This is a genomic window from Pseudomonas sp. IT-P2 (assembly GCF_949767575.1).
Classification (GTDB): domain Bacteria; phylum Pseudomonadota; class Gammaproteobacteria; order Pseudomonadales; family Pseudomonadaceae; genus Aquipseudomonas; species Aquipseudomonas pharyngis.
Genome location: NZ_CATKQA010000011.1, coordinates 230,687 through 692,059 on the forward strand (window position 1 = coordinate 230,687; position 461,373 = coordinate 692,059).

Consider the following 461,373-nt stretch of genomic DNA (forward strand, 5'->3'; position numbering starts at 1 on the left):
CCCCATATGAAAAAGCCCGGCGGATAAGGCCGGGCTTTCGTCGGGTACTGCGGTAAAACCGAGCATTCAGGCGTTACGACTTTCGATCAGACGGTCAGAACCACCTTCGGCAACTGCATCACTGAACAGCGGGTCGGTTTCAGTCGCGGCAACGGCGTCACTGAACAGCGGATCAGTTTCGGTCGCAGCTACGGCATCGCTGAACAGTGGGTCGGTTTGAGTCGCAGCGGCAACCGCATCGCTGAACAGTGGATCGGTTTCAGTCGCCGCAAAAGCATTCAGGGCGAAGAGCGAAAAGGCGATGCCGAGGATTGTCTGGCGTTTCATGGTTCTGTACTCCGTGTGCAGTGGGTTGGTATGGAGCAGATCCTACGCTTTCGATTTGATATGAGAACTTCATTGAATTAATGGTTGTTATTGATGCGGTCAATGATGGAGCTCGGTGGCCTGAGATGCGCTGAACGGCACCGATGACAACAACCCGCTTGACAGTCACTGCGCAATAAACCTGCGAATCGCTTGAGTGGTTCCCACTGGCGCTTCCTCCATCAGCCAATGCCCCGCACCGGCGATCACCAAGGTGTGATCCTTCGCCAGATCCGCCGCCAGCGGCGCCCACATATCCCCGGTATCGCCGAAACCGTGCAACAGCACCACCGCCGGGCCTTTGCCGCCGATGCGCGTGTGGATTTTCGCGCCGTCCACGGCGATGTCCTTAGTGCGGAACGAGGCGGGGAAGGGCGTCACATCCGCATGGGCCGGAACACTCATGGCCAGCAGCAGGGAAGCGGTGAGCAGGGTGCGGATCATGGCGGTCACTCCAGAGGGGGTGGCTGGAGCGTAGACGGATTTGAGGTCGCTGAAGTGCGAATAATGGGCACAGATCGGTTTGTGGACTGGATTTTGGCAACGCTTCAGGAAAGGTATCCGCTGACCCCATCCCACAACAACTTCAACGCCGTGACCACCAGCAAGCCATAACAGGCGCGGTACATCTGACGCTGGTCCAGTCTGGCGTGCAGCCGCCAGCCCAGCCAGACGCCGCAGGGTACAGCGAGCAAGCTGACGAGCATCAGTGTCAGCACGTTGCCGGTAGGTTTGGCCAGCAGCAGCCATGGCACTGCCTTGAGGAGATTGCCCACGGTGAAAAACAGGCTGGTCGTTCCGGCATACATCTGCTTGCTCAGCCCCAGCGGCAGCAGATAGATCGCCAGTGGCGGCCCGCCGGAATGCGCCACCATCGTCGTAATACCCGAAGTAATGCCGGCAGCCACGGCTTTGGGTGAGGAGCGCGGCCGCACTCGCACTTCTCCGCCGGCCTTGAACCACAAACCGACAAACAACAGCGTGATCGCCGCCATGACGATGGCGATGGCGCGGTGGTCCAGCACCCGGAAAAGCAAATAGCCGGCGCCGATGCCGACGATCAAACCTGGTACCAACAACTTCAGGTCGGGTTTTGACCAGGTGGAAGGCTTCCAGTAGCGCAGGCTGAACAGATCCATGGCGACGAACAATGGCGCCAGCACCCCGCCAGCCGTGATCGGGTCCATCACCAGCGACAACAGCGGAATCCCGACAATCGCAAAGCCGCCGCCGAACGCGCCCTTCATGAAGCAGATCAGGAACACGCCGGCGAAGGTGACGAGGAGGGTGGTGAAGGTCAGATCCACGGCGTGTGCTCACTTCATTTCGGTCGGGGAGTGGCCTTAATTTCGCTCACGGTCTGCAGGATGAACAGTTACAGTTTCGAGGCCGATCCACGGACCAGTTGCCAACTGGATCGAATGTGGGCCTCGGGCAAAGTTCGGTTTGGGGAGATAGGGGCATATGCGGCTTGAAGACATCCTGACCGAGGACCTTTACGTGGTGTTCTGCGGAATCAATCCGGGTTTATTGGCGGCAGCGGGTATCCGGCATCCATCACTTTGCAACCGAAACCATGATCGACTCCAGTCCGGGATGGTTATTTTTATAAAAAAGTTCGGAGTCTGCCGCATCTTCAAGGAAAAACCAGATGGACTTCGAAAGTGCTGCATGAAACAAGACAAACAGGAAAATTGCGCAGTAAACCAATAGCAAACCATGGGTGCCGAACTGCATCATCGTTGTTCCCATCATCATATAAGAGGCCGAATTTGCGAGTTGGCCGACAATAAGTGTGGCGGCCATTAATCTGATACGAACTCCAGACGGCACCGAGACAGTTCTCTTATCCATCCCAATCAATGAAAGCGAGGCACTGGAAGCTCCTGCAATAAAGAGGCATGGAGCCAGTTGCCAGACTTCGACAGAGAGAGCCGCTGTGACGAGGGAGGCGGTTAATAAAGTCCAGAGTCCAATATATTTGTTTCGCTGGTTGTGTCTTCTGGCAACAAGCGGGCTCAAAAATAACAGGCCACCGATTGCGCCTCCCGCAAATATGGCGTTGAACAGGCCGACACTGCTTTCAGCGAGATTATGGGTGTGAATTTGAATTGGAACCAGCATGGGTACTGTGGCAGTAACAGCCAGGCTCAACATGAAACCAGCAACAGTCAGGAATCTTTCAGGTGGAAGAATTAATTTAAGTCTAATTCCCAAAAACATTTCCCGAACTCGTTGTGCCGGCGATTTTATCTGTGTCGAGTCGGATTTGAGGCTGTGCGGCAATACGAACGCTAACCCCATTGCGAACACACCCACAATGGCTGCAAAGAGAAGTGAGGCTTGTGGGGAAGACAATCCAATGACAACGCCCGCCAGGAGCGGGCCAATAACGCGACTTATGGTTACGATGATGCGCCGGATGCGAAAGGCATGTTCTATTCGAACTTTTTCTACGGTTTCAGCTGGATAAACACCGAAAAGAGATTGAACGACGCCGAAAGCCGCGACCGCAAGGATGTCAATTATCAGCAGAGCCTCTATCGAATACGAAGCGGAAACAGACACGTAGCGCAGGATGCCGGTCAACGCAATGGCGATACAACCCGCTCTTAGAGCGGTGCTGCGTCGCATGACTTCGACGCGGGACGCCAAAAACAGTATGGAAATGACGGCGGCAAGGGCCAGCCCCGTTTCATAGGTTGCCAGCTCCAACAAGTTTCCACGCTGAACGATAATAAGGGGCACGGTTGCATTCCAACAGCCGAGATATATCCATATTAAAGCTTCAAGGCAAAGATACTTTCTAAATATGCTCAAGCCATATGTCCTTTAATTGCACGAGATCTGCAAGGGTTATCCATCTTGCAGATCTCATGCGTCAGGCTAACTTGCTACGAAGTGCTTGACGTTAAAACTTTCCGCACTAACGCCAAATTTCGAAAACAAGTGTCCATGCATCTGGTTCTTGTAGATGTCTCGGTTTTTGTCGAAGTATTCGCGGTCATACCACCTCACTCCGAAAAACATAGTCAGTCCTTTGACGACAGTCATCATTTGCCAGTCATAAAGAACCGATTCCAGCGGGCGTGCAGCCAGCTTTTTATCAGATTCTTTGACGGCGATGATACACCGGTCAAGTTCATCCTTGCTGGAAAAGACAACCTCGCAGTTGGTTAATGCAACAACAGGCTTGTCAATTTCACGCTCTCCACTAATGACCACTTCGCATTTCTGAGATTCCATTCTATCTCTCCAATTTGTCGTTGGTTGCGCATGTATTAATATGCTTGCGACTTGGCAAAAGGCAATGCGATCCCTGTGTAGAGTTTCCAGCCATGACTGCATGCCGATATCGTACAAAGCGGATGAACAGTATTAGACAGTATTCTCCTTGTCAAATGAATGGTGGGGTAAATGGCTGAGGAAAATATTTTATACTTATGATTAATAGTTATATCCAAGTGAAAGAAAGCCTTGTTGTAACAAACTGATCAGAATGTGGGGGGCGTGCATTGGTATTTAAATATCAATCCTGTGCAGACCAGAATTTCGGTATTGGCAAGCTATGGTTGTGCAAAGCGAACTTCATCTGGCGTTCAGCGCAATCATGTAAGCGCTGAACATGTCCGCCATCCCCTCGGCGCGGGCGGTGATTTCCGCGTCGGTGCGCGGGCTGAGTGAGAAATCCTTCCCGAACTGAGCGTGGCGAGAAAAGGGGACAGAAAAGGGGACGGACAGAAAAGGGGACGGATTTATTTTCTGAAAAGTAAATCTGTCCCCATTTTTAGTACCGCTAAATTCGAGGTCGTTCCAGCTTAATCCACTCTTGTACCGTCGGGCGCTGCCATTGGCGTTGAGCGTAATCCTCCAGTTGAGCCGGCACCGTGTCCCCATTGAGTATCAATCGGTTCAGCATCAACGCGAGATCAACATCGGCGATCGACCATTCACCAAAAAGGTAGTCCGGATTGTCGGTCAGCAGCCATTGAGCGACATCAATCAACTTTTGCTTGGCAGCCTCAGCCGACGCTGACAATGGTCCGTATTTCTGTCCATAGAACACGACAAGGGTAGAGCGCTCCTGTCGGATCGGGAGCAAATCACTGCGTAGCCACGCTTGAACTTGCCTCGCTGCCGCGCGTTTTTGTGGATGCTGTGGGTAAACAGGTGTTTGGGGGAACACATCTTCCAGGTATTCGGTGATCGCCGATGATTCCGACAACGCAAAGTCACCATGCACGAGGGTGGGCACTCTTTGAGTCAGGGAAAGACGGGCGTAATCGCTGGCCTGGTTCTCCAGTTTGTCCAGGTCCAGGGTGCTCATTTCGAACTCGATTCCCTTTTCTCGAAGGGCCACAAAGCACGACATTGCGTAGGGACTGGTGAATTGAGCATCGACGTAAAGGCGCAGGCTTGAGTCATTCATAGCGTCATCTCCATATGCGGAATGGCCACGCTAAAAGATTGAGCGCCTTAAAGAAAATTCATGTTTTTTATGGGGGCATTCCCATCAGGAATGGACAAAAAGGCCGACACGATTTCCCATCACCGTTTGCAAATCAGCGGGCCAGCGTCACCCAAGGCGCACCTTCAGCAAAAGCGCCCTCGATCCAGTCCTTGAACGCCGTAGTCGTCGCCGTGTTGAACCGCGCCGAAGGCCGCACCAGATAAACCCCCGTGTCCGCATCCAGTTGCCACTCGGGCAGCACCCGCACCAGACGCCCCTCGCGCAGTTCTTTGGTCATCAGCCAGTCGCCGCCGGCCAGAATCCCAACGCCCATGCGCGCGGCACACAGCTGCGCTTCATTGTCGTTGCTGACCAGTCGGCTGCGGATTTTCAGAGTGTGTTTCTCGTCGCCACGGGTCAGCCGCCATTCGGGATACGAATGCAACCCGGTAAACCCCAGGCAATGATGATCGGCAAGATCCGCCGGCGTTTTCGGCTCGCCGTGCTGTTGAAGATAGGAGGGCGCGGCACACAGGATTCGGCGGTGATCGCAGAGCTTTTTCGCCACCAGCCGATTGTCCGCCAGCTCGCCAATGCGGATCGCTGCGTCGAAACCTTCGGCGACGATATCTACAAAGCGCTCGGCATATTCAACCTCCAGCACCACGTTCGGATGGGCCAGGGCGAACGCCGAAACGATATCGCCCAGCCACAGCCGACCCATGGCGGCCGGCAGGGCGATGCGCAAACGCCCGCGAACTTCGGCGGCACCCTCGCGCGCATCCTGCTCCGCTTCGGCGATCAGACTGACCGCATGCCCGAACCGCGCCACCAGCCGTTGCCCCTCATCGGTGAAACGCAATTGCCGGGTGGTGCGCTCGATCAGCCGCACCCCCAGCCGCGACTCCAGCGCGCTGAGCCGTTTCGACAGCACCGAGGGATGGCGCTGCAACGTCCGGCCCGCCGCCGCAAACGAGCCGTGCTCGGCCAGGGCCAGCAGGGTGGCGACTTCATCGGCCTGACGGCTATCGAACAGATCCATGCAACGACAACCCTCGTGGATGACGCGGAAAAAGACTCAAGGCACCAGCACAACAGCCCCCGGCAAACCGCCCCGGTGCAGATCGGCATGGGCCCGGGCGGCGTCCGCCAGCGGATAACGACGCCCGACATTGGGCTGGATGATACCGGCGTCAATCGCTTGCAACACGTCCTTTGCACGCTGCTGGTATTCCTCCGGCGTGGCGGTGTGGGCGGCGAGGGACGGTCGGGTCAGGAACAGCGAACCCTTGGCATTCAGGGTGCTGATCTCGACCGGCGCCGGCGCCCCCGACGCCATGCCGAACGACACCAGCAACCCGCGCGGGCGCAGGCAATTCAACGACGCCTCGAAAGACACCCGGCCAATCGGGTCGTACACCACATCCACTTTCTTGCCTTGGGTGAGGTCGACCACCGCGTCGGCCAGCGTCGCCGCCTCGAACACCAACACCTCATCACAACCCGCCAACCGGGCCCGCTCGACACTCTCGGCGCTGGACACCACACCAATCACCAACGCCCCCAAATGCTTCGCCCACGGCACCATGATCTGCCCCAGCGCACCGGCCGCGCCGTAGATCAGCACCGTCGACCCCGGCCCGACCGGGTAAGTGGACTTGAGCAAATACTGCGCGGTAATACCCTTGAACAGCACAGCCGCCGCGTCCTCGAAGCTCAGGCTGTCGGGGATCTTCACCAGCCGATTGGCCGGGTAGAGGCGGGCGCTGGCATAGGCGCCGATGGGGCCCGTGGCATAGGCGACCCGGTCGCCGACCGCCACGTTCGTCACATCGGCCCCTACCGCCACAACCCGCCCGGCGCCCTCAAGCCCCAACCCGGAAGGCAACGCCAACGGCGCGGCACCGGAACGTTGGCTCAAGTCGAGCGGATTGACGCCAATGGCGAGCTGCTCAAGCCAGACCTCGCCGGGGCCGGGTGCTTGCGCGGTGGATTGCTCAAGCTGAATGACTTGCGGCTCACCGGTTTGATGGATGACGGCGGTGGTGACCATGTTGAATGCTCCTTTACGTTGATCGTGGGGAAGAGTCTAAAGGCCTGCGTTTGGAGCACTAGTCGGGTTGAATGCAGTTCATATGTGCATTCGATGCAGTAATTGGATCAAGGCCCAGTGGTTCGAATTCAATGCCCTTTACTGAAACGCAAGCAGCCCGGGCCGACGCCTTCGTCGTTGACGAGGGTGTCGGCCCGGGCTGTTTTGCATTCCATGAACCTCTTGAGCCTCACTTTTTCCTGCAACGGGAGACTCAATAAGTCGCGCTGTAGAAGCCGCCGCGAACGGCTCCTACAGCCATCGCCGGGTTACGCGACCTCGACGTGATCCAGCGCCTGATTCACCGCCAGCTCGGCAATCATCACGATCTGCGTAATACCGATCGCCGTCTTGCGATGCGAGGGATCGAGCGTGGCCGCGAAATTACTCAGCATCTCACTGGCTGCACCGAGGTTTTCGCTGGCGTTGGCCAGCAGGCATTCGGTGTTGAATTTCGGATTGGCCAGGTACATCCGCTCGGGCTCGTTCAAGGACGACATGATCCCGGCGGCGGGGAAGAGGTAGTGATCCAGCGCACGCTCGGCGGCGTCGTGGAGTTTTTTGGAGTTGGGGGATTCGTAGGGGGAGGTGGGGTCGGTTTCGGGTGGGTTGGGTGTTGGTTTGATCATGGTGAAACTCCTTGTGTCGTCATCAGGAGCCATCACCCACTCGCTACCAAACGTTGGGTGGTGGCCATACGCAGGTTGGTAGACCGGGACACAAGGAGACCGGCGCGCCCGAAGACGCCCTGTGCATGGCCACCATAAAACCGGGGCGATTGACCGCCGCGATGGTGGGCTCTGCATCTTGTGTTTGTCTCGGGCTACCAAACCCCATCACTGTTTTTCAGTGACCGGGAAACGATAAGACCCGCGTCGTAGACGCACAAGCCGGCGGATTCTGGCGTAGTCGTAGGCAATGACGCAAGGCGTTGTAGCCTTGGGGAAGTTACGGCGGGTTGCTTTAAACGGAGCTGTTTAAGCGCTCAAAGCCTGGAGGAAATCTCCTTCCAGATGTAGCCGTAGTTGTATCGCAGCCAGCGAACCAACGCCTTATCAAACTGCCTGCGAAACCAGCTGTTCTCCCTCGCTGCCAGTCTTTCCTCGATCATTGCCCTGAGCGAGTCTGGATCAAAGCCAGTCCATACCGGAGGCACAGCGGCCACAAGGTTGGTGAAGCACACCGGCGCGACCTCTGAATAAAGGATTTCGTAGAGCACGTCAGGATCGATGCCTCTGACCTCCGCCGCTATGTAATCGTATTCGACCGGCAAATCGTTGAAAGGCCAGGAGAGTGCGGCTCTGATGTCGGTCAGCTGCGGCTCAGTCAGAAGATGTCCCAAAACCAGAACTCCTTTAGTTCACCACTCAGTGGATGGGGACAAGGGACGGGGATATTTCTTGAAAGATAGTACTGGGCTTAATTGGCAGAAAGGGAGCGGAGGGATTTTCAGGACTTCGGAAAATGCGGGATTTATGCGAGCCATTCGCGGTGGGCGAGAGCGCTCGGCACGGAACCAAGCGCTCAGGGTAGGGCGGGGCACTTACGGCTCCACCCTGATGTTTCAGTTTTTGCTGGCGTTCAGCTTGCGCAGTTCTTCGTAGGTCGCCGACTGGACGAACCAGAAGCCGGAAATGATGCACCAGCACAGGGTGCCGGCCACGAAGATACCCAGCGCCGGCAAGAACCCACTGGTGAAAATCGCGACGATAGCGACTAGCCAGATGAATGCCAGGGAGAGATAGAGGACGGTGTTGTTGACGCTGATGACGAAGTCTTTCACGGGGCATATTCCTTGCGGGATGTAGAAAAAATCCCCCTCTCCGGGGGGAGCGAACGCATGCTATCACATTGCCTTCATGGGGCAAGAGAAGGGGCTCTCATAACTGGCCAGTACAAAATTTCCTGATTCGCTCGTCCAGCGTGTATTGCGTATGCATTTTGATGGCATTGAGCTATACCTCAATGACTACATTGTCTAGGGAGCGATGAATGACGAGCGAGTTTGAAAAAAAATGACAAGACTTTGGATCAACTGTGATGAGTTTTAGGTAACAAAGGATGTTGAAAATGTAAAAAAGAAAAAGCCTTCAGGTATTTAACGGGGTTCTCGTTTTTTTCATAAGGTTAAGAATTCTATTTAATGGTGGTGGTGCGCACAATGAAAGTGTCAAAAGTTGAAATTTTAAACTATCGGCTTCTACGGAATTTTTCGTTGGAACTGGAGAGTGAACTTTCGCTGGTAATAGGGAAAAACAACTCGGGGAAGACGTCTCTATTGTCAGCATTTGAGAAGTTTGTCGTTGAGAGTACTAAAATTTCCATTGATGATTTTAATATAAATCTAAGGGAAAGGCTTCGCGAGCTAGTGTCAGGAGAAAAGCCAATTCCCACAGAGGAAGAGTATGTTTCTATCGGTATGCACTTAAGGATGGTAATAAAATATAATGAACAGGATGATCTGGGTCAGGTTTCGGAACTTATCATGAGTCTTGATCCGGAAGATAATTTAATTAATTTGGGATTTGAGTATAAGTTATCTCACTCTCAACTTGTTTCTTTCTGTAGTGCGTATCAGGAAGATAAAGATAATTATGATAACGATGCGCTGCTTTATATCTCGGAGAAACACGGAAAATATTTTGGTGGTGTTGTTCGTAAAAGCTACCTCAGTGGCGACTTTTCTAAATATACGGATTTGTCAAAAGAGAAAATTTCGCTTGAAGAAGTGTTGTCATTTAGATCGATTAGCGCGAAGAGAAGTGTGACAAATAAGGATAACGACAAAACGCTCTCGGTGCAAACCGCTAAAATTTATAAAAGAACGGATGAAACTGAAGAGCAGAAAGAAACTGTAAATTTGTTCAAGAAGAAGTTGAGGAGTACTGATAAGGATTTGAGTGCGGTCTACCAGAGTATGTTTGCTAAGCTTCTCGGTAGCGTGGAGAGGTTTGGTGGTATTTCTCACGCGGAAACTTCGTTGACTATTTCGTCAACTTTACAGCACAGGGAATTGCTTGAGGGTAATACTACTGTCCTTTATCGACATGAAAATCACGATTTGCCTGAGCATTTTAATGGTTTAGGCTATATGAATTTGATCAGCATGATTTTCGAGATTGATTTGCTGATGACGTCCTTTAGGCGAGCACTGAATCAAAGGCCTGCCGCCATAAATATACTATTCATTGAGGAGCCAGAAGCTCATACCCATCCTCAAATGCAATACGTATTTATTAAAAATATCAAGGCGCTTTTGGCGGAAGGAATAAAGCGAGAGGATGGATTAAACGTAAATCTTCAGACTGTGATAAGTACGCATTCTTCGCATATTGTCGCTGAATGTGATTTTGACGACATAAAATACATGAAGAAATCTGGCGGGGAAGTGCTTTGTAAAAGTCTGAAAAGCCTGAAGGATGATTACTTTAAAGCGCATGATGAGGAAGGAGCTGGGCATTTTCGATTTCTAAAGCAATATTTGACCTTGCATCGCGCGGAATTGTTTTTCGCGGATAAGGTTATTTTGGTGGAGGGAGATACAGAAAAAATATTGCTTCCCGCTATGATGAAAAAACTAGATCAAGAGTATCCCATTGAAGGCGTCGCTCCTTTGTTGTCGCAGAATATTTCCCTCGTCGAAGTCGGTGCTCACTCTCAGATATTTGAAAAATTTCTCCGTCTTGTCGGGATAAAAACACTCATTCTTACTGATATTGATACCGGGAAAACTACCGTGGAGTCCGACGGAAAGAGTGTGGAAAAAAGAGTAACTAAAAAATGCCCGCCGCTCGATCCGGGAACTGATCATACCTCTAACAATGCACTTTGCTTTTTCTATGGGAAGAAAAGGGAAGATATTAAGTTTTTCCTCGATTTGGAAAAGGATAATAAAATATTGTCTTATTTGGAGGGGTGGACACCTAACAAGCAGGGAGATTTGTTTGTCGGATTTCAGACTGAAGAGGAGGGCTATCGTGGGAGAAGTTTTGAAGATGCATTTTTTAGTATTAATAAAAAATTCTTAGGTAATGACTCCGCTAGGTTTCCTTCGCTCGTTGCGAAGCATTTTGAACTGTATGTGAATGGAACTTATACTCCTTATGAGTTTGCAGAGAAGGCTGTAGATAAAAAAGCTGGTTTAGCTATTGATATTCTATTAAATAGCGTTCCATCTAAAGGTTCAGAATTTTCAAACTGGAAGACGCCTGCATATATCCAGGAGGGATTAGAATGGCTGCGCAATTGATGGAGAATAAATACAGTGAGGAGACAGATGAAATTCTTGCAGCTACTAGGGAAGGTAAAAATTTCCTACTAAGTGGCGGCGCTGGAAGTGGTAAGACCTTTTCACTGGTTGAAACGATTTCTGGTCTTATCGAACAGAAACCTCTTGCCGAAATTGCTTGCATTACTTATACAAATGCTGCTGCGCAAGAGGTCGAGCACAGGGCCAGTCATGAAAATCTTTCTGTTTCAACTATTCACGATTTCCTATGGTCGAGTATCAAACATTTTCAAGTAGAGCTAAAAGAAACACTGATTTTTCTGATTAATGATGATGGCCAAAAATTATTTAAAGTGACTTTGGATAATGGGGAGCCTGACAGGGTTGAGTCTATCGATGGGGATGTTGAATATAAAGAGTATGTAAAGCTGAGAAAAGGGGTTGTTTCTCATGATCAAATTCCTGTATTGGCTCATGCAATGTTTTCAAAATATCCAAAGCTATGCAGGATAATAAATGATAAGTTTAAATTTATTTTGGTTGATGAATATCAGGATACCAGCCCCCTTGTTGTGGAAATACTGCTTGAGCACCTTGCGTGTACAGATAGACGCAACACCGTAGGTTTTTTTGGGGATGCAATGCAATCGATTTATGATAAAGGTATCGGAGATCTTGACGCCTACAAAGGTACTGGCAAAACCAGAGTTACGGAAATTATAAAAAAGCAAAATAGAAGGAATCCCGTTTCAGTAATAAGTCTGGCGAATGAGTTTCGAACTGATGGGCTTGTCCAAGAACCTTCTAATGATCACGCTGCTCCAAATATGGAAGATGGCAAGCCAATAATTGGCACCGCAAGGTTTTTTCACTCAAAAAAATCCAATGTTGAAGTTGTAAGAGACTATTTACGGTGGGACGATTCGCCTTTGCTTACAAAGGAGTTGAACCTTACTCATAACTTGATTGCCACAAAGGCTGGTTTTCCTGGGCTGATGAGGGTTTATGACGGGGACAAAATTTTAGAATATGTGGATAGACTAAGGTCCCTCATTAAAGTTACTGTCCCAAAATACTGTCCAGAAGGTAAGACCTTGGAGGAGGTAATTGCAGATTTGGAAAAAGGTAAGGTCGGAAATGAGCTGAAGAAAGTGCGTCCGACGGATGGTCAGGTTGAATATTTTGATAAATATTCTGAATCTTTCCGTTTGGCATTGTCGCAACAGTTTCTCGATTTGACTTCAATATACATTGACAAAGATATGCTTATTGATGATCAGAAAGCAGATCAAAGCATGCTCGGTGGAGGAGGGACGACTCGGGACAGTTTGATTAAGCATGTTCATAGAATTCAGACGCTAATTAAGCTTTACCAAGAAGATAGCTTTAATGAATTTATGAGGGCAACGGATCTAAAAATAGTCTCTCAGAAAGACAAATTTAACCTTCGAGAGGAAATTAGAAATTTAGCTAGTTTGGAAGGTAAAACAATCGGAGAGGTTATAGAGCAAGCGCATAGAAAAGGTTTGGTTAGAAAAGATGATCGGCTGGAGAATTTTATAAAGCAAAGGTTTTATGTCTATGCGCAAGTTTGTGATCTGGATTTTTCAGAGTTTCAAAGTCTATATAGATATATAGATGGCAAGACGCCTTTTTCGACCCAGCACAAAACCAAAGGGCGCGAGTTTGATAATGTACTGGTAGTTATGGATAATGGAAGGTGGAATAACTATAACTTCGAAGCGTTCTTCACTGGCGATGGTAAGGATACCGTTATAGCGCGCACTAGTAAAATTGTATATGTGTGCTGTACTCGTGCTAAGAAGAATCTTGCTTTTTTTTATCCGGAGCCATCAAATGCCGTTATAGAAAAGGCGCAAAAGTTATTTGGTGAGAATAATGTGATTGATTTGGATAAATAAAAATAGTTCGTCAGATTGGAGTGCTCGATTTAGTGGGTAAGCAGTATAAAATTGCTAAAAGGCCGAAGTTCTTAGAGCAACGGCCTATATTTCTGACAACCCCCGATAGAGGTATTTGATTGCAACGACTTACGCCTTAACCCACCGCCCCCGCCCCCAAGCACTCAACGAATCCACCCCCCACACAAGCACCAACATCGCCAAGATCACCGTCCCCGCCTGCGCCTCCTGAAACAAACTCAAGCTCACATACAACATCTGCCCCAAACCCCCAGCCCCGACAAACCCCAGCACGCTGGCCATCCGGATATTGTTCTCCCATCGATACAAACAGTACGCCAGCAACTGCGGCGCCAGGTTCGGCAGCGTGCCGTAACAGAACGCCAAAACCGGATTCCCCCCTTGCAACCGAATCGCATCCGCCGGTTCCGGCGGCGTGTTTTCCAGTGCCTCAGCAAACAACCGCCCCAGCACGCCCGTGGTGTGCAGGGCCAGCGCAAGTGTCCCGGCATTCGGCCCAAGCCCAGCCGCCAGCACCATCAACGCAGCCCACACCAGTTCTGGAATCGCGCGCAGTGCATTGAGCAGCAGGCGCGCGGCACTCTGAAAAAACCAGCCAAAGCGGCCAGCGGCGGGGAGCGCCAATAACAAGCCCAGCACAGCGGCGAGGAGGGTTCCGAGGGCGGACATGGCGAGGGTTTCCATCGATCCGCGCAGGATGGCGCTTAGGTAGTCAGCGCTGAGGTCCGGGCTGAGGAAGCGCGCCACATACAGGCCCATCTGTTTCAGGCTGGTAGCGCTGCCGAGTTCTTCAAGATCAAGGCCCAGGTAGGCAAATGAGGCAATGACGGCCGCGACAATGGCGAGGATCAGCACCGAATTGATCAGGCGTTTCATGCCAGCCTCCAGCGCAGCAGGCGGCTGAGTTGGTCGGCGCCGAGGACGAGGAGGAGGAAGGTGAGGAGCATGCTGGCGACTTCGCCGCCGGCGAACATGCGGATCGATAGGTCGATCTGTTGGCCGAGGCCGCCGGCGCCGACGAAGCCCATGACCACCGAGGCGCGGATGGCGCATTCCCAGCGGTAGACGGTGTAGGAGAGCAGTTCCGCTGCGACGTTGGGCAGTACGCCGTAGGCGAAGCTGGCGAGGCGGCCGCTGCCGGCCTGGAGCAGGGCGTGGGCCGGGCGTTGGTCGGTGGATTCGTAGATTTCGGCGTAGACCTTGCCGAGCATGCCGCTGTAGGTGATGGCGATGGCCAGTACGCCCGCCGCCGGGCCGAGGCCGACGGCGCGCACGAACAGCAGGGCCCAGACGATTTCCGGCACGCTGCGCAGGAAGATCAGCAGCCCGCGCACCGGCCAGCGCAGCAGGCGGCCCAACAGGCTCGGGCGGCCGCTGCGGGAGGCGGCGGTCAGCGACAGGGCGCGGCTGGCGAGCAGGCTGGCCGGCACCGCCAACAACAGCGCCAGGGCCATGCCGGCGGTGGCGATGGCCAAGGTTTGCAGGGTGGCTTTGAGGAGTAATTGCAGAAACTCGCGATCATGGGCCGGTGGCCAGAACATCGACACGAAGCGGCCCATTTCACTTTGGCTGTCGGCGTGAAACAGCACGCCCAGATCCAGCTCGCTGAGCTGAATGCCGGGCCACAGCAAGGCAATCGCCAGCCCGGTCAGCAGCAACCGGGGCAGTGCGGCGGGGTCGCGGGTGTAGGCGCTCAGCATCGCGGAATCTGCACAATCAGCGGGGTGACGGCGGGCGCCGGGGATTGCAGTTGTTCGTTGGCGTAGAGGGTGTCGAGCATGTCGCGGCTGACCTGCGCGGACGGGCAGTCGAACAGGATCTGCCCCTCGCGCAGACCGACGATGCGCGGGAAGTGCGCCAGCGCCAGTTCCACCGCGTGCAGGCTCGCCACCAGCGTGACGTTGCGCTCGCGAGCATGGCGCGACAGGATCGACAGCGTGTGCCCGGCCAGCACCGGGTCCATCGCCGAGACCGGTTCGTCGGCCAGCAACACTTCCGGCGCCTGATACAGCACGCGGGCAATGCCGACCCGCTGCAATTGCCCGCCGGACAGTTGCTGGCACTGGCTGAAGAGTTTGTCGGCCAGATCCAGTTTTGCCAGGGCCGCGCGGGCGCCGGGCACGTCGAGCGGATGCAGCAGATTGATCAGGCTTTTGCCCAGGCTCCATTGGCCGAGTTTACCGGCCAGCACCGCCGTCACCACCCGTTGCCGGGGCGGTAGCGGCGGCGCCTGATGCACCAGACCGATGCGCGCACGCAGGCGCTGCCGTTGGCGGGCGGACAAGTGCCAAGCGCGCTCGCCCAGCACTTCGATGTCGCCGCTGCTGGGCCTAATGGCGGTTGCCAGCAGGTTCAGCAGGCTGGATTTACCGGCGCCGGACGGGCCGATGATCGCCACCTGTTCGCCGGCCTCGATCTGCAAATCCACGCCACGCAAGGCCTCCACGCCATTGGTGTGGTGCAGAAAAGCCTGTTTGAGGCGCAGCGTCATTTCAGCAAGTCGGCGGCGCGGGCGGCTTCCTCGATGCCTTTGTAATTGTCCGGGCTGGTTTCGATGAAACGGCTGGCGGCTTGCAGGTCGAGGATTTTCTTGTGCTCGGGGTTGGCCGGATCGAGGTCGAGGAAGGCTTTTTTGATCTTCGCCGCCAGCGCCGGGTCGAGGGTGCCGCGCACGGTCCAGTTGTAATCGAAGTAGGCCGGGGTGGTGGCGAAGACCTTGACCTTGTTGGTGTCGACCTTGCCGGCGTCCACCAGTTTCTGCCAGACGCTGGCGTTCAGCACACCGGCGTCGACCTTGCCGGCCTGCACCCAGGCCACGGTGGCGTCGTGGGCGCCGGAGTAGCCGACGCGGCTGAAATAGCTTTCCGGTTTGATGCCGTCCTTGAGCATGAAGTAGCGCGGCATCAGGCTGCCGGAGGTGGATGACACGGAGCCGAAGGCGAAGGTCTTGCCCTTGAGGTCGGCAAGGCTTTTGACGTTCGGGTCGGCGGTGATGAATTTACTGGTGAACTGGGCGTCTTGTTCGCGCTGCACCAGCGGAATGACCTTTGGATCACTTTTCAACTGCGCCTGGACGAAAGTGAAGCCACCGAGCCAGGCCAGATCGAGACGGTTGGTGGCCAACGCTTCGACCACTGCCGGGTAGTCGGCCACCGGCACAAACTCGACTTTCATGTTCAGTTGCTTCTCCAGATAAGACCCCAGCGGCTCGAACTTGCGCAGCAGCTCGGTCGGGGCTTCATCGGGAATCGCGCTGACCTTCAACACCTCCGCGGCTTGCGCCAGCACGGCGGACAGGGACAGGGCCAAACCAGCGGTCAGTGCCAGGGTTCGCTTGAGCATGGAATTCTCCGTTTCGTGGGCATCAAGGTCGATGCACCCGTCGATGGGCAATCATCGTCGGGTGCAACGTCAGGTTAGACGAAACGGTGAAAGTGCGAGGGCGCCGGGATCACTTCAAGCGGTCAACGAGGGTCTTGCCCACGGCCAGGGCCGACGCCGGGTTCTGTCCGGTGACCAGTTCGCGATCGACCACCACATGGCTGGCCCACGGCGCCGTGTTACTGCTGAAAACACCGCCGGCCTTTTCCAGTGCCGTCTGCGGATAGAACTTCATCGCGCCGCCGTTCAACAGGCCTTTGGCGATTTCTTCTTCCTGATTGCTGATGACCGTGAATGTGTAGCCGGCGTAGGTCCAGTTGTTTGCCGTCGTGGTTTCGCCGGTTTCCAGTTGGCGGGTGAATGCGGTCGGATCCGTCAGGGTCGACAGCAGTGCAATCGGGCCGTGGCACACCAGCGCTGTGGTTTTGCCTGTTTGATGGAAGTTGTTCAGCAGTTTGCCCAGCGCCTGGCTGTGCAGCAGATCCTGCATCGGTGCGTGGCCACCCGGAATGTAGACGGCATCGAAATGCTCGTAACCGACTTGCTCGACCCGCGACAGGCTGATGACCGGCGATTCACCGGGCGAGGTGATCTTCAGTTGTTCCAGCAGCGCCTTGTGGGTCTGCAAGGCTGCCACGTCATTGTTGAAATACATCTTGTCGTCGGAGGAACGATCCAGCGTCGGCGCCTTGCCGGTCGGGGTGGCGAAGGTCACGGTGTGGCCGGCATCGAGCAGCAGCTTGACCGGTTGCATCAGTTCGTTGAGGTAGAAACCGGTGCTGAAGACCTTGCCGTCCTTCAAATCGAGATGGTCGGAGTCCGACAGCACCACCAGCACATTGGCCGCCTGGGCGTTCAACGCGGCAACGGAGAGAGACAGGGCGAAAGCAAGACGTGTAACTGAGCGCATGGCGATTCCTGAACGTGGAAGAAAGTGCGGCTCACTGTATTGATGCTCATCGCGGCGATAAACTCGCGCCACAGCAAAGCATTTGTTCTCTGGAGATCAAGATGAGTCGCCGATTCGATTATCTGGCCGACGTCGAAGTGTTTGTCACGGTGGTGGAAAAGGGGTCGCTGAGCGCCGGTGCAGTGTTTCTCGCAACCACGCCGTCGGTGGTCAGCCGGGCGATTTCGCGGCTGGAGGCGCGCCTGGGTGTGCAGTTGCTGCGGCGCACCACGCGGCGTTTGAGCCTGACCGACGCCGGTGTGTTGTATCTGGAGCAGTCGCGGGCGGCATTTGGCCTGATCGACGACGCCGAGCGCACGATTCAGGGACAGGACGGCGAACTCAGCGGCCGCGTGCGCCTCAGCGTGCCGACCACTTACGGCCACTATCGTTTGCCTGCCATGCTCGGCCGTTTCACCCGGCAACATCCGCAAGTGCGCGTTGAGTTGAGCATCAGCAATCGCAACGTCGATTTGGTAGCCGAAGGCTTCGACCTGGCTATTCGGCTGGGCGCGTTGCCGGACAGCGGGCTGATCGGGCGCAAGCTGGAGGACGCCGGTTTATGTGTGGTGGCCGCGCCGGAATATCTGCGACGGGCCGGAACACCGCAGCGCGTCGACGATTTGCAGCGGCATGCGTGCCTGCCGTTCGTGATGCCCAGCACCGGGCGCGTCGGGCCGTGGCTGTTCCGTGAGCAGGGCGAAGACCGCGAATGGCTGCCCAGCGCCAATATTCAGGTGTCCGACGATGTGCTGGGGATTGTGTCGCTGGCGGAGCAGGGGCTGGGCATCTGCCAGACCTATGACTTCATTGTCCGCGAGCGGATCGAGAGCGGGCGACTGGTGCGCCTGCTTGAACAGTCGGGCGGGCGCTCCCGACCGTTCTCGGTGATCTATCCGCCGCACCGGCAGCTGTCGGCTTCGGCGCGGGCGCTGATTGATTGTCTGACCCGAGAGGTCAGTCAAGGCGTTGGGGAAGGCCTCGACTGACGCGATTCAAACGACGGGCAGACGCGTCACCCATTTCCCGCCACCCGCGCCGTCCTTCAGGGCGCGCAAGGCCTGGGGCAACTCATCGAAGTCGAACATCTGCAGCGCCGGGCCGATCAGGCTGCCGTCCAGCAGGGCTTGCAGCAACTGCTCGCCGTTGCGGCGCAAGGTCTGGCGATCGTGCAGGCTGGCGTGGACGTGGAAGCTGTTCAATGCCACTTCATGCAGCGAAATCGCGCTGGTGAACGCCGGCAGTGGCGCGCTTTCCTGACGATCCTGAATGCACACCAGATGGCCGTTGTAGCCCAGCAGGTCGGCCATTTTCGCCGCGTGAGCGCCGCTGACCGTGTCGAATACGGCGTGCAAACGACGTTCGCCGAGGCTGGCTGCGAGTGCACTTTGCCAGTCCGGTTCGCGGTAATCGAATACGCCGACTGCGCCCAGGGCCTTGAGCTTTGCGTGATGCGCGCCGGACGCGGTCGACCAGACCCGCCATCCGCGTTGTACCGCCAGTTGCACCAGCAGCAGGCCGACCGCGCCGCCGGCGCCGATCACCAGCACATCGGCCGCGCCATTCGCGGGGACTTTTTCCACGGCTTGCCACGCGGTCAAACCGGGGCAGGGCAGTGACGCCGCTGCGGCATCATCGAGCGCGGCGGGTACTGACAGCACGGTGGCGGCGTCGAGCAGGCAGTACTCGGCGAAGCTGCCATCGCTCGCCAGTGATTGGTGATACGCCACGCGACTGCCGGGTTGCAGTGTCACGCCGGCGCCGGCCGCGACCACCACGCCCATGCCGTCGACACCCGGCACACGGCCGGTGTGCCACGCGGAGTGGCCCCACTCGATGATCTTCCAGTCCACCGGGTTCAAGGCGATGGCGCGGTTGGCCACCAGCACTTGGCCGGGGCCGGGTTGCACGAGGGGTTTGCGGGTCAGTGTCAGGCCATCCAGCCCTTGGCCGGACGTCCAGGCCCAGGCAGCGTAATCGGTTTGCATTGTGCGGTTTCCCATGACTGTCAATGGCCGCCAGTATCGGTGGCAACGGGCATGAGAAGAACCGGCCCTGGGTCAAAGGTGTTTTGCGTAAAAGTCAGCAATGCTCCCGCAGCACCTCAATCGACCTGCGCAAACCGCTCCACCAGCCAATCAATGAACACCCGCACCCGATTGCTCAAATGCCGGTTCGGCGGATACAGCACATGAAACGGATACGCTGGCGGCCGCCAGTCCTCGAGGATCGGCACCAGTTCGCCGCGCTCGATGGCGGTCCTGACCGTGTAGCTGAAGGTGTGGATGATCCCCAGCCCGGCGAGCCCGGCCGCCAGGTGCGCGTTGCTCTCGTTGACGCTGATCAGGCCTTTGCCTTCGATCTGGTGGCGTTCGCCGTTGCGCTGGAAGTTCGATGGCAGGATGCGCCCGGTGGAGGCCGAACGGTAGGCAATCAGCTGATGGCTGGCCAGGTCGAGCGGGTGGCTCGGGGTGCCGTGGCGTTGCAGATAATCGGGCGTGGCGCAGGTGGTCCACGACACTTCGCCGAGGCGGCGCACGGCCAGGGTTTGTTCGGTCAGCGGGCCGCCGCGAATCACGCAGTCCACCCGCTCACTGATCAGGTCCACCGGGCGGTCGCTGACGCCCAGATCAACCTGGATGTCCGGATAGCGTTCGAAGAACTTCGGCAGTTCGGGGATCACCAGCATCGTCGCGGTCGAGCCGCCGATGTCCACGCGGATCTTGCCGCGCGGCAGCCCCTGGGCCTGGCTGAAGCCTTGATCGATGTCGTCCAGTTGATGCAGCAATTGTTGGGTCAATTGGTAATAAGAGGCGCCGTCGGCCGTGACGGTGAGGCGGCGGGTGGTGCGTTGCAGCAGGCGTACGCCGAGGTGGTTTTCCAGTTGGCCGATCAGTTTGCTGACGGTGGTTTTCGGCAGGTTCAGCGAATCGGCGGCTTTGGTGAACGAACCGCTTTCCACGACGCGGGCGAAGGTGCGGATCGCCATTAACTGATTCATCGGTTCGGGCTCGGTGGGGTAGATGTGGTTGAGTATTGTGCATGTCTGTGCACAAACAAAACCGATTTTGCGGATTTTTCAATTCAATCGATCGGCCTAAAGTCGCTTCCAACGGCTCACCTACGACCCGTCACTTACCTCGAAACGGTTACTGGAGATTCATCATGAGCAACAGACTTGAAGGCAAAATCGCACTGATCACTGGCGGCACCACCGGCATCGGCCTGGCCTCGGCGCAGGAATTCGTCGCCCAGGGCGCCACCGTATTCATCACCGGCCGCCGTCAGGCCGAACTGGACAAAGCGGTCGCTGCCATCGGCCCGCGTGCCATCGGCATTCAGGGCGATGTGGCGAAGCTGGAGGATCTGGATCGCATCTACAGCGAGATTTCCGCCAAGGCCGGGCACCTCGACATCCTGTTCGCCAACGCCGGCGGCGGGGACATGCTGCCGCTGGGCGCGATCACCGAAGAGCACTTCGACCGGATTTTCGACGCCAACGTGAAGGGCACGCTGTTTACCGTGCAGAAGGCCTTGCCGCTGCTGCGCGATGGCGCCTCGATTCTGCTGACCTCGTCGACCACCTCGGTGCAGGGCACGGAGAACTTCAGCGTCTACAGCGCGAGCAAAGCGGCGGTGCGCAACTTCGCTCGGTCATGGTTGCTGGACTTGAAACCACGGCGCATCCGCGTCAACGCCATCAGCCCTGGCCCGGTGCGTACGCCAGGTCTGGCAGGGCTGGTGCCGGCGGAACACACCCAGGGGCTGTTCGATCAACTGGCGTCTATCGTGCCGATCGGGCGTCTGGGCGAGCCGAGCGAGATTGCCAAGGCTGCGCTGTTCCTGGCCTCGGATGACAGCAGCTTCGTCAACGGCATCGAGTTGTTCGTTGACGGTGGCACCGCGCAGATCTGATCTGACTCAAACCGCTTGATGCCCCGGCACTTGTTCAGTCGAGTGCCGGGGTTTTTCCGTTTCTTCGTCCGGCGCGTTATCCCAGATCAGGCGCGGGTCGAAACTCATGGCCGAGAGCATAGTGAACACGACCACCAGGCCGAAAAACAGAATCCCTACGCGCGGCTCGATATCCCCCAGCGCCTGGAATTTCACCAGCGCCGCCACCAGCGCAACCACCAGCACATCGAGCATCGACCAATAGCCGATCAGCTCGACGAAGCGGTACAGCTTCGAACGCTCCTTGCGCGCCCAATGGCTGTCCCGTTGCACGGTGACCAGCAGCAAGGTCAGCGCCACGAATTTCACCCCCGGTACGGCGATGCTGGCGACGAAGATGATGACGGCGATGTCCCACGCACCGTGTTCCCAGAACTCCAGCACGCCGCTCATGATGGTGCTGTCGGCGCCGCTGCCGAGCAGGGTGGTGTTCATCACCGGCAGCAGATTGGCCGGCACGTAAAACGCCAGCGCGGCGAACATGTAGGCCCAGGTGCGGGTCAGCGAGTTGGTCTTGCGCCGGTGTAGCGGCGCGTCGCAGCGCGGGCATTGGTGCGGTTCGCCGGTCATGTCGCAGGCCAGTCCGCAGCTGTGGCACAGGCACAGGTTGAGTTCGCTGGCAGTCGGTGGTCGTTTCATAGGATGTCCCACAGTTCGCGCACATCGCGCCCGGCGATGCGGATCAGCAACAGGCTGAGCACGGCCAGGGCAAACAGGCCGATGCCGGGAATGACGTCGAGCATGCCCGCCAGTTTGAACACCGCGACCATGGCACCGAGCAGGCAGACTTCGAGCATGCTCCACGGCCGCAGCGTTTCGAGCCAGCGCATGCACAGCTTGAACCCCGGCGAGCGGCGCGAAGCGAGGGCGAAGCTCAGGACCCAGATCAACAGCACCAACTGGAAGGCCGGGGCGATGATGATCGAGATCGCCGCGACCATCGCCATGAAGGTGATCGGCCCCTGACTCAGGGCCAACACTGAATCCCAGAGGGTCGCGCTGTTTTTCAGGCCCTTCATGCTGATGCTCATCACCGGGTAGAAATTGGCGAACAGCCACAGCATCGCCGCGGTGAAGCTCAGGGCCAGCCGTTGCTCCACGCTCAGGTTGTTGTAGCGCTGGAGCACGGCGCCGCAACGCACGCAGAGGGTCTTCTGGTGTCTGGCCAGCACGACTTTTTCGTACACGCAGTCGCAATGCTCGCAGATGATCAGTTGATCGGTGCTGGCCATGGGGCGCTCGACGGGAGGAGGGCTTGAACCCTCTTCACTATAGAAGCGCTGGGGCATTCGGCAACCGGGGTGCCATTCGTCCAACACCGGGCACTAATCATCGGGTAGTTGTTTCACACGTTCAGGTGCGGAATATCCCGCAACAAAACGGAGCCCTCCATGGACATTGATGAAGATGCACCCGGCAACCTGTCACAACAGGCCGTGACGCGCACCACCGACAACGAAACCGGCCATGATCCCCGCAAGGATGAGTCGCCAGTCCCCTTGCCGCCGGACGATGAAGCGCCACTGGAAGAAGACATGAGCGATGTGGCGGCCAACAATTCGGTGGGTTCTGAGCATCCGCAGGACGGCAACGGCTCGGGAAGCGCCGACGCCGACCCGCAGAGCACCGCCAGGGATGATGAGGACCGAGAAGCGCGGGGCCTGCCGGCAAGCGATCCGGAGTCGGGCGCCTGACTGCGCGCCGGCTCATTTGAGGGCGTTCGCGCAATCGGTCGCGTCAGAGCACCGGTTGCGTGGCTTCCTCTGTCGCGATGGCCGCCCGCACACTGGGCCGCTCGGCGATGCGCGATATGTAGCTCGCCAGCGCTGGCCAGTCTTCGATGGCGATACTGAATGTCGGCAACCACTTCAGCACCGTGAACAGATAGGCATCCGCTACGCCGAAGGCCTGCATCAGAAACGGCTGGGTGGCGAGGAGGCGGTTCAGGTAATCCAGACGTTTGAACAGTTTGTATTTGAAGAACGTTTTGGTGGTTTCCGGGATTTCGCTGCTGAACAACGGCGCGCTGCCGCCATGAATTTCCGAGCTGATGAAGTTCAGGTACTCCTGCAAACGCGAGCGCTCCCAGCTGCCATTGGCCGGGGCCAGCGCATGACCGGGCACGAGGTCGGCGAGGTACTGCAGAATCGCCGGCCCTTCGGTCAGCACTTCACCGTTGTCCAGCATCAGCGCGGCCACGTAGCCCTTCGGGTTGATCTGGCGAAAGTCTCGGCCGTCGGCGGTTTGCTTGGTCTGGTTGTTGACCCGGATCAGCTCGAACGGCAGTTCCAGCTCGCGCAATACGATGTGCGGCGACAGCGAACAGGTCATGGGGGCGAAGTACAGTTTCATGGGATCTCCTTGCTGGTGGAGGCTCAGAATCCGCCATCGCCGCTCGACTTCGCAAAGGACAAATCCGGTGCTAGCGTATGACAAAATCTCATGGACTGAAGAGGTCATATGCTGCCCCGACTGCCATCGCTCAATGGATTGCGCGCCTTCGAATGCGCCGCCCGGCACATGAGCTTCACCCGCGCCGCCGAAGAACTGAACGTCACGCAAACCGCGATCAGCCATCAGATCCGTCGCCTCGAGGATGAACTGGGCGTGCGTCTGTTCATGCGCTTGAAGGACGGTTTGGCTTTGACCGAGGAGGGCAATGCCTACTTGCCCGGCATTCGTTCGGCGTTTCTTGAGTTGCGCTACTCGACTGAAAAGCTGCTGGAGTCGAGCAACAACAGCGTCCTGACCATCAGCACCCTGGTGTCGGTGGCGTCCAAATGGCTGTTGCCGCGTCTGCCGTCATTTCGCGAGGCGCATCCCGAGATTGATGTGCGGATCAGCGCCTCCACCGAGTGGGTGGACTTTCGCAAGGGCGGCATCGATGCGGCGATCCGCTACGGCGACGGGAACTGGCCGGGGCTGCGGGCCGACTGGTTGATGTCCGACGAGATCTTTCCGGTGTGCAGCCCGCGCTTGCTGACCGGCGACAAGCCGTTGAATACGCCGGTGGACCTGGCCCATCACCCTTTGCTGCAAGTCAGCGGCGTGACCGCCAATGACTGGAACGACTGGCTGCATGCGGCAGGCCAGCCACCGCTGACGGCGAAGGGCCCGCGATTGACCTTCGACCTGGCGATGATGGCGGTGCAGGCGGCGATTGACGGGCAGGGCGTGTGCATCGGTCGCTCGACCTATGTCGATGACGATCTGCGCGCGGGCAGGCTGGTGGCGCCGTTTGATCTGCGCTTGAAATCCGCTTCCGGCTTCTACCTCGTCACGCCCCACGATCAGGCCGAATCGAAAAAGATCGTGGCGTTCAGAGGCTGGCTATCGCAGGTGCTGGCCAAACCCTTTGTATAAGCGTGTATCCATCGCGCCGCCGTACACAAACGGGTAACAAACCCCGTCATCAGGACACATCCCGCATACAGGCCTCGCCCAAAGTAGTGGCCAACACATCACTACTTCCAAGAGGACAACACCATGCGCCGCACACTTCTGATGACCGCTGCCGCCGTACTCGTTTCGCTGACCGGCCTCGCCCACGCGGCTGACACCCCATCTGCCGCCCCGGCGAAGAACTGGCAACAAGGCCTGAGCCGTACCGATCTGGTCCGACAGGATCTGGGTGCTGCGGATCGCGAAGTGATCCAGGCTCGCGTCGATTTCGAACCGGGCGTTACTTCGCCTAACCATGCGCATCCGGGTGTGGAGGTGGCTTACGTGATCAGCGGCACCTTCGAATACCGACTGGAAGGCCAGGCACCGGTGACGCTCAAGGCGGGTGATTCGCTGTTCATTCCGGCGGGCGTGGCGCATATCGCCAAGAATGTCGGCAACGAGAAGGGCTCGGAACTGGCGACTTACATTGTGAAGAAGGGCGAGCCGTTGCTGATTCTCAAGCAATAACGAACAGCGCCGACAAAAAAAAGGCCTGCCGATGTGGCAGGCCTTCTTGCGTCTGGCGTGCAGCCAAAGTCGTGGGTCGCGGCGAACGACCGCTTCAACTGTCGTTTTCGAGTGCCGACTCCACGGCCCTGAGCAGCACATCACCGGAGAACGGCTTGCCCAGGCAGGCGAAGGCGTTGTAGCGACGGGTCTCGGCCAGGGCGGCGTCGTCCCAATGGGCGGACATGCAAATGACCGGGAATTTCCTGTCTCGGGACGCCAGCGCCTGCATCACCTCGATCCCTGATAAACCGTGCATTTTCAGGTCCAGCAACAGGCACGCAATGTCCTCGAAATGTTCCTGCGCCAGGAAATCCTCGCCACCGCTGTATAACCGCGCGTGGTAACCGGCGGAGCGCAGCAGGTTGGCGAGGCTTTTACGTACGGAAGCATCGTCGTCGACGATGCAGACGATAACCGCGCTGACAGTGAGCGCGGGCGTGTCGGTGTCCTGACTCATGAAGGGTTCTGCACGCCGGACGGTGGCGGCGTGCTGATCAGGCCATACAGCTCGACGAGCCCGACGAGCGAGCGCGTCTGCATTTTCACCATGATGTGTTTGCGATGAACCTTGGCCGTCACTTCACTGGTGCCCAGCCTGTTGGCGATGTGCTTGTTGGACAGACCCGCGACGATCAACGGCAATACTTCACGCTCCCGTGGCGTCAGCAGGGCGGCTCGCTGGCGCACGCTCTGGACCCGCTGCCACTGCTGGAAATCAACCGCTGCGCGCTGGCGGGTCGCTTGCAGAATGGCCAGCAACTGGTCGTCGTCAAACGGCTTGGTCAGAAACTCGACGGCGCCCGCTTTCATCGCTTGTACCGACATCGGGATGGTGCCGTAACCGGTCATGAAAATGACCGGCCATGGATGTCCTCGCTCGCCGAGCGTCGACTGCAGCTGCAGACCGGTCGCCTCCGGCAGGCTGACGTCGAGCAACAGACAGGCGGGCCCGGCCTCGAGGTCAGCGCCAAGCAGCTCTTCAGCCGAATTGAAGATCCGGTGGGGCACGCCTTCGGCCCGCAGCAGACGGCTGAGTGACGTGCGCACGGAAGCCTCGTCGTCCACGATGAACACCGGCACGCTGTCCGGATCGATCGCAGGCTGATGCTCTGTTGCAGGGGCGCTCGCAGCGACCGGGTGGAACGGGGGCAGGGAAGGGGCACTGTCTTTCAATAATCGGTAACCTCGGCGCGGGACCGTCTGGATGATCTCATTCTCTCCAAATAACTTGCGCAGCGATGAGATCTGCACTTGAAGATTGTTTTCCTCGACGACGGTATCGGGCCAGACCTGGGTGAGCAATTCATCTTTGCTGACGATCCGGCCATCGGCCTGCATCAACACCGACAGCAGTTCGAACGCCCGTCCTCCCACGCGCAGCGGCCGTCCGTCAAGAAAGGCTTCACGCCGCTCCAGGGAAATAGTCGCTTGGCCGAGTCGGATCATACGGTTCTCTGCGTGGTGTCGAGTGAGTGGCACAGGGCGCCGGTTCATCAGGACGACACGCTAGGCGACGACCTCGCGCAATTCAATTATCCCGAGGGATAAGGCCGGTGGTTTTTCAATCTCTGCAACCGGTCGGGACAGGCGCTCGACGGCCATGATGGTGCCGGATGCGGACATGGGCATCACCACGAAACCTCTGCGCCAGAGCCTTGCGTATACTCCTGCGCCAGGCCTGAAACGAATAATGAGCGGTGACAGCGAATGCCCGGCAGACTTTCCTCCTCTCCAGCCCTCTGCAACCCGGATGTCGTGCCGGATGACGCCTGGCTGGAGGGCTGTGCATTCGAGCTGCTGCGCCGGGAAAACGACCTGACCTGGTTCACCATCCACGATCCTCGGTCGGACTTCCGCTGGCTGGCCGCTCGGGCACCGATCCAGCGTCCTGACGTGGGCAAGCGTCTGGAACGGGACTTTCATCTGCGCCCGGATTCAGCCTGGGCCATCCGTCCCGTCGCCTTCATCCGCTCGGCAGAAGGGCCGTTGCTGGTCTACCCCGAGACGGGCGTGGCGTTGTCTGACCTGCTCGGTCAGCCTGGCCTGCCGCAGGGCCGCTTGCTTGCCATCGCGGTCGCGGCGGCCCATGCGCTGGTCAATGCCGGGAAGGCCGGCGCACGACAGTCCAATCTGTTGCCCTGGCACTTGCGGGTGGGCGCCGATGATTCGGTGAGCCTTCTGGGTTATCACACCGACGAGCAGGCGGGCGCCGTCGCCGAGCTTCCTGCGCTGGAGCACTGGCCCTACCTGGCCCCCGAGCAGGTTCGGCGCGATGGCGCCGGTTTCGATGAGCGCAGCAATGTTTATGCGCTGTCGAGCATTCTTTATCACGCCTTGACCGGCCAGCCGCCCCTGACGGCGCGCGACCCCTCGCACTGGCGGCATGTGCATGCCGCGGTCCAGCCGGCATCGCCGGCCGTGCATGTCGCCGACCTGCCGGAAGGCCTCTGTCGCGTGTTGCTAAAAGGTCTGGCCAAGGAGCCGGGCGCTCGCTATCAGAGCATGGAGTCGATGGCCACTGACCTTGTCTGGTGCCGTCAGCAATGGCTGGAGCATGGCCATGTGAAGGCTTTCAGGCTGGGCACCTTCGATGCACTGCCATCCATTGCTGACGACCCGGTGCTGTTTGGTCGGGAGGCGGAGCGCGCACAACTGCTCGAGCAGATCAGCCAGGTGCGCAGCGACGGTATCGCCCGTGTGCTGTGGGTGGGCGGTACACCGGGAGCGGGCAAGTCAACCCTGATCCATCAGGGCGTGCGGCCGTTGGTTCCCGGCTATTGGGCCAGCGGCAAGATCAACCTGTTGCAGCAGGAAATCCCCAATGCGCCGCTGGCGGAAATCTTTCGTTCGCTGATGACTCAGTTGCTGGGCAAACCCGCACTGGAACTGCAAACCCTCGGCGCGCAACTGATTGAACGGCTCAAGGGGCGCGGCAGGATCCTGGTGGATCTGGCACCCGAGGCCGAACTGGTGATCGGTGCCACGCCGGAACTGCCCAACATGCCCGCCCGGCACGCGCTTGAGCGGGTCAATCGCACGCTGCTCGATGCGCTGGACGTGTTTGCTCAGCCCGGGCGGCCGCTGGTGCTGTTCGTGGATGACGTGCAGTGGGCGGACGATTCGACGCTTGCGTTTCTGCGCGCTTTCTTCGCCCGGCCACCGCGGCATCTGGTACTGATCCTGGCGTACCGGGACAGCGGGTCGAAGGCCTTTGCGCGGGAGGACGCCCTACTCGACGTGCTGCGCGGCGAACAGGCATTGCCCGGCATTCACATCACGCTGGGCGCCTTGTCGGTGTCCGCCGTCGCGCAACTGCTGGCCGCAGAACTGGACACCGATCCCGCCGGCATTGAAGTGCTCGCCCAGGTCGTGCATTTGAAAACGGCTGGCAATCCGCTGTTCGTCGGCCAGGTGTTGCGGGCGCTGATCGATGAGCGTCTGGTGCGTTTCGACGCGGCGGCGGATCGCTGGGTCTGGAACCAGAGCGATGTGGACAGCTATCGCTATGCCGACAACGTCGCGGAGTTGATGGTACAGCGACTGGACCGGCTGACATTGACCGAACGAGACGTCCTGCGCACGGCGGGTTACATCGGCGGTCGCTGTGACGAGTCGCTGCTGGGCCGGTTGTTGCCGTTTGATTCGGTGCAACTGGCGCGTGATGTACAAAGTCTGGTCGAGGGGGGATTACTGCTGCGCGCCGGCGCACAACTGGTGTTCGGCCACGACCGGGTGCTCGAGGCGGCCTGTCAGCTGCCTTCGCCGGTGGGGCGTGGCAGTGAGCACGCGCGCATCGCCGCAGCCATGCTGGACCTGTGGGGCGAACAGGCCCATGAGCGCGTATTCGAGATTGCCGGTCAGATCCAGCGTGTCGACGATGCTGCATTGACGCAGTCGCGCAGCGCCGCGTTTATTGATGTCCTGGTCGAGGCTGCCGAGCGCGCGAGGGATTCGGCCGCCGTGCAACTGGCGGCGGATTATCTGCAGACGGCCGAACGCCTGTTCGGTCAGAGCGGCTGGACCCACCTCTATCCGCAAGCGTTCGCCAGCACCTGGCTGGCTGCCGAGTGCGCGATGCTGCTGGCGGATCTGGCGGGGGCCCGGGGACGTCTCGATGATTGCCTGAACCACGCGCTCACGGACGCGGATCGCGCGAAAACCTATCGCTTGCGTGCCACGTTGCGCACGCTGCACTCCGACTATGAAGGGGCGATCACCGAGGCTTTGACCGGCCTGGCGCTGCTGGGCATCACCCTGCAACGCAAACCTCCCGAGGACCATCTGACCCGGGCCTTTGCGCAGGTGCGCGACCTGATCGGCACGCGAGCGATCGCCGATCTGGTTCATTTGCCCAAGGCTGAGGATGCGCAGATCGAGGCGGCCATGGAGCTGCTCGGCACATTGATTCCTTCGTTCTTCGTCGATGACGATCTCCGCTTGCTGCACCTGGCGAAAATGGTCGAACTCACGCTCGAGCACGGCACTACGCCAAGCAGTGGCTACGGATTTGCGTGGTTTGGCGTGATGATCGCCGAGCGTTTTGGCGAATACGTGGACGGACTGGCATTTGCGCAAGTCGCCCTGAAACTGACTGACCTGCATGGCTATGAGGCCGGCCGCACAGGCACCCTGGTGGCGCTCGATCAGGTCAGCCCGTGGACCCGGCCGATGGCGTATGCCCGGCAGACAGCGCTCGCGGCGTTCGAGTGCGGTCAGGCCGGGGGTGACCTGGGCATGTCCTGCTATGCCTGCAATCACATTGTTTCCGACCTGCTGTTCATGGGCGAACCCTTGCAAAAGGTGCTGGACGAACTGGAGCACGGTCTTGCCTGGGTGAGGCAGTTCAATTACGTCGATATCGAACGCATTCTGCTGGCGCAACAGGCGTTCGCCAACGACCTGCGCGACGGTCGTCCGGTGCGGCCGCTGTCTGAACTGGAGGGCGTGGAACACGACCGTTTCGGCCCCATCGATCGAGCCTGCGTTTCGCAGTCGACGTTGTTCCTGTCGTGGCTGTATTCCGGCATGTCGGCCTTTTATGCCGGCGATGCGCCGTATGCCTGGCGGCGTTTCGAAGACGCCGCGACGGTGGCCTGGTCCATTCCGGCGCATATCAATCTTGCCGATTACCATCTCTTTCGCAGCCTCGCACTGGCCAGTGCGCAAGTGCCGGGTGACGTTGAGCGAAAGCTGCAAATGCTTGAGCAGCAACGCCAGCGTTTTCTTGCATGGGCCGCGCTCAATCCGGCGACGTTCCGCAACAAACTGCTGTTGATCGAGGGCGTGATCGCGCGCTTGCGCGGTCAGGACCTGATTGCCATCCGTTGCTTCGATCAATCGCAGATCGCAGCGGCGGGCGCCGGTTTCGTTCACGAACAGGCACTGGCGCACGAGCAACTGGCTGACGTCTGCATGTCCAATGAGCTGGTCTCGGGGGCTCATCACCACCTGCGTTTTGCCCGGGATTGCTACGACCTCTGGGGGGCGAGCGCCAAGGCGCGGCAACTGGAAAACCGCCATCCGTTTCTGCGCACGGAACCCGCTTCGCAACCTTCACAACCGATCAACCGGGGCCGGCTGGACCTGGAGGCGGGTATCGAGGCCGCGCGGGCACTTTCCCAGGAGGTCTTGCTGGATCGGCTGGTCGAGACCTTGATGAACCACCTGATGGTTCAGGCCGGGGCTGACCAAGGTGTGCTGATGATGGTCGCTGAAGGCGAACTGCGCCTGGCGGCCGCCGCGTCGATGGAAGCCGGCAATCTGCTGATTGCGCTGGACAGCGATCAGGCGCTTGAAGCGCTGGCGCCTGCGTCGGTGCTCAATGCAACGATGCGCACCCGTGCACCCCTGGTGCTCGACGATGTGCGGGTCGATTGCCCGGAAGCCTATGGCGCCGATCTGCGTCGGCGGCAGACCCGCTCGATGTTGTGCCTGCCGCTGCTCAGACAAGGCACGTTGATCGGTCTGGTCTATCTGGAAAACAGCCTGGTGCCCGGCCTGTTCGGTGCCGAACGGCTGACCATGCTGGAAATTCTTGCCTCCCAGGCAGCGGTGTCGCTGGAGACCGCCCGGCTGTATGCGCAATTGGTGGAAGACAACCGCCTGCGGGCGCAGATGGAAGCGGATCTGCGCAGCTCCCGTGCCGAACTGGCGCGCAACTCGCACCTCAAGGTCATGGGCGAACTTTCAGCCTCCATCGCCCACGAGATCAGTCAGCCGCTGCTTGGCATTCAGTCCAATGCCTCGGCCAGCCTGCGCTGGCTCAAGCGTGAAAAGCCCGATCTGGACGAGGCGATTCAGGGCCTGGAAGACATCCGCTCGGACAGCACGCGGGCCGCCGACATTGTCCAGGCCTTGCGCGCACTGGCCAGGCAGGCGCCGCTCAAGCGCTTGCCGGTGCAAATAGACGAGTTGGTGAGTGGTGTCGTTCAACTGACGGCGACCGAGCTGACCAACCGCAACGTCGCCCTGCACACCCGACTCGAAGCGCAATGTCAGGTGTGGGGCGACTCGGTGCAGATCCAGCAGGTGGTGTACAACCTGATCAACAATGCGATGGAGGCGATCGCCGGCGCCGGGGTCCCGGACGGGCGCATCGTCATCAGCTCCACCGTCAGGGACGGCCATGTGCGGGTGACGTTCCAGGACAACGGGCCGGGGATTGGCGTGCCTCAGCGCGAGCAGGTATTCGATGCCTTTTACACCACCAAGGGCAGCGGCATGGGAATGGGCCTGGCCATCTGCAGATCGGTGATCGGCGCACATGGCGGGACATTGCTGATCGAGGACAGCGAGCAGGGTGCCCGACTCAGTTTCGACCTGCCGCTGGAACCGGCTGGCGCCGGATAAAAAAAGACCGCATCAGCGGCCAAAGGGGAGGAGCGGGTAACGTCAGGTTCGATCAGGTCAAGCGTGCGAGGGGTGGGCGTGCCCAGCGTTGTGCACGCTCCAGAGTGCAGCGTCGAGTTCGATGGCAGGCAACTGAAGCGCGATGGGCGCGCGGTTGGCGACGAAGGCGCGACGCCACTCTCGGGGCGGCATGCCTTCGAGGCGGTTGAAGGTGCGGGTGAAGTGCGAATGGTCCGAAAACCCGCATTCGTAGACGACTTCGGTGATCGGCATCGAAGTGATCAGCAGGCTTTTGGCTTTCTCGATCTTCATCCTCAGCCACCACTCCTGCGGTGAGTACCCGGTGTTCTTTTTGAACGCACGGGAAAAATGACTGCGCGAAAGATTGCAGAGGCCGGCGATCTCGCTGATGCGCGCGCTGCGGCTCAGGTCCCTGAACATCAGTTCCTTGGCGCGACGTTCCTGCCAACTGGTCAACGATCCCAGCGGGCGCATCAGGGGGCGTGGATGGTCGGAAATCAGCGATTGCGGGCTCATGTTTGCTCTCCTTATCGTTGTGCAAAGTCTCTGCGTCGACGCCCTTTAAAGTCCTTAAACAATCCTGAAGAGTTATTAAATTCCCTCGGTCAGCGCCCTGCGGTCAGCGGGTCAGGCGTGGGTCGGGTAGTCAACGTAACCACGCTGATCGCCGCCAAAGAACGTGCTTGGGTCTGGTGCGTTGAGCGTCAGGCCTTCGCGGATTCGCCGAGGCAGATCAGGGTTGGCCAGAAACGGTCGGCCAAACGCGATGATGTCGGCGCGACCGTCGGCCAGGGCCTGTTCCGCCGACTCGGGGTCGTAGCCGCCGGCGATCATCAGCACGCCACCCCAGGCATCACGCAACTGAGCGATGATCGCGTCCCAGCGTGGATCGAAATTCTCGTCCTTGACGGTGCCGACCACGGCCGGCTCGACCAGATGCAGATACGCCAGTTTCCAGCGGTTCAACGAACTCACGATGTAGCCGAACGTGGCTTCCGGCGATTCATCACCCATGCCCATGAAGCGGCCCATGGGCGTCAGGCGCACGCCGACACGGTCGGCACCGACTTCGTCGACCACGGCCGCCACCACTTCCAGTAACAGGCGCGCACGGTTTTCCAGGGTGCCGCCATAACCGTCGGTGCGCTGGTTGCTGTTGCTGTTGATGAACTGGTCCAGCAGATAGCCGTTGCCCGCGTGAATTTCCACGCCATCCATCCCGGCGTTCAGCGCATTGCGGGCGGCGCGGCGGTAGTCGTTGATGATGTCGGCGATTTCCGCAACCTGCAGTGCGCGCGGCACCGGCACGTCGCCCCAGACACCGTTGCCCTCGGCATCGACGATGAAGGTCTTGCCCGGCACCGGCAATGCGCTCGGCGCCACCGGCAGCCCGTTGTCCGGTTGAAAGCTTGGGTGCGATACGCGGCCCACATGCCACAGCTGCATGAAGATCAACCCGCCAGCCTCGTGTACCTGGCGGCTGACTTCGCGCCAGGCTTGCACTTGTTCGTCGTTGTAGATGCCAGGCGTCCACGCATAACCCTGACCCTGACGGGAAATCTGCGTGGCCTCGGTAATGATCAGCGCGGCGCTCGCCCGCTGGCGGTAGTACTCGGCGTTCATGGATGTCGGGATGTCGCCCGGTTGCCCGGCACGGGAGCGAGTCAACGGCGCCATCGCTACCCGGTGGGGAAGTGTGTAGGGGCCGAGGGTGATGGGACGGAACAGTTGTTGTGTCATGGGGTTCTCCAGTCTTCGAAAAGGATCGGCAGGGCGGTGTCGGACATTGGGTCCGACACCGGATGGCCCTACGTTAAGCGGCTGTCCGGTGCTTGATAATCCACACGCGACGCCACGCTGCATTGCGTGAAATGCAACGTGGCGCGGTTCAGGCAGGCTGCTGCGAGCGGGTCAGGGGCAGGTTCAGCCAGCGCCGTCCGGTGGCATTCGCCACGGCGTTGCCGATGGCAGCCGCCATGGGGCCCTGGACGATTTCGGCGGCCCCCAGAAACGGTTGCCCCGGCTGGTCGAGCAGGTGAACGTCGACCTTTTTGGGGAGTTGCGAGAAACGCAGGATCGGGTAGCCGCTCCAGTCGTAGCTGCGGATGCCGCCGGCGTCATAGGCGACCTTTTCATACAGCGTCCAGCTGGTGGACTGCACGATCCCGCCCTCGACCTGGTTGCGCAGGCCATCGGGACTGACGATCTGCCCCACGTCCACTGCGGTGACGACGTGATCGATCTGCACTTCGCCGGTCTGCGGATGCACCCGCAGACGCACGGCAATGGCGCAGTAACCCATGATGTTTTTGTAGCGCGCGAAGGCGAAGCCAAGGCCTGCGCCGGGTTCGCTGCTTTTTTGCGGCCAGCCGACGGCATCGCGAACCTTTTCCACAACAGCCCGTGCCCGAGGATCGGTCAGGTGTGTCAGGCGCAGGGCAACCGGATCGACTGCGGCCTTGGTGGCCAGCTCGTCGATACAGGCTTCGATGGCGAAGACGTTGATGTGCGCCCCCAGCGAGCGCATGGCTGAAGTGCGAAACGGCATTTCAGTGATGAAGTTCATGTCGATCCGCGAGGAGGCCACGGCGTACAGCGGCACCGCGTTGCGATCGCCATCGCCCTCAGGCTGGGCGATCGGCACCGAGGGTGCGGAAGTGAACGGCCGGGCCAGCAGGCGTGCAGGCAGCAAGCGCCCGGCGTTGACGATGCGTTCGTTGTGCGGCGTGGTCCACAGCTCATAGTTCCAGTCCTGCAGCCGACCCTGTGCGTCGAGGTTGGCTTGCACCTCGGTGACCATCGCCGAGCTGTACGGCTCCCAGAGGTTTTCCTGCTCGCGCATCCATTGCACCCGCACCGGCGTGCCCGGTACGCGCATGGCAATCAACGCCGCGTCGGCTGCGGCATCGTCTGCGCCATTGTGGCCGTAACAGCCGGAACCTTCAGTGTGGATGCAGCGCACGCGCTCGGGCGGCAACCGCAGCATTTCGGCGATCCCGGCACGCAGCGGGTACACGCCCTGGGTGTGGGTCCAGACGGTGAGGGTGCCGTCCTTGAACCAGGCCACGGCGCAGGACGGGCCGATCGAGCCATGCATCAGGTATTGCTTGGTCACCCGGGCGCGATATTCGTTGTCGGTCTTGCCTTGGGGCGTGCCTTCATGGCTGATCGGATAACGACGCGACGGCAGGCGTTTGAGCAAGGTGTGGATGTCCCGCGATTCGGGAATCGCCTGTCCGCCGCTCCAGCGCGCCGATGCGTATCCATGACGCATGGCTTTGATCGCTTGCCATTCGTCCCGCGCAACCACGGCCAGATAATTGCCGTCGCGAATCACCTGCACCACCCCGGACAGGGCCTTGATTGATTCCGCATCGATGGCTTCCAGCGTGCAGCCGGGACGTGGCGGGCGGATGACCCGGGCGTGGAGCATGCCCGGCAGGCGAATGTCCTGCACGAACGCGGCGCCGCCGCTGACTTTGCCCGGAATGTCCAGGCGTGGCAGCGAATGGCCGATGAGCTTGAACGACGCCGGCGGCATCGAGGGTGACTCGGACGTTGCATAGCGGTGCAGATCGACCTGCTGCACGGCGTCGGCGTAAGACATGTGTTGCCCGGTCGGGCCGAGAATGCTGCCGTCGCGAGTCGTCAGCAGCGCCGGCGCAACGTTCCAGCTGCGTCCGGCCGATTCCAGCAGCATCTCGCGCACTTGCGCCGCCGCGTTGAACAGCGCGGTGCCGCTGTCGAAAATCGTGTGGCTGCCGGCGGTGTAGCCTTCGTTCGGCGTGAGTGCGGTGTCGGCGGTGAGCAGGTTGATCGCGGTCGGTGCCACCTCCAGCCGTTCAGCGGCAATTTGCAGTAGCGCGGTTTTGACCCCGGTGCCCAGTTCGACCTTGCCGGTGTAGACGGTGATGCCGTCAGGGCCGACGCGGATCCAGGCATCGAGCCAGGGGTTGGTGCGCAGGCTACCGGGCAGGTCCGGCGCCAGCACGACCGTGCCGAGGGTATCGACTTCGGTATCGGCCAGGGCGCGGCGCGAGACCGGCACCAAAGCAAACGCCACCAGCAGCGCGCCCCCGCGCAGGAACGCACGGCGACTGTGATCGACCTCATTGATCGTGGTCATTGCGCACTCCCGTTTTGCCGGGCGACAACGCTGATCGCCTCGATGATGCGCAAATGCGTGCCACAGCGGCACAGGTTGACGGACATGTGTTCGCGAATGGTCTGTTCGTCGGGATGCGGATTGCTTTCCAGCAGTGCCTGCGCACGCATCAACATGCCGGCGATGCAGTAACCGCATTGAGCGGCCTGCTTGTCGATGAACGCTTGCTGCAGGGAGCCGGGGTGTTCGGCCGTGCCCAGGCTCTCGACCGTCCGCACCTTTTTGCCCTCGAGGCCGGCGCAGGGTGTCAGACAGGAGAACACCGGTTGGTCATCGACGATGACGGTGCAGGCGCCGCATTGGCCCAGGCCACACCCGTACTTGGCGCCGTTCAGGCCCAAGTGATTGCGCAGCGCATAGAGCAGCGGCATGTCCGGTTCCAGCTCGAGAGCCCGGGAAGATCCGTTGACGTTGAGGGTGATCTGAGTCATTTCGTCTCCTGACGTAGCGCTTGGAGGGTGGCAGGAAGGTCGGTCCACGGTTGATCGGGGCTGGCCTGATGGCGCAGGTAGACGGCCAGGGCGTTGAGTTGGGTGTTATCGAGACTGGCGGCGAACGAGGGCATCACCGGACCGGGCTGGCCGGGTTCTGCCGGGATGCCTTCGAGTACGGTTTTCACAAAATTGCGCGGGCTGGCGGCCTGCAGCGCCGAGGTGCGATCCAGTGCCGGGCGTCCGTCGATGTCACGCATCGGCGCGCCTTGGGCATGGCAGCCGGCGCAGGCACTGGCGAACAGCAGCGCGCCAGAGGATCGATCCGCAGGTTCAGCGCTGGCGCTCGGGATTTCGTTGATCGCGGTTTTCGCCGGCAGACTCAGCAGGTATTCGGCAATCGCCTGGGCATCTTCTGCGGGCAAGCGCGCCAGACCGAGACTGACCGGACGCATCGGGCCCGCCGCCGTGCCGTGTCCGTCGACCACTTCGGCCCGCAGGTAACTCACCAGTTGCTCGCTGCTCCACGGGTTTGCCCGGTGCGCCATGCCCAGCAGTGAAGGCGCGTCCCAGCCATCCACGCTGCCGCCGGCCAGGTTTTCGCCGGACTTTTCGGCGCCGATCAGGTTCAACGGCGAATGACAGCCCGCGCAGTGTCCGGGCCCCTCGACCAGGTAACGCCCGCGATTCCACGCTTGCGATTGCTGCGCCACCGGCGTCAGCGGCTTCCCATGCAGGAACAGCAGGTTCCAGAACGACACCAGAGGCCGGATGTTCATCGGGAAGTTCATGCGGTTCTGTTGTGGCGGCGAGTCCACGGCCGGGCCGCTCATCAGGTACGCATAGGCGTCTGCGATGTCGTCTTCGCTCATGCGCCGGTAATGAACATAAGGGAAGGCCGGGTACAGGAAGTGGCCGTCGCGGGAGATCCCTTCACGCATCGCCCGCTCGAAGGCCGGCAGCGACCATTGGCCGATGCCGGTCTGTGGATCCGGGGTGATGTTGGTGCTGTAGAGGGTGCCGAACGGCGTCACCAGCGGCAGTCCGCCGGCCAGGTATTGGCCGCCGGGACGCGTATGACACACCGCACAGTCGCCCGCCTCGACGACTCGCGCGCCGCGTTGCCGTTGCGCGGAATCGAAGGTTTGCGGGCGTTCGACCGGCGCAATTGCCGGACGCCACATCAGCGCCAGGGCCGCGATTGCGCCGATCGACGCGAGGGCTGCCGCGCTGACCCACAGCGCTCTGGATCTCATGAAATGGCCGTTCATGAGCGTTGGCCCAAGAGGCACGCGGTGGGCGTGAGGGACGGATTCGGCATCTTCGACAACTCCTTGAACGACCGGGGAAGGGCGCCGATGCAAAGCCCTGCGCCAGGTGCCCAAGGGTAGAGAAGGTGCAAACGTCCGAGTATTGCCGGACCGCGCAATAGCACGTTGCGCCAAGTGCAACGCCGAGGGTCGTTGCATTTGGCGCATCACTCAATTGCCTCTGGGATGGATACTCGAAGGCCTGCGCGACCCTTAGCCTTGGCGTCACTTTCCCAACTCATCGAGGTGTCATCATGCTCACGGGCAATCCGGCAGCGGCGGCCAAGGCCGAACCATCCGCTTCTCTTTCCGGCCTGATGGTCGCGTTCCTGGCATTCTGCTGCGGCGCGGTCGTGGCCAACCTTTATTACGCTCAGCCGATCGTCGAACTGATCGCGCCGCAGATCGGCCTGTCCAGCGCCAATGCCAGTCTGATCGTTTCACTCACGCAGTTCGGTTATGCATTGGGCCTGCTGTTGCTGGTGCCGCTGGCCGACCTGATGGAAAACCGTCGGCTGGTGGTCGGGTTTACCCTCGCGGCGAGCGTGACGCTGTTGTGCGCCGGCCTGACGCATTCGCCGTCGATGTTCCTTGTCCTGTCGTTGCTGATCGGCCTGACTTCGGTGGCGGTGCAGATCCTGGTGCCGTTGGCCGCGCACCTGGCGCCCGAGGCGACCCGTGGGCGGGTGGTGGGCAACATCATGAGTGGCCTGTTGCTGGGCATTCTGCTGTCGCGACCACTGTCGAGTCTGCTGGTGGAAGTGTTCGGCTGGCGCGGGGTGTTTTTCAGCGCGGCGGCACTGATGGCCGTCATCGCTCTGATCACGGCGATTGCCTTGCCGCGCCGCGTTCCGAGCCATCAGGCGACGTACGTGGCGCTGATCGGCTCGGTGTTTGCGCTGGCCCGTCGGCACGCGGTTCTGCGTCAGCGTTCGCTGTATCAGGGTTTGCTGTTTGCCAGCTTCAGCCTGTTCTGGACCCTCGCACCGATTGAGCTGATGCGGCACCACGGTTTCAGTCAGGCACAGGTGGCGATATTTGCCCTGGTCGGCGCTGTCGGCGCGGTCGCAGCGCCGATTGCCGGGCGCCTGGCCGATGCCGGGCACGGTCGGCGTGGGACGCTCGTGGCACTGTTGCTGGCGCCAGCCTCGTTGCTGATCGCCGCGCTGCCGGGCAGCAGCTATGTCTGGCTGGTGGTTTGCGCGGTGCTGCTGGATTTCGCCGTGCAACTGAACATGGTGCTGGGTCAGCGCGAGGTGTACGCCATCGACCCGCACAGCCGGGCCCGGCTGAATGCCGTGTACATGACCAGCATCTTCGTCGGCGGCGCGCTGGGATCGTTGGTCGCCAGTCCGCTCTACGAGCATTTTGGCTGGAACCTGTCCGCCGTGACCGTGGCGTTGCTGCCGGCGCTGGCTTTGGCGCTGTTCCTGAGCCGCAAGGCCGATGCCTGAACCGCAGGCACCGCTGAGTCCGATGAAGCACGGTCCTACAAGACGATTGGCGAACGGTGATGCACAATCATCACCGTTTCCTTTCGATCGGGCTCCACTTATGGACAAGTTGCTGGCACTGAAGATGTTCGTTGAAACCGTCCGTTGCGGTGGTTATTCCTCGGCGGCGCGCAAACTCGGCATCTCTACCTCTTCGGTGACACGCCAGGTGGCGGGGCTGGAACACGAGTTGGGCGCCAGCCTGCTCAACCGCACGACACGCAACACCAGCGTGACGGTCGCCGGACAAACCTATTTCGAGAAGGCGGTGGCCATTCTCGATGCCATCGATGAGGCCGACGCGGTTGTCGCCGACCGGGGCAGCGAGGCGCAGGGACGCCTGCGCATCAGCGTGCCGGTGGAGTTCGGCCGACAGATCATTGCGCCGCAACTGGGGGTATTGCTTGACCGCCATCCGGGGCTTGAAATCAGTGTGTCGTTGAGCGATCAGGTCAGCGATCTGCTGAGCGAGCAGATCGATGTCTCGGTGCGACTGGGATCATCGGTGGTCAGTGACGATATCGTCAGCAAGCGGGTGGGCGGCTTTCAGCGCTGGGTGGTGGCGAGTCCCGATTACCTGAGCCGTCATGCTGTGCCGGCGCATCCACGAGATTTGCTCGAGCATCAATGCCTGCGCTTCGACTACGGCGCTGCGCACCAGCACTGGACGTTCCAGGGCGACGAGGAAACCATCCAGCTCAATGTGCATGGCCGCCTGCAAAGCAACAACGCTGACATCCTGCGCGAAGCGGCGGTGGCGGGGCGCGGTGTGGCCCTGCTGGCCGACTGGCTGGTGCGCGCCGATGTCGAGGCGGGTCGGTTGACGCGGCTGCTGGAGGGGTATGAAGTCAACCCCGGCAATGCGAGCTGCTGCATCAACGCGTTGTATCTGCCCAATCACCGGGGCTCGAGTCGTATCAATGTGTTCATTGATTTTCTGGAAGACATTCTGGCAGCGGAGCCATCGACTCAACGCTAGAGTGCCGTTTATTGCCGCCCGACGCTTTGTGAGTTCTGCATAAAAAAGCGCCCGCCAAAAAAAACGTGGCGGGCGCCTGGGAATGCGCAGCGATAGGGAAGTGTGAACCGTCGGGTGATCAGGCCACCGGAATCAATGGGTCGGCAGCGGCCAGTGCGGTTGCGCGATCGGCGGCCGGCGGGTAGATCCACACGGTGTTGATCTGGGTCTTGAGGTCTTTGGCCTCTTGCCCGACCAGTTTCAATTGACGGTCCCAGCCTTCGGTGAACACCGCGCCCCAGGCCCCGAGGTCAAGGCAGGTCACGTACTTGGGCTGGCGGTAGGTGACCGGTGCGACACCGATCAGGTCAGCGGCCACATTGTTGCCGGCATAACGGCCCAGGCTGATTGCATGCTGGCAGGACATCGCGGCGTAGTTTCCGAGGTCATCCGTGGCGGCATAAGCGACGTCGCCGGCAGCGAAGACATCCACGTGCCCCAGCACTTTCAGGTGACCGTCGACGTGCAGGCGACCTTGCGGATCACGGCTGCCCGGAATCTGTTCGGTGAGCGGGCTGGCGCGGAAGCCAACGGTCCAGACGACGGTGCTGGACTCGATCCGTTTGCCGTCGGCCAGGGTCACGCCGCCGGCATCGACCGAGGCCACCGAGGCGTCGACTATCCATTCAATGCCCAACTCTCGGGACGCTTCCACAATGGAGGGCCGAATACCGTCACCCAGCGTCGCGGCGATTTGCGGCGCGCGATCCACCACGATGACCCTGATCGGCGCATCGTCACCCAGTGCGGCACGCAGGCGGGCCGGCATTTCGGTGGCGGTTTCGATCCCGGTAAAACCACCACCGGCGACCACCACGGTATTACGCGCAGCGCTCGACGGCTGGTCCTTCAACGACTTGATGTGGGCTTCGAGGCGCGCTGCTTCTTCGATCTGATCGACATCGAAGGCGTGTTCGATCATGCCCTTGAGCGGTGGCCGGATTACTCGGCTGCCGGCAGCCAATACCAGTCGGTCATAGTTCAGCGTGCCTTGTGTGCCGAAGGCATCGCTGTAGGTCACTTGCTTGCTGGCGGTGTCGATGTTGTCGGCGATGCCTTTGACGAATTTCACGCCCACGGCATCGAACAGTTCACCCAGCGGCGCTTTCATGTTGTGGACATTCGGCTCGTAGAAGCGCGGACGGATGCGCAGTTCTGCCTGGGGCGCGAGGACGGTGATCTGCACGTCGTTACGATCATGCTGGTCCAGCAGACGTGCGGCGCTCAGGGCGCTCCAGACTCCACCAAACCCTGCGCCTATCACTAAAATGTGCTGTTTCATCGGATGACTCCTGTGGAAATTCTGGTCGTTGAACGGATTGTCCGTTCATGCGTGACCGTCTGCCGCACTGCACGAAGCAGGTGGTTGTGAACAACCGCAGAGCCGGTTCGATTCGCTGGGGAAGATGCTATCGGGGAAGGTGCGGCGCGACACTTCTACATAGGGTCAGTGCCGACATGCTTAGGTATGGGTTGGGGTATACACAGGTATAGAAAGAGGGCAGTCAAACGGCGCGATTGAATGCGCTTTCGATGCAGGTGATGAGTTCGCCGCACGGGAAGGGTTTAGGGAAATAGGCGAGGGGCTCGGGGAATGCTGCGTTGACCCGTGGCGGACGCCCCTGGTAACCCGTGATGAAAATGATCGGGATGCGCACGCCTCGGGCGCACAGCTCATCGTACATCTCGATGCCGGACAGACCGGGCATCTGGATGTCCGAGATGATGCAGCCGGGGCGGTGCGGCGCCTTCATCGCCAGAAAAGCCTCCGCGTTCGGGTACAACTGCACGGTGTAGCCGTGAGAGCGCAACAGGCTGTCCAGCGCCATGCGCACGGACTCATCATCATCGACAACCGATACAACAGCGGTGTGGGACATTGCTTTACCAGGGCTGATCTCGGGTAGCCCGTCGAGGACGCCCGCATTGCCGCACGATACGCCGCTCGGTTCGGCGGCGTACTTATACGTGTGTATAGCGACAGTATTTGAACGTCTGCGAGCCCGGCGCCATTGCGCTGTTTGGCGTCAGCGCGAGAACCGGCTGCGGTATTCCCGGGGCGAGACCGAGAGGTGACGGTAGAAGGTGTCGCGCATGCGTTCCTCGTCGCCGAACCCGCACAACTGCGCGATCTGGTCGATGTTGCGCTGAGAGTCTTCGAGCATTCGTCGCGCCGCTTCCAGGCGAAACAGCTCGAGTGCCTTGGCCGGCGTGCGGCCGATCTTGCGTTTGTAGACCCGCGCGAAATTGCGCGGGCTCATCTGCGCCTGTCGGGCCAGCGATTCGACGCTCAATTGCGGGTCGCCGAGGTTTTCGCTGATCCACAGGTGCAATTCTTCGAAGCAGCCTCTGTCGTCGATCTGCGCTTGCAGCAACTGGCTGAACTGCGCCTGACCGCCAGGGCGTTTGAGAAAAACCACCAGCTCCCGCGCCACCTTCAACGCCACGGCGCGGCCGCAATCGGCCTCGACCAGCGCCAGCGCCATGTCGATCCCGGTGGTGACCCCGGCGGAAGTCCAGACGTTGCCTTGCTGGATGTAGATCGCATCAAGGTCGACATCGACACTCGGAAAACCACCCTTGAGCATGTCGCACATGCCCCAGTGCGTGGTTGCGCGCAAGCCTTCCAGCAGCCCGGCCTGGGCCAGCAGAAAGGTGCCGCTGCACACCGAGGCGGTGCGTCTGGCCTTGGCCGATGCCGCGCGCAGCCAGTCGACCAACGCAACGTTGTCGAGCATGGCCTGACGGATGTTCGGCGCACCGGGCACGATCAGCGTATCGATGGTTGTCTCGTCAAAGGTGCGCAGGGCCAAGGTGTTGACCGACAGCCCTTCGGCGGTGGCGATCAATCCGCCTTCCAGGCTGGCGGTGTGCAACGCGTAGCCAGGCAAGCCGCGTTCGGCCATCGCCTTGGACGCAGCCCAGAACACGGTTTGTGCGCCGGTCAGGTCCAGCAAGCCCATCTGCGGATACGCCAGGAACACCAGCATGCGCGGTTGCGCGAGCAAGCAGGTGAGAGGGTCGGGTTGGTGAAAAATAGAGTTCATGACTGCTCAGGGACCTGATGATCGCCCGCTTTTCGGCGATCCGGTGCGCCGTAGTGTCGGTGTTTGCGGGCAGGAGCGCGAATATACATTGGTATGGGCCACAGCCACCTCAACAGCGGCGTTACTCGGTCGATGTGGTTCAAGCCCTATACCCGCGTATGGTGTTGGACGTCGTGGTCGCGATGCACACTCGATTTCAAGGCGCGCCATTCAGCGCTTGCGCCAGCAAGGGCATTCGTCCGGGAAATTTTGACTCAGCCAAGAGGAAAGCGACCATGTCAACGTATCTGAATCACTCCAATCAAACCAACGCAACCGATGACCGGCAGGCGTCCGTCACCCGCCAGCCATTCGCTCCGGCGCAGGAGCTGGTGCCATCGCGCTACGCACTGCAGGTCGGCGACATCGACGTGGTGGTGATCAGCGACGGCGTGCTGCCGCTGCCGACCTCGACCATGTCCACAAATGCCGACCCGCAGGCTCGCGCCGCCTGGTTCAAGGACATGTTCCTGGGGCCTGATGCGTTCGACTGGGCACTCAACGTGCTGGTGGTGCGCAGCGGCGAGCAGATCATACTGGTCGACGCCGGACTGGGCGGGCAGTTTCCCGGTTTCCCTCGGGCCGGCCAGCTGCCGAAACGGCTGGAAGCGGCCGGAATCGATCTGGCAGCCGTGACCGACATCGTGATCACCCACATGCACATGGATCATGTCGGCGGTCTGCTGGTGGATGAAGTGAAGAGCCGGCTGCGTCCGGACGTGCGTATCCACGTCTCGGCGAAAGAGGTCGAGTTCTGGGAGACGCCGGACTTCACCCAGACCGTCATGCCGGCGCCGGTGCCTGACGTTTTGCGCGCGACGGCCAATCAGTTCATCAACGATTACCGCAACCAAGTGCGCACCTTCGAGGATGAATACGAAGTGGCGCCGGGAGTGGTCGTGAAACTCACTGGCGGCCATACGCCCGGGCATAGCATCGTCTACGTCAACTCCGGCGGCGAACGCCTGACCTTTGCCGGCGACGCCTTGTTTCCGGTGGCCTTCGAGCACCCGGAATGGCACAACGGTTTCGAGCATGATCCTGAAGAGTCGGTGCGTGTTCGCGTACGGCTGATGCGCGAGGCGGCGGCGAGCGGCGAGTGGTTTGTCGCCACCCACCTGCCGTTCCCGTCGGTGGGCCGAGTTGCGGTCGATGGTGATGCGTTCCGCTGGATCGCAGCATTCTGGGATTACTGATCGGCTGTCGGCGGCCTGGCTGCATTCGGCCGGGCTCGATAAAAATCAGGCCCCGCAAGTGATGAACTTGCGGGGCCTTTTTTTGCTTTGAGGTTTGTTGGTTGGGCAGGGCCGCGGCTCTTCTTGGGGGCTCAACGTCCGCGCATCAGCGCCTGCTCGATGCAGGCCAGCAGTGCTTCGGTATGGAAGGGTTTGGAGAAATAGCCTTCCGGCGTCTTCACACGGGTGCTGAATTCAGGGGGCAGGCCCGGCTTGCCGGTGATGAAGATCGTCGGAATATGGATCTTCCTGACCGCCAGCGCCTCGTACATTTCGACCCCGCACATGCCGGGCATCTGAATGTCCGAGATCAGACACCCGGTCTGCTCTGGCGCGCTCGATTCAAGAAATGCAAAAGCGCTGTTGAATGTCTTGACCGTATAACCGCAAGACCGCAACAAACTGTCCATTGAAACCAGAACAAGTTCGTCATCATCGACAACTGAAACAATAGCTGAGTTGAACATGGGAAACCTTGCGTTCTTTGCGGGTGTCTGTCGCGCCCGCCATACTTGCAAGATACGCTTTCAAAAATTGTGGGATAGTATACGTGGGTATGTTTAGTTGGTTTTTTTGTTAGTTGCGAAAGTTAATCAATGTTCAGCAAATAAATGGTTGTTGATTAACGAAAGAAAGTAACTGTTATGTCGAGTGCAGGCTTCAAAGAGTTGTCGGCTGGCGCAATCGTTGTTGGCAATTGCGCTGGCGCGACAGTCGCGGAACAAGGCATCGGCGGCCCGCAGTCGGCGCAGGGCGCGGTCAATGCCTTTAAGGCAGTCGGCAAAGCATAAAGGTTCGGGAGCCTCATTGAGGTGGTAGAGCGCGTCGCGCTGGGCATGGCCGCCCAGGTCGGTGATGCCGGTGACGAGAAAGTCGGCGTAACGGGTATTGGCATTCAACAGCCTGCGAAACAGCGTCTGCACCGGTAAAAAGCTGACAGCGTGCAGTGTCTGCTGGCTGTGCCTGAGCCGCGCCAGAATGCTCAGCGTCGCGCTCAGGGTCTGCGTCAATGCGTCGATGATCTCCACGCGCTCAGCGGTGGACAACGATGTGTGCGTGCCATAGCGGGTGACGCAGGGCGGGTGACTGACCAAATACAGTTTGTGCGGTGCGTTCATGACCACCGTCTCCGGCTAGCGCTCGTGCGCGATTGAATGTTGTGATTGCAGCAGCGGACTCCACTGTTTCTGGTTGTCCGGGCGTCGGTAGTACACCACCATGCGCCGGGCGACCTGCATGGCCAGCTCGCGACCGTGATCGGCCTCGACCAGTGCCAGCGCCAGATCGATCCCAGCGCTGACGCCAGCGCAGGTCCACACCGATGCCTGGTGGACGAAGATGGCCTCGCGATCCAGCTCGACCCTGGGGAACAGCCGCTCGAACATGTCAGCCATCAACCAGTGTGTCGCCACGCGCAGGCCGTCGAGCAGTCCGGCCTGAGCCAGGAAAAAAGCACCGCTGCATACCGACGTCGTACGGTTGGCCGTGGCTGACGTGACGCGCAACCAATCGACCAGCGGCGCGTTGTCTCGCAACACCTGGCTGATGAACGCCGAGCCCGGAACGATCAACGTATTGATCGGCTCGTCGCTTAGCTCATCCAGCCGCCGGGTTTGCACCACCAGGCCTTCGCCGGTCTGGACCGGTCCGCCTTGCAGGCTCGCGGTGTGCAAGGCATAACCGGGCAAACCGAGTTGCGCCAGTCTGCAGGTCGCTGCCCAGAACACGGTCTGCGCACCGGTCAGATCCAGCAGGCCCATTTGCGGGTATGCCACGAACACGACGGTTCGTTCGTGTACCGGGGTTTCGGGGTCTGCGCCGGGGTTTGTACGTTGGATAGACAATGCAGGTCTCCATATCGCCACCGGGCGACATCAGGGGTGGATGGTTGTCATTGATCGTGTTCGAGCGCAGCCAATGGAATCGCAAACACAAACTGCGTGCCGACGCCCTCGGTGCTGTTGACCCAGATGCGGCCGCCGTGGAATTCAATGATCGAACGGCAAATCGAGAGGCCCATTCCCAGGCCGGTGGGCTTGGTGGTGAAGAATGGGTCGAACAGCGAAGGCAGGATGTCCTCGGCAATGCCGACGCCGGAGTCGGCGATTTCAAGCACGGCCTCGTTGTGCAGGATCGAGGTGGTGATCCGCAGCGTCCGGGAGCGGTCAAGCACATTGGCCATGGCCTGGCAGGCGTTGATGATCAGATTGATGATGACTTGCTGCAGCTGTACCCGGTCGCCTTTGATCAGTGCGCTGCTTGTGCCCAGTTGGGCGTGCGGGCGAACCTCATGGAAGCAGATGTCGTGTTGCATGAGTGTCAGCGAGTCACTGACGATGTCGTCGAACACTTCGACATTGCGCTGCACCTCGCTGTGTCGTGACAGGGCCCGAATGCAGGCGATGACATCGGAAACCCGGACGGAGTTTTGAATGATTCGATCCAGCGAACGGCGCGCTTCTTCCAGGTTGGGCTCGGGACGGTTGATCCAGCGCTTGCAGGATTCGCCGCTGGTGATGACCGCCGCCAGCGGCTGATTGATTTCGTGGGCAATCGACGCGGCCAGTTCGCCCATGGAGGTCAGGCGCGTGACGTGGGCGAGGGTGGCTTGCGAGTGAAACAACGCCTCTTCCGACTGTTTGCTGGCGGTGACGTCCATCAGCGCCCCGGCGTATTGCGTGCGCCCGCGATGTCTGGGCAACGGGCTGGCGATCATCTGCACGTGCTTGATCCGACCATCCGGCATGAGCAGCCGATGCTCGACTTCGACCAGCTCCTGCCGGCGCGCAAACTGCTCCAGCACCTGATCGATAACCGGCAGGTCGTCGGGATGAGTGCGTGACTTGACCAGCGCCAGTGTCGGGGTGACGTCCGGCGAATACTCGAAAATACGCGACGACTCTTGCGACCATGACACGCTGACTTTTTTATCGATGATGAAACCGATACTGCCGGTGTGGGTAAGTTTCTGTGCGCCCAGAAAGAACGCTTCCTTGCGCCGCAGCGTTTCAGTGGCGCGTTTGCTGCGCAACGCGAGCAGGGAAATGGTCGTCAGCGCGATCAGGCACCTGACGAATCCGGCGATGCTGCGGTGATCGCGATAACCTTCATCGACCAGGAAGTCGGCCGTCAGCAGTGTGAGGCAACCCAATGCGACGGCAAGAAATACCGGTACCGGGAAGATGTTCGCTGACATGAATACCAGCGTGATGTAGAACAACGTCGGCGCAACGTCCAGATCGAGGTACGCGTTGGTGATATAGATCATGCTGCCGACCGCTATGGCGCAAAGCCAGGCGAAGGCGTCTGAACAAAGAAGTTGTGCGCGACGTTTGATGATAGACATTTATTCTTCCAGATTTTTGCTATCGGACGGCAGGTCGTGTTCTTTCGATGAAGCAGGCAAACGCTATGAAAGGCGTGTTTATGAAGAGGTTAAAAAGTCTGAAGTTGTTTTTCAGGCATGACGGTTGTTGGCGACTGTCTGTCATTCACCAATCGTTGTATTGAGTAATGGTTATTTGAATAAAGATCTTATTCGAAGACTTCTACGCTGGCACTGCTGCATTGGGTCATTTGCAGTATGACTGCGTATGAACCGGCTATACCCAAGTGTTAGTTGGTCGGAACTTGAGTGTTGATTGTGCCGGCCAGCCACGGCGGCTTGAGCCATACCGTATCGTTTCATTCGGTCACCGATGTGCAGGCAGCGCCGCGATGACTTCGGCCATGCGCACCAGGTCGGCAAATGAGCGCGCGCCCATCTTGCGCATGGCCTGGCCCCGGTGGATCTTCACAGTGATTTCACTGAGGCCGATTTCCCCGGCGATCTGCTTGTTCATCAGGCCCGAGGCTGCCAGCGCCATGACCGTCTGCTCACGGGGTGTCAGCGTCCCATGGCGTGCGCGCAGCTCATCGGCATGTCGCCCGGACTCGCGACGCTGCTTGTCCCGCGAGTGCGCGGCACACACCGCGTCGATCAGGTCTTGCTCGCGAAACGGTTTGGTCAGGAAGTCCACCGCGCCGGCTTTCATCGCGCGCACGGTCATGGCGATATCGCCGTGTCCGGTGATGAACACGATTGGCACATTGATTCCGGCGGTGGCCAGTTCATTCTGGAAATCCAGCCCGCTGCTGCCTTGCAGGCGCACGTCGAGTACCAGGCAACTCAGCGTGTCCGGACGTTGATACGTCATGAACTCGGCGACCGATCCGAACAGCTCCACCCGCAGACCAATGGAGCGCAACAGGCTGCCGAGGGATTCGCGCAACGCGGCATCGTCGTCGACGATGAATACCACCGGCTCGCTGGGGTTGTTGCTGATGGGATTGTTGTTCATTGCTCTTTTCCCAAAAGGTTGTGACGTTGTGGCGAATCCCTTGGCCGGGCGGCCGGTGTTTGCTCGTGCGGGTTGATGCCCGACCAGAGACACGGTCCCGCTGGCGATAGCGCCGTGCGACACGTTGCGCAGGTGTGGGCGTGAGTAGATAGACGGTTAAGCATCGTAGTGGCGCAGCACGCCGTCAGCTAGGACAAAAAACCCGAAAAAACGGCCATTGCACCGGTCTTTGCGCGGCCCGATGCAGCTATCGTTTCAAACGGTTCATACACAAGTATCAAAACACTCACCTAACGCATGATCTCGCTGTCCCCAAGTACCACAGACGTCCGGCAGGCGCGCCCTTAACCTCTATCAGCTCTCCGTCGATTTCAATGGCCGCGTGCCGGGTGGTGAACTTCATGAACAGAAATGAACTCCGTCGTGTCGACATCAATCTGCTGGTGGTCTTCGAGACGCTGATGCATGAGCGCAACGTCAGCCGGGTCGGCGAGAAACTGTTTCTCGGTCAACCGACCATCAGTGCAGCGCTGGGCCGTTTGCGCGTGCTTTTCGACGACCCGTTGTTCGTTCGTGCGGGGAGGGTGATGGAGCCGACAAGGCGGGCCGAGGAAATTTTCGCCAACCTGACGCCGGCGCTGGATGGCGTTGTCGCGGCGTTGAGCCGTTGCCAGCCCTTCGACCCGGCTACCAGCGAGGTGACCTTTCAGGTCGGCCTGTCCGACGATGTCGAATACGCGTTGCTCCCGCGATTGCTGCGCCAGCTTCGTAGCGAGGCGCCGAATATTGCCTTGGTGGTGCTGCGCGTCGATCAGCAGCAGATGTCGCAGCGGCTGTTCAATGGCGAGATTTCTTTGGGCATCAGCCCTACGCTCGATCTGCCGGCCAACGCCCGACGCAAGAGTCTGCGGTCGATCCGGCCAATGCTCCTGCGCTCGGATACCCGCCCGGGCCTGCTGGCGCTCGATGAGTTCTGCGAGCGACCGCACGCCATCGTGTCATCCATGGGCAAAGCCAAAGACGACACCGACCACGCGCTGGACCTGCTCGGACGTCGGCGCAAAGTGGTGCTGGCAGTGCCGCAGTTCAGTGCCTTGCCAAGGTTGTTGGCGCAGAGCGACATGCTGGTCATCGTTCCGGATTACGTGGCCAGGGCCATGGCCTCGGTGAATGGCATCAGGGCCGAGCCGGCCCCTCTGTTGCTGCCATCGCGGGAGCTTTCCATGGTCTGGCGTGCCGCTGCGCACAACGATTGCGCTCAGCGTTGGCTGCGTTCGCGCTGCCAGGCGTTTTTCGGTACGCCGATTGAATTGCAGGTAGTGCCAAAATTACGCCCGGCGTTGCCCGTCGATCAGGCGTTGATGATGGCCCGGTAGATAACTGCAACGGCTGTGTGATTCGCCCAATAAAAAAAGCTCCGACTCGATCGGAGCTTTTCTTTTCAGGGGGCTGTACGTGGCTTGTCGTGAGGGCGCGGCCCCGGAACCTCACGCATTGATAAACGCCAGCAGGTCCGCGTTGATGGTGTCGCCGTTTGTGGTGCACATGCCATGGGGCTGGCCGGGGTAGGTTTTCAGCGTACCGTGCTTGAGCAATTTGATTGAGAGGTGAGCCGAATTGGTGATCGGCACGATCTGGTCATCTTCACCGTGCAGCACCAGGGTCGGCACATCGATGTTTTTCAGGTCATCGGTGAAGTCGGTTTCGGAGAAAGCGCTGATGCAGTCGTACTGCGGCTTGATCCCGCCGTTCATGCCCTGACGCCACCAGTTTTCGACGATCGCTTCAGACACTTTCGCACCTGGGCGATTGAAGCCGTAGAACGGTCCGCTCGGGAAGTCACGATAAAACTGGCTGCGATTCTGCGCGAGTGCCTTGCGCAACCCGTCAAACACCTCCATCGGCAGGCCTCCGGGATTTTTTGCGGTGCGCAGCATGATCGGCGGCACGGCGCCGATCAGCACGGCCTTGGCCACCCTTCCGCGACCATGCCGCGCCACGTAGCGCGCCACTTCACCGCCGCCGGTGGAGTGACCGATGTGCACGGCGTTGCGGATGTTCAGGTGCGCCATCAACTCGGCAACGTCGGCGGCGTAGGTGTCCATTTCGTTGCCACTGGCGGTCTGCGAAGAGCGACCATGGCCACGTCGATCATGGGCAATGACGCGAAAGCCCTTGCTGAGGAAAAACAGCATTTGCACATCCCAGTCATCACTGGAAAGGGGCCAGCCGTGGTGGAAAACGATCGGCTGGCCCTGGCCCCAGTCCTTGTAGAAAATCTGCGTGCCATCCTTGACGGTAATCATCCCCGAGCCACTGCCGTTGCCGGCGCTTTTGCTGACCCCTGACGCGGATGCCGGTGTCTGCTGCGTCGCCAGCGCTGGCAATGCCACCGCCAGGGTAGCGGCCATGGCACCCGTCGTGATCAAGCCACGACGCGTGGTTCCGTTTTTCTCGTCAGTCATTTTGAACACCCATTGAGTTATTGAAATCGCACAGGCGGCGCAAGGCTGCCGCCCTGGCCGAAGGCAATCTTTGGGCAAAGGGGTACGACTGACCACCAGACATGGGTTTTTGAAATTAACGCTTTGGTATGTAGGGCATGAAGGGGGGCATGTTGGCGGGGTGGCGCGTCCCTGCGCCTGGACAAGTCAGAAGGTGTACTTGGCCGTGAGTATCATGTTGCGCGGCGTGCCATAGCTGTCGCCGCCGTAGCTGACGGAGTTGGCGATGGTGGAGTAGTACTTGCGGTCGAAGATGTTGTTGGCGTTGAGTTGCAGGTCGAGATTGTCATTGACCCGGTAGCCGGCCATCAGGTCGGTCACGGCGTAAGCGCCTTGCTTGAGGCGGTAGTTGCCGCCGTCGAGCAGTTCGATGTCGTTGTACATGCGGCTCTGCCAGGAGATGTTGCCGCCCACGCGCAGTTTTTCCAGCGGGCCCTGGAAGTTGTAGCGGGTGGTGAGTTTGAACAGGTGCTCCGGGGTGTCGGTGTCGAACTGCTTGTTGACGTTCTGCGGGTTCGCCGCGTCCTTGATGGTGTGCGTGCGGGCGTAGGTGTAGCCGCCGCCGATCTGCCAGTTGTCGGTGAGCGCGCCTTGCAGCTCGAGGTCGATACCCTGGCTGCGGATCTCGCCGGAGGCTTCATAGCAGGAAGACTGCGGGCAGTTCGGGACGAACACTTGCACCGCGCGGTTTTCCTGATCGACGCGGAACACGGCGAGGCTGGCGTTCAGCGCGCCGCCCAGGTATTCGCCCTTGATGCCGACCTCGTAGTTCTTGCCCACGATCGGCTTGACCGGGTTACCGGAGGTGCCCTTGTTGCTCTGCGGGGTGAAGATGTCGCTGTAGCTGGCGTACACCGAATGATGGTCGTCCAGCTCGTAGATCAGGCCGGCATACCGGGTGACGTTGCGGGTGACTTTGTAATCGCCGTCGCCATCGCGGTTGTCGTAGTCGTACCAGTCCAGACGCCCGCCGAGGATCAGCTTCAGCGGGTCGGCCAGGCTCAGGCGGGTCGTCAGGTACACGCCGTCCTGAGTGGTGACTTCACGCGTGTTGTTGGTGTGAACGAAGTCCGGTTTGCCGGCGTTGATCGGCCAGTTGGTGTCGTAGGGTGAGTAGTTGTGAGTGGTCAGGTCGTAGATGCGTTTGCTGGCGCCGACCACCAGTTCATGACTGCGTCCGAAGGCTTCGAACGGACCGCTGAAGAAGGCGTCGAGACCTGCCTGGTTTTCATCGGCCTTGGACTGGTAAACCGTGCGGGCCAGGGTGTCGTTGACCCAGCGCGACTGGTACGAGCCTGAGAACAGTGCGTTCTGTTCGGAATAGTTGGCGTTGACCTGCAGCTTCCAGTCGTTGGCCAGTTGCTGACGGATCTCGGCGAATACGGTATTGATCTCTTGATCTTTGTCTTCCCAGGAGGTGCCGGGGTTATACGAGCGCGGCAGATCAAGGTGATGACCGTCGAGGCCGATCATTGATGAACCCCAGAAGTAGTTGGTCCTGTCCTTCTGGTGCGAGAAGCCGAGGGTCAGGGTGGTGTCGTCGCTCAGATCGGCTTCGGTGACGGCGTAGAACAGGCCGTGTTGTTCGTCCACGTCATCGATGAAACTGTTGGCGTCGCGATAGGACGTGACCACCCGGCCGCGCAGGGTGCCGCTGTCGTTGAGCGGGCTGGAAGCATCGAGCTCGCCGCGGTAGTTGTCCCAAGTTCCGGCGGCGCCGGTCAGGGTCACGCGCTGCTCGGCCAATGGCCGTTTGCGGACCAGGTTGATCGCCGCCGAAGGGTTGCCGGCGCCGGTGACCAGACCGGTCGCGCCTCGAACGACTTCAACCCGATCGAACATCGCCAGATTCGGCTGGGATCCGACGTTCACGCCGTTGTAGCCGCTCGGAATGCCGTCGTACATCAGGTTATCAATGTCGAAACCCCGGGCTTTGTAGGACTGCCGGCCTGGGCCGCTGGAGTAGTCGAGGAACAGCCCTGGCGTGGCGTTGACCACGTCGTTGATGCTGGTCATCGCCTGATCGTCCATGCGCTGGCGCGTGATGACGGTCACGGCTTGCGGTGTTTCGCGCAAGGTCAACGGCAGTTTGGTGGCGGTGGCCATGGTGCCGGTGGTGTAGGACTCGGAGCCTTCGGTGGTGCTGCCCAGCTGTGTCGATGTGATGGCGGTCGCGCCGAGCTCGAGGGTGGCGGGGGGCGGGGCGGTGTCCTGCGCCTCGCGGGTTTCATCGGCCAGCGCCGGGGCCATGACGGCCATGCAGATGGCCATGGACAGGAGGTTGCGTGACGGGTTGAAACGATGCGGCGAGGCTGGGCGCGACATTGAGGCTTCCTGATTTTAAATAGCAAACAAAGAGCAGTTGAGAATCATTGCCAATAATTGTGTCAGGGTTTTTTACAGCAACAAAGCGCTTCGTGAAAAAAATGTGAAACAGCGCAGGAGGAGAGGGAGAGGGCAAACGCGATCAAGGAACCGCTTAAGCGCGGCACTTGCAGCGCAAGAGCCGGTTACACCGTTGGTCAGCTTGCGATGCAAACCAACAGGTTGGTGTCTACTTTTGTGGCCGGGTCAGCCAAATGACGGGAGAAATTCTGAAGTCATTCAAGCGCTTTCGAGCTGATCCGTGACGTTGATTTCAGGATGGATCTTGAATGAGGCGCGGAGCATCGCCCAGGCGATGCGCAACGGAAACCCGCGCCTTTGAACTCGTTAAGGAGAACGCAGATGGCAATCAGCCGAGTCACCGAAACAACCGATAAAACCGCACTCGTCAAAGCCGAGGTGTACCGCTGGTACAACCTCTTTTTCCCGTGGTCGCGCGGTGTGGCTTCCCAGTCGGAAGACGCGATCAAGCCTTTGTACGATGCCCTGGCGAATGATTTCCGGGTGGTGCTCACGGACGGTCAGATCATGGACCGGGAGAACTACTGGGAACGCCTTTGGGGCCTGCACGGCCAGCGTGCCGGCAGCCCCGAATCACACATCATCAACCTCTCGATCACGCCGCTTCCCGGTGATTTCTTCCTGACGGTTTTCGACCTGGTCAAGAACGGGATCACCAAGAAGAAAGTCGACTCGGCGCTCATGCGTCTCGACCCGGATTCGCCATCGGGAATCTCGTGGATTTACGTCCACGAAAGCGAGCACGAGACATCGTTCGCGTAAACCATTCAATGACCGTTTCGTTCCTCTGGTTGTTTGAATCGGAGGAACGGCATCGCTCAACCCTGTAAAAAAACCGCCCGAAGCCGTGCATCGGGCGGTTTGCAGGATCAAACAGGGCTGATTCAGATCAGCCGCAGGGTGACGTCGATGTTGCCGCGAGTGGCCTTTGAGTAAGGACAGGTCTGATGCGCAGCGTCCACCAGCGCCTGAGCGACCGAAGGCTCCAGCCCCGGCAGGCTGACATTCAAGCGCGCCTGAAGAAAGAATGCGTCGCCGGCCTTGCCCAGATCGATTTCGGTTTCGACCGCCACATCCGCCGGAAGCCTGATCTTCTGTGCCGCGGCTGCCTTGCCCATGGCGCCGATGAAGCAGGCCGACCAACCGGCTGCCAACAGTTGTTCCGGATTGGTGCCGCTGCCATTCGAGCCCGGTGGCGAAAGCTTGATGTCCAGGTTGCCGTCCGAACTGCGCGATGCGCCATCGCGCCCGCCAGTGGTGCGGGTCTTGCCGGTGTACAGCACGGTGTCGAGTTGATTGATCATGGAAATACCTGCCTGAGTGATGGTTGATGTCGGACAGCGAAGGTTCCGATGGCCCACACTTTTGCATTGGCGTGTACCCGGGATGTGTCGTGCAGTGGCGCTTTTGTATCGCTCTGTAGCCTTATCGGTGTGGAAGGGGTCACACCTGGCCGTTTTTAACCGGGTGCAGCGCAGGGGTGAGCCGAAAGCCCGGACCTTGCCGGGCGGGTGATGGACGTATTCAGCGCGAATCGGCGTTTCGCGTACGTTGCGTTGCAGATGCTTCGCGGCGTCTGCGAAGCCACGTGACGACAGCATGTACCGGGTGGAGGACGGCGACGAGAACGCCAAGCAGCATGATGGTGAAGATGATGATCAGCGGGATGCTTTCATGCGAGAACATGGTGGGTAACTCCTGTAGTCACTATGTCGAAACCCGCAGACTAGACGCTTGGAGCGATGTTTTAGATGAATGTATGTTCATTCGACGAGGTGTGGAATGTGCTACGGCGCAAGGGCGTTTCCACACGCAAGTCGATGGCTCCCGTCGGGTTTTCCTCTTAACGCATCTGCAGGATGATCGGACTGCTGCTGGCCGGATCGGTGTGCTCACGCAGCTTGCCAACCGTGTTTGCATCAACAGCACTGCCCTGATTGCCCCAGGTGCTGCGCATGAAGGTCAGCACCTCGGCGATCTGCTGATCCGACAGCTGCTCACGGAAGGCTGGCATGCGATAGGCATCCGGCACGCCGGCCGTCACCACTCGTTGCGATCCATTCAGAGTGATGTTGATTGCCGAGGCACTTTCCCTGGCCAGTGCCGAGGTGGCGCCCGCCAGCGGCGGCATCCACTGCGATTGACCCTTGCCGTCCAGACCGTGGCACGACGCACAGCGCGTCACGTAGGTATGCGCACCGGGCGAGTCCAGATGTTGCGCTGCCGAAACCGCTTGATATTGCCACGGCGCGCCATCTCGTTCGCGATCCCCGGGAAGCGACTTCAGGTAGTGGGCAATGGCCGTCAGATCGTCATCGCTCATGAACTGCGTGGAGTTGTTGAACGCCTCGGTCATCGAGCCGTAGACCACCGCGTGCTGGTTGCGACCGGTCTTGAGGAACTGCACGATCTCCTGCTCGCTCCAGCGGCCCAGCCCGGTGTTGTGGTCATCGCGCAGGCTCGGTGCGTACCAGCCATCGAGCAGGGCACCGGCGAGGTATGGCTTGCCGGACTCATCCAGTGCCTTCTCGTTGAACGCCAGGCTGCGCGGCGTGTGGCAACTGCCACAGTGCCCGGCACCCTGCACGAGATAAGCGCCGCGGTTCCACAGCTCATCCTGCGACGGTTTGGTCACATAAGGTTCGACGTCGACAAACACACCGTTCCACAGTGCAATCGGCCAACGCAGGTTCAGCGGAAACGGAATCGCACTGGGGATGTTCGCCTGTTTGACCGGCGCCACGCCTTTCATGAAGAACGCATACAGCGCTCGCACGTCGTCATCACTGAGCTTGGCGTAGGACGGGTAGGGCATGGCCGGGTATAAACGGCGACTGTCAGGCGCCACGCCGTGGCGCACGGCACGATCAAAGTCCGCCAGACTGTAGTGGCCGATGCCGGTTTCCGAGTCCGGGGTGATGTTGGTCGCATGGATCGCGCCCAGCGGCGTGGCCATTTCCAGGCCGCCGGCGAATGGCGCGCCACCCGGCACGCTGTGACAGGCCACGCAATCGCTCAACCTGGCGACGTATTCGCCACGGGCGACCAGCGCCGGGTCGATATCGGCCACGGCGATCTGAGTGTTTTCCAGGCGCGAGACTGGCTCGCGGGTGACATACCAGGCCAGCAGGCCTGCCGCGACCAGGCACGGCACCGCCAGCCAGCCAGCGGTTCTTGCGAATCGGCTGTTATTCATGGACGCTCCGGCGCTGATCAACTGAAGGTGTGTCGGCTCATGGGCAGGCTGCGCACCCGTTGACCGGTCAGCGCTGCCACCGCGTTAGCGACAGCGGGTGCGACCGCAGGCAACGGCGGTTCACCGATGCCACCCATTTTTTCCCCGCTCTCGACCACGCGCACATGGACCCGTGCCATCCGCGCAGGCGGCAGGATCGGATACAAGTCGTAGTTGCGCGCCCGGGGTTTGCCATCGATCCACACCGCTTCTTCCACCAGTGTTTGCGACAGACCCAGCGCCACGGCGCCGTTGACCTGAGCCTCGACAATCGCCGGGTTGACGATGCTGCCCGGATCAATCGCCTGCCAGATGTCATGCACCTTGACCTGGCCGTTCTCGATGGACACCTCGGCGATCACCGCCGTCTCCGTACCGAACGGCGAAGCCATGGCCACCCCGCGCGCACGCCGGCTGCCATCCTCGGCGGTAAACGGCCCACGCTTCCAGCCGCCCGACAGTTCACCCACGGCTTGCAGCAGTGTGGTCAGCCGTTGGTTGCCGCGCAGCAAATGCAGGCGCAGGTCGAACGGGTCCTTGCCGCCCTTGTCGGCCAGTTCATCGAGGAACGATTCATAGAAGAAGTCGTTGAGGGAATTGCCCACCGAACGCCAATAGCCGAGCATCGCCGGACCTTTGACGTAGATCTGCGCGATGCGCTTGTTGGGGATCGCATAGGACTTGCCCGATAAGCCCTCGAGCGCCGTCGGGTCGAGCTTTTCACCCTGCTTGCCGGCGAGGGCCTCGGTCGGGCCTTCGGTGGCACTGATCGCTTCGATTGCCAGCGGCCAGCCGTCGTTGTCCAGCGCGGCACGGAAATTCACGGCGGCAACCGGTCGGAGCACGTCACGCAGGAACTCTTCTTCGCGACTCCAGATCAATTTAACCGGGCGTCCAACCGCTTTGGCCAGCGCGATGGCCTGAGGGTAAGGGCTGGCCGAGTCGTAGAGGAAATGCCGACCGAAGAACCCGCCCAACAGCGGCGAATGCAAGGTGATGCGCGACGGATCCAGCCCGGTGCGTTTGGCGATGTCGGCGCGGAACATGTCCGGCGCCTGATTCGGCAACCAGACTTCCAGCGAACCGTCCGGATTGAATCGGGCAAGGGCTGAAGGCGGTTCCAGTTGGCCGTGGTTCAGGTATTGGTTGTGGTAAGTGGCGTCGATCCTGGTCTTGGCGTCCTTGAGAATCGAAGCCACATCGCCTTCGTGTTCATCATCTTTGGCGGGGCTTTTATCTTCAGCGAGGCGCTTGAACCACGCGTCGCTGGAAAAGTCGGCGGGCATCGGCCGCACTTGGCTGTCGGCCGTCGGCTCTTGCCAGTCGACCTGGATCGCCTCGACGGCACGTTTGGCGTGCCACCAGCGCTCGGCAACCACCGCCACGGCACCCGGCAGACGATGCACGGAATGCACGCCTTTCATCGCCTTGACCTGCTCTTCGTTACGCAAATTGCCGACCGTCATCCCCAGGCGCGGGGCATGTTGAACGGCGGCATGCAGCATGTCGTCGACCTTCAGATCGATGCTGTACAGCGCCTTGCCCGTGGATTTGTCGTAGGCATCGAGGCGCTTCACCGGTTTGCCGATCCAGCGGAACTGACTCGGATCACGCAGCTTCACCGAGGCCGGGTCGGGAACCGGCAAATCCATCGCGCGCTCGGCCAGTTCACCGTAGGCCAGCGAGCGGCCCGATTTGGCGTGCACCACTTTGCCAGGCTCGGTGCTCAACTCGCTCACCGGCACGCCCAGTTGCTGCGCGCCCGCCTGCAACAGCATGGCGCGGGCAAGGGCACCGAGGCGGCGCATGACCGGGTAACTCATGCGCACCGACATACTGCCGCCGGTGATGCGCATGCCGTTCTCCATGACTACGTAGGCCTCGCCGGGCGGGGCGGCTTCGACCAGGAAGGTCGCCGGATCGGCATCCAGTTCTTCACCGACGATCTGCGCCATGGCGGTGAACGTGCCTTGTCCACCTTCCATGAACGGGCAGAGCAGACGCACGCGGTTATCCGGACGGATCTCGAGAAACGCCGGGACCTGCGTGCCGCGCTCGGCCGTCGTCGCCGCTGCAGCTTGCACCCGTGTGGCACCGAGTGGCAGACCGAAACCGAGCACCAGTGCGCCGACGGCGGTACCGGTCAGAAAACGTCTGCGCGACACATTGATCGGTTCCTGCAGATCCAGGACTGAAGCGTGTTGTGAAGGATCGATACGAACGTTCATCACGCGTCCCCCTTGCCGGCAAGTTCATGCACGGCGGCATGGATGGCGTTGTACGTACCGCAGCGGCACAGATTGACCATCGCCGCCTCGATCTGCGCATCACTCGGTTTGGGGTTCTGCTTGAGCAGCGCGGTGGCAGCCATCACCTGCCCGGACTGGCAGTAGCCGCACTGGGCGACCTGCAGATCGACCCAGGTCGAGACCACTCGTTTGCCCACGTCATCGGCCTCGATGGCCTCAATGGTGGTGACCTCGCGGCCGACCACACCGGCCACCGGCGTGACGCACGAGCGCACGACGTTGCCGTCCACCAGCACCGAGCAGGCGCCGCATTGCGCCAGTCCGCAGCCGTACTTGGTGCCGGTCATGCCCAGATCATCGCGGATCACCCACAGCAAGGGCGTATCGGCGTCGGCATCGACCTGATAGGTCTTCTGGTTGATTCGTAGTTCCATGATTCACCCGCTGATCATCGGTTGACGTGCATTGTTATGAGCGGTGACACGCGGCGCGGCGCATCACCGGTTTTCGTTCAATTCGCGACTGTGCCGAGGGCTTCTGCCTCGAATGGCTGCCCGCGCAAAAGGGCCATGTCGCGGCTCGGTGCGGTGCCGAACAGCCGGCCATATTCGCGGCTGAACTGCGAAGGACTTTCATAGCCGACTGCAAACGCCGCCCGCGACACGTCGAGGCGCTCGATCAACATCAGTCGGCGCGCTTCGTTGAGCCGCAGCCATTTCTGGTACTGCAGCGGACTCATGCCGGTGAGCTGGCGGAAATGATGGTGAAAGGTCGGCGTGCTCATCTGCACCCGCGCGGCCAGATCGTCGATGCGCAGGGCATCGGTGTAGTTGACCTTGAGCCAGTCAATGGCCTTGGCGATGCGATAGCCCTGACCGTCGACGGCAGTGATCTGCCGCAGCCGTGGGCCTTGGTCGGTGTGCAGCAGCCGATAGTGGATTTCTCGCAGAATCAGCGGCGCCAGGACCGGGATCGCCTCGGGTTCATCGAGCAATGCCAGCAGGCGATCGAGCGCGTCCTCCAACGCTGACGACAGGCTGCCAATCGCAGCGCCCGTACCCGTTGATGGCTGGCGTTTCGAGGGCAAGCCGCTCTTGGTAATGACCTCGGCAAGCATGCTGACATCCAGTTTCAATACGAGGCCGACGCAGGGCTGTCCGGGACTGGCGAGCATCACTTCGGAGTTCGCGGGCAGGTCCAGCGACGTGACCAGAAACCGCGACGGGTCATAGCTGTAGCCCTCACCGCCGACCCACAAGCGCTTTTCGCCGCGACCCACGAGAATCAGGCTGGGCTCGATCATGCACACCACGGGGGGCGCCGGCTGGTCGCGACGAAACAGCGACAGCCCGGGTATCGACGTGGCGAAGTCACCCGGTGCTTTCACACGCGGGTCGATGTGCCGTGCCAAATGTGATTCCTGGGGCAGAGGGGTAGGGATCATGTGGGCTCACTCCTTTGACCGAACTCTAATGCGCGCGCGAGACGTTTCCTATCTATCACCCTGCATCCCCAGAGGATCAGGCAAGCATTCAAGAGGAATGCACTAGGGAAGCACCGGATTGACCGGGAGAATGTGTCTATCTGTTACAGGGGCAGTGCCCGGACGGGCGACAAACTGCTTGCCCCTGCGCATCACCCCCCTACGGTTTTTCGCACCACAGGTAGTTTTCATGACGTTACCTTCTACAAAACCTTCTAAAAGAACGGGCGGCTGGAGCGCCGTGCTGGCCATGTCGTTGGCCGCATTCGCCCTGGTCGCTTCAGAGTTCATGCCCGTCAGCCTGCTGACGCCGATTGCGGCAGACCTGCACATCACCGAGGGCCAGGCCGGGCAGGGGATTTCCGTGTCCGGTGGCTTTGCCTTGATCACCAGTTTGTTGATCGCCTCGGTCGCCGCTCGCATCGAACGCAAGCAGCTTCTGCTGGGCCTGACCCTGCTTATGATCGTCTCTGGTACGGTCGTCGCGCTTGCGCCGGGCTATCCGTCATTCATGTTCGGACGCGCGCTGATCGGGATCGCTATTGGTGGTTTCTGGTCGCTGTCGGCGGCGACTGCCATGCGCCTGGTGAAGCCTGAACAGGTTTCCCGTGCGCTGGCCATCGTCAATGGCGGCAACGCTTTGGCCACGGTCATCGCCGCTCCGGCGGGCAGCTTCCTGGGCTCGTTGATCGGCTGGCGCGGCGCATTCTTCTGTGTGGTTCCGGTCGCGGTGCTTGCCGCCGTGTGGCTGCTGATCAGCCTGCCGTCCTTCAAGGCCGAACGCCAGGCAGGTAGCGGCAACGTTCTGCGTCTGATGAAGCAATTGCCAGTGGCCTTGGGCATGGTCGCCGTCAGCGTCTTTTTCATGGGCCAGTTCATGCTGTTCACCTACCTGCGACCATTTCTTGAAGGCGTGACGGGCGTCGGTGTCTCAACCTTGTCCTTCATGCTGCTGGGGCTGGGACTGGCTGGGTTTATCGGCACCTTTCTGATCGAACGGTTTATGGGGCGCGGTCTCTACCGCACGCTGACCGCCATTCCGCTGGTCATGGCGGTGATCGCGCTGGCGTTGATCAGCTTCGGCAAATCGCCGGTGCTGACTGCCGTGTTGCTCGGACTCTGGGGGCTGGTCGCCACGGCCGCACCGGTCGGCTGGTGGACATGGCTGGCGCAGACGCTCCCGGATGATGCTGAAGCGGGAGGCGGCTTGCTGGTAGCCATCGTCCAGCTGGCGATCGCCGGCGGCGCAATCATTGGCGGTCTGGCCTTTGATTTGAGCGGCTACAAAGCCACCTTAGAGCTTAGCGCCGCTGTCCTGGTCGCCGCTTCCGTGCTGGCCTGGCTGGCCGGGCGCAATGCCACGCAAATTCATCTTGTCGAGTCGAGCGCGACAGCCTGACGAGATCACCTGCAACCTTCCTTATGGCTCAAGCATCAAACTGTGCCAAACGATAACGGGCGGTTGAACCTGCACATCATCCGGTTGAAGCACTTGCTGCTCCTCTGGCGAAATCACTTCGGCTGAGGGCCGCTCCAGCAGTAAAGGGTGTGCAGTGTCTACGTTCGATTCAGGAACAGGCGGCGTGGTCATTTGAGCGCAACAACGACCTTGCCCTTGGCGCGTCCCCGCTCAACGTACTTCAATGCCTCGGCCGTTGATTCAAAGGGGAAGGAGCGATCAACCACAGGTTTGATGATTCCGCCCTCAACGAGCGCGGTGATGCGTTGCAGTTGAGCGCCATTGGCTCGCATGAACACAAACGCATAGCTGACGTCCTGCTTGCGCGCTTTGCGACGAATGCCAAGGCTCAGCAGGCGCATGACTTGCTGCAATGGCCAGGACAACCCTTGCTCCCGCGCGAACTGCACAGTGGGTGGGCCCGAGATGGAAATGAGCTGGCCACCAGGTTTCAGGACCTTGAGTGACTTCTCCAGTACGTCGGCGCCGAGGCTGTTCAGCACCACGTCATAGTCATGCAGTACATTTTCGAAGTTCTGCTGTGTGTAGTCGATCACCAGATCGGCCCCCAGCGCCTTGACCCATTCGACATTGGCGGTGCTGGTGGTTGTGGCGACAAACGCACCGAGGTGTTTGGCAAGCTGAATGGCAATGGTGCCAACGCCGCCCGAGCCTGCGTGAATCAGCACTTTCTGGCCCTTTTGCAGCCGGGCGGTTTCAACCAGTACTTGCCACGCAGTCAGTGCAACAAGGGGCAAGGACGCGGCTTGTACCATGTCGGTATTGCCAGGTTTCAGGGCGACCGCGGTTTCGTTCACGGCGATCAATTGGGCGAACGTCCCGATCCGCGCTTCGGGCGCGCGAGCATATACCGCGTCTCCCGGTTTGAAGCGTGTCACCTTCGAACCGACTTCAACCACGACCCCCGCCAGGTCATTGCCCAGGATCAACGGAAAGGCGTAGGGCAGGATCAGCTTGAACTCGCCTTTGCTGATCTTCGAATCCAGCACGTTGACGCTGCTCGCATGGACCTCGATCAAGACGTCGTGGGCACCGACTGCGGGGGCGGGCGCTTCGCCAATGCGTCCGGGGTTCTTGCCATAGCCATCAATCAGAAATGCTTTCATCGTGGTGCGGCTCTTGCTGGTTGTACGGAGGGTAGTCGGTGGGTTGCGGTGTTGCTGCGTGACGTGATCAAGCATCGAGAAACGCCTGCGCCTTGGCCACAAAGTCGGCGTGATGCTGGAAAATCCCGCCGTGCCCGGCATCCTCATAAATCACCAACTGTGCGTCGGGGATAAGCCTGGCCAGTTCAAACGAGTTAACGCTGGGCACCATGATGTCGTTGTCGCCGTTGACGACCAGTGTCGGTGTGCGCAAGCGTCCGAGCGCTTGCCGCGGTTGTCTGCCCCACGCCGTGATGGCTTTCAATTGCCGCAGGAAGGCGCGTGGCGTCGGGCCCTTGTCGCGATTGTTCTTGCGTGCCTTGAGGCGCCTTAAATACTGCGAGGCAGACCGTCGCCCATTGGCCGACGAGGTGAAGAAAAGGTAGAACTTGGGATCGCGCAGGGTCAGCAAGCCTTTGAGGATCAATGGCCATGACACTGTGCCGACCTTGTCGATGCCGGTGCCGCCCGCCGGTCCAGTACCGGTCAGAATCAACCGGCGTACCAAGTCAGGCGCCTTGAGGGCAATGTCCTGAGCGACGAAACCTCCGAGGGAAAATCCGAGCACATCCACGGTTTTCAGCCCCAGCGCCCTGATCAGCTGGATCGCATCGTCGGCCATTTCACCCACCGTCAGTGGCGCGGTTCCACCCGAGTTGCCGATGCCGCGATAGTCGGTGGTGATGACGCGTCTGGTTTGCGCCAGGCCATCGATGATCGCGGGGTCGAAGTTGTCCAGCACCGCGCCCCAATGATTGAACAGCACGAGGGGCACGCCGGTTGCGGGCCCGGTGTCGCGGTAGGCGTAGGGAATGCCGTTGACCGTGATCGACTGGTTCGCTGCGTCGATGAATGACGTCGGCGAACCCGAGCGGGAATTTGTCTGTATTGAACTCATTGTCACTCCGGCAAGCCGACAGGATTCGATGCAATGCCCTGTGCCTGCATCGAATCTGCCGCGACTGCTCGCTAGCAAAAAATCACTGTGGCGTCTGATAGCGCTGGGCAACCGCAGACTGGCGAATTTGCCCCAGCAGGCCCTGGCGTGCGCCCTGCAGGTCATCCCAGCGCTCGGCCTCGTGCAGCGGCGGGATGGTCACAGGTTCGCGACGATCGAAACCGACCAGTGCGGCATCCACCAGATCACCCACTTCCATGATTTCGCTCAGGGTGTTGATGTCGACGCCGGAGCGATCCCAGATTTCCGTGCGAGTGGCGGCGGGTAGCACGGCTTGCACATAGACACCTTGCGGCGACAGTTCCAGGCTCAGTCCCTGGGACAGGAACAGCACGAAGGCCTTGGTCGCACCGTAGACGCTCATGCCGAATTCCGGCGCCAGGCCCACCACCGAACCGATGTTGATGATTGCGCCGTCGCCGGCCTTGGCCAGGCGTGGGGCGATGGCGCTGGCGAGCCGCACCAGCGCCGTGGTGTTCAGGGCAACCAGTTGCGCGACGCTGTCGGTGCTTTGATCGACGAAGTGGCCGGACAGCGCGGCGCCGGCGTTATTGACGAGAATGCCGATGCGGGCGTCGTCGCGCAGGCGGCTTTCAACGGTGGTCAGATCGGCGAGTTGGGTCAGGTCTGCCGGGATGACATCGACGGCGACGTCGTGCTCGCTGCGCAAGCGCGCTGCCAGTGTGTCCAGGCGAGCCTGATCGCGGGCGACCAGTACCAGATCGTGACCACGTCTGGCGAAGCGTTCGGCATAGACGGCGCCAATGCCGGTGGAGGCGCCAGTAATGAGAACAGTAGGGCGAGTGTTCATGGGGTATCTCTCTTTCAGGAGGTGAGAAACAGAACGCGCTCAGCTTGCGCTGACGCTTGATTCAGCCAGCGTCGGGTAGTCGATGTAGCCCGCCGCGCCGCCACCGTAGAGGGTGGCGGGATTGAACGCGGACAGCGGCGCGCCCTGCTTCAGGCGCTCCACCAGATCCGGGTTGCCAATGAACGGGCGACCGAAGGCGATCAGGTCGGCCTGGTCTTCGGCGAGCCGCGCGTTCGCCAGGTCCAGGTCATAGCCGTTGTTGGCGATATAGGTGTTTTTGAAGCGCTGGCGCAGGGCGCCAAAATCGAAAGGCGCCACGTCGCGCGGGCCGCCGGTCGCGCCTTCGACCACGTGTAGGTAAACCACACCGAGGGCGTCGAGTTGCTCGACGACGTAATTGAATTGCGCCTGCGGATCGCTGCTGGATACGCCGTTGGCTGGCGACACTGGAGACAGACGCACACCGGTGCGATCCGCGCCGATCTCATTGACGACCGCCGCCGTCACTTCGAGCAACAGACGCGCACGATTTTCAATCGAACCGCCGTAAGCGTCGGTGCGCAGATTGGCGTTGTCCTTGAGGAATTGATCCAGCAAGTAGCCGTTTGCACCGTGAATCTCCACGCCATCGAACCCGGCCGCGACCGCGTTGGCCGCGGCCTGGCGGAAATCGGAGACGATCCCCGGCAGTTCGTCGAGTTCCAGCGCGCGGGGTTCGGAAACGTCTTCAAAACGGTTGTTGACGAACACTTTGGTCGCGGCACGCAGCGCAGACGGGGCCACCGGTGCGGCGCCGTTTTCTTGCAGGTCAACGTGTGAAACGCGGCCGACATGCCACAGCTGCAGGAAGATTTTTCCGCCCTTGGCGTGAACCGCATCGGTGACCGTGCGCCAACCGTCTATCTGCGCCTGTGTGTAGATCCCGGGGGTGTCCTGATAACCCTGACCCTGTCGGGAAATCTGCGTCGCTTCGCTGATCAGCAAACCGGCGCTGGCGCGCTGGCTGTAATAGATCGCCGCGAATTCGCTCGGGACAAAGCCCTGGCCCGCGCGGTTGCGTGTCAGCGGCGCGAGAACAGCGCGGTTCGACAGCGTGAGACTGCCTAGCGTGTAAGGGGAGAAAAGAGTCTGTTTGGTCATCTGATGAATCTTCCGTGCCCGTGAATGGAGATCGGTGGGTGTGAAATTAGGATGATGATCGAAATCTAAACTGTCAACGGTTTTGATTATGGGCGACATCTATGTATCATCGGACGTAGGAATTCCCGCTAAACACGAGGTATTGCACGTGAGAGTGACCAAGGCCCAGGCGCAGGCCAATCGAGAACACATCGTTGAGACGGCCTCAGAGCTGTTCCGTGAGCGTGGCTTTGACGGCGTCGGTGTGGCGGATCTCATGGCGGCTGCCGGTTTCACCCATGGAGGCTTTTACAAGCACTTCGGCTCGAAGGCCGACCTGATGGTCGAAGCTTCGGCCTGCAGTCTCGGCAAATCGTTGACAGGTGCCCAGGCGCTCGATGTCCCCGGTTTCATCAACGTTTATGTGAACAGAGAACATCGCGACGGACGCGGAAGCGGTTGCACGATGGCCGCACTGTGTGGCGACGCGGCGCGTCAGTCGGATGATGTGAAAGCCACGTTTGCCGAAGGCATTGAACGCACCCTGCAAACTCTGGGGGAAAAATATCCGACAGGGCCGGATGCCGCGGAGGGCGAGGGGAGGAAGAAAATGATCGACTTGCTGTCGCGTGCGGTCGGCGCAATTGTCTTGTCACGCGCCTGTCCGGATGATTCCGCCTTGGCGGATGAAATCCTTGAGGTATGCCGCGCCGAAATGTTTGCTTCATTGCCGGTGTTGCCGGTCGATGAAGTGGAAACGCCGTAGAAGGGCCGATCCGCGCTGTTCGATGACTTGAACGTCGGCGCGTTTTCAGCCAGTCGGATTTTTGTGAAATATGTACGCTATTGGTCACGATTTGTAAGACCTCGACAGGCTGAGTAAGCTACGCCCATGAATCAGCCATCCATATCTTCGCCCGGCCCACGTGGCCCAGTCGATCACGAGATTCGTGATCAGATTGTCGCGGCAGCCAATGAACACTTCAGCCAATACGGCTATGGCAAAACCACGGTTTCCGATCTGGCCAGGGCCATCGGTTTTTCCAAGGCGTACATCTATAAATTCTTTGATTCCAAGCAGGCGATCGGCGAAGCGATCTGCTCAAATTGTCTGGGGCAAATGGTTGCAGCGGTCGAACAGGCTGTTAACGCAGAGGCGATTTCGCCGACCGAGCGTTTACGCCGGCTGGTGAAGACCGTGATTGCCACGGGTGTGGACCTGTTCTTCAATGATCGCAAGCTTTACGACATCGCGGCATTCTCGGCAGCGGAGCGTTGGCCAAGTGCTCAGGTGTATGAGGAGCAGATCAAGCGCTTTATCTTCGGCATCGTGCGTGAAGGGCGGGAGCTCGGAGAGTTCGAGCGCAAGACGCCGCTGGACGAGACCGTCGAGGCGATTCATCTGGCCTTGCGCCCCTTCGTAAACCCGTTGCTGCTGCAGCACAATCTCGATTTTATCGAGGTTGCGCCCACGCTCACCTCCAACCTCATTCTGCGCAGCCTGATGCCCTGACCTGAAAGCGATCTGGTGGTGCTGCTCAGCGTGCCGCTACAGGTTGTGATTCAGTGGGTTGCCAGCCCCCGCCCAGCGACTTGAATACCGCCACCGCCGCACGGGCCGATTCCGTCCGCGCCTGCGCTCTGGCGTCGGAGGCCTGTAGCAATGTTTCGTCGGCGTGCAGGACATCGATCAGGCTGGCGGTGCCTTTTTCATAGGCGGTGAACGAGGACTGGCGTGCTTGAGTCAGCGCCGCTTCGCCGCCAGTCAGGGTCGTGGTCTGGGTTTGCCGATTCACCAGTGAGGACAGCGCGTTCTCTACATCTTCGGTGGCGCGCAGTACCGACTGGCGATAGGCCGCCAATGCTTCAGATTCCTGACCTTTGGCCTGATCGATCCGGGCGTTGATGCGTCCGAAGTCAAATAGCCGCCAGCGCAAACCCAACACACCGGCAGATTGGCTTGCGCCACCAGTGAAAAGATTGCCGCCGGATACGGCTGTCGCGCTGCCGAGCAAGGCGCTGAGGGAAAATTTCGGGTAGTACTCGGCAATCGCTTCACCGATACGCGCGTTGGAGGCCGCAAGACGGCGTTCGGCCACGATCAGATCCGGTCTGCGCCGCAGCAGATCTGCCGGTGTGCCCAGCGCAGTCAGCGACGGTACATCGGGAATTTCGCCCTCACGTGCCAGTTGCGTGCGGTGAGTGCCGGGAGGCGTGCCGAGCAGCACGTCCATTGCATTCATGGCCGCCTCCAGACCGCTTTGCAGTACCGGAACGGTCGCCTCGACTTGCGACAACTCGCCCTCGGCCTGGCGCACCTGATACTCCGCGGCCAGACCCTTGCCGTAAAGTAACCGGACCTTTTCCAGCAACGCACGCCGGGTATCGACTTGCCGGTTGGCGATATCCAGCCGCGCCTGCAATCCGCGCAGGGTGATGTAGATGTCGGCCGTTTGCGCAGCGATCGCCAACCTCGTCGCCGTGACACCCGCTGCTGAGGCCTGATACTCAGCCAGTGCCGCCTCACGCCCGCGGCGCAGTCCGCCAAAAACATCGACTTCCCAGCCCGCCTCGAAGTTGACCTCGTAGGCATTGCCATAGCGGTCATAGCCGGGTGTTGAATTCAACACCTGGCCCAAAGGTGTCTCGACGGACTGATAAGCGCGTGCCGCCTGTGCGTTGATGTTCGCCGAGGGCAGCAATGCTGCATTTGCGGCGCCCAGTCCGGCCTTGGCCTGGGTGACGCGCGCCGAAGCCTGTGCCAGATCCAGATTCTGCTGCAAGGCCTGGTCGATGAGGTCGGTCAGCAGCGGATCATTGAAGCTTTCCCACCAGGCGGCAAGGCTGTCCGGTGTCGATCCGGATCGTGGTTCGACAGCAGACTGCCCCAGGTAATGATCTGAAAGCGGGGCGTCCGGACGATGGTAATCCGGACCCACCGCACAACCTGCCATGAGGCTGGCGGTAACTAAAAGAGCAATCGGGCGCAGGGGAGGCATCGGCGTTCCTTAACGAGATTTTCGTGACCATATTACGTAATGGTCACAATGTGTCAATTAAGGCTTGAAAAGGCAATCACGGCATAAATGATAAAACCGGAGCGTCGAATACCTCATGCAATGTGACTGTTGACGATATTGGTCACAAGGATGAGAATATGATGATCATCCTATTTCAGTAAGTGAACCTATGCGCCGGCTTCGAATTTCCCCCATTGCCGCATGCCTGTTGCCACTCGCCCTGGCGGCGTGCGGTGATTCCTCATCCGTTGCAGACCCGCGCACACAGGCGCCTTTGGTCAGGTTCACCGCCGTTCAGGCTGCGGCTGACGGTTCTCGCACCTTCACGGGAGTGGTGACTGCGCGCATTCAGGGCGACCTGGGGTTTCGCGTTTCGGGCAAGGTGCTCGAGCGTCTGGTTGACACGGGGCAGAGCGTCAAACGCGGTCAGCCGCTGATGCGGCTCGACCCCATCGACTTGGGGCTGCAGGCACGCGCGCAGCAGGAGTCGGTCATCGCCGCACGGGCCCGGGCCAGGCAGACAACCGATGACGAAGCCCGCTATCGCACTCTGGTCAGCGCCGGCGCCATTTCCGCATCGGCCTACGATCAGATCAAAGCCGCCGCAGATACCGCCAAGGCGCAACTCAGCGCCGCTGAAGCGCAAGCGGACGTTGCCCGCAACGCTTCCGGTTATGCGGTGCTGGTTGCCGATGCCGACGGCGTTGTGGTGGAGACACTCGCTGAACCCGGACAAGTCGTCAGCCCTGGACAACCGGTGGTTCGACTGGCGCGGGCAGGGCAGCGCGAGGCCATCGTGCACTTGCCCGAGACCTTGCGCCCCGCAGCAGGATCCACCGCGCAAGCCACGCTCTATGGCGACGCCTCGGGTGCTGTTACCGCGAAACTGAGGTTGCTTTCGGATTCGGCGGACCGCACGACGCGTACGTTCGAGGCGCGCTATGTACTGGAAGGCGCGCTGGCCAATGCGCCGATAGGTTCGACTGTCACCCTCAGAATCGCCGAGGGTTCGACACCTGCCGCATCGTTGCAAGTGCCTGTTGCCGCGCTTTACGACGCGGGTCAAGGTCCTGGCGTGTGGGTCATCGACGGCACACCGCCAACCGTGACCTGGCGAGCGGTTCAAGTGTTGGGGTTGAGCGACGATTCAGCGCGAGTCGCTGGCGATCTCCGGGTCGGCGAACAGATTGTGGCGCTGGGCGCTCACCTGTTGCGCGAAGGTGAAGCAGTAAGAATGCCCGTGCCTGATGCGGCGACCGTTGCCGGGAGTCGTCCATGAGCGAGGGCCGATTCAACCTTTCTGCCATCGCCGTTCGCGAGCGTTCGATCACGGTCTTTCTGATTTTCCTGATCGCCGTTGCCGGCACCCTGGCGTTCTTCCAGCTGGGGCGTGCCGAAGATCCTCCGTTTACGGTCAAGCAGTTGACCGTCATCACGGCGTGGCCGGGGGCGACCGCACAGGAGATGCAGGATCAGGTCGCGGAGCCACTGGAAAAACGCCTGCAAGAACTCAAATGGTACGACCGCTCGGAAACCTATACGCGGCCAGGGCTCGCTTTCACGATGGTCTCGTTGCTCGATAGCACGCCGCCCTCGCAAGTGCAGGAAGAGTTCTATCAGGCGCGTAAAAAACTCGACGATGAAGCGATCAAGTTGCCGGCGGGCGTCATCGGGCCGATGGTCAACGACGAGTATTCGGACGTGACCTTTGCGCTGTTCGCCCTGAAAGCCAAGGGCGAGCCGCAGCGTCTGCTGGTCCGCGATGCGGAGTCCATGCGCCAGCGCCTGTTGCATGTGCCGGGTGTGAAGAAGGTCAACATCATCGGCGAACAAGCCGAACGGATATTTGTTTCTTTCTCGCATGACCGGTTGGCGACTCTGGGCTTGTCGCCGCAGGACATCTTCGCCGCGCTGAACAGTCAGAACGCACTGACCCCGGCCGGATCAATCGAAACCAGCGGGCCGCAGGTTTTTCTGCGTCTCGACGGTGCGTTCGACAAGCTGCAAAAAATCCGCGACACCCCTGTGATCGTGCAGGGGCGGACACTCAAGTTGTCTGATGTGGCGACGGTCGAACGCGGTTACGAAGACCCGGCCACCTTTCTGGTGCGCAATAACGGCGAAGAGGCGCTGTTGCTCGGTGTGGTGATGCGCGAGGGCTGGAATGGCCTTGATCTGGGCAAGGCGCTGGATGCCGAGACCGTCAGGATCAATGAGGAAATGCCCTTGGGCATGAGCCTCTCCAAGGTCACCGACCAGGCGGTGAATATCGACTCCGCCGTTGGCGAGTTCATGGTCAAGTTCTTTGTCGCGCTGCTGGTGGTCATGCTCGTCTGCTTTCTGAGCATGGGCTGGCGTGTCGGCGTGGTGGTCGCCGCTGCGGTGCCGTTGACCCTGGCGATCGTGTTTGTGGTGATGGCGGCCACCGGCAAAAACTTTGATCGTATTACCCTGGGGTCGTTGATTCTGGCGCTCGGGCTGCTGGTCGATGACGCGATCATTGCCATTGAAATGATGGTGGTGAAAATGGAGGAGGGCTACGATCGCATCAAGGCGTCTGCCTATGCCTGGAGCCACACGGCGGCGCCGATGTTGTCCGGAACCCTGGTGACGGCGATCGGTTTTTTGCCCAACGGTTTCGCTCAGTCCACGGCCGGCGAATACACCAGCAACATGTTCTGGATTGTGGGCATCGCTCTCATCGCTTCATGGGTCGTGGCGGTGGCGTTTACTCCTTATCTGGGCGTGAAACTGTTGCCGGACATCAAGGCAGTCGAGGGTGGACATGCGGCGATCTACAACACGCCGCGATACAACCGCTTCCGTCGGGTTCTGACCCGGGTCATTGCGCGCAAATGGCTGGTCGCGGGCATGGTTATTGTGCTGTTCTTCGTGGCGGCGGCGGGCATGGGCCTGGTGAAGAAACAGTTCTTCCCGACCTCTGACCGTCCCGAAGTCATGATCGAGGTGCAAATGCCCTACGGCACCTCCATCGAGCAGACCAGCGCCACGGCCGCCAAGGTCGAAGCCTGGCTGCGCCAGCAGGATGAGGCGAAAATCGTCACGGCCTATATCGGTCAGGGGGCGCCGCGTTTCTTCCTGGCGATGGCGCCGGAACTGCCCGATCCGTCGTTCGCCAAGATCGTGGTGCTGACCGACAGTCAGGAAGCGCGGGAAACCCTCAAGTTGCGTTTTCGTGACGCGGTCGCTCAAGGGCTCGCCCCGGAGGCGCGTCTCAGGGCAACGCAAATCGTGTTTGGTCCTTACTCGCCGTTTCCGGTGGCCTACCGGGTGATGGGGCCTGATCCGGCCAAGTTGCGGGTGATCGCCGAGCAGGTGCGGGGCGTGATGCAGGACAGCCCGATGATGAGAACCGTGAACACTGATTGGGGCCCGCTGACGCCGTCGTTGCATTTCAACCTGGATCAGGACCGTCTGCAGGCAGTGGGGCTGACATCGACTGCGGTTGCACAACAATTGCAGTTCCTGCTCAGCGGAGTACCGATTACGGCGGTGCGCGAGGATATTCGTTCAGTACAGGTCATGGGGCGGGCAGCGGGCGATGTCCGGCTCGATCCACAGCAAATCGAAGGCTTCACCCTGGTCGGTGCGTCGGGGCAGCGGGTCCCGTTGTCGCAGATAGGCGAGGTCGATGTGCGCATGGAGGATCCGATCCTGCGCCGGCGTGATCGCACCCCGACCATCACCGTGCGCGGCGACATTGCCGAAGACTTGCAGCCACCGGACGTTTCCAGTGCGCTGCTGAAGCAACTGCAGCCGATCATCGAGAAACTGCCTTCCGGTTACCGGATCGAGCAGGCGGGTGCGATCGAAGAGTCCGGCAAGGCCGGCAAGGCGATCCTGCCGTTGTTGCCGATCATGATCGCCATGACCCTGGTCATCATCATTGTGCAGGTCCGTTCGATCTCGGCGATGATCATGGTGTTCCTGACCTCGCCGTTGGGCTTGATTGGCGTGGTGCCGACACTGCTGATCTTCAATCAGCCGTTTGGCATCAATGCGCTGGTCGGGTTGATTGCACTGTCGGGGATCCTGATGCGCAATACGCTGATTTTGATCGGTCAGATCCATCACAACGCGCAAGAAGGGCTGGATCCGTTTCACGCTGTCGTCGAAGCCACGGTGCAACGTGCGCGACCGGTACTGTTGACGGCCCTGGCGGCGATCCTGGCGTTCATTCCCCTGACACACTCGGTGTTCTGGGGGACGCTGGCCTATACCCTGATTGGCGGTACGCTCGTCGGCACCGTCATGACGTTGGTGTTCCTGCCCGCGATGTACTCGATCTGGTTCAAGATCGGTCCCGACGCCAGGGCGCGGGCTGCAATAGTCAAACCGATGTAGCGATAAATGCAGGAAATCGAGGCCCGTTCTGGCGGACCTCTTTGTCCGCGCACGTGAACAGCCTGGCGCTATTGGCTCGTCATTTCCAAACCCCGGAAACGTCCGCGTGAGCCCTTGGTGCCAGAGCTTATGAAATCGTGTACCAGTGGAAATGGATGTACTCGTCTTCATACTCCGCGAACAGTGAAACGATGAAATCCGTCTTCATTGAGTACATCAACAACGCTCCGACAAAACCTGTCGGCTCATGCAGCGGTTGCTTGAGCGGAGCAATCAAATCAATCGTCCGATCCACAATCATCTGATTGAAAACAGCTTCCGGGATTTTCTCAAACTTGGCGTCGGATACGTGTTGCGGGAAACGGCTGTCACTTTCAGGTCGCCAATCCAGGTACTCCGCCTGGAGCCAGAATTTCAGTCCGTCTTCACCATGCCGTTTGGGTGCGCGAGTTATTCTGATGGTCTCCTGCGACTCAGAATATCGAAAGGCGTCGTTTGGATAGGTGACGTAGTAGAGACCGCGACATTCACTTCGTGCAGCACTACAAATCTGCTGGTCACTCGATAGTTGATCGAAATCGCTTCTGTCGAACATGTAAATACCTGCGGTTTACTTCGTGCAATTGGGCTGGAGCGCGCGATGTTAGCAAAATAGTCTTGCCGATTTTTCCAGGAGGCGTCTTCACCCCGTTTTGGCCAGACTCAAAGCAAGTCTTCAGGCTGCATCGTCAGAATGATTTTCCCGACGTTCTCGGAAGACTCCATTCGGCGGTGAGCATCGGCAGCCCGTGATAACGCAAACGTGCTATCGACGACAGGCTCAAGGCTTCCGGCCCCCTCAAAGCGATCAAGCCAGTGCTCGCGGAAGCGCTTGATCATGTCGTGCTTCTCCGGCTGCGTACGCGACTTCATCACCGTACCGATGATTTGCAAATGGCGGTAAAGAATGTCCTCCAGCGCTACGGTCACGTTGCCGCCTGCGCCGAGGATGCCCACTTGCACCAGGCGACCGCCCTTTGCAAGGGACGCAATGTTGCGTGCGAAGTAGGGCGCCCCGATAAAGTCGATGATGACATCGACGCCGCGCCCCTGGGTTTTGGCGGCGATTACGTCAGCGAAATCCTGCGTCTTGTAGTCGATCGCCACGTCAGCGCCCAAATGCTCGACACGCGCCAACTTGCTGCCGTCGGTCGTCGCATACACCGTGGCACCCGTAGCGTACGCCAGCTGCACCGCGGCCGACCCGACGCCGCCGGCGGCCGCATGAATCAACACTGAATCGCCGGCCTTGAGCCGAGCCAGATGCATCATCGCTTCATGGGCCGTGACGAAGACCTCGGGAATGGCTGCCGCGTGTACATAGTCAAGCTGCGCCGGGACGTGCATGGCCATGCGGTAATCGATGCGTGCCAGTTCGGCGTAGGCACCGCCACCGACCACGCCCATGATTCGATCTCCTGCTTCGAATCCCGTCACCGCGCTACCTTTCCCGATCACTTCGCCGGCGATTTCCAGACCGATGATCATTGAGTCGCCGAAATTAGGACGGCCGTACCCACCGGTCCGGTGAGTCAGGTCCGCACGATTCACCCCGGCGGCATAGACACGTACCAGAAGGTCGTCAGGACGGACTTCAGGGCTGGCAACTTCTACGAGTTCGAGGACGTCTGGCGCACCAAACGCTCTGATGTCGATGGCTTTCATTCAGTTGTTCTCCGTTGCGCTGAACGTGGCGTTGGCGATCGCCGATGCGGTGATCGCGCCGGGGAAACCCACGTAAAAAGCCAGGTGGGTGATCGCTGCCGCCAGTTCGTCTTGGGTTACACCGTTGCCAGCCGCGCGGCGTAAGTGGGCAGGCAACTCTTCCGAATGACCACCGGCAATCAACGCCGCTACGGTGATCAGGCTACGGTCGCGCGGGGACAGCGCCGGATCGCTCCAGATTTGCGGATATAGTGTCGAGTCCACGAATTGCGCCAGCTTTGGCGTGAACGCGCGCGCGGCTTCGCGAGGACTGTTGAAATTGATCCTGGACATGGGCGAGCTCCTTAAACCTGGCTGATGAATTTGTGGGTGAGATAGTGCTCGATACCTTCAATGCCACCTTCGGAGCCGTGACCGCTCTCTTTCATCCCGCCGAAGGGGAGCTCGGTAGCAACGATGCGGTATTGGTTGATCCCGATCATCCCGGCCTCCAATCCGTCCGCGACGTCAATGGCCGTGCGAGCGCTGGTGGTGAACGCATAGGCAGAGAGGCCGTAGGGCAGGCGGTTGGCTTCTTTCAAACCATCTGCCAGTTCATCGAACGGCATCAGCACGGCGATAGGGCCGAAAGGCTCTTCGTGCATCACGCGGGCATCCATCGGCACATCCGCCAGAACCGTGGGTTGGAAGAAGTAGCCTTCGCCTGACAAGGCTTCACCACCGACCAATACCCGTGCACCTTTTTCGACGGCGTCGGCGACCAGTTCTTCCATCTTTGCCAATTGCCTTGGGTTGGCCAACGGTCCGACCTGGGTGTCAGGATGCAAGCCGTCGCCGATCCGCAGGGCCTGGGTCGCAGCGACAAAGTGATCAACGAAGGCTTGATAGGCACCACGCTGGATCAAAAACCGAGTGGATGAAATGCACACTTGCCCGGTCCCGCGAAACCGATTGGCGACACCTTCGATGGCGGCTTTTTCAATGTCGGCATCTTCGAATACCAGAACCGGTCCGTGCCCACCCAGTTCGAGGGTGATGGGCTTCACGCCTTCAGCCGCTCGTGCGGAGAGCAGGCGCCCGATGGGCACCGAACCGGTGAACGTCACTTTGCGAATGATCGGCGAGGCGATCAGATGGCTGGACACTTGATCCGGTACGCCAAAGACCACTTGCAGCACACCCTTGGGCAATCCTGCATCATCGAGTGCACGCGCCAGGGCCAGCGCTGTGGAGGGGCTTTCTTCACCTGGCTTGAGAATGACGCTGCAACCCGCGGCCAGCGCTGCCGCGAGTTTGCGTGCCGGGGTGATGGCCGGGAAATTCCAGGGCGTGAATGCGGCCACCGGGCCGATGGCCTGGCGTTTGACCAGTTGCAGCACGCCTGGTCGATTGGCCGGGACCACACGGCCGTCGATGCGCCGGGCACTTTCGGCGAACCATTCGAAATACTCCGCCGCGCGGGTCACTTCATCCAGGCTTTCACCCAGCGGTTTGCCTTCCTCCAGGGTCATCTGCGCAGCAATCTGCGGTGCACGTTCGAGGATCAGGTCGGCGGCACGTTTGAGAATTTTTGCGCGTTTGTCGGGCACGGTCTGGCGCCATTGCTCGAAGCTCAGGCGAGTCACTGCCAGGGCGTGATCAAGGTCGTCTGCGGTGGAGAGTGGGACGCGTCCGATTTCCCGGCCGGTTGCCGGGTTAACAACGGCGGCAGTCTCGCGCCCTTCGGCGTTGAGCCATTCACCACCGATGAAAAGATAAAGCGGATCGTAGGAAGTCTTCATGATGTGGCCTTCAGTTGGTTGTGAGATTCGTATGAAGCTCGGTGCCTGATGGGCTGTACTGCAAAGCCAGATCAGGAAGCTTGTGCAACCAAGTCTATGGAAGGAGGGCCCGTTGATTTAGTCGGGCCAAAGGGAATCATTGTTGTCCGCAGAGGTAATATCGGGCTGCGGGCCGACCGTGTAGCATCCTGAAAAAAGCGGTTATCACGGGTGTGCGCCAGATCCACAGGAAGGTCGCGATGGATAAGCTTTCGAACATGTCGGTGTACATAAAGGTTGTCGAGATGGGCAGTTTCACGGCCGTGGCCAATCATCTGGACTCCACGGTCGGTAACGTATCGCGTGCTGTATCTGCGCTTGAAAACGTGCTCGACGCACGACTGTTGCAGCGCTCGACGCGGCGCCTGTCGGTCACCGATGCGGGGCGACGGTTCTATGAGCGCTGCACGAAAATTCTGGCTGATCTGGAGAGTGCCGAAGCCGAAGCCAGCAATGCGGCGCTGGAGCCTCGGGGAACACTGCGGGTGCATTGCGTCCCCGGACTGGCTCGGCATCTGGTCACGCGGGCCGTGCTGGATTACCGCCAGCAATTCCCGGAGGTGTCTGTGGATTTACTGCTTTCACAACGCATGCCTAACCTGCTGGAAGACCAACTGGATGTCTCGATTCTGATCGCCCGAGCGCTACCCGATTCCGCATACGTCAGCCAAAAGATCGGTGTCAGCCATTGTGTTCTGGTGGCGTCTCCAGACTACCTGGCCCGGCATGCGCCTCTTGAGACGCCTGAAGATCTGCGTGATCACCAGTGTTTGCTGCTGGGTACGGTGGACTATGCGCGGGATGAGTGGCAGCTCAAAAGCAAGGCGGGGGACGCGACATTTATCCCGACAGGGCCGAGTTTCAGCGTCAACGATATGGATGCGATGGCGCTTGCCATTCGAGAGGGTGCCGGGATTGGCTTGCTGGCCGGTTTCACGGCCATCGACGATCTGCGCTCCGGCAAGCTGGTGCGGGTTTTGCCTGACTACCATACCTACGAGCGTAACGTGTATGCCGTCTATACCTCGCGACAGTTCGTCGATGCAAAAATCACGCGTTTCATCGAAACGTTGAAAGATCAGGTTGGCAGTCAGCTGGCAGCCACGGCCAAAGCACTTATCGGTTGAAACGCTGCGGGGCAGAAAGGTATTTGCGCCTCGATGAAGCAACTTCCCGAGGCGCAATGATCGGCGAACAGGTTACTTAGCCCTGGCTGCACCGGCCCATGACTTTATAGGCCAGTACGTGTTGTTTGCCTTGCGAATCCTGGTAGGTCATGTGTGTCGGTACGACTGCACAAATATCCGGCACCGGGTCTTCAGAGATGACCTTGGCGACATCAAGGTGGGTGCCGTAGCCATATTGCTCGACCTGTTGATTCTTGGCAGTACCGTCCTGTGCCGCTACCACAGAGCTGAAGCCCAAGAGTGCGACGATGATCATTGCAGTTTTCATGATGAGATTCCCTGAAGTAAATGTGATCTTGCTGGCAGGACGAACTTTAGGCTCGAGGGATTTGTGGAAACAGGAGCGAATCAGGGAAAGACTTTTCTACATTCCGAACACAATTGTCAGGTTTCGGACGTCAGAACGCTTGATTTCGGGACTGTCGGCTTTTGACTGAAAACCGCATGTTGAAGACAGCTGCCTCCCTCAGTTGCGAGGTGGAGGAACTAAATTTTTTTGGGGGCGCGCGCAGCCGTGTCGGAAGAGCAGGGGGGCGGAAATGACCGAAAAGATGCGCAAACCCTCCTGAGGGAGAGGAGTAAAATTTCCGGATGCCAGAAACGACAAAGCCCTGAATAATCAGGGCTTTGTCGTATCAAATATGGCGGAGGCGATGGGATTCGAACTCATGGACCTGTTACAGTCGACGGTTTTCAAGACCGTTGCCTTAAACCACTCGGCCACACCTCCGTTGCGTTGCGGGCGCCATAATACCTGAATGAAACACACTGTCAAACTCTGTGCATGGCTTGTTACAGAGCGTCTGTTATGATCTTTGCGACTGAACGTTTCAAACCAACAGGAGTGTCGCCATGCGCGAACAGGATTACGCAGTTCACAACAGCGTGCAGGCTGAGCAGCTAGAGGTTAGCCGCGTCCTGCGCAACACTTACGGTCTACTGGCGCTCACCCTCGCATTCAGCGGTGTGATGGCGTTCGTGGCCCAGCAGATGCGGGTCGGCTACCCGAATATTTTCGTGGTGCTGATCGGTTTCTACGGGCTGTTCTTCCTCACCAACAAGCTTCGTGATTCCGCCTGGGGCCTGGTGTCGGCATTTGCCCTGACCGGTTTCATGGGTTTCCTGCTCGGCCCGATCCTCAATCGTTACCTGGGCATGCAGGGCGGCGCTGAAGTGGTCAGCTCCGCGTTCGCGATGACTGCGCTGGTGTTCGGTGGTCTGTCGGCCTACGTGCTGATCACCCGCAAGGACATGAGCTTCCTCGGTGGCTTCATCACCGCTGGTTTCTTCGTCCTGCTGGGCGCAACGCTGGCGAGCATGTTCTTCCAGATCAGCGGCCTGCAACTGGCGATCAGCGCAGGTTTCGTGCTGTTCTCGTCGGTTTGCATCCTGTTCCAGACCAGCGCCATCATCCACGGCGGCGAGCGCAACTACATCATGGCGACCATCAGCCTGTATGTATCGATCTACAACCTGTTCGTCAGCCTGTTGCAGATCTTCGGCATCATGAGCCGCGACGACTGATCGCTGCACCGCTATAAACAGAAAACCCGCGAAAGCGGGTTTTTTGTTGCCTGCGAAAAAGAGAGCGGGCGATCAATTGATCACGATGCTGCCATCGGCCTGTTGCTTGTAAATCGTGTAGGGCAGCAGCAACGTATCGAGCACTCCCGACACGGCCGCATCGACCAGCAAACCCGGCGTCGCGTTCTTGTAGTTGAACGCATCAACGTCATCCGGCTTTTCGGCGTGCAGCATGCAGAAATCGTACGTCACGCCGCTGTAGATGCGCGGTACAGCGCCGCAGTAGGATTTTTTAGTCTTCAACTGGTCGGTGGAAGACTTATCGCTGAACGCCACGGTCTGCACCGTCCCGCACCCGGTCAGCATCAACATCGCCAGCATCAATGCCTGAATTTTCATACCGCCAATCCTTCGCCGGAAAAAACACAATCTACGCCGCTCACGCCATCGGCGGCAACCGACGTTTCACCGGGGTCTTCTTGACGATCGCGGTATTGGTTTCCGCCAGCGTGTTCAACCGATCAAGCAGGGTGTCCAGCTGCTCCATCGAGCGCACATGCAGGCGCGCGATAAAACAGTCTTCTCCGGTGACCTTGTCACACTCGGTGAACTCGGGAATCGACAGGATCTGCCGCTCGACCTCCTGCAACTGCCCCGGCAATGGCCGCACCCGGACAATCGCCTGCAACTGATAACCGAAGCATTTCGGGTCAATCTCTACGGTGTAACCCTTAAGCACACCGCGCTCCTCCAGACGCCGCAGGCGTTCGGCCACGCTGGGCGAGGACAACCCGCTGATTTGCGCCAGCGCCTTGAGCGAGCGCCGCGAATCCTCCATCAAGGCCCCGATCAGGATCTGGTCGATATCGTCGGTCATACAAAAAACTCCCGCATTAGGCGAATGACGCAAACCACCCTTGATAAAAAAGGCAGAAATCGAGTTTAGCCTGCTTTTTGCGCTGGAGAAGCCCCGGTCGCGCTTGGCATACTTTTGCCACACATTAAGGAGATTGATGATGGACAAAACAATCCGTCGCGGCTCATTCGAAATGACCGCCGCCATGCTGATATCCGGGACAATCGGCTGGTTCGTGCTGGTGTCGGGGCAACCGGTGCTGGACGTGGTGTTCTGGCGCTGTGTGTTCGGCGCAGGCACCTTGCTGCTGATCTGCGCCGCTTTCGGCTTTCTGCGCCCAGGCATTCTGACTCTTACCACCTTCCTGCTGGCGGTGCTCAGCGGGGTGGCAATCGTCGGCAACTGGGTGCTGTTGTTCGCCTCGTATTCACGGGCCTCGATTGCCATCGGCACGGCGGTGTACAACGTGCAGCCGTTCATGTTGGTGGGGTTGGCGGCGCTGTTTCTGGGCGAGAAGATCACCCTGCAGAAGCTGTTCTGGCTGGCGATTTCATTTATGGGAATGCTGGCGATCGTCAGTGCCCATGGCGGGCAGGGCGAGGGTGGCAATGATTACCTGATGGGGATCGCGCTGGCACTGGGGGCGGCGTTTCTGTACGCCATCGCCGCGTTGATCATCAAGCGCCTGACCGGCACGCCGCCGCACCTGATTGCGTTGATCCAGGTCTGCACCGGTGTGTTGCTGCTCGCGCCGTTTGCGCATTTTTCAGCGATGCCCGAGGCCCCGAGTGCCTGGGCCAGTCTGGTGACGCTGGGCATTGTCCACACCGGTCTGATGTATGTGCTGCTTTACGGCGCGATTCAGAAACTGCCGACCGCATTGACCGGCGCGCTGTCGTTCATCTACCCGATCGCGGCGATTTTCGTTGATTGGTTTGCCTTCGGCCATCAACTGCAAACCCTGCAATGGATCGGTGTGGCGGCAATCCTGCTGGCAGCAGCCGGCATGCAACAGGGTTGGGGATTGAAGTCACGTCGTCTGCTCGCTCAGTGAATTCAGATCTCCTTGACCGCGGCTTTGAACAGTCCTCTTAGTTGTTGATTGCCGGCATCGACCAGATGGTTATCGTCGAAATACAACGGCACACCTTGCTTTGACCCCATGCAGTTACCGTCCGGACAAAGCAGCGGGGTCGGGTCCAGCACCTGTGCATTGCACCGTTTCGCCACAGTTTCAATGGCATCGTTGGCGATTCGGTTGCGTTGCTCGTAATCCTGCAACGGGATGGAAATATCGGCAGTGTCACCAAAAATGCGTTGATGCAGATTCAGGCCTTTATAGACGCTGAACGGCATCTCCGGGATTGGTTTGACGATGTAAACCGGATGGTTTTCGGCGATGGCACATACGGTGTTCGTGTATTCAGCGACGTAGGCCTCGCTGAAAGACATTGGCTGCTGATCGGGAAAGCGAATCCGATAGCTGTTGTTACGACTCGGGTCGGCATACAGCGCCGCTCTGCTGAACAGCACCACTGGAATTCCCGTGTATGAATTCTTCAATATTTGCAGTTTTTCGTGATTGAACGCCTGACATTGACGCTCGAGTGTTTTGTCGTGCATCTGGAAGTTCTGCAATGTCGGACAACCGCCCAGGGACCACGACAAAGCTGCTTGCGGATTATCCATCTGCACAGCGGCGGCGGTGGATTGCGCATGACTGTCGCCAAACAGAATGACTGACACCTCGCCGTTACCCAGTTTGCAATCAGCGGCGCCGTACGCATTCGGATTACATTCCTGGGTATAGAGTTTGCTGGTGTACTCGGGCTGCCCGAGGTCGACAAAGGCAAAGCGCAGTGATGGGTGATTCTTGACCAGCGACGCCGTCGCGGCAGACACGACAACCATTGCGATCACCCACGATGCAAACCTGAAGAGCGTACCGCGTACCGACGTCATCGGCTTGACCCTGGATTCCACCAGGTAATACGACCCGGCACCCAGAACAAATGACAACGACACTGCGCCCCAGACGTGTGGCCAGCTATTGAGCAGGCCACAAGTGTAGAGAAGAACCACCAGCGGCCAGTGCCACAGATAAACCGAGTAGGAAATGGTGCCGGTGAATTGCAGTGGCTTGAACGTGCTGAAAACCGATCGGGTATTACCGTAGATCACCAGTACCGTGCCCAGAACCGGCAAGAGTGCCAGGTAACCCGGCCAAAGGTCCTGTTCCGAAAAACACAACACACTACCCAAGATGGCCAGCAGCCCCACGCCTTCAGCAATAGATCCGTGGCGCTTGCTCAGGTGCAAAGGAAAGAGATACACCAGTCCGCCGGCAATCAATTCCCAGGCTCGGGTCGGCAGCATGTAGAAGGCAAACACCGGATCCGAGCGTGTGATGACAGTCGAGGCGGCAAAAGACGCAGCAGCCAGTATCAACAAGCTGCAGCGGGTCTTTTGTGCGCCCAGGCACTTGTAAAGCGCCATCAGCAGCAAGGGATACAGCATGTAGAACTGCCATTCGACTGACAGCGACCAGGTGTGCAACAACCAGTTCTCGTGCAGCGGCGCGTCGAAGTAACTGCCACCCTTGGCGAACAAGAAGTTGGAACTGAACAACAGGCTGCTTTTGATCGTTCTGATGACGTCGCGAAAGTCATCCAGCGGCAGAAAGACGAAACCGAACAGCAGCAGGGCAATACACACCACCAACAACGCCGGGATGATGCGCCGGGCTCTCGAAGCGTAAAACCCCAGTAGCGAAAAGCGCTGCCGTTCCAGACCGGTGAAGATGATGCCGGTCATCAGGAAGCCGGAAATGACGAAGAACACGTCTACGCCCGCAAATCCGCCGCCGAATCCCTGAATAGCGAAGTGATAGAGCACCACCGATAGCACGGCAAGCGCCCGCAGGGCATTGATATTCGTCCTGAATTGCATTGAGGCATCCGTCCACGTCCATTGTGGAGGCGCATTGTAGAGAGGATGTCGAGTTTGTTACATCGAAAAATCGGGATCAGATGTTCCAGCGCGGCGCAGTCTTCGCCAGACGCTGGCGCATTTCGCCGATGTTGGCTGCCAGTTGCCGGGTCAACAAACGGTAGCCGTCCAGCGGGCTGTAGACAGGCGTATCGAGGCTGGCGTCCGGCAACTCCACCGGACGCCCCAATCGACCGGACGCACCGGTTTTCAACGCCCGGGCCATGCCGATCAATTGCACGCGAATGTGCCGGTGTTCGGCCTTGAGCGCCGCTTGCAGGTGCGTCATGGCGTCGGGGTCGTTGGCGTCCGGGCGGATGTTGCCGAGGATTTCCAGAGTGCTGATGCACATGCGCAGGTTGCGCTGGATCGCGTCCAGTTCGGTCATCGACACTTTGACTTCCTTGGATACCGACGGCATCAGCGAACGCAGTTGCACCATCACCGCATTCAGTCGGTTCATCAACTTCAAGTGTTCGTCGGCGGTCACCGGTTGGCCGCCGATGATCCGTCCGTACACCGTGGCGCAATCGCGCAGCGCATCGGCCAGGTTGTAGCGCCACGAGTACACCGCGTACAGCGGCAGGGCGAAGGAAAAGGCCAGGGCCAGGGCGATGCCGATCAGGATATCGACCCCGCGCCACAGCCCGTCAGTGATCGGGTTGTCGCCATGCCCGGCGACGATGAATACGGTGATGGCCGAGAGCAGGGCGGTGTAGCCGCCCTTGCCGATGGCGTGATACGAGAAGAATCCGCACACCACCGCCATCGCAAAATAGGTCAGCCACGGCATTCCCAGCCACGCCTGTTGCGCCACTATCAACAAACCGACGCCAGCACCGATCAAGGTCCCGATGGCGCGTTCGGCGGCTTTCTTGCCGATGTTGCCGTGGTGCTGCAAGCCGCCGATCACCACCAGCATGGTCACCGACGCCCACTCGCCGTGGGGCAGGTTGATGCCGGTGGTCAGCAGGATCGTCGCCAGCAATCCCAGCGCGACCCGCACCGCGTGAATCGTTCGTGCATGGCGATAACGTCGATACGGGTCGAGCAATGGCCGCAGGATCCGCCGCAACAGCGGCGGCCAGCGGTGGGGGCTGAAAGTGCTCAGCGCTGATTCCTCCTCAGAAGATGTAGTCGGTGGCGATGAAGTTCGAATCCCGTCCGCGAATGATTTCGCTGATCAGATCCTTGTTGGGTTCCTGGAACTTGGTCGCCACCAGCGTACGGATCGAAAACACCCGCAGCGCATCGTGTACCGACAGCGTGCCCTCGGCGGAGTTCTTGCGCCCGTTGAATGGGTAAGTGTCCGGGCCGCGCTGGCACTGGGCGTTGAGGTTGATCCGCCCGACCTGGTTGGCGAAGGTATCGACCAGGCGGCCGACGGCGACCGGATTGGTGCCGAAGATGCTCAATTGCTGGCCGAAGTCCGACTCCAGCACATAGTCGATCACGGTATCGAGGTGACGGTACGGCACAATCGGCACGACCGGGCCGAACTGCTCTTCCTGATACACGCGCATCTGCGGCGTCACCGGGTACAGCACCGCCGGGTAGAAGAACGAAGCCCGCGCTTCGCCGCCATTCGGGTTGACTACCTGGGCGCCTTTGCTCTGCGCGTCGGCCACCAGCCCGTGCAGATAATCGACCTTGCCCGACTCCGGCAGCGGCGTCAGCGAAACCCCGCTGTCCCACGGCATGCCTGGTTTGAGGCTGGCCAGTTTGGCGTTGAATTTCTCGATGAAGCTGTCGACCACATCTTCATGCACGAACAGAATCTTCAGCGCGGTGCAGCGCTGGCCGTTGAACGACAGCGAACCGGTGACCGCTTCGCTGACCGCGTTGTCCAGATCCACCTCGGGCAGGACGATACCGGGGTTCTTCGCATCCAGCCCCAGCGCGGCACGCAAACGGTGTGGTTTCGGGTGCAGTTTTTTCAGGTCGCTGGCGGCCTTGTTGGTGCCGATGAAGGCGAAGATGTCGATCTTGCCGCTGGCCATCAGCGCACTGACGGTCTCGCGGCCGCTGCCGTAGATCACGTTGATCACGCCGGTCGGGAAACTGTCGCGGAAAGCTTCAAGCAAAGGACGGATCAGCAGCACGCCGAGCTTGGCTGGCTTGAACACCACGGTGTTGCCCATGATCAGCGCCGGTATCAGCGTGGTGAACGTCTCGTTCAGCGGATAGTTGTAAGGGCCCATGCACAGCGCCACGCCGAGCGGGACGCGGCGGATCTGGCCGAGGGTGTCCTGTTCCAGCTCGAAACGGCTGGAGCGGCGGTCCAGTTCTTTCAGCGCATTGATGGTGTCGACGATGTAGTCGCAGGTGCGGTCGAACTCTTTTTCCGAGTCCTTGAGGTTCTTGCCGATTTCCCACATCAGCAGTTTCACCACGGCGTCGCGCTGTTGGCGCATGCGCCCGAGGAAAGCTTCGACGTGCTGGATGCGTTCGGCCACGCGCATGGTCGGCCACAGGCCCTGGCCCCGGTCGTAGGCGCGGACGGCGGCGTCGAGGGCGGTGAGAGCGGTGTCGGCGTCCAGCAGCGGCGTGCTGCCGAGGATCACTTGTTCGTCGCCGTTGTCGCCGTGCAGATAGACCGGGCTGCGCACGGTGGCGAGCGGGCCGTCCCAGCGGCGCAACTGGCCATCGACCAGGTATTCGCGTTGCTCGACCTGACCGTCGAGGCGGTATTTTTCCGGGATGTCGCTGACAGAAGGGAACAGGTTGCCAAGGATGTTTGCTGTGGTCATGTCGCTACCCCGTGTTGATGTACGCATGCAGATCAAAAAGTCTCAACAGGTTATACGCCTGAATGCGCGGAAATTTAAACCCGCAAATGTCACGCGAATGTCACGCGAAACCGCACAGCAGAGCGGGCATCCACACATGATCGTTCCCACGCTCTGCGTGGAAATGCCTCAAGGGACGCTCCGCGTTCCAAGCGAACGCAGAGCGTCCAGGGCTGCATTCCCACGCGGAGCCTGGGAACGATCGTCTTCAGGTAATGGGCTGGCCCCGTTTGCCCCCCTCAATGTCCCGCAATGCCCTCAACCCGCCGACCCGCCTGCCTTAAGGTGTGACCACAACAATAAGCGAGGCCGTTATGCGGGCAATCCGACTCACATTATTACTGGCGTTGGCCATGACGCTGCCTGGCTGCGGCGAAGACCCCAAACCCCCGGCCAGCACCAACAACACCATTCCCAAAGACCCGGCGCTGGCGCAGATCTACGCTAACAGCTGCCAGATCTGCCACGCCAACCCCGCCGCGAATGCGCCGCTGACCGGTGACCGCAAGTCCTGGGAACCGCGCATCCAGCAGGGCGCCGACACGCTGCTCGACCACGCCATCAACGGCTACAACGGCATGCCGCCGATGGGCCAGTGCGTCGAGTGCTCGGAAGAACAATTCCTTCAGTTGATCGGCTTCATGGCCGATCAGCCGCTCCCTCAATAAGGATCCCGGCATGCCGATAGATCTGCCACGCCGGCAGTTGTTGCAACGGGCAAGCATCGTCGGCGCGTTCAGCGCGCTGGCTTCCAATCCGGCGCTGGGCCAGTTGATGCGCGCGCCGCGGCTGATTCCCTGGCGCAACTGGTCGGGCGGGCAGAGTTGCCTGCCGGCGGCGCGGGTGGCGCCGAAGAATCTGGATGAACTGACCGCAGTGATTCAACAGGCGCCGGGCAAGATTCGCCCGGTCGGTTCGGCGCATTCGTTCAGCGCGCTGGTGCCCACCGACGGCACGTTGCTGTCGCTGAGCTACTTCTACGGCCTGCTCGACCACGACCCGAAAACCCTGCAAGCCGAATTCGCCGCCGGCACCCCGATGTCACGCATGGGCACGCCGCTCAAGGATGTCGGCCAGGCGCTGCAAAACATGGCCGACATCGATTACCAGACACTCGCCGGGGCGATTTCCACCTCCACCCACGGCACCGGCAAAACCTTCCAGTCCTACTCGGCCCACGTCTGCGGGATGCAACTGGTGACCGCCAACGGCGAGGTGCTGGATTGCGATAGCCAGCGTCATCCCGACGTGTTCAACGCCGCGCGGGTATCCCTCGGCGCGTTGGGCGTGGCGACCAAAATCCGCCTGCAAAACCGCCCGGCCTATCGCCTGCGGGAAACCCAGTGGATCGCCAAGACCGAAGAACTGCTCGAAGACCTGGACAAGAACACCCGCGAAAACCAGCACTGGGAAATGCTCGTCGTCACCCATTCCGATTACGCCTTGTCGATCGCCCTCAACGAAACCACTGACCCGCCCACGCCGCCGATCCCGCCCGAAGAGGAGGGCGGCAACGAGTTCGTGACGTTGATCGAGAAGATCGACAAGTACGGCAGCGATTTCCCGAACCTGCGCAGTTCGCTGCTCAACAGCCTGCGGCATCTGGCGAGTTTCGATGATCGGGTCGGCGACTCGTTCGACATCTACGCCAACGTGCGCACCGTGCGTTTCAACGAGATGGAATATTCGGTGCCCGCCGAACACGGCCCGGCCTGCCTGCGCGAGATTCTCAAGCTGATCCGCGACAAGGACCTGCGCACCTGGTTTCCCATCGAGTACCGCTACGTCAAGGCCGACGACATTCCGCTGAGCATGTTCGAAGGTCGCGACAGCTGTTCGATCTCGGTCCACCAGCATTACCAGATGGACCACCACAACTTCTTCGCCGCCGTCGAGCCGATCTTCTGGAAGTACAACGGCCGCCCGCACTGGGGCAAGTTGCACACGCTGAATGCCCGCACGCTGCAAACGCTCTATCCGCGCTGGCAGGAATTCATTCAGGTACGCCAGGCGCTGGACCCGAGCGGCAAGTTTCTCAACGGGCATCTGTCGTCGATTCTGGGGGTGAGCTGATGGCGGTCAATCGACGTAATTTCGTGCTCGGGACTTTGGGTGTCGGTGCCCTGCTTGTGGGCGTGGGGGCGTGGCTGCGGCCGGGGGATCGCGGCGGGCCTTACAGCGACTATTTCCGAGCGCTGAACAACGAACTCAAGACCAAAGGCCCGATGCGCCCGGTGTTGCTGATCGATCTGGATCGCCTCGATCACAACATCGACGTGGTGATGCGCTCGGTCAAACGCGCGGGCAAGCAGTTGCGGCTGGTGGAGAAATCCCTGCCGTCACCGGGGTTGCTCAGCTACATCGGCCAACGGGCGGGGACGCAGCGGCTGATGTCGTTTCATCAGCCGTTTCTCAATCACGATGCGGTGACGTTCCCGCAGTCCGACATCCTGCTCGGCAAGCCGTTGCCGGTGCGTTCTGCCGAGCTGTTCTATCAAACCCACAAAGGTCCGTTCGACCCGACGAAGCAACTGCAATGGCTGATCGACAACCCCGAACGCTTGCGGCAATACCTCGCGCTGGCCCAGGGATTGGGCACGCGGATGCGGATCAATATCGAGCTCGACGTCGGCCTGCACCGGGGCGGCGTCAGTGACGTGAACGTGCTCGGGCAGATGCTCACGCTGATCGCCGCCAACCCGCAGCACCTGGAGTTCGCCGGGTTCATGGGCTACGACCCGTTCGTGGGCATGGGCGTGCCGGAGATTCTCGGTTCGCCCGAGGAACTGTTTGCCAAGGTGATGGTGATTTATCAGCGCTGCGTCGACTTCACCCGGCAGCAATATCCCGCGCTGTGGCATGACGGCTTGTGCTTGAACACCGCCGGCAGCCCGAGTTATCGCATGCATGAAAACGAGAGCCTGAGTAGTGAGGTGTCGGTTGGGACGGCGATGCTCAAGCCGACGCATTACGATCTGCCGTCGCTGGTTGAACATGAGCCCGCCACGTACATCTCCACCCCGGTGCTGAAAAGCACGGGGCCGGTGAACATCCCGGCGCTGGATGACAAGTCGAGGCTGTTTTCGTGGTGGGACACCAACCAGCGGCAGACCTTTTTCATCTACGGCGGCAACTGGATGGCCGAGTTCGAATCACCGCCCGGATTGCAGAGCAATGGCGTTTATGGGCGTAGCTCGAATCAGGAGATGGTCAATGGTTCGAATGCCGTTGGCCTGACGGTGGAGGATCAAGTCTTTCTGCGGCCGACCCAGACCGAGGCGGTGTTATTGCAATTCGGCGACTTGCTGGCGGTGCGTGGCGGTAAGATCGTCGACATCTGGCCGGTCTACACCTGACGGAATGTTTTTCTGAAAACGCCCCATAACCCTGTGGGAGCGGGCTTGCTCGCGAAGGCGTCCCGTCAGTCACTCTCTAAGTGACAGACACACCACTTTCGTCGGAACGCCGCCCGGAGCAAGCCCGCTCCCACAGGGTTTTGTGTTGTCTGCCAAATCCCGATCAATTTCTGTAATGAAGCTTTTATGACAAAAGTTCGGTAGCACATCGCCAGTCCGGTCATGCCTATGTAACGCGCTTGAGGGGCCCTTTTGGGCGCTTTTCACAAGCCGAGGCGGGACGCCGGGAGTGAGGCAATGGGGACTATGGAACGCTACTCGAAAGTGGGCATGCAGGAACTCGATCAACGCCTGTCGAAGATCGTCGAAGCCGCGCGCAAGAAGCCGGTTTCGGTGTATCGCTACGGCGCGCCGTGGGTCTGGATCGTGTCGCAGGATGACTGGCAGGGCGCCTTGAAAGAGGTCTCCAGCTACATTCCGCCGGGGCATTCGCTGGTGCTGCTGCGCCCGCAGATCGACGATTTGCTCGACGCCCACCGCGACCTCCTGCACGACCTCAATGCCCAACCCGGCATGCTGATCGCCCCGCAGACGGTCATGCACATCCTGCTCCTGCAACTGCTGTATTCAGTGCCCAACGAGCAGCAGCTCTATGAACAGCTCAATTACAACCTGCTGTTCCGCTGGTTCGTCGGCCTGGGCCTGAACCAGAAAGTCTGGAGCTTCAACGTCCTCAGTCGCGACATCGCCACGCTGCTCAACGAGCCGCGTGCGGTGCAGCTCATCCAGAAAATCATCGGTGAAGTGTTCTGCGGCGCGCTGCTGCAAATGCCCGAGTTCTCCTTGAACTTCGCGCTGCTGCACACCTGGCTGGGCAAGCACACCGGGGCCTGCACTTCAGCAATCAAGAACGCCAGTAACTGACGCACACGCAAGGCGCAAAAGCGCCAACAGGTCATCGCGAATTTTCAGGGGGTAGTGTGGATCAGATTTTCACGTCACGGCTGGCGCTGTGGGGCTGGCTGCTGGTGACGGCCGGTGCGCAGCCGGCGTTCGCCGAGGAGGCCGAAAACGCAGCGGCGCAGCGTCTGGTAGACGTCAACGAATACTTCGTGCGCGGCAACACCGTGCTCGATGCGCGGGCGATCGAAGAAGCGGTGTACCCGTTCCTCGGCCCGCAAAAAGCCTTGAGCGACATCGAAGGCGCGCGGGATGCCTTGCAGAAGGCCTATCAGGAACGTGGCTATCAATCGGTGTTCGTCGAACTGCCGGAGCAAGCGGTGGCCGACGGCATCGTCTACCTGCAAGTCAGCGAAACCAAGGTCGGCCGGGTCCGCGTGGTCGGCGCCAAACACTATTCTCCGCTGGATATCCGCGACAATGTCCCGGCGCTGAAGGAAGGCGAGGTGCCGGACTTCGCCAAGGTCCAGGGCGAACTGGCGCAACTCAACAAGACCCCGGGCCGCCAGGTGATGCCGCTGGTGCGCGAAGGTCAGCGCCCCGGCACCATGGACGTGGACTTGCAGGTCGAAGACCAGAACCCGTGGACCGCCAGCGTGGGTCTGAACAACGACTACAGCGCCGACACCGAAAAACTGCGCACCGTCACCAGCCTCGGCTACAACAACCTTTGGCAGCTGGGGCACAGCGTCAACCTGACGTTCTTCACCGCACCGCAAGAGACCGACAACGCCAAGGTCTGGTCGGGTTCCTACACCGCACCGCTGACCGAGCGCTGGAGCGTGCAGTTCTCCGGTTACCAGTCCGACAGCAACGTCGCCACCATCGGCGGCAGCAACGTGCTCGGCAAGGGCCATTCCTACGGCGTAGCGGCGATCTACACGATCCCGTCCAGCGGTAACTGGTCGAACTCGCTGTCGGCCGGCATCGACTTCAAGGACTTCGACGAGCGCCTGACCCTGTCCGGCGAGAGCGACAAGGTGCCGCTCAAATACGCGCCGTTCACCTTTGCCTACAACGGCTACCGCTACAGCGAAAAGAGTCAGCTCGGCCTTGGCCTGAGCCTGGTCGCCGCCACCCGCAGCATCTTCGGCTACGGCAGCTCCGACGAAGACTTCGACTACAAACGCTACCGCGCCAACCCGAGCTTCGCCGTGCTCAAAGGCGATACCAACTTCACCTGGACCTTCGACAGCGACTGGCAGAGCGCAAGCAAAGCCGCGTTCCAGCTGGCGTCCGGGCCGCTGGTTTCCAACGAACAATTCTCCGCCGGTGGCGCCACTTCGGTACGCGGTTATCTGGCTGCCGAACGCACCGCCGATGACGGTTTCCTGCTCAGCGAAGAGCTGCGCACACCGTCGCTGGCCAAGTACGTTGGCGGCTGGATGCAGGACTGGCGCTTCTACGCCTTCGCCGAAGGCGCGCAACTCTACCTGCGCGACGAACTGCCGGACCAGGACGCCAATTACGCCCTGGCCAGCGTCGGCCTCGGCACCCGCGCCAGCCTGAGCAAATGGCTGTCCGGCAGCCTCGACTGGGGCTACCCGCTACTCGAAGGGCCGAACACCTCGAAACAGGAATCGCGCCTGCACTTCAACCTTCAGGCCACTTTCTAACAGGAGCACTTTTCATGCAGCGCCTTTTCCTTTCGTTGTTGATCTGCCTGGGCTTCGTGCTCCCGGCCACGGCTCAGGCCTGGTGGCAGGACGACTGGCATTACCGCAAACAGATCGCCGTCGACACCACGCCGCAAGGTGCCGCGATCAATCAGGCCCTCGGCCGCACCGCGCTGCTGGTGCGCCTGCACACCGGCAACTTTACGTTTGACGGCGTGAAAGAGGACGGCTCGGACCTGCGCTTCGTCGCCGCCGATGACAAGACCGTGCTCAACCACCAGATCGAAAGCTTCGACGCGCTGATGGGCATGGCGCTGATCTGGATCGATGTGCCGAATGTCGAGGGTGGTCAGCGTCAGGACATCTGGATGTACTACGGCAATCAGAAAGCCCCGGCCACCGGCAACGGCCAACTGACGTTCGATCCGAATTACACCGCGCTCTATCACTTCGACGGCGCCACCGGCACCCCGGCGAAAGACACCACCGCTTACGGCAATACCGCGCAGAGCGCGACCGGCGCGGCCATTGACGGCGTAGTCGGGCGGGCCTTGCAGTTCAGCGGCCAGCCATTGCTGCTGCCGGCCAGTCCGTCGTTGCAGCACAACGCCGGCAGCGCGTTCACCTTCAGTGCCTGGCTGCGTCTGGATCAGGCCAATGGCGAACAACTGATCCTGGCCCGCCGCGAAGGCGCCAACAGCCTGCTGGTTGGTGTGAATCAGGGCGTGCCGTTCGTGGACATCGACGGCCAGCGCGCCGTGGCCACGCAGCCACTGAATCCGGGCCAATGGCAGCACGTCGCACTGACCGCTGAAGGCGCCAAAGTGACGCTGTACATCAACGGTCGCGAAAGTGCGGCATTGGCTCAGGCGATGCCGGCGTTCAACTCGGTCATGGCCATTGGTGCTGATCTTTCCCCGAGCGCGTTCCAGCCATTCGTGGGCGCCATTGATGAACTGCGCCTGTCGAAAGTCGCCCGTCCGGCGCCGCTGCTTTTGGCTGACGCTACCTCCCAGGGCGCCGAGTCGAAACTGGTCGCCTACGGCGTCGATGAAGAACAGTCCGGTTTCGGTTTCGGCAGCCTCGGCTTCCTGCTCAACGCGGTGCCTGTGGACGCCTGGGTGATCATCGCGGTGCTGGTGCTGATGATGTTCCAGTCGTGGATCATCATGCTGCGCAAGAACCGCACCCTGAGCCGCGTCACTGCTGCCAACGAAGACTTCCGCGTGCAATTCGCCAAGGTCGGCACTCGCCTGGAAATGTTTGCCGACGACACCCAACTCGCTCAGCGTCTGCAGCACTCGCCGCTGTGGCGCCTGTACCTGGTGGCGGTGAAAGAGATCCGCACCCGCCGCGAGCAGGGCGCCGATACCTCGTCGGTTTCCGCCGCAACCATCGAAGCCATCCGTTGCTCGATGGACGGTGTGCGCACCCGGGAAAACCAGCAACTGAGTTCGAAACTCTCGACCCTGTCCAACGCCATCGCCGGTGGCCCGTACATCGGCCTGCTCGGCACCGTGCTGGGGATCATGGTGGTGTTCCTCGGCACGGCCATGGCCGGCGACGTCAACATCAACGCCATCGCGCCGGGTATGGCCGCAGCCTTGCTGGCGACCGCCATGGGCCTGTTCGTCGCGATCCCGGCGCTGTTTGGCTACAACCGCCTGATCACCCGCAACAAGGAAGTCAGCGCCGACATGCGCGTGTTCGTCGACGAGTTCATTACCCGGCTGGCGGAGATGCACGGCGAAGGCCAGTCCAGTGAAGCTGCGCATCAGCGCGGTCATCACGCCAACCACTCCGTACCGGCCTGAGGAGCAAAGACATGGCGTCCGTAAATGCCTCCCACGACGATGACGAAGATGCCGCAGTGGACAGCATCAACATCACGCCTCTGGTGGACGTGCTGATGGTGGTGCTGGTGATGTTCATCCTCACCGCCACCGCGCAGGTCTCCGGGATCCAGATCAACCTGCCCAAGGCCAGCGCCGCGGTGTCGCTGTCCGAGGCCAAGACCAAGGCGATTTCGGTCAACGACGGCGGCCAGGTGTTCCTCGACGCCTACCCGGTAACCTTGCCGGAGCTGGAAGAACGCCTGCGCATCGAGAAGGCGCAGAACCCGGACTTCCCGGTGATCGTGCGCGGCGACGCCACGGTGCAATACCAGAAGGTCATCGAAGTGCTGGACCTGCTGCGCCGGCTCGAACTGTCCCAGGTCGGTCTCGTCACCGGCAAACCGACGCAGGGCTGAGTGATGACTGCACAACTGCCAATCGAGCCTTTGCCGGTGAAGAAGTCGCCACTGCGTTACGTGAAGTGGGGCGCCGGAGTGCTGCTGGGCGCCGTCGCGGCGTTCCTGCTGTGGCAGTGGGCCAACGACATGAGCGGCATCCGCCGGGAAGCGCCGAAGGTGCCGACAATCATTCCGTTGCCGCCACCGCCACCTCCGCCGCCGGAAAAACCGCCGGAGCCGGAAACCCCGGTCGAGGAAAAAATCGTCGAACCCGAGCCAACGCCCGAGCCGCAAGAGGTCAAGCCCGAGGAAGAAGCACCGCCATCGCCGGCAGACGATCTGGCCAACCCAATGCAGATCGACGGCGACGCTCAGAGCGGCAGCGACGCCTTCAACATCGGCGCGGGCAAGGGCGGCGGTATGGCCGGTTCCGGCGGCGGGCGACTGGGTAATGGCACCTACAGCCAGTTCCTGGCGTTCACTTTCCAGAAGCTGCTGCGCGAGAACCCCGACCTGCGCAACCTGGCGTTTTCGCTGCAGGCCGATGTGTGGCTGAGCAGCGTCGGCGAGATCACCCGGGTCGAGCTGATCAAGTCCAGCGGCAACCCCGAGATTGACAGTCAGGTGCTGGCCGCCTTGCGTAACGCGCCCCACCTGAGCGAACGGCCACCGGCCTCCATCACCTTGCCTGTGCGCATGTCCCTGCAAGGGCGACGTCCGGGTTAACCGAATTCATAAAGCTGTATGAAAAGGAGTTGTGTGCAGATGATTTCCAACGTGAATCGATTGTCCCTGGCGGTCGGCATGGTCATCGCGACCCTGGTCGGTCAGGCCGCGGCAGCGCCTGCGCCCTCGGAGAACGCCACGATCAATCTGATCCGCTTGCTGGTCGAGCAGGGCATTCTGAAACAGGACAAGGCCGACGCGCTGATCGCCCAGGCCCAGAACGAAGCGGCCCAGGCCAAGCAGGCTGCCGCATCCACCGCCGTGGCAGCCGGGCCGGTCGCCGCACCGGGCGATGTGCGGGTGCAATACGTACCGGCTGCGGTGCGCGACCAGATCCGCGATCAGGTCAAGGCCGAAGTCATGGCCACCGCCAAACAGGAAAACTGGGCTGCGCCCAACACCTTCCCGGACTGGGCGTCGCGCATCAGCTTCGACGGCGACATCCGTCTGCGTGACGAATCGCGCTACTACTCGGGCAGCAACAGCAACGAAATCGTCGACTTCGCCAAGCTCAACAACAACGGCCCGTACGACGTGAACCCCAACAGCAGCACCGCGCTGCCACCGTTGCTCAACACTCGCGAAGACCGCGAAAACCTGTTCCGCCTGCGCGCCCGGCTGGGCATGAAAGCAGTAATCTCGCCGGAATGGACCGCCGGCATCCGTATCGGCACCGGCTCGGACAACAACCCGGTGTCGACCACCCAGAACCTCGGCGGCGGTTTCTCGAAAAAAGACATCTGGCTCGATCAGGGTTACCTGACCTGGAAGCCGTCGGATGAGCTGACGCTGACCGGTGGCCGTTTCGCCAACCCGTTCATGTCCACCGACATGCTGTACTCCAACGACCTGAACTTCGACGGCGTGGCGGCGATTTTCGACCACAAGCTCAGCCGCGACTGGGGCGTATTCGGCACCGTCGGCGCGTTCCCGGTGGACTACACCAACGACACCACCACCAGCAACGGCTTCGACAAGGAAGAAAGCGACAACAAATGGCTGTACGGCGCGCAGATCGGCGCCAAATGGGCGATCAACAGCAACAACCGCTTGAAAGGCGCGCTGGCCTACTACCGCTTCGACGACATCGAAGGCCAGCGCTCCAGTCCTTGCGAACCCTGGGCCGGCGCGCCCGGCTGTGACAGCGACGGCACCCGTGCTGCGTTCATGCAGAAGGGCAACAGCGTGTTCCTGCTGCGTGACATCACGCCGAACCCGCTCAACCCGACCACCACGCCGCAACCGCAGTTCGTTGGTCTGGCGTCCGAGTTCAACTTGCTGGACCTCAACGTGGTGTGGGACGCCGACCTGCCGGAAGACTTCAAGCTGCGCAGTCAGGGCAACTACATCCACAACCTCGGCTACGACGAAGGCGACATGCGCAAGCGTTCGGCCGGGCAACTGGTCAATAACCTCGACAGCAACGGCAACATCGAAAGCGGTGCCAATGCGTGGATGGTCCAGTTCACCCTCGGCAACGCGCTGGAGCTGAAGAAGCAGGGCGACTGGAACCTGTTCGCCGGCTACAAGTACATCCAGCCGGATGCCTTGCCGGACGGCTTCAACGATTCGTCGTTCCACCTCGGCGGCACCAACGCCAAGGGCTACTTCCTGGGCGGCAATTACGGTCTGGCGAAGAACGTCTACGCCACCGGCCGCTGGCTGAGTTCGGAGGCGGTGTATGGCGCGCCGTTCGACATCGACGTCATGCAGCTTGAGATCAACACGCGCTTCTAAGCGCCGGGAGAGGGTTATGAAAATCCGCTGTTTATGGCTTGGGCTCGGGATGTTGATCGCCACCGGGGCGAGCGCCGAAGGCATGGAGGAGCGCCTGCGCACCCAGTTGCGCAGCACCACCCAGCAGCTGCAAACCCTGCAAAGCCAGCAGGCCCAGGCCAGCGCCGCGCAACTGGCGGCGCAGAACGAAGCCAAGGCTGCGCAGGCGCAAATCAAGCAATTGACCGCCGAACTGGCCAAGGCCAAAGGCCTCGCCGAGCAACTGGCCGGGCAGCAGCAAGCCCTGCACAGCCAGGCCCAGGCGCAAGTCGCGGCCAGCAACGAGCAGACCGGCAAGTTCAAAAAAGCCTATGACGAGTTGTTGGTCATGGCCCGTGCCAAAGAGGCAGAACGGTCTAAGCTTCAAGCGCAATTGACTGAACGTGACACACAAGTGCAGCAATGTTCGGTCAAGAATCAGCAGATGTACGGCGTGGCCAAGCAGATTCTCACCGCCTACGAAAACATCGATGTGGCCGAGGTGATGAAGATCCGCCAGCCCTTCGCCGGCAGTGCCCGGGTCAAGTTCGATGAACTGGCTCAGGGCTTCGGCGATGAACTGTACAAGACTCAATTCGATGCGCCGCAAGCCGCGATTGCGCACTGATTAAAAGACTCATGGACAAGGAAGAAGTAATGACTCAATTGATCTCCCACGTATCCCCGCAATCCCTGACCGACGTGCTGCAAGCTGCCGGTTACCGCGTCAATCAGACCGAACAGAACGGCATCGTCCAGTTGCTCAGCGCCAGCCAGGGCATCGGTTACGCCGTGCGTTTCGGCAACCCGGCGGTGGCGGAGCAGGGCAGCTACGTCGACTTCACCTTCAGCTGCGCCTTGCGCGTGCAGGGTGAGTTGCCGGCCGGTGTGGCCGAGCAGTGGAACGCGACGCGCCGGTTTGCCCGGTTGTCGTTGCAGGGCGAGTTTCTGGTGATGGAAATGGACGTGGTGGTGGCTGCTGGCGTCAGCGGCGATTACCTGCGCGGCAACCTGGAATTGTGGGATCGCCTGTTGCAGGAGTTCATCGTGTACCTGCGTGATTTCACCCAGAACGCTGCTGCCGCCCAGGCGCCAAAAGTTGAGCAAGAGGAAGTCGCGCTGTGACAAAACCTGCCATGGTAATCAGCGCCGCTGCGGTGGCGCTGTTGGTGGTCGCCGTGGCGCTGGTGGTGCGGCCGGGTAATGACCCGGTCGCCGCCCAGCAACCGGCGCCGGTCACTGCGGCGAACAGTGGGCCTGCGGTGGCGCGATTGGGCAATCAGCAGGTGTCGCCGGAGGAATTGCAGGCGCTGCTGGCGGCCGTCCCGCCGCAGACTCGTGAGCAACTGCGTGGCAATCGTGAGGCGCTGGAGCGCTGGATTCGTTCGCGCCTGGCCGAGAAAGCCGTGCTCGAACAGGCCGACGCCCAAGGCTGGGCGCAGCGTCCGGACGTGGTTCGGCAAACCCGCGCCGCCACCGAACAGATCGTGTTCCGCGACTATTTGCAGTCGGTGAGCCAAGTGCCGGCGGATTACCCGAGCGCCGCCGAGTTGCAGCAGGCGTACGACGCGGGCAAGGCCAACTGGCAGACGCCGGCGCTGTATCGGGTCAGCCAGATTTTCCTCGGGGTGAATGAGCCGCAGAATCTTGAGGCTGTACGCAAGCAGGCTGCGGAGTTGAGCAAGAAAGCCCAGGCAACTTCGGCGGACTTTGCAGCGCTGGCCAAGGAGTTTTCCCAGGATCGGCTCACCGCGGAACGCGGCGGCGACACCGGCCTGCAACCCTTGCAGCAACTGGTGCCGGAAGTGCGCGGTGCGGTGGCGCGACTCAAGGTTGGCGCGGTTTCCGATCCCGTTCAAAGCAGCGCCGGTTTCCACGTGATCAAACTCACCGAACAACAACCGGCCCGCACCGCGACCCTCGACGAATTGCGTGATCAACTGACCCAGGCCTTGCGGGCACAGCGTCAGGAGCAGATCGCCCAGGCGTATCTGGACGGCATGCTCAACACCGCGACGCTGAGCATCGACGGGGCCGAGCTCAATAAGGTGCTGGAGACCAAACCCTAAGCGCGGCACACCAAAACAAAGATCGACAGGGAGTCATCGATGTCATTCACCGAACCCGCAGCACGACAGAGCAGCGCCGATTTCCGCTGGCCCCGGGACAAGGACGAACCCTGGCTGGCGCAGGCCGCGACCCTCGACGGCGACGTCGCCCAATACTTTCTGGTCAGCGCCCGTTGCGGCTGCTTCATGCAGGCCGCCCGCAGCCTCAACGTGCGCTCGACCCTGCTGCGCAAGCAACTGGCGCAACTCGAACAGCAACTGCAATGCGCACTGTTCAGCTTTCAGGGCAGCGCCTTAAGCCTGACCCGCGAAGGCCTGCAATTGCAGGCGCAACTGATCGCTTTGGCCCACGAACGCAAGCTGCCGGTGATTGAGCAGCCCTTGATCAGGCTGGCCGTCGCCGAATCGATCCTGCATGACATCCTTGGCCGCGACCTCATCGCACTGCTGCGCCGCAACGCCAGCGTGCGCCTCGAAATCATCGCCCTCGACAGCGAACTGGCCCTGCGCGCGGTCAGCGCCGACATCGTGCTGTGGCTCGCCCACGGCGACACCCCGCATCCTGGCCCGACCTTCACCATCAGCGAACCGCAACGCCTTGCACAACTGGAATACCAGCCGCACATCGCCAAACGCTATTCGCGCGTGACTGCACGCCCGGAAAGCCCCGATGACCTCGCCGATTTCATGCTGGTGCAATGGCAGCACGATCGGCAGATCGACAGCTTTCGGCCGTGGAACGAACTGGTCGAACAGCGGTTGGCCGGGGTGGTGCAGATGCAGTCCTATGAGCTGATGCTGGAGATGATCCGGTGCAGCGCGTGCATCGGGTTGCTGCCGATGTACATGAGCCGGTTTGATCGCGGGTTGGTGGCGTTGCCGGGGTTGTTTGAGGAAGCGATGCGGTTGCAGGCGTGGTTGGCGGTGAACAGTGATTCGCAGAGTGTCGGGGAGGTGCAGGTGTTGGTCGAGTTGATTCAACGCACGTTCAATGAGCGACAGGAGTGGTTCGAATAACCACGCAGGTTTATAGATCGTTCCCACGTCGAGGCGTCGAACCGTCCGCGTGGGAATGCCTCAAGGGACGCTCCGCGTTCCAGCTCCGGAAGGGACGCGGAGCGTCCCGGGCTGCATTCCCACGCAGAGCGTGGGAACGATCAGGCGATCAGGTTACAGCGGCGCCTCGGCCTTCAACTCCAGATTATCCAGCGCCCGATTTACCGCCAGTTCACCCAGCATGATCAGTTGCGCAATGCCCAGCAGCACGTGTCGATGCGAACCGTCCACCAGCCCGGCGAAGTCGGTGGCCATGGTTTTGGCCGAGGTCAGGGTTTCGCAGGCGTCGGCCAGCAGTTCTTCGCTGTCGATGCCGGGGGCGATGAGGTAGCGGGTGTTGGGTTTGAGCAGCGGTTTTCTGGGGAGCAGGGGATTGAAGTAGTGATCGAGCGCGCGTTCGGCGGCTTCGTGGAAGGTCTTTGAATCGAGGGATTCGTAGGGCGAGGTGGTATCGGATTCGGGTGGGTTTGGCGTTGGTTTGATCATGGTAGTACTCCCTGATTGATGGAGCTGCCACGGTTCGCTGCGAAACGAATGGAGGTGGCAGCTGTACGCGGGTTCGCAGACCGGGAATCAAGGAACCCGGCATACCCGAAGGTATCCCGCGCACAACCGCCATTACGCGACCAGCAAAGAATGCTGAACGGAAACGACGCTCTGGGCGCCTTGATTGATCCGGGCTGCGAAACCCGATCGCTGATTCATCAGCGACCCGGAAACGATAGAGCCCGCCCTCAAGGCGCACAAGCCGGCGGATTCTGGCGGATGCGTAGGCAATGGCGCAAGCCGTTGTGGCTTGCCGGACGTTTCGGTCAACGGCTTTAAACAGTCGTGGCGAATCCGTGAAGAAGCGGTTTACAGTGACCGGCCACGCACTGATCCAGGAGGGATCTTTCATGCCTGAGCACAACCCCGCCATTCACCTTGAGCGCTACAACGAATCCCACGTCGAGGGCATCACCGCGCTCTATAACGACCCGGCCGTGACCCGGCAGGTGTTGCAGATGCCGTTTCAGACCACCGAGGTCTGGCGCAAACGCCTGGCGCCGGACAACGAGCGGGTGGTGCAACTGGTGGCGCTGCATCAGGGGGTGGTGATCGGCAATCTGGGGCTGGAGCAGTATTCACGAATTCGCCGCAGCCATGCGGGCAGTGTCGGCATGGCCGTTGCGGTGGCGTGGCAGGGCAAGGGTGTCGGTTCGAAGCTGTTGGCAACGGCGCTGGACATCGCCGACAACTGGATGAACCTGCACCGGGTCGAGCTTTCGGTGTACGCCGACAACGAGGCGGCCATCGGCCTCTATCGCAAGTTCGGCTTCGAAAATGAGGGCCTGTTCCGCGATTACGCCGTGCGTGATGGGCAATGGGTCGACACCTTGAGCATGGCGCGTCTGCGCAAACGCTGACCTTCTGTCCGTCAATGGTCGATGGGGCGACCGTGCAGGCAAATGACTTGCACGGCCGTCATCGGCATCTGCCATGCTCGGAGTCCGCAGCACTGCTTCCTCAAAGGAACACCGCAATGGACGACGTACAGCAACTGGGCGAAATGCTTCGCCACTATGCCGACAGCGAAGCGCACAAGAAGCAACTGTTCGAGACGCAATCGGCGACCTGGGCTACACGGATTACCGAGTTGTTCGGGCAGATTCAGCAATGGCTGGAACCGGTGCAGGCGCCGGGGTTGCTGGAGGTGAGCCGCGAGGCTTATGTGGCGTTCGGGCCGAGCACTCCGGTTGAGACCTCGACCTTCAAGACTGAAAAACTGAGCATCGTGATTGCCGGCAAACCGGTGGAGTTCGTGCCGGATGTGATGGGCAGCGGCGGGCAGATTTCGCTGGCGGTGATGGGGTTGACGGCGGCGCGGTATGGGAGTGTTTCGTTGGTGGGACTGCCGGGCGGGGAGTGGCAGTGGCGCAAGACCAATGGGTTGAAGGATCCGGATACCTTTGCCTTCGACGCGAATTTCCTCGCGCAGCAATTGCAAAGCCTCATCCCCCGCGACCGAGGTTGACACACTTGATCGTTCCCACGCTCTGCGTGGGAATGCAGCCCGGGACGCTCCGCGTCCCTTCCGGAGCTGGAACGCGGAGCGTCCCTTGAGGCATTCCCACGCAGAGGGTGGGAACGATCAGTAAGGGGTGGCTCACATTTCGAGGTTGATCCAGCCCGGTTTGGCTATCTCCGGCGCCACCGCTTTCACGGTTTTACCGGTGGCCATCTCAACCCGCCGCGCCACCTCCGGATCATCCGCAAACGGCGTCAGACTCGCCTCATCCAGACTTTCGGCCGTCTCGTGCCGCAAGCAGTACTCAACCGCCAGCCACAGAAACACCACGCCCAACACATTCAATAAAACATCGAACATGACCAGCTCCCTTGATCAGGCGATCTGCGCTTCACGATGGGCAATCGCAACATCCGCCACTCGCACCGTGCGCCACACGTTGTAGGCCATCAGCAACATGCCGCTGAGGAAAAACACCCCGCCGGCAAACCGCACGACAAACCCAGGATGGCTGGCCTGCAACGCCTCGACGAACGAATAAGTCAGCGTGCCATCCTCGTTGATCGCCCGCCACATCAGGCCCTGAGTAATCCCGTTGACCCACATCGAAGCTATGTACAACACCGTGCCAATGGTCGCCAGCCAGAAGTGCAGGTTGATCAGCGGCGTGCTGTGCATGCGCTCGCGGCCAAACACCTTGGGCACCATGTGATAGGTCGCGCCGAAGGTGATCATCGCCACCCAGCCCAGTGCCCCCGCGTGGACGTGGCCGATGGTCCAGTCGGTGTAGTGGGAGAGGGCGTTGACGGTCTTGATCGCCATCATCGGCCCTTCGAACGTCGACATGCCGTAGAACGCCAGCGATAGAACGAGGAAACGCAGGATCGGGTCGGTGCGCAATTTATGCCACGCGCCGGAGAGGGTCATCATCCCGTTGATCATGCCGCCCCAGCTCGGCGCCAACAGGATCAGCGACATCGCCATGCCCAGCGACTGCGCCCAGTCCGGCAGCGCGGTGTAATGCAAATGGTGCGGGCCGGCCCAGATGTACAGGGTGATCAGCGCCCAGAAATGCACGATCGACAAGCGATACGAATACACCGGCCGATTCACTTGCTTGGGCACGAAGTAATACATCATCCCGAGGAACCCGGTGGTCAGGAAGAAGCCCACCGCGTTGTGCCCGTACCACCACTGCACCATGGCGTCGGTGGCGCCGGAATACACCGGATAGGACTTGAACCAGTCCACCGGAATCGACAGGTGATTGACCACGTGCAGCATGGCGATCACCAGAATGAACGCGCCGAAGAACCAGTTGCCGACGTAGATATGTTTGGTCTTGCGCTGCACCACGGTGGTGAAGAACACCACGGCGTACGCGACCCAGACCACGGCCATCCACACCGCGCCGGAGAATTCGATCTCGGCGTATTCCTTGGTGGTGGTGTAGCCCAGCGGCAGGGTGACCAGCATGATCACGATCACCGATTGCCAACCCCAGAAGGTGAAGGCGGCGAGTTTGTCCGAGTACAGCCGCACCTGGCAGGTGCGCTGCACGGCGTAATAACTGGCGGCGAATTGCGCGCTGCCGGCGAAACCGAAAATCACCAGGCTCGTGTGCAAGGGTCGCAAGCGGCCAAAGGTGGTCCACGGCAGGTCCAGATTCATCTCCGGCCATACCAGTTGCGAGGCGATCCATACCCCCATCGCCATGCCCACGACACCCCAGAAAACAGTCGCGATGACGAATTGGCGGACGACCTTGTAGTTGTAAGCCTGTCCGATTGTTGCTGTGCTCATGGTCAGTTCATCCACGGTTGCAAAGTCTTGCCAGGCCACCCGGTCTGGCACGAGCTGCACTGTAGAAACCCCACCGGAAACAAAACAGGCTCAGGAATTGATCATTTATGCGGATCAGATCCAGGCGCTGCCTGCGGCCATCTGCCGCGTCCTGATACGGTTTTTATGCGTTCAGGTGAATCTGTAACCGGCTGCGCTGCAACGTCATAGTGCTTTTACAAAACTGTGGGAAACTCCTGATGAGGTGGCAGTTGCATGTATCAATACGATGATTACGACCGGGCGCTGGTGTTCGAGCGCGTTGCGCAGTTTCGCGATCAGGTCGAGCGCTTCATGGCCGGGGAGTTGAGCGAAGAAGAGTTCCTGCCGCTGCGCCTGCAAAACGGCCTGTACATGCAAAAGCACGCGTACATGCTGCGGGTGGCCATTCCTTACGGCACGCTGAGCGCCGAACAGATGCGCACACTGGCAAGCATCGCCCGGGACTACGACCGTGGTTACGGCCACTTCACCACCCGGCAAAACATACAGTTCAACTGGATCGAACTGCACGAGGTGCCGGACATTCTCGAGCGTCTGGCGCAGGTCAACATGCATGCGATCCAGACCTCGGGCAATTGCGTGCGCAACATCACCACCGAAGCCTTCGCCGGGGTCGCGGCGGACGAGTTGATCGACCCGCGTCCGCTGGCGGAAATCCTGCGGCAATGGTCGACGATCAACCCGGAATTCCTGTTCCTGCCGCGCAAGTTCAAGATCGCCATCTGCTCGGCGAAGCAGGATCGCGCGGCAATCATGATGCACGACATCGGTCTCTACCTTTACCCCGGCCGTGACGGCCAGATGCTGCTGCGAGTGATCGTCGGCGGCGGTCTGGGGCGCACGCCGATCCTCGGTCTGCAAATCCGCGATGGCCTGCCGTGGCAGCACTTGCTGTCCTACGTCGAGGCGGTGCTGCGGGTTTACAACCGCCACGGCCGACGCGACAACAAGTACAAGGCGCGGATCAAGATTCTGGTGAAGGCGCTGGGTATTGAAGCGTTCGCCAAAGAGGTCGAGGAGGAATGGCAACACCTCAAGGACGGCCCGGCGCAACTGACCGAGGATGAATACCAGCGGGTCGCCAGTGCTTTCGTGCCGCCGAGCTTTCGCACATTGGCGGGCACCGATCTGGATTTCGGCACGCACCTGGCGGAGAACCCGGCGTTCGCCCGTTGGGTCGCGCGCAACGTGCAACCGCATAAAGTGCCGGGCTACACCAGCGTGGTGCTGTCGACCAAACCGGGCCTGGCTTCACCGCCGGGGGACGTGACTGATGCGCAGATGCAGGCCGTGGCCGACTGGTCCGAGCGTTTCGGCTTCGGCGAAATCCGCATCGCCCACGAGCAGAACATCGTCCTGCCGGATGTGCCCAAGTCCGAGCTGTTCTCGTTGTGGCAACTGGCGAAAGAGCAGGGGCTGGGCGCCGCCAACGTCGGTCTGCTGACCGACATCATTGCCTGCCCCGGCGGAGATTTCTGTGCGCTGGCCAATGCCAAATCGATCCCGATTGCCCAGGCGATTCAGGCGCGGTTCGACAACCTCGATTACCTGCATGATCTGGGCGACATCAGCCTGAACATCTCCGGCTGCATGAACGCCTGCGGCCATCACCACATTGGCAATATCGGGATTCTCGGCGTCGATAAAAACGGCAGCGAGTGGTACCAGATCACCCTCGGCGGCGCGCAGGGCAAAAACAGCGCACTGGGCAAAGTCATCGGCCCGTCGTTCAGCGCCGCCGAAGTGCCGCAGGTGATCGAGCGGATCATCGGCACCTTCGTCCGTTATCGCGAGGCCGAAGAACTGTTCGTCGATACCGTGGCGCGCATCGGACTGGAGCCGTTCAAGGAACGGGTCTACCCGAAAGCGCTGGAGGTGCCGGCATGAACAATCTGTTGCGCATGGAGGCGAGTGGGGCGCGGATCGTGCTCGATGATCCGTGGACGCTGATCCGCTCGCCCGAAACGGCTGACAGCACTGAAATGTTGATTCTGCCGCTGGCCCACTGGCTCGAATCACCCTCGACTCACGCGGTCTGGCTGGGCCCGGACGACGGCGTTGAAAGCCTGCTGCCATGGCTGGCCTCGCTGCCCCTGATCGCCCTCGACTTCCCGAGCTTTCGCGACGGCCGCGCCTACAGCCAGGCCTATCTGCTGCGCAGTCGTTTCGGCTGGAAAGGCGAGTTGCGCGCCATCGGCGATGTACTGCGCGACCAGCTCAGCCACATGCGCCAGTGCGGTTTCGACAGCTTCGCCGTGCGCGAGGACAAATCCGCCGAGGATGCGCTCAAGGGCCTGGCCGGGATGAGCGTGTTGTACGGGCGCTCGGTGATCGAGCCGCGACCGTTGTTCCGGCGCCGGTGATGCAGGGGAAACCCTTAGAACCCTGATGAATCGGGGATTTTTCCTTGGGTCGATGGTGGCCTTTTGGTAGAGTCCCCGTCGCCAGCGGGTTTTCGGCTGGACGACGGAACGAAGAAGGGAGTCTGATCAGTGAGTCCGGGCAAAAAAATTCTGGGCCTCACCGCGTTGCTGTTGATGGTGACGCTGTGGGCCGGTTACATCTACGTATTCAACGAAAACCGTGGCGGTCAGCTCGGTGGCGTCGGCGAAAGCACCGCGTGGTGCGGCACGCCGCCGAACACCGAAGCGGCGCTGCTGGGCAAGGATCAGCTGACCCTGCGCATCACCAACAACCTGCGCGGCGAGTTCATGCTCAGCGGCGCGGTAGTGGTCTCCGAACGCACCTTCAACCGCTATGACCTGGGCCGCAACGAACTGCGTCTGCGCCTGGAGCCGTTGCAGTGGTCTTTTGGCGTCACGCCGATCTTCCTCGAACAGGTGAAAGTCCTGCCCCTGAGCCGCAACCTCGCCTCGACCGACAAGAGCGCCTTCGCCGAACTCGAATCGCGGCCGATCAGCGTCCAGGGCCGGGTCACCGAGTTTCCTTTCGACACCTATCGCTACGGCTACAAGCCAGTCCTGTATTACCTCAAGGGTAGCGAGCGCATCGACCTGCGCTTCAAGAACATCACCACGCTGATGGAGATGTCCAACACCTTCACGCCGATCCAGAAGTACAACCGCGCCGACTACATCAACGAGAAAAACTCGATGATCCGCGACGAGGACTACAAGGCCTACGGCCCCCACGAATGCGCGTTCAGCGTCGAGCGCAAGGGCTCGTTCAAGGTTGTGGTGCTGTTGATGCTGCTGGTGCTGTGCCTGCCGTTGCTGCTGGTGTTCTACCGCGATGAGCCGGGGATCGACTTCCTCGCCACGCTGGTCGGAATCGGTGTGGTGCGCACGGTGCTTGTGGGGCCGGTGCAGGATTTCCAGCTGTACAACATTGATTTTCTGTTCGGTGCGGCGATTTTGCTGGTGGGCACGGTGTCGCTGATCAAGGCGATGCGGGCGAACAGTCGACGGGAGATGGCGTTGCGCAGCGGAGAGACTTCGAGCTGGTAGAAGAAAGCCTTGAGCGCCTGTGATGGTCCGGACCTTTCAAAGGTCCGGACCCGACGTTGCGCAATGTTGGGGTTTCTGATCGCAAACGGCGCGAATTTAGCTATACCTGTAACTCCCCCGACGCAATAAATTCGGCCTTCCGACAGGAGTTACAGCATGAAGCTAGCCGTAATGATGAGCACCCTGTGCATTGCCACGCTGGGCGTGGTGGGTTGCTCCAGCAAAACCGTCGCACCCGACGAGTACTCAGGCTTCCTCAAGGACTACAGCCAGCTGAGGGAGGCCAAATCCCCGTCGGGGGCCGAAGTGATGCGCTGGATCGACCCGAAAGTCGACATCGGCAAATTCACCAGCTTCTACGTCGAACCGACCCAGCTCTATCCCAAACCGCAACCCACCGTGAAGATTCCGCAGCAGACCCTCAACGGCATCACCAGCTACTACGATCAGGCGCTCAAGCGTGAACTGGGTAAATCCTTGCCGCTGGCCTCAGGCCCCGGGCCGGGTGTGATTGTGGTGCGCGCCGCCATCACCGCCGTGAGCAGCAAGACCGAAGGCCTGCATGCTTATGAGGTGATTCCGGTGGCGTTGGTGGCGGCAGCGGTCAGTACCGCCAGCGGCATTCGCGATCAGGAAACCACGTTGGCGACCGAAGCGGTGTTCCTCGATGGCGGCACCAACAAGGTGGCGGCGCAGGTGGTGCGCAAAGGCACCGGCAAACCGCTGGAAAACGATTCGCAGGTGATGAAGGCCGATGACGTGAAAAGCGTGATCGATGGCTGGGCGGCGGATCTGCATCAGTCCTACCTCAAGCTCAAGGCCAAGTAAGACCGGCACGCCGGGTCGCCTCTGAGGACGATCCGGCGTGTGCACTACGTCAGAAGCTGGCGCGGGCCAGGCGGTTGTAATGGCTGAGCAAGCCGTCGTAACGGCGGGTCACGGCGTAGTAGTCCTCGCTCAAACGCTCGGGCTTGGCGTGGTTCTGCCAGTCGGCTTGCAGGGTGTTCAATGCTTCGAGATAGTTTTGCCCCGGCTCGCCGATGCGCAGCCACAGATCCCGTGCGGCATCAGTCTTGTTCTGGAATCCACCCGTGCGCGGTGCGAGCCAGGGTTCGCGACGGTTCCACGCCTGTTGCAACTTCGCGGTGGTGTCGGCCAGCAATTTTGGGGTCAGAGTGCGATTTTTCATCGCTTCGTCGAGCACGTCGACGGTCTCCCGCGCCTGAATCATGTACGCCAGCAAGTCCCAGTGAATGTCCCTGCCCAGACGAGCCTCGATCAGCTTGAGCTGTTCGGGACGCTGCGCAGCGTCGAGCGGCAGCAGGCTTTGCCGCAGAGCCGTCGAGGCGTCGATGTACTCCTGTGAAACGCGCTCGATCGCAGCCAGTTCTCCAGGGGAGGGCTGTTGCGACCCGGAGGTGAAACTCGCCTCCCGGTAAAACCGCGTGGGTGCAATGGTGGTCGTAACGTGACTCAGCGCCCGGACGTACTCGTTGGCCTGTCGCGCCAGTTCAGGCTGCCATTCCAGCAGTTCGAGTTTTTCCGTGAGGCCCTGACCGCAGACATCGCGCTGAATGTCTCGCACATTGAACGCGTCGCTGTCGTCGAAATCCTTGAGGCTCTTCAACCAGCGTTGGTCGCGAGGCACGGGCGGTTGAGGGTTCTTGTAGCGGTCGTAGGCCACTCGCCATTGCACGTCGATCCGGTTGACGCAGGCGATCACCGGGCTCAGGGCATTGGCTTGAGCGGTGAGCGGCGCATCGCGCCCGTCCAGCCAGAGATCGAGCTGGAGGAAAGGCCGGATCGCGCCCGTCAGCCCCATGATCACCAGCGCGAAGAAGATCCCGACGCAAAACATCAATCTGGTGGTCATGGGCGCGCCTCCTTGCCGTACCACTGTTCAACGGTGGCCGGTGCGCTGCATTCGGCGGTGGTGGCCGGCAAGCGGCTGCACAGGCGTTCGGTCCAGGGTTGCAGGCCCTGATTGCGATTGACCGTGCCTTGGCTGGCGACCACTTTGAATACGCCGAGCACGAGGGCCAGCACCAGAATTCCGAGGATCGTCACGCCGACTTTCACGGCAGGTCGGCTTTCTTCCCAGGACACCCGCGGCCTGGACTGCCAGCGGCGCACCAGTCCGAAGGTCGCCAGGGTCGCGGCGTACACCCCGCCGGCAATCGGGCCGAAAAACCAGCCGAGCCCGGCCACCATCAATGCGCCGGGCACCAGGTCGCGCAGCACGCCGAACGGCGGCGAGTCTTTGAAAACTCCGGGGCAAAGAGCGGCGCTGAGCCGGTCATCCAGCCGCCATACGCGATGAGCAACGTTGTGCACCAGCCAATTGAGCCCGGCCACGATCACGCCAAACACCACGGTCGAGATCATGACGATATTGATCAACCCACTGAGGCGCACACCCAACGGAATGTAATGGGTGAACGCGCCAATCAGGCAGGCCAGCACCACGCCCACGTAGGTCGGCCAGTCATTGAAGCTCAGTTCCCAGCTTTGCCAGAAAAACGCCGTGCCGCCGGGCATCTGCGCGCAGACCTTGGGGTGATTGGCGTACAGCTCCGAACTCAACTTGCGGCATTGCGCCCAGTCGTCCTCGCGCAGGCGTCGGGCCAGTGCGCGACGGGCGCTGAACGAGCCGGTGCCCAGCAGCAGGCGGGCGGCGCGGTGTTCGGGGGTGACAGCGGGCTCCGTGGCCAGTTGTTGCTGGTGAGCCAGGAAAAGCGGCGCATTCTGGCGAGCCAGCAGGCGTTGCCATTCGCCGTCAGGGCAGGGATTTCCCGTGCAGCCGTGCCAGCCTTGATTGTTGCGCACCCGTTCGAAAATCTCGGGAGACCAGACCGGGGCATCCAGCAGTAAATGGCTGAGCATCCGGTTGAACCATTCCTGTTGCAGTGCAATCGCGAGCCAGTTGTGCTCCCCGCAACGCTCGTAGGCCTGGAGGAAACCTTCAACGTCTTCGCGTTCAAGGGCATCGTGCATCGGTTGCACAATGCGCGCGCGTTGTCGATCCAGCAACAGGTCTATCGATATGTGGTCGAGTTCGAGGCGTTGCCAGGCGCTGAACCAGAAGAAGGTCGGGATGGCCCAGTCCACCAGCGTCTGCGAAGTCTCAGGGTGTTCAATGCAATGATGCAGCACCGTGTCTTCGAAGATGTGCGCGCAGCCCTCTTCGCGGGTGATGGCAAGGCGACGGTTCAGCTCTTCGATGCCGAGCCCGTCCAGCGGGCGGATCGCCAGTTTCAGGGCATCGACCTCGACCACGGTAAGACCGCTCAGGTCCCAGGACTCTTGAATGTCCTGATTCTGCTCCTCATCCTGCTCTTCGTACCGCTGCCATGCCTTGTAGGCCAGCGCCTGCTCATAGGCTTCGCGCAGCCGCTGGAAACCCTCGGGGTCGTCGTCGGGGCGGGTCTGTTTGAGCAGGACGGCATATTGGCGTTTGATCGTGCGCACATCGGCGTCGGCCGACAGGCCAAGGACGGTCCAGCAACTCATTGCGATGACAACTCCATAAAAACCGCGACGCGATCCAGTGGTGGCATTGTGATGTTGCGCACCCTACCTGTTTCGCGCCGAAAAGTCCTCGTGTCTCGCTCAGTCGTCACCGGCCTTACGGAAAATGCTGACGTGCTCGATTCGGGGCTTCAGTGTTTTTTGGCTTGCTCGCGTATGCGTTCTTCCTGCTCGCGCAGTTCCGGGGTGAACTCGGCGCCGAAATCTTCCGCGCTGAACACCTGGCGAATCTCGATTTCCGATTCAGTGCCCGGCATGGGGTTCGGGCAACGCTTGACCCACTCGATGGCTTCCTCTTTGGACTTCACGTCCCAGATCCAGTAACCGGCGATCAACTCTTTGGTCTCGGCGAACGGGCCGTCGATCACGCTACGTTTTTCGCCACTGAAACGTACGCGGGCGCCTTTGCTGCTGGGATGCAGACCGTCGGCTGAAACCAGGATGCCGGCCTTGGCCAGCTCTTCGTTGTAGTTGCCCATGTCGGTCAGCAATTGCTCGCTGGGCATCACGCCGGCTTCGGAGTCGTGGCTGGCTTTGACAATGATCATGAAGCGCATGGTGTTTCTCCGCAGGTGAGTGAGGGATTCATGGCTTAGTCGAACGGCCTGGGTCTGAATCGACAGGTCGTTAAAGAAAAGACGCAGACTTGCGTTTTAACAAGCATCACCCTCTTTGAGAGCGGGGATGTGGGGCTACTGGAGAATGTGTATCCAGTTTTGCGTGCCAGCACATGACAATTTCAGTCCAGGCATAGGTCGTCGGACAATTTCGTGGTTAACTTCTGCCTCTTGCATGCTTTCCCAACAACGTTAAGAAGGACTCCGTTCATGGCTCAAGTCACGCTGAAAGGCAACCCGGTTCAAGTCAACGGCCAACTGCCACAAGCCGGTTCCAAGGCGCCAGCCTTTTCCCTGGTAGCCGGCAATCTGTCCGACGTCACCCTGAAAGACTTCGCCGGCAAGCGCAAAGTGCTGAACATCTTCCCAAGCGTCGACACCCCGACCTGCGCCACCTCCGTGCGCAAGTTCAACGCTCAGGCCAACGACATCAGCAACACCGTGGTGCTGTGCATCTCGGCTGACCTGCCGTTCGCCCAGGCTCGTTTTTGCGGCGCCGAAGGCCTGGAAAACGTACAAAACCTGTCGACCCTGCGCGGCACCGAGTTCCTCGAGAACTACGGCGTGGCCATCGCTGACGGCCCGCTGAAAGGCCTGACCGCCCGTGCGGTGGTTGTTCTGGACGAAAACGACAACGTCCTGCACAGCGAACTGGTCAAGGAAATTGCCGAAGAGCCTGACTACGAAGCGGCGCTGTCCGTTCTCAAGTAAGCGCTTTTACAATTGTTAACGGCCTGGCCCTGTCCAGGCCGTTTTCATTTGTGTATCAGTGTTTTGCCTCACACCTTGAAACGTAAGTGGAAGGTAAATTGCCGGTAAAGCTGCTTTGCTAAATCCCCACCAGTGCTTATCGTTCAGCCTCCCGTAAAAGAAGCCCACGCGCCCAATGGTTAATCACTCCATGCAATCGTCTTCCCGAAACTCCCGTCGCTGGCTGTTGAGCCTGCTTGTCCTGCTGGTCATTGCCGGTCTGTGCTGGAAATTCTGGCCCGCCGGTTCGACCCACAAGGAGGGCGGCGAGAAGGCGCAGGCCGGCCATACCGGCCGTTCGGGGATGATGCGTCCGGGCTTCGGCGGCGCGGCCGGGCCGATTCCGGTACGCGTGGCGCCGGCGGTCACCGGGGACTTCCCGCTGTACTACAAGGCCCTGGGCACGGTGACGGCGCTCAACACTATCAATGTGCGCAGTCGGGTCGGTGGCGAACTGGTGAAGATTTATTTCGAGGAAGGGCAAATGGTCAAGGCCGGTGACCTGCTGGCGGAGATCGACCCGCGTCCGTACCAGAACGCCTTGCTCCAGGCGGAAGGCACCTTGCTGCAGAATCAGGCGCAGTTGAAGAACGCCCAGGTCGATGTCGAGCGCTATCGCGGCCTGTACAAGGAAGACAGCATCGCCAAGCAGACGCTGGACACCGCCGAAGCGCTGGTCGGCCAATACCTCGGCACCGTGAAAACCAATCAGGCGGCGGTCAACGACGCCAAGCTCAATCTCGAATTCACCAAGATCCGCGCACCGATTGCCGGTCGCGTCGGCCTGCGTCAGCTTGACGTCGGCAACCTCGTGGCGGCCAACGACACGACCTCCCTGGCGGTGATCACCCAGACCCAACCGATCAGCGTCGCCTTCACCCTGCCGGAAAACAGCCTGGAAACCGTGCTCGCCCGCTACCGCAGCGGCGCCAAACTGCCGGCGGAGGCCTGGGATCGTGGCGACACCAAACTGCAAGCCACCGGTGTGCTGCAAAGCCTCGACAACCAGATCGACGTGACCACCGGTACCCTGAAATTCAAGGCGCGCTACGAGAACCGCGATCAGTCGCTGTTCCCCAACCAGTTCGTCAACGTTCACCTGCTGGCCGACACCTTGAAAGGTGTGGTGCTGGCGCCGTCCGCCGCCATCCAGTTCGGCACCAACGGCACCTTCGTTTACGCGCTGGACGGCGACAAGAAAGTCACCATCCGCCAATTGAAGATCGGTGCCAGCGACGGCGAAAACACGGTGGTCACCGAAGGTCTTGCCGCCGGCGACCGGGTGGTGCTGGAAGGCACCGACCGTCTGAAGGAAGGCAGCGAAGTGGAAGTGGTCAACGACAGCAAGGATGTGCCGACCACCCCGACCGAGCACCTGCAAGGCAAGTCCGCCGCCACTGCGCCTGACGCCGCCGTCACTGACAAGGCCAAGAAGGGCGCATGAACATTTCGCGTCTGTTCATCCTCCGCCCGGTCGCCACCACGCTGAGCATGCTGGCCATCGTGCTGGCCGGTCTGATCGCCTATCGCCTGCTGCCGGTTTCGGCCTTGCCGCAGGTGGATTACCCGACCATCCGGGTCATGACCCTGTATCCGGGCGCCAGTCCGGACGTGATGACCAGTGCCGTCACCGCGCCGCTTGAGCGCCAGTTCGGGCAGATGCCGGGCCTCACGCAAATGGCCTCGACCAGTTCCGGCGGCGCGTCGGTGCTGACCCTGCGGTTCAGCCTCGACATCAACATGGACGTCGCCGAACAGCAGGTGCAGGCCGCGATCAACGCCGCGACCAACCTGTTGCCGACCGACTTGCCCGCGCCGCCGGTGTACAACAAGGTCAACCCGGCGGACACCCCGGTGCTGACCCTGGCCATCACCTCGAAAACCATGTTGCTGCCCAAACTCAATGATCTGGTCGATACGCGCATGGCGCAGAAGATCGCCCAGATCAGCGGCGTCGGTATGGTCAGCATTGCCGGCGGTCAGCGTCAGGCGGTGCGGATCAAGGTCAACCCGGAGGCCCTCGCGGCCAACGGCCTGAACCTGTCGGACGTGCGCACGCTGATCAGTGCGTCCAACGTCAACCAGCCCAAGGGCAACTTCGACGGCCCGACCCGGGTGTCGATGCTCGACGCCAACGACCAGCTGACGTCGCCCAAGGATTACGCCAACCTGATCCTGGCCTACGCCAACGGTGCGCCGCTGCGGCTCAAGGATGTCGCGCAGATTGTCGACGGCGCCGAGAACGAGCGTCTGGCGGCATGGGCCAACCAGAATCAGGCCGTTCTGTTGAACATTCAGCGTCAGCCGGGCGCCAACGTGATCGAGGTGGTCGACCGGATCAAGGCGCTGCTGCCGAGCATCACCGACAACCTGCCGGCCGGTCTCGACGTGGTCGTGCTGACCGACCGCACCCAGACCATCCGTGCCTCGGTCACCGACGTGCAACATGAATTGCTGATCGCCATCGCACTGGTGGTGATGGTGACGTTCCTGTTCCTGCGGCGCGCCAGTGCCACGATCATTCCGTCGGTGGCCGTGCCGCTGTCGCTGATCGGTACGTTCGGCGTGATGTACCTCGCTGGCTTCTCGGTCAACAACCTGACGCTGATGGCACTGACCATCGCCACCGGTTTCGTAGTCGACGATGCGATCGTGATGCTGGAGAACATCGCGCGTTTCATCGAGGAGGGTGACAGCCCGATGCAGGCGGCGCTCAAGGGCGCGAAGCAGATCGGTTTCACCCTGATTTCCCTGACCCTGTCGCTGATCGCGGTACTGATTCCGTTGCTGTTCATGGCCGACGTCGTGGGGCGGTTGTTCCGCGAATTCGCCATCACCCTGGCGGTAGCGATCCTGATTTCCCTGGTGGTCTCGCTGACCCTGACGCCGATGATGTGCGCGCGTCTGCTCAAGCGTGAGCCGGAAGCACATGAGCAGGGCCGTTTCTACCGCGCCAGTGGCGCGTTCATCGACTGGATGATCGCCGCTTACGGCCGCAAGTTGCAGTGGGTGCTCAAGCACCAGCCGCTGACTCTGCTGGTGGCCATCGGCACGCTGGCCCTGACCGTGTTCCTTTATATGGTGGTGCCCAAGGGCTTCTTCCCGGTGCAGGACACCGGGGTGATCCAGGGCATTTCCGAAGCACCGCAGTCAATTTCCTTTGCCGCCATGGGCGAGCGTCAGCAGGCGCTGGCCAAGGTGATTCTGGAAGATCCGGCGGTAGAAAGCCTGTCGTCCTACATTGGGGTCGACGGTGACAACGCCACGCTCAACAGCGGTCGGTTGCTGATCAACCTCAAACCCCATGGCCAGCGTGATCTGACGGCGACCGAAGTGATTGCCCGCCTGCAACCGCAGTTGGACAAGCTTGTCGGCATCCGTCTGTTCATGCAGCCGGTGCAGGACCTGACCATCGAAGACCGCGTCAGCCGCACCCAGTATCAGTTCAGCATGTCGTCGCCGGATTCCGAATTGCTCAGTCTGTGGAGCGGCCGTCTGGTCGAGGCTCTGGCCCAGCGCCCGGAACTGACTGACGTCGCCAGCGACTTGCAGGACAAGGGTTTGCAGGTGTTCCTGGTGATTGACCGCGACGCCGCTTCACGGCTGGGCGTGTCGGTGTCGAACATCACCGATGCGCTGTACGACGCGTTCGGCCAGCGGCAGATCTCGACCATCTACACCCAGGCCAGTCAGTACCGCGTGGTGCTGCAGGCTCAGGCCGGGGAGAAGATCGGCCCGCAGGCGCTGGATCAGATTCACGTCAAGACCACCGATGGCGGTCAGGTGCGGTTGTCGAGCCTGGCCCACGTCGAGGAACGGCAGGCGCAACTGGCGATTACCCACATCGGCCAGTTCCCGGCGGTGATGATGTCGTTCAACCTCGCACCCGGCGTGGCGCTGGGGCATGCGGTGGACATCATCGAGCAGGTGCAGAAGGACATCGGCATGCCGATCGGCGTGCAGACCCAGTTCCAGGGCGCCGCCGAAGCGTTCCAGGCGTCGCTGTCGAGCACCTTGCTGCTGATTCTGGCGGCGGTAGTGACCATGTACATCGTGCTCGGCGTGCTCTACGAGAGCTACATTCACCCGATCACCATTCTGTCGACCTTGCCGTCGGCGGCGGTCGGGGCGTTGCTGGCGTTGCTGCTCAGTGGCAATGACCTGGGGATGATCGCGATCATCGGCATCATCCTGCTGATCGGTATCGTGAAGAAGAACGCGATCATGATGATCGACTTCGCCCTCGACGCCGAACGCACTCAGGGCATGGCGCCGGAGCAGGCGATTTATCAGGCCGCGCTGTTGCGCTTCCGGCCGATTCTGATGACGACGCTGGCGGCGCTGTTCGGCGCAGTGCCGCTGATGCTGGCCACCGGTTCCGGTGCTGAATTGCGTCAACCGCTGGGTCTGGTGATGGTCGGCGGGTTGCTGGTGAGTCAGGTGCTGACCTTATTCACGACGCCCGTGATTTACCTGGCTTTTGATCGGTTGGGACGGCGTTGGGCGAAGTCCGGCACAGGAGAGGTTGCGTGAAGGGCGACGTGAATACAGCTGCAAGCGTCAAGCTTCGAGCTGCAAGAGAAAAGCGGACTCGGAACAGGTTTTTAGCTTGCGGCTTGCAGCTTGCCGCTAGTGGTTGCCACCTATGAATCTTTCGGGTCCTTTCATCAAGCGCCCCGTGGCAACCATGCTGCTTTCATTGGCGATCATGCTGCTGGGCGGTGTGAGCTTCGGCCTGCTGCCGGTGTCGCCGCTGCCGCAAATGGACTTCCCGGTGATCGTGGTGCAGGCCAGCCTGCCCGGCGCCAGTCCGGAGGTCATGGCGTCCACCGTGGCCACGCCGCTGGAGCGCTCGTTCGGCGCCATCGCCGGCGTCAACACCATGAGCAGCCGTTCCAGCCAGGGCTCGACCCGGGTGATTCTGCAATTCGACCTCGATCGCGACATCAACGGCGCAGCGCGGGAAGTGCAGGCGGCGATCAACGCTTCGCGCAACCTGCTGCCGAGCGGGATGCGCAGCATGCCGACCTACAAGAAGGTCAACCCGTCGCAGGCACCGATCATGGTGCTGTCGCTGACCTCGGACGTGCTGGAAAAAGGCCAGCTCTATGACCTGGCGTCGACCATCCTGTCCCAAAGCTTGTCCCAGGTGCAGGGCGTCGGTGAAGTGCAGATCGGCGGCAGCTCTTTGCCGGCGGTGCGCATTGAACTCGACCCCCAGGCGCTGAACCAGTACGGCGTGGCCCTGGACGATGTGCGCAAGACCATCGCCGAAGCCAATGTGCGCCGGCCCAAGGGCTCGGTCGAGGACGACCAGCGCCTGTGGCAGATCCAGGCCAACGACCAGTTGGAGAAAGCCAAGGATTACGAATCGCTGATCATCCACTACAACGGCGGCGCGGCCCTGCGTCTGAAAGACGTGGCCAAGGTCAGCGACGGCGTGGAAGACCGCTACAACAGCGGTTTCTTCAACGACGACGCGGCTGTGTTGCTGGTGATCAACCGCCAGGCCGGCGCCAACATCATCGAGACGGTCAACGAGATCAAGGCGCAGTTGCCGGCGTTGCAGGCGGTGCTGCCGGCCAGCGTCAAACTGAACCTGGCGATGGATCGCTCGCCGGTGATCAAGGCCACCCTGCACGAAGCGGAAATGACCCTGCTGATCGCCGTGGCGCTGGTGATTCTGGTGGTGTTCCTGTTTCTCGGCAATTTCCGTGCGTCCCTGATTCCGACGTTGGCGGTGCCGGTGTCGCTGGTCGGCACCTTTGCGGTGATGTACCTCTACGGCTTCTCGCTGAACAACCTGTCGCTGATGGCGCTGATTCTCGCCACCGGGCTGGTGGTGGACGACGCCATCGTGGTGCTGGAGAACATTTCCCGGCACATCGACGAAGGCGTCAAACCGATGAAGGCCGCGTACCTCGGGGCCAAGGAAGTCGGGTTTACCTTGCTGTCGATGAACGTCTCGCTGGTGGCGGTGTTCCTGTCGATCCTGTTCATGGGCGGGATCATCGAAAGCCTGTTCCGCGAGTTCTCCATCACCCTGGCCGCGGCCATCGTGGTGTCGCTGGTGGTTTCTTTGACGCTGACCCCGATGCTCTGCGCCCGCTGGCTCAAACCCCATACACCGGGCGAGGAAAACCGCCTGCAACGCTGGAGCCGCCGCACCAACGACTGGATGGTCGGCAAATACGCCACCAGCCTCGACTGGGTGTTGCGTCACCGGCGCCTGACATTGCTGAGCCTGATCATCACCGTCGGGGTGAACGTCGCCCTCTATGTGGTGGTGCCGAAAACCTTCATGCCGCAGCAGGACACCGGCCAGTTGATCGGTTTCGTGCGCGGTGACGACGGTCTGTCGTTCAGTGTGATGCAGCCGAAAATGGAGACCTTCCGGCGCGCCGTGCTCAAGGACGCAGCGGTCGAGAGTGTCGCCGGGTTCATCGGTGGCACCAACGGCACCAACAACGCCTTCATGCTGGTGCGCCTGAAACCGATCAAGGAGCGCAATATCTCGGCACAGAAGGTCATCGAGCGCCTGCGCAAGGAAATGCCCAAGGTGGCCGGTGCGCAGTTGATGCTGATGGCCGACCAGGACCTGCAATTCGGCGGCGGCCGCGAGCAGACCACTTCGCAGTACAGTTACATTCTGCAAAGCGGTGATCTGGGTGAGCTGCGCGAGTGGTACCCGAAAGTGGTCACCGCGTTGCGGGCCTTGCCCGAGCTGACCGCCATCGATGCCCGCGAAGGCGCGGGTGCGCAGCAGGTGACATTGATCGTCGACCGCGATCAGGCCAAACGCCTGGGCGTGGACATGGAAATGGTCACAGCGGTGCTCAACAACGCTTACAGCCAGCGGCAGATTTCCACGATCTACGACAGCCTTAACCAGTATCAGGTGGTGATGGAGGTCAATCCGAAATACGCTCAGGACCCGGTGACGCTCAAGCAGGTCCAGGTGATCACCGCCGACGGTGCGCGGATTCCGCTGTCGACTTTCGCTCATTATGAAAACAGCCTGGAAGACGATCGCGTCAGCCACGAAGGCCAGTTTGCTTCCGAGAGCATTTCCTTCGACATGGCCGAAGGTGTGACGGTGGAGCAGGGCAGCGCCGCCATCGAACGGGCGATTGCCAAGCTCGGTCTGCCGGAAGACGTGATCGTGAAAATGGCCGGCACCGCCGATGCCTTCGCCGCTACCCAGAAGAGCCAGCCGTTCATGATCCTCGGTGCGCTGCTGGCGGTGTATCTGGTGCTGGGCGTGCTGTATGAAAGCTACATTCATCCGCTGACGATTCTGTCGACGCTGCCTTCGGCCGGGGTCGGTGCCTTGCTGTCGATCTATGTGCTGGGCGGCGAGTTCAGCCTGATCTCGCTGCTCGGGCTGTTCCTGCTGATCGGCGTGGTGAAGAAGAACGCGATCCTGATGATCGACCTGGCGCTGCAACTGGAACGTCATCAAGGCATGGCGCCGCTGGAGTCGATCCGCAGCGCCTGTCTGCAACGTTTGCGGCCGATCCTGATGACCACGCTGGCGGCGATCCTCGGCGCCTTGCCGTTGCTGCTCAGCCGGGCCGAAGGCGCGGAAATGCGCCAGCCGCTGGGCCTGACCATTATCGGCGGGCTGATTTTCAGCCAGGTGCTGACCCTTTACACCACGCCTGTGGTTTACCTCTATCTCGACAAGTTGCGCCATCGTTTCAACAAATGGCGTGGCGTGCGCACCGATGCCGCTCTGGAAACTCCGCTATGACTGACCGTTCGCTTATCAATCTGGCCACTGTCCGCGGCTCGCGCCTGCTGAGCCTGTCGCTGTGCGTGGCGATGCTCAGTGCCTGCGCCGTCGGCCCGGACTACCAGCGCCCGCAGACCGCCGAAATCGCCCAGTACAAGGAAGCCGAAGGCTGGCGTCAGGCCAACCCGAGCGATTCCCTGGCACGCGGCGCGTGGTGGGAGCTGTATGGCGACCGTCAGCTCAACCAGCTGATCGAGAAACTCAACAGCTCCAACCAGACCGTCGCCCAGTCCGAGGCCCAGTACCGTCAGGCCCAGGCGTTGGTGCGCAGTGCGCGCGGAGCGTTTTATCCGAGTATTGATCTGAGTGCCGGCAAGACCCGTTCCAGTCAGGGTACCGGTAGCAGCAGTTCAAGCTTGAGCAGTTCCTCCAGCGGTATTCGTGACACCTACAACGCGCAACTGGGCGTGAGTTGGGAAGCGGATGTCTGGGGCAAGTTGCGTCGCGGCCTGGAAGCCAATGAGGCCAGCGCTCAGGCGAGCTATGCCGATCTGGCGGCGATGCGTTTGAGCCAGCAGTCGGAGCTGGTGCAAAACTACCTGCAATTGCGGGTGATCGATCAGCAGAAACGCCTGCTCGAATCGACAGTGGCGGCTTACGAGCGCTCGTTGAAAATGACCATGAACCAGTACAACGCCGGGGTTTCCGGGCGGGACGCGGTGGCGCAGGCGCAGACCCAGCTGAAAACCACTCAGGGTGATCTGGTGGACCTGATCTGGCAACGGGCGCAGTTCGAAAACGCCATCGCGGTACTGACCGGCCAGCCCCCCGCCGAATTCAATATTGCCGAGACCCAGGACATTCCCAAGCTGCCGCAGATTCCGCTGAGCCTGCCGTCGCAGTTGCTCGAGCGCCGTCCGGACATCGCCTCGGCGGAGCGCTCGGTGATTGCCGCCAACGCCAACATCGGCGTGGCCAAGGCCGCGTATTACCCCGACTTCAGCCTGAGCATGAGCGGCGGCTACAGCAGCAGTACCTCGCAGAATCTGATCAGCCTGCCGAACCGCTTCTGGTCGGTCGGGCCGAAAATGACTTTGCCGCTGTTCGACGGCGGCATCCGTTCGGCCGAAGTCGACCGCACCGAAGCGGTGTACGACCAGACCGTGGCCAAATACCGCCAGACCGTGCTCGACGGTTTCCGCGAGGTGGAAAACTATCTGGTGCAGTTGAAGGTGTACGAAGACGAAGCGGTCGTGCGCCAGGAAGCCCTCGATGCGGCACGGGATTCGTTGCGTCTGACGGAAAACCAGTACAAGGCCGGGGTGATTGCTTATCTCGATGTGGTGACGGTGCAGGCCACGGCGTTGAGTAATGAACGCACTGTCCTGAATATCCTGCAGAGCCGTTTGATTGCCAGTGTGCAGTTGATTGCGGCGCTGGGCGGTGGGTGGGATGGGCAGTTGGAAACCACTGATAACCGCTGACGTGAAGTCATGATCGTTCCCACGCTCCGCGTGGGAATGCAGCCCGGGACGCTCCGCGTCCCTTCCAGAGCCGAACGCGGAGCGTCCGTTGAGGCATTCCCACGCAGAGCGTGGGAACGATCTGCCGGCGAGGCGGACGATCTTCTCAAGACCCTGAATCAGAGCCTTGCCCGACGATCAAACAAGCGTTTCATCGGGTTGATGGCCATTTGATTACTTTGTCAGTGCGTTCTTCTGCGCAATCAGTACAATCGGCGCATTTGGCCCCGCGGAGAACGGACGCAGTACGGCGGGGTGGTCACGAGAATTCCCATGCTCATCGGTAGCTACTCCTTCACGCTGGTTTTCATTTCGCTGTGTGTGGCGATCCTCGCTTCCTACACCGCGCTCGATCTCACCGGGCGCATTGCCACTGCCAAGGGCCGCGCCGTGCATTTATGGACGGCCGGCGGGGCGTTTGCCATGGGCATCGGCGTCTGGTCGATGCACTTCATTGGCATGCTGGCGTTCAAGCTGCCGATCAGCCTCGGTTACGACATTTCGATCACGGCGCTTTCATTGCTGATCGCCGTGCTGTCCTGCGGTTTCGCGCTGTGGCTGGTCAGTCAGCCGAAACTGCCGGCCTGGCAACTGGCCTTTGGCGCGTTGATCATGGGCGCCGGCATCAGCGCCATGCATTACACCGGCATGGCCGCGATGCGCATGCAGCCGGGCATCGACTACGATCCGACACTGTTCGGCGCCTCGTTGCTGATCGCTGTCGGCGCTTCGGCGGCAGCGCTGTGGATCGCCTTTCGCCTGCGTCAGCATTCGCCTTACGTGCGGCTGTTTCGGGCCGGGGCGGCGATTGTCATGGGCGTGGCGATTGTCGGCATGCACTACACCGGCATGGCGGCGGCGCGGTTTCCTGATGGCAGTTTTTGCGGCGCGGCACTCAGCGGCCTGAACGGCAACGGCCTCGACAATCTGGTGCTGATCACCACGCTGGCGGTGCTGGCCATTGCGCTGCTGACCTCGATTCTCGACGCCCGCCTCGAAGCCCGTACGGCTGATCTGGCCCATTCATTGACCGTGGCCAACCGCGAACTCACCCAACTGGCGCTGCACGACACCCTGACCGGCCTGCCGAACCGCATGTTGCTGGACGACCGGATCAATCAGGCGATGAAAAAGGTCAACGAGCAGGGCGGCTGTTTTGCGCTGATGTTCATCGATCTGGACGGCTTCAAACCGGTCAACGACGCTTTCGGTCACCACATGGGCGATCAGTTGCTGCGCGAAGTGGCGGTGCGTCTGCGCGAAGACTTGCGCAGCCTCGACACGCTGGCGCGGATCGGTGGCGATGAGTTTGTCCTGCTGGTGCGCCTGACCGAACCCAACGATGCACTGGGTCTGGCGGCGCGTCAGGTCGGCTTGATCGCCCGGTCGTTCCGGGTCGCCGAGCATGAGTTGCAGATTTCCGCCAGCGTCGGCATTGCCCTGTACCCCGGCAACGGGGAGAGCGCCCAGGAACTGCTGATGAATGCTGACGCCGCGATGTACCACGCCAAGGGCGGCGGCAAGAACGGTTACAGCTTCTTCGACGTTTCGATGAACAGCAACGCGCGCAAGCAACTGCAATTGCTGCAGGACTTGCGGGCGGCGCTGGAGCATGGCGAGTTCAGCCTGCATTACCAACCCAAATTTCATGCGGCCGACGGTCGTCCGGTCGGTGCCGAAGCCTTGTTGCGCTGGGAACATCCGACCCAGGGCATGCTGATGCCGGACAAGTTCATCGATCTGGCGGAGAAGACCGGACTGATCATTCCGATTGGCGAGTGGGTGCTCAATGAGGCCTGCCGGCAGATGCGCGAGTGGTACGTACTGGGCTACACCGACTGGCGGATTGCGGTGAACCTGTCGGCGTTGCAGTTCTGCCATGCAGGGCTGGTAAGCAGCGTGGCCAAGGCCCTGGCCACCCACCATTTACCGGCCAACAGCCTGACCCTGGAAATCACCGAAACCACCGCCATGAGTGACGCCGATGCGAGCATGACGGTGTTGCAGGAACTGTCCGACATGGGCGTCGACCTGTCCATCGACGACTTCGGCACCGGTTATTCGAGCCTGATGTACCTCAAGCGTTTGCCGGCCAACGAGCTGAAGATCGATCGCGGTTTCGTCCGCGATCTGGAACACGACAGCGATGACGCGGCCATCGTCTCGGCGATCGTCGCCCTCGGTCAGGCGCTGGGGCTGCGCATCGTGGCTGAAGGCGTGGAAACCGATTCGCAGCAGGATTTCCTGACGCAACTGGGCTGCGATTCGCTGCAGGGTTATCTGCTCGGTCACCCGATGCCGGCGGATCGCTTCCTGCAGGACATCGTGCGCGGCAAACAATTGGCGGTGAGCTGAGCCGCTAATCGCAGGTCATGCAAAACCCTGCAATGACGGTTATTCTTGCCCCGACTGTTACGTGTGCATCGGGGGAAAGGCCAGCATGGATAAAGTCATTGTGATCACCGGCGGTGGTCGTGGAATCGGCGCCGCCACCGCGCTGTTGGCTGCCGAGCAAGGCTATCGGATCTGCATCAATTACCAGACCGACGAACAGGCCGCTCACCACGTGCTGGACCAGGTGCGTGAGCGCGGCGCCACAGCCATCGCCGTGCGTGCCGACGTCAGTATCGAAGACGAAGTGATTGCGCTGTTTCACCGGGTCGACACCGAACTGGGCCGCGTCACCGCCCTGGTCAACAACGCCGGCACCGTGGGGCAAAAATCCCGGGTCGACGAAATGTCCGAATTCCGCATTCTCAAAATCATGAAAACCAATGTGCTGGCGCCGATCCTCTGCGCCAAGCACGCGATTCTGCGCATGTCGCCCAAACACGGCGGGCAGGGTGGCAGCATCGTCAACGTCTCCTCGGTCGCCGCGCGGCTGGGCTCGCCGAATGAATATGTCGATTACGCGGCGTCCAAAGGCGCGCTGGATACGTTCACCATCGGTCTGTCCAAGGAAGTGGCGGGCGAGGGGATTCGGGTGAATGCGGTGCGTCCAGGTTACATCTATACCGACTTCCACGCCTTGAGCGGCGACCCGGATCGGGTCAGCAAGCTGGAGTCCGCGATTCCGATGGCCCGGGGCGGGCGGCCGGATGAAGTGGCGGAGGCGATTGTCTGGTTGCTGTCGGACAAGGCTTCGTATGCCACGGGGACTTTCGTCGATCTCGGCGGCGGCCGTTAATGATCGTTCCCACGCTCCGCGTGGGAATGCAGCCCAGGACGCTCCGCGTCCCCTCCAGAGCTGGAACGCGGAGCGTCCCTTGAGGCATTCCCACGCGGACGGTTCGACGCCTCGACGTGGGAACGATCAACGATCAGCGGCCACTCAGAACGACCGCACAATCCGCCCCAACGTCTCCATCGCCTTCTCCGCATCCTCGGTCCACGGGCTGCCGTAGTTCAGTCGAATGCAATTTCTGAAGCGCTGGGTCGGCGAAAAGATCGGCCCCGGCGCAATGCTGATGCCCTGCGCCAACGCCATCTGAAACAACTTCAACGAATCCATCTGCGGTGGCAGTTCCAGCCACAGAAAATAACCGCCGGCGGGTTGGCTCACGCGTGTCTGCGCCGGGAAGTAGCGGGCGATGGCCGCGAGCATGGCGCTTTGCTGTTCTTCCAGGGCGTAGCGCAGTTTGCGCAGGTGACGGTCGTAGCCGCCGTGTTGCAGGTAGTCGGCGATGGCCGCTTGTGCCGGCATCGAGGCGCACAGCGAGGTCATCAGTTTCAGTCGTTCGATTTTCTGTGCGTAGCGGCCGGCGGCGACCCAGCCGATTCGGTAGCCGGGGGCCAGGCTCTTGGCGAACGAGCCGCAGTGCATCACCAGCCCTTCGGTGTCGAAGGCTTTGGCGGGTTTCGGCGCCTGCTGGCCGTAATAGAGTTCGGCGTAGACGTCGTCTTCGATCAGCGGTACCTGATGCTGTTTCAGCAGTTCCACCAGTTCCTGTTTCTTGGCCTCGGGCATGGTCGCGCCCATCGGGTTCTGGAAACTGGTCATGCACCAGCAGGCCTTGATCGGGTGTCGTTCCAGTGTCTGGGCGAGCACGCCGAGGTCGATGCCGTCGCGCGGGTGCACAGGGATTTCCACGGCTTTGAGTTTCAGCCGTTCCAGCACTTGCAGGCTGGCATAGAACGCCGGGGCTTCGATGGCCACCAGATCACCGGGTTCGGTCACAGCTTGCAGGCACAGGTTCAGTGCTTCGAGGGCGCCGTTGGTGATGAGCAGTTCTTCCATCGGCAGCATCAGGCCGCCGACCATGTAACGCAGGGCGATTTGCCGACGCAGTTGCGGGTTGCCCGGCGACATGTCGGTGACCACCATGCGCGGGTCCATCTCCCGGGCGGCGCTGGCCAGTGAGCGGGACAGACGTTGCAGCGGGAACAGGGTCGGGCTGGGGAACGCCGAGCCGAACGGCACGGTGCTCGGGTCCTTGATCGATTCCAGTACCGAGAACACCAGTTCGCTGACGTCGACCTTGGTGGACTCGTTGACCTGACTGCTGATCACCGGCTCCGAGAACGGGCTCGGGGCGTGGGTATTGACGAAGTAGCCGGAGCGCGGGCGGGCGCGGATCAGGCCGCGACGTTCCAGCAGGTAATAGGCCTGGAACACCGTGGACGGGCTGACGCCGTAGGTCTGGCTCGCGTAGCGCACCGACGGCACCCGCTGACCGGGGCCGAGGACGCCGGAGCGGATCAGTTCAGCGATGTCGTCGGCGAATTTTTCGTAGCGTTTCATCGGGGGCCTTGGTGCTGGTTGAATGTGTAGAGTGTCAGGGAAAAGCCCCCTCACCCTAGCCCTCTCCCGGAGGGAGAGGGGACTGAACGAGTTGTTTGTTCGAGTTACGCCGACTTGAAAGTCCGGAGTCGAACTCGGGTTTGCAAGCAACTGAGATCTGCTCCCTTTCCCCCTCGGGGGAGAGGGCTGGGGTGAGGGGGCGATTCTAAGGGATCAGCGATTCATCGGCGCAACAAACCGGCTCTTCGCCACGCTATAAATCCCCGGCTCATCACTGTCGGCAATCTTGAAACTCAAGGTCTGTGAGCTGCTGGCCGGGCGTTCGGAGGTCATCGCCACCGACACCGGCACATCGACGATCTCGCCCGGCGCCAGGCTCAGTTCGGTCTTGCCTTGCAGCTCGAAGCCTTCACCGTCCACCAGCGTCAGGTTGTAGTCCTGCCGCTGCTGGGTCTTGTTGATGACCTTGAGGGTGTAGATGTTTTCAATCTGGCCCTGAGCGTTTTCACGGAACAGGCCACGGTCCTTGGTCACGTCCAGCGAGACCATTGGTCGTTCCACCAACGCCAGGGCGAGGGCGCCGATCATCACCACCAGCACCGCGACGTAGCCGATCAGCCTTGGACGCAGCAGATGCGTCTTGCCACCCTGCAATTCACGCTCGGAGGTGTAGCGAATCAGGCCACGGGGGTAATTCATCTTGTCCATGATCGAGTCGCAGGCATCGATGCACGCCGCGCAACCGATGCATTCCATTTGCAGGCCGTCGCGGATGTCGATGCCGGTCGGGCAGACCTGCACGCACAACTGGCAGTCGATGCAATCGCCGAGGCCGGCTTCGGCCGGTTTCACCTCGCGCTTGCGCGGGCCCCGGTTTTCGCCACGGGCGGCGTCGTATGAAATGGTCAGGGTGTCCTTGTCGAACATCACGCTCTGGAATCGCGCATACGGGCACATGTGCATGCACACCGCTTCACGCAGCCAGCCGGCATTTATGTAGGTGGCGGCGGTAAAGAACAGCACCCAGAACAGGCTGACACCGCCGATCTGCAAGGTCAGCAGTTCTTCGGCCAGCGGCCGGATCGGGGTGAAGTAGCCGACGAAGGTCAGGCCGGTCAGCACGCTGATTGCCAGCCACAGCGTGTGCTTGGCCGCACGCCGCGCCAGTTTGTTCAGGCTCCACGGCGCCGCCTGCAATTTGATCCGCTGGTTGCGCTCGCCTTCGGTGATCTTCTCGCACCACATGAAGATCCACGTCCACGAACTCTGCGGGCAGGTGTAGCCACACCAGACCCGGCCGGCGAACACGGTAATCGCGAACAGGCCGAACGCGGCGATGATCAGCAGCGCCGAGAGCAGAATGAAATCCTGCGGCCAGAACGTCGCGCCAAAGATGTGGAATTTGCTTTCGGAAAGGTCCCAGAGCACTGCCTGACGACCGCCCCAGTTCAGCCACACCGTGCCGAAAAACAACAGGAACAGAAACCCCGCACCACTCATGCGCAAGGTGCGGAACAGGCCGGTGAAGCTGCGGGTGAAAATCTGATTGTCGCTGGTGGCGTGTTTCGCCTTCATTGGGCGCGCCGGGACTTTTTTTATCCGGGGAGATGCTTCTACGGTTCGGACGGGGATTCGTTCGCTCATGGTCGTTCGCTCATCAGCCTCCATCAGGCCAGGGAACTATGAGCGCCGATCTGTTTGCATAACAGACTCAGCTATTTCAATAAAAAGCGTATCAGATGGGCTGTTCTGCCACGCCTGCGACAACTTGAAGCAGCCCGCAGGCCAAGGCGCAAATGCCTATCCCAGACGCCTGCGCCGGTTGTTGATCGAGGTCAGTCAAATCACCGAATCACTGTCGTCGGCCTTCAGGTGTTTGCGCCCATCCCGGGCGCCTGCGACGGTCAACGCATCAGCTTCGGCCTCGGTGACGTAGATGCGCCGTCCTTCCACTTCGACGAACGACATGGCTTTTTCGCTATCGGTCCTGACTTCCAGCGTGTCGCAGATCCGGATTTCCTCACCGTTTTCAACGGTGAAAAAACAGACTTTCGATTCCGGATTGCTTTCATCGATACGAAGGGGCATGGGGTTGTCCTTTTTTCACGGGAGTCTGAATCGTTAGGGTGCGCGGTTCTGCAGATCGTTCTACGCAACCGATTAATGGTCGGCGCTGTCCATCCTTTATCAACTCATAACAAGGACTGGACGATGAACGCCTGGTGGCATGAAGTGTGGGAAACCCTGCAAGCGGAATTCGCCGACATCGGCGATGCGTCGCAGCTGACCCGGATCACCGTGCGCCTGTTGATGGCGGCCATATTGGGCGGGATTCTCGGGTTTGAGCGCGAGCACAAGGGCAAGGCTGCCGGGGTGCGAACGCACATGCTGGTAGCCCTTGGCGCGGCGTTGTTCGTGCTGGTACCGCAATTGTCCGGATCCCAGGCCGATGCCATGAGCCGGGTGGTGCAGGGCGTGATTGCCGGGATCGGCTTTCTCGGCGCCGGCACCATCCTCAAGAATCACGAAGGCGACGAAGGCCACGTCAAGGGCCTGACCACCGCCGCCGGTTTGTGGATGACCGCCGCCATCGGCGTCGCGGCCGGTCTGGGCCGCGAGGCGACGGCGGTGCTCAGTACGTTGCTCGCGTTGGGGATCTTCAGTGTCATGCCGCGGATCGTCAGGGTCTTCGAAAAGGATCACATCGAGAAGGACCGCATCGAGAAAGACCACAACGACCTACGCTGATCAGACGATTACCGGCGGCATGGTCGTCGGCGGTTCTTCCTTGGGCGGTGGCGTGGTGCCAGGCGGCTCCTGTTCGGGAATCGGTTGCGGTTCGGTTTCGGGCAGGGTCGGTTTGTCGATGTTCGGATCGGGTGTTTCAGCGGGAATCGGAATAGTCATCGGGTGAACCTCCGTGTGGCACTTGGCGTGGGACGTGCTTAAGTGGATTGACCACTTCACTGCGAAATCGATCCGATTTTGTAGCGCGGCAAATCCCTGTGAACTTTTCCCGGCGACGGCCGCTCGGAACCTGAGAGAGTTCATCCGGGCCCAGGCCCGACCGTGACCGCCAAACAGGCAAACGAGCGTCCTTGGGGCGTTAAGGAGAGATGCTCAATGACTGCTGAAAAACCTTCCGAACAGAGCTACAACCCGCACATGCCGCTGTCGCAGGCCTTGCTGTTGCCGCGCATCGTCATTGAAAACACCATGCCGACCCTCGACGGCGGGCAGTTTGCCGTCAAGGCGATCGCAGGTCGGGAGATCGTGGTTACCAGCAAGGTGTTCGCTGACGGTCACGACAAACTGGCGGTGCGCATCCGCTGGCGCGAAGAGGGTGACGAGACCTGGCAGACCGAAGTCATGAGCGATCAGGGCAACAATGGCTGGCGCGGTGTGTTTCAGCCGCAGCGCATGGGCCGTTATCTGTTCCTGATCGAAGCCTGGATCGACCAGTTCGCCAGTTTTCAGTACGAACTGGAGAAAAAGCACACCGCCGGCGTCCCGGTCAGCCTCGAGCTGCAAGAGGGACGCACCATGGTGCAGCAGGCCGCCGAGCGCAGCGAAGGTCAGCTCAGCGAACAACTGGCCGGCTTGCACCACGAATTGTCCGGCCTGCTCGAAACCGAGCAGGTCGCGTTGTTTCTGCACTCGCGCAGTGCGCAACTGATGGCCGAGGCCGATCACCGCGCCTACCTGAGCCTCAGTGCGGAATTCCCGGTGGACGTCGAGCGCGAATTGGCGGAATTCGCCAGTTGGTACGAACTGTTTCCCCGCTCGATCACCGACGATCCCGCCCGCCACGGCACCTTCAATGACGTGCACTCGCGCCTGCCGATGATTCAGGACATGGGTTTTGACGTGTTGTACTTCACGCCGATCCACCCGATTGGCCGCAGCCATCGCAAGGGGCGCAACAATTCTCTGAGCGCCGGCCCGGACGATCCCGGCAGCCCGTATGCGATCGGCAGCGAGGAGGGCGGCCACGAAGCGATTCACTCGCAACTCGGCACCCGTGAGGACTTCCGTCGGCTGGTGGCCGCCGCTGCCGAGCATGGTCTGGAAATCGCTCTCGACTTCGCGATCCAGTGTTCCCAGGATCACCCGTGGCTGAAGCAGCATCCGGGCTGGTTCAACTGGCGGCCGGACGGCACGATCAAATACGCGGAGAACCCGCCGAAGAAATACCAGGACATCGTCAACGTCGACTTCTACGCACCGGAAGCGATTCCGAGCCTGTGGGTCGAGCTGCGCGACATCGTGGTCGGCTGGGTGCAGGAGGGCGTGAAGATCTTTCGCGTCGATAACCCGCACACCAAGCCGTTGCCGTTCTGGCAATGGCTGATCGCTGATGTCCGTACGTTGTACCCGGAAGTGATTTTCCTCGCCGAAGCCTTTACCACCCCGGCGATGATGGCGCGGCTGGGCAAGGTCGGGTACACCCAGAGCTACACCTATTTCACCTGGCGCAACACCAAGGCCGAACTGGCGACCTATTTCAGCGAACTCAATGAATCGCCGTGGCGCGAGTGCTACCGGCCGAATTTCTTCGTCAACACCCCGGACATCAACCCGGCGTTTCTGCATGAGTCGGGACGTCCCGGGTTTCTCATCCGCGCCGCGCTGGCGACCATGGGTTCGGGCCTGTGGGGCATGTACTCGGGGTTTGAACTGTGCGAATCGGCGCCGGTGCCGGGCAAGGAGGAATACCTCGATTCCGAGAAGTACGAGATCCGCGTCCGCGACTTCAACCAGCCCGGCAATATCATTGCCGAGATCGCCCAGCTCAACCGCATCCGCCGCCAGAACCCGGCGCTGCACAGCCATCTGGGCCTGAAGATCTACAACGCCTGGAACGACAACATTCTGTATTTCGGCAAGCGCAGTGCGGACGGCAGCAACTTCATTCTGGTGGCCGTCAGCCTGGATCCGCATAACGTACAGGAGGCGAATTTCGAGCTGCCGCTGTGGGAAATGGGCCTGCCGGACGATGCTACCACCCACGGCGAAGACCTGATGAACGGCCATCGCTGGGACTGGCACGGCAAGTACCAGTTCATGCGGATCGACCCGGCATATCAGCCGTTTGGAATCTGGCGCATTACTTCTTCCTGATCGACTTGATCGGTTCCTGATCGTTCCCACGCTCCGCGTGGGAATCCATACCGGGACGCTCCGCGTCCCAAAGCGGACGCAGAGCGTCCATGGCGGCATTCCCACGCGGAGCGTGGGAACGATCAGAAGCAGCTTCGGCTTCAATGAATTCAACAGGAGTTTCACATGGCGAAGAAACCCAAGGCAGCCACCTTTATCAAGGATCCGCTCTGGTACAAGGACGCGGTCATCTATCAAGTTCACGTCAAATCCTTTTTCGATTCGAATAACGACGGGATCGGCGACTTTCCGGGCCTGATCGCCAAACTCGATTACATCGCCGATCTTGGCGTCAACACCATCTGGCTGTTGCCGTTCTACCCCTCGCCACGCCGCGACGACGGTTACGACATCGCCGAATACCGGGGCGTCCACAGCGATTACGGGACGATGGCCGACGCCAAGCGCTTCATTGCCGAAGCGCACAAGCGTGGCCTGCGGGTGATCACCGAGCTGGTCATTAACCACACCTCCGATCAGCATCCGTGGTTTCAGCGGGCGCGCAAGGCCAAGCCCGGCTCGGCAGCGCGGGATTTCTATGTGTGGTCGGATGACGATCAAAAATACGACGGCACCCGGATCATTTTCCTCGACACCGAAAAGTCCAACTGGACCTGGGATCCGGTGGCGGGCCAATACTTCTGGCACCGCTTCTATTCGCACCAGCCGGATCTGAATTTCGACAACCCGCAAGTCATGAAAGCCGTGCTGTCGGTCATGCGTTACTGGCTGGACATGGGCATCGACGGCCTGCGCCTGGATGCGATTCCGTACCTGATCGAGCGCGATGGCACCAACAACGAAAACCTCCCGGAAACCCACGACGTTCTCAAGCAGATCCGCGCCGAGATTGACGCCAATTACCCCGATCGCATGCTGCTGGCCGAAGCCAACCAATGGCCCGAAGACACCCAGCTGTATTTTGGTGACACCGACGCCGAGGGCGTGAATGGTGACGAGTGTCACATGGCGTTCCACTTCCCGTTGATGCCGCGCATGTACATGGCGCTGGCCCAAGAGGATCGCTTTCCGATCACCGACATCCTGCGTCAGACCCCGGAAATCCCGGCCAACTGCCAATGGGCGATTTTCCTGCGCAACCACGATGAGCTGACGCTGGAGATGGTCACCGACAAGGAGCGCGACTACCTGTGGAACTACTACGCCGCTGACCGTCGTGCGCGGATCAACCTTGGCATCCGCCGCCGTCTGGCGCCGCTGATGGAGCGCGACCGCCGCCGCATCGAGTTGCTCAACAGCCTGCTGCTGTCGATGCCCGGCACGCCGACCCTGTATTACGGCGATGAAATCGGCATGGGCGACAACATCTATCTGGGCGACCGCGACGGCGTGCGTACGCCGATGCAATGGTCGATCGACCGCAACGGCGGCTTCTCCCGCGCCGACCCGGCCAGTCTGGTGTTGCCGCCGATCATGGACCCGCAATACGGCTATCAGTCGGTCAACGTCGAAACCCAGGCCGGCGACCCGCATTCGCTGCTGAACTGGACCCGACGCCTGCTGACCGTGCGCAAGCAATCCAAGGCGTTCGGTCGTGGCACCTTGAAGATGTTGTCGCCGGCCAACCGTCGCGTGCTGGCCTACACCCGCGAATACACCGGGCCGGACGGCAAGCACGAAATCATTCTGTGCGTAGCCAACGTGTCACGCAGTGCACAAGCGGTGGAACTCGACTTGTCGGCTTACGTCGGCATGGTGCCGGTGGAAATGCTCGGTGGTAACGCGTTCCCGCCCATCGGCCAGTTGAGTTTCCTGCTGACCCTGCCGCCCTACGGTTTCTACTGGTTCGGCCTGGCGGCGGAAAACCAGATGCCGAGCTGGCACGTGGAACCTGCGCAGAGCCTGCCGGACTTCACCACGCTGGTGTTGAAAAAACGCATGGAAGAACTGCTCGAGGCGCCGTCCCGCGCCACCCTCGAGCAGGCGATCCTGCCGAGCTGGCTGCAGAACCGCCGCTGGTTCGCCGGCAAGGACGCGGCCATCGACCAGGTGAAACTGGCCTACGGCGTGCGCTTCGGCGATGCGCAGCATCCGGTGTTGTTCAGCGAAATCGAAGTGCAGAGCGGCGGGCAGACCAGCCGTTATCAATTGCCGTTCGGCTTCATTGCCGAAGATCAGGTCGGGCCGGCGTTGCCGCAACAACTGGCCCTGGCCCGAGTGCGCCGGGTTCGTCAGGTCGGGTTGATTACCGATGCGTTCAGTCTTGAAGCATTTGTTCGCGCGGTGCTGCAAGGCATGCAGGGCGGTACGGTGCTGGAGTCCAGTGATGGCGAGATCCGTTTCGAGGCGACGCCGCAACTGGAAAAACTCGGCCTCGGCGCGGAATCCGAAGTGCGCTATCTGTCCGCCGAGCAATCCAACAGCTCAGTGGTGATCGGCAACAGTCTGGTACTTAAGCTGATCCGAAAAGTCGCTTCTGGCGTACACCCGGAACTGGAGATGAGCGCTTACCTGACCGCAGCCGGATTTGCCAATATCTCACCGCTGCTGGGTTCGGTGATTCGCCGCGGCGCCGATGGTGAAGACAATCTATTGATGATTGCACAGGGCTATCTGAGCAATCAGGGCGACGCCTGGGAATGGACGCAGAACAACCTCGAACGGGCGCTGCGCGACGAACTGGCTGACGCCGTGTCCGAGCAGGCGCAGCACTACAACGCCTTGGGCGAACTGAAGGATTTCGCCGGCATGCTCGGCCAGCGTCTGGGGGAAATGCATCAGGTACTGGCAGCGCCGAGCGACAACAAGGACTTCGCGCCGCAAGTCAGTTCGGCAAAGGATGCGCAGACGAGCGGCAAGGATGTCGCGGCGCAGGTCGAGCATGCGCTGAAGCTGCTCAAACAGCATCAGGGCGAGCTCGATGCGGCGGATCAGAAGCTGGTCGCTCGTTTGCTCGACAACAAGAAAACCATCCTTGCCCACGTGCAGGAACTGGCCAAGCAATCCGCCGGCGGTCTGCGGATTCGTGTGCACGGCGACCTGCATTTGGGGCAGGTGCTGGTAATCAAGGGCGATGCCTATCTGATCGACTTCGAGGGCGAACCGGCGCGGCCACTGGCCGAGCGCCGTGGCAAGCACAGTCCTTACAAGGACGTCAGCGGAGTGCTGCGCTCCTTCGACTATGCCGCGGCCATGGCGCTGAATGTGCACAACGTCGACAACAGCCCCGAGGCCGAAGCCGCGCGTCGGCGGGTCACGGAGCGTTATCTGCGTGAAGCCCGGGAAGCCTTTCTCCAGGCATATCGTCAGGCAGCAGCTAGTCTTGATCATGCCTGGCAAGATCCTGAAGGTGCCGACGCCGCACTGGCGTTGTTCGGTCTGGAGAAAGCGGCCTACGAAGTGGCCTATGAAGCCGAAAATCGCCCCACCTGGCTGCCCGTGCCGCTGCACGGTCTGTATGGGTTATTGACGGGGCTCAAACCCTTTTCCGATCTTGGTGGAGAGTAGTCATGAGTTTCTCGAACAGGGAACAGGGTCACGCTAAAGAAAGATTGCTGCCCACTGCAAAAGACATTGATGCCTTGGTGCGCGCAGAACACCACGACCCGTTTTCCATTCTTGGCCCCCACGGCGATGGCGCCGGCGGGCAGTTTATCCGGGCGTATCTGCCCGGCGCGTTGAGTGTTTCTGTTGTCGATAAAAACAGTGGCGAAGAGCTCGGTCCGCTGGAGGCTACCGAAACGCCGGGGCTGTTCGTCGGGCATTTCGAGGGCGCACGGCCGTACCTGTTGCGCACCCGCTGGGCCGGTGGTGAACAGGTCGCGGAAGATCCCTACAGCTTTGGTCAGTTGCTCGGTGAAATGGACTTGTATCTGTTCGCCGAAGGCAATCACCGCGACCTCAGCAGCTGCCTCGGCGCGCAGCTGAAAACCGTCGATGGCGTCGACGGTGTGCGCTTTGCCGTGTGGGCGCCGAATGCCCGGCGGGTGTCGGTGGTCGGTGACTTCAACGTCTGGGATGGCCGACGGCATCCGATGCGCCTGCGACATCCGTCTGGCGTGTGGGAATTGTTCATTCCGCGCCTGCAGGCGGGGGAACTGTACAAGTACGAAATCCTCGGCGCTCACGGCATTCTGCCGCTCAAGGCCGACCCGATGGCACTGGCCACCAGCCTGCCGCCGGACACTGCGTCAAAAGTCGCCGCGCCGTTGCAGATCGACTGGCAGGATCAGGACTGGATGAGCAGCCGCCACGAGCGCCAGCAGCACAGCGCGCCGCTGTCGATCTATGAGTTGCACGCCGGATCCTGGCAGTGCGAACTCGATGATCTGGGCGAAGTGGAGCGTCAGTACACCTGGCCGGAACTGGCCGAGCGCTTGATTCCCTACGTGAAGGAGCTGGGCTTCACCCACATCGAACTGATGCCGATCATGGAGCACCCGTTCGGCGGTTCGTGGGGCTATCAGTTGCTGTCGCAGTTCGCTCCCAGTGCGCGATACGGCACGCCCGAGCAGTTCGGCGATTTCGTCAATGCCTGCCACCAGGCCGGCATCGGTGTGATTCTCGACTGGGTGCCGGCGCATTTCCCCACCGATACCCACGGTCTGGCGCAGTTCGATGGCACGGCGTTGTATGAGTACGGCAACCCGCAAGAAGGTTTTCATCAGGACTGGGACACGCTGATCTACAACCTGGGCCGCACCGAAGTGCACGGCTACATGCTGGCGTCGGCGCTGCACTGGTTGAAGCATTTCCACGTTGATGGGCTGCGGGTCGATGCGGTTGCGTCGATGCTCTATCGCGATTATTCGCGCAAGGCCGGCGAGTGGGTGCCCAATCGTCATGGCGGTCGCGAGAACCTGGAAGCCATCGACTTCCTGCGGCACTTGAACGACGTGGTGGCACTGGAAGCACCGGGCGCGCTGGTGATCGCCGAGGAGTCCACGGCGTGGCCGGGCGTCAGCCAGAGCACCCAACAGGGCGGGCTCGGGTTTGCCTATAAATGGAACATGGGCTGGATGCACGACTCGCTGCATTACATTCAGCAGGATCCGGTATACCGCGCCCATCACCACAACGAGTTGAGTTTTGGTCTGGTCTACGCCTGGTCCGAGCGGTTCATCCTGCCGATTTCCCACGACGAAGTGGTTCACGGCAAGCATTCGCTGATCGACAAGATGCCCGGCGACCGCTGGCAGAAATTCGCCAACCTGCGCGCCTACCTGAGCTTCATGTGGACCCATCCGGGCAAGAAGTTGCTGTTCATGGGCTGCGAGTTCGGTCAGTGGCGCGAGTGGAACCACGACCAGCAACTGGACTGGTATCTGCTGCAATATTCGGAACACCAAGGCGTGCAGAAACTGGTTGGCGACCTCAACCGGCTCTACCGCGAAGAGCCGGCGCTGCACGAGCAGGACGATGCGCCGCAAGGCTTTCAGTGGTTGATCGGCGATGATGCGATCAACAGCGTTTATGCCTGGTTGCGCTGGAGCAAGGACGGCACGCCGGTGCTGGTGGTGGCCAACTTCACCCCGGTGCCGCGCCAGTCTTACCGGGTCGGTGTGCCGTTTGCCGGGCGCTGGAAGGAATTGCTCAACAGTGATGCCGACACCTACGCCGGTTCCAACTATGGCAATGGTGGCGGGGCGTTCACCGAAGAGGTGGCCAGCCATGGGCAGGCGTTGTCGCTGGAGCTGAACCTGCCGCCGCTGGCGGTGTTGATCCTTAAACCTGAGGGCTGACCCCACGCGAGATCGTTCCCACGCTCTGCGTGGGAATGCCTCTAGGGACGCTCCGCGTTCCAGCTCTGGAAGGGACGCGGAGCGTCCCGGGCTGCATTCCCACGCAGAGCGTGGGAACGATCATGCAGAAGAAGTTACCAGCGCATCCGGATCCCCAGGCTGCCAATCAACCCGTTCAAGTCGTTGTCGTCCACGTCGCTGCTGTAATCGGCGCTGACGTACAGGCTCACCGTCGGTGTCATTCTCGCCACCAGCCCCAGGCCGACTTCCACCGTCGAGGACTTGCGGCTGCTGCTGATCTTGTCCACCTGATCCAGCGTCACCGTGTTGCCGGTATACACCGTGTGCCACAAGTTCGTGCGCACGTAGGGCTCGACGGGCAAACCGTTCAGGTCATAGCTACCTTTCAAACGCGCACCGACCCGACCGCTCCACGATGAAATGTCGCTGGAAGACGCATTGCCCGAGCCCGCATAGGGCGTGTCGAGGGTGATGCGCTGATTGATCAATTGCGCCTGCGGTTCAACGACCCAGTTTTCCCCCAGACCGATCGGGAATCCGCCTTCCACCGAAAGCGTCATCGCGCTGCCTTCGGTGGCCAAGCGTTCGCCTTGCTCGTTACGGCTGAAACCGCTGACTCGGCCGCCACTGGCCGACAGATCGACGTGCCAGCCTTGCGGGCCAATCAGGCTGTAGTAAGCGCCCAGGCTTTGGCCTTGCAGGTTGAGGGTGTCGGTGGTCGGGTCGACGAGGGCGCGGCTGGTGATCAGGCCGTTGCCATTGCCCCTGATCTGATTCACACCGCCGATCAGGCCGACCTGCTGGGTGTGGCCGCTGCTGCTCTTCAGTGTCAGCACGGCGGGGCCCTTGAAGTCACCGGTGCCGGGTATGGCGAAGCCCGGGCTGAGGACGTCGGTTTGCGCCTGACGGGACGTCGGACCGTAAAGCTGCTCCCAGGCCGAGGGGGCGAGGTCTTCGGTAATCAGCTTTGTACCGCGCAGGTCCGGCTGTGGGCTGAGCCGTTGCGGGCCCGGAGTCACGACCGTGGCGGGGAGGGTCATGACGGGAATGTCCTGGCGATACCAGGGGGTCGCCTCGTCCGCCACAGGACCCGCCTGCGCCTCCATGGACGAGCACAGCAAGATAGAACTTGAAACAGTGCAAAAGGTAACTTTGATCTCTTGTGAGGTGAGTGAGGTTTTCATGGAGTTCTACCTTGCTAGCGCATGTGGTATCTCGCCTTGGCGTCTCTCCTACCCCGAACGAGGGGCGACCGAATGGAGCGTGGCGAACCCGTGGCCGCCCGTTTTGACGAGTGACCTGGGGTTCGCCCCGAGTAGTATTTCCGGGGGTAGTAAGGTAGAGCTAAGAAGACCCCAGCCCTTGCGTCAAGAAATTGGACGATGAGCGGTCTGGTCAAAACGGGTGATGCAAGTTTTTGTTTTTCCGCACTTATCTAAGTTCTTGTTTGTAGAGCTAAACGCTGTGGAAACCGTGAGGCAGAGATCTTTCGCAACCGACAGTCGGTCTGCGAAACCGGGCCTGGCGACCAATTTCGCATCGTTGCGTATGTAAGGACAGCTGTCAGTATCGCGCTATAAATGCACTTCAACCGCCAGCGGCAAATGATCCGAAAGATGCGTCCACGGTTTGTTGCCGAGGATCTGCGGGTCGTGGCTGCTGGCATTGCGCAGGTAGATCCGATCCAGTCGCAGCAGCGGGAAACGCGCGGGATAAGTCTTGGCCGGGCGGCCGTGATGGCGTTCGAAGGCTTCGTGCAGGTAGTCTCGGCGGGCGAGGGCAACGTTACCCTGCAACTGCCAGTCATTGAAGTCGCCGGCGATGATCACTGGCGCGTCGTCGGGCAGGGATTCGAGCAACTGACAAAGCAGCTGCAACTGCAATTGCCGATGGCTTTCGAGCAGGCTCAGGTGTACGCAGATGGCATGCACTTCGGCATGCCCCGGCACATCCAGTACGCAATGCAACAACCCGCGCCGTTCAGGGCCGGTAATCGAGACGTCGAGGTTGCGGTATTCGCGGATCGGGTATTTCGACAACAGGGCATTGCCGTGATGACCATCGGGGTACACCGCATTACGGCCGTAGGCAAAGTCACTCCACATGCTGTCGGCGAGGAATTCGTACTGCGAGGTCTGCGGCCATTCGTGGTAGCGGCTGGAATGCCGCTCGTGTTCGCCCACCACTTCCTGCAGAAACACCAGATCGGCTGAGGTGCTGCGCACCGCTTCACGCAGTTCCGGAAGGATGAAACGTCGATTGAGCGCGGTGAAACCCTTGTGCGTGTTGACCGTCAGCACCCGCAAGCGATGGATAGAGGACGGGGTGGAAATCTGCGCGTCGACGACATGACGCTCGGGATCGCTGGACACGTTCACTCCTCTGAATCATGACTGCCTGTTCATGCGACTGATCCGGGCGCGGGCAGTTCACTTTGACTGGCTGCCCGCGCCCGATGGACAGTCAATCGACGAAGACGATCTCGTAGGGCAGGCGCATACGCTCCAGAATTGACTTGGGCAGCAGCGGCGCGATACCGATCGCCGGTTCGCCATTGAGCTGGCTGGCGTAGGCGTGGGTGGCGTGGCTCTTGCGCGCAACGGTCCAGGTGTCGAGGCGCAGCTTGCGTGCGCGATGCCACGGAATCTGTCCCTGATCGCGTTCCGGCCAGTGCCAGGCCCAGACCGGGACATCATGGTAGGTTGCGCCGGCCAGTTGTGCAGCCTTCGCACTGGCCCGACCGACCACTTCATGATCAGCGGTGCCATCTTCGCACCAGGTGCTGAAGACCACATCACCGGGGCGCAGGTAGCGGGCGATGAATTCGGTCAATTGAGATTCCTGATCGTGCAGGGCGTTGTCAGTGAAACCACCGCGCACCCATTTCAGGCTGTGCATCGGCAAACCGAGGCGGCGCAGGGCTTCGACGCTTTCCTGCGGACGGAACACGCTCAGGCGTTTTTCCGACCACTGGCGCGAGCCCGGATGACTGGCGCTGCCATCGGTGATCGACAGCAGTTGCAAGGGATGACCGAGGCTGGAAAGCAGTTGCAGCAAACCGCCGCAGGTCACCACTTCATCACCGGGGTGCGGGGCGATGACCACGGCACGGGCGCCGGGTGGCACCAAGGTGTGGGTATTGATGACGGGAATGTTGTCGAGCTGCGGGGCGCTGTTCCAGATCTGCGCCGGCAGGCCGTTTTCGCTGAGGGATAACGGTTTCATGAGTGATACGTCCTTGTTGTGTCACGCCCTCAGTCGTCCGCGCCGTGATGCTGCCAGGCGTGTACGACCCGTGAAGGCTGGTGGATAGCCCTGCAGCGCTCCGAACCCTGGATTGCTGCGCAGCAGAGTATTGCTCAAGACGGGCGGTTCGTCGCGTCACAGATCAATCTGATCCGCTTTTTTTTATTCAGTCTGTGCCAACTGTCGCAGATAGTCGCCAAAACCGCCGCGTGCGCGACTGTCCAGACGGGCGCTGGTAATGACCTGTGGCCGATGACTCCAGGCGATGCTGGCCCCGCAAAGCTCCAGTTGGCGCACCAGCCGCACATCTTCGTCACAGGTCAATGGTTCGAAGCCTCCGGCACGCACGTAAGCTTGTGCGCTGATGCCCAGATTGGCGCCATGGATGTGCCGGTGTCCTTCGCAGGCCTGGTAATGACCGTGATAGCGAATCTGCGCGGCTTCATCGAAGGTGTCATGCCAGCGCTCGACCGTCACCGTGCCGCACACGGCATCGGTGCCCAATCCCAGTTGTTCCACGAGCCAGTCTTCGGCGACGCGGCTGTCGGCGTCGGTGCAGGAAATCCAGCGAGCACCCCGATCAAGCAGCTGTTGCGCACCGATGGCCCGGGCCTGGCCGACATTGCGTGCCTCGATGCTCAGCGCCCGCACAGGGTACTGGCTGACGATCTGCGCCGAACGGTCGGTGCAACTGTCGAGCACTACCAGGATCTCCACCGGTTCACCTGCCAGCATCGGATGCCCGGCGGCGCGCAGGGCGGCCTGCAGGCATTCATCGACCCACTCTTCTTCGTTGTGTGCCGGGATCAGGATGCCAATCATCGCAACCCCTCCAGCGCGGCCACCGAACGCGGTTCGCGACTCCAGACTTCCAGCAGGAAATCTGCCTCCTGATGCAGGACCAGTCGTGGCATGTGCAGCTGTTCGTGAATCAGGTCATGGACCTGGCGAGCATTAAGCGGGCAGCCATCGATGGGCGGGCGCCAGTGACAGGCCAGCAATTGACCGCCTGCCGTCAACGAATCGCTGATGCGACAGATGACCTCTGTCAGATCCTGTCGATCAAGGTAGTAGCCGATTTCGCTGAATATGATCAGGTCGAATTTTTCCTCAGGCCAGTCGCCCGGCAAGCGACCTTGATGCACCTCGGCGTGGTCGAACAGGCTCAACCGGGTACGTGCCAGATTGGCTGCGGCGGCGCTGGTGTCGCAGCACAACAGCCGATCGCAGCGCTCGGCCAGCGCGGCACTCAGTTCGCCGTTGGCACAACCGGGCTCGAAGATCGCCTTGTAATGCGGGCGGGGCAGGGCCGCAAGGGTGACAAGGCGTTTGCGCTGCTCGTACCAGCGCTGGCGAAATCCCCAGGGGTCGTTATTGCCGGCGAACAGGCCTTCGAAGTAGCGATCCTCGACACTCATAGAAAGACCACCTCGAACGGTTGCAGCAAACGGTCGATGACATAGGGCGCGAGCACCGGTGCCAGGCCTGCGTCGGGATCGCCTTCCAGCTGACTTGCGAACGCATGCACTGCGTGACGCTTGCGCGCGACCTGCGCCGGGTTCAGCAGAATCTTGCGCGCCCGCTCCCAGGGCACGATGGCGTCTTCCGGCGTCGCCCAGTGCCAGGTCCAGACCGGCAGCTCGTGGCAAATCGCACCCACGCGGTACGCTGCTTCGACGCTGGCGCGGCCGACGGCCTCATGGTCGCTGTGGCCGTCTTCGCGCCAGGTGGTGAAGATCACGTCGTCGGGTTGCAGGTAGCGGGTCAAGTAGTCACACAGCATCGACTCGCGCGCGGCGACCTGAGTGTCGGGGAATCCGCCGCGCAGCCATTGCACCTGATGCATGGGCAGGCCAAGGCGACGCAGGGCCTCGGCGGACTCCTGCGGGCGCACCACGCTCAGGCGCTCCACCGGCCAGCGCTCCGAGCCAGGGTGACTGGCGCTGCCATCGGTGACCGAAATCAGTTGCAGGGTGCGGCCCGCCGCTGCGAGCTGTTGCAACAGCCCGCCACAACCGAGCACTTCATCATCCGGGTGCGGTGCGATCACCACGGCCCGGGATCCCGGCGGAACCAGGTCGAGAATGTCGATGCTCTCCACCGCTGCCAGATGACGCGAGCCCTGCCACTCATGCAAAGAGGTTCCTTCACCGATGATCGGATTGCGCTTCATAGGGCCCAACCCTCGCGTGGTTGCTGCGCAGCCAGTTGGCCCAGTACTGCCAGATCCCGTTCGGCGTGGCTCTGGCGCAGATACACCGGCAGGTCGGCCGCCAGGCGGGCAAAGTGCGGATCCTTGCAGAACGGCCCGGCACCGAGGGCCCGACCGGTCTCGCGGATCACCTGCTCGGCGGCATCCTCGACCACGGCGCGTACGCGGCGGGCCAGCAACTCGGCGTTGGCGTGGGGATTGCTGTCGATGTCCAGCGCACTGACGCGCAGCGCTTGAGCTGCGGCGTGCAAGGCGCTGTCGACGGCACCGAGACTGGCCAGCGAATGAGGTTCTTCACGTCGGGCACATTGCTGGCGCAGCTGTTCACCGATTTCCCTCGCGGCGCCGTACCAGCACGCGGCGATCCCGATCCCGCCATGCCAGAAACCCGGACGTTGCAGGTAGTCGCCAGGATCGCCGATCGCCTGGGCCTCGACCTCATCGAACAGCACCTCGACGCTGCCGGTGGCCGCCATGCCGACCGCTTGCCAGCCTTGATCGGTGACGGTCACGCCCGGTTGGTCGAGGGCCACGGCCACCAGTTGCTGATGATCGTCCTCATCCCACGCCGTCAGCAGGGCATGACTGAGCACTGCCGCTCCGGAGCACCAGGCCTTGCGTCCATTCAGCCGCACCATTTGCCCGGAACGGCTGACCCGAACCCGCGCCTGCGGTGGTTCGGCGGCCCACATGCCCCACGTGCTGCCGGGCGTCGGCGAGCCACCGAGCTGCTCGATGATCGCCAGCGCGTCGGTGTGACCTTCATAAAGTTTGCACAGCCCCAGATCGTGCCCACCGACCTCGGACAGCCGTTGCCAGCGCTCCAGCGTACGACCGCTGCCGGGTAACGGCAGGCGATCGAGGCCGGCCTCGACCAGTTGCCGCAGACACAGGCCGAGGGCGGCAGTGTCGCGGTAGTCCGGCGCGTGCCGTGAGAGATAGACGGGCAAGTCCATGTCAGTCCTCTTCTTCGCGTTGCAGTTCAAACAGCAGCAGCGAGCGTCCGGTGACCGAGTACTCGTGACCGAACTCAAAACGCTCCTGGCCACGGATCGATGGCTGGTTGGTATCGATCATGCACGTCCAGAAACTGCCTTCAGGCACTTCCGGCAAGGTGAAGTTGACGATGTCGTGATGGGCGTTGACCACCAGCAGCAACGTGGCGTCGCCACCCTTGCGGCGGATCCCGGTTTCCTGGGCGCGACCGTCAAGCAACATGCCCATGCAGCGATTCTGCGCGTTATGCCAGTGTTCGGTGGTCATTTCCGTGGCGTCCGGCGCAAGCCAGGTCACGTCCTTGACGCCGATGTCCTCGTTGTATTCGCCGACCAGGAACCGCCCGCGGCGCAGGATCGGATACGCCAGGCGCAACTTGATCAGGCGTTTGACGAATTTAAGCAGCGCCTTGCCGTCCTCGCTCAGGTCCCAGTTGACCCAGCCGATCTCGCTGTCCTGGCAGTAGGCATTGTTGTTGCCGTCCTGGGTACGAGCGAATTCGTCACCGGCCACCAGCATCGGCGTGCCTTGGGACAGCAGCAGGGTGGCGAAGAAATTGCGCATCTGCCGGTGGCGCAGCGCATTGATTTCCGGATCGTCGGTGGGCCCTTCGACGCCGTGGTTCCAGGACAGGTTGTTGTTGCTGCCGTCCTGATTGTTTTCGTCGTTGGCCTCGTTGTGCTTGTCGTTGTACGACACCAGATCGTTGAGGGTAAAACCGTCGTGAGCAGTGACAAAGTTGACCGACGAATAAGGCCGGCGACCGCGCTGGTTGAACATTTCCCCGGAGGCGGTCATGCGGCTGGCGAAGTCGGCGAGTTGGCCGTCGTCGCCTTTCCAGAAGGCACGCACGGTGTCGCGGAACTTGTCGTTCCACTCGACCCAGCCCGGCGGGAAATTGCCGACCTGATAACCGCCGGGGCCACAGTCCCAGGGCTCGGCGATCATTTTCACCTGACGCAGCACCGGATCCTGGCGGCAGGCCACGAGGAAACTGTGGCGTTCGTCGAAACCGTCGTGATAGCGACCGAGGATGGTCGCCAGGTCGAAGCGGAAGCCGTCGACGTGCATTTCACTGGCCCAGTAGCGCAGCGAGTCGGTGACCATTTGCAGCACGCACGGATGGCTCAGATCCAGGGTGTTGCCGGTGCCGGAATCGTTGATGTAGAAGCGCTTGTCGTCCGGCATCAAACGGTAGTACGAGGCGTTGTCGATCCCGCGCATCGACAGGGTCGGGCCTTGCTCGTTGCCTTCGGCGGTGTGGTTGTAGACCACGTCGAGAATCACTTCGAGATTGGCGTCGTGCAGGTGCGCGACCATTTCCTTGAACTCGGCAATCTTGCCGCTGGCCAGATAGCGCGGATCCGGGGCGAAGAACGCGATGCTGTTGTAGCCCCAGTAATTGGTCATGCCCTTGTGCAGCAAGTGCTGGTCATTGACGAAGGCATGGATCGGCAACAGTTCGACGGTCGACACCCCGAGTTTGCGGATGTGCTCCAGCACATCGTCGACCATCAACCCGGCAAACGTGCCGCGCACATTCTCCGGCACCGAAGGGTGGCGCATGCTGATACCGCGCACGTGGGTCTCGTAAATGATGGTCTTGTCCCACGGCACGCTGACGCGCTGGTCGTGGCCCCAGGTGTGGGCCGGGTCGATGACCTTGCACTTGGGAACGAAAGGCGCGCTGTCGCGTTCGTCGAAACTGAGGTCGGCGTCCGGGTGGCCGATGGTGTAGCCGAACAGCGCTTCGGACCATTTCAACTCGCCCACCAATTGCTTGGCATAGGGGTCGATCAGCAACTTGTTGTGGTTGAAGCGGTGGCCGTTGGCCGGGTCATAGGGTCCGTAGACCCGGTAGCCGTAAATCAGTCCCGGATGCGCATCGGGCAGATAGCCGTGGTAGATCTCGTCGGTGTATTCCGGCAGCTCGATGCGTTCGAGCTCAACTTCGCCGGCATCGTCGAAAATGCACAGCTCGACCCGGGTGGCGTTGGCGGAAAACAGCGCAAAATTCACCCCCAGACCATCCCAGGTCGCGCCGAGCGGGAAGGGCAGGCCTTCACGGATGCGCGAGGGTTCGGCGTGCGCGGCGGGCTCGGCTTTCTTTGGACGGGTCATAGGTGCTCCTGCAAAAAATCGGGGGGTAGGTGTTTTTCGAGGACGAGTAAGCCCTCGGTGGCGAGCGAACCCGCCACACGGTTATTCAAATCAATGGTTTTGGACGTGTCAGACCGCGGGCGGCTTACGCGGCGCGCGGGGCTTTTTCTCGGTGGCTTTTTCGCCTGGGGGAATTACTTTGGCGGCGCCGGAGGGCTTGGCCTTGGCCGTCGTGGCCTTGTGTTTGGCAGCGGGCGCCTTGCCATCGACGGCTTTGCTGGTAGCGGTCTTGCCGGCGGTTTTACTGCCGGCGGCTTTTGGCGATTTTTTCGGCGCCAATGCCTCGGCCTCGGCCAGTTTGCGCGCCATCTCCCAGTGGCGGGCTTCCTGGCCCTCGGGTTTTCCTTCGGATTCCCAGATCTGATAGGCGAATTCGCGGATGCGTTTATCGTCGGTACTCATCGCAATGCTCCTGAACTGAACTCATGCTGCTAGACGTGTTGGATAAGCAGATTGACCGGGAAATCCCCCAGCGCGGCGCTGACCTGCAGCTCCCTGTTTTTTGTGACTGCGGTGCTCGAAAAAAGTCCCTTCGGATTTTCGTCAGAGGCGTCGAACGGTAAAACCACCCGTGTATCGCCCCAGCGCAGCGCATCGACCATGGGTAGGGCACTGTTTTCCAGCAGTGTTGCGCAACGGATCGGCACGATCACGATGATCCGTCGCTCCCCATGCTCGCGGGCAAACGCGAGCACGTTGTGCGCCTGGCTGCCCAGCACCTCGAGGGCCTGGTACGAACCCTGGCGAAACAACTCGGTGTGGTCGGCGCGCAGGCGCAGCACCTCGGCGATCAAAGCTTGCTTGATTCGCCCGTCGCGCCAGTTCACCAACAGTTCCTGGACCGGCCCCGATGCCTCCAGCGCCTGTTGCCTGGCGACGTAGTCCACTGGCCGGCGGTTGTCCGGGTCGACCATGCTGAAGTCCCAGAACTCGTTGCCTTGATACAGATCCGGCACTCCCGGCACGGTCATGCGCAGCAAGGTTTGCGCCAGACCGTTGAGGGCGCCAGCAGCAGCGATGCTGCTGACGGTCTTGGCCAGCGCCCCGCGCAGCAGTTCGCCTTCAGGAGCCAGCAGCAGTTGTTCGGTGAACGCCTGGGCTGCGTTTTCGTAGGCTTCGTTCGGCGCGCTCCAGCTGCTTTGCAGCTTGGCTTCGCGCAGGGCTTTCTGCTGCCACTGCCAGACACGTTTGGCGTAATCGGCGAAGCCCGCCTGATCGTCGTCACGCAACGCCAGCGGCCAACTGCCGAGCAGCGCCTGATAAAGGATCAGTTCGTCCGCAGACGACGGCAGCTGATCGTCATTGCGCAGCGGACGGGCGAGGGCGCGCCACAGCTCGATCTGTTCGGCGTACCAATGGCTGCGCTCGCTGAGCACGGCCAGCCGCGCGCGGGTGTCTTCCCCGCGTTTGTGGTCGTGGGTGGCGGTGGCCAACAGATTGTCGGGAAAGCTCTCCAGGCGTTGCAGGTTCACCGCGTGAAAGTCGCTGACCGGCGCACTGAACTGCTCGGTGTTGTAGCCGACGTCATTGCGCGACAGCAGCACCGCCGAACGATACAGCGCGGTGTCTTCCACCGCTTTGGCCGCGGCCGGCGAAGTGAGCTGCTGAAAGCGCACGCAGGCATGGCGCAGGATTTTGCGCGAGCGCCCACGGGGTTTGCGCCGCCATGGCTGGCCACCGAGCCACCCGGCTACGGAATCCAGCACCGGCCAATCGGCTTCGCTCAATGTCTGCCGTGCACCGTCCATGGCCTGCTGGAAAAACACCTCGTCCCGGGCCGAACGGCCCATCGGGGTGATGTAGGTGCGATAGACCGGGAAGTGCACGATCAGCGCCTGCAGCACCCGGCGGATCGAGCCGAGTGTGAGGTCGCGGGTCATCAGGTCGTCGCGTGCCACTTGCAGCAGGGCCTGGGCGACGCTTTCGCAATCGCTGGCCAGCGAGCCGTTGAGGATCTGCTGGCGCGCCAGTTGGGCTTCTTCGATGAACGCGGCGGGGCGCTCGGTACGGCGTTGCCACAAGTCACCGAGCACATGTTCGCCGTCCGGGTCGTGTTGCAGCAGTGACAGCTGGTTCATGAATTCGTAACCGGTGCTGCCGTCCACGGCCCAGTCGGTGGGCAGGGTTTCGCCGTCGCCGAGAATCTTCTCGACGTAGATCGGCAAGTGCCGGCCCGGCGCCAGATGGTCGAGGCGGCGGCGCAGCTTGCGGCAGTAACCGCGCGGGTCGGCGAGACCGTCGATGTGGTCGATGCGCAGGCCGTCGATCAGGCCCTCGCCGATCAACTGGAAAATCTTGCCGTGGGTGGCCTCGAACACTGCCGGACGCTCGACCCGCAAACCGCCGAGTTCGTTGATGTCGAAGAAGCGCCGCCAGTTGATGTCATCCGCCGCCGTGCGCCAGCTCGCCAGACGATAACTTTGCCGCTCCAGCAATTGGTGCAGGCGCTGAAAACCGTCTTCGGTCTTCGAATCGTAGTGCGTCAGGTTGCGCTCAATGGCCTGCCGAATCTGCGGGTCGCTGGCGAGTTGCTGAAGTTCTTCCTTGAGCGGAATCGCCAGCGCGCGAGCGTCGGTCTGATAACTGAGCGCGCTGAAGCGGTCGGCGAGGCCCTTGAGGGCTTCGTCAGGGGCGTCATCGGATTTGAGCAGTTCGCCGTAGTCGCCGGGGCAGATCGGGAAGTGATGCTCGTAATGCTCGACATGGAAGGTGCCGCTTTCGGCGTTGAACACCAGCGGCAAGGTCGCGTCCTGCAACGCGACGCCATAGTCACTGCCGAGAAACGGCAACAGCAACTGGCCTTCCATCAATGGGTCGGGCGAGTGCCACTGAATGTCGAAGAACTCGCCGTAGGGGCTGAGCCGTCCCCATTCGAGCAGGTCTAGCCACCACGGGTTGTCCCCGCCACCGACTGCCATGTGATTGGAGACGATGTCGAGGATCAGCCCCATGCCGTGCTCGCGCAGGCTGGCGACCAGACGACGCAAGGCTGGCTCGCCGCCAAGTTCCGGATTGACCCGGGTCGGGTCGACCACGTCGTAACCATGCATGGAGCCGGCGCGCGCGGCCAGCAGCGGCGAGGCATAAATGTGGCTGATGCCGAGTCGAGAGAAATACGGCACCAGCGGCACCGCCTGATCAAGGGTGAAACCGCGATGAAATTGCAGGCGGACCGTGGCGCGCAGTGTCGGGATAGGCAATGCACTCATTGGTCACGCTCGGCTGCCTGAAGGCGGGCACACGCCAATAGTTCCAGGCGTCTTGCGGCGTCGACACCGTCGAGCAGCGTCTCACTGGTGGCCGGCAAGCGGCGTGACCAGTTCGGGTGGGTGTCGATGGTGCCGGGCAGGTTGGCCTGTTCGTCGAGCCCCAGCGCATCTTCCAGCGGCAGCAATACCAGCGGAGCGCGGGTGTGGCCGAGGAAACGGACTGCGGCGTCGACCACCTGATCGGCCTCGTGGGATTCCTCGCGAAAGTTCTGCGGGTCCTGGCTCAAGGCACTGCGCAGGCCTTCTCGCTCGCGTTCGCGATAACGGCGCCAATCGATTTCGCCGTTGGCATCGACCAGCCCGAGCCGCGCGTTCCAGTCGATGTCGCGGCCATGCCACCAGCCGTTGAGCGTCGGCAGATCGTGGGTGCTGGTAGTGGCCAGTGCGTTGTCCGGCCAGTCGAGGATCGGTTTGAAATGGGTGTTGTCCTGTTCGAACAGCAGCACGCGCATGCCGAGCATGGCGCGGGCGATCAGTTTTTCCCGCAGGCCATCAGGCACGGTGCCGAGGTCTTCACCGAGCACGATCGCTTGATGACGATGGGATTCGAGGGTCAGCAGACGCAGCAAGTCGTCCACCGGGTAATACAGGTACGCACCGTCTGCCGGGGCGGAACCGTTGGGGATGACCCATAACCGTTGCAGGCCCATGACATGGTCGATGCGCAGCCCGCCGGCGTGGGCGAAGTTGGCGCGCAGCATCTCGATAAACGCGCGAAAACCGTTGCGCACCAGGCCTTCCGGGGAAAACGCGGAAATACCCCAGCCCTGTCCGGAGCGATTGAGGATGTCCGGTGGCGCGCCGACGGTCAGCGAGGCGAGCAGTTCGTCCTGAAAACTCCAGGCCTGGCTGCCGGCGCCGTCGGCACCCACCGCCAGGTCGGCGATCAGGCCGATGCCCATTCCGGCGCTGCGGGCGGCGGTCTGGGCACGTTCCAGGCAGCGGTGAATCAACCATTGGCAGAACGCGAAGTAACTGATGCGCTCGGCGTATTCCTCGGCAAACGCGCCGAGCGCTGCGCCGCGCGGGTCGTGCCAGTGTTCCGGCCATTCGCGCCAGTCGAGGCTCTCGCCACGGGCGGCGCGCATTTCCTGAATGGCTTCGAAGCGGCAGTGGTTTTCCAGCGCTTCGCCGCCCGCATCGCGGAAGCTGGAGAAGTCGGCGTGCAACGGGTGTTCGCCGCTGATGAAACCGTCGTACAAGGCTTGCAGCAGTTTCAGTTTGGCCACGGCGGCTTTCGGCCAGTCGATCAGTTTCAGGTTTTCCAGTTGCTCGAACTGATCGGTCAGGCCGGCGGCGTCAATCGCATCGCGCAGCGCGCGCTCGCCGAGTATGGCCCCCGGTGCGGCATACAGCGGATTGAGAAACAGCCGACTGGACGGCGAGTAAGGGCTGTAGCGCCCGGTGTCGGCGCTGAACATCGCGTGCAATGGGCTGATCGCCAGTGCATCGGCACCCCGTTCGCCGGCCACCCGGGCCAGTTCTTCCAGGGCCTGGGTATCGCCGAAACCGCCATCGCCAGGGCGACGCAAACCATAAAGCTGCACGCTCAGGCCCCAAGCGCGCGGGATCGGACTGTCCACCGCGTCGCCCACGCTGAAGCAGCGTTCCGGCGCCACGGCCAGGGTGAATTGCTGATCGGCGATGTGCACTTGCTGATAGCCGACCGGAATCTCTCCGGGCAGTATCGACTCCGCATCAAGCCGCAGGCTCAAGCGCGAGCCATCCTCAAGGTGAATCTCACAAGGGGTTTCTGGTTCGAAATAGCGGGCCAGATCCACGCTCACGCCGACATCGGCAGTGAGCAGTGGCGGCAGTTGGCGATTTTCCTGTACCTGTTGCAGTTCAAGCAGGCTGGCGTCGATTTCCTGGGCGGTGCTGGCGGGGTGGCCGAGACCGATCAGCACATTGCGAAGCACGGCCGGGGCGACTTTTTGGGCTCGCCCGTTGGCGTCGATCCAGTCGACGGCAAGGCCGGCTCGGCTGGCGAGAATTTCCAGTTGCGCATCGCTCATAGGCGCTCTCCATCCAAGGGGGGCAAAGGGGTTGCGGCCGTGAGGCTGACGAGCGCGCAATACGGGGGCAGAAGGCCCTTATCGGACATCTCGGCAGCGGGAGGCTGTTGAAACAGCCACACCGCGCCGGTCCGTGGAGGGTTGACCACCGCCGTCCCGCTGAGGTTCAGGTCGATTCGCAACTCACTGCCATCGCCCAGTCGCCAGCGTGCGCTGACCGCACCACGGCCCAGCATTTGCGCGCCAAGGGCCTGGGTGCCGGACAGGTTCGGGATGATGTAGCGGTGACGCAATTGCAGCAGGTGACGATAGAGCTCATTCGTTGCCTGCTGGCGCGGTGTGCCATTACCTGACCGCGTTGGCCGCGAGGCGTGGAAGGTCGATTCGGCGTTGGGATCGGGTATCCGTTCGCGCTTATGCGGGTCGGTGAACGCACTGAATGCAGCGAACTCGTTGCGACGGCCTTCTCGTACCTGTTTCGCCAGTTCGCCGTGGTGGCTGGTGAAGAACAGAAACGGTTGCTCGGCGGCATATTCATCGCCCATGAACATCAGCGGAATCATCGGCGACAGCAACAGCAGCACCGTCGCCGCCTCAAGCGCGCGCGGATCGGTCAACTGATGCAGGCGCTCGCCGAAGGCACGGTTGCCGATCTGGTCATGGTTTTGCAGGAACAGTACGAAGGCAGTGGACGGCAGATGCTCGCTGGGCTCGCCCCGTGGTTCGCCGTGGCGGGTGATATGCCCCTGAAACACGAAGCCCTGGCTCAGGCAGCGGGCCAGTTGTTCGGTCGGTTGCAGAGCGTAGTCGGCGTAGTAGGCATCGGTTTCGCCCGTCAACAACACATGCAAAGCGTTATGGCCGTCGTCATTCCATTGGGCGTCGTAATTTTCTTCCAGCAGGCTCGATTGGTTGAGTTCGTTCTCGACGGTCAACCATACATGACGGGCGGGGTCGACCTGCTGGCGGACACGCTGCGCCAGTTCGGGCAGGAAGTCCTGACTTTCTATTGCATGGACGGCATCCAGGCGCAAACCGTCGAAACGGTATTCCAGCAGCCACATCAGTGCATTTTCGATGAAGAAGTCCCGCACTTCGCGACGGCGAAAGTCGATGGCCGCGCCCCACGGGGTGTGTTTGTCTTCGCGAAAAAAGCCCTTGGCGTAGCGGTGCAGGTAGTTGCCGTCCGGGCCGAAATGGTTGTAGACCACGTCGAGAATCACCGCCAGACCGTGGCCATGGGCGCTGTCGATCAGATGCTTGAGTTGTTCCGGAGTGCCATAGGAGGCTTGTGGCGCAAAATGCAGTACGCCGTCATACCCCCAGTTGCGATAGCCGGGGAATTGTGCGATCGGCATCAGTTCGATAGCGGTGATGCCCAGGGCGGCCAGTCGGGCCAGATCCTTTTCGACCTCATCGAATCCGCCTAGCGCACCCACATGCAACTCGTAGATCACCGCTTCATTCCACGGCCGACCTCGCCACGTTACGTGTTGCCATGGATAGGCGTGGGGATCGACCACCACGCTGTGACGGTCGATATCACCGTCCTGCGCCCTGGAGGCCGGGTCGGGCACCTCCAGTTCGCCGTCGATGTTGAAACGGTAGCGGCTGCCGGCAGGGCAGCGGGTCTTGATGACAAACCAGCCATCGCCCTGGGGCAGCATGGGCAGCGACTGGCCGTTGCCCAGCTCGACGCTGACGTAAAACGCATCCGGCGCCCACAGCGCAAATTGTGTGTGGTCGGCATCCAGCATGATCGCGCCGTGGGGCCAGCTTTCAGGTGTCCGTGACGGCATTGTTGTAAAGCTCCCTGGTTATTTGTGGTGCGTTTTTCCCAGCGACTTGGCCACCAGTTGTTCGTAGAGTTCGGCGTAGGGTTCGACCGCCTTGCACCAGTTGAATGGCGCGGCCATTGCCCGGCAGCGCATGGCGTTGAGCAGTTCGGGAAAGGCAAATACCTTGAACGCGCGGCTCAGGGCTTCGCGGTAGCTGTCCGCGGTCGATTCGTTGAACAGGAAACCGGTGACACCGTTTTCGATGGTGTCGGCCAGCCCGCCAGTGTTGCGCGCCACTGGCAACGAGCCGAAACGCTGGGCGTACATCTGGCTCAGCCCGCAGGGTTCGTAACGCGACGGCATCAGCAGGAAATCGCTGCCGGCGAACATCCGCCGGGCGTCGGTTTCGTTGAAGCCGATGCGCACGCCGATCTGGCCGGGGAAGCGCAGCGCCAGTTCGCGCATGGCTTGTTCTTCTTCCGGCTCGCCACGGCCGATGATTGCGATCTGGCCACCGTTCTGCACGATGTATTCCGACACCGCCTCGGTCAGGTCGAGGCCTTTTTGATAGACCAGGCGCGAGACCACGGCAAACAGCGGACCTTCCGATTGTTCCAGGCCGAACAGTTCGCGAACGTGGGCGGCGTTGACCGCTTTGCCTTCCCAGTCGCCGATGGCGAACGGTGCGAACAGGTGCGGGTCGGTGGCGGCGTCCCAGCTTTCATCGATGCCGTTGGGGATGCCGCTGAGCAAACCTTGCTGGGTCTTGGCGGCGAGAAAACCGTCGAGACCGCAGCCGAAATCCGGTGTGGTGATTTCCTGCGCGTAAGTAGCGCTGACCGTGGTGATATGGCTCGAATAGGCCATGCCGGCCTTGAGGAACGACATCTTGCCGTAGAACTCCATGCCTTCCTGTTGCAGGGCATGGGCCGGAATCCCGAGTTCCGGGCACGAACCCAGGCTGGTCACGCCTTGATAGGCCAGGTTGTGAATGGTGAACAGGGTCGGCGTGCGTTGCCCGCGCCAGTGCATATAGGCAGGCGCGAGACCGGCCGGCCAGTCGTGGGCGTGCACCAGATCCGGGCACCAGTGGATCTGCGCGAGGTTGGCGGCGATATCGGCAGCGGCCAGACCCAGACGAGCGAAGCGAATGTGGTTGTCCGGCCAGTCGCGACCATTGTTGGCGCCATACGGGCCACCGTCACGGGCGTAGAGTTCAGGGCAGATCAAGACATAAATGACCAGACCGTCGGGCATGTCCATGCGCCCGATCTTGCAAGGTGGCAGCGCGGCGTGGCCACCCAGTTCACCGATGATGTGAATCGGATTTTCGCTGTTCATGACCTGCGGGTAACCCGGGATCAACACCCGCACGTCATGCAGATGTGCCATCGCGCGGGGCAGGGCGGCAGAAACGTCGCCCAGACCGCCGGTCTTCACCAGATCGGCGATTTCCGAGGTCACGAACAACACTTTTTTCTTGTTGGGGTTCTGACTGGCTATCGGCGTCAGTGTCTTGGTGATCGGGACGCTGATCGATCGGCTGCCGGGAACGCTTAAAGTGCTCGATTCACCCATCGGCTGATGAGCCCGTTCTCCCTGAATTTCCAATGCCGCACTGATCATATGAATCTCCCGTCTTTTTGATCTGATTCTTGTCTTGAACATGCGATGTCCATGGCCAGGTCCTGTGGCCGGGCGCAAACACGCCACGCATGAGTGAGCAAATCGCTACCCAACACGTGCAAGCAGAATGGGTGAGGGGGCCATTGCAAGACTTGAACCAGTCGCTTTGGCCCTGCCTATCAGATGACCCGCCGCGATCTGCAAAAGTTTCGACGAATTTTTGACTTTGTGACTGGCCGGTTTTACCCCGCGAAAACCAGTCTAGGCCAGATCCTAGAGCGGGCCAGGGCTAGCGGATGAATTGTTCGACAATCTGTTGCAGGCTCACGAAATCCGTGGCTTCGGGAAGGGAGGCGCCCCGACGAAGTGCATGTCTGGTGGGGTCGATGGTGCAAATTGGTGACCGGCCGGTCACGATTTCGGGCGCCGGGAAAGTGCGGGCGCACTGTTGCGGTGCGGACAGTTGTGTTGGCGGGCAGACAGTGGGTGCTGCTTCGCGGGCAGGGATTGCCCGCGAAGACGAGATGACTCAGTTGAGCAGGCGGATAGGTTCCCCGGCTGACCACCCTTGAATGTCTTCGATCATCTGCGAAAAGAACAACTCATAGTTCTGGCGGCTGACGTAGCCGACATGAGGCGTGGCCAGCACATTGTCGAGGGTGCGAAACGGGTGCAGTGCCGGCAGCGGTTCCTGATCGAACACGTCAAGGGCCGCACCGCCGATACGCTGTTTCTGCAAGGCCTTGATCAGCGCCGCTTCGTCGACAATCGGCCCGCGCGCCGTGTTGACCAGCAGGGCGGTCGGCTTCATCCAGTCCAGCGCCTGGGCATCGACCAGGCCCCGGCTGCGATCGCTGAGCACCAGGTGCACCGACAGCACGTCAGCCTGTTCGAACAATTGCTGCTTGCTGACATAGGTGACGCCAGCCTGTTCGGCGCGTTCGGCGGTGAGGTTTTCGCTCCAGGCGATGACGCGCATGCCGAACGCCTGACCGAACTGCGCCACCCGCTGGCCGATGCTGCCGAGCCCGAGGATGCCCAGGGTCTTGCCGTGCAGGTCGCCGCCCAGACCTTGCTGCCACTGGCCGGCGCGCAGGGCGTTGGCCTCGTTCAGCAGATTGCGGCTGGCGGCCATGATCAGCGCCCAGGTCAGTTCCGGCGCTGCGTGTTTGTAGCTGTCGGTGCCGCAGACCTTGATCCCGAGGAGGGCCGCGGCCGGCATATCCAGCGCCGCGTTACGCATGCCGCCGGTGACCAGCAGCTTCAGGTTCGGCAAGCGTTTGAGCAGGTCTTCGTCGAAGCGTGTGCGTTCGCGCATCACGCAGATCACTTCGAACCGGCCCAGACGTTCGGCCAGCGTGGCGTTGTCCGCCGGGTACTCATGGACGAAGGTGACTTCGCCGAGACTGTCGAGCACCGACCAGTCGACTACGCCCCGCGCGACGTCCTGCCAGTCATCGATCACCGCAATCTGCACCGCCATCAGCGTTACCTCTTCAACGAACGGGATTGGTTTTGTCCAGCCAGCCCAGCAGTGCCTCATGGAACTTCGCCGGCTCTTCCATCTGCGGGGCGTGGCCCATGCCGGGGAATTCCACCAGCGTGGACTGAGGAATCAGTTTCGCCACCTGCTTGCCCAGCACCTCGTAGTGACCGATTTTCGCCTTCACTTCGGGTGGCGCGATGTCCTTGCCGATGGCGGTGGTGTCGGAGGTGCCGATCAGCAGCAGGGTCGGTATCTTCAGGTCCTTGAACTCGTAGTACACCGGCTGGGTGAAGATCATGTCGTAGATCAGCGCCGAGTTCCATGCGACCTGAGTCTTGCCCGGACCGTTGCTCAGGCCGGCGAGCATGTCCACCCAGCGGTCGAATTCGGGTTTCCAGCGGCCGTCGTAATAGGTCGTGCGTTCATAGTCGCGAATGCCCTGGGCGGTGACTTTCAGTTCGCGCTGATACCACTGATCGACGCTGCGGTAAGGCACGCCAAGGGCTTTCCAGTCTTCCAGGCCGATCGGATTGACCAGCGCCAGTTGCTCGACCTGATCCGGGTATTGCAGCGCGTAACGGGTGGCGAGCATGCCGCCGGTGGAGTGGCCGAGCAGGGTGGCCTTCTGGATGCCCAGCGCCTTGAGCAATTGCTGGGTGTTGGCCGCCAGTTGCTGGAAGGTGTACTGATAATGATCGGGTTTGCTGGAGGTGCAGAAACCGATCTGATCCGGGGCAACCACCCGGTAGCCGGCTTCGCTCAGGGCCTTGATCGAACTGTCCCAGGTCGCGCCGCAGAAATTCTTGCCGTGCATCAGCACCACGGTGCGCCCGTTGGCCTTGCCGTGGGCGGCGACGTCCATGTAACCCATCTGCAGCGACTTGCCCTGAGACTGAAAGGCAAAGTGCTTGAGGGTGTAGGGATACTCGAAACCCTGCAATTGCGGGCCGTATTGCGGGCCTTCGGCGTGTGCGAGCAGGGGCAGGGCGGCGGTCAGCAGCAGGCCGGGCAGCCAGCGGGTCAGCGATACGGACATAGGACAACTCCACAAGAAATCGGCCGATGCTGGAACGGCCGGATTAGGGCGACGTTAAACACAGGCAATCCCCGGGCCCGATCGTTCAACCGAGCCAGCCGAGGGTGAGCATCGCCAGCACCCCGTAGCGGGCGCCTTTGGCGAGGGTGACGATCAACAGAAATCGCCCGAGGGGTTCGCGCATGACGCCGGCGATCAGCGTCAGCGGATCGCCGATGACCGGCAACCAGCTGAGCAGCAACGACCAGTGACCGTAACGCTGATAGTGAACGCGGGCTCGCTCCATATGCCTGGGGCTGACCGGAAACCAGCGCCGGTCCTGAAACCGTTCCAGCCCGCGCCCCAGCCACCAGTTCACCAGTGAACCGAGAACATTGCCCAGCGTCGCCACGGCCAACAGCCCCCAAAGCCAATAGCGCTCGCTGACCAGCAACCCTACCAGCACGGCTTCCGATTGCAGCGGCAACAGCGTCGCCGCGCCGAACGCCGCCAGGAACAGCCCGACATAACCCGCCGTCATCAATGGGCCGGGTAATCCGCCACCACCACATCGGCGCCGTCTTTCTTCAGGCCGATCACTTGATACGCATCACTCATGCCGTCCATTTCCATGCCCGGCGAGCCCATCGGCATGCCCGGTGCGGCAACGCCCAGCAGGTCGTCACGCTTGCTCAGGGCCAGCACTTGTTCCGCCGGGACATGGCCTTCGACGAATTTGCCGTTGATGATTGCGGTGTGGCAGGACGCCAGACGCGGCGGTACACCGTGCTTTTGCTTGAAGCTGCTCATGTCGCTTTCGACGTGGTCTTCGACCTTGAAGCCATTGGCTTCCAGATGGCTGATCCACTTTTTGCAGCAGCCACAGTTGGCGTCGCGGTGGACTTCGATCGGGATAAGGTCGGCGGCTTGCGCCAGGGACGAGATGAACAGGGCGCTCAGGGCGGCCAGACGCAGATGGTTTCGCATGGAGGGCTCTCGGCTCAGAGGAGGAACGGTCAAAAAAGGAAGGCATTTTGACCGGTTTTTCCTGCCGGGCATCAACGGAGTGTTTCCAAGTGATACAAGGCAGGCCTGCCAATATGATCGTAGATCAAAGCTGACAGGCCACTGAGCGCAAGATGACAAAACGGTCAGCGAACCTTGAAGCGCCCCATGATCGCACTGACCCGGCTGTTGGCTTCCAGCAACTGGCGGGTGTTGAGTTCGCTGGCCTGACCGCTTTCCACCAGCTCATCAACCATGTGGCGGATCTGCACCATGCTGCGGTTGATCTCTTCGGTGACCGCGCTTTGCTGTTCGGCGGCGGTGGCGATCTGGGTGCTGAGGCTGTTGATGTGGCTGACGGAGCCGGCCATCTCGTCGAGGCCACTGTTGACTCGCGCCGTGGCATCGGCGGCCGACTGGCAGCTGGCCTGGGTGTTTTCCATGGCGCTGACCGACGAGCTCACGCCCTGGGTCAGACGGGTCAACATTTCGTTGATTTCGGAGGTGCTGGCCTGGGTGCGGGCGGCGAGGGCTCGTACTTCGTCCGCTACCACGGCAAAACCGCGACCCTGTTCACCGGCGCGGGCCGCTTCGATGGCCGCGTTGAGCGCCAGCAGGTTGGTCTGGCCGGCAATGGCGCCGATCACGCCGAGGATTTCGGTGATGCGCTGGGCGTCCTGCTGCATGCTTTCGACCTTGTGGGTGGCGCTGGCCACTTCGTCGATCAACGCCACCACGCTGCTTGACGCTTCGCCAACCACCACGCGCGAGCGGTCGGCGTTTTCATTGGCGCGCTGGGTGAAGGCGGCGGTTTCGGCGGCGTTTTGCGCGACGCTTTCGGCGGTCGAACTCATTTCGTTGATCGCGGTAACGGTCTGATCGGTTTCCGAAGCGTGGCGCAGCAGAATCTGGCTGGTGTGCGCCGAGGTGCGTTGCAGGTTGTCGAGGCTCGAAGCCATGGCTCCGGTGGCCTGGGTCACTTCGCCGATCATGTTCTGCAGGTAGGCGATGAAGGTGTTGACCGAGTGCCCGATGGCACCGAGTTCATCTTCAGCGCGAATGGTGATGCGCCGGGTCAGGTCGGCATCGCCGCTGGACAGCGAATCGATGTTGGCTTTCAGCGCTTTCATGCGTGAGACCAGTTGGCGGATCGCGTAGACCTGCAACAGCACCAGCAGGATCACCAGCGGAATCTGCAACAGGCTCAGGCTGCTGAGCACGTCGTCACGCTGGGCGGTGAGCATTTTGGTCGGCAGCGCGGTGGCGAGGAACCATGGGGTGCCTTCGATCGGACGCATGAAGAACGTGCTGGCTTCACCGTTGTTGTCGAATTCGACGCGCTGCGCTTGCTCGCGGTTTTGCAGCCCGGCCTTGACCTGGCTGGCGAAGGTCGAGCCACCGGCCAGTTCGCTGATGTTCTTCAGCACGATCGGGCCACTGATGCGCGAGCTGTTGCTGATGATCTTGCCGTCGGCCTCGACGATCAGCATTTCGGCGTTGAGGTCTTTTTCCTTGCGCGCCACCAGATCGTTGAAGAAGCCCAATGTCACGTCGATGGTCGAGACGCCCCAGGCGCTGCCGTTTTTCTGGATGGCCATGGCGCAGTTGGTGCGCGGTTCGGCGCTGGCGTCATCTTTATAGGCAGCGGCCCACGCGCATTGGCCGCGCGGGGTCTGCATGCCGCCCTTGTACCAGCTCTGGTCGTAATAGTTGGGCGCCGCGTCGCTGTTCCAGAAGGTGTTTACCGCCAGTTTGCCGGAGGCATCACGGTGCCAGAACGTACTGAACTTGTTGCGTCCGGCCTCACGCTGGCCGGGCAACGGCCAGATGCCGCCGCCGAATACTTTGAGCTCGCCGTATTGATCCACCAGCCCCGGCAACACGGTGTCGATGGCTGCGCTGTCGAGCAGCGGGATGGTCTGGGTGATGCTGCGCTGTTGCGCCTGGACCTTGTTCAGTTCGCCCTGGATCTGCTCGGCCACTTCAGCAATGCGATTGAGCACCACCTGTTCTTCGGTATGGCGCAGCTTGGGCGCGACCAACTGGCTGATGCCAACCACGGTCAGCACCGACAACAACAGAATGAATAGAACCAGAAACAGCGTGTAGCGAGCCTGAATGGTGCGGAATGCGGGCATGGAAACCGGTCCTTGAGCAGGGATTCTTATTGTGGGGAGGGGAAAAACAGCGCGGGTTTCCTAACGTATCGTCGCGACGTCGGGAAGCTTTAGGTACTTGCGTCCTAAAAGATGCAATCCCGACCGATGGAACGTATCCGGCCTGATACACGAGAACTAACTGTCCCGAACATTAGAGCGATAAACCCACTTTCATCACATTGTCATGAACGCTCTGGTCCCGTATTTCCGGGGCTGTTGTCGGTTTGTATCGTGAATGTACGAAAATTGTAAAAAAGTGCAGAAAGGAGTTGGTGCCATTAGTTTGCCGGCCGATACTCCGGGCAACTCAAAAGTCGTCCAACAAGGAATTTTTCATGTTTTCCTCGCAAGGAGCCTGCTCATGACTATCGGCTATACCGGTGCCTGGCAACCCAAGGCGGGTTTGCTGGTTCGAGACACAGGAAGCTCGAGCAAACCGGTTTCCCAAAGCGTGAAGGTCAAGCAGATGCTGGCTATGGTCGGCAACGATCCCAACGCAATCAGCATCGCCGAGATGGACAAGCAGGGGCTGCACAAGAACATCAAGGGTTTCGATCCCACCAATGTTTCGGCCAAACAATTGGGCAGCCTCAGTGCAATGCTGCGCAGCCGTGGCCTGATTTCCGAAGTCACGTCCATTACTCTGCTCAACGCCGGCGACAAGTTTGATCGCTTCGGCATTCAGAAGGATCCGGACGCCAAGTTCAATGCGCTGGAGTACTTCGCAACGCAACTGGATACCATCCAGAACAACAATCTCAAGGGCAACAAGTACGCCAATACGTTGATCCCCGAGTACAAGAAAGCCATTTATGTGCTGCAGAACCTGCAGACTTATGGTCAGGGTGGGGAGCGCAAGCCTCCTACCGACAAGGGTGTCAGCGCCAAGGCGTGATCACGCAGGCCCGCCCGGTTAACGGAGCGGGCCTCGTCGTTCATGGCACATTGAGTTCCCGACGCCGCATGTCTGCCTGCAGACGTTGCATCCGCGGACAGTGCAAGGTCAGCGTTCCTGGCTGGAACCCGCGATGAAACAGCGCCAGCCATCCCGAGCCTTTTTCATCGGGCGCCAGCCCGGTGAAGGTGAAGTCCATGGTCGACAACTGGCGCCAGGCACTGTCGAAACCCTGCGCGAGTCTGAGCCTGATCGAAATCAGCCAATGGTCCGGCAACTGCTGCAGTTGCTTGAGCAATCCGTCGTCAAGCGATTCCAATAAGCCGTCATAGCGCCCCCAGCGCTGATCCAGTTGTATGGGGTCGCCGACCCAGGGTGATGGGTTGTCCCGTGTCCCGAACTTGTCGACCATCTGCTGCATGAACTCGCGACAGCCATCCGGCCATGCGAGGCTTGGCAACGGTCGCTGGTATCCGTCGATCTGGAGATAGCCGAGCACCAACGACTCCGGCACCGGTTCGCCAAAGGGCGAAGGGGCATGATCGGGTAGCAGCCCGGTGTTGTGAAACCCCAGACGGGCGGCCATCCGTTGCGTGTAGGGATGATGGGTCATCTGCTTGATCGTCACGCCGTGGCATCCGAGCGCCTGGGCATGAATCAGCAATTGCCGGCTCAGTCGGGTGGCAACTTTCTGGCCACGACTCTGTGGATCCACCACGCTCAATGCGAGTTCGGCGATGCGCGACTCCTTGTCGCGAATCAATGCCGCGTGCCCCAGAATTTTCCCCTCCGACACCGCAACCAATGAATGCCAGCGACCGCCGACATGGTTCTGCGTGATCATGCGCGGCAGGTAAACATGGGGCTGAGCGTATTGGTTGGCGTAGACCTTTCTGAAAAGTTGGCTGACGGCACGGGCGTCGCTGTTACGGTAACTGCGCAGGATCAGGGTTTCCATCAACGGTCCTCCCGGTGCAGATTGTCGTATACCCGCAGATCGACTACACGCTGCTGTTTACCTGACCGTGGATGGCGTGACAGTGACTGAATCGTGCAGCGCCGGATCTGCAATTCGAGCAAATGCCCGGTGCTCAATTCTTCGATCAATGGATAGGCTTCGATCAACGCACGGTGCAGTAACCGGTCTGCCTGCTCACCCGTCGCAGACAGGGCATCCGGTACCCAGCTCAGGCGCAGAATATCCCTTGTGCCTTCCTGTTCGATCACCAGTTGCCAGTCTTCACTGCCGGTAATCCGCTGTACGGTTTGGCCGATGGCCTGAGGCAGGAGGGTCAGTACGCCGACACGAACCCGCTGACTGTCGGCACAGCGTCCCATCAACGCGAATTTGCGCCGGGGAACATTACCGGGCTCTCGCCAACAGGCACGATCGCCGACCGGATATCGAATCAAGGGCATCAAGCGACGGGTCAAGTTGGTCACCACCAGTCGTCCCACCCGGTTGCACCCGTCAATCACCTCTCCGGTTTCTTCGTCGAGAATCTCCAGCACGCTATGGTTGTCAGCCGCATGATGTTCGCCCAACGCGCAGTCACGTTGACTGGCGCCGATGAAACCGGCGTCGACACTGGCATAGCCCAGAGACGCAATGCGCGCACCGGGAAAGACACGGCCCAATCGTCGCAGCTGTGCCGGGAACAGGCTTTCCCCGGCGTAGAGCAGGGTGGTCACGCCCTCGAGTACGCGCCCGTGCTGCTCAAGCCAGGCCGCAAAGGTCAGCAAATGGGCGGGCAGTCCGGCCAGCACATTGATTCGGTGCCGAACGACGGCATCGGCGAGGATGGCCGAGTCGACATGACCGGTGAACGGAAATTCGACGATATCCGTTTCCACATGCGCCAGCGCATCGTGGGTGAAGATGAAACTGGCGTAGAGGTCGCCAGCGAAAAACAGGTTGGCGATGCGGTCGCCCGCGTTCAACTGGCCGCTGAGACTGCGACCGAAATCCGTCACCAGTGTTTGCCATTCCTGGCGCCGGAAAATCGAGAATTTGCCGGCGCTGGTGGTTCCCCCCGTCTTGAATACCAGGGCGTTTTCCAGAGAACCGGTCAGTGCAGGCCAGTGGTCGAGATCCTCGCTGCCCTCCCAGTAGGCAGCGGGATCGATCACCGGCAATTCAGCCAGCGAAGTGACGTGCTCGGGCACATCAGCGAAGTGGCCTGCGTAAAAGCTTGAATGGCGACGGGCAAACGCCACGAGCTCGTTCAACTCAATCCTTGTGTTCATGTTGCATTCCTTGCAAGTCAGTGGGCGGGACCACGCTGCGGTTGTCGATCACCTGCGGCGTCTTTCCGCTGTGTTTGTTTCGGGCGAACTGATCGATCGCACAGCGTTCTGCGTCCACCGTCAGCAGTCCCGTGCGGATGAGGGTCGCCAGCGTCGGGTAATCCAGCAGGCGGTCATGAACTTCGCGGGCGGGCAGCGAACTGCGAAACCGCATCCGCTCCAGCCCGTCGGGTGCGTGCTCCAGGACCAGCTGGAACTCGACCTGCAGATGCCGAGCCAGTGTTTCCAGACAGATGAAGTCCGTGCCGATGCGCAGCAGCCGGCCGTGACGTTGCAGCAGCTCGAAGCGTGGAGCCGGCAGCCCGCATGGACACCGGCCGGGTATCCAGCGGCCGCTGTCGCCAAGGTCGTATCGCTGAACGTCCTGGCCTTGTCGTTCTATCGAGGTGAACACCAGACGGCCGATTTCATCGCCATTCACCGGCTGATCGGCTTCAAACGCGACGATTTCCAGGTGTTGAATATCGCTCATCAGATGGAATACGCCATCAGACGTTGCCGGGCAGGCATGGCCGAGCGGCCCGGCGTCGACGCTGCCGTAAATGGCCGAACGGATAAGCCTGACACCGCAGCTGTGCATTAATGCACGGCTCTGTTCACCGGGATGTTCACCGCCGAGAAAGACCTTTTCGATGCCGCCGTAGGCACGCAATCGGGCTTGTTCGTTGATAAACAGACGGTGGAGGGTGCTAGGCATGCCGACCAGCGTGGTGACACGTTGATCGATGATCATCCGGGCGATTTCGCGGTAATCATCATCGGCGGGCGCGCCCATCGGCAGATGAGTGACACCCAGTAGCTCCAGCACTTTGGAAAAGCTGAAGAAGCCGCCATACAGCCCGCCACTGAAGAACAGGTTCATCACGCGGTCGTGGGCCGGGTCGAGGCCTGCGGCAAACAGCCCGTCGGCGGCGGCACGCATTTGCCGATCAAAATCGCGGTAACTGAAACCCGACAACACCGGAACGCCGCTGCTGCCCCCGGAGCGGAAGTACAGGCGGGCCGCCGGATTGATCGGGCGGGTGACAAACGTTTCCTTGTTCATGATCGGGCGACCTGCGATGCACGGCGGTGCCGGTAGCGGATCAAGCGTGGCACAGGTAGACAGCGTCGCAACCGGCAGGCTGACCGACACCCGTCGACTCAGGCGCTGCAAGGCATAGACGCCGTCGTGGGGTTCGCCTTCGTAACCTTCGTGAATCGATACCGCGGGGGCGATTCGCGTGACGCCCGCCGAGATCAACGTTTGCGTCAATTCTGCCGTCTCGTGTTCGGTGCAGATCAGGGCGCAGCTTTGCAGCGCGTTTCGCCAGGGCAACAGCGTACGGGTGATTTGCGCGCGGGGCAGCGGTTTGAGCAGCACAGTGCGAAACAGCGGCGAGGGACCGAGTTGGCGGTCATGCGTCCAGATCACCCGCCAGCCTGGTGCCTCCCAGACGTGACCGGTGGTGCCGACAAAGCTGTGAGCCAGTTGCGCCATCGCCTTCACTGTGGTGATTTGCGAAGCCTCCTGAATTGAAGGCGTCAGGGTCGGCCATTGGTGTGCCCGACGGTCGAACGCCTCTGCCAGAGCATCGCCGATACTGCGCAGATCAGCCTCGTCATCGCTGTCCACCAGCAGCCATTGCGGGCTGGAGCAGGCCTGTTGATCGAGACGACAGACTTCGTCTGCCAGCGCATCCAGCGCCTCTGGCGACGCGCTCTGAGGCGTCAGGTAAACAAAGCTGATCCGATGACCCCAGTCGATCCAGCGGCATCCTGCCGGGAGTTGTTGACGGATGGCTTGCAGGGCCGCTTCCCCGCCCCAGGCGGAGACGCCGTTGGCCCATTGGCACAGTTGGCCGATTTGCGCAGTCGTTGCCGGGATGACCGCGACGTGGCCGGCTATTTGACCGGTAGCGTCGCACTGCGCCAATGCATGCAGCAATCGGGCTGTCAGTCCTTCGTCACTGCTGCTGGGACGTAGCCAATTGACGTTGCCGGCCAGCAGGCTTTCGATCACGGCGCAGAACGCCAGCAGGGGCGCATTACCTGGCGTGATGTGAACCACCAGGCCCAGCGGGCTCCAGCGTTCGAAGCGTGATTGGCGGTAGTCGATGCGGCGCAAGGTATCCGGTTGCTCACCCAGCTCGCGTGTCAGCTTGCGGTTCAACGCCTCAGGCTGGCAGAACTGGATCAGGGACTGCCGGTGGTCGGGATCGAGGTGCCGATTGAAATCCGGATCTTGCAGTCGTGTGGCGAAAGCGGCCACCGCATCGATGACTGTCGCACGCCGGAGTGCCGTACCCAGGCGCTGTGGCAGGTCCAGGTTCAGTTGATCCAGTGCATCGGCGAGCCGGCAGTCGGCATGCAGCTGTCCGTTGATCAGGTACATGTCAGTGCCTCCCCAGCAATTCGGAAGCGGCCATGGCGCAGCTTCTGCCGGCCGTGGTCGCGGCGCGGCCGTGCAATTCGAACCAGTCTGCAGACAGACCACAGCCACAATTGGCGCCCGGATGCAGGGTGGCGAGATCGCTCATGACTACCGCATGGGCCGGACTCGATGAAATGTAAGGCGAAACGAAACTCAGCAAGCCCTGACGGCCATACGGCAGAACCGTGAAATCGGATGGATTGCGCACGAAGACCTTCGAATAGACGGGAACATGGAAATGATGATGAGCACATTCAAGGTAAGGCACCGGATGCTCGACCGCGCCGTAACCGTCGCGGCAGCGGGTGACTTGGAGCCCCAGTTGTCGGTGCATGCGCTCGTACAGTTGTTGACGGGGAATTTCCTGCGCGGCATGGGTTTTCCAGCCACCCCCGAAGAGCGCCAACGAGTCCGGTGCCAGTTGCAGTTCGCGAACGCCGGTGGCTCGCATGCGTTCAAGGGTCTGCCAGAGAAAGGCGGGAAAGCCGAGAATCCGCACCGGCAGTCCTTCTTCGGCGAATGATTGCAGCGCTGCAATAACGCCGAAACTGTCGAACTCATGGCCGCTGCCGGTATGGCGCAGGGCGTAGGTCACCCGGTTGACGGGCGCGAACCGGCACAGGAACTGGTCGGTAAAGGAGGTTCCCAGGCTGATCGTGCCCTCGGGCTCGTAGCTCAAGAGCAAGTAGTTGCACGGGGTTTGCGGGTTGTTCCAGCCATAATGGTGAAAGATGCGTTCGACCATGTACTGGGCGGCGCTCAGGCTGCGTTCGTCGTAACGCATGCGGCTTTTCTGCCCGCTGGTGCCTGAGGAGGTCAGCTCCAGCGCGTGGGTACCGGTGGGGCTGAGCAATGGGTGCTGCTTGAAAAAGCTGGCGAAAATCGGCGGTAGATGCGACCAGTCGTCGAGTCTGTCCAGATCGTCCACGGTCAGCCCGTTGGCTTTCAGCCAGTGCTCGTAGCCCGGGGTGTGCTGGCTGTGGAAACGGCTGATCTCGGTCATGGCCTGGTCGAACAGCCCGTCTGGCACGGAATCCGGGCAATAGGGTTGCGTCAACGCGCAGAGCGCGTCGCTGTTGGGGAAATGGAACATCAGACGTCCTTATCGTTATGTTGAACGGTCGGCCTTGGCGCAGCAGGCAGAAACCGATTGAGCAAGGGCAGGGACAGCAGGCCGCCGAGTGCGGCCCACAGCGCGAAGAATTCGAGGCGATGGCCGCCGCCGACAGCGGCAATCAACGATCCACCGGCACCCATCACGGCAATCGAAATCATGCCGATCGCGGCCGAAACCAGACCTTTGCTGTCATCGCTGCAAAACAGCGCCAACCGATACAGAGCCGCGTTGCTCATGCCCAGGCCTACGGCGTACAGCGCGAGGCCGGCAATCAGCGCGATCAGAGGGAGGCTGGTCATGGCGACTGCCACCAGGGTCAGCAGCCCCAGGCAGTACGGCCACAGTGCCAGGCGAATCAATTGCGGCAATTCACGTGTGGGCAGCAACCGGTCGAGAATCAGATTGCCGAGAATGACGGCTGAAAAGACCGGTATCTGCCACAGGGCATATTCCCGCGTTGTCAGCCCCAGTGACTGGATCAGCAACAGCGGTGCAAGACCGATCCAGGCGATCAGCGGCAGGCTCATCAGGCCAAGTGCAACGCAGGTCCCGAGAAAGTTTTTGTTGCGCGACAACGCAAGGTATCGAGCACCGATCTGACCAAGAGAAAAGGCTACAGGCGCTTGCTGAGTACCATCACGACGGACCACGCCGATGGTTTCGGGCATGCAGACGTACAGTCCGGTCCATGCAAGTACCGCAACCGTGGCCAGGCCGATAAACAGTTCGCGCCAGCTGAGCCATTCCAGCAACAGGCTGCCCAGCAGGGGACCGATCAGCGGCGAAAGCAGCGCCACATTGCCGAGCAGCGCCATCAGGCGTACGGCATCAGCTTCGCAGAATACTTCTGAAAGCGCGGGATAGCTGACAGCCACCACAAAGCCCAGTCCCATGCCTTGCAGCAGCCGTAACGCGTTGAACGTTTCAATGCCGGGCGCGAGCACTGTCGCTGCGCACATTGCGCTGAACAGTGCGCAACCTGCCAGCAACAACCGGCGTCGACCGAACCGGTCGGACAGAGGCCCGATCAGCCACTGCAGGCATGCACCGCCGATCAGGTAAAGATTGAACGCGTTGGGGATATGACGGGCATCGGCTTCAAGATCCCGAGTGACGGTCAGCATCGCCGGCATGACCATGTCGCTGGCCATGTAGGTCAGCCATTCGAACAGCATGATGGCGAGGCAGAACCCGAGCGCTTGCCGGGGCGAGAGATTGATGAGAGTCCTTTGCATACGCTTCCACGAGATTCGAGAGAGAGCGCAAAGGGTAGAGGCGGGGTCAGACTGTTCCTACATGAATGCTGTGACGCTCTATGACGGGGGGTTGCGTGATGTTGCACAAGTCGGGATGCCTACTCGCAAGGGCGAATTGCCTGACAAGATAATGAATAGAGTCTTAAGAAAAATGCCCACATTCCTGTGGGCATTTCGGCTGACATTAAATCAGTTGTTGCATTTGAGTGAAGGGACGCTGGCATCCTTCCCGCGAATTGAATCAACGATGGTAATAGTAGCCCGGACCTTGCGGCGCATAGTGGCGATGATCGCCATGCCAGCCGCCGTGGGGAAAGATGATGCAGCCGCTCAGGGTAAGCAGTGCAAGGACAGGAATCAGCCAGGTGATTCGACGCAGCATTTCAAGGATCCTCATGGTTAATGCCGTTTGAAGCCAAAGCTCTTCATCGGCTGTAACATGAGACCCCGTTTACAGCGGCGCATCCCCGTCAAACGGTATGCGCATGGCATCAACCCCGATACAAACCCGATACATTCCAACGGTTCAGGAACCTGTAATGACCCAGAAGCAACGCTTGAAATATTCGATTCTGATCGCCCTCGCCGTACTGCTGATCATGCTCGGCCTGTCCTGGCTGCAAAACGCCGGCAAGCTCAGCGAGCAAACATTTCAGTACATCGCCATCGGTGTGGCGGTGGTGGTTGTGGTAATCAACGGCGTGATGCGCCGCAAGGTCAAGCCCTGACAGCGTCTGCCGCGTGCTTCAATCGTGGTTGAGCACGGCGGCAGCCTGGGGATGGAGGCTGTAGCTCTTGTCGTCGTTGAACGTGATCACGCCTTCGGCGCACAGGCGCTTGAGCACTTCACGTACGCTGAGAAAGGACAAGGGAATGTCCAGATCCAGCAACTGGCTGTGAACACCACGCACACCAAGACGACGGTCGTCCTCGGCGGCGACCAGCAGGGTGTCGATGACTTTGAGGCGAATCAGGCTGGTGCGCAGGCCGAAGCTTTTAAGCAGCAAACGGATGCGCTCATTGCCGTGACGCTCGACCCGTTGCCCGAATACGTCGGCGTGTGAACCCATGTGCGCTCCTTGTGGGGTCTGGCTACCTTCCGATGGTAGGGGTGGGTTGTACATGCGATTACTCCTTTCAGAGCCTGATCAGGAAAGGTTTTTCGTGCTCTCTCTAAACAAGACGTTTCAGCTCGACAAATCATGAAGCGGAAAATGTAGAAAATTTGTCGTGGTTTTGTCTTTTCCCCGTGATTGCGGCACGAAACGGGTGTGTGACCGACTAAATTTTTTTCCCGCGGCTTCGTTTTCTGGACAGGCTCATTGCGCGTGACGCGTGAGTGATTTCAGAGCGAGCCGGGCCCGACGTGTTCACGGAGGCGGGCGGTTCGCTCTTCGGCATTTCGATCAGGAGCGAGCGTGACTATTTCCAGGCATTTCACCGGACTGACCCTTGCCGGCCTCTTTCTCGGGCTGAGTCTGCCGGCACAGGCGTTCAGTCCTTCCGGCCAGACCGGCGCGGATATCCGTCGCACCGGTTTTGGCGTACCGCACATCCGTGCGGAAAACGAACGCGGTCTCGGGTTCGGTATCGGTTACGCCTATGCGCAGGACAATCTGTGCCTGCTGGCCAACGAGATCGTCACGGTCAACGGCGAGCGTTCGCGCTACTTCGGGCCGGAACAATTGACGGTCGAAGAGCGCGAGAACCGTGTCAGCGACGTCTTTTTCCAATGGCTCAATACGCCGCAGGCAGTCAGTGCCTTCTGGCAAGCGCAGCCGGTCGAAGTGCGTGATCTGGTGGAAGGTTACGCCGCCGGTTACAACCGATATCTGGCCGAGCGCCGTCAGCAGGGTCTGCCGCAACAGTGCCAGGGTGAATGGGTGCGCGATATCGCCGCCGAAGATCTGGTGAAGCTGACCCGTCGTCTGTTGGTCGAGGGCGGTGTCGGCCAGTTCGCCGAAGCCCTGGCGGGTGCTACTCCGCCGCAGGCCACTGCGAAGATTGAAAACGATGCGCGGGCCTATCAACTGGCGGACACGCGCCTGCAACGCTTCGCACTGGACCGTGGCAGCAACGCCGTGGCGGTCGGCAGCGAGCGCTCCTTCAACGGCCGCGGCATGCTGCTGGCCAACCCGCATTTCCCGTGGGTCGGCGGCATGCGCTTCTATCAGATGCACCTGACCATTCCGGGCAAACTGGATGTGATGGGCGCAGCGCTGCCGGGTCTGCCAATGATCAACATCGGTTTCAACCAGCATCTGGCCTGGACCCACACCGTCGATTCGTCCAAGCATTTCACCCTTTATCGCCTGCAACTCGATCCGAAGGATCCGACCCGTTACCTGCTCGACGGCCAGTCCCTGCCGATGAGCAAGCAGACGGTCACCGTGCAGGTCAAACAGGCGGACGGCCAGGTGGTGCCGGTTTCTCGTGACGTCTACAGCTCACAGTTCGGCCCGATCGTGCAGTGGCCCGGCAAGCTCGACTGGGACAACCAGTACGCCTATAGCCTGCGCGATGCGAACCTCGACAATGATCGGGTGCTGAAACAGTGGTACGCCATGAACCGCGCCGGCAATCTCAAGGATCTGCAGGATTCGGTGCACACCATCCAGGGCATCCCGTGGGTCAACACCCTGGCCGTGGACGACAAGGGCCAGACGCTGTACATGAACCTGTCGGTGGTGCCGAACGTCAGTGCCGACAAACTGGCCAGGTGCAGCGACCCGCGCGCCGGTCTGAAAATGATCGTGCTCGACGGTTCCAACAGCGCCTGCACCTGGGACATCGACCCGCAAGCCGCGCAGAAGGGCATTTACGCTTCCAGCCAATTGCCGCAGCTGTTGCGCAAGGACTTCGTTCAGCATTCCAACGATTCGGCCTGGCTGGCCAACCCGGCACAACCGCTGACCGGTTTTTCGCCGTTGATCAGTCAGGATGGGCAACCACTGGGCCTGCGTGCGCGCTTCGCGCTGGATCGACTGGCGACCCTGAGCAAGAAAGGCCCGGTGTCGGTGCAGGATCTGCAACACATGGTGATGGACGATCAGGTGTTTCTGGCGACTCAGGTCGTACCGGATCTGTTGAAATTCTGCGCTTCTCAGTCTGAAGCGGCGCTGAAATCGGTGTGCAGCAGCCTGAAAGCGTGGGACGGCCGGGCGAATCTGGAGTCGGGCGTCGGGCTGGTGCATTTCCAGAGCATCATGCAAGCGATGCAGGAGTCGCCGCAGGCCTGGCGCGTGGTGTTCGATCCGAAGGATGCGCAACACACCCCGCGCGGGCTGGCCATTGAAAAGCCAGAAGTGGCCAAGGCACTGCGCGAGGCCATGCTGGCGTCGGCCGAAACTGCCGCCAAAATGGGCCTGACCGAGAAAACCCGTTGGGGCGATGTGCAGGTGGTCAGCAGTGGTGGCCAGCAAACGCCGATTCACGGTGGTCCCGGCACGCTGGGCATCTACAACGCCATCCAGAGCGTGCCTCGTGAAGACGGCAAGCTGGAAGTGGTCAGCGGGACCAGTTATCTGCAAGTCGTAACGTTCGACGATAAAGGTCCGCATGCCCAGGGCTTGCTGGCGTTTTCGCTGTCCAGCGATCCGGCGTCGAAGTATTCCCGGGATCAGACCGAGGCTTTTTCGAAGAAGCAGTGGAGCGTGTTGCCTTTCACCGAACAGCAGATCAAGGCCGATCCGCAGTATCAGGTGCAGACCGTGCGCGATGATCTGGAAAAGGCGGGGAAAGTCGCAGCGCAGTAATCAGCGGTTTAATCCGTCGACAGTCGCAAAGGCAGAAGGCCGCTCCCTCACGGGAACGGCCTTCAGTTTTTTGGCGGTTGCTGGGGGATCGGGTTGATCACCGGGTTGCCGTCCTTGTTGCGGGTCAGGAACACCGGCAACACTTTCGGCAAAGAACTGGCGAAGCTGTTCAGCTCCTTGATGTTGTAAATGCCGCCGACGCGGATCGAACCGGTGGCGTTGTCGGCCAGCATCAAGGGTTTGTCCAGATACCGGTTGATTTGCGGTAACGCTTCGTTCAGCGACAGGTTGTCGAGCACCAGTTTGCCGCTGCGCCAGGCCAGCGAGTTGTCATTGGCATAGGTCTGGCTGATTTGCGGGATGTCGTCGCCGTGTCTGTAGCGTGCCTGCATCGAGGGGCCCAGACGCAAGCCGTCACCGCCCAGACGGGAATTGCCGGTGACCAGCACAGAGCCCTCGATCAGGTTGACTTTCACCTGATCCTCATACATCCAGACGTTGAAACGGGTGCCTGTCACGCGAATCCTGCCTTCGGCGGCCCTGACGATGAACGGGTGGTTCAGGTCGTGGCTGACTTCGAAAAACGCCTCGCCTTTCTTCAGGGTGACGTGACGCTCGTCCTTGTAATTGCTGAAGGTCAGCTCGGTGTTGAGGTTCAGCTCGACCTGGCTGCCGTCCTCCAGGGTGACATGGCGGACATTGTCGGTGGCCGCGAAATGCTGATAGCTGTCAGGCAGCCAGCCGAGGTTCCATCCGGTCCAGGCTGCCAGCGGCAAAGCCAGTGCACAGACAGAAGCCGCCACGGCGTACTGGCGCCACGATCTGACCGGTTGGCGAATCGGCAAGACCGGTGCAGTTTCCGGACGCGGCAGGTGCTCGGCGACGTCCCATATCTCCAGCATCGCCTCATACTCGAACGCGTGAAGCGGGTGTGCATTGCGCCATTGCTCGAACGCCTGGCGCTCTTCGTTGGTGCAATCGACGGCGTGCAGGCGCATGCACCAATGCGCGGCGGCATCGGTGATCGCATCGTAATCGGCTTCCGAGAGAGTGTTCTGGGTCATTGACTCGTCCTGATTTCCCGCATTCTAACCTTGAGGGGAAGGTGCCGAGAACAAGCGTCATGTCATTTACCCATCAAACGTGGAACTTTTTAACGCCAGGATCCCCCAAAAACCAGGACATCCCGTTAACACTATCCACAAATGGAGTGAAAAAATGATCAAAAGAACCTTGGCTGCTTTCGTCGCTACCGCCAGTCTCCTGAGTGCCGGCGCGGCGCTGGCCGACCGCCCGGGCGCAGGATGGATCACCATCGAAAAGGCCATCGAAACCGTAAAAACCAAGGCCGGATATGTCGAGGTCTACGAAATCGAGGCCGACAACGACGGCTATTGGAAAGGGGAAGGGCGCAAGGCTGATGGCGCGGTGTACGAATTCCGTATCGATGGCGCATCGGGCAACGTCCTGCGCGATCAGAAGGACTGATCCCGAACGCAGTTGCGCAGGTGTTGAACCTGCGCATTTTTCCAGATTCTACGGGGCCGGCACGGGATCCAGCTGACGCCCGACTTCACAAATCAGGCGGGCTATCGAATCGGCGTTACGCAGGATGACAGCGATACGGGCGTTCGGAGACTGCTGGTCGAGAAATGCATCACGCGCCTGCCGAAGATTCTGCGTACCGGTCAACCGCAGGATTTCCGTGTGGATCAGTTCCATGCCGGGCACTTTGTCGACATCGACCCAAGTCTTTAGAACGGTGTTCCATTGCGCGAACAATTGTGAGCGGGGCGTGCTGAGCGACAAGGCTGAACGCTGCTCGGAGTCAAGTTCGTTGTACAGCTTCTTACCCTCGGTCGTAATCGTTGATATCAACTCTATGAACGGTTCCCGCGCCCTGAGGGTAGCGATATCCAGCGCCTTGCTGAATTGATGGGAAAACTCGTGTATCAACGTCGACGCCTGCGCATGGCCATCCACATCGAACTGCTCAAGCATGAAGAGTTTGTAATGATCCAGTTGCTGTTGGAAAAAATGCTCGGTGAAATGCACGCGTTTTTCTGTATCGCCTTCCAGTACAAATGCGATGACGTCATGCAGCAATTTGTTCGAGCCGACAACGAACCGGTCGGTATTGAGTAACTCATCGGCTGGGTCCACCAGCGCATTGCAGATGGGCACAATCGCCTCGCTGATCCTTGTGAGAATTGCGGGTGTGATCTTTGGCACATTGAAGAAGTCCTTCAGGAAGCTGTTCACCCGTGAATGGATGGCGCCGTTGGCGAGCGGGACCAGGTTATGCAGACAATAGAAGGCGTAGCGTCGGGCCAGGTCGATTGCATTCACCAGCGCCCGGGCTTTCAGAGGAAACCTGACTCGGATTTCATCCATTCCCTGCGCCTCGATATTCAGCATGATGCGGCGCAGGTTCGCGAGGCTATTGCGTTCGATCATTCTGCCGAACGCCTGGCCGTAGTGGACGATCTGGTCATCAGCGATTCGCACCATGCGAGGGCCGGACTTCTCGAACAGCGGCCCCTTTGCCCCAGCGTTTGCCAAACGCCAGGCGTTACCGCTTTTGACGACCTGATAAACCTTGCCATCAACCGCAGCGAAATCGCGGTTGCGCGATACCTGCAGGTAAGTGCCCTGGTTCGGGCTGAGCTTCAGATCCTTGAGTGCGATGTCCGTCACCTCGAACGATTGCAACGATGTGCGTCCGGGCGAAGTCAGATCGATGTCGGCCAGGCCTGACACGACGGTTTCTTTTACCTGTCCTGCTCCCGTTGTGGTTTCGCCCGATATTTGCGGAAGCAGACCCACTTGCACCATTTGTGCTGCGCCCTGGACAAATGATTTGAGTGCCCGTTTCCAATGGTGAGTCTGCAGGGCCTCGGCGGAATCCTTGAACGCGTCATAGGCTTTCCAGAGAATGGGAATGAAGCCAAGTTTGCCCGGCAATACACCGCTGAGCCGTCTAATCTGCTGGCTGAACAGGGTCTTCGCCGTCTCCCAATCGAACGCCGAGTCCGTTTTTTTCTGGGCGTTCAAATGCTGTTCCAGAAGCATGAGGTTGTTGTTGTAGAAGTGTTCCAGCAGATTCCCTTCAATTGCCTTGATGGCGAGCTTCATCTCGCTGGTTTGACCCATGGAAGACGCCAGCAGGTTGCGAAATATCGCGCGCTCGCTGTCAGGCAGTCGCCGCAGCAGCAGGTTTTGTAGCAGCCCCGGCATGTTGAGGGCTGCAATCAGTTTTTTTTCGTCTTCGAACTCCTGGAAGATCTGCTCGGCATACGGCGCATAGAGCACCAGGGGACCCTTGTGCCCGCCGCCTGGAGTAAAAACGTATATCCCCTGCACGGATACGGCGGTGGCTCCGGCAGTCTTGATCAGCGCCAGCGGGCAAGCGATGGCATGTGCGTCTTGCACCGCTGCTCGGGCAAGGGCATCGGGCATGTCCAGTACCTGCTGAATCAGACCAAAGGCACTGTCTGACAGATGTTGCTGCAGTTTTGCTGCGTGGGCGTGTTGCAGCAGCTGCCAAGGCAACTGACGGAAAAAACGTTGCTTGCGTTTATGGCTTCCGGGGTCGCTCGCCGACAACGCGCTGACCACTTTGCGGGCATAAGTGGTGGGTATCTCCAGTGACAGCAGCATTTGCGTCACGGCGCTTTGGTCCAGTGTGGTGGGCAAGGTGGTGGCGTTTTTCGAGGTGATACTGAAACGGGTGCCTTGGGCGACGTTGATGTGATTCAGGGCAAATTCGACCAGTGATCGCGCGGGGCCGGCCAATGCCAGGCTGGGGGTGATTTCAATTTCATGCGGGTCCAGACGAGTGTCCGGAAATCGGCTGTCGAGCATCGATTTCAGTGTCTGCTCGACATAACCAACCAGTGAGGGTATGCCGGACAGGTAATCCTCGTCGTCAGTGACGCTTCGATACCACTGTTCCAGTATCTCCACATGCCGTTTTTGCTCCTGGACCGGGGCCATCCCCAGCCAGGCGGGAAGTGTCTGCTGAGTGGCAATCGCCCGGGCGTGCGCGCTGGCCAAGGACAGATTGTCGGCCAGGCAAACATCACGCAGTTTTTCCAGCGCCTTGTCACGGCGTTTGGTGTCCTTGACCCGTTCACGCACTTGTTGGCAGCGATCCAGATAGTGGCCGATGGTGGACTGCATGCACTCATGCAACACATTGCCGTGGATATATTGAAACGGTCCAAGGCTGTACCGTTGATGAGGCAGGTATTGCGAAGGCACGATGTTTTCCAGCAGTAAGAGGCGTTGGTCGCCGTCGTTCAGGCGCCGTTTCAATACCTGCCGGGCAACGGCTACGGTATCGAAAACTTCCAGCCCGAGGGCGGGCGTCCACAGCACGGCGCGGCCCGAATGCTGTTCATCGAGCCCGCCCCGCTCGGTGATGAAGACGCAATGGGCCAGGGGCACCGGCGTCGGCTGGGCGGAACACTCGAGCGTCAACGTGTAGGCATCCGGGCGGAAGCCATTGAGGGCGGAGCGCTGTGCACGACTCGGCTGATCGGCATTGATGACATTGCTGACTATGGCCTGCATCGAGGCATTCAGGGACCCATTGAGCAATCTGAGTCGGGCCTCGCCGTTGACCCCCAGAAACCATGCCTGTGCCAGATCCGGTTTCAGGCGCTCGAGCCAGTAGCGCTGGATCGCCAGATTCGCCATCGGTTGAGCCCTCAGTTGCTTGAGGATGGGCGCAGCCACCGAATCGAATGTCTTGATCGCTGCAAGCGCCTTGTCCGCCAGCACCATGGAAGGTTGCTGATTGCCGGAAATCACCGGGTGCGTGCTCCACCGTCCCCCTGTATCGATTTTCTGCAACTGGTCATGGATCATCGAGCGGATGTCCAGGCTCTTGTCGAACAGCGCATGCAGGTTCACGGCCCCGTCGCTGTGGCGAAAGACTTGCAGCGCATATTCGATGTTCTGCCGTTGTTTGGTGATGATTGACTCGAACAGAATTCTGAAAATGTCACCGACAAGCCGCTCGCCGGACACCTGCGGTTGTCCGAAGCCGAGAAAACGATTGCGTTCTTCCAGGCTCAGCAGTCCATAGAGTTCGTCTTCGTGGCCCTTGGCGAGGAATTTTGCCTTCAGCGTATCCTTGAGGTCCCTGTAATCCTTGAGCAATTGCAACCCTTGAGCGGGCGTGTAGAGGAAGGCATGAGGCCCACTGATCATCAGTGAGCCCGCCAGTTCTACAAAATTGGCTTCGCGCTCCCAGAGACGTACGTTTTCCACGACTGGAAAGTGAACGGCCTGAGTGACCGGTCGAATCAATTGCTGCAGCGTGTTGAATTGACCGGCATCGATGACACCGCTTTCGCGCCTGGACATCCATTCGTTATGTGCCTGATCTCCCAGCGCCTGGCCAAAGAGGGTACGTCGCGACATTCCGAGAGCGGATGGTGCATCCCAATAACGCTCCAGGTGCCGGAACAACAGCGCAGGCAGTTTGTTTGCGGCCTGTTTCACAGCGTTTTCCCAATGTGCCTGATCACCGGTCGCCGGGGTCCTGCCCGGATTGGAAAAGCGCGGTGGTTGCGCGGTTGGCCAGTTCTGGTGGCGGTAATAGGTCAGTACCGCATCACTCAGACTCATGAAGTCGAACCAATGACCGTCGCTCATGCGTTGTCTTTCGTCACGGTCTCCAGCGGTTCGATCGAAGCTGACCTGGGTGCGGCTTTGCGACAGTGACCCGAAATGAGGCTTGAGCAGCTCATCCAGCACCGCATCCAGAAGCTGTCTGAGTGTCGGAAGTTTTTTCAGCTCTTCGCACATCATTTCGGCGTTCAGCAGCAGGCACTGTTGAAAGTCCGCCGATTGCTCGGCGAAGGCATCGCCTTTGAGGTTGGTGAACGTTATTGAAATACGCTTCGCATCCTGCAACCGCTGGCGCAGTGGCAGGGCGAGAAATGCCAGCAGTTTGTCTTGCTCATCGACGTCGTTGAGTCGTTGTTCGAGCCGCTCTTTCAAATCGGCACGGTTGGGGAACTTCTGGATGCCCGCCTGTGGGGTATAGAGGATCAGCCCCTTGTCGTCCGGCGTTTCACCGATGACAAACGCGCCAGCCAACGGCAACGGCTGCACTTCGGCAGCGTGAAGCAGAAGACGCTCTATCACCATCGGCGGGTCTTGCTGGCGGCGCAGGGCGTCGGACGCCAGCCTGGCATGGGCGAGCCATCGGAAATCCTTTTCACTCAAGCCATGGGCCTTGCCCAGTTTGGGCCACAGACCCGGTGAGTCAAAGGTTTCGGGGAATAACAACGGTGGAGTGGGGGCTGACATCTCGAGTCTCGATAAGGGCGTTTGCACGCGTGGATTGATCGAAACCCGAGGCTAAAAAAATCGTGTCTGGTGCCGGTGGTAAATACATATCGCGCCCGGGTCGATGCGCATGCCAGGGTTGACAGGTTGTCGGCTGCATGTGGTTAATCGCCGTTGCGGGTTGTCCGTTCGCTGTTGTTCCCTCCAATAATTACTCTGGAGCTTCAGATGTCTGCGCCACACGATCATTCGCTCTCGTCCACGGTGTCCCTGGACGAGCTGACTCAACTGCTGGAAAAGATTTTCACCCGTCACGGCACCTCGGCCGAAGTCGCCAGAACGCTGGCCGCCAATTGCGCCAACGCCGAGCGGGACGGTGCGCACAGTCACGGCGTATTCCGGATCCCCGGTTATGTCTCGACGCTCAACAGCGGCTGGGTCAACGGCCAGGCCGTGCCGAAAGTCGAGGACGTGGCTTCAGGGTTCGTCAGCGTCGATGCCGGCAACGGTTTTGCCCAGCCTGCGCTGTCGGCGGCACGTGCGCTGCTGGTGGAAAAGGCCCGCAGTGCCGGGATCGCGGTGTTGGCGATCCGTAATTCCCATCACTTCGCCGCGCTGTGGCCGGACGTCGAGCCTTTCGCCGATGAAGGTCTGGTGGCGTTGAGCGTGGTCAACAGCATGACCTGCGTGGTACCCCACGGTGCCGACCGGCCATTGTTCGGCACCAACCCGATCGCCTTCGCCGCACCCCGGGCTGACGGTGCGCCGATCGTGTTCGACCTGGCCACCAGCGCCATCGCCCATGGCGACGTGCAGATCGCAGCGCGCAAAGGCGAGAAACTGCCGGCGGGCATGGGGGTCGACAGCCTAGGCCAGCCGACCTGCGACCCAAAGGCGATTCTGGAAGGCGGTGCATTGCTGCCGTTTGGCGGACACAAAGGCTCGGCGCTGTCGATGATGGTCGAGCTGCTGGCCGCCGCGCTGACCGGTGGCAATTTCTCGTTCGAGTTCAACTGGAAGAACCATCTCGGCGCCAAGACCCCGTGGACCGGTCAGTTGCTGATCGTGATAGATCCAAGCAAGACCGCTGGGCAAAGCTTTGCCGAACGCAGTCAGGAACTGGTGCGGCAGATGCACGGGGTAGGGCTCAAGCGTTTGCCGGGGGATCGGCGGCATTTGCAGCGGGCCAGATCATTGGCCAAAGGGATCGAGCTGGATCAGCAGACCCTGTCGCAGCTGCGTGAACTGGCCGGCGAATGAGTTTGTGCCTGGCATGAAAAAGGCGAGCCCGAGGGGCTCGCCTTTTTTGTTCGCGCTCAGCGGCGACCGAGCAACAATCCGACTACCAGGCCGAACCCGGCGGAAATCGCCACGGTCTGCCACGGGTGCCCGCCGATGTAGCTCTCGGTGGCGTCCACCGCCGGTTTGGTGCGGTCACGCACGCTGGTGACCGAATCCAGCGCCTGCTGCAATTTCTGGGCGATTTGCCCGCGCAGGGTCTCCGCTTCCTCGCCGACCAGGGATGCACTGCTCTTGAGCAGTTTTTCCGACTCTTCGATCAGCGCCTGAAGTTCACTGAAGGCCTGATCCTTGATTTGGTCTTCGGCGGCTTGAACGGCGGTTTTCCGGGCCATTGGGTGACTCCTTGCAGGTGAATGGACAGTGAACAATGGAGTGTGGCGCGCCTTGAAAAGTTGCAGCGATTTTCCATCCGGAACAAAAACCAGCGTCAGAGGTTTCCGTCCAGCGTGTAAGATGTCGCCATTTCATGCAGCAGGTAATTCCCGATGAGTTTCAATCTGGCCGACAAATCCCTCGCAGAGCGCGCCGCGCTGGAAGATGAGAAATCCCGACTGTTCGAACTCTGGCAGAACAATCTGGGCAAAGCCAAGGGCGAGGCCGCGCGATTGTTCGGCGAGCGCTCCAAGCGCAAGGGCAAATGGGCCGAGTTCGTGCGCGCCGAACTGGACGGCATGTCGCCGCCGGAATTCGCCAACATGGTGCGCAGTGAAGTCAATCGCCTGATGGCGGCCAACAAGTAATCACTCGGCCCTGAAACTGGCGCCTATCGCTTCGCGCACGGTCAGCACCACCGGATCGATCTGGGTGCTGGTGCGCCAGCCCAGTTCGATCGGATAACGCGGCAGCGCCAGCGGGCAGGGCAGCAGCACCAGCCCGCTCAGTGAGGCAATGGCCTGCGCGGCGTGGGTCGGAATGGTCGCCACCGCCTCGCTGCCCTTGAGCAGATGCGGCAACGCCGCGAAATGCGTGGTCGAGGCGCAGACCCGGCGAGTCCGGCCCAGCGCCGCGAGCCCTTCATCGGTGATCCCGATAAAACCGCCCGACGACACCAGCAGGTGCTCGCGAGTGACGAATTCCTCCAGATCGATTTGCTGCTGGCCCGGCGCCAGGCTCGCCGGATCCACCAGACACGCGTAACCCCCTTCACCCAACACCTGACGGCTGAGCAGCCGCTCGGCAAATCCGCCGGCGGTGATCGCCAGATCGATGCTGCGCTCCATCAGCGCCCGGGCGACGATCTGGCTGTGGGTCTGGCGGAAAATCAGGCGCAGTTTCGGTGCGCGGCGGGCGATTTCCTCGATCAGGCGCCGGCCGTAAGCGATTTCGAAATCGTCCGAAAGGCCCACAGTGACCGAGCGTCCTTCGTAATGATTGGCGGTCTGGTCGACCATCGCCAGGCTTTGCCGGCATTTATTCAGGGCATCGCTGACCACCGGTTTCAACTGGTTGGCCTTGAGCGTGGGCGCCAGTCCCCGGCCGGTACGCACGAACAATTGATCGCCATACACCTCGCGCAGCCGGCGCAAGGCCGCGCTGACCGCCGATTGGGTTACGCCCAGACGCAACGCCGCGCGGCTGGCACTGGATTCTTCATGCAGGGCTTCAAAGACTTTCAGCAGGTTGAGGTCGACGGTTGCGATATTCATCTGGTTCATATCATTCAGCAGTGGATCGGTCTTTATTCATGATCCCGTGGCGCCGGAGAATGAGCAACACCTGAACTTCACGGAGTGACCGTCATGCCCAAATCAATCGTTGCCGCCCTGCAGATCGGCGCCTTGCCCGGTGGCAAGGCTGAAACCCTGGAACAGATCCTGAGCTGGGAAACCGCGATCATCGAATCCGGCGCCGCGCTGGTGGTGATGCCCGAAGCGTTGCTCGGCGGCTACCCGAAAGGCGAGGGCTTCGGCACGCAGTTGGGTTATCGCTTGCCGGAAGGCCGTGAGGCCTACGCCCGTTATTTTGCCAACGCCATCGACGTGCCGGGTGCGGAAACCGAAGCGCTGGCCGGGCTGTCGGCGCGCACTGGCGCCAATCTGGTAATCGGCGTGATCGAACGGGCCGGCAGCACCTTGCATTGCACCGCGCTGTATTTCGACCCGCAGGCCGGCCTGGTGGCCAAACACCGCAAACTGATGCCAACCGGCACCGAACGGCTGATCTGGGGCAAGGGCGACGGTTCGACGCTGCCGGTGCTCGACACTCAGGTCGGCAAACTCGGCGCCGTGATCTGCTGGGAAAACATGATGCCGCTGATGCGCACGGCGATGTACGCAAAAGGCATCGAGGTCTGGTGTGCGCCGACCGTGGACGAACGCGAGATGTGGCAGGTCAGCATGCGCCACATCGCCCACGAAGGGCGCTGCTTTGTGGTCAGCGCCTGTCAGGTGCAGGCCTCGCCGAATGAGTTGGGCGTGGAAGTTACCAACTGGCCGGGGGATAGACCGCTGATCGCCGGCGGCAGCGTGATCGTCGGGCCGATGGGCGATGTGCTGGCCGGACCGTTGCGCGGCGAGGCCGGACTGCTTACCGCCGAGATCGACACCGCCGAACTGGTGCGTGCCCGCTATGACTACGACGTGGTCGGCCACTATGCGCGACCGGATGTGTTCGAGTTGAGCGTCGATGAGCGGGCGAAACCGGGTGTGCGTTTCACCGCATGATCTGACTGTCAATACAAAAACTGTGGGAGCTGGCTTGCCAGCGATGGGGCCGTATCAGTCACCGTCACCGTGGCTGACACTCCGCTATCGCTGGCAAGCCAGCTCCCATAAGGATTTGTGAACAGTTTGAAAGTTATGAAACCTACCAGGTGGCAGCACTGGCCCTCGGCAGACTCAGCTTGCCGGTATCGACAAAGCGCATCGTGCCAAACAGCCCGCCCGCCAGTTTGCCGCGTAGCACATAGGGCAGGTTGTCGAGGGTTTGGGTCTGGCTCAGGCCGAGGGTCTGGCGCAGCACCGAGAACGCGGAAATGCTCACCGGGACGCTGACGATGGTTTCGGAGAACCGTGGGATCGAGCCGGTCTGATCGCTCACACCCGACGCCAGCGAATGGCCGTTGACCTCCAGATCCAGCGCGATGCCGTTGTAGTCGATGGGCGTTTCGTTGGGGTTCTGCACCCGCAGCTTGATCGCGAAGCGCACTTCCAGATCCTGGCTCGGCAGCGGTTCGAGGCCAACCACGTTGATGTTCACCGGGTCGCGGTTGGGAAACAGCGCGCAGGCGCTGAGGGAGAGCAGAAGCAGGGACAGGATGACGGCTTGGAGGCGGCGCATTGATGCTCTCTCATTGAAAAAGGGCTGAACCGTTGCCGGTATCAGCCCTTTTTGATGGAGCGGACAGGATCAACGGTTCAACTGTGCGACAGCGGCGTTTGTTGCGGGTTCAGCTTTGGCCGGCAGGTCGGGGTTTTCCATGACCTGAAGGATAGAGGCTTCCGGGTCGAAGTCATCCTCTTCCAGCTCGATGAATTCTTCCGGCAGGAAGATATTCAGCACGATCGCACACAGCGCGCCAACGGTGATCGGCGATTCGAAAATATTGCGCAGCGCCTGCGGCAGCTCGCGCAGCACTTCCGGCACGGCGGCGATGCCCAGGCCCATGCCGACGGAAATCGCCACGATCAGCATGTTGCGCCGATGCAGGCCGGCTTCGGCGAGGATCTTGATTCCGGCCACGGCCACGGTGCCGAACATCACCAGCTCTGCGCCGCCGAGCACCGGTTTCGGCATCAGTTGCAGTACCGCGCCGATCATCGGGAACAGCCCCAGCAGCACCAACAGCCCGGCAATGAAGAACGCCACGTAGCGGCTGGCGACGCCAGTGAGCTGAATCACCCCGTTGTTCTGGGCGAAGGTCACCATCGGCATGCTGTTGAACACCGCCGCCATGGCCGAGTTGAGGCCGTCGGCGAGCAGCCCGGACTTGATTCGGCGGATGTACAACGGGCCTTTGACCGGCTGCCGGGAAATCATCGAGTTGGCGGTCAGGTCACCGGCAGCCTCCAGCGGCGACACCAGGAAAATCACCGCCACCGGCACGAACGCCACCCAGTCGAAGTTGAAACCGTACTTGAACGGCACCGGCACGCTGACCACCGGCACTTCGGGCAGGTTGGCGAAGTCCACAGTGCCCATCAGCCACGCCACCACGTAGCCGAGGGTCAGGCCGATGACGATCGCGCCCAACCGCAGGAACGGCACGTCAACCCGGTTCAACACCACAATGGTGCCCAGCACCAGCGCCGCCAGAAACACATGGCTCGCCGCGCCCAGATCCGCCGCGCCGAAGCCACCGGCAATGTCGGTCATCGCCACTTTGATCAGCGACAGGCCCATCAGGGTGATGATGGTGCCGGTCACCACCGGGGTGATCAGCATGCGCAACTTGCCGATGAACTGGCTCAGCACCACTTCGATAAACGCGGCAAAGAAACACACACCGAAGATCGTCGACAGGATTTCATCGGTGCCACCGCCCCGGGCCTTGACCATGAAGCCGGCGCTGAGAATCACGCTGATAAAGGAAAAACTGGTGCCTTGCAGGCACAGCAGCCCCGAACCGACCGGGCCGAAGCGCTTGGCCTGAACGAAGGTGCCGAGGCCCGAGACGAACAGCGCCATGCTGATCAGGTACGGGATTTCACTTTGCAGGCCGAGGGCGCCGCCCATGATCAGGGTCGGGGTGATGATGCCGACGAAGCTGGCCAGTACGTGTTGCAGGGCGGCAAACACCGTTGCGGTGAAGTGCGGACGGTCGTTGAGGCCGTAGATCAGATCGTTGTTGCGCGGGGCTTTTTCAGAGACGGTCATGGTGGTTTGCGTGCCGCAATGCGGGGCCGGGTCGGAAAATGGGTGCGCAGGATGCCGTAAGAGGGGAGCGAGGGCAACGCATTAAAACTGCCCAAAAGGTCAGGTTCGACCAAAGGCTGACAGCAGATCTTCTTCAAAAGCCTTCTGTGCATCGCCGGGCACCTGCGCCCGATGGCGGGCCAGATGGAACGCCACGTCAAAGCTCAACTCGCCTTCGCGCACTGGCCGCAACAGGCCCTTGTCCTGCCATTGGCGGGCGTAATGGTCGGGCAGATAACCGACGTGCTTGCCGGACAGAATGAAGGCGAGGGTACCTTCGACCTGCTCCGAGCGCGCCGAGCAGACCTTGCCCTGAAACGGCTCGTCACTGCGCAGAAACCGGTAGGGGTGATCGACCCGGTCGCAGGCCTGCAACGCCGCATCATCGGGCGCATCGTCGGTAAACAGCGGGTGGCCGGGCGCGCAATACAGATGCTGGGTTTCGCTGAACAGCTCGCGGTAGTCGAACGCGCTCTGCACCTGGGAGAAGTAACCGATGGCCAGGTCCAGCCGCTGTTGCAGCAGCAGACGCTCCATTTCGCCGGGCATGGCGCTGATCAGCTCGATTCGCACCGATTCGTCCCGCTCGCGAAAGCGCCGGATCGCATCCGCCACCCGTTGCAGCACCGACTGATCGACCGCTTCCGACAGACCCAAGCGCACTTCACCGATCAAGCGCCCGGCGACGCCGTTGGATTGATGGCGGAAGGTTTCGATCGAATCGAACAGCGCCCGCGCGGCAATCAACAGTTGCTCGCCCTTGGGCGTCAGGCTGAAACCGCCCTTGCCCCGGTTGCACACCCGATAGCCGAGACGCGTCTCAAGCTTGGCCATTTGCTGGCTGATGCTCGACTGGCTCAGCCCCAGTTCACCCTGGGCTGCGCTGAAACCATTGGATTCGACTACGCCGAGAAACAGCCGCAGAAGCTGAAGATCGACATCGTGGAGCTGACCGAGCATCACATTACTCCTGGATAAAGTCAGGTTAACAAGCTTGATATTTTTCGAATGTATCCGGCGGCGCATCCTGCCACCACTTCCTTCGGTCAGGTGTTCGTCATGGCTCCCGTCTTCAAGCTGTGTTTGCCCGCGTTGTTGCTTACCGTCTCCATCGCCGCCCAGGCCGAAGAGAAAACGCTCAACCTCTACAGCTGGGCCGATTACGTGGCGCCGGAAACCTTGCAGCGCTTCGAAAAGGAAACTGGCATCCACGTGCGCTACGACACCTTCGATACGTCCGAGGTGCTGGAAACCAAACTGCTCACCGGCGGCAGCGGTTATGACGTGGTGGTGCCGTCGTCCAGCGTGCTGGCCCGTGGGTTGGCCGCCGGCGCGTTGAAGGAAATCCCTCACGAAGGGCTCAAGGGTTACGCCAATCTCGATCCGGATCTGCTGGAAAAACTGGCGGCGGTCGATCCCGGTAACCGTTACGGCGTGCCTTACACCTGGGGCACGCTCGGGCTGGGCATGAACGTCGAAGCCGTGAAGCAGCGGCTGCCCGACGTGCCGCTCAACAGCCTCGATCTGCTGTTCAAGCCCGCATACGCCAGCAAACTCAAGGATTGCGGGATCGCGATTCTCGATTCGCCGCAGGAAGTGATCGGTCTGGCGCTGCACTATCTCGGGAAAGATCCCTACAGCACCGACAAGAAAGATCTGGTCGCCGCCGAAGCCCTGTTGCAGAAGTTGCAGCCCTCGGTGCTGTATGTCGCCACCGGGCGGCAGATCAATGATCTGGCCAACGGCAGCGTCTGCCTGGCGCTGACCTACAACGGTGACGCGAGCATGGCCGCCGATCAGGCGCGCAAGGCCAACAAGCCGTTTGAAGTGGCTTACCGGATCCCCAAGGAAGGCACGCTGGTGTGGCAGGACAACCTCGCCATCCCCAAAGACGCGCCGCACCCGGAAGCTGCTCGCACCTTCATCGAGTTCATGTTGCGCCCCGAATCCGTGGCGGCGCTGACCAATACGCTGTTCTTTGCCACCGCCAACCAGACCGCCACGCCGCTGGTGGATGAGGCGGTGCGCAACGATCCGGACATTTACCCGAAACCCGACGTGCGCGAACGGCTGTACGCCGACCACAGCATGAGCCTCAAGGACATGCGCCAGCGCACACGCCTGTGGACCACTTTCCGTAGCCGCCAATAGCCTTTCATAACAACAGGAGCACACCGATGGACGTGCCAGTGCAAAACGATCAGGCCCTGACCCGTGACAGCCTCTACGGCACCGCTGCCGAAAGTACCTACGCCGGGATTACCAGTTTCATGCGCCGGCGCTACAGCCGCGACCTGCGCGGCGTGGACGTGGCGGTCAGCGGTGTGCCGTTCGACACCGCCACCAGCAACCGTCCCGGCGCACGTTTCGGGCCGCGCGGGATTCGCGCGGCGTCCACCGGGATTGCTTGGGAACGGCACTGGCCGTGGGCGTTCGACCCGTTCGATCATCTGGCGGTGATCGATTACGGCGATTGCGACTTCGATTACGGCTCGCCGCACACCATCCCGGAAAGCATCGAGGCCCACGCCGAGCACATTCTCAGCTCCGGCAGCGCGATGCTCACCTTCGGCGGCGATCACTTCATCAGCTATCCGCTGCTCAAGGCCCATGCGCGCAAGCACGGCACGTTGTCGCTGATCCACTTCGATGCCCACAGCGACACCTGGCCGGATGAGGCGGGCAAGCGGGTCGATCACGGCACCATGTTCTGGCACGCGGCGCGAGAAGGGCTGGTGGATCCGGCGCGTTCGGTGCAGATCGGCTTGCGCACCACCAATGACGATCATCAGGGCTTTCAGGTGCTGGACGCGCGGCAAGTGCATCGCCGTGGTTGCGAAGCCATTGTCGAAGCGATTCGCGCGCGGGTCGGCGATCACCCGGTGTACCTGACGTTCGACATCGATTGCCTGGATCCGGCCTTCGCACCGGGCACCGGTACGCCGGTCTGCGGCGGCTTGAGCACGGTACAGGCGCTGGAGATCCTCGGCGGCCTGCGCGGGATCAATCTGGTCGGAATGGATGTTGTGGAAGTCGCCCCGGCTTATGACCATGCGGACGTGACGTCGCTGGCGGCGGCAACCCTGGCCATGGAGATGCTTTGCCTGTACGCGGCCAGGCATAAAGTCGACGCGTGATCACCTCCGAGCCTGGTGAAAGCTCCTGACAATTTCTGACACCAGGCTCTGCTAAGCTGCGGCAAATTTTCTGCCCAGAGCTTCACACCGTGTCGCGAACCACTCGTCTGTTGACCCTGTTGCAAGTGCTGCGTGGCAAGAAACGCCCGGTGACCGCCGCGACGCTGGCCTCCGAGCTGGAAATCTCCGAACGCACCCTCTATCGCGATATCGCCGAACTGACCGCACTCGGTGCGCCGATCCATGGCGAGGCGGGCATCGGGTATGTGCTGCGCAGCGGTCTGTTTCTGCCGCCGCTGATGCTCAACGCCGACGAGACCGAAGCCATCGTGCTGGGCCTGCGTTATGTCGATCAGCGTGGCGACGAGGTGCTGAGCAAGGCTGCGGCGGATGCACTGGCGAAAATCGCTGCGGTGCTGGACCCGCAGGCCCAGGAGGCGCTGCGCAATCCGACCGTCATGCCCGGGCCGCCGGGTTACGGTTTTCCGCAAAACGCCGTGCCGTTGAACGTGTTCCGCCACGCCATCCGCGATCAGGCCAAGCTGCACATCGATTACGCCGATGCGCAGCAGGTGCAGAGCCAGCGGTTGATCTGGCCGCTGGCGCTGGGTTTTCTCAACGAGGTGCGGATCATCGTCGCGTGGTGCGAATTGCGCGGCGCCTATCGTACGTTTCGCACCGACCGGATTGCCGCCGCCAGCCTGCAGGGCGAGCGCTATCCGGGGCGGCGCAGCGAGCTGTTGCGCACTTGGCAGCGGCTGATGCAACTGGACGAAAACGGCCGCTTCACTCCTGACAGGAATTGACGCAGGGCTGTTCTAGGATGGCGACAGAACCCGAAAAAAGGAGCTGCACTCATGTTCCATCCCACCTCGATACTCGCCCCGGCCATCGTTGAGTACATCAATGCTGCCAATGCTCGCGATACCTCCCGGGTCGGCAGTTTTTTTGCCGAGGATGCCCACGTGTTCGATGAAGGCCATCATCAGGTCGGCCCGCAGGCCATCGCCAATTGGATGCAGGACACCGCCCAGCGCTATCAGCCGCGGGTCGAAGTGCTCGGCGTCCAGCAGCGCACCGGCAAAGTGCTGGTGCAAGGGCTGATCTCCGGAACGTTTCCCGGCAGCCCGCTGGAGCTGCGCTACACGTTCCGCCTTAACGAACAGGGCAAAATCGCTCGGCTGGATATTTCCCTGTAGCCGTCGTGGCATACTGCCGCGCATGACTATCGACTCCCCTCTGAGCGCTTGGCAATACGCCGTCGACCACAAGGGCTTCATCCAGGATGAAGCCCAGGAACACGCGGTCTGGGCCTTGCAAAAATGCCATGAAGCCCTGCACGCCGGTGCCCGTTCGGTTACCGGCGTTTACCTGTGGGGCCCGGTCGGGCGCGGCAAGACCTGGCTGATGGACCAGTTTCATCAGAGCCTGCGGGTGCCGGCGCGGCGGCAGCACTTTCACCACTTCATGGGCTGGGTGCACCAGCGCTCCTTTCAGTTGACCGGGATCGCCGATCCGTTGCGGGCCCTGGCCCGTGAGCTGGCGGCCGAAGTGCGAGTGCTGTGTTTCGACGAGCTGTTCGTCAATGACATCGGCGACGCGATCATTCTCGGGCGCTTGTTTCAAGTGATGTTCGACGAGGGCGTGGTGGTGGTCTGCACTTCCAACCTGCCACCGGATCAGCTGTATGCCGACGGCTTCAACCGCGACCGCTTTTTGCCGGCGATCACCGCGATCAAGCAGCACATGCAAGTGGTCGCGGTGAATGGCGCCGAAGATCATCGATTGCATCCCGGTGCCATCGAGCAGCGTTACTGGGTCACTCAGCCGGAGCAGGCTAGCGCGCTAAGCCAGGTGTTCGACGCCTTGGCGGCCGGGCAAACCGTCAGTGGCGAACCGGTGCCGGTCGGTTACCGTGCCTTGAACGTGGTGCAGGCCAGCGATTCGGTGCTGTGGTGCCGTTACGCCGATCTGTGCGACCAACCGTTCGCCGCCATGGATTTCATCGCGCTGTGTGACACCTACCGGGCTATCCTGTTGAGCGAGGTGCCGAACCTCAGCGCGAAAAAACGCGAGGGGCGGATCGCCCGTGGCACCGAGGATGGCGCGGAGCGGGTGGTGGCCGGCGATCGTGAATTGCCGCAGTTGTCGGTGCACGACGACGGCGTGCGCCGCTTCATCGCGCTGGTCGACGAGTGCTACGACCGCAAGGTGCCGCTGTACATCGAGGCCGAAGTGCCGATGGACGCGCTGTACACCGAGGGCTATCTGGAATTCCCGTTCCGCCGGACCCTCAGCCGCTTGCAGGAGATGCAGTTGCAACGCTTCGCCGAGACCTGAAAACACGGAGGGCGCGACATGACTCAGCCACTGTCCCATCATTTGCTGACCATGGCTTATCAGAATGCCTGGGCCAATCATCGACTGGCCAAGGCCTGGAGCCAGCTCGACGGCACGGAGCTGGCGGCGCCACGGGTCAGTTTCTTCCCGAGCATCCGCCTGACCCTCAACCATATCCTCACCTGCGACTGGTTCTACGTCGACGCGCTGGAGCGGGAGTTGCGCGGTGACGAACCGCATCCCGATTGCTACGTGTTCTTCAACGCTGACGAACCCTTCACCGAGTCACAGGCCTTGCGCCGGGAACAGGCCCATGTCGACCGCAGGCTGATCGCCTACTGCGAGCAACTGCGCGATGCCGATCTGGGGCGCATTGTCACCATCGCCCGCGACACGCCACAGCACGACAGCCGCCTGCGGATGGTTTCGCACCTGTTCGAACACCAGATCCATCATCGCGGCCAGGTTCACGCGATGCTCAGCGGCACTTCGGTGAAACCGCCGCAGCTGGACGAATTTTTCTGTGCCGGCGAGTCCGGTTTGCGGGCCGAGGATTTTGCCGAGCTGGGCTGGACCGAAGAACTCATCTGGGGCCACTGAAAACGCCGGGTTGTCGCCGGGACCTGCCTCGCGCTAAGGTCGCCGAGCCTATCAGCGCGTATCAAACGCGCCGGGGCCCCGTGCGATCGAGGAAGGAAATGGATTCCGCAGAAATTCTTGTGCTTCAAGCCAGTTACACCAATCCGGTGCATGCCGAAGCCATCGGTGTCGTACTCAATCATTACGCCGAGGACCCGATGGGCGGCGGCCATCCGATTGCCCCTGAACTGTTGCAGCAACTGCCCGCCGAACTGGCCAAGCGGCCCCACGCGTTCAGCGTCCTGGCGTTTGTCGGTGGCGAGCCGGCAGGGCTGGTGAACTGCTTTGAAGGGTTTTCCACGTTTGCCTGCAAGCCGCTGGTCAATGTGCACGACGTGTCAGTGGTGACCAAGTTTCGCGGTCTGGGGCTGAGTCAGAAAATGCTGCGCAAGGTCGAGGACATCGCCCGTCAGCGTGGTTGCTGCAAGATCACTCTGGAGGTACTCGAAGGTAACGCCATAGCGCAAAATTCCTATGCCAAATTCGGCTTCGCGCCAGGCATGTTCGACCCGAATCACGGGCGCATGCTGTTCTGGATCAAGGATTTGCAGGCGTAAAAAAAAGGCGCCCGGAAAGGGCGCCCAACTGTCATCTGCGAAGCCAGAGCGAGCCATCGCAGGTCCATCGGTAAAGCGTTCGCTCAAGGGCGATAGGACTCGGTGACCTGGGCGGTCTGGTCGTCCGGAACCTTGAGTTCATTGGTCTTCGCCTCAGCCTGCGGGCTCTGTGCGGAATGAACCGGGAAGTTTGCCCAGTAATGTCTCATGCGCTCGGCGCCGCCTTCGGCGAATGCGCTGGCGGATGCCAGGGTGAGTAGACCGGCAAGGATTGCAGTCGTGGTTTTCATGGTGCCTCCTACGAAAAATGTCGGAGCCGTTCATCCATGAATCAGGGCCTCGAGGGGCAGTGTCCGTCGAGGGCATTAACAAGAGGTTAACGCTCGTTCAGTCTAGGTTTTACAGAGTATTTCCACGGCGTATCGGACGAACGCTGCACGCGTGAATGACGCGTGCAGGTTGCAAGGGAAGGGGCAGTACGATTGTAAATGTTGAAAAGGGCCGGTTGCGGCCCTTTCTATTACTCCTGCAGCACCACTTCCGTGGTGGTGGCCGCGGGCTTTTTCGGCTTCATCAGGCTGAAGTCGATCAGGGCCCGCTGTTCGCGTTCGTAAGGGTTGCCGATCAACAGCGGACGCGGCTTGAAGCTGTCGCTGACCAGACTTTTGGTGCGATCCAGCTCATCGAAACTCAAACCGGCCAGATCCGCCCAGGTGTGGATCAAGTGCGAGCTGCTGTACGGCCGGCTCAGGTCTCCGGCGAAGCTCCAGTCGTGGGTTTCACGCCATTTTGGCGACGCCCAGGCCATGAACGGAATGGTGTACATCGGCGCCGTCGGCTTGTTTTCGTTGCGACCCAGCGTGCTGTGGCCCACCGAGTCGAACACGTCTTCACCGTGATCGGAGAGGTAGAGCAGGAAGCCGTTCGGATCGGATTTGGCGTAATCCTTGATCAGGCTCGAGACCACGAAATCGTTGTACAGCACGGCATTGTCGTAGCTGTTGTAGGTCGGCACCTGATCGTCACGCACACCGGCCGGAACGCCGTTGCGATCCTGGAACTTGTCGAAGCTCGGCGGATAACGGTACTGGTAGCTCATGTGCGTACCGAGCAGATGCACGACGATCAGCTTGCGCGGTGCCGCATCGGCCAGGGCCTTGTTGAACGGCTCGATCACGTCGCCGTCGTACTGCGCGGCGTTCTGGTTGCGGTTGTTGTTCAGGTACACCTGCTCGTCGGCCTGTTCGGAGAACGTTGTGAGCATGGTGTTGCGCTTGGTCATGGTTTGCTGGTTGGTGATCCAGAAGGTCTTGTAGCCAGCCTGTTTCATCATGCTGACCAATGAAGGGGTGGACAGGTACAGATCCGGATTTTCTTCGTCGGCGAAGGTCAGTACCTGTTGAAGCGCCTCGATGGTGTACGGGCGCGGGGTGATGACGTTGTCGAAGATCGACAGCTGATCCTTGAGCTTGTCCAGTTCCGGTGTGGTTTTGCGCGGGTAACCGTAGAGGCTCATGCGCTGGCGGTTGGTGGATTCGCCGATCACCAGCACCAGGGTCGCCGGCTGATTGGCGCCTGAGTCCTTTAGGTTTTTCAGCGGCGGGATCTTGCTCGCGCTGTGCAGCATGCCCTGCATGTCGGCCAGGGTTTCCTGATAGCGGTGATAAGCCACGGCCATCTGCCACGGCACGGCCGGCTCGATACGGGTTTCGAATTTCTCGAAGCCTTGCTCGAAGCTGCCGGTGCGCATTGTCTGCTTGACCAGCGGATAACCGATCACGGCCACCAGAATCGCCATGGCGGCGACGAATGCCCGGCCACGGGGCAGGTACACCGGACGCAGGCGGGTCCACAGGAAATACGCGAACGCGGTGTGCGCGAGGAACGCCGGGACCATCCACCAGGCAAAGTACTGGGTCATGTACTCGCCAGCTTCGGACACGTTCGACTCGAACATGATGAAGATCACGCTCTGGGAGAATTCCTGCTGGTAGATGAAGAAATAACCCAGGCTGGCCATCGAGCAGGCCCACAGCACCACGCCGATCAGAGCGGCGAGCAGACGGGTGCGTTTGGGGAACAGCAGCATCGGCGCGAGCCACACGGCGCTCATCACGAAGGCCTGGCGGAACCCGGTGAACCCTGAGGTGCCCGTCAGCTGGATCAGCAGTTGGGTGATACCGGAGAAGTACCAGAAGAACACGAACAACCAGATGAAACCGGCCCAGTCGAAACCTGTCGCAGTCGTATTGCTGCGTTTGAACACCGCCATTCAGCACTCCAGCTCAGTCGTTACATCCACCACCGGGCGTTTCATGCAAAGGGCGCATGAGCCCGACGAACGGAGGCCATGCGCACAGACGCACGGCCAGAATGCGCGGGAGTATCAACAAGCGAATGTGAAAACTTTGTTAGTTGCCGAAAAGGGCAGGAGGTGCAGCATGTCGGGAACAGCAATGGCTGCTCCCGAAGCGGGCGGGGATCAGGCGTGGGGCGAGCGCTGTACGCGTGGCAAGGGCTGCGGCTCGGCGCCTTGGGTCAGCAGGCGCAATTGCGCGAGTTCCTGCTTGAGCTGGTCGCGTTCATCTTTCAACTGACGCAATTCATCACGACGGATGGTGACGTACAGGGTTTGTGGCGGCATTGCTGTGTGTACTGTGCCCATTGCTCACCTCGCAAATGGCGTGTCTCAACTGTAGTTCAGCCCCGAATTCGGTTGCTGACATACTATCGGCGCCGATTTTGATTTCTTTTGCTCGTGAATGGAACTTTTTTATTTTTCATGGTCGTTGTGTCTTCGGCACGTTTCCCGACGTTATCAGTCTGGATCGGGCACAATGCCCGGAAACTTCACACCGACGCTCTGGACTAAGCTCCATGATTCACGTTGGGCTATAACCTTTGACACACTTTTATTTGTAGTAAGGAGCATCAGCACATGCAACTCGGGATTATTGGACTGGGCCGCATGGGCGGCAATATTGCGCGACGTCTGATGCTCAACGGTCACACCACCGTTGTTTACGACCGCAATACCGCCTTTGTCGACACCCTGGCCGCCGAGGGCTCTACCGGCGTCGCCGATCTGCCTGCACTGGTCGCAGGCCTGGCCAAGCCGCGTGCAGTGTGGGTCATGCTGCCGGCCGGCGCACCGACTGAAGACACCATCGAAACCCTGAGCAATCTGCTCGAGGCGGGCGACACCATCATCGATGGCGGCAACACCAACTATAAGGACGACATCCGCCGGGCCAAAACCCTGGCCGAGAAGGGCCTGCACTACATCGACGTCGGCACCTCCGGCGGCGTCTGGGGCCTGGAGCGCGGCTACTGCATGATGATCGGCGGCGATGCCGAGACCGTTAAGCGTCTGGATCCGCTGTTCGCCGCTCTGGCGCCGGGCATGGGCGACATCCCGCGCACCAGGGACCGCAAGTCCGATGACCACCGCGCCGAGCACGGCTACATCCACGCCGGTCCCGCCGGTGCCGGTCACTTCGTGAAGATGATCCACAACGGGATCGAGTACGGGATGATGGCGGCCTTCGCCGAAGGCTTCGACATCCTCAAGACCAAGTCCAGCGAGTTTTTGCCGGAGGACCAGCGTTTCGACCTGAACGTGGCCGACATCGCCGAAGTCTGGCGTCGTGGCAGCGTGGTGTCGTCCTGGCTGCTCGACCTGACCGCCGATGCCCTGGCGGTCGACCCGAAACTCGACGGTTTCTCCGGCTCCGTGGCTGACAGCGGCGAAGGTCAGTGGACCATCGAAGCGGCCATGGAACAGAAGGTGCCGGTACCGGTGCTGTCCAACTCGCTGTTCTCGCGCTACCGCTCGCGCGGCCAGGGCACTTTCGGCGACAAGATTCTTTCGGCCCAGCGCTTCGGCTTCGGCGGCCATGTGGAGACTGCGAAGAAATGACCCATACGATCCGCAGGAAATCCAAGGCAGAACCCGCGCCACCGACCACGCTGTTTCTGTTCGGCGCCCACGGTGATCTGGTCAAGCGCCTGCTCATGCCGGCGCTGTACAACCTGAGTCGCGACGGCCTGCTGGATGATGGCCTGCGGATCGTTGGCGTTGACCATAACGCCATTACCGATGAAGCCTTCGCGCAAAAGCTTGAAGACTTCATCCGCACCGAGGTGGCAGCCAAGGTCGGCAAGGGCGATCAGATGCTTGATCCGGCCTTGTGGGCCAAACTCGCCAAAGGCATCAGCTACGTCCAGGGCGATTTCCTGGACGACAGCACTTATTCAGCCCTGGCGGCGAAAATCGCCGACAGCGGCACTGGCAATGCGGTGTTCTACCTGGCCACCGCGCCACGTTTCTTCAGCGAAGTGGTGCGCCGTCTCGGCAGCGCCGGATTGCTCGAAGAAACCCCGGAAGCCTTCAGAAGGGTGGTGATCGAAAAACCGTTCGGCTCCGACCTGCAAACCGCCGAGGCGTTGAACGCCTGCCTGCTCAAGGTCATGTCGGAAAAGCAGATCTACCGGATCGATCACTATCTGGGCAAGGAAACCGTGCAGAACATTCTGGTCAGCCGGTTCTCCAACAGCCTGTTTGAAGCGTTCTGGAACAACCACTACATCGATCACGTGCAGATCACCGCCGCCGAAACCGTCGGCGTCGAAACCCGTGGCAGTTTTTACGAACACACCGGCGCGCTGCGGGACATGGTGCCCAATCACCTGTTCCAGTTGCTGGCCATGGTGGCGATGGAGCCGCCGGCCGCGTTCGGCGCCGATGCGGTGCGGGGCGAAAAAGCCAAGGTAGTCGGCGCAATCCGCCCCTGGACCACCGAAGAGGCGCGGGAAAACTCGGTACGCGGCCAATACAGCGCCGGTGAAGTCGCTGGCAAACCGGTGTCCGGTTATCGCGATGAAAACAACGTCTCCCCCGACAGCACCACGGAAACCTACGTGGCGCTGAAAGTGATGATCGACAACTGGCGCTGGGTCGGCGTGCCGTTCTACCTGCGTACCGGCAAGCGCATGAGCGTGCGCGACACCGAGATCGTCATCTGCTTCAAACCGGCGCCGTATGCGCAGTTCCGCGATACCGAGGTCGACGAATTGCAACCGACCTACCTGCGTATCCAGATTCAGCCCAACGAAGGCATGTGGTTCGACCTGCTGGCCAAACGGCCGGGGCCGGCGCTGAACATGGCCAACATCGAGCTGGGTTTCGCCTACAAGGACTTCTTTGAAATGCAGCCGTCCACCGGCTACGAAACCCTGATCTACGACTGCCTGACCGGTGACCAGACGCTGTTCCAGCGCGCTGACAACATCGAGAACGGCTGGCGCGCGGTGCAGCCGTTCCTTGATGCCTGGCAACAGGACGCCAGTGTACAAACCTATGCCGCCGGCGAAGACGGGCCGAAAGCCGCCGATGATCTGCTGACTCGCGATGGTCGCGTCTGGCATGGTCTCGGATGAGCGAGCCGATCCGTTTTCTGTTGAGTGACATGGACGGCACGCTGTTGCTGCCCGATCACAGCCTGAGTCAGCGTACGATTGACGCGGTTCGTTCGCTGCGCGAAGCGGGCGTGGTGTTCAGTCTCGCCACGGGGCGGCCGCCCAAAGCCATGCTGCATCAAATCGAAGCCCTGGGCGTCGATCTGCCGACGGCTGCGTTCAACGGCGGCACGATCGTCAACCCGGATGGCAGCATTCTGGTCGCGCATTACCTGCCGGCCACGGCCGCGCTGACGGCGCTGGCGCTGTTTGCCGATCAGCCGGATGTCGAAATCTGGGTGTTCAGCGGTGGCGACTGGCTGCTCAAGGATCCGCACGGGCCGATGGTGCCGCGCGAGCAGCACGGGCTGGGTTATCCGCCGGTGGTGGTGGAGAGTTTCGAGCCGTATCTGGAGCGCATCGACAAGATCGTGGCCACCAGCAACAACACCGAACTGCTGATCGAGCTGGAGGCGCGTTTGCTGCCGAAGGTCGAGGGCCTCGCGCAGGTGTCGCGCTCGCAACCGGTGTACCTGGACGTGACGGCAGTCGAGGCGAACAAGGGCTCGGCGCTGGTCACGCTGGCTGAACACCTCGGTGTGCCGCTGGCGCAGACGGCGGCGATTGGCGATGGCGGCAATGATCCGGCGATGTTCCATGTTGCCGGTCTGTCGATCGCCATGGGCCAGGCAGAAGACGCGGTGAAGCGTCAGGCCGATGTGGTGACCGGGCCGAACACCGAGGATGGCGTGGCGCAAGCCATCGAGAAGTACATCTTGCCGCGCTGATTTACGTAAAAAAAAACGGGAGCCCCAGGGCTCCCGTTGTTGTTTCTACAGCCAGTAACTCACGGCGTACCAGCCCAGCAATCCCATCACCACGGTGTAAGGCAACGCCATCCACACCATCCGCCCGTACGACAACCGCACCAGCGGCGCAATCGCCGACGTCAGCAGGAACAGAAATGCCGCCTGACCATTGGGTGTCGCCACGCTCGGCAGGTTGGTGCCGGTGTTGATCGCAATCGCCAGCGTCTCGAAATGTTCGCGGCTCATGTGCCCGGACAGGAACGCCTGCTTCACTTCGGTGATGTAGATCGTGGCGACGAACACGTTGTCACTGATCGCCGACAGCAAGCCGTTGGCGATGAACAGCATCCCCGGTTGCTGCTCGGCCGGCAGTGCCAGCACCCACTGGATCAGCGGCGCGAACAGTTGCTGGTCGTGAATCACCGCCACCACGGCGAAAAACACTACCAGCAGCGCGGTGAACGGCATGGCGTCCTTGAATGCGCTGCCCAGACGGTGCTCGTCGGTGATGCCGGTGAAGGCGGTAATCAGCACGATCACCATCAGGCCGATCAAGCCGACTTCCGCAATATGGAACGCCAGCCCGGCAATCAGGATCAGCGCAGCGCAGCCTTGCACCAGCAGGGCGGCGCGTTGGCGTGGGGTGCGTTCGGCGTTGTCTTCGGCGGCGTAGTTGGCGAGCACGGCGCGTACGTTGTCCGGCAGCAACGTGCCGTAGCCGAACCAGCGCAGTTTCTCCAGCAACAGGCAGGTCACCAGTCCTGCGACCAGCACCGGCAGCGACACCGGCGCGACCTTCTGGAAAAACTCGGCGAAGTGCCAACCCATTTCGTGGCCGATCAACAGATTCTGCGGTTCACCGACCAACGTGCAGACGCCGCCCAGTGCGGTGCCGACAGCACCGTGCATCAACAGGCTGCGCAGGAAAGCGCGAAACTGTTCCAGATCCTCATGATGCAACTGGGGCAGATGCTGGTCATCGCTGAATTCGCTGTCCTGGCGCGGGTCGTTGCCAGAGGCCACCCGGTGATAAACCGAATAGAAGCCCACGGCGGCGCTGATGATCACTGCGGTCACGGTCAGTGCGTCGAGAAACGCCGAGAGAAACGCCGACAGAAAGCAGAACATCAAGGCCAGCAGCGCCTTCGAACGCACGCCCAGCAAAAGACGTGAGAACAGGAACAGCAGCAGGTCTTTCATGAAGTAGATGCCGGCGACCATGAACATCAGCAGCAGAATCACCGGGAAATTGTGCTGCAGCTCTTCGTACAGCGCCTGGGGCGTGGTCATCTTCAGCAGCAGCGCTTCGATCAACAGCAAGCCGCCGGGCATCAGCGGGTAGCACTTGAGCGCCATGGCCAGGGTGAAAATGAACTCGATCACCAGCAACCAGCCGGCGGCGACGGGACCTGCGGCCCACAGCACCAGCGCATTGAGCAGCAGAAACCCGACGATGCACGCCTTGTACCAGCGGGGTGAATGCCCGAGAAAGTTGTGCGCGAACGCCTGGGCCATCGAACCGGACATTGGTTGCTCCTTGTATTAAGAAGCGCGCAAGTTGCCGTAAGCGATGGGCAAGATCAAGTGCAGTTGGATTCGCATCAGTGATTCAGATACCGCGCCACCATTGCACGGTAGTTGCCATCCAGCGAATAGCCGCCCACCAGAATTCCTCCGTCAGGCTGTATCGCCACTGAAGTGGCGGTATCGAGGCTGCGCCCCAGTCGCGTGCGCAACCAGCCATTACCGGAACCGAAGCTTCGGTCAAGGCAGCCGTTGGCCAGATAGCGGGCGACAATAAAGTCGGCTTCAACGCCGCCGATGGTTGCGCCGACCGCGATGATGCGACCGTCCGGCATCGCCTGCGCTGCGCTCCACTGGCAGCCGCTGGGCCCGATCTCCAGCAGATGCGGTTGACCTCTGTTGCAGTGCAGATCGGGTCTGCCGTTGCCATGGACAGATTGCGCCATGCATCGGATCGGATCGCGGCTGCTGCCAAAACAATGCAAATGCTCCGCCGATTCGATGACCTGATTGACCAGTGCACTGTGCCCCTGGACTTTGAAGGCCATGAAGCCGTCTACCGCAAAACGTTCATCGAGCCTGCCGTCCGGCAGGTAGCGGGCGAGCAGACCTTCTTGAGGAAAGTCGATGGAGCCGGCCACCACGATTCTTCCGTCTCCTTGCAGCAGCACGCTGCCGAGCCAGGTATTGAGCAGCAAGTGGCGAACCATGACGAAACCGCGACCGTTGAAGGAGGGGTCGAGGCTGCCATCGGGTGTGAGGCGGATCAGCATGCCGACGTGATCGGCCAGCTCGAAGTGATGGTTGGCGATCAGCAGAATATGCCCGTCCGGTTGCACCGCAAAATCACAGGCTTCGGCGCCCGGAACGCCCGGCGGCAACCAGGCGTCGCGGGTGCCCATGGACAGGTCGCCGGGCAAGCGAACGATTTGTCGGCCGTTGTCGCCGAAGTCCGGGTCAGGCCGGCCTTGGGCGTCGAACAGAGCCAGGGCGGGAAGGGTGCAGTGTTCCGATTCATAGTGCAGGCCTGCCAGCAGAATCCGCCCGTCGGGCAAGAGCTGAACCTTGCTGCCCGTCGCTTCGAATCCGCTGGCGAACCGTCCGATCACGCTGCCTTGATTACCGAAGCCAAGGTCCGCCGATCCGTCCCCGAGCAATCGGGCCAGACCGAAGCAGTTGCCCTGAGCCGTGCCGACTTTGGCGGCGACCAGAATCCGGCCTTGCGCATCAAGTGCCACGCTCTGGGTCAGGCTGGACGTACTGCCGGCGAAGTAAACCTGCGCCACACCGTTACTGGAAAAGGTCTTGTCGAGTTGTCCGGCGTTTTTCGCTAGCGTCGGCAACGCGATGGCGGTCTGGGTTGACATGCATGCTTCTCCTTGCGAGTCGACCGATTTCCGGGAGGCGGAACGGGTAACTGCATGAGCGAGACATTCAATCCTTGAATACGCGCAAGTACAACTGACAGAACTAACAGGTGGAGAGTCGCACTGTGCCAGAACAGTGTCTTTTTGAACCAGTCGCAAGCCTGCCAAGTATTCAGGCGCGAAAGTATTGAGGAAAGTTGTACAAAAAGACTGAAGTTGGAAAAAGATTCGCAACTAAAAGAAGAGGGCGGATGACTTGAGCGTCATCCGCATTGCCCGCAACTATCAGTGTGGCATCGACCAGGACTGCAATGCATAGCCTTCTTCGCTCAGTTCGGCGCGGGCCTGCTGCAGCAGGTGTTCAAGTTGCGCCGGATCAGAGTAGGCACTGCTTGGGATCTGGGTACGACCGATGTGGGAGTTGGTGCGGTCGATCACGGTGAGGCAAAGTTCGCCATTGCCATCTTGTGGGGCCCAGGCGACGCATTGAAACGGTTCAAATGCGCGGTTGGCAATCAAAAGAGCTTCGTTGATACGGAGCGGGGCGGTCATGGGGTCTTCTCTCTTTAAGTGCCCAATCAAGTGATGTGCCGTCGGTTGGGCTTACCGTTCGGCGAGTTACTTGTACTGATGCACGCAACCCGTTGGCAGGTCACACCGGATTTGAAGAAATTTCGAATTTCTTTCATACCCTCAATATTCCGACCTGTTTTTGAAAGCCTGGCGAAAGAATCAAGTCGATAGCTAACTAATAAAGCGGTTTCTTATAACTGCTTCACTTGTACACCTATAAGCAATCGATACAAGGCCCCGTCAAATTCTTGCTAATGTAACAGTCAGGTTTGCCAAATGACTGTTTTTACGATCATTTCCTAAAATTTGGCGCCAAGGAACAGTCATGAACGAAGCGCCTGCTTTACGACGTTTACTGGTCGTCGACCCGTGCGACGACTGTCACCGATTGTTGCCGGGTTTGCGTGCCGTGGGTTGGGACGTCGACAGTTGCAGCCTGGAAAATGCCGCCGACCGAAGTTGCGATGTCGGCTTGCTGCGTTTACAGCCTTTCCACCTGGAACGTCCCGAAGCCGTCAAAGAACTGATCAGCCGCAGCGGCACCGAATGGATCGCCGTGTTGAATCAGGAAGTGCTGCGCTTGCAGAACGTCGGCGACTTCGTCTGCGAATGGTTTTTCGATTTCCATACCTTGCCGTTCGACGTCTCCCGGGTGCAGGTCACCCTCGGTCGTGCGTTCGGCATGGCGCGTCTGCGTGGCCAGGGCACGATTCACGTCGATCAGCCGGAGCACGAGCTGTTGGGCGACAGCAAACCGATCCGCGAGCTGCGCAAACTGCTGAGTAAACTGGCCCCCACCGAGTCGCCAGTGCTTATTCGCGGAGAAAGCGGGACCGGTAAAGAACTCGTCGCCCGGACCCTGCACCGGCAGTCGCAACGTCACAGCAAACCGTTTGTGGCGATCAACTGCGGGGCAATTCCCGAACATTTGATCCAGTCCGAGCTGTTCGGCCACGAGAAAGGCGCGTTTACCGGCGCCCATCAGCGCAAGGTCGGACGTATCGAAGCAGCCAACGGCGGCACCTTGTTTCTCGATGAAATCGGCGATCTGCCACTGGAACTGCAAGCCAATCTGTTGCGCTTTCTTCAGGAAAAACACATTGAACGGGTCGGCGGCAGTCAACCGATCCCGGTTGATGTGCGGGTGTTGGCAGCGACTCACGTCGACCTTGAGGCCGCCATCGAGAAGAAGCGCTTTCGTGAGGATTTGTACTACCGGCTCAATGTGCTGCAAGTAGTGACCGCGCCGTTACGCGAGCGCCACGGCGACCTGTCGATGCTGGCCAACCATTTTTCCCACTTCTACAGTCACGAAACCGGCCGTCGTCCGCGCAGCTTCAGTGAAGATGCGCTGATTGCCATGGGCAAGCACGACTGGCCGGGCAATGTCCGCGAACTGGCCAACCGCGTGCGTCGGGGGCTGGTGCTGGCCGAAGGACGGCAGATCGAGGCCCGTGACCTGGGGCTGATCAGCCAGCAGTCGATCGCGGCACCGATGGGCACCCTGGAAGACTACAAGACCCGCGCCGAACGCCAGGCGTTGTGCGATGTGTTGAACCGGCACAGCGACAATCTAAGTGTTGCCGCCAAAGTGCTGGGGGTTTCCCGACCTACTTTCTACCGTTTGCTGCACAAGCACCAGATCCGCTAGGGCGCGGTGCTTCCTGTCCAGGGAAGCTGAAAAGACCCGCTGCGACTTTCATCGCAGCGGGTCTTTTTATGGTATTGCGGTTAGAAGTAGTACGGGAATTTCAGGCTGAAGGAGAAGTCCGGGGCATCGTCCGTCATGCCGATGGACAGGTTGGGCACGATGGTCAGGTTGTCGGTGGCCGCGATGGTCATGCCGACGTTGAAGTAACCGGCGTTGGCGTCGCTGGACACCACCGATTCCCAATCCCCTCCATCCTGTTTCAGCTTGCTCTTGCGTTGCACCAGGTCGGATACGGAGAACGACATACTCATCTTCTCGTTCAGTGCGAAGGCAACACCCGCGCCAATCTGGAAGCTGTCGCCGATGCGTACCTTGCCCGGGTTTTTCTGGTTGACGGTCGAACTGATGTCGTCGAACGACTCCTCGAAGTTATGGGTGTAGGACAGGCTGCCGAACAGCACGGCCGGGTCAAACGTCTTGACCAGCGAGATGCCCGGGGTGATCGACCAGACGCCGTTGCCGGTGGGCAGGGTGTCAGGCACGAACAGGTTCGAGTTGGCATCGGTCTGGCGCAGCTTGATCCCGAACGGGTCCTTGCCGGTTGGCGCCTTGACCCGCAAGGAAACCACGGCGTCCGGGGTGTTGACCGACTCGTCCAGGAACTTGTACGCAATGCCGAAGTTGACGTCGCCGAGAGTCGGGTCGCGGCTGACGTCCTGTTCGGTGGTGACGTTGGAGGCGCCGCCGTTGCCGCCGCCGGACTGATAGGTCGATTCGCGGTAGACCACCGGCACGTTCAGATCGAACTGCCAGCGGTTGTCGAAGTTGTAGCGTCCCGTCAGGTCGAGGGTCCAGGTATCGGCCTTGATCCGGTCGAGGTTGATGTTGCCGAGAAAAATCGAGTCCAGGGCGAGGAAGCCGTTGAGGATCAGCTGGCGGGTGTCATAGCGTGAATAGGTCACGCCGGTTTCAAAGCTGAACTTGCCGCCGCCAAAGAAGCCGCTGGCTTCGTCGTACAGGTTGGACACACTCTGTGCCGGTTGTGAATCGTCGGCAAGCGACTGGCCATAGGATGCGCCACTGCCCCCGGCGGCGCCCCCCGACGCTGCTGCAGCCCCGGTGCCGGTGGCGACCCGGTTGCCTTTCATGTCCGAAGGCGATTTGGCCAAGCGTTTGGGGGGTGGAGAAGCGGGTTGCTCTTCGACCTGGCGGACTCGCTGTTCGAGCACCGCCAGGGCTTTCTGTTGTACTTCGTATCGTTGCTTAAGCTCCAGAAGTTCCTGTTTCAGGGCTTCTACATCGGCGTCGGGTGCAGCTTGCAACATTGCCGCGGGTAGAAGAGTACTCAAACATACAGCAGCACGCAGTGATACTGATCGATACATGAATAAGCCGTCCCTTTAAGCCCAATGATCGAGACTCAGCGTAGTTCAATATCCGATATTGCGTAGTGCCCTGAGTTGAGTCAGGTTGCAGTCCAGTGCGCCGGCACTCATGCCGTTATTGTTAAGGACAACGTTGAGTTGTGTCAGGTTGTTGACTACGTTTGCGTTACCGAGCAAACGGGTGTTTTGCAGCAGTCCGCCCTGGGCGACCTGTTGCAAGGCTGTCCCCTGATTGCCGGAGGCCTGAATGGCCATTTGAACGCCGCCATTTGTGGCTGAAACCGCGACACTGCCGGCGCCATTGCTGCCGGAAATGGTCTGGCCGGCCATCAAGGCCTGGCCCTGGGCAGGCATCAGTGCAGGTGCCTGGCTGGCTTCTTTGACGTTGATCGCAACGTTGTTGTAGGCGGAGTTGCCGTCGCCAGCGGCGCGCACACTCTGCGTCACGCCCTGGCTTGAGTTGAGTCCCGCGCCACCCACGACCGAGCCAGTCCCCAGTTCCGGGGTACTGCCATTGCCGTGTTCCTTGATGGTCGAGACGTAGAATTCAGGTTTGACCGAAGCGGCCTGCAATTGCATCGAGGCCGATGCCCCGATCAGATCTCCACTGGCGTTGCGCCAGGTACTGCTCATGACGACACCGAAGCTGATGATCCGGCCCGGCATGACATAACGACCGCGCAGCTCTGCGAGCTCCTGGTCCTTGATTTCGATGGGTTTGAATCCTGCATTGGCATAGCCTGACGCGCTCGCTGCCAGGCAGGCGGCGGCCAGCCAGTATGAGGTTTTCATCTGCTGCTCCCGGGACATCCAGCCCCACTCTTGTAATCGGCGATTAAAAGAAGTCGCTCTGTATGAACCCGAAGTCCATCAATTCAGCATCTTTGACCGGGTTGAAGGCATCCAGCTTGTTTTTGGCCGTTACCGGTACCGGTGGGCTGCGCAAGGCATTGGCCTTGTCATATCCGGGGCCGACGATGGCAAAGACAATACCGTTCCAACCTTTGACAAAGTCATCATGGGAGTAGCGTTTGTGTCCTAAAACCGGGTCTCCGATGTAAACCCAATCCTTGTCCGCCCGCTGCATCACCACGAAATGCTTGTAGCCGCGAATTTCCATCAGTACCACCACCGGGATCGTGACTGCGTCGAGCTTTTCCGGTGGAATCTTGTAGCCCCTGGCGCGCATGCCGATGCTTTCTATGTAGCGCTTCATGTCGAGCATGGAGAAACCTTGAGTACGAACAAGGTCCTGGTCAGCGTTGACCAGCATGCCTTTGATGATGTGCTCCTCATCGACGTCGAGCCAATAAGCCTGGCGCAATACCGTTGCCAGTGCGGCGGCGCCGCAGCTGAAGTCGGTTTTCTGTTCGACGATGTCGGCAAACTTGCGCTCACGAATGCTTTGCACGTTCTTGTAGACGAGTGTGCCGCCAGGCAGGGCGGCAACGGGCATCTGGGCAGCCTGGGTCAGGCCGCAGAAGCAAAGCATAGCGAGGAGGGCAGTCTTACGCATGATCGATACGCCTTTGCGGACTGAGGAAAAGCCCCGTTTCCGGGGCTTTCGTTTCGATCGCGATTACATGCAGGCTTTGCAACCTGCGGCGATGGACAGCGAGTTGCTTTGTTGGTTGCCAACACCAGCGGCGTTGTTGTAACCAGCGTTACCCGAGAAGTTGTTACCAACATTGGAGATGGAAGCGTTGTTGGTCACAGGGTTTTTCCAGCCATCAGGGGTCATCACTTGTTGAGTGGTCACACCTGCCAGGCCGAATACGCCCACTGCTTCGAATTTGGCTTTTTGATCTTTGTCGCCACCATGGCCTCTGTCGTTATTGCCATATCCGCCATGACCGTGATCGTCGTCTTCGATTTTTGCAGTGCCCTTCGCGTAGAACGCGCCAGCCCCGGCGAAAGTACCGGTGAGGGTATCTTTTTTGTAGGTTTGAGTGCCGTTGTTGGCTACGGTCAGGCCAGTGGAGCTTTGGTTCGCAGCAGCAGCGGCGTTAGCTACACGACCACCCGATACAGCAATTGCCAGGTTGTTTTTCTGTTGGTTGAAGTTGCCGGCACTGTTGTTCACGCCAATGTTGCCGGAACCGCCGTTACCTACGTTGTTGAGGTTGGCGTTGTTGGTGGTGGAGTAGTTCGCAACGGCGTTGTTGGTGTTGACTTGAGTTGCGCTGGAGACCGACACCGCAGAGCCGAAGATGAAACTTTCATCGGCAGTTGCCAGAGCGGCGGCATTGTCTTGCTGGTTGCCATCGCCGGCGGTGTTGTTCATGCCAACGTTGCCGTTGGTGCCATTGGCCGAGTTGTTGACGTTGGCATCATTTTTGGTGCCTTGGTTGCCGACCAGGTTGCCAGAGCTGCTTTGCGTGTCGAGCACTGCCGCCCCGGCGCCAGCGCCGATTTGCAGCAGTTGTTCCAGGGTTGGGCCTTTTGGTTCATGGTTGCCATGCCCGTTACCATGACCGTGATTATCATCACGACCGCCTGCCTGTGCTGCGATTGCCATCACTGCTGCGAGTGCGAAAACCAGTGGTTTGAGGGCCATTGTAGGTTTCATGGTGTTTCTCCGTCGTGCTTATTAGTTGGTTAAGTGTTGGTACTTTCTAATTGCACTGCTTTTGTTGTTTGGGTCAGTCAGCGACCCGGATGCTCAGGGTGTTAGCCATTCGGTTCCCCACCCCGGCACTCTGGTTCACCTGGATTACCCCTCGGCTGCCGGTGAAGGCCTGATCACTTGTCGTGACCTGGCGACTGCCGGGTGAGGTACCAGTTGCTCCTGAGCTCGGTAACAACGCCACGTTCTGTTGAGAAAGGGCGCTATCGTCAACGCTCTGCGGGGCAGCACTGATGCTGACGCGCGTCACGTTGGCCATCTGGTTATTGGCCCCGGCGCCCTGGTTCACGCCCAGGATCCCGTTGCCGTTAGTGAAAGAGTTGCCGCCGATGTTGGCGCTGGCATTGCCCGTACGGTCGGCGGGCGTGTTGATGTGCTGGATGACACTGGTGGTCGCGCTGGCATTGGTGCCAATGGCGATTGCTTTGGTGTTGGTCTGTTGCATCTGGTCGCCGGCCGCCTGGTTGACGTTGTAGTTGCCGCGATACTGGATGCCGGTTTCCTGAATGTTCGCGTTGTTCACGGAACTCGGGTCAGCCATTGCGCTGGTGCAGCCGAGGAGGGCGAGCAGGAGCAGAGAGCGATTCATTTATTGGCCTCCAGCCATGCGAGTCAGAGGGGCAAGACCGGAGCTCATGGCACGGTTGACGGTATTGGAGATCGAGCCGCCGGCACCGCCGCCGTGACCGCCTCCCATACCAGGCAAGCCATTCGGATTGGTCACAGTGTTCATGCCGGGGATGTTCGAAGTCGGGGTGGTGATACTTCCGCGAATCGAGGATCCGCTGGCTACACTGGCAAATTCACCGTCGTTGAGTTCGGTGCTGGTCATCGCCTGATCGATGCGGCCCGAAGGATTGGCATTGACGGTGGTGGGGTACGGATCTTTGCCACCGCTGCGACCGATCGGGATCGGCTGGACATCACGATTGAGCACGATCACGCCATTGCCTTCGGCCTGAACGTTGAAACTGAGAAAGGGGCTGGCGGCTGATCCGATCAGCAGAAGGCAAGTAAAGGCTTTTTTGATATTCCCCACGACGGCAATTCCTTCTTCAGTGGGCTGAGCCTGTTCAGCGTTGTGAAGGAGAGAGCGAAAGCTGTGCCGCTTTTGAAATGTCTTTTCGTTTCAATGTGTTGAGTGGATTGAGCGTGGGGCTGATACAACAGCTGTTTCATCGATGAAACAAAACACTGCCTGCGCAACCCTTTAAAGACAGCGCAAAGCTCTGGACCAAGGGTTTGCGCGCAGGTGTTTCAGCGGCGTAACAAGTCGGATGACAAAGGGATGAAGGGCCTTGAGACGGGCACTTTGCACCTGAAGGAGTGTTTCAGGAACGGACACTTTTCCCCCAAACCAGGGGGATACAGCGGGTCAAACGCCCCGCAAATCGGGTCAGTCCGCGAGCAGGCTGTGCACCGCGTCGAAGGCCCGCTGCTGGCGTTCGGCCCAGTTGCCATTGATGATCTGCAAGGGTTGGCGATGGTTTTCCAGCCACGTCCGGGTCGCCTGATAGAACGCGAGTCGTTCGCTCAAGTCGGGCTGGCAGCGCTGACCGTCGTCCGTCCATTCGATCTGCTCCGGGGACAGGAGCAGGTGCAGGTCGTAATGACGGGCCAGCAACTCGGTTTCCAGCCAGGGCGGGCACTCGCCGAATAACGTCTGGCTCCACAGCATGTTGCTCAGCAAATGCGTGTCGAGAATCAGCAGTCGCGGCTGCTGCGCGCGTGCTGCGTCTTCCCACTGCAACTGGCCGCGCGCGATTTCCGGGATGTCGGCGAGGCAGGTATCGCGTGCGTTCTGCTCGATGAACCAGCGCACATATTCGTCCACCCGCAAACCGCCGAACTGCTGTTGAATTCCGGCGGCCAGCCAGCTCTTGCCCGTGGACTCGGGACCGGTCAGAACAATCACTTTCATCGTTGTAACGCCGGGTCGGCACGCCATTCGCGCCAGCCTTGCACCGCGATCAGGGTGAACAGGGCATACAGCGCCGCCGTGAGGTACAGCCCTTTATAGAGGAACAGCCCGACGAAGATCACATCCAGCACGAACCACAACGCCCAGCATTGCAGGCGTTTGTGGGCCATCCAGAACTGCGCGACCAGGCTAAAGCCGGTCAGCGCGGCGTCGAGCCACGGTTGCGCCGCGTCGGTCCAATGGGCCATGGCCGCGCCCAGCAGCAGACTGCCCACCGCACCGATGGCCAGGCCCTGCGCAATCGAGCGATTGTCGAGCCGGGTGACTTCGCGCCCGTCATGCATCGTCCCGGCCCGTGTCCATTGCCACCAGCCATAGATTTGCAGCCCGGCATAAACCACCTGCAGCAGCATGTCCGAATACAGCTTCACCTCGAAGAACACCCAGGTGTAGAGCGACACCATGACCAGCCCGATCGGCCAGCACCACGGATTCTGTTTGACCGTGAGCCACACGGCGATCACGCCTAGGGCGGCCGCAAACAGTTCAAGCCCGGACATGCAGGTTCCTTGGGGGGGAATAAAAGAGGGGGGCGGATTGTACCGAAAAACAGGTGGGAAACGAGTTCCCACCTGTTGCAGGGATCAGACGCGGAACTGGCGCAGCAGCCCGTTCAGTTGTTCGCTGAGCTGGCCGAGTTTCACACTCGCCACGCTCGACTGCTCGGCCGCCAGTGCGGTGCTGTGGGACAGGCCCGCCGCTTGGGTGACGTTCTGGTTGATGTCCTCGACCACATGCGCCTGTTGCAGCGTTGCGCTGGCAATCGAGGCGTTCAGGCCATTGAGGTTACGCAGGGCCTGGCCGATCGCATTCAGACTGGCGCTGGCCAGACCCGCCTGTTCGATGGTCAGTTGCGAAGCCTTGCTGCTGTCGCCGATCACCTTTACGGCGGCTTCGGAGTGGTTTTGCAGGCGTTCGATCATCGTCTGGATTTCCGCCGTGGACTTTTGCGTGCGCTGCGCCAACAAACGCACTTCGTCGGCCACCACCGCAAAACCGCGACCCTGTTCGCCGGCCCGAGCCGCTTCAATGGCGGCGTTGAGGGCCAGCAGGTTGGTCTGCTCGGCGATCGAGCGGATCACCTCCAGCACGCTGCCGATCTGCGTGCTTTCAGTCGCCAGCGTGCGGATGACTTCCACCGCTTGATCGATGGTGCCGGAGAGCTTGTCGATCTGTTGCAGGCTGCCGTCGATGTTGATCTGGCCCTGCTGGGCCTGGGCTTCGGCGTCACGCATTTCGCTGGCGGCGTGTTCGGCGTTCTTCGCTACGTCCTGTACGCCGTAGGTCACTTCGTTGACGGCAGTGGCAACCAGCTCCATCTGCTGCGACTGCTGCTGGCTGCGTTGCTGGGCCTGCGCAGCATCGTTGCCCAGCTCGCTGGACGATTGGCCCAATGCACTGGCGGACAGCTGCAATTCACCGATCACCCGACGTAGCTTGGCGGTAAAGGCGTTGAAGTGCTGGGCCAACTGAGTGACTTCGTCCTGGCCGTGGGTGTCGAGGCTGCGGGTCAGATCGCTTTCGCCGCTGGCGATGTTGGCCATGGCGTTCACGGTTTCCTGTAAAGGACGGACGATGCTGCGGGCAATCAGGATCACCAGTAGCGCCATGATCACCGCGATGATCAGCCCAACCACCGACGCCTTGATTACCTGTACCTGGAACTCGGCCTGCACGTCATCGACGTACACGCCCGAACCAATGACCCAGCCCCATGGCTCGAACAATTTCACGTACGAGGTCTTGGCCACCGGTTCGCTGGCGCCGGGCTTGGGCCAGCGATAGTTGACCATGCCGGCGCCCTTGGCCTTGGCGATGGCGACCATTTCATTGAACACCGCAAAGCCGTCCGGGTCGCGGATCGCCGAGAGGTTCTGGCCTTCGAGCTTGGGATTGGTCGGGTGCATGACCATCACGGGCGTGAGGTCGTTGATCCAGAAATAGTCATTCTGGTCATAGCGCAGGCCACGGATCGCGGTCAGCGCCTGTTTCTGTGCCACATCGCGGGTCAGGGTTCCTGCGGCTTCGAGGCCTTGGTAGTAAGTCAGCAAACCGCTGGCGGTCTGCACCACATGCTGGGTTTTCTGGGCCTTGGCGTGGTAGAGGTCATCATGGATCTGCTTGAGCATCAACACGCCCAACGTCAACAGCATGACCACGGCCACAATCAAGATGAGCCACAAGCGTCGGCTGATCGACACACTGCGCAAGCTGTTCATAACGCTGTCACTCCGGATTCTTTTTCTTGTAATAAACCACCGCCAGCATCCAACCACGTTTCGGTGACCGGGCATACGCGACCCAAGTCGTAGAACGCGGCAGCGCTATTACGGCTTGTCTGTTAGGATTTCGGCCCCGCGCGTGAAAACCTGAATCGAAATTGATTTTTCACGGAATTTTGACTGTTTCGTGTGGATCCTGTGCGCGCGGAATCGGTACAGCTTTAACCAGCTACGCTGAACGCAGTGAACGTAAAAAATACTATCGGGGCATGCCTCTGTGCATCGCTCTCTGGGGGATTGATGGATCTTTGGACGGCCTTGCAGGCACTGATTCTAGGAGTTGTAGAAGGGCTGACGGAGTTTTTGCCCATTTCCAGTACCGGACACCAGATCATTGTTGCCGACTTGCTCGATTTCGGAGGCGAGCGGGCCATGGCGTTCAACATCATCATCCAGCTTGGTGCGATTCTCGCGGTGGTCTGGGAATTCCGACGCAAGATTCTCGACGTGGTCATTGGCCTGCCGACCCAGCCGAGTGCGCGGCGTTTCACCGCCAACCTGCTGATCGCCTTCCTGCCCGCCGTGGTGCTGGGTGTGGTCTTCGCCGACTTGATTCACCACTACCTGTTCAACCCGATCACTGTGGCCGCCGCGCTGGTGGTGGGCGGCATCGTGATGCTGTGGGCCGAACAGCGTCAGCATGAAGTGCACGCCGAAACGGTCGACGAGATTCGCTGGACGGATGCGCTGAAGATCGGCTTCGCCCAGTGCCTGGCGATGATTCCCGGCACTTCGCGCTCCGGCTCGACCATCATCGGCGGCCTGTTGTTTGGCCTGTCGCGCAAGACCGCCACCGAGTTCTCGTTCTTCCTGGCGATGCCGACCATGGTCGGTGCGGCGGTGTATTCGGGCTACAAGTATCGCGACCTGTTCGTACCGGCGGACTTCCCGGTATTCGCCATCGGTTTCGTCACCGCGTTCATCTTCGCCATGATCGCGGTGCGCGGCCTGCTCAAGTTCATCGGCAGCCACAGCTACGCGGCGTTTGCCTGGTACCGGATCGTCTTCGGTCTGGTGATTCTGGCGACCTGGCAGTTCGGCTGGGTCGACTGGACGGCCGCCCAGCCATGAGTGATTCCCGCGCACGCCGCCCGGATCGCGGTCCTTCCGGTGGCAATATTCAGCATCTGAAATTGAAGCTGGTGGTGCTGCTGATCGTCTGCGCGTTGCCACTGTTCGGCTCATTGTCGATGTGGCTGCGCGGGATTTCCCTGGTACCGCTGACGGCCTACGGGCTGGTCAGCGTGCTGGCGTTTTTCCTGTACTGGGCGGACAAGCGCAAGGCCCGCGCCGACGCTTGGCGCACACCGGAAAACATCCTGCACGCGGTGGAACTGGCCGGTGGCTGGCCGGGCGCGTTGATCGCCCAGCAGGTCTTCCGGCACAAGACGCGCAAGGTGTCGTTTCAGGTGTTGTTCTGGATGATTGTGGCTTTGCATCAGGTGTTCTGGATCGATCAGTTGTTTCTCGGTTCGAACCTCCTGGCGTTGTTCTAAAGCAGCAGCCCGACCTGCAAGCGCTTGGGCAGCTTGCTGACCACCAGTTGGTGGGAACGCTGCAGCAAGCCTTGCAGTTCCTCGGCGCCCAGCGGGTAGGGCGGGTGCATGATGATCCATTGCGCCCGGGCAAGGTACGGCGCCGGGTGAATGCCCGGCCGGTCGCAATGACCGAGAAACAGGTCCTTGTCGACCTTGAACGCCAGCGAATCACCGCGCAGCCCCTGCAAGGCGAACATCTTGTTGCCGGCAATCGAAAACACTCGCACGCCACCCCATTTGTAGTCTTCCCTGGCACCGGGCAGGGCCAGGCAGAAGTCCGCGACATCCTGTTCGCTCATCTTTCCTTGTTTCATAACAGCCGTTCTCCACAGGCATTGAACGATTCGACCAGATGATCGATCCACGCGCGCACCGCCGGCATCACCCCGCGCCGATGCGGATACACCGCTTGCAGCCAGCCGCCGGGCAGTGACCAATCCGGCAACAACTGCACCAGCGTGCCGTTGTTCAGTTCCGTTTCGCAATACATCATCGGCAGCAGGGTGAAACCCTGGCCGGCCAACACACAGGCCTTGCGCACGATGAAATCGTCGATGCCAAGCCGGGCTTCCAGCGCCAGATCGCAACTCTTGCCGTGCTGATCGAGCAGGCGCACATGCACCATGCGATCGGCCTCCAGGGCGCCCAGCACCGGCAGGTTCTTCAGGTCCTGCGGATGATTGATTTCCACGCCCTGCATAAAGGAAGGGCTTGCGACCACCACCATCTGCGCCTGACGCAGGCGGCGGGTCACCAGCATCGGTTCTTCATCGCCGTGTTCGCGCACGCGCAGGGCCACGTCGATGCCTTCGGTGATCAGGTCGACCCGTCGATTGATCAGGGTGACTTCCAGCTGCACCTGAGGGTATTTGCCAAGGAAATTGCTGATCACCACCGGCAGCATTTCATGGGCCAGCCCCGTGGGACTGGAAACCCGCAAGCGTCCGCGAGGCTCGCTGGACATGCTGGCCACTGTTTCATCGGCCATTTCCGCTTCCAGCAGCATGGCCTGACAGTGACGCAGATAGCGTTCGCCGACCGCCGTCAGCTTCAATTGGCGGGTGGTGCGTTGCAGCAAACGTGCGCCGAGGCGTTCTTCCAGCTCGGCGATGCGCCGCGAGAGCCGTGACTTGGGAATGCCGAGCAAGCGGCCGGCGGCGGCGAAACCGCCTGCCTCGACCACTTTGGCGAAATAGTAGAGATCGTTGAGGTCTTGCATGGAGAAACCCGACTGTTCTATCAGTGGGACAAACTATCGCATTGTTGCCGTCTAATCAGCTATTGGTTTCGTCGGTAGGATTGTCTCCATTCCGTCGCCACCGGCGATTCATTCCAGGAGATTCCACATGAAACTGCTGCACATCGATTCGAGCATTCTGGGCGACAACTCCGCTTCCCGTCAGCTGAGCAGTCAAGTCACTAAAGCCTGGCAAGCCGCCGAGCCAAGCGCTGTCGTGACCTACCGCGATCTGGCCGCTGACGCCATCAGCCACTTCTCGTCGACCACCCTGGTTGCCGCCGGCACCACCGCTGAACTGCGCAACGCCGCACAACAGCACGAAGCCGAACTGAGCGCCACCACCCTGGCCGAATTCATCGCCGCTGACGCCATCGTCGTCGCTGCCCCGATGTACAACTTCACCGTGCCGACCCAGCTCAAAGCCTGGATCGACCGCATCGCCGTCGCCGGCCAGACCTTCCGTTACACCGAAGCCGGCCCCGAAGGCCTGTGCGGTGGCAAGAAAGTCGTGATCGTCTCTACCGCTGGCGGCATCCACGCCGGTCAAGCTTCGGGCGTGGCGCACGAAGACTACCTGAAACTGGTCTTTGGCTTCCTCGGCATCACCGACATCGAAGTTGTGCGTGCTGAAGGCCTGGCCTACGGTGAAGAAGTGCGCAACAACGCCATGAGCGCCGCTCAAGCGAAGATCAGCGAGCAGCTGTTCGCCGCCGCGTAAGGCTTGCGTAAAGAACAGCTCCTGTTCAGGCAAATCCCCCAAAACTCTGTATTCTGGTTCCGCAAGGGCCAGATACGGAGTTTTTTGTTTCTGACTATTACATAATCTGGCCCGGGTTATGCAGTCTGATGATCAACGTCTGAGTGCAACGCCGCGCCGGAGTACCGAATTTCGGGCGTCGAACACAACGGATCTTTCGATTGAGTAACAACAGGGTGGGGCATCCCATGATGCGTCTTTGTGCAGCGTTACTGATTTGCCTGCTCGGCAGCCTGAATTCAGTGCACGCTGCGCCCGGGCAGCACCCGCGCTGGAGCGTCGGTTATCACGAGATGACGTTCCTCGACCCGCTTGACCTGCAACCGATGCGCGCCATCGCGTTCTATCCCTCCAGCGACCGCGAACACCTGAGCCTGCTCGAAGGCTATTCGGTCGAGGCCGGCGAAGACACCAAAGTTGCCATTGGCCGTTTCCCCATGCTGATGCTCTCTCACGGCAACACCGGCACGCCGCTGGCGCTGCACGACCTGGCTACGTCACTGGCACGCAAGGGGTTCGTGGTGGTGGCGGTGATTCACCCTGGCGACAATTCCAAGGATCACAGCCGCCTCGGCACGATGAGCAATCTCTACGGCCGGCCGATCCAGATTTCCGAAGCCATTACCGCCACCCTGGGCGACCGCATGCTCGCGCCGTACGTGAACGCCGAGCAGGTTGGCGTGATCGGCTATTCGGCGGGCGGCGAAACGGCGTTGATTCTGTCCGGCGCGCAGCCGGATCTGGATCGCCTGCGCCGTTACTGCCAGGAGCGCCCGGACGACCGCGACGCCTGCAACACTCAGGGTGAGTTGATTGTCGACCGCGACGATCTGCAACCGGTGGCCGATCCGCGCGTGCACGCGTTGCTGCTGATGGCGCCGCTGAGTCTCAAGTTTGGTCGTCACACCCTGGCCGGTGTGCACGTGCCGGTGCTGCTCTACAGCGGTGACGGCGACAAACTGGTGGCCTTCGACAAAAACGCCGCCGCCCTGGCGCGCAAGCTGCCGACCGCACCCGACTTCAAATTGCTGGCCGGGGCGGGGCACTTCGTGTTCATGGCGCCATGCAATGAAGAGCAGATTCGTGCGATGCCCGCCTTGTGCACCGATGCCGATGGCGTGGATCGCGAAGACATCCACCGCAACCTGATTTCCGAGGCCGGGCGGTTCTTCTCCCATGCCTTGGGCCGGCCGACCCGCGCGGGGATGCAGACGGCGGATCAGTGAGCGTTTACGCCATGGCCCGGCGCTTGAGCAGCAAGGTCAGCGCGAGTCCGGTCACGGACAGCACGGCCGCACTGAAGAAAATCCACGAATAGCCCAGGTTCAACGCCACTGCGCCCATCAACGGCCCGGCAATCGCCAGCGCCAGATCGAAAAACACCGCATAGGCACTCAGCCCGGCGCCGCGACTGGAGTTGGGCACCTGCTTGATCGCCTCGACGCCCAGCGCGGGGTATACCAGCGACAGGCCGAACCCGGCCAGACCGGCGCCGACCAAGGCATACGCGGTCGAGGGCGCCAGCCACAGCATGACCAGGCCAACAGTTTCGATGGTCATGCAGGCAATCGCCGAAGTGAACCCGCCAAAACGGCCGATGGCGGAAATGAAGAGCAGCCGCGAAAGGATGAAACACACACCGAACACCGTCAGGCAATACGCAGCGCCGCTCCAGCCGCGATTGAGGTAATACAGGGTGATGAAGGTGGTCAGCGTGCCATAGCCAATCGACGCCAGGCTCAGACTGGCGCCGAACGGCGCAATCCGTCCGAACACCGCCCAGAACGGCAGGCGTTCACCGCGCACCACCGGCACTGAAGGCTTATTGCGGATCAGCAGCAAGGCGCCGGCCGCGAGTAGCGACAACGCAATGCCAAGGCTCTCGAAACCATAATCGGCGACCATTACCACGCCCAATGGCGCGCCGATGGCAATCGCACCGTAGGACGCGATGCCGTTCCACGAAATCGAGCGTGCCGTGTGTTCGGCACCGACCTGGCCCATGCACCAACTGATGGTGCCGACGCCGATCAAGCCCTGGGCAATCCCCAGCAACAGGCGACCGACAATCAGGATCGACAGGCTCAACAGCGGCAAGCTCTGTAACAGCGTCGAAACCAGCGTCAGCACACCGCTGAGCACGATCCCCGACAAGCCATACACAATCGCCCGCTTGGTGCCGACGGTGTCCGACATGCGCCCGGCCATCGGCCGGCTGAGCAGGGTGGCCAAGTATTGCGAGCCGATCACAAGCCCTGCGATCACGGCGCTGAAATCCAGCTGTTCATGCACGTAGCCGGGCAGTACCGCTATCGGCAGGCCGATGCAGAGGAAGGCAATAAAGGTATAGAAAACGATGGAGACGATCTGCAGGGTGATCGCCAGGGAGCTTTGCGGTGGCTGTTGCTGCGCAGACATGAGGACTCGTTCGCGGGCGGCGGTGGGAGAGTCCGCATCATGGCGTGGCGCCGAGATAAAAGAAAGCAGGCTAACTATTCATCTTCAATGATCGTACATCACGCTGAACAGGTTGGTGTCGTGGGAATCCGAAGGATCGGGCCGACTACTGACACCTTGCATACTTGAGCCGGGTAGTTCTTTCAGTAGGGGCAGCATGACTGGTTTATAGGAAACAGGGTGTTTATAGAAATGAAAACCTTAAATCAAGCATAGGGCGGTTCGTTGAATAAGCGCGGATATTTCTTGTTATATAAGTAGTGTATTAGTGTCTGCCCAGTAGTCTATCACTGCTTGTTTTGTAGGATGTCGCCCTGAACGTTTATCGATTTTTTTCTGAAATATATTGTTGTGCTTTCTGGATTGATTCATTTTATTTAATGGTTTTAGCTTTGGTTGTCTTTTGAATTGGCTTGGCGATTGTCAATAGTAGTTGTCGATTTTCAGTGCGGATTTTTAAAAGGACTTATTTCAATTGAGAAGGAACTTAATAATATGACTGGCAAATTTTCCTATACGCAACAGGACGTAAAAAACGCTTTTCTTGGACTGCAAAAGAAGTTATTCGACGAAAGAGTGGCAGTTTCAGATGAGGAATCTTCGCCAAAAATGCTTGTGGTTGCCGGCATAGAGGGTGCAGGCAAAACACATCTGCTCAATGAGTTGCTCGACACTTGTCGCTATTCAAATTATGTCCCGCTGTACGAGCCACATTTCCGGACCCTTCATCCGCAATACCAAGAGATCGTGAAAAATGGCGTGGGCTTTGCCTACAATAAGACCGATCAGTTTGTCAGGGATTTGGGGGGCATGATTTTTGAGAAAGCGCTGCGAGAGAAGTACAGCATCATAATGGAGGTTGGCCTTGAAACTTACGAGTTTGCAGAATTTCAAAAGGGGGAACACGCCAGCCGCTATCAATATGAGGTTCATGTCATCGCTTGTAAAAAGGATTTTGCGCATGTGTCGACCATTTCACGAGCGCTGGACAGCGCAAAGAACAACAAACTGGAGCGTTTCGTTTCTCTACGAGACCTGGACGCGGGAATGGCGAATGCCAAAGCTGTTTTGACGGCGTTCGAGGAAGCCTGCTCCAAGGTGAAGGGGTCGGAGATAGCCTTGTACGAACGTAGTTTCGGTACTGACAAAAATAGCAAGATGATATGCCGTAGTCTTTGTGTAGATACCGGGGAACTGGTGCCTCAAGCAGTCGTCATTGGTGGTGTTTCATTACCCGCTGCGTCGAACAAAGTGAGTATCGAATATAAGGGCGGTGCTGCGGTAGCCAGTGTTTACAAAGCGTTTGCCGACATTGCAGACGGTGCGATATTTTATCGATTTGGTCGGGAGAAGATGGTGTTTGAATGTCACTCAATCCTGTCGGGTGCTCTGGAAGTTGATCATAAGTTTGCAGAGCCTGCGGTGAATGGTCTTTATTCTTATATCCTTAAGTATGCTATTCGTTAATGTGAGTGGATGTTGATTGTGGTTTGGATGATGCAATCATTCTCCAAATGCATCGTACAAAACTACTGGAATGTCCAAGCTTTGCCGGGAAGAAAGTGATGACTTCCCGGTGAACAGTGAAACAAAAAAGCCCTGTCACAAAGACAGGGCTTTTTTGTAGTAGTTTTCAGAACACCACGCCTTGGCTGCGCAGGTAGTCGTCGTAGGTGCCGCTGAAGTCGGTCACGCCGTTCGGGCTCAGCTCGATGATGCGGGTGGCCAGGGACGATACGAACTCACGGTCGTGGCTGACGAAAATCAACGTGCCCGGGTAGTTTTCCAGCGCCAGGTTCAGCGCCTCGATCGATTCCATGTCCAGGTGGTTGGTCGGTTCGTCCATCACCAGCACGTTCGGCTTTTGCAGGATCAGCTTGCCGAACAGCATGCGGCCTTGCTCACCACCGGAAATCACTTTCACCGACTTGAGGATTTCGTCGTTGGAGAACAGCATGCGACCCAGGGTGCCACGGATCACTTGCTCGCCCTGAGTCCACTGACCCATCCAGTCGAACAGGCTGACGTCGTCTTCGAAATCGTGGGCGTGGTCCTGAGCGTAGTAGCCCAGCTCCGCGCTTTCGGTCCACTTCACCGAACCTGCGTCCGGGGTCAGTTCGCCCATCAGCGTGCGCAGCAGGGTGGTCTTGCCGATACCGTTCGGACCGATGATCGCGACGCGCTCGCCGGCTTCAACAGTGAAGCTGAAGTTCTTGAATAGGGTCTTGCCGTCGAAGCCCTTGGACATCTGCTCGATGGTCACAGCCTGGCGGTGCAGCTTCTTGGTCTGTTCGAAACGGATGAACGGGCTCACGCGGCTCGATGGCTTGACCTCGGCCAGCTGGATTTTGTCGATCTGCTTGGCGCGGGAAGTGGCCTGCTTGGCTTTCGAGGCGTTGGCCGAGAAGCGGCTGACGAACGTTTGCAGTTCGGCGATCTGGGCTTTCTTCTTGGCGTTGTCCGACAGCAGTTGCTCGCGGGACTGGGTCGCCGCGGTCATGTACTCGTCGTAGTTGCCCGGGAACAGACGCAGCTCGCCGTAGTCCAGGTCGGCCATGTGGGTGCAGACGCTGTTCAGGAAGTGACGGTCGTGGGAAATGATGATCATGGTGCTGTTACGCGCCGTCAAAATCGTTTCCAGCCAGCGGATGGTGTTGATGTCCAGGTGGTTGGTCGGTTCGTCGAGCAGCAGCACTTCCGGATCGGAGAACAGTGCCTGAGCCAACAGAACACGCAGCTTCCAGCCCGGCGCGACTTCGGTCATCGGGCCGAAGTGCTGTTCCAGCGGAATGCCCAGACCCAGCAGCAGTTCACCGGCGCGAGATTCGGCGGTGTAGCCGTCCATCTCGGCGAACTCGGTTTCCAGCTCGGCCACGGCCATGCCGTCTTCTTCGCTCATTTCCGGCAGCGAGTAGATGCGATCGCGCTCGGCCTTGACCTTCCACAGCTCTTCGTGACCCATGATCACCGTGTCGATCACGGTGAATTCTTCGTAGGCGAACTGATCCTGGCGCAATTTACCCAAGCGTACATTCGGCTCCAGCATGACCTGGCCGCCGGATGGCTCGAGGTCGCCGCCGAGGATCTTCATGAAGGTTGACTTGCCGCAACCGTTGGCGCCGATCAGGCCGTAGCGGTTGCCGCCATTGAATTTGACCGAAACGTTTTCAAACAGCGGCTTGGCGCCGAACTGCATGGTGATGTTAGCTGTAGAAATCAAAGGTTTTTCCTGCGAAGCGTGCTGAGTAGCGAGGGTGCAGCCGGAGCGCTTGGCCCGAGTCGAAGTGCGCTGAGGCGGGGCAATCCCGTCATCAACCAAGGGGGGCGCGTAAAGTTTGGCGGCGATTGTACTGGTCTGGCTCTTTAAACGATAGGGCGGTGACATTCCGATTGCCGTTTGGCGCAATCGCGAGACAGTTTTTCACAGATGAAGGTTCACTATTGGTTACAAACTGTGGCTAAAATGCCATCCATTCACCCAATGCCTTGTCCGGCATGGGCTCAAGGATGCGCCACCGGGACGTTTTTTTTGATTTCAGACCACTGCCACAGACCTTGGGCCACAGCCCGAAAGGCGCGCAGTTTGTTCACTTCTGACGTGTGACGATTTCCGTGAAACTCATCATTGCCGCTGTATATGTCATTTCCATTGCGTACGTTCACCTGCGCGGTCGCGTACGCCACAAACTCGGTCGTCAACTGAGCGATCACTCTTCGTTCCTTGCACCGATCAACTGCTTCCTTTATCTGTTCTCGAAAAAGCCCAACACGCCTTACCTTGATCCAAAGGACTTTCCCGATCTGACTCCGTTGCAGACCCACTGGGAAGAAATCCGTGAAGAAGGTCGTAACCTGCTGCGCGCCGGCGAAATCAAACGTTCCAACCAGTACGACGACGTCGGTTTCAACTCGTTCTTCAAGACCGGCTGGAAGCGTTTCTACCTGAAGTGGTACGGCGACAGCCACCCGTCGGCGCTGCAACTGTGCCCGCGCACCACCGAACTGGTGCAGAGCATCGGCTCGATCAAGGCTGCGATGTTCGCCGAGCTGCCGCCGGGCTCGAAACTGGTGCGTCACCGCGACCCGTACGCCGGTTCCTACCGTTATCACCTGGGCCTGGAAACGCCGAACGACGCCGGTTGCTACATCAACGTCGATGGCGAGAACTATCACTGGCGCGATGGCGAAGCGGTGATGTTCGACGAGACGTTCATTCATTACGCGGAAAACACCACCGACCAGAACCGCATCATCCTGTTCTGTGACATCGAGCGCCCGATGAAGTATCGCTGGGCGGCGGCGTTCAACCGCTGGTTCAGCCGCACCGTGATGTCGGCGGCCGGTGCGCCGAACGATGCGGGTGACCGCACCGGTGGCATCAACCGGTTATTTACCAAAATCTACAAGATTCGCCTGCGCGGAAAAGAGCTCAAAAAGCGCAATCGCAAACTCTACTACATGGAAAAGTGGGCGATCTTCGGCGGTCTGCTGGCGATCTTCATCTTGATCTGACGAATCGGGCGACTGTTAAAGACAGTCGCCCGATTTCATTTTCATGAGGCCTTTTTGGTTTTCTTCGCCGCTGTTGTCTTGCTGGCGGTCTTCTTCGCCGGTTTGGCCGGAGCTTTTCCGCCCAAGCTGCGCTTGAGCAGTTCGGTCAGGTCGATAACATCTGCGGTTTTGCGCTCTTCTTCTGCAGAGACGGTCTCAACGTCTTCGATCTTGCCTTCATGGGCCTTTTTGTCCACCAGCGCCATGATCTTGTCTTCGAACTCGTCGTTGTAATCCTCGGGCGTCCAGTCCGCTGTCATGTCTTCCACCAGCCGTTTGGCCATGTCCAGTTCGCCTTTGGCCAGTTGCGGCTTGGTCACTTCGCTGCCCAGCTCAAGTTCGTCCAGGCTGCGCACTTCCTGCGGCCAGCGCAACTTCACCAGCACCAGCGCCGACTCCAGAGGCATCAGCGCCGCCAGGTATTGACGCGTATGTAAAACCACTCGGGCGAGGGCGACCTTCCGGGTTTTGCTCAGGGTTTCACGCAGCAAGGCGTAGACCTTGCCGCCGCGCTTGTCCGGAGCCAGGTAATAGGGCGTGTCGATGTTCTGCAGCGGGATCTGTTCACTGTCGACAAAGGCGAAGATATCGATGGTCTGGGTCGAAACCGGGTGTGCCGAGCGGATCTCTTCTTCGCTGAGCACCACATAGCGGCCTTTTTCGAACTGAACACCTTTGACGATGTGCTCTTTGGTGACTTCCTTGCCAGTGACCTTGTTGACCCGTTTATAGCCGACCGGGTCCATGCTGCGGCTGTCGAGCCAGTCGAAGTCGACGCCTTGGGATGACGTCGCCGAGACCAGCGCCACGGGGATGTGGACCAGACCGAAACTGATTGCGCCTTTCCAGATTGCCCGAGCCATGTGCTGTTCTCCGAGTGATGTTCGGGTGACCCGTGGCCCGGCGTAAAAGTTTCCGTTGTTTGCTGGGTGCCGCTAAACGTCAGGTCAAGCCGTGTTACATCTTGTTTAGCGGTGACGGGTTAACAAATGCGAACCCACGGCGTAGCGTGGACTCGAAGGCTCTAGTCCCTGCGCACCGAAAGAGGCCGTTCATGAACCGTTTCCTGCTTGGCATTGCGTTGCTCGCCCTCAGTGGCGGGCTGGTTCACGCCGATGGCGCAATAAGCCATACATCGCTGTTGCTGGCACAAAGTCCGACCGGCAACAGCAACAACCCCTACAACAGCCCGATCCGCCGGGCGAACCCCAACAGCATGCAGGGCACCCAGCCCAGCACTCCGCCCGTTCGCGGGCCGAACACCGTTCCCGTGCCGCGTCCACCGACCCTGGAAAATCGCGGTATCGGCAATGGCCAGCCGCTGCGCTCCGTGCCGAGCACGCCACCCACCTTCATCCCCAACCCTCCAGCCCGTGACAGCGGGAGCAACCGTTGAATGGCAGAACCGCTTCTGTCAGCCCTTCAAACGAACAAAAGGAATCGTGCATGTTGCGTAAAAACCTTCTGGCCGGCCTGTGTGCCAGTGCACTGATCACCGCCCCGGCGTTCGCCGCCGCTCCCAAAGAACTGCAAAGCGAGCAGGGCACCCTTGAAGTCACAACGATTACCCAGGGCCTCGAGCACCCATGGGCCCTGGCCTTCCTTCCTGATCGCCAGGGCATGCTGGTGACCGAACGCCCCGGCAACCTGCGCGTGGTGGATGCCGACGGCAAGCTGTCTGCGCCGATCACCGGTGTGCCGGACGTCTGGGCCAAGGGGCAGGGCGGATTGCTCGATGTGGTGCTGTCACCGGATTTCAAACAGGATCGCCTCGTGTACCTGTCCTATGCCGAGGGCGGCGGTGCGGGTGACAAGGCCGGAACGGCGGTGGGGCGTGGGCGCCTGTCGGATGACCTGAAAACCCTGAAGGACTTCAATGTGATCTTCCACCAGGAGCCGAAACTGTCGGTCGGCAATCACTTCGGCTCGCGGCTGGTGTTCGACCGGGACGGTTATCTGTTCATCACCCTGGGCGAGAACAACGACCGCCCGACCGCGCAGGACCTGGACAAGCTGCAAGGCAAGGTCGTGCGCATCTACCCCGACGGCAAGGTGCCCGATGACAATCCCTTTGTCGGCCAGTCCGGCGTACGCCCGGAGATCTGGTCCTACGGCCACCGCAATCCCCAGGGCGCCGCGCTCAATCCATGGACCGGAACGGTGTGGGAAAACGAGCACGGCCCACGCGGTGGCGACGAGGTGAACATCATCGAGCGCGGCAAAAATTACGGCTGGCCGTTGGCGACCCACGGCATCAACTACTCCATGCAACCGATCCCGGAAGCCAAGGGCAAGACCGCCGAAGGCACGGTCGGGCCGCACCATGTCTGGGAAAAATCCCCGGGCGTCACTGGCATGGCGTTCTACGATACCGACCGCTTCAAGCCGTGGCAGCACAATCTGTTCATCGGTGCGCTGGTGACGCAGGAGCTGATCCGCTTGCAGTTCGACGGCGACAAGGTGGTGCATGAAGAACGCTTGCTGGGCGAACTGAAACAGCGGATTCGTGACGTGCGTCAGGGGCCGGACGGTTACCTGTATGTGCTGACCGATGAGTCCGACGGCTCGCTGTACAAAATCGGACTCAAATGAACCCTTCACGCGGGTGAGCGAGCGTAAAGCACCACCGCCGCCCGCAATTTTCCACGACCGAAGCGGCACATTTTCTCGAACTCCCCATGGCTGACCGGCACGTGCTGGCAGTCCATGGGCTGGCGATGCTGGCTGTGATCGACATCCGGGTCGTGCAGGTAGACGAAGTCTTCGTCGCAGTCGGTGACGATCACCCAGTGCGGCGACTTGGAACGGGTTAGCCGATAGCTGCTGATCAGCACCAAGGGCTGGCCACCGTTGGCTAGCAGTGTGGGTAAATCCAGCGTTACGCCGATGACCTGATCGACATCGGTGTCGTTCAATTGCGTCATGAACTCGTCATGGACCAGGCGCATGACGTCTTTTTTATGCGCATCACGGACTCCGTCGAGAAACAGCGGCCCGCTCTTGCTCAGTTGCAAACGCACTTTAAAACCCCGGCGCCACGCTGCCAGTGCCAGACCCTGTGGGCTGCAACCGCCATGACCAGCCGTCATGAACACCGTGGTTGCCTCACGCCACAACTGCAATTCCTCGCGCCGCTCCAGCAAACGATCAGCCTGCAACGCGCTCATGGCCATCAGCAGGCAGGCCGGGCCGCAAGTGAAGTCGGTGGTTTGTCGGTAATAGGGGACCTTGATGTTGCGTGAGTCGCGGTGCTGGAGAATGCGTTTCTCCAGGCGCAGCGCGTCGGCGTGATCCTCGTAGTAGTCATGGATCAGCGCAAAGCGCCGGTAACCGTTGCGCTCGTACAGGGCGATGGCGGTGGGATTGTCGGTGCGCACCTCCAGCCGCAGGTAGGCGCAGTCGTGCTCGAGTGCGCAGGTCTCGATCTGTTGCAGCAATTGTTTTCCCAGACCGCCGCCGCGTGCCTCGGGGGCAATCGCAATGGAGTACAGGCGGGCCAGCGAGGTGCCGCGATGAAACAGCACCAGCGCATAACCGGCCAGTTGACCCTCGCGTTCGGCCACCCACAATTGCCCGTGGGCCCGGGTGATCATCCATTGGAAACTGCGGCGGGTGAGCCGGTCCGTGGTGAAACAGTGCATCTCCAGCGCGAGCAACGCTGGCAAATCCTCAATGACCGCCAGCCGAAAAACAGCATTCATATGACCACCGTAAAAGTTGCGTAACGAAACGGGACTTTCGAAAAACTTCGTGCTTAATAGAAAAGGTCTTGTTCTCCAACGGATCAATTTCTATGTCAGCGGTACAGGGTCATTGGCGCGAAGTATCCAGTCAAAGTTTGCCATCGGCAACTTATTTAAAACCGCAGATCAGAACTTCCAGTCAAGTGTTGATCATCGTCGAACGCAAGGAAGACTGGGCCTCGTATTTCCCCAGCGAAGACATCCTGACGGCCCAGGAATACCTCGAACAGCCCCCCGACAGCGAGCCGGGAAAACGGGTGCAGGTGATCAACCTTTGCCGCAGCTACAAGTACCTGGGCCACGGTTACTACTGCTCTCTGCTGGCTGAAGCCCGAGGGCACAAGGTGATTCCGTCGGTACGCACCATCAGCGAGCTGACCCGAAAATCTCTTTATGGCCTGGCACTGGATGACCTGGATAAAACCCTGGAAAAAGCCCTCAGCCATCATCTCTACAGCGACACTGAAGGTTTTACGCTGACACTTTATTTCGGCAGAACCCATATCGAGCCGTTGCAGGATCTGGCCCGGCAATTGTTTGAAGTATTTCCGTGTCCGATTCTGTTAGTTGAGTTTCGTCGAACTAACGGCTGGCACATCGAAGGAATAAAGTCTGGCGCCTTGCACAAGTTGCGCGACGATCAGGAAGATCAGTTCGCCAATGCGCTGGACGGCTTCAGTCGCAAGATCTGGCGTGTACCGCGTTCGCCGCAAGTAGCGCGATATGACCTGGCGATCCTGCATGATCCGCAGGAAGCCTTGCCACCGTCCAATGCCCGCGCTCTGGAAAACTTCGTGCGGGTCGGCAAGGGCATGGGCATCGATGTCGAGCTGATCGAACGCAAGGACTACGCAAGGCTGGCCGAGTACGACGGCCTGCTGATCCGCGAGACCACCAGCGTCGACAACCACACTTATCGCTTCGCCAAAAAAGCCGAAAGTGAAGGGCTGGTGGTGATGGACGACCCGACGTCGATCCTGCGCTGCACCAACAAGGTCTACCTCACCGACTTGCTCAACAGCCATCAACTGGGTATGCCGGCTACGGAAATTCTCTACAAGGAGCGCCCCGAAGACTTCGAACGGGTCGGCGAGCGCCTCGGTTTTCCGCTGGTGCTGAAGATCCCTGATGGTTGTTTCTCCCGTGGCGTGATCAAGGTCGAGAGCCAGCAGGCCTTGCTGGAAGCCACCGCCGAGCTGTTCGAACACTCGGTGCTGTTGCTGGCCCAGGAATTTTTCTACACCGAGTACGACTGGCGCATCGGCGTGCTCAACCGCAAACCGATCTTTGCCTGCCAGTACTTCATGTCCAAGGGCCATTGGCAGATCTACAACCACAAGGCCAAGGGTCAGGATGTCAACGGCGAATGCCGCACGCTGGCCATCCACGAAGCGCCGCGCGCGGTGGTGGAACTGGCGGTGAAGACCGCCAACCTGATCGGCGATGGCTTGTATGGCGTCGATTTGAAACAGGCCGGCGACAAGGTGGTGGTGATCGAGGTCAACGACAACCCGAACCTCGACGCCGGCATCGAAGACGCCTACCTGCAGGACGACCTGTATTCGCTGGTACTGGAAGAGTTCGTGCGGCGTCTTGAGCTGAAACGCCGCGGTCAGGCCTGGTGACCGGCCGATGATCAACAGTTTTGCACTCAATCACGGCGGTTTGCAGCGGGTCGAGCGGCTGGACGCCGAGGTGATGCTGTTCAGCGACCCGGACGCTGCCGAGCGCGACTTGCTGCACTGTCACTTCAAACTCGATGAACACGCGCTGGCCTCGGCGCTTGATCCGGACGAGGTGTCGCGGATCGAGTTTCACCCCGACCACTTGTTTCTGATCTGGAAACGCCCGGAAAACTATTCCGGCGGTGGCAGCCTGGCTTTTGAGGTTTCGTCCTGCGGCTTGCTGTTCTCGCCGGGCCAGTTGCTGGTGATCGCTACGGACGACACGCCGCTGCACGGTGTCGGTACACGTCAGCCACTGAACACGCCGCTGGATGTGTTGTTGGACTTGCTGTTCAACAACATCCATCACTACCTCGGGCATCTGAAGGTGATCAAACTGGTCGCCCGGGAGTTGCAGCAAAAATTCAACGCCTCGATGCAAAACCAGCATCTGGTGCAGATGTTCAACCTCAGCGAAAGCCTGATCTATTACATCAACGCCCTGCACAGCAACGGCGCGGTGCTGACGCGGCTGCGCAATCACGCGGAAAAACAGCATTTCGGCAGCGAATCGATCGGCCTGATCGACGACCTGATCATCGAAAACAATCAGTGCTACAAGCAGGCGGAAATCTATTCGACGGTGTTCTCCGGGCTGATCGACGCCCGGGGCAACCTGATGAACAACAGCATGAATAACCTGCTGCGCAAACTGACGCTGATCAACGTGGTGTTCCTGCCGCTCAACCTGATTGCGAGCATCGGCGGCATGTCGGAGTTCAGCATGATGACCGCCGGGACGCCGTGGTGGGTGTCGTATCCGTTGTTTCTGGCGGCGATGCTGCTGGGGGCGGGCGGGATGCTGTTCGGGCTCAGGCGTCTGGCGAATTGACGGCGGCCGGGCGCTTGCGATCCTGCAGACCCCGGATCACCAGATACAACAACGGCCCGACCGAAACAAATACCGCCGTCAGCAACAGATACGGCACCACCGACCAGCCCGACTGCCCACGCTTGCGCGCATCCTTGTACATCCAGATGCCGGCCAGGGTCGCCAGCAGGTAGAGGTCGATCACCACTTGCGCCGTGTCGGGCCGCGACATCAGGCTGATGCCGAAGTCGATCAGCGACTGTTCGGCCTGAAGCATCACGGAAACGGTATAGCCGCCAAAGGCGATCAAAGCGGTGAGGGGCAGGGCGATGGACATCAGGTATTCCTTCCTTGGTCAGATGAGTCGGAATTTCAAGTTGCGCAGCTATCAGCTATCAGCCGTTGGCAGTTGCCAACGGCGTTGAAGCGTTCAGGGCAGCAGTGGGCGAAGAAAACTGCGCTCGTAGCTGATGATGAACTTCTTTTCGACCAGATCGGCTACCAGTGCCGTGCTTTCCGGGTCGGTCAGAGCGATGTGGCGATAACTTTCGTAATCTGCCAGCGACGGGAAACTGAACAGGCAATACGCGATATTGCTCGCGCCTTCCGAGGGCAGGAAGTAACCATGATGCGTTCCTCCCAGCCGTTCGACGATGCCGAGCCAGGTCTTGGCGTAGGCCTCGAATGCGTCCAACTGATAGGGGTCAATGACGTATCTGACGTGGCAGGTAATCAAGGCTGCGGCTCCTTTGCAGATTATTCGGGTATTGCCACGCCAATCTTGTCCGAGGCCGACCAGATGCGGAAGCGCACTTCGACGTCCTGCGGTGCGTAAATCACGATCGGCAGCTTGCTGTTGTAGCGCACGGTGAAACCGTCACCGATCACCGGCACGAACGCTCGCTTTTTCTGGGTGCCGGGCGGGCAGGCCATCAGCGTGCTCATCGGGCCGCTGACTTTTTCCAGGCGGTAGAACGGATAACCCCAGCCTTCGAGGTTTTTCTCTTCGAGGGTGCCGCCCAGGCGTTGGCGGTTGCAGTCGACTTCGAGGGTCTTGCCAGCGAGGATTTCGACTTTGAAGTTTTCTTCCTGGGCCTGCTGCGGCAGGTGGATGACTTGGCGAGTGAAGCCCGCTTCGACCTTCGGATAAGGCGCGGTGTCTTCAAGTTTGGCGGCGTGGGTGAGGGTGGACAGGCTGGCGAGCATCAGGCCGGCCGTCGCGCGGACGGTGAAATTTCCCATTGAAGCCTCCTGGCGGGTGTACGTTGGTTGACGGGCATTCTCACTGTCACGGCCAATGAATGCAAACAGCCGATCGCTTGCAAATTGCAGTGCATGCACGAGCGAATCTTGCATTTTGCAACTGGCCAGTGGCCTGCCTTTTCGCCAAGCCATTGATTTGCAAGGAGGTGAATGCAACCTGATGAAAGGCACGTTTTATGCGTTGATTTGGTGCAGCGCACCGAGTTCGGGCGCCTACACTCCAATGGGCATTTCGCAGTACAGCCGCTTGTCACAACCCAAGGATTCAGCGGGGACACACCCGTGGGAACCGTGGCAACGGTCGACGTGAATACTTGATTGGCAGTCTCACAGTAAGGAGAGGTTTCGCCATGTTTCTGTCTGCCTTGGAACTCCGCAACATCATTGAAAGCAGTTTTCTACCGAAACGCTGCCAGTGCACGCTGTCCCCGGATCTGTCGATGACCGTCAAAGTGTATGGCGATCACCAGACCGATCAGGTTGAGCTGCAGGTGAGTGGCATCGATGCCAGTCATTTGAACAGCTGTCGCGAAATCAACGGCCTGATCGCCGGGTTGCGCTCGGATCTTGCGCAACAAACGGCAACCCATCATTCAGTGCCGCGATCCCGAGTCGTCTAACCGACTGTTTCACCCAGTTCGACCGTCACGCGCCGGGCCTGCAAGAAGCCAAGGCCCAGCGCGAACTCGACCAGCACCGCGAGCAGAATCCCGGGGCCGGCGTGGCCGTTGAGCCATTCAGCAAACCCCAGCACCGCCAGGCCGAAACAGCCGACGATAAAGCCGTTGCTCAGCGCATTGCGTGCGATCGAGACCGGCGCGTTGCGCACCAGATAAAACATCACCCCCAACGCCGCAAACAGCACCGCGCTGCGCCGTGCGACGAATCCGGCTGCCTCCGAATACTCGATGCTCCAGATCGCCAGTAACACTTGTGGCGCCAGGCCCCATGCAAGGGAAAGCAGAAAACACAGAGAGAAGGTGAGGGTCGATAGCGTGCGAAACGACAACTGCATGGCGAATCCTTGCGGCAGTGAGGAGGGCCCCGAGCATACTCTTCGAGACCCGTGCTCGCCTACCGCAAAGCCGCAAATCAGAGCTTTCTGTCAGTTCTGGAAGCTGCATGCGTCAGATAATTTCCGGTAACTGATTTCTTCCGGTTTGCCGGTGTTGTCGAGATACTTCATGTCGGCGGTGATGACCTTGCACTCCTGCGTCTGCGGCTCGGTCAGGGAAACCACTTTGGCGACATGCAGCGGCATGCCGTATTCATAGGGAACAGCCTTGGAGGTGTCATTGGCCTGGGCCAGCCCGGCAAACGCGGTGCAGGCGAGGGCGGTGGTGAGCAGGAACGGACAAATGTTCATGATGGACTCCGGTGCGACGGAAATGGAGTTCGGCGGATTGCCAGCCAAACCTGCCGCACTCGGCGTCAGCCAAGGGCTGAGGGCGTGCGGTTCAGTAGAGTTTTTGACCGCGGCGTTAAGCGATGGTTAACCGGGCTGAACGCCGGCTGTCTGGGCGGGGATTGTTTCGCGGGGGAGTCTCGGCGGATTCCTACAAGGGTGGATGCCTTGTCTGCTTTCGGGGGCTGGAGCGGGGCGGTTATGGTTTGGCGTCGCTGCAAAATCAGCGGCTTAGGTTTGGTCACCTAAAATAACAGCCCTCACAAGTGTGCCATTATTCGCTCCGTGGACATCTATGTCCTCGAAGTGCATTGCAGTGGCGGCTGTGTGCAGGGTCGCCTTCGGGCGTGCTGAGTTGGGTTGTTCTCGGTTGACCAAGCCTGCGCACAGTCCGCCTCCCCATCGTTTGGTCACGGTGTCGGCGGTTACTTACAACCTAATCGAGTAATTCCAATGCCAATCCTGAAATTAAGCTCCGCCCGCTATCTCCCGCTCAACAGCGGCGTCACTGACAGCGCACCGCTGGTCATCGACACCCAAGCCAACCCGAAAGACCTCTTCGAAGCCGCCGTGCAACGCATCCGCGCCGCCAGCGACCTGCTCGAAACCCTGCACTGCCTGTGCTTCAAACACGCCGACGTCCAGGACATTCCCCACATCACCCATGCGCTGTACCTGCTGACGCAGGATGGCAGTGATTTGCTGCAGGTTGCGCAGCAGAAAATGTTGAACTGGCAGGCGCCGGTTTGATGGTTTGAAAAGCGGCCTGGTATTCACGGGCAGAAGCATTATCTGCCCGTGATGCTGTTGGAGGCTTTCGATGAGCTAAAGGCGAGGCTCTTCATCCGGGACTGGATCATTTATGAAATCAAAGATATCCAAACTAGTCTGTCAGGGGGCAATTTGAGCCTAACCTTAGACTATCCTTACTTCGACTCTAAGCGCCTGACGATTGCGTCGATGGCTTACGTATCGTTTGCTCCATGTAGTCTGGCGACATTCCTTTAGTCTTTGTCAAATCAGGAATATCGAACTCTCGAACCAGGAAATATTTTATTGTGCTCGGGGATTGCGTCATATTGTTTATCATGAATCTATCACTCAGATAGAGCTCCAGAAGATCTTCGATGTCGAAGCTGAGGCCCTTTGGTTGCGGGGCAAACCATTCATCCAATAATGCCTTTTCTGATTTCGAAGCAAGTCCGATGCGAAGACGTTTGGCTTCTCTATCAACTTCCTCAAGCCAACCAAGCTCAGCGCGAAGACTTTCTTTGCTCTCACGTGTCTGTTTTAGAGACGTATCACGCTTTTTGGCTTGAGCTTCGGTTTCGCTACCCATTCCCAACATGCGCTTGAAAGATCCATTTTCACCAAAAACCGGTCGCTCCAAACGCTCTTCTTCCTCGGAATAAGCACGGTGTTGCTCACTGTACAACTCCCACAGTCCGCGAAGTCTTTGAATATAAAGACGACGATGGGCGAGAAAGGCATCGGCAGAAACTTTTTTATTGCCAGCCTTGGAAATGTATCGATTACTCGCCTCAATGGCGCTTGTGCCATTAATGTGGTCGTGTAACTCGAAGAAACTGGACACGTATCTATCTTTTTCCTGGAGCTTTGCCATCGAAGGGAAGGGAACTCCGGCACTGTAGGCTGCGCGGTACATATCGTGCAGAGCTGCCATGTGTAGTTCGCGACTGTGAGGGGTACTGTCTTTTTTTAGTCCTCCCCCTACATCAAAACTTGTTCCTGGAACCAAGCGCTCTTCCCAGCGCGGGGTGAGTGATCCAGTGCCAATCAGTCGAGCACGCCTGTTATCCCTGCATTCATGAGCAGCAACTAGATGAAGGGCTGATTTTACAGGGCCCGGCAGACACTCTCCGTCATCGACTTTATTGGAGATTGGCAGCAAAAAATCAAGAACGACAGATGCTTCCATGCTTCTATCGACCGCATCGAACAAACCCGCGAAGATAACTTCAAGTTTTGCGCCTTTGTAGGTAGTAGTACCAGGATCGCACGCTTCGAATATCTTATGAGCAAAGGCTCGCGCCAGTGTTGCGCCATAATCGAATCCGAATATCGACACAGATATTTTCTTGATCGAAATCGGATTTGCCTTTTTCACATCTTCAACGAGTTTTTCGAATCGATTTGTTGCGGCTTCTAATCGAGTATCCACACCAGTTTTGAGTAAGCTAAAAACAACTTCGTCGTCACGGACCGGCGAGATACCTTCGACTGACGCTTTTGCTGCTGCTGTGGCAATCGTGGAAATAATATTCTTCGGTCTTATATTGTTCGTGAGGTTTTCCCACCAGTTTTTTCCCGTCAAAAGGTCCTTGCCAACATCGACAGCCGCTTCTGTAGCGTTATCCTTAGGCAGCTTTGAGACATCATCCTTGACTTTACTCACTGCGCCATTGAGGTCGGCGGAACTGGTAGTTGCGTTTGTTCCTAAAGTAGCGTCGAAAGATGTAGCGAGCCCGGATATGTAGAATTTATGATACTGGTTGGCTGGGTCGGAGGGCGCAGCCGTCTTTTCATGAGGATAGGCAAGAAAAAGCCGTCCAATATTCGTAACTCGGTCCTCTCTTAAGTCATTCTCGAGATTTCGACTGACGCCGTCAAAAAAAAATCCTACGTGAAGAGTTCCTTCACAGGGCAATACCGAACTCTTCTTACCCACCGTGTCCGTGTTTGAACGCGCGCTGATAGCTTGTGCATCAGACAATTTTTTTGGTGTGCTCATGGATGACTTCCTGGTCCGTCAGATGGAGGGTTTGCTGAGTTTTCCGGAGCGTACCTCGTATCCAGGGTCGTGGCAGACCACAAAAGCTCAATCTTGTTTTCGGGGAGAAAATAGACGTGCAATGTATCGTCTCCGGCTTTACGTTTTGGCAGGGGCAACAGAGCCTCATGTCTCTCTATTTTCATGCCCTGGTCCTCCTGAGCTTTTGACATGCTCAGGATCCAAACTAATTTGGCATTTTCTCCGGATATGTCCCAGCAGCAGGTGACGCCTCCGTTTCCACCCCAGTTATCATTTACCCAGTAGCTACCGACAGGTCTGTCCATATAGTTATGAGACGTCAACGCCGCGCCGGGCATTCGGTTTTGGCTATAAATGAAAAATGCTAAAAAAGGGACAGCAATAATAAGGATGCCGATAGCTAAGGCTCGGTTCTTCCATCTGCGTTGATTCAAATTATTCAGGCTTAACGACATTGAAAATTTCCAAGGCTCTTTTTCACCAATCGGCTTTCTACGGAAAATTGTTGACTCATTCAGACAACTCCCTCATCACAACCCCAAGCGGCAACTTCTCCCCAACAGCCCGCTCTTTGGCTTTTCCCCACATCGGCCAATTCGCCGGGAACTCGGGGTCCATCAATTGCAGGCTGGCAAACAGGCTGACGTCTTCCGGGTCCGACAAGCCTTCTGCGCGACCTGCGTCCAGCGCCTGCTTGACCTGGTTCAACCGGTCGCCATGGCAGCTACTGGTGAATACCTCTGGCGCGTCTTTTTCCAGTTCGGTGGTCAGGTTGTAGGGCAGGGGATCGACCTCCATGTCCTTCCATAACTTTGCGTCCAGGAAAATCGGCTGGTACTTGCCCGGCTTTTCCAGGTTAAGCCCTTTGAAGCATTGCCACTCATCATCCGCCGCTGGCACCCACCACTCCTGCAACGGGCCGAAAAGCCAGGCATGCCAGGACAGATCGTCGCGGGCGTGGAGCATCGGCAGTACTTCAGGGGCGTAGCTGCGGATCATCAGGACTTCGCCGGCTTCATTTTTTGCCAGCAAGGCATCGCTCAGGTGCGCCGCGAGTTTGTCGGCAGGGCAGTCGGTGCGGATCCAGCTGGCCATGGCGGTGCAGCCGGTGAAGTATTCGTGGGCGAGAAAGGCCTGGAATTCCATGTCGCTGACGTCCACGAGCCATGGGCCGTAGTTGCGCAATTCGGCGAATTCCGATTGAAGCATCAAGGGGCGGCGTGACGGATCGGATTTGAGGAATTGCTGTCGAGCCGGCTCGGAGAGCAGGCCCGCTTCAACGATTGCGAATCTCGACTGTGCGTTTTTATGCGCCTCTACCCAGGCTTTCGCTGCGTCGTCCTTCGTCATCAATTGGCTCCCGATTGCAGGGCCAGTTTTTCCCGCATGGCTTTCTTCAGGCACTCAACGCAGATGCCTTTCGGCGCCTTCAGCTTCGGCACTACGGCCAGCGATTCAGCCTCGATCTTTTGATTCAGCCGGGTTTGCATCAAGCGTCCGGCCTTGTCGAGGGCGGCCAAGCCAGGGATGAAAGGCACAAGGATCTGAATGCCTGAGCCCACACCCGGCGCACCGCCGGTGTTGACCTTCACTTCCGCACCGCTGATGGTCACACCACCCGCATCGACCTTGATGAAACTGCCGCCAGCCTTCGCCGTCAGTTCCATCCCGCCTTCGATCACGACTTTTTCGCCAGCGTGGTAGTGAATCTCCGTGCCCGCTTCCACGAACTGACCGGTGCCAACTTTCACATGCTGGGTCACGCCGACAGTCAGGTGATCGTTGGCGCGCATTTCGCTCTTGCGATCCAGGTGGGTGATGCGGTGTTCCTCGACCTTGAATTCACTTAAAACATTGGCTTCAACGGTGTCATGCCGTTCATTGCCAACCCGAATCTTCTGATCGTGCTCGATGTTTTCATCCCAGTCGCGCTGGGCGTGGATGTAGATCTGTTCCGCGCCTTTCTTGTCTTCGATGCGGAACTCGTTGTAGCCCTTGCCGCCTGGTGAACTCAGGGTCTTGAAGGTGCTGCGGGTCTTGTTCGCCGGCAAGTCGTAGGGGACGACGTTTTCCTTGTGGTACAGGCAGCCGGTCACCAATGGCTGGTCGGGGTCGCCTTCAAGGAAGGTCACCAGCACTTCCATGCCGATGCGTGGGATGGCGATGCCGCCGTACGCTGCGCCGGCCCAGCCGCTGGCGACGCGCAGCCAGCAGGTGGTTTTGTCGTCGGCCTGGCCTTCGCGGTCCCAGTGGAATTGCACTTTCACGCGGCCGTACTGGTCGCAGTGGATTTCTTCGCCGGCGGGGCCGGTGACGATGGCGGTCTGGCTGCCGAGGACTTTCGGTTTCGGGTGTTCGAGGGCAGGGCGGTAGTGGGCGTCCCACGGGGTGGCCACGAACGAGTTGCGGTAGCCCTGGTGGAAATCGCTCTTGTTGTCGGTGACGTCGCTGGTGACGTTTTCGCCCAGTACTTGCGGCTGTTTGCCTTCGTGGAAGACTTCCAGCAGCAGCCACAAATCGTTCCATTCGGCGCGCGGGTGTTCGGCCAGGGTCATGAAGTGGCCGCTGGTCAGGGTCGGTTCGTCACCTTTGCCTTCGGCGAGTTTGTAGTCGCTGCGATGGCGTTCCAGCGCGCGGGTCGAGAGGAACTTGCCGCGCTCGCGCGTGGTGAAACGGCCGGGGTAGTCGTAGTCTTCCAGGTCCGGCATGAACGCGGATTTGACCGCGCTTTCGGGCAGGATCTTCGATTTCTCGAAATCGTAATCGCGGCGGCTGACGCGGCTGGTGCGGGTTTCCAGGCGCAGGTTGAAGCGCTTGATCACCGGTTTGTCGGCGGTCATGCCGGAGTCTTGCTGGTAGTTGACCGGTTTCAGTTTGCGGAACACGGTCTGGTCGTCGCCGAACACCAGTTTGTGGCCGCTGCTGCTGTGCTGGAAGTGAAAGTGAATGCCTTCCTCCTCGCACAGGCGCTGGATGAAATGCAGGTCGGATTCGTCGTACTGCACGCAGTAGTCGCGTTCCGGGTATTCGGCGCCGAGCTGGAAGCTGTAGGCATCGGCCAGGATGCCGCGATCTTCCAGAACGCGGGCGATGATCTTCGGCACCGTCAGTTGCTGGAAGATCTGCTGGTCATGGTTGTGCCGCAGGTAGGCCAGTTGCGGTACCAGGCTCAGGCTGTAGCGGGTCAGGGTCTTGCCGGAATCGCCTTGCTCGATGCGATACACCAGACCATGAATCTTGCCCTCGCCAGTGGCGCCGAAGGTCAGGCAGGCAGGCTTGTGCAGGAGTTCTTCAAGGTTGAGGTCGGGACGGGCGCTGACCAGTTCGATGTCGAAACGGAACGGCTCGTTGAGGGCTTCGCGACCGGTGAAGCTGAGGACTTGCAGGTCGGCGGAGGCGCCTTCGAGCGTGAGGGTAATGTGGGTAGCGTTGGCGTCCAGCATGCCTTTATTTCCGTCCTTTGGATTAGCGTGGGCGGATGGTGCAGGATTAAACCGCCTCGTTCAAGGCGCAAATGCCGTAGAGGCAGTGGTCAGAACCCATAGGGAAAACCCTTAGGCCCACGGTTTGGCCCAGTAAAACAGGCACTTGCGGACGGACCAATCTGTCGCGAACGCCGAATACCGCGTCCGGGAACAACCAGTCAGTTTCAGACTAAAGTCGCCTGTAGCACGTCAAAGCCATCTGCCATCATTGCCGTTCACCCCCGCGTGTTCACTGCCTCCCGGTTCTTCACTGGTCCGGGACGGGAGCTATTTCTGGTTGTTTGCGCCTGTGCGCAATCGTTGTTCTGTTGGAGTTTTCAATGCGTCCCCCATTTCCCCTCATCACCCCGCGCCAGTCGCTTGGCTTCGGAGCCTTTGTGCTGTGCGCCGGTTTTACCGCGCAGGTCCAGGCCAGCGGTTTTTTTGAAGACACCACGGCGAAGATCGAGTCGCGCACGGTTTACTTCAACCGCGATTTCCGTGACGGGCACACCTCCAGTGATCAGGGCGCGTCCAAGCGCGAAGAGTCGGCGCAGGGTTTCATTCTCAATCTGCAATCGGGCTACACCGAAGGCACCGTCGGTTTTGGTATCGATGCGCTGGGCATGGCGGGTTTCCAGCTCGATTCCAGCCCGGACCGCAGCAACAGCGGCCTGTTGCCGTCCAGCGGCGGCGACCCGCGCGGTTCGAAAGGTCAGTACGCGAAGATGGGCCTGACCGCCAAGGTCAAAGTCTCGGATACGGTGCTGAAATACGGCGCGCTGCTGCCGGATCTGCCGTTGCTCAAGTACAACGACGGTCGCCTGCTGCCGACCATGTTCAACGGTGCGATGCTGACCTCCAAAGAGGTGAAGGACCTGACCTTCATGGCCGCGCGTCTGGACAAATACACCGCCCGGGATTCGACCGATTCGCAAGACATCCGCGTGCACTGCAAGAACAAGCGCTATGCCTGCAACACCACCGCCGATCATTTCGACATGTACGGCTTCGACTACAAGATCAACGATCGCCTGACCGCGCAGTACCACTACGCCGAGCTGGAAGACATCTATCGCCAGCACTTCGTGGGTCTGTTGGCCAATCAGCCGCTGGGTGACGGTGTGCTGAAAGCCGATCTGCGTTTGCTGAAAAGCGCCGACAGCGGCGATGCGAAAGCGGGCTCAATCGACAACCGCGCGTTGAGCGGCATGCTGTCTTACGGCATCAGCGGTCACACCTTCAGCGCTGGCTGGCAGCGTATGAACGGTGACAACTCGATGCCGTATCTGGATGGCAGCAACCCGTACCTGGTGAACTACGTGCAGGTCAACGACTTCGCCGCCGCCCAGGAACGTTCCTGGCAGTTGCGTTACGACTATGACTTTAAGGCGATCGGCATCAACGGCTTGAGTTTCCTGACCCGCTACGTGAACGGCGATCACATCAAGGTCCCGGGCAGCGATCAGGAAGGCAAAGAGTGGGAACGTGACAGCGAGTTGAAATACGTGATTCAGACCGGGACGTTCAAGGATGTCAGCCTGCGGTTGCGTAATGCGACTTATCGCACCAACTACGAGAAGTTCGCCCGGGATGTGGATGAGACCCGGTTGATTGTGAGTTACAACTTTTCGGTGTTGTAACCCACAGGTCGGCGGTGTTTGAACTGACGCCATCGCGGGCTTGCCCACGATGGCGTCCTAAAGGGCACCGAAGGTCAGAGCCAATGCCAGAACCGGCTCCAGAACCCGCGATTCAGATCATCCTTGCACGCCGCGTATTGCTGACCGTACATGTCCGAGCGGTTCTGCACCTTGCGCGCCACCGGCGGCAGCCACGCCTTGTTGGCGTAGGTCTTCTGGCGAAAACCACCCCAGCCCTCGTGGTAGTTGAGGTACTGGTTGTAGGCGTCGTACTTGTACACGCCGTTGATCGAGGTGGTCTTGTCCATGTACCAGCCGACGAAGTCGATGGCGTCGTCGAAGTCTTCGCGATCGGCGCCGTAGCGACCGGTGCTTTTCTGGTAGTCGGACCAGACTTCATCCTTGGCCTGTGCATAGCCGGAGGCCGTCGAAACCCGGCCCCACGGGATCACCCACAACAGGTATTTGCGCGGCGTCTTGGCGTCATAGCGGTAGCCGGACTCCTGATACATGATCGCGAACGGCACCTGGATCGGTACACCCCAGCGCTTTTGCGTGACTTGCGCCGCGTCGTACCAATCACTCTTTTCGCGGAAAATCTCGCAGAGGTTTTCCGGTGAACGCGGTGGCGATGTTCCGCAACCGGTCAACAGTGCCGCCAATACCAAGAGTCCAACCGTGCGCCCCGAATTCAAAAGCCGTCATCCCGTCGTAAAAAAAAGGGCGCCAGTCTACGCGGTCAGGTCAACTGGTGGCGATAAGGCAAATCCGGACCTGTTTTACTGCATGTAAGGGCGGCGGCCTGTACGGCAAACCTGAGCATGCCGTCGATCTGTTCGCGGCTCAGGTGCTGCACGCCTTCCACCGAATCCAGCTCGTGCTCCGTCAGCCAGGTGATCAACGCGGCCTGGAAGGTATCGCCAGCGCCGACGGTGTCGGCAATCTTCACCGAGCTTGCCGGCACCGACCATGAGCCGTGAGCGCGGCTGAAGACTGTTGCACCTTCACCGCCACGGGTCAGAAACACCACTTGGCAGCGATGCTGCAGCCAACCTTCGATGACCCGCTGTGGATCCTGCTCGGGGTACAGCAGGTTCAAATCCTCATCGCTGACTTTGATCAGGTCCACCAACGGCACCAGCGTGGCGATCCGCTCGCGCCACAGGTCGATGTTCGGCTCGGGGTTGAGGCGCACGTTCGGGTCGAGGCTGATCAGGCGTTTACCGCTTTCGCGTTGCACCAGCGCAAGCAAGGTATCGGCAACCGGTTGCACCACCAGCGAGAACGAACCGAAGTGCAAACCGCGCACTTCCGGGCCCAGCGATGGCAGATGGGTCAGGCTCAGCTGACGGTCGGCGCAGCCTTCACCCCGGAAGCTGTAATGCGGCGAGCCGTTGGCACCCACCGCGACCATCGCCAGGGTGGTCGGCGCAGCGAAATCCACCAGATAGTCCGGGCGTACGCCTTCATCCCGAAGCACTTGATGCAAGCGTCGGCCGAGGTAGTCGGTGGACAGCCCGCCGAACAGCGCCGAATCAACGCCCAGACGGCGCAAACCCACCGCCACGTTGAACGGCGAGCCACCGGCAATCGCCTTGAAATTGACTTTCGATGCCTGTCCGCCGGCATCGTCTTCGCTGAAGAAATCGAACAGTGCTTCGCCACACACCAGGTACATAGTTGTTTGCTCTTTATAAGGTTGCGACATGCAGTCGATAGCGTTCATAGGCCTGCTGGAAGGCCGCGACATTCGCGGCAACCGGCAGGGTTTCACTGTTCAGGTCGAGCTTCACGCAGCGCTGGCACAGATCGGCCAGGGTGTCTTCGTGGCCGTTCGACCACGATTTGCACCACGCCGCCTGAATCGCCGCGCCGAGGGCTGCGGCTTCGCTCTGCTCGGTGCAGATCACCGGGGTGTTCATGATGTCGGCGACGATCTGCCGCCACACCGCGCTTTTCGAGCCGCCGCCGATCAGGCAAATGCTGCGGCTTTGTAAACCATTCTGGCGCAACAGATCCAGCCCATAACGCAGGCCGAAGGTGGTGCCTTCGACGGCGGCGCGGCACAGATTGGCCTGGGTCAGGTTATCGATGGTCAGGCCGTGCAGGCTGCCGGTGGCGTGGGGCAGGGGCGGCACGCGTTCGCCGTTGAGGAATGGCAACATGCTCACGCCCTCGGCGCCGATCGGAGCCTGGGCCACCAAGGCATTGAACGCGTCGAGATCGAGGTTGAACAGCTCGCGGATCGCGCCGGTGGCGTTGGTCAGGTTCATGGTGCAGATCAATGGCAGCCAGCCGCCGCTCGACGAACAGAAGGTCGCGACCGACGCGTCCGGGCTGACCTTCGGCGCTTCGGCGTAGGCGTACACCGTGCCGGAAGAACCGAGGCTCATGGTGATCGCCCCCGGCTGAATATTGCCGGTGCCGATAGCGCCCATCATGTTGTCGCCGCCACCGCTGGACACCAGCGCGCCGGGGTTGATGCCCAGTTGTTCGGCGATTGCGGGCAGGATCGTGCCGACCGTTTGATGGGCGTCGATCAGCTCCGGCAGCGCGGATTGCAGACGGCCACTGGCGTCGATGTCGCGCAGCAGCTGCAGATCCCACTGGCGGGTGCGCACGTTGAAATAGCCGGTGCCGGACGCATCGCCGTATTCGCTGCACGCACGGCCGGTGAGCCAGAAATTCAGGTAATCGTGGGGCAACAGGATTCGCGCGATGCGGGCGAACACATCCGGATGCTGTTCCTTGGTCCACAGCAGTTTGGAGACGGTGTAGCCCGGCGCGATGACCACGCCGAGGCGTTCCAGCGAACCTTGCTCACCGCCCAGATGAGCGAGCAGTTGATCGTTCTCTGGTGTGGTCTCCGTGTCGCACCAGAGCTTGGCCGGGCGCAGGACCTGGCCTTGATCGTCGAGCAGCACCAGGCCGTGTTGCTGGCCGGAAACGCCGATGCCCTGGATTGACTGACCGTCGACATTCGCCGCCAGTAAAGCGCGGCGGGTGGCGAGGGCGAAGGCTTCCAGCCATTGCGCGGTGTCTTGCTCGCGACGGCCGTTGGCGCCGCTGATCATCGTGTGGGCGGCGGCGCCCTGGCCCAACACCTGACCGCTGGTGGCGTCGAGGATGATGGCTTTGGTGCCTTGGGTGCCGCAGTCGATGCCGAGGAAGAGTTGCTGGGTTGTCATATGCTCTCCACAAAGATCGTTCCCATGCTCCGCGTGGGAATGCCTCAATGGACGCTCTGCGTCCGCTGTTGAATGGGACGCGGAGCGTCCCGGGCTGCATTCCCACGCAGAGCGTGGGAACGATCAGGCGACGAGAATTTTTTCCAGAGTTCGTGTCACGCCTTCTTCACGCAAGCTATTCAGGCACCACTCGAACGCCGCAACAAACTCTGGCGAACGCGGTATCGCCACCCCGAAAATCTCCTCAACCCCCAATAACCGCTCAGTGATCAAAGCATCCTCTGCCACCAACCCCTGACAGAACGCCGCCCGAGGATCCGGAATCGAGTAAGTGTCGCCATTCTCGTCCACGCCCTTCAAGTAAAGTGCCCAAGCCGCCACCACCAAGGCCGCGCGTTTGGTCTCGCGTCCATCGGCAATCAACCGATTGATCGTCGGAATCGTGAACTTGGGAAACTTCGACGACCCATCCGAGCAAACACGCTCAAGCTGATCGGCAATCGCCTGATTGGAAAACCGCGCCACCAGCGTGTCCTTGTACTCGGTCAGGTCGATGCCCGGCACCGGCGCCAGTTGCGGGGTTACGTCCAGGTCCATGTAGGCGCGCATGTAGCGCACGAACAGCGGGTCGTTCATGGTCTCGTGAACGAAGCGGTAACCCTTCAAAAAGCCCAGATAGGTCAGCGCCAGATGGCTGCCGTTGAGCAGTTTGATCTTCATCTCTTCGTAGGGTGAAACGTCGTCGGTGAACTGCACGCCGACCTTTTCCCAGGCCGGGCGGCCGTTGACGAACCTGTCCTCCAGCACCCATTGCACGAAGGGTTCGCAGACTACCGGCCAGGCGTCATCGACAGCGTGTTTGTCCGCCAGTTGCAGGCGATGCGCGGTGCTGGTCATCGGCGTGATGCGGTCGACCATGGCGTTGGGGAAACTGACGTTGGCGTCGATCCAGTCGTGCAGGTCCGGATCGAGCAGCGCGGCGAAGGCCAGCAGCGCCTTGCGGGTCACCGCGCCGTTGTGCGGCAGGTTATCGCACGACATCACCGTGAACGCCGGAGTGCCCGCCGCACGCCGCTTGGCCAGCGCCGCACAGAGGAAACCGAACACGGTTTTCGGCTGTTGCGGGTTCGTCAGATCGTGCTGAATCTGCGGCAGGTGCGCCATGAATTCGCCGTTGCTGTCGTCGATGCAGTAACCGCCTTCGGTGATGGTCAGCGAGACGATGCGGATCTGCGGATCGGCGAGTTTTTCAATCAGCGCCTGGGCGCTGTCCTCGGCCAGCAGCATGTCGCGGATCGCGCCGATGACGCGGACTTCGGTGTCGTCGCTGTCGCCCAGTTCGAACAGGGTGAACAGGTAGTCCTGCTCCTTGAGGTCATCGCGGGCACGGCGGTCCTCGGCGCGCAGGCCGACGCCGCAAATCGCCCAGTCCAGCGCTTCGCCGGTGTTCATCAGCGCGTCGGTGTAATACGCCTGATGCGCGCGATGGAAGCCGCCGACGCCAATGTGAGCGATGCCCTGGCGGGTTTCGCTCAGGCTGTAGGCCGGAAGCTTCACTTCGGCGGCCAGGCGGTTGAGGTTTTGCTTGTTCAGTTTCATCGGGTCAGTCTCGAAATCAGGCGGCTGCGCGTAGCGGGCGGGTCAGCGCCACGCCGTCGGCATCGAACAGATGGCAGTGGGCAGCGTCCAGGTGCAGGTTCAGTTGTTCGCCGTAACGGCTCGCCAGATCACCGCGCACGCGCATGGTCAGGGCTTCGCCGGCGTTGGTCTTGACGTGGCAGAAGGTGTCGCTGCCCAGCCGCTCGCTGACGTCGGCGGTGACTTGCAGGGTGCAGTCGCCCGCTTGCGCCAGTTCCAGATGTTCCGGGCGAATGCCCAGGGTCACGGCGCTGCCGACGCTCAGATTCGCCGCGTTGAACGGCAAGTTGATGCGGGTACCGGCGTCCAGCGAGACTTCGCAGCTCGCGCCGTCAATGCGCGCGATCTGGCCTTTGAGAAAGCCCATTTTCGGCGTACCGAGGAAACCAGCGACGAACAGGTTGGCGGGGTTGTGATACAGCTCCAGCGGCGAGCCGACCTGTTCGATCTTGCCGCCATTGAGCACCACGACCTTGTCGGCCATGGTCATGGCTTCGACCTGATCGTGGGTCACGTAGATCATCGTGGCTTTGAGGTCCTTGTGCAGGCGCAACAGTTCCAGGCGCATCTGCACCCGCAGGGCGGCGTCGAGGTTGGACAGCGGCTCGTCGAACAGGAAGATTTTCGGGTTGCGCACGATCGCCCGGCCGATGGCCACGCGCTGACGCTGGCCGCCGGAGAGCTGTTTCGGCTTGCGTTCCAGCATCGGGCCCAGTTCGAGGATGCGCGCCGCTTCACCGACTTTCTTCTCGACTTCGGCTTTCGGTACGCCGGCCAGGTCGAGGGCGAACGACATGTTCTTTTTCACGGTCATGTGCGGGTACAGCGCGTAGGTCTGAAACACCATCGCCAGATCGCGCTTGGCCGGGCTGACTTCGGTGATGTCGCGCCCATCCAGTTCGATGGTGCCGCCACTGACTTCTTCAAGGCCGGCGATCAGACGCAGCAGGGTGGATTTGCCGCAGCCCGAAGGGCCGACGAACACCACGAATTCCTTGTCGTTCACCTCAAGGTCGATGCCCTTGATGATGGAAAAACCTTCAAAGCCTTTTTGCAGATTCTTGATTTTCAGGTTGGCCATGGTGGCGCTCCTCATGCGAATTCTTATTTGACGGCGCCGAACGACAGGCCGCGCACCAGTTGTTTCTGGCTGATCCAGCCAAAGATCAGGATCGGTGCGCAGGCCAGGGTCGAGACGGCCGACAACTTGGCCCAGAACAATCCTTCAGGGCTTGAGTAGGAGGCGATCAGCGCGGTCAGCGGCGCGGCTTTGGACGAGGTCAGGTTCAGCGACCAGAACGCCTCGTTCCAGCACAGGATCAGCGACAGCAGCACGGTCGAGGCGAGGCCGCCCTTGGCGATCGGCAGCAGCACGCGGAGCATTTCCTGGGCGAGGGTGGCACCGTCGAGGCGGGCGGCTTCGAGGATGTCCTTGGGGATGTCCTTGAAGTAGGTGTAAACCATCCAGACCACGATCGGCAGGTTGATCAGCGTGTAGATCACGATCAGCGCAATGCGCGTGTCGAGCAGGCCGAAACTCTTGGCCAGCAGGTAGATCGGCATCAGCACGCCCACCGGCGGCAGCATCTTGGTGGAGAGCATCCACAGCAGCGTGCCCTTGGTGCGCTGGGTTTCGTAGAACGCCATCGAGTAGGCCGCCGGCACCGCAATCAGCAGGCACAGAGCCGTGGCGCTGAAGGAAATCACCACCGAGTTCCAGGCGAAACTGAAGTAATCGCTGCGCTCGTTGATGTGCAGGTAGTTCTCCAGCGTCGGCGTGAAGATGAACTGCGGCGGCGTGGCGAAGGCGTCGATTTCGGTCTTGAAACTGGTCAGCACCATCCAGAAGATCGGGAAGAAAATGATGATCGCGATGGCCCAGGCCAGCGTGCCGAGCAGCAGGCTTTGCAGCCGGCGGGATTGTTGAAGAGTCATGGCAGGCCTCAGGCTTTGTCAGTCAGGTTTTTGCCGATCATCCGCACCAGAATGATCGCGGCGATGTTGGCGATGACCACGGCGATCAGGCCGCCGGCCGAGGCCATGCCGACGTCGAACTGCACCAGCGCCTGGTTGTAGATCAGGTAGGCGAGGTTGGTCGAGGCGTAGCCCGGGCCGCCGTTGGTGGTGGTGAAGATTTCGGCGAACACTGATAGCAGAAAGATGGTTTCAATCATCACGACTACCGCAATCGGCCGCGCCAGGTGCGGCAAAGTCAGGTGCCAGAAGATCGCGATCGGGCCGGCACCATCGAGGCGGGCGGCTTCTTTCTGTTCCTGGTCGAGGGACTGCATGGCGGTCATCAGGATCAGGATCGCGAAGGGTAGCCATTGCCACGAGACAATGATGATGATCGACAGCAGCGGGTAGTGAGCCAGCCAGTCCACCGGTTGCGCGCCGAACAGTTTCCAGATGTAGGCGAGGATCCCGGACACCGGATGGAAAATCAGGTTCTTCCAGATCAGCGCACCGACGGTGGGCATGATGAAGAACGGCGAAATCAGCATCACCCGCACGATGCCGCGACCGAAGAATTCGCTGGCCTCCAGCAGCGCACTGATCAACACGCCGAACACCACGCTGATCAGCAGCACGCTGCCTACCAGCAGCAACGTGTTGGTGGCGCCGGGCATGAAGCCGGAGTCGGTCAGGAAGTAGGTGAAGTTTTCCAGCCCGACGAATTCGTTGGTGCCCGGGTCGAGCAGGTTGTAGCGGATCATCGAGAAATAGACGGTCATGCCCAGCGGCACGATCATCCACAGCAGCAACAGGGCCACCGAAGGGCTGACCAGAAACCAGCCGGGATTGGCCACACGGCTTTTGCGCCGGGGCTGCGACAGGTCGATGTGGGCTTTGGCAGTTGAAGTATTCATGGTGATCACAACCGAGTCATACAGACCTATGGAGATCCCTTGTGGGAGCGGGCTTGCTCGCGAAAGCGGACTTTCAGTCGACATCCATGTTGAATGTCAGATTGCTTTCGCGCGCAAGCTCGCTCCCACAGGGGCAGGAGCAGCTTTTCGCAGGATTACTTCGGATAACCCGCGCGCTTCATCTCGCGTTCGGTGGTTTGCTGCGCGGCAGTCAACGCCTGGTCGACCGTGGTCTGGCCAATCAGCGCGGCCGAGAACAGCTTGCCGACCTGGGTGCCTACACCCTGGAATTCAGGAATGGTCACCAGCTGGATGCCGATGTACGGCACAGGTTTGAGGGTCGGTTTGCTCGGGTCGGCCGCTTTCAGCGATTCCAGCGTGACCTTGGCAAACGGCGCGGCGCTCATGTAAGCGTCACTGTAGGTCGAGGCACGGGTGCCCGGCGGAACGTTGGCGATGCCGTCGGTCTTGGCGACTAGTGCGCCGTACTCTTTTGAGGTGGCCCAAGCGCTGAATTCTTTGGCGGCGTCTTTGGCCTTGGAACTGGTCGGAATCGCCAGCGCCCACGAATACAGCCACGCCGAGCCTTTGTCGGTGACCTGATGCGGCGCGTAGGTAAAGCCGACGTGATCGGCGACCTTGCTTTGAGTCTTGTCGGTAACGAACGAACCGGCGACGCTGGCATCGACCCACATTGCGCACTTGCCGCTGTTGAACAGGGCGAGGTTTTCGTTGAAACCGTTGCTGGAGGCGCCCGGTGGGCCGGATTTCTTCATGGTGTCGACGTAGAAGTTCAGCGCGTTCTTCCACTCCGGACCGCTGAATTCGGGTTTCCACTGCTCATCGAACCAGCGTGCGCCGTAGGCGTTGGCCACGGTGGTGATCAGCGCAATGTTTTCACCCCAGCCGGCCTTGCCGCGCAGACAGATGCCGTACTGTTCCTTGTCCTTGTGGGTGAGTTTTTCGGCGAAGCCGGCGATCTGTTCCCAGGTCGGGCGCTCCGGCATGGTCAGGCCGGCGTCCTTGAACAGGTCGGTGCGGTAGTAGGTGATGGAGCTTTCGGCGTAGAACGGCAGGGCGTACAGCGAACCCTTCACCGACAGGCCTTCGCGCACCGACGGAAATACATCGTCGAGGGCGTAGCTGGCCGGCAGATCCTTCATCGGTTCGAGCCAGCCTTTTGCACCCCAGAGTGCGGCTTCGTACATGCCGATGGTCAACACGTCGAACTGACCGCCCTGAGTGGCAATGTCGGTGGTCAGGCGCTGACGCAGGACGTTTTCTTCCAGCACCACCCAATTGAGCTTGATGTCCGGATGCTCGGTCTCGAAGGTCTTCGAGAGCTTTTGCATGCGGATCATGTCGCTGTTATTGACGGTGGCGATGGTCAGGGTCTGGGCGCCAAGGCTGACGCTGCTGAGGGTCATGCAGGTGAGGGCCAGCAGAGCTTTTGCAGTGGGTTGCATCGTGCACTCCTTTTCTGCACCCGGCGGGGGCAGAAGGACAGTTATTGTTTTTGTGTTCTTCCAGCGGGGGAAGAATGTGCACTGATTACAGCCTTCTGACGCAGGGCTGACAAATCATCCCTAGCACTTGAATCGATACTTTTTTGCACTCGGGATTGGCGCGGCAAACGCAGGGAAGGGCGTTTCAGAAGGACGGCCGGCATGAATCCGTACAGGTTTTCCGGCGTCAGCCGTGGTTTTGCTCGGTCAGGCGTTGCACCACCAACCGCCGATAATGCGAAGGCGTCATGCCTTTGAGCTGCTGAAAACGCCGATTGAAATTGGAAATATTGTTGAAGCCCGACTCGAAACACACCTCGGTCACCGGTTTGTCGCCGTCCGCCAGCAGTTCGCAGGATTTGCTGATACGCAGGCGATTGACGAATTCGATGAAGTTGCGCCCGGTGGCCTGCTTGAACACCCGACTGAAATAGGTCGGCTTCATGCCCAGGTGCTCGGCGACTTCCTCCAGCGGCAACTCGCGGGCGTAGTGGGCGAAGATGTAATCCACTGCGCGGTTGGTGCGGTCGATGTTGTGCTCGTCGGCCAGTTGCGGGGTGGTCGCGCCGGACAGCAACTGGTAGTCGTCGCAGGCCGCCAACAATTCCATCAGGATGAAAAAATGCCCGAGGCGGGTGATGCCGTTTGAATCGGCGATGCGTTGCATCAGGGTCATGGCTTGGCGAATGGTGTGCGGGGAACGGAATTCGATGCCGTACTGCGCACGCTCGAGCAGCGGCGCCAGGGTCTTGAGTTCGGCGAATACCTGATGGCCGCTTTCAAACAGCTCATCGGTGAAGTTGACCAGCATGTCGCGTTTCTCGACCACTTCGTCTTCGGCCACCTGGCTGATCCAGTTGTGCGGCAGATTGGGGCCGGTCAGGAACAGCGTCTGCGGGTAGAAATTGCCGATGTAGTCGCCGATGAACACCTTGCCCGAACTGGCGACGATCAGGTGCAGCTCGTATTCCTTGTGAAAGTGCCAGCGCACCAGCGGGCAGGGGAAACCATGCTGGCGATAGATGATGGACAACCCGTTGTGGTCATCCATCAGCTCGTAGGAGGGATCGGTCACGCGAGCGGTTCGGGTCATGGCTGAGTGCTTTTCTTGTTATCGCCTGACGATCATGCCTCGTTTTCCGTGCTTAGCACCAGTGTGCGGCTTCGACAGCGCTTTGAATCACTGGTGTGATTAGATTTTTCTACGGGCTTTTGCAAGGTTGGCCGTTCGGCAGAATGAAACGATCCGACTATTTTTTATGAAGTCGAAATTAATGATGCTGCATCGCTGCGCCCATTCAGTTTTGTCCGGATCAAACCAGTTATCCAGCTCATCAAGGATGCGTAGGGGGCCGATAATGCCATAACAGGTCGTGCTTAGTGACCAAGGCCTCCCACCGGGTGGAGCTTTCATGACACTTTTAATGTATTGATAAAGATCATCGACGCTGACCATTTCTTTATTGATCCACGAGTGCGGGATCCTGTCGCAGAAATACCTGCGATCGAGTTGGTGGTGATAGGGGGCTGCCACTAATAATCGTTGCAAAGGACTCGCGGCTTTTAGCTCGTGCAACGCAAGATGCCTGTTTTCTACAGGAATTATTCGATCGCCAAGTTTTTTGAGCAGGGTGTCGTTGAACAGCTGGTAATCAAATTCGTCTGAACCTTTGTTGAGTTCATGAAAGTCCAGAATAATAAATTCATCTCGACTTCTTTCAAGAAACGATTCGATCTCGATTACCAGATCACCTAAATGGCGTGAAGACAGATATCCGCTGTGCTGGAACTGGAATTTCTTCATGTCGTCCGCTTTGGCGTAGTACCCCAGACGGAGGTCAAGTGCCCGGGCGCCACGGTTGAGTTGGGCATAGATCGGCACATCCTGACAAGCTATCCAGGTTTCAGCCAGAGGCACTGCATAAGATGCTTCACGGTCACAGCCGGCATTGTGAGCACCCGGCAAAGTCATCTCCGTAAGAGACAGGTCATCGATCGCCGGCGTGGCAGCCATCCAATTGTGAAGCTCAAAGTTATTATCCAAAAAATTATTCATCTATACATGCCTGCAAGTTTTTAATGGCGCCGACTTTGAAAGGTGATGGCGCTTGCAGGATGTTTATATTGTTTGGGGGTTTAAGTGGCCACTCATTATTTAATTCAGGTTGTTGGTTGTTGTTTGTGCTTGTTTCGGAGGTGTGCTTACTTGTTCAGGTTCTTCGCCTCGATCCATTGCGCCATGTATTGCGTGCTCTTGTGAGCGTGATGTCGCAACATGCCACCCGTAAAGTTGCTGAGTCTCAGTTTTGCAATATTCTTGCGACATTCCTGCAGTTTATTGATCAGCGCCTGGCCATGGACCGCTTGCTGATAAATGTCCTTGAGCAGGGTATTGCCCTGAGACTGGGCAACTTGCCAACGGACTTCGTCGCGATAAAGTTGTACCGCGGCATTCGCCAGGTCCTGCGCCGTGCGGCAGACCGCGCCAGGCCACGGCTGATCGGTGTGCATGCCTTCCGCGCCAATAGGGGTAGTGACGCTGGGGGTACCGCAGAGCATGGCGTCGATCAGTTTTCCCTTGATGCCCGCACCGAAACGCAGAGGGGCCAGGCAAATACGCGCATCGGACATGACCTGCAACGCATCCTCTGCCCAGTTCATGATGTGAAAACCCTGCGCAACATTGTGCAACGCCGCTGCCTTGGGTGGCGTGTAGGCGCCATAAACATGCAGTTGGGCTTTTGGCAGTTGTTCGCGAATCAACGGCCAGACGGTCGATTTCATCCACAAGACCGCATCCCAGTTCGGCGCATGACGGAAATTGCCGATACTGAGGAAGTGCGCACGCTCTTCGAAGGGTTTCGCAGGTGTGCTGGGCGCTTCGACCATCAAGGGACACCAGTGCAACAGCTCGCGCGGCAGTTTGAACTGCTGCACCAGCAACTCGATTTCCACCTGCGAGATCATCAGGTTCAGGTCGCAGCGATACAGCGCGGCAATCTCGCGTTTTGCCAGATCGGTGTCAGCCATCAGCTCGAACTCTTCGGCCAGCGCCGGCGCAAACAACTGATTGAAGTCGTTGGCATCATCGCTGTGCTTGAGCCGGTCCTTCAATCGCTGGTGCCGGGCATGCCGCAGGCTTTGCAGATCCGAGGTTTCCAGCACACGCAAGGCATCGGGGCAGTGTTTCTCTACGCGCCAGCCGAATTGTTCTTCAATCATGAATTGATCGAAGAGCACGATGTCCGGCGCCAGCTCGCTGATGAATGTGTCGAAACTGCTGCTGTTCAGCTCGATCGGGACCGTATGGATTCCCAGCTCGCCCAAATCGGCCGGATGTTCGCCAACACCGGCAGGGCTGGCAAAGGTGATTTGCCAACCCTGGCGCAGGAACGTTTCGAGAATTTGCATCACATGCCCGCTTGCCGCAGAGGAACGAGGTTCCGGCCAGACATAACCAATGACGAGGACTTTGGTTGCGGGCTGACTCATGAGAAACGGTTCCTGGAACGAGGTGACGGAAAAAAAGGCGCGCGGATTAGACCATAACCCAGGCGTCGGGTGATCCGTTTTTATCGGGTTTGCATCGGACGAGGCCGAGGGAGAAGGCGATCGACAGGGCGTGTGAAAGCTTCATTCAGACATTGAAGTCTCGTGCTCAGGATTGCCCGAGAACGGCTTTGACCTTGTCTCGCAGTTGATCAATGGAAAATGGCTTGCCGATCACATGCATGTCCATCGGTACTTCAATGGTCTCGGCATAACCGCTGGCAAACAGAATCGGCAGTGTGGGGCGAATATTGCGGGCTTCGGTGGCCAGTTGACGGCCATCCATGATCGGCAAGCCGACGTCGGTCATCATCAGGTCGATGTGCTGATTCGTATCCTTGAGGATTTCCAGCGCCTGCTCGCTGCCATCTGCCTCCAGAACCTTGAACTCCAGCTCCTCCAGCACATCGACGATCAGCATGCGCACGATGGCATCGTCTTCTACTACAAGGATGGTGGACACAGGGCTGGACATAATGGCGGCTCTCAAGAATGGGGGACGGGGCGCCGGTCGATCAAAAATGCCGGGCTCTTGCATGAGTAAGTGGCGCATAGCCACAAGTTCCCGACGGCATACAAAAAAAGGATAGGCGCAAACGGGCGGGCAAGGATAACTGTTGGGCCGCGATTCGGCGTAGGCAAATGTAGGAAAACAGTACTAAAGCTGTGAGAAAAATGGATCCATGGTGCCGTTTTGGGGCAAACTCCCTGGTTTTCAACAGTTCGACAAGGCTGCCACATGTCCTCTCCGTCTTCGGTTGATGAGCAACGGTTTCGCAAACTCCTGACCCGCAACGTCAGTTTGCCGTTGGGCGTCGGCGTCATCAGTGCCGTGTTCTTCATTTCATTGATCACCTATTTGTTGTCCGTGATTCAGTGGGTGGAGCACACCGACCGGGTGATCAATAACGCCAACGAAGCGGTGAAACTCACCGTGGATCTGGAAACCGGCATGCGCGGGTATCTGCTCAGCGGCGACGAGCACTTCCTCGACCCGTACGAGACGGCCAAGCCCCGGATTGCCGTGGCACTCAACACGTTGCTTGAGCTGACTGCCGACAACCCGGCGCAAACCGATCGCCTGCGTCGACTTCAGGCGCTGCAAACCGAGTGGGCGACGTATGCGCAATCGATGATCGATCTGCAACGGGCCAGTGGCGATTACAAGTCGGCGGTCAAAGCGGGGAAGGGCAAGCGCCTGACCGATGAAATACGTAAACAGTTCGAAGATGTGATTGAAACCGAGCAGTTGCTGCGCGCCTCGCGCAACGAGGACGTGCGCCGCACCACGGTCTGGAGCATCAGCCTTTATCTGCTGTTCGTGGCCGGCATCAGCGGTCTGTTGGCCTATGTCGGTCGACGCGATCTGCTCAACCTTTCGCAAAGTTATGGTGCGACCCTCGCGGCGCAAGAGGCCAGCGCCCTTCGTCTGGAACAACAAGCGTGGCTGCGCAACGGTCAGACTCAGCTGGCAGAGCAGGTGCTGGGGCAACTGACGCTGAATCTGCTGGGGCGCAATATCCTGCAATTCTGCGCCCAGTACCTCGGCACCGCCGTGGCCGCGTTGTATGTGCGCGAGGAACATGGCGGCCTCAAACGCGTGGCGACTTACGGATTCTCCCGCGAACAGGAACAGCAGAATCAATTGATCTACAGCGATGAAGGCCTTGTCGGACAGGTCGCACAGCAGGCTCGGCTGCTTCGTCTCGATTCAGTGCCGTCCGACTACTTCAAGGTCAGTTCCGGTCTGGGCGAAGGCCTGCCGCACAGCGTGCTGGTGGTACCTACCAGTGATGACGAGCGGGTCAACGGCGTAATCGAGCTCGGTTTCCTGCGTCCGCTCACCGACCGTGATGTGGCGCTGCTGGAACTGATCGCCGGCAATATCGGCACCTCCATCGAAGCCGCGCGCTATCGCCAGCGCTTGCAGGAAGTGCTGGCTGAAACCCAGCAACTCAATGAAGAGTTGCAGGTGCAGCAGGAAGAGCTGAAAACCGCCAACGAAGAGTTGGAGGAGCAATCGCGGATTCTCAAGGAATCCCAGGCGCATCTGGAAACCCAGCAAGTCGAGCTGGAACAGACCAACGAGCAACTGGCCGAACAGGCCCAGACCCTGGCCGAGCAGCGCGACGCCATGGACCAGAAGAACACCGAGCTCAATCTGGCCCAGGTGCAGCTCGAAGAGCGCGCCGAAGAGTTGCAGCGCTCGAGCAAGTACAAATCCGAATTCCTGGCCAACATGTCCCACGAGCTGCGCACGCCGCTGAACAGTTCGCTGATCCTGGCCAAGCTGCTGGCGGAAAACCCGCAGGACAACCTCAGCGCCGAGCAGGTCAAGTTCGCCGAGTCGATCTACTCTGCCGGCAACGATCTGCTCAACCTGATCAACGACATTCTCGACATTTCCAAGGTGGAAGCCGGCAAACTCGAAGTGGTGCCGGAAAACACCAGCGTCGCGCGCCTGGCCGACGGCCTGCGCAGCGTCTTCGAACCATTGGCGGCGGACAAGAAACTGACGTTCACCGTCGAGTTGCAGCCTGATGCGCCGATCACTCTGTTTACCGATCGCCAGCGTCTGGAGCAGGTGATCAAGAACCTGCTGTCCAACGCCGTGAAATTCACCGAACAGGGCACGGTCAGCCTGACCATCGCCGGCCAGCCGGACGATCGCATTGCTTTCATCGTGCGCGACTCGGGGATCGGGATTGCGCAGGATCAACAGGAAAGCATTTTCGAAGCCTTCCGCCAGGCCGACGGCACCACCAACCGCAAATATGGCGGCACCGGGTTGGGGCTGTCGATTTCCCGGGATCTGGCGACGTTGCTGGGCGGTTCAATCAGCGTCAGCAGCGCGCCGGGGCAGGGCAGTGCCTTCACCCTGGTGTTGCCGCAACAATACCGCGAGCCGGGCGACGCGCCGGTCGCGCCGCTGACGTTCAGCCCGCCCGCTGCCGCTCCGGTCATTGCATCCGCCGTGACGGTTTCGCCGCTGGCCTCTGTCGACATTCCGCGCTTCAACGATGACCGCAATAAAGCGCCGTTCGATACCCGCTGCATTCTGGTGGTGGAAGACGAACCGAATTTCGCCCACATCCTCTATGACCTGGCCCATGAACTGGGCTACCAGTGCCTGGTCGCGCACGGGGCGGATGAAGGTTATGACCTGGCCAAAGAGTTCGTGCCGGACGCGATCCTGCTGGACATGCGCCTGCCGGATCACTCGGGTCTGACCGTCCTGCAGCGTCTGAAAGAACACGCCGAAACCCGGCACATCCCGGTGCACGTAATTTCCGTGGAAGACCGCGTCGAAGCGGCCATGCACATGGGCGCCATCGGTTACGCGGTCAAGCCGACCACTCGCGAAGAGCTCAAGGACGTGTTTGCCCGTCTCGAAGCCAAGCTCACGCAGAAGGTCAAACGTGTGCTGCTGGTGGAGGACGACGATCTGCAGCGGGAAAGCATTGCCCGCCTGATCGGCGACGATGACATCGAAATCACCGCCGTCGGCCTGGCGCAGGACGCGCTGGAACTGCTGCGCACGACGATCTTCGATTGCATGGTCATCGATCTGAAGCTGCCGGACATGCTTGGCAACGATCTGCTCAAGCGCATGTCCACCGAGGACATCTGCTCGTTCCCGCCGGTCATTGTCTACACAGGGCGCAATCTGACCCGCGACGAAGAAGCCGAACTGCGCAAGTACTCGCGTTCGATCATCATCAAGGGCGCACGCTCGCCGGAACGTCTGCTGGACGAGGTCACACTCTTTCTGCACAAAGTCGAATCACAGTTGTCCCATGAACGGCAGAAGATGCTCAAGACCGCCCGCAGCCGCGACAAGGTCTTCGAAGGACGCAAGGTGCTGCTGGTGGACGACGATGTACGCAACATATTCGCCCTGACCAGCGCGCTGGAAACCAAGGGGGCCGTTGTGGTGATCGGCCGTAACGGCCGCGAAGCGATTGAAAAACTGAATGAAGTCGAGGACATCGACCTGGTGCTGATGGACGTGATGATGCCGGAGATGGATGGTTTTGAAGCCACCATCGAAATCCGCAAGGATCCGCGCTGGCGCAAGTTGCCGATCATCGCGGTGACGGCCAAGGCCATGAAGGACGATCAGGAGCGCTGCCTGCAGGCGGGCGCCAATGATTACCTGGCCAAGCCTATCGACCTGGATCGTCTGTTCTCGCTGATTCGCGTGTGGTTACCCAAGATGGAACGCATTTAGTGGAACGTAGTAATTCCGTTGAGCGGAACAGTGAAATCGAACTGCGGTTGCTGATCGAGGCGATTTATCTCAAGTACAGCTACGATTTTCGCGATTACTCCGGCGCCTCGATCAAGCGCCGTGTGCAACATGCGTTGAACCAGTTCGAGTGCGCGACCATCTCGGCCTTGCAGGAGAAAGTCCTGCATGACCCGACGGCGTTCATGCAGTTGCTGCAATTGCTGACGATCCCGGTCAGCGAGATGTTCCGCGATCCATCGCACTTCCTGGCGATCCGTCAGGAGGTGGTGCCGCTGCTCAAGACCTATCCGTCGATCAAGATCTGGATCGCCGGTTGCAGTACCGGTGAGGAGGTCTACTCGATGGCGATCCTGCTGCGCGAAGAAGGCCTGCTTGATCGTACGATCATCTACGCCACCGACATCAACCCGCGTTCGCTGGACAAGGCCAAGCAGGGGATCTTTTCGATGGAGAACGTGCGAGCCTATACGGCCAACTATCAGCAGGCCGGCGGTCAGCGCTCTTTCGCCGACTACTACACTGCGGCGTACGGCTACGCGATTTTCGACAAGAGCCTGTGTGAAAACGTGACGTTCGCCGATCACAGCCTGGCGACCGATAGTGTATTCTCCGAAACTCAATTAATTTCATGTCGTAACGTGTTGATTTACTTCAACAAAAAACTTCAGGATCGAGCGTTCGGGTTGTTCCATGAATCGCTGTGCCACCGTGGCTTCCTCGTGCTGGGCAGCAAGGAAACCCTGGATTTTTCCGGCTATTCCAACCAGTTCGAACCGCTGGTGAAACAAGAACGGATCTACCGCAAATCATGAACAGTGCAGCGGATTTGCCTCGGGTCGAGGCGATTGTGGTCGGGGCTTCCGCCGGTGGCGTCGAGGCCTTGCTGACCATGCTTGGCTCGCTGCGGGCCGGGTTCGGTCTGCCGATCATCATCGTGCTGCATTTGCCGGAAGAGCGCCGCAGCCAGCTCGCCGAGGTGTTCGCCCGGCGGCTGGCGCTGCCGGTAGCAGAAGCCATCGATAAACAGGACATCACGCCCGGCACCGTGTACTTCGCGACGCCGGGTTATCACCTGTCGGTGGAGCAGGACCTCAGTCTGTCGCTGAGCCTTGAAGACCGCTTGCACCATTCGCGGCCTTCGATCGATTTCCTGTTCGAGTCCGCCGCTGATGCCTACGGGCCGGCGCTGGCCGCAGTGCTGCTGACCGGCGCGAACCACGATGGCGCGCGAGGCCTGGCGCAAGTCAAACGCCTGGGCGGGCTGACCATCGTGCAGGACCCCGACGAGGCGCAGGTCGCCACCATGCCTCGCGCGGCACTGAAAACGCATCAACCGGATTACATCCTTCCCATACACGGCATCGGCCGTCTGCTTGTCGAGCTGGAACGAATCGCATGCTGAGTAATATCCAGGCAAAACTGCTGATCGTCGACGATCTGCCCGAGAACCTGCTGGCCCTCGAAGCGCTGATCAAACGCGAAGACCGCACCGTCTACAAAGCGCTGTCGGCGGACGAAGCGCTGTCGCTGCTGCTGCAACACGAGTTCGCCATGGCCATCCTCGACGTGCAGATGCCCGGCATGAACGGCTTCGAACTGGCCGAATTGATGCGCGGTACCGAGAAAACCAAAAACATTCCAATCATCTTCGTCAGCGCCGCTGGCCGCGAACTCAATTACGCGTTCAAGGGCTACGAAAGCGGGGCGGTGGACTTCCTGCACAAGCCGCTGGACATCCATGCGGTAAAAAGCAAGGTGAATGTCTTTGTCGATCTGTACCGCCAGAGCAAGGCGATGAAGCAACAGGTCGAAGCGCTGGAGCAGAGCCGTCGCGAACAGGAAGCGCTGTTGCAGCAACTGCAAAGCACCCAGGGCGAACTGGAGCAGGCGGTACGCATGCGTGACGATTTCATGTCGATCGTCGCCCACGAAGTGCGCACGCCCCTTAACGGCCTTATCCTCGAAACCCAACTGCGCAAGATGCACTTGGCCCGGGACAACGCTGCCGCGTTCACCCTCGACAAAATGCACGCGATGGTTGACCGCGACGAGCGCCAGATCAAAAGCCTGATCCGGCTGATCGAGGACATGCTCGACGTCTCGCGGATCCGCACCGGCAAGCTGTCGATTCGCCCGAGTCGCTTCGATCTCGCGCAGTTGGTGAGCAACTTGCTGCAAAACTTTGCGCAACAGATCGAGGCGGCGGAAACCACCGTTTCCTTCGAAGCGGAGAGTCCGGTCGAAGGCTGCTGGGATGAGTTTCGCATCGAACAGGTGATTTCCAACCTGCTGACCAATGCCTTGCGTTATGGCGGTAGAAGCCCGATTCAGGTGCGCGTCTATCGCCAGGGCAACCAGGCACGTGTCGAGGTCCAGGATCACGGCATCGGCATTAGCGAGGAAAATCAGAAACGTATTTTTCAACAGTTCGAACGCGTCTCCGCCAAGACGGTGGTGGCCGGCCTCGGACTGGGTCTGTTCATCTCCGAACAGATCGTCGCCGCCCATGGCGGCTTCATCGTCGTCGAAAGCAAGATCAACGAGGGCGCCCTGTTTCGCGTTTGTCTGCCGCTCCAGGAAAACGGCGAAACAAACGCAACCTCTGAGTGACCGCACGGTCGTATCAGCAGCTATTGACCGAACAAAGGCTTCCCATGAGCGTAGATGCACAAGATGTAGTACTCGTCGTCGAGGACGAACCGGTGATCCTGATGGTGCTGACAGACTATCTGTCAGGGCAGGGCTATCGCGTATTGCAGGCCGAGAACGGCGAGCAGGCGTTCGAGATTCTGGCGAGCAAGCCGCATCTGGACATGTTGATTACTGATTTTCGTTTGCCGGGAGGCATCTCGGGCGTGCAGATCGCCGAACCCGCCGTCAAATTGCGCCCTGATCTGAAGGTGATCTTCATCAGCGGCTATCCGCAGGAAATCCGCGAGACCGGCAGCCCCATCACCCGCCGGGCGCCGATCCTGGAAAAGCCGTTCGATCTGGATGTATTGCAGGAGAAGATTCAGGAACTGCTGGCCTGAGGCGTGAACCGCCTCAGCTCTTGATCATCTCCCGCACCTTCGCCGTCAGCAGATCGAAGGTGAACGGCTTGGTGATCATCTGCATCCCGGAATCAAGGAACCCGCCGCGCACAGCGGCGTGTTCAGCGTAACCGGTAATGAACAGAACCTTCAGGTCGGGCCGGTATTGCCGGCCGATTTCCGCCAGTTGCCGGCCGTTCATGCCCGGCAGGCCGACGTCGCTGATCAGCAGATCGATACGCTGCTCCGAATCCAGAATCGGCACGGCACTGTCGGCATCGCTGGCCTCGACAAATCCATAACCCAGTTCGCTCAACACTGCACTGACCAGCACCCGCACGGCCGGATCGTCTTCGACGATCAATACGGTTTCGCCTTCCACGGCGTCGGGCGCCTGCTCCGTGTGCGTTGGCGCGTGAGACAACGATTCGCCCTGGAAGCGCGGCAGATAGAGTCTGACGGTGGTGCCCTCGTCGATTTTGCTGTCGATCGAGACGTGGCCACCGGATTGCTTGCTGAAACCGTAGATCATCGACAGACCCAAGCCGGTGCCCTGACCGATCGGCTTGGTGGTGAAAAATGGGTCGAATGCGCGATTGATCACGCTCTCGGGCATGCCGCAACCATTGTCGGTCACGCTCAATAGGACGTAATCGCCGGGCTTCAGGTTGCTGTAAGCGGCGGTGAAATCGCTTCCCAGCACCTGATTGCTCGTCTCGACTACCAGATTGCCGCCGTCGGGCATCGCGTCGCGGGCATTGATAACCAGGTTGAGCAGGGCGCTTTCCAGTTGATTGGGGTCGGCCTCGGCTACCCACAATTGTTCGTGCAGGCGCATGTCCAGTTGAATGCTTTCGTTGAGGCTGCGTTGCAGCAGTTCGCCCATCGATTGCACCAGATCGTTCATCTTCACCGCTTTTGAGTCCAGTGACTGGCGACGGGAAAATGCCAATAGACGGTGAGTCAGGCCGGCGGCGCGGTTGGCGGAGGTCACGCCGAGGTCGATGAGACTGTCGAGATCCTCCGTGCGGCCACGCGCCAGTCGACGGCGAATCAATTCGAGGCTGCCGATGATGCCGGTCAGCATGTTATTGAAGTCATGGGCGATACCGCCGGTCAATTGACCGACCGCTTCCATTTTCTGCGACTGACGTAGCGCTTCCTCGTTGTGCCGCAGTTGCGCCGTGCGTTCCTCGACTTGTTGCTCGAGGGTTTCCAGGGTCGATTGCAGGCGCCGTTCGCTCTCGCTCAGATCGATCAGGCGGTCGCGGGCCTCGTATTGTCGTCGTCGACCGCGCAGGGCGGTGGAGATCAGGCTGACCAGCGTCACCGGATGGAAGGGGCGTTCAAGAAACGTCACGTTACCCAGTAACTTGCTGAGCTGCGAAGAGGGGCCCTGTCCGGATCCGCCGTGATGGGTCAACAACACAATCGGCAGATCTGACCAGGCAGGCTGTTGCTCCAGATATAACAGCAGGGATTCCAGTTCCGGGCCATGCAGGGCTTCGACGGCGATCAACAGCAGCCCGGCGCCGGGTTCCAATTCGTTGCACAGGGTGGCCAGATCGGGAGTGATCAGGCCACCGTATCCGGCCTCGTTGAGGATCATCAGAGCAACCTGGCTGTCGCGACCCTGGGGTGCAAGTATCAGCGCCCGTTCCGACAGCGGCACGGTGACGGTCACAAGTTTTCATCCTTAAGCAGCGGGTTACTCGCGCCGAGGTAGGTGGGTACGCCACGCAGCACGCCCTGGAAAGCTTCCAATGGCTCACCGATGGTCATGCCTTGTTTGGAAATGCGATATTCGCGGATGGTCGATTCGTGGCTGCCGGTGCGTTTCTTGATGATCGAAACTGCGCGACGTACCTTGCCGAGGGCTTCGAAATAGCGCAGCAAAATCACAGTGTCGGCGAGGTAAGTGATGTCGACCGGGGCCTGCATGTCGCCGACCAGACCGTGTTGAGCGACGGTCATGAACGTCGCGGCGCCTTTGCGGTTCAGGTACAGCAGCAATTCGTGCATGTGCAGTACCAGCGCGTTCTCTTCCGGCATCGCGGCCTGATAGCCGTTGATGCTGTCGATCACCACGGTCTTGATGTCACCTTCATCGACGCAGCGTCGCACCCGGTGAGAGAACTCGCCGGGGGACAATTCGGCGGCGTCCACTTGTTCGATCAGCAGATTGCCGGTGGCCTGCAAAGCCTTGAGGTCAATGCCGATGTTGTTCATGCGCTCGAACAGCAAGCCCAGCTCTTCATCGAAAATGAACAGCGCAGCCTTTTCACCACGCGCCACGGCCGCTGCCGCGAAAATCATGGTGATCAACGATTTGCCGGTGCCCGCCGGGCCCAGAATCAGTGTGCTGGAGCCGGTCTCGATACCGCCACCGAGCAAAGCGTCCATTTCCTTGATACCGCTGGACAGCTGCAGGCGTGGGTAATCGCCGCGATGCTCCGCCGCCACCAGACGCGGGAAGACGTGCACGCCATCGCCCATGATGGTGAAGTCATGGAAGCCGCCACGGTACTTCTGGCCTCGGTACTTGATCACCCGCACGCGACGGCGCTCGGCGCCATAGTTGGGGGTCAGTTCTTCGAGGCGAATCACGCCGTGAGCGACACTGTGAACGGTTTTGTCCAGGGATTCGGTGGTCAGGTCATCCAACAGCAAAACCGTGGCGTCGTAGCGCACGAAGTAATGCTTGATCGCCAGAATCTGTCGACGGTAGCGCAGGGAGCTTTGCGCCAGCAGGCGGATTTCCGAGAGGCTGTCGAGCACCACACGGGTGGGTTTGAAGCGCTCGACCACTTCGAAAATCTGCTTGGTTGCTTCGCCCAGCTCAAGGTCCGAGGAGTACAGCAGGCTTTGATGATGCTCGGCGTTAAGCAGGCTTTCCGGGGGCGTCAGCTCGAAAATCTCGATATTTTCGTTCAGTTCCCAACCGTGGGACGCTGCGCCCTGGCGCAACTCTCGCTCGGTTTCGGACAGCGTGATGTACAACGAACGTTCGCCGGCTCGGGCGCCGGCCAGCAAGAAATGCAACGCGACTGTGGTTTTACCGGTTCCAGGCTCGCCCTCCAGCAAGAAAACGTGACTGCGGGACAAACCACCGGCCAGGATATCGTCCAACCCTTCGATGCCGGTGGCGGCTTTTGCACTGATCAACGCGTTCGATGTAGACAAAAAATGCCCTCTCATGACTAGGGGAAACGAGGCAGCGGGCGCCGGACGCCGTTTTGGCACTGCCTGATTACTTGACCTTTTGCCGTGACGACGGTTCCGATTTTCTTGCGGGATGTGTCGAGAAGGCCTCTAGAGGCCTTGCTGCAACGAGGGATCATCGGGGTTCATCTGCTCGAGCTGAGCCAACAGGATCTGCACGTTCTGCAACTGACCGCTTTCTTTCCAATAGTTGATCAGAAGCACCCGCGCCTTGCGATCGGCGGGGTGGCGCTGAACGATTTCCTGCAACTGCTTTTGTGCCGCTTCCAGTTCTTCGGCGCTGTGCAAGGTGGTGGCGAGGTCGTAGCGGTAATCCTTGTTGTCGGGCTCGAGTTCCACGGCCTTGGACAAGCCGAGCAGGGCGTACTCGCGTTGATCGTGGTGCAGCAGCCAGAGGCCCAGGGCATGTTGCAGATAGGCCGAGTCGGGCTGGGCCTTCAGTTGTCGGGCGAGCAGTTGTCGGGCAGCGTCGCTCTGGCCCTGACGGTCGAGCACTTCGATCTGCATCACCAGCGCCGGCAGGTTGCCGGGGTCGAGGCGCAGGGTTTGTTCCAGCGCTTGCTGTGCCTGTTTCAATTCAGCGTTGTGCAGATAAAGGCGCGCCAGTTGAGCGTAATTGGCAGCGCTTTCCGGCTGGGCCCTCAGCGCCTGCTCCCACACGTCGATGCCTTGCTGGAGCGGGGCGAAATACAGGCCCAGTTGATCCGGAGACAAGCCGAGCAGGGCGTTGATTGCGGCGAAGCGTACGGTTTGATCTTCATCGTCGAGCAACGGGCCCAACAGCAAACTGCGCTGACCGCCAGGCACCAGGCCCGTCACGCTTTTGATTGCGGCCAGTCGAACGTCCGGCGATTCGTTTTGCAGATCGGCATCCGCCAGTTTCAGGGCCTGGGGGCTCGGGTAGTTGGGCAGCTCGGCGTGCAGCCAGACACGCCGTTTGACTGAAAGATCCGGGCGCCCCAGTTGCTGGTACAGCATCCGCGCAGCCCCCGGTTGACCGGCACGAGCAGCGGCCAGCGCTTCGCTGTAACCGTGTTTGATCGCCTCCGGCACAACCGGCGCAGTGCTGCGCAAAGACAGCCAGGCGACGATCAGGACCAGCGCAAGGCCGAGGCTGATGAGCAAATAGCGGCGAGACTGAGGCATGCGAATTTCCGAAACTTTCGTTTTGCAGCGGAGGTCGCAAGCTTCTGTCAGCTCGCGCCGTGAGTCAAACCCTCTGCCCGATATGGCCTGCTACAGGCGTTGAATCGACCTACAGCTTGTGTCGACCCTGTTTGCCGTCATCCTCTCCATGCAGTGTCTACGCTTGCAGAAGTTGTTTCTACGAGGCCATCCATGCAGTCCCTGCTCATTTATTTCAAGGCAGTCATCCACCCCAGCCAGGCAGTACTGCTGTTTGGTTTGCGCACCATTGTCGCCGGATTGCTGACCTTGTACCTGGCGTTTCTGTTCGATCTCGACCAGCCGAAATGGTCGATCATGGCCGTAGTGATCATCAGCCAGCCACTGGCCGGGATGGCGCTGGCACGCAGCTTCGGGCAAATCATCGGGACAACCCTTGGCGCGGTGGTGGCAGTGCTGCTGATGGCGATCTTTCCCCAGGCGCCGTTGCCGTTCATCACGACCCTGGCGCTTTGGCTGGCCCTGTGCACGGCCGGCGGCACGTTATTGCGCTATACCAGTTCCCAGGCGTTCGTGCTTAGCGGGTACACCGCCGTGGTGGTGGCGCTGCTGGCGATTCCGGATCAGGACGGCACCTTTCTGCTGGCGGTGACCCGGGTCACCGAAACCTTGCTGGCGGTGGCGTGCGTATGCGTGGTCAGCCTGTTGACGGCGCGGCCCGAAGCGGTATCACGCAACTATTTCGCGAAGGTTGATCAGGTGATCAAGCTCGCCGCCACCCATGCCGCCGCTGTGCTTCGCACCGAAGAAAGCGAAGCGGACTTTCAGCGCCGGCAAATGCAGCTGCTGGGGGAAATCAGCGCCCTCGAAGGTCTGCGCCGGCACTTGTATTTCGATGCTCCACGCCTGCGCAGCGCCAACAATCTGGTGTTGTTGCTGGGCAATCAACTGATGCTGCTGACCTCACGCCTGACCGCGCTGCGTCACCAGCGGGAGCTGCTCACTGAGCGATGGGAGGGCGATCTGCCGCTGGAAATCCAGCAATTGCGTGCAGAAGAACTGGCACTGCTCGACCAGCTCGCACTGCAAGGGCGCTCATTGCCGGCCGAGGCGCGGCACCAGTTCGTCGCGCTGCAACAGCAGTTCGAAGGGCTCGCCTACAGGGCCGAACAATTGACGGAAGACATGAGTGCAACCCTGCGCTCGCTGGCGTGGGCATTGCGCTGGGAACAGGCGCGGCTGTTGCAGCAACTGGAGCAGATTCTCGAACTGAGCGATGCGATACAGGAAGGGCGGGAGGCCAGTTGCATGTTCCGTGGCCAGTCCAGCCCCTTGCACCTGGATTTCACTCTCGCGACGATGAACGCCATCCGCGCCTTCAGCGCATTGTTGGTGGCCGGACTGATCTGGATCGAAACCGCGTGGGACGGCGCGCGGGGCGGGATGATTCTGGTGGGGATTCTGTGTTCGTTGATGGCGACGTTTCCGCGCCCGTTGATCGCCGCGCAGAGTTACGCCCGAGGGCTGGGACTGGCCTTGGTGGTGTCGGCCTTCTATCAGTTCATGCTGGTCCCGGCGATCAGCGATTTCGAAATGTTGGCCTTGTTGCTAGCGCCTTTGCTGTATGTGATCGCAGTCGGACTGTCCAGCCCGGCCACCGCCGGTATCGGCATGGGGCTGGGGCTGTCGAGCTTCCTGATGCTCGGCCCGCAGAACGTCGGCACCGGGCAGAACACCGCCATTCAATGGTTCGAATTTGCCGGGGCCTACGTCAGTGCGGCGATGCTGGCTCTGATCGTCTACGCCTGGATTTTCCCGTTCCGCCCGGCGCTGCGCATCCGGCGCTTCTACAACGAAGCGCGGGAGCAGGTCTACCAATTGACCAAGAGCCCGGCCACCGATGAACAGCAATTCGCCTTCGAAAGTCGCATGGTCGATCGCCTGACCTCGATGCTTGGCGTGCTGCCAGCCGCCAACGATCAGGACATGCAGCGCCTGTATGAAATCAGCCTCGCCTGTGTAGCGCTGGGCGTGGCCATGCACCAGCTCAGGCAACAGGCGCAAAACAATGCTCTGCTTACGGACGATTTGCATAGGCAGCTGTCGACGGCATTGCGTCAGACCGGCCGTTTCGTCGCCGGCCGAACGGATGTGCGCCTGACACCGTTACTGGCTACGCTGCATGCGCTCGGCGATGAGCTGGATGCCTTGCATGTCGCCACCCATGCGCACTTGTGGTCGGTATTTCGCATGCGCGTGGCCCTGTTGATCGTGGTGTCGTTTCTGGAACGACATGGCGAGCATTTGCAGCCCGACCGATCTGAAGGAGAGCCCATCCTTGCCCATTGATTTCGAGATCGGCGGCGTTTACCTGCCGCCAATCGCTCAGGCATTGTTGCTGGCCATACCGGTTTTTCTGCTGCTCGACTGGGGTTTGCGCCGGCTCGGCGTCCTGCGTTTTGTCTGGCATGAGGCGCTGTTCGAAGGCGCCCTTTATGCCTGTGTGTGCGCCGCACTGATTCTGCTGATGGGAGCCTGAAACCTTGAAGACGTTGCTCACTCGATTGACGACATTGGCGGTGGTGCTGCTGGCCGTCGTGCTCGGCTGGTTTGCCTGGGAACATTACACCCGGGCCCCGTGGACTCGGGATGCGCGGGTGAGGGCGGATGTGGTGACACTCTCGGCGGATGTTTCGGGCCGCATCGTCACACTGGCGGTGCAGGACAACCAGCATGTCGACAAGGGCCAGTTGTTGCTGGAGATCGACCCGGCTCGTTACAGCCTCGCGGTCGAGCATGCGAAACGCTCGGTGGAGGTCTCCAAGGCCACGCTCGGGCAGTCGCAAGCAGCCATCGTCGCCAGCGAAGCGTTGCTCAAACAACGCCAGAGTGAAGAGCGCCGGCGACGTACGCTCAAGCAAGGGTTCGCGATTTCCGGGGAAGAGTGGGAGAAGTCCAGTACCGACGTGGCCGTGGCCCAGGCCGATCTGTTGCGCAATCAGGCCAATCTCGGTCTCGCCGAAGCCAACGTGCAACTGGCGATTGCTGCATTGACCCAGGCCGAACTGGATCTGCAACGTACCCGAGTCGAAGCGCCGGTCAGCGGTTATGTCACTAATCTGCTGACCCGTCAGGGGGATTACGCGGTGGCCGGTAGCGCCCTGCTGGCACTGGTGGACAGCGGCTCCTTTTATGTCAGCGGCTATTTCGAGGAAACCAAACTGCCACGGATCGAGGAGGGCGACCGGGTGCGGATCGAATTGATGAGCGGGGAGAAATTCGGCGGCACCGTGCAAAGCATCGCCTTCGCCATTGCTGATCGGGAAAACGCGCCGGGCAGCCGATTGCTGGCCAACATCAACCCCAGCTACACCTGGGTGAAACTGGCGCAACGGGTGCCGGTGCGGATCGGCATCGACCCTGATTACGCAGGCAAGGATCGACTCAGAGCCGGTACCACCGCGACGGTCACGGTGCTGGAAAATCATGAAAAACAGAGACAAAAAAGCCCCGCGACCGAATGATACGCGGGGCAAAAAATTTGGTTGGTTGCGGCCAACCAAAGGAGCTCTTTAAAAAACGATTACTTGCTGGCCACCGTTTCTGGCTGCCAACCGCCACCGAGCGCCTTGTAGATCGCGACGATGCCGCGATACAGATCCACTTCGGCCTGGGCCTGGCTGTCCTCGGCGTTCAAGCGTTCACGCTGGGCGTCGAGCAGCACCAGGAAATCGGTGGTGCCTTCGCGGTAGCGAATCTCGGCGAGGTCAGCGGCCTTGCGGCTCGATTCGCTCTGACGGATCAGCGAAATCAGACGTTGCTGACGCTTGCCGTAATCGCTGAAGGCGTTTTCCGACTCTTCCAGCGCGAGCAATACTTGCTGCTCGTAGGTCGCCAGTGCGCCTTCGGCATCGGCATCGGCGCCGCGCAGACGGGCCCGCACGCTGCCGAGGTCAAACGCCGCCCAGGTGATGCTCGGGCCCAGTGCCCAGGCGTTGGCCGCCGAGGAACCGATCTGCGAACCACGCCCGGCCGTCCAGCCGAGGAAACCGCTGAGACTGACCCGTGGGAACAGGTCGGCCTTGGCTACACCGATACGCGCCGTGGCCGAAGCCAGTCTGCGTTCGGCGCTGAGGATGTCCGGACGACGCTGCAGCAGTTCGCCCGGATCACCGATCGGCAAGGCCTTCGCAATCGCCGGCAGGTCTTTCGGACTCAGGTCGACGGTCAGCTTGTCCGGACGCTCACCCAGCAGGGTGGCGATGCGGTTTTTCTGCCGAGCCTGTTCTGCCTGCAGCTGCGGCACGCTGGCTTCGACCGACGCCAGACGCGCATCGGCCCGTTCAACATCTAGCTGATCGCCAACGCCGGCGTCACGCAGGCTGATGGTGATCTTGCGCGACTCCTGCTGGTTGTTCAGGTTGGCCAGCGCGATCTTTTCCCGCAGTTGAGCACCGCGCAGTTGACCGTAAGCGTCCACCAGTTCGGCAATCATGGTGACTTGCAGTTGGTACAGATCGGCTTCGGCCGCTTGTTGGTCGGCGTCGCTGGCTTCCAGATTGCGCTGGATACGTCCGAACAGGTCCAGTTCCCAAGCCATGTCCAGGCCCAGGTCATAGCGTTCACTGTTGACCCGATTGGTGGTCTGGCCCGGGATCTGACCTTTGGCCAGATCGCTGCTGGCGCGGCTGGTGATGGTCGGCATTGCATCGTTGCTGGCGTCGTCGCGGATCGCCCGGGCGGCTTTCCAGCGGGCGAATGCCACGCGCAGTTCACGGTTGCCTTGCAGCGATTGAGTCACCAACTGGTTGAGAGTCGGATCGTCGAACTGCTGCCACCAGATGCCTTCGAATTTCGAACGGTCGAAGTTCTTCTGGCCGGCGGCGCCGTCGGTGGCGGACGTGATGTTCGCCGCCTCCGTCGTCGGGGTCTTGTAGTCAGGGCCGACGGCGCAGGCACTCAGGGCCAGCACCAGCAGGCTCGGCAGGAAGACTTTCAGACTCATTGGTGCGCCTCCAGTGGCTTTTGAAGATTTTGCGCCTTGGTCGCTTTGCGAGCTTCGCTGCGCTCCACGAAGTTGCGGATCAGCACATAGAACACGGGGGTCAGCAGCAGACCGAAGAAGGTCACACCGAGCATCCCGGAGAACACCGCCACGCCCATGGCATGACGCATCTCGGCACCGGCACCGCTGGAGAAAACCAGTGGCACCACACCCATGATGAACGCGAACGAGGTCATCAGGATCGGCCGCAGACGCAGACGGCAGGCTTCCAGTACGGCGGCCAGCGGATCGAGGCCTTCTTCCTGCTTATCCTTGGCGAACTCGACGATCAGAATCGCGTTCTTACAGGCAAGTCCCACCAGTACGATCAAGCCGATCTGGGTGAAGATGTTGTTGTCGCCGCCAGAGATGATCACACCGGTGATGGCCGACAGCAGGGTCATCGGTACGATCAGGATCACCGCCAGTGGCAGGCTCCAGCTTTCGTATTGCGCCGCGAGCACCAGGAACGCCAGCAATACGCAGAGCGGGAACACGAACAGCGCGGTGTTGCCGGACAGAATCTGCTGGTAGGTCAGGTCGGTCCACTCGTAGGTCATGCCGTTCGGAAGTTCATCCTTGAGCAGTTTCTCGATGGCTTTTTCGGCCTGGCCGGAGCTGTAGCCCGGGGCTGCGGCACCGTTGATTTCAGCGGTGATGAAGCCGTTGTAGTGCATCACGCGATCCGGGCCCGAGGTGTCGCTGACCTTGATAAAGGTCGCCAGCGGGATCATCTCGCCTTTGTTGTTGCGTACTTTCAGCTGGCCGATCTGGTCGGATTCGAGGCGGAACTGCTGCTCTGCCTGAACGTTGACCTGATAAGTACGACCGAAGCGGTTGAAGTCGTTGGCATACAGCGAACCCAGGTAGATCTGCAGGGTGTCGAAGATGTCGCTGACGGCCACGCCGTGGGTCTTGGCTTTTTCGCGGTCGATGGCGGCATCGACCTGCGGCACGTTCACGGTGTAGCTGGTGAACAGGTTGGCCAGTTCCGGAACGTTATGGCTCTTGGCAATAATATTCATGGTTTCCTTGTACAGCTCTTCGTAACCCAGGTTGCCCCGGTCTTCGATTTGCAGGCGGAAACCACCAATGGTGCCCAGACCTTGTACCGGCGGTGGCGGGAAGATCGCCATGTAGGCTTCCTGAATTCCCGCGTACTGGCCGTTCAAGGCACCGGCAATCGCACCGGCGGACATGCTCGGGTCTTTACGCTCGTCGAACGGTTTCAGGGTCACGAACACGATGCCGGCGTTCGGGCTGTTGGTGAAGCCGTTGATCGACAGGCCCGGGAACGCTACGGCGCTTTCCACGCCTGGCTGTTTCAGTGCCAGGTCGGACATGCGCTTGATGACGTCTTCAGTACGGTCCAGGCTCGCGGCGTCCGGCAGTTGTGCGAAGGCCACCAGGTATTGCTTGTCCTGGCCCGGTACGAAACCGGTCGGGGTGCTGGAGAAACCGAAGAAGGTCAGCACCATCAGGCCTGCGTACAGGAAGAGGGCGATGCCGCTGCCACGGATGACCCGGCGCACGGTACCGACGTAGCCATGACTGGCGCGGTCGAAGAAACGGTTGAACGGACGGAACAGCCAGCCACCGAAGATCTTGTCCAGCACTCGCGAGAAACGGTCTTTCGGCGCGTCGTGGCCCTTGAGCAACACGGCGGCCAGTGCTGGTGACAGGGTCAGCGAGTTGAAGGCCGAGATCACCGTAGAGATCGCGATGGTCAAAGCAAACTGCTTGTAGAACTGACCGGTCAGGCCCGAGATGAACGCGGCGGGTACGAACACCGCACACAGCACGAGCGCTGTCGCAATGATCGGGCCGGTCACTTCACCCATGGCCTTTTTGGTCGCATCGAAGGGGTTGAGCCCCAGTTCAATGTTCCGCTCGACGTTCTCAACCACCACGATGGCGTCGTCCACCACGATACCGATCGCCAGTACCAGGCCGAACAGCGACAGGGCGTTGAGCGAGAAGCCGAACAGGTGCATCACCGCAAACGTACCGATCAACGATACCGGCACCGCCACCAACGGAATGATCGAGGCGCGCCAGGTCTGCAGGAACAGGATCACCACCAGAACCACGAGAATCAGTGCTTCGAAGAGGGTGTGAACCACCGCCTCGATGGAGCCGCGCACGAAGATCGTCGGGTCATAGACGATGCTGTAGTCCATGCCTTGCGGGAAGCTTTTCTTCAGCTCTTCCATCTTGCCGCGAACTTCGTTCGAGATTTCGATGGCGTTGGAGCCCGGACGCTGGAAGATCGGGATCGCTACGGCTGGCTGGTTGTTCAGCAACGAACGCAGGGCGTACTGACTGGAGCCCAGTTCGACGCGGGCGATGTCCTTCAGGCGAGTGATTTCACCGTTGTCGCCGGCGCGAATGACGATGTTTTCGAACTCTTCCTCGGAGACCAGACGGCCCTGAGTGTTGATCGACAGCTGGAAGCTTTGCGCAGTCGGGGCAGGGGGCGCGCCCAGTTGACCGGCGGCCACCTGACGGTTCTGTTCGCGAATGGCGGTCACCACATCAGTCGCGGTCAGATTGCGCGAAGCGGTCTTGTTCGGGTCGAGCCATACACGCAGCGAGTAGTCGCCCATACCGAACAACTGCACGTCACCGACACCACCGAGGCGAGCGAGCTCATCCTTGATGTTGAGAATCGCGTAGTTGGACAGGTACAGCATGTCGTAGCGTTTGTCCGGCGAGGTCAAGTGCACAACCATGGTCAGGTCGGGCGAAGCCTTGTCGACGGTGATACCGATGCGCGTCACTTCTTCCGGAAGCTTCGGCTCGGTCCGGGTCACGCGGTTCTGCACCTGCACCTGCGCGTTGTCCAGGTCAGTGCCCAGGGCGAAGGTGATGGTCAGGGTGATCTTGCCGTCAGCGGTGGATTGCGAGGACATGTACAGCATGTTCTCGACGCCGGTGATGGCTTGCTCCAGTGGAGCCGCCACGGTTTCACCGATGACTTTTGGGTTGGCGCCCGGGAAGTTGGCACGCACCACCACGGTCGGTGGCACGACTTCCGGGTATTCGCTGATCGGCAACTGGAACAGCGAAATCGCACCGGCGATCAGGATCAACAGCGACAGCACCGCTGCGAAGATCGGCCGTGAAATGAAGAATTGGGAAAAATTCATCGGAGTTGTCGTCCCTTAACCGCGTGGGGTCGCAGCAGCCAGTTTCACAACCGAACCCGGCGCGCCTTTGGCTGGTGCGACTTTGGGCAGGTTGCTGGCTTCCAGCGCTTGTCGTTGTTGAGCGAGAGCGGCAATGGTTTGCTCGCTGGCCATCGGGATCACTTCAGGCGTAACCGGCGAGCCAGGACGAACCCGTTGCAGACCCTTGACGATGATTGTGTCGTCCTTGTTCAGGCCGCTGCGCACGATACGCAGGCCTTCGATCTTCGGACCGAGTTCAACGGCGCGGTAGACGGTCTTGTTGTCGCCATCCATCACCAGCACGAACTTCTTGCCGAGGTCGGTACCGACCGCTTCATCGTTGATCAGCATGGCGTTGTAGGTGCCGCTGCCGACCAGTTTCAGACGTGCATACAGGCCCGGGGTGTAAGTGCCGTCGCTGTTGTCGAACACGGCGCGACCACGGATGGTGCCGGTTTTCGGGTTGACCTGGTTGTCGACGAAGTTCATTTGGCCCAGGTGCGGGTTGCCGTCTTCATTGGACAGGCCCATGTACACCGGGGTAGTGGCGCCGCGCTGACCCTGACGGGCGAGCTGGGTGTATTTGAGGAACACACGCTCGTCGGCGTCGAAGTAGGCGTAGACCTTGTCGGTGGAAACCACGCTGGTCAGCGGAGTGGTGTCGGCGGTCACCAGGTTGCCCGCGGTGATTTCGGCACGGCTGACGCGGCCACTGATTGGCGCAGTGACGCGGGTGAAGCTCAGGTTCAGCTTGGCCAGGTCCAGTTGCGCTTGCAGCGCGCCAACAGCGGCTCGGGCTTCTTGTGCAGCGCTGGTACGCGAGTCGGCCAATTCGGCGGAGATGGCGTTGCTGGCACGCAGGCGTTCGCCACGGCCGGCTTCGTTTTCGCTGCGTGTGGCATTGGCACGGGCCTGGGCAACCAGCGCTTCGAGGCGGCGGACCTCAGCCTGGAACGGACGCGGGTCGATCTGGAACAGCAGGTCGCCTTTCTTGACCAGAGCACCTTCGGTGAAGGCGACTTCGTCGATCTGGCCGGAGACCCGCGGACGGATTTCAACGGTTTCCGGCGCTTCGAGGCGCCCGGTGAATTCGTCCCACTCGTTGACCGGTTGTTCCAGCACCTTGGCCACGCTGACCTTGGCAGCAGGCATGGCCGCCGCGGTTTCCGGAGTCTTGCCGCAGGCGCTCATCACCAGCACGGCCAACAGAGCCAACGGGAAGCGCAAATGTTTGAGTGATTGTTCCATGGATGCATCCGCCAATGTATTGAAGATGGGCGGATGATGATCGGCGGGTCGATAGCAAACGAATCGAATGACACGAAGGTAACTATCATTCGGAATGATATAAGCCCGAGAGAAGCCCTCTAGCATGCGCCTTTCGTTAGGGGGCTATCAATTGGCCTGATGACAATTCTGTGTTGCGCGATCGGCAACTGTCGCAGGCGAAATTGCTGGGTGAGGATTATGCGGCGATTAAATGCTGCGCTGAAGTTACCGAGCCTCGACATTCTTGCGGAGCATATGGCGCTTGTTTACAAAGACCTCGCCTGGCTGCTGGATCAATACGCCAACATCAAGAGTCCTGTTACCCCGAACAGGCAACCCACAACATTTCGCTCTAACATGACCTGATACTCATACCTCGATGTTTTGCCAATCCCGGACCCTTTGTTTATGAGAGATCTGCCCCCGACCGCGACTTTGCGGGCTTTCGAAGTATCCACCCGGCACCCGACGTTCACCGCCGCCGCGCAGGAATTGCATGTGACCCAGAGCGCGGTCAGCCATCAGCTTCGGCATCTGGAAGAACTTTGGGGCTTGCAGCTGTTTGAACGGGGCAAGTCGTTACGCCTTACGCCTGCGGGCGCTACCCTGGCGCCGATTGTGCGTGAGTTTTTCATGAGCCTTGAGGCAACGCTGGCTGATCTGCGTGAGCAAAAGGGCAGGGTCCGGCTCAGCGTCAGCACAACCTATTCCTTTGCGTTGAAATGGTTGCTGCCACGCTTGCCGAGTCTGGCCCGCCAGCACCCGGAACTGTTGGTGTCGCTGGACACCACGGACAAGGTCATCCATTTCGCCAGCAGCGAAGCCGATGTCGCGATCCGCTTGGGCAAGGGCAACTATCCCGGTCTGTATTCACAGTTTTTGTTCGGTGAGCAGGTTTTCCCGGTGGCCAGCCCCGAACTGCTGCAACGCGTCGGAATGCCGGGCAGTCCCGCCGATTTGTTGCAGTTGCCGCTGCTTGCTCGTGACGGCGCCGAACTTGCGCCGAAATGGGAAGCATGGTTCCAGTCGGTCGGGCTGGCATTTTTGCCGCTACGGGAAAGCGTCAGATTTGGCGATACCAATATGACGGTGGAGGCGGCTTTGCTCGGCCATGGCATTGCCCTGGTACGCAGCGGGCATGTCGAGAAGGAAATCGGCGATGGCCGTCTGGTGCGGCTGTTCGATGTGCCGTTTCAGTCACCGCTCGCCTACTACTTCGTTTGCCCCAAGGGCGTTGAGACGCAGCCGCACATTGAGAGTTTTCGCGAATGGCTGCTCGGTGAGGCGCTCAAAGTGCAAGGCGGGCAGGTTTGAAGGCATGAATAATCACTCATGGAGCAATGAGGAGCCTTCTCTGTAATCCGGCCGTTCGGGCTGCCTAAAATGGCCAATGCCTACTCATCTCGTCCTCCTTGTCCTGTTCGCCGCGCTGCTGCACGCCGGCTGGAATGCATTGCTGCGCGGCGGTGCCGATCGGCTCTGGTCGATGACGGTGATGTGCGTTGCAATCGCCATAGTCTGTGCAGTTGCCGCGATGTTCATGGTGGCGCCTGCGCCTCAGAGCTGGGGGTATGCGCTGCTGTCGGCATTGCTGCACGTCGGCTACAACCTGTTTCTGGTGCGCAGTTACCGGGTCGGCGATCTGGGACAGATTTATCCGATTTCGCGCGGCTCATCGCCCGCGTTGATCACGCTGGGCGCCGCATTGTTTGCCGGCGAAACCATCACCCCCGGCGAATTGCTCGGCATTGCTCTGGTGTCTGGCGGGATCATTTCGCTGGCCTTCCGGGGACGCAGCCTGTCGGTGCCCAGCCTGCCTTACGCATTGGGAACCGGCTGCTTTATCGCGGCTTATAGCGTGGTCGACGGCATTGGCGCGCGGCTGTCCGGCGCGCCGCTGGCCTACACGGTGTGGATGAGTGCCTTGTGGGGCGTGCTGATGCCGGTGGTCTACATCGTTCTGCGCGATGCCCGCAGCCTGTTTTCGATTCGGCCCGGAATGTTCGCTGCGGCAATGGGCGGGCTGGTCTCTCTGCTTGCCTATGCAATCGTTATCTACGCGATGAACGAAGCCCCGCTGGGCGCGGTGTCAGCCTTGCGCGAAACCAGCGTGCTGTTTGCGGCGCTGCTTGGTTACTTGTTCCTCGGTGAAACACTTACCGTCCGCCGGATACTGGCCTGTGTGGTGATCGCCAGCGGCGCGATCATCATCGGCTGACTCGGCATCATCTGCTAAGGAGTAGTTTCATGGTTAACGTCTCGCAGGCTCCGCTGATTCTGATCACAGGTGGCAGTCGGGGAGTGGGCGCCGCCACCGCCCGACTCGCTGCTGCTCAAGGCTACGATGTCGCGATCAGTTACGTTGCCAATGAGTCCGCCGCGCTGGCAGTGGCGGCGGATGTCGAAGCGCTGGGACGCAAGGCGTTGGCGATGCGCGCCGACAGCGCCGACCCCGAGCAGGTCGCGAGTCTTTTTACCGCGATCGACCGCACGTTCGGGCGCATCGATGTCCTGGTCAATAACGCTGGTGTGCTGGCGCAACAGTCACGCCTGGAGGACCTGGGCTTCGCGCGCATGCAACGCATCTTTGCGGTCAATGCTCTCGGGCCGATACTGTGCGCCCAACAGGCCGTGAAGCGCATGTCCCTGCGGCACGGCGGTGCGGGCGGCGTGGTGATCAATGTGTCGTCGGCCTCGGCACGTCTGGGCAGTCCGAATGAATATGTCGACTACGCAGCATCGAAAGGCGCGCTGGAAACGTTCACCATCGGGTTCGCCAAAGAGGTGGCCCGTGAGGGCATTCGCGTCAACTGTATCCGACCGGGGCACATCTATACCGACATGCACGCCAGCGGCGGCGAGCCGGGGCGGGTCGATCGGGTCAAGGACTCGATCCCGATGGGCCGGGGCGGGCAGCCGGAGGAAGTGGCGCGGGCCATTTTGTGGCTGGCTGGTGCAGAAGCATCATTTGTTACCGGTACATTCCTCGACGTAACCGGCGGCAAATGACTCAGAGGCGAGGATCATTGACTCCGTGCGCTGGACTTCAAGTAGTCGCGGGCTGCCTCGCCTTGCGACTCAAGCCCGGTGTCCTGCCCGTAATGCGCTTGAATGCACGACTGAACGCAGCCTGGGACGTATAACCCAAACGCTGCGCCACCTCTTCGATCGGCAGCCTTTCGAGCGTCAGCCACTGGCTTGCAAGCCGCATTCGCAGTTCGGTCACGTAGCGCAGCGGAGTCATGCCAATCGTGACCTGGAAGCGCTCCGCGAATACCGAGCGCGAGGTATTGCAGTGCTCTGCCAACTGCGCAACGGTCCAGTCGCGGCCCGGTTCTTGATGGAGCGCAAGCAGTGCACCGGCCAGGCGTGGATCGCGCAAGGCGGCGATCAGCCCCGAAGCATTGCCGCAGGCACACTCGACCCAGCCGCGAACGACCATGGCGGCCACCACGTCGGCCAACCGCGCGAGGATGCCGGCAAAGCCCACACGGGCGGCGCTGACCTCGCGCTCCATGGTGGTCAGGATCGGTACCAGCCCGGGATAACGCTGGCCACCGGCATCAATCAGCATCAGGCCCGGCATCAGCTGGCCAAGGCAATGGATACTGCCCAACTCAAACTCCATGCAACCACTGAACAAAATAGTGCTCGGCGTTGGGCTGGCGTCGGCTCCGGTATCCACCGCGCTGACGGTTTCACCCAAGGTTTCGCCGTCTAGACCGTCGATGTCTTGAACAGGCGCGTCCGGATGGGAAAACAGTTGATGAGCCGCGCCATGGGAAATGAACACGGCGTTGCCGGCAGACAGCGCGTACCTGTTGCCGTCCTCCATTCGCAATTGCGCATTGCCGATGGCCATGAAGTGGAACCAGGCGTGCCCAGGTTTTTCCGCGAAGCTCAATCCGAACGTTGGACCCGCCTGGATACGCCGGTATTCAACGCCACGCAGGCGCATGCCGCGCAACAGCTCGTTGATGAGGTCCGAGGAAAGAGCAAATTGGTCTGCAGGCATCGTTCAGGTGTTTTAATCAAAAAATAGAGACTTTGAATCATAGATCATCCAGTTTTCGGCGCCTAGACTCGGCTCGCAATGAACATTGGGAGATCCGTGCAATGACTGACTGTGTATGTAACGCCGTATCCGACCGCCATCCCGGCGTCGGCGCGGATGTAGAGCCTGCGACGCCCGCGTGGATGGCCGTCTTCTCGTTGGCAATGGGTGTGTTCGGGTTACTCACCGCTGAGTACCTTCCGGCGAGTTTGTTGACGCTGATGGCTACCGACCTGGGAGTGTCCGAAGCGCTGGCTGGCCAGGCGGTGACGGTGACAGCCGTGGTGGCGCTGTTCGCTGGCTTGTTGGTGCCAGGCCTGACCCGCGGCATCGACCGACGTTGGGTGTTACTGGGCTTTTCCACGTTGATGGTCGCCTCGAATCTGTTGGTCGCCGTTTCCTCCAGCTTCGCGGTGCTGTTGTTGATGCGCATCTTGCTGGGTATTGCCCTTGGCGGGTTCTGGAGCATGGCGGCAGCGGTAGCGATGCGCCTGGTGCCGAGTGCCTTGTTGCCTCGGGCGCTTTCGATCATTTTCAGCGGCATAGCCATTGGGACGGTAGTTGCAGTGCCGCTGGGCAGTTATCTGGGCGGGTTATATGGCTGGCGCAGCGCGTTCTTTGCAGCGGCGGCGGTAGGCATGGTGACCCTGGCTTTCCAGTCGCTCACTCTGCCGCGCCTCGCGCCGCGCCGGCCGGCAAGACTGCGCACCGTTTTCGAGGTGTTGCAGCGTCCGGGCATCGCCATGGGCATGTTCGGTTGTGTACTGGTGCACAGCGGGCACTTCGCGATGTTCACTTATGTTCGGCCATTCCTTGAAGGGACTACCGGCATCGGCCCGCAAGGGCTGTCGCTGATGCTGCTGGGGTTCGGTGTGGCGAACTTCGTCGGCACGTTGTTAGCCGGGAAGCTGCTGGAGCGCTACCCGCTGGCCACTCTGGTGTTGATGCCCGCGCTGGTCGGCGTCGCAGCACTGGCGTTGGTGCTGTTGCCGGCGTCGGTGCCGGGGCAGGCGGTATTGCTGGCGATCTGGGGTCTGGCCTTTGGTGGTGTGCCGGTGGCGTGGTCGAATTGGGTCGCCAACGCGGTACCTGATCAGGCGGAAAGCGCTGGAGGCATGGTGGTGGCGTCTGTGCAGTCGGCCATCGCAACAGGCGCCGCCGCTGGCGGTGCGGTATTCAGCCTCGGTGGGAGCGCAGGCGTATTCGTCGCAGCGGCCGCGCTGATGCTACTGGCCGCGCTGCTGATTGCTCTGCGGGTCCGCGTGCCTTCTGTCCATGGCGTTCGCCAGGCCAAACCCGCGTTGCACCTTTGATCCGGCTTGCACGCTACAGCCTTGGGTACCGGTAGCGGGTGGGCTGTAATCGCGAAGTGCACTGGAAGTGACTGGATTTCCAGGATCCATGAAAAGCCAGAAATGATCAGATGAACAGCCCGCCCGGCGAAACCTAGAGACTGTCAGGGTCGCCGAAGAACATCTGAATCCGCGATCGCAACCACCGCTCACCCGGATCGTTGTCCTGCGACCCGCGCCAGGCCATGTGCAGTTCGAAGGTGCGCGTCGGCAGCGGTGGGTCTTCGGCGCGCAGGCCGCCAGCGGCTGTCAGGGCTTCCGCCGTGTAATCGGGGACGGTCGCGACGATGTCGGTGCCCGCCAGCAGCGTACCCAGTCCATTGAACTGCGGCACCGCCAGGACCACATGCCGTTTACGTTCGAGTTTTTCCAGTTCTTCATCGACGAAACCACTGAGGTCGCCGGCAAACGACACCAGCGCGTGCGGTCGGGCGCAGTAATCGTCCAGGCTCAGCGGTCCCGGCACGGTATCGGCGCGCAGCAATTTGGGGGCGCTACGGCGCAAGACCTTGCGTTTGGCGTTGGCTGGCAGGTCGGTGGTGTAGCTGACGCCGATGGAGATTTCGCCGGAGGCGAGCAGGCCGGGCATCAGGATGTAGTTGACGCGACGCACCACCAGCACAATGCCGGGCGCCTCGGCGCGCAGGCGCTTGAGCAGCATCGGCAGCAATGCGAATTCGACATCGTCCGACAGGCCGATGCGAAATACCGAAGTGCTGGTGGCCGGGTCGAATTCCGCTGCACGGCTGACGGCGGTGGAAATCGAGTCCAGGGCCGGGGAGAGCAGGGCGAAGATTTCCACCGCGCGGGCGGAAGGTTCCATGCTGCGTCCGGTGCGCACGAACAAGGGATCGTCGAACAGGCCGCGCAGGCGCGATAGCGCCGCGCTGATCGCCGGCTGTCCGAGGAACAGCTTTTCCGCCGCACGGGTCACGCTGCGCTCATGCATCAGCGTTTCGAACACGATCAACAGGTTGAGGTCGACACGACGCAGGTCATTACGATTCATCTGGAGTCCTGGCAGAGTCATCAAGCTTGACGAGAGCGACCATATGAGAACAATGGCCGGCATGAATCTTACGGGGAAAGGCTGGTACTCTGCACCGGGTAATTCAGCTTTACTGAGAAGGCGGCAGCAGATTTTTCATGGATTTTTTCAATGCTGGCCATGCTGCGGAATCAATGACAGGCATGTCGACTATTAATAGCCACTGATAGTCTTGGCTGGAAAGCCCAGATAGAGTTCAGGGCATTAGAGGTTACTTTGACGAGGTTTGCGATGTCCCGCACGATCCGTTTTCACAAGTTTGGTCCGGCCGAGGTGCTCAAATGCGAAGAGCATGCGGCTGCTCAGCCAGGTCCTGGCGAAGTGCAGGTGCGTGTCGAGGCAATCGGCATCAGCTGGTATGACACGCTGTGGCGCCAGAATCTGGCATCGTCCCAGGCGCGTCTGCCTTCGGGCCTCGGTCATGAAATGGCCGGTGTGGTCACGGCGATCGGCGATGGTGTCGAAGATCTGGCAGTGGGCGACAAGGTGGCCAGTTTCCCGGCCGAGAGCCCCAACGATTACCCGGTCTACGGCGAACTGATCGTTCTGCCGCGCACCGCGCTGACCCGGTATCCGGACGTGCTCAGCCCGGTTGAAGCCAGCGTGCATTACACGCCGTTGTTGATTGCCTATTTTGGTTACGTTGATCTGGCACGGGTCAAACCCGGGCAGTTCGCCCTGGTGACCGACGCCAGCCACTGTGCCGGTCCATCCTTTGTCCAGTTGGGCAAGGCGCTGGGTGTGCGGGTGATTGCTGCCACCAAAACGGCGGAGGAACGTGAGTATCTGCTGTCTCTCGGTGCCGAAAAAGTAATCGTCACCGAAGAAGAAGACCTGTTGATGCGAATCAACAAGATCACCGACAACCGCGGCGTCGATGTGGTGTTCGATGGTCTCGGCGGGCCACAGATGTCGCTGCTCGGTGATGTATTGGCACCCCGTGGCAGCCTGGTGCTGTACGGCTTGCAGGGTGGCAACCAGACGCCGTTCCCGGCCTGTGCGGCGTTCCAGAAGAACATTCAGTTCTTCGTGCACTGCATCGGCAACTTCACCGGCAAGCCGGAGCTGGGCATCATCCAGGATCACGTCGCCTTGCAGCGTGCCTTGCGTGATATCAACCAACTCACCGCTGACCGTGTACTGCTTCCGCTCAAGACCCGGGTTTTCCCGTTCAACGAGTTTGTCGAAGCTCACCGCTACATGGATGAATGTCCGTGCCGCGAGCGGGTTGCCCTGCAAATCGAAACTGCCTGACCTTTCCAATCAGAGTCCGTGGCCCCACGGACTCTTGTGCGTTTTATCCTTCAGACATCAAGAACCCCTGGGTCAGACACCTGGGGACGTTCAGCAACTGAACTGGTTTTTGCTCTTGATCTGTATCTTCTAATTGCCCTCCAGACCCTGATAATTGAATGACTACTTTCATCTCAAGGAATGAGCTATGTCTGTGCATTCTATTTGTCCCGTGCAGTATCGATCAGCTGTTTATCATCGCACTTCAAACTTCTGTTTAAAGTTTGTAGGGGATCCATGTAATCCCTTCTTTATTTCTTGTGCTCATTATGTGCAGGGTCTTGTAAGAAGTTTCCTAGGAAAACTAAAGCTTACCGAGAGCCCTGCAATGACGGGGCCTGAGCTCGCATTGGTCATGATGACTAAATGCCACGCGCATAACTGTTTCAAATAACTACAAAAACTTAAGTGTTAGCATTTCAGCGTCTATTAATTAATGAAGCGTGATTGCGCGCTCGCCCCGCGTGGGTGCGTGATATAAAACCTTTGATACCGGGTGAAGTACTGATGAGCACGATCCATGATCAGGCAATGAATTATGTCTACCAGCAAGTATTGCAGAGACTGCTGAGTTTCTTTTCCCGTGCCGAACGAACGGCATTGCAGCTATTGATCCAGCGCATTGCGGTTGCTGCCGGGGGCATGGAGCGTATCGGTGAATTCAAGGTATTGGTGACTCAATCCGGCACACGCGACTGTTGCTACAGCCTGGCCTTGTTACGTGCAGCGCAACTGAGCATTGCCGGCCGAGCACCTGCCACATTCCAGTTGAGGGTCGCGACGCTGCGTTGCAATGGCGTACCGGCTTCGGCATTGCACAACATGCATCGCAGCTTCAGCGCGCTGTTCCTGCACGACGATCCAAGGGTCGAGCTTTTGATGGTGGATCATCGCGAGATCCTGCCGTTCAACCATCTGGCACCTGTCTGCGACGAGGGGCGCGAGGCCGGCAGACTCAACCTGCTGATGATAGGGCATCGCCGTGGATGGGATGAAGATCTGACACTCTGGGACGACCTGTTTCTGACCACTGCCGAATTCTACGGTCAGGTCGCCCGCTGGAATAACGGTGTCGACGCCTTGATCAGTAGCGACAACGCGCGCCGTCAGGAGCAATTTATCGACGGCCTGGACCGCGCAGTGCGCAAGGCCGGCCTTGGCGGACTGGCGCGAAAGGGGGGAGGGTTTGATGAATTGTTCGGATTGCTCGATAGCGTCGGTGGCGATTGCTTTCGCGAAGTCTATTCCCAGGACGATCGGGTACCCTGGCGGCCGCTCGGCGAATTCGAAGCCTGTCGTCGAACCGGCTATATCGGCATCGACGATATGGTCGTCGGCAAAATGGAGGAACGCTGGCCCTTGCTCAGCGATTTCCTCGGGTTTCAGGCCGATGACCTGATGCTTGAAGCCCGCACCGGTGAATGCACCGACCCCTTGGTGGGCGCCTACCTGAAGGGGTTGCAAGCCAGTTATATCGAAGGGCGCGACTACGAAGCCGGTGTATCGGACTATCTGCAGCAATACCTGGCGGCGATGCGCCGCAGGAACACACCCGAACAGATTTGCGAACGTTTCATTGCCACATTCTGCAATCTGTCCGATCCCGTCGGACAGCGGGCGCTGGCAGCGGCGGCGCTGCAAAAGAATTTCGGCCTCAACGAGCCGCAGCTGGTTTGCCTGCTGTTCGCGCCGTTCATCAATGCCGGCGCCGGCCTTGAACGCTTCCTGCGCACCTGCCATCCCGGCATGCTGGTCGCCATGCCGGATCTGCACCGTGCCATGCAAGGCCTGCACGCGCCAGAGCAGGTCTTGCAATGGATGACCGATGTCAGCGGCATGCCTTTGCGCCTGATCTGCCGGTTGTATGCAATGGATGCTGTCCGGATGGGCGATCACGCCAAGACGCATGAGCTGCCCGAGCACGAGGTCACTGCGAGTGACCGATCGGCGGAAGGTTGAGTGCGAATTTGCTGCTCCGTCACGCGGATGTGTCTGCGGGCATCTGGTCATGAGTGAGTCGCAAGCGTCCGATTTTGCCTATCAGGCGGTGTATCGCTACCTGACGCAACTGATCAGCGAACCGGGCAATCAGGGACCTGTTCGACTGCCATCGTTAAGGCAACTGGCCGAGCGTTTGAACGTATCGATCTCGACCATTCAGTACGCCTACGCACTGTTGGAGAAAGAAGGCCGGGTCTATTCCGTGGCCAAATCAGGTTACTTTGCGCAGGCGACATCCACGATCATGCCGCCCGGTCGCGGCAGTGATTTGCTGGAAACGGTCTACGTCAACGCCAGATGCGCCGGCATGCACGTACTGAGTGCCGATGAGCCGGCCTTGGTCCAGCCCCTGGATCGCCCCTTGCTGACGATTGAGCGAGAACTGTTGCGCCAGTATCCCCAGCACTTGCAAGCGCCTGCCCAGCCTTGCGGAGAGCTGGAACTGCGCACATTGCTGGCGGCTCGCTACACCTCATCGGCGAAGCATTGCTGGCACGCCGAGGATGTCTACATCGGTGCCGATCTGAGAGGAGTGCTGGAGATCCTGATCGCAGTGCTCCAATTGCGCCACGCAACCGTAGTCGTCGAGTCGCCGTGTGACTGGATGATCCTGCGCTTGCTTGAGTCTGCCGAAGTCCGGGTCATCGAACTCCCGATTCAACCAGACGGGGCGCTCGATCTGCAGACACTGCAGAGGCTGCTCGAAACCGAGCGGGTACGGCTGATCCTGCTGTCCTCGAAATTGAACATGCCCCACGGGAGCCGTATACCTCAGGACAGTCGCCAAGCCGTCGCGCAGTTGCTCGCGAATCATGGCACCTGGGTTCTGGAGAATGATTGTCATGGCGAGTTGCTGGACAAAGATGACGGTGAGCCACTGCGCGAACTGGTGGATCCCGACCGGCTGCTGGTCTTTTCCATGTTCGAAAAAATCATCGGGGTTGAAGCGCCCTACGGGTTTGTCCTGTCGCGACAATGGCGCGCCGATTTGCAGCGTCACTTCCTGTTGCGTTCGTTTCGTCTGTCACCGATCCGTCAGAAGGCCATTGCCCGACTCTATGGGAGCGGGCGGGTCGAACAGCACTTGCCGATACTCAGGCGCATACTCAGGGAGCGTCGGACCCGATGGGTCGAGCTGATAAGAGAGCGCCTGGGCGACGTTCTGCAGCTCGTCGAGCCCCAGGGCGGCGCGACGATCTGGCTGCATTCAGCGCATCCGGTCGCGATGGATTCAGTGTTTCAACGGCTGCTCAGACAGCATGTACTGATCGCGCCGGGGGAGTTGTTCAGTCTTCAGGGCCTGCATGCACAGCACTTGCGTCTAAGCGTGACTAGCAGCATGGAACACGAGTTGTTAAGACTTGTCGGACTGCTTGGGGATGCGTTGCGACTGGCTCCGCGGACAGATGCGCGAAAACACCCGGCTTGTACGCAATAGACCCCATCGCGCTCCGGAGCAACTGCCAGTAAACTCCGTTGTAATTTCCTGAACCACTCTATTTCAGAGGTTTTGCATGACACTCAGTCCTTTTGCGGGCAAACCGGCACCGGCAGAATTGTTGGTCGACATCCCGCGACTGGTTACGGCGTATTACACCGGTCAACCCGACGCCTCGGTTTCCACCCAGCGTGTGGCGTTCGGCACCTCCGGGCACCGGGGCAGTTCCTTTGATTTGAGTTTCAACGAGTGGCACGTTCTGGCCATCAGCCAGGCGATCTGCCTGTACCGCGAAGCCCAGGGCATCACCGGCCCGCTGTTTGTCGGTATCGACACGCATGCGCTGTCGACTCCGGCCGGGGCCAGCGCCCTGGAAGTACTGGCGGCCAATGGCGTGACCGTGATGATCGCCGAAGGGGATGAGTACACCCCGACCCCGGCGGTTTCTCACGCCATTCTCTGCTACAACCGTGGTCGCACCACGGGTCTTGCCGACGGCATCGTCATCACGCCGTCGCACAACCCGCCTCAGAGCGGCGGTTACAAGTACAACCCAACCAACGGTGGCCCGGCCGACACCCACATCACCAAGTGGATCGAAGCCAAGGCCAACGAACTGCTGGCCAACAAACTGGCCGGCGTCAAACGCATCAGCTACGAGCAAGCGCTCAAGGCCGGCACCACCCACCGTCACGACTACGTCAACACCTACGTCGCCGACCTGATCAACGTCATCGACTTCGATGCCATTCGCGGCGCCAAACTGCGCCTGGGCGTCGATCCGCTGGGCGGAGCAGGGGTGCGCTACTGGTCGGCGATTGCCGAGCACTATCGTCTGGACCTGGACGTGGTGAACAAGGAAGTCGATTCGACGTTCCGTTTCATGACCGTCGACTGGGACGGGCAGATCCGCATGGACCCATCGTCCAGCCATGCCATGCAAGGCCTGATCGGTCTGAAGGAGCGCTTTGACGTGGCCTTCGCTTGCGACCCGGATCACGACCGTCACGGCATTGTCACTCCGTCCGGTGGCCTGCTGGCACCGAACAACTACCTGGCCGTGTCAATCGACTACCTGTTCCAGAACCGTCCACAATGGCGCGCCGACGCGGCTGTGGGTAAAACCGTGGTCAGCAGCGGTCTGATCGATCGCGTGACCAAACGTCTGGGCCGTCGCCTGTACGAAGTGCCGGTCGGCTTCAAATGGTTCGCCGATGGCCTGTTCGACGGCTCGCTGGGTTTTGGTGGCGAAGAAAGCGCCGGCGCCTCGTTCCTGCGCAAGGACGGCGGTGTATGGAGCACCGACAAGGACGGTCTGATTCCCGCCCTGTTGGCTGCTGAAATGACTGCCCGTACCGGTCGCGACCCAAGCCAGGCCTACCGTGCATTGACCGACGAATTGGGCGAACCGTTCTCCGTGCGTGTCGATGCCAAGGCCAACCCGGAGCAGAAGGCCCTGCTGAGCAAGTTGTCGCCGGAGCAGGTCACCTCGACCGAGCTGGCGGGCGAGAAGATCCAGAGCATTCTCAGCAAGGCTCCAGGCAACGATCAGGCCATTGGCGGTCTGAAGGTGATGACCGAAAACGGCTGGTTCGCTGCGCGTCCGTCGGGCACCGAAGACATCTACAAGATCTACGCCGAAAGCTTCATCGGCGACGACCACCTCAAGCAACTGGTGGCTGAAGCGCAAACCCTGGTAGACGGTGCGATCAGCACTAAATAATTCCAGACAACGGAAAAGGGCGACCTGAGGTCGCCCTTTTTTGTGCCCGCGATTCGCCGATCAGGCGAGATCCACCAACACGATCTCGCTGTCTTCCAGCGCGGTTACAGTCAACACCTGTTCATCGGCCACCGCCACACCGTCTCGAGCTTGTGCGCGCAAGCCATTGACTTCAATGACGCCCTTGGCCGGAACCAGATACGCACGACGTCCGGCATCGAGGCGATATTCAGCGGTTTCCCCGGCCTTGATATTGGCCGCCACCAAGCGCGCGTCGGCGCGGATGCGCAGGCTCTGATCGTCACCGTCCTTGCCGCTGGCGAGGGTCACGAAACCTTCGCGGTCGCCTTTCGGGAACGGTTTGGCGCCCCAGGACGGTGGTGCGCCGGTTTCGGTCGGCAGAACCCAGATCTGGAAAATCCTGGTGTCCGTTGCTTCCAGGTTGTATTCGCTGTGGGCGATCCCGGTGCCGGCACTCATCACTTGTACGTCGCCAGCTTCGGTGCGGCCCTTGTTGCCCAGGTTGTCCTGGTGGGTGATCGCGCCTTCACGCACGTAAGTGATGATTTCCATGTCGCGGTGCGGGTGAGTAGGGAAGCCCGTGCCGGCGGCAATGATGTCGTCGTTCCATACGCGCAGATTGCCCCAGCTCATGCGTTGCGGATCGTAGTACTCGGCGAACGAAAAATGGTGATGGGCATCCAACCAGCCGTGATGGGCGCCGCCCAGCGAGCTGAAAGGTCTGAGTTCAAGCATGATCGTCTCCTCAAAAGGTTCGTCATGGGGCGCGATGCCTGAGCCACGAAGCGAGACCGGTGATTGATGGCAGCCATCATCTATCAGTCAATCATCGATAAAAAGCGTAAAAACTGCGGCATTCCAATCGAATCGGTTGATATGAAAAAGGCTCGAAACCGTCTCATCCCACCTTCAATTCATCGCCTAAACCAATGACCTGTAAGCATTTCGCTAGAACAAAAAAGCAAATGCAGACACCATAGCCCTCAACAGCCTCACATCCGGAGTCCGTCAGCGTGGCGCAACACACCCCCGATCTTCCTCCCGAACTTCGTCCCCTGGCCGAGATGCCCTGGTTCAAACGCCTGGCGGCGCGTTTCCTTGGCCACGGTCTGACGCGGCTGCGTGCTCAGCACCGTGCCTCGTGGCTGCACGGCCAGGCTGACGGTTTTCGCAGCGGGCATACCGCCGGCGTGGATTACGGGTACAAGGAAGGCAAGGCTGACGGGCTGGAAGAGGGCCGCCAGGTCTTGTTGATCCGCGACAGTCGCAATACCGAGCATCGGCCACCCGGTATCGACAAACACCTGTTCGACGACTGGCGCCTGCCGCTCAGCGCAGAGCTGAAGAAGCGCATGAAAGCCGACGTCGCGCGCCTGTTACCGGCCCATGCACAGCCGAGCGTTGCGCAATGGAAGATGATTTTCAGCGATACCCCGTCAACCTCGGTGATTGCCGGCGCCGGAGCCGGCAAGTCGACCACGCTGGTGCTGCGGATCCTGCTGCTGACTCACTACCTGGGATTTGAGCTGGATTCGATGACCGTGGTGACCTTCACCCGCGAGTCGCGCAAGGACTTCATCAACAAACTGATCGAACTGTTCGCATTGTGGGGCCGGGCACTCAGTCAGAAAGACGCGCGGGATCTGGTGCGCACCTTTCACTCGCGGATCCTGCCGATGGTCCGCAGCCTGCCGGGTTTCGAGCGCTTGCAGGCATTCGAAAACCTCAGCCACCGCGCGCCGGGTGGAGATGAAGACGTCGACAGCAATCCGTTCGATCTGCGCATCAACGACGCACAACGCCAGCAGCTCAACGCCTGTTACCACCGTCTCTACAAAGAAGATCCGCGCTTTGCGCAACTGATCCAGCCGCTGTCCCGGCACGCCTTGCAGCTCAAGGAGCTGGAACGCGATCACCCGGACGTGCAAAAGCGCGTCGCTGTAACAGAGCTGGCGGCCCGGCGCGATGAAGAGCTGTGCGACATGATCGAGGACATGTGGCTCCGCACAGGCGCCTGGCCGATCAAGGGTATCGAGCCCAGCCGTCAGACATTCGAAATCAACGGCGCGTCGTTCCATTGCCACGGCTACATTCCGAGCCTGGGCGCCTGGGTGGTATTGGGTTTCGATCCTCGGGAAAACCCGCAGGTCTGCCGTCCCAATGCCAAGCTGACGGTGCGTGCAGAGTGGGCAGTCAAGCGCACTCTGTTTCAAGCTTTCTGTCGTAAACCATTGATTTGGCTGGATAGCTACGAGTCATCAAAACGTTTATTGGCCACGCTGGCGGGTGATGTCAGCGCCGGCCCCGGCTTCGACTACAAGGTCAAGGGCGAGCTCGCATCGGCGCCATTGCTCGACTGTTTTGTCGCCGCCGCAGGCTTCATCGAGAACCTGGGCCTGGACGTGCCGGACGCCGTTGGCCGCATGAGTTTCGCCAAGGACGATCCGGACCGGTTTTTCTTCGAAGCTTTAAGCCTGTTCTGGCGAGCGCTGGAGGACCATTTGCTTGATCAGAAGCCGCCAGTCATGACCTACAACCGGATGTTCGCGCTGTTCAGCGAGCATTCGCCGGAAAACTTCAAGCTGCTCAGTGATGAGCTGCTGCGGCCGATGTCGCACCTGATGATTGATGAGTTTCAAGACGTTTCACCGCAGATCGTCTCGTGGATCCGCGCGAGCCTCTCGGAAATCCGCAGTCGTGGCCCGGCCATGCACGTCGGACGAGGTGCGCAGCGATCGTCGCTGCTTTGCGTGGGCGATGACTGGCAATCGATCTACGGTTGGCGCGGCAGCTCGCCGAGTTACTTCATGGAGTTCAACAAGGAATTCCCGTCGCCGAGCACGACGCGGGTGATGCTCAGCGACAACTATCGCAGCCATCAGCACATCATCGACGCGGCAGAACACATCGTCCGGGCAGCGCCGGCCATCCCGGGCAAGAAGGCCAAGGCCAGCGGCGAGGAGAGGCCGTTGCAGCCAGTCAACGTGCTGGAGCGCGACGATCAGGCACTCGGCCAGCGCCTGGCGGAACACTATCGAAAGGGCGATTCAATCCTGATGCTCTATCGAAAAAGCAGCGATAAGTTATTGATTGAGCAGCATATTCAGTCTGTAGTTAATGTGGATTCGAGCTTGCCGTACGAGTCCCGTCGACTGAAACAACTGACCTATCACAGCGCCAAAGGTCTGCAGGCCGACGCGGTTTTTCTGCTGGGCGATTGCCAGCACTTGACCAGTTCACCGTACAAGAATCAGGTGTATCGCATGGCCGGACTGGGCAAGGCTGGCGACAGCGAGCCGTACGACAGCGCGCAAAAAGACGAAATCCTGCGCCTGGCCTATGTTGGCATCACCCGCGCAGTCAGCCATTGCTACTGGTACGTCGAGCCGCAGGACACTCAGGCGGTCAACATGCCTCGGGCCTCGGACCGGGTCGCCAAAGGTAAACCGTTCTTCGTCGATCATCGGCCTGAAAAGAAAACGGCCTGAATCCAGCGCCCATGAAAAAGCCCGCACAAAGCGGGCTTTTTGTTTTAAATCAAATAGTTACGCATAGCTCTTGAGAGATTCTGGAGGAGTGAAAGCCTCCAATTCGTCCTCGACGGCTTCGATTATTCGCTCCACATCCGCCGCATTCATCACCGTGGCACAGGGAATGCCGGCGATCGCGATCAGGGTCTCGCCGCTGGCCCGATCAAACAGGCGCGCGACCAGACTGCCCGGCGCATCCATGGTCGCCTCGAAACCCATGGGATGAAAATGCCAGCGCATGAGCTGGCAGGCATTGGGAAACGTGACTTTGCTTGACCCTTTGTTCATGTGTTGCCCGCCTTCTTCATCGAGCGCTTCCGTTTGCTCATGTTAGGTGGGAAGAGCCTTCATTGGCTCAACCGGTGACTGCCTTTAAAAGTAGCATCTGAATGTGAAATTCCTGTGAGAATTTTCAGTTCATTTAGCGATTGCGAGGATTCTTTTGATGTAAGTCACGATACAACCCAATCGTCGCCAAAATGCCATCACCACCGGTTGTTGAAGCAGCGCCGGAAGTTGGGCAAGCTCGGTTCTTTTTCCAAGAGTCCCTTATGCACGCTGATGATGACGGCCCGGAACAGACCCGGGCCACGGCCGAAACGGTCATGCGCTATCACCTGTGCTGGAAACACCGGGACCTGGATGGCGTAATGGCGCTGTACCACCCGGACATCCAGTACAACGATTTTTTCCAGAACCGCGTGCTCGGCCTCGAAGAACTGCGTGAGTACGTCCGGGTCAGCATGCCGCGCGAATCCGACGAAGCGCTGGAGCATTGCGACCGCATCCGCATCGACGGCAACACCGCATTCATTCAATACGAAGTGACGTTGCGCGGTGGTAACGGGCTGGTGTCGTTTCGCTCCAGTGAAGCGATCACGGTCAAGGACGGGCGGATCTGGCGGGTCAACGAATATGCATCGCTGGTGCGCGAACAGGCTGAAAGTCCGACGACAACCCGCCAGCGTCCGGCGGTGAGTCGCTTGGGCCTGTCGCCGCGCCAGTTGAGCTTCATGGCCGATGACCTGCAGCAGTATTTCCAGCGCCAGCAACCGTATCTCGATCCGGAGCTCGACCTGCAACGGGTGGCGAAGGAGTGCGGATACAGCCGCAATCAGATTTCGTACCTGCTGAACCAAGTGCTGGGGCAAAGCTTCTACCGCTACGTCAATCAGGCGCGTCTGCAACATCTATTGCAGTCGCTGGACAGCGCCACGCCGCCGCTGCGCATCGACGAACTGGCGTTTGCCGCCGGGTTCAATTCACTGTCGGCTTTCTATAGCTGCTTTCGCCAGCACACCGGGCAGTCGCCGAAAGCTTATGCGAAGCAAATTTCTTTGCGGACACGCGCGCAAGACAATCCCTGAGTCCAGCCACTAGGATCGACGCCATCGAAACCTGGATTGGCGGAGTCTTGCATGCCGGCGTGGCGCACTATCAGTTTGTGGATGGACCAACTCGACGAGCCGCTGACCGCGTGCCCGTCGCTTGCGCAGGACCTGGATGTCGACGTGGCGATCATCGGCGCCGGTTACACCGGACTGTGGACTGCGTACTACCTGAAACAACAGGCGCCGAGCCTGAACATCGCCATCATCGAAGCGCAAACCGCCGGGTTCGGCGCGTCCGGTCGCAACGGCGGCTGGTTGATGGGCAATCTGCTGGGCGAGGATCGTTTGCTGGCGGGCCTGTCACCGCAACAACGTCGCGCTTCGTTCGACCTGTTGCACAGCATTCCTGATGAAGTAGAAGTCGTCCTCGAACGCGAAGGCATCGACTGCGACTACCGTAAGGGCGGAGTGCTGTATTGCGCCGCGCGCTATCCCGAGCAGGAAGCCAATCTTCGCGACTACCTGAAAAAACTCCACGCTCAGGGCCTGACCGACGACGATTACCGCTGGCTCAGCCCCGAACAACTGGCGCAGCAGCTGCGCATCGCCAAACCCTACGGCGCCATCTTCGCCCCGCATGTGGCGACCATTCACCCGGCGAAACTGGTGCGCGGCCTGGCGCGAACCGTCGAACGCCTGGGAGTGAAAATCTACGAAAACAGCCCGGTGACCCATTGGCAGGCCGGCAGCTTGCGGACCGACAACGCCAGCGTGCGCAGCCGCTGGATCGTCCCGGCCATCGAAGGCTATTCCGTCACGCTGCCACCGCTGGGCCGTTATCAATTACCGGTGCAGAGCCTGATCGTCGCCACCGAACCGTTGTCCGCCGCGACCTGGGACGCAATCGGCCTCAACCGGGGCCAAGCCTTCAGCGAGTTCAGCCGCCAGGTCACTTACGGCCAGCGCAGCGCCGACAACCGACTGATCTTCGGCGCCCGTGGCGGTTATCAGTTCGCCGGCCAACTGCGGCATAACTTCGACCTGACCCGCGACGAAGTCGAACTGCGGCGCTACCTGTTCGGCGAGCTGTTTCCGCAACTGAAAAACGTACAGATCACCCACGCCTGGGGTGGCAACCTCGGCATGTCCCGGCATTTCAAACCGCACATGTTGTGTGACCGGGCCAACGGCATCGCGCTGTCCGGCGGCTATGGCGGGGAGGGGGTCGGCGCTTCCAATCTGGGCGGGCGCACGCTTGCGGATCTGATTCTCGAGCGCGACACCGAGCTGACGCATCAGCCGTGGGTGCTGCCCGACGGCGGGATCCACGCGCTGCGGGCATGGGAGCCGGAACCGTGCCGCTGGCTCGGCTACAACGCGATCATCAAAAGCTTCGTCCACGAAGACCAGACCCTGGCCAACCCAGCGACTGCGCCCTGGCGGCGCAAGCTTGCCAGCCAGGTGGCCGGGTTCATGGAAGGTTTCATGCACTGAACGTTGTTTACTACCAGACAGGTAACGCCATGAGCATCACCCAATTCAAGAACACCGCCACGTTGCAACTGGAAGATTCAAACCCGGTGGCCGTGCCGCTCGGCACGCCGGTGGCGATTGCCTCGACCACCAGCGTCGAGCGCGACGACGGCGTCGAAACCGGCGTCTGGGAATGCACCCCGGGTCGCTGGCGGCGGCAGATCACCGCCCAGGAGTTCTGCCATTTCATTTCCGGTCGCTGCACGTTCACCCCGGACGACGGCGGCGAAACCCTGCACATACAAGGTGGCGACGCACTGATGTTGCCGGCCAATACGCTCGGGATCTGGGACATCCAGGAAACCGTGCGCAAGACCTATGTCCTGATTTTCTGACGTTTTGATCCTTTTGATTGCCTGCCAACAACAATAGCCAATACAGGAATCGATCCATGATCCGAAAGACCCTCACGCTCGCTCCTTTGATGCTCGCCGTTTCCCTTGCTCAGGCCGCGGATACGGTCAAGGTTTACAACTGGTCCGACTACATCGCGCCGGACACCGCCAAGAACTTCGAAAAGGCCAGCGGCATCGGCGTCACCTATGACGTCTACGACAGCAACGAAACCCTCGACGGCAAGTTGATGACCGGTAAATCCGGTTACGACGTGGTGTTTCCGTCCAACCACTTCATGGCGCGGCAGATCGAGGGCGGGGCGCTGAAGAAGCTCGACAAGAGCCAGTTGCCCAACTGGAAGAACCTCAACCCGGTGTTGCTCAAGGCTTTGCAGACCAACGATCCGGGCAACGAACACGGCTTTCCGTACCTGTGGGGCAGTACCGGCATTGGCTACAACGTCGCCAAGGTCAAGGCTGTGCTGGGGGATAACGCGCCGGTGGACTCCTGGGACCTGATCTTCAAGCCCGAATACATGGAAAAGCTGCAGAAATGCGGCGTGGCGATCCTCGATAACGGCCCGGAACTGTTGCCGGCAGCGCTCAATTACCTGGGGCTGCCGCACCACAGCAAGAATCCCGAGGACTACAAGAAAGCTGAAGCGCTGCTGATGAAAGTGCGGCCGTACGTCAGCTACTTCCATTCCTCGAAGTACACCAGCGACCTGGCCAACGGTGACATTTGCGTGGCTGTCGGTTTCTCCGGCGACATCCTGCAAGCGGAAAACCGCGCCAAAGAGGCGAAGAACGGCATCGACATCGGCTACGAAATTCCCAAGGAAGGTGCCGCCATCTGGTTCGACATGGTCGCCATGCCCGCCGACGCACCGGACGAGAAGGCCGGCTATGCGTTCATGAACTACCTGCTGCAGCCCGACGTGATGGCCGGTATCAGCAATTACGTTCACTACGCCAATGGCAACGAACAGGCCGACAGCCTGATCGACCCGGCGATCAAGAACGACACCAAGGTTTATCCGAGCCCGGAAATGATGGGCAAGCTGTTCGCACTGGAAGCGATGCCGCTGAACATCGACCGGATTCGGACTCGGGTGTGGAACAAGATTCGGACCGGCAGCTGAAGGAAAAAAGGCGAGGACGGCACAGCCCTCGCCTGACTATTTTCTGTTGAATCTACTTGATATCAATACACTGGCATTGCATCGGTAAAGTGCAGCAAAGTGAGACGCTGCTAACAAAAAACAACTTACCGATATTTAATATTTAAATAAGAAATCGTCAGACAATTAGGCGACATCACCACACTTTCAAACTTCTTTCGGCGGCACGTGCTTTGTTTACGGGAGTTTCCCGGAACAGTTCAATTTGATCTCGAAAAAATGCTAGACGACAGATTTCAAATTGTGTCAGGTTTCTTACGCCTTCATTGGGCGAGTGATAGGACAATCTCGCCAGGGGTTGTCGCTATCGGACAAAAACTGTTCCATTGCTAAACAAGGAAGTGTGTTTATGTCGAAAGTAAAAGCTAACGCTATTGATACCGCCGAACAGGCTTTCCAGCTGGGCGCGGCGCCGCAACCTCTGGCAGCGACCAGCACGGCGTATAACCAGATCAATAGCTTCAGCCATCAGTACGATCGTGGCGGCAACCTCACGGTCAATGGCAAACCCTCCTTTTCCGTCGACCAGGCCGCAACCCAGTTGCTGCGCGACGGCGCTGCCTACCAGGACAAGGATGGCAGCGGCAAAATCGAACTCACCTACACGTTCCTGACCTCTGCATCATCCAGCACGATGAACAAGCACGGGATCAGCGGGTTCAGTCAGTTCAGTGCACAACAACAAGCCCAGGCCAAGCTCGCCATGCAATCCTGGGCTGACGTGGCCAACGTGACCTTCACCGAGAAAGCCTCGGGCGGTGACGGCCACATGACCTTCGGCAACTACAGCGGCGGCCAGGATGGCGCTGCAGCGTTCGCTTATCTGCCGGGCACCGGCGCCGGTTACGACGGCACGTCGTGGTACCTGATCAACAGTGGCTACACGCAAAACAAAAACCCGGATCTGAACAACTACGGTCGTCAGACCCTGACTCACGAAATCGGCCACACCCTTGGCCTGGCGCACCCGGGCGACTACAACGCCGGCAATGGCAACCCGACCTACAACGACGCGACCTACGGGCAAGACACCCGCGGCTACAGCGTCATGAGCTACTGGAGCGAAAGCAACACCAGCCAGAACTTCAGCAAGGGCGGGGTGGAAGCCTATTCCTCCGGCCCGCTGATGGATGACATCGCAGCGATCCAGAAGCTCTACGGCGCCAACCTGACCACCCGTACCGGTGACACCACCTATGGCTTTAACTCCAACGCCGGTCGCGATTTCCTCAGCGCCTCGTCGTCGGCCGACAAGCTGGTGTTCTCGGTGTGGGATGCGGGCGGCAAGGACACCTTCGACTTCTCGGGTTTCACCCAGAACCAGAAGATCAACCTCAATGAAGCCTCGTTCTCCGACGTTGGCGGCCTGGTGGGCAACGTGTCCATCGCCAAGGGCGTCACCATCGAGAACGCGATCGGCGGTTCGGGCAACGACCTGTTGATCGGCAACAGCGCGGCCAACGAGCTCAAGGGCGGTGCCGGCAACGACATCATCTGGGGCGCCGGCGGTGCCGACAAGCTGTGGGGCGGCGCGGGTTCGGACACCTTTGTGTTCGCGGCCAGCTCCGACTCCAAGCCGGGTGCGATCGATCAGATCCTCGATTTCGTCAGCGGTCTGGACAAAATTGACCTGACCGGTATCACCAAGGGCGCGGGCCTGCACTTCGTCAGCGCCTTCACCGGTGCGGCGGGTGATGCGGTTCTGACGTCCTCGGGCGGCAACAGCCTGCTGTCGGTGGACTTCTCCGGGCACGGCGTGGCTGATTTCCAGGTCAGCACCGTTGGCCAGGCAGCCACCAGCGACATCGTGGCGTGATGTAACACGGGAAAGCGGCGCTTGATGCGCCGTTTTCTTCGCTTGCTTCGTCTCGCTACGTGCGCAAGGCTACACGCCGGAGTGAAATTTCCTATGATTCGAAATTCTTTTTCCCGCATGGCAGTCGCCTGTTTCATGCCGATGCTGATGATGATTTCTGGAGAAACAACCATGGCAAGCAGCCTCAGACTCGAAGATCCATCGGTATTCGCCGGGCACTGGCAGGCGACGCTGACCGCCGCCCATGACGCTCCCGAAGCGCAGGCGCTGCAGGACAAGCCTTCCAACACCTGCCAGATCGATCTTGAGCCAAACCAGACACTTGGCCACGGCGCCGACTGCCTGAGTGCCTGGCTGCAGGAAAATGCCATCGGCTGGTTTCCCGATCCGGACGGTCTGTCCATTACCGGAAAGGAAGGCTCCAGAATCCAGTTCTTCAGCCGACAACATGACGGACTTTATTCCAGTACTTTGAAGTCGGGGCTGATCGTGACGCTCAAGCGTGTCGAGCAATAACGCAACGAATATAAAGAAGTACCCGGCAGTTATAAGACTTGGAAAAAGTTGTTGTGAAAATGTAAGCGGGTACTTGCAAGTCATCTCTCGCAGGTAAGCGAAATAACAATTGAGCGCTCGTCTCTATTTGGCGGGTTCAATCATTTCAGGAAGAATCAATGAAGATGGTGAAGGCCCCAGCCACCGCTCCCTTATTCAAGGCATTGGGTGACTATAAAAGCATTCTGATCAGCGTCGGGTGTTTTACCGCATTGATAAACGTGCTGATGCTGGTGCCTTCCATATATATGCTCCAGGTCTACGACCGGGTGCTGTCTTCGCAGAACGAAACCACCCTGGCGATGCTGTCGCTGATGGTCGTCGGTTTCTTCGCGTTTATCGGCCTGCTGGAAGTGGTGCGCAGCTTTATCGTGATCCGCATCGGCAGCCAGTTGGAGCGCCGCTTCAACCTGCGGGTCTATCAGGCAGCGTTCGAACGTAACCTGTTCAAGGGCGAGGGCAACGCCGGGCAGTCCTTGGGCGACCTGACCCACATTCGCCAATTCGTTACCGGGCCTGCGCTGTTCGCGTTCTTCGATGCGCCGTGGTTCCCGGTTTATCTGTTTGTGATTTACCTGTTCAACGTCTGGCTCGGCGTACTCGCCACCGCTGGCGCGCTGCTGTTGATCGCGCTGGCTTGCCTGAACGAATACATGACCAAGAAGCCGCTGGGCGAAGCCGCCGGTTATTCGCAGAAATCCAGCCAGTTGGCCACCAGCCACTTGCACAACGCCGAAACCATTCAAGCCATGGGCATGCTCGGCGCCTTGCGCAAGCGCTGGTTCCAGGTGCACTCGCGCTTCCTTGGCCTGCAGAACCAGGCCAGCGACACTGGCGCGGTGATCAGTTCGCTGAGCAAAACCTTGCGTCTGTGCCTGCAATCGCTGGTGCTGGGCCTCGGCGCACTGCTGGTGATCAAGGGTGACATGACCGCCGGGATGATGATCGCCGGCTCCATTCTGATGGGCCGGGTACTGAGCCCGATCGACCAGTTGATCGCCGTGTGGAAGCAGTGGAGCGGGGCGAAGCTGGCTTATCGTCGCCTCGATGCGTTGCTGCAAGCCTTCCCGCCGAGCGATGACGCCATGGCGCTGCCGGCGCCGAAAGGCCAGATCACCTTCGAACAAGTCAGCGCCGGTCCACCGGGTCAGCGCGCCGCGACCCTGCACATGGTCAATTTCAACCTGGCGGCCGGTGAAGTATTGGGCGTGCTGGGTGCCTCCGGTTCCGGCAAATCGACCCTCGCGCGTGTGCTGGTCGGCGTATGGCCGGCGCTCGGTGGCACGGTGCGTCTGGACGGCGCCGACATCCACCGTTGGAACCGCGATCAGCTCGGCCCGTACATCGGCTATCTGCCGCAGGACATCGAGCTGTTCAGCGGCAGCATCGCCGAAAACATTGCCCGCTTCAGCGAAGCCGATCCGCAAAAGGTCGTGGCCGCCGCGCAACAGGCCGGCGTGCACGAACTGATCCTGCGCATGTCGCAAGGCTACGACACGCAATTGGGCGAGGACGGCAGCGGTTTGTCCGGCGGCCAGAAACAGCGTGTGGCACTGGCCCGTGCGCTTTACGGCAACCCGAGCCTGGTAGTGCTTGATGAGCCGAATTCCAACCTCGACACCGTCGGCGAAGCCGCGTTGTCCAGCGCGATCGTGCAGCTCAAGGCCCAGGGCACCACCGTGGTACTGGTCACCCACCGTTCTTCGGTACTGGCACAGGCCGACAAGCTGCTGGTACTCAACGACGGCCGTCTGCAGGCCTTCGGCCCGAGCCATGATGTGCTCAAGGCACTGTCCGCAAACCAGCCCGGCAACCAGTCACAACAAAATGAAAAACCTGCGCAAGCACCGGCCGGACTCAGCATGAGCCGCCAGTATCAGCCGACGACAAGGAATTCGGGTGTATGAGCAGCGCGAGCATGAACACGCAAAACGAAGCGACGATGGAACACGACTACATCACCGAGCGCCCGGAACGCGACGCCAGGTTTTTCGCCCGCATGGGCTGGATTCTGGCACTGGTCGGTGCCGGCAGTTTCTTCACCTGGGCGGCATTGGCGCCGCTGGATCAGGGCATTCCGGTGCAGGGCACCGTGGTGGTGTCGGGCAAGCGCAAGGCCGTGCAGTCGATGAGCAGCGGCGTGGTCAGCCGGATTCTGGTGCGTGAAGGCGAAATCGTGAAGCAGGGCCAGCCACTGTTCCGACTCGACCAGACTCAGGTCGCCGCCGACGTGCAGTCACTTCAGGCGCAATACCGCATGGCCTGGGCCAGCCTGGCGCGCTGGCAGGCCGAGCGTGACAACCTCAAGCAAGTGACGTTTCCGGCAGAGCTGAGCGACAACGCCGATCCGCGCCTGGCGCTGGTGCTGGAAGGCCAGCGGCAATTGTTCAGCAGCCGTCGCGAAGCGTTTGCCCGCGAACAGGCCGCCCTGCGCGCGAGCATCGAGGGTGCCACCGCGCAGCTGGCGGGCATGCGCCGCGCCCGAACTGACCTCAACGCGCAAGCCGATTCGCTGCAACAGCAGTTGAGCAACCTGCAACCGCTGGCCGACAACGGCTACATCCCGCGTAACCGCTTGATGGAATACCAGCGTCAGCTGTCGCAGGTGCAGCAGCAACTGGCCGAGAACACCGGTGAAAGCGGCCGGGTGGAGCAGGGCATTCTTGAATCCCAGCTGAAACTGCAACAGCACGGCGAGGAATATCAGAAGGAAGTCCGCACTCAGCTGGCCGACGCGCAACTGAAAAGCGTCACCCTGTCCGAGCAACTGACCTCCGCCGGTTTCGACCTGCAACACAGCGAAATCCTCGCCACCGCCGATGGCGTGGCGGTCAACCTCGGCGTGCACACCGAAGGCGCTGTGGTCCGTCAGGGCGAAACTCTGCTGGAAATCGTCCCGCAAGCCACGCGCCTGGAAGTCGAAGGGCACCTGCCGATCAACCTGATCGACAAGGTCGGCACCCACTTGCCGGTCGACATCCTGTTCACCGCGTTCAACCAGAGCAAGACACCACGGGTGCACGGCGAAGTCAGCCTGATTTCCGCCGACCAGATGGTCGACGAGAAAACCGGCGTGCCGTACTACGTGTTGCGCAGCAGCGTCAGCGATCAGGCCATGGAAAAACTCAACGGCCTGGTGATCAAGCCCGGCATGCCGGCGGAAATGTTCGTGCGCACTGGCGAACGTTCACTCCTCAACTACCTGTTCAAGCCGCTGCTCGACCGCGCCGGTTCCGCGTTGACCGAAGAATAAGGATGTTCGGCTGTATGAATAAGCTTTCCATGCTGGCGGCAGCGTTCGCGCTGCTCGCGGGCAACAGTGCAGTGGCGGCCATGGGACCGTTCGAGATCTACGAACAGGCGTTGCGCAATGACCCGGTGTTCCTCGGTGCGATCAAGGAGCGCGATGCAGGCCTCGAAAACCGCGCCATCGGCCGCGCCGGGCTGTTGCCGAAACTGGGTTACAACTACAACAAGGGCCGTAACTCGTCGAAAGCCACCTCCCTCGACGAACGTGCGCGCAACCGCACCGATGACCGCAACTACAGCAGCTACGGCTCAAGCCTTACCCTGCAACAACCGTTGCTCGACTACGAAGCCTACGCGGCGTATCGCAAGGGCGTAGCCCAGTCGCTGTTTGCCGACGAGAACTTTCGCGGAAAGAGCCAGGAACTGCTGGTTCGCGTGCTCGACAACTACACCAAGGCCTTGTTTGCCCAGGATCAGATCGACATCGCGCTGGCCAAGAAGAAGGCGTACGAGCAACAGTTCCAGCAGAACGAGCACATGTTCAAGCAGGGCGAGGGCACTCGTACCGACATCCTCGAAGCCGAGTCGCGTTACGAACTGGCGACCGCCGAGGAAATCGAGGCCCGCGACGAGCAAGACGCCGCGCTACGAGAGCTGGGCGCATTGGTAGGCGTGCCGGCGATGGACATCAGTGATCTGGCACCGCTGGATCAGAACTTCCAGACATTTGCCCTGATGCCGGCCAACTACGACACCTGGCACGAACTGGCGATCAGCAACAACCCGAACCTGGCGTCCCAGCGTCAGGCGGTGGAAGTGGCGCGTTATGAAGTCGAGCGCAACCGCGCCGGGCACCTGCCGAAAGTCAGCGCTTACGCCACGATGCGCCAGAACGAATCGGAAAGCGGCAACACCTACAACCAGCGTTACGAAACCAACACCATCGGTTTCGAAGTCAGCGTGCCGTTGTACGCAGGTGGTGGCGTGTCGGCCTCGACCCGCCAGGCCAGCCGCACCATGGAACAGGCCGAATACGAACTGGACGGCAAAACCCGCGAGACCCTGATCGAACTGCGTCGTCAGTTCAGCGCCTGCCTGTCCGGGGTCAACAAGCTGCGCGCCTATCAAAAGGCCCTGGCCTCGGCCGAAGCGCTGGTGGTATCGACCAAACAAAGCATTCTCGGTGGCGAGCGCACCAATCTCGATGCGCTGAACGCCGAGCAACAACTATTTACCACCCGCCGTGATCTGGCTCAGGCGCGCTATGACTACCTCATGGCCTGGACCAAATTGCATTACTACGCGGGCACCTTGAGCGAGCAGGACCTGGCGCGGGTGGATGAGGCCTTCGGACAGGGCCCACGGGCGCAATAACACCGTAGCTTCAACACAAAAAGCTTCGACCCAAAACAACAAAAAGAGTGGTGAACATGGACGTACGCATCAAGCCGATCACGGTCGGCACCCTGCTGCTTGTGATGTCTGCAACCCAGGCTCAGGCCCAATACCTCGAAGCCGGCAAACCCGGCGATCCGGCCAGTTGGCGCAGCGCCGAATTCCTGCGCGACTGGGGACTGGAACGGATGCAGGCCGATCAGGCTTACGCCGCCGGCATCACCGGCAAGGGCGTGAAAATCGGCGCGCTGGACTCCGGTTTCGACGCCGCCCATCCCGAGTTCGCCAGTGATCGCTATCACCCGGTGCTGGCCAGCGGCAGCTACGTCGACGGCTCGCTGTTCAGCGTCAACGGCACCCTCAACCCGAACAACGATTCCCACGGCACTCATGTGGTCGGCACCATGGGCGCGTCCCGCGATGGCACCGGCATGCACGGCGTGGCGTACAACGCGCAGATCTTCGTCGGCAACACCAACAAGAACGACAGTTTCCTGTTCGGCCCCAACCCCGATCCCCGCTACTTCAAGGCAGTGTACGACGCCCTGGCCGATGCCGGTGTGCGAGCGATCAACAACAGCTGGGGCAGCCAACCGCCGGATGTCAGCTATCGAACCCTTGCGGATCTGCACGCCGCTTACGCTCAGCACTGGAACAAGGGCACGTGGATTGACGCAGCGGCGGACGTTTCCCGTCGTGGCGTAATCAACGTGTTCAGCGCCGGCAACAGCGGCTACCCGAATGCCAGCGTGCGCTCGGCGCTGCCGTACTTTCAGCCGGACCTGGAAGGGCATTGGCTGGCGGTGTCCGGGCTGGATCAAAGCAATCAGCAAAAGTACAACCAGTGTGGCATCGCCAAATACTGGTGCATCACCACACCGGGCGCGAAGATCGACAGCACCATTCCCGACGGCGGTTATGCGATCAAGTCCGGCACTTCGATGGCCGCGCCGCACGCCACCGGCGCACTGGCGCTGGTGATGGAGCGCTATCCGTACATGAACAACCGGCAGGCTCTCGAAGTGTTGCTGACCACCGCCACCCAGCTCGACGGTTCGGTGACCGATGCGCCGACCGAACGGGTCGGCTGGGGCGTGGCCAACCTGTACCGGGCGATGCGCGGGCCGGGGCAATTGCTCGGGGCGTTCGACGCCCATCTTGCGGCCGGGCAGAGCGATGTCTGGAGCAATGACATCAGCGACAAGGCGCTGATCCAGCGCCAGAACGAAGACCTCGCCGAACACAGCGCCTGGCAGCAAACACTGCAAAACAAAGGCTGGCAGAACGGCGTGCCGGCCGGCGCCAGTCAACAGGATCAGACCGATTACGCCGTGGGCATGGCCCGCGACGCAGCGGCGGCCGGTCGGGTGTATCAGGGCAGTCTGATCAAGTCCGGCGACGGGCGACTGATTCTGACCGGTAACAACAGCTATCGCGGGCCGACCACGGTCAATGGTGGTCTGCTGACAGTGAACGGCTCGCTGACCTCGGCCGTGACTGTCAATGACGGCGGCACTCTTGGCGGTTCCGGGCGAATCGGCGCGCTGACCGCCAACAGCGGCGGCCGGGTGGCACCGGGCAATTCGATCGGTACGTTGAACGTCGCCGGTGACGTGGCCTTCGCGCCGGGTTCGACCTACGCCGTGGAGTTGTCTCCCACCAGCAGCGACCGCATCGTCGCCGGCGGCACTGCGTCCATCAACGGCGCCACCGTGAGCCTGTCGCTGGAAAACAGCCCGACGCTACTCAGCACCACCGAGGCCAGAAGCCTGCTCGGCCAGCAGTACAACATTCTGCAAGCGGCGGGCGGCATTCAGGGTCGGTTCGGTGCAGTGCTGCCGGATTATCTGTTCATCGGTGGCAGCCTGGCCTACAGCGACAACGGCATCGGTTTGAATGTCGAGCGCAACGCGACATCGTTCGCCAGCGTCGGCCAGACCCCGAATCAGCGCTCCGTGGCCACTGCCGTCGAAGGTTTGGGCGCGGGCAATTCCGTTTACGAAAGCCTATTGTTGTCGGCCACCGCTGGTGACGCGCAACAAGCCTTTCAACAGCTGAGCGGTGAAATCTACCCGGCCCTCGGTTCGGTGCTGATCAACGACAGCCGCCAACTGCGCGACGCCATCGGCGAGCGCCTGCATGACGCCCAAACCACGCAAAGCAATGGCTGGATCAAGGCCCTCGGCGCCTGGGGTACGACCGACTCGCGACACGACACCGCCGGTTACAGCACCTCCATCGGTGGCTTGCTGGCCGGCATCGACGGCGCGGTCGATGAGCAGACCCGCATCGGTCTGGTCACCGGTTACAGCGACAGTTCGCTGAGCATGGGCTCGGGCACGCATTCTTCAGCCAAGGTCGACAGCTATCACCTCGGCGCCTACGCCGGTCACGACATCGGCGCCTGGCGCCTGAGCACCGGCGCCGCCTACAGCTGGCATCGCGCCGATGTGAAGCGCGACTTGCAGTACGGCAACGTCAGCGCCAAGCAAAAAGCCAAGGTCGATGCCGCCACCACTCAGGTGTTCGGCGAAGCGGCCTATCGGCTGAACCTGCAAGCGCTGGCCCTGGAGCCGTTTGCCAACCTGGCTTACGTGCACCTCGACACCGACGGCTTCACCGAGAAGGGCGACGCCGCCGCGCTGAAAAGCAACGGCGACCAGCGCGACGCGGTGTTGAGCACCCTCGGCGTGCGGGCGATCAAGACCTTCGACCTGCCGTCCGCGCAGAAACTGCAAGTGAGCGGGCATCTGGGCTGGCAGCACAGCCTGACCGACATCGACTCCGAACAGCATGTGCGCTTCGCCAGCGGCAGCGCGCCGTACACCGTTGAAAGCTCGCCACTGGTGCGTGACGCCGCCCTGGTCGGCGTGCAGGCCAGCCTGGCACTGACCCGCGACGTACGGGTCAACCTCGATTACACCGGACAACTGGCCAGCCGCGAGAAGCAGCACGGCGTGGGCCTGAGCCTGAACTGGCAGTTCTAAACACACGGATGATCGTTTTGATCGTTCCCACGCTCCCGCGTGGGAATGCAGCCCGTGACGCTCCGCGTCACTGGACGCGGAGCGTCCCCAGAGGCATTCCCACGCAGACGGTTCGACGCCTCGACGTGGGAACGATCAACGGGGAAGGCGTGGGAACGATCACTTCAATAGACGGATTTTTCGCAACATCACTAAGGAAGGTCGCTGGATGAAAAACAACAACACCCCCGCGCAATCGGGTGGCTGCTTTCGCCTGAAAACCCTCAATTTCGCCTTGCTCTGCGCAATGACCACCTGGGGCAGCGCACACGCGGCGCCCTACGTGGAAAGCGGCCGGGCAGGGGATCCGGGCAGTTGGCGCAGCGCCGAATTCCAGGCCGACTGGGGCCTGGGCGCCATCGGTGCGGATCACGCCTACGCCGCCGGTTATACCGGCAAGGGCGTAAAGCTCGGGATCTTCGACCAGCCGGTCTACGCCGCGCACCCGGAGTTTTCCGGCAGCAACAAGGTCATCACCCTGGTGACCTCGGGGATCCGCGAATACACCGACCCGTACATTCCGGTCAAAGCCGGGGACGCGTTTCGCTATGACGGTTCGCCCTCGGTCGGCTCCGACGGCAAACTCGGCGCCCACGGCACCCACGTTGGCGGTATCGCCGCCGGCAGCCGTGACGGCGGGCCGATGCACGGTGTGGCGTTCGGTGCGCAGATCATCAGCGCCGACAACGGCGACCCGGGCCCGGAAGACGGCATCGTGCGCGGCAACGACGGTGCGGTGTACAAGGCCGGCTGGGATGCGCTGATCGCCAGCGGCGCGCGGATCATCAACAACAGCTGGGGGATCGGCATCACCGACCGTTTTGACCTCGGCGGCCGCGACCCGGCGTACCCGCACTTCACCGTCAACGACGCGCAACTGCAGTTCAACGAGATCCGCACACTGCTGGGCGCCAAACCCGGCGGCGCCTACGACGGCGCAATCGCCGCCGCACGCAGCGGGATCGTGACGATTTTCGCAGCGGGCAACGACTACAACCTGAACAACCCGGACGCCATCGCCGGCCTCGGTTACTTCGTGCCGGACATCGCGCCGAACTGGATCACCGTCGCCGCCTTGCAGAAGAACCCGGATCTGGCCAGTGCCAACCCGTACATCATGAGTACGTTCTCTTCGCGTTGCGGCTACACCGCGAGTTTCTGCGTGTCGGCACCGGGTACGAAAATCTTCAGCTCGATCATCGAAGGCACCAACGCCGACAACCTGACCACGGGTTACAAGAACTACAACGGCACCTCGATGGCCGCGCCGCACGTGGCCGGTTCCATGGCAGTGCTGATGGAGCGCTTCCCGTACATGTCCGGCGACCAGGTCGCCAGCGTGTTGCGCACCACGGCCACCGACCTCGGCGCACCGGGCATCGACGCCCTGTATGGCTGGGGCATGATCAACCTGCGCAAGGGCATCGACGGCCCGGCGATGTTCGTCACCGAGCAGGACATTCCCGAAGAATTCCGCATCCAGGGCGCCTACGGTTCCGGTCAGTTCGTGGCCGATCTGCCGGGCATCGGCGCGATCATTGATGCGGGAAAACCCACCGAGCGCGTGTGCAACGACATCACCTGCGGGCTCGACACCTGGCGCAACAACATCTCCGGCCATGGCGGTCTGACCAAGCAAGGCATCGGCACCCTGGTGCTGACCGGCAACAACACCTACAGCGGCCCGACCCTGGTCAATCAGGGGCGACTGGCAATCAATGGCTCGCTGCAGTCGGCGGTCACGGTCAATGACGGCGGCATCCTCGGCGGTAACGGCCGGATCGCCGCTCTGACCGCCAACAGCGGCGGCATCGTGGCGCCCGGCAATTCCATCGGCACCTTGAATGTGGCCGGTGACGTGACCTTCGCACCGGGTTCGACCTATGCGGTGGAAGTGTCCCCGACCAGCAGCGACCGCATTGTCGCCGGCGGCAAAGCGCTGATCGAAGGCGCAACCGTGACCATGTCGCTGGAAAACAGCCCGACGCTGTTGACCACCGGCGAAGTGAAAAGCCTGCTCGGCACCCAGTTCAACATCTTGCAGGCAGCGGGCGGCATTGAAGGGCAGTTCGGCCAAGTGTTGCCCGACTACGCGTTCCTCGGCGGCACCCTGGCGTACTCGGCGAGCGGTGTGCAACTGGACGTTGGCCGTAACGGCGCCTCGTTCGCCAGCGTCGGCCTGACCCCGAACCAGCGCGCGGTCGGCGCTGCTGCCGAACGCCTCGGCGCCGGCAATGCGTTGTTCGAAACCCTGTTGCTGTCGCCGTCGGCGGCCGCTGCGCAGGAGGCCTTCCAGCAACTGTCCGGCGAGATTCATCCGGCGATCGGCACGCTGCTGATCAACGACAGCCGCTACCTGCGCGATGCCGTGGGCGAACGTCTGCGTGAGCGCGATCTGTTCGATGCCGGCGCGCCGACCGATGACCGCAGCAACGCCTGGCTCAAAGTGCTGGGCGCCTGGGGCAAGAGCGATGGCGGGTCGAAATATGCCGATTCCACCAGCTCCATCGGTGGCCTGCTGGCCGGTGTCGACGGCTTGATCGCTGAAGATACTCGTCTGGGTTTCGTTACTGGTTATAGCGACAGCTCGTTGAGCATGGGCGAGGGTACGCATTCGTCCGCCTCGGTCGATAGCTATCACCTGGGCGCGTACCTGGGGCATCAGATCGATGCACTGCGTCTGACCGCCGGTGCGGCCTACAGCTGGCATCGCATCGACGTCAAACGCGACCTGCAATTCGGTGGCGTCAGCGGCAAACAGAAAACCAAGCGCGATGCGACCACCGCGCAACTGTTCACCGAAGCGGCCTACGACCTGGGCCTGCAACCGATGAACCTGGAGCCGTTCGCCAATCTGGCCTACGTGCACCTCAACAGCGACAGCTTCACCGAGAAGGGTGATGCCGCCGCACTGAAGGGCGGTGAAGACAACCGCGATGTGGTGTTGTCGACCCTCGGTGTTCGGGCCAAACGCACGTTTGCCCTGTCGGAGAAACACCAGCTGGAACTGGGCGCAAGCCTGGGCTGGCAGCACAACCTGAGCAGCGTGGATGCTGACAGTCACCTGGCGTTCGCCAATGGCAACAGCGCGTTCAGCGTGCAAAGTGTGTCGATGGATCGAGATGCAGCGGTGGTCGGCGTGCGCGCCGGTCTGGCGCTCAATCGCGATGTCCGGGTCAACCTGGACTACAACGGGCTGATCGGCTCCAACGAAAAGGACCACGGTGTGGGCCTGACGCTGGACTGGCAGTTCTAAGGGGTAGCGGCAGTTCTTTCGAGAACTGCCGTTTTTGAAAGGAAGAGAGAGCACAACATGGGATTGTTCGATTACAAAAACGCCGACGGCAAAGCGCTGTACAGCGACGCCATCGCCCTGACGCTGTATGCCTACACGCCGACCGGCCAGGCCTTGCCCGGCACCGGTTGGAAGCCGATCGGGGCCACGGCGCTGGGCTATCAGGGCAAGGTCGGGGCGCAGGGCACGTTCTTCGGCGAGAAGGACGGCTTCACCAGCGCCGAAGCCGAAGTGCTCGGCAAGTACGACGCCGCAGGCAAGCTGATCGGCATCGGCGTGGCCTTCCGCGGCACCGGCGGGCTGGGTTACAGCGACACCTTCGGCGACATGAAAAACAACCTGCTGGCTGCCATCGGCCCGTCGGACTACGCCACTCAGTACGCGAAAAACGCCTTCGATAACCTGCTCAAATCGGTGGCCGCGTTCGCCGTCGCCCATGGCATCGCGCCCAAGGACGTATTGATCAGCGGCCACAGCCTCGGCGGTCTCGGGGTCAACAGCGTGGCGGAGTTGAGTGCGAGCAGCTGGGGCGGGTTCTTCAAGGACGCCAACTACATTTCGTTCGCCTCGCCGACCCAGAGCAGCACCGGCACCAACGTGCTGAACATCGGTTACGAGAACGACCCGGTGTTCCGCGTGCTCGACGGCACCACGTTCAGTACCGCATCGATGGGCAAGCACGACAAGCCGCACGATTCGACCACCGATAACATCGTCAACTTCAACGACAACTACGCGTCCACCGCGCAGAACCTCGTGCCGTTCAGCATCGCCAATCCGCTGAACTGGTCGGCCCACAGCTCGCTGGGGTATGCCGACGGCCTGAATCGGGTGATCGCGTCGAAGTTCTACGGCCTGACTCACAAGGACTCGACGATCATCGTCTCCAACCTTGAAGAAGCGTCGCGGGGCAAGACCTGGGTCGAGGATCTGGGCCGCAGCGGCGAACCGCACACCGGCAGCACGTTCATCATCGGCACCGACAGTGGTGACTGGCTCAAGGGCGGGGCGGGCAACGACTTCCTCGAAGGTCTGGGCGGCGATGACCGTTTCCGTGACGACGGCGGCTTCAACATCCTGCTCGGTGGCCAGGGCCACAACACCTTCGAGCTGCAAAAGCCGCTGCAGAACTTCAGCTTCGCCAACGACGGCGACGGCACGCTGTACGTGCGTGACGCCTACGGCGGCATCAGCATGACCCGGGACATCGGCGCGCTGGTGAGCAAGGAGTCAGGTTCGTGGTGGGGCAGCAAGGAAATCACCTGGACCGTCACCGCCAAAGGCCTGGCCAACGGTGCCGAACTGACCCAGTACAACCATTCGCTCAGCGGCGGCGCCATGGGCGACCCCCTCAATGCCACCGCCGACGGCGACTGGCTGTTTGGCCTGGGCGGCAACGATCACCTGCAAAGCGACAAGACCCACGTGACCTTCGTCGGTGGCGCCGGCAATGACGTGATGAGCGCGGTGGGTGGCAACAACACCTTCCTGTTCAGCGGCGCCTTCGGCTTTGACGCGATCAATGGCTACCAGGGCAGCGACAAACTGGTGTTCATGGGCGTCGAGGGTGCAGGGCAGGGCTACGACTACAAACAACACGCGTCGCAGTCCGGAGGCGATACCGTGCTGAAGATTGGCGACTTTGCCGTGACGCTGGTCGGGGTTGGTGTGGCTAACCTGTCGGATTCGAGTTTCGTTTTCGCCTGACAAACGAAGGTTGTACTGAAATGCTCCGGGGCGCCTCGGGAGGGGCGTTCTGGTTGTGAGCTATCTCTGAACAATTCCAACAAAAAGAGAGGCAACAGCAATGGGTGTGTATGACTACAAGAATTTCGGTACGGCGGAATCCAAGGCGCTGTTCAGCGACGCCATGGCCATTACGCTGTATTCCTACCACAACCTCGATAACGGCTTTGCCGTCGGTTATCAGCACAACGGCTTCGGCCTCGGCCTGCCGGCCACGCTGGTGACCGCGCTGATCGGCGGCACGGATTCCCAGGGAGTGATTCCCGGCATTCCGTGGAACCCCGATTCTGAAAAAGCCGCGCTCGATGCGGTGAAAAAAGCCGGCTGGACCCCGATCACCGCCTCGCAACTGGGGTACGAGGGCAAGACCGATGCGCGCGGCACCTTTTTCGGTGAAAAGGCCGGTTACACCAGCGCCCAAGTGGAAATCCTCGGCAAATACGACGCTCAGGGCCATCTGACGGAAATCGGCATCGCTTTTCGCGGCACCAGCGGCCCACGGGAAATCCTGATCGACGACTCCATCGGTGACGTGATCAACGACTTGCTCGCCGCGTTCGGGCCCAAGGATTACGCCAAAAACTACGTCGGTGAAGCCTTCGGCAATCTGATGAACGATGTGGTGGCGTTCGCCAAAGCCAACGGCCTGACCGGCAAGGACGTGCTGGTCAGCGGCCACAGCCTGGGCGGGCTGGCGGTCAACAGCATGGCGGACTTGAGCACCAGCAAATGGAGCGGGTTCTTCCAGGATTCCAACTACATCGCCTACGCCTCGCCGACCCAGAGCAGCACCGACAAGGTGCTCAACGTCGGCTACGAAAACGATCCGGTGTTCCGCGCCCTCGACGGCTCGACCTTCACCGGCGCCTCGCTCGGCGTGCACGACGCGCCCAAGGAGTCGGCGACCGACAACATCGTCAGCTTCAACGACCACTACGCCTCGGCGGCGTGGAACGTGCTGCCGTTCTCGATCGTCAACATTCCGACCTGGATCTCGCACCTGCCGACCGCCTATGGCGACGGCATGAACCGGGTGATCGAGTCGAAGTTCTACGACCTGACCAGCAAGGACTCGACGATCATCGTCGCCAACCTGTCGGATCCGGCGCGGGCCAACACCTGGGTGCAAGACCTGAACCGCAACGCCGAAACCCACAAGGGCAGCACCTTCATCATCGGCAGCGACGGTAATGATTTGATCCAGGGCGGCAGCGGCAACGATTACCTGGAGGGCCGCGCCGGCAACGACACGTTCCGCGACGGCGGCGGCTACAACATCCTGCTCGGCGGCTCGGGCAACAACACCCTGGAGTTGCAGAAGCCGGTCAATACCTTCGACTTCGCCAACGACGGCGCCGGCAACCTGTACATCCGCGATGCCAACGGCGGGATCAGCATCACCCGCGACATCGGCAGCATCGTCACCAAGGAGCCGGGCTTCCTCTGGGGCCTGTTCAAGGACGACGTGACCCACAGCGTCACGGCGGCCGGTCTTAAGGTCGGCAACAACGTCACTCAATACGAATCAAGCGTGAAGGGCACCGGCGGTGCCGACACCCTCAAGGCCAAGGCCAGCGGAGACTGGCTGTTCGGGCTGGACGGCAACGACCACCTGATCGGCGGGGCGGGCAATGACGTGTTCGTCGGCGGCGCCGGCAATGATCTGCTGGAGTCGGGCGGCGGCGCGGATACCTTCCTGTTCAGCGGCGCATTCGGCCAGGATCGCGTGGTGGGTTACACCGCCAACGACAAACTGGTGTTCCTCGGCGTGCAGGGCGTATTGCCGGGCGACAACTTCCGCGCCCATGCCACGGCGGTGGGACAGGACACGCTGCTGAAATTCGGTGCTGATTCGGTGACGCTGGTCGGGGTTGCGTTGAACAGCCTGAGTGCCGACGGGATCGTGATCGCCTGACCACGAGTGTGGAGAGGGGGCATGCTCCCTCTCCAGATTCTTGATCCATAAATGCCCGCGAGGGCGCTTACCGCGCCAAATATCATCAAGGGGCCGTCCTGGATTCATGGTCGATATCGCTGGTGTGTTTGCGGATCAACCGCCCGAGGGCATCACGCTCGAAATGATGCTCCAGTGGCGTGTGCGGTTCGATGCTGTCTTGCCGTCCAGATCGGGCTCTGCACTCGGCGCGGGAATATGGTGGATGCCGGTGACATCACCCAGCGGGTTGTGCTGGTAGATGCGCCCGCTGCCATCCAGGGCCTGCTGGGCCAGCAGGCGGTCCAGCGCATCCCATTCGAAGCGGTAGCGTTCGTGGTTTTCATTGCTCAGGTGCAGCAGGCGGCCATAGGCGTCGTAGCTGAATCGTACTTTATGACCGAGCGCGTCAATGCGCTGTTGGATCCGACCGCTGGGGTCGTAGTGTTACTGGGTGCGCAGGTTGGCCGGATCGATGTAGTCAGTGAGCTGGCCGCCAGGTTGCGCTGGTAGCGGCCGAGGCTGTCGACGACGCGGGTTTCGCCCTTGGCCAGGTCGTATTCGAAGCGATAATCCTCGCCGTCGCTGCCCCAGTGGCGGATGACCCGTCATTCGTGGTCGGGCTGTGGTTCCAGCAACGGGAGTAATGTGCAAATGGTCGTTGAGATTTTTTTGAGTGTTAAATGCTCATGTGAGTTTTAGTTCGTGAAACTCTAAAAATGAATGGTCAAAGTTAAGGGATAGTATTTTGTTTTTTAGTTTTTCGGTAACGACTATATTGAATGCGTCGCTCCAATCCTTTAATCGAAATGAATTCAGCTCTTTAGGTATCTTATTCAAGTAAATTACTGGGGTTATAAAGAAGCGCGCTCTTTTGCTCTCCCATTCTTCAGGTGCGTAATTTTCTGGCCAAGGGTCGAACTCTGATAAGTTCCAATTCACACAGTCGATGTGATTGTAGACGTGCATCAAAAGGTAGGTGTGTTGGATGGTGGAGTTGTTTATAGATACAAGTTGGGTGCCGTCTCCATCTATGCTCGTAATGCCCTTTATATTCGAATCGAAAGCAATAAATTGTGATCCGATTGTATTTATTGGTGGAATAGGTCCATCTGTAAGTGGCTTGTAGGATAATGCTTTAGTTATTTTTTGGTCCGAATCTGATAGTGATATGGAGCTGATGGGCTTTGTGCCTTCAAATAGTTTTGTTTGAGGGTTTAAATATCCCGCCCACTTCTTGCTTGATACATTAGGGTTGATCTTGAAGTACTTCATGTCGATACCTTTGTTAGCATGTTGTTTAGCCAAGTGCCAGGGGGGGGGTGGCTTCGGCTCTTAATTTGTTCATCTCTTTAATGAATGAGTCCCGCCCTCGCTCACTCGCGCGTTCCAAACGATCAAACATTTTTTGGTGCATACCTTCTGGGTGGGGACCTTTATGTCCGGGCACGTCTACTTGTTTAATGGGTCGTTGAGAACATCTTTCCTTGATTTCCCATTTTTAAATTTCCCCAGCCCATTTTGTTTAAACAAGGCCCTAAAACGTTCAGACCATACCTTGTGTTTGTTGGTGGCAATATGGTGAGTCGGTGCGCAAGCTGAAAGTCCCCATGGATCAACCCAATCTATTGGATTCGGTGCGTACTGATAGAGGTTCAGCCCACCCATCAACCCAATCGGATCCGGCTGCGTAAACCTCACCACATCCGCATCATAAAACCTGAAGGTGTTGTAGTGCAGCCCGGTTTCGCGGTCAAGGTACTGCCCTTGGAAGCGCAAGTTCTGCTCGCGCCTGATCCGTTGATCGTGCCACTCATCCCGACTCTTGCCCCAGCCTTCGTACTCACTGCGCCACACACTGAGCCCGGTCTCATCGGTAAGCTGTTCCGGCAACCCGGCGAGGTTGGTGTGGAAGTAGAAGATCTCTTCACTACCGGGCTTGCCATCGATCCGTGCCAGCGGTTCATAGCTGTCGGGATCGGCATACACGTACACACTGCCGAATCCGTGTTCCACTTCCTGCAACAGTCGCAATCCCTGCCACACAAACTGCACATCGCTCTGTGGCTGTTCGCTGTCGTTGCGGTACACCTGCTTACCGATGCGTCTTCCGAGCGGGTCGTACCGGTACTCGCTACGTAACCGCTGCCAACCTTGATCCTACTCCACACAGACCAGCCGCTGTTCGGCGTCGTAGCGAAAGCGTTGCACGGTGTGGCTGCCGATACGCTTTTCACTCAGGCGCCCAAACCGGTCATAGCGGTAGCGTTTGTCCTCGAACACATGCACGCGGTTGTTCTTGACGTAACCGCTGCCCCGACCGCTTTGCAGCAGGTTGTCAGCGGGATCGTAGGCATAGTCGGTAACCCCGTCGTCGGTGGTTTTGCGTAGCAAGCGGCTCACCGCATCGAGGGTGAAGAGGTGTCGGATCGGCGCATCAGATTCGACTGGCGGCGGGCCGTCCTCACACGTGTTGCTCGGTTCCGGTGCTAGCGTGGGATGAGCATCGGTGGTTTTACGGAGCAATCGGCTCATTGCATTGCGGCTAAAGCGATGCAGGATCGGGTCGCCTGACTCGTTCGGTGCCGGGCCGTCCTGTGAGTGTTGCGCGGTTTTTGTGCGGGTATGGGATAGGTGTCGGTGCCGGTGATATCGCTCAGGGCGTTTCTGAAGTTGTTCCCTATTTTCATGGAATAGTTGAATCCTGCCATGATTCGTTAATCCATAGTGATGGTTTGTTTGTTGTAAAAAAATTGTCAAGTAAGTAGTTGGCGTCTAACTTTTTCGCATATGAATGCAGTAAAGTTGCAGGTAGGCGGTTTGAGATTTTTCTCGATGTGTAGTGATCTGTCTCTTCCAGAGATAGGGGAGCTCCATGCTGGAAGAACTCCCATCGCCTGTTCTCTTTTGATGCTCTTATTATTCTTTCAGTTTTTGTGTGAGAGTAGTGCCTGAACTCCCTGAGTGGCTCATCAGCATCGATTATTCTAATGGTTGTATAACTGGAGGATGTAAAGTTGGCAATGCAGTAAAGTAGGGAGTCCCACCCGTCATATAAGGTGCTAATAAATATTAAGCTTGATGGTGTTGGTGAAGGGTAAAAAAAGACTCCTTTAGCAGGCTGCCCTCCTTCTGAGGTTAATTCTAATGATATATGTTTGATGTTTTTTACCGCGTGAGATGGGGGGTGCTGCCATTCGCAGCCGTGCTGGATGTATTCTATGACATCGTTTTGAGTAAAGCTTACTTTGGATATTATGGTTGTCATCGGGGAGCCTTTAAAAAGTCGAGTGGCCCGAAAGGATATTTCCATTGTTGTCTATTAGCCAGAAGGTATTTCGAGCATTCGGATCATTCGAAGGGATGCTTCTTTGATGTCCTAGACTTCCTTTGGTAGTCGTATCATATTCGATATTGTGGTGTTTTCCGTTCAGGTTATATTGTATGTCGGGTCGGTTATTGCCGACCCTAACGCCATTTATATCCACTTGTGTTTGGTTCTTTCTGATGTCGGTAGCCCCCAGCGTCTTTAATCTTGCAATAAGGTTGTCTATGTGGCGATTGTGTGCAACCCCACCATGGGGCCTTGCATTGCCTCCATTCGCACAAGCCAACCCCCATGGATCAACCCATCCAGTCGAGTTCGGAGCATATTGATATAGGTTCAGCCCACCCAACAACCCAATCGGATCCGGCTGCGTAAACCGCCCCACATCCGCATCATAAAACCTGAACGTGTTGTAGTGCAGCCCCGTTTCCCGGTCAAGGTACTGCCCCTGAAACCTCAGGTTCTGCTCACGCCTGATCCGCTGGTCGTGCCACTCATCCCGACTCTTGCCCCAGCCTTCGTACTCACTGTGCCAGATGCTCAGGCCGGTCTCGTCAGTGAGCTGTTCCGGCAACCCGGCGAGGTTCGTGTGGAAGTAGAAGATCTCTTCACTACCGGGCTTACCATCGATCCGCGCCAGTGGTTCATAGCTGTCGGGATCGGCATATACGTACACACTGCCGAAGCCGTGTTCTACCTCCTGCAACAGCCGCAGCCCCTGCCACACAAACTGCACATCACTCTGTGGCTGTTCGCTGTCGTTGCGATATACCCGTTTGCCGATGCGCCGTCCGAGTGGGTCGTACTGATACTCGCTGCGCAGCCGCTGCCAGCCTTGATCCTGCTCGACGCAGACCAGCCGCTGTTCGGCGTCGTAACGAAAGCGTTGCACGGTGTGGCTGCCGATACGCTTTTCACTCAGGCGCCCAAACCGGTCATAGCGGTAGCGTTTGTTCTCGAACACATGCACGCGGTTTTGCTTGACGTAACCGCTGCCCCGACCGCTTTGCAGCAGGTTGGCAGCGGCGTCGTAGTTGTAGGTTTCGCGGTGTAGCTCCGGGTTCTGCGGCGTGCTGTGGCGATGGTCGCGCAGGCGCTCGGTGGCGTCGTAAATATAGTGCTCGTTGCCTTCGACACTTTTGCCGTGGCTCTGGCCGAGAAATCGCCCGAGCAGGCCGTCGTCCGGCAGCGGCTGGCGTGGATCGCTACCACCGCGACGCTGGGTCTGGGTCAGGCGCTCGATGATCAGGTTGTCGCTGGCGTCGTACTGGTAGTTTTTTTGCAGCAGCGGCAGTTCTTCGCGGGCGGCGTTGCGGTAGTGCAGGGCTTTCTGGCTGAGGCGGCCACTGCGGTCGTAGCGGGTGCGGGTCAGCAGGCTGCCCTGGGTGCGCAGGACTTCGTCGTGCAGTTGATCGCGTTCGAAGTCGCAGATCACCCGGCCATTGAGGTTGAGTTGATGCAGGTGGCCGCTGCCGTAGTACAGGTGGTTGAGTTGGCGTTGGTCGGGTAGGGTCAGGGTTTCCAGGTTGCCCAGGGCGTCGTAGCGATAACCCAGTTCACCGGCATCGCTGCTTTCGCTGAGCAGTTGACCGAGGGCGTCATAGCGAAATTCCAGTTGCTGCTGTTCGCCGTTGTGAGCTTTAAAAGTGATCGCCAGCAGGTTGTCAGCAGGATCATAGGCATAGTCGGTAACCCCATCATCGGTGGTTTTACGCAGCAAGCGACCCACCGCATCACGGGTAAAGCGATGCCGTATCGGCGCATCGGATTCGAATGGTGGCGGGCCGTCCTCATAAGTGTTGCGCGGTTCCGGCGCTGGTGTGGGATGGGCGTCGGTGCCGGTGATGTCGTCCACCGCGTTGTAGTGGTAAACACGGTAGCTATCGTCCAGATCGATCTGGGTGGTCAAACGATCCAGTACATCCCACTCAAAACGGTAGGCTTCGTTGTTCTCATTGCTCAGCTGTTGCAGGCGCCCATACGCGTCATAGCTGAAACGTACCTTATGCCCCAACGCATCGATACGCTGCTGGATCCGCCCGCTGGGGTCGTAGTGGTACTGGGTGCGCAAGTTGGCCGGATCGATGTAGTCAGTGAGCTGGCCGGCTAGGTTGCGCTGGTAGCGATCAATGCGCCCGTCGGGGCGCTCGCTTTCGATCAGGTGGCCGCGCAGGTCGTAACGGTACTGAGTGGTCTCGCCACGGGCATTGGTGCTGGCGCTCAGGTAGCCGCGTTCGTCGTAGCGGTAATGGTTTTCCGAGTTGGAGCAATCGCGATACAGCAGCAGTTGCCCATAACGGTTCCAGGCCAGGGTCTTGTGTTTGTCGTGGGCGTCGATGATCTCCACCACTTGGCCCTGGGGGTCATAGCGGTAGCGGGTAGTGTGCCCGAGTGGATCTTTTTCACTGAGCAGGTTGCCGCGTTCGTCGTAGCTGAAGGTGCTGGTGTGGCCGCCACGGTCGGTGATGCTCAGGGGCAGGGCCCAGTGTTCGGTGTAGAGGATGTATTCGCTGCGGCCGAGCGGGTCACGGGTTTCGATCAGGCGACCGAGGTCATCGTAGACGTAATGCCATTCGCCGCCTTGCGGATCGGTGGTCTTGAGCAGTTGCCCGGCCAATAGGTCGCTATGCCAGCATTGGCCCAGCGCGTCGATATGGTGGTAGACCTCGTACAACGCGCCCCAGTAATAGCGTTCCTCGCGGCCGAGGCTGTCGACGACGAGGGTTTCGCCCTTGGCCAGGTCGTATTCGAAGCGATAGTCCTCGCCGTCGCTGCCCCAGTGGCGGATGACCCGCCATTCGTGTTCGGGTTGCGGTTCCAGCAAGGGCGGCAGTGTGTAGGGCGTGCCGTCGGTGCGGACGGGTTGCGGCCCTTGCTCGGGAACGGCGAAAGACGCCCATGCATAGTGACGTGTGGCGCCGGTGGGCAGCGTATGGCTGCTCATGTACCGCTCGGGCGTGTAGGTGAAACGTCGCAGCACTTGATCCCTGGTATCGAGCACGGTGCTCAAGTCGCCATGGCTGTCATAGCGGTAGCGCACCAAAGGCTCGGTGCGCTCCAGATGGCCGGGGCCTTCATCACTGAAGTACAGGCGCTCAACCTGCTCAACCCGGCGTGGGTGCAGGTCGTTGTAGCGCAGGCGCACGGTGATGCGGCTGTTGGGGTCGAGCAGGTGCAGCAATCTGCCCTGATCGTCATAGTGCAGGTTGACGGTATTGCGGTTGCGGTCGCCCAGGCGTACGAGACGTGAACGTTGCGGGTTGTGGGGATCGGTTTCAAAGACCTGATACAGGCCGTCATGAATGTCCTCGACCACCGTCAGGCCGTTGCCCATCTCGAAGAACGCCAAGCCATCGAGGGTGCTGACAAAGCGATTGCCGGGCTTGAGTTGGCCTAGTTCCAGGCGTTCGCCCTCGGCGTTGATGTATACCCACAGGTCACCACCGTCGGGGTGAGGCACGCGCACGATTTCAACTTCGTAGAACACGCTCCAGCCGACGCCGAATAGGCCGTTGTCGCGACGGTCGAGGCTGTTGTAGCGGCGTGCCCACACGATGGGCAGGAGGCCGGGGAGGGTGAAGTCCAGATCTTCCGGGCCATCCTGGAATTTGCTGCCAGTGGATACGGCCACCGGATTTCCCGCGTTGAAAATACGTGTACAGCCGAACTTCCGCGCGATGAGGATGCCGGCAATGATGCCCACCACCATGCCGATCTTGCTTTTTCCTCCTTGAATGGGCCGTACCACCAGCGGTTCGCCGCCGATGCGAACGTCCGGTGATACATCGGTATCTGGGCCTACGGTGGCCTCGCAGGTGGTGCGATCACCGCAACGTGCGGCAGGTTGACTGTTAATGAAGACTTCTGAGGAGCCTTCAGCCAGGTATTGCGTGGGCATGGGCAGATGCCGCATGCACACCACCTGGTCCAGCTCGGCGGGGCGGGTTCCGCTTGCAGGCGTGGCCACCATGGGCGGGTTGATAACGCCGTCGATGGCTTGGTAGATCGCGACGACCGGGTTGAGTCCGGCAACCACGCCAAGAATGGTGTCCATCACATTGGGCTTGGCCGCAGGCTCGTCGGGCTCGTCGGTTTGTATGCCGGCGGCCCGGGCCGCCAGTTCGCTATTGATTCGAGTGTCGACGGAACCGCTTGCAATGTTGCCCTGTGGCGTGGGGGGAATCAGCGCGTTGAAAAAGCCACTGCACGCATCGCTGAAATGCTCCCCGATGGATTTTTCACCGGCAGGAATCAAGCTCGTCGCTGTCACCAACAACCCGGCGCCTACACCGATCGCCACTGCGCCTACCGCTGCGATACCCACCGCTGTCAGCACGTAAGGCGCCGCCGCGATCACTGCAGCAGTGACCGCGGCATACACGACCGCTTCCGCTACGGTGGCGAGGATTTCAGCCCATACGGAGGTGTGCAGTATGGGGTCGCCCACACGGGCGGCGTGTACGGTGTCTGCCACAAATCATCTTCCTTGCGATCAGGTCATTCGTTCAGGCGAACCGAATTGACTGTTTTAGGGTTTCCCAATGGTCGAAATCTGCTTCAGTCAGTGCACTGCCCTTGCTGTAAGTCAGCGCCAGCAGACGAGCCTCGCCAGGCACCTCACAGGCCAGTTGGTACTGGCAGGACAGCGCGTTGCCTTGGGTGAACTCGGTTTGCACTTCCATCGCGACAATGTTGCGGTCGACACCTACCCGCACCTCTGCGGGCTTTGTGCATTTGAAGGCGGTGACTTTTTTGCGCAACTCGCTGAGCTGTTGGGTATGGGTTTCGGCCAAGGATTTATGTGGGTCCATGGGGCCGCGTGCGATAACCAAGGTGGTGCCACGGGGTTTGAACACCAGCATGTTGACGCTGTTGTCGTCGGGCGTTTCATTGCCTAGTCCGATGATCAGATCTCGGGTGATGTATTCGCGCATTGGAGCTGTCCTTATGGAGTTATTCATGGTTGAAGTAGCCGTCTACATCGCCCTGGATGTCAGCGCCACTGACACCGTTTGCAGTCGTGCCGGAAGCCTTGCCACTCATGTTCAAATCGAGTTTTCCTGAGAGGGTGTTGACCTTTCCGGCCTTCATGCCAGTGATGTTGAAGTTCTCGCAGGTGATGTTCAGGTCACCGTTTTCGTTGAGTTCTATGACGGTCTTGCCGCATTCGAGGCGCAGCTGTTTGCCCACACCGATGTAGTACTCACCAGCGACGTGATCGTTCTTGCTGCCGCCCACTTTCACGGTGTCATTGACCCTCACCACCCGCATGCGAGTGCGGCCCACGGTGATGGTCTCGTCCTGGCCAACCTGGCTGCTTCGGTCCGTGCCAATCGATTGAGTCTGGTTGTTCTTGACCACCGTGTTCTGATCTTTCTCGGCGTGGATGAACACTTCCTGCTGCCCCAGTTCATCCTCAAAGCGCAGTTCGTTGAAGCCCGTGCCCTTGTGAGTGCGGCTTTTGATGGTCATCCGCGTTTTGTGTTTGGGCAGCTCGTACGGCGGCAGATTGGTTTGGCGATAGGTGCGACCCGTGGCGATAGGCTGGTCCGGGTCGCCATCCAAAAAGCTGATGATCAGTTCCTGATTTATCCGAGGCACGGCCATGGCACCCCACGTCGCGCCCGCCCAACCTTGCGCCACACGAATCCAGCACGAACTCTGATCGTTGTTTTTATCCGCACGGTCCCACGGAAACTGCACCTTGACCCGGCCCCATTCATCGCAATAGATCTCCTCACCGGGAGGCCCAACCACCGTGGCGATCTGCGGGCCGTCGATGCAGGGTTTGTCACGCAGCGGTGCTTTCCAGTCCGAGGTCCAGCGGATGGCGCTGGCCTTCATTTCATAGGACGTGCCAAGGCCACTGCCAAACGATTCTTCCTGCAGGCTGGTGTGCTGCTTGCCCTCGTGCTGGATGGCGATGGTGCGCCAGCGATCGTTGAAATCGTCGCGGGGATGCTCGTTCAGGTCGAAGGCCAATCCCGGTTGCAGGCGGGCATCGTCGCCTTCCACATGAGCCAGCTTGGCGTCATTGCGCAGGGCGGCCAGCCGGGTTTTGGTAAAGGGTTTGCCAGCGATGTCGCGCTTGTAGCGACCGGGATAGTCGTAGCGTTCGTAGTCCTTGTGCTGGTTGTTCAGATCCTGATCGCCGGTGGCGGTGTGCTGCTGGTTGTAGCGCGGGTGGGTGAAGGTGTAGTCGCGCTGCACCTGCACGGCGGTGCGGACCTGTTCGGTGTAGTGGAAGCGGTTCAGTGCCGGTTCCGTGGCGTCTCCACCAGCCATCGGCTGATAGACCACCGGGCAATCGGTGTGGGTGCCGATGGTGCCCAGGCCGCCGACGCGGTCGGTGAGGACGAGAGTGTGGCCATCGGCGCGGTGTTCGAAGGTGTAGAGCAGGCCTTCTTCGGCGGCGAGGCGCGCGATGAAGTCGAGGTCGGTTTCACCGGCCTGTACGCAGTATTCGCGGGGTTGGTGCTCGAAGCAGATTTCGCTGCGGATGTCGGTCAGTTTTTGTTCGGTGAGGACGCGGGTGATGATGTCGGGCACGGTCTGGCCCTGGAAGATGCGCCAGTTGGAACGCAGGTCGAAACGCTTCAGGGTCGGCTCGACCACGGCGGTATAGCGGGTGCGGCGAAAGCCGGTGTCGCCTTGGGTGAACAGGCTGACCAGGCCGTGGACGTAACGCACAGGTGTTTCGCCACGCCAGATCGTGAATAGCCCCGCCAGATCCAGCACCCGATTGAAGTCGATGGCGGCGTTATGGCTGGCCAGTTCCAGTTCAAGCTTGAAGGTCTGTGACAGGCCCTCTTCAAGGGTGAACGAGACCACTTCGAAGGGATCGCCCCGCAGCGGTTCGAAGGTGTAACGCAGGTCGCTTTGACGGGGCATGAAACCTCCTTCTGATCAATATCAAGTCGCTGAACATTCCGCCGCGCAGCGACCTGTGCGGCGGAACGGACCGGTTGGCGGTTAAGCCGGCTTGCGCCAGTCATCCGACGCTTCGGTGCCTGCCACCACATGGCTCCAGCTGACCTTGCGATAAGCCAGGCTGGTCTTGATCAGTTGGGTGTAGTTGGCGTTGCCGCTGTCCTGTGCGTGGGGCAGCACGGTGTCGATCTCGACGACGGTGGCGTCTTCCAGTTTGGTGGTGAAAAAGTGCTCCTGTTTGCCGTCCCCAGAGGTGCGGAACCACTTGACCTCGACGGTCGGCAGCATTTCGCCGGTGGCCAGCGCCTGGTAGAGCATGGGCGAGGCTTTGCTCAGGGCGCTGGTGAAAATCAGCGGCTTGTGCACGCGCTGGCCGGCGGGCTGACCGCTTTGCGGGTCGGTAGGCGTGGTGATCTGATGATCGATTGCCTGGGCGAGGATTTCATCCTCGTGGCCTTCGACATAAACGTTGCCCACCGAATCAGCGGTGAACGCGCCCTTGGTGATATGGCCCTGGTTTTGGCCGTGGATGCTGATGTACGCGGGTGTTGGCATGACAAGCTCCTTGTCGCGATCAAATGAACGACCCATGAGGTCGTGGGTTCTGGCCAAAAAAGGCCATGGCTTTGCAGGCACTCGGGATGAGCACGCTGAAAATCGGTTACAGGTTGAGGATCCGCTCCAGAGAGGCGAGCACTTCCTGAGTGATGCTGTTCAGGCGCATGGAGTAGATCGTGTAGGCGCAGATCAGTACGACAGCGGCCAGCGCCCACGGCGTCCACAGCGGCCAGGCGCGTTTGATCCGGTAGTTGCGCGGGGCGACGTTTTTCAGCGGATCGGTCAGGCGTTTGGGTGTCTCGCCGCGCAATGGGCGCAACAGACCGTGCAACTGGTCGATGATCTTCTGTATTTCGTCATCGCCCTTGCTATGGACGCCGTATTTGCCCTTGAGGCCGGAGATCAGGCACTGGTACATGAACTCTAGAACATGCTGATACCGGGCCGCTTCGGGGATCATGTTGTTCATGACGGTGAAGAACCGCTCACCGCCTCGGGTTTCCCCATGGAATTGGCTGAGCAGTGAGCGTTCACTCCAGCTGGAGAGCTTGCCCCAGGAGGTGGCCATGACTACCTCGTCCAGCAACAGGCACAGGCTGTAGGAGTAGGCCTTGAGCATGCCGGCGTCGTAGTCGAGCTGGCTGACTTCTTCCATGATCGTGGTGATCTGGTTACTGACGCTTTTGTACAGCGCGGTCACATCATCGTGGTGGTCCAGACGGCGCAGGCGGATGACCAGGCCGATCAGGGGCGTGGCGGCATCGCAGAGCGGGTTCCAGGCCAGGCCGCGCATGTCGAATTCGGGATCTGCAAGCAGCGGTTCGGGTTTGGGCTTGGCCGGTTCCTCTACGGCATCGGCCTCCTTAACGCTGGTGGCCTGTTGCAGATAGCTGAATATCAGGTTGCCGTCATCTGCTGGGGGCGTGGTTTTGGTGGGCATGGACTCACTCATCTTTCTCACTCCTGATCGCCCAGAACTGCAATTCCAGCTCCGGGAATTCACCGGCAATGTGGAAACCAAACCCGCTGCCGCTGCTCAGGCCTTGCCACGCAGGGTGATGACGGTCGAGTTCGAAGTAGCTGAAGCCGGCATGGAACGGCAGGTGCCGTGGCGCCACCGGCAACGGCAGCAGCGGGATGCCCGGCAGTTGCAGGCTGACCAGCTGTTCCAAACCTTCGGTAGAGCTGATCTTGATCTGCTTGGGCAGTTGCTGACGCAGCGTCTCCGCGGGCAGTTCGGCCCGCACGGCGAGGATGAATTCGGCGTTGTCCAGCAGGCGTTTGTCGTTCAAGGCAGCGGTGCGCACGCCGTATTGCTGCACGACAATCGGCAGCGACACCGCCCGCGGTTGCAGCACGGTGCCCAAGGCGCGGCGCAGGGTGTGCTCCAGGAGCTCGAAGGATTCGCGCAGATTGTCGTGCTGGTAGGGCGGGTATTCCTGGGGCAGGTGGCCTTCGTCGGTAAAGGTCACCAGTTCGCCGCAGGCCTGGGCCAGTGCGACGTACAGCCGCTCCGGGTGGACCTGGCGTTGGCGAGCCAGGTGCTGGAACAACGGGAGCAAGCGGTTGAGGGTTTGCAGCAGGTTGAAATCGGTGACATCCGCCACGCCCGACTGCCCCGGCGAGCCGATGCGCTGGGCCAGATTCTTGGCGCGCTCGCGCATCAGTCCGGCCACTTCACCCAGGTAGCGGTGCAGCGCCGGCACGGCTTGCACGGACAGGCTGGTGGGGTAGAAATGCTCATCCATGACCAGGCTGCCATCCGGGCGCTTGTCTTTGATTTTGCCGATGGCGATGCCAGTGAAGGCACTGCGGTCGCTGCGTTCGAGCATCAGTTGAAAATTGGGCACGGCCACGTCCATGCCGACTTGATCGCCGTCATCGCTGTGAGTGTCACGGACTGCTTCGCGGCGGGCGATGTAGCGACTGTTACCGTACTGGTCGGGCCAGCGCACTTCGGGGGCGCCGCTGGAGCGCAGCGGCAGGGCCAGGTAGACGATCTGGTTCACTGCGCTGCTGTCGGCGATCTCCAGAGGAGGAGGCGACGCCAGGTCGTGGGGAATATCGAAGACACTGCCGTCTGGCATGATTCCACACGCCTTGGTAAGAGAGACCTTGCCGAAACTCAGATATTCGCTGTTCAACTCCAGCTCGCTGAAGCCATAGAGAGCGTCGTTCAGGCTATGCATGCGCTGATGCACGGCAGCTTCGGCGGCGCGAGCCTGTTGCTGGAAGTGCTGGGGTTTGACGAACAAACCTTCATGCCAGATGACGGGATTGCGTGAACTCATCGGTGATTACTCGGGGCAAAAGCGGCTGAAAAGGGCGTCATCGGGTTTCTCCTTTGAGGCTGACCTGGGTGGCGTCCAACTGCACCAGCACGGCGTACTGCCGGCCTTTTGGCTCGACCCGCAGGCGCTGTTTCCACTGGCCGACTTCGTCGTTGTGGTAGTTGGCGATTACCGCGATAAACCGGGTGTCTTCATCCAGGGGGCGCAGGTCGACGAACTTGAATTGGCCGGGTTGGAGCAGATAGTCGTCGGCGCGGATGTAGGTGCTGCCCAGGGTCTTTTTCAGGTCCTCGGTCAGGGCCTGGGGACTGGCGTTGACCAACAGTGAGTCATCGGTCAGTTGCAAAACCTTGAAGGTGATCGGCGTAGCGACGTGCTGCAGCGTCGGGTCGCCCCAGGGCGTGGTCAGGCTGACACCCTGGGCGTCATATTCACCCAGCAGCGCGTCCTCGAGAGGCGACATCGGTACCTCGGGTTCGGGGTCAACAGTCAGCGGCGACTGGGCGGGCATGCTTTCGTAAAGGTGGCTGAGCAGGGTCTGCACTTTGTCGGTCAGTGCCTGCGGGCTGCTCGCCTGAACGTTGAGGGTGTAGGGCGCGCGGCTCGCATCCTCATCCGGTGCGGTGCCGGTGCTGATCAGGCGTGGATTGACGTGGTCGCTGGCATGCAGGCTCAGGGAGTAGCGGCTGGGCTGATCGTCGGGGCCGCCGACCGGTATCGCAGGATCCCGGATCACTTGGCCGACTTTGTCGAGCATGGTGCACCCGCCGAGAGTCAGGCAGGCGAGCAACAAGACTCCCAGGCGCAAGTTGCTGAGTGGCGTGCCAGGGTGTTTTGGAGTCAATGGGTGAACTTCAGGCGGCTGCTTTGAGGGCGGCGCTGCTTGCAGTGCTCGCAACGGATCACCTTGCTCTGCAAAGTCCACAGATTGGCAAAGGCGCTCGAAGTCCGGGCAAGTGACAGGTCGTGGGCAGGGCAGGGGAAGACTCGGTCGTTCCTCCAGGTGCCAGGCTTGCAGGCCTTGCGACTGGCCGGTAAACAGCTCATCGAGCGAACGCTGGCCTGGAGCGTACTCACCCAGCTGCACCGCGACCCGATACGCGCCAATCTGCAGCAGGTCGCCATCGTTGAGGCTCACTGCCACATTGCGGGCCAGCGGCAAATCGTGACCATTGGCATAGGTGCTGCCACTGCGATCGATCACGCAGAAACGTCCTTCGACGACCCGGATTTCGCAATGGTTCGGGTGGACGCTGTTTAGGCGATCCACCAGGCACCAGTCCGCCGAGGCACTGCCGATGTTGCCACCCCGCAAACCAAACCGATGACTGGGCAGATACCCATGCAGCAATTGCGCAGGATTATTGATAACCAGGCTCAGTTTCATGCGCGCCCCCGAATCCGTACCACGGCGCGATGGCGGTGCTGATGCTCGATAAAGCTGGTCCAGCCCAAGTGGGTGCCGCTGTCGCGTTGCAGGTTGAACGGCGGTACATCCTCTTCGCGCAACCCGAGCTCCAGGTCATAGGCAGTGACGTCGCGCAGCAAAAAATCGATCAACTGACGCAGTCGCCCGAACTGCTCGCCACTGGGCAAAAACTGCCGGAAGCGCGCCTGGGTCAGGTTGGGAATCACCAGAGTGAACTTGCTGGCGCGGGTCTTGCTGCGATCACCCACTACAAAATCGCTACCCAACGTGCCATTGGCCCTGCCCAGCGCCATGCGCTGACATTGTGGAAAGCTCACCGAGCGCACCTCGAATTCACGGATGTGCACGCCGTGCAGATCAAAGCAATGCTCGACAATTCCGGACACCATCGAGGGCGAGCGACTGCGACTGGCGATCAACCCGGCAAAGCTCAACAGACGACCCCATGGCAGCGGCGTGGCGCCGCGCAGGTCGTTATCGTTCAAGCCGATCAGTGAAAACACATAACGCGAAAAACGATCGCTGGCCTCGGCCTGAAAGCGGATGTAGTAGCGGTATTTACGCCAACTGTGGTGCAGCAGGGTCAGCAAGCGATGATTGAAAAAGTCCATGAACGCCGGGCGAATACCGCGTTCCTGGGCTTGCTCGTAGGCCAGACGATCCAGGTAATAACCGGGCAGCGGCGAGTCGGTGCCGTGCAGGCCAAAGAAGCTCGTCTGTAGGCGATAACGCACTTCTGCGCAATCCTCTTCCAGACGTGCTGCCACGACCACATCGGAAGCCGGAAATCCCAACCCCGCGTGGCTTTGCAGCCGCACACGCCGCCGCGTCGCCGCACTCAATGGCTGTGCTTCCAGGTCATCGCCATGCAAGGCGTGCAGATGCTCCAGCAGACGGTGAAACGAATAGTTCCGCGCGTCGGCCAACAGCACGTCGGCTAGATCACGGGCTGTCTGCCGGTCAACAGTGGCCATTCATAACGCTCGTTGTTGGTGGTATTGATCACTTCCAGGCGATGGAAGGAATTGATGCTTGCGTACAGGGCGAAGAAGTGCGAAAGCACGCTGGCAAACAGGTACAACTCGCCCTCGCAGAGAAAGGCGTTCTGGTCCAGTTTCAGTTGGGTCTGCAGGCCACGCACCGGCTGGCCTTTCATCAGCCAGTCGATGGGGGTGGTCACCGCCTCGTGGATGCCATTGAGGCGTTTGCGGGTGGCGCGGGCCTGTTGCAGATCGTGCAACGCAGCGAAATCATAGGCGCGGATTACCGCCTTGAGCGGCTCGGCCGAGAGCAGCGACAGGTAGTTCAGCGACAGGTTGGAAATCAGCGTCCAGTGCAGGCTGCTGTCCAGTACTGGTCGGTAGCTGCGCGTCGGTGCGATCAGGTTGGTGTAAGTGGCAAACGATGGCGTGACTTCAGTTGATCGCGACACATCCCCCACGCCAAGCAACTGCGGCAGGTCGCGATTGGTGCAGGTCAGCTCGATGGACGCCGTTTCATGCTCGCCGATATACAGGCTCTCATCGCCACGCACGAAGGCGATGCGATGGCGCAGGCCTTCGCGGCCGTGGGACTCTTCGATATGTGTGCGGAAGTACAAGGCCGTGCGGCCGCGCGCATGTTCGATCTCATGCTGAAACGATTCGAACGGGGTAAACGTGCGCAGCGGATCGCCCTTGCGCTCCTTGTCGGCGGCGTCCCAGCCGGCGACATTGTCGACGTTGAAAATCTCGTAAGCCTCGGGCTGACTGCCGCTGGGGCTGATGCGCCGCTCCTGGCTGCGTCCGTCCAGGGAGACTGGATTGGCATCGTGGCGGAAGAGGTTCACCGCCGGTGCGCAGTACAAGTGCAGGTCGCTGGTACGCAGGCGGATGTCCGGTGGCATGGGCCGGGTGAACTGAAACTCGAAGCGCAGGGTGGGGGCGCTGACATCCGGCCAGACGTGAGCCAAGTCGGTCAGGCTGAAAAAGTGGAAGCGCTGCGGGAATACAAAATATTCCTGCAGGATGCGATAGCCATCGAATACGTTGCGCGGGTAGGGCAGCAGTGCCTCTTCGGCGGTGAAACCGGGGAAGCCAATATCCTTGGCCGACAGGCGATAGCGTTGGCCATTGATGTGCAGCGTGACGCTGTCCAGGTAATGGGCAAGCCATAGGTACAAGGTCAACGCAGTGGCGCTATCGCCGCCCAGATGAAATTCCAGCTGGTTACAGGCCATGCTGGTGAGCGGTTGCTCCGTCAACACCTTGAGATCGATACGCATCACCGAGGCCTCACGACTGTGGGCATCGCTGACCTCCTGCAAGGCGAGCGGGTACAGATTGACGTCGGTGCAGGTGCGAAACTGGCAGGAGATGCCATCCACCGGTTTGGCAAACAACGGCGTGCCCTTGGGAATCACCTGGCACTGGCTGATCGCATCGGGCAAGGGTGTAAAGCGAATGATGGTCGCACTGGGCAGAGGCCGCAGGTAGTTGGGCCAGAGCATCTGCAATAGCGGATGGGTCAGCTCCGGCAAATCGTCATCGATCTTCATCCCCAGCTTGGCGGTGAGGAACGCGAAGCCCTCCAACAGCCGTTCCACGTCCGGGTCGCCGGCCTGATCGCCGAGAAACTGCGCGAGTTGCGGATTGTCTTCGGCGAACTCGCGCCCGAGTTCGCGCAGGTAGCGCAGCTCCTCGGCAAAGCGTTGTTTCAGGTCCATTGCTTCCTCATCTCACGCGGGTGTAGCCGTCGCGGCCATGCATGGCCACTTCGATCTGCACCTGTTCTTCCTTGTGGCTGACCCGCACCTGGCAATCCAGGCGAAAGTTCAGTTCCAACGGCAAGTCCGGGTCGGGTTGATAACGCACGCCCGTTACCTTGATACGTGGTTCAAATGCCTCCACCGAGCGCCGGATGTCGGTGCTGATGGCGACCACCAGATCACTGCTGGCCTGGGTGACCCCATTGAAGTCGCGCAGGCCCAGTTCAGGGCTGCTTTGCGAGCAGCCCTGGCGTGAGTTGAGCACCTGTTCCAAGTGGTGTTTTATCGCCTCGACACGCTGGCGGGCCTGTTCATCCGCGCTGCCCGGGCGGTAGCGCGGTGCGTCGGGCTCGAGACGTTCAAACAGGCTGCCGCCCACTTATTGCGTATCCAGTCGACCGACCAGCGAGATCTCGAAGTTGGCGCCCATGTACTTGAAGTGTGGTCTTACCGACAGCGACACTTGGTACCAGCCCGGATTCCCGGCCACGTCCTGAACTTCAATTTTCGCGGCACGCAAGGGGCGACGGCTGCGTACGTCACTCGAAGGGTTTTCCTGGTCGGCGATGTACTGCTTGAGCCACATGTTCAGCTCGCGTTCCAGGTCCTGGCGTTCTTTCCAACTGCCGATCTGCTCGCGTTGCAGCACCTTGATGTAGTGGGCCAGGCGATTGACGATAAACAGGTACGGCAACTGGGTGCCGAGCTTGTAGTTCGTCTGGGCTTCCTGGCCTTCGCGGGTCTTGGGGAAGCTCTTGGGCTTTTGCACCGAGTTGGCGGAAAAGAACGCCGCATTGTCGCTGTCCTTACGCATGGTCAGCGGAATGAACCCGGCTTCGGCCAGTTCAAATTCCTTGCGGTCGGAAATCAGTACTTCGGTGGGGATCTTGGCCTGTAATTGGCCGAGAGATTCGTACAGATGCACGGGCAGATCATCCACCGCGCCGCCGGATTGCGGACCGATGATGTTCGGGCACCAGCGGTAGCGGGCGAAGCTGTCGGTAATCCGCGAAGCCATGAGGAACGCAGTGTTACCCCACAGGTAATTGTCGTGGTCACCGTCGACGGTTTCGTCATAGCCGAAGCTGCGAGTGGTGTTGTCGTCGGTGCTGTACGGCGTGCGCAGCAGGAAACGTGGCAGGGTCAGGGCCAGATGACGAGCATCTTCGGATTCACGCAGGCTGCGCCATTTGGTGTGGCGTGGGCCGTCGAAAATGTCGCTGATTTCCTTAAGGTCAGGCAGCCCCTGGAAACCTTCCAGATTGAACAACTCTGGGCCTGCGGCCGAGACGAACGGCGCATGGGACATGGCGCCGATGGAAGCCACGTAACTGAGCAACTTGATATCTGACGAACCGGGGCCAAAGGTGTAGTTGCCGACGATGGCACCAACGGGCTCACCACCAAACTGGCCGTAGCCGGCGGTATAGACGTGCTTGTACAAGCCGCTGCGGGTGATGTCACCGGCGTTGTCGAAGTCGTCCAGCAGCTCTTCTTTGGTGACATGCAGCATTTCCAGCTTGATGTTCTCGCGAAAATCCGTGCGATCCACCAGCAGCTTCAGCCCACGCCACGACGACTCCAGTTGTTGGAACTGCGGCTGATGCACAATCACGTCCATCTGCTTGCTCAGGGCATGATCAATCTCGGCGATCATCTGGTCGACCCGATGCTTGTTGACCGGCTGTTGATGATCGCCGCTTTGCAGGATCTCGCTGATGAACGCAGCCACGCCTTGGCGAGCTACCGCGTAGCCTTCCTGAGACGGGCGCATGGTGGTGTTGGCCAGCAGTTGATCAAGCAACGACGGCTGTTCGTCAGCCACCAACACTTGGGTGGCGGCGCTTTCCATAGACATGGGGAGTACTCCGTTGAGAAGGGCGTTCAATTCAGTCGTTGGGCGCGTCGAGCACCAGGTCCAGTTCACTGGCCAGGCGTTGGCGGGCGGTTGCATCGGTCAGCAGGTTTTGCAGGTGTTTGCGAAAGGCCGGAACGTTGCCCATCGGACCTTTGAGTGCAACGAGGGCTTCGCGAAGTTCCAGCAACTTGTTCAATTCGGGAATTTGTCGGGCGACGGCGTCAGGACCGAAGTCATGAATGTTTTTGAATTGAAGCCGTACGTTCAAATCGGTATCGCAGTCTTTGCTTAAAACGGACGGAACCGCCATGTCCAGGGCAACTTCGGCTTTGGTCAGAACTTCATTAAACGTATCTTTGTCGATGCGTACAGCTTGCCGATCTTCCAGGGCAGTAAGTTCGCCGTGGCCTTTGAAGTCACCGGTGATCAGCAACTTCAGCGGCAACTCAACTTCGGCCTGTTGATCGCCCGTGGCCGGGACGTACTTGATGTTGATGCGCTCTTTGGGCGCGACAGAGCCGTGATTTTTCGACATGGGAAGAATCCTTTTCATAAGGTCGGCGTATTAGAAACAGTTGTTGCAACGTTTGTCTTGTAGGACGTTGTGGACGCGATTCGTGGGCTTTTAATGTAGGAAATAATACCTTGCGGATCGTTACTGGTTTTCCTACAACTTCCACGGATACATCTGAAGGGCGTGTCTTTTTGTTGGAACTTTTGCAAGGTACTGTTTGTTTTCTACTTGCTTATTCATTGAGTTCTGGTGAGGCTCTGTAAGTTAATTTGTTGAACTTTCAAATAAGTCATGTTGATTTTAAAGATGCTGAGAACATCGGATTCTGATTTCGACGAGACATACTCAGGAGGCGTTGATGCACGGGCAAGGATGGAAATGGGGGCTTTGTCTGACGGTCGTGGCCGTAATGGATGTGCAGGCGGCAACACAAGACTGCCCCTCAATTGTCTCGCCCTTGAAGCGCCTGGAGTGTTTTGATTTGGCCGCTGGCACGCCCATCCATCACGCGCCAGCGGCGCCACGCGCCGTTGGGCAGGTACTGCCGATTATCGATCTGGTGCAACGCAACGAAGTCAAGCGTCCACCCGAGGATCAGCGTTTTCTGCTGTCGTCGTTTCCAGAGCCGGACGATGAGCGGCAACAACGGCTGGTGATCTCCGCCCCGGCCCTGGGCGCGTTGCCACCTCGACCTCACCTGGTTATCAGTTGCGAATCGAAAATTTCCCGCCTGCAACTGGTACTGGATGAGCCAGCCAAACCCAACAAAATTCGCATCCAGCTGTTCAAGGACGACCGACCGGTTTCCGAGGCCTATCGGTGGCAAGTGCTGGACGATGCCGGGTTGGTGGTGGATGCGGGACGAGGGCTGCAGGCCATTGCCTTGTTACGCAACATGGGCGGCGGCCAGCGCCTGCGACTGGAGAGTGACTACCTGCGGCTGAACGGGCTGGTGTTCGACGCTGAAGGGCTGGGCGAACTGATAGAGCAGGAGCGCAAGGTATGTCGCTGGTGATCGACGTTCCGGCGGATACCGTCAAGCGACTGCTGACCCCCATCGACCCAGAACAACTCGCCGGCCATTTCGATGTGGAGGACGAAACCTATCAGGCCATCGATCAGGAAATGGTCAAGCTCGGCGGCCTGCGCGAAAGCGACATCGATTGGCCGTATATCGACGAAGCGTCCCGCGAATACCTGGCCACCCAGTGCAAGCACTGGCGCATCCTCGGTCATCTGCAAGTAGTGTGGCTGCGGACCCGGCAATGGGCGCGCTGGGCGGATGCGTTGGGTTTGGTGGCCGGTATGGTCGACCTGTATTGGGACAATGCCTATCCCAAGCCCGGCCCGACGGGCTATCTGAACAAGCGTAAGCAGGTGCAGCGCCTGTTGGAGAACCTGGTGCAGGTGTTGCCGTCCCTGGATCGCAGTAGCTTTACCCCGGCTTGCCAGGCGGCTGCGGAATTGGCCATGGCTACCCTGCAAAGATGCGTGGAAACCGCCAGGTTCGATCCCGCCCCGTTGGAGGCGTTGCAACGCCAGTTGAGCAAATACAGTGAGCCGGTCGTTGCCGCTGAAGCGTCCCATGCAGTCACTTCCAGCGGCGCTCTGGATTCAGCATTTTTCACCAGCCCCAAGCTGCAGGCGCCAGGCAACGAGCGTGAACAGCGCCGCGCCGTGTTGAGCATGGCCGAGCAGATCAATCAACAAGATCCCTACGACCCCACCGGTTATCAATTACGACGCTTCGGCCTGTGGTCGCATTTGCGCACCGCGCCCCCCGTCACCCGCGATCGTCGAACCGAATTGACCGCCGTGCCCAAGGACATAGTCGACGGTTACCAGGACGCGCTGAACCACAATACGCTGGACCCGAACCTGCTGCCGCGTCTCGAAAAAAGCGTCTGCGCCTCACCGTACTGGTTGCGCGGCAGCTACTTGGCCGCCCAAGTCGCCTCGCGCCTGGCGATGGAAGAAGTGGCCGCTGCCATTCGCCAGACCTGCGAACGTTTCGTCTGCCGCCTGCCGGCCCTGCTGGAGTTGTGTTTCAGCGATGGCACACCGTTCGTGGACGCACAAACCCACGCATGGATCACCGCCGCCGATGAGGCGCGAACCACCGGCAGCCCCGTGCAGGAATACGCCGGCCTGCGCGACGAACTGACCACCCAACTCAACACCGAAGGCGTCGAAGTGGTGCTGCTGCGCTTGCAGGACCTGCACGCCTCTCATGACGCCCCGCGCCAGCGCAGCTACGCCACGGTGATTGCTGCCGACCTGCTGGCATCGCGTGGCCTGTCGTGGCTGGCGGACGACCTGTACGCCAGCGTTGCGCGGTTGATGCGCGATACCACGGCGCAGGGGTGGGAGCCGGAGTTGTACCGGAAAGTGGCGCAGCCCATCGACGACAGTCATTTGATTAAAGCGGTTAAGGAGTAGGAGCGATTTATGGGGATGTTCTGGGGATACGTCAAACGTTGGGGCCTGCCGGTACTGCGTCAGTTCAACCAGGCATTGCCGATACTGGTGCTGCTGGGCGTGGCGTTTTTATTGATCGCTATCTGGTGGCTGGGCCCGCAGTGGGCCTGGCGTGAACATCGGCCGCTGAGCGAGTTGGCGATGCGCGTCTCGGCCAGCGTTGTGGTGCTGGTGGTGCCGCTGCTGATCTGGGCATGGCGGGTGCGTAATCGTTATCACCGGTTGCAGCTTGAACGCCAGCACGAGGCTGCGATGCAGGCCGACCCGTGCCTGCCTTACATCGAGGCGCAGGAGCGAGCACTGGACCGCAGCCTGGGCAACTTGCTCAACAACATGGAACGCCGCCGTTCGCTCTATCAATTGCCATGGTATCTGGTGCTGGGCGAGGAAAATGCCGGCAAGACCAGCCTGATCGCACGCTCCAATCAGAGCTTTGCCTTGTCCCATGTGACCAGAGCCGGGGTCAGGGCGCACCAGGAAGAACAACTGGCCTATCCGGTGGATTGGTGGATCGGTGACGAGGCGGTGTTGATTGACCCGCCGGGTGAATTCCTCAGTCATCCGCAGCCAGCGGCTGATAACGTCGAGCAGCAGGGCGCGATCCAAGGCAAGGTCAAACCGGTATTACCCGCTGGCACTCACCCACGTCTATGGCGGCACCTGATCGACTGGCTGGCGCGCAATCGCAGCCGTCGCGCATTGAACGGCGTGGTGTTGGTGATCGATGTGCAGGCCTTGTTGGCGCAACGTCCCGAACAACGCAAGGCCCACGCCAACCTGCTGCGCACCCGGCTGTTTGAGCTGACGCGGCAATTGGGTACGCGCTTGCCGGTGTACGTGACGCTGAGCAAGTTCGACCTGCTGGAAGGCTTCGAAGAGTTCTTCGCCCGGTTGTCGCATAGTGGGCGCGAAGACCTGCTGGGTTTCACCTTCAGTCTGGACGCGGTGGATGATTTCGATGCCTGGTCGGCGGAGCTGACCCGCCAGTACCAGACCTTTGTCACGTACCTGAGTGAACAGATCTTCGACAGCGTCAAGGAGTCGCGTGGGCTGACCGAGCGCGATCGACTGCAGGGCCTGTTGCGTCAGATGGCGGGCCTGCGCCCGGCACTGTCGGGTTTCCTGAGCGAGATGCTCGGCAGTGATCGTTTCACCACCCCTGCGCTGGTGCGCGGGCTGTATTTCTCCTCGGTATTTCAGCAGGGCACCTTGAGCAATGCCTTCGTCAAAGAGGCAGGGCAAGCGTATCAACTGCCGCCACCGCCCCCCGAGGTCAAGCCTGCTGGTGGCACTGCGATCTATTTTGCCCAGCAGCTTTTCCAGCGAGTGATTTACCCGGAAGCAGGTCTGGCGGGTGACAACATCAAGGTGGCCCGTAACAAGCGACGACTGCTGATCGCTGGCTTCAGCGTCGCGTCCTTGGGCGTTTTGGTGGTCATCGGAACCTGGCAGTTTTACTTCAACATCAACCGCGACAAGGCTGCGAGCGTCCTGGCCAAGAGTCAGGAGTTCAGTGAACGGGACATCGACACCAAGGTCGACACGACCGGGCGCAATCTGCTGGTACCGCTGGATCAGATTCGCGATGCGGTGCTGGTGTACGGTGACTATCGCGAGGCATGGCCGCTGCTGGCGGATATGGGGTTGTATCAGGGGAGGGCGATTGGTCCGACGGTGGATGAGGCCTATCTGAATCTACTGTCCAAACGCTTTCTGCCGGCGATTGCCAGCGGTGTGCTGGATGCCATCAATGCCGCGCCCGCCGGTAGTAATCAGCAACTGGCGGCCTTGCGCGTTTACCGCATGCTTGAAGAACGGCAAAACCGCCGCCCGGCCATCGTCGAGGAGTGGGTCGCCAAACAGTGGCAGAGGGCCTATCCCGGGCAGGGCCAGTTGCAGGCCGACTTGATGAGACACTTGGGCTACGCCCTGAAATACGCCGACGCCGATTTGCCGCACTACCGTGAGCGCATTGCCCAAGTGCAACAACAGTTGCGCCAGTTGCCTATGGCTGAACGGGTCTACATGAACCTGAAACAGGATGCCCAAGAGCGTTTGCACCGCCCGCTGGACCTGCGCGCCGAGGTCGGTCCGGCGTTCGACATCGTCTACAGTCCATTGAACACCGATCAAGAGGGTAGCGGCCTGATGCTGGCACCGCTGCTCACGGCCAAGGGCTTCAGGGACTACTTTGAGCCTGGCACCGAGGGCATCATCGAGCTGGCAATGATCGACCAGTGGGTGCTCGGCGAGCGGCAACGCCTGGACTATTCCGACGAAGACCGCAAAGTACTGACCCAGCGGGTCCGCGCGTTATACAGCGCCGATTATGTCGACAGCTGGCGACGTGCGCTGAATCAGTTCGCGATCACCGACTTCGACGACCTCAGTCACGGCGTGGCCGTGCTGGAGCAGGTCACTGGCCCGGCCGCCCCTCTGCGGCGTTTGCTGGAAACCTTGCGCGACAATAGCGTGATTTACCCGTCGGCGCCCTTGGTCGAAGGGCAGGCACCACTGACGTTGGACAAGGTGTCGGACGGCCAGCAACAAGCTGCGGGTATCCGGCGCGCGTTTTCCAGCCTGACGGAACTGACCACCACGCGCGGCGAGCAGCCGTCCTATTACGAAGAAACGCTACGTTCCGTCAGCGCCGTCTACGACTACGCCAAAGCCGTGCACGACAATCCCGACCCCGGCAAAGCGGCGTTGAAAACCGTGCTCAATCGTTTTTCCCTCGGCGGTGCCGATCCGATTGCCAACCTGCAACGTGTCGCCGTCGGCCTGCCTGAACCACTCAACCAGCAAATCAAAAAGCTCGCCGACCAGACCTCGCAGGTACTGGTGATTGCCGCCTTACGCGAACTGGAAAAACGCTGGGACAGTGATATCTACAGCTTCTACCGCGAACGGCTGGCGAGCCGCTACCCGTTCAAGGCCAGCGGCGAGGACGCCTCGCTGGAAGACTTCGAAGCCTTCTTCAGCCCGCAGGGGCGTCTACAGCAGTTCCACGATCAATACCTGAACGTGTTCCTCAAGGACAACCTCGATGCTCTGTACTCCGAAAACCTTGGCGGCTACCTGGTACGCAGCGACGTGCTGGAACAGCTCAAGAAGGTCGAGCGCATCCGCGACACTTTCTTCAACCACCGCGGCCACCTGGCCGTGCAACTCACCATCGAACCCCTGGCCCTGAGCGCGACCCGCCTGAGCAGCATGCTCAGCGTCGACGGACAACTGATCCCTTACCAGCACGGCGCGCCGCAACGCACGGGGCTGGTGTGGCCCAACAGTCTGGGCAACACCAATGGCAGCCAACTGACGCTGGTGCACAGCAGCGGCAACACCGCCAGCCTTAGCTATCGCGGGCCGTGGTCGTTGTTCCGGCTGCTCAGCCGTGGGCATCTTAATGGCAGGACCGACACCAGCGTGGACCTGACCTTTGCCGTCGCCGATGGCTTGATGCGCTATCGGATTGGGGCGGAGAAGGCCAACAACCCGGTTACCCAACGCAGTTTTGAAGGGTTTGTGTTGCCGAGGACGTTGTTGGAGGAGCGTCGATCAAACAAAACCATAAACAGGGTTGAGGGTGTCGCCTCAACGGAGACGGGCAGGAAGTGACTCACCAACCATTCCCTGACTCCAATCCCTGCACCGACAGGAAATGCGGCCTAAAGCCATGACGTCGACGTTCGTCATTCAAGGGCTGCCAACGAGTACAGGAGATTCACACGTGAAAGGTTTCAAGGGGTATATCGGTATCGCGGGACTGGCGCTGCTGTCGGCCAATGCCTGGGCCGATCTGCCTCACAGCTCGATTCTGAGTCGCTATGGCGTGACACCCGATCAACTGCCAGAGCCGGCCAAAAGCGAAGACGCCAAACCCGTCGAAGAAAAAAACCGCTTTCATATCCAGCCCGAGCAACCGTTCGTGACGATTCGCATCGGCGAAGACTATGAGCCGGAAATGACCGGAAATCTGAGCATCGACCGCATGGCGCAACAGGAGCGTCAGCGCTGCCAGCGCTTGCAGGAAGAACTGGTTCGCCGTGGCGAGCGTCCTTTCAGTTGCGACGGCTCTCTCCCGGGCATGGCGTTACCACGCTGATGAATGCAAAAAAGGCTGCGATCCCATAGGGTCGCAGCCTTTTTTGATGTTTTATCCGTCAGTCTTCTTTGCGCACCGTGGCCACTTCGTCGGCACGTACGCGGACTTTGGCGCCGGAAATATCCTTGAACTCGTAGAAGCCATCCTCGGTTTTGGTATCGGGCATGTCTTCGGTCAGATATTGGGTGCCGTTCTGCAGGGTAACCACCGTCGGGGTCGAGCAACCGGCCAGGGTCAGCAGGGCCGCAACAGCCAACGGGATCCCGAGAGTCTTGATTTTCATAAGCAGCATTCCTGTTCATTTCGACCATTGTCGGCCTCTAACGCGGTTGGTGCCATTACGCCGGGAAAAGTTCGATGGCCACCTGAAAAAATCTGCAATGAAGGTGCCACTGATCTTTTTCCGTTTGCGCCCGCCGGGGCAGACTGGTATCTGTACGCATAACCAGTACTCGCTTGCCATGGCCCCCGAATCTACCGTGACTGCCAATCCCCTCGACGATCCGTTCTATTACCTCAACAACTTCCGCCAGGTGCTTGATTGGCTTGAGCTTCGCTATGCCGATGTCATGAGCGAAACGGAACATGCCTTCATTCGCGAGTTCAAGGCGCTGCCGCGTCCGTCCCAGGGCCTGCTGGTGCGTATGGTGATGCGCAAGGGCGTGCATTTTCGCGCCGGCAAGCTGAATTATCCGGAAATCGGCGACATCGCCGAGGCGGCGCAACCGCTGCTGGAGCATGGCTGGCTCCATGAACAGGCGCCGTTGTCGATGGCGGAACTGTTCGAGGTGTTGCTCAAGGCCGAGATCCTGCAAGCCTTCGGCCCGGCCATCGACCAGCCCCGAGGCAAGAAAGTCGACTGGTTGCCGCAGCTGCACGAACAATTCCCCGAGCCCCGCAGTTTCGTGCAATGGTGCCCGGCGCTGGCGGATCGGCTGTTCAGCCTGACGCTGATGGACCTGTGCGACCGTTTTCGCCTGATGTTCTTCGGCAATCTCTATCAGGACTGGTCGGAATTCGTGCTCGCCGATCTTGGCATCTTCACTTATGAAAAAGTCGAATTCTGCGCCGATTCCCGGGGCTTGCGCAGCCGTGCCGACGTCGATGCCTGCCTGTTTCTGCACGATTGCCAGCTGTATTTCGAAGCCGGCGAGCCGCTGGAGCCGATCGTCGAACAAGTCGCGGCGCTGCATTTCGATAACCCGTGGCTGCAACGCCGACGCGGCAAGCTGTTGTTCCAGATCGGCCAATACTGCGAGCGCCTCGGCGAATTCGCCCTGGCGCTGAAGATCTATCGCGACTGCGCCTATCCCGGCGCGCGATTGCGGATGATCCGCGTGCTGGAGCGCAGCGCCGAATATGCGTTGGCTCTCGAACTGGCGGTCATTGCCGAGCAGGCGCCGGAAACCGCTACCGAACAGCAGGGCCTGCAACGGGTGTTGCCGCGTTTGCGACGCAAGCTCGGCGGGCCACCGATCAAGCGCACGGCGCCCGGCATGGTGGAACGGCTGGACCTGCATCTGCCGCGTCTCGATCCGGCGTTGTCGGTGGAATATCACGTTCAGGCGCACCTGCACGAAGAAACGGGCCCGGTGCATTACGTGGAAAACAGCCTGATCAATTCACTGTTCGGCCTGTTGTGCTGGCCGGCGATCTTCGCACCATTGCCGGGCGCTTTCTTTCACCCGTTCCAGCGCGGGCCGGTGGATCTGCTCAATGAAGACTTCCAGCCCCGACGCGCCGAGCTGTTTCAGGCCTGTCTGGCCGAACTCGACGATGGCCGCTATGCCGACACCATCCGCGCGCGGTTCGCCGCCAAATGGGGCGTGCAGTCGCCGTTCGTGTTCTGGGGCGCGCTCAATGAAGAACTGCTGGAGCAAGCTTTGGCTTGTCTGCCGGCCGAACACCTCAAGCACTGGTTCAGCCGTCTGCTGCTGGACATCAAGGCCAATCGCGCCGGCATGCCCGACCTGATCCAGTTCTGGCCGCAGCACAGGACCTACCGGATGATCGAAGTCAAAGGCCCGGGCGATCGGCTGCAAGACAATCAATTGCGCTGGCTGGAGTTCTGCCACACGCACCGGATGCCGGTCGCCGTGTGTTACGTGCAATGGGCGGAGCAGGGCGCTTGAGCTACAGCATCGCCGTGCGGGCATTGTGCGAATTCACCGCGAAAACCGGTGACCTCGACTTGCGCTTCACCCCGTCACCGACCGCGCTGGAGGGGATTGCCGGGCATCGCACCGTGGCGTCCCGGCGCAACGACGCCTACCAGAGCGAAGTGGCGCTGGAGGGCGCATTCGGGCCATTGAAGGTCAAGGGCAGGGCGGACGGCTACGACCCGACGCAGAACTGCCTGGAAGAGGTCAAAACCTACCGTGGCGACCTGGGCAAGCAACCGGCCAATCACCGTTCGTTGCATTGGGCCCAGGCGAAGATTTACGGCTGGTTGATGTGCTGCCGATTGCAGCTTGAGCAGATCAATCTGGCGCTGGTGTATTTCGACATCGTCACGGAAAAGGAAACCTGCCTGGTCGAGGCGTTCAGCGCTGATGCGCTGCGACAGTTCTTCGAACAGCAGTGCGGTTTGTTCCTCGCGTGGGCCGAACAGGAAATGGCCCACCGCGAAGCGCGCAACCGGGCGGCGCAGCAGCTGGGTTTTCCCCATGCCACGTTTCGCCCCGGCCAGCGTCACCTCGCCGAATCGGTGTTCAAAGCCGTCAGCACCGGGCGCTGCCTGATGGCCCAGGCCCCGACCGGGATCGGCAAGACCCTCGGCACCCTGTTTCCGATGCTCAAGGCGTTGGCGCCGCAGCAACTGGACAAGGTCTACTTCCTCACCGCCAAGACGCCCGGACGCAAACTGGCGCTGGATGCAGCGCAAGTGCTGTTCGATCACAGCGAAACCTTGCCCCTGCGGGTGCTGGAAATGGTCGCCCGGGACAAGGCCTGCGAGCACCCGGACAAGGCCTGTCACGGTGAATCCTGCCCGTTGGCCCAGGGCTTTTACGACCGTTTACCCGCCGCCCGTGAGGCTGCCAGCCAATTGCGCCTGCTGGATCAGGCCGCACTGCGGGACGTCGCGGCGCGGCACGGGGTGTGTCCGTATTACCTGAGCCAGGAAATGGCCCGCTGGGCCGACGTGGTGGTGGCGGACTACAACTATTACTTCGATTTCAGTGCGCTGCTGTTCGGTCTCGCGCAGTTCAATCAATGGAACGTTGCGGTGCTGGTGGACGAGTCGCACAACCTGGTCGAGCGCGGACGGCAGATGTACAGCGCCACTCTCGATCAGGCGACACTGGGCAGCGTGCGCAAAACCGCGCCCGAGGTCTTGAAGAGGTCGTTGCAACGGGTCAATCGTGAATGGAACGCGCTGCACAATGACCAGTTGGCGCCGTATCAGGCCTACGACAAGGCGCCGGAAAAACTGTTGCAGGCGCTCTCATCCTGCACGGCGAGCATCGGCGACTACCTCAACGATCACCCGCAAGGGCTCGACAGCGGACTGCAGAACTTCTACTTCGAAATGCTGCAATTCGGCCGGGTGGCGGAATTGTTCGACGCGCATTACCTGTTCGACATCAGCAAACGCGACCTCGAGCGCAAACGCCCGTTATCACAACTGTGCCTGCGCAACGTGGTGCCGGCGGCGTTCATCGGCCCGCGCCTGACGGCGGCGCGCAGCAGCGTGCTGTTTTCCGCCACCCTCAGCCCGCGCCACTATTACGCGGATTTGCTCGGCACCCCGGCCGACACGGTCTGGATCGACGTCGAGTCGCCGTTCAGCGCCGAACAATTGCAGGTGCAGATCGTCAGCCGGATTTCCACGCGTTTCACGCACCGGCAAGCATCGCTGGAACCGATTGTCGAGCTGATCGCCCGCCAGTTCAGTGAACGTCCGGGCAACTACCTGGCGTTCTTCAGCAGCTTCGATTACCTGCAACAGGTCGCGCAGTTGCTCGCCGAGCGGCACCCACACATCACCCGCTGGCAGCAATCCCGAGGCATGACCGAAGGCGCGCGGCAGGACTTTCTCGATCAATTCACCGCCGACAGCCAGGGCGTCGGTTTTGCCGTGCTCGGCGGCGCCTTCGGTGAGGGCATCGATCTGCCCGGCGCGCGGCTGATCGGCGCGTTCATCGCCACCCTCGGGCTGGCACAGCTCAATCCGGTCAATGAACAGATGAAGCGCCGTATGGCAGCGATCTTCGGTGCGGGCTACGACTACACCTATCTTTTCCCAGGCGTGCAGAAAGTGGTGCAGGCTGCCGGGCGGGTGATCCGTACCCAGCAGGATCGCGGCGTGGTGATGCTGATCGATGATCGTTTTGCCGAAAGCCGAATCAAGCAATTATTGCCGTTCTGGTGGTCGTTGAGCAGTGAGAATCCGGTTGGCGATGTTGCGGGATAACGTCAGTGCGACTTGAGGGGATTTTACTTGGACTTGTAGGACATATTTCCTTATAAAACAGAGACATATCTTGTGAAAAACCCCCTTTGATAAATCGCGAACTTCAGTCTTTATTCAGTAAGCCGGATCTCGGTCTCTCGCGATATTTGATAAGGAAATCAATATATGTCCGCTACCCACACTTATACGTATACCTCCGAGCAGGTCACTTCAGCCTTCAATGACATCAGCACAACCCTGTTCGCCGGAATCACTGCACAGCTCACACCCACTATCCTGGTGACAGCCGGAGTGCAAAGCTCGGGGAAAACCTACCTGCTGGAAAAACAACTGCTTCCTTCCGGCCTCTATAAAAATTACGTCCGTCTGTATCTGCCGGAGTATCGGGAGAAGCATCCGCAATACCAGGAGATGATCAAGCTGGGCACGTTGCACGCCTACGAACATACGAATGACTTCATTCGTGATTTGAGCAGGAAAATCTTTGAACGGGCTTTTGAGCAAAAGCTCAACATCATTTTCGAATGCGCGTTCGACAGTATCGAGTTTGCGACTCTGCCTGACTACATGGCCAACGCCGGTTACAGGCTTGAGGTTCACATCGTGGCCTGCAACTATCCGTTCGCATTTATTTCCGGCGTCCAGAGAGGGTTCAAAAGCCTGGAGAAAGGCGAGCTCGAACGTTTTGTCCGACCTTCGGAACTGAAATCCAGTTTTGGAAATGCCCACGCAGTGATCTACGCGCTCGACGCTGCGGCCAAAAGAGTCGGCGGCTCACAGGTGTTCCTTTACGAACGAGGTTTTGGGGCCATGAGGGAGCGTGTCGTGCGTGCGCACAGCTTGTATGCTCGAGATATGCAGAACAAGCTCTCCGTTACCTCAACATCCACGCCGTTCAGCTACAGCGCCTATGAGCGCATCATCGGCAAATCGCTCAACAGCGACAGCGAACGTCACGAGGTGATCAAGGAGAGTCATCTCGCCCTGCACAAGGCTGCGCAGTATGCAATGCAGGTACCGGACTTTCTTTTCGATGCACTTTATGCCCGGATCGCCAAATATGTTCAACGTTGAGCGAGCCGAGGTTCGGACATGAGGTGCTATTGCGCCTTTCCATTCCGCTGGTTTGCCGCATACTCGGGTTATTGAAGATCTGTTTCGAGCCAAGCCTGATGAGCGATAACAAGAAGTCCGCTGCAATCGAAGACATGCGTTTTCGTTTGCTGATCGATGCCGTGGTCGATTACGCGATCTACATGATCGACCCCGAAGGCATCATCACCAGCTGGAACTCCGGCGCCAAACGCTTCAAGGGTTACGAAGAAGCCGAGATCCTTGGCGAGCACTTTTCAAGGTTCTACACCGACGAAGATCGCGCCAACGGTATGCCGCAGCGGGCGCTGGACACGGCGATCCGCGAAGGCCGGTTCGAGGGTGAGGGCTGGCGGGTACGCAAGGATGGCACGCATTTCTGGTGCCACGTGGTGATCGATCCAATTTTCAGCCCGAGCGGGCAACTGCTCGGGTTTGCCAAGATCACCCGCGACCTGACCGACCGCAAGATGGCCGAAGAAACCCTCAAGCAGAGCGAACAGCAGTTTCGCCTGCTGGTTCAGGGCGTCAGCGACTACGCGATCTACATGCTCAGCCCGGACGGCCGCGTGTCCAACTGGAACCCTGGTGCGCAGCGGATCAAGGGCTACAGGCCGGAAGAGGTCATCGGCCAGCACTTTTCGATGTTCTACACCCCTGAAGATCGTGAGATCGGCGAACCCCAGCGCGCTCTGGAAACCGCTGCGCGCGAGGGCCGTTTCGAAAACAAGAGCTGGCGTCTGCGCAAGGACGGTACGCGGTTTCTGGCGCATGTGGTGGTCGATGCGATCCGTGGCGAGACCGGCACCTTGCTGGGTTTCGCCAAGATCACCAGGGACGTGACCGAAGCCACCGAGGCGCAACAGGCACTGGAGAAAACCCGTGAAGCGCTGTTCCAGGCGCAGAAAATGCAGGCCATCGGTCAGTTGAGCGGAGGTATCGCCCACGACTTCAACAACTTGCTGACGGTGATCCTCGGCAACCTGGAAATCGTGCGCAAACGTATGGGCGACGACCCGAAAGTCAGCCGCCTGCTGGAAAACGCCACGCAGGGAGCATTGCGCGGCGTATCGCTGACCCAACGCATGCTGGCCTTTGCCCGGCGGCAGGAGCTCAAGACCGAACCGATCGATATCCCGAAACTGGTGCAGGGCATCACCGGGTTGTTGCGCAGCTCACTCGGGCCCGGGATCCGCATCGAAACGCAGTTTCCCGAAGACCTGCAAGCGGTGCTGGCCGACAGCAATCAGCTCGAACTGGCGGTGCTCAACCTCGCCACCAACGCCCGCGACGCCATGCCCGAGGGCGGCAGCGTCACCATCAGCGCGGAACCTGAAGTGGTCATCGAACAAAACGATTCGACGCTCGCGGCCGGGCGTTATGTCTGTCTGCGGGTGACCGATACCGGGGAAGGCATGGACGCTGATACGCTGGCGTCGGCAACCGATCCGTTTTTCACCACCAAGGGTTTGGGCAAGGGCACCGGCCTGGGATTGTCGATGGTCCATGGCTTCATCGAACAACTGGGCGGCCGGTTCATTCTGAAAAGTATCAAGGGGCAGGGCACCACTGCTGAGCTCTGGTTACCGGTCGCCATCGACGGAGTCGCGACCCAATCGTCCGGCACGATGGTGTCCACCGTTACAGTGCCGCGCCTCAGCGTGCTGGTGGTGGATGATGACAGTCTGGTGCGTACCAGCACCGTCCTGCTGCTGGAAGACCTTGGCCATCGGGTGATCAGCGCCGCCTCTGGTACCCACGCGCTCGAGCTGTTTGACCAGGGAGAGGTCATCGACCTGATGATCACCGACATGGCCATGCCGCATATGAGCGGCGCGCAACTGGCTCATGCCGTGCGTTTGCTCAAGCCGGATCTGCCGATCATTCTCGCCACCGGCTTTGCCGAACGCCTCGAAGGCTTCGCAGCGGGGTTGCCACGGCTGTCGAAACCGTTCAATCAGATGAATCTTGTAACGATTATTGCCCAGACGATGAAACGAACCGGGACTGAATCCGGCTGAACTTGTCCGCGACGGGGCGGCTCCAAACGCTTTGCCTTTCGGAGCGTTCGTACCGTGCCTCGCATACTGACCCAACCGACCGCCGAAGAAACCCAGACCGAACACAACGCGAAGATGTTCGGTTCGCCCAAGGAGCGACTGGATTTCTACCGTCGGGAAATCCAGTACGAAACCAGCATCCTGGCCAACCGCACCGACGCGTACCTGGCGGCACAATCGTTTCTGGTGATTGCCTTTGCGTCCTGCATGGCCAACCTCAACCCGGAATGGGGCAAGCTGTTCACCCTGGTGGTGCCGCCGTTTCTGGCGTTACTCGGACTGCTCAGTTCGCTCAACGCCTGGCCGGGGATTCGCGCCGCCTACGACATCATTGATCATTGGCACTTCAAGCAGAGTGAACTGCTGCGCAGCGAACCGCTGATGGGCCTGGCTTATGACGAATCGCCGTTATTCAGCGAAATGGAGTCGAGCCACAAGGGGTATCGCAAGTCATTGCTGTTTTCCATTCGTACGCCGTGGATTTTCGCCACATTCTGGATGTTGCTCGGCAGCTATGCCTTCTATATTCAGGTGACCAATCCGGGAGGATAAATGACACCCCGCTATCGAGCCCGGTCATCATGGCCGGGCTTTTTTCGCCCGTTTCTGTTCTTGCGCCGCTCATAGCTGGCGAGGATCGGCTGGGTGCTGACGCCGTGCAGCAGAATGCTCAGCGCCACCACCGACAGGGTCAGGTCGGTACACAGCGTGGCCACGCTGTCGCCCAACCCATGGTTCAGCGCATAGAAGAGATAGTACAGACTGCCGATGCCGCGAATGCCGAACCAGCCGATCAATAACCGTTGGCGCCTGGCCAACAGCGATCCCCACGGCATCAACGCTACGCAGGCCGGGCGAATGACACAGAACAATACCCCGCCGACCAGCAGCGCCCGCCAATCCCAGTGACTGACCAGCACTACCCCCAGAAGCGTGACCAGAAACACCTCCATCGCCCGTTCCACCAAACCGCCGAACGCGAGCATGTCGCCCATCATGATCCCGGCCGCCACCTGACTGTCTTCCAGCCGCTCGGTATCGCCGTGCACCGCCTGCTGCGGCTCGACGTTCTGATGACCGACAATCGGTTGCACCATATGCTCGGCGGGTGGTTGGTGGGCGCCGGTGGATTTGACTTCCTCCTGTCGCAAGCCGAGGCCGGCGGCGAATACCGACAGAAAGCCGTAGCCACCAATGGATTCAGCCACGACGTACGCCAGCGCAATCAACGCCAGGGCCAGATAGTCGTTCGGGCTCAGGGTGCTGTCATCGTTGCGGATACGCAGCGAGAGGGTCAGTCGACCAATGCCACGGCCCATCCAGTAGCCGCAAAGCAACCCGGCCGGAACCGCCCACAAAAGGCTGCGCAGTACCCAGTCGGGCCACTCGGCGGCAAACCCTTCACCGTGCAGCAGCAACAGCCCGAGGATCACGAAGGGAAATGCAACGCCGTCGTTGAGCCCGGCCTCGCCGGACAGGCCGAAACGCACGCTGTCGACGTCCCGCGCATCGTTAACCTGCACCAGCGCCGCGAGCACCGGGTCGGTCGGAGCCAGAATCGCGCCGATCAACAGCGAAGGGCCCCAATTCAGGTTCAGGCCAAAATGCAGCAACAGGCAGACGCCAATGATCGTCAGCACCATCACCGGACCTGCCAGACCGAATGCAATCCGCCAGCGTTTGTCGCGCAATGGCAAACGTAACTTCAAACCGCAGACGAACAGGGAAAACAGCACCGCGACTTCGGTCAGGTGCTCCATCCACAAAGAGGCTTCGTCCAGCGGCAGTTTCAGCAGATCGAGCCCGGACGGCCCGATGCCAACCCCCAGCAGCAAACAGACAGCGGAAGTCGTCACCGGCATCCAGCGAAGATAGGACGACGTCAGCGCCAGGGTCAGCAGCACGGCACCGAGCACCGCCACCCAGATGATGAAGCTCATGACGCGCGGCCCGTAAGGTCAGTTCGATGCCGCCCCGACATAACCGGCCTAACCCGCAGTCGTGCGCAGGTATTCCGGCGTCAGCACGTTGAACCACAGCAGGATCATCGACACCAACAACGTCACCAGCACCAGCAGCGCGACACCCCAGACACTGGCCGAATACAGCAAACCCTGTTCCTTGCGCTCGTGCATGAAAGTCGGCAGGCCGACGAACAGCAGAAACGTCGAATAGATGGACGCTGCGCCGAGCACCAGCACCGCCAGCCAGCGGCTGGGATACAGGCCGGCGAGACCGGCGATGAAAAACGGGGTTACGGTGTATGCCGCGAAACCGATGCACTGGTTGAGCGTCGGCCGGGCATCGAAGGTGCGCGACATCCAGCGAATGAATCCGCCGATGATCGCCACGCCGACCACGATGGTGACGTAGAGCAGGACACTCAGCTGCAAGGCGCTGGCACTGCTGAGCCTCACGGTTTCACCCACTGCCAGGCTCCAGCCGACATAGGTGGTGCCAATGAACAGGCACACCGCCGGGACGAGGGCCAGCAACAGCAGGTGAGCAAGGTAATGACGCGGATGTGCCTCTTCTTCGCGGCGGATGTCGGTCCAGGCAAAATTCGGCTGGGTGAAGAGTTTGATAATAGGCGCAGACATGACGACCTCCTGATCTCTTGCAACCCGAACGGGCCATGAAGGTATGGAGAGGTCGCCGTGTCCAGCGGTTCACTTTTTCTGGCAAGCGGCTCAGAGCATCGGTTTGCCGCCGGTCACGCCATAGCGCTGGCCGGTGATGTAGCTGGCTTCATCAGACGCCAGCAGTACGTAGATCGGCGCGACCTCCACTGGCTGGCCGGGACGCCCGAGTGGGGTTTGCTCGCCAAAATGCTGCACTTCCTCATCGGGCATGGTCGAGACGATCAGCGGCGTCCAGATCGGCCCCGGTGCCACGCAATTCACGCGGATTTCCCTCGGGCCGAGCATTTGCGCCAGACCACCGGTGAAGTTGGCGATGGCGCCTTTGGTGGTGGCGTAGGCGAGCAGGGTTGGCTTGGGCATGTCCGAGTTGATCGAACTGGTGTTGATGATGGAGGAGCCAGGTCCCATGTGTTTGATGGCTGCCTGGCACAGACGGAAGATAGCGGTGATGTTGACGTCGAAGGTCATCACCCATTCGTCGTCGGGAATCTCCTCGAAGGTTTCGTGGGTCATCTGGAAAGCCGCGTTGTTGACCAGCACGTCGATACGGCCGAAGCGCTCGACGGTTTGATCCACCAACGCCTGGCATTGGGCTTTCTGGGCAATGTCACCAGGCAGCAACAGGCACTGGCGGCCGGCCTGTTCGACCCAGCGCGCGGTTTCCTTGGCGTCTTCGTGTTCATTTAAATAGGCGACTGCTACATCGGCACCTTCGCGGGCAAAGGCGATCGCCACCGCCCGACCGATGCCACTGTCGGCACCGGTGATCAAGGCAATCTTGCCGGCCAGCCGACCGGAGCCGGTGTAGCTCTGTTCGCCGCAATCAGGATACGGCTCCATTTTGCGCTGCGAACCGGGAACCGGTTGCGCCTGTTTCGGGAACGGGGGTTTTGGATAGTCGGTCATCGTCAATCTCCGGGTCTCATGGCAAGTAGGCCGGTTGACCCGGCCCGTTTGCGCTGAGTTCGATCGGATTGACGCTTGGGTTTGCCCTGACGTGATTACCGGGACTTGAGGGCTCGCTCCATCCGGGCAATGCCTTCTTCCAGCATCGAACGCGGGCAACCGAAGTTCAGGCGCACGAATTGCTGGCTGTGGTCGCCAAAGTCCAGACCCGGGCTGAGGCCGACACGAGCGTGGTCCAGGAAGAACTTCTGCGGGTCGTCCAGATCCAGCGCCGAGCAATCGAGCCAGGCCAGATACGTGCCTTGCGGCACATTGAGGGTCACGCCGGGCAAGCGGCTGCGCACCGCGTCCACCAGCCAGTCACGGTTGGCTTGCAGGTACTGCTTCAGCGCCTCAAGCCACGGACCGGCTTCGCTGTAGGCCACGCGGGTGGCTTCCATGCCCAGCGGGTTGACGCTGTCGACCATGCCGCAACGGGCGTGGTTGACGCGTTCGCGCAGGGCGGCGTCCTGGATGATCATGAACGAGGTCTTGAGGCCGGCAATGTTGTAGGCCTTGCTCGCCGACATCAGGGTGATGGTGCGGCGGGATATTTCCGGGCTCAGGGACGCGGTCGGAATGTGCACGCGGCCGTCGTAGCACAGCTCGGCGTGGATCTCGTCGGAGATGATCCAGGCGTCCTGCGCCACGCAGATGTCCGCCACCGCTTGCAATTCTTCCCGGCCGAAGACCTTGCCGATCGGGTTGTGCGGGTTGCTCAGCAGCAGGGCGCCGCCACCGCTCAGGGATTCACGCAGTACGTCCAGCGGGGTGGCGTAGCTGCCGTCGGCCTGGGCATTGAATTCCAGTTCGACCTTGTTCAGGCCCCAATGGCCCGGTGCATGGCGCAGCGGCGGATAATTCGGGGTTTGCACCACGACATTCTGCTGCGGTTGCACCAGCGCCTTGAGCGCCATGTTGAAACCCGACTCCACACCCGGCAGGAAGATCAGCTCCTGCGGTTTGACCCGCCAGGCGAACTTGTTCCAGAGGTCGGCGACGATGGCCTGGCGCAGATTGTCCTGGGCCACGCTGTAGCCCACCAATGGGTGCAGCAGGCGTTGGTGCAGCGCCTCAATGACCACCGGCGGGGCGGCGAAATCCATGTCAGCGACCCACATCGGCAACACGTCGGCCGGGTAGCGGCTCCACTTGGTGCTGCCGGTGTCGTGGCGGTCGAATACCTGATCAAAATCGAAAGTCATGCGCGGTCTCTGAAGCGGAGATGGGTCGTGCCCGCCATGATAAGCCCATGCCCTTGAAGGAGCACACAAAACCTGTGGGAAGTGATGCTCCGACAAACGGCCGACGGTCGGTTTTCACACAGGCGGCAGAGGCTTTGTCTACAGTGAAAAAGTCGGCACTCGTGTGCCGCAACCGTGATTGTCCAGAACAAACCCGGCACCAGTACCGGGTTCCACCTGATCAGGAGTGCACGATGGATCTCAGCCGTCGTCAGTTCTTCAAGGTCGCCGGTATCGGCCTTGCAGGCTCTAGCCTGGGCGCGTTGGGCATGGCCCCGACGCAGGCCTTCGCCGAGCAGGTGCGCCACTTCAAGCTTGCCCACACCCATGAAACCCGCAATACCTGCCCGTACTGCTCGGTCGGTTGCGGCTTGATCATGTACAGCCAGGGCGATGCGGCGAAGAACGTTGCGCAAAACATCATCCATATCGAGGGCGACGCCGACCACCCGGTCAACCGCGGCACCCTGTGCCCGAAAGGCGCGGGTCTTTTGGACTTCATTCACAGCCCCGGCCGCTTGCAGTACCCGCAGGTGCGCAAGCCCGGCAGCAGCGAATGGACCCGGATCACCTGGGACGAAGCCCTCGACCGCGTCGCCGACCTGATGAAGGCCGACCGCGACGCCAATTTCGTCGAGCAGAACGCCCAGGGCCAGACAGTCAATCGCTGGCTGACTACAGGATTCCTCGCGGCGTCGGCAGCGTCCAACGAAGCGGGTTACATCACCCACAAGGTGGTTCGCAGTCTCGGCATGCTGGGGTTCGATAACCAGGCGCGTGTCTGACACGGCCCGACGGTGGCAAGTCTTGCCCCGACGTACGGCCGTGGAGCCATGACCAACACCTGGACCGATATCGCCAATGCGAATCTGATCCTGGTGATGGGCGGCAACGCAGCAGAAGCCCACCCTTGCGGCTTCAAATGGGTGACCGAAGCCAAGGCGCACAATGCCGCGCGGCTGATCGTGGTCGATCCGAGGTTTACCCGGACCGCGTCCGTGGCCGATTACTACGCGCCGATTCGCACCGGCAGCGACATCGCGTTCATGGGCGGGCTGATCAATTACCTGCTGACCGAGGACAAGATCCAGCACGAATACGTGCGCAACTACACCGACGTATCGTTCATCGTCAGAGCTGGATTCGGCTTCGAGGACGGGCTCTTCACCGGTTACGACGCGGCCAAACGCAGCTACACCGACAAATCCACCTGGGGTTACGAGCTGGGGGATGACGGCTTCGTCAAAGTCGACCCGACCCTGCAGGACCCGCGCTGCGTCTATCAACTGATGAAGCAGCATTACAGCCGCTACAACATCGACCTGGCGAGCCAGATCTGCGGCATGCCGGTCGATGCGATGAAAAAGATCTGGGAGGAAATCGCCACTTGCTCGGCACCGGGCAAGACCATGACCATTCTCTATGCGCTGGGCTGGACCCAGCACTCGATCGGCTCGCAGATCATCCGCAGCGCAGCGATGGTGCAACTGTTGCTGGGCAACGTCGGCATGCCGGGCGGCGGGGTCAACGCCTTGCGCGGGCACTCGAACATTCAGGGCCTGACCGACCTTGGTCTGCTGTCCAACGCGCTGCCGGGTTACCTGACCTTGCCGACCGACGCCGAGCAGGATTACGCGGCCTACATCCATAAACGCACCCAGGTTCCATTGCGGCCGGGGCAATTGTCCTACTGGCAGAACTACAGCAAGTTCCACGTCAGCCTGATGAAAGCCTGGTATGGCGCCAATGCCACCGCCGAGAACCAGTGGGCCTACCACTACTTGCCGAAACTCGACATCCCCAACTACGACATCCTCAAGGTGTTCGATCTGATGGGGCAGGGCAAGGTCAACGGCTACATGTGCCAGGGCTTCAACCCGATTGCCGCGTTGCCGGACAAGAACCGGGTGATGGCGGCGCTGGCCAAACTGAAATGGCTGGTGGTGATGGACCCGCTGGCCACCGAAACCTCGCAGTTCTGGGAACACGTCGGGCCGTTCAACGATGTGAAGAGCGCCGACATCCAGACCGAAGTCATACGCCTGCCAACGACGTGTTTTGCCGAAGAGGACGGCTCGCTGGTCAACAGCAGCCGCTGGCTGCAATGGCACTGGAAAGGTGCCGACGGCCCGGGCGAGGCGCGCACCGACGTGCAGATCATGAGCGCGCTGTTCCTGCGCCTGCGTGAGCGTTATCAGGCCGAGGGCGGCAAATTCGCCGATCCGCTGCTGAAGCTGTCGTGGCCGTACAAGATCGCCGAAGAACCCTCGCCGGAAGAGATCGCCAAAGAGATCAACGGCTACGCCACCACCGATTTCACCGACGCCACGGGCGCGGTGATCAAGGGCAATTCGCAACTGGCCGGGTTCGCCCAGCTCAAGGATGACGGCAGCACTGCGTCCGGCTGCTGGATTTTCTGCGGCAGCTGGACCGAAGCCGGCAACCAGATGGCCCGCCGCGACAACAACGACCCATACGGCATGCATCAGCATCAAGGCTGGGCATGGGCCTGGCCGGCCAACCGGCGGATTCTGTACAACCGGGCCTCGGCAGATGTCGCAGGCAAACCGTGGGATCCGAAAAAACGCCTGGTCTGGTGGAACGGCAAAGCCTGGAGCGGCACCGATGTTCCGGACTACAAGGCCGACGTGCCGCCGGAAGCCGGGATGAACCCGTTCATCATGAACCCCGAAGGCGTGGCGCGGTTCTTCGCCGTCGACAAGATGAACGAAGGGCCATTCCCCGAGCACTACGAGCCGTTCGAAACGCCGATCGGCATCAACCCGCTGCACCCGGAAAACAAGAAAGCCACCAGCAACCCGGCGGCGCGGATCTTCGATTCGGTGTGGGACAGCCTCGGCGTGGCCAAGGATTACCCGTACGCCGCGACCAGTTACCGGCTGACCGAGCATTTCCACTTCTGGAGCAAGCACTGCAAGTTGAACGCGATTGCTCAACCCGAGCAGTTCGTGGAAATCGGCGAAGTGCTGGCCAAAGAGAAGGGCATCGCCGCTGGCGATCGGGTTCGCGTGAGCAGCAAGCGCGGGTTCATTGAAGCGGTGGCGGTGGTGACCAAAAGGATCCGGCCGTTGCAGGTCAACAACCAGGTGGTACACCAGATCGGCATTCCGCTGCACTGGGGCTTCACCGGCCTGACGCGCCACGGTTACCTGACCAACACCCTGGTGCCGTTCCTCGGCGATGGCAATACACAGACCCCGGAATCCAAGTCATTCCTGGTCAACGTGGAGAAGCTCTGATGGAGAATCTTTAGATGGCCAGCCAAGACATCATTGCCCGCTCGGCCACCACCACGCCGGCGCCTTCGATACGCGGCCAGGAACAGGTGGCCAAGCTGATCGACACCACCAAGTGCATCGGCTGCAAGGCCTGCCAGGTCGCATGCTCGGAATGGAACGAGCTGCGCGACGAGGTCGGCCACAACCACGGCACCTACGACAATCCGCAGGACTTGAGCGCCGATTCATGGACGCTGATGCGCTTCACCGAGCACGAAACCGACGTCGGCAACCTCGAATGGCTGATCCGCAAGGACGGCTGCATGCACTGCGCCGAGCCCGGTTGCCTGGCGGCGTGCCCCAGCCCCGGCGCGATCATCAAGCACGCCAACGGCATCGTCGATTTCGATCAGGACCACTGCATCGGCTGCGGTTATTGCATCACCGGCTGCCCGTTCAACATCCCGCGCATTTCGCAGAAAGATCATAAGGCCTACAAATGCACGCTGTGTTCGGACCGGGTGGCGGTGGGGCTGGAGCCGGCCTGCGTGAAAACCTGTCCGACCGGGGCCATCGTGTTCGGCACCAAGGACGACATGAAGACCCACGCCGCCGAACGCATCGTCGACCTGAAAAGCCGTGGTTTCGACAACGCCGGCCTGTATGACCCGCAAGGCGTCGGCGGCACCCACGTCATGTACGTGCTGCACCACGCCGACACCCCGAAAATCTACGCTGGTCTGCCGGACAACCCCGAGATCAGTCCGCTGGTGGGTTTGTGGAAAGGCATCAGCAAGCCGTTGGGTCTGCTGGCCATGGGCGCGGCGGTGCTGGCCGGGTTCTTCCATTACGTGCGGATCGGCCCGAACCGGGTCGAGGAAGATGAACATCCCGATCCGCCCGACACCTCGGTGCACGTCGTCGACCCGGCGGTGCACACCTTCGACCCACGCGGGGAGGGCCGGCCATGAGCAACAAGACGATCCTGCGCTACACCGCCAACCAGCGCACCAACCACTGGCTGGTGGCGATTCTGTTTTTCATGGCCGGCCTGTCGGGGTTGGCACTGTTCCATCCGTCGATGTTCTGGCTGACCAATCTGTTCGGCGGCGGGCCGTGGACGCGAATCCTGCACCCTTTCATGGGCGTGCTGATGTTTGTGTTCTTCCTGGGGCTGGTGTTTCGCTTCTGGCGCTCGAACTTTTTCATCGACAATGACTGGAAATGGCTGCGGCGCATCGACCGGGTGCTGGTCAACGACGAAGAGACCGTGCCGGCGGTGGGCAAATATAACGCCGGGCAAAAGCTGCTGTTCTGGACTTTACTGCTGTGCATGCTCGGATTGCTGTTCACGGGGCTGGTGATCTGGCGCGCGTATTTCAGTCATTACTTCGGCATCACCACGATCCGCTGGGCGATGTTGCTGCACGCACTGGCGGGGTTTGTGCTGATCCTGAGCATCATCGTTCACATCTATGCCGGGATCTGGATCAAGGGCTCGGTGGACGCAATGATGCACGGCTGGGTCAGCCGCGCCTGGGCCAGGAAACACCATGCACTCTGGTATCGCGAGGTGGAGAGCAAAGATCCGCCAGAGCGACCGGTCACGAAAAAGGGCTGACAGTTGCCAACCATCCTCGAACCCGGAGAAATCGAAGCGGCGGCCAGTTCGCCGCCGTTTCTGCACCTGCCGCCGCATAACCTGTTCACGCTGCGGGCCCAGCGTCTGGAGCGCTTGGCCGAAGGTCATCCGCTGGCCGACTACCTGCGCTTGATTGCCGGTTTGTGCCGGGTCCAGCAGCAGATCCTTGATGATCCACCCTCGACCGCGCCACTTGATCAACAGCGGCTGGAAATCTGCCGGCAACACGGCATGCCACCGTTCGCCGCCGACACCCTGATTCGCGAGGACACCTGGCAGCTGTATCTCGAGGCCTTGCTCCAGCGTTATGTCGCCCCTGAGCAACCGGCGGTGGGCGAGGCCGTGACCACGCTGCGCATCGCCAGTCCCGGCCAGTTACGCGCGTGGGCCGTGGCGCTGGTCAGCGGCCAGTATTCGCTGGTGCCGGCGGCGCTGGTGCCGTTTCTCGGGGCGGCGCTGCAAGCGGCGTGGAGTCACTGGCTGCTCAGTGCGCCGAACCTGCAACTGACACCCGGCGACAGCCTCAGCCAGTGCCCGGCTTGTGGCTCGCCAGCCATGGCCGGGGTGATCCGCCATCGCGGCAAACACAACGGCCTGCGTTATCTGGTGTGTTCGCTGTGCGCCTGCGAATGGCATGTGGTGCGGGTCAAGTGCGTGTATTGCGAGCAGAGCAAAGGGCTTGAATACCTGAGCCTCGAGGATGACCGTCACGCCGCCAATCAGGCGCCGTTGCGCGCCGAAGTCTGTCCGGGCTGCAACAGCTACCTGAAGTTGCTGTATCTGGAAAACGACGGGGAGGGCGAGGCGCTGTCGGCAGATCTGGGCAGTCTGCTGCTCGACATGCGCCTGGCTCAGGACGGCTATCAGCGCCTGGCGCCTAATCTGTTGCTGGCGCCCGGCGACGAATAAGCCTCAGCGATGGGGCAATTCAACCCGGGCGCGCAAGCCGCCACTGCGACGGTTGCGCAGACTCAGCTCGCCGCCCTGTTCACGAATGATTCCCCGTGCCGCCGAAAGACCGAGCCCGACCCCGCCGGTGTCGCGGTTGCGCGAGGTCTCGAGACGGAAGAACGGATCGAACACCCGCTCCAGCGCGTCCTCGGGAATTCCCGGCCCCTCGTCAATGACCTCGATGCGAATCGACGTGTCATCGCAGCTCAGCGCCACACTGGGTCGCTGTCCGTATTTCACCGCGTTATCCAGCAGATTGACGATGACCCGCTTGATACCCAGCGGCCGGCCGTCGTACACCACATGCGCCGGGCCGGTGAAACCGATGTCGAGGTGCTGATCGCGGTAGTCATCGACGATGGTTTGCAGCAACTCCGACAGATCGAACGCGGTGGATTGCTCCAGGTGGGTGTCTTCCCGGAAGAACGCCAGAGCGGCGTTGATCATCGATTGCATTTCCTCGATGTCGCGGATCAGTTTGCCCTGATGGTCAAGGTCTTCCATGAACTCGCTGCGCAGGCGCATTCGGGTCAGCGGGGCGCGCAAGTCGTGGGAGATGGCCGCCAGCATGTGGGTGCGCTCGCCGATGAAATGCTGGATCTGCGCCTGCATCGTATTGAACGCGACGATGGCCTGACGGATCTCGTGCGGGCCTTCGAGGTGGATCGGCGGCGCTTTCAGGTCCCCGCCGAAACGCCGCGCCGCATGGGCAAAGCGCTGTAACGGCTGGGCCAGTTGTCGTGTGGCCAGCCAGGCGACCAGCAGCGTGGCGACCAGCCCCAGGGCAACGATCACGGCAATCCGCACGTTCAGGCTCAAGCCCCAACTGCGCTCCGGCGGCGTGAACGACAGCCAGCTGTCATCGGCCAGCCGCACCAGTGCCATGTAATGCGCGCGAGGGCTGCCGGCGGGCCAGTCGTCGGGGTTGAACACGTCGATCTGCCGGTCATCGCCGAGCAACTGCCGCAGCGCCGGCACTTTTCCGGCCTCGACCTGTTCGCCGTCCCCCGGCAGACCGAAGTCGACCCGACGGGGTTTCCACAACACCTCAAGTATCGGGCTGCTGGCGGCACTGGCCAGTTGCGGGCGCAAGGTCGCCGGCGCTGCCTCGATCACTCGGGTGGTGGCGGCAATCTGTTCCAGCAGCCCGGTGCGCTCGATCGGCGGCCGAGCCCAGATCCCCGCGACCTGAACGAACAGCGCATTGAGCAGCAGCGACGCGAGCATGGCCGCGACGATTGTCAGGGCAATCCGCCGGCTGAGGGTGTCGCGCCGCAGCATCCGGCCGATCATGAGCGGCTGACCTTGGCAGTGAACATGTAGCCGCCGTTACGCACCGTGCGGATCAGGTCCGGACGTTTGCTGTCCGGTTCGATCTTGCGTCGCAGCCGACTGATCTGCACGTCGATGCTGCGGTCATAGGCGTCGTGGCCCTGACCGTGGGTCAGGTCGATCAGTTGTTCGCGGGTCAGGATGCGTTGCGGATGTTCGAGCAATACCAGCAGCAGGTCGAATTCGCCGGCGGACATCGGAATCATCACGCCCTCCGGCGAGCGCAGTTCACGGCAGGTGATGTCCAGATGCCAACCGGCGAAGGCCATGACCGGCCGTGAAGGCTCGGCGCCGGACGGCGTGCTCTCACCGACCCGCCGTTGCAGGGCGCGCACCCGGGCCAGCAGTTCCTGCGGGGCGAAGGGTTTGGTCAGGTAGTCGTCGGCGCCCAGTTCAAGGCCGACAATGCGGTCGCTCAGCTCGGCCATGGCCGTGAGCATGATGATCGGGATGCCCATCTGCGCCCGGACCTTCTGGCACAGGCTCAGGCCACCCTCGCCGGGCAGCATCAGGTCGAGGATGATCGTGTCCGGTCGCGCCTGCGCAATGGCCGCCCACATGGCCTCGCCATGGGCGGCGACATCGACCTGATAGCCGTGCTGAACGAAGAACTTCTTCAGCAAGGACAGAATTTCCCCGTCGTCATCGACGATCAGCAATCTGCTCACGTTTGCGCAATCCATGAACCCAAAAGAAGCGCATCTAAAACCATTTCGATGCGCCGGTCATATATTTCAATCCTGCAACATTCCTTCAGCGCGGACATCAGCCGGACATCGTCGGGCAAACATCCGCAGGCACTCTGCACGCCTTCCAACCAAGGGGGCTCAACATGAAGGACATGAACAGCGGCTACATCACCCGGGACCATGGCGCCGTGCGCCCGTTGATCCTGACCCAGCGCACCACCGCACCGGGCCCGGACACGCCGATCCTGTTCCAGGAGACGTGCCTGGGGCTGGCCAACGATCAGAGTCAGTTGATCCTGCGCCGCTATTTCGAACGGTTCAGCCCGACCGAGGCCCATTGGGTCGAATACCTCCACTCGATTCCCACCGCCGAATTCATCCAATGGATCATGACCCACGGCCAGTTGCGCATCGAGTGCTCCGACAACACCCCGCACAGCCACGTCCACGCCTGAACAAGGAAACACCATCGATGACTAGCCATCGCTCACTGGCCGTGTTGTTTGCCGCCACCCTCAGCCTGTCGGCGTGCAGCAGCAAGAAGCTTCCGGCGGAGCCGCAGGCCGGGTTTCTACGGGATTACAGCGTGCTCAAGGAAGGGCAGACCGCTTCGGGGCAAACAATATTGAGCTGGATCAGCCCGACATTGGCGAGAGGCCGTTATAGCCAGGTTTACCTGGCGCCGAGCCAGTTCTATCCACGGTTCGAGCCTTCTCAGCGCATTCCCCAAAGCACCTTGTCGGGCGTGACCCACTACTACGACGCAGCCCTCAGGCTGGAACTGGGCAAGGTGCTGCCGCTGGCGTCGAAGCCCGGCCCGGACACGCTGATCGTCAAACCGGCCATCACCCAGGTCTCCGCCAGCACTCAGGGCCTGCGCTTTTATGAATGGCTGCCGGTGACGCTGGTCGCGGCCGGGGTGAGCAGCGCCACCGGCATTCGTGACCGCGACAGTGAAATCGCCACGGAAGTGTCCTTCGAGGACGGTTCGACCGGGGAAGTCGTGGCCGAGGTGGTGCGCAAGGGCAAGGGCGTGCCGCTGGAGAACGACAAACAGGTCATGACGCCCGATAACGTGAAAGCCGTCCTCGATGGCTGGGCGACGGACTTGAGTCAAACCTATGTGCCGGTTCAGCGGGCCGCGCTGCGCTAGCAGCAGGGTGGTCTAACATCATCAGGCGTATTTCGATTTCGGGAGTGCCTGATGTCCGTGAGTGTTGCCCTGCGGTTACCGTCGATTGACAGCCTGTTGCGCCACCCCGCGTGCCAGCCATTGGCCGAGCGTTACGGGCGTGAGGCCCTGTTGACGGGGTTTCGCCAGTTACTGGATGACTTGCGCGACGCCGTGGTGGCAGGGCAACTGACCGCCGTAGAAATCAGCCCTGAAGCGCTGGCCGGAAGGGTTTCTGAACGCCTGGCCCTGAAGCAGCGCAGCCAGGTGCGCCGTGTGTTCAACCTGACAGGCACGGTGCTGCATACCAACCTCGGCCGGGCCTTGTTGCCCGAAGAAGCCATTGAAGCGGTGCAACTGGCGGCGCGCTATCCCTTGAATCTGGAGTTCGATCTGGCCAGTGGCAAGCGCGGTGACCGCGACGATCTGATCGAAGGCCTGATCCGCGAACTGACCGGCGCCGAAGCCGTGACCGTGGTCAACAACAATGCCGCCGCTGTGCTGCTGACGCTCAACAGCCTCGGCGCGCGCAAGGAAGGCATCATTTCCCGGGGCGAGCTGATCGAGATCGGCGGCGCGTTCCGCATCCCCGACATCATGAGCCGCGCCGGCGTGCGCCTGCACGAGGTCGGCACCACCAACCGCACCCATGCCCGCGACTACGAAGCGGCGATAGGCCCACGCAGCGGCCTGATCATGCGCGTGCACGCGAGCAACTACAGCATCGAAGGCTTCACCGCCCGGGTGCCGACCTCCGAACTGGCGGCGTTGGCCCATCGAAATGACTTGCCGCTGCTCGAAGACCTCGGCAGCGGCAGTCTGCTGGACCTGACCCGCTGGGGCTTGCCGGCGGAACCGACGGTGCGTCAGGCGCTGCTCGATGGCGCTGACATCGTCACTTTCAGCGGCGATAAACTGCTTGGCGGGCCCCAGGCGGGGTTGATTGTCGGGCGCAAGGACTTGATCGCGAAGATCAAGAAGAACCCGCTGAAACGCGCATTGCGGGTCGACAAACTGACGCTGGCGGCACTGGAAGCGGTGCTCGGACTCTATCGCGACCCGGATCGTCTGGCCGAACGCTTGCCGAGCCTGCGCCTGCTGACCCGGCCGCAAGCTGACATTCTGGCCCAGGCCGAACGCCTGCAACCGGCCTTGTCTCAAGTGTTGGGCGAAGAGTGGAACGTCACGGCAGAGCCCGCGTTGGGCATGATCGGAAGTGGCAGCCAACCGGTGGCGCGCCTGCCAAGCGCAGCGCTGTGCCTGCGCCCACAGGTATCGAAACGCCTGCGCGGACGTTGCCTGCTGAATCTGGAAGCCGCGCTGCGTGCCCTGCCGATCCCGGTGCTCGGGCGCATCGATGACGACGCGTTGTGGCTGGATCTGCGGCAACTCGACGATGAACCGGCGTGGCAGGCACAACTCGGGCAGTTGCAAACGTGATCGTCGGCACGGCAGGGCACATCGACCACGGCAAGACGTCACTGCTCGAAGCGCTGACCGGGCAAACCGGCGACCGCCGCCCGCAGGAGCGCGAGCGCGGGATGACCATCGACCTCGGTTATCTGTACGCCGAACTGGCACCCGGCGCCGGGCTGACCGGTTTCATCGACGTGCCGGGCCACGAGAAATTCACCCACAACATGCTGGCCGGCGCGCAGGGCATCGATCTGGTGTTGCTGGTGGTGGCGGCGGATGACGGGGTGATGCCGCAGACCCGCGAGCATCTGGCGATTGTCGAGCTGCTGGGCATTCCACGGGCGCTGGTGGCGATCACCAAGTGTGATCGGGTCGAGGCGGGCAGGGTGGAAGAGGTTCACCGACAAGTCGAAAGCCTGCTGGCGACCGGACCCTATGCCGAAGCACCGTTGCTGACGGTTTCCAGCGTGACGGGCGAGGGCGTCGACGCGCTGCGCGAGGCGTTGCTGGAGATAGACGCAGAGGAGCGCAGTCGCGAAGGCGGTTTTCGCCTGGCCATCGACCGGGCGTTCAGTGTCGCCGGCGCCGGTATTGTGGTGACGGGGACGGCGCTTTCGGGCTTGGTCGCCGTGGGTGACAAACTCAGCCTCGGCCCGGCGGGCAAAACCGTGCGGGTCAGAGGTCTGCACGCGCAGAATCAGACTGCCGAACAAGCCTTCGCCGGCCAGCGCGTGGCCCTGAACATCAGCGCGGATCGCCTGGAACTCGGGCAGATCCATCGCGGCCAATGGTTGCTCGCCGAATGGCTGCACGCGCCGACCCAGCGGCTGGATATCGAATTCCGGTTGTTGCCGGGCGAGCGGGTTTTCGAGCATTTCCAGCCGGTGCACCTGCATCTCGGCACGCAGGACGTGATCGCCCGGGTCGCCTTGCTGGAGGGTTCGAGCCTGGCGCCCGGCGAGCGCATGTTTGCGCAAGTGCTGACGAACGTCCCGGTGCACGGCGTCCACGGTGATCCGCTGATCCTGCGTGATGCCAGCGCCCAGCGAACCCTTGGCGGCGGGCGCGTCCTTGATCCTTTCGCCCCGGCCCGCCAGCGGCGCAGCCCGGAACGGCTGGCACAACTGCGGGCACTGGCGATCAGCTCCGAGCTGGAACAGGCCTTGCCGACGTTACTGGAATACAGCGCAAGCGGCCTCGACCCGCAACGCCTGGAGCGACAGTTCAACCGTCCGCGTGACGGCTGGACGCTGCCGGACAATGTCCGCCTGATCGAAACCCGTCAGGGCCCGGTGCTGTTCAATGCGCAGCGCTGGGGCATGCTCAAGTTCAGGCTGCTGGAGCAACTGGCGCGCTTTCATGAGCTGGAGCCCGATCAGATGGGCCCGGACCGCGACCGTCTGCGGCGTTTCAGCGGTTTGAGCCTCGAACGCGCGACCTTCATCAGCCTGCTGGAAGAACTGCTCGGCGCCGGCTCGCTGGTCGCCAGCGGCCCGTGGCTGCATTTGCCCGACCATCAGGTGCGCCTGAGCGCCGACGACGAAGCCCTGTGGCAGGCGTTGCAGCCGTTGTTCGAACAGGCTGGTTTCGATCCGCCGTGGGTACGTGACGTGGCGAAAGTCGTCGGTCTGGAAGACGCGATCGTGCGTTTGCTGCTGCGCAAACTGGCGCGCCTTGGCGTGATGCATCAAGTGGTGCGCGACCTGTTTGTCACCGACATCACGCTGCGGCAAATGGTGGCGGTGCTGCTGCGCCTGGCCGAAGAAAATCCGCAGATCGAAGTCACGGCCTTCCGCGATGCGCTAGGCTTGGGACGCAAGCGCAGTATTCAGATCCTTGAATACTTCGATCGGCTGGGCCTGACCCGGCGCGTCGGCGAAGGCCGGCAAATCCGCACCGACAGTGCGCTGGCCAACCCCGGCGCCGACTGAGTTCAAGGAAGGCAATCGCGCCCGGTGGCGCGGCCGGGCTTCAAACCCGGTTGGGGACGGCATCCGTTCCCGGGCAGGTTCGACTCCGGCTGCCTTCCGCCATTTCTCCCCTCAAAACCCCAGTGGGTACTGGATCACCACGTAGATCCGGTCAATGTCGTCGCCCGCCTGAGCGCTGTTGGCCCGGTGCGAAACGTGGGACAGCTGCACCGACAGATCCTTGGCCGCGCCGGACTGGACGATGTAACGCAGATCAATGTCGCGCTCCCAATGTTTGCCGCCGTCCCCTTGCTGTGGCTGGTATTGCCCGCTGTCCGCGTCAAATAGGTTATAGGCGCCGCCCTTGGGCGCGTGGGTGCCGTCGATGTGGCTGCCGGCGACGTAGCGGGTTATGAAGTTCAGCCCGGGAATGCCGAAGGCGCCAAGATCCAGGTCGTAGCGCGCTTGCCAGGAGCGCTCGTGGGCGCCGTTGAAGTCGGCGTATTTGATCGAGTTGGCCAGGTAGATCGAGTCGCCGCCGACGAAATCGAACGGCGTGTCGCCATTGATGCGTTGCCAGCCGAGCATCACCGCGTGGGCGCCGAAGGTGTATTTGCCCGATAGGCTGAACGCCGTGTTGTCGATGTCGCCGGCTAATGCCTGCCCGGTGTCGCGGGTGTGGTAGACGTTGGCGTCAAGCAACAGACCGGACTGTTTGAAATGCAGGTTGGCGTAGTACTGGCGCCAGGTGTCGCTCAGATCGGACGCATACAGCGCGCCGCCCACCGGGCTGTCGCTGAACAGCTCGGTGCCGACAAAACTGATGCTTTCGCCTTGGGTGCTGGCGCCATAGCCCTGGAAGTCGCCTTTGCCGGAAGAGCTGTCCTGGTTCTTGAACGCCGTGAAGCGCCCGGCCACAACGCGTGCGTTTTCGATTTCGTGGCTATCGAGCAGCAACCCCGTGGCGTATTCCGGTTGCAGGCGTTTGTCCGAGGTGTCGAACACCGGCGTTTCCACGGTCATTTCACCGAAGGCGAGGGTGGTTTTCGAAGTCTTCAACTTCAGCGCACCACCGGCGCTGGAATATTCGCTTTCGCTGCGGCCATCACTGTCCACCGGTAATAATCCCGTGCCGGAGTGCCCCTTGCCGCCATCGAGTTTCAGCCCATAAAAGGCGTGGGCATCGAGACCAACCCCGACGGTTCCTTCAGTGAAACCGGATGCGAAAGTGCCGATTAACCCTTGAGCCCATTCCTGTTTGTAGTTTTTTCCAGCGGGCGAGGGCGAGCGGTAATCGTTGCTCAGAAAGAAGTTGCGGCTGAGCACCTCGGTCTTGGCGTCGTCGAGAAAACCGCTGGCAAATGCCGAGTCGGCCATTGCGCAATACAACAGTGCCAGGGCGAAACGCGGTTGCATGAAACCTTTCATGTGTCAGTGACCGGCCGTGAGGGAAGTTGCCGGATACTGAAGCAAACATTCGTGCTGCGATTGAGCGGATGTGCTGAGTCAGCGTCCTCAGGTCACCCGGCCTTTTCGTTGCCTGGAAGGATAGACAGCGGCGGCTCTTGATGCCTGCAGAAGACTGGCGAAGGCCGCCTTGTCGATCGGGCGACTCATGTAATAACCCTGGACTTCGTTGCATTGATCCTTGCCCAGGATGTCCAGTTGTTCCTCGGTTTCGACGCCTTCGGCGGTCACGGTCAGCCCCATCGCTTTACCCAGTCCGATGATGGCCTGCACCACCGCCCGATCATTGGCGCCGGTGCTGATGGACGCGATGAAGCGTTTGTCGATCTTGATGCCGTCGAACGGGTAGGCACGCAGGTAGCCAAGGGAGGAATAACCGGTGCCGAAGTCGTCCATGTTCAGCCGCACGCCCAGTTCCTTGAGCGCGTTCATGGTGGTCAACGCGCCGTCCGTGTCGTTGAGCATCACGTTCTCGGTGATTTCCAGCTCCAGCCGGCTGGCCGGGAAGCGAGTGCCGACCAGCACTTCACGTACATCTTCGACCACATCGCTGATCGCAAACTGCGCAGGTGACAGGTTCACCGACAGGAGAATGTCCGCCGGCCACGTAAGCGCCGTTTCACAAGCCTCACGCAGGACCCAGCGACCCAGGGGAACAATCAGGTCGGTCTGTTCGGCCAGCGGAATGAATAAATCCGGTCCGAGCAACCCTTTTACCGGATGCTGCCAGCGCACCAGAGCCTCGACCGAAACGATTTCCTTGCCATCGACCTTGTATCGGGGTTGATAGTGCAGCACGAACTCGTTGTTCTTCAGGGCCCTGCGCAGGTCGTCCTCCATCTGCCGGCGGGTCTGGATCTGGTCGCTCATGTGCGCTTCGAAATAGCACCAGGTGTTCTTGCCTTCGGATTTGGCCTGGTACAGCGCAATGTCCGCGCAACGGATCAGCTCACTGGCGACGTACCCGTGACGCCGGCTCAGGGCGATTCCGACACTGGCGCCGATGTGCAACGGTTGCTGTTCGAAGTGGATGGGCTGATGCAGACTGCCGATCAGACGTGTGCAGAACCTGTCGATTTCCTGATGCGTGTCCATGCCGCAGAGCACAACGACGAACTCGTCACCGCCCAGACGGGCGACGATATCGTGGTCGCGCGTGCATTCGCGCAGACGGCCGGCAACCTCTTGCAACACCGCATCGCCGGCCGGGTGCCCGAGGGAATCGTTGATCGGTTTGAAATTGTCCAGGTCAATCATCAGCACCGATAAAGGCGGAGCGTGCTCCTTGAGCAACAGGGCGTCATCCAGATAGCGCGACAGTTTGTTGCGGTTGGGCAGACCCGTCAGCGCGTCATGCAAGGACAGGTGCTGGATCTGCGCATGGGCGGCGACTTCATCGGTGATGTCACTGGCCGTGCCGCGATAGCCGACCGCTGTCGCACTTTCCACGATGGGCCGGGCCGAAAGGCGGCAGTGGCGCTGTTGCCCCTCCCGGTCACGGTAGGTGCAGCGCAGATCGCTGGCGTTGCTCTCCTCATCCAGTTTTCTCAGCCACAGATCCAGCGGCGTGGTGTCGCAGACAAGCAAGTGCCCGATGTGTTTCCCGATCCACTGGGCCTGCGGATAACCGGTGACCGCACTGAACCGGGTCGACAGATAGGTGATGGACAACGCTTCATCCACTTCCCAGATCCAGTCGGACGCCGCTTCGGCCACCGCCCGAAAGCGCTCCTCGCTGGCTTCCAGTGCGCGGTTGGACGCCAGCAGTGCCTGATTCGACGCCTGCATCGCTTCAAAACTGTCGTCGACGTAGCGCGAGGAACGTAACGCATGACGAAAGAACCAGACCGTCAGGGCCATCAGCACGAGCAAAGCGGGGCCGAGCGTTGGCAGCAACGACCAGAGCAGATGCTGGCCCGGTCGTTCCAGATCTGCAACGAGGCTGTATCCGGTGCTGTCCAGCGGGACGCGAGGCTGGCCCGGATCGATGGTCTCGTCCGGTGCCAGCGTCAGATTGTTCAGGCCGTACCCGCTGCCGATCTTGCGCAACTTGGTGGGCGTCAGCTTGTCGACGAATACCAGTACCGAGGTCTTTTGGGGATCGCCCACTGGGCGCTCATCGTTGGGAAGGATCGCCGCCGCGGTGACCAGCGCCGGCCAGTCTTCGAACAATGAATAAGTACTGACGGGCATGGTCAGGTCGGGCTGACTCTGCACTTGCTCCACCAGACTGTTCGCCGAAAGCTGAAGGAACTGGGGCAGTTGCGCATCGAGCATTTGCCCGCGAACGACGGCGTATTTGGTGCGTTCCCGATCCAGCACGAACAGGCCGTCATAGCCGTCGCTGGTAAACAGGGTCTTGCCCATGTTCTGCTCGGTATACGCCCAGTTCGTGTCGACCGTACCGCTCAAACGTTCATACGCTGTCGTCCAGTAGGCGTAACTGGTGATGTAGTTCTTCGATGCCGTGATGCGGTTTTCCAGCGCCCGGGCCGAATAGAACCGGACGTCATTGACGTCATCCTCATCCAGTTGAGTGGCAATGCCGAGCAACGCAGCGGTCGCCGCCATCACCCCGACAATGAACAGCGCGCCCACCGCAATGGCCAGGCGCCGGGTGACAGAGCCCTGCAGGGTGGGTAACGACGTCGCACGGCTGGAGATGTCCATTTGCTCGTCCTTGATCCGGTACTTCTTCAATCTAGAACATCTTCAGCTTCGAGATGTTCAGAAGTTTGCCAAAGGTGTCTGACCGCTCAGGCCCCGTTGCGCAAAAGCACAAGACTTCACGCTCAAAAGCCGGATAATGGCGGCCAATTTGTTTAGCCCGCTATTCTGGTAACCCGCATGGAAATCAAGGTCAATTTTCTCGACAACCTCCGACTCGAAGCCAGGTTCGATGACTTCACGGTGGTGGCCGACCAACCGATCCGTTACAAGGGCGATGGCTCTGCACCGGGTCCGTTCGACTATTTCCTGGCGTCGTCGGCCTTGTGCGCGGCTTACTTCGTAAAGTTGTACTGCAGCACCCGCAATATCCCGACCGAAAACATTCGTCTGTCGCAGAACAACATTGTCGACCCGGAAAACCGCTACAACCAGATCTTCAAGATCCAGGTCGAGCTGCCGGCAGACATCTCGGAGAAGGATCGCCAGGGCATCCTGCGCTCGATTGACCGTTGCACGGTGAAGAAGGTGGTGCAGGCCGGGCCGGAGTTCGTGATCGAGGAAGTCGAGAACCTCGACGCCGATGCCCAGGCCCTGCTGATGCCGGCGTCCACCTCAGGCGCGGGCACCTGCATTGCCGGCAAGGACCTGCCGCTGGAACAGACCATCGCCAATATGTCGGGGATTCTGGCCGACCTGGGCATGAAGATCGAAATCGCATCGTGGCGCAACATCGTGCCTAACGTCTGGTCGCTGCACATCCGCGATGCGCAGTCGCCGATGTGCTTTACCAACGGCAAGGGCGCGACCAAAGAAGGCGCGCTGGCCTCGGCGCTGGGCGAGTTCATCGAGCGGCTGAACTGCAACTTCTTCTACAACGATCAGTTCTGGGGCGAAGAGATCGCCAATGCCGAGTTCGTGCATTACCCGGACGAGCGCTGGTTCAAGCCGGGTGCCAAGGATGAGTTGCCTGCGGAAATCCTCGACGAATACTGCCTGGGCATTTACAACCGCGACGGCGATCTGCGCGGCTCGCACCTGTTCGACACCAACTCAGGCAACACCCAGCGCGGCATCTGCTCGCTGCCGTTCGTGCGTCAGTCCGACGGTGAAGTGGTGTATTTCCCGTCCAACCTGATCGAGAACCTGTTTCTCAGCAACGGCATGAGCGCCGGCAACACCCTGGCCGAAGCGCAGGTGCAGTGCCTGTCGGAAATCTTCGAGCGGGCGGTCAAACGCGAAATCCTCGAAGGCGAAATGGCCCTGCCGGATGTGCCGCAAGAGGTGCTGGCGAAGTACCCGGGCATCCTCGCCGGGATCCAGGCGCTGGAAGAGCAGGGTTTCCCGGTGCTGGTCAAGGACGCGTCGCTGGGCGGTGAATTCCCGGTGATGTGCGTGACACTGATGAACCCCCGCACCGGTGGCGTTTTCGCCTCGTTCGGCGCGCACCCGAGCTTCGAAGTGGCGCTGGAGCGCAGCCTCACCGAGTTGCTGCAGGGCCGCAGCTTCGAAGGCCTCAACGATCTGCCGCAGCCGACCTTCTCGGGCCAGGCCGTGACCGAGCCGAACAACTTTGTGGAGCACTTCATCGATTCCAGCGGCGTGGTGTCGTGGCGCTTCTTCAGCGCCAAGGCCGACTTCGAATTCGTCGAGTGGGACTTCTCCGGCAATGGCGAAAACTCCAACGCCGAAGAGGCCGCAACGCTGTTCGGCATCCTCGAAGACATGGGCAAGGAAGTCTACATGGCGGTCTACGAGCACATCGGCGCCAAGGCGTGCCGCATTCTGGTGCCGGACTATTCGGAGATCTATCCGGTAGAAGACCTGATCTGGGACAACACCAACAAAGCGCTGCAATTCCGTGCGGACATTCTCAACCTGCACAACCTGAGCAAAGTCGGCATGCGCAACCTGGTCAAAGGCCTGGAACACAGCGAGCTGGACGATTACACCGACATCACCACGCTGATCGGCATCGAGTTCGACGACAACACGCCATGGGGCAAGTTGACCATTCTCGAACTGCGCCTGCTGATCTACCTCGCCTTGCAGAAGTACGAGCAGGCCAAGGATCTGGTCGAAGCCTTCCTGCAATACAACGACAACACCGTCGAGCGCGGCTTGTTCTATCAAGCGGTCAACGTCGTGCTGGAAATGGAGCTGGACGAGGATCTGCAGCTGGAAGACTACGAAGCCAACTTCCGCCGCATGTTCGGCGACGAGCGCATGGACGCGGCGATCGGCTCGGTCAATGGCAGCGTGCGCTTCTACGGTTTGACGCCGACCAGCATGAAACTGGAGGGGCTGGATCGGCATCTGCGCCTGATCGAGAGCTACAAGAAACTGCATGCAGCGCGGGCCAACTTCGCGGGTTGATTCGGTTGGCGGCACGTACAAAAAAAGCACCTTCGGGTGCTTTTTTTGTGGTCGGCAGATGATGGTGTCAGAGCGCGGCTTTCACCTGCAATCCAAACACCAACGCATTGTCGATGTCCTGGCCGGAGAACGCGCCTGGTTCAATGATGTATTGCACATTCGGGCGCAGCGTCAGCCAAGGCGTGGCCTGATAGCCGTAACCGAGCTCGATCAATTGCTCGGCGCTGTCCAGATTGGGGAACGCGGCGCCATTGGCCATGGCGGTGTCCTGCAGCACATCGCGGCTGCGCGGGTTCGGCACTGCGCGGCCATAGCCCAGCGCCACGGTGTCACGCGGGCGGCCTTCGAAAGGCTTGTACAGAACCAGACCGGTGCCGTACCACTTGCTGAACGGCGAAGCTGCTTCGCTGGCCGCCGAGTATTGGCCGAAAGCGTGCAGGCTGCGACCTTCGGAGACATCCGAAGCCCACACGGCCTGGTCGATCAGGACGTAATGGCCGCCGCGTCCGGACACTTCCTTGTCACTGCCGATGCGTTTGACGTCGGAGCTGTCGTAGTAATACCCGAGCTTGTACTCGCCGGGCAGTTTGCCGGCCTGCTTGTAGACCAGCTCGATCGGCACCACGGTGCCGGTGGTGTGTTTCGGGCCCAAGTGCCAGGCACGGCTGGAATTGCCGTTACTTTCCGGATCGACATTGAACGCGGCCACGCGCAGTTGCCAGGCCGGGGAGAGGTCGTATTTCACCCGCACACCCAGGTGGGCGTTGGGGTAGTTGGTCCAGCCACTGCCACCGGACATGTTCAGCGGATGGCCGCAGAAACCGGCGTTCATGAAGTTGCAGAGAATGCCGCTGTCGAGGCCGCCGAGGTCGTTGCCCATGGCCATGTAGCCGAGTTTGACGTTCAGTGCCGGGGTGAACAGGCTGCGCTCGTAGCTCAGCTCGGTCAGGCGGGTGTAGAGGCCGCCGTAGTTTTCCTGGATCGGCAGACGGTTGCCGACCAGATCTTCGGAGGCACTGTTGCCGCGTCGATCGTTGATGGTCAGCTGAATCTTGCCGGCGTTATCGACGCCGTACAGTTTGCTCAGGTCGAACTGCGCACCGAGCTTGATGTTCTGCGAGTAACGCGCCGAGCGATGCAGGCCGCCGTCGGCGTTGTAGGCGGTTTCGCCGGTGTAATCACCGGTGAACTTGATGCCGTCTTCGTCGAACTGGTGGCGCAGGCCGCCCCAGTCGCCGGTCAGGGTGCTGCGGGTAAATACGTTCGAATCGGTATCGGCAAGGGCGGGCAGGGCAGCGCCGCAGGTGAGACCGAACAGCATGCCGGTGAAAACCCCGGCGTGAGAAAAGCGAACAGCCAATGACATTGCGCAAATCCAGAGCGAAGGACATGAAACAACGCGGCACCCGAAGGTGCCGCGCACAAGTGAAACGAAGGCGAACGCGACGGTTTACGGCAGGGCGTAAGCCATCACGTAGTCACCGCGATCAGTCGACTGGCGAGCGCCACCGGCGGTGATGACCACGTATTGCTTGCCGGTTTTCGGCGACACATAGGTCATCGGGCCACCCTGACTGCCGACCGGCAGACGCGCTTTCCAGATTTCTTCACCATTGGCGCTGTTGAAGGCGCGCAGGTAGAAGTCCTGGGTGCCGGCGATGAAGATCAGGCCGCCCTGGGTCGACAGCGTGCCGCCGAGGGTTGGCAGACCGATCTTGATCGGCAGGTGCATGCGGATGCCCAAGGGACCGGTGTCTTCAACGGTGCCGACCGGCACTTGCCAGGCGACTTTCTGGGTTTTCATGTCGATGGCGGTCAGCGTACCGAACGGCGGGGCCTGGCACGGAATGCCGGCGACCGACAGGAAGCGGTTTTTGTTCACGGCGTAAGGCGTGCCCTTGAGCGGCACGGCACCCATGCCGGTGTTCAGCGCTTCGCCACCGGAAGAGGCCTGAGCCTTGTTCTGCGACGGGATCATCTGAATCCACAGGCCCAGACGCATGTCGTTGACGAAGATGAAACCGTGCACCGGGTCAGTGGAAATGCTGCCCCAGTTCATGCCGCCCAGCGAACCCGGGAAACTCAGGGATTTGTCAGTGCCCGGCGCGGTGTACAAGCCGTCGTAACGCATCGACTTGAAATCGATCCGGCACAGCAGCTGGTCGTACGGGGTGGCGCCCCACATGTCCGATTCAGTCAAGTGCTGGGCACCGATTTGCGGCATGCCCACGGATTTCGGCTGGGTCGGCGAGTACGGCTCGTTGGGGATATTGGCGGCCTTGACCGGCACTTCCTTTACGTCGGTCAACGGTTTGCCAGTGGCGCGGTCGAGCACGTAAATCTGCCCGGCCTTGGTGCCGATGACCACCGCCGGTACGGTTTTACCGTCCTTGGTGAAGTCGATCAGGCTTGGCTGCATCGGCAGGTCGAAGTCCCAGAGGTCGTTGTGCACGGTCTGGAATACCCACTTTTCTTCGCCGCTGTTGGCGTCCAGCGCCAAGACGGAGGCACCGTAGGTGTGATCCAGTTTGCTGCGCTCGACACCATAGATGTCGGTGGACGAACTGCCCATCGGCAGGAATACGGTGTTGGTCGCCGGGTCGTAGGACATCGGGGCCCAGCTGTTCGGCGTGCTGCGAACATAGGTTTTGCCATCGGCCGGTGCCTGTTTATCCTGCGGGTTGCCCGGGTCGAACGCCCAGCGCATGGCACCGGTCATGACGTCGAAACCACGGATCACGCCGCCCGGCATGTCGGTTTGCACGTTGTCGGCCACGCGACCGCCAACCACCACGGTGGTGCCGGCCATCAGCGGCGCCGAGGACAGTTGATAGTAGCTGTCCGGCACATCACCCAGACCGGCCTTCAGATCCACTTGGCCGTTGTTGCCGAAACCCCGGCAGAACTCGCCGGTGTCGGCATCGACCGCGATCAGGCGGGCGTCGATGGTGTTGGTGAGCAAGCGACGTGTGCAGTTGGCGATTGGAGCGCTCACTGGCGCGCTGGCCGGTTTGGCGACGGCGGCGCTGGCGTCGAAATACGCCATGCCACGGCAACGCTGCCAGACTTTGGATTGAGCGTTGATCGCGTTTTTCCAGAGCTCTTTACCGGTATCGGCATCCAGCGCAATCAGGTTGTTGTGCGGGGTGCAGATGAACACCTTGTTGCCAATCTGCAGTGGGGTCAGCTGGTCTTCGGCACCGTTGCCATCGCTCTCGGCGATGTCGCCGGTGTGGTAGGTCCACGCCACTTTCAGCTTGTCGACGTTGCTGCGGTTGATCTGGTCCAGCGCGGCGAAGCGGCTGCCGCCTTCGGTATTGCCGTAGTGGGCCCAGTCTTTCTGCGCCTTTTCCGGCTCGACCGGGGTGAGGCCCGGGCCGGTGCCGGTAGGGGCGACGGTCGGGTGCGCGACGAACATGTTGCCGGCAGCCACGGCCAGTCCAACGACCAGAACAGCCGCAACGCCGTAAGCACCGCGACCTGCAACGTCACCATTGGCGCGTTTGAGCAGCGGATAGACCAGCGCGACCACCAGACCCACCGCGCTGAACATGAACAGGCGGGAGAACACCGGCCAGAACACCAGCCCTGCGTCGATCACGGCCCAGATGGCGGTCCCAACCAGAAACGCCGCGAACAGCCAGGCACCGGCAGGCTTGCGCCGCGCGATCAGCAGACCGGAAACGGCCATCACCAGACCACCCACCAGGAAGTACCAGGAGCCTCCCAGGCTGACCAATTTCACACCGCCAGCGGCCAGTGCCAGGCCGAGCAGGGCGATGATCACGCCCAGCCCGACCAGAATGAATGTTGATATGCCCGAGAGGCGTTGACTCTGCTTCACGTTGAATGTCCCGTTGAAATGAGGCGTGCATTATATAGTTAGGTAACTACCTAGTTAAATCACTAAATCAGCATGAAGTGTAGTTTGCTGCTCAGCGAAGCGTCGGATCGGGGGACGGTTTGCGCCTGTAAGGCTGCAAGCGATATTGAAATGCGGTTGAAAGTCGCTTTTCTGTCAGGGGAAGTGGGATTTGTGACAGACATGGTTCGCGCAGTGATCACGCCGGTGCCTGGGCTGATTAGACTAATGGCTAACAGCGCCGGCGCCTGAGCGACGGCTGGGCAATGATCATTTTTCCCATTACGCTGAAAAACTTCGTCCGCACCCTACAGAATTTCGTGATCGTGAAGAAAATAGTCCGCGTAGATGACCTTCAGGTATTCGTCACCACGGCTGCGGCCGGCAGTTTCTCCGCCGCCGCCCGATTGCTCGACATTTCTCCAGCCTTGGCCAGCGGAGCGGTTCAGCGTCTTGAAGGCAGTCTTGGAGCACGGTTGTTCGTTCGCTCGACCCGGCGCTTGAGATTATCGGACGATGGCGAACGCTATCTTTCCCATGCCCGGCAGGCACTCGAAGCGCTCGAAAATGGCGAGATCGCGCTGAGTGAAGGTCGCGATGAAATCGCCGGCACGATTCGCTTGTCGATACCGTCGGATATCGGCCGAAACGTGCTGTTGCGATGGCTCGACGAGTTTCAGCAACTGCATCCGAAGGTGCTGTTGCAGTTACGGGTCAGCGATCAGATTGCCGACCTGGTCGGCGAACAACTGGATGCCAGTATCCGTTATGGTTTGCTGGCCGATTCCAGCCTCGTCTCTCTGGCCCTGGCGCCGTCGAACAGAAGAACGGTCTGCGCCTCGCCGGACTATCTGGCCCGCCACGGCCAGCCAGCCACACCTGAAGAATTGGGCAACCATAACTGCCTTCGGTTTGTGATGGGGGAGCAGACCTACGAACGCTGGAGCTTTCATTCGGCGGACGGTGTCAGGACCGTTCAGGTGACGGGCGACCGGGTCAGTGATGATGCCGATATCGTCCGGCGCTGGGCGGTTGCCGGTTTCGGAATCGTCTACAGGTCGAAAATCGATGTGCTGGATGACTTGCGCAGCGGTCGACTGGTGGAGCTTTTCCCGGCAGACGTCGGGCAGCCGGCACCGCTCCAACTCGTCTGCCCCCATCGGACCTCGCTCACACCTGCCGTGCAGGCATTGAGGGCTTTCCTGGCGCAACGCTTCGAACGTTACGTAGCTCATTGAGAACCTGACGAGGCTGCAGGTGCCGCGTCAGGTTCAGGCCTTTGAGCCACACCTCATTGCTCTGACGTTTCTTTAGTACGTCGCTGCAGGCCTGGCGCCGATCTTGACGCGCATCAGGCTGTACGGTTTGACGCGTTTGTCCTGTCCGTCATTAAAACCTGCCGAGCGATGCAGCTGGTTGGCGGTGAAATACAAATAGCCGTCCGGGCCGATCGACAACGTATCGGGCCAAAGCACTCGTGAGTCTTCGACCAGCGTCTGCCAGCGACCGTCCGGCAGGCGTTTGCGAATCGCGTTGTGCTCGTAGTCACCGGCGTACACGGCACCGTCGGCATCGGCTTCAAGACCGTCGGAAGCACCTTTTTCACCGAGGTCGACGACGGCTTTTTCCAGTTCGGCATCGCTCACACCCGGATCACGCAACAGGGCAGTCGGCACGGCGTACAGATGCCTGCTCGATAACGGGCAGAAGTAAAGCGTCTTGCCATCACTGGACAGGGCAATACCGTCAGACGCCACCGTCAACAGGCCGGTTTTGCTTTGAGCATCGCGCGTCACCAGTGCGGGCTTGCCTTCAACCTTCGGGATAAAGGACGGGTCGGCCGAGGTGGATTGGGCACCAGTCAGTTTGCGGCTTGCCTGGCCACTCGCCAGATCGACCACGATGATGCCGCCAGGGCCGCTGACCGAAGAGTCGGTAATGTAGGCGGTCCCTTCCTTGCCTGTACGGAAGTCAAAGCGCACGTCATTGACATAGGTGGTCGGCAGGATGACGTCGTCAGGGAACACAATCGTTTTTGTGATCTTGTTGGAGGTCAGGTCGATCGCCACCAGCTTGGCTCCGCCCGCATGAGGCGCGGAAAACTTCGGTGCGGCCGTGTCGAGCACCCAGACGCGGCCTTTGCCGTCGGCAACCACACTTTGCACGCTGATGAATCCCTTGGCCGGGTTCTGCGGATCCGCGACATTGGTTTTCAGATCAGGGTAGGGCACAAGCTGACCGTTGGAAATTTCCGCAACGGTGTAGGGCACGTCATCACCCCACCGGGGGAAGTTCACGAAGATCCGGCCGGTTTCGGTTACCGTCACGCCTGTCGGCATGGCCCCGTTGAACGCGTAAACACGTTCGATGACGGCGCCTTTGCCCGTATCACTTTGCGCTACGGCCAGGCCGCTTACGGATACCGCAAGGGCCAGGCCTGCGATTTTAAATAATCTGTTCATGTTCAAGTCCTTGAGCGCCAGTGATGTGAGGAGCCTTCCAGCACGAGTCGCGATAAATCAGTGAGCTAGAAGGCAGTGACAGGCTATGCACGAAGACCTTCTCCAGACAGAAGCAGATCGCAGGAAGACTTTCCGCATTTTGCGGAAAATACAAAACTGCCAGCCCTCCATCAGGGAGGGCTGGCAGCCTTGACGACAGATGGCTTCAACTCAGGCGACCGGAATCGGGTTCTCCTCCAGTGCCTGGTTGAACTGATTGATCAGAGCGTGCTCATTAATGCCTTGGTTGGCTCGCAACGGGACGACCCGATCCACCAACACTTCCGTGGTCGCCGTTTCGAGTTTTCCCAGGGTTTCCCGAATGAATTCGTCGAGCGGCATGGCGCGCTCATCGCCGCTTTTGTGAATCAGGTCGGTGTCGACCCATGGCGGCGCGATCTCCAGCACTTTTACGCGGGTGTCGCGCAGGGTGAAGCGTTGCGACAGCGAGTAGGAGTGAATGGCCGCCTTCGTCGCCGAGTACAACGCTGTCGCGGCCAGCGGCAGGTAGGCCAGCACGGAGCTGTTGTTGATGATGAAGGCTTCGGGTTGACGCTTGAGGTGCTCGACGAATGCGGCGCTGACACGCACCGGGCCGAGCAGGTTGGTTTGCAAAAGACTCACCGCCTGTTCGTCGTCGTAATCACCCGAGGCTGGATTATCGAACGGCATGATCCCGGCGTTATTGATGATCACGTTCAGCGAGGGGTGGCGGCGTATGACTTCCTGGGCGACATCCTTGATTTGCTGCGGGTCATTGATGTCCAGCTGGACCGTGTCGATACCGGGATTGGCCCGGGCGATCTCATCCAGCAGGGCCTGGCGACGGCCCGCGATGATGACCTGATTGCCGCGCTGGTGAAATGCCTCGGCCAAAGCGCGGCCAATGCCGGAGGTGCCGCCGGTGATGAAGATCGTGTTAGCGCTGAGTTTCATGATTCATATCCTTTTGATAGCGATCAGTTGGGGTTGTAACGCGGCGCGAGCCGGTTGCTCGAGAGCTCGGAGAACAAGGCCTGGCGGCTGGCTTCGTAACGCTCGTAGCCTTGCAGGTCGTGCATCGAGGGGATGGAGATCAGTACGCCGTTGTCGAAATCCTGCAGAGCGCCGGCGACCAGGTCCTGGGCCGACATCACAATGCCCGGATCCAGATGCTCGACAGGCAATCCACCGATTTGCCAGAAGTCCGTCGCGGTTGCGCCTGGCAGGACAGCCTGGATCCGGATGCCTTTATCCGAGAGTTCCTTATGCAGGGACTGGGTGAACGCGGTCACGTAGGCCTTACTGCCGCCGTACACGCCGTTGAGCAGCTCCGGCGCCAGGCTGACGATCGAGGAAATATTGATCACGGCGCCTTGTTCACGGGCGACAAAACCTGGAATCGCGGCGTAGGTCAGGCGGGTAAGAGCGGTGACGTTCAGCGTGATCATCTCGGCCATCCGCTCGACATCACTCTCCAGCAGGCCGGTATGGGTGCCGATGCCGGCGTTGTTGACCAGCAAAGTGATGCTGGCGTCCTCACGCAACTTGCGTTCTACCTTGGCGAGGTCCTCGGGGCGGCCAAGATCGGCCTGCAACACTTCGATGTTCTGCCGGGTTTCGCTGGTCAGGCGGCTGGCCAGTGCGTTCAGACGTTCGCGGTTGCGCGCCACCAGCACCAGGTCGTAACCCCGGCGGGCAAGGTGTTCGGCGTAAATCGAGCCGATGCCGGTGGACGCGCCGGTGATGAGCGCAGTGCCTTTGTATTGTTGCGTCATGATCAAGCTCCGTGGGTTGTGTGTGGAGCCATGATGAAGGAGGGGACTGATGTCTTAAACGACGTATATGGTAGTGTTTAAGGACATTCAAAAAGGAGTTCAGTCATGCATCGCGTCGGCTATCTGATTACCGAGGGTTTTCAGGTGATGTCCCTGGCAACCCAGGCTGTATTCGAGTTCGCCAACATCGTTGCGGGGGAAGAGATCTACAAGGTCCAGAACTTCTCGATCGGTGGTGGGACCGTGCGTTCTTCGTTGGGTATGTACATCGACACGCTCCCTCTGGGCGCCCCGGGATTGGCCGACACCTGGATGATTACCGGTACGCTGACCCCGTTGAATCCACCAGATGAAGAAGTGTTGGCCAGCGTGCGCGCCTTCGTCGATGGAGCCCGACGCACAGCAGGTCTGTGCACCGGCTCGTTCGTTCTGGCGCAGGCAGGGGTTCTGGACGATCGGAGGGCGACCACCCACTGGGCCTATGCGAACAAGCTCCGTGAGCTGCATCCAAGAATCGAGGTCGAGGAAGACCGGATCTTCATCGTCGACGGTCCCGTCTGGACGTCGGCAGGAATGACAGCCGCGCTGGACATGGCGCTGGGCATGGTGGAAAAGGATCTGGGCACCGACATGGCCAGGTCGGTGGCGCACAAACTGGTCATGCATCAACGGCGTTCGGGTGGGCAATCCCAGCATTCGGAACTGCTTACGCTTGCTCCAAAGTCGGACCGTATTCAAAGTGCGCTGGAGTATGCGCGCACGCACCTGGACCGCCCGCTCAGCGTGGAGGAACTTGCCGACGTCGTGCACTTGAGCCCAAGACAATTCACCCGGGTATTTACTGCCGAGACAGGCCAGTCACCGGCCAAGGCTGTTGAAAGCCTGCGTCTGGAGGCCGCTCGCGTGATGATCGAGCAAAGTCGTCACAGCCTGGATCGCGTGGCGAAGGAAACGGGGTTTCGAGACCGTCGCCACATGCGCGAAGTATTCATGCGAGGGTTTGGCGTTCCGCCGCAGGCGGTTCGACGAGATGCCAGGCGGATCGGCCAGGGGGAATACACCTCATCGGGGCGCTAATCCGTAAGCGCCCCGATCAGTCAACGGTCAAAGCCAGGACTTGATTTGCGCACAGACGGCTTCGGTGGAGATGCCGTAGCGATCATGCAGTGTCGGCAGTGCACCGGCGTCGAGGAAGGCGTCGGGCAATGCAATCTGCCTGAACGTCGGCGTCACTCCGTTGCGCAGCAGTACCCCGGCAACCGCTTCACCGAGCCCGCCAATAATCGAGCTGTTTTCTGCGGTAACCACCAGCCGGCCAGACTTGCGGGCCTCGGCGAGAATGGTCTGTTCATCCAGCGGTTTGATCGTCGGCACATGCAGCACCGCAACATCGACGCCATCGGTCTGCAGCGCCTTGGCGGCCTCCAATGCGCGCATGGTCATCAATCCGGTCGAGATGATCAGGACATCGTTGCCGGTGCGCAGGGTCTTGGCCTTGCCGATCTCGAATTGATAGCCGTACTCATCCAGTACCAGCGGCACGTTGCCGCGCAGCAGCCGCATGTAGACCGGCCCCTGATGCGCGGCAATGGCGGGCACGGCCTGTTCGATTTCCAAGGCATCACAAGGGTCGACGATCATCAGGTTGGGCATCGCCCGGAAGATCGCCAGGTCATCGGTGGCCTGGTGGCTGGGGCCGTAACCGGTGGTGAGGCCGGGCAATCCGCAAACGATTTTGACGTTGAGGTTTTCCTCGGCAATGGCCATGCAGATGAAGTCATAGGCGCGACGCGAGGCGAACACCGCATACGTGGTCGCGAACGGCACGAATCCTTCGCGGGCCATGCCTGCGGCCGCACTCATGAGCAACTGTTCGGCCATGCCCATCTGATAGAAACGATCCGGGTGGGCCTTGGCGAAAATGTGCAGGTCGGTGTACTTGGACAGGTCAGCGGAGAGGCCGACGATGTCCGGACGCTGATCCGCCAGTGCAGCCAATGCATGGCCAAAAGGTGCTGAGCGGGTGGCTTGGCCTTCAGAGGCAATCGAGGCAATCATCGCCGAGGTGGTCAGGCGCTTCTTGATCGGTTCGCCAGTCGAGGTCGGTGTGTTGGCGGCGTTGCTCATTGGTTTTTTCCTTCTTCAAGCGTGGTCAGTGCCAGATCCCATTCGTGTTCGTCCACACGGATGAAATGGGTCTTTTCGCGGTTTTCGAGGAAGGGCACACCTTTGCCCATGGTGGTGTCGCAGATGATCACCCGTGGCTGAGTGCCGGTGTGTTGGCGGGCGGCATCGAAGGCTTCGACCAGTGCGTCCAGGTCGTTGCCGTCGACGCGCTGGGTGAACCAGCCAAACGCTTTCCAGCGATCCACGATGGGTTCGAACGACAGGATCTCGCTGGAATGGCCGTCCGCTTGCTGATTGTTGACGTCGACGATGGCGATCAGGTTGTCGAGCTTCCAGTGCGAGGCCGACATCACGGCTTCCCAGGTCGAGCCTTCGTTCAGCTCGCCGTCCGACAGCAGGTTGTAGACGAACGATGTCGAGCCCTTGCGCTTGAGGCCCAGGCAGGCGCCGACCGCGATGCCCAGCCCCTGACCCAGCGAGCCACCGGTGATTTCCATGCCCGGCGTGTAGGCGGCCATGCCCGACATCGGCAATCGGCTGTCATCCGAGCCGTAGGTTTCAAGCTCATCGAGCGGGATGATCTCGGCTTCGATCAGCGCCGCGTACAGCGCAATCGCATAGTGACCGATCGACAGATAGAAACGATCACGCGGCTCCCACGCCGGGTCTTCGGGACGATAACTCAGCGCATGGAAGTAGGCGACCGCGAGCAGGTCCGCCGCACCGAGGGCCTGGCCGACGTAGCCCTGGCCTTGCACCTGGCCCATGCACAAGGCATGGCGGCGGATGTTGTGGGCGCGCTCGGCCAGCGTCTGGGGTGTTGTGAATGAAAGGTTGGCAGTCATGGTGAATTCTCCTGTGAATCAACGATTGACCAAGGCAGCGGGAATGCGCAGGACCAGCGAGGCGCCGATCAGCAATACGCCGGTGATCAGGTACATGCCGATAGCGCTGGAGCCTGTGAGTGTGGTTATCCAGCCAATCAGGTAGGGCGAGCAGAAGCCGGCAAGGTTGGCGAAACTGTTGACGGCGGCGATGCCGGCCGCGGCGGAGACACCACCAAGCAGCGTGGTGGGGAGCATCCAGAACAGCGAGGTCGCGGACAGGATGCCGGAAGCCGCCAGGCACAGACTGAGAATGGACAGCATCACATTGCCTCCCATCAGCGCCGCGAGGGTCAGGCCGATGGCCCCGGCGATCATCGGCACGATCAGGTGCCAGCGGCGTTCGCGATGTTTGTCGCCACTGCGTCCGACCAGCAACATGGCGGCGATGGCACAGAGGTACGGCAGGCTGGTCAGCAAGCCGATTTTCATCGGATCGGAGACCCCGGCATTACGCACAAGGGTCGGCAGCCAGAAGGTAATTGCGTACTGTCCCATCACCACACAGAAATAGATCCCCGCGAGCAGCCAGAGGCGACGGTCACGAATGAATTCGCCCACGGACGCATGCGTCACTTTCTGCTGGTCATCCTCCGCCAGCTCACGGGTGATCAGGGCTTTTTCGTCGTCGTTGAGCCAACTGGCCTGATGCACGCCATCCTTGAGATAGCTGAGCACCAACAGTCCGACAACCACCGTAGGCACAGCCTCCAGCACAAACATCCATTGCCAGCCGGCCCAGCCGTGCATACCGGCGAAGTGGTTCATGATCCAGCCGGAGAGCGGGCCGCCGACCATGCCCGACAGCGGGATAGCGATGAACCACAACACCGTCATGCGCGCACGCCGGTAGGACGGAAACCAGTAGGTGAGGTACAGCAGCAGCCCCGGCGCCAGGCCGGCTTCGGCAATGCCCAGCAGAAAGCGCAGGGCGTAGAACTGCCAGGCGGTTTCGACGAAGGCGAAGAGGGCGGAGACAATGCCCCAGGTGATCATGATGCGCGCGATCCAGACTCGCGCGCCGACCTTGTGCAGGATGATGTTGCTGGGCACTTCGCAGAGAAAGTAGCCGATGAAGAACATGCCCGCGCCCAGCCCGTAGACTGTTTCGCTGAGCGCCAGATCGTTCATCATTTGCAGTTTGGCAAAGCCGACGTTGACGCGATCGAGGTAGGCGCACAGGTAGCACAGCATCAGGAACGGCATCAGGCGCCAGGCGGTTTTACGGTAGGCGTTGGAACGCACCGCCGAAACGGCTTCGAGCGACAGGGTAGTCATGATGGTCTGATCTCTTGTTTTTATTGACCGCCGGGCAAGTCTGCCCGGCCGTATCATCGATCCAGAACCGCACGGGCCGCGAGGCCCGCCACGTGTGTCAGTGAATCAGCATGCCGCCGTTCACATCCAGGGTGATGCCAGTCAGATAGGAGGACAAGTCGCTGGCCAGGAACAGCGCCGCATTGGCCACATCCTGCGCCTCGCCCAGGCGACCCAACGGAATGCCGTCGATGATCGCGTGGCGGCGCTCGTCCTGCATCAGGCCGCCAGTAATGTCGGTGTGAATCAGGCCGGGGGCGATGGAGTTGACGCGCACGTTGTCCGGCCCCAGCTCACGCGCCATGGCCTTGGCCAGGCCCAGCACACCGGCCTTGGCGGCGCTGTAATGAGGCCCGCCAAAAATGCCGCCGCCGCGCTGCGCGGAAACCGAAGACATGCACACAATGCTGCCGCTGGCTTGCTGGCGCATGAGCGGAATTACCGCCTGGGACATCTGCAACGTACCGCGCAGGCTGACGTCCAGCACCTTGTCGTAATCACCGGGGCGGATATCGAGGGTCTTGAGGGGTTGGGTGATGCCGGCATTGTTGACCAGTATGTCGATCCGGCCAAAGTGTTCGATGACGGTGGCGACAGCCTGCTGCACCTGGGACTCGTCGGCGACGTTGGCAGCCAGGCCGAGATGACCCTCGCCCAAAGAGGCAGCGGCATCGCGGGCAGCGGATGCGTCCAGATCCAGAATCACCACCCGGGCGCCATGTTGAGCGAAGGTCGTAGCTGTCGCGCGGCCGATACCACGTGCGGAGGCAGCACCTGTGATGATCGCGACTTTGCCTTGAAGAAGCATGGGAGAAAACCTCTGATTGTTGTTATTGAGTCGGTCCGTGCAGAACCGATGACTCAGCTTGTCTCCCGCAACGACCCTGAGCAATAACGCAAACTTCACTGGATGCTGAAAAAAATTCAGCACTCGCCAACATGCGGTTGCGGTGTTTGAATAGTCGAACGCCCGGCCTCAGCCACTTGCAGCGGAACAACCCACATCATGAGTTCATCTGGCGAAGCACCGCCAATCCTGCCACCCCTGAAAGCCATTCAGGCCTTTGAGCAAACTGCGCGCTTTGGCAACGTCGCGCGTGCGGCCGAAGTGTTGGACCTGACGCCCTCGGCAGTCAGTCACCAACTGGCCAAACTCGAGGCAATGATCGGGCGGCAGCTGTTCCTCAGAACGGCCAGAGGGGTGACGTTGACGCCCGTGGGCGAGCAATACCTGTCCGAGATATCCGGCATCCTGCACAGCCTGGCGGTGGCAACAGAGCGCGCGACCAGTGATGTCAGCCTCGACTGCCTGCGATTGCATTCATCACCCAGCTTCGGCCTGTTGTGGCTGATGCCGCGCCTGGAACAGTTTCGCGAGAGCCATCCCGACATTCAGCTCAATCTCTCATGCTCCTATGAATCGCTGCACTTCAGTCGGGACAAGATCGACGTGGACATCCGCCACGGCATGCCGAACTGGCCAAGTTTCGAAGTGCGTACGCTGCGCAACGAAAAAATCGCGGTCCTCGCATCGCCCAAACTTCTGGAAAAACGCCCGATCCGCGCCGTCGCCGACTTGCTGGACTGCAACCTGATCCTGTCGGAAGCGACGCTGATCAAGTGGCCGCAACTGTTTGCTCAACACGGGCTGTCGCGCCCTGAAAGCCCCTACACCTTGAGCTTTGACCGCTCCTACATGACCCTCGAGGCCGCCAGCCACGGGCTTGGATTTGCATTGGAAAGCACGCTGCTGGCGCAGGACTACCTGGCGCGCGGCGAGTTGGTCGAAGTCATTCCCGGGTTGAGCGCCCCGATCACCGCACACCACCTGGTTTTCCCGAAGGCGCATGCGGGGTTTCCACGGGTGAGGCGTTTTCTGGAATGGATGCAGCGTGAGTTGGGGCATGACTTCAGTTACTGAAGCACATCCATATTGATCTTGCGCCAACACGCTTCCGAGAAACTGTAAACCGAGAAGGCAATCAGCCCCAGGGCCATCACCATCAGGACAAGCCATCCGGCGGGCAGATTCTGCAGCGCGTCCAGCGCTTCCTTCATGCCAGGCGGGTCCATGGCTTGATAAGCGGAACCGCTGACGGCCAGCAGCAAAGCAATCTCCATAAACACGACGCCGCGTGCGATCAGACCGAAGCGAGACACCGGACGGACATAGCGCATGACCTCTTCGTCGGCCTCAAAATACTTCTCGAACGAGGCCTTCCATCCCTTGATGATGTGAGCAACGCCAACCCCCAGCGGAATGAGCGCAATCAGGTACAACAATAGATTCGAGTGTTCCCAAGACAAAAGATGCGCCAGCCAGTCTTTGGTCTGCTCTGCGGAATGGCTCGAACGGCGGCTACCGCTCACAAGCAGTCCCAATGCAAAAAACGCCAGAGCACCGTTGACCAGACCTCCTGCAAACAGGCCTGCACGAATCACCAGACCTTTGAGCTGCGTGCCGTGATGATCGACATCGCGTATCGCTTGCAGGACACGCCAGGCTGCAAACGCAAGCAGACCCGCCACCACAAGGCCCACCAGAAAATAGCCGAACGGCTGGCTCAGCAAGGCTTCCAGACTCTTGTGACTGTCCTTGGGTTTTGTCGAATCATGGGCTGCCAATAACGCGAATATGCCGATGATCAAATAAAGCACTCCGCGAGCGGCGTATCCGCCCCGAGCGAGTATGACGAGACTGCGTTGCGCGGACATTGGATAGATTTCCGAGGTGTATTAAGAGAGCAGACCCTTGTTGCTGAAAGGGGTTCTGTTACAAATCGGAGTCCGGACGTTTACCCGGAGTGCGATGGATGAAGGGGACGAGCTGCCGTTGCGAGCCGGACGATCCTGACCCATCATTCAGATTCATATTGATGCCGTGGTGAAAATGGACAAGCAACTGGCTGGTTACTCGATTGTATTGACCATCATCTGGGTTTCAGCGGTTATCGCGGTCATGTACTGGATGTCTAATTGAACGTATTGGGTGGCGATGTGGAAGGCGTGGTGTTGGGCGACAAGATTCAGCGAGAAGCGGATCGACTGCTGGCGCAGATTGTCCGGGCAGACTCGATGATCATTGCTGTCAAGGCAGGGGCGCGGGCGGATGGTTTCGTGCTGGGACTGGAAACCGGCGGGGCCTTGCGTGCTGGTGATGCCGAGAGGCTGTACATCATTTTCGAAGCCGCGCTGGTGGAGCGTTTGAAGTCATTGTCGCGAGGCTGATCAGATCGGCTGATTGAATCGATATTCATGAACAGCCATCTACTTGAACTATAAGCTGATCACTCAATGTTCATTTTTGTACGGGGCGAGGGCATGGACTGGAGTGACATGCGGATCTTCCTGGCGATTGCCCGCAACGGCTCGCTGGGCGGAGCCGCCAGGGAGTTGGGGGTCAGTCATCCAACGGTCGGACGGCGCTTGCAGGTGCTTGAACAAACCAGTGGGCAAGCCTTTTTCCTGCGGACCGCTCAAGGGCTGGTGCTCACGGACAGTGGCGAGAGGATTCTCGGTCTGGCGCAGGACATGGAACACAGCGCGTTGGCCATCGAGCGGCGTCTGGCGGGGCATGGTGATCAGCCTGAAGGCCTGTTGCGGATATCCTCAGCCGACTGGTTCGCCTGTCATGTTTTGTCGCCGGTTCTCAGCGAACTGGTGCACCGCTACCCGTTGATCGTTCCCGAAGTCATCGCCGGGCATCGACTGTTCGACCTTGCCCGCCGGGATGCCGACATCGCTTTCCGGATCGTGCCTTTCACCGAACCCGACATAGTGCACCGCAAGCTGACAACTCTGTCGTACGGCCTATACGCGGCTTTGCATGCCCCGACGCCGCAGCCGGACGGCGAGGGGCTTGGCCTGATCCTGATGAACATCGCCCAGTCCCATTACCCGGACGTGCAATGGCTGCAGCAACGCTATCCGCTGGCCCGCACCGTGTTCACCAGCAGCAGCCGTACGGTTCAGGCACAGATGTGCGCGAAGGGGCTGGGCGTTGCCGTTTTGCCCCGCGTCCTCGGTGACTCCGTGTCGGGACTGCGACTGCTGGATGAGGACGAGCCACCGCCAGGACGGGACATCTGGATGGGGTATCACCAGGACATGCGCCAGATGGACCGGCTGCGCGCACTGGCTGACCTTGCCTCCAGCATGATCGGTGCGGGGTAGCGCGCCTCAGGTCGGGCGTACAGCCGAGGCTTGCGCTACCGTCGCTGGCTCGCGCGCTAACGTCAGGCTTATCGCTGCCCCTACGGCCAGGCAGACGGCGATGCACAGAACAGCGATCGTGAACGCATGAGTGATGCTGACCGCCGTCGCCGGTTCTCCGAGCAAGGTATAAAACACACCGCCAATCAGTGCGACGCTCAGCGATGTGCTGATCTGCAGCGTTGCGCTGGTAATGCCTGCGATCATCCCGGCATACGCCGGCGCTACCCGGCCCGTGACCATGCGCATCAACGTCGGCAGGCCAAGCCCCTGTCCCAGACCGATCAGGAACAGGATGACCGTCAGAGAAGTGAAGGGCGGGGCGAGGGTAGTCGGTGTCACTGACACGAGCCAGCCCAGCCATAGTAACCCGACCACTTCCAGCCCCATGCCTAGCGGATTCACGTAGCCCCCGAGGACGCGCCTGAGGAGCGGAACCGACAGGGGACCGAGCAGAAATCCCGCGCCAAACGGCAGAAAGATCAGGCCGGCATGCAGTGCGCTCATATGCAATGCGCTTTGCATGTACATCGAAAACATCAGAAAAAACACACCGATTGAATAGAAGCAAAGCGCGACCAGAAGCGCTCGCCCCAGGCCCGGTGCATTCAGTACGGCCGGGGCGAGGATGGGAGTTCCTCCGGCGCAGTGCAAGCGGCTCTCGTAGCGCCAGAACACTACCGCCAGCACAGGGCTGGCGGCCAGCGACAGCCATGCCCACCACGGCCATCCCGCCTCGCGGCCTTCAATCAATGGCACGACCAGGGTGGTCAGGGTCAGCATCGACAACGCGGTGCCCACCAGATCCAGCTTGCTCGCGCGCTGCGCACGGGTTTCTTTGAGCACACGGATGCCAAACGCAATCACCAGCAACGCGATCGGCAGGTTGACCAGGAAGATCGCGCGCCATCCCATGCCAAACACGTCGACCTCAATCAAAAAGCCGCCCAGTGCCTGACCGATCACAGACGCCAGTCCAAATACGGCCCCGTAAATGCTTAATGCCAATGGTCTTTCCGACACTGGGAAAATCGCCTGCACCGATGCAAGTGCCTGAGGGGCCATGACGGCGGCGGTCACACCCTGCAAGGCGCGTCCGAGGATGAGGATCCACGGCGAAACCGCCAGGCCGCACATCAGCGACGCGGCGGCGAAGCCCAACAGGCCAAGGAAGAACATCCGCCCGCGGCCGTACAGATCGCCGAGTCGTCCGCCGGTAATCAGCGTCACGGCATAGAGCGTTGCATAGGAAGAAATCACCAGCTGCTCGGCAGAGGAGCCTGTCCCCAGATCCTCCTGTATCGAGGGCAGGGCGACGTTGACGATAAAAAAATCCAGGGGCGGCAGAAACGCTCCGACGAGCAATATGGCAAACATCAACCAGCGCCGGGGTTCGGGCACTTCGATTTCGATTCGAGACATGACAGGCATCCTGTAGGGAACTCAGGTTTGACGACGACCGAAGGGCAAGGCTTCGCGCCTGCCCGGGTCAGGTCGCCGGGTCCCAATTTAGGGAATCGCTCCTGCGTTTTCGCCTTACAAAACTGCACGGCCAACGTTCATTCGTGTCAGTGCCGCGCCGCTGCGATGACGCTCACCATGGGCAGGTCGTTTCAGACATTCCCTTCATCAACGACCGAGGAGTCAGACATGTCAGGTAAATTCAGTGATCAGGTTGCCGTCGTGACCGGCGGTTCCACAGGGATCGGGTTTTCCATCGCGCAAGCCTTGATCGCCGAGGGCGCCAAACGCGTTTACATCACTGCACGGGCAGCAGACAGGCTGGAGGCGGCAGTTGCCAGACTCGGCGACAAAGCTGTCGCGGTGGTTTCCGATGTCTCGCGTCAGGCTGATCTCGACGCGCTCAAAGCGACAATCCAAACGCGCGACGATCGGCTGGACGCAGTGTTCGCAAATGCCGGGATCTGTGAGAAAAATCCGCTCGGAGAGACCAGCGAGGCTGCTTACTACGCCATGTTCGACGTGAACGTGAAAGGCGTTTTCTTCAGCGTTCAAACGCTTCTTCCGTTGATGAAAGACGCTTCGTCCATCGTCTTGACTGCCTCAATCTGCTCCAGCAACGGCATGGAAGGATTGAGTCTGTACAACGCGTCGAAGGCGGCGGTCCGATCGTTTGCACGCACGTGGGCCAATGAACTCAAGGACCGCAAAATCCGCGCAAACGTGTTGAGCCCTGGCTTCACCCGCACACCGCTGATGGACAACGGTCTGAAAATGAGCGAGAGCGACATCGCCGCGCTGCGCCAGCACGTCGAGCAAATCACGCCATTGGGCTATATGGCGCAACCCGAAGAAATTGCCAGCGCGGCACTGTTTCTCGCCTCGGACGACGCCAGATACGTGAACGGCGTGGAGCTGATGGTCGATGGTGGTTTATCGCAAATCTGAAGCAGGGGATTGGTAAAGCTTCGGGCAGGCGTAAGGCGACTCGCTCCATCTGCATTGACCTCAAAGCGTGGTGGTCTGCCCGTTGCGATCCAGTTCATACACCTTGTTGCCCTGCAACTTCTCCTTCAGCCATCGCTCTGCCTTACCCAACGGCCGCTGCCGCGCCCAGATCAAATCCACACCAATCTGCCAGTCCGTATGCGGATATGCCGAGAGCTGCAGTTCCACCAGCTCACCCTTGGCCAGTTCACGCTGAACGAGCTGGCGGGGCAGGGTGGCCCAGCCGAGTCCGGCGCGGACCATTTCCAATAACGCCAGATAACTTTCCGCCTGCCACAGCTGGGTCGAACGCAGGTATTCGCTGCTCGGCAGTTTGCTCGCGTGGGCGCTGAAGGCCAGGCGGCGATGGACGTGCAGATCCTCGAACGTGACGTTATCGAGTTGCGCCAATGGGTGCCGGGGATGGCAGACGTGCAGCATGATCAGTTTGCCCAGCTGCTGGAACGCCAGCTCCTTGGGGTAGCCGGGCTGTGAGAACGCCACACCGAGCACCGCTTCGCCGCTGCTGACCAGTTCACTGACGTCGCCATGGACCGGATGACGAATGATCAGGTCGACAAAGGGGAAGGCTGCTTCGAAGGCTTTGAGCACCGGCATGATCGGGCCGTACGGCGTTTCAATGGCCAGTGTCAGGCTGGGCTCTACGTTTTCCGACAGACAATTGGCGTGGGCTTCGAAGGTCATGCAGCGTTCAAGCACGGCTTCGGCCTGCACCAGCAATTTGTGGCCGCTGGCGGTGAGGGCAGGGCTGCGGTTGCTGCGGTCGAACAGGTCGACGCCAAGGTCGGTTTCGAGGTTGGCAATCGCTGCGCTGATGGTCGATTGGGTCTTGCCCAGTTTGCGCCCGGCGGCGGAAAACGATCCGCTTTTGACCACTTGGACGAACATCAACAGTTGATCGAGTGAGAAGCGCAAGCGTTGAACTCCCGGTTCGAAAATGAAGGTTTGGAGCGGCTAACGGATGCCAGATCCGTGCCATCGGAAAAAGCGATGGTTGCTAATTTGTTTCATCGCAATAAACGTTCAAATATGGCCCCGCTTCAAACGATCTCCGGGGCGGATGCACCTTTCAAACGCCTTGGGCATGCCCGCAATCTCAACAGATGCCGCACCTTCAGGAGCGTGGGAAATGACCACACAACGCATTCATCCGGTGGACGAGGTTTTGCCACTGCGCCAGTTGTTCACGTTTGGCTTGCAGCATGTTCTGGTGATGTACGCGGGAGCGGTGGCGGTGCCGCTGATTCTTGGCAGCGCGATGGGGCTGACCTCGGCGCAAGTCGTGTTGCTGATCAACGCCAACCTGTTGACCTCTGGTGTGGCGACGCTGATTCAAACCCTCGGTTTCTGGAAGTTCGGCGCCCGCCTGCCGCTGATTCAGGGCTGCTCGTTCATTGCCTTGGCGCCGATGATCATGATCGGCAGGGAGTTCGGTCTCAGCCAGATTTTCGGTGCGGTGATCGCGGCGGGTTTTATCACCGTTGCGCTGGCACCGGTGTTCAGCCGCTTGCTGCGGTTTTTTCCGCCGGTGGTGATTGGCAGTCTGATCACCATTATCGGCATCTCGCTGATGCCGGCAGCGGCGATCTGGCTGGGCGGTGGCAATCCCGATTCGGCAGATTTTGGCAATCCCGCCAACCTGTTGCTGGGTTTGGCCACGGTCAGTGTGACCCTGGTGATCTACGCCAGATTCAAGGGCTTCATCGGCAACCTCAGCGTACTGATTGGCCTGTTTGTCGGCAGCCTGATCGCAGCGGTTTGCGGCATGACTCACTTCAATCGGGTCAGCGAAGCGGCGTGGTTTGAGCTAAGTGCGCCGATGGCATTCGGCGCGCCGGAATTCGCGCCGGTGCCGATTCTGATCATGACCCTGGCGATGCTGGTCATCATGGCCGAGACCACCGGCAACTGTCTGGCGATCGGCAAATTGACCGGCAAACCGACCACGCAACAGACCCTCGGCAACGCATTCCGCGCCGATGGCTTGTCGACCATGCTCGGTGGCTTGTTCAACAGCTTTCCTTACAACGCCTTTACTCAGAACACCGGCTTGATTGCGCTCTCCAACGTTAAAAGCCGCTTCGTTGTGGCCGCTGCCGGGGCAATCATGGTGCTGATGGGCCTGTTCCCGAAACTCGGCGCGTTGATCGCCGCAGTGCCGACGCCGGTGCTCGGTGGCTGCGCGATTGTGATGTTCGGCATGACCACGGTGGCGGGGATTCAGGAACTGTCACGGGTGCAATTCGAGGGCACGCGCAACGGCATTATCGTCGCCGTGTCAGTGAGTGTCGGGGTGCTGCCGATGTCCTTTCCGGCGCTGTTCGAACACGTCGGCCCGACCCTGAAACTGGTGCTCGACAGCGGGATTTTCCTCGGAGCGATCACCGCCATCGTCCTCAACGTTCTGCTCAACGATGAAAAAAAATCGACCGAAACCATCGGCGCTACATCGGCTGAACTGGCCGACTGACTTTTGTATTCCACTGCCCAGGAGTTACCCATGAATCAATTTGCTCAACTCATCCCGGCCGGCGTCAGCGCGCTTGATCTGACGTTACTGCGCCAGACCATTGCCTTGTCCGAGGCATCGAAGCAACGCGGTCGCCATCCGTTCGCGGCATTGGTGGCCGACCGCAACGGCAAGGTGATTGTCGAAGCGGTGAACAACTCGATGCCCCCGGAAGGTGATCCAACGCAGCACGCCGAGTTGGTGGCAGCGGCGGCAGCGGCAAAACTGCTGTCGCCGCAGGAATTGGAACTGTGCACGCTGTACACCAGCGCCGAGCCATGCTGCATGTGCGCCGGCGCGGTGTATTGGACGGGGATCGGGCGTGTGGTCTATGCCTTGTCGGAGCATGCCTTGCTGGGACTGACGGGGGACCATCCGGAGAATCCGACGTTCTCGCTGCCGTGCCGCGAGGTGTTCGCCAAGGGGCAGCGCAAGGTCAGCGTCTTGGGGCCGATGCTGGAGGGAGAGGCGGCTGAACCGCACAGGGGGTTTTGGTCCTAACAGGTTTTGAAACGAAGCTTGAGCGGTGTGAGGTCGCGCACTCGCCTGCAACGTCTGCGATAATCACGACCCAGTGAGGCGCGAAGGCATCGAGTGCTCGTCTCAGCATCCGCAATCAGGCTTTGGAGGACTTTATGCGTGACATTATTGATGGCTTTCTGCGGTTTCAGCGCGAGGTGTATCCACAACGTGTCGAGCTTTTCAGGCAGCTCGCGACAGAGCAAAACCCAAAGGCGCTGTTTGTCACGTGCTCGGATAGTCGTGTAGTGCCTGAACTGCTCACACAGCGTGAGCCGGGTGAGCTGTTCGTGATCCGCAACGCCGGCAACATTGTGCCGTCATATGGTCCTGAACCGGGTGGTGTATCGGCCACCGTCGAATATGCGGTTGCAGTGCTCGGGGTACGGGACATCGTGATCTGCGGCCACTCGGATTGCGGAGCGATGGGCGCGATTTCACGCTGCACATGTCTGGATCATCTTCCGGCTGTTGCCAACTGGCTTCGTCACGCGGACGCCGCGAAAGCGATCAACGCGGCGCATGAGTTCGATACGCCACGCGACAAGCTCGATGGCCTCGTTCGTGAAAACGTGATCGCACAACTGGCGAACCTGCGGACTCATCCATCGGTGGCGCTTGCGCTTGAGCAAGGACGTTTGAATTTGCATGGCTGGGTCTATGACATCGAGGCGGGTTGCATCGATGCGCTGGATGGAGCCACTCGACGCTTTGTTCCACTTTCCGATTCACCGACCACCGTTGCCGTCGCTGCGCGCAACGGTGGTCAGATATAACGGCGACAGACAGGTCGGGACGGGGAAAATTTCGTCCCGGCCGATCGGTCCCTGGCCCGAATCAAAGACCCACCGATGACTCACAATTAACCTCACGACTAGGTCAAGGAGAGCCTGACGGGCCTGGCGTCTTGGATTTCCCGACATATCACCAGTGCCGGGCATTTTCCTGTCCTGATACAGATGAAAAAAAGGACGGAAATTTTTGATATTTCACGTCCTTTCTTTTATTCACACATTACTGATAACGGTCGCCAAATACTGGCGACAGTGGGACAGCCCGAAGTGGATCTGCGCCGTGTTCAACAATGAGGATCTGAATCAGGTCACCTGGGAACAGCGCGTGATGGAGGGCGATCCGAAATTCGTTGCCTCGCAGAGTATTCCGGATGTGCCTTACCATTTGTTCGCCATCTCCATCGGCCTCAAAGGCATTTTTGTCGATCGGGAGGAAGACGTGGCCGCAGCCTGGCCGCAGCCTGGGAGCAGGCGTTAGCTTCCGAAGTACCGGTCGTCATTGAATTCAAGACCGACCCGAATGTGCCGCCGTTGCCGCCGCATATCAAGCTGGAACAGGCAAAGAAATTCGCCAGCACATTGCTCAAGGGGGATACGGACGAAGCGGGCGTCATCGTGCAAACGGCTAAACAGGTATTGGGGACGGTATTGCCCGGGAAGCGCAAGTAGTGAATGCATGTTGTACCCGTTGATCATTCCTCCCGACCTGACTCTGAAAACGGCCGCGTCCAGCCCAAAGAGCCAAGTGTTCATGTTGATAGGCTTCGCGGTACTTGTGCCGGTCACGCTGATCTACAACACCCACAGTGTCTTCAGCGGGAAAATTCGCGTCCCGCCGCAACGGTAAGACCCGCGAATCACCAGGACGCCGGGGAGTCAGGGCGTGCTGGCGGCAAAGGTGAACCGAGGAAGTTCCGGTCAGAAACACTATTTAACATAATATACATTACACGTAACAAAGTATTACGGAGCCAGCCCGGTTGCGCACGCCATTTCGATCTCCAGCATCGCTTTCAAACGACCTGATCTTTGTTGGCTGTAGATCCCTCTATTTAAAATGTGCCGCTCTCAATCCTCGGCACGCGTCAGCTTTTCAATCAGCGCTCGATGCTGCGGATACCGCGCTGTGAGTTTCTGCCGGTTCCCCATTTCCATATCCGCGAAATCGAATCCTGATGAAACCGCTTCGCTGATCAAACCAAATCCGTTCTCGCCATTCAGCAGTCTGGAGGCTTTCCAGATTCCGCCCGGTACGTGCAATTGCAAATGTTGTCCGGCTAGAACATCGCTGCCCATCACCAACGTCTGCAGTGAACCGTCTTCAAGGATCAAGCTGTACTCAATGGCATCGCCCAGATGGAAATAATGCAGGATGTCCGAATGGTTGAAATGAAACTGGCCGACCGGTGAATCTTCGGTCAGCAGGTAGTAAATCGACGTCATCAGAAAGCGTGAGCCGCTCGTGGTTTCAAGCATGTCCCGGTGATCAGCCTGGTATGTCCTGCGGAAATAGCCGCCCTCAACATGAGGTTCAAGGTCCAGTGATGCAATCAGGTTCGACGCACTGATCTGACTCGGATTCATGGCCTGCTCCATTGATTTTCAATACATTCTGTAATAACTCGACTAAACGGTCATTTAGTCGAGTTAGTTTCTATTAAAGCTGAGGCATGCTTCCTCTCTGCCTAAAACATAACTATTCGTGTACATCATTAATGCTTAACTTTCCCGTTGCGCATGAGCTTTCAATGATCGCTTACGCTCCTCAGTCCGGATTAGAACTGCGTTTTCAGGCATAACTTTCACGGCATTAAGTAACTCGACCGTGGGGCGAGTACAGATGAAGATCAAGCTTCCATTCGCGGCTGCTCACGCCCGTTTTTCCGGGAAGATTAGCGCGGGGGCTCGGGATTCCCAGTCTGCCCCTAACATATAGAGCGGCCCTCCTGCATTTTATACATCCGCGTTTCTATTTCGTGTGAATTTTTTTACCGTGCACGAGAACGTCGCGGTATCACTGGCAGTCAGTGTGATATTTTTTAATAAGTATGTTTTAACTGGCTCTCCTGTTATCAGCACGTCCTTTTTCATACTTATCTATGCCTCCCAAGCAAACGGATTAAAAAGGTAGCCCCTGCCCCAGATCGTCTTGATGAGCTCTGGATTTCGAGGGTTGTCATTGAGCTTTCCGCGCAATTTACTGATGTGAACATCGACGCTGCGGTTGATCCCGTCGAAAGGAATACCGCGGATACGGTTGAGGATTTCGTCGCGAGAAAAAAGTGTGCCCGCCGCACTGGCCAGCAAGGACAGTAGTTCGAACTCCATGGTTGTCAGATCGATTCTCTGATCGGCCAGGCTCACTACCCGGCCACTGCGATCGATCGACAGCTGACCGAATTCGAGGATGTCGAGCGCTGTCGGTTGCTTCGTGGGGATATGGCGTCGCAGTAAAGCGCGCAACCGAGCCAGGAATACCGATGGTTTGACAGGTTTGACTACATAGTCGTCGGCACCGGATTCCAGGCCGAGAACCTGATCCCTGTCATCTCCCTTGGCAGTCAAGATGATGATGGGGATATCGAAACCATCACGAATCCGACGGCACAGGTGCAGTCCGTTCTGATCTGGCAGTAGGAGCTCAAGTACGACGATTTGTGGCTTGAGTTCAGCGATGGCCGCCAATGCCTGGTCACCCCGGCGAACCACTTGCACCGCAAATCCATGCCGGGCCAGGAATTTAGTGATGAGTTTCGCCAGCCTCTGATCGTCCTCAACTAGCAGTGTTTTAACGAGACCTGGGTTTTCCATAAAAGCTCAGCATTAGGACCTTGATTAAGTGTGTGCAGCCTCAGACCCACGGTGCGGTTGAGCGACCGATCATCAGCGAGTGATCACCGGGGCCCCGCCGCAGAGCATCTGCTTAGGCCTCCATTGATGATAACATTATTAAGATAACGTCTGTTGTGTTTAATCTTATCGCCTGCTAGCATCGAAATCGCCAAGTGGCATTTTCGAGGAGAAAGCTCTCATGCAACTCTCTGTGCGAAAGGCGTTCCTGGAAGACGGGGCCGTCTTGATCAAAGGTTTTCTGAGCAAAGATCAATTGGCCGAGTGCCGTGCAGCCTACGACTGGGCTGTTGAGAATCATGGCCCTCATGCGACTCGAATGTTCGACGGAACGGAGCAACAGTCGCACGTCGACAACGCCAATCCCGTTGCAAAGGCCCGTCTCGAAGAACTGGTGGCTTCCCTACCCTTTGGCGAGCTATTTGCCGAGCTGTGGGGTTCGGAGAATGTGTGGTACTTCGCCGAAGAAGTGTTTCTCAAAGCAGGTGGACGCGGTTCTCGCACGCTTTGGCATCAGGACACGTCCTATCTGCCTTGGGCCGGAAACCACTGGGCCAATGCCTGGATCAGTTTTGAGTCAGTGCCGAAGAAAAACGCTTTGGAAATCGTTCGAGGTTCGCACAAAGGACCACGCTACGACGGCACCACGTTTCGCGATCCGAATGATCCGACTCAACCGCTGCATGGCGGCGATGCATTGCCACGCCTGCCGGACATCGAGGCTTTGCGGCAAAACGATCCTGAGGCATTCGAGATCATTTCGTGGGCCACCGAGCCTGGCGATATCCTCCTGCTGCATCCGGGTTCGCTGCATGGCGGCGCTCCGGTGGATGAAGCCTTCCCTGATCGTCACACCTTCGTTTTCCGTTTTTTTGGCGACGACGCCACCTTCCATCCTTTGCCAGAACACAGCATCTCCGGTTATCCGCAGCAAGGAGTGCTGTTCACCGAAGAGCTGTCGACTCTGAAAGCGGGAGACGCCTTCCGCCACCCAACGTTCCGCCAATTAATATAAGAGGAGCACCGCCATGAGCACTCAAGACCTGCAGCGTCAGTCCTTCAACCCTGGTCACACCCAGGCGATCTACGACAACTTCCACTTTTCCCAGGCTACACGCGTCGGCAACATGATCTGGGTGTCCGGCCAGGTCGGTATCGACGAGGCCATGGTTCCAGCCGACGGCATCCAGGCGCAATCCCATCTGGCGTTTCAATCCTTGCGGACCATTCTCGAAGCTGCGGGCGCAAGCCTGGCCGACGTGGTCGAGCTGATGACGTTTCATACTGATCTGCAGGCCGAAGTGCACGCCTTTGGACAGGTAAAGGACGAATATTTCCCTGAACGTTATCCAGCCTGGACCGCTGTCGGCATTTCCCAACTGGCAATGCCGGGCTTGCGCGTGGAAGTCCGGGCCGTCGCGGTGATTGGCAGCGGTCGAATCTGAACGATTGCATGATCGCGACGTGCCAAGCCAAAATGGCGTTCGCAGCCGCTGTCGGCTCAACGCCTTCAACCAACGGAATCACTTTCTCTCATGCATGATGCTCAAGAGCCTTCCACGGATAGTCAGCACTCCATTGACAGTGATTCCGCGCCCGCTCCACGTCGCGGTCGTCCAGTAGGTAATCGTCTGGAAAAACGTGGTGAACTGTTGACCGCAGCCATCGAAGTCATTGCCCAGGAAGGTTATGCCGGGACATCTCTGCGCAAGGTCGCCAGTCATGCCGGGTGCACCACGGGGGCCGTGACCTATTACTTTGCCAACAAAGAAGAAATGATCACGGCGGCGGCGCAGAGTCTGTTCGACGAGTTCGACCATTTGCTGGATGCCGGTCAGGAAAAAGTCGATGTCAGGGCAATGATCGAGCAGTGGTTGAACCTGACTCAAGCCAACGACTCGGCGCGCTGGCTGGCCTTGTTTCAGATGCTTGCCCACGCTCGGCACGAACCGGTATTTGCCGACGTGATCCAGAAACGTTATTCGCGCTTCCGCGAGGATCTCGCCAGCATTCTGCGCAAGGGACAAAGCCAAGGCATCATCCGCAAGGACATTGCTGCCGATCTGCTTGCCGATCAGCTCAGCGCGCTGAGTGACGGCTGGATGATGATGCTGCCAATCGAGCCAGAGCGATTTGAAGCCAAACGCAGCAAGGCCTTGATGGATGCGGTCATCACGCTGATCAGCCCCGCTCGCTAAACCCTGCCCTCCAGCATCAACAAGGTTCGCTTCATTTGCGCAGCGAACCCTGCTTGGTCACGCCCGCGTTACGCTCATACCCACGGTTAACCGACATCGCGCCGATTTCACTTTGCTGAATTCCTGATCCGTCATATATTCACATAACATCTGTGATTATAAATAGAAAACGGAGGTGAAGATGAGTGCGGATCTCGATCAACTGTCGACGCAATCACGACAGCGACGGTTGTTATTGCAAGCGATCGGAGGCGCAGCCCTCGCCGGAGGGCTGGGTGTCACCGGGCGTGCGATGGCGCAAATCGAACCTGTAGATACCTCGATACTGGATGTGGTGATCATTGGCGCAGGGCTTTCCGGGCTAACCTCCGCCAGAGACCTCCAGGCCGCTGGCTGCGAGTCTTTTGCCGTGCTTGAAGCCCGCGACCGCGTCGGTGGTCGCACGCTGAACCATGATCTGGGCAATGGCGTGATCTCCGAAGCCGGTGGCCAATGGATCGGCCCGGGGCAAACGTCGATCGCCGACTTGGCCAGACAGCTCGATGTCGCCACCTTCCCCACCTACTACAAGGGCAAGGCGGTGTATCTGATGGACGAGGTCAACATCCAGGAAGATCTCAGCGACGGGCCGAATTCCAATACAGAAGTCGTCGCAAAACTGAACAAGCTCGCCGAAGGCGTCCCCAGCAAAGCGCCGTGGAAAGCCAAGGACGCGGCTGAGCTGGACAAACTGTCGGTCGGCCAGTGGCTGGCCGGTCAAGGCATCAGCAACGTCGACAAGATCGGCTTCAACATGTCCGTGAGCCTCACCTTCGGTACCACGCCGGCCGGCATGGGACTCCTGCATTACCTGGCGATGATCAACTCGTCGGACTGCCGCCTTGAAAAGCTCGAAGGGCTCCAGGGCGGTGCGCAGGAATCTCGCCTGGCTGGCGGCTCGCAAATTCTCAGTTTGAAGATGGCTCAGGCGCTGGGAGATAAAATCCGGTTGGCGTGCCCGGTGCGCAAGATTGTCGGTTGGGATCGTGATGTCGTCGAGTTGCACACCGATCAGGGCATCATCCGCACGCGGCAGGTAATTGCTGCGCTGAGCCCGGCGTTGTGCAATCAGATCCTCTTCGATCCGCCCCTGCCGTCCGGGCGTGCCGAGCTGCAGCGGCATTGGCCGGCCCATGCACCGATGCGCAAGACCGTGCACGTCTATGAGCGCCCGTTCTGGCGCGACCAAGGCCTCAACGGGCAGATTGTGCCAGTGGAAGGTCCGCTGATCTGGGCCTTTGACAACTCCCCGGCGGACGGCAGCCTGGGTGTGCTCAGCGGCTTCGTCAGGACCGGCCAATTACCCCATGACCCGAAAACGGCGCAGGACATCCTGTCGGCGATTTACGCCAGCGCCATGGGCGAACAAGCCCTGCACCCGATTCAGTTTCATGATCTGGACTGGGGCAAGATCGACCCGTGGAGTTTGAGTTGTATTTCCCCTATGCCCCCCGGTTTCTGGACGCAATGGGGCGAGTACCTGACGCCGGCGGTCGGTCGCCTGATCTGGTCGGGTACCGAGACTGCGGAAATCTGGGCCGGGGCAATGGACGGTGCGGTCCGCGCCGGACATCGCGCGGCAATGGAAGCGCTGCAGGCGTTGCTTCAACCACGGAGGAGCGCCTGATGAAGCGGACTATGGTGTTTGGAGTCATCACCGTGAGCGCGGCGTTGGCTGGATCAATAGCGATTTACGGGCCGGAACTGTGGGCGGGCTATCGTTTCATGCAGGCCGTGGATCAGCACGACGCTGCATATCAGGCCAACGGCGGTGCGTGGCCACAGCTGCAGGACACCTGCGCACTTTGCCATGGCGCCAACGGTCAACCCCGCGATGCTCAATACGCAGCGCTTGCAGGGCAGCCTGCGGCATACATCGAAAACCAGTTGCGCGCGTTTGCCGAAGGGCGTCGCCACAGTGCCCAGATGCAGCCGCTGGCGGCCAATCTGACCGACGAGCAGATCAAGCGCCTGGCCAGTTATTTTGCCGAACAGCGACCAGGCGTGACTGAAGTCCCGGCCAAGGATGATGCGCTGGACCAGCGCGGTCAGCGTGTGGTCGCCGCCAATGGGTGTGCAGCCTGCCACGGTGAAAAACTCTCTGGCGGCCCCCAGGCTCCGCGTATCGCCGGACAAGGGCAGCTTTATCTGATCGATCAACTGAGCGCTTTCAAACGTGGCCAACGCATCGATCCGACGCAGGCCATGAATGCCATGGCGGGCACCCTGTCAGATGAGGACATCAAGGCCGTGGCGCAGTATCTGGCCAAGCTGAACCCTTGATCCTGCCCGGGCAAGGATGCCCACCGCCCTACCCTGCATTACGCAAAAAAGCCGCCAAAACGGCGGCTTCGAGCACTTCAACTATCCTCCTCAGCGCGTTTGCAGAACTGCCATTGCGCCCTTCGCGCGCTCCAGCGCGCAATACGCGTAATACAGGTGCACCAGCAGATAAGCCCAGGTCGTCAGTGCAAGCACGTAGAAGTTGAGCAGCACATTGCTGTCGTCGCCGGGGATCTTGTAGAAATCGTAGATGCACGCAATGGTCAGTGAGGCGAGCATGCCAATCATCACACCGATCGCGTGTAGCGACTCTCCGACATTTGCAAGGCGTACTGCGAAATACACCAGGTAGACCGAAAACATCACCCACATCAGCACGTAGAAATACGGCAGGAGCGTGACCAGAACCTTGGTCGAGATCAACGCGAGTGTGCCCAGCAGAGCGCCGGCAAACATCATGAGCTCCTTGCCCATCGAGGGCTTGTAGGCATGCGTTACCGCCATCAGCCCGAGCACCGTAATAATCGGAATCCCGAAGGCTCTGGAGAACGCGTCGCAGAAGTATGAAATCAGGTACGCATGTTCCGATCCTGTCAGGAAAAAGATCAGGAAGTTTGTCGCGGAAAAGGCAACCACAAACCACTCCAGAGCCAGTAGCAGGTTTCTCTTCTTCAGAAACCTGATGCCAAAGGTCAGACCATTGGCAAGCAGCAAGAAACAGGCAAGGCACAGCACAATATTTCTCGGTTCCATAACGATAGCCTCGGTACAGCTGACAGAAAATTTGATGGGTTAGCGGGATTGAGAAACCAGTGCAGCCAGGTAAGCAGCAATTGCCTGGCGCTCCTGCGCTGACAGCGCCGCTGCAATGGCTTGCATCGCGCCACTTGGCTCAGTGCGCTCGCTGCTGGCAAAAGCGTTGAGCTGGGCCAAAAGGTAGTCCTGGCCTTGTGCAGCCAGGCGCGGGAAGGTGTCGTGGCCCATCAGTTGGGCACCATGACAGGCGGTGCAACCTCGGGTTTGCACCAGTTGTTTGCCCTGGTCCTTCAGCCCCTCGTCAGGGCTGACAGCCGCATGAGCAACGACCGATTGCCGGGCGTAGAACTTCGCCAGCAGATCAACTTCATCCGCGCTCAGGGTCATCGCCAGCGGCTCCATGTTGGGAGCGAGCCGTTGCCCACTTGCAAAGTTGCGCAACTGGGCAGACAGGTACGCGGCGGGTTGCCCGGCCAGGCTCGGATACGTCGGGTTCAGCGAGTTACCGTGGCTGCCATGGCAACCGGTGCAGGCATCGGTCAGGTGTGGCCAGTTTCCGCGTTCGGCCTGATAGGCCTCCGTGGATGTCGTGATGTAAGTCTGCAGCCGATACAGGTCGAGCAGATCACGGCCGAAAACCACCACCAGCACCGCAATGACCGCGATGACGCCAAGCGCTATGTTTTTTTTCATTGCCGCCTCCTATGCCCGACGTAACGCGTTGAGCACCTGCAATGCGCTATGGCGTCCGGCGCGCACGGCGCCGTCCATGTAACCTGCCCAGATGTCAGCGGTTTCGGTGCCCGACCAGAACAGATTGCCGCACGGCGGACGCAGTGCCTCGCCATGTGTCGACCAGAAACCGGGAGGAATCGGCGACACGCACGTGATGGTCCACGGGTCGAAATGCGCCCAGTCGTGATCGTGGTAGGAAACCGGCTCAAGCGCTGCGTCCCCCAGGGCGCGTGCATAGATTTCGGTCTGCACACGCTTCGCGGCTTCGGGGTCGGTGGGGGCTGCGGCATTCAGAATGAATGCATTGATCACGCCGATTTCGCCGTTTGGCGGCGAGTTGTCGTAGGCCCAGATGACTGGCCCACCGACCTGAATGATGTGGCCGTTCAAGCCCTTGTCACGCCAGAAAGGCCGCGGGTAAACCATTGCGGTCTTGCGTGCCGGCGAGTGCGCTGGCCAAGCCCGCTGCAGGGCGGCGCGAGCTTCGGGCAGCGGTGGATCGAATTGCAGGCGTTGGCACAGCGCGGGATGAATCGCCATGATCACCCGGCGGGCGCGGATCTCGCCCTGATCCGTTTGCAGTCTGACGATGTCGCGGTTCCAGTCAGCAATTTTGCGCACTGGGCACGACAAGCGAACCCTGTCGCCCAACAATTGCGCCATTTTGCTGCTGAGAACCTGTGAACCGCCGACGATCCGCGTGCCTTGCGCGCTATCCTTGATCGAATCGAGCCGCATGTATTCGCTGCCGGCCGAATTGATCATCGACAGAAAATGCAAGAAGCCCATCTTCGCCGGCGTGACACCGCAGGTCAGGAGGAAGCTGGCATTCCACCCTGCGCGATCTTCCGGCTTGATGTTTTGCTGAGCGAGCCAGTCGCCCGCCGAGAGCTTGTCCAGTTCGGCCACCCTGGGGGATTTCCATGGCGCACCGCACGGCACATCACGCGACAGCTCGCTGAGTTTTGCCGAGACGCTTTCGTCGGTACCGAAGGTGCCTTTCAAATCGACAGCGACACGTCCATCGCCCCCGAGGATCACGGTTTCCCCGTCATAGAAACTGGGAAAGGTGCCGACCTCAAGCTCACGGGCCAGATCCGCTACGGCGGTTTGTCCTGGACCGATCCACTGACCTCCGGCTTCGGAGATGTAGCCGGAGCCCAAGTCATGATTGAGGGTGCGGCCGCCGACACGATCACGCGCTTCAAGCACCAGCAGCGACTCACAGCCTGCCAGATGCAGATCACGGGCGGCGGTCAAACCAGCCAGGCCGGCACCAATGATCACCACATCAAATACATCGTCCGAACTGTCCTTTTGCAGCGCATCGGCGGCATTGGCCAGGCCAAGGTTCAAACCGATCGATCCTACGGCGGCGGTTGCACCGGCCAGTTTGAGTAATTGTCTTCGCTTCAGATCGGGAGGGGCGTCAGTACTCATGTTCGATGCCTCACATCACGTTATTGTTGGATTGAACGCCCGTGGCCGAGCGTGGGTGCGGCAGTAAAAAAGTGGTGACGAGAACGCAAACATTCGTTTGTCTTTCTGCAGGCGAACGCCTGCCGGCCCCGGGACTCCAAGGTCAGCTTCACCACGGAAAATCAGCGTGTTGGTTCTATAACCTCAACCGTCAGACATGAGGGTGCACAACTTTGCGGTTGGTGTATTCGTCCAGCAGATGTGCTCCCTCCAGCGCCACATTCACGGCGCACCACTGCAGCGGTTCGGGCAGGGTTTTCGGAGTTTTATGCCGCAGCGCGGCGAGCAGCGGATGCTCGATACCGCCGATTCTTTCTGCCAGCAAATGGCCGATCAGCGACTGCGAGGCGACACCGTGTCCGGAGCAACCCGCGGTGTAGAGAATGTTGTGGTGGGACCCGGTTTCGCCCACCACCGGCAACGCGTCGTAGGCCATGCTGACGTAACCACTCCAGCACGCTTGAATGCCGACACCGCGTAACGTCGGGAAACGCACGCCAAGGTTGTCTTGCAACGCGCGGTAGGTCACCTCATCGGGAATGTTCGGGGTTTTCGAGCCGTAGGCATAACCCAGCCGTTTGGTGGTCATCAGCAGTGTATTGCGTGCGGTCAGGCGATGGCTTTCCATCACCAGGTGCGGCGTGGTCAACCCTTCCCGCCCTGCCCAGCCCAGCGATGCCAACTGCTGTGGTGTCAATGGCTCGGTTTCGACCGCCGAAACCCGAAACGGTACGACTTTGTCGCGCAAAAGACCGAGCTGCGGCGTATAGGCATTGGTAGCGAGCACCACTATTGGCGCGCTCGCCCGACCGCGTGGCGTCCGGCAGGTGATCGTCGGCCCGTCGGAGTACGACTCAAGCGTGGTGTTTTCATACAGCCTCACCCCCGCCTGGAGTGCAGCGCGGCGCAGGCCCATCACGTATTTGCCTGGGTCCAGGGTACCGCCGTGGCGTTGCAGACAGCCAAACAGAAAGGCCGGTGGAATCCCCCGCGCGCGCATTTGTGCCTGATCCAGAAACTCGGTTTGCGAACCCAATTCGTGGCCCACGGCCATGCTTTTGCGCAGCCTCTTTTCTTGCGACGGATGGATCCCCGCCCTGATGATGCCCGAGGCGTTGTAGTCGCAGTCGATCCCCAGTTCGCGCAACCGACCTTCGACGTAGGCGACCGCTTCGTCATAGAACCTGACGATATTTTGCGCTTTTTCCTTGCCGACACGTTTCAGGAACAACTCGAACTCAATGCCGATGCTCCCGCCCAGATAACCGGCATTCCGACCGCTGGCACCGAAACCGGCAAACTCCTGCTCGAGGATAATGACCTTCGCTCCCAGCGCCGTAAGCTCCAGGGCGGTGGACAGCCCGGCGAAACCGGCACCGATCACGATGACGTCCGCGCTTACATCGCCTTCGAGCTCTGGCTGCAGATCAACCGGACTTTCGACCCAGCCACCCAACCGACGGAAATGTCCGCCTGCAAAATGGCGTTCCAACTCTTGTGCTTGATAGGCCATGGACATGTGATGCGCTCCTATCGACTCAGGATGTGAATAGCGACTGCTGCTTCCTCGACACCTTGAAGACCGCCACCGTTTTCCTGGATGGCATGCCGCGCGCCGTGGACTTGACGCGGCCCGGCCTCCCCGCGCAATTGGGTGACCAACTCGTACAACTGCCCGATCCCCGTCGCGCCAAGTGGATGACCTTTGGATTCCAGGCCGCCGGAGGTATTGATCGGAAGACGGCCACCTAGAGTGAAATCTCCCCGTTCTGCACAAACCCCACCCTCTCCCAGCGGTGCAAGTCCGAGATTTTCCGACTGGATGATTTCCCCCATTGCCGAGGCGTCGTGTACCTCGGCCACGTGCATGTCCTGCGGGCCGAGGCCGGCGATTTCGTAGGCTTCACGCGCCGCCAACAGGCTGACGTGCTTGTGCGGCTCGTCGAGCCCGCGCAGGGTGAAGCTGCGGATCACGCTGGCGGCGATTCGCACACAACGTTTTGGATCGGCACCAATGCGTTTCAGTCCCGCCTCGGTGCAAAGGATCGCGGCGGCCGCACCGTCGGACAGCGGCGCGCACATGGGCAATGTGATCGGATAGGTAATTGGAGGCGCCGCCAGAACTTCTTCGATGCTGAAGGTCTTGCGAAATTGCGAATAGGGGTTGTGCACCGAGTGTTGATGGTTCTTGGCACACACCGCCGCAATCTGCCGTTGAGTGGTGCCATAGGTCTTCATATGCCAGCGACACATGGCAGCATAAATGGCCATGAATTTACTGTACGGACGATCAGATTCCGAGCCTGGCGGAACAATGATGCCCTCCCCCATTTTCACCAGCGTCGCGTAGTTCTCTTCGGCAGTGGAAACGTCCCAACCGGTTTCGAACAGGGCCAGTGCCCGCGACTTGTCCGGCACGTTCATTTTCTCCGCGCCCAACGCCAGGGCCACGTCGGTAGCCCCTGAGCGCAAGCTCTGCACTGCCAGATGAACCGCTGTACTGCCCGAGGCGCAGGCGTTTTCGACGTTGTACACCGGCACCCCTTCGAGGCCGATCTTGCTGCACAGCACCTGCCCGGGAATCGACAGTTGTCCTTGCAGATGACCGTTGGTGATGCCGGCGTAGAACACCGCACCGATATCAGCGCGCAAGGCGCCGGAGTCGGCGAGTGCGCCCTGCAAAGCTTCCAGCGCTAAATCCTGGAGACTGCGTTCCAGGTGGCGACCGAACTCGGTCATGGCAATGCCGGCGATGTAAATAGGTTCCATCAGATCGTTCCCCTCAGATACGCCGGTCAACGTTTTGCCAGTAATGGGCACGCAGATCTTTCTTCAGCACCTTGCCGACCGGGCTGCGCGGCAATGCATCAATGAAATCCACGGTTTTCGGCGACTTGACCGAGCCGAGCCGGCTCTTGCACAGCTCGATCAACTCCTCGGCGGTGACGGTAAGCCCGGCGCTCAACTCAACCACGGCTTTCACGCCCTCGCCCCATTGCTCATCCGGCACACCGATGACCGCGCAGTCCTGCACCGCCGGATGACTCCACAGCACTTGCTCGACTTCGCTGGGATAAACATTGAATCCACCGGAAATGATCATGTCTTTCTTGCGGTCGGTAATGTGCAGGTAGCCGTGGGCATCGAGGTGACCGATATCACCGGTGTGCAGCCAGCCATCAATGATGGTTTCTGCAGTTTTCTGCGGATCCTTGTAGTACCCCTTCATTACCAGGTCGCCGCGCACACAGATCTCACCGGTTTGCCCCTGGCCGAGGATGTCCCCGGCGTCGCTGAGGATTTCCACGCGCACCAGCGGATTGGGCCGGCCCACAGAAGACAGACGCTCGTCCGATGCCAGGCGTCCACCGTGCAGATGCTCGGCGGGCGGCAGGTTGGAGATCGAGGCTGGGGCTTCAGTCTGGCCGTAACCACCGGCCATGACCGGGCCGAAGGTCTCGATGGCTTGCTTGAGTTTGTCCACCGACATCGGCGCCGCGCCGTACAGGAAATACTTCAGCGAGCTGAAATCGACCTTCTGCGCCAGATCCGGCACGTCCAGCAGTCGATAAATCACGGTAGGCGGCAAAAAGGTTTCGGTGACCTTGTACTTCGGGATCATTGCCAGCATCAGAGCCGGATCCGGTTTGGTAATGATCACAACCGTACCGCCCCGGGAGGTGCACGGCAGCGACAGCGTGCCAGCGGTGTGGGTCATCGGCGCCGCCGCCAGGTTGACTGGCGGATGGTCATCCCCGTAAGGGAAATTGATCATGAAGTGCGCGCAGAACGTCTGGATGCTGCGATGAGTGTTCATCACCCCCTTAGGCAGCCCGGTGGTGCCGCCGGTTGGCGAGAGTGCCACGACATCGTCCAGTTGATACTCGACCTCCGGTGCCGTGACCGGCTGACCATCGATCCAGGACTTGAGCGACGGTGCCCCCGGCAGGTGCTCGTCGATACAGATCCACAGACGAATTTTCGGCAGGCCAGGACGCAACGCGTCGATGATCGGCGCGAACTCTTTCTGGAAAAACAGCACTTCGCAGTCGAATGCGTCGAGCACGTGACGGTTCTCTTCGGCGCTGTTGCGTGCACCAACAGGAATCCAGCAAAGGTTGGCGCGCCATAACCCCAAGGTGCAGGTCCACGCCACTGCATCATTGGCAGACCAGATGGCGCCCTTGGTGCCGCTGGGCAAACCGGCCGCCAACAGTGCGTTGGCGATCCGGCATGACAGGTTGCGGACTTCGGTAAAAGTGAACACCCGATCGTCCTGGATATACGCCGCGCCATGCGGATTGATCCGCCAGCCACGGTCAAAGAAATCAATAATCGCCATGTCAGTCACTTCACAGTTGAGTAACGGTTGCGCGGGCCAGACCACGTTGCTCGAGGAAGCCCAGCAGATAGCGATGACCGAAGGCTTTGGAGGCCGAAGCGAAACCTGTCTTGGCGGTGTCGTTATTCAACAGCTTGACCACGGCCGCAGCGTGCAAGGCGCCAGTGGCGATGTAAGGCGTGATGCCATGCACGGTTGCACGCACGGCCGTCAGTTGACCGCGACCGATAGCGAAGTCGACGGTGCGTTGCAAGGTGCTGCGTTCACGCGGTGGCATGCTTGGAGTGGTCGATTGAACGAGGCTTTGAATCACCGCGTCCTGCTGCTCCTTAGGCAAGTGCTTGTATTCCGCTTCCCACTTCTCACCCAGGCCGTGGACCATTTTCATGACCGGGTTGTCGTAGAAGCCGACACAGGACATGCAACTGCGGACACGGCCATCATCCTCAAAAAACACCGGTAATGAGGTGCCGCCCCAAGGCAGGCAAAACACCGCTTCCAGCAGATCGGGACAAACCACATTGAAGCTGGCGTTCGGTGCATAAGGCACGAGTTCCTTTTCCCACAGGTAGGCCCCGGGATAGCGGACGCCTTCGAAGATGGTCGCCGTTGAACCGACGGTCACCCCGGCGGCACCGGTGCGTGGGCCACGAGTCAATGTGGCGGTTTCCAGCGAATCGACGCCCGGAGTTTCCAGGGCCAGCTCGGCGGCTATTTCGGCGTAGGTGTACATATATGCCAGCGATGGCGACAGCAGCAGACCGGCCTGGCGATACAGCTCGCCGAACTGATCGCGCAAGGCGCGAATGTGCGCCTGCTCTCCGGCCGGATCCAGATAATGGCAGCCAGCCTTCAAGGCCGCCTCAACGGCAGTCAGGCCAAAATTGATGAATGGGCCGACTGTGTTGCAAACCACGCGCGCGCCTTTGAATACCGAAACCAAAGCCTCGACCTCATGTGGGCACTCGATGATTTCGTAGGTCGCCGACTCCAGACCGACAACGCGTTGCGCCATCATTTCCTGAGCACGAGCAGCGTTACGAGCTACGGCGGTGAACGGGATGTGCTGGTCGATCAACCAATCCATGATCAGCATGCCGGTGTAACCACTGGCGCCGTAGACAACTACTGGATATTTGGCCATCGGGATTTACCTCATTTGTTGTTTTTGGATGAGTGATGTCGGGTGAATCTGCAGAGTCAGTTGTTCGCCCAGCCTTCGGCATACAGCTGCTGGGCAAGCAGCCCCAGTCGCATGGTCAGGACCCGGTTTTCGCCGTCCTCGATCAATGACGACTGGGTGTCGCGCAGCAGTTTTTCGATCGGGTATTCGCGGGTGGTGCCATTGCCGCCGAACAGGCGGAAAGCCTCTTGCACAACGGCCATTGCCTCTTCGGTTACCGTGACCTTGGCGGAGGCTGTGGCGTACGGGTGGGTTTGCGGCGACAGGCGCGCGAAGCTCAACGAACGTCGGGCGACCGCACGCGCTGCCTCGACCCGACGCAACATTTCGCCGAGGCGCAGACGGGTCATCTGGTGATCGATCAATGGATGACCGCCCTGGCGGCGCTCATGGCAGTACTGCAGCGCCATCTCGAAGGCGGCACGTGCGACACCGGTGAACACCTGACTCATGTGGGTGCCGGCGAAGGACCAGGAGGAGCTGACAGCACCGTAGTACTGGTCGCGCTCGGCAATAGCGAAGCGACGTGGCACTCGTACACTGTCGAAGTAGATTTCGCCTTGGGGCAAGGAACGCTGCCCGATCTTGTCCAGGGGCTTGCCTTTGGACACACCTTTGAGGTCGAGGGGGATAATCAGCGCAATACCGTGCGGCCGGCCGTTCTCATCGTAGAAACCGTCGCCGTAATCAGCGCACATCAAGCCCAGTGCAACCTGTGCAATGGCTCCGTTGGAGACCCACGCGGAGCTTTGGCCATTGAGGATGACTTCATCGCCGACCACTTTAGCGGTCAGATTGCCGATATTGCCGAGCTTACCTGCCGGCCAGTCTCGCGCCATGTCGAAGATCTGGTTGTCGCTGCCACGATCAGGTTGAGTGGCCATCCAGCAGCCGATCCGGCCTTGGCAGAGTTCGACCAACTCGGCATTGCCAGCGGCGATGGCCATTTGCAGAGGGAAGTCGGCGCAACCCAGCGAGACAGCCAGGCCTGCATCGCCCCAGCCGAGTTCTTCGCCTATCAGAGATTCGATCCGCACTGCCATTTCCGGCGGTAACTGCGCCAACAGTGCCGGGTCAAGACCGAGCTTGGCGAATTCGCCGAACAACGAATAGTAAGGCGAGCCCGGGGCAACGACTTCTTCCGGGGTCATCCGGTCCAGCTCTCGACCCAGCGGGCGTAACACCTCTTTGGCGAAGCGGTGGACGGAGGCCTGTATTGCAGCCTCCTCTTCTGTCAGCGGTGTTTCGAATCCGGAGAGTCCGGCGGCTGGCAGGGTAAGTGTCGACTTGAGCGAGATCATCAGAGTACCTCCATCGAAATCGCAGGTCGCTGCGCTTTGCAACGTTCTGCGTCTTGTTATTTGCAATCGACTCTAACAAGCAAAATTATTTAACGCAACATCTGTTATGTTTATTGTTGAAAACGTAAATGGCTGCTCTCCAGGCACGGAAAATCCGGCCGAAAATCAGCAGGGTTCTAGATGTTTTTTCGCGCTGAAATGCCGGAAAGCGGGTTGGCGCCTGTCTTCCGACACATCGATGGCATCAGCGTTGAGGGACGACGCCTCGCCGTGAAAACAGAATCGGTGAAGTGTCACTGTTGAGCAGGATCGCGGTGAGAGAAACACCGTCGCTACTGGATTGCTCGTGAAAACTGCTCCCACCGTCGTCACTGCGAACCATCAAACCGTCGAGTCCTACCGCAATCACTGCTCGCCCGGAAACATCTATGGCTGTGACTGAACTCTTGCTTTGCAACGGTACGCGCTGCCAGTTCGAACCGTCTGCAGAGCTGTGCAACAAGGTGCCGCGTTGCCCGCCCACCAGCAGTGAACCGTCGCCAAGCACGGCCCCTGTCCACAACGTGCCGCTGTAGCCCGTATCCAGATAGCGCCAGTGTTTGCCCTGGTCATCGGAGCGCAATAACTGGCCGCGTTCCGCCGTTGCGTACAAATGCCCTGCTCCATCGGCAAACAGTCCCATCAGATTCAAGTCGGCACGACTCGCTCCGGGAGGCGCATCGATTTTTTGCTCGATCCAGGTCTTTCCGCCGTCATCGGTTGTCAGCACCAGCGACCACAGCCCTACCGCGACACCCTGGATCGGGTTGAAAAAGTGCACCGCAAACAATGGCCGATCTTCTGCACTGGACAAGCGTTGAACTTGCCAATTCTCACCTCCGTCCCTGGTGGCGAGAATTGCGCCCCAGTGGCCGACAGCCCAGCCCTGTCTGGCGTCGACGAAGGACACACCGGTCAAAGGCGTGGACACCGGTACGGATGTCGCTTGACGGAAATGCTGGCCTCGGTCGTCCGACAGCAACACCACCCCGTGATCGCCGACGGCAACGGTTCGCTCCCCAGCCCAGGTAACACTCAACAGCGTGGCGGCACTGGCGTTGGCAGTTTTTGCTGCAGGTACGGTCGGCAAGGGCGAAGCCTGCGATAACGCCGATAACATTAGAACGAGTAAAGCAATCAGATTTCGCATCGGGATCTCCTCAATGCACCAGAGAGCCAATCAAGCGCACTGGACGACGCCGTGGGAACATTCGTTCAAGCCACACGGCGAATGCAGGCAGAACTGTCATGGCCATGATCATGTTGACCAGGAACATGAAGGCCAGCAGCTTGCCCATGTCGGCCTGGAACTTAAGATCGGAAAACGCCCAGGTGGCGACGCCCACCGCCAAGGTGATGGCGGTAAAGATCGTAGCGACGCCTACCTCCAGCAACGCGTGCTCGACCGCTTTGGTAATTGGCTGCCCGAGAGCCTGGTGCAGTTGCAGACGGTTGTAGATATAAAAGGCGTAATCCACGCCGATGCCGACGGCCAGCACCATGACTGGCAAGGTGGCGATGGTCAGACCGATTTGCAGCTCTTTCATGAACCAGTAGCCGATGAAGGTGCCCAGTGTCAGCGGTAGGCAACAGACCAACACCGCGCGCCAGTCTCGATAGACGACAAACACCAACAGAGCGATCGCTGCATAGACATAAAGCATCATGGGCAGCTCGCTGCGTTCTACCTCTTCGTTGATCGCCGCAATCACGCCAGCGTTACCGGAAGCCAAGCGTATGCTCACGCCCGGCTGAATGAACTGAGAACGGAATGCCTTGGCGGCGGCAATCACGCGGTGAATGGTCGTCGCTTTATGATCGGCTAGGAACAGATGCACCGCCGTCATGCTGCAATCGGGACGCATCATCCCTGGCACTCGAGCTACTTCGGCGGCCATCGACGAGTAGTTGGTCGGGTCGATGGGCACTGCGTTCATTTTCGGGTTGCCCTCGTTATAGCCCTCGTTAAACTGCCGCAGGCTGTTAGAGAACGAGGTGACCGACACCACACCTGGTACACCTTGCATAGCCCATACAAAGCGATCCTGATACTGACCAAGGGCAATGTCTTCACAAGCGTTTGCGCCGGCGTCAGTTTTGGCTTCGAAGACCACACTGAGCCAATCCAGCCCGATGTCGTAATTGCCGGCAATGGATACCGCATCACGATTGAAGCGCGCATCCTCGCGCAGTTCAGGCGCCCCGGCCTGCAGGGAGCCAACCACCCGATCGTGGCTTTGCCAGGCCGCGGTGACAAATATCAGCATGGCCATGCCCAGCACCCACCGGACGTTGTGCCATTCAGTCAATCGGGCAAAACCGCGTAACCAACGAGCCCGGCGCTGGCGAGAAATTTCCTCGGCAGCGGCGTAACCGGCATCTACCCGTAGCATTGATGCCACGATCGGCAGCATCACCAGGTTGGTGACGATCTTGAACGCCACCCCGAGCGAGGCGGTGATTGCCAGCTCCCGAACCATTGGAATCGGGATCAACAATAGCGTTACGAACGAAACAAATGCAGTGACTAACGCCAGCGTGCCGGGAATCAGCAAGCCGCTGAAACTGGCGCGTGCCGCTCCTTCCACCGACTTGCCGCAGGCGATCTCGCGAATGATGAAGTTGATTTGCTGTACGCCATGGGAGACCCCGATGGCAAACACCAGAAAGGGCACCAGCACTGCCAGCGGATCCAGTCCATAGCCGAGCAAACGCAAGGCGCCGAACTGCCAGATCAGTGACACCAGCGAGCAACCCACCGCCAGCAAGGTGAAACGAAGTGAATGGCAATACCAGTACACCGCAGCGGCCGTCAGCAGCAATGCCAATAGGCAGAACTCCAGCACCGCCGAGGCACCTACTGCAATGTCACCGATCTGCTTGGCGAAACCGATGATTTGGATCTCGAAGTCCTTGTCCTCGAACTGATTGCGAATTTTCTCCTCAAGCACATGGTTGTAGGCCACATAGTCGAGGCGCTGGCCGTCAGCATCGAATTCGTTGAGATCGACAGTGATCATTGCGCTGCTTTGGTCGCGAGCGACCAGCGTTCCGATAAAGCCACCCTGCGCCGTCGAGTTGGCGATCATCGCCATGCTCGTTTCATCGAGACTTTCGGGCGTCACCGTACCCGGCACCAGCGGATCGGCACGAAAACCTTCTTCGGTGATTTCGTTGACGAACGCGTTGGGCGTCCACAACGAACGCACACTGCTGCGCGATACGTTCGGCAGGAAAATCAGCGCCTGAGTGACGTCATAAAGGCGCTTGAGCCCTGCCTGGCTCCAGATCGTCCCCTGACGAGCCTTTACCACCACGGTCAGCCGGTTCGCACCGAGCAAGTCGTTGCGATACGTCTCAAAGGTTGAGATGTACTCGTGGCCAATGGGTAGCTGCTTTTCAAATCCTGCTTCCATGCGTAACTGGACGGCAAACCAGGCCATGCCCGCTGTGAACACCGCCAAACTCAACAACGTCAGCAGGCGATGAGTGAACAACCACTGTTCGATGCGCGGCAATACACCGCGCACTTTGGTTTCCTTCATTTTCAGAGAACTATTCACGGCGTGCCTCATAGGGTTCGGGAGACCACAAGGCCGACGTAATCGCGATCACGCAGCAGTTGATCGTAAGGGGTCTTGCCGCCCATGAACTTGGCGTAGTTGGCCGAGATCTGCCAGCTCGCAGGATTGCGCACGAAGTTGAGGTACAGGTTCATACTGCTGGCATCCTCGGTGAACGTCGCCGACAGGTTGGGTGTGCGTCCCTTGATGGATTGCGAATAGAACACTCCCGGCGTCACCTGCCAGCCAGGGATCAGCGTGTTGTCATACGTCAGGCTGAAATCGAGGCTGATTCCGGAAGAGGTTTTGTTGCCCTTGGCGCTCGGCGGGATGGACGGATCCAGTTGCCAGGTATTGAGACCGGCGGCAATCGGTTCACCGGCGTACTCGTTATGCAGCCCCGGGTATTTCACGACCACGAGTTCGCTCAGCAGCGTACCGGTGCTGGCACCGGTGAGGTCGAGCAACGTCGGCGAGTTGGACGGGGTCATGCTGTAAATGCCGGTCAGGTGCCATTGCAGTTTCTTTTCATCCGTCCAGCACTTGCCACCGTTGCTGGCACAGGCGTCGATGACTGGATTAAGCGGCACCGCATCCTTTGGGCGATATGAAAGCTCCGTGCCCAATGCCCAGTCGCCGACCGGCATGTTGGCACTGATGCCGTACATCATGCGGTCCTCCGGATACTTCCAGGTTTGCGCCAAAGCGAAGGTTTCCGGATCCAGTACCTGCATGCTCAACGACGGCAGTTTGTCGTGATAACGCATCACGTACAGGCCGAGGTTGAGATCGGTGTTGTCAGGCTGCCAGCGCAGCGACACCCCCCATTGGCCTCCATTGCGTGCGTCCTTTTCGTCGTAACCGTAAGCTCCCCTGCCCTCGCCCAGTGCATGGGTGGTGGACCAATAACTGCCCACGGGAGGCAGCTCGCTTTTGTTCCAGTTGAACTGCCAGTACGCCTCGATATTGACGCCGGCACCAAGCCCTGACGCGAGGCTCAACATCGGCGCTGGCAACAGGGCTTCCTTGAGCTGGGTGCCGGGACGCGACAACGCCATGACATCGTAGGCGTTGGTATTGTTGATGCCGCCGGCAGCGAACAGGCTCTCGCCCCAGTTGATGACCTGATTACCCAGACGAGCACGAACACGCTGTTCACCGACATCGAAACTCTTGCTCACCCACAGGTCCAGCAGGCGCGCTTTGAACTCCAGATCGTCCCGGGCGCTGCTGGTGAGGCCGTCGCTCCCGACACCTTCAGGCCGGTTGGCCGATAGCGCACCGCTGGTGTCGGTCGCGGCAAAGTCGCGTATCCAACTCCCGCGTGCCATGAACGTGTAGTCCTCGGGAAATTTAAGCACCAGTTCATGGGTGCCTTTTATGTAGTTGGTGAACAGATCCCCCCGGTCGTAGTTCAAGTCGCCCTGGTCACCAATATTGGCGCTGGGAGCCAGACAACCGCTGGGAGGATTGTGACCGCCTGGACTGCTGGTGATGAGATTGCATCCGCGAGATTCGGTCCGTAACCCCATGCCCACAGCGAGAGTGGAATCGAATGAGCCTCGGATGTTTTCGGTTTCAAAAGTGAACGCCATGGCAAATGGGGTTGCACACGCGATGACAAGACCTGAGGTTTTACTGATTATTTTTTTCATGTCTGTTCCCGAAAGCCGCTGTTAGCGTTCGCTGGTGGCGCGCAGATTGTCTGAGGTGTAGAAGTCGCGTTTCAAACGAGGGTTGTTGGCGCTATCGGTGAGCCAGCGATGGTCGTTCTTGCCGGTACCAATGGAGGTCATGTCGTAGAGGTAGCGACCATCAACGAGGTTGTATTGCGCCTGGGCTTCCATATCGCAGGTGCCAGTCTCGTAGACCGGGATTGTGTAGCCTTCGCGGACTTTCCAGATTTGCCCTTGTTTGTCGTAGTCCACCGCCATCAGCGCGTTCCAACTGTCCTCATCGATGTAAAACAGACGTTTCGGAGCCTGATGACGCATGCCCTGGCGAACGGTTGCTTCTACCACCCAGACGCGGTGCAACTCATAGCGACGCGATTCGGGGGCGATGAAGTCGCGCTTGGCCACATCCTCAATCTTCGCCGAGTTGTCGTAGGCGCCGAACGAGTTGTAGGGCACAAGCATTTCCTGCTTGCCGACCAACTTCCAGTCGAAGCGATCCATCGGACCAAAGAACACGTTGGACTCATCAATGGTGTACTGATTGTCCAGACCGATTTGCGGTGCGTCGTAGGAGTACGCCGGCATGCGACGTACCCGGCGCTGGCCCGGGAAGTAATAGAACGTAGTGGCTTGCTCGCCAGCTTTGGTCGTCACCACGCCGGCCTGCCCGGCAAGGGCTGCGGGGTCGGAGTAGCTGAAGTAGGTCGCAACTTCGAGTCGATCGAATGAAGAAAACAATGCACTGCCCTTCACGCCCCATGGTGTGTACATGAACCAGTCCGTGGAGGTTCGCAGCCAGTCTTCACTCCCTTTTCGCGGCGAAATTCCGGAAACGGTTTTCGACATATCGAAGCCGACGCCGCGATAACGCATTTTCATGTTCCACATAACCTCGGCACCCGAGGTTGGAAACGGAAATGGGATACCGGGGACGTAAGCCTCCTGCAGTGCCAGACCGTCGCCGTCGAGTTTCGCGAAACCGACATTCTTCTTCGTGTTTTCCGCGACGAAATCCGGTACCCCACAGCTGCGCCGTGTCGGATACACATCCATCCGGTACCCCGGAATCTTCTTGAACATTTCCACTTGGCCAGGGGAAAGCTTGCCGGTGTACTTCGCGACGTTGCCTGAGTCGATACTGAACAGCGGTTTGTCATCCTTGAACTTCCACTGCTGACCTCGCACCTGGCCGTGGCTCCAACCGCCGCCTTGTGGTCCGGGTGGTGTCCAGGCAGGAATGACACCATCGGCGCTGGCAGCCGCCTCACCTCCCAGCGGGGTCAGTTTTGTGCCGAGCAATGCAGGATCCTTATCTGCCGCCTGCGCCGTGCAGATGAAGGTTGATGCGGCGACGGCCGCGATCAAACATCTGCGTACGACGCCTTTAGAAACATTGTTATTGGGGCGCTCAATCACTGTGTTCATTGGAGGATCCTCGTGGGTCTTGATCGGCACCGTGGCCACTTTGACGGCAGTAACACGTTGCCTGCGCTAACCTAATCAACTGACTTGATCAATTGACCAAGTCGCTTGATCAAAGCAAGGCTGGTGCCAATGTCTGAAGCGCGGGAAATAGTCACGTTTAATCAATCGATTACAGAAACGAGGGATAGATTCGAGCCACGAGATTTTCGTTAAACATTTCCGAGTGTTTCTTCGGTTCGCACCAAATCGGGAATTTGCGAAACAGTCGTTACCAATAATGGTGCGACAGTTTCAGACCACCGTTTCTTCCCTGACGCAAGGCGATTCGTTGCTGTAGCATCCGCAAGCGTCGACAGCGCCCTTACCGATAAAGGGCGCCAGGAATATTGGAGATTGCTGACCTATGGCCAGAATGGGCGCTGAATTACGCCGGCAGGATTTCGTCGAGGCAACGATCAAAGTGATTGCCGAGCACGGTGTCGCCAATGCAACGACCCGACGGATTGCGGCGGCGGCCGGTTGTCCGTTGGCATCGTTGCATTACGTGTTCCATACCAAGAACGACCTCTTCTATGCCGTCTATGAGTCACTGTTTAACCTGCCTCATCAAGCGTTGGAACACGTCCCTGCCGGGACAACTGCCGCTGATACGACTGCCGAAGTCCTGCGACAGTTGATCACTTGGTTCATCGATCATCCGGACGCGGCCAAGGCGCAGAGTGAGTTGTTTTTTTGGGCACTGCGCAATGACCCCGAAATGGCAAGCAAGATTTACTCAGTAGCCATTGAAGCGACTGAGCAGGCACTGGAGCGAGCTGTAGGCGCAGAGCTGGGGGAAAAGTTTTTAAAGGCCGCAAGTCGGCTTCTGGTCCAACTGGTTGACGGGTTGACTATCGCGTGGTCCGCCCATGGAGACCTGCATAGATTGAGGGCCGAAACCGAGACGGCTTGCGCCGCACTGGCCCTGCTGGTGGCCAGTCACTGAGCCGATCACATGCTGCTGACCAGATGGCCTCCATCCACGGTCAGTACGCTGCCAGTCATGAATGCACCGGCGTCACTCGCTAACAGCAAAAAGGGACCGGCCAGTTCATGTAACTGACCCAGTCGACGCATGGGCACCCTATCGCGGATGTAGCTGTTGCCCTTGTCACCCTCAAAAAAAGCTTCGTTCATTTCAGTCTTGAAATAACCTGGCGCGATGGCGTTGACCCTGATGTTGTACCGCGCCAGCTCCAGCGCCAGTGACTTGGTCAGCTGAACCACTCCGGCTTTTGCAGCGCAGTAATGGCTGTAACCGGTGCTAACACGCAGTCCGAGTATCGAGGCCACGTTGACGATGCTGCCATTACGTCCGGCCTTTGCCAGCCTTTGTGCAGCAACCTGGGCGACACGCCAGACGCCATCCAGATTGGTTGAAAGCATCTCACGCCACTGCTCTTCACTGATTTCGAGTGGACGCTGGCCGTTACCGATACCTGCGTTGTTGAGTACCACGTCAACCACGCCAAAATGTGCTTCGGCCGCATCGAACGCCGCTTCGACACTGTTCCGGTCAGTCACATCAAGTTCGACGGACAGCGCTTGCCCGCAATCCCATTCAATGTCCTTTGCCACCTGTGCGAGTCTTTCGACGCGTCGTGCAGTCAGCACAACCCGGGCGCCGGCATGCCCAGCGACCCTTGCCAGGTGAGCTCCAATGCCGCTGGAGGCGCCGGTGATCAATACCGTTCGGCCGGCAAGCGAAAAATTCTGAATGAAATCTTGAGTCATCAACACACCTCGAAATGAATCGCGCTGGCGCGCTCTACGGGTAACAGGTCCCTTTCTCCGAAATCGGGCGAGCATGAGGCAGATGCGTGGTCGTCCTCATGACTCGCTCTCGTCCGGAGAAAGGGAATTTTCAGAATATTTCGATGCGAGATCTGCCGGCGGCTACCAGACGTTCCAGAAGCGCCGCTGGGCGAAACCACATCTCACCGTATTCGCCAAGCGCGCTGCGATAGTGATGGATGCGGCTGAGCACCGTTTCCAGGCCCAACTGCTCGGCGTAATGCATGGGGCCTCCGAGATGCGCGGGAAAGCCATAGCCGTTGATCCACACCAGATCGATGTCGCTGGCACGCAGGGCAATACCTTCGTCCAGCAAGCGAATGCCTTCGTTGATCATTACAAACAGGCAGCGATCGTGAATTTCCAGATCTTCGATGTTGCGACGCGTAACGTTGTGTTCACGGGCAAGCTGCTCTGCCAGCATGATGACTTCCCGGTCTTCCCTTGGACTACGTCCCTCGTAGAGGTAAAAGCCACGTCCGGTCTTTTGCCCGTACCGTCCCAAGGCATACAGTTCCTCGGCAAGGCAGCAGTAGCTCTGGTCATGGGCGATGGCTTCACGCTTGGCGTCGCGCATTAGAAAGCTCACATCGATACCTGCCAGATCCAGCATGCTGAATACGCCCATATTCAAATCCAGACTGGTCAGCACTGCATCAACCTGGACCGGCGTCGCCCCCTCCAGTACCAGACGGTGAGCTTCGCGGGCATAGGGTTCGAGCATGCGATTACCGATGGAGCCGGCGCTGTTACCGGAGATGACCGGAAGTTTGCCGATACGTCTGGCGATGTCCATGACAGCGGTTACGACGTCCGGCGCTGTAGTCTGACAAAGCACAATTTCCACCAATCGCATGACGTTGGCCGGACTAAAGAAATGCATGCCAATGACATCCTGCGGACGAGAGACCATCTTCGCGAGCGCATCGATATCCAGCGACGACGTATTGGTCGCAAGAATGGCACCTGGCTTACACACGCTCTCCAGAGCGAGGAACACCTGATGCTTGCTCTCCATCTTTTCGCATACCGCCTCAATGATCAGGTCGGCATCTGAAAGGTCTGCGTAGTCGAGCGTGCCAAACAGCAGCTCCATCCGCTGCTGCATTTGTACGGCACTGAGTTTTCCGCGCTTGACGCTGAGCTGATAGTTTTCACGAACACGTTTGAGACCGCGATCAAGCGTGCGCCCATCAAGATCCATCAGCGCAACGGGAATACCGACATCGGCAAAGCTCATCGCGATGCCTCCACCCAAGGTGCCTGCACCGATCACGGCAACCTTGTTGATCTTGCGCGACGGATCAGCCGTATCGATCCGGGGCGTTCGCCGCGCGTCTTGTTCTGCGAAGAAAACATGCCGCAATGCTTTCGACTGACGTGATGCTTCAGCCTGCTTGAACAGCGTCAATTCCCGCACCAATCCCTCTTCCATCGGCAACAGGCAGGCGGCCTCCAGCGCAGAAAGCACCAACCTGGGCGCCAGTCGACTTTTCCAGCGCGGCTCATGCTCCACGCGATAACGCGCCAGGAAATCATCGGGCAAGTCCTCGGCGGGGTTTGGCCATGCTTCGGCTGGCCGCGCAGGAGCACAACATTCGATCAGCTCATTGGCATAAGCGCGCGCCTCTTCCAGCAACTGTTCGGTGCTGGAGGAGATACGGTCAAGAATGCCGAGCATTCGAGCACGCTCGGCATCGATCTGCTCACCTGAAAGAATGAGGTTCAAAGCCGATTCGGCGCCTATCAGCCTGGGCAAGCGTTGCGTACCGCCGGCGCCAGGCATCAGACCAAGATTGATTTCCGACAACCCTAGCCGTGCATCTGGCGCACCAATCCGGTATCCGCAGGCCAGGGCCAGCTCTAGCCCTCCTCCTAACGCAAACGTACTGATCGCCGCAATCAGTGGTTTATGAAGCGCGCTCAAGCGAGTCAGGATGCCAGGCAAGTCAGGTTCAGCGAAGCACGCTTCGGTCCCGAATTCTTTGATGTCGGTACCAGCACTGAACAGTCCCTGCACCCCATAGAGAATGACGGCACCCACCGCTATGTCCGTAGCGGCACGCTCACAGGCATCAATGAGGGCTGCACGTAGGGTCTGGTCGAGTGCGTTGACCGGCGCACGGTCAAGACCGATCAGCGCCAGGCCATCTACGACGCGGTAATGGATCAGGTCACACATGGAGTGTCCCTTACTGACGTATTCAGGGTGTTGAGAGGGCGTGATTGAAGATCGAATATCCGCGGCGTTTTAAAATTTCCGGAAAACATCACCGATGCTGGCAACGGGATAGGCTGGCTGCGACTGTGCTGTCGGGTTCCAGCTGACCGGGCTAAACACACCGTATGAGCCAGCTGAGTAGAAGCTATGAATCGAGTAGATGGCGAGAGAGACGAGAGTCAGGGCCAGGCAGGAAAATAGAATCGGGCGCATCGCAAACCTCCGTCATCTGGCGGGAGCCAAATGCAGTGTCTTTTGTTATTGAGGGTTTCGATTCTGGATAACGACCGATGCAAAAGCTTGGCAGATCACGCCAGGTATTTTGCAGTTCATGACATGCAAATACCCCGAAATCCGTTCAGCTTTGTGAGCCGGGCGTTGAGCTTATTTCGTCTCAGATGAAGTAAGTTGCTCAAGTTCTGTGGTTTTCATTGCAGTAATGAGCTTTTCCTGCACAATTCCGAGGACTGAAATACGATTCGAGACCGACTGATGTCCCTGACTCCTCAAGACGAACGACTCATCAAGGCGCTTGCCCTGGCCATCGTTGATCGCCCCCGTGCGACGCTCAAGGAACTGGCTGAAGCGGCAGGCGTGAGCAAGGCTACGCTGCATCGCTTTTGCGGCACCCGCGACAACTTGGTGCAGATAATGGAAAGCCACGGTGAGACGGTGCTGAACCAGATCACCACCACAACCGACCTGCTGCACGGAGAGCCGGTGCAGGCGTTGCGCAGTTTGATCAATGAGCATTTGGCGCATCGTGAAATGCTGGTTTTCCTGCTCTTTCAGTACCGCCCCGACACTTTTCCAGTCAACGGTGAGGGCGACCGTTGGCAATCTTATGCCGATGCCCTGGATGCTTTTTTTCTGCGCGGCCAGCAATTGGGCGCATTTCGCATCGATATCACGGCAGCCGTTTTCACAGAGCTGTTCCTGACCATGATCTTCGGAATGGTCGATGCCGAGCGCCGTGGGCGCGCGGCCAGCGCCAACTCGGCCAATGTGCTGGAACAGATGTTCCTGCACGGTGCCGCTAACGTAAAACCCCGATAATCCACACTCTATCCTCCTGCAAAAAAGCCCCGTGACCTCTCGGTCTACGGGGCAAAAGGTTGGATGCGCCAACCCAAAGGAGCTCTTGCCAGGATTTATCTGACGTTTGTTTGTGATGACCATCCTCCACCCAGCGAACGGAACAGATCGACCAGGGCAATCTGGCGCTGAGTGCTGACTTCGATAAACGCCGTTTCGTTGACGAAACTGGTGCGCTGGGCATCGAGATAACGCAGGTGGCTGTCGATACCGCCTTCATAACGGGCCTTGGCCAGACTCAGGGTTTCAGTGCTGGTGTTGGCCAGTGCGCGGCGCGCGGCCTCCTCCCGGCGCAAGGTGTCGGTGGCGGCCAATGCATCGGCGACCTCGCGGAACGCCGTCTGAATCGTGCCTTCATAGGCCGCCACGGCTGAATCCTTGCGGGCTTCGGCCAGACTCAGCCCGGCACTGTTGCGACCGGCATCGAACAACGGCAGCGAAAGGTTCGGCACGAAACTCCAGGAGCGCGAGCCACCGTCGAACAGACCGGACATCTGCGCGCTGGAAGTACCAAAGCTGCCGGTCAGGCTGATACGCGGAAAGAACGCCGCCCGTGCCGCGCCGATGTCGGCATTGCGCGCTTGCAGTCGATGCTCGGCCGCAAGAATGTCCGGCCGGCGCTCGATCAGCGTCGAGGTGGTATCCGGGGCGATGTCCTGCACCAGCATCGGCTGCGTCGTCAGCCGCTCGGGAATCACTTTCCCTGCATCCTTTGTCCCCAGCAGCAAAACCAGCGCGTTGAACGCCTGCTGCTTCTCGCGCAGATTGCGTTCCTGCTCGGCCCGCGCCTGCTCCACCAGCCCCAGTGCTTCCTGATAATCCAGCGCAGTCGCCGTGCCGCTGGAGCGGCGCTGGCTGATCAGCGCGAACGAGTATTCGCGGCTGCTCAGGGTTTGTTGAGTCAAATCCAGACGACGCTGGGCGCCGTCATGAACAAGATAGGCCTGACTGACTTCGGCGATCAGCGCGATCTGCGCGGCGCGGGCGGCTTCTTCGGTAGCCAGATATTCCTGCAGCGCCGAGTCGCTGAGGCTTTTTACCCGGCCAAACAGATCCAGCTCGTATTCGGGCAGCGACAGGCCGACTTGATACTGGCTGGCCACCCCTGCCCGGCCGTCGCTGGCCAGGTCCGACGGCAAGCGCTGGCGATTGCCGGACGCGCTTGCATTCAGCCCGGGAACCCGATCAGCCCGCTGAATTCGGTACTGCGCCCGAGCCTGCTCGATGTCCAGAAGGGTCTGGCGCAATGAGCGATTGTTATCCAGCGCAACCTCCACCAGACGGCGCAGATCGGGATCGACGATGAACGCCTGCCACGCCAATTGGTTGATCGGAGCGCCTTGTTTCAGCGACTCGCCCGCCCAGTTGTCCGCGACCGGTGCAACGGGCCGCTCATAGGTCGGCGCCAACGAGCAACCGGCCAGCAGCATGGCGATCACCAGCGTAGAAAATCCTGAAATACGCATGTGTCACTCCTGAGTCAAAGCGGGTTGTTCAATGGGCGCAGGTTTACTGCGCAGCATCGACAGCACCCAGACAAAACAGATCGGTACAAACAACACCCCCAGCAGCGTCGCGCTGAGCATGCCGCCGATCACCCCGGTACCGATCGCCCGCTGACTTGCGGCACCTGCCCCGGTCGCCAGTGCCAGCGGCACTACGCCGAGAATGAACGCCATAGACGTCATCACGATTGGCCGGAAGCGCAGCCGTGCGGCCTCGATCGCGGCGTCGCGCAGGCTGTAACCTTTCTCCCAAAGCTCCTTGGCGAACTCGACGATCAGAATCGCGTTTTTCGCCGCCAGACCGATGATGGTGATCAAACCGACCTTGAAGTACACGTCGTTGGGCATGCCGGCGACCATCACCGCGAGCACCGCACCGATGGCGCCGATCGGCACGATTAGCATTACGGTCAGCGGAATCGCCCAGCTCTCGTACAGCGCCACCAGCAGCAGGAACACCACCAGAATGGCCAGCGCGAACAGCTGCGTGGCCTGACCGCTGGAGACCTTCTCCTGATAGGACAGACCGGTCCACTCGTAGCTGAAGCCGGCCGGCAATTGCGCAGCGATACGCTCCATTTCCGCCATGGCTTCACCGGTGCTGTAGCCCGGCCCCGCATCACCGACGATGCGCACCGACGGATAACCGTTGTAGCGCACCACCTGCACCGGACCTTCCTCCCAATGCGTGGTGACGAAAGCACTGAGCGGCACCAGATCGCCCGCGGTGTTGTGTACATAAAGCTTGAGCACGCTTTCCGGAGTCATCCGGTCGCCCTGCTCGGCCTGCACCACCACGCGCTGCTGGCGGCCGGCGTTGGTGAAGTCGTTGATCACCTCCGAACCGAACGCGGCAGACAACGCACTGCTGATTGATTCAAAACTCACCCCCAGGGTGCGTGCCTTGTCACGGTCGATCACCACGCGCAATTGCGGCGACTCGGCCAGGCCTTCCATCATGGCGTAGAGGATTTTCGGGTTGCCGTTGGCCTGACCGAGCACCTGGTCACGGGCAGCGAGCAATGCTTCGCGGCCCAGACCGGCACGATCCTGCAGGCGCAAGGCGAAACCACCGGAGTTGCCCAGCCCGTCAATCGGCGGCGGTGGCACGGCCATCACCGCACCGTCGTTGGTCACGGCAAATTGCTCGTTCAGCGCATTGACTTCCGCCATGGCCGATTGATCTTCGCCACGCTCCGACCAGTCCTTGAACACCGGGAATGCCAGCGCTGCGTTATCGCCCATCCCGGAAAAGCTGAAGCCGGACACCAGGAACGTCGACTGAACCCCGTCGCGGGTAGCCAGGTAGCGCTCCAGTTGTTCGCCGGTCGCTTCGGTACGGGTGCGAGTCGCGCCCGGTGGCAACTGGACGTCGACGATCATGTAGCCCTGATCCTCCACCGGCACGAAGGATTCCGGCAGGCGCAGGTAGAAGAAGCCGAGCATGGCGATAATGCCCAAATACACCAACATCATCCGGCCGGCGCGCGCCACCAGCCCGTTGTTCAGCACCGAATAGCGATCGGTGAGCTTGGCGAAGCCACGGTTGAAGGCGCCGAAGAAGCCGCGCTTTTCATGGTGCCCTTGTGGAATCGGCTTGAGCAGCGTGGCGCATAGCGCCGGGGTGAACGTCAGGGCAAGGAAACCGGAGAACAGAATCGACACCGCCAGCGATACCGAGAACTGCTGGTAGATCACACCGACCGAGCCGGACATGAACGCCAGCGGCATGAACACCGCCGATAACACCAGGGTGATACCGATGATCGCGCCCGATACCTGCCCCATGGCTTTCACCGTGGCATCGACCGGCGACAAGCCCTCCTCGGCCATGATCCGCTCGACGTTCTCCACCACAACAATTGCGTCGTCCACCAGAATGCCGATGGCGAGCACCATGCCGAACATGGTCATCATGTTCACCGAGAAGCCCATCAGGTACATCATCATCAGCGTGCCCAACAGACACACTGGAACCACGATCGACGGAATCAGGGTGTAGCGGATGTTCTGCAGGAACAGGAACATCACCAGAAATACCAGGACCATCGCTTCGATCAGGGTATGAATCACCTTCTCGATCGCGACATCAACGAAACGCGAGGTGTCGTAAGGAACGGAATATTCCACGTCATCCGGGAAGTACGCCGACAGTTCGGCCAGGCGCTGCTTGACTGCGGTTGCGGTCTGGATTGCGTTGGCGCCTGGCGACAACTGGATCGCCGCTGCCACGGCAGGTCTGCCATTGAGACGCGAGTTGAAGTTGTAACTTTCCTGACCGATTTCCACGCGGGCGACGTCGCCCAGTTTGACCGTGGAACCGTCCTCGTTGGCACGCAGGACAATGCGTGAGAATTCTTCCGGATTGTCCAGCGTACCTTTCACCGCCAGGGTGGCGGTCAGTTCCTGCTGGCTGCTGGTCGGCGTACTGCCGAAGCTGCCGGCCGGCACTTGTACGTTCTGGCCGCGGATGGCCGCGCTGACGTCGTCGATGGACAGCCCGTAGCCCACCAGTTTCTGTGGGTCGAGCCAGACGCGCATCGCCGCTTCGGAGGAGAAGAACTGCAGCTTGCCGACACCCGGAACCCGGCGCAGCTCGTTGTTGATATTGCGCGCGGCGTAGTCGCCCAGTGCGGTGGTGTCGCTGTGCTGGGTGCCCTCCTTATAGTTCAGCGCATAGATCAGCAAGAACCCGGCACTGGTCTGCTCCACTTCCAGACCTTGGGTGAGCACGGCTTGCGGCATCCGCGCTTCAGCTTTTTTCAGACGGTTTTGCACGTCAACCTGAGCGAGCTGCGGGTCGGTGCCCGGCTGGAACGTCACCGCAATTTCGGCGATGCCGTTGGAGTTGTTGGTCGACTCGAAATACAGCAGATTCTTCGCACCGTTGAGCGACTCTTCGATCACACTGGTGACCGAGTCCACCAGCACCTTCGCGGAGGCGCCGGGATAGGTTGCCGTCACCTTGATCTGCGGCGGCGCGACGTTGGGGTATTGCGCCACCGGCAGCATCGGAATGACCAGCAGACCGGCCAGAGAGATGAACAACGCCACCACCCAGGCGAAGTTCGGGCGTTTGATGAAAAACTGAGACATCGGAATATCCTCGCGGCGACGGCGCCCTTACTGTTTCGACTCAGGCGTCAGCGCCTGGGCTTGAGGCTGAGCAGGCGCGACCTTGGCGCCTGCCTGCAGGCCACTCAGGCCGTTGACAATCACCTGATCGCCGGCCTTCAGGCCTTCACTGATCTGCCAGCGCGAACCCTGCATGGAACCGGTCACCACAGTGCGCGCTTCGGCGCGGCCGTCGGCGCCGACCACCATGACTTGCGCCCCGCCATCGCTGCCGCGCTGCACCGAGCGCTGTGGCACGAGAATGGCCTGATTGTCGGTGCCTTGAGGTGTGCGCACGCGCACGAACATACCTGGCAGCAACACGCCGTCACTGTTGGCGAACTTGCCACGCAACGACACCTGGCCGGTGCCACGGTCAACGGCGACATCGGTAAACATCAGGGCGCCCTGACGCTCGTAAGCAGTGCCGTCGACACGAATCGACAACGCCTTGTTGTCGTCGGCGGAGAGTTTGCCGCCCTTGAGTGATTCGCGCAGACGCAGCGCGTCAGCGGCCGATTGGGTGAAGTCGACATACACCGGATCCAGCTGCTGAATCCGCGCCATCAACGTTGCGTCACCCTGACCGACCAAGGCGCCTTCTGTGACCAGTGCGCGGCCGACACGCCCGGAAATCGGCGCGGTCACCGAGGCATAACCCAGGTTCAACCGGGCGCTTTGCAGATCAGCCTGGGCTGAACGCGTGGCCGCCTGAGCACTGCGCAAATCGGCCATGGCGCTGTCGTAGTCCTGCTGGCTGACCGCTTCGATCTTCACCAACGGTTCATAACGCTTGACCCGCGCCTGAGCCTCAAGGGCAACGGATTGCGCACGGGCCAGTTCACCCTCGGCGCGAGACAAGGCTGCTTTCAGCGGTGCCGGGTCGATCTGGAACAGCAGGTCGCCGGCTTTGACATCAGCGCCCTCTTCAAAACGCTTCTGCATCACGATGCCCGGCACCCGCGCACGCACTTCCGCAACGCGCATCGGTTCCACCCGGCCCGGCAGCTCTGACGTCAGTGCCAGTGGCTCAGTCTTCACTGCAAGCACCTCTACCGGACGCGCCACTTCAGCCATATCCGCCTGTTCATTCGCTGGTCCACACCCGGCCAGCGCAATGGCAACTGCCAACGACCCCGCCATCCCTACTGCACGCAAATTGCCCATAACTCACCCGAGGCTTGATTGAATTTGGTGCGAATGCTACTTTTCAAATCCTAATGAGTCAATAATGTCTCATGTGAGAAATATATGAATCTTACATTACGATCGCTTGAGGCTTGGTGATGAACCTGATTTTCCATGAAGAACACCTGCTCAAATCGTTGACCGTGGCGGTCGTCAACCGGCCGAGGGCAACCATGAAAGAGCTGGCGCAATTGGCAGGCGTGAGCAAGGCCACCCTGCACCGCTATTGCGGAACACGGGAAAACCTGGTGCAAAGACTGGAAGAACACGCCGAAGCAACGCTCAATCTGATTATCCGCCGTGCCGGTTTGCAGCATTTGCAGGCGCTGGACGCGTTACGTCGATTGATCCGCGAACACCTCGCCCATCGCGAGTTGTTGGCGTTTCTGATGGCACATTACCGCCCCGACTTTCTCGATTTCGAACGGGGCGACACACGCTGGCAGTTTTACCTGGAGGCGCTGGACGGATTTTTTCTGAGAGGCCAGCAACAAGGGTTGTTTCGCATCGACATCACCGCCGCGATTTTCACCGAGCTGTTCATCACTCTGGTGTATGGCCTGGTGGATGCCGAACAGCGCGGGCGAGCCGCCAACGCCGATTCGGCACGCACCCTTGAGCAAATGTTCCTGCATGGCGCGCTGGCCGGTAGTCAATTGCGCGAGGACGCCTGCTTGCCGGAAAAAATGCTCTAACGCTCAAAAATGGGTGAAGGCATCGCTGATGCTGGCGACCGGAGGGTGACTGGAATGATGGACAACGGTGTGGCCAGCTGGCCGGTGCTGCGAATACAGCGCACCCGAAACCAATGCGACCGCGAGCAAAGCAAACAGGAACCGACGCATCGAACACCTCCATCGTCCGGCCGCGGGCCGAACGCAGTTTTATTGTTATGGGTGCTTCGAGTCTGGCCCTACGAGCGAGGTGAAAGCTTTGCAGATCGCGCCAGCGATTTTGCAAATCGTGCCAGTTCTTTCCGGCCAGCGGCGGCCGGTCATTCTGAGGGTTGAGCGGATGTCCACGGTTCGAAGTACTGCGCTGTTGGGGTTCAAGGCGTTTTGTGCCAGTCAGGGCATCGACCCGGCTTCGGCGCTGGCCGCGGTTGAGCTGCCTGAAGACCCTCTGGATGCTCGACTGTCCGGCGCGCAGTTCAATGCCTTGATTGACTTGTGCGCCCAGCGCTCGCACAACCCGCTATTCGGCGTGCAGTTCGGCTTGCGCCAGGGCACGCAAAGTCTCGGCACCCTGCTTTACGCCATGCGCAGTTCAGGCACGGTCGGCGAGGCGCTGAACCTGCTGACACGTTATTTCCATATCCATAGCGACGGCGCGCTCGTGCAGCTTGAGCGTCAGGCCGGTAACGCCCTGCTGCTATACGACGTCACGGATGGCACCTTTATTTCGGTCCGCCAGACCGTGGAACTGGCGATGGGTATCGCCAGTTGCCTGCTGCGCGAACTGCTCGGGCACGCCTGGCAACCAAAATCGCTGCTGTTGCGCCACAGTGCTCCGGCCAACCGCCTGGCCTATCGCGCCTTGCTCGGGGTAGCGCCGCGTTTCGACAGCCCGGTCAATGCCTGGGTGTTTGATGAGTCATTACTGACGACACCGCTGAGCACGACAGACGCCAGATACCAACAATTGGCCCGGCAACATATCGACGAACTGGCCCGCGTGACGCTGGAGGAATTGCCGTCTTACCTGCAAAAAAGGCTGCGCAATGAACTGGCCCACGGCCCGGTCACGCTGCGCGACATGGCCGAGTACATGATGATCAGTCCACGCACCTTGCAGCGCTATCTTCGAGCGCAGGGCTCTGGATTTCAGGCGCTGCTGGACCAGACACGCCGGTCGATGGCCGCGCGCTACCTCTGCGATTCTTCGCTCAGCCTGACGCAAGTGGCGGGTCTGTTGGGTTACGCCGACCTGAGCGCGTTTTCCCGGGCATTCACGCGCTGGAACGGGGTCAGCCCGCAGCAGTGGAAACAACGCATGCAACACTTACCTCGGTAAATCGACATGGCTTGCAACCCGTTCATTCGCGCCATCAGCCTGACAGGTTTCGATCCATTTGCCCGGCGTCAGGGACTGGAGCCGAACCGGATGCTGCGCCAAGCGTGTCTGTCCGTAGCGTCACTGCAGCGCCCGGAAGACATCCTGTCCTTTCGCAATTACTGCCGCTTGTTGACACTGTGCCGGCAGCGCTCGAACAACGCATTGTTCGGTTTGGAGTTCGGCCTCCATCAGGGAGTCGACGTCTTCGGTGACATGTTTTTCCTGATTCACAACACCCGTACCGTCGGCGACGCGCTGCGCGAACTGCGCGCCAATTTCGCCCTGTACAACGGCGCTGCGCATCTCTATCTGGAGGTGGCCGACGGCATCGCGTTACTGGGTTATCGAGCCGATGAGCAGGAGATCGACGGCCTCGCTCAGGCCGAAGAGCTGGCGTGCGGGGTCGGTCTGCGCCTGATGCAAACCCTGGCCAGTGCACCATGGCAACCCGAGGCAATCATGCTCCGCCATGCGCCTTTGGCGGATGAAGGCCTCTATCGGCAGGCGCTAAACATCACGCCGACGTTTTCAGCCGCCCACACGGGATTGCTCTTCAATGCCAGTGTGCTCGCGCAGCCGCTGGATTGCGCCAGTGAAGCCTTGCATCAGCTCATCGCTGAACATTTGGCAGGTATTGAACGTCTGTCCACCGATGCCATGCCGGGATACGTCAGGCAATTGCTGCGCAATCTGTTGCCCAGCGGACGCGCGACGATCGACAGAGTGGCCGATTGCATGGCCGTCACCCCGAGATCCTTGCAGCGCCACCTGGCTGAGGAAAAGACCTCTTTTCAGCAGTTGCTGGACGAGACGCGCCAGCAATTGGCGCGCAAATACCTGCAGGTCCCGACGATCAGTCTGCCGCAAGTAGCGCACCTGCTGGGCTACGCCGATGTCAGTACATTCTCGCGGGCTTTTCATCGATGGTTTGGGGTGTCGGTGCTGGAGTGGTGCAGGCAATTCGGTGTGAACAGACAGCCCTTGCTGCTTCGAAATCGAGTGAAAGAGCGACCTTGAGCGTATTGAAACTGGAACTGTTTCGTATTGGAAGTCAGCACTTGTAGCAAGTTGATTGCAGTTAGGAGGAGTTATCGGCAAAAAATGGACGCTTGTGACAGGAAGCAGTTGGACACGAGCCACCGTTGAGAATGTACCGCATCCGACCAACAGTCGCCCTTTCTCCTGGGGAGAAGCTATCAGCCAATAGCGGCCATCCGGCAGCAACCGGCCAATAACGGACGATCGTCCTTCCCCCGATCGTCAACTCAAACGGAACCTGACGCCGGATAATCCAAATAGCCTTCCCGACCCTGGCTGAACCAGGTACTCATCTCGCTTTCCACCAGTGGCAACCCCCGAGCGAATCTCAGCGGTAGGTCCGGATTGCCGATAAACGGACGTCCAAATGCAATCGCATCGGCGAGTCCTGCATCCAAGTGCGCTTGCGCCTTGGCAAGCCCGTAGTCCGAGTTGAGGATCAGTACGCCTTTGAACACTTCGTGAATCATCCCGGCCAGCGGCGGCCGTTCTGACTTGCCGAAGGTGCCATCCAGCGGTGGCTCGCGGACTTCCAGATGAGCAATGCCGATCGATGACAGCACTTCGGCAGCACGGATGAATAGTGCTTCTGGATCGCTATCGCGGATACCCTGTTCATAGCTGCTTGGGGTCAAGCGTACGCCGGTGCGGTCGGCGCCGATGACGCCTGCAACCGCCTCGGTTACTTCCTTTAGCAAGCGGATACGGTTATCGATCGAACCACCATAGGCATCACTGCGAAAATTGTCGCTGTCGCGCAAGAACTGGTCGATCAGATAGCCGTTGGCGGCGTGAATTTGTACGCCGTCAAAACCCGCCTCGATTGCGTTGCGCGTGGCTTGACGGAAGTCTTCCAGCAGTGCGGGAATTTCTTCCAGCGGTAACGCGCGCGCCGGGGTATACGGTTGTTTACCTGCGTAGGTATGCGCCTGGCCCGGCGCCGTGGTGACCGATGCGGAAACCGGCTGGCCGCCACCGAGAAAACTCGGGTGCACGACCCGGCCCATGTGCCACAGCTGCGCGATAATCCGGCCGCCAGCAGCATGAACTGCGTCGGTGACTTTGCGCCAGCCGGCGACCTGTTCGTCGGACCAGATGCCCGTTGCGTAAGGCCAGCCCAAACCTTGCTGACTGATGCCGATCGCTTCGGAAATGATCAGTCCCGCGCTGGCGCGCTGACGGTAATACTCGACCATCATCTCGGTCGGGACGTGCTCGCGAGTACCGCGCGCTCTGGTCATCGGCGCCATCAGGATACGGTTGGGCAAATCGAGCGCGCCGAGGCGCAGGGAATCAAATAACGATGTCATGTTCAGGCTCTCCAAAAAGGTGGGCAGGATCAAACCAGGCGTGCGCCGCCGTCGATGTTGAGTACGGCGCCGTTCATGAAGGTGTTGCTCATCAGGAACACCGCTGCCGCGCCTGCCTCTGCTGCTGTGCCGAGGCGATGTAGGGGCAGAATCTGCTCAAGTGAGGCGATAAATGCCTCACGCCCCTCACCCAGTGCCTTGCCGAGAATCGGGGTGTTGATCGGGCCCGGCGACAGCGTGTTGACCCGCACCGGTGCCAGCTCGAGAGCCAGACCGCGAGCCAGTGCTTCCATCGCTGCCGAGGCGGCTGCCAGCACGGCGGTGCCGTAGGCATTCGGGCGATCAGCCAGAGAGCCGGAAATGAACGTGATCGAGCCGTCTTTTGCCAGCTTGTCACCGAGGATCCGAATCACATTGATCGATGCCCAGATGCGTTCATCGAACGCGCGGTGCAGGTAAGCGAGATCCGCCGCAAGCACGGAGCCAGCCACAAACGTGCCGGCGAGCAGAACGAGGTGATCGACTTGGGGGATATCTGCCAATGCTGTTTCGATAGCCTGACTGTCAGTCACGTCTGCCGCGCGCCAATCGTCGAGACCATGCTCGATGGCGGCTTGTCCGGCACGCGCGGCGTTTGAACCGATGACGATGACCTTGGCGCCAGCGGCTTTCGCTTGCACGGCAGCGGCGAGGCCGATGCCGGAGGTACCGCCGAAAATGACCACGGTTTTGTCGGTGAGTGAGGATGGCAGGGTTTGGGTGATGTTCATGCTTGAGTCTCCGTCTGGAACACCCGAGTGGCGTTCGATGGGCAAAGACTACGACTTGGAATGAAGATTGATAATCAGGGCAGAAGTCGCTTTACTAGTGCCATGAAGGCACAAATCGGATTGGATCGTTTAACTGGGCTCATCGCCTTTGCACGAGCGGCTTCGCTGGGCAGCTACACGGCTGCAGCCCGGGCACTGTCGGTATCACCGTCGGCCGTCAGCAAAAGCGTGCAAAGGCTCGAAGAGCATTTCGGGCTGATGCTGTTCACCCGCACCACACGCTCACTGGTGCTCACCCCGGAGGGCCGCGATCTTTACGAACGGGCGTTGCGGATTCTGCGTGAAGTCGAAGACATCGATCAGGCCGCCGTCGCCTCCCGCGCCGAGCCTTCGGGCGTGTTGAAAGTCACCGCGCCGTTGCCGATTGGCCTGAATATTCTCGCGCCAGCCCTGCCAAGATTTCGCGAGCAATACCCGAACGTGGCTATTGATCTGCGGCTTGGCGATCAGTATTCCGACATCATTGAACAAGGCATCGACGTCGCGGTTCGGGTTGGCAACCTTGCCGACTCGCGACTGATTTCTCGCCCGCTGGGCCCGCATCGGATCGGTGCATTCGCATCACCTCATTACCTACAGCGCAAAGGTACTCCGGTAACGGCTGAAGACCTTGCGGGTCATGAATGCGTGAATTTTCGGTATCAGAGCACGGGGCAGAGTTTGAAATGGCCTTATGAGGCGGATGGTAAACAGCTTGAGTTGTCGCCAAATACAGCTTTTACAGTCGATGCCAGCGATGCGGTTGCTGTGGTAATAGCTGCGGGGGGCGGTATCGGTATCTCACCGCACTATGTGGCTGCGCCGTATGTGCGCCGGGGAGAACTGGTTCCGATCCTCCCACAATTCACCGTAGAGCGATTTTCTATCACTGCTTTATGGCCAGAAAGCCGTCGAGGTAGCCCAAACGTAAAAGCGTTCATTGCATACCTGGTGGAGCTGTTCCCTCCCACGCCTCCTTGGGATGAGCTAATCAAAAAACCGAGTATGTGAGAGTGCATTCTGGTGGATTTTGAATAACCGCTTCTTGCCGATTGCAGCGCACGCGACAGGCAGCAATCGGCCAATAGCGGACGCTCCTGCTAGTAATGACCGATACGACAAAACTTAGCTCTTCAAATACAAAACTTACCGGCGCACATCAAACGGTTTCCACCCACCGTCGATATTGACGAGTGCGAAGTGCCATACCGAGCTGTTGCAGGATAAGCGCACGCAGCGGTGAAACGTTCGGATCGGGCTTTTTCGCGCGACTCAGCTTGCGCAACTGAAACTTCACTACCGCCATGTTTGCCAAGGATGCGACGGCTTTATTTTTCCAGGTAATCGGCGGCAATTGCGGAGCATTGTCTTTGCCCAGCAGCCAGTCCCGAGGCAAGTTGGGATCGATGGCTAACGCTGTTCCGATCCCAACCATATTAACGCCGCTCTGCACGACGTTTTCCGCCACCGCGCGGCGACGTATACCACCGGTGACCATTACCGGCATTCTGGCAACTGTTTGGATATCACGGGCGAACTCGACGAAGTAGGCTTCGCGAGCCAGCGTGCGACCATCGCGCGCCTCCCCCTGCATAGCGGGCGCTTCATAACTGCCTCCGGATAATTCCACCAAATCCACACCAAGGCCATTGAGCAGCTCAACGACCTTCTTCGCATCATCGGCGGTAAACCCTCCCCGCTGGAAATCGGCGGAGTTGAGCTTGACCGCCACTGCGAAATCCGCAGAAACCACAGCCCTGACCGCCTTGACGATTTCGATTAACAGGCGCGCCCGATTTTCTAGGGAACCGCCCCATTCGTCCGTCCTTTGGTTGGTCAACGGCGAAAGGAACTGGCTCAACAAATAGCCATGGGCAGCATGGATTTCCACGCCGGTGAATCCGGCTTGTTCGCCGAGGCGCGCGGTGTTCGCAAAGCGTTGGATAACTTCCTTAATCACGCCGGAGGTCATCGCGTGAGGCGTGGCGAAACGCTTGGACAGTTTGCCCAAATCCAGCGGCACGGCCGACGGTGCCCATGTTTTTTGCCCAAGATTGGACTGCATCTGCCGCCCTGGGTGGTTGATCTGCAACCAGAACTGCGCACCGCCGGATCGACCAATACGTGCCCAACGCTTGAACTTGGCCAGTTGCTGATCGTCCTGCAAAACTACGCCACCCGGTCCGGTCATGGCGCGGCCGTCGACCATCACGTTGCCGGTGATGATCAGGCCTGCACCACCATCGGCCCACGCTTGGTAGAGACGCATCAGTTCTTCGGAGGGTGCCTGATCGGCGTCCGCCATGTTCTCTTCCATGGCGGCTTTGGCGATTCGGTTCTTGATAGACGAACCGTTTGGAAGCATCAGGGTGTCGAACACATTCATGGAGCAGTCCTCAACTGGATATGAGGCTACCTTAAGATTGAAGTCAACTTTAAGGTCAACATCTTTTTTCCGAATCAGTCGATGTTCATCGCGCCAGATCCTGGCAATTGCGTCACCAGCTCAGCACCTAACAACAGTGCGGGTGTGTAAGCCCCGCCAGTCGGACGCATTTGCAACAGGTAATCAACCACCGCCAATGCAGCGTCGATCGTCAGGCTGTAGACGTTCGCGGTATGCAGGCGCGCGGTTCTGCACTCACCACGGGCGTTGCGAGCCTCGCCCCAAACATAGGTGCCTTGATCTGCGCGTTTTTCCTGATCGGGGCCGACCACGATTTTTCCAATTCGTGCTTTGAGCAACCGCTGCACGAACGACAAACCCAGCAACGGACGAATCCAATTAGCAAACCGGGCGCCGCGGATCATGCCTGCGGAACCAGGGATGAAAACTTCGATGTTGGCAATGCCGGTGGTGTGCCAAGCAGTGGAAACGTCGCCCCATGGAATAGTCATTGCCAGCTTTTCTCCGGCACCAAAGTCGATGCGACGCACCCGGTAGGCCAGCGGCACCGAGGTGATTTTGCCGTCACGGCGAACCTTGCCACCCTGCGCCATACCCTCAATTGAAGTCTTAGCAGTACCGGGCGAAAAACTTGAGCGCGAATCAAAACCCAATGCCAGGTGCGTGGCATCCGGCATCGCATTTTTCAATGCAGCGGCTACACAGTCCGTAGGAACCACATCGAAACCGACGCCTGGGCAAATGACCACGCCCGCCGCCCGCGCACGTTCATTCAGGGATTGAGCGTGCTCGAATACGGCAATCTCGCCAGTGATATCCAAATAATGTGCATTGGCACGCAAGCATGCTTCCATCATCGGAACGGCGGTCGCTGAGAACGGCCCTGCACAATGCAGAACCAAGCCATGGCCTTTGATCTGAGCAAGTAAACGTACTTCGTCTTCGAGTCCAAACACCCGAGCTTCAAGACCCAACTCCCGAGCCAGGGCTTCAACTTTGTCTCGGCTACGTCCCGCCAGCACAGGTTTAAGCCCACGTTTTACAGCATCACGAGCGATCAACTCGCCGGTGTAGCCGTTGGCTCCATAAATCATCCATTTCATCTGCGTATCAAAGTTGTCTTGCTGACTCATGCATGGCTCCCGAGTGGATTAGTGACGAGCGTTATTGCCTTGCTCATTGAGCATCAGACGCTAGCGTTAAAGTCAGGTTGAGGGTCAAGTTGAAGCGAGCAGCTACCAGTGGAAATTATTTGCAGAGGCGGGGGTTGACCTTAAAGCGAGGTTTAAGGTGAGCATGCGCCGACCTGCTTGATTGATGGAACCCGGATGATGCTCAAGACCTTTGTTTCTTATGCGTTGGTACTGATAGGTAGCGCTTTCATGACATTTGCAAATGCTGATACCGCCCCTTCCACAATGACTGCCAAGAATCGCCAAATTCTGGTGATTCTGACCAACCACTCCAGCTATCCCTCACGAACCGATACGACGGGGTTGTGGCTGACTGAGCTGACGCATTTCACCGACGTAGTGGAGGCAGCTGGCTACAGCACAGTTTTTGCCAGTCCCAAAGGCGGTGCGGTGCCTCTAGATGAGCGCAGCCTCGGTTGGCTGTACATGGACAAGGCCGCCCGAGAGCATTTGCAGTCCCCTGCCTTTCGCGCTCGCCTGCAAAACACACTGCCGATCGCCGATGTCGATCCGTCCCAGTTCAGCGTCATCTACTTCACCGGGGGCCATGGGGTGATGTGGGACTTCCCCAATAATCCCGACCTGCGGCGTGTCGCCGAAACTATCTACAACCAGGGTGGCATCGTCTCGGCCGTCTGCCATGGCGTTGCGGGTCTGTTGGATCTGAAGGATGAACAAGGCCAGTTGATCATCAAAGGGAAGAACATCACCGGCTTCTCTGATCGCGAAGAGCTGTTCTCCGGCATGAAAAGCCAGGTGCCCTTCTTCCTTGAGGACAAGTTGGTGAGCCAAGGCGCGCGATACCGCAAAGGCTGGCTGCCATTCACGTCATTCGCCATCACTGATGGAAGGCTTGTCACCGGCCAAAACCCTCAATCGCCCAAAGCCGTAGCTGAAGCCGTGATGGCGGTGCTCTCAGGCGACAACGTAGCTCGCTGAACCCTCAAGTAGTTCCCACCACCCGGAGAAAGACCGATTGAAACTCGCAAGCGCCGTATTAACAGGATTGCTGTTCAGCTCAATTGCCAACCATGCGTTGGCGGGGACGCCTGAAATGCTCAGCCCGACTGAAACCAACACAATCGATATCGCAGGCCACACAGTGCCGGTCGTCAAGGGCGGCTTGTACGACCGTTATCGCTCGAATCCTCCCTTGTCGGTGATTGCAGCAGAACTGCCGGGTGTTGATTTGAGCTGGTTCAAAGGACTGGAAAAGCACAAGGTAGACATTGGCTTCGAGTCATACTCTCCGAACTTTTATTACCAGAACAGTCGGGTAACGGCTGTCTACACGGCCGACCTGGACACACTTCGGGCATTGATGCCGCCGGAAGTATTGGCAACCGTACACCCCCTGCAAATCTGGCCGGGTCGCGGCTTGATTGCGTTTACCGCTTACACCTATGAGCATTGTGATAACGACGCCTATAACGAAGTGGCCGTGTCGATCATTACCAACAAGCCAGGCAAAGCCAATCTGGGCCCGTTCACACTGATTGGCCAGTCGATGTCTGGCGACTTCTGGGGCTATGTGCTCAAGCTGCCGGTCAATACCGAGCTTGCACGGGTGCGCGGTGTCGTCGGTTACAACCTGCCTAAATGGCTGACCGGTATTGACCGCAAAGAAGATGCCCAATCTGTGGTCTATGACATCACCGACAGCCAGACCGGAAAAGTCGACGTGTCCTTCAAAGCGAAGAAACTCGACAACCTCTCTCGCGATGTCGACATCGTCACCAGCAGCTTCACCAATCTCGATCATCAGGGCCAACTGGCATACGGGTATGCGGTTTCCCGCCAGCTCAGTCACGGCTCCAGCCGCGACGCTGATTCGGTCACCCTCACGCTGGGCGACGGCAGTCTGTCGAATTACCTCCGTGCCCTGAAGCTGGGGAAAATGATGAAGTACGAATACGTGCCAGAGTTCCAGAGTGCGCTTTATGCGCCCAAGCCACTCGCCAGCCTGATTGGCGAGCGCTGAGACTTTTTGCGCCTGTCAGGCTCCGGAAGCCTGACGGGTGTGTTTTTTTGTAGAAGACGTTACCGCGGGCCTATCTGAAGCTTTTCCAACCCCCTCTTCACGCAGACGATTTATCAGCATTTGAGCATTATCCCCACACGCCATGCCCTCGGGTTTATCTTCGATGCCCTTGATGACGACCAGAAGTTGAGCTTTGTTTTGCGCTAGCCGCTCCTGCAGAACGCTGATTTCTTCCACCTTTTGCTTGAGTCCAGTGAGCAACTCGTCGTGCCGCCAGCCACTGGCATTCATCGGCATCAGTTGCCGAATCTCCTCCAATGAGAAACCTGCCGCTTGTGCGCCGGTGATGAGTTCCAGTACCCATTCGGTATCGGGCGCGTAGTCCCGGTAGCCATTGGCCTTGCGCTCAACGGAGCTGATCAAGCCACTGGCCTCATAGAAACGGATGCGTGACGGTGCCAGTCCGCTGATTTTCGCCAGTTCGCCTATTCTCATACATCACCCTGAAAAATCTATTGACCTTAAAGTTGACTTTAAACCTAAAGTCATCGAGCGGCCAAGCGCACCGTGTGACTTGGTCGTCATGGCGTTCGTGAGTAAGCGCAGGCTAATCCAGCAACGCACTCTGAACTGCCTACCGGAAGGGCTGCATGCTATTAACTCAAGGCCATGATCGGAACGCGATTCGATGAAGGCCTCCACTTCATTCAGGAGATACGAACATGGGGTATGTCACTACAAGAGATGGTGTTGAAATCTTCTACAAAGACTGGGGGCCACGCGATGCCCAGGTCATCTTCTTTCACCACGGATGGCCACTGAGCGCGGATGATTGGGACGCGCAAATGCTCTTTTTCCTGGGTGCCGGTTACCGGGTTGTAGCACACGATCGGCGCGGTCACGGGCGATCCAGCCAGGTCTGGGATGGACACGACATGGACCACTACGCCGACGACGTCGCGGCCGTAGTTGATCACCTGGGTGTACAAGGCGCAGTTCACGTCGGGCACTCCACCGGCGGCGGTGAAGTCGTTCACTATATCGCTCGCCATGGCGAAGACCGCGTCTCGAAAGCGGCCATCATCAGTGCCGTGCCACCGCTGATGGTCCAGACACCGACCAATCCTGGCGGCCTGCCGAAGTCAGTGTTCGACGACTTGCAGGCACAACTGAAAGCCAACCGGGCACAGTTTTACCACGACGTTCCTGCAGGGCCTTTCTATGGCTATAACCGCCCGGGTGCAAAGACCTCCGAGGGCATTGTCTTGAACTGGTGGCGACAAGGCATGATGGGATGTGCACAGGCACACTATGACGGGATAGTGGCGTTTTCTCAGACCGACTTCACCGAAGATTTGAAGAGCATCAAGATCCCCGTCCTGGTAATGCATGGTGATGATGACCAGATCGTGCCTTATGAAAATGCAGGGGTTTTGTCGGCCAAACTTCTGCAAAACAGTACGTTGAAAATCTACCCGGGCTTCCCTCATGGAATGCCGACAACCAACGCCGAGACGATTAACGCAGATCTGCTGGCATTCGTGCGGAGCTAAAAAATGGGGCGGGTTAATCCCGCCCTTTTTCCCCTTGCGACTCCAAGATCAGATTTTGAATTTCGCAAAGTGCATAAGAAATGCGTTAACTGATTGTCCGCTATTGGCCGAAAGCAGTCGTCCACGGAGCCCAGAACGGAAAAGTGCTTTAGCATTTTTTAATGCCCGGAGAAGGCTTAATTGGGGCGACTCTTCATCGACAGTTCGAGCATCCTTAAGGCCGCCTCACCGCCAGCAGCACCAATCACAAGATATTCAACAAGCAGCGGGCGTCTGATTGCAGTGCAACCGAATAAAGCAGCCTCGCCGCTGAGGATGGGCGGCATAAGCACGCGCCGCAGCAATAAGCATTTCGCTAAGGGCAGCGCTAGGTGACTTGCCCGGGATCAAGAACCGGTCCAATGGCACCACCGTGGCTGAATAGCGTTTCAATGCATCCGAAAAAAAAGCTCCTTTGCTGCCGAATGCAGCATAGAAGCTTGGTAGCGCTCACGGATGGACTGATAGACAGCTACGTCCGCTCATACTCAAAGCCTCAGACCTTCCACCACGCATTTGAGTATTACCGCGCACTTCCCCGTTCGATTGCGCAGAACGAGAAATTAGCGACGACCAAAGTGACCATGCCGGTTCTCGCCGTTGGCGGGGGGGCAATGGCGGATTCGGAGCCCGGCAGCCTGAGAATATTCGACGATACGCTACTAATGTTGAAGCACACGTTTTGCCTGAATGTGGCCACTGGGTCCCAGAGGAGTGTGCGCCAGCGCTGAACCCGTTAATCCGTTCCTTTCTAGATCAGCCATAGGGTTGGTCGTTGAGGGCATTGGTGTTCTGGTGCTTTAGCACTCCGCGCACCTGCGAGCGATCCAGGCTTTCTATTGCGAGGCGATTCTGGCTTTCTCGACGGTTACGCCATCTGGCTCCAAAGCGGCCGTCAAGCCGACAACCTGGTCGCCAGAATCGGCAAAGCTGAAACGGCACTTTTCCGCAGATCGATCCGCGTCCCCGCGACCAGTACCTCGCCGAGCAATTGCAACGCCCCGGCCCAGACGGCAAAAGCGTTGCCTATGCATCAAATGGAACAGGCGCTACCACCATGCTTTTCAAGGTAGCGCTGATGTTCTTCATCTGCCTTTTGAAACTCACCCAGTGGCAGGATCACCGTAGCCACTGGCTTGCCCAACTGGCCACTGGCATCCAGCTGCTGCCTGGCGACAAGCGCCAGTCGGGACTGCTCGGCACTGTTGAAAAACAGCGCGGAACGGTATTTCGCCCCGACGTCCGCACCCTGCCGGTCGCCTGACGTGGGATCGTGCAGTGTCCAGAAGTGCTCGACGAGACGGCTGTAGGAAATGAGTCGGGGGTCGAAGTCGACTTGCACGACTTCGATCAGGGTGGCATCGCCCAAGTCTGACCGCGCGAACCCGACGCGGGTGTCGAGCACACCCGGCAATGCCCGGAATGAGGCTTCCGCCCCCCAGAAACAGCCGGCACCGAATGTCGCCTGCTCTGACAGAACGTCGCCTGGAAAATCACTCATGCGCGGCCTCCTCACCCTTTTGATAGTGCAGGTGCAAATGCAACTGGGCGATATGCTCCGGGCCGATTCCACAGCATCCGCCGACAATGCTGGCCCCTGCGGCAACCCATGATTTCGACCAGTCCAGGTAGGACTCGGGGCCCAGATCGCGCCGAATGTCCAACAAATCGCTATTGGCCTCGGCTTTGGCACTGACAGGGGGGAAAGCATTGGCATAAACCCCCAGTTCGACAGGATGATCCAGGTTTTCAATCACAGCGCGTGCCTCAATCAAGGCCGCGGCCATCACTTCCGGCTGGCTGCAATTGAAGAGCACCGCCCTGGCCCCCAGCTCAGCCGCCACCCCAACCGCATCAGCAACGGCCTCGTTTGAGCGTAATCGCGGTTCCCGGCCCTCTTCGTCCAACAGCGTGAATGACACCCAGAGTGGCGCGGGATTCGTTCCGAGGGCTTCGACCACCGCACGCACTTCAGCAATGGAGCTTTGCGTTTCGGCCAGCCACACATCGACGTGCGCCTGCAATCCGGCAATCAGTTCGCGGTGAATAGCTACTGAACGCTGATGATCGAACAGATCCGGCCGGTAGGACCCCAACGCCGGCGGCAACGACCCGGCCACGGTGACCGGATCGGTACTTTCGCCGGCGGCCTGCCGCGCCAGTCGTCCGGCGCGCTCAGCCAGCGCTCTTCCCTGCTCGGCAAATCGCTCGTCGCCAATATGAAAAGGCACCACCGCATAGCTGTTGGTGGTGATGATTCGGGCGCCCGCTGTCACGAACGCCTGATGCGCCTGCAGCACATACTCGGGCGCTTCGATCAGCGCGAGGGCCGACCATTCCGGTTGACGGAACGGCGCGCCGATTCGCTTCAACTCCCGCCCCATGCCGCCATCGAGCACACGTACGTTCGCTCTGGTCATTGGGCTGAACTCACTTGCTGCGCCTGCCCTGCAAACCACTGATCAACAGTAGAAGGGTTGGCTTGAACCCAGGCCTTGGCGGCGACGTCTGCTGGCTGTTTCTCCTTTTCGATCTTCTGGATCAGTCCGTTCAACTGTGCCGGGTCGATGGAGAAGTTGTGCAGGAACTCGGCAATTTTCGGCGCGCGCTTTTGCAGTGCTGTGGAAGCCAGGACGTACACCTTGGCATCCGGGAAGGCGCAGGTGATGTGGCTCTTGTTCAGCCAGTCGGGATCGACGGTCGGGCTGACGAATTTCCAGCAGCCATCCGCCTTGTAAAGAGGATCTTCTTTTTTGTTGTCCTGGGCGTAGCCATCGAACGCGGGCTCTTCCAGACGACGCAGATCATAGGCCGAGAAAATCCAGTCAGGGGTGTAAGCGTAGAACACCACACCGCGTTGCGCCTTGTAAGCCGAGGCCAGTTTGGCGTAAGTCACCGAGGCTTCCGTCGACACGGACTCGAATTTATCGGCGAAGCCATAATCCTTGGCCTTGATCTGGCCGATATAGGTCGACTCCCAGCCCGCCGGCCCCACCAGCAGTTCGGCCTTGCCGCCGCCCACTGGCTCGAAGAGCTTGGCCACTTCCGGTTTTTTCAGGTCGTAGATCGATTTGACGCCGTACTTGTCTTGCAGATAACCGGGAATGTAGAAGCCTTGTTCGCCGGCATAAGGGTGAGCATTGGGCACCAGTGAGCGGGTGCCGCCGGTGACGTACTTGGCCCACGCCGCCGACTGATTGGGCAGCCAGATGTCCGTCAGCACATCCACAGAACCGTCGCCCTTGGCCGCCGCACTGAAAAGCACCGGCACGTCTCCGGCGAGATACGACACATCACCGTCCAGACGACTTTTGATCACCTCACCCAAAATGTGTTGAATGGCGATGGCCCCCGTCCAGTTCTGCTCGCCAATGACAATTTTGTCCTTGGCCATCACGCTGGCCGGCACGATCAGGGAAGCCAGCACTGCAACCGCACTCAGGTTACGCAATAGATGTTTTGTCACGATAAGTCTCACAGTTCAGTTATGCAGATGGTCTTGCTTGCGCAAGCTCGATTGAATGATTCGATCGGGGATCAATGCACACAGCACGATCGCCACGCCGGCCAGCACGCCCTCGCCGCCCTTGATATTGCGCAACGCCGTCATGACGTCGTAACCCAGTCCTCCAGCGCCGATCAGGGCAGCAACCACCACCATCGACAGGCTCATGACAATGGTCTGATTGATCCCCAGCAACAGGGATCTTCGCGCCAGCGGCAGTTGCACCTTCACCAGGGTTTGCCAAGGGTTCGCTCCATGGGCGATTGCCGCTTCCACGGCATCCTTCGGGACTTCCTGAATACCCAGGGACGTCAGACGAATCATCGGTGCCAGGGCAAAAATCACCGTCGCAATGACCGCCGGGGTCTTGCCCACCGAAAAGAACGCCACAGCGGGAATCAGATAGACAAAGGTCGGCAGGGTCTGCATGACATCCAGCAAAGGCGTGAGCAGCCTGCGGGCAAACGGCCGCTTCGCCAGCAAAATGCCGGTGGGTACGCCGATCACCAGTGCGATCAGCACCGACGAACCAACCAGCGCCAGCGTGGCAATTGTCCGCTCCCAAAACCCGAACAGGCCGATATACAACAACGCTGCGCTGCTGGTGAGCGCCAGGGCCAGGCCCGCCGAGCGCCATGCCAGCAATACCAGCGCCAGCGCGCAAACCGGCCAAGGCAGCCAACCGAGCAGGGATTCGATTCCTTCAATGACCGTGCGAACCGCAACGATCACGCCGACAAAAGCGCTCTCGAACGTCACCTGTGACCAACCGATAAAGTCATCCACGCTCTGTGCAGTCAGTAATAGCGCCTGGCGGCTGGCCGGGAACTGCATGAACGCCTGGGTGGTATCGGGCGTCAACACGCGCCAGATCACCAATGCCTGACTGACCAGCAGCACCGCCAGCGGCAACGCCCAACTCGAAACGGCGCGCCGCACCGGTTGACGGCTCAGCGAATACGCGGTGAAACGACTGGCCGCCAGCACGGCCAATCCCACCACGACCGATATCCAGGATGCGCTCGCAATGCCTTGCACCGCAGTGGCCAGAGCCGCGAGTTCTGCGGCGAACCCGAGCCAGAACAACCCGCCTCGGCCCCGCGCCGCCAGCGCTGCCGGCCCGAGCAACAGGGCTTGCCAGCCGCGCAAGCCCGGCTGAACCGGTTGCTCCTTCGGTGCCGTTTCGGGAACCTGACGTACCGCGCCACCGGCATCGTGCAATACCGGTGCGGCTGGAAGGCAATCGCGGAAAAAATCCGCGACCTCAGCATCGGCCGGCGTCTCGAGCAGCTGTTTCGGGGTGCCCGACTGCACCAGACGTCCCTGGCGCAATACCGCTATCCGGTCAGCGAGACGTACCGCTTCGGCAGGATCGTGGGTGACCAGCAACGTGGTGATCCCGCGCTCGCGTACCAAGGCCAGAAAGTGGCTTTGCAGGTCTCGCCGGATGGTCGGATCCAGTGCGCTGAAAGGCTCGTCCATCAGGAGAATATCCGGATCAGTCACCAATGCCCGCGCAAGTCCGACCCGTTGCTGCATACCGCCGGACAACTCGTGGGGATAATGCTCGCCCCATCCCTCCAGGCCCATCGCCTGTAACTGTCGGGTGGCCGCTGCGTGCCGGACGGCCTCGGATTCGCCGCGCAACTCCAGAGGCAGCGCAACGTTGTCCAGCACCGTGCGATGGGGCAAAAGACCAAAATGCTGGAACACCATGCCGATTCGCCGCGAGCGCAAATCCCGCAACGCTTTGTGGCTCAGGCCGCTGATAGCCTGACCTTCAATCAAGACCTCACCGCTGGTGGGTTCGATCAAACGATTGATATGGCGAAGCAAGGTCGATTTGCCGCTGCCGGAGGTGCCCATCAGGCACAGCACTTCGCCGCGTCGAACCTTCAAGCTGACATGGTTGACAGCCGGCAACGGCGATCCGCCTTTGCGCAGATAAGCTTTAGTGACGCCTCGCAGTTCGAGGACAACATCGCCCTCCTCGGCGCTATCGTCGATGGGTGGGGCCAATCGTTCAGGCAAGTCGATCTGTACCGTTGCCAAAGAGGTTTGAATAAGTGTCACGAGGGCTCCGGGCAACGAACCGCTGACGGCCAGATATGTGGCCGTTCAGGGTAGAAAAAATGGACAGGAGCCTCAGGCATGACCGCGGACAGGGCTGGCCTGAGGCAAAAAAACGCCGCAAGCGAGACGCTGCACGTTTCCTTTGCTAAAAGCTAAACGATCTTAAAAAGATTAAATAAATATCTTTTTGGAATGAGCTTAGGTCTTCCCATTGGCATCAAAGCAGCGACGCGCGCAGGTCTTGGCGTCACCGCCAGAAGCATGGAAATGGTACGGCCTTGGGTTGCTGCAGTGTTCGTTGGGGCGGATTGACCCTGAGCGGACACGCAGGTTGCGGTCGATGCAGGCCTTACGACACGGCGCTGAAGATGCTTGAGCTCTCTGCGAGTTGCCGCTCGGCCCGCAGAAAATCTACAAACGCCCTGAGCGGCGAAGGCATGTGACGGCGCCCGTGGTAGTAAAGAAAAGGACCGTCGAAGGCCTGCCACCAGTCCTCGAGAATCGGCACCAGTCGACCATCGGATAGCGGCTCGCGCAGAAAATCCTCGAAGGTATACACGATGCCCAGCCCGTTGATGGCCGATTGGATTTTCAAATCGTGCGATGACGTCAGCAATTGTCCTTGAGGCGGGATACGCACAACACGGCCGTCTCGGTGGAACTCAAACACGCCCACTTTTCCACTCTCGAATCGATGCCCGAGCAGGTCATGGCCCGGCAGTTCTTCGGGCTGAGTAGGCGTCCCACGTTCAGCCAGATAGCACGGGGCGGCCGCCGCAACGAAGCGCTGGCGACGTGGGCCGATGGGAACGGCGATCATGTCCCTGGCCAAGCTCTCTTCATAGCGCACGCCGGCGTCATACCCGCCAGCGTTGACGTCGACAAATGTATTGTCCATGACGACTTCGACGTTGACCCCTGGATAAAGACGCAGAAAACGCGCCAGCAGGTCGGGCAACAAAAAGCGGGCCACCGGCACTGGCACATTGAGCTTCAGCGTGCCGACCGGACGCTGAGCGTCGTCGTCCAGATCGTTGAAAGCAGCGTCGATTTCTTGCAAGGCCGGGCGCAGGCGCTCGAGCAATCGCTCGCCGGCCGCCGTTGGCGTGACGCTGCGCGTGGTTCGATTGAGCAGGCGCAAGCCCAGGTCGCCTTCCAGCCGACGTATGCAATCGCTCAGCGACGAGGCGGACAAACCCCGCTTCTGCGCCGCAGCTCGAAATCCCCCTGCCTCGACCACCGCAGCAAATATCGACACATCGGTAAGGTTTGGTTTACGCATGGATTATTCCTCCGCAGGCGGTTGACTGTACGCCATGCCGTACGGGCCATCCACCAATGCCCGACTTATCCTCGCGCACTCGTACACCGATACTGCTCACTCGCCCCGCAAACCGGGAACCTACAACGCGAGTGAGAATTCCCCGATGGTTCATTCACCCGTTACGCCGAGCATTACCGCAACCCAACGCATCCTCAAGGCCGTCCGGATGCTGTTCGCCATTTCCGCGCTGGCCAGCACACTGGCTGCGCAAGCCACTTCCCGAACAGAGCCGAAGCCGGACTGGTCAACCCAGGACATGCCCAGCCAGAATGGCCGCATCGTGCTGGTGACCGGAGGGACCAGCGGCATGGGCTATGAAGACGCGCTGGCCCTGACGCGAGCCGGTGCCGAGGTGATCATCGCCGCACGGAACGCCGAGCGCGGCCGCGAAGCGATCGCAAACATCAGGCAAGCCGTGCCCGAGGCGCGCGTGCAATTCGAAACGCTGGATCTTGCCAATCTGCAATCCGTGCGCGACCTCGCCAACCGCTTGCAAGGGCGTCTGCCAAGGCTCGACGTGCTCATCAACAACGCCGCCATCATGTCGCCGCCTGTTCGAGGCGTTTCGGCCGACGGCTACGAGATGCAGCTGGCGACCAACTACCTGGGGCATTTCGCCTTGACCGGCCTGCTGATGCCTCTGCTACGCAAAAGCGACGATGGTCGGGTAGTCAGTCTGTCGAGCATCGCCGCAGGGCGCGCCGTCCTGAACTTCGATGACCTGCAGGCTGAGCGCGCTTACGACCCGTTCACTACCTACAGCCAATCGAAACTGGCCGTACTCAAGTGGAGTATTGAGCTGCAGCAACGCAGCGATGCCGCCGGTTGGGGCATACGCAGCATCGCCGCTCACCCCGGCGTTGCCGTGACCGAGCTGATCGCCCGAGGGCCTGGCCTGGACAGTGAATTCGGCAAACAATGGGCTGTAGAGCGGGACATGTACCATTCCGCAGCGCAGGGCGCACTGCCCACACTGTATGCGGCGACGGCGCCGGAGGCCGTCGGCGGAGCCTACTACGGGCCCACCGGTGATAACGAGAAGCGCGGGCCGCTGGGCTTCGCCAAGATGCCTCCGGCCGCTGCCGATCGCTCGAATTCCGACGCGCTGTGGCAACTTTCCGAGCGTCTGACCGGCGTGACCTACCGTTGACCAACCCGGCACGGGCAAGCCGCGTGCCATTGCCTCGACACTCCTACAGGAGCGCAACATGGATATGTCCCTTCTCGCCCAACGCACGAGCGCCATCATCAATGCCGAGGTTCACGAGCTGCGCCCCGCGCTCAATGGCTTTGTGCTATTCGTTTGCCTGTTCGCCGGCTATTTCATGCTTCGTCCGATCCGTGAATCGATGGGCATCACTGCCGGCGTCGACAACCTGCAGTGGCTGTTCACCGCGACCTTCTTCGTCATGCTGGCGGCCGTTCCGCTGTTCGCCTGGCTCAGCGCACGCGTGCCGCGCCTGCATTTCGTAGACTGGGTGTACGGATTTTTCTGCGCCAACCTGCTGTTGTTCGCCGCCTTGTTCCTGGGCGAGGAAAGCCCGTGGCTGGCGCGAGTGTTTTACGTCTGGATATCGGTCTACAACCTGTTTGTCGTATCGGTCGCCTGGAGCCTGATGGCCGATGTATTCGACAGTGCCCAGGCCAAACGCCTGTTCGCTTTCATCGCGGCGGGCGCCAGCGTGGGTGGCCTGAGCGGCCCTGCTCTGAGCGCCTTGCTGATCGGTCCGCTGGGCGAGTCCGGCCTGATGCTGCTGGCCGCTGTTTTGCTGGGCGCTGCGATGTTGTTCAAGCGCCAGTTGATGCGCTGGCGTAATCGGGGTGGCGCAGGACGCCCAGGTGCAGCGCCGAGCGAAAGCCCCCGCAGGCCGTTGCCGGGCAATCCCTTCAGCGGGATGACGGCCATTTTGAAATCACCTTATCTGTTCGGCATCTGTGGCTTTGTGGTGCTGCTGGCCACGGTCACCACTTTCCTCTACTTCGAGCAGGCACGTGTTGTCGCCGACCACTTCCCGGACCGCGAGTCGCAGGTGCGCGTGTTCGGCATCATCGACTTTGTCGTGCAGGCGGGCGCCCTGCTCTGTCAGTTGTTCATCACTGGACGCGTCGCCCAAAAGCTAGGCGTCGGCGTGTTGCTGGCAATGGTGCCGCTGGTCATGTGCGCGGGGTTTATCGGGCTGATCTTCGCGCCCGGCTTTGGCCTGATCGCCGCGCTGATGATCGTGCGCCGCATCGGTGAGTATGCCCTCGTTCGCCCAGGTCGGGAGATGCTGTTTGCCCCGCTCGATGCCGAAAGCAAGTACAAGGCAAAGAACGTCATCGACACCGTGGTCTACCGCGCCGGTGACGCCATCAGCGCCTGGGCGAAAAGCGCGCTGGACGCGCTCGGCCAAGGTGCAGGCATGGCAGCGCTGGTCGGCGCGTTGTGTGCACTGCTATGGGGTCTGCTGGGATGGCGGCTCGGCGAGCGGGCGGACCGACGATCCAGTGTGTCGGCAGCGCGGCAAACCCCCGCCTAGTGTTCAAGAGTCTTTGAGAGAGCGGACGAACAACTTTTTGCTCGGTCGCTCTGTCCGTTCCCTTCTGCATTCGCAGATTGACTGACGGTTGGCTGCTTCACCAGGGAACTGCCGGTGCCAGGCATCGTCCGAGCTTAAGCGTTTAAGCAAACTGCTCGCCACGAGGTTTCCGTTTGAAAGCTGCCATCGTCAAAAAATACCGCCTGATCATCAAGACCCTGGGCTACGTGGGCTGGTCTCTGTTCTGGTTGCTGCTGTGGGACATCGCCGTCACCGTCGACTTCATGCTGTTCCTCAACGCCAAGCTGAACCTGCCGCTGATGCCGCTGACCTTGCTCGGTTCGGCGTTGATCGTATTGATCAGTTTTCGCAACAGCAGCGCCTACAACCGCTGGTGGGAAGCGCGGACGTTGTGGGGGGCGATGATCAACAACTCCCGCAGCTTCGCCCGGCAGGTGCTGACGCTGCTGGACGATGCCGGCGGCGAGGTGAATCCGGTCAAATCCACTCTGCTGCGCCGCCACGTCGCGTATGTGAACTGCCTCGCCGCGCATCTGCAAGGCCAGCCTTGTCCCGACGAGGTGCGGGCGTTTATTCCCGCCGAAGAGTTCGCCCGCAGTGGCACGACCAATAACTTTGCCAACGATATCCTCACCGGCTCCGCGACTTTGCTCGCCAAGGAATACAAGGCCGGGCATCTGGACAGTATTCGCCTGGCGCGGCTTGAGTCGACGCTGGTCGACCTGTCCAACAGTCAGGGCGGCATGGAGCGGATCGCCAATACCCCGCTGCCCTACCCTTACGTCTATTTTCCGCGGCTGTTTATTTCGCTGTTCTGCCTGATCGTACCGGTGGGACTGGTCGAATCCCTGGGCTGGTTCACGCCGCTGGCGTCGACCGTGGTGGGATTCATGCTGCTGGCCATCGAACGCATCGGCACCGATCTGCAAAGCCCGTTTCGCCACAGCGAACACCAGATTCAAATGGAAGCACTGTGCGAAACCATTGAAAAGAACTTGCAGTCGATGCAACGTGATTCGTTGGGTGATGTGCGCAGGCTTGAAGAGCAGGCTTGAGGCGCTGCTTTAGCAGCAGTGTGATAGCGGGTCTCCCCTTTTCTTTATCAGGTGCAGAGCGACTATTGATGAGAAGAGCGGATTAACTGACCTGGGTGCGCTCCAGGCCAGCCTTGGTGTTTCAGTTTGTGATCCTCGGTGCCTTCTCTTCTTCGTCGTAATGGCGGCGAAGAAATTCGCGGACCAGGACGGCAGTTCGTCTAGCGCTGGTCACCACAAAGAAATGTCCCTCACCTTTCAGAAGGCGAAGTTCTGAACGTCCAATTGTGCGGCGCAGGATATGGCCGTTGTACGCCTGTATTAACGGATCGCGGTCGCCGGCAAGAATCAGCGTGCGTTGAAGCAGCCGGGACAAGCGAAGCAGGCTTGTCCACAGATCGACAGGTTCAACTTCAAGCCCTTCGTTGTAGCCTGTGCGTTGTCATGATTTCTCCTTGCTGCACGTGTTGGTCAGGAGTCATGGCCTTGGACTTCTCATCAAGCACGGCGCCTTTGTCAATTTCCTCCAGCGGCTTCTTTGACTCTTCAACCAAGCCTTTCAATGATGAATGGGAGGTAAAGGGTCAACCCAAAGCCGTGTCGAGAAACATCATGACCCCGAAACCGAGCATCAACCCCAAGGTTGCAGGTGTCTCATGACCGTTGCGATGGGTCTCGGGAATAACCTCATGGGACACCACAAAAATCATCGCGCCCGCCGCCAAACCGAGCGCTATGGGATATCCCAATGCGAAGCTGCTCGAAATCCCCAAGCCGATGATCGCGCCAATGGGTTCCATCAACCCTGAGCCCACCGCAATAAGCGCAGCGCGAAGCGCTGAAATCCCGGTCACGCGTAACGCAAGCGCCACCGCCAGGCCTTCGGGAATGTCTTGAATGGCGATGGCAGTGGTTAGCGGCAATCCCACCTTCATATCGCCATTGGCAAAGCTCACTCCAATGGCCATCCCCTCCGGCAAGTTATGCAGCGTGATTGCCAGGACAAACAGCCATACGCGATTGATGCGCTGCGCCTCGGGCCCACGGCGACCGCTTTTCTCATGTTCGTGAGGCACGAATCGATCCAGACCGACCATCAGCGCTACCCCCAGTCCCAATCCTGCGACGACGACGCAGGCTGCGAGCAACTGGTTACCGTACAGCGACTGGGCTGCTTCGATGCCCGGAAGAATGAGCGAAAACGAACTGGCGGCCAGCATCATTCCGGCGGCGAAGCCGAGCATGATGTCCTGCGTTCTGGCGGCGATATCGCGTAACGCAATCGCTGCCACCGCACCTATGGCCGTGGCAGCGAAGCCTGACATGCCGCCGAGAAATGCAAAGTGCAGATTTTGTTTGTTGGCGCCGACGAAGGCGCCGTACCCGCTAATCAGCAGGCAAAGCGTCACGCCAATCAGAATTGACCAGAAGGCTAGCCCGCCCCATCCGGATTTTGAGAGTCGAACAAACCGTGAGCGAAGTGTTGCGCCAGATGAGGTCAACGGCTCGGACATCGCACCCTCCTGTTTTCTTGAGTTGGAAAAACCGCACGCCCTTCGGCGTGCGGTCGCGTCATTAAGGTTGTGGTTCGCCTTGCACACCCGCCCCCAGGTCCGCACCCGTGATCGGATTGCTGTCTGGGTCGGACATCGTCCTGGCTTTCATGTCCATGAGCAACGCTTCATCCTCGGCGCTCAATTGCACAGTCGCGGTGCCCTCGCCTCCATCCACCGCCGGCGCTGGATTCTCTACGAACTCCCAGTCCTCCCCTTCGTTCCACGGCCCGCGGGGGTAGTGAACAGTGTCGTCGGCAATAGACATGAGCTGAATGACCTCAGTGATAATCCTCACCGGCGACCGCACGCAGATAGGCCGCATCTGCCTCCCTTCTCAGGTCACGCCATTCGGAATCGGTCAACCTACCCAACCGATGCATCTCATCAGACTGGCGTAATAGCTCCTCGTGATAGGCATCGGGACACTCCATGCGTAACGCTCGATTCTCCAACGCACGATGCCAGGCATCCAGGGCTTTCAATCTGGATTCCTGCTCAAGCGTCAGTTGATTCTTGAAAGCATTCATTTCACCTACCCCGAACATTTCCCGGTTGAGCAACAGTTTTCGAATTAGGTTCAAAAGGTCTGACGAAGAACAGCCTTTCGGTAATCTCGATGGAACGTTGCGCCAGGCCCCGTCCTCTATCGCAACACCAGCGAATCTGAGGATTTCATCATGATCGACCCAGCAACCGGTATGAAGGCAGGCGAGCGCTACACCATAGACAGTCTCGAACGCACACGACATTTCCCGGGTTTCTTCCTCGACGGAAAATATTACCTTGGCCCGGAATTGATGACGGCCATAGGTTGGCTGGAAGGAAAGCAGTTTTATTACGATGAGCTTGATCCCACGGGTGAGCCGGTGTTTCCCGATCGACTCGCCGGGACTGTCGAAGACCTCACCCTGACTCTCGTGGACGGTGCGCGATTGCCCTTGAACGAAATGCCGTACAGGGCAGATGTCGACTCCCCTGCCAGTCCAAGCGGTCTTACTCCATCGCCATCACGGCATCGCCCTGCTCCGGCAAGCGATCAACTCGGAGTCGAGGGCGTCCGGATGTCAGGTAAACATCCGTATCCAATACTTCTGGCGGCAGGCGCCGCGCTAGTACTGGGAATACTGCTTGGAGTCAAACAAGCCAATCGCCTTCCTGCCCGAAAACCGAGATAGCCGTCCTTGCTGATTTTTTGGATAAGTGCTCTTTGAACGATCGGAGACAGGAATGTATCCAGTGACACCAGACGGTCGCTACTTTGTTGTCAAAGGCCAGCTATGGCGATGTTCCAACCCATCATTGGATGAAGATGTGCGCCAGCGTCTTGTCGATACGCTTATGGCCGCTCGACGAGAGGTCAAGAACGCCAAGGGTTCGCAAGACGCGTCGCAACTGAAGCGCGTTCGGGAAAAGGTACAAATGGCCAAAGTGGCCCTCGGGGAACGGGGGCCTGTCTGGTGGACTGATGGAAGCCCGGACTTCAACCGGCGGCTAGTCATCAATTCCCCTTATGCCGAATGGTTCAGCTCGCTCCAAGAGGCTGATTAACTCTCGGCGTAAGGCGGGATTCTGATGATGTTCCAGTGTTGCTCACAACCGCCGATCCAAGGCATTGAATGCACCCATACAACCGCTCGCCCTGGCACTTGTATAACTTAGCCAAGTTAACGCTGCGGTAGACAGGGAAAGCGCTTGCAAGCCTAGCCAGGCTCCACTGGCGCCGGCAGTGCCACTCTTGCACAGGCGAAAAGCAGCATGCCTGTCAGGATCAATGCGCCTCCACGCATCCAGGTTTCCAGACTTTGCTGACTAAGCAGTACCAGGCACGAGACGATAGCCAGTAACGGAACCCACGTAGGTACTCGAAAGTGATCTTCCGCAACCTCGTCACGGCGCAGGATCAACACGGACAAATTGGTACTGAGAAATACGAACAGCAGGAGCAGGACGACCGTTTCAGCGAGTGTGGCTAGCGTCCCCGTCAGCGTGAGCCCGATTGCCACGAGGGTGGTAGCGATCACTGCTATCCACGGGGTGCGTCGTTGAGGCAGCACCTTGCTCAAGGCATTCGGCAAAAGTCCAAGGCAGGCCATGCCATAAGTAAGGCGGCTGGCCATTATCATGGTTAGAAGTGCACCGTTGGCTACCGCGACCAATGCAATAAAGGCAAAGACGCGAGGCGGGATGTTCAAACCTGACGCCCGAACCGGGCTGGAAGTCAGGCGGCTCCACTCTCAAGCAATGGAAATTCGCGTATCACTAAAGTTCACATATCTTGCCAGGGTGCAAGTAAAAGGCGCCTCACTTACACCCTGATTAGAGTTATGGAATTCCTCTCAAGTAGCTAAAAATCGAAAACAAAAAAAGGCCGTAATCAGGCCCTTTTGTGTTCAAACCAAAATCATTTGGTCAGCCAGGACTCCACAGTGTCGGAGCCGTGCTCTGCTTTCCAATCCTTCAGCGTTTTATGATTGCCGCCTTTGGTTTCAACAACTTCCCCAGTGTGCGGATTTTTATAGACCTTCAACTGGCGAGGCTTGCGACTGCCGGCTTTGGACCCGGCGGCTGGAGCGCGACGACCTGCTTGCGGATCAAGCAGGTTGATCACGTCCTTAAGGCTGTAGCCGTATTTTGCGAGCAAGTCGCGCAGCTTCGTTTCGAACTCGATTTCTTTCTTGAGGCCAGCATCACCCTTGAGGGTTTCGAGGGCCTGGAGCTGTTCGGCGAGGTGTTTTTCGAGCTGGCGGAATTCGGCAAGTTTAGACATGAAAAAATCTCGATGTGGGTAATAGCTGAAGGTTACACCATAAATCACGGACCGCACTTACAAGGACTGGCGCTGGGTCTTTACCTGGACAGCCTCAACAGGCCTTGAATTGATTTCCTGTGAATGTCTTATCGATGAGTATCCGCCTCCTCAGCCGGATAAAACTCACCTTCCTTCCCTATCCTTTTGAGCTGTTCGCGCACCATCAATTCAACGCTGGCAACTGCGGCTTGATCGTCAGGGTCGACCAGCTGCAGGCACAGGCGCTGGATATTCTGATCGTGGGTGCCCTCACTCATCATCTCGTGCGTAAAGACTTGTTCACCTCGCCATAGGCAAAGTTGAGTATGAGTTTCGCCGAGCCATATTTCGTTGATTGATCTGAGGTCGGTGGTAGCCAGTTGATCGACAGTGATTGTCTTATCCATTGCGCTGTACCTTACCAATGAGTAGATACAGATAGACTTACGGGCCCAGGGGTTGTTCCAAGTGAAGGCAGTTCACTGCGATTTCCGATGATGACGAAACCATCCCGTTCGTCCGCTTCGAGCCCTTCCTGCACCTCAGCCAAACCCGCAAAGAACATCGACTTCATGATCAGAAATACCGCCGGTGGTAAATCACCCACTCATCAGCAATTGAGGCTATGGAATCACCAGAGTGATCGAGCAACGCTTTGATCTGCGAATTCGCCGGGGCGAATCGATCAGTAATGAGATGACCAGGCGTTTACGGCGAAGGTGTATGGCAACAGAGCGCGCGCGCGAGACCTTGCCAAGGAAACCGAAAACGCGTTTAGCGACTACGACAAGCGACAACAGCGACTATAGTCATTGGTGAGCCAGAGCGAATCCTGTCGCTGCTCTCCCCACCTGGCCCTCAATTCAATACCGCGAAAGCACGGCGGGCGTCGTCGTGCTTCTGGACGCGGAGTATGAACGTCTTGCTGCCGAAAACACTCAGGCTCAGGCTGAGATCGTGGCAGCGTTGCCTCTTGTAAATCCCTTAATGGTGGATGGAGTTATCCCCGCCGGGCAAGTCGCATCCCCCCTGAGTAGACCCCAAACTCCTATCTATCAGGGCTCAAGCAATGAACACTTCAGAATTTGGTGATGCAGAGGAAACGAAAGACGACCTGGTTCAGGAGCCGCTGCCAGCCGGCACCGTAGCGCCCGACTTCTTACTGTATGCGACTCCCGATCAGCAATTGTCGCTACGCGAGCTGAAGGGAAATCCCGTGATACTGACGTTTTATCCCGCCGATTGGAGTTCGGTTTGTGGCGATCAACTGACCTTGTACAACCAGTTGCTTCCCACATTCAGAGAATACGGTGCGACGCTCCTGGGGATCTCAGTCGACAGCGCCTGGTGTCATCAGGCCTTTGCCAAAGATCGGAATTTCCACTTCTGCCTGCTGGCCGATTTTGAGCCCAAAGGAGCTGTGGCGCGACGGTATGGAGCGTACGACTCCCATTTGGGCGTTTGTAAGCGGGCACTGTTCGTGATTGACAAGGAGGGAGTGATCACCTGGAGCTACATCTCACCAATGGCAATCAACCCAGGGGCGGACGGCATTCTGGATGCGCTGGATGCGCTGGCGAATGCACCAGAAAGCACGCCAACCAAAAATTAACAGGTGATCACATGGCCTCTCTCAAAGTGCCGGTAAGTGCCAACGACCATCGCCAGGGAAGCGCGCATGCCAAAGTCACCTTGGTGGAATTTGGCGATTATGAATGTCCCTATTGCGGTTTAGCGTATTGGGTCGTCAAAAATCTCCAACAGCGTTTTCGCAACGATTTGCTCTTCGTGTTCCGTAACTTTCCCCTGACCACCGCCCACCCGCACGCAATGGGTGCAGCCGTCACCGCTGAATATGCAGGGAGTCGAGGACTCTTCTGGGAGGCTCACGACGAACTGTATGAAAATCAAGATCGATTGGGCATGCCACTGTTTCGGGCCATCGCTCTAAAACACGGTCTCTCCAGTGAAGAACTTTATGTTGCGCTGCAGGAAGGCACTTACCTGGCCAAAATAAAATCCGACTTTAATGGCGGCGTACGGAGCGGCGTTAACGGCACCCCCGCGTTTTACATTGACGGGCTTCGCTATGACGGGGTTCCAGAGTTCGCCGAAATGAGTCAGATGATTGAGCGTTCGTTGGTGAGTTGACGAAATGGCCGGATAGTCAATTCGCCTGATAGTTCCCCACCGTAATCGAGGCGGCATGTACGGCTGTTGAACGGCAGCATCTGCCCGATCCAATTGGCTCGCTGCTGCGCACTCGCCATTTGGCCATATACAGATCGCCAACACGGAGCCAGCAGCGAATGAAATCCTTGAAGTATTATGAAAAAAACCGACACGCCACATGGTTAGAGTTGTTTTTTGACCTGATTTTTGTTGTTGCAATTGGCAAGGTTACGCACACTCTCGGACATCTTCATCACGGCCATTTTGAACAGGAGCAATTATGGACATTTTTACTGCTTTTTGTTCCATTATGGTGGATCTGGTCCAGCCACACGATTTACTCAAATAGGTTTGATACAGACAGTAATCTTCACCGCTTGGCAACATTATTTATAATGTTGCTGCTCATTGTGCTGTCTGCACGGATTGGGGAAGAGTTGGAAGTCAACTATGCGCTTGTTATTGCCTGCTATTTTGGCATACGTGCCATTATCAGCATCATGTACATTTCGTCCATAAATAAATTCGATCATCATAGCGAATTCTCCTCCAGGCTTGGCTTTGCCCTGTTAGTTAGTGCAGCTATTAGTCTTTCATCCATTCTTTTTGAACCACCCATGCGTTACCTTGTCGCTTACATTGGGATTTTTCTTGATATTCTGCTCCCTTTATTTTCTTGGGGTAAGCTAAAGCCATTGCCCGCACATACAGAACACTTGGTTGAACGAATAGGTTTACTCACCCTCATCTTATTGGGCGAGTCGGTAATTAGCCTTTCTGGAGGGTTATCTGACATTCAATGGGATCGTTATAATGTGATGGCAGCAATCACCGGATTCATCATGATCTGCAGTATATGGTGGATATATTTCGATAGCTTTTACTTGTTGAGCAAAAATGAAAGCAGCATGAGTGGACACTCCTTAATCTACTCGCACCTTTTTCTATTTGTGGGTCTGGCACTTCTCGCAAATTTGATCAGGCATGCGATCTTGAATGACATTGCGATGCGCGATTTCCAGATTGCGTCAATCATCGGCATGGCTTTGTTTTTCTTAGGCAAGCAATATGGCTACTTCATAGCGGTACCTAAAATAAGGAAATACATACTACAAAATACCTTGATCGTGTTTTCTCTAGGTGGGTTGGTTATATTCCTACCCCGTATTGAGTACATATTGGTCGGCCTGACAGCCACCATGATCTGTTATGTTTTGTTGAATTTCAGATATCGTTAAATGTTTATTATTCGAGCATGGAGCTCGCAGGTGCATCAGTTCTGCTGACAGACATCGTCGGCATCACGTCGAGGCTGTCGGGATCGTCAATGACAGCCAGACGCCCTTGAGGGCTTCGAGGGCCTGGAGCTGTTCGGCGAGGTGTTTTTCGAGCTGGCGGAATTCGGCAAGTTTAGACATGAAAAAATATCGATGTGAGTAATACCTGACTATCAGCTTTGATGCTCGATCGCACAGAAGCAACGTCAGCCCCTGAGATACAGCAGATTATCCCTTGCCGACTTCAAGAACGGCATATTTCGACTGAGCCCTTTTGCTAGCTTATTCAAACCACAGGGCACCCGATATACCGGTGCCCCGGCGTTGCTCTGACCTCCCTCCGTCCCTGCGGTTAACAGCCCCCATCAGTCCTCTAAGGAGCTAGTTGGATGACAACACAATCTTCGAATATCCACGCCGTGGATTCGCAAACGGCTCAGCAGTTTTATATCAATGGTGGCTGGTGTTCGCCGGCAACGCCTGCCATCAGCCATAAAGCGCCTTGTCGAAGCGGAACGAAGCCCCATAGGCCGAGGCTGGCAGGTGGCTGGAGTGATCTGCCCGTAACCGCGAACGGAAAGTGCCGCTTTGCGGTTGAGTCCGGTACAGCCCTCGCTTTTGCAATTCGGGAATAACAAGTTCGACAAAGTCCTCAAGGCTGCCTGGGCTGATCAACGGGTTGAGCATGTAGCCGCTGGTGCCGGAAATTCGCGCGTGTTCTTCGATGCGCTCGGCGACTTGCTGCGGTGTACCGACAAGAATCAGGTCGCTGCCACGGGTAACGCTGGCGAAGCGCTTTTTCACATCACCCGCCGTCAGCGGCTTGCCACTGCCATCAGGGCGCATCACGTAAGAGGTCAGGCCTTCGGTGTGCGTCGAGAGTGCATCGCTGTCGGCGTAGCGGCTGATGTCGATGCCGGTGTCGCCGGCGTAACTGACCAGCTGTGCCTGCAAGTGATAGTTGCTTTGCAGCTCGTCGTATTTGCGCTGGGCTTCGATTTCGGTTTTGGCCGTGACGATGCGCAACACCGTCAACGATTTCACGTCTTCACGTTGACGCCCACGCGCCTGAGCCTGGGCCCAGATGTCTTCCAGGCCCTGCCGGATTTCCTGCGGGTTGGATTTGGCGATGAAGATCAGTTCCGCATGCTTGGCGGCGAACTCTCGACCGCGTCCCGACCAGCCCGCCTGAATCAGCAACGGGGTGCGCTGCGGGGACGGAGCGGTCAGGTGCGGCCCGGCCACGCGATAGTGCGCACCCTCGTGATTGATCGGTCGCACCCGCTCGCCTCTGGCATACAGCTGGCGGGCCTTGTCGGCAACCACGGCGTCGTCGGCCCAACTGCCTTCCCAGAGTTTGTACACCACATCGAGAAACTCCTCGGCGCGTTCATAGCGATCGTCATGCTTGATCATTTGCTCCAGCCCGAAATTGCGGGCGGCACTGGACAAGTAAGAGGTGACGATGTTCCAGCCCACTCGCCCATTGGTGAGGTGATCAAGCGTGCTGAAGCGCCGGGCGTGGGTAAACGGGTGTTCATAACTGGTGGTCACCGTGACACCAAACGCCAGGTTTTCCGTCACGGCCGCCAACGCTGGAATGATCATCAACGGATCGTTGGCCGGTGCTTCCACCGCCCATTTCACTGCCGCATCGGCGTTGCCGCCGAACACATCGTAGAAACCCAGCACATCACCAAAGAACAACATATCGAGGTGCGCCTGATCGGCAATCCGCGCCAGGTTTGACCAGTAACCCAGCGAGTTGATCGCCAGGCGTTCGTCAGCCGGGTGCGTCCACAGACTCGGCGCACCGCCGCAGCCGACACTGGCTTGTTCATAGAGTGCAAACAGCAGAGGTTTAGGATCGGACATCTTGGTTCCTGCAAGAAATCATTCAACGGAATGGCTCAGCGCTGATGCTTGAAGCCTCTGCCGTAATGGCGTTCGAGGCGATGCTGGATCAGTTCGAGACCGATGGATAACAGCCAATAGATGGCGGCTGCGGTGGTCAGCATTTCAATGTAACGGTAGGACGAGCGCCCGTACGACTGCGCCAGAAACATCACTTCCCAAACCCCCATGACCGAAATCAGGGACGAGTCCTTGAGCATCGAAATGAACTGGCTGGTGGTCGGCGGAATGATCGTGCGCATGGCTTGCGGCAGGATGATATGGATGAACGTCGCGGCCGGCCTCAGGCCCAGTGCGGCGGCTGCTTCGCGCTGACCTGGGGCAACCGCGAGGATGCCGGCACGAAAAATCTCACTGAGATAAGCCCCGTAGTTGAGCGACAGCGCGATGATCCCGGCGCTGATTGCGCCTGGCACCACGCCCAACTGCGGCAGCCCCAGATAGATCAACAGGATCTGGATCAACAGTGGCGTGCCACGAAAGAACGAGGCGTAGAAGCTAGCGATACCAAACGCCACGGCGCTGCTCGACAGCCTGGCCAACGCGGTGACAAAGCCCAGCAATAACGAAAACCAGATCGAGCAGAAACACAGGAATATCGTCAGCGCCGCGCCTTGCAAGAACCCGTTCGGGCCCAGATGCAGGCCGACCAGGTTTGGCCACTTTTCCAGAATGATCGAAAACTTCAGATCGAAGCGCATGAAAAACCACACGCCCAGACCCGACAGCGCCGCCCACGTCAGATACAGGCGCGTGCGAAAACCGAACAGCTGACGTGTCAGTGGCGGCTGCTTTTGCGGGCTGACAGCCGCTTTGGCCGGATGCGGATTGATGGCTGTCATTGGCTGATATCAGAACCGATCCACTTGCGGGATATTTTGCTCAGCGTGCCGTCAGTCTTGAGTTGTGCGATGACCTCGGTGACTTTCGCATTCCATTGCGGATCACCCTTCTCGACCGCCACGACGTTCGGTTCGGCATACAGTGGATCTCCGGCGATCTTGAAGCGCGGATCCTGAGCGATGCGTTCGCGCGCGGTGATCAGGTTGGTGACCATGGCATCCAGGCGCACGCCGGTACCCAGTGCGAGATCCTGGAAGGCAACGGTTTCATTGTCGTAAGGCGCGATCTGGACATTGTCGAACGGATAGCTCAACGGCTTGTCCTCGGCGCCTTCAATGACCAGGTCCTTGTTCAGATAAGCCTCATAAGTCGAGGCACTGATCACACCGACTTTTTTGCCGGACAAGTCCTTGCCGGTGACTATCTCCTTGTCCTTCGCATTGACCACGATCACCGCCGGTGACTGGTAATACTCCACGGGGAAGTCGAACACTTCGGCCCGCGCCTTGCTCGGTGTCATCGAGCACACGCAGATGTCGTATCGACCGTTCCAGTGCCCCGCGGCAATCACGTCCCAGGAAGGCGTTTCAAGTTTCAACTTGACCCCAAGGCGCTCGGCCACAGCTTTAGCGACATCCACATCGAAGCCGTCGAGCTGGTTCTGGTCATTGAGAAAAGAGAACGGCGGGTAACTCTCCATCAGGACACCGGTGAGCTCACCTTTTTGCGTCACGCGATCGAGGGTGGGCCCGGCGAAGGCTGCCGCGCAACTGACGGCGAGCGCCAGGCCAAGTGTCAAATGTGTGGGGATCTTCAAGTGCGAATGCTCCAATCAGGAAATGCCTGGTTAGATTAAAACGCACTATAAAATTAATATGAACTTCGTTTTAGGAATAAAAAGCTACGCTTAGGCTATATGAGATCCAGCCGCCAGCATCAGGCAAAGCCTTCATCTCCAAGGCTCATCGCTGCTGGTTTCTCACGGAGCGTACTCCGGGCAATGAACATCAGGAAAACCGGATCCTGAAGAATGGCCTGTTGGTTCCCTCCAGCCTTCTGGTCATATCGACCCTTTGTACTGTTTTCTTCAATCTGCGGGGGTTGTTTCAGGAGCGTAGTTCATCCGCTGACAATGCTGGAGCCGCCCAGGGTGGAAAAGAGTGTGCAACCAGGTTGAGTAAGTTGCGTTGCTGCTCCAACGCATGTTCAGCGGCGAATGAATAGCTTTACCGGCACTGCTGCCTGAAACGTCAGTGAAGTGCAGATAGCTCCGGCACACAAATGGCGTTAGCATCCCGTACATTCGGTTTAACAGCATGATTTCAAGATCAGGGTCGCATAGTGGAAAAGTTAAATCGCCTTCAGAGTGGAATCGAAGGCCTGGATGCTCTGCTCAAGGGCGGATTGGTCTCAGGCGCTTCCTACATTATTCAGGGGCGTCCAGGGTCGGGCAAAACGATCCTCGCCAACCAACTTGGATTCCATCATGCGCGCAATGGCGGCCGTGTTCTGGTAGCGACACTGCTTGCCGAATCCCATGACCGGCTTTTTCAGTTTCTGTCCACCTTGAGCTTTTACGACGCTTCCAAAGTTGGCGCTGAAATCCAGTTCGTCAGCGCATTCGATACGCTGGAAAATGAAGGTCTGGATGAAGTCGTAAAACTGCTGAGGCGTGAGATCAGCCGCCAGAAGGCCACAGTCATGGTTGTCGACGGCTTGCTGAACGCACGCTCTAAAGCCGACTCGCCCATCGACACCAAGAAGTTCATCTCTGAATTGCAAGGGCACGCTGCATTTGCTGGATGCACCGTGTTGTTTCTCACCAGTTCCCGACTGGATGACGGCAGCCCCGAGCACACCATGGTGGATGGCGTGATCGAAATGGGAGAGGAGCTTTATGGCACCCGCTCGGTGCGTCGTATTCAACTGCGTAAAACCCGGGGCAGCGCGGCACTGACCGGGCTTCACGAGTGCGAAATCACCGAGAACGGTCTGGTGGTTTATCCGCGCCTGGAAAGCCTCTACAGCCACCCCTCTTCGCCCGACAGCGCCAACATGACGCGCATCCCCAGCGGTATACATTCTCTGGACACGATACTGGGTGGCGGGCTGCACAGTTCCAGCGTGACGCTGGTCATGGGCCCGTCAGGAATAGGCAAGACAACCCTAGGTCTTAAATTCCTGGGTGAGTCGACGGTGAAGGCACCGGGCCTGCATTTTGGCTTTTATGAAAGCCCGGAGCGGTTACGCCTGAAGGGCCAGTCACTAGGAATCGACATCAAAGGCATGGAAGAAAGCGGTGCGTTGAGCATCGCGTGGCAACCGACCACC

The 461,373-nt window shown here is 59.9% G+C and carries 390 protein-coding genes, 2 tRNA genes and 6 pseudogenes (1 of these 398 running past the window's edge); 168 read left to right on the top strand and 230 right to left on the bottom strand.

The features are described 5' to 3' along the window. Positions 1 to 66: 66 nt before the first annotated feature. The 11 genes from ACM6JM_RS07885 to ACM6JM_RS07935 all read right to left on the bottom strand — a co-directional run bounded on the left by ACM6JM_RS07885 (position 67) and on the right by ACM6JM_RS07935 (position 8,691). Positions 67 to 327 carry a hypothetical protein gene (locus ACM6JM_RS07885; protein WP_085655332.1) on the bottom strand — a complete coding sequence of 87 codons (261 nt, stop codon included), beginning with the start codon at positions 325 to 327 and terminating at the stop codon, positions 67 to 69. A 165-nt stretch (positions 328 to 492) separates the two neighbouring features. After that, entirely contained in the window at positions 493 to 810 is a 318-nt protein-coding gene (locus tag ACM6JM_RS07890; protein WP_414881619.1) for a hypothetical protein, read from the bottom strand. 104 nt (positions 811 to 914) lie between these two features. Next, positions 915 to 1,673 carry a sulfite exporter TauE/SafE family protein gene (locus tag ACM6JM_RS07895; protein WP_163974961.1) on the bottom strand — a complete coding sequence of 253 codons (759 nt, stop codon included), beginning with the start codon at positions 1,671 to 1,673 and terminating at the stop codon, positions 915 to 917. Between the two features lie 250 nt (positions 1,674 to 1,923). Further along, positions 1,924 to 3,114, bottom strand: a complete 1,191-nt coding sequence (locus ACM6JM_RS07900; protein ID WP_414881620.1) for an MFS transporter — start codon at positions 3,112 to 3,114, stop codon at positions 1,924 to 1,926. A 138-nt stretch (positions 3,115 to 3,252) separates the two neighbouring features. Beyond that, complete coding sequence (locus ACM6JM_RS07905) at positions 3,253 to 3,612, bottom strand: hypothetical protein (protein WP_414881621.1); 360 nt, start codon at positions 3,610 to 3,612, stop codon at positions 3,253 to 3,255. 550 nt (positions 3,613 to 4,162) lie between these two features. Next, positions 4,163 to 4,795: a glutathione transferase gene (gene yfcF / locus ACM6JM_RS07910; RefSeq protein ID WP_414881622.1), complete on the bottom strand. Its 633-nt coding sequence runs from the start codon at positions 4,793 to 4,795 to the stop codon at positions 4,163 to 4,165. A 133-nt stretch (positions 4,796 to 4,928) separates the two neighbouring features. Then, positions 4,929 to 5,858 (bottom strand): LysR family transcriptional regulator, encoded by a 930-nt coding sequence (locus tag ACM6JM_RS07915; protein WP_414881623.1) that lies wholly within the window; start codon positions 5,856 to 5,858, stop codon positions 4,929 to 4,931. Between the two features lie 36 nt (positions 5,859 to 5,894). After that, positions 5,895 to 6,869, bottom strand: coding sequence for a quinone oxidoreductase family protein (locus tag ACM6JM_RS07920; protein WP_414881624.1), 975 nt, complete (start codon positions 6,867 to 6,869; stop codon positions 5,895 to 5,897). Between the two features lie 308 nt (positions 6,870 to 7,177). Further along, on the bottom strand, positions 7,178 to 7,537 hold the full coding sequence (locus ACM6JM_RS07925; RefSeq protein ID WP_039773181.1) for a DUF6124 family protein: 360 nt from the start codon (positions 7,535 to 7,537) through the stop codon (positions 7,178 to 7,180). Positions 7,538 to 7,893: 356 nt separating this feature from the next. Then, on the bottom strand, positions 7,894 to 8,250 hold the full coding sequence (locus ACM6JM_RS07930; RefSeq protein ID WP_414881625.1) for a hypothetical protein: 357 nt from the start codon (positions 8,248 to 8,250) through the stop codon (positions 7,894 to 7,896). A 222-nt stretch (positions 8,251 to 8,472) separates the two neighbouring features. Continuing rightward, complete coding sequence (locus tag ACM6JM_RS07935) at positions 8,473 to 8,691, bottom strand: hypothetical protein (protein ID WP_011333849.1); 219 nt, start codon at positions 8,689 to 8,691, stop codon at positions 8,473 to 8,475. A gap of 378 nt (positions 8,692 to 9,069) precedes the next feature. On the opposite strand from ACM6JM_RS07935, the gene ACM6JM_RS07940 reads away from it, so the two are divergent. Then, on the top strand, positions 9,070 to 11,157 hold the full coding sequence (locus ACM6JM_RS07940) for an ATP-dependent nuclease (protein ID WP_414881626.1): 2,088 nt from the start codon (positions 9,070 to 9,072) through the stop codon (positions 11,155 to 11,157). After that, positions 11,142 to 13,058 carry a UvrD-helicase domain-containing protein gene (locus tag ACM6JM_RS07945; protein ID WP_085667167.1) on the top strand — a complete coding sequence of 639 codons (1,917 nt, stop codon included), beginning with the start codon at positions 11,142 to 11,144 and terminating at the stop codon, positions 13,056 to 13,058. The genes ACM6JM_RS07940 and ACM6JM_RS07945 overlap by 16 nt, the downstream gene beginning before the upstream one ends. A gap of 129 nt (positions 13,059 to 13,187) precedes the next feature. On the opposite strand, the gene phnE is transcribed toward ACM6JM_RS07945, so the two are convergent. From phnE to ACM6JM_RS07970, 5 genes are all read right to left on the bottom strand, one after another. Continuing rightward, positions 13,188 to 13,955 (bottom strand): phosphonate ABC transporter, permease protein PhnE, encoded by a 768-nt coding sequence (gene phnE / locus ACM6JM_RS07950; protein WP_414881627.1) that lies wholly within the window; start codon positions 13,953 to 13,955, stop codon positions 13,188 to 13,190. Continuing rightward, positions 13,952 to 14,779, bottom strand: a complete 828-nt coding sequence (locus ACM6JM_RS07955; protein WP_414881628.1) for a PhnE/PtxC family ABC transporter permease — start codon at positions 14,777 to 14,779, stop codon at positions 13,952 to 13,954. Before ACM6JM_RS07955 ends, phnE begins: the two co-directional genes overlap by 4 nt. Further along, positions 14,773 to 15,570 carry a phosphonate ABC transporter ATP-binding protein gene (locus ACM6JM_RS07960; protein ID WP_414881629.1) on the bottom strand — a complete coding sequence of 266 codons (798 nt, stop codon included), beginning with the start codon at positions 15,568 to 15,570 and terminating at the stop codon, positions 14,773 to 14,775. Before ACM6JM_RS07960 ends, ACM6JM_RS07955 begins: the two co-directional genes overlap by 7 nt. Further along, positions 15,567 to 16,421: a putative selenate ABC transporter substrate-binding protein gene (locus ACM6JM_RS07965; protein ID WP_102718319.1), complete on the bottom strand. Its 855-nt coding sequence runs from the start codon at positions 16,419 to 16,421 to the stop codon at positions 15,567 to 15,569. The genes ACM6JM_RS07960 and ACM6JM_RS07965 overlap by 4 nt, the downstream gene beginning before the upstream one ends. 109 nt (positions 16,422 to 16,530) lie before the next feature. After that, positions 16,531 to 17,370 carry a type 1 glutamine amidotransferase domain-containing protein gene (locus ACM6JM_RS07970; protein WP_085667162.1) on the bottom strand — a complete coding sequence of 280 codons (840 nt, stop codon included), beginning with the start codon at positions 17,368 to 17,370 and terminating at the stop codon, positions 16,531 to 16,533. Between the two features lie 101 nt (positions 17,371 to 17,471). On the opposite strand from ACM6JM_RS07970, the gene ACM6JM_RS07975 reads away from it, so the two are divergent. Next, positions 17,472 to 18,398, top strand: a complete 927-nt coding sequence (locus ACM6JM_RS07975; RefSeq protein WP_103386842.1) for a LysR family transcriptional regulator — start codon at positions 17,472 to 17,474, stop codon at positions 18,396 to 18,398. A gap of 6 nt (positions 18,399 to 18,404) precedes the next feature. Here the strand turns inward: ACM6JM_RS07975 and ACM6JM_RS07980 are convergent, their stop codons facing one another. Together ACM6JM_RS07980 and ACM6JM_RS07985 are read right to left on the bottom strand one after the other, a co-directional pair. Next, positions 18,405 to 19,397: a zinc-binding dehydrogenase gene (locus ACM6JM_RS07980; protein ID WP_414881630.1), complete on the bottom strand. Its 993-nt coding sequence runs from the start codon at positions 19,395 to 19,397 to the stop codon at positions 18,405 to 18,407. A 116-nt stretch (positions 19,398 to 19,513) separates the two neighbouring features. Then, positions 19,514 to 20,410, bottom strand: coding sequence for a LysR family transcriptional regulator (locus tag ACM6JM_RS07985; RefSeq protein ID WP_011333860.1), 897 nt, complete (start codon positions 20,408 to 20,410; stop codon positions 19,514 to 19,516). Positions 20,411 to 20,574: 164 nt separating this feature from the next. On the opposite strand from ACM6JM_RS07985, the gene ACM6JM_RS07990 reads away from it, so the two are divergent. Continuing rightward, positions 20,575 to 21,324 carry an SDR family NAD(P)-dependent oxidoreductase gene (locus ACM6JM_RS07990; protein ID WP_085611803.1) on the top strand — a complete coding sequence of 250 codons (750 nt, stop codon included), beginning with the start codon at positions 20,575 to 20,577 and terminating at the stop codon, positions 21,322 to 21,324. Between the two features lie 6 nt (positions 21,325 to 21,330). Here the strand turns inward: ACM6JM_RS07990 and ACM6JM_RS07995 are convergent, their stop codons facing one another. Beyond that, complete coding sequence (locus ACM6JM_RS07995) at positions 21,331 to 22,002, bottom strand: paraquat-inducible protein A (protein ID WP_064381884.1); 672 nt, start codon at positions 22,000 to 22,002, stop codon at positions 21,331 to 21,333. Beyond that, positions 21,999 to 22,595 carry a paraquat-inducible protein A gene (locus ACM6JM_RS08000; RefSeq protein WP_085667158.1) on the bottom strand — a complete coding sequence of 199 codons (597 nt, stop codon included), beginning with the start codon at positions 22,593 to 22,595 and terminating at the stop codon, positions 21,999 to 22,001. Before ACM6JM_RS08000 ends, ACM6JM_RS07995 begins: the two co-directional genes overlap by 4 nt. A 159-nt stretch (positions 22,596 to 22,754) precedes the next feature. Between ACM6JM_RS08000 and ACM6JM_RS08005 the strand changes: the two are divergent. Further along, positions 22,755 to 22,946: pseudogene (locus ACM6JM_RS08005) on the top strand (hypothetical protein); the annotation flags it as partial. A gap of 154 nt (positions 22,947 to 23,100) precedes the next feature. On the opposite strand, the gene gstA reads toward ACM6JM_RS08005, so the two are convergent. Then, entirely contained in the window at positions 23,101 to 23,715 is a 615-nt protein-coding gene (gstA, locus tag ACM6JM_RS08010) for a glutathione transferase GstA (RefSeq protein ID WP_414881631.1), read from the bottom strand. 108 nt (positions 23,716 to 23,823) lie between these two features. Here gstA and ACM6JM_RS08015 point away from each other — a divergent pair, with 108 nt between their 5' ends. Further along, on the top strand, positions 23,824 to 24,726 hold the full coding sequence (locus ACM6JM_RS08015; protein ID WP_414881632.1) for a transcriptional regulator GcvA: 903 nt from the start codon (positions 23,824 to 23,826) through the stop codon (positions 24,724 to 24,726). Positions 24,727 to 24,849: 123 nt separating this feature from the next. Next, positions 24,850 to 25,275, top strand: a complete 426-nt coding sequence (locus tag ACM6JM_RS08020) for a cupin domain-containing protein (RefSeq protein WP_102687743.1) — start codon at positions 24,850 to 24,852, stop codon at positions 25,273 to 25,275. 94 nt (positions 25,276 to 25,369) lie between these two features. Here ACM6JM_RS08020 and ACM6JM_RS08025 read toward each other — a convergent pair whose 3' ends face one another. Then, positions 25,370 to 25,774, bottom strand: coding sequence for a response regulator transcription factor (locus tag ACM6JM_RS08025; protein ID WP_052266604.1), 405 nt, complete (start codon positions 25,772 to 25,774; stop codon positions 25,370 to 25,372). Beyond that, complete coding sequence (locus ACM6JM_RS08030; protein WP_414881633.1) at positions 25,771 to 26,763, bottom strand: response regulator; 993 nt, start codon at positions 26,761 to 26,763, stop codon at positions 25,771 to 25,773. The genes ACM6JM_RS08025 and ACM6JM_RS08030 overlap by 4 nt, the downstream gene beginning before the upstream one ends. Before the next feature lie 261 nt (positions 26,764 to 27,024). Between ACM6JM_RS08030 and ACM6JM_RS08035 the strand changes: the two genes are divergently transcribed. Then, entirely contained in the window at positions 27,025 to 32,166 is a 5,142-nt protein-coding gene (locus ACM6JM_RS08035) for an AAA family ATPase (RefSeq protein ID WP_414881634.1), read from the top strand. A 57-nt stretch (positions 32,167 to 32,223) separates the two neighbouring features. On the opposite strand, the gene ACM6JM_RS08040 is transcribed toward ACM6JM_RS08035, so the two are convergent. The 5 genes from ACM6JM_RS08040 to ACM6JM_RS08060 form a co-directional block, all read right to left on the bottom strand. After that, positions 32,224 to 32,703, bottom strand: coding sequence for a helix-turn-helix domain-containing protein (locus ACM6JM_RS08040; RefSeq protein ID WP_103386848.1), 480 nt, complete (start codon positions 32,701 to 32,703; stop codon positions 32,224 to 32,226). 111 nt (positions 32,704 to 32,814) lie between these two features. Further along, the gene (locus ACM6JM_RS08045) at positions 32,815 to 33,927 is read right to left on the bottom strand and encodes an alkene reductase (protein WP_414881635.1); all 1,113 of its coding nucleotides are present in this window, start codon (positions 33,925 to 33,927) and stop codon (positions 32,815 to 32,817) included. Between the two features lie 148 nt (positions 33,928 to 34,075). Next, positions 34,076 to 36,313 carry a molybdopterin cofactor-binding domain-containing protein gene (locus tag ACM6JM_RS08050; RefSeq protein WP_414881636.1) on the bottom strand — a complete coding sequence of 746 codons (2,238 nt, stop codon included), beginning with the start codon at positions 36,311 to 36,313 and terminating at the stop codon, positions 34,076 to 34,078. Then, positions 36,310 to 36,783 (bottom strand): (2Fe-2S)-binding protein, encoded by a 474-nt coding sequence (locus ACM6JM_RS08055; RefSeq protein WP_039772146.1) that lies wholly within the window; start codon positions 36,781 to 36,783, stop codon positions 36,310 to 36,312. The genes ACM6JM_RS08050 and ACM6JM_RS08055 overlap by 4 nt, the downstream gene beginning before the upstream one ends. Then, positions 36,780 to 38,039, bottom strand: a complete 1,260-nt coding sequence (locus ACM6JM_RS08060) for a c-type cytochrome (RefSeq protein WP_414881637.1) — start codon at positions 38,037 to 38,039, stop codon at positions 36,780 to 36,782. The genes ACM6JM_RS08055 and ACM6JM_RS08060 overlap by 4 nt, the downstream gene beginning before the upstream one ends. A 308-nt stretch (positions 38,040 to 38,347) precedes the next feature. On the opposite strand from ACM6JM_RS08060, the gene ACM6JM_RS08065 reads away from it, so the two are divergent. Further along, positions 38,348 to 39,547, top strand: coding sequence for an MFS transporter (locus tag ACM6JM_RS08065; protein WP_414881638.1), 1,200 nt, complete (start codon positions 38,348 to 38,350; stop codon positions 39,545 to 39,547). 100 nt (positions 39,548 to 39,647) lie between these two features. After that, positions 39,648 to 40,565, top strand: a complete 918-nt coding sequence (locus ACM6JM_RS08070) for a LysR family transcriptional regulator (protein ID WP_414881639.1) — start codon at positions 39,648 to 39,650, stop codon at positions 40,563 to 40,565. Positions 40,566 to 40,683: 118 nt separating this feature from the next. Here the strand turns inward: ACM6JM_RS08070 and ACM6JM_RS08075 are convergent, their stop codons facing one another. The 3 genes from ACM6JM_RS08075 to ACM6JM_RS08085 form a co-directional block, all read right to left on the bottom strand. Continuing rightward, complete coding sequence (locus ACM6JM_RS08075) at positions 40,684 to 41,886, bottom strand: NAD(P)/FAD-dependent oxidoreductase (RefSeq protein WP_039772150.1); 1,203 nt, start codon at positions 41,884 to 41,886, stop codon at positions 40,684 to 40,686. A gap of 223 nt (positions 41,887 to 42,109) precedes the next feature. After that, positions 42,110 to 42,484, bottom strand: coding sequence for a response regulator transcription factor (locus ACM6JM_RS08080; protein ID WP_039772152.1), 375 nt, complete (start codon positions 42,482 to 42,484; stop codon positions 42,110 to 42,112). 147 nt (positions 42,485 to 42,631) lie between these two features. Continuing rightward, the gene (locus ACM6JM_RS08085) at positions 42,632 to 43,651 is read right to left on the bottom strand and encodes a GlxA family transcriptional regulator (protein WP_039772153.1); all 1,020 of its coding nucleotides are present in this window, start codon (positions 43,649 to 43,651) and stop codon (positions 42,632 to 42,634) included. Positions 43,652 to 43,926: 275 nt separating this feature from the next. On the opposite strand from ACM6JM_RS08085, the gene ACM6JM_RS08090 reads away from it, so the two are divergent. Beyond that, the gene (locus tag ACM6JM_RS08090) at positions 43,927 to 44,886 is read left to right on the top strand and encodes an MBL fold metallo-hydrolase (RefSeq protein ID WP_414881640.1); all 960 of its coding nucleotides are present in this window, start codon (positions 43,927 to 43,929) and stop codon (positions 44,884 to 44,886) included. 131 nt (positions 44,887 to 45,017) lie between these two features. Here the strand turns inward: ACM6JM_RS08090 and ACM6JM_RS08095 are convergent, their stop codons facing one another. The 5 genes from ACM6JM_RS08095 to ACM6JM_RS08115 all read right to left on the bottom strand — a co-directional run bounded on the left by ACM6JM_RS08095 (position 45,018) and on the right by ACM6JM_RS08115 (position 49,265). Next, positions 45,018 to 45,392: a response regulator transcription factor gene (locus ACM6JM_RS08095; RefSeq protein WP_085611787.1), complete on the bottom strand. Its 375-nt coding sequence runs from the start codon at positions 45,390 to 45,392 to the stop codon at positions 45,018 to 45,020. Between the two features lie 126 nt (positions 45,393 to 45,518). Then, entirely contained in the window at positions 45,519 to 46,043 is a 525-nt protein-coding gene (locus tag ACM6JM_RS08100; protein ID WP_039772157.1) for a hypothetical protein, read from the bottom strand. A gap of 15 nt (positions 46,044 to 46,058) precedes the next feature. Beyond that, positions 46,059 to 46,769 carry a GlxA family transcriptional regulator gene (locus tag ACM6JM_RS08105; RefSeq protein ID WP_414881641.1) on the bottom strand — a complete coding sequence of 237 codons (711 nt, stop codon included), beginning with the start codon at positions 46,767 to 46,769 and terminating at the stop codon, positions 46,059 to 46,061. 47 nt (positions 46,770 to 46,816) lie between these two features. Continuing rightward, entirely contained in the window at positions 46,817 to 48,271 is a 1,455-nt protein-coding gene (locus ACM6JM_RS08110; protein ID WP_039772160.1) for a sensor histidine kinase, read from the bottom strand. A gap of 346 nt (positions 48,272 to 48,617) precedes the next feature. Beyond that, positions 48,618 to 49,265, bottom strand: a complete 648-nt coding sequence (locus ACM6JM_RS08115; protein WP_011333881.1) for a response regulator transcription factor — start codon at positions 49,263 to 49,265, stop codon at positions 48,618 to 48,620. A gap of 401 nt (positions 49,266 to 49,666) precedes the next feature. On the opposite strand from ACM6JM_RS08115, the gene ACM6JM_RS08120 reads away from it, so the two are divergent. Further along, on the top strand, positions 49,667 to 50,641 hold the full coding sequence (locus tag ACM6JM_RS08120; RefSeq protein WP_414881642.1) for a LysR family transcriptional regulator: 975 nt from the start codon (positions 49,667 to 49,669) through the stop codon (positions 50,639 to 50,641). 111 nt (positions 50,642 to 50,752) lie between these two features. Here the strand turns inward: ACM6JM_RS08120 and ACM6JM_RS08125 are convergent, their stop codons facing one another. Next, entirely contained in the window at positions 50,753 to 51,571 is an 819-nt protein-coding gene (locus ACM6JM_RS08125) for an alpha/beta fold hydrolase (RefSeq protein ID WP_414881908.1), read from the bottom strand. Positions 51,572 to 51,916: 345 nt separating this feature from the next. Next, entirely contained in the window at positions 51,917 to 54,094 is a 2,178-nt protein-coding gene (locus tag ACM6JM_RS08130) for a TonB-dependent siderophore receptor (RefSeq protein WP_414881643.1), read from the bottom strand. 402 nt (positions 54,095 to 54,496) lie between these two features. Here ACM6JM_RS08130 and ACM6JM_RS08135 point away from each other — a divergent pair, with 402 nt between their 5' ends. Further along, positions 54,497 to 54,937 carry a hypothetical protein gene (locus tag ACM6JM_RS08135; RefSeq protein ID WP_103386860.1) on the top strand — a complete coding sequence of 147 codons (441 nt, stop codon included), beginning with the start codon at positions 54,497 to 54,499 and terminating at the stop codon, positions 54,935 to 54,937. Positions 54,938 to 55,059: 122 nt separating this feature from the next. Here the strand turns inward: ACM6JM_RS08135 and ACM6JM_RS08140 are convergent, their stop codons facing one another. The 6 genes from ACM6JM_RS08140 to ACM6JM_RS08165 all read right to left on the bottom strand — a co-directional run bounded on the left by ACM6JM_RS08140 (position 55,060) and on the right by ACM6JM_RS08165 (position 61,103). Then, positions 55,060 to 55,479 carry an organic hydroperoxide resistance protein gene (locus tag ACM6JM_RS08140; protein ID WP_039772166.1) on the bottom strand — a complete coding sequence of 140 codons (420 nt, stop codon included), beginning with the start codon at positions 55,477 to 55,479 and terminating at the stop codon, positions 55,060 to 55,062. A gap of 220 nt (positions 55,480 to 55,699) precedes the next feature. Next, complete coding sequence (locus ACM6JM_RS08145) at positions 55,700 to 55,861, bottom strand: hypothetical protein (RefSeq protein WP_166742318.1); 162 nt, start codon at positions 55,859 to 55,861, stop codon at positions 55,700 to 55,702. 157 nt (positions 55,862 to 56,018) lie between these two features. Continuing rightward, positions 56,019 to 57,371, bottom strand: coding sequence for a c-type cytochrome (locus tag ACM6JM_RS08150; RefSeq protein ID WP_414881644.1), 1,353 nt, complete (start codon positions 57,369 to 57,371; stop codon positions 56,019 to 56,021). 17 nt (positions 57,372 to 57,388) lie between these two features. Continuing rightward, positions 57,389 to 59,638, bottom strand: coding sequence for a molybdopterin cofactor-binding domain-containing protein (locus tag ACM6JM_RS08155; RefSeq protein WP_414881645.1), 2,250 nt, complete (start codon positions 59,636 to 59,638; stop codon positions 57,389 to 57,391). Beyond that, entirely contained in the window at positions 59,638 to 60,093 is a 456-nt protein-coding gene (locus ACM6JM_RS08160; protein ID WP_027613020.1) for a (2Fe-2S)-binding protein, read from the bottom strand. Before ACM6JM_RS08160 ends, ACM6JM_RS08155 begins: the two co-directional genes overlap by 1 nt. 77 nt (positions 60,094 to 60,170) lie before the next feature. After that, positions 60,171 to 61,103, bottom strand: coding sequence for an AraC family transcriptional regulator (locus ACM6JM_RS08165; protein WP_103386865.1), 933 nt, complete (start codon positions 61,101 to 61,103; stop codon positions 60,171 to 60,173). Between the two features lie 229 nt (positions 61,104 to 61,332). Here ACM6JM_RS08165 and ACM6JM_RS08170 point away from each other — a divergent pair, with 229 nt between their 5' ends. Next, positions 61,333 to 62,541 (top strand): MFS transporter, encoded by a 1,209-nt coding sequence (locus tag ACM6JM_RS08170; RefSeq protein ID WP_103386866.1) that lies wholly within the window; start codon positions 61,333 to 61,335, stop codon positions 62,539 to 62,541. Between the two features lie 188 nt (positions 62,542 to 62,729). Here ACM6JM_RS08170 and ACM6JM_RS08175 read toward each other — a convergent pair whose 3' ends face one another. The 4 genes from ACM6JM_RS08175 to ACM6JM_RS08190 form a co-directional block, all read right to left on the bottom strand. Continuing rightward, the gene (locus tag ACM6JM_RS08175) at positions 62,730 to 63,728 is read right to left on the bottom strand and encodes an NADP-dependent oxidoreductase (RefSeq protein ID WP_103386867.1); all 999 of its coding nucleotides are present in this window, start codon (positions 63,726 to 63,728) and stop codon (positions 62,730 to 62,732) included. 67 nt (positions 63,729 to 63,795) lie between these two features. Beyond that, positions 63,796 to 64,665: an alpha/beta fold hydrolase gene (locus ACM6JM_RS08180; protein ID WP_103386868.1), complete on the bottom strand. Its 870-nt coding sequence runs from the start codon at positions 64,663 to 64,665 to the stop codon at positions 63,796 to 63,798. 82 nt (positions 64,666 to 64,747) lie between these two features. Next, the gene (locus ACM6JM_RS08185; RefSeq protein ID WP_103386869.1) at positions 64,748 to 65,536 is read right to left on the bottom strand and encodes an SDR family NAD(P)-dependent oxidoreductase; all 789 of its coding nucleotides are present in this window, start codon (positions 65,534 to 65,536) and stop codon (positions 64,748 to 64,750) included. 39 nt (positions 65,537 to 65,575) lie between these two features. Further along, positions 65,576 to 66,676: an alkene reductase gene (locus tag ACM6JM_RS08190; protein WP_103386870.1), complete on the bottom strand. Its 1,101-nt coding sequence runs from the start codon at positions 66,674 to 66,676 to the stop codon at positions 65,576 to 65,578. Positions 66,677 to 66,824: 148 nt separating this feature from the next. On the opposite strand from ACM6JM_RS08190, the gene ACM6JM_RS08195 reads away from it, so the two are divergent. Then, complete coding sequence (locus ACM6JM_RS08195; RefSeq protein WP_178082873.1) at positions 66,825 to 67,421, top strand: TetR/AcrR family transcriptional regulator; 597 nt, start codon at positions 66,825 to 66,827, stop codon at positions 67,419 to 67,421. A 126-nt stretch (positions 67,422 to 67,547) separates the two neighbouring features. After that, positions 67,548 to 68,168: a TetR/AcrR family transcriptional regulator gene (locus ACM6JM_RS08200; RefSeq protein WP_103386872.1), complete on the top strand. Its 621-nt coding sequence runs from the start codon at positions 67,548 to 67,550 to the stop codon at positions 68,166 to 68,168. A 25-nt stretch (positions 68,169 to 68,193) separates the two neighbouring features. On the opposite strand, the gene ACM6JM_RS08205 is transcribed toward ACM6JM_RS08200, so the two are convergent. Further along, positions 68,194 to 69,654: an efflux transporter outer membrane subunit gene (locus tag ACM6JM_RS08205; protein WP_103386873.1), complete on the bottom strand. Its 1,461-nt coding sequence runs from the start codon at positions 69,652 to 69,654 to the stop codon at positions 68,194 to 68,196. Positions 69,655 to 69,844: 190 nt separating this feature from the next. Between ACM6JM_RS08205 and ACM6JM_RS08210 the strand changes: the two genes are divergently transcribed. Together ACM6JM_RS08210 and ACM6JM_RS08215 are read left to right on the top strand one after the other, a co-directional pair. Further along, positions 69,845 to 70,954 carry an efflux RND transporter periplasmic adaptor subunit gene (locus tag ACM6JM_RS08210; protein ID WP_414881646.1) on the top strand — a complete coding sequence of 370 codons (1,110 nt, stop codon included), beginning with the start codon at positions 69,845 to 69,847 and terminating at the stop codon, positions 70,952 to 70,954. After that, complete coding sequence (locus ACM6JM_RS08215) at positions 70,951 to 74,040, top strand: efflux RND transporter permease subunit (RefSeq protein WP_103386875.1); 3,090 nt, start codon at positions 70,951 to 70,953, stop codon at positions 74,038 to 74,040. Before ACM6JM_RS08210 ends, ACM6JM_RS08215 begins: the two co-directional genes overlap by 4 nt. 127 nt (positions 74,041 to 74,167) lie before the next feature. Here the strand turns inward: ACM6JM_RS08215 and ACM6JM_RS08220 are convergent, their stop codons facing one another. The 4 genes from ACM6JM_RS08220 to ACM6JM_RS08235 form a co-directional block, all read right to left on the bottom strand. Further along, positions 74,168 to 74,635 carry a hypothetical protein gene (locus ACM6JM_RS08220; protein ID WP_039772200.1) on the bottom strand — a complete coding sequence of 156 codons (468 nt, stop codon included), beginning with the start codon at positions 74,633 to 74,635 and terminating at the stop codon, positions 74,168 to 74,170. Between the two features lie 107 nt (positions 74,636 to 74,742). After that, complete coding sequence (locus ACM6JM_RS08225; protein WP_163975041.1) at positions 74,743 to 75,744, bottom strand: NAD(P)H-quinone oxidoreductase; 1,002 nt, start codon at positions 75,742 to 75,744, stop codon at positions 74,743 to 74,745. Then, a complete protein-coding gene (locus ACM6JM_RS08230; protein ID WP_074690879.1) occupies positions 75,745 to 76,077 on the bottom strand; it encodes a carboxymuconolactone decarboxylase family protein in 333 nt (110 codons plus the stop codon). Positions 76,078 to 76,088: 11 nt separating this feature from the next. Next, the gene (locus tag ACM6JM_RS08235; RefSeq protein WP_074690880.1) at positions 76,089 to 77,525 is read right to left on the bottom strand and encodes an NAD-dependent succinate-semialdehyde dehydrogenase; all 1,437 of its coding nucleotides are present in this window, start codon (positions 77,523 to 77,525) and stop codon (positions 76,089 to 76,091) included. A gap of 239 nt (positions 77,526 to 77,764) precedes the next feature. Here ACM6JM_RS08235 and ACM6JM_RS08240 point away from each other — a divergent pair, with 239 nt between their 5' ends. Next, positions 77,765 to 78,691: a LysR family transcriptional regulator gene (locus ACM6JM_RS08240; protein ID WP_085611760.1), complete on the top strand. Its 927-nt coding sequence runs from the start codon at positions 77,765 to 77,767 to the stop codon at positions 78,689 to 78,691. A gap of 76 nt (positions 78,692 to 78,767) precedes the next feature. Here the strand turns inward: ACM6JM_RS08240 and ACM6JM_RS08245 are convergent, their stop codons facing one another. Both ACM6JM_RS08245 and ACM6JM_RS08250 read right to left on the bottom strand, forming a co-directional pair. Continuing rightward, a complete protein-coding gene (locus ACM6JM_RS08245) occupies positions 78,768 to 79,019 on the bottom strand; it encodes a DUF2790 domain-containing protein (RefSeq protein ID WP_074690881.1) in 252 nt (83 codons plus the stop codon). Positions 79,020 to 79,393: 374 nt separating this feature from the next. Then, positions 79,394 to 79,481, bottom strand: a tRNA-Ser gene (locus ACM6JM_RS08250). 122 nt (positions 79,482 to 79,603) lie between these two features. Here ACM6JM_RS08250 and ACM6JM_RS08255 point away from each other — a divergent pair. Further along, on the top strand, positions 79,604 to 80,275 hold the full coding sequence (locus ACM6JM_RS08255) for a Bax inhibitor-1/YccA family protein (protein WP_007955123.1): 672 nt from the start codon (positions 79,604 to 79,606) through the stop codon (positions 80,273 to 80,275). A gap of 72 nt (positions 80,276 to 80,347) precedes the next feature. Here the strand turns inward: ACM6JM_RS08255 and ACM6JM_RS08260 are convergent, their stop codons facing one another. Both ACM6JM_RS08260 and ACM6JM_RS08265 read right to left on the bottom strand, forming a co-directional pair. Beyond that, complete coding sequence (locus ACM6JM_RS08260) at positions 80,348 to 80,674, bottom strand: YceK/YidQ family lipoprotein (RefSeq protein WP_103386877.1); 327 nt, start codon at positions 80,672 to 80,674, stop codon at positions 80,348 to 80,350. A 40-nt stretch (positions 80,675 to 80,714) separates the two neighbouring features. Beyond that, complete coding sequence (locus ACM6JM_RS08265) at positions 80,715 to 81,152, bottom strand: Lrp/AsnC family transcriptional regulator (protein ID WP_064381847.1); 438 nt, start codon at positions 81,150 to 81,152, stop codon at positions 80,715 to 80,717. 139 nt (positions 81,153 to 81,291) lie between these two features. On the opposite strand from ACM6JM_RS08265, the gene ACM6JM_RS08270 reads away from it, so the two are divergent. After that, positions 81,292 to 82,185, top strand: coding sequence for a DMT family transporter (locus tag ACM6JM_RS08270; RefSeq protein ID WP_414881647.1), 894 nt, complete (start codon positions 81,292 to 81,294; stop codon positions 82,183 to 82,185). A 2-nt stretch (positions 82,186 to 82,187) separates the two neighbouring features. Here the strand turns inward: ACM6JM_RS08270 and ACM6JM_RS08275 are convergent, their stop codons facing one another. The 3 genes from ACM6JM_RS08275 to ACM6JM_RS08285 form a co-directional block, all read right to left on the bottom strand. Next, a complete protein-coding gene (locus ACM6JM_RS08275) occupies positions 82,188 to 84,080 on the bottom strand; it encodes an acyltransferase family protein (protein WP_414881648.1) in 1,893 nt (630 codons plus the stop codon). 76 nt (positions 84,081 to 84,156) lie between these two features. Further along, positions 84,157 to 85,197: an FUSC family protein gene (locus ACM6JM_RS08280; RefSeq protein WP_170844937.1), complete on the bottom strand. Its 1,041-nt coding sequence runs from the start codon at positions 85,195 to 85,197 to the stop codon at positions 84,157 to 84,159. A gap of 46 nt (positions 85,198 to 85,243) precedes the next feature. Beyond that, positions 85,244 to 86,869 (bottom strand): NADP-dependent glyceraldehyde-3-phosphate dehydrogenase, encoded by a 1,626-nt coding sequence (locus ACM6JM_RS08285; RefSeq protein WP_192564817.1) that lies wholly within the window; start codon positions 86,867 to 86,869, stop codon positions 85,244 to 85,246. Positions 86,870 to 87,222: 353 nt separating this feature from the next. Here ACM6JM_RS08285 and ACM6JM_RS08290 point away from each other — a divergent pair, with 353 nt between their 5' ends. From ACM6JM_RS08290 to ACM6JM_RS08350, 13 genes are all read left to right on the top strand, one after another. Next, a complete protein-coding gene (locus ACM6JM_RS08290; protein ID WP_414881649.1) occupies positions 87,223 to 87,576 on the top strand; it encodes a c-type cytochrome in 354 nt (117 codons plus the stop codon). A gap of 76 nt (positions 87,577 to 87,652) precedes the next feature. Further along, on the top strand, positions 87,653 to 88,981 hold the full coding sequence (locus ACM6JM_RS08295) for a D-arabinono-1,4-lactone oxidase (RefSeq protein ID WP_414881909.1): 1,329 nt from the start codon (positions 87,653 to 87,655) through the stop codon (positions 88,979 to 88,981). 74 nt (positions 88,982 to 89,055) lie between these two features. Next, the gene (locus tag ACM6JM_RS08300) at positions 89,056 to 90,264 is read left to right on the top strand and encodes a DSD1 family PLP-dependent enzyme (RefSeq protein ID WP_414881910.1); all 1,209 of its coding nucleotides are present in this window, start codon (positions 89,056 to 89,058) and stop codon (positions 90,262 to 90,264) included. A 297-nt stretch (positions 90,265 to 90,561) separates the two neighbouring features. Beyond that, on the top strand, positions 90,562 to 91,188 hold the full coding sequence (locus tag ACM6JM_RS08305; RefSeq protein WP_414881650.1) for a transposase: 627 nt from the start codon (positions 90,562 to 90,564) through the stop codon (positions 91,186 to 91,188). 56 nt (positions 91,189 to 91,244) lie between these two features. Further along, a complete protein-coding gene (locus ACM6JM_RS08310) occupies positions 91,245 to 92,840 on the top strand; it encodes a ShlB/FhaC/HecB family hemolysin secretion/activation protein (RefSeq protein WP_192564820.1) in 1,596 nt (531 codons plus the stop codon). Positions 92,841 to 92,854: 14 nt separating this feature from the next. Continuing rightward, the gene (locus tag ACM6JM_RS08315; protein WP_414881651.1) at positions 92,855 to 94,654 is read left to right on the top strand and encodes a DUF2341 domain-containing protein; all 1,800 of its coding nucleotides are present in this window, start codon (positions 92,855 to 92,857) and stop codon (positions 94,652 to 94,654) included. Between the two features lie 11 nt (positions 94,655 to 94,665). Further along, positions 94,666 to 95,091: an ExbD/TolR family protein gene (locus ACM6JM_RS08320; RefSeq protein ID WP_007955109.1), complete on the top strand. Its 426-nt coding sequence runs from the start codon at positions 94,666 to 94,668 to the stop codon at positions 95,089 to 95,091. 3 nt (positions 95,092 to 95,094) lie between these two features. After that, positions 95,095 to 95,799, top strand: coding sequence for an energy transducer TonB family protein (locus ACM6JM_RS08325; protein ID WP_414881652.1), 705 nt, complete (start codon positions 95,095 to 95,097; stop codon positions 95,797 to 95,799). Between the two features lie 39 nt (positions 95,800 to 95,838). Beyond that, positions 95,839 to 97,536: a putative porin gene (locus tag ACM6JM_RS08330; protein WP_007955107.1), complete on the top strand. Its 1,698-nt coding sequence runs from the start codon at positions 95,839 to 95,841 to the stop codon at positions 97,534 to 97,536. Positions 97,537 to 97,552: 16 nt separating this feature from the next. Continuing rightward, complete coding sequence (locus tag ACM6JM_RS08335) at positions 97,553 to 98,182, top strand: hypothetical protein (protein ID WP_011333921.1); 630 nt, start codon at positions 97,553 to 97,555, stop codon at positions 98,180 to 98,182. A 29-nt stretch (positions 98,183 to 98,211) separates the two neighbouring features. Further along, a complete protein-coding gene (locus ACM6JM_RS08340) occupies positions 98,212 to 98,679 on the top strand; it encodes a YbjN domain-containing protein (RefSeq protein WP_039772356.1) in 468 nt (155 codons plus the stop codon). After that, entirely contained in the window at positions 98,676 to 99,623 is a 948-nt protein-coding gene (locus ACM6JM_RS08345) for a peptidylprolyl isomerase (protein ID WP_414881653.1), read from the top strand. The genes ACM6JM_RS08340 and ACM6JM_RS08345 overlap by 4 nt, the downstream gene beginning before the upstream one ends. A 39-nt stretch (positions 99,624 to 99,662) precedes the next feature. Beyond that, positions 99,663 to 100,640, top strand: coding sequence for a LysR family transcriptional regulator (locus ACM6JM_RS08350; protein ID WP_414881654.1), 978 nt, complete (start codon positions 99,663 to 99,665; stop codon positions 100,638 to 100,640). A gap of 153 nt (positions 100,641 to 100,793) precedes the next feature. Here ACM6JM_RS08350 and ACM6JM_RS08355 read toward each other — a convergent pair whose 3' ends face one another. Next, on the bottom strand, positions 100,794 to 101,165 hold the full coding sequence (locus ACM6JM_RS08355; RefSeq protein ID WP_103386887.1) for a DUF6124 family protein: 372 nt from the start codon (positions 101,163 to 101,165) through the stop codon (positions 100,794 to 100,796). 410 nt (positions 101,166 to 101,575) lie between these two features. Here ACM6JM_RS08355 and ACM6JM_RS08360 point away from each other — a divergent pair, with 410 nt between their 5' ends. Beyond that, positions 101,576 to 102,085 carry a GNAT family N-acetyltransferase gene (locus tag ACM6JM_RS08360; RefSeq protein WP_210710441.1) on the top strand — a complete coding sequence of 170 codons (510 nt, stop codon included), beginning with the start codon at positions 101,576 to 101,578 and terminating at the stop codon, positions 102,083 to 102,085. Between the two features lie 116 nt (positions 102,086 to 102,201). Further along, positions 102,202 to 102,693: a hypothetical protein gene (locus ACM6JM_RS08365; RefSeq protein WP_039772365.1), complete on the top strand. Its 492-nt coding sequence runs from the start codon at positions 102,202 to 102,204 to the stop codon at positions 102,691 to 102,693. Between the two features lie 132 nt (positions 102,694 to 102,825). On the opposite strand, the gene ACM6JM_RS08370 is transcribed toward ACM6JM_RS08365, so the two are convergent. Both ACM6JM_RS08370 and ccoN read right to left on the bottom strand, forming a co-directional pair. Beyond that, positions 102,826 to 103,047 (bottom strand): hypothetical protein, encoded by a 222-nt coding sequence (locus ACM6JM_RS08370; RefSeq protein WP_074690898.1) that lies wholly within the window; start codon positions 103,045 to 103,047, stop codon positions 102,826 to 102,828. 15 nt (positions 103,048 to 103,062) lie between these two features. After that, positions 103,063 to 104,490 carry a cytochrome-c oxidase, cbb3-type subunit I gene (gene ccoN, locus ACM6JM_RS08375; RefSeq protein WP_085667259.1) on the bottom strand — a complete coding sequence of 476 codons (1,428 nt, stop codon included), beginning with the start codon at positions 104,488 to 104,490 and terminating at the stop codon, positions 103,063 to 103,065. A 255-nt stretch (positions 104,491 to 104,745) separates the two neighbouring features. On the opposite strand from ccoN, the gene ACM6JM_RS08380 reads away from it, so the two are divergent. From ACM6JM_RS08380 to ACM6JM_RS08395, 4 genes are all read left to right on the top strand, one after another. Then, positions 104,746 to 106,419 carry a nitrite/sulfite reductase gene (locus ACM6JM_RS08380; protein ID WP_414881655.1) on the top strand — a complete coding sequence of 558 codons (1,674 nt, stop codon included), beginning with the start codon at positions 104,746 to 104,748 and terminating at the stop codon, positions 106,417 to 106,419. Continuing rightward, positions 106,416 to 106,895, top strand: coding sequence for a DUF934 domain-containing protein (locus tag ACM6JM_RS08385; RefSeq protein WP_064381827.1), 480 nt, complete (start codon positions 106,416 to 106,418; stop codon positions 106,893 to 106,895). Before ACM6JM_RS08380 ends, ACM6JM_RS08385 begins: the two co-directional genes overlap by 4 nt. A 129-nt stretch (positions 106,896 to 107,024) precedes the next feature. Continuing rightward, the gene (locus ACM6JM_RS08390; protein WP_236196655.1) at positions 107,025 to 107,999 is read left to right on the top strand and encodes a hypothetical protein; all 975 of its coding nucleotides are present in this window, start codon (positions 107,025 to 107,027) and stop codon (positions 107,997 to 107,999) included. Positions 108,000 to 108,155: 156 nt separating this feature from the next. Further along, positions 108,156 to 108,827 (top strand): DUF3313 domain-containing protein, encoded by a 672-nt coding sequence (locus tag ACM6JM_RS08395; RefSeq protein ID WP_064596259.1) that lies wholly within the window; start codon positions 108,156 to 108,158, stop codon positions 108,825 to 108,827. Positions 108,828 to 108,876: 49 nt separating this feature from the next. Here ACM6JM_RS08395 and ACM6JM_RS08400 read toward each other — a convergent pair whose 3' ends face one another. The 3 genes from ACM6JM_RS08400 to ACM6JM_RS08410 all read right to left on the bottom strand — a co-directional run bounded on the left by ACM6JM_RS08400 (position 108,877) and on the right by ACM6JM_RS08410 (position 112,084). Beyond that, positions 108,877 to 109,872 (bottom strand): DUF3829 domain-containing protein, encoded by a 996-nt coding sequence (locus ACM6JM_RS08400; protein ID WP_414881656.1) that lies wholly within the window; start codon positions 109,870 to 109,872, stop codon positions 108,877 to 108,879. Then, positions 109,869 to 111,509 carry a J domain-containing protein gene (locus ACM6JM_RS08405; RefSeq protein ID WP_085667120.1) on the bottom strand — a complete coding sequence of 547 codons (1,641 nt, stop codon included), beginning with the start codon at positions 111,507 to 111,509 and terminating at the stop codon, positions 109,869 to 109,871. Before ACM6JM_RS08405 ends, ACM6JM_RS08400 begins: the two co-directional genes overlap by 4 nt. 149 nt (positions 111,510 to 111,658) lie before the next feature. Continuing rightward, positions 111,659 to 112,084, bottom strand: coding sequence for a YciI family protein (locus tag ACM6JM_RS08410; protein ID WP_064596264.1), 426 nt, complete (start codon positions 112,082 to 112,084; stop codon positions 111,659 to 111,661). 270 nt (positions 112,085 to 112,354) lie between these two features. On the opposite strand from ACM6JM_RS08410, the gene tpx reads away from it, so the two are divergent. The 7 genes from tpx to ACM6JM_RS08445 all read left to right on the top strand — a co-directional run bounded on the left by tpx (position 112,355) and on the right by ACM6JM_RS08445 (position 125,339). Next, positions 112,355 to 112,855: a thiol peroxidase gene (tpx, locus tag ACM6JM_RS08415; RefSeq protein ID WP_074690905.1), complete on the top strand. Its 501-nt coding sequence runs from the start codon at positions 112,355 to 112,357 to the stop codon at positions 112,853 to 112,855. A gap of 175 nt (positions 112,856 to 113,030) precedes the next feature. Then, complete coding sequence (locus ACM6JM_RS08420) at positions 113,031 to 114,338, top strand: MdtA/MuxA family multidrug efflux RND transporter periplasmic adaptor subunit (protein ID WP_074690906.1); 1,308 nt, start codon at positions 113,031 to 113,033, stop codon at positions 114,336 to 114,338. Then, on the top strand, positions 114,335 to 117,427 hold the full coding sequence (locus tag ACM6JM_RS08425) for an MdtB/MuxB family multidrug efflux RND transporter permease subunit (protein ID WP_039772386.1): 3,093 nt from the start codon (positions 114,335 to 114,337) through the stop codon (positions 117,425 to 117,427). Before ACM6JM_RS08420 ends, ACM6JM_RS08425 begins: the two co-directional genes overlap by 4 nt. A gap of 112 nt (positions 117,428 to 117,539) precedes the next feature. Then, the gene (locus tag ACM6JM_RS08430; RefSeq protein WP_414881657.1) at positions 117,540 to 120,647 is read left to right on the top strand and encodes an efflux RND transporter permease subunit; all 3,108 of its coding nucleotides are present in this window, start codon (positions 117,540 to 117,542) and stop codon (positions 120,645 to 120,647) included. Next, positions 120,644 to 122,113 carry an efflux transporter outer membrane subunit gene (locus ACM6JM_RS08435; RefSeq protein WP_414881658.1) on the top strand — a complete coding sequence of 490 codons (1,470 nt, stop codon included), beginning with the start codon at positions 120,644 to 120,646 and terminating at the stop codon, positions 122,111 to 122,113. The genes ACM6JM_RS08430 and ACM6JM_RS08435 overlap by 4 nt, the downstream gene beginning before the upstream one ends. 312 nt (positions 122,114 to 122,425) lie before the next feature. Then, positions 122,426 to 124,507 carry a putative bifunctional diguanylate cyclase/phosphodiesterase gene (locus ACM6JM_RS08440; RefSeq protein ID WP_103387328.1) on the top strand — a complete coding sequence of 694 codons (2,082 nt, stop codon included), beginning with the start codon at positions 122,426 to 122,428 and terminating at the stop codon, positions 124,505 to 124,507. 85 nt (positions 124,508 to 124,592) lie between these two features. Further along, positions 124,593 to 125,339 (top strand): SDR family oxidoreductase, encoded by a 747-nt coding sequence (locus ACM6JM_RS08445; RefSeq protein ID WP_039772394.1) that lies wholly within the window; start codon positions 124,593 to 124,595, stop codon positions 125,337 to 125,339. 144 nt (positions 125,340 to 125,483) lie between these two features. On the opposite strand, the gene mapR is transcribed toward ACM6JM_RS08445, so the two are convergent. The 3 genes from mapR to ACM6JM_RS08460 all read right to left on the bottom strand — a co-directional run bounded on the left by mapR (position 125,484) and on the right by ACM6JM_RS08460 (position 128,981). Continuing rightward, positions 125,484 to 126,893, bottom strand: coding sequence for a GntR family transcriptional regulator MpaR (mapR, locus tag ACM6JM_RS08450; RefSeq protein ID WP_039772397.1), 1,410 nt, complete (start codon positions 126,891 to 126,893; stop codon positions 125,484 to 125,486). Positions 126,894 to 127,106: 213 nt separating this feature from the next. Continuing rightward, positions 127,107 to 128,537, bottom strand: coding sequence for a cytochrome c oxidase accessory protein CcoG (ccoG, locus tag ACM6JM_RS08455; protein ID WP_414881659.1), 1,431 nt, complete (start codon positions 128,535 to 128,537; stop codon positions 127,107 to 127,109). Between the two features lie 195 nt (positions 128,538 to 128,732). After that, positions 128,733 to 128,981 (bottom strand): DUF3203 family protein, encoded by a 249-nt coding sequence (locus ACM6JM_RS08460; RefSeq protein WP_007952135.1) that lies wholly within the window; start codon positions 128,979 to 128,981, stop codon positions 128,733 to 128,735. A gap of 123 nt (positions 128,982 to 129,104) precedes the next feature. On the opposite strand from ACM6JM_RS08460, the gene ACM6JM_RS08465 reads away from it, so the two are divergent. Further along, a complete protein-coding gene (locus ACM6JM_RS08465) occupies positions 129,105 to 129,641 on the top strand; it encodes an MgtC/SapB family protein (RefSeq protein WP_039768121.1) in 537 nt (178 codons plus the stop codon). Here the strand turns inward: ACM6JM_RS08465 and ACM6JM_RS08470 are convergent, their stop codons facing one another. Beyond that, positions 129,642 to 129,800 (bottom strand): hypothetical protein, encoded by a 159-nt coding sequence (locus tag ACM6JM_RS08470; RefSeq protein WP_165369575.1) that lies wholly within the window; start codon positions 129,798 to 129,800, stop codon positions 129,642 to 129,644. Positions 129,801 to 130,016: 216 nt separating this feature from the next. Here ACM6JM_RS08470 and ACM6JM_RS08475 point away from each other — a divergent pair, with 216 nt between their 5' ends. The 3 genes from ACM6JM_RS08475 (at position 130,017) to glgB (ending at position 137,755) form a co-directional block, all read left to right on the top strand. After that, on the top strand, positions 130,017 to 132,014 hold the full coding sequence (locus ACM6JM_RS08475) for an alpha-1,4-glucan--maltose-1-phosphate maltosyltransferase (protein WP_414881660.1): 1,998 nt from the start codon (positions 130,017 to 130,019) through the stop codon (positions 132,012 to 132,014). Between the two features lie 165 nt (positions 132,015 to 132,179). After that, positions 132,180 to 135,521, top strand: coding sequence for a maltose alpha-D-glucosyltransferase (treS, locus tag ACM6JM_RS08480; protein WP_414881661.1), 3,342 nt, complete (start codon positions 132,180 to 132,182; stop codon positions 135,519 to 135,521). 2 nt (positions 135,522 to 135,523) lie between these two features. After that, entirely contained in the window at positions 135,524 to 137,755 is a 2,232-nt protein-coding gene (gene glgB, locus ACM6JM_RS08485) for a 1,4-alpha-glucan branching protein GlgB (protein ID WP_414881663.1), read from the top strand. A 134-nt stretch (positions 137,756 to 137,889) separates the two neighbouring features. Here glgB and ACM6JM_RS08490 read toward each other — a convergent pair whose 3' ends face one another. From ACM6JM_RS08490 to ACM6JM_RS08575, 18 genes are all read right to left on the bottom strand, one after another. Further along, positions 137,890 to 138,960: an autotransporter outer membrane beta-barrel domain-containing protein gene (locus ACM6JM_RS08490; RefSeq protein WP_414881664.1), complete on the bottom strand. Its 1,071-nt coding sequence runs from the start codon at positions 138,958 to 138,960 to the stop codon at positions 137,890 to 137,892. Positions 138,961 to 139,350: 390 nt separating this feature from the next. Further along, a complete protein-coding gene (locus tag ACM6JM_RS08495; protein WP_414881665.1) occupies positions 139,351 to 140,148 on the bottom strand; it encodes an endonuclease/exonuclease/phosphatase family protein in 798 nt (265 codons plus the stop codon). A 91-nt stretch (positions 140,149 to 140,239) separates the two neighbouring features. Next, complete coding sequence (locus ACM6JM_RS08500) at positions 140,240 to 141,001, bottom strand: PIG-L deacetylase family protein (protein WP_039768126.1); 762 nt, start codon at positions 140,999 to 141,001, stop codon at positions 140,240 to 140,242. A 183-nt stretch (positions 141,002 to 141,184) separates the two neighbouring features. After that, positions 141,185 to 141,844 (bottom strand): glycosyltransferase, encoded by a 660-nt coding sequence (locus ACM6JM_RS08505; RefSeq protein WP_134333785.1) that lies wholly within the window; start codon positions 141,842 to 141,844, stop codon positions 141,185 to 141,187. Then, positions 141,841 to 142,440 carry an SAM-dependent methyltransferase gene (locus ACM6JM_RS08510; RefSeq protein ID WP_414881666.1) on the bottom strand — a complete coding sequence of 200 codons (600 nt, stop codon included), beginning with the start codon at positions 142,438 to 142,440 and terminating at the stop codon, positions 141,841 to 141,843. Before ACM6JM_RS08510 ends, ACM6JM_RS08505 begins: the two co-directional genes overlap by 4 nt. Further along, positions 142,437 to 143,195, bottom strand: a complete 759-nt coding sequence (locus tag ACM6JM_RS08515; RefSeq protein WP_064596297.1) for a PIG-L deacetylase family protein — start codon at positions 143,193 to 143,195, stop codon at positions 142,437 to 142,439. Before ACM6JM_RS08515 ends, ACM6JM_RS08510 begins: the two co-directional genes overlap by 4 nt. Further along, positions 143,192 to 144,190: an acyl-CoA dehydrogenase family protein gene (locus ACM6JM_RS08520; RefSeq protein WP_414881667.1), complete on the bottom strand. Its 999-nt coding sequence runs from the start codon at positions 144,188 to 144,190 to the stop codon at positions 143,192 to 143,194. The genes ACM6JM_RS08515 and ACM6JM_RS08520 overlap by 4 nt, the downstream gene beginning before the upstream one ends. A gap of 1 nt (position 144,191) precedes the next feature. Next, positions 144,192 to 146,351, bottom strand: a complete 2,160-nt coding sequence (gene glgX / locus ACM6JM_RS08525; protein ID WP_074690920.1) for a glycogen debranching protein GlgX — start codon at positions 146,349 to 146,351, stop codon at positions 144,192 to 144,194. Between the two features lie 108 nt (positions 146,352 to 146,459). Then, entirely contained in the window at positions 146,460 to 146,792 is a 333-nt protein-coding gene (locus ACM6JM_RS08530) for a DUF2934 domain-containing protein (RefSeq protein ID WP_414881668.1), read from the bottom strand. A gap of 29 nt (positions 146,793 to 146,821) precedes the next feature. Beyond that, the gene (locus ACM6JM_RS08535) at positions 146,822 to 149,599 is read right to left on the bottom strand and encodes a malto-oligosyltrehalose synthase (RefSeq protein ID WP_414881669.1); all 2,778 of its coding nucleotides are present in this window, start codon (positions 149,597 to 149,599) and stop codon (positions 146,822 to 146,824) included. After that, on the bottom strand, positions 149,596 to 151,674 hold the full coding sequence (gene malQ / locus ACM6JM_RS08540; protein WP_414881670.1) for a 4-alpha-glucanotransferase: 2,079 nt from the start codon (positions 151,672 to 151,674) through the stop codon (positions 149,596 to 149,598). The genes ACM6JM_RS08535 and malQ overlap by 4 nt, the downstream gene beginning before the upstream one ends. Beyond that, entirely contained in the window at positions 151,671 to 153,473 is a 1,803-nt protein-coding gene (gene treZ, locus ACM6JM_RS08545; protein ID WP_414881671.1) for a malto-oligosyltrehalose trehalohydrolase, read from the bottom strand. Before treZ ends, malQ begins: the two co-directional genes overlap by 4 nt. A gap of 18 nt (positions 153,474 to 153,491) precedes the next feature. Continuing rightward, positions 153,492 to 155,078, bottom strand: a complete 1,587-nt coding sequence (glgA, locus tag ACM6JM_RS08550) for a glycogen synthase GlgA (protein ID WP_039768136.1) — start codon at positions 155,076 to 155,078, stop codon at positions 153,492 to 153,494. Positions 155,079 to 155,607: 529 nt separating this feature from the next. Then, on the bottom strand, positions 155,608 to 156,561 hold the full coding sequence (locus ACM6JM_RS08555; RefSeq protein WP_414881672.1) for a D-2-hydroxyacid dehydrogenase family protein: 954 nt from the start codon (positions 156,559 to 156,561) through the stop codon (positions 155,608 to 155,610). A gap of 13 nt (positions 156,562 to 156,574) precedes the next feature. Beyond that, positions 156,575 to 157,600: an alpha/beta fold hydrolase gene (locus ACM6JM_RS08560; RefSeq protein ID WP_414881673.1), complete on the bottom strand. Its 1,026-nt coding sequence runs from the start codon at positions 157,598 to 157,600 to the stop codon at positions 156,575 to 156,577. 85 nt (positions 157,601 to 157,685) lie between these two features. Next, entirely contained in the window at positions 157,686 to 158,120 is a 435-nt protein-coding gene (locus ACM6JM_RS08565) for a YqaA family protein (RefSeq protein WP_414881674.1), read from the bottom strand. Next, a complete protein-coding gene (locus ACM6JM_RS08570; RefSeq protein WP_221535777.1) occupies positions 158,120 to 158,566 on the bottom strand; it encodes a DUF411 domain-containing protein in 447 nt (148 codons plus the stop codon). The genes ACM6JM_RS08565 and ACM6JM_RS08570 overlap by 1 nt, the downstream gene beginning before the upstream one ends. 164 nt (positions 158,567 to 158,730) lie before the next feature. Further along, positions 158,731 to 160,722: a methyl-accepting chemotaxis protein gene (locus tag ACM6JM_RS08575; protein ID WP_085667104.1), complete on the bottom strand. Its 1,992-nt coding sequence runs from the start codon at positions 160,720 to 160,722 to the stop codon at positions 158,731 to 158,733. Positions 160,723 to 161,104: 382 nt separating this feature from the next. On the opposite strand from ACM6JM_RS08575, the gene ACM6JM_RS08580 reads away from it, so the two are divergent. After that, complete coding sequence (locus ACM6JM_RS08580) at positions 161,105 to 161,638, top strand: hypothetical protein (RefSeq protein ID WP_039768142.1); 534 nt, start codon at positions 161,105 to 161,107, stop codon at positions 161,636 to 161,638. Between the two features lie 40 nt (positions 161,639 to 161,678). On the opposite strand, the gene ACM6JM_RS08585 is transcribed toward ACM6JM_RS08580, so the two are convergent. Genes ACM6JM_RS08585 through ACM6JM_RS08605 form a run of 5 tightly spaced genes read right to left on the bottom strand, consistent with a single transcriptional unit; the run spans position 161,679 to position 168,710 of the window. Beyond that, a complete protein-coding gene (locus ACM6JM_RS08585; RefSeq protein WP_074690929.1) occupies positions 161,679 to 162,596 on the bottom strand; it encodes a GNAT family N-acetyltransferase in 918 nt (305 codons plus the stop codon). Next, the gene (locus ACM6JM_RS08590; RefSeq protein ID WP_414881675.1) at positions 162,596 to 163,885 is read right to left on the bottom strand and encodes a phenylacetate--CoA ligase family protein; all 1,290 of its coding nucleotides are present in this window, start codon (positions 163,883 to 163,885) and stop codon (positions 162,596 to 162,598) included. Before ACM6JM_RS08590 ends, ACM6JM_RS08585 begins: the two co-directional genes overlap by 1 nt. After that, positions 163,869 to 166,319 (bottom strand): aldehyde dehydrogenase family protein, encoded by a 2,451-nt coding sequence (locus tag ACM6JM_RS08595; protein ID WP_414881676.1) that lies wholly within the window; start codon positions 166,317 to 166,319, stop codon positions 163,869 to 163,871. The genes ACM6JM_RS08590 and ACM6JM_RS08595 overlap by 17 nt, the downstream gene beginning before the upstream one ends. A 1-nt stretch (position 166,320) precedes the next feature. Continuing rightward, positions 166,321 to 167,451 (bottom strand): acyl-protein synthase, encoded by a 1,131-nt coding sequence (locus tag ACM6JM_RS08600; protein ID WP_103386146.1) that lies wholly within the window; start codon positions 167,449 to 167,451, stop codon positions 166,321 to 166,323. Further along, entirely contained in the window at positions 167,451 to 168,710 is a 1,260-nt protein-coding gene (locus ACM6JM_RS08605; protein ID WP_074690932.1) for an MFS transporter, read from the bottom strand. The genes ACM6JM_RS08600 and ACM6JM_RS08605 overlap by 1 nt, the downstream gene beginning before the upstream one ends. A gap of 61 nt (positions 168,711 to 168,771) precedes the next feature. Between ACM6JM_RS08605 and ACM6JM_RS08610 the strand changes: the two genes are divergently transcribed. Continuing rightward, positions 168,772 to 169,134 carry a hypothetical protein gene (locus tag ACM6JM_RS08610; protein ID WP_170928272.1) on the top strand — a complete coding sequence of 121 codons (363 nt, stop codon included), beginning with the start codon at positions 168,772 to 168,774 and terminating at the stop codon, positions 169,132 to 169,134. 136 nt (positions 169,135 to 169,270) lie between these two features. After that, positions 169,271 to 169,459, top strand: coding sequence for a hypothetical protein (locus tag ACM6JM_RS08615; protein ID WP_039768149.1), 189 nt, complete (start codon positions 169,271 to 169,273; stop codon positions 169,457 to 169,459). An 18-nt stretch (positions 169,460 to 169,477) separates the two neighbouring features. On the opposite strand, the gene ACM6JM_RS08620 is transcribed toward ACM6JM_RS08615, so the two are convergent. Further along, positions 169,478 to 169,855, bottom strand: a complete 378-nt coding sequence (locus ACM6JM_RS08620) for a fe2+ zn2+ uptake regulation protein (RefSeq protein ID WP_414881677.1) — start codon at positions 169,853 to 169,855, stop codon at positions 169,478 to 169,480. A gap of 294 nt (positions 169,856 to 170,149) precedes the next feature. Between ACM6JM_RS08620 and ACM6JM_RS08625 the strand changes: the two genes are divergently transcribed. Next, positions 170,150 to 172,486 (top strand): acylase, encoded by a 2,337-nt coding sequence (locus tag ACM6JM_RS08625; protein ID WP_414881678.1) that lies wholly within the window; start codon positions 170,150 to 170,152, stop codon positions 172,484 to 172,486. A 62-nt stretch (positions 172,487 to 172,548) separates the two neighbouring features. Here ACM6JM_RS08625 and ACM6JM_RS08630 read toward each other — a convergent pair whose 3' ends face one another. Next, positions 172,549 to 173,550, bottom strand: coding sequence for a FecR family protein (locus ACM6JM_RS08630; RefSeq protein WP_039768155.1), 1,002 nt, complete (start codon positions 173,548 to 173,550; stop codon positions 172,549 to 172,551). Between the two features lie 154 nt (positions 173,551 to 173,704). On the opposite strand from ACM6JM_RS08630, the gene ACM6JM_RS08635 reads away from it, so the two are divergent. Beyond that, positions 173,705 to 173,974, top strand: a complete 270-nt coding sequence (locus tag ACM6JM_RS08635; RefSeq protein ID WP_039768157.1) for a PepSY domain-containing protein — start codon at positions 173,705 to 173,707, stop codon at positions 173,972 to 173,974. Positions 173,975 to 174,022: 48 nt separating this feature from the next. Here the strand turns inward: ACM6JM_RS08635 and ACM6JM_RS08640 are convergent, their stop codons facing one another. Continuing rightward, positions 174,023 to 178,810: a dermonecrotic toxin domain-containing protein gene (locus ACM6JM_RS08640; RefSeq protein WP_414881679.1), complete on the bottom strand. Its 4,788-nt coding sequence runs from the start codon at positions 178,808 to 178,810 to the stop codon at positions 174,023 to 174,025. Between the two features lie 207 nt (positions 178,811 to 179,017). On the opposite strand from ACM6JM_RS08640, the gene ACM6JM_RS08645 reads away from it, so the two are divergent. Further along, positions 179,018 to 180,049, top strand: coding sequence for an Ldh family oxidoreductase (locus ACM6JM_RS08645; protein WP_414881680.1), 1,032 nt, complete (start codon positions 179,018 to 179,020; stop codon positions 180,047 to 180,049). A 56-nt stretch (positions 180,050 to 180,105) separates the two neighbouring features. Here ACM6JM_RS08645 and ACM6JM_RS08650 read toward each other — a convergent pair whose 3' ends face one another. Then, positions 180,106 to 180,423, bottom strand: coding sequence for a DUF883 family protein (locus ACM6JM_RS08650; RefSeq protein ID WP_007957537.1), 318 nt, complete (start codon positions 180,421 to 180,423; stop codon positions 180,106 to 180,108). Between the two features lie 153 nt (positions 180,424 to 180,576). On the opposite strand from ACM6JM_RS08650, the gene ACM6JM_RS08655 reads away from it, so the two are divergent. Continuing rightward, positions 180,577 to 180,831 (top strand): hypothetical protein, encoded by a 255-nt coding sequence (locus tag ACM6JM_RS08655; RefSeq protein WP_007957535.1) that lies wholly within the window; start codon positions 180,577 to 180,579, stop codon positions 180,829 to 180,831. Here the strand turns inward: ACM6JM_RS08655 and ACM6JM_RS08660 are convergent, their stop codons facing one another. Continuing rightward, positions 180,832 to 181,746 (bottom strand): LysR family transcriptional regulator, encoded by a 915-nt coding sequence (locus tag ACM6JM_RS08660; protein WP_414881681.1) that lies wholly within the window; start codon positions 181,744 to 181,746, stop codon positions 180,832 to 180,834. It abuts the gene before it with no gap. 84 nt (positions 181,747 to 181,830) lie between these two features. Between ACM6JM_RS08660 and ACM6JM_RS08665 the strand changes: the two genes are divergently transcribed. Beyond that, positions 181,831 to 182,754, top strand: a complete 924-nt coding sequence (locus ACM6JM_RS08665; RefSeq protein WP_414881682.1) for a carbon-nitrogen hydrolase family protein — start codon at positions 181,831 to 181,833, stop codon at positions 182,752 to 182,754. 142 nt (positions 182,755 to 182,896) lie between these two features. Here the strand turns inward: ACM6JM_RS08665 and ACM6JM_RS08670 are convergent, their stop codons facing one another. The 3 genes from ACM6JM_RS08670 to ACM6JM_RS08680 form a co-directional block, all read right to left on the bottom strand. Then, positions 182,897 to 183,370 carry an LEA type 2 family protein gene (locus ACM6JM_RS08670; RefSeq protein WP_039768163.1) on the bottom strand — a complete coding sequence of 158 codons (474 nt, stop codon included), beginning with the start codon at positions 183,368 to 183,370 and terminating at the stop codon, positions 182,897 to 182,899. Positions 183,371 to 183,439: 69 nt separating this feature from the next. Then, positions 183,440 to 184,906 (bottom strand): nucleobase:cation symporter-2 family protein, encoded by a 1,467-nt coding sequence (locus ACM6JM_RS08675; protein WP_085611690.1) that lies wholly within the window; start codon positions 184,904 to 184,906, stop codon positions 183,440 to 183,442. Between the two features lie 99 nt (positions 184,907 to 185,005). Continuing rightward, on the bottom strand, positions 185,006 to 185,905 hold the full coding sequence (locus tag ACM6JM_RS08680; RefSeq protein WP_414881683.1) for a LysR family transcriptional regulator: 900 nt from the start codon (positions 185,903 to 185,905) through the stop codon (positions 185,006 to 185,008). A 99-nt stretch (positions 185,906 to 186,004) separates the two neighbouring features. Between ACM6JM_RS08680 and ACM6JM_RS08685 the strand changes: the two genes are divergently transcribed. From ACM6JM_RS08685 to ACM6JM_RS08715, 7 genes are all read left to right on the top strand, one after another. After that, positions 186,005 to 187,096, top strand: a complete 1,092-nt coding sequence (locus ACM6JM_RS08685; protein ID WP_414881684.1) for a polyamine ABC transporter substrate-binding protein — start codon at positions 186,005 to 186,007, stop codon at positions 187,094 to 187,096. Between the two features lie 26 nt (positions 187,097 to 187,122). After that, the gene (gene speB, locus ACM6JM_RS08690) at positions 187,123 to 188,082 is read left to right on the top strand and encodes an agmatinase (protein WP_163975101.1); all 960 of its coding nucleotides are present in this window, start codon (positions 187,123 to 187,125) and stop codon (positions 188,080 to 188,082) included. Positions 188,083 to 188,171: 89 nt separating this feature from the next. After that, positions 188,172 to 188,888 carry a helix-turn-helix transcriptional regulator gene (locus ACM6JM_RS08695; RefSeq protein WP_039768169.1) on the top strand — a complete coding sequence of 239 codons (717 nt, stop codon included), beginning with the start codon at positions 188,172 to 188,174 and terminating at the stop codon, positions 188,886 to 188,888. 51 nt (positions 188,889 to 188,939) lie between these two features. Further along, the gene (locus ACM6JM_RS08700) at positions 188,940 to 189,281 is read left to right on the top strand and encodes a nuclear transport factor 2 family protein (protein ID WP_007957516.1); all 342 of its coding nucleotides are present in this window, start codon (positions 188,940 to 188,942) and stop codon (positions 189,279 to 189,281) included. Positions 189,282 to 189,303: 22 nt separating this feature from the next. Beyond that, the gene (gene zapE, locus ACM6JM_RS08705; RefSeq protein ID WP_414881685.1) at positions 189,304 to 190,422 is read left to right on the top strand and encodes a cell division protein ZapE; all 1,119 of its coding nucleotides are present in this window, start codon (positions 189,304 to 189,306) and stop codon (positions 190,420 to 190,422) included. Positions 190,423 to 190,440: 18 nt separating this feature from the next. Continuing rightward, positions 190,441 to 191,022 carry a DinB family protein gene (locus tag ACM6JM_RS08710; protein WP_103386140.1) on the top strand — a complete coding sequence of 194 codons (582 nt, stop codon included), beginning with the start codon at positions 190,441 to 190,443 and terminating at the stop codon, positions 191,020 to 191,022. Between the two features lie 98 nt (positions 191,023 to 191,120). Next, positions 191,121 to 191,618, top strand: a complete 498-nt coding sequence (locus tag ACM6JM_RS08715; protein WP_039768172.1) for a GNAT family N-acetyltransferase — start codon at positions 191,121 to 191,123, stop codon at positions 191,616 to 191,618. 83 nt (positions 191,619 to 191,701) lie between these two features. Here ACM6JM_RS08715 and ACM6JM_RS08720 read toward each other — a convergent pair whose 3' ends face one another. From ACM6JM_RS08720 to ACM6JM_RS08730, 3 genes are all read right to left on the bottom strand, one after another. Next, positions 191,702 to 191,908 carry a hypothetical protein gene (locus tag ACM6JM_RS08720; protein WP_085667090.1) on the bottom strand — a complete coding sequence of 69 codons (207 nt, stop codon included), beginning with the start codon at positions 191,906 to 191,908 and terminating at the stop codon, positions 191,702 to 191,704. 230 nt (positions 191,909 to 192,138) lie between these two features. Beyond that, on the bottom strand, positions 192,139 to 193,890 hold the full coding sequence (locus tag ACM6JM_RS08725) for a phosphoethanolamine transferase CptA (RefSeq protein ID WP_103386139.1): 1,752 nt from the start codon (positions 193,888 to 193,890) through the stop codon (positions 192,139 to 192,141). 210 nt (positions 193,891 to 194,100) lie between these two features. Continuing rightward, positions 194,101 to 194,283 carry a DUF6026 family protein gene (locus tag ACM6JM_RS08730; RefSeq protein WP_007957508.1) on the bottom strand — a complete coding sequence of 61 codons (183 nt, stop codon included), beginning with the start codon at positions 194,281 to 194,283 and terminating at the stop codon, positions 194,101 to 194,103. 273 nt (positions 194,284 to 194,556) lie between these two features. Here ACM6JM_RS08730 and gnd point away from each other — a divergent pair, with 273 nt between their 5' ends. The 3 genes from gnd to ACM6JM_RS08745 are packed head-to-tail and all read left to right on the top strand — an operon-like array spanning position 194,557 to position 197,863. Continuing rightward, positions 194,557 to 195,537, top strand: a complete 981-nt coding sequence (gnd, locus tag ACM6JM_RS08735; RefSeq protein ID WP_074690945.1) for a phosphogluconate dehydrogenase (NAD(+)-dependent, decarboxylating) — start codon at positions 194,557 to 194,559, stop codon at positions 195,535 to 195,537. Continuing rightward, the gene (gene zwf, locus ACM6JM_RS08740) at positions 195,534 to 197,057 is read left to right on the top strand and encodes a glucose-6-phosphate dehydrogenase (RefSeq protein WP_074690946.1); all 1,524 of its coding nucleotides are present in this window, start codon (positions 195,534 to 195,536) and stop codon (positions 197,055 to 197,057) included. The genes gnd and zwf overlap by 4 nt, the downstream gene beginning before the upstream one ends. Further along, complete coding sequence (locus ACM6JM_RS08745) at positions 197,054 to 197,863, top strand: HAD family hydrolase (protein ID WP_103386138.1); 810 nt, start codon at positions 197,054 to 197,056, stop codon at positions 197,861 to 197,863. The genes zwf and ACM6JM_RS08745 overlap by 4 nt, the downstream gene beginning before the upstream one ends. A 45-nt stretch (positions 197,864 to 197,908) precedes the next feature. Here ACM6JM_RS08745 and nhaB read toward each other — a convergent pair whose 3' ends face one another. The 3 genes from nhaB to ACM6JM_RS08760 all read right to left on the bottom strand — a co-directional run bounded on the left by nhaB (position 197,909) and on the right by ACM6JM_RS08760 (position 201,327). Continuing rightward, positions 197,909 to 199,411, bottom strand: coding sequence for a sodium/proton antiporter NhaB (nhaB, locus tag ACM6JM_RS08750; RefSeq protein WP_039768180.1), 1,503 nt, complete (start codon positions 199,409 to 199,411; stop codon positions 197,909 to 197,911). Between the two features lie 74 nt (positions 199,412 to 199,485). Next, a complete protein-coding gene (locus ACM6JM_RS08755) occupies positions 199,486 to 200,775 on the bottom strand; it encodes a hypothetical protein (RefSeq protein ID WP_103386137.1) in 1,290 nt (429 codons plus the stop codon). 285 nt (positions 200,776 to 201,060) lie between these two features. Further along, positions 201,061 to 201,327 (bottom strand): hypothetical protein, encoded by a 267-nt coding sequence (locus ACM6JM_RS08760; RefSeq protein ID WP_039768183.1) that lies wholly within the window; start codon positions 201,325 to 201,327, stop codon positions 201,061 to 201,063. Positions 201,328 to 201,673: 346 nt separating this feature from the next. On the opposite strand from ACM6JM_RS08760, the gene ACM6JM_RS08765 reads away from it, so the two are divergent. Continuing rightward, the gene (locus ACM6JM_RS08765) at positions 201,674 to 202,999 is read left to right on the top strand and encodes a sigma-54 dependent transcriptional regulator (protein ID WP_039768186.1); all 1,326 of its coding nucleotides are present in this window, start codon (positions 201,674 to 201,676) and stop codon (positions 202,997 to 202,999) included. 80 nt (positions 203,000 to 203,079) lie between these two features. Here ACM6JM_RS08765 and ACM6JM_RS08770 read toward each other — a convergent pair whose 3' ends face one another. The 9 genes from ACM6JM_RS08770 to ACM6JM_RS08810 form a co-directional block, all read right to left on the bottom strand. Next, entirely contained in the window at positions 203,080 to 204,384 is a 1,305-nt protein-coding gene (locus ACM6JM_RS08770) for a transporter (protein WP_039768189.1), read from the bottom strand. A gap of 45 nt (positions 204,385 to 204,429) precedes the next feature. Beyond that, positions 204,430 to 205,176: a hypothetical protein gene (locus ACM6JM_RS08775; protein ID WP_103386136.1), complete on the bottom strand. Its 747-nt coding sequence runs from the start codon at positions 205,174 to 205,176 to the stop codon at positions 204,430 to 204,432. A 43-nt stretch (positions 205,177 to 205,219) separates the two neighbouring features. Continuing rightward, positions 205,220 to 205,900 (bottom strand): C39 family peptidase, encoded by a 681-nt coding sequence (locus tag ACM6JM_RS08780; RefSeq protein ID WP_103386135.1) that lies wholly within the window; start codon positions 205,898 to 205,900, stop codon positions 205,220 to 205,222. 63 nt (positions 205,901 to 205,963) lie between these two features. Continuing rightward, positions 205,964 to 206,953, bottom strand: a complete 990-nt coding sequence (locus ACM6JM_RS08785; protein ID WP_103386134.1) for a heme utilization protein — start codon at positions 206,951 to 206,953, stop codon at positions 205,964 to 205,966. Positions 206,954 to 207,026: 73 nt separating this feature from the next. Then, positions 207,027 to 207,599, bottom strand: coding sequence for an adhesin (locus ACM6JM_RS08790; RefSeq protein WP_103386133.1), 573 nt, complete (start codon positions 207,597 to 207,599; stop codon positions 207,027 to 207,029). Beyond that, positions 207,600 to 208,049, bottom strand: a complete 450-nt coding sequence (locus tag ACM6JM_RS08795) for a hypothetical protein (RefSeq protein WP_103386132.1) — start codon at positions 208,047 to 208,049, stop codon at positions 207,600 to 207,602. Between the two features lie 357 nt (positions 208,050 to 208,406). Beyond that, positions 208,407 to 208,931, bottom strand: coding sequence for an AAA family ATPase (locus tag ACM6JM_RS08800; RefSeq protein ID WP_103386131.1), 525 nt, complete (start codon positions 208,929 to 208,931; stop codon positions 208,407 to 208,409). Then, the gene (gene pnuC, locus ACM6JM_RS08805) at positions 208,928 to 209,491 is read right to left on the bottom strand and encodes a nicotinamide riboside transporter PnuC (protein WP_103386130.1); all 564 of its coding nucleotides are present in this window, start codon (positions 209,489 to 209,491) and stop codon (positions 208,928 to 208,930) included. The genes ACM6JM_RS08800 and pnuC overlap by 4 nt, the downstream gene beginning before the upstream one ends. Before the next feature lie 84 nt (positions 209,492 to 209,575). Next, positions 209,576 to 211,210: a methyl-accepting chemotaxis protein gene (locus ACM6JM_RS08810; protein WP_103386129.1), complete on the bottom strand. Its 1,635-nt coding sequence runs from the start codon at positions 211,208 to 211,210 to the stop codon at positions 209,576 to 209,578. Between the two features lie 303 nt (positions 211,211 to 211,513). On the opposite strand from ACM6JM_RS08810, the gene ACM6JM_RS08815 reads away from it, so the two are divergent. Beyond that, positions 211,514 to 212,344, top strand: coding sequence for an undecaprenyl-diphosphate phosphatase (locus ACM6JM_RS08815; RefSeq protein ID WP_085667083.1), 831 nt, complete (start codon positions 211,514 to 211,516; stop codon positions 212,342 to 212,344). After that, positions 212,341 to 212,769, top strand: a complete 429-nt coding sequence (locus ACM6JM_RS08820) for a DUF1294 domain-containing protein (RefSeq protein WP_039768201.1) — start codon at positions 212,341 to 212,343, stop codon at positions 212,767 to 212,769. Before ACM6JM_RS08815 ends, ACM6JM_RS08820 begins: the two co-directional genes overlap by 4 nt. Here the strand turns inward: ACM6JM_RS08820 and ACM6JM_RS08825 are convergent. Together ACM6JM_RS08825 and ACM6JM_RS08830 are read right to left on the bottom strand one after the other, a co-directional pair. Next, positions 212,766 to 213,125 (bottom strand): MmcQ/YjbR family DNA-binding protein, encoded by a 360-nt coding sequence (locus ACM6JM_RS08825; protein WP_039768203.1) that lies wholly within the window; start codon positions 213,123 to 213,125, stop codon positions 212,766 to 212,768. The two genes, ACM6JM_RS08820 and ACM6JM_RS08825, sit on opposite strands and share 4 nt — an antisense overlap. Continuing rightward, positions 213,122 to 214,030 carry a LysR substrate-binding domain-containing protein gene (locus ACM6JM_RS08830; RefSeq protein WP_064596388.1) on the bottom strand — a complete coding sequence of 303 codons (909 nt, stop codon included), beginning with the start codon at positions 214,028 to 214,030 and terminating at the stop codon, positions 213,122 to 213,124. Before ACM6JM_RS08830 ends, ACM6JM_RS08825 begins: the two co-directional genes overlap by 4 nt. 127 nt (positions 214,031 to 214,157) lie before the next feature. Here ACM6JM_RS08830 and ACM6JM_RS08835 point away from each other — a divergent pair, with 127 nt between their 5' ends. Then, positions 214,158 to 214,769, top strand: coding sequence for an FMN-dependent NADH-azoreductase (locus tag ACM6JM_RS08835; RefSeq protein ID WP_039768205.1), 612 nt, complete (start codon positions 214,158 to 214,160; stop codon positions 214,767 to 214,769). A 227-nt stretch (positions 214,770 to 214,996) separates the two neighbouring features. After that, complete coding sequence (locus ACM6JM_RS08840) at positions 214,997 to 216,034, top strand: alpha/beta hydrolase family protein (protein WP_085667081.1); 1,038 nt, start codon at positions 214,997 to 214,999, stop codon at positions 216,032 to 216,034. A gap of 4 nt (positions 216,035 to 216,038) precedes the next feature. Here ACM6JM_RS08840 and ACM6JM_RS08845 read toward each other — a convergent pair whose 3' ends face one another. Then, complete coding sequence (locus ACM6JM_RS08845) at positions 216,039 to 217,226, bottom strand: MFS transporter (protein ID WP_103386128.1); 1,188 nt, start codon at positions 217,224 to 217,226, stop codon at positions 216,039 to 216,041. A gap of 534 nt (positions 217,227 to 217,760) precedes the next feature. Here ACM6JM_RS08845 and ACM6JM_RS08850 point away from each other — a divergent pair. Then, on the top strand, positions 217,761 to 218,732 hold the full coding sequence (locus ACM6JM_RS08850) for a zeta toxin family protein (protein WP_052266545.1): 972 nt from the start codon (positions 217,761 to 217,763) through the stop codon (positions 218,730 to 218,732). Positions 218,733 to 218,898: 166 nt separating this feature from the next. On the opposite strand, the gene ACM6JM_RS08855 is transcribed toward ACM6JM_RS08850, so the two are convergent. Beyond that, on the bottom strand, positions 218,899 to 220,485 hold the full coding sequence (locus ACM6JM_RS08855; RefSeq protein WP_039768209.1) for an ABC-F family ATPase: 1,587 nt from the start codon (positions 220,483 to 220,485) through the stop codon (positions 218,899 to 218,901). Positions 220,486 to 220,877: 392 nt separating this feature from the next. Between ACM6JM_RS08855 and lpxO the strand changes: the two genes are divergently transcribed. Next, positions 220,878 to 221,777 (top strand): lipid A hydroxylase LpxO, encoded by a 900-nt coding sequence (gene lpxO / locus ACM6JM_RS08860; protein ID WP_039768931.1) that lies wholly within the window; start codon positions 220,878 to 220,880, stop codon positions 221,775 to 221,777. A gap of 41 nt (positions 221,778 to 221,818) precedes the next feature. On the opposite strand, the gene ACM6JM_RS08865 is transcribed toward lpxO, so the two are convergent. Further along, positions 221,819 to 222,679 carry a Ku protein gene (locus tag ACM6JM_RS08865; RefSeq protein ID WP_039768210.1) on the bottom strand — a complete coding sequence of 287 codons (861 nt, stop codon included), beginning with the start codon at positions 222,677 to 222,679 and terminating at the stop codon, positions 221,819 to 221,821. Positions 222,680 to 222,870: 191 nt separating this feature from the next. Between ACM6JM_RS08865 and ACM6JM_RS08870 the strand changes: the two genes are divergently transcribed. Both ACM6JM_RS08870 and ACM6JM_RS08875 read left to right on the top strand, forming a co-directional pair. Beyond that, entirely contained in the window at positions 222,871 to 223,212 is a 342-nt protein-coding gene (locus ACM6JM_RS08870; RefSeq protein ID WP_039768211.1) for a hypothetical protein, read from the top strand. Between the two features lie 50 nt (positions 223,213 to 223,262). Next, positions 223,263 to 224,408, top strand: a complete 1,146-nt coding sequence (locus tag ACM6JM_RS08875) for a PQQ-dependent sugar dehydrogenase (protein WP_103386127.1) — start codon at positions 223,263 to 223,265, stop codon at positions 224,406 to 224,408. 5 nt (positions 224,409 to 224,413) lie between these two features. On the opposite strand, the gene rimI is transcribed toward ACM6JM_RS08875, so the two are convergent. Then, positions 224,414 to 225,517 (bottom strand): ribosomal protein S18-alanine N-acetyltransferase, encoded by a 1,104-nt coding sequence (gene rimI, locus ACM6JM_RS08880; protein ID WP_103386126.1) that lies wholly within the window; start codon positions 225,515 to 225,517, stop codon positions 224,414 to 224,416. 92 nt (positions 225,518 to 225,609) lie between these two features. On the opposite strand from rimI, the gene ACM6JM_RS08885 reads away from it, so the two are divergent. Together ACM6JM_RS08885 and ACM6JM_RS08890 are read left to right on the top strand one after the other, a co-directional pair. Beyond that, positions 225,610 to 227,184 carry a RimK family protein gene (locus tag ACM6JM_RS08885; protein WP_074690672.1) on the top strand — a complete coding sequence of 525 codons (1,575 nt, stop codon included), beginning with the start codon at positions 225,610 to 225,612 and terminating at the stop codon, positions 227,182 to 227,184. Positions 227,185 to 227,191: 7 nt separating this feature from the next. Then, positions 227,192 to 228,115 carry a magnesium transporter CorA family protein gene (locus ACM6JM_RS08890; RefSeq protein WP_103386125.1) on the top strand — a complete coding sequence of 308 codons (924 nt, stop codon included), beginning with the start codon at positions 227,192 to 227,194 and terminating at the stop codon, positions 228,113 to 228,115. On the opposite strand, the gene ACM6JM_RS08895 is transcribed toward ACM6JM_RS08890, so the two are convergent. From ACM6JM_RS08895 to eco, 3 genes are all read right to left on the bottom strand, one after another. Further along, complete coding sequence (locus tag ACM6JM_RS08895; RefSeq protein ID WP_103386124.1) at positions 228,096 to 228,434, bottom strand: DUF2834 domain-containing protein; 339 nt, start codon at positions 228,432 to 228,434, stop codon at positions 228,096 to 228,098. The two genes, ACM6JM_RS08890 and ACM6JM_RS08895, sit on opposite strands and share 20 nt — an antisense overlap. 90 nt (positions 228,435 to 228,524) lie before the next feature. After that, a complete protein-coding gene (locus tag ACM6JM_RS08900; RefSeq protein WP_039768220.1) occupies positions 228,525 to 228,830 on the bottom strand; it encodes an NIPSNAP family protein in 306 nt (101 codons plus the stop codon). Between the two features lie 20 nt (positions 228,831 to 228,850). Beyond that, positions 228,851 to 229,336 carry a serine protease inhibitor ecotin gene (gene eco / locus ACM6JM_RS08905; protein ID WP_103386123.1) on the bottom strand — a complete coding sequence of 162 codons (486 nt, stop codon included), beginning with the start codon at positions 229,334 to 229,336 and terminating at the stop codon, positions 228,851 to 228,853. Between the two features lie 371 nt (positions 229,337 to 229,707). On the opposite strand from eco, the gene ACM6JM_RS08910 reads away from it, so the two are divergent. Further along, entirely contained in the window at positions 229,708 to 229,977 is a 270-nt protein-coding gene (locus ACM6JM_RS08910; RefSeq protein WP_039768222.1) for a DUF1652 domain-containing protein, read from the top strand. Here ACM6JM_RS08910 and ACM6JM_RS08915 read toward each other — a convergent pair. After that, on the bottom strand, positions 229,974 to 230,372 hold the full coding sequence (locus ACM6JM_RS08915; RefSeq protein WP_163975128.1) for a hypothetical protein: 399 nt from the start codon (positions 230,370 to 230,372) through the stop codon (positions 229,974 to 229,976). The genes ACM6JM_RS08910 and ACM6JM_RS08915 overlap by 4 nt on opposite strands. 90 nt (positions 230,373 to 230,462) lie before the next feature. Then, a complete protein-coding gene (locus ACM6JM_RS08920) occupies positions 230,463 to 230,723 on the bottom strand; it encodes a DUF2790 domain-containing protein (RefSeq protein ID WP_163975130.1) in 261 nt (86 codons plus the stop codon). On the opposite strand from ACM6JM_RS08920, the gene ACM6JM_RS08925 reads away from it, so the two are divergent. Together ACM6JM_RS08925 and ACM6JM_RS08930 are read left to right on the top strand one after the other, a co-directional pair. After that, entirely contained in the window at positions 230,716 to 230,853 is a 138-nt protein-coding gene (locus tag ACM6JM_RS08925) for a hypothetical protein (protein ID WP_158248856.1), read from the top strand. The two genes, ACM6JM_RS08920 and ACM6JM_RS08925, sit on opposite strands and share 8 nt — an antisense overlap. 362 nt (positions 230,854 to 231,215) lie before the next feature. Further along, complete coding sequence (locus ACM6JM_RS08930) at positions 231,216 to 231,512, top strand: hypothetical protein (RefSeq protein ID WP_074690670.1); 297 nt, start codon at positions 231,216 to 231,218, stop codon at positions 231,510 to 231,512. A gap of 187 nt (positions 231,513 to 231,699) precedes the next feature. On the opposite strand, the gene ACM6JM_RS08935 is transcribed toward ACM6JM_RS08930, so the two are convergent. The 4 genes from ACM6JM_RS08935 to ACM6JM_RS08950 are packed head-to-tail and all read right to left on the bottom strand — an operon-like array spanning position 231,700 to position 236,978. Continuing rightward, positions 231,700 to 233,514, bottom strand: coding sequence for a DUF2235 domain-containing protein (locus ACM6JM_RS08935; RefSeq protein ID WP_074690669.1), 1,815 nt, complete (start codon positions 233,512 to 233,514; stop codon positions 231,700 to 231,702). Continuing rightward, positions 233,511 to 233,990: a DUF3304 domain-containing protein gene (locus ACM6JM_RS08940; protein WP_085667080.1), complete on the bottom strand. Its 480-nt coding sequence runs from the start codon at positions 233,988 to 233,990 to the stop codon at positions 233,511 to 233,513. The genes ACM6JM_RS08935 and ACM6JM_RS08940 overlap by 4 nt, the downstream gene beginning before the upstream one ends. 55 nt (positions 233,991 to 234,045) lie before the next feature. After that, positions 234,046 to 234,939, bottom strand: a complete 894-nt coding sequence (locus tag ACM6JM_RS08945) for a DUF4123 domain-containing protein (protein WP_134333781.1) — start codon at positions 234,937 to 234,939, stop codon at positions 234,046 to 234,048. Beyond that, a complete protein-coding gene (locus tag ACM6JM_RS08950; protein ID WP_414881686.1) occupies positions 234,885 to 236,978 on the bottom strand; it encodes a type VI secretion system tip protein VgrG in 2,094 nt (697 codons plus the stop codon). The genes ACM6JM_RS08945 and ACM6JM_RS08950 overlap by 55 nt, the downstream gene beginning before the upstream one ends. 362 nt (positions 236,979 to 237,340) lie before the next feature. On the opposite strand from ACM6JM_RS08950, the gene ACM6JM_RS08955 reads away from it, so the two are divergent. Beyond that, on the top strand, positions 237,341 to 238,642 hold the full coding sequence (locus ACM6JM_RS08955) for an OprD family porin (RefSeq protein ID WP_085745754.1): 1,302 nt from the start codon (positions 237,341 to 237,343) through the stop codon (positions 238,640 to 238,642). Positions 238,643 to 238,716: 74 nt separating this feature from the next. Here the strand turns inward: ACM6JM_RS08955 and ACM6JM_RS08960 are convergent, their stop codons facing one another. From ACM6JM_RS08960 to ACM6JM_RS09015, 12 genes are all read right to left on the bottom strand, one after another. Continuing rightward, on the bottom strand, positions 238,717 to 239,337 hold the full coding sequence (locus ACM6JM_RS08960; RefSeq protein WP_414881687.1) for a hypothetical protein: 621 nt from the start codon (positions 239,335 to 239,337) through the stop codon (positions 238,717 to 238,719). Positions 239,338 to 239,381: 44 nt separating this feature from the next. Continuing rightward, a complete protein-coding gene (locus ACM6JM_RS08965; RefSeq protein WP_210709190.1) occupies positions 239,382 to 240,320 on the bottom strand; it encodes a carbohydrate kinase family protein in 939 nt (312 codons plus the stop codon). 13 nt (positions 240,321 to 240,333) lie between these two features. Next, the gene (gene xylB / locus ACM6JM_RS08970; protein WP_414881688.1) at positions 240,334 to 241,830 is read right to left on the bottom strand and encodes a xylulokinase; all 1,497 of its coding nucleotides are present in this window, start codon (positions 241,828 to 241,830) and stop codon (positions 240,334 to 240,336) included. Between the two features lie 123 nt (positions 241,831 to 241,953). After that, positions 241,954 to 243,429, bottom strand: coding sequence for a mannitol dehydrogenase family protein (locus ACM6JM_RS08975; protein ID WP_414881689.1), 1,476 nt, complete (start codon positions 243,427 to 243,429; stop codon positions 241,954 to 241,956). Between the two features lie 16 nt (positions 243,430 to 243,445). Next, positions 243,446 to 244,549, bottom strand: coding sequence for an ABC transporter ATP-binding protein (locus ACM6JM_RS08980; RefSeq protein ID WP_039768248.1), 1,104 nt, complete (start codon positions 244,547 to 244,549; stop codon positions 243,446 to 243,448). A 23-nt stretch (positions 244,550 to 244,572) separates the two neighbouring features. Further along, positions 244,573 to 245,403, bottom strand: coding sequence for a carbohydrate ABC transporter permease (locus tag ACM6JM_RS08985; protein ID WP_007957423.1), 831 nt, complete (start codon positions 245,401 to 245,403; stop codon positions 244,573 to 244,575). Positions 245,404 to 245,411: 8 nt separating this feature from the next. Beyond that, positions 245,412 to 246,338, bottom strand: a complete 927-nt coding sequence (locus ACM6JM_RS08990) for a carbohydrate ABC transporter permease (protein ID WP_039768250.1) — start codon at positions 246,336 to 246,338, stop codon at positions 245,412 to 245,414. 155 nt (positions 246,339 to 246,493) lie between these two features. Then, positions 246,494 to 247,804, bottom strand: a complete 1,311-nt coding sequence (locus ACM6JM_RS08995; protein ID WP_039768253.1) for an ABC transporter substrate-binding protein — start codon at positions 247,802 to 247,804, stop codon at positions 246,494 to 246,496. 226 nt (positions 247,805 to 248,030) lie between these two features. Next, positions 248,031 to 248,936 (bottom strand): AraC family transcriptional regulator, encoded by a 906-nt coding sequence (locus ACM6JM_RS09000; protein WP_039768255.1) that lies wholly within the window; start codon positions 248,934 to 248,936, stop codon positions 248,031 to 248,033. Positions 248,937 to 249,035: 99 nt separating this feature from the next. Next, positions 249,036 to 249,899 carry a phospholipase gene (locus ACM6JM_RS09005; protein ID WP_103386112.1) on the bottom strand — a complete coding sequence of 288 codons (864 nt, stop codon included), beginning with the start codon at positions 249,897 to 249,899 and terminating at the stop codon, positions 249,036 to 249,038. A 146-nt stretch (positions 249,900 to 250,045) separates the two neighbouring features. After that, complete coding sequence (locus ACM6JM_RS09010) at positions 250,046 to 251,335, bottom strand: glycosyltransferase (protein ID WP_085667070.1); 1,290 nt, start codon at positions 251,333 to 251,335, stop codon at positions 250,046 to 250,048. A 166-nt stretch (positions 251,336 to 251,501) separates the two neighbouring features. Then, complete coding sequence (locus ACM6JM_RS09015; RefSeq protein ID WP_039768263.1) at positions 251,502 to 251,867, bottom strand: response regulator; 366 nt, start codon at positions 251,865 to 251,867, stop codon at positions 251,502 to 251,504. A 264-nt stretch (positions 251,868 to 252,131) separates the two neighbouring features. Here ACM6JM_RS09015 and ACM6JM_RS09020 point away from each other — a divergent pair, with 264 nt between their 5' ends. Genes ACM6JM_RS09020 through ACM6JM_RS09040 form a run of 5 tightly spaced genes read left to right on the top strand, consistent with a single transcriptional unit; the run spans position 252,132 to position 258,676 of the window. Next, positions 252,132 to 255,623 carry a response regulator gene (locus tag ACM6JM_RS09020; protein WP_414881690.1) on the top strand — a complete coding sequence of 1,164 codons (3,492 nt, stop codon included), beginning with the start codon at positions 252,132 to 252,134 and terminating at the stop codon, positions 255,621 to 255,623. Next, complete coding sequence (locus ACM6JM_RS09025; protein WP_074690657.1) at positions 255,623 to 256,456, top strand: CheR family methyltransferase; 834 nt, start codon at positions 255,623 to 255,625, stop codon at positions 256,454 to 256,456. Before ACM6JM_RS09020 ends, ACM6JM_RS09025 begins: the two co-directional genes overlap by 1 nt. Then, positions 256,453 to 257,046, top strand: coding sequence for a chemotaxis protein CheB (locus tag ACM6JM_RS09030; protein WP_039768269.1), 594 nt, complete (start codon positions 256,453 to 256,455; stop codon positions 257,044 to 257,046). Before ACM6JM_RS09025 ends, ACM6JM_RS09030 begins: the two co-directional genes overlap by 4 nt. After that, positions 257,040 to 258,254 carry a hybrid sensor histidine kinase/response regulator gene (locus tag ACM6JM_RS09035; RefSeq protein ID WP_039768271.1) on the top strand — a complete coding sequence of 405 codons (1,215 nt, stop codon included), beginning with the start codon at positions 257,040 to 257,042 and terminating at the stop codon, positions 258,252 to 258,254. Before ACM6JM_RS09030 ends, ACM6JM_RS09035 begins: the two co-directional genes overlap by 7 nt. Positions 258,255 to 258,298: 44 nt before the next feature. Next, a complete protein-coding gene (locus ACM6JM_RS09040) occupies positions 258,299 to 258,676 on the top strand; it encodes a response regulator (RefSeq protein WP_007954537.1) in 378 nt (125 codons plus the stop codon). 13 nt (positions 258,677 to 258,689) lie between these two features. On the opposite strand, the gene ACM6JM_RS09045 is transcribed toward ACM6JM_RS09040, so the two are convergent. The 3 genes from ACM6JM_RS09045 to ACM6JM_RS09055 form a co-directional block, all read right to left on the bottom strand. Beyond that, the gene (locus tag ACM6JM_RS09045; protein WP_103386109.1) at positions 258,690 to 260,360 is read right to left on the bottom strand and encodes an ATP-binding protein; all 1,671 of its coding nucleotides are present in this window, start codon (positions 260,358 to 260,360) and stop codon (positions 258,690 to 258,692) included. Continuing rightward, positions 260,357 to 261,859 carry an ATPase domain-containing protein gene (locus ACM6JM_RS09050; protein ID WP_039768275.1) on the bottom strand — a complete coding sequence of 501 codons (1,503 nt, stop codon included), beginning with the start codon at positions 261,857 to 261,859 and terminating at the stop codon, positions 260,357 to 260,359. The genes ACM6JM_RS09045 and ACM6JM_RS09050 overlap by 4 nt, the downstream gene beginning before the upstream one ends. A gap of 129 nt (positions 261,860 to 261,988) precedes the next feature. Beyond that, entirely contained in the window at positions 261,989 to 263,044 is a 1,056-nt protein-coding gene (locus ACM6JM_RS09055; RefSeq protein WP_039768276.1) for a tetratricopeptide repeat protein, read from the bottom strand. A gap of 192 nt (positions 263,045 to 263,236) precedes the next feature. On the opposite strand from ACM6JM_RS09055, the gene ACM6JM_RS09060 reads away from it, so the two are divergent. Genes ACM6JM_RS09060 through ACM6JM_RS09070 form a run of 3 tightly spaced genes read left to right on the top strand, consistent with a single transcriptional unit; the run spans position 263,237 to position 266,547 of the window. Next, positions 263,237 to 265,372 carry an FUSC family protein gene (locus ACM6JM_RS09060; protein WP_210709197.1) on the top strand — a complete coding sequence of 712 codons (2,136 nt, stop codon included), beginning with the start codon at positions 263,237 to 263,239 and terminating at the stop codon, positions 265,370 to 265,372. Next, positions 265,362 to 265,562 carry a DUF1656 domain-containing protein gene (locus tag ACM6JM_RS09065; protein WP_039768281.1) on the top strand — a complete coding sequence of 67 codons (201 nt, stop codon included), beginning with the start codon at positions 265,362 to 265,364 and terminating at the stop codon, positions 265,560 to 265,562. The genes ACM6JM_RS09060 and ACM6JM_RS09065 overlap by 11 nt, the downstream gene beginning before the upstream one ends. Before the next feature lie 4 nt (positions 265,563 to 265,566). Beyond that, complete coding sequence (locus ACM6JM_RS09070; protein ID WP_414881692.1) at positions 265,567 to 266,547, top strand: biotin/lipoyl-binding protein; 981 nt, start codon at positions 265,567 to 265,569, stop codon at positions 266,545 to 266,547. A gap of 59 nt (positions 266,548 to 266,606) precedes the next feature. Here ACM6JM_RS09070 and ACM6JM_RS09075 read toward each other — a convergent pair whose 3' ends face one another. Genes ACM6JM_RS09075 through mexE form a run of 3 tightly spaced genes read right to left on the bottom strand, consistent with a single transcriptional unit; the run spans position 266,607 to position 272,485 of the window. Beyond that, positions 266,607 to 268,028 (bottom strand): efflux transporter outer membrane subunit, encoded by a 1,422-nt coding sequence (locus ACM6JM_RS09075; protein ID WP_039768284.1) that lies wholly within the window; start codon positions 268,026 to 268,028, stop codon positions 266,607 to 266,609. Then, positions 268,025 to 271,216 (bottom strand): efflux RND transporter permease subunit, encoded by a 3,192-nt coding sequence (locus tag ACM6JM_RS09080; RefSeq protein ID WP_039768286.1) that lies wholly within the window; start codon positions 271,214 to 271,216, stop codon positions 268,025 to 268,027. Before ACM6JM_RS09080 ends, ACM6JM_RS09075 begins: the two co-directional genes overlap by 4 nt. Positions 271,217 to 271,231: 15 nt before the next feature. Next, positions 271,232 to 272,485: a multidrug efflux RND transporter periplasmic adaptor subunit MexE gene (gene mexE / locus ACM6JM_RS09085; RefSeq protein WP_039768288.1), complete on the bottom strand. Its 1,254-nt coding sequence runs from the start codon at positions 272,483 to 272,485 to the stop codon at positions 271,232 to 271,234. Between the two features lie 429 nt (positions 272,486 to 272,914). On the opposite strand from mexE, the gene gcvA reads away from it, so the two are divergent. The 3 genes from gcvA to ACM6JM_RS09100 all read left to right on the top strand — a co-directional run bounded on the left by gcvA (position 272,915) and on the right by ACM6JM_RS09100 (position 275,515). After that, positions 272,915 to 273,820, top strand: a complete 906-nt coding sequence (gene gcvA / locus ACM6JM_RS09090; RefSeq protein ID WP_103386104.1) for a transcriptional regulator GcvA — start codon at positions 272,915 to 272,917, stop codon at positions 273,818 to 273,820. Between the two features lie 76 nt (positions 273,821 to 273,896). Further along, positions 273,897 to 274,724 (top strand): EamA family transporter, encoded by an 828-nt coding sequence (locus ACM6JM_RS09095; RefSeq protein WP_414881693.1) that lies wholly within the window; start codon positions 273,897 to 273,899, stop codon positions 274,722 to 274,724. Positions 274,725 to 274,753: 29 nt separating this feature from the next. Further along, complete coding sequence (locus ACM6JM_RS09100) at positions 274,754 to 275,515, top strand: SDR family oxidoreductase (RefSeq protein WP_414881694.1); 762 nt, start codon at positions 274,754 to 274,756, stop codon at positions 275,513 to 275,515. Positions 275,516 to 275,552: 37 nt separating this feature from the next. Here the strand turns inward: ACM6JM_RS09100 and ACM6JM_RS09105 are convergent, their stop codons facing one another. Beyond that, positions 275,553 to 276,521: an AraC family transcriptional regulator gene (locus ACM6JM_RS09105; RefSeq protein WP_414881695.1), complete on the bottom strand. Its 969-nt coding sequence runs from the start codon at positions 276,519 to 276,521 to the stop codon at positions 275,553 to 275,555. Between the two features lie 101 nt (positions 276,522 to 276,622). Here ACM6JM_RS09105 and ACM6JM_RS09110 point away from each other — a divergent pair, with 101 nt between their 5' ends. Continuing rightward, the gene (locus ACM6JM_RS09110; protein ID WP_414881696.1) at positions 276,623 to 277,873 is read left to right on the top strand and encodes an MFS transporter; all 1,251 of its coding nucleotides are present in this window, start codon (positions 276,623 to 276,625) and stop codon (positions 277,871 to 277,873) included. A gap of 133 nt (positions 277,874 to 278,006) precedes the next feature. Here ACM6JM_RS09110 and ACM6JM_RS09115 read toward each other — a convergent pair whose 3' ends face one another. Next, entirely contained in the window at positions 278,007 to 278,921 is a 915-nt protein-coding gene (locus ACM6JM_RS09115) for a LysR family transcriptional regulator (RefSeq protein WP_074690647.1), read from the bottom strand. A 270-nt stretch (positions 278,922 to 279,191) separates the two neighbouring features. Between ACM6JM_RS09115 and ACM6JM_RS09120 the strand changes: the two genes are divergently transcribed. The 4 genes from ACM6JM_RS09120 to pgm all read left to right on the top strand — a co-directional run bounded on the left by ACM6JM_RS09120 (position 279,192) and on the right by pgm (position 285,415). After that, on the top strand, positions 279,192 to 280,214 hold the full coding sequence (locus tag ACM6JM_RS09120; RefSeq protein WP_039768299.1) for a zinc-dependent alcohol dehydrogenase family protein: 1,023 nt from the start codon (positions 279,192 to 279,194) through the stop codon (positions 280,212 to 280,214). 546 nt (positions 280,215 to 280,760) lie between these two features. After that, positions 280,761 to 282,212 carry a hypothetical protein gene (locus ACM6JM_RS09125; RefSeq protein ID WP_039768300.1) on the top strand — a complete coding sequence of 484 codons (1,452 nt, stop codon included), beginning with the start codon at positions 280,761 to 280,763 and terminating at the stop codon, positions 282,210 to 282,212. Positions 282,213 to 282,261: 49 nt separating this feature from the next. Beyond that, positions 282,262 to 283,692 carry a PLP-dependent aminotransferase family protein gene (locus tag ACM6JM_RS09130; protein ID WP_103386098.1) on the top strand — a complete coding sequence of 477 codons (1,431 nt, stop codon included), beginning with the start codon at positions 282,262 to 282,264 and terminating at the stop codon, positions 283,690 to 283,692. A 76-nt stretch (positions 283,693 to 283,768) separates the two neighbouring features. Further along, on the top strand, positions 283,769 to 285,415 hold the full coding sequence (gene pgm / locus ACM6JM_RS09135; protein WP_039768304.1) for a phosphoglucomutase (alpha-D-glucose-1,6-bisphosphate-dependent): 1,647 nt from the start codon (positions 283,769 to 283,771) through the stop codon (positions 285,413 to 285,415). A 60-nt stretch (positions 285,416 to 285,475) separates the two neighbouring features. On the opposite strand, the gene ACM6JM_RS09140 is transcribed toward pgm, so the two are convergent. Continuing rightward, positions 285,476 to 286,171 (bottom strand): pirin family protein, encoded by a 696-nt coding sequence (locus tag ACM6JM_RS09140; RefSeq protein WP_414881697.1) that lies wholly within the window; start codon positions 286,169 to 286,171, stop codon positions 285,476 to 285,478. Positions 286,172 to 286,449: 278 nt separating this feature from the next. Between ACM6JM_RS09140 and ACM6JM_RS09145 the strand changes: the two genes are divergently transcribed. Further along, positions 286,450 to 288,924 carry a UvrD-helicase domain-containing protein gene (locus ACM6JM_RS09145; protein WP_414881698.1) on the top strand — a complete coding sequence of 825 codons (2,475 nt, stop codon included), beginning with the start codon at positions 286,450 to 286,452 and terminating at the stop codon, positions 288,922 to 288,924. Between the two features lie 57 nt (positions 288,925 to 288,981). Here the strand turns inward: ACM6JM_RS09145 and ACM6JM_RS09150 are convergent, their stop codons facing one another. Next, positions 288,982 to 289,254 (bottom strand): DUF1652 domain-containing protein, encoded by a 273-nt coding sequence (locus ACM6JM_RS09150; RefSeq protein ID WP_039768310.1) that lies wholly within the window; start codon positions 289,252 to 289,254, stop codon positions 288,982 to 288,984. A gap of 263 nt (positions 289,255 to 289,517) precedes the next feature. Between ACM6JM_RS09150 and ACM6JM_RS09155 the strand changes: the two genes are divergently transcribed. From ACM6JM_RS09155 to ACM6JM_RS09220, 14 genes are all read left to right on the top strand, one after another. After that, entirely contained in the window at positions 289,518 to 290,333 is an 816-nt protein-coding gene (locus ACM6JM_RS09155) for a helix-turn-helix domain-containing protein (protein ID WP_085667064.1), read from the top strand. Between the two features lie 51 nt (positions 290,334 to 290,384). After that, complete coding sequence (locus tag ACM6JM_RS09160; protein ID WP_414881700.1) at positions 290,385 to 291,791, top strand: NAD(P)/FAD-dependent oxidoreductase; 1,407 nt, start codon at positions 290,385 to 290,387, stop codon at positions 291,789 to 291,791. Between the two features lie 29 nt (positions 291,792 to 291,820). Next, positions 291,821 to 292,165 carry a cupin domain-containing protein gene (locus tag ACM6JM_RS09165; protein ID WP_039768313.1) on the top strand — a complete coding sequence of 115 codons (345 nt, stop codon included), beginning with the start codon at positions 291,821 to 291,823 and terminating at the stop codon, positions 292,163 to 292,165. A 56-nt stretch (positions 292,166 to 292,221) separates the two neighbouring features. Beyond that, entirely contained in the window at positions 292,222 to 293,307 is a 1,086-nt protein-coding gene (locus ACM6JM_RS09170) for a polyamine ABC transporter substrate-binding protein (RefSeq protein WP_163975167.1), read from the top strand. A gap of 388 nt (positions 293,308 to 293,695) precedes the next feature. Further along, entirely contained in the window at positions 293,696 to 295,162 is a 1,467-nt protein-coding gene (locus ACM6JM_RS09175; protein WP_085667063.1) for a serralysin family metalloprotease, read from the top strand. A gap of 93 nt (positions 295,163 to 295,255) precedes the next feature. Continuing rightward, positions 295,256 to 295,678, top strand: coding sequence for an AprI/Inh family metalloprotease inhibitor (locus tag ACM6JM_RS09180; RefSeq protein ID WP_414881701.1), 423 nt, complete (start codon positions 295,256 to 295,258; stop codon positions 295,676 to 295,678). Between the two features lie 158 nt (positions 295,679 to 295,836). Next, on the top strand, positions 295,837 to 297,624 hold the full coding sequence (locus tag ACM6JM_RS09185) for a type I secretion system permease/ATPase (protein ID WP_414881702.1): 1,788 nt from the start codon (positions 295,837 to 295,839) through the stop codon (positions 297,622 to 297,624). Further along, positions 297,621 to 298,970: an HlyD family type I secretion periplasmic adaptor subunit gene (locus ACM6JM_RS09190; protein ID WP_414881703.1), complete on the top strand. Its 1,350-nt coding sequence runs from the start codon at positions 297,621 to 297,623 to the stop codon at positions 298,968 to 298,970. The genes ACM6JM_RS09185 and ACM6JM_RS09190 overlap by 4 nt, the downstream gene beginning before the upstream one ends. Positions 298,971 to 298,972: 2 nt before the next feature. After that, positions 298,973 to 300,340, top strand: a complete 1,368-nt coding sequence (locus ACM6JM_RS09195; RefSeq protein WP_414881704.1) for a TolC family outer membrane protein — start codon at positions 298,973 to 298,975, stop codon at positions 300,338 to 300,340. 56 nt (positions 300,341 to 300,396) lie between these two features. After that, positions 300,397 to 303,348, top strand: a complete 2,952-nt coding sequence (locus ACM6JM_RS09200; protein WP_414881705.1) for an autotransporter domain-containing protein — start codon at positions 300,397 to 300,399, stop codon at positions 303,346 to 303,348. A gap of 208 nt (positions 303,349 to 303,556) precedes the next feature. Beyond that, complete coding sequence (locus ACM6JM_RS09205) at positions 303,557 to 306,643, top strand: autotransporter domain-containing protein (protein ID WP_414881706.1); 3,087 nt, start codon at positions 303,557 to 303,559, stop codon at positions 306,641 to 306,643. 57 nt (positions 306,644 to 306,700) lie between these two features. Further along, a complete protein-coding gene (locus ACM6JM_RS09210) occupies positions 306,701 to 308,389 on the top strand; it encodes a polyurethanase (RefSeq protein ID WP_414881707.1) in 1,689 nt (562 codons plus the stop codon). Positions 308,390 to 308,489: 100 nt separating this feature from the next. Next, complete coding sequence (locus ACM6JM_RS09215; RefSeq protein ID WP_414881708.1) at positions 308,490 to 310,343, top strand: polyurethanase; 1,854 nt, start codon at positions 308,490 to 308,492, stop codon at positions 310,341 to 310,343. Between the two features lie 237 nt (positions 310,344 to 310,580). Further along, complete coding sequence (locus ACM6JM_RS09220; RefSeq protein WP_408980489.1) at positions 310,581 to 310,874, top strand: hypothetical protein; 294 nt, start codon at positions 310,581 to 310,583, stop codon at positions 310,872 to 310,874. Positions 310,875 to 311,048: 174 nt separating this feature from the next. On the opposite strand, the gene ACM6JM_RS09225 is transcribed toward ACM6JM_RS09220, so the two are convergent. From ACM6JM_RS09225 to tssB, 16 genes are all read right to left on the bottom strand, one after another. Then, on the bottom strand, positions 311,049 to 311,636 hold the full coding sequence (locus tag ACM6JM_RS09225) for a hypothetical protein (RefSeq protein WP_146040480.1): 588 nt from the start codon (positions 311,634 to 311,636) through the stop codon (positions 311,049 to 311,051). A gap of 177 nt (positions 311,637 to 311,813) precedes the next feature. Continuing rightward, entirely contained in the window at positions 311,814 to 312,452 is a 639-nt protein-coding gene (locus ACM6JM_RS09230) for an RHS repeat domain-containing protein (RefSeq protein WP_414881709.1), read from the bottom strand. Between the two features lie 69 nt (positions 312,453 to 312,521). After that, complete coding sequence (locus ACM6JM_RS09235) at positions 312,522 to 312,896, bottom strand: hypothetical protein (RefSeq protein ID WP_256586988.1); 375 nt, start codon at positions 312,894 to 312,896, stop codon at positions 312,522 to 312,524. 151 nt (positions 312,897 to 313,047) lie between these two features. Next, positions 313,048 to 313,629: a hypothetical protein gene (locus tag ACM6JM_RS09240; protein WP_146040479.1), complete on the bottom strand. Its 582-nt coding sequence runs from the start codon at positions 313,627 to 313,629 to the stop codon at positions 313,048 to 313,050. 10 nt (positions 313,630 to 313,639) lie between these two features. Then, the gene (locus ACM6JM_RS09245; RefSeq protein ID WP_158248855.1) at positions 313,640 to 318,163 is read right to left on the bottom strand and encodes an RHS repeat-associated core domain-containing protein; all 4,524 of its coding nucleotides are present in this window, start codon (positions 318,161 to 318,163) and stop codon (positions 313,640 to 313,642) included. 31 nt (positions 318,164 to 318,194) lie between these two features. Beyond that, positions 318,195 to 318,623, bottom strand: a complete 429-nt coding sequence (locus ACM6JM_RS09250; RefSeq protein ID WP_158248854.1) for a DcrB-related protein — start codon at positions 318,621 to 318,623, stop codon at positions 318,195 to 318,197. 19 nt (positions 318,624 to 318,642) lie between these two features. Continuing rightward, positions 318,643 to 320,580, bottom strand: a complete 1,938-nt coding sequence (locus ACM6JM_RS09255) for a type VI secretion system Vgr family protein (RefSeq protein ID WP_414881710.1) — start codon at positions 320,578 to 320,580, stop codon at positions 318,643 to 318,645. Positions 320,581 to 320,661: 81 nt separating this feature from the next. Beyond that, positions 320,662 to 321,174, bottom strand: a complete 513-nt coding sequence (locus tag ACM6JM_RS09260) for an Hcp family type VI secretion system effector (RefSeq protein ID WP_039768332.1) — start codon at positions 321,172 to 321,174, stop codon at positions 320,662 to 320,664. Between the two features lie 106 nt (positions 321,175 to 321,280). After that, positions 321,281 to 322,129: a type IVB secretion system protein IcmH/DotU gene (gene icmH / locus ACM6JM_RS09265; protein ID WP_163975187.1), complete on the bottom strand. Its 849-nt coding sequence runs from the start codon at positions 322,127 to 322,129 to the stop codon at positions 321,281 to 321,283. Continuing rightward, entirely contained in the window at positions 322,122 to 323,468 is a 1,347-nt protein-coding gene (tssK, locus tag ACM6JM_RS09270) for a type VI secretion system baseplate subunit TssK (protein ID WP_414881711.1), read from the bottom strand. The genes icmH and tssK overlap by 8 nt, the downstream gene beginning before the upstream one ends. A 37-nt stretch (positions 323,469 to 323,505) precedes the next feature. Beyond that, positions 323,506 to 324,855 (bottom strand): type VI secretion system lipoprotein TssJ, encoded by a 1,350-nt coding sequence (gene tssJ, locus ACM6JM_RS09275; RefSeq protein ID WP_414881712.1) that lies wholly within the window; start codon positions 324,853 to 324,855, stop codon positions 323,506 to 323,508. Beyond that, the gene (tssG, locus tag ACM6JM_RS09280; protein ID WP_414881713.1) at positions 324,852 to 325,871 is read right to left on the bottom strand and encodes a type VI secretion system baseplate subunit TssG; all 1,020 of its coding nucleotides are present in this window, start codon (positions 325,869 to 325,871) and stop codon (positions 324,852 to 324,854) included. The genes tssJ and tssG overlap by 4 nt, the downstream gene beginning before the upstream one ends. Next, complete coding sequence (gene tssF, locus ACM6JM_RS09285; RefSeq protein WP_414881714.1) at positions 325,835 to 327,601, bottom strand: type VI secretion system baseplate subunit TssF; 1,767 nt, start codon at positions 327,599 to 327,601, stop codon at positions 325,835 to 325,837. The genes tssG and tssF overlap by 37 nt, the downstream gene beginning before the upstream one ends. A 7-nt stretch (positions 327,602 to 327,608) precedes the next feature. Continuing rightward, positions 327,609 to 328,022, bottom strand: coding sequence for a type VI secretion system baseplate subunit TssE (gene tssE, locus ACM6JM_RS09290; protein WP_039768339.1), 414 nt, complete (start codon positions 328,020 to 328,022; stop codon positions 327,609 to 327,611). Then, on the bottom strand, positions 328,023 to 329,495 hold the full coding sequence (gene tssC, locus ACM6JM_RS09295) for a type VI secretion system contractile sheath large subunit (protein ID WP_103385299.1): 1,473 nt from the start codon (positions 329,493 to 329,495) through the stop codon (positions 328,023 to 328,025). 37 nt (positions 329,496 to 329,532) lie between these two features. Further along, positions 329,533 to 330,036 carry a type VI secretion system contractile sheath small subunit gene (tssB, locus tag ACM6JM_RS09300; RefSeq protein WP_074690621.1) on the bottom strand — a complete coding sequence of 168 codons (504 nt, stop codon included), beginning with the start codon at positions 330,034 to 330,036 and terminating at the stop codon, positions 329,533 to 329,535. A 460-nt stretch (positions 330,037 to 330,496) separates the two neighbouring features. Here tssB and ACM6JM_RS09305 point away from each other — a divergent pair, with 460 nt between their 5' ends. The 4 genes from ACM6JM_RS09305 to ACM6JM_RS09320 all read left to right on the top strand — a co-directional run bounded on the left by ACM6JM_RS09305 (position 330,497) and on the right by ACM6JM_RS09320 (position 336,598). Then, positions 330,497 to 331,030, top strand: a complete 534-nt coding sequence (locus tag ACM6JM_RS09305; protein WP_235375881.1) for a type VI secretion system-associated protein TagO — start codon at positions 330,497 to 330,499, stop codon at positions 331,028 to 331,030. Further along, on the top strand, positions 331,018 to 332,454 hold the full coding sequence (tssA, locus tag ACM6JM_RS09310) for a type VI secretion system protein TssA (RefSeq protein WP_163975194.1): 1,437 nt from the start codon (positions 331,018 to 331,020) through the stop codon (positions 332,452 to 332,454). The genes ACM6JM_RS09305 and tssA overlap by 13 nt, the downstream gene beginning before the upstream one ends. Positions 332,455 to 332,463: 9 nt before the next feature. Next, positions 332,464 to 336,111, top strand: a complete 3,648-nt coding sequence (gene tssM / locus ACM6JM_RS09315; RefSeq protein ID WP_414881715.1) for a type VI secretion system membrane subunit TssM — start codon at positions 332,464 to 332,466, stop codon at positions 336,109 to 336,111. A 112-nt stretch (positions 336,112 to 336,223) separates the two neighbouring features. Next, positions 336,224 to 336,598 carry a hypothetical protein gene (locus ACM6JM_RS09320; RefSeq protein ID WP_414881716.1) on the top strand — a complete coding sequence of 125 codons (375 nt, stop codon included), beginning with the start codon at positions 336,224 to 336,226 and terminating at the stop codon, positions 336,596 to 336,598. Between the two features lie 58 nt (positions 336,599 to 336,656). On the opposite strand, the gene ACM6JM_RS09325 is transcribed toward ACM6JM_RS09320, so the two are convergent. Further along, positions 336,657 to 336,881 carry a YgdI/YgdR family lipoprotein gene (locus ACM6JM_RS09325; RefSeq protein ID WP_039768348.1) on the bottom strand — a complete coding sequence of 75 codons (225 nt, stop codon included), beginning with the start codon at positions 336,879 to 336,881 and terminating at the stop codon, positions 336,657 to 336,659. Positions 336,882 to 337,077: 196 nt separating this feature from the next. On the opposite strand from ACM6JM_RS09325, the gene ACM6JM_RS09330 reads away from it, so the two are divergent. From ACM6JM_RS09330 to ACM6JM_RS09350, 5 genes are all read left to right on the top strand, one after another. Then, a complete protein-coding gene (locus ACM6JM_RS09330) occupies positions 337,078 to 338,730 on the top strand; it encodes a VRR-NUC domain-containing protein (protein ID WP_414881718.1) in 1,653 nt (550 codons plus the stop codon). Continuing rightward, positions 338,727 to 341,012: an ATP-dependent DNA helicase gene (locus ACM6JM_RS09335; protein ID WP_414881719.1), complete on the top strand. Its 2,286-nt coding sequence runs from the start codon at positions 338,727 to 338,729 to the stop codon at positions 341,010 to 341,012. The genes ACM6JM_RS09330 and ACM6JM_RS09335 overlap by 4 nt, the downstream gene beginning before the upstream one ends. 165 nt (positions 341,013 to 341,177) lie before the next feature. Continuing rightward, positions 341,178 to 342,086, top strand: a complete 909-nt coding sequence (locus ACM6JM_RS09340; RefSeq protein ID WP_039768351.1) for a zeta toxin family protein — start codon at positions 341,178 to 341,180, stop codon at positions 342,084 to 342,086. Between the two features lie 98 nt (positions 342,087 to 342,184). Further along, positions 342,185 to 344,125, top strand: coding sequence for a PAS domain-containing sensor histidine kinase (locus ACM6JM_RS09345; protein ID WP_074690614.1), 1,941 nt, complete (start codon positions 342,185 to 342,187; stop codon positions 344,123 to 344,125). 54 nt (positions 344,126 to 344,179) lie between these two features. After that, positions 344,180 to 344,716 carry a hypothetical protein gene (locus ACM6JM_RS09350; RefSeq protein WP_074690613.1) on the top strand — a complete coding sequence of 179 codons (537 nt, stop codon included), beginning with the start codon at positions 344,180 to 344,182 and terminating at the stop codon, positions 344,714 to 344,716. Between the two features lie 11 nt (positions 344,717 to 344,727). On the opposite strand, the gene ACM6JM_RS09355 is transcribed toward ACM6JM_RS09350, so the two are convergent. The 4 genes from ACM6JM_RS09355 to ACM6JM_RS09370 all read right to left on the bottom strand — a co-directional run bounded on the left by ACM6JM_RS09355 (position 344,728) and on the right by ACM6JM_RS09370 (position 348,956). Then, positions 344,728 to 346,104 carry a cation:proton antiporter gene (locus tag ACM6JM_RS09355; RefSeq protein WP_052266547.1) on the bottom strand — a complete coding sequence of 459 codons (1,377 nt, stop codon included), beginning with the start codon at positions 346,102 to 346,104 and terminating at the stop codon, positions 344,728 to 344,730. 48 nt (positions 346,105 to 346,152) lie between these two features. Further along, complete coding sequence (locus tag ACM6JM_RS09360; protein ID WP_011334107.1) at positions 346,153 to 346,764, bottom strand: Yip1 family protein; 612 nt, start codon at positions 346,762 to 346,764, stop codon at positions 346,153 to 346,155. Positions 346,765 to 346,854: 90 nt separating this feature from the next. After that, positions 346,855 to 347,712 carry an SDR family oxidoreductase gene (locus ACM6JM_RS09365; RefSeq protein WP_039768357.1) on the bottom strand — a complete coding sequence of 286 codons (858 nt, stop codon included), beginning with the start codon at positions 347,710 to 347,712 and terminating at the stop codon, positions 346,855 to 346,857. Between the two features lie 95 nt (positions 347,713 to 347,807). Further along, positions 347,808 to 348,956, bottom strand: coding sequence for a MalY/PatB family protein (locus ACM6JM_RS09370; protein WP_414881720.1), 1,149 nt, complete (start codon positions 348,954 to 348,956; stop codon positions 347,808 to 347,810). A gap of 233 nt (positions 348,957 to 349,189) precedes the next feature. Here ACM6JM_RS09370 and fdnG point away from each other — a divergent pair, with 233 nt between their 5' ends. The 4 genes from fdnG to fdhE are packed head-to-tail and all read left to right on the top strand — an operon-like array spanning position 349,190 to position 354,785. Continuing rightward, a complete protein-coding gene (gene fdnG / locus ACM6JM_RS09375; protein ID WP_414881721.1) occupies positions 349,190 to 352,255 on the top strand; it encodes a formate dehydrogenase-N subunit alpha in 3,066 nt (1,021 codons plus the stop codon). 14 nt (positions 352,256 to 352,269) lie between these two features. Then, a complete protein-coding gene (gene fdxH / locus ACM6JM_RS09380) occupies positions 352,270 to 353,205 on the top strand; it encodes a formate dehydrogenase subunit beta (protein WP_103385292.1) in 936 nt (311 codons plus the stop codon). After that, a complete protein-coding gene (locus ACM6JM_RS09385; RefSeq protein ID WP_039768364.1) occupies positions 353,202 to 353,855 on the top strand; it encodes a formate dehydrogenase subunit gamma in 654 nt (217 codons plus the stop codon). The genes fdxH and ACM6JM_RS09385 overlap by 4 nt, the downstream gene beginning before the upstream one ends. Positions 353,856 to 353,858: 3 nt before the next feature. After that, positions 353,859 to 354,785, top strand: coding sequence for a formate dehydrogenase accessory protein FdhE (gene fdhE / locus ACM6JM_RS09390; RefSeq protein WP_414881722.1), 927 nt, complete (start codon positions 353,859 to 353,861; stop codon positions 354,783 to 354,785). 3 nt (positions 354,786 to 354,788) lie between these two features. Here fdhE and ACM6JM_RS09395 read toward each other — a convergent pair whose 3' ends face one another. After that, positions 354,789 to 356,120: an ATP-binding protein gene (locus tag ACM6JM_RS09395; protein ID WP_414881723.1), complete on the bottom strand. Its 1,332-nt coding sequence runs from the start codon at positions 356,118 to 356,120 to the stop codon at positions 354,789 to 354,791. Next, positions 356,117 to 356,842 (bottom strand): response regulator, encoded by a 726-nt coding sequence (locus tag ACM6JM_RS09400; RefSeq protein WP_074690605.1) that lies wholly within the window; start codon positions 356,840 to 356,842, stop codon positions 356,117 to 356,119. Before ACM6JM_RS09400 ends, ACM6JM_RS09395 begins: the two co-directional genes overlap by 4 nt. A 149-nt stretch (positions 356,843 to 356,991) precedes the next feature. Between ACM6JM_RS09400 and ACM6JM_RS09405 the strand changes: the two genes are divergently transcribed. The 5 genes from ACM6JM_RS09405 (at position 356,992) to ACM6JM_RS09425 (ending at position 361,468) form a co-directional block, all read left to right on the top strand. Continuing rightward, complete coding sequence (locus tag ACM6JM_RS09405) at positions 356,992 to 357,303, top strand: hypothetical protein (RefSeq protein ID WP_074690604.1); 312 nt, start codon at positions 356,992 to 356,994, stop codon at positions 357,301 to 357,303. A 17-nt stretch (positions 357,304 to 357,320) separates the two neighbouring features. Beyond that, on the top strand, positions 357,321 to 358,001 hold the full coding sequence (locus ACM6JM_RS09410; protein WP_414881724.1) for a DUF3313 domain-containing protein: 681 nt from the start codon (positions 357,321 to 357,323) through the stop codon (positions 357,999 to 358,001). Positions 358,002 to 358,052: 51 nt separating this feature from the next. Then, positions 358,053 to 359,459, top strand: coding sequence for an L-seryl-tRNA(Sec) selenium transferase (selA, locus tag ACM6JM_RS09415; RefSeq protein WP_414881725.1), 1,407 nt, complete (start codon positions 358,053 to 358,055; stop codon positions 359,457 to 359,459). After that, a complete protein-coding gene (gene selB / locus ACM6JM_RS09420; RefSeq protein ID WP_103385287.1) occupies positions 359,456 to 361,366 on the top strand; it encodes a selenocysteine-specific translation elongation factor in 1,911 nt (636 codons plus the stop codon). The genes selA and selB overlap by 4 nt, the downstream gene beginning before the upstream one ends. 6 nt (positions 361,367 to 361,372) lie before the next feature. Then, positions 361,373 to 361,468, top strand: a tRNA-Sec gene (locus tag ACM6JM_RS09425). 9 nt (positions 361,469 to 361,477) lie between these two features. On the opposite strand, the gene ACM6JM_RS09430 is transcribed toward ACM6JM_RS09425, so the two are convergent. Further along, entirely contained in the window at positions 361,478 to 362,761 is a 1,284-nt protein-coding gene (locus ACM6JM_RS09430) for an OprD family porin (RefSeq protein ID WP_414881726.1), read from the bottom strand. A 99-nt stretch (positions 362,762 to 362,860) separates the two neighbouring features. Continuing rightward, positions 362,861 to 365,482 carry an EAL domain-containing protein gene (locus ACM6JM_RS09435; RefSeq protein ID WP_414881727.1) on the bottom strand — a complete coding sequence of 874 codons (2,622 nt, stop codon included), beginning with the start codon at positions 365,480 to 365,482 and terminating at the stop codon, positions 362,861 to 362,863. 177 nt (positions 365,483 to 365,659) lie between these two features. On the opposite strand from ACM6JM_RS09435, the gene ACM6JM_RS09440 reads away from it, so the two are divergent. Next, complete coding sequence (locus ACM6JM_RS09440; protein WP_414881728.1) at positions 365,660 to 367,855, top strand: OsmC domain/YcaO domain-containing protein; 2,196 nt, start codon at positions 365,660 to 365,662, stop codon at positions 367,853 to 367,855. 67 nt (positions 367,856 to 367,922) lie between these two features. Here the strand turns inward: ACM6JM_RS09440 and ACM6JM_RS09445 are convergent, their stop codons facing one another. Both ACM6JM_RS09445 and ACM6JM_RS09450 read right to left on the bottom strand, forming a co-directional pair. Beyond that, entirely contained in the window at positions 367,923 to 369,221 is a 1,299-nt protein-coding gene (locus ACM6JM_RS09445; protein ID WP_041475272.1) for a carbohydrate porin, read from the bottom strand. A gap of 84 nt (positions 369,222 to 369,305) precedes the next feature. Continuing rightward, complete coding sequence (locus ACM6JM_RS09450) at positions 369,306 to 371,699, bottom strand: glucose/quinate/shikimate family membrane-bound PQQ-dependent dehydrogenase (protein ID WP_414881729.1); 2,394 nt, start codon at positions 371,697 to 371,699, stop codon at positions 369,306 to 369,308. Between the two features lie 284 nt (positions 371,700 to 371,983). On the opposite strand from ACM6JM_RS09450, the gene ACM6JM_RS09455 reads away from it, so the two are divergent. Beyond that, positions 371,984 to 372,955: a LysR substrate-binding domain-containing protein gene (locus ACM6JM_RS09455; RefSeq protein ID WP_414881730.1), complete on the top strand. Its 972-nt coding sequence runs from the start codon at positions 371,984 to 371,986 to the stop codon at positions 372,953 to 372,955. A 72-nt stretch (positions 372,956 to 373,027) separates the two neighbouring features. Here ACM6JM_RS09455 and ACM6JM_RS09460 read toward each other — a convergent pair whose 3' ends face one another. The 3 genes from ACM6JM_RS09460 to ACM6JM_RS09470 all read right to left on the bottom strand — a co-directional run bounded on the left by ACM6JM_RS09460 (position 373,028) and on the right by ACM6JM_RS09470 (position 375,975). Then, positions 373,028 to 374,179 (bottom strand): L-dopachrome tautomerase-related protein, encoded by a 1,152-nt coding sequence (locus ACM6JM_RS09460; RefSeq protein WP_414881911.1) that lies wholly within the window; start codon positions 374,177 to 374,179, stop codon positions 373,028 to 373,030. 210 nt (positions 374,180 to 374,389) lie between these two features. Then, on the bottom strand, positions 374,390 to 375,154 hold the full coding sequence (locus ACM6JM_RS09465; protein WP_414881731.1) for an SDR family oxidoreductase: 765 nt from the start codon (positions 375,152 to 375,154) through the stop codon (positions 374,390 to 374,392). A 23-nt stretch (positions 375,155 to 375,177) separates the two neighbouring features. After that, the gene (locus ACM6JM_RS09470; RefSeq protein ID WP_414881732.1) at positions 375,178 to 375,975 is read right to left on the bottom strand and encodes an SDR family NAD(P)-dependent oxidoreductase; all 798 of its coding nucleotides are present in this window, start codon (positions 375,973 to 375,975) and stop codon (positions 375,178 to 375,180) included. A 105-nt stretch (positions 375,976 to 376,080) separates the two neighbouring features. Between ACM6JM_RS09470 and ACM6JM_RS09475 the strand changes: the two genes are divergently transcribed. After that, positions 376,081 to 377,052 carry a GlxA family transcriptional regulator gene (locus ACM6JM_RS09475; protein ID WP_414881733.1) on the top strand — a complete coding sequence of 324 codons (972 nt, stop codon included), beginning with the start codon at positions 376,081 to 376,083 and terminating at the stop codon, positions 377,050 to 377,052. A gap of 27 nt (positions 377,053 to 377,079) precedes the next feature. On the opposite strand, the gene ACM6JM_RS09480 is transcribed toward ACM6JM_RS09475, so the two are convergent. From ACM6JM_RS09480 to ACM6JM_RS09495, 4 genes are all read right to left on the bottom strand, one after another. Beyond that, positions 377,080 to 378,102 (bottom strand): transketolase family protein, encoded by a 1,023-nt coding sequence (locus tag ACM6JM_RS09480; RefSeq protein ID WP_414881734.1) that lies wholly within the window; start codon positions 378,100 to 378,102, stop codon positions 377,080 to 377,082. After that, a complete protein-coding gene (locus ACM6JM_RS09485; protein ID WP_414881735.1) occupies positions 378,099 to 378,947 on the bottom strand; it encodes a transketolase in 849 nt (282 codons plus the stop codon). Before ACM6JM_RS09485 ends, ACM6JM_RS09480 begins: the two co-directional genes overlap by 4 nt. 18 nt (positions 378,948 to 378,965) lie before the next feature. Continuing rightward, a complete protein-coding gene (locus ACM6JM_RS09490; protein ID WP_041475274.1) occupies positions 378,966 to 380,264 on the bottom strand; it encodes an MFS transporter in 1,299 nt (432 codons plus the stop codon). A 97-nt stretch (positions 380,265 to 380,361) separates the two neighbouring features. Beyond that, positions 380,362 to 381,111: an SDR family NAD(P)-dependent oxidoreductase gene (locus ACM6JM_RS09495; RefSeq protein WP_039768387.1), complete on the bottom strand. Its 750-nt coding sequence runs from the start codon at positions 381,109 to 381,111 to the stop codon at positions 380,362 to 380,364. A 198-nt stretch (positions 381,112 to 381,309) separates the two neighbouring features. Here ACM6JM_RS09495 and ACM6JM_RS09500 point away from each other — a divergent pair, with 198 nt between their 5' ends. Continuing rightward, positions 381,310 to 382,224, top strand: coding sequence for a LysR substrate-binding domain-containing protein (locus ACM6JM_RS09500; RefSeq protein WP_011334135.1), 915 nt, complete (start codon positions 381,310 to 381,312; stop codon positions 382,222 to 382,224). On the opposite strand, the gene ACM6JM_RS09505 is transcribed toward ACM6JM_RS09500, so the two are convergent. Then, a complete protein-coding gene (locus ACM6JM_RS09505) occupies positions 382,218 to 383,018 on the bottom strand; it encodes a DUF1206 domain-containing protein (RefSeq protein ID WP_011334136.1) in 801 nt (266 codons plus the stop codon). The two genes, ACM6JM_RS09500 and ACM6JM_RS09505, sit on opposite strands and share 7 nt — an antisense overlap. A gap of 282 nt (positions 383,019 to 383,300) precedes the next feature. On the opposite strand from ACM6JM_RS09505, the gene ACM6JM_RS09510 reads away from it, so the two are divergent. Further along, entirely contained in the window at positions 383,301 to 383,531 is a 231-nt protein-coding gene (locus ACM6JM_RS09510; protein WP_011334137.1) for a hypothetical protein, read from the top strand. Between the two features lie 93 nt (positions 383,532 to 383,624). Then, on the top strand, positions 383,625 to 384,476 hold the full coding sequence (locus ACM6JM_RS09515) for a LysR family transcriptional regulator (RefSeq protein WP_103385312.1): 852 nt from the start codon (positions 383,625 to 383,627) through the stop codon (positions 384,474 to 384,476). Positions 384,477 to 384,482: 6 nt separating this feature from the next. Here ACM6JM_RS09515 and ACM6JM_RS09520 read toward each other — a convergent pair whose 3' ends face one another. Further along, positions 384,483 to 385,937: an MFS transporter gene (locus ACM6JM_RS09520; protein WP_414881736.1), complete on the bottom strand. Its 1,455-nt coding sequence runs from the start codon at positions 385,935 to 385,937 to the stop codon at positions 384,483 to 384,485. Between the two features lie 228 nt (positions 385,938 to 386,165). Here ACM6JM_RS09520 and ACM6JM_RS09525 point away from each other — a divergent pair, with 228 nt between their 5' ends. Beyond that, positions 386,166 to 386,924: an SDR family NAD(P)-dependent oxidoreductase gene (locus tag ACM6JM_RS09525; protein ID WP_011334140.1), complete on the top strand. Its 759-nt coding sequence runs from the start codon at positions 386,166 to 386,168 to the stop codon at positions 386,922 to 386,924. 60 nt (positions 386,925 to 386,984) lie between these two features. On the opposite strand, the gene ACM6JM_RS09530 is transcribed toward ACM6JM_RS09525, so the two are convergent. Next, complete coding sequence (locus tag ACM6JM_RS09530) at positions 386,985 to 387,899, bottom strand: LysR family transcriptional regulator (protein ID WP_414881737.1); 915 nt, start codon at positions 387,897 to 387,899, stop codon at positions 386,985 to 386,987. A gap of 214 nt (positions 387,900 to 388,113) precedes the next feature. Between ACM6JM_RS09530 and ACM6JM_RS09535 the strand changes: the two genes are divergently transcribed. The 4 genes and pseudogenes from ACM6JM_RS09535 to ACM6JM_RS09550 form a co-directional block, all read left to right on the top strand. Continuing rightward, on the top strand, positions 388,114 to 389,454 hold the full coding sequence (locus ACM6JM_RS09535; protein WP_414881738.1) for a nucleobase:cation symporter-2 family protein: 1,341 nt from the start codon (positions 388,114 to 388,116) through the stop codon (positions 389,452 to 389,454). Between the two features lie 30 nt (positions 389,455 to 389,484). Then, on the top strand, positions 389,485 to 389,994 hold the full coding sequence (locus ACM6JM_RS09540; RefSeq protein WP_414881739.1) for a nucleoside deaminase: 510 nt from the start codon (positions 389,485 to 389,487) through the stop codon (positions 389,992 to 389,994). A 134-nt stretch (positions 389,995 to 390,128) separates the two neighbouring features. After that, positions 390,129 to 390,788: a carbonic anhydrase gene (locus ACM6JM_RS09545; RefSeq protein WP_103385275.1), complete on the top strand. Its 660-nt coding sequence runs from the start codon at positions 390,129 to 390,131 to the stop codon at positions 390,786 to 390,788. Between the two features lie 241 nt (positions 390,789 to 391,029). Next, a pseudogene (locus tag ACM6JM_RS09550) lies at positions 391,030 to 391,475 on the top strand (thiamine pyrophosphate-dependent enzyme); the annotation flags it as partial. 399 nt (positions 391,476 to 391,874) lie between these two features. On the opposite strand, the gene ACM6JM_RS09555 reads toward ACM6JM_RS09550, so the two are convergent. Beyond that, positions 391,875 to 392,390: a cupin domain-containing protein gene (locus tag ACM6JM_RS09555; protein WP_103385272.1), complete on the bottom strand. Its 516-nt coding sequence runs from the start codon at positions 392,388 to 392,390 to the stop codon at positions 391,875 to 391,877. A gap of 513 nt (positions 392,391 to 392,903) precedes the next feature. Next, positions 392,904 to 393,617, bottom strand: coding sequence for a winged helix-turn-helix domain-containing protein (locus tag ACM6JM_RS09560; protein WP_011334147.1), 714 nt, complete (start codon positions 393,615 to 393,617; stop codon positions 392,904 to 392,906). 220 nt (positions 393,618 to 393,837) lie between these two features. Between ACM6JM_RS09560 and ACM6JM_RS09565 the strand changes: the two genes are divergently transcribed. The 5 genes from ACM6JM_RS09565 (at position 393,838) to ACM6JM_RS09585 (ending at position 398,176) form a co-directional block, all read left to right on the top strand. Next, positions 393,838 to 394,671: a phytanoyl-CoA dioxygenase family protein gene (locus ACM6JM_RS09565; RefSeq protein WP_414881740.1), complete on the top strand. Its 834-nt coding sequence runs from the start codon at positions 393,838 to 393,840 to the stop codon at positions 394,669 to 394,671. Positions 394,672 to 394,684: 13 nt separating this feature from the next. After that, entirely contained in the window at positions 394,685 to 395,101 is a 417-nt protein-coding gene (locus ACM6JM_RS09570; RefSeq protein WP_011334149.1) for a RidA family protein, read from the top strand. Between the two features lie 90 nt (positions 395,102 to 395,191). Continuing rightward, complete coding sequence (locus ACM6JM_RS09575) at positions 395,192 to 395,854, top strand: TetR/AcrR family transcriptional regulator (protein WP_414881741.1); 663 nt, start codon at positions 395,192 to 395,194, stop codon at positions 395,852 to 395,854. Positions 395,855 to 396,035: 181 nt separating this feature from the next. Further along, a complete protein-coding gene (locus ACM6JM_RS09580) occupies positions 396,036 to 397,520 on the top strand; it encodes a flavin monoamine oxidase family protein (protein ID WP_011334151.1) in 1,485 nt (494 codons plus the stop codon). Then, entirely contained in the window at positions 397,520 to 398,176 is a 657-nt protein-coding gene (locus ACM6JM_RS09585; RefSeq protein WP_414881742.1) for a c-type cytochrome, read from the top strand. Before ACM6JM_RS09580 ends, ACM6JM_RS09585 begins: the two co-directional genes overlap by 1 nt. 90 nt (positions 398,177 to 398,266) lie before the next feature. On the opposite strand, the gene ACM6JM_RS09590 is transcribed toward ACM6JM_RS09585, so the two are convergent. The 12 genes from ACM6JM_RS09590 to ACM6JM_RS09645 all read right to left on the bottom strand — a co-directional run bounded on the left by ACM6JM_RS09590 (position 398,267) and on the right by ACM6JM_RS09645 (position 414,675). Then, complete coding sequence (locus ACM6JM_RS09590) at positions 398,267 to 398,929, bottom strand: hypothetical protein (protein ID WP_011334153.1); 663 nt, start codon at positions 398,927 to 398,929, stop codon at positions 398,267 to 398,269. A gap of 39 nt (positions 398,930 to 398,968) precedes the next feature. Further along, positions 398,969 to 399,625, bottom strand: a complete 657-nt coding sequence (locus tag ACM6JM_RS09595; RefSeq protein WP_414881743.1) for a c-type cytochrome — start codon at positions 399,623 to 399,625, stop codon at positions 398,969 to 398,971. A gap of 9 nt (positions 399,626 to 399,634) precedes the next feature. Further along, complete coding sequence (locus ACM6JM_RS09600; protein WP_011334155.1) at positions 399,635 to 401,107, bottom strand: flavin monoamine oxidase family protein; 1,473 nt, start codon at positions 401,105 to 401,107, stop codon at positions 399,635 to 399,637. 190 nt (positions 401,108 to 401,297) lie between these two features. After that, entirely contained in the window at positions 401,298 to 402,665 is a 1,368-nt protein-coding gene (locus ACM6JM_RS09605) for an NAD(P)/FAD-dependent oxidoreductase (protein ID WP_074690584.1), read from the bottom strand. Positions 402,666 to 402,676: 11 nt separating this feature from the next. Next, a complete protein-coding gene (locus tag ACM6JM_RS09610; protein ID WP_011334157.1) occupies positions 402,677 to 403,915 on the bottom strand; it encodes a thiolase family protein in 1,239 nt (412 codons plus the stop codon). 13 nt (positions 403,916 to 403,928) lie between these two features. Further along, the gene (locus ACM6JM_RS09615) at positions 403,929 to 405,488 is read right to left on the bottom strand and encodes an AMP-binding protein (RefSeq protein ID WP_011334158.1); all 1,560 of its coding nucleotides are present in this window, start codon (positions 405,486 to 405,488) and stop codon (positions 403,929 to 403,931) included. Positions 405,489 to 405,498: 10 nt separating this feature from the next. Continuing rightward, positions 405,499 to 406,632 (bottom strand): saccharopine dehydrogenase family protein, encoded by a 1,134-nt coding sequence (locus tag ACM6JM_RS09620; protein WP_011334159.1) that lies wholly within the window; start codon positions 406,630 to 406,632, stop codon positions 405,499 to 405,501. 56 nt (positions 406,633 to 406,688) lie between these two features. Further along, positions 406,689 to 407,972, bottom strand: coding sequence for an acyl-CoA dehydrogenase family protein (locus ACM6JM_RS09625; RefSeq protein WP_011334160.1), 1,284 nt, complete (start codon positions 407,970 to 407,972; stop codon positions 406,689 to 406,691). Between the two features lie 244 nt (positions 407,973 to 408,216). Next, positions 408,217 to 409,161, bottom strand: a complete 945-nt coding sequence (locus ACM6JM_RS09630; RefSeq protein WP_074690581.1) for a WD40/YVTN/BNR-like repeat-containing protein — start codon at positions 409,159 to 409,161, stop codon at positions 408,217 to 408,219. A 10-nt stretch (positions 409,162 to 409,171) separates the two neighbouring features. Next, positions 409,172 to 411,574, bottom strand: a complete 2,403-nt coding sequence (locus ACM6JM_RS09635; protein WP_414881744.1) for an efflux RND transporter permease subunit — start codon at positions 411,572 to 411,574, stop codon at positions 409,172 to 409,174. 8 nt (positions 411,575 to 411,582) lie between these two features. Next, entirely contained in the window at positions 411,583 to 413,229 is a 1,647-nt protein-coding gene (locus ACM6JM_RS09640) for a DUF1302 domain-containing protein (protein WP_039768483.1), read from the bottom strand. A gap of 21 nt (positions 413,230 to 413,250) precedes the next feature. Further along, complete coding sequence (locus ACM6JM_RS09645) at positions 413,251 to 414,675, bottom strand: DUF1329 domain-containing protein (RefSeq protein WP_011334164.1); 1,425 nt, start codon at positions 414,673 to 414,675, stop codon at positions 413,251 to 413,253. A gap of 403 nt (positions 414,676 to 415,078) precedes the next feature. Between ACM6JM_RS09645 and ACM6JM_RS09650 the strand changes: the two genes are divergently transcribed. Beyond that, positions 415,079 to 415,660 (top strand): TetR/AcrR family transcriptional regulator, encoded by a 582-nt coding sequence (locus ACM6JM_RS09650; protein WP_011334165.1) that lies wholly within the window; start codon positions 415,079 to 415,081, stop codon positions 415,658 to 415,660. Positions 415,661 to 415,665: 5 nt separating this feature from the next. Here ACM6JM_RS09650 and ACM6JM_RS09655 read toward each other — a convergent pair whose 3' ends face one another. Both ACM6JM_RS09655 and ACM6JM_RS09660 read right to left on the bottom strand, forming a co-directional pair. Further along, positions 415,666 to 416,448, bottom strand: coding sequence for an SDR family NAD(P)-dependent oxidoreductase (locus ACM6JM_RS09655; RefSeq protein ID WP_414881745.1), 783 nt, complete (start codon positions 416,446 to 416,448; stop codon positions 415,666 to 415,668). Positions 416,449 to 416,578: 130 nt separating this feature from the next. Then, positions 416,579 to 418,690, bottom strand: a complete 2,112-nt coding sequence (locus ACM6JM_RS09660) for a 3-hydroxyacyl-CoA dehydrogenase NAD-binding domain-containing protein (RefSeq protein ID WP_074690579.1) — start codon at positions 418,688 to 418,690, stop codon at positions 416,579 to 416,581. 531 nt (positions 418,691 to 419,221) lie between these two features. Between ACM6JM_RS09660 and ACM6JM_RS09665 the strand changes: the two genes are divergently transcribed. Further along, positions 419,222 to 419,785, top strand: a complete 564-nt coding sequence (locus ACM6JM_RS09665) for a TetR/AcrR family transcriptional regulator (RefSeq protein WP_103385261.1) — start codon at positions 419,222 to 419,224, stop codon at positions 419,783 to 419,785. A 95-nt stretch (positions 419,786 to 419,880) separates the two neighbouring features. On the opposite strand, the gene ACM6JM_RS09670 is transcribed toward ACM6JM_RS09665, so the two are convergent. From ACM6JM_RS09670 to ACM6JM_RS09680, 3 genes are read right to left on the bottom strand one after another with little or no spacing between them, the layout of a single operon-like run. Then, entirely contained in the window at positions 419,881 to 421,290 is a 1,410-nt protein-coding gene (locus ACM6JM_RS09670) for an efflux transporter outer membrane subunit (protein ID WP_011334169.1), read from the bottom strand. Between the two features lie 3 nt (positions 421,291 to 421,293). Next, on the bottom strand, positions 421,294 to 424,425 hold the full coding sequence (locus tag ACM6JM_RS09675; protein ID WP_011334170.1) for an efflux RND transporter permease subunit: 3,132 nt from the start codon (positions 424,423 to 424,425) through the stop codon (positions 421,294 to 421,296). 27 nt (positions 424,426 to 424,452) lie between these two features. After that, complete coding sequence (locus tag ACM6JM_RS09680) at positions 424,453 to 425,610, bottom strand: MexC family multidrug efflux RND transporter periplasmic adaptor subunit (protein WP_011334171.1); 1,158 nt, start codon at positions 425,608 to 425,610, stop codon at positions 424,453 to 424,455. A 119-nt stretch (positions 425,611 to 425,729) separates the two neighbouring features. On the opposite strand from ACM6JM_RS09680, the gene ACM6JM_RS09685 reads away from it, so the two are divergent. Continuing rightward, complete coding sequence (locus ACM6JM_RS09685) at positions 425,730 to 426,326, top strand: TetR/AcrR family transcriptional regulator (protein ID WP_011334172.1); 597 nt, start codon at positions 425,730 to 425,732, stop codon at positions 426,324 to 426,326. Between the two features lie 3 nt (positions 426,327 to 426,329). On the opposite strand, the gene ACM6JM_RS09690 is transcribed toward ACM6JM_RS09685, so the two are convergent. Then, positions 426,330 to 426,476, bottom strand: a complete 147-nt coding sequence (locus tag ACM6JM_RS09690; protein ID WP_164872147.1) for a hypothetical protein — start codon at positions 426,474 to 426,476, stop codon at positions 426,330 to 426,332. Between the two features lie 169 nt (positions 426,477 to 426,645). Here ACM6JM_RS09690 and ACM6JM_RS09695 point away from each other — a divergent pair, with 169 nt between their 5' ends. Continuing rightward, positions 426,646 to 427,644, top strand: a complete 999-nt coding sequence (locus tag ACM6JM_RS09695; protein WP_011334173.1) for an AraC family transcriptional regulator — start codon at positions 426,646 to 426,648, stop codon at positions 427,642 to 427,644. Positions 427,645 to 427,650: 6 nt separating this feature from the next. Continuing rightward, entirely contained in the window at positions 427,651 to 428,703 is a 1,053-nt protein-coding gene (locus tag ACM6JM_RS09700) for an AraC family transcriptional regulator ligand-binding domain-containing protein (RefSeq protein WP_414881746.1), read from the top strand. Positions 428,704 to 428,951: 248 nt separating this feature from the next. Here ACM6JM_RS09700 and ACM6JM_RS09705 read toward each other — a convergent pair whose 3' ends face one another. Continuing rightward, the gene (locus ACM6JM_RS09705) at positions 428,952 to 430,034 is read right to left on the bottom strand and encodes an alkene reductase (protein WP_414881912.1); all 1,083 of its coding nucleotides are present in this window, start codon (positions 430,032 to 430,034) and stop codon (positions 428,952 to 428,954) included. Between the two features lie 29 nt (positions 430,035 to 430,063). Continuing rightward, positions 430,064 to 430,804 (bottom strand): SDR family oxidoreductase, encoded by a 741-nt coding sequence (locus ACM6JM_RS09710; RefSeq protein WP_103385256.1) that lies wholly within the window; start codon positions 430,802 to 430,804, stop codon positions 430,064 to 430,066. Between the two features lie 60 nt (positions 430,805 to 430,864). Here ACM6JM_RS09710 and ACM6JM_RS09715 point away from each other — a divergent pair, with 60 nt between their 5' ends. Further along, positions 430,865 to 431,854: a LysR family transcriptional regulator gene (locus ACM6JM_RS09715; RefSeq protein ID WP_414881747.1), complete on the top strand. Its 990-nt coding sequence runs from the start codon at positions 430,865 to 430,867 to the stop codon at positions 431,852 to 431,854. A gap of 148 nt (positions 431,855 to 432,002) precedes the next feature. On the opposite strand, the gene ACM6JM_RS09720 is transcribed toward ACM6JM_RS09715, so the two are convergent. Together ACM6JM_RS09720 and ACM6JM_RS09725 are read right to left on the bottom strand one after the other, a co-directional pair. Continuing rightward, positions 432,003 to 433,229 (bottom strand): NADH:flavin oxidoreductase/NADH oxidase family protein, encoded by a 1,227-nt coding sequence (locus ACM6JM_RS09720; RefSeq protein ID WP_103385255.1) that lies wholly within the window; start codon positions 433,227 to 433,229, stop codon positions 432,003 to 432,005. A gap of 74 nt (positions 433,230 to 433,303) precedes the next feature. Then, positions 433,304 to 434,383, bottom strand: a complete 1,080-nt coding sequence (locus ACM6JM_RS09725; RefSeq protein ID WP_414881748.1) for a saccharopine dehydrogenase family protein — start codon at positions 434,381 to 434,383, stop codon at positions 433,304 to 433,306. A gap of 195 nt (positions 434,384 to 434,578) precedes the next feature. Between ACM6JM_RS09725 and ACM6JM_RS09730 the strand changes: the two genes are divergently transcribed. Together ACM6JM_RS09730 and ACM6JM_RS09735 are read left to right on the top strand one after the other, a co-directional pair. After that, positions 434,579 to 435,382: a type 1 glutamine amidotransferase domain-containing protein gene (locus tag ACM6JM_RS09730; protein WP_103385254.1), complete on the top strand. Its 804-nt coding sequence runs from the start codon at positions 434,579 to 434,581 to the stop codon at positions 435,380 to 435,382. Positions 435,383 to 435,497: 115 nt separating this feature from the next. Further along, positions 435,498 to 436,424: an acetoacetate decarboxylase (ADC) gene (locus ACM6JM_RS09735; RefSeq protein WP_103385310.1), complete on the top strand. Its 927-nt coding sequence runs from the start codon at positions 435,498 to 435,500 to the stop codon at positions 436,422 to 436,424. A 15-nt stretch (positions 436,425 to 436,439) separates the two neighbouring features. Here ACM6JM_RS09735 and ACM6JM_RS09740 read toward each other — a convergent pair whose 3' ends face one another. Further along, complete coding sequence (locus tag ACM6JM_RS09740; protein ID WP_414881750.1) at positions 436,440 to 436,919, bottom strand: MerR family transcriptional regulator; 480 nt, start codon at positions 436,917 to 436,919, stop codon at positions 436,440 to 436,442. A gap of 227 nt (positions 436,920 to 437,146) precedes the next feature. Between ACM6JM_RS09740 and ACM6JM_RS09745 the strand changes: the two genes are divergently transcribed. Continuing rightward, complete coding sequence (locus ACM6JM_RS09745) at positions 437,147 to 437,977, top strand: alpha/beta fold hydrolase (RefSeq protein ID WP_048390108.1); 831 nt, start codon at positions 437,147 to 437,149, stop codon at positions 437,975 to 437,977. Between the two features lie 1,072 nt (positions 437,978 to 439,049). On the opposite strand, the gene msrA is transcribed toward ACM6JM_RS09745, so the two are convergent. The 5 genes from msrA to ACM6JM_RS09770 form a co-directional block, all read right to left on the bottom strand. Continuing rightward, positions 439,050 to 439,517 (bottom strand): peptide-methionine (S)-S-oxide reductase MsrA, encoded by a 468-nt coding sequence (gene msrA, locus ACM6JM_RS09750; protein ID WP_414881751.1) that lies wholly within the window; start codon positions 439,515 to 439,517, stop codon positions 439,050 to 439,052. Beyond that, a complete protein-coding gene (locus ACM6JM_RS09755) occupies positions 439,510 to 440,436 on the bottom strand; it encodes a homocysteine S-methyltransferase family protein (protein WP_414881752.1) in 927 nt (308 codons plus the stop codon). Before ACM6JM_RS09755 ends, msrA begins: the two co-directional genes overlap by 8 nt. Continuing rightward, positions 440,433 to 441,410: a glycine betaine ABC transporter substrate-binding protein gene (locus ACM6JM_RS09760; protein WP_237233858.1), complete on the bottom strand. Its 978-nt coding sequence runs from the start codon at positions 441,408 to 441,410 to the stop codon at positions 440,433 to 440,435. The genes ACM6JM_RS09755 and ACM6JM_RS09760 overlap by 4 nt, the downstream gene beginning before the upstream one ends. 87 nt (positions 441,411 to 441,497) lie before the next feature. Further along, the gene (locus ACM6JM_RS09765) at positions 441,498 to 443,558 is read right to left on the bottom strand and encodes an ATP-binding cassette domain-containing protein (RefSeq protein WP_414881913.1); all 2,061 of its coding nucleotides are present in this window, start codon (positions 443,556 to 443,558) and stop codon (positions 441,498 to 441,500) included. Positions 443,559 to 443,943: 385 nt separating this feature from the next. Then, on the bottom strand, positions 443,944 to 444,876 hold the full coding sequence (locus ACM6JM_RS09770; RefSeq protein ID WP_011334195.1) for a LysR family transcriptional regulator: 933 nt from the start codon (positions 444,874 to 444,876) through the stop codon (positions 443,944 to 443,946). 145 nt (positions 444,877 to 445,021) lie between these two features. On the opposite strand from ACM6JM_RS09770, the gene ACM6JM_RS09775 reads away from it, so the two are divergent. The 3 genes from ACM6JM_RS09775 (at position 445,022) to ACM6JM_RS09785 (ending at position 448,513) form a co-directional block, all read left to right on the top strand. Then, positions 445,022 to 446,068, top strand: a complete 1,047-nt coding sequence (locus tag ACM6JM_RS09775) for an SDR family oxidoreductase (RefSeq protein ID WP_050761160.1) — start codon at positions 445,022 to 445,024, stop codon at positions 446,066 to 446,068. Positions 446,069 to 446,126: 58 nt separating this feature from the next. After that, a complete protein-coding gene (locus ACM6JM_RS09780) occupies positions 446,127 to 447,437 on the top strand; it encodes an NTP/NDP exchange transporter (RefSeq protein WP_011334197.1) in 1,311 nt (436 codons plus the stop codon). A gap of 173 nt (positions 447,438 to 447,610) precedes the next feature. Next, on the top strand, positions 447,611 to 448,513 hold the full coding sequence (locus ACM6JM_RS09785; protein WP_011334198.1) for a bestrophin family protein: 903 nt from the start codon (positions 447,611 to 447,613) through the stop codon (positions 448,511 to 448,513). Between the two features lie 563 nt (positions 448,514 to 449,076). Here ACM6JM_RS09785 and ACM6JM_RS09790 read toward each other — a convergent pair. The 3 genes and pseudogenes from ACM6JM_RS09790 to ACM6JM_RS09800 all read right to left on the bottom strand — a co-directional run bounded on the left by ACM6JM_RS09790 (position 449,077) and on the right by ACM6JM_RS09800 (position 450,575). Continuing rightward, the gene (locus tag ACM6JM_RS09790; protein WP_074690565.1) at positions 449,077 to 450,006 is read right to left on the bottom strand and encodes a ZIP family metal transporter; all 930 of its coding nucleotides are present in this window, start codon (positions 450,004 to 450,006) and stop codon (positions 449,077 to 449,079) included. Positions 450,007 to 450,067: 61 nt separating this feature from the next. Next, a pseudogene (locus ACM6JM_RS09795) lies at positions 450,068 to 450,280 on the bottom strand (manganese catalase family protein); the annotation flags it as partial. A gap of 46 nt (positions 450,281 to 450,326) precedes the next feature. Continuing rightward, complete coding sequence (locus ACM6JM_RS09800; RefSeq protein ID WP_177421618.1) at positions 450,327 to 450,575, bottom strand: hypothetical protein; 249 nt, start codon at positions 450,573 to 450,575, stop codon at positions 450,327 to 450,329. A 150-nt stretch (positions 450,576 to 450,725) separates the two neighbouring features. On the opposite strand from ACM6JM_RS09800, the gene ACM6JM_RS09805 reads away from it, so the two are divergent. Both ACM6JM_RS09805 and ACM6JM_RS09810 read left to right on the top strand, forming a co-directional pair. After that, positions 450,726 to 451,223, top strand: a complete 498-nt coding sequence (locus ACM6JM_RS09805) for a short chain dehydrogenase (protein ID WP_414881753.1) — start codon at positions 450,726 to 450,728, stop codon at positions 451,221 to 451,223. Between the two features lie 52 nt (positions 451,224 to 451,275). Beyond that, a complete protein-coding gene (locus ACM6JM_RS09810; RefSeq protein ID WP_414881754.1) occupies positions 451,276 to 451,596 on the top strand; it encodes a hypothetical protein in 321 nt (106 codons plus the stop codon). Between the two features lie 152 nt (positions 451,597 to 451,748). On the opposite strand, the pseudogene ACM6JM_RS09815 reads toward ACM6JM_RS09810, so the two are convergent. The 3 genes and pseudogenes from ACM6JM_RS09815 to ACM6JM_RS09825 form a co-directional block, all read right to left on the bottom strand. After that, positions 451,749 to 452,255 (bottom strand): annotated as a pseudogene (locus tag ACM6JM_RS09815) (amino acid permease); the annotation flags it as partial. Positions 452,256 to 452,449: 194 nt separating this feature from the next. Next, positions 452,450 to 452,815 (bottom strand): histone-like nucleoid-structuring protein, MvaT/MvaU family, encoded by a 366-nt coding sequence (locus tag ACM6JM_RS09820; protein WP_039768520.1) that lies wholly within the window; start codon positions 452,813 to 452,815, stop codon positions 452,450 to 452,452. A 128-nt stretch (positions 452,816 to 452,943) separates the two neighbouring features. Further along, positions 452,944 to 453,243: a hypothetical protein gene (locus tag ACM6JM_RS09825; RefSeq protein WP_039768521.1), complete on the bottom strand. Its 300-nt coding sequence runs from the start codon at positions 453,241 to 453,243 to the stop codon at positions 452,944 to 452,946. Between the two features lie 348 nt (positions 453,244 to 453,591). Between ACM6JM_RS09825 and ACM6JM_RS09830 the strand changes: the two are divergent. From ACM6JM_RS09830 to ACM6JM_RS09845, 4 genes and pseudogenes are all read left to right on the top strand, one after another. Continuing rightward, a pseudogene (locus ACM6JM_RS09830) lies at positions 453,592 to 453,873 on the top strand (TolC family protein); the annotation flags it as partial. Positions 453,874 to 453,905: 32 nt separating this feature from the next. Continuing rightward, on the top strand, positions 453,906 to 454,448 hold the full coding sequence (locus tag ACM6JM_RS09835; RefSeq protein WP_414881755.1) for a redoxin domain-containing protein: 543 nt from the start codon (positions 453,906 to 453,908) through the stop codon (positions 454,446 to 454,448). Between the two features lie 11 nt (positions 454,449 to 454,459). Next, positions 454,460 to 454,987 (top strand): DsbA family protein, encoded by a 528-nt coding sequence (locus tag ACM6JM_RS09840; RefSeq protein WP_414881756.1) that lies wholly within the window; start codon positions 454,460 to 454,462, stop codon positions 454,985 to 454,987. Between the two features lie 158 nt (positions 454,988 to 455,145). Then, complete coding sequence (locus ACM6JM_RS09845; protein ID WP_414881757.1) at positions 455,146 to 456,246, top strand: low temperature requirement protein A; 1,101 nt, start codon at positions 455,146 to 455,148, stop codon at positions 456,244 to 456,246. A gap of 102 nt (positions 456,247 to 456,348) precedes the next feature. Here ACM6JM_RS09845 and ACM6JM_RS09850 read toward each other — a convergent pair. The 4 genes and pseudogenes from ACM6JM_RS09850 to ACM6JM_RS09865 form a co-directional block, all read right to left on the bottom strand. Then, positions 456,349 to 456,426 (bottom strand): annotated as a pseudogene (locus ACM6JM_RS09850) (transcriptional regulator); the annotation flags it as partial. Between the two features lie 345 nt (positions 456,427 to 456,771). After that, entirely contained in the window at positions 456,772 to 458,160 is a 1,389-nt protein-coding gene (locus tag ACM6JM_RS09855) for an LLM class flavin-dependent oxidoreductase (RefSeq protein WP_414881758.1), read from the bottom strand. Between the two features lie 35 nt (positions 458,161 to 458,195). Beyond that, positions 458,196 to 459,041: an amino acid ABC transporter permease gene (locus ACM6JM_RS09860; protein WP_085603571.1), complete on the bottom strand. Its 846-nt coding sequence runs from the start codon at positions 459,039 to 459,041 to the stop codon at positions 458,196 to 458,198. Next, positions 459,038 to 459,859, bottom strand: a complete 822-nt coding sequence (locus tag ACM6JM_RS09865; RefSeq protein WP_064596729.1) for an ABC transporter substrate-binding protein — start codon at positions 459,857 to 459,859, stop codon at positions 459,038 to 459,040. Before ACM6JM_RS09865 ends, ACM6JM_RS09860 begins: the two co-directional genes overlap by 4 nt. A gap of 521 nt (positions 459,860 to 460,380) precedes the next feature. On the opposite strand from ACM6JM_RS09865, the gene ACM6JM_RS09870 reads away from it, so the two are divergent. After that, on the top strand, positions 460,381 to 461,373 hold the 5' portion of the coding sequence (locus ACM6JM_RS09870) for an ATPase domain-containing protein (RefSeq protein ID WP_166742306.1). Its footprint extends 453 nt past the window's final position; only the first 993 of its 1,446 coding nucleotides appear in the window; the start codon lies at positions 460,381 to 460,383; its stop codon lies beyond the right edge, outside the window.

Coding starts and splice junctions, on each gene's coding strand:
- ACM6JM_RS07885 (WP_085655332.1), bottom strand. CDS start 327: ATGAAACGCCAGACAATCCTCGGCATCGCCTTTTCGCTCTTCGCCCTG.
- ACM6JM_RS07890 (WP_414881619.1), bottom strand. CDS start 810: ATGATCCGCACCCTGCTCACCGCTTCCCTGCTGCTGGCCATGAGTGTT.
- ACM6JM_RS07905 (WP_414881621.1), bottom strand. CDS start 3,612: ATGGAATCTCAGAAATGCGAAGTGGTCATTAGTGGAGAGCGTGAAATT.
- yfcF (WP_414881622.1), bottom strand. CDS start 4,795: ATGAATGACTCAAGCCTGCGCCTTTACGTCGATGCTCAATTCACCAGT.
- ACM6JM_RS07915 (WP_414881623.1), bottom strand. CDS start 5,858: ATGGATCTGTTCGATAGCCGTCAGGCCGATGAAGTCGCCACCCTGCTG.
- ACM6JM_RS07920 (WP_414881624.1), bottom strand. CDS start 6,869: ATGGTCACCACCGCCGTCATCCATCAAACCGGTGAGCCGCAAGTCATT.
- ACM6JM_RS07925 (WP_039773181.1), bottom strand. CDS start 7,537: ATGATCAAACCAACACCCAACCCACCCGAAACCGACCCCACCTCCCCC.
- ACM6JM_RS07940 (WP_414881626.1), top strand. CDS start 9,070: ATGAAAGTGTCAAAAGTTGAAATTTTAAACTATCGGCTTCTACGGAAT.
- ACM6JM_RS07945 (WP_085667167.1), top strand. CDS start 11,142: ATGGCTGCGCAATTGATGGAGAATAAATACAGTGAGGAGACAGATGAA.
- phnE (WP_414881627.1), bottom strand. CDS start 13,955: ATGAAACGCCTGATCAATTCGGTGCTGATCCTCGCCATTGTCGCGGCC.
- ACM6JM_RS07955 (WP_414881628.1), bottom strand. CDS start 14,779: ATGCTGAGCGCCTACACCCGCGACCCCGCCGCACTGCCCCGGTTGCTG.
- ACM6JM_RS07960 (WP_414881629.1), bottom strand. CDS start 15,570: ATGACGCTGCGCCTCAAACAGGCTTTTCTGCACCACACCAATGGCGTG.
- ACM6JM_RS07965 (WP_102718319.1), bottom strand. CDS start 16,421: ATGCTCAAGCGAACCCTGGCACTGACCGCTGGTTTGGCCCTGTCCCTG.
- ACM6JM_RS07970 (WP_085667162.1), bottom strand. CDS start 17,370: ATGCGCTCAGTTACACGTCTTGCTTTCGCCCTGTCTCTCTCCGTTGCC.
- ACM6JM_RS07975 (WP_103386842.1), top strand. CDS start 17,472: ATGAGTCGCCGATTCGATTATCTGGCCGACGTCGAAGTGTTTGTCACG.
- ACM6JM_RS07980 (WP_414881630.1), bottom strand. CDS start 19,397: ATGCAAACCGATTACGCTGCCTGGGCCTGGACGTCCGGCCAAGGGCTG.
- ACM6JM_RS07985 (WP_011333860.1), bottom strand. CDS start 20,410: ATGAATCAGTTAATGGCGATCCGCACCTTCGCCCGCGTCGTGGAAAGC.
- ACM6JM_RS07990 (WP_085611803.1), top strand. CDS start 20,575: ATGAGCAACAGACTTGAAGGCAAAATCGCACTGATCACTGGCGGCACC.
- ACM6JM_RS07995 (WP_064381884.1), bottom strand. CDS start 22,002: ATGAAACGACCACCGACTGCCAGCGAACTCAACCTGTGCCTGTGCCAC.
- ACM6JM_RS08000 (WP_085667158.1), bottom strand. CDS start 22,595: ATGGCCAGCACCGATCAACTGATCATCTGCGAGCATTGCGACTGCGTG.
- gstA (WP_414881631.1), bottom strand. CDS start 23,715: ATGAAACTGTACTTCGCCCCCATGACCTGTTCGCTGTCGCCGCACATC.
- ACM6JM_RS08015 (WP_414881632.1), top strand. CDS start 23,824: ATGCTGCCCCGACTGCCATCGCTCAATGGATTGCGCGCCTTCGAATGC.
- ACM6JM_RS08020 (WP_102687743.1), top strand. CDS start 24,850: ATGCGCCGCACACTTCTGATGACCGCTGCCGCCGTACTCGTTTCGCTG.
- ACM6JM_RS08025 (WP_052266604.1), bottom strand. CDS start 25,774: ATGAGTCAGGACACCGACACGCCCGCGCTCACTGTCAGCGCGGTTATC.
- ACM6JM_RS08030 (WP_414881633.1), bottom strand. CDS start 26,763: ATGATCCGACTCGGCCAAGCGACTATTTCCCTGGAGCGGCGTGAAGCC.
- ACM6JM_RS08035 (WP_414881634.1), top strand. CDS start 27,025: ATGCCCGGCAGACTTTCCTCCTCTCCAGCCCTCTGCAACCCGGATGTC.
- ACM6JM_RS08040 (WP_103386848.1), bottom strand. CDS start 32,703: ATGAGCCCGCAATCGCTGATTTCCGACCATCCACGCCCCCTGATGCGC.
- ACM6JM_RS08045 (WP_414881635.1), bottom strand. CDS start 33,927: ATGACACAACAACTGTTCCGTCCCATCACCCTCGGCCCCTACACACTT.
- ACM6JM_RS08050 (WP_414881636.1), bottom strand. CDS start 36,313: ATGACCACGATCAATGAGGTCGATCACAGTCGCCGTGCGTTCCTGCGC.
- ACM6JM_RS08055 (WP_039772146.1), bottom strand. CDS start 36,783: ATGACTCAGATCACCCTCAACGTCAACGGATCTTCCCGGGCTCTCGAG.
- ACM6JM_RS08060 (WP_414881637.1), bottom strand. CDS start 38,039: ATGAGATCCAGAGCGCTGTGGGTCAGCGCGGCAGCCCTCGCGTCGATC.
- ACM6JM_RS08065 (WP_414881638.1), top strand. CDS start 38,348: ATGCTCACGGGCAATCCGGCAGCGGCGGCCAAGGCCGAACCATCCGCT.
- ACM6JM_RS08070 (WP_414881639.1), top strand. CDS start 39,648: ATGGACAAGTTGCTGGCACTGAAGATGTTCGTTGAAACCGTCCGTTGC.
- ACM6JM_RS08075 (WP_039772150.1), bottom strand. CDS start 41,886: ATGAAACAGCACATTTTAGTGATAGGCGCAGGGTTTGGTGGAGTCTGG.
- ACM6JM_RS08080 (WP_039772152.1), bottom strand. CDS start 42,484: ATGTCCCACACCGCTGTTGTATCGGTTGTCGATGATGATGAGTCCGTG.
- ACM6JM_RS08085 (WP_039772153.1), bottom strand. CDS start 43,651: ATGAACTCTATTTTTCACCAACCCGACCCTCTCACCTGCTTGCTCGCG.
- ACM6JM_RS08090 (WP_414881640.1), top strand. CDS start 43,927: ATGTCAACGTATCTGAATCACTCCAATCAAACCAACGCAACCGATGAC.
- ACM6JM_RS08095 (WP_085611787.1), bottom strand. CDS start 45,392: ATGTTCAACTCAGCTATTGTTTCAGTTGTCGATGATGACGAACTTGTT.
- ACM6JM_RS08100 (WP_039772157.1), bottom strand. CDS start 46,043: ATGAACGCACCGCACAAACTGTATTTGGTCAGTCACCCGCCCTGCGTC.
- ACM6JM_RS08110 (WP_039772160.1), bottom strand. CDS start 48,271: ATGTCTATCATCAAACGTCGCGCACAACTTCTTTGTTCAGACGCCTTC.
- ACM6JM_RS08115 (WP_011333881.1), bottom strand. CDS start 49,265: ATGAACAACAATCCCATCAGCAACAACCCCAGCGAGCCGGTGGTATTC.
- ACM6JM_RS08120 (WP_414881642.1), top strand. CDS start 49,667: ATGAACAGAAATGAACTCCGTCGTGTCGACATCAATCTGCTGGTGGTC.
- ACM6JM_RS08125 (WP_414881908.1), bottom strand. CDS start 51,571: ATGATTACCGTCAAGGATGGCACGCAGATTTTCTACAAGGACTGGGGC.
- ACM6JM_RS08130 (WP_414881643.1), bottom strand. CDS start 54,094: ATGTCGCGCCCAGCCTCGCCGCATCGTTTCAACCCGTCACGCAACCTC.
- ACM6JM_RS08135 (WP_103386860.1), top strand. CDS start 54,497: ATGGCAATCAGCCGAGTCACCGAAACAACCGATAAAACCGCACTCGTC.
- ACM6JM_RS08140 (WP_039772166.1), bottom strand. CDS start 55,479: ATGATCAATCAACTCGACACCGTGCTGTACACCGGCAAGACCCGCACC.
- ACM6JM_RS08145 (WP_166742318.1), bottom strand. CDS start 55,861: ATGTTCTCGCATGAAAGCATCCCGCTGATCATCATCTTCACCATCATG.
- ACM6JM_RS08150 (WP_414881644.1), bottom strand. CDS start 57,371: ATGAATAACAGCCGATTCGCAAGAACCGCTGGCTGGCTGGCGGTGCCG.
- ACM6JM_RS08155 (WP_414881645.1), bottom strand. CDS start 59,638: ATGAACGTTCGTATCGATCCTTCACAACACGCTTCAGTCCTGGATCTG.
- ACM6JM_RS08160 (WP_027613020.1), bottom strand. CDS start 60,093: ATGGAACTACGAATCAACCAGAAGACCTATCAGGTCGATGCCGACGCC.
- ACM6JM_RS08165 (WP_103386865.1), bottom strand. CDS start 61,103: ATGATCCCTACCCCTCTGCCCCAGGAATCACATTTGGCACGGCACATC.
- ACM6JM_RS08170 (WP_103386866.1), top strand. CDS start 61,333: ATGACGTTACCTTCTACAAAACCTTCTAAAAGAACGGGCGGCTGGAGC.
- ACM6JM_RS08175 (WP_103386867.1), bottom strand. CDS start 63,728: ATGAAAGCATTTCTGATTGATGGCTATGGCAAGAACCCCGGACGCATT.
- ACM6JM_RS08180 (WP_103386868.1), bottom strand. CDS start 64,665: ATGAGTTCAATACAGACAAATTCCCGCTCGGGTTCGCCGACGTCATTC.
- ACM6JM_RS08185 (WP_103386869.1), bottom strand. CDS start 65,536: ATGAACACTCGCCCTACTGTTCTCATTACTGGCGCCTCCACCGGCATT.
- ACM6JM_RS08190 (WP_103386870.1), bottom strand. CDS start 66,676: ATGACCAAACAGACTCTTTTCTCCCCTTACACGCTAGGCAGTCTCACG.
- ACM6JM_RS08200 (WP_103386872.1), top strand. CDS start 67,548: ATGAATCAGCCATCCATATCTTCGCCCGGCCCACGTGGCCCAGTCGAT.
- ACM6JM_RS08205 (WP_103386873.1), bottom strand. CDS start 69,654: ATGCCTCCCCTGCGCCCGATTGCTCTTTTAGTTACCGCCAGCCTCATG.
- ACM6JM_RS08210 (WP_414881646.1), top strand. CDS start 69,845: ATGCGCCGGCTTCGAATTTCCCCCATTGCCGCATGCCTGTTGCCACTC.
- ACM6JM_RS08215 (WP_103386875.1), top strand. CDS start 70,951: ATGAGCGAGGGCCGATTCAACCTTTCTGCCATCGCCGTTCGCGAGCGT.
- ACM6JM_RS08220 (WP_039772200.1), bottom strand. CDS start 74,635: ATGTTCGACAGAAGCGATTTCGATCAACTATCGAGTGACCAGCAGATT.
- ACM6JM_RS08225 (WP_163975041.1), bottom strand. CDS start 75,744: ATGAAAGCCATCGACATCAGAGCGTTTGGTGCGCCAGACGTCCTCGAA.
- ACM6JM_RS08230 (WP_074690879.1), bottom strand. CDS start 76,077: ATGTCCAGGATCAATTTCAACAGTCCTCGCGAAGCCGCGCGCGCGTTC.
- ACM6JM_RS08235 (WP_074690880.1), bottom strand. CDS start 77,525: ATGAAGACTTCCTACGATCCGCTTTATCTTTTCATCGGTGGTGAATGG.
- ACM6JM_RS08240 (WP_085611760.1), top strand. CDS start 77,765: ATGGATAAGCTTTCGAACATGTCGGTGTACATAAAGGTTGTCGAGATG.
- ACM6JM_RS08245 (WP_074690881.1), bottom strand. CDS start 79,019: ATGAAAACTGCAATGATCATCGTCGCACTCTTGGGCTTCAGCTCTGTG.
- ACM6JM_RS08255 (WP_007955123.1), top strand. CDS start 79,604: ATGCGCGAACAGGATTACGCAGTTCACAACAGCGTGCAGGCTGAGCAG.
- ACM6JM_RS08260 (WP_103386877.1), bottom strand. CDS start 80,674: ATGAAAATTCAGGCATTGATGCTGGCGATGTTGATGCTGACCGGGTGC.
- ACM6JM_RS08265 (WP_064381847.1), bottom strand. CDS start 81,152: ATGACCGACGATATCGACCAGATCCTGATCGGGGCCTTGATGGAGGAT.
- ACM6JM_RS08270 (WP_414881647.1), top strand. CDS start 81,292: ATGGACAAAACAATCCGTCGCGGCTCATTCGAAATGACCGCCGCCATG.
- ACM6JM_RS08275 (WP_414881648.1), bottom strand. CDS start 84,080: ATGCAATTCAGGACGAATATCAATGCCCTGCGGGCGCTTGCCGTGCTA.
- ACM6JM_RS08285 (WP_192564817.1), bottom strand. CDS start 86,869: ATGACCACAGCAAACATCCTTGGCAACCTGTTCCCTTCTGTCAGCGAC.
- ACM6JM_RS08290 (WP_414881649.1), top strand. CDS start 87,223: ATGCGGGCAATCCGACTCACATTATTACTGGCGTTGGCCATGACGCTG.
- ACM6JM_RS08305 (WP_414881650.1), top strand. CDS start 90,562: ATGGGGACTATGGAACGCTACTCGAAAGTGGGCATGCAGGAACTCGAT.
- ACM6JM_RS08315 (WP_414881651.1), top strand. CDS start 92,855: ATGCAGCGCCTTTTCCTTTCGTTGTTGATCTGCCTGGGCTTCGTGCTC.
- ACM6JM_RS08320 (WP_007955109.1), top strand. CDS start 94,666: ATGGCGTCCGTAAATGCCTCCCACGACGATGACGAAGATGCCGCAGTG.
- ACM6JM_RS08325 (WP_414881652.1), top strand. CDS start 95,095: ATGACTGCACAACTGCCAATCGAGCCTTTGCCGGTGAAGAAGTCGCCA.
- ACM6JM_RS08330 (WP_007955107.1), top strand. CDS start 95,839: ATGATTTCCAACGTGAATCGATTGTCCCTGGCGGTCGGCATGGTCATC.
- ACM6JM_RS08335 (WP_011333921.1), top strand. CDS start 97,553: ATGAAAATCCGCTGTTTATGGCTTGGGCTCGGGATGTTGATCGCCACC.
- ACM6JM_RS08340 (WP_039772356.1), top strand. CDS start 98,212: ATGACTCAATTGATCTCCCACGTATCCCCGCAATCCCTGACCGACGTG.
- ACM6JM_RS08350 (WP_414881654.1), top strand. CDS start 99,663: ATGTCATTCACCGAACCCGCAGCACGACAGAGCAGCGCCGATTTCCGC.
- ACM6JM_RS08355 (WP_103386887.1), bottom strand. CDS start 101,165: ATGATCAAACCAACGCCAAACCCACCCGAATCCGATACCACCTCGCCC.
- ACM6JM_RS08360 (WP_210710441.1), top strand. CDS start 101,576: ATGCCTGAGCACAACCCCGCCATTCACCTTGAGCGCTACAACGAATCC.
- ACM6JM_RS08365 (WP_039772365.1), top strand. CDS start 102,202: ATGGACGACGTACAGCAACTGGGCGAAATGCTTCGCCACTATGCCGAC.
- ACM6JM_RS08370 (WP_074690898.1), bottom strand. CDS start 103,047: ATGTTCGATGTTTTATTGAATGTGTTGGGCGTGGTGTTTCTGTGGCTG.
- ccoN (WP_085667259.1), bottom strand. CDS start 104,490: ATGAGCACAGCAACAATCGGACAGGCTTACAACTACAAGGTCGTCCGC.
- ACM6JM_RS08380 (WP_414881655.1), top strand. CDS start 104,746: ATGTATCAATACGATGATTACGACCGGGCGCTGGTGTTCGAGCGCGTT.
- ACM6JM_RS08385 (WP_064381827.1), top strand. CDS start 106,416: ATGAACAATCTGTTGCGCATGGAGGCGAGTGGGGCGCGGATCGTGCTC.
- ACM6JM_RS08395 (WP_064596259.1), top strand. CDS start 108,156: ATGAAGCTAGCCGTAATGATGAGCACCCTGTGCATTGCCACGCTGGGC.
- ACM6JM_RS08400 (WP_414881656.1), bottom strand. CDS start 109,872: ATGACCACCAGATTGATGTTTTGCGTCGGGATCTTCTTCGCGCTGGTG.
- ACM6JM_RS08405 (WP_085667120.1), bottom strand. CDS start 111,509: ATGAGTTGCTGGACCGTCCTTGGCCTGTCGGCCGACGCCGATGTGCGC.
- ACM6JM_RS08410 (WP_064596264.1), bottom strand. CDS start 112,084: ATGCGCTTCATGATCATTGTCAAAGCCAGCCACGACTCCGAAGCCGGC.
- tpx (WP_074690905.1), top strand. CDS start 112,355: ATGGCTCAAGTCACGCTGAAAGGCAACCCGGTTCAAGTCAACGGCCAA.
- ACM6JM_RS08420 (WP_074690906.1), top strand. CDS start 113,031: ATGGTTAATCACTCCATGCAATCGTCTTCCCGAAACTCCCGTCGCTGG.
- ACM6JM_RS08425 (WP_039772386.1), top strand. CDS start 114,335: ATGAACATTTCGCGTCTGTTCATCCTCCGCCCGGTCGCCACCACGCTG.
- ACM6JM_RS08430 (WP_414881657.1), top strand. CDS start 117,540: ATGAATCTTTCGGGTCCTTTCATCAAGCGCCCCGTGGCAACCATGCTG.
- ACM6JM_RS08435 (WP_414881658.1), top strand. CDS start 120,644: ATGACTGACCGTTCGCTTATCAATCTGGCCACTGTCCGCGGCTCGCGC.
- ACM6JM_RS08440 (WP_103387328.1), top strand. CDS start 122,426: ATGCTCATCGGTAGCTACTCCTTCACGCTGGTTTTCATTTCGCTGTGT.
- ACM6JM_RS08445 (WP_039772394.1), top strand. CDS start 124,593: ATGGATAAAGTCATTGTGATCACCGGCGGTGGTCGTGGAATCGGCGCC.
- mapR (WP_039772397.1), bottom strand. CDS start 126,893: ATGAAACGCTACGAAAAATTCGCCGACGACATCGCTGAACTGATCCGC.
- ccoG (WP_414881659.1), bottom strand. CDS start 128,537: ATGAGCGAACGAATCCCCGTCCGAACCGTAGAAGCATCTCCCCGGATA.
- ACM6JM_RS08460 (WP_007952135.1), bottom strand. CDS start 128,981: ATGCCCCTTCGTATCGATGAAAGCAATCCGGAATCGAAAGTCTGTTTT.
- ACM6JM_RS08465 (WP_039768121.1), top strand. CDS start 129,105: ATGAACGCCTGGTGGCATGAAGTGTGGGAAACCCTGCAAGCGGAATTC.
- ACM6JM_RS08470 (WP_165369575.1), bottom strand. CDS start 129,800: ATGACTATTCCGATTCCCGCTGAAACACCCGATCCGAACATCGACAAA.
- ACM6JM_RS08475 (WP_414881660.1), top strand. CDS start 130,017: ATGACTGCTGAAAAACCTTCCGAACAGAGCTACAACCCGCACATGCCG.
- treS (WP_414881661.1), top strand. CDS start 132,180: ATGGCGAAGAAACCCAAGGCAGCCACCTTTATCAAGGATCCGCTCTGG.
- glgB (WP_414881663.1), top strand. CDS start 135,524: ATGAGTTTCTCGAACAGGGAACAGGGTCACGCTAAAGAAAGATTGCTG.
- ACM6JM_RS08490 (WP_414881664.1), bottom strand. CDS start 138,960: ATGAAAACCTCACTCACCTCACAAGAGATCAAAGTTACCTTTTGCACT.
- ACM6JM_RS08500 (WP_039768126.1), bottom strand. CDS start 141,001: ATGAAACCGTTATCCCTCAGCGAAAACGGCCTGCCGGCGCAGATCTGG.
- ACM6JM_RS08505 (WP_134333785.1), bottom strand. CDS start 141,844: ATGATTGGCATCCTGATCCCGGCACACAACGAAGAAGAGTGGGTCGAT.
- ACM6JM_RS08510 (WP_414881666.1), bottom strand. CDS start 142,440: ATGAGTGTCGAGGATCGCTACTTCGAAGGCCTGTTCGCCGGCAATAAC.
- ACM6JM_RS08515 (WP_064596297.1), bottom strand. CDS start 143,195: ATGAAGCGCAATCCGATCATCGGTGAAGGAACCTCTTTGCATGAGTGG.
- ACM6JM_RS08520 (WP_414881667.1), bottom strand. CDS start 144,190: ATGGACTTGCCCGTCTATCTCTCACGGCACGCGCCGGACTACCGCGAC.
- glgX (WP_074690920.1), bottom strand. CDS start 146,351: ATGACCCGTCCAAAGAAAGCCGAGCCCGCCGCGCACGCCGAACCCTCG.
- ACM6JM_RS08530 (WP_414881668.1), bottom strand. CDS start 146,792: ATGAGTACCGACGATAAACGCATCCGCGAATTCGCCTATCAGATCTGG.
- ACM6JM_RS08535 (WP_414881669.1), bottom strand. CDS start 149,599: ATGAGTGCATTGCCTATCCCGACACTGCGCGCCACGGTCCGCCTGCAA.
- malQ (WP_414881670.1), bottom strand. CDS start 151,674: ATGAGCGATGCGCAACTGGAAATTCTCGCCAGCCGAGCCGGCCTTGCC.
- treZ (WP_414881671.1), bottom strand. CDS start 153,473: ATGCCGTCACGGACACCTGAAAGCTGGCCCCACGGCGCGATCATGCTG.
- glgA (WP_039768136.1), bottom strand. CDS start 155,078: ATGATCAGTGCGGCATTGGAAATTCAGGGAGAACGGGCTCATCAGCCG.
- ACM6JM_RS08555 (WP_414881672.1), bottom strand. CDS start 156,561: ATGGCGGTGCAGATTGCGGTGATCGATGACTGGCAGGACGTCGCGCGG.
- ACM6JM_RS08560 (WP_414881673.1), bottom strand. CDS start 157,600: ATGTCCGTATCGCTGACCCGCTGGCTGCCCGGCCTGCTGCTGACCGCC.
- ACM6JM_RS08565 (WP_414881674.1), bottom strand. CDS start 158,120: ATGACGGCGGGTTATGTCGGGCTGTTCCTGGCGGCGTTCGGCGCGGCG.
- ACM6JM_RS08570 (WP_221535777.1), bottom strand. CDS start 158,566: ATGCGAAACCATCTGCGTCTGGCCGCCCTGAGCGCCCTGTTCATCTCG.
- ACM6JM_RS08575 (WP_085667104.1), bottom strand. CDS start 160,722: ATGCCCGCATTCCGCACCATTCAGGCTCGCTACACGCTGTTTCTGGTT.
- ACM6JM_RS08580 (WP_039768142.1), top strand. CDS start 161,105: ATGACTATCGGCTATACCGGTGCCTGGCAACCCAAGGCGGGTTTGCTG.
- ACM6JM_RS08585 (WP_074690929.1), bottom strand. CDS start 162,596: ATGGAAACCCTGATCCTGCGCAGTTACCGTAACAGCGACGCCCGTGCC.
- ACM6JM_RS08590 (WP_414881675.1), bottom strand. CDS start 163,885: ATGAACACAAGGATTGAGTTGAACGAGCTCGTGGCGTTTGCCCGTCGC.
- ACM6JM_RS08595 (WP_414881676.1), bottom strand. CDS start 166,319: ATGTACCTGATCAACGGACAGCTGCATGCCGACTGCCGGCTCGCCGAT.
- ACM6JM_RS08600 (WP_103386146.1), bottom strand. CDS start 167,451: ATGTTCCATTTCCCCAACAGCGACGCGCTCTGCGCGTTGACGCAACCC.
- ACM6JM_RS08605 (WP_074690932.1), bottom strand. CDS start 168,710: ATGCAAAGGACTCTCATCAATCTCTCGCCCCGGCAAGCGCTCGGGTTC.
- ACM6JM_RS08610 (WP_170928272.1), top strand. CDS start 168,772: ATGAATGCTGTGACGCTCTATGACGGGGGGTTGCGTGATGTTGCACAA.
- ACM6JM_RS08615 (WP_039768149.1), top strand. CDS start 169,271: ATGACCCAGAAGCAACGCTTGAAATATTCGATTCTGATCGCCCTCGCC.
- ACM6JM_RS08620 (WP_414881677.1), bottom strand. CDS start 169,855: ATGTACAACCCACCCCTACCATCGGAAGGTAGCCAGACCCCACAAGGA.
- ACM6JM_RS08630 (WP_039768155.1), bottom strand. CDS start 173,550: ATGACCCAGAACACTCTCTCGGAAGCCGATTACGATGCGATCACCGAT.
- ACM6JM_RS08635 (WP_039768157.1), top strand. CDS start 173,705: ATGATCAAAAGAACCTTGGCTGCTTTCGTCGCTACCGCCAGTCTCCTG.
- ACM6JM_RS08640 (WP_414881679.1), bottom strand. CDS start 178,810: ATGTCAGCCCCCACTCCACCGTTGTTATTCCCCGAAACCTTTGACTCA.
- ACM6JM_RS08645 (WP_414881680.1), top strand. CDS start 179,018: ATGTCTGCGCCACACGATCATTCGCTCTCGTCCACGGTGTCCCTGGAC.
- ACM6JM_RS08650 (WP_007957537.1), bottom strand. CDS start 180,423: ATGGCCCGGAAAACCGCCGTTCAAGCCGCCGAAGACCAAATCAAGGAT.
- ACM6JM_RS08655 (WP_007957535.1), top strand. CDS start 180,577: ATGAGTTTCAATCTGGCCGACAAATCCCTCGCAGAGCGCGCCGCGCTG.
- ACM6JM_RS08660 (WP_414881681.1), bottom strand. CDS start 181,746: ATGAACCAGATGAATATCGCAACCGTCGACCTCAACCTGCTGAAAGTC.
- ACM6JM_RS08665 (WP_414881682.1), top strand. CDS start 181,831: ATGCCCAAATCAATCGTTGCCGCCCTGCAGATCGGCGCCTTGCCCGGT.
- ACM6JM_RS08670 (WP_039768163.1), bottom strand. CDS start 183,370: ATGCGCCGCCTCCAAGCCGTCATCCTGTCCCTGCTTCTGCTCTCCCTC.
- ACM6JM_RS08675 (WP_085611690.1), bottom strand. CDS start 184,906: ATGACCGTCTCTGAAAAAGCCCCGCGCAACAACGATCTGATCTACGGC.
- ACM6JM_RS08680 (WP_414881683.1), bottom strand. CDS start 185,905: ATGCTCGGTCAGCTCCACGATGTCGATCTTCAGCTTCTGCGGCTGTTT.
- ACM6JM_RS08685 (WP_414881684.1), top strand. CDS start 186,005: ATGGCTCCCGTCTTCAAGCTGTGTTTGCCCGCGTTGTTGCTTACCGTC.
- speB (WP_163975101.1), top strand. CDS start 187,123: ATGGACGTGCCAGTGCAAAACGATCAGGCCCTGACCCGTGACAGCCTC.
- ACM6JM_RS08700 (WP_007957516.1), top strand. CDS start 188,940: ATGTTCCATCCCACCTCGATACTCGCCCCGGCCATCGTTGAGTACATC.
- zapE (WP_414881685.1), top strand. CDS start 189,304: ATGACTATCGACTCCCCTCTGAGCGCTTGGCAATACGCCGTCGACCAC.
- ACM6JM_RS08710 (WP_103386140.1), top strand. CDS start 190,441: ATGACTCAGCCACTGTCCCATCATTTGCTGACCATGGCTTATCAGAAT.
- ACM6JM_RS08715 (WP_039768172.1), top strand. CDS start 191,121: ATGGATTCCGCAGAAATTCTTGTGCTTCAAGCCAGTTACACCAATCCG.
- ACM6JM_RS08720 (WP_085667090.1), bottom strand. CDS start 191,908: ATGAAAACCACGACTGCAATCCTTGCCGGTCTACTCACCCTGGCATCC.
- ACM6JM_RS08725 (WP_103386139.1), bottom strand. CDS start 193,890: ATGGCGGTGTTCAAACGCAGCAATACGACTGCGACAGGTTTCGACTGG.
- ACM6JM_RS08730 (WP_007957508.1), bottom strand. CDS start 194,283: ATGGGCACAGTACACACAGCAATGCCGCCACAAACCCTGTACGTCACC.
- gnd (WP_074690945.1), top strand. CDS start 194,557: ATGCAACTCGGGATTATTGGACTGGGCCGCATGGGCGGCAATATTGCG.
- zwf (WP_074690946.1), top strand. CDS start 195,534: ATGACCCATACGATCCGCAGGAAATCCAAGGCAGAACCCGCGCCACCG.
- ACM6JM_RS08745 (WP_103386138.1), top strand. CDS start 197,054: ATGAGCGAGCCGATCCGTTTTCTGTTGAGTGACATGGACGGCACGCTG.
- nhaB (WP_039768180.1), bottom strand. CDS start 199,411: ATGTCCGGTTCGATGGCCCAGGCGTTCGCGCACAACTTTCTCGGGCAT.
- ACM6JM_RS08755 (WP_103386137.1), bottom strand. CDS start 200,775: ATGTCAACCCAGACCGCCATCGCGTTGCCGACGCTAGCGAAAAACGCC.
- ACM6JM_RS08760 (WP_039768183.1), bottom strand. CDS start 201,327: ATGACCGCCCCGCTCCGTATCAACGAAGCTCTTTTGATTGCCAACCGC.
- ACM6JM_RS08765 (WP_039768186.1), top strand. CDS start 201,674: ATGAACGAAGCGCCTGCTTTACGACGTTTACTGGTCGTCGACCCGTGC.
- ACM6JM_RS08770 (WP_039768189.1), bottom strand. CDS start 204,384: ATGTATCGATCAGTATCACTGCGTGCTGCTGTATGTTTGAGTACTCTT.
- ACM6JM_RS08775 (WP_103386136.1), bottom strand. CDS start 205,176: ATGAAAACCTCATACTGGCTGGCCGCCGCCTGCCTGGCAGCGAGCGCG.
- ACM6JM_RS08780 (WP_103386135.1), bottom strand. CDS start 205,900: ATGCGTAAGACTGCCCTCCTCGCTATGCTTTGCTTCTGCGGCCTGACC.
- ACM6JM_RS08785 (WP_103386134.1), bottom strand. CDS start 206,953: ATGAAACCTACAATGGCCCTCAAACCACTGGTTTTCGCACTCGCAGCA.
- ACM6JM_RS08790 (WP_103386133.1), bottom strand. CDS start 207,599: ATGAATCGCTCTCTGCTCCTGCTCGCCCTCCTCGGCTGCACCAGCGCA.
- ACM6JM_RS08800 (WP_103386131.1), bottom strand. CDS start 208,931: ATGAAAGTGATTGTTCTGACCGGTCCCGAGTCCACGGGCAAGAGCTGG.
- pnuC (WP_103386130.1), bottom strand. CDS start 209,491: ATGTCCGGGCTTGAACTGTTTGCGGCCGCCCTAGGCGTGATCGCCGTG.
- ACM6JM_RS08810 (WP_103386129.1), bottom strand. CDS start 211,210: ATGAACAGCTTGCGCAGTGTGTCGATCAGCCGACGCTTGTGGCTCATC.
- ACM6JM_RS08815 (WP_085667083.1), top strand. CDS start 211,514: ATGGATCTTTGGACGGCCTTGCAGGCACTGATTCTAGGAGTTGTAGAA.
- ACM6JM_RS08820 (WP_039768201.1), top strand. CDS start 212,341: ATGAGTGATTCCCGCGCACGCCGCCCGGATCGCGGTCCTTCCGGTGGC.
- ACM6JM_RS08825 (WP_039768203.1), bottom strand. CDS start 213,125: ATGAAACAAGGAAAGATGAGCGAACAGGATGTCGCGGACTTCTGCCTG.
- ACM6JM_RS08830 (WP_064596388.1), bottom strand. CDS start 214,030: ATGCAAGACCTCAACGATCTCTACTATTTCGCCAAAGTGGTCGAGGCA.
- ACM6JM_RS08835 (WP_039768205.1), top strand. CDS start 214,158: ATGAAACTGCTGCACATCGATTCGAGCATTCTGGGCGACAACTCCGCT.
- ACM6JM_RS08840 (WP_085667081.1), top strand. CDS start 214,997: ATGATGCGTCTTTGTGCAGCGTTACTGATTTGCCTGCTCGGCAGCCTG.
- ACM6JM_RS08845 (WP_103386128.1), bottom strand. CDS start 217,226: ATGTCTGCGCAGCAACAGCCACCGCAAAGCTCCCTGGCGATCACCCTG.
- ACM6JM_RS08850 (WP_052266545.1), top strand. CDS start 217,761: ATGACTGGCAAATTTTCCTATACGCAACAGGACGTAAAAAACGCTTTT.
- ACM6JM_RS08865 (WP_039768210.1), bottom strand. CDS start 222,679: ATGGCTCGGGCAATCTGGAAAGGCGCAATCAGTTTCGGTCTGGTCCAC.
- ACM6JM_RS08870 (WP_039768211.1), top strand. CDS start 222,871: ATGAACCGTTTCCTGCTTGGCATTGCGTTGCTCGCCCTCAGTGGCGGG.
- ACM6JM_RS08875 (WP_103386127.1), top strand. CDS start 223,263: ATGTTGCGTAAAAACCTTCTGGCCGGCCTGTGTGCCAGTGCACTGATC.
- rimI (WP_103386126.1), bottom strand. CDS start 225,517: ATGAATGCTGTTTTTCGGCTGGCGGTCATTGAGGATTTGCCAGCGTTG.
- ACM6JM_RS08885 (WP_074690672.1), top strand. CDS start 225,610: ATGTCAGCGGTACAGGGTCATTGGCGCGAAGTATCCAGTCAAAGTTTG.
- ACM6JM_RS08890 (WP_103386125.1), top strand. CDS start 227,192: ATGATCAACAGTTTTGCACTCAATCACGGCGGTTTGCAGCGGGTCGAG.
- eco (WP_103386123.1), bottom strand. CDS start 229,336: ATGGGAAATTTCACCGTCCGCGCGACGGCCGGCCTGATGCTCGCCAGC.
- ACM6JM_RS08910 (WP_039768222.1), top strand. CDS start 229,708: ATGTTTCTGTCTGCCTTGGAACTCCGCAACATCATTGAAAGCAGTTTT.
- ACM6JM_RS08915 (WP_163975128.1), bottom strand. CDS start 230,372: ATGCAGTTGTCGTTTCGCACGCTATCGACCCTCACCTTCTCTCTGTGT.
- ACM6JM_RS08925 (WP_158248856.1), top strand. CDS start 230,716: ATGTTCATGATGGACTCCGGTGCGACGGAAATGGAGTTCGGCGGATTG.
- ACM6JM_RS08920 (WP_163975130.1), bottom strand. CDS start 230,723: ATGAACATTTGTCCGTTCCTGCTCACCACCGCCCTCGCCTGCACCGCG.
- ACM6JM_RS08930 (WP_074690670.1), top strand. CDS start 231,216: ATGCCAATCCTGAAATTAAGCTCCGCCCGCTATCTCCCGCTCAACAGC.
- ACM6JM_RS08935 (WP_074690669.1), bottom strand. CDS start 233,514: ATGAGCACACCAAAAAAATTGTCTGATGCACAAGCTATCAGCGCGCGT.
- ACM6JM_RS08940 (WP_085667080.1), bottom strand. CDS start 233,990: ATGTCGTTAAGCCTGAATAATTTGAATCAACGCAGATGGAAGAACCGA.
- ACM6JM_RS08950 (WP_414881686.1), bottom strand. CDS start 236,978: ATGCTGGACGCCAACGCTACCCACATTACCCTCACGCTCGAAGGCGCC.
- ACM6JM_RS08955 (WP_085745754.1), top strand. CDS start 237,341: ATGCGTCCCCCATTTCCCCTCATCACCCCGCGCCAGTCGCTTGGCTTC.
- ACM6JM_RS08965 (WP_210709190.1), bottom strand. CDS start 240,320: ATGTACCTGGTGTGTGGCGAAGCACTGTTCGATTTCTTCAGCGAAGAC.
- xylB (WP_414881688.1), bottom strand. CDS start 241,830: ATGACAACCCAGCAACTCTTCCTCGGCATCGACTGCGGCACCCAAGGC.
- ACM6JM_RS08975 (WP_414881689.1), bottom strand. CDS start 243,429: ATGAAACTGAACAAGCAAAACCTCAACCGCCTGGCCGCCGAAGTGAAG.
- ACM6JM_RS08980 (WP_039768248.1), bottom strand. CDS start 244,549: ATGGCCAACCTGAAAATCAAGAATCTGCAAAAAGGCTTTGAAGGTTTT.
- ACM6JM_RS08985 (WP_007957423.1), bottom strand. CDS start 245,403: ATGACTCTTCAACAATCCCGCCGGCTGCAAAGCCTGCTGCTCGGCACG.
- ACM6JM_RS08990 (WP_039768250.1), bottom strand. CDS start 246,338: ATGAATACTTCAACTGCCAAAGCCCACATCGACCTGTCGCAGCCCCGG.
- ACM6JM_RS08995 (WP_039768253.1), bottom strand. CDS start 247,804: ATGCAACCCACTGCAAAAGCTCTGCTGGCCCTCACCTGCATGACCCTC.
- ACM6JM_RS09000 (WP_039768255.1), bottom strand. CDS start 248,936: ATGACCCGAACCGCTCGCGTGACCGATCCCTCCTACGAGCTGATGGAT.
- ACM6JM_RS09005 (WP_103386112.1), bottom strand. CDS start 249,899: ATGAATAATTTTTTGGATAATAACTTTGAGCTTCACAATTGGATGGCT.
- ACM6JM_RS09010 (WP_085667070.1), bottom strand. CDS start 251,335: ATGAGTCAGCCCGCAACCAAAGTCCTCGTCATTGGTTATGTCTGGCCG.
- ACM6JM_RS09015 (WP_039768263.1), bottom strand. CDS start 251,867: ATGTCCAGCCCTGTGTCCACCATCCTTGTAGTAGAAGACGATGCCATC.
- ACM6JM_RS09020 (WP_414881690.1), top strand. CDS start 252,132: ATGTCCTCTCCGTCTTCGGTTGATGAGCAACGGTTTCGCAAACTCCTG.
- ACM6JM_RS09030 (WP_039768269.1), top strand. CDS start 256,453: ATGAACAGTGCAGCGGATTTGCCTCGGGTCGAGGCGATTGTGGTCGGG.
- ACM6JM_RS09035 (WP_039768271.1), top strand. CDS start 257,040: ATGCTGAGTAATATCCAGGCAAAACTGCTGATCGTCGACGATCTGCCC.
- ACM6JM_RS09040 (WP_007954537.1), top strand. CDS start 258,299: ATGAGCGTAGATGCACAAGATGTAGTACTCGTCGTCGAGGACGAACCG.
- ACM6JM_RS09055 (WP_039768276.1), bottom strand. CDS start 263,044: ATGCCTCAGTCTCGCCGCTATTTGCTCATCAGCCTCGGCCTTGCGCTG.
- ACM6JM_RS09060 (WP_210709197.1), top strand. CDS start 263,237: ATGCAGTCCCTGCTCATTTATTTCAAGGCAGTCATCCACCCCAGCCAG.
- ACM6JM_RS09075 (WP_039768284.1), bottom strand. CDS start 268,028: ATGAGTCTGAAAGTCTTCCTGCCGAGCCTGCTGGTGCTGGCCCTGAGT.
- ACM6JM_RS09080 (WP_039768286.1), bottom strand. CDS start 271,216: ATGAATTTTTCCCAATTCTTCATTTCACGGCCGATCTTCGCAGCGGTG.
- mexE (WP_039768288.1), bottom strand. CDS start 272,485: ATGGAACAATCACTCAAACATTTGCGCTTCCCGTTGGCTCTGTTGGCC.
- gcvA (WP_103386104.1), top strand. CDS start 272,915: ATGAGAGATCTGCCCCCGACCGCGACTTTGCGGGCTTTCGAAGTATCC.
- ACM6JM_RS09095 (WP_414881693.1), top strand. CDS start 273,897: ATGCCTACTCATCTCGTCCTCCTTGTCCTGTTCGCCGCGCTGCTGCAC.
- ACM6JM_RS09100 (WP_414881694.1), top strand. CDS start 274,754: ATGGTTAACGTCTCGCAGGCTCCGCTGATTCTGATCACAGGTGGCAGT.
- ACM6JM_RS09105 (WP_414881695.1), bottom strand. CDS start 276,521: ATGCCTGCAGACCAATTTGCTCTTTCCTCGGACCTCATCAACGAGCTG.
- ACM6JM_RS09110 (WP_414881696.1), top strand. CDS start 276,623: ATGACTGACTGTGTATGTAACGCCGTATCCGACCGCCATCCCGGCGTC.
- ACM6JM_RS09115 (WP_074690647.1), bottom strand. CDS start 278,921: ATGAATCGTAATGACCTGCGTCGTGTCGACCTCAACCTGTTGATCGTG.
- ACM6JM_RS09120 (WP_039768299.1), top strand. CDS start 279,192: ATGTCCCGCACGATCCGTTTTCACAAGTTTGGTCCGGCCGAGGTGCTC.
- ACM6JM_RS09125 (WP_039768300.1), top strand. CDS start 280,761: ATGAGCACGATCCATGATCAGGCAATGAATTATGTCTACCAGCAAGTA.
- ACM6JM_RS09130 (WP_103386098.1), top strand. CDS start 282,262: ATGAGTGAGTCGCAAGCGTCCGATTTTGCCTATCAGGCGGTGTATCGC.
- pgm (WP_039768304.1), top strand. CDS start 283,769: ATGACACTCAGTCCTTTTGCGGGCAAACCGGCACCGGCAGAATTGTTG.
- ACM6JM_RS09140 (WP_414881697.1), bottom strand. CDS start 286,171: ATGCTTGAACTCAGACCTTTCAGCTCGCTGGGCGGCGCCCATCACGGC.
- ACM6JM_RS09150 (WP_039768310.1), bottom strand. CDS start 289,254: ATGAACAAAGGGTCAAGCAAAGTCACGTTTCCCAATGCCTGCCAGCTC.
- ACM6JM_RS09155 (WP_085667064.1), top strand. CDS start 289,518: ATGCACGCTGATGATGACGGCCCGGAACAGACCCGGGCCACGGCCGAA.
- ACM6JM_RS09160 (WP_414881700.1), top strand. CDS start 290,385: ATGCCGGCGTGGCGCACTATCAGTTTGTGGATGGACCAACTCGACGAG.
- ACM6JM_RS09165 (WP_039768313.1), top strand. CDS start 291,821: ATGAGCATCACCCAATTCAAGAACACCGCCACGTTGCAACTGGAAGAT.
- ACM6JM_RS09170 (WP_163975167.1), top strand. CDS start 292,222: ATGATCCGAAAGACCCTCACGCTCGCTCCTTTGATGCTCGCCGTTTCC.
- ACM6JM_RS09175 (WP_085667063.1), top strand. CDS start 293,696: ATGTCGAAAGTAAAAGCTAACGCTATTGATACCGCCGAACAGGCTTTC.
- ACM6JM_RS09180 (WP_414881701.1), top strand. CDS start 295,256: ATGATTCGAAATTCTTTTTCCCGCATGGCAGTCGCCTGTTTCATGCCG.
- ACM6JM_RS09185 (WP_414881702.1), top strand. CDS start 295,837: ATGAAGATGGTGAAGGCCCCAGCCACCGCTCCCTTATTCAAGGCATTG.
- ACM6JM_RS09190 (WP_414881703.1), top strand. CDS start 297,621: ATGAGCAGCGCGAGCATGAACACGCAAAACGAAGCGACGATGGAACAC.
- ACM6JM_RS09195 (WP_414881704.1), top strand. CDS start 298,973: ATGTTCGGCTGTATGAATAAGCTTTCCATGCTGGCGGCAGCGTTCGCG.
- ACM6JM_RS09200 (WP_414881705.1), top strand. CDS start 300,397: ATGGACGTACGCATCAAGCCGATCACGGTCGGCACCCTGCTGCTTGTG.
- ACM6JM_RS09205 (WP_414881706.1), top strand. CDS start 303,557: ATGAAAAACAACAACACCCCCGCGCAATCGGGTGGCTGCTTTCGCCTG.
- ACM6JM_RS09210 (WP_414881707.1), top strand. CDS start 306,701: ATGGGATTGTTCGATTACAAAAACGCCGACGGCAAAGCGCTGTACAGC.
- ACM6JM_RS09215 (WP_414881708.1), top strand. CDS start 308,490: ATGGGTGTGTATGACTACAAGAATTTCGGTACGGCGGAATCCAAGGCG.
- ACM6JM_RS09220 (WP_408980489.1), top strand. CDS start 310,581: ATGGTGGATGCCGGTGACATCACCCAGCGGGTTGTGCTGGTAGATGCG.
- ACM6JM_RS09225 (WP_146040480.1), bottom strand. CDS start 311,636: ATGAAGTACTTCAAGATCAACCCTAATGTATCAAGCAAGAAGTGGGCG.
- ACM6JM_RS09235 (WP_256586988.1), bottom strand. CDS start 312,896: ATGAGCCGATTGCTCCGTAAAACCACCGATGCTCATCCCACGCTAGCA.
- ACM6JM_RS09240 (WP_146040479.1), bottom strand. CDS start 313,629: ATGACAACCATAATATCCAAAGTAAGCTTTACTCAAAACGATGTCATA.
- ACM6JM_RS09250 (WP_158248854.1), bottom strand. CDS start 318,623: ATGCGCGAATACATCACCCGAGATCTGATCATCGGACTAGGCAATGAA.
- ACM6JM_RS09255 (WP_414881710.1), bottom strand. CDS start 320,580: ATGCCCCGTCAAAGCGACCTGCGTTACACCTTCGAACCGCTGCGGGGC.
- ACM6JM_RS09260 (WP_039768332.1), bottom strand. CDS start 321,174: ATGCCAACACCCGCGTACATCAGCATCCACGGCCAAAACCAGGGCCAT.
- icmH (WP_163975187.1), bottom strand. CDS start 322,129: ATGAGTGAGTCCATGCCCACCAAAACCACGCCCCCAGCAGATGACGGC.
- tssK (WP_414881711.1), bottom strand. CDS start 323,468: ATGAGTTCACGCAATCCCGTCATCTGGCATGAAGGTTTGTTCGTCAAA.
- tssJ (WP_414881712.1), bottom strand. CDS start 324,855: ATGAAACTGAGCCTGGTTATCAATAATCCTGCGCAATTGCTGCATGGG.
- tssG (WP_414881713.1), bottom strand. CDS start 325,871: ATGGCCACTGTTGACCGGCAGACAGCCCGTGATCTAGCCGACGTGCTG.
- tssF (WP_414881714.1), bottom strand. CDS start 327,601: ATGGACCTGAAACAACGCTTTGCCGAGGAGCTGCGCTACCTGCGCGAA.
- tssC (WP_103385299.1), bottom strand. CDS start 329,495: ATGGAAAGCGCCGCCACCCAAGTGTTGGTGGCTGACGAACAGCCGTCG.
- tssB (WP_074690621.1), bottom strand. CDS start 330,036: ATGTCGAAAAATCACGGCTCTGTCGCGCCCAAAGAGCGCATCAACATC.
- tssA (WP_163975194.1), top strand. CDS start 331,018: ATGTCGCTGGTGATCGACGTTCCGGCGGATACCGTCAAGCGACTGCTG.
- tssM (WP_414881715.1), top strand. CDS start 332,464: ATGGGGATGTTCTGGGGATACGTCAAACGTTGGGGCCTGCCGGTACTG.
- ACM6JM_RS09325 (WP_039768348.1), bottom strand. CDS start 336,881: ATGAAAATCAAGACTCTCGGGATCCCGTTGGCTGTTGCGGCCCTGCTG.
- ACM6JM_RS09340 (WP_039768351.1), top strand. CDS start 341,178: ATGTCCGCTACCCACACTTATACGTATACCTCCGAGCAGGTCACTTCA.
- ACM6JM_RS09345 (WP_074690614.1), top strand. CDS start 342,185: ATGAGCGATAACAAGAAGTCCGCTGCAATCGAAGACATGCGTTTTCGT.
- ACM6JM_RS09355 (WP_052266547.1), bottom strand. CDS start 346,104: ATGAGCTTCATCATCTGGGTGGCGGTGCTCGGTGCCGTGCTGCTGACC.
- ACM6JM_RS09360 (WP_011334107.1), bottom strand. CDS start 346,764: ATGTCTGCGCCTATTATCAAACTCTTCACCCAGCCGAATTTTGCCTGG.
- ACM6JM_RS09365 (WP_039768357.1), bottom strand. CDS start 347,712: ATGACCGACTATCCAAAACCCCCGTTCCCGAAACAGGCGCAACCGGTT.
- ACM6JM_RS09370 (WP_414881720.1), bottom strand. CDS start 348,956: ATGACTTTCGATTTTGATCAGGTATTCGACCGCCACGACACCGGCAGC.
- fdxH (WP_103385292.1), top strand. CDS start 352,270: ATGGCCAGCCAAGACATCATTGCCCGCTCGGCCACCACCACGCCGGCG.
- ACM6JM_RS09385 (WP_039768364.1), top strand. CDS start 353,202: ATGAGCAACAAGACGATCCTGCGCTACACCGCCAACCAGCGCACCAAC.
- ACM6JM_RS09395 (WP_414881723.1), bottom strand. CDS start 356,120: ATGATCGGCCGGATGCTGCGGCGCGACACCCTCAGCCGGCGGATTGCC.
- ACM6JM_RS09400 (WP_074690605.1), bottom strand. CDS start 356,842: ATGGATTGCGCAAACGTGAGCAGATTGCTGATCGTCGATGACGACGGG.
- ACM6JM_RS09405 (WP_074690604.1), top strand. CDS start 356,992: ATGAAGGACATGAACAGCGGCTACATCACCCGGGACCATGGCGCCGTG.
- ACM6JM_RS09410 (WP_414881724.1), top strand. CDS start 357,321: ATGACTAGCCATCGCTCACTGGCCGTGTTGTTTGCCGCCACCCTCAGC.
- selA (WP_414881725.1), top strand. CDS start 358,053: ATGTCCGTGAGTGTTGCCCTGCGGTTACCGTCGATTGACAGCCTGTTG.
- ACM6JM_RS09430 (WP_414881726.1), bottom strand. CDS start 362,761: ATGCAACCGCGTTTCGCCCTGGCACTGTTGTATTGCGCAATGGCCGAC.
- ACM6JM_RS09435 (WP_414881727.1), bottom strand. CDS start 365,482: ATGGACATCTCCAGCCGTGCGACGTCGTTACCCACCCTGCAGGGCTCT.
- ACM6JM_RS09440 (WP_414881728.1), top strand. CDS start 365,660: ATGGAAATCAAGGTCAATTTTCTCGACAACCTCCGACTCGAAGCCAGG.
- ACM6JM_RS09445 (WP_041475272.1), bottom strand. CDS start 369,221: ATGTCATTGGCTGTTCGCTTTTCTCACGCCGGGGTTTTCACCGGCATG.
- ACM6JM_RS09455 (WP_414881730.1), top strand. CDS start 371,984: ATGATCATTTTTCCCATTACGCTGAAAAACTTCGTCCGCACCCTACAG.
- ACM6JM_RS09460 (WP_414881911.1), bottom strand. CDS start 374,179: ATGAACAGATTATTTAAAATCGCAGGCCTGGCCCTTGCGGTATCCGTA.
- ACM6JM_RS09465 (WP_414881731.1), bottom strand. CDS start 375,154: ATGAAACTCAGCGCTAACACGATCTTCATCACCGGCGGCACCTCCGGC.
- ACM6JM_RS09470 (WP_414881732.1), bottom strand. CDS start 375,975: ATGACGCAACAATACAAAGGCACTGCGCTCATCACCGGCGCGTCCACC.
- ACM6JM_RS09475 (WP_414881733.1), top strand. CDS start 376,081: ATGCATCGCGTCGGCTATCTGATTACCGAGGGTTTTCAGGTGATGTCC.
- ACM6JM_RS09480 (WP_414881734.1), bottom strand. CDS start 378,102: ATGAGCAACGCCGCCAACACACCGACCTCGACTGGCGAACCGATCAAG.
- ACM6JM_RS09485 (WP_414881735.1), bottom strand. CDS start 378,947: ATGACTGCCAACCTTTCATTCACAACACCCCAGACGCTGGCCGAGCGC.
- ACM6JM_RS09490 (WP_041475274.1), bottom strand. CDS start 380,264: ATGACTACCCTGTCGCTCGAAGCCGTTTCGGCGGTGCGTTCCAACGCC.
- ACM6JM_RS09495 (WP_039768387.1), bottom strand. CDS start 381,111: ATGCTTCTTCAAGGCAAAGTCGCGATCATCACAGGTGCTGCCTCCGCA.
- ACM6JM_RS09500 (WP_011334135.1), top strand. CDS start 381,310: ATGAGTTCATCTGGCGAAGCACCGCCAATCCTGCCACCCCTGAAAGCC.
- ACM6JM_RS09505 (WP_011334136.1), bottom strand. CDS start 383,018: ATGTCCGCGCAACGCAGTCTCGTCATACTCGCTCGGGGCGGATACGCC.
- ACM6JM_RS09515 (WP_103385312.1), top strand. CDS start 383,625: ATGGACTGGAGTGACATGCGGATCTTCCTGGCGATTGCCCGCAACGGC.
- ACM6JM_RS09520 (WP_414881736.1), bottom strand. CDS start 385,937: ATGTCTCGAATCGAAATCGAAGTGCCCGAACCCCGGCGCTGGTTGATG.
- ACM6JM_RS09525 (WP_011334140.1), top strand. CDS start 386,166: ATGTCAGGTAAATTCAGTGATCAGGTTGCCGTCGTGACCGGCGGTTCC.
- ACM6JM_RS09535 (WP_414881738.1), top strand. CDS start 388,114: ATGACCACACAACGCATTCATCCGGTGGACGAGGTTTTGCCACTGCGC.
- ACM6JM_RS09540 (WP_414881739.1), top strand. CDS start 389,485: ATGAATCAATTTGCTCAACTCATCCCGGCCGGCGTCAGCGCGCTTGAT.
- ACM6JM_RS09545 (WP_103385275.1), top strand. CDS start 390,129: ATGCGTGACATTATTGATGGCTTTCTGCGGTTTCAGCGCGAGGTGTAT.
- ACM6JM_RS09555 (WP_103385272.1), bottom strand. CDS start 392,390: ATGAATCCGAGTCAGATCAGTGCGTCGAACCTGATTGCATCACTGGAC.
- ACM6JM_RS09560 (WP_011334147.1), bottom strand. CDS start 393,617: ATGGAAAACCCAGGTCTCGTTAAAACACTGCTAGTTGAGGACGATCAG.
- ACM6JM_RS09565 (WP_414881740.1), top strand. CDS start 393,838: ATGCAACTCTCTGTGCGAAAGGCGTTCCTGGAAGACGGGGCCGTCTTG.
- ACM6JM_RS09570 (WP_011334149.1), top strand. CDS start 394,685: ATGAGCACTCAAGACCTGCAGCGTCAGTCCTTCAACCCTGGTCACACC.
- ACM6JM_RS09575 (WP_414881741.1), top strand. CDS start 395,192: ATGCATGATGCTCAAGAGCCTTCCACGGATAGTCAGCACTCCATTGAC.
- ACM6JM_RS09580 (WP_011334151.1), top strand. CDS start 396,036: ATGAGTGCGGATCTCGATCAACTGTCGACGCAATCACGACAGCGACGG.
- ACM6JM_RS09585 (WP_414881742.1), top strand. CDS start 397,520: ATGAAGCGGACTATGGTGTTTGGAGTCATCACCGTGAGCGCGGCGTTG.
- ACM6JM_RS09590 (WP_011334153.1), bottom strand. CDS start 398,929: ATGGAACCGAGAAATATTGTGCTGTGCCTTGCCTGTTTCTTGCTGCTT.
- ACM6JM_RS09595 (WP_414881743.1), bottom strand. CDS start 399,625: ATGAAAAAAAACATAGCGCTTGGCGTCATCGCGGTCATTGCGGTGCTG.
- ACM6JM_RS09600 (WP_011334155.1), bottom strand. CDS start 401,107: ATGAGTACTGACGCCCCTCCCGATCTGAAGCGAAGACAATTACTCAAA.
- ACM6JM_RS09605 (WP_074690584.1), bottom strand. CDS start 402,665: ATGTCCATGGCCTATCAAGCACAAGAGTTGGAACGCCATTTTGCAGGC.
- ACM6JM_RS09610 (WP_011334157.1), bottom strand. CDS start 403,915: ATGGAACCTATTTACATCGCCGGCATTGCCATGACCGAGTTCGGTCGC.
- ACM6JM_RS09615 (WP_011334158.1), bottom strand. CDS start 405,488: ATGGCGATTATTGATTTCTTTGACCGTGGCTGGCGGATCAATCCGCAT.
- ACM6JM_RS09620 (WP_011334159.1), bottom strand. CDS start 406,632: ATGGCCAAATATCCAGTAGTTGTCTACGGCGCCAGTGGTTACACCGGC.
- ACM6JM_RS09625 (WP_011334160.1), bottom strand. CDS start 407,972: ATGATCTCGCTCAAGTCGACACTTACCCTGCCAGCCGCCGGACTCTCC.
- ACM6JM_RS09630 (WP_074690581.1), bottom strand. CDS start 409,161: ATGCGAAATCTGATTGCTTTACTCGTTCTAATGTTATCGGCGTTATCG.
- ACM6JM_RS09640 (WP_039768483.1), bottom strand. CDS start 413,229: ATGAAAAAAATAATCAGTAAAACCTCAGGTCTTGTCATCGCGTGTGCA.
- ACM6JM_RS09645 (WP_011334164.1), bottom strand. CDS start 414,675: ATGAACACAGTGATTGAGCGCCCCAATAACAATGTTTCTAAAGGCGTC.
- ACM6JM_RS09650 (WP_011334165.1), top strand. CDS start 415,079: ATGGCCAGAATGGGCGCTGAATTACGCCGGCAGGATTTCGTCGAGGCA.
- ACM6JM_RS09655 (WP_414881745.1), bottom strand. CDS start 416,448: ATGACTCAAGATTTCATTCAGAATTTTTCGCTTGCCGGCCGAACGGTA.
- ACM6JM_RS09660 (WP_074690579.1), bottom strand. CDS start 418,690: ATGTGTGACCTGATCCATTACCGCGTCGTAGATGGCCTGGCGCTGATC.
- ACM6JM_RS09665 (WP_103385261.1), top strand. CDS start 419,222: ATGTCCCTGACTCCTCAAGACGAACGACTCATCAAGGCGCTTGCCCTG.
- ACM6JM_RS09670 (WP_011334169.1), bottom strand. CDS start 421,290: ATGCGTATTTCAGGATTTTCTACGCTGGTGATCGCCATGCTGCTGGCC.
- ACM6JM_RS09675 (WP_011334170.1), bottom strand. CDS start 424,425: ATGTCTCAGTTTTTCATCAAACGCCCGAACTTCGCCTGGGTGGTGGCG.
- ACM6JM_RS09680 (WP_011334171.1), bottom strand. CDS start 425,610: ATGGGCAATTTGCGTGCAGTAGGGATGGCGGGGTCGTTGGCAGTTGCC.
- ACM6JM_RS09685 (WP_011334172.1), top strand. CDS start 425,730: ATGAACCTGATTTTCCATGAAGAACACCTGCTCAAATCGTTGACCGTG.
- ACM6JM_RS09690 (WP_164872147.1), bottom strand. CDS start 426,476: ATGCGTCGGTTCCTGTTTGCTTTGCTCGCGGTCGCATTGGTTTCGGGT.
- ACM6JM_RS09695 (WP_011334173.1), top strand. CDS start 426,646: ATGTCCACGGTTCGAAGTACTGCGCTGTTGGGGTTCAAGGCGTTTTGT.
- ACM6JM_RS09700 (WP_414881746.1), top strand. CDS start 427,651: ATGGCTTGCAACCCGTTCATTCGCGCCATCAGCCTGACAGGTTTCGAT.
- ACM6JM_RS09705 (WP_414881912.1), bottom strand. CDS start 430,034: ATGACATCGTTATTTGATTCCCTGCGCCTCGGCGCGCTCGATTTGCCC.
- ACM6JM_RS09710 (WP_103385256.1), bottom strand. CDS start 430,804: ATGAACATCACCCAAACCCTGCCATCCTCACTCACCGACAAAACCGTG.
- ACM6JM_RS09715 (WP_414881747.1), top strand. CDS start 430,865: ATGAAGATTGATAATCAGGGCAGAAGTCGCTTTACTAGTGCCATGAAG.
- ACM6JM_RS09720 (WP_103385255.1), bottom strand. CDS start 433,229: ATGAATGTGTTCGACACCCTGATGCTTCCAAACGGTTCGTCTATCAAG.
- ACM6JM_RS09725 (WP_414881748.1), bottom strand. CDS start 434,383: ATGAGTCAGCAAGACAACTTTGATACGCAGATGAAATGGATGATTTAT.
- ACM6JM_RS09730 (WP_103385254.1), top strand. CDS start 434,579: ATGATGCTCAAGACCTTTGTTTCTTATGCGTTGGTACTGATAGGTAGC.
- ACM6JM_RS09735 (WP_103385310.1), top strand. CDS start 435,498: ATGCTCAGCCCGACTGAAACCAACACAATCGATATCGCAGGCCACACA.
- ACM6JM_RS09740 (WP_414881750.1), bottom strand. CDS start 436,919: ATGAGAATAGGCGAACTGGCGAAAATCAGCGGACTGGCACCGTCACGC.
- ACM6JM_RS09745 (WP_048390108.1), top strand. CDS start 437,147: ATGGGGTATGTCACTACAAGAGATGGTGTTGAAATCTTCTACAAAGAC.
- msrA (WP_414881751.1), bottom strand. CDS start 439,517: ATGAGTGATTTTCCAGGCGACGTTCTGTCAGAGCAGGCGACATTCGGT.
- ACM6JM_RS09755 (WP_414881752.1), bottom strand. CDS start 440,436: ATGACCAGAGCGAACGTACGTGTGCTCGATGGCGGCATGGGGCGGGAG.
- ACM6JM_RS09760 (WP_237233858.1), bottom strand. CDS start 441,410: ATGGCCAAGGACAAAATTGTCATTGGCGAGCAGAACTGGACGGGGGCC.
- ACM6JM_RS09770 (WP_011334195.1), bottom strand. CDS start 444,876: ATGCGTAAACCAAACCTTACCGATGTGTCGATATTTGCTGCGGTGGTC.
- ACM6JM_RS09775 (WP_050761160.1), top strand. CDS start 445,022: ATGGTTCATTCACCCGTTACGCCGAGCATTACCGCAACCCAACGCATC.
- ACM6JM_RS09780 (WP_011334197.1), top strand. CDS start 446,127: ATGGATATGTCCCTTCTCGCCCAACGCACGAGCGCCATCATCAATGCC.
- ACM6JM_RS09790 (WP_074690565.1), bottom strand. CDS start 450,006: ATGTCCGAGCCGTTGACCTCATCTGGCGCAACACTTCGCTCACGGTTT.
- ACM6JM_RS09800 (WP_177421618.1), bottom strand. CDS start 450,575: ATGAATGCTTTCAAGAATCAACTGACGCTTGAGCAGGAATCCAGATTG.
- ACM6JM_RS09805 (WP_414881753.1), top strand. CDS start 450,726: ATGATCGACCCAGCAACCGGTATGAAGGCAGGCGAGCGCTACACCATA.
- ACM6JM_RS09810 (WP_414881754.1), top strand. CDS start 451,276: ATGTATCCAGTGACACCAGACGGTCGCTACTTTGTTGTCAAAGGCCAG.
- ACM6JM_RS09820 (WP_039768520.1), bottom strand. CDS start 452,815: ATGTCTAAACTTGCCGAATTCCGCCAGCTCGAAAAACACCTCGCCGAA.
- ACM6JM_RS09825 (WP_039768521.1), bottom strand. CDS start 453,243: ATGGATAAGACAATCACTGTCGATCAACTGGCTACCACCGACCTCAGA.
- ACM6JM_RS09835 (WP_414881755.1), top strand. CDS start 453,906: ATGAACACTTCAGAATTTGGTGATGCAGAGGAAACGAAAGACGACCTG.
- ACM6JM_RS09840 (WP_414881756.1), top strand. CDS start 454,460: ATGGCCTCTCTCAAAGTGCCGGTAAGTGCCAACGACCATCGCCAGGGA.
- ACM6JM_RS09845 (WP_414881757.1), top strand. CDS start 455,146: ATGAAATCCTTGAAGTATTATGAAAAAAACCGACACGCCACATGGTTA.
- ACM6JM_RS09855 (WP_414881758.1), bottom strand. CDS start 458,160: ATGTCCGATCCTAAACCTCTGCTGTTTGCACTCTATGAACAAGCCAGT.
- ACM6JM_RS09860 (WP_085603571.1), bottom strand. CDS start 459,041: ATGACAGCCATCAATCCGCATCCGGCCAAAGCGGCTGTCAGCCCGCAA.